The organism is Flavobacterium sp. KBS0721 (assembly GCF_002007065.3).
Lineage (GTDB): Bacteria > Bacteroidota > Bacteroidia > Flavobacteriales > Flavobacteriaceae > Flavobacterium > Flavobacterium piscis.
Genome location: NZ_CP042170.1, coordinates 5,536,303 through 5,867,608 on the forward strand (window position 1 = coordinate 5,536,303; position 331,306 = coordinate 5,867,608).

The 331,306-nt window shown below is 34.2% G+C and carries 282 protein-coding genes and 4 tRNA genes (1 of these 286 cut by a window edge); 154 read left to right on the top strand and 132 right to left on the bottom strand.

Features of this window, described 5'->3' with window-relative positions; genetic code table 11:
• The 3 genes from B0M43_RS22980 to B0M43_RS22990 form a co-directional block, all read left to right on the top strand.
• Positions 1 to 969: the 3' portion of an anhydro-N-acetylmuramic acid kinase gene (locus B0M43_RS22980; RefSeq protein ID WP_078005557.1), read on the top strand. Its footprint begins 240 nt before the window's first position; the window shows 969 of its 1,209 coding nt (coding positions 241-1,209); its start codon lies off the left edge, out of view; the stop codon is at positions 967 to 969.
• A 63-nt stretch (positions 970 to 1,032) separates the two neighbouring features.
• Positions 1,033 to 2,304 (top strand): acyltransferase family protein, encoded by a 1,272-nt coding sequence (locus B0M43_RS22985; protein WP_078005558.1) that lies wholly within the window; start codon positions 1,033 to 1,035, stop codon positions 2,302 to 2,304.
• 172 nt (positions 2,305 to 2,476) lie between these two features.
• The gene (locus B0M43_RS22990) at positions 2,477 to 3,331 is read left to right on the top strand and encodes a penicillin-binding transpeptidase domain-containing protein (protein ID WP_078005559.1); all 855 of its coding nucleotides are present in this window, start codon (positions 2,477 to 2,479) and stop codon (positions 3,329 to 3,331) included.
• A gap of 568 nt (positions 3,332 to 3,899) precedes the next feature.
• On the opposite strand, the gene B0M43_RS22995 is transcribed toward B0M43_RS22990, so the two are convergent.
• Positions 3,900 to 4,328, bottom strand: a complete 429-nt coding sequence (locus B0M43_RS22995) for an SRPBCC domain-containing protein (protein ID WP_078005560.1) — start codon at positions 4,326 to 4,328, stop codon at positions 3,900 to 3,902.
• A gap of 257 nt (positions 4,329 to 4,585) precedes the next feature.
• Here B0M43_RS22995 and B0M43_RS23000 point away from each other — a divergent pair, with 257 nt between their 5' ends.
• The 3 genes from B0M43_RS23000 (at position 4,586) to B0M43_RS24795 (ending at position 7,780) form a co-directional block, all read left to right on the top strand.
• Entirely contained in the window at positions 4,586 to 5,980 is a 1,395-nt protein-coding gene (locus tag B0M43_RS23000) for an aldehyde dehydrogenase family protein (RefSeq protein ID WP_210418038.1), read from the top strand.
• A 391-nt stretch (positions 5,981 to 6,371) separates the two neighbouring features.
• The gene (locus B0M43_RS24790) at positions 6,372 to 6,965 is read left to right on the top strand and encodes an MFS transporter (RefSeq protein ID WP_246860167.1); all 594 of its coding nucleotides are present in this window, start codon (positions 6,372 to 6,374) and stop codon (positions 6,963 to 6,965) included.
• Positions 6,941 to 7,780 carry an MFS transporter gene (locus B0M43_RS24795; protein ID WP_246860168.1) on the top strand — a complete coding sequence of 280 codons (840 nt, stop codon included), beginning with the start codon at positions 6,941 to 6,943 and terminating at the stop codon, positions 7,778 to 7,780. The genes B0M43_RS24790 and B0M43_RS24795 overlap by 25 nt, the downstream gene beginning before the upstream one ends.
• A gap of 63 nt (positions 7,781 to 7,843) precedes the next feature.
• Here the strand turns inward: B0M43_RS24795 and B0M43_RS23010 are convergent, their stop codons facing one another.
• The 4 genes from B0M43_RS23010 to B0M43_RS23025 form a co-directional block, all read right to left on the bottom strand.
• Complete coding sequence (locus tag B0M43_RS23010) at positions 7,844 to 9,229, bottom strand: efflux transporter outer membrane subunit (RefSeq protein WP_078005561.1); 1,386 nt, start codon at positions 9,227 to 9,229, stop codon at positions 7,844 to 7,846.
• 515 nt (positions 9,230 to 9,744) lie between these two features.
• Positions 9,745 to 12,894, bottom strand: a complete 3,150-nt coding sequence (locus B0M43_RS23015; protein ID WP_078005562.1) for an efflux RND transporter permease subunit — start codon at positions 12,892 to 12,894, stop codon at positions 9,745 to 9,747.
• Between the two features lie 6 nt (positions 12,895 to 12,900).
• Entirely contained in the window at positions 12,901 to 14,022 is a 1,122-nt protein-coding gene (locus tag B0M43_RS23020) for an efflux RND transporter periplasmic adaptor subunit (protein WP_078005563.1), read from the bottom strand.
• Positions 14,022 to 14,519 carry a DUF2480 family protein gene (locus B0M43_RS23025; RefSeq protein ID WP_078005564.1) on the bottom strand — a complete coding sequence of 166 codons (498 nt, stop codon included), beginning with the start codon at positions 14,517 to 14,519 and terminating at the stop codon, positions 14,022 to 14,024. The genes B0M43_RS23020 and B0M43_RS23025 overlap by 1 nt, the downstream gene beginning before the upstream one ends.
• Before the next feature lie 434 nt (positions 14,520 to 14,953).
• Between B0M43_RS23025 and B0M43_RS23030 the strand changes: the two genes are divergently transcribed.
• Positions 14,954 to 15,565, top strand: a complete 612-nt coding sequence (locus B0M43_RS23030; protein WP_078005565.1) for a metalloregulator ArsR/SmtB family transcription factor — start codon at positions 14,954 to 14,956, stop codon at positions 15,563 to 15,565.
• A gap of 91 nt (positions 15,566 to 15,656) precedes the next feature.
• Here B0M43_RS23030 and B0M43_RS23035 read toward each other — a convergent pair whose 3' ends face one another.
• The 9 genes from B0M43_RS23035 to B0M43_RS23075 form a co-directional block, all read right to left on the bottom strand.
• Positions 15,657 to 17,075 (bottom strand): TolC family protein, encoded by a 1,419-nt coding sequence (locus B0M43_RS23035; RefSeq protein ID WP_078006127.1) that lies wholly within the window; start codon positions 17,073 to 17,075, stop codon positions 15,657 to 15,659.
• A complete protein-coding gene (locus B0M43_RS23040) occupies positions 17,056 to 18,411 on the bottom strand; it encodes an HlyD family secretion protein (RefSeq protein ID WP_065450638.1) in 1,356 nt (451 codons plus the stop codon). Before B0M43_RS23040 ends, B0M43_RS23035 begins: the two co-directional genes overlap by 20 nt.
• Before the next feature lie 2 nt (positions 18,412 to 18,413).
• A complete protein-coding gene (locus B0M43_RS23045) occupies positions 18,414 to 20,069 on the bottom strand; it encodes a peptidase domain-containing ABC transporter (RefSeq protein WP_065450639.1) in 1,656 nt (551 codons plus the stop codon).
• A 107-nt stretch (positions 20,070 to 20,176) separates the two neighbouring features.
• Positions 20,177 to 20,512, bottom strand: a complete 336-nt coding sequence (locus B0M43_RS23050) for a hypothetical protein (RefSeq protein WP_246860169.1) — start codon at positions 20,510 to 20,512, stop codon at positions 20,177 to 20,179.
• 373 nt (positions 20,513 to 20,885) lie between these two features.
• Complete coding sequence (locus B0M43_RS23055; protein ID WP_078006129.1) at positions 20,886 to 22,709, bottom strand: alkaline phosphatase; 1,824 nt, start codon at positions 22,707 to 22,709, stop codon at positions 20,886 to 20,888.
• A gap of 761 nt (positions 22,710 to 23,470) precedes the next feature.
• Positions 23,471 to 25,006: a RagB/SusD family nutrient uptake outer membrane protein gene (locus B0M43_RS23060; RefSeq protein WP_078006131.1), complete on the bottom strand. Its 1,536-nt coding sequence runs from the start codon at positions 25,004 to 25,006 to the stop codon at positions 23,471 to 23,473.
• A 19-nt stretch (positions 25,007 to 25,025) separates the two neighbouring features.
• On the bottom strand, positions 25,026 to 28,415 hold the full coding sequence (locus B0M43_RS23065; RefSeq protein WP_078005568.1) for a SusC/RagA family TonB-linked outer membrane protein: 3,390 nt from the start codon (positions 28,413 to 28,415) through the stop codon (positions 25,026 to 25,028).
• A 326-nt stretch (positions 28,416 to 28,741) separates the two neighbouring features.
• Positions 28,742 to 29,662, bottom strand: a complete 921-nt coding sequence (locus B0M43_RS23070) for a FecR family protein (protein WP_078005569.1) — start codon at positions 29,660 to 29,662, stop codon at positions 28,742 to 28,744.
• 114 nt (positions 29,663 to 29,776) lie between these two features.
• Positions 29,777 to 30,334 carry an RNA polymerase sigma-70 factor gene (locus tag B0M43_RS23075; RefSeq protein WP_078005570.1) on the bottom strand — a complete coding sequence of 186 codons (558 nt, stop codon included), beginning with the start codon at positions 30,332 to 30,334 and terminating at the stop codon, positions 29,777 to 29,779.
• Positions 30,335 to 31,031: 697 nt separating this feature from the next.
• Here B0M43_RS23075 and B0M43_RS23080 point away from each other — a divergent pair.
• From B0M43_RS23080 to B0M43_RS23095, 4 genes are all read left to right on the top strand, one after another.
• A complete protein-coding gene (locus B0M43_RS23080) occupies positions 31,032 to 38,642 on the top strand; it encodes a gliding motility-associated C-terminal domain-containing protein (protein WP_078005571.1) in 7,611 nt (2,536 codons plus the stop codon).
• Between the two features lie 461 nt (positions 38,643 to 39,103).
• Complete coding sequence (gene nagA / locus B0M43_RS23085) at positions 39,104 to 40,225, top strand: N-acetylglucosamine-6-phosphate deacetylase (RefSeq protein ID WP_078005572.1); 1,122 nt, start codon at positions 39,104 to 39,106, stop codon at positions 40,223 to 40,225.
• A 282-nt stretch (positions 40,226 to 40,507) separates the two neighbouring features.
• Complete coding sequence (locus B0M43_RS23090; protein WP_078005573.1) at positions 40,508 to 41,746, top strand: hypothetical protein; 1,239 nt, start codon at positions 40,508 to 40,510, stop codon at positions 41,744 to 41,746.
• The gene (locus B0M43_RS23095) at positions 41,737 to 42,765 is read left to right on the top strand and encodes a hypothetical protein (protein WP_078005574.1); all 1,029 of its coding nucleotides are present in this window, start codon (positions 41,737 to 41,739) and stop codon (positions 42,763 to 42,765) included. Before B0M43_RS23090 ends, B0M43_RS23095 begins: the two co-directional genes overlap by 10 nt.
• A 608-nt stretch (positions 42,766 to 43,373) precedes the next feature.
• Here B0M43_RS23095 and B0M43_RS23100 read toward each other — a convergent pair.
• The 4 genes from B0M43_RS23100 to B0M43_RS23115 form a co-directional block, all read right to left on the bottom strand.
• Positions 43,374 to 44,630 carry an MFS transporter gene (locus tag B0M43_RS23100; protein ID WP_078005575.1) on the bottom strand — a complete coding sequence of 419 codons (1,257 nt, stop codon included), beginning with the start codon at positions 44,628 to 44,630 and terminating at the stop codon, positions 43,374 to 43,376.
• Between the two features lie 19 nt (positions 44,631 to 44,649).
• Positions 44,650 to 44,877, bottom strand: coding sequence for a hypothetical protein (locus B0M43_RS23105; RefSeq protein WP_078005576.1), 228 nt, complete (start codon positions 44,875 to 44,877; stop codon positions 44,650 to 44,652).
• A gap of 6 nt (positions 44,878 to 44,883) precedes the next feature.
• A complete protein-coding gene (locus B0M43_RS23110; protein WP_078005577.1) occupies positions 44,884 to 45,480 on the bottom strand; it encodes a TetR/AcrR family transcriptional regulator in 597 nt (198 codons plus the stop codon).
• A gap of 845 nt (positions 45,481 to 46,325) precedes the next feature.
• Positions 46,326 to 47,780 (bottom strand): glycosyltransferase family 2 protein, encoded by a 1,455-nt coding sequence (locus B0M43_RS23115; RefSeq protein ID WP_065451476.1) that lies wholly within the window; start codon positions 47,778 to 47,780, stop codon positions 46,326 to 46,328.
• 667 nt (positions 47,781 to 48,447) lie between these two features.
• On the opposite strand from B0M43_RS23115, the gene B0M43_RS24685 reads away from it, so the two are divergent.
• Positions 48,448 to 50,502, top strand: coding sequence for an McrB family protein (locus B0M43_RS24685; protein ID WP_078005579.1), 2,055 nt, complete (start codon positions 48,448 to 48,450; stop codon positions 50,500 to 50,502).
• Positions 50,495 to 51,760, top strand: coding sequence for an McrC family protein (locus B0M43_RS23125; RefSeq protein ID WP_078005580.1), 1,266 nt, complete (start codon positions 50,495 to 50,497; stop codon positions 51,758 to 51,760). The genes B0M43_RS24685 and B0M43_RS23125 overlap by 8 nt, the downstream gene beginning before the upstream one ends.
• Positions 51,761 to 51,946: 186 nt before the next feature.
• Here B0M43_RS23125 and B0M43_RS23130 read toward each other — a convergent pair whose 3' ends face one another.
• The 7 genes from B0M43_RS23130 to B0M43_RS23155 form a co-directional block, all read right to left on the bottom strand.
• Complete coding sequence (locus tag B0M43_RS23130; RefSeq protein ID WP_078005581.1) at positions 51,947 to 52,324, bottom strand: hypothetical protein; 378 nt, start codon at positions 52,322 to 52,324, stop codon at positions 51,947 to 51,949.
• 157 nt (positions 52,325 to 52,481) lie between these two features.
• Positions 52,482 to 52,598 (bottom strand): N-acetylmuramidase domain-containing protein, encoded by a 117-nt coding sequence (locus tag B0M43_RS23135; RefSeq protein WP_078005582.1) that lies wholly within the window; start codon positions 52,596 to 52,598, stop codon positions 52,482 to 52,484.
• A gap of 76 nt (positions 52,599 to 52,674) precedes the next feature.
• Positions 52,675 to 53,253, bottom strand: coding sequence for a hypothetical protein (locus tag B0M43_RS23140; RefSeq protein WP_078005583.1), 579 nt, complete (start codon positions 53,251 to 53,253; stop codon positions 52,675 to 52,677).
• Positions 53,250 to 54,437: an N-acetylmuramidase domain-containing protein gene (locus tag B0M43_RS23145; protein ID WP_078005584.1), complete on the bottom strand. Its 1,188-nt coding sequence runs from the start codon at positions 54,435 to 54,437 to the stop codon at positions 53,250 to 53,252. Before B0M43_RS23145 ends, B0M43_RS23140 begins: the two co-directional genes overlap by 4 nt.
• The gene (locus B0M43_RS24570) at positions 54,427 to 54,600 is read right to left on the bottom strand and encodes a hypothetical protein (RefSeq protein WP_168199984.1); all 174 of its coding nucleotides are present in this window, start codon (positions 54,598 to 54,600) and stop codon (positions 54,427 to 54,429) included. The genes B0M43_RS23145 and B0M43_RS24570 overlap by 11 nt, the downstream gene beginning before the upstream one ends.
• A gap of 5 nt (positions 54,601 to 54,605) precedes the next feature.
• Positions 54,606 to 56,411: a type VI secretion system Vgr family protein gene (locus B0M43_RS23150; protein WP_078005585.1), complete on the bottom strand. Its 1,806-nt coding sequence runs from the start codon at positions 56,409 to 56,411 to the stop codon at positions 54,606 to 54,608.
• Positions 56,412 to 56,720: 309 nt separating this feature from the next.
• Complete coding sequence (locus B0M43_RS23155; RefSeq protein WP_078006132.1) at positions 56,721 to 58,322, bottom strand: Na+/H+ antiporter; 1,602 nt, start codon at positions 58,320 to 58,322, stop codon at positions 56,721 to 56,723.
• A gap of 400 nt (positions 58,323 to 58,722) precedes the next feature.
• Between B0M43_RS23155 and B0M43_RS23160 the strand changes: the two genes are divergently transcribed.
• The 3 genes from B0M43_RS23160 (at position 58,723) to B0M43_RS23170 (ending at position 65,972) form a co-directional block, all read left to right on the top strand.
• Positions 58,723 to 61,113 (top strand): mechanosensitive ion channel family protein, encoded by a 2,391-nt coding sequence (locus B0M43_RS23160; RefSeq protein ID WP_078005586.1) that lies wholly within the window; start codon positions 58,723 to 58,725, stop codon positions 61,111 to 61,113.
• 416 nt (positions 61,114 to 61,529) lie between these two features.
• On the top strand, positions 61,530 to 61,979 hold the full coding sequence (locus tag B0M43_RS23165) for a response regulator (RefSeq protein ID WP_078005587.1): 450 nt from the start codon (positions 61,530 to 61,532) through the stop codon (positions 61,977 to 61,979).
• 12 nt (positions 61,980 to 61,991) lie between these two features.
• A complete protein-coding gene (locus B0M43_RS23170) occupies positions 61,992 to 65,972 on the top strand; it encodes a PAS domain S-box protein (RefSeq protein ID WP_078005588.1) in 3,981 nt (1,326 codons plus the stop codon).
• Positions 65,973 to 66,068: 96 nt separating this feature from the next.
• Here the strand turns inward: B0M43_RS23170 and B0M43_RS23175 are convergent, their stop codons facing one another.
• Entirely contained in the window at positions 66,069 to 66,485 is a 417-nt protein-coding gene (locus B0M43_RS23175; protein WP_065451464.1) for a lipocalin family protein, read from the bottom strand.
• A 133-nt stretch (positions 66,486 to 66,618) separates the two neighbouring features.
• Positions 66,619 to 67,629, bottom strand: a complete 1,011-nt coding sequence (locus tag B0M43_RS23180; protein WP_078005589.1) for a hypothetical protein — start codon at positions 67,627 to 67,629, stop codon at positions 66,619 to 66,621.
• A 350-nt stretch (positions 67,630 to 67,979) separates the two neighbouring features.
• Between B0M43_RS23180 and B0M43_RS24575 the strand changes: the two genes are divergently transcribed.
• From B0M43_RS24575 to B0M43_RS23220, 10 genes are all read left to right on the top strand, one after another.
• Positions 67,980 to 68,147: a hypothetical protein gene (locus B0M43_RS24575; protein ID WP_168199985.1), complete on the top strand. Its 168-nt coding sequence runs from the start codon at positions 67,980 to 67,982 to the stop codon at positions 68,145 to 68,147.
• 120 nt (positions 68,148 to 68,267) lie between these two features.
• On the top strand, positions 68,268 to 68,444 hold the full coding sequence (locus tag B0M43_RS24580) for a hypothetical protein (protein WP_168199986.1): 177 nt from the start codon (positions 68,268 to 68,270) through the stop codon (positions 68,442 to 68,444).
• 249 nt (positions 68,445 to 68,693) lie between these two features.
• A complete protein-coding gene (locus B0M43_RS23185) occupies positions 68,694 to 70,211 on the top strand; it encodes an ATP-binding protein (protein ID WP_371295972.1) in 1,518 nt (505 codons plus the stop codon).
• Positions 70,212 to 70,218: 7 nt separating this feature from the next.
• Positions 70,219 to 70,887 carry a response regulator transcription factor gene (locus B0M43_RS23190; RefSeq protein ID WP_078005591.1) on the top strand — a complete coding sequence of 223 codons (669 nt, stop codon included), beginning with the start codon at positions 70,219 to 70,221 and terminating at the stop codon, positions 70,885 to 70,887.
• A gap of 150 nt (positions 70,888 to 71,037) precedes the next feature.
• The gene (locus tag B0M43_RS23195) at positions 71,038 to 71,643 is read left to right on the top strand and encodes a PH domain-containing protein (RefSeq protein WP_078005592.1); all 606 of its coding nucleotides are present in this window, start codon (positions 71,038 to 71,040) and stop codon (positions 71,641 to 71,643) included.
• A gap of 3 nt (positions 71,644 to 71,646) precedes the next feature.
• Positions 71,647 to 71,856, top strand: a complete 210-nt coding sequence (locus B0M43_RS23200) for a TM2 domain-containing protein (RefSeq protein ID WP_078005593.1) — start codon at positions 71,647 to 71,649, stop codon at positions 71,854 to 71,856.
• Between the two features lie 76 nt (positions 71,857 to 71,932).
• Complete coding sequence (locus B0M43_RS23205) at positions 71,933 to 72,148, top strand: hypothetical protein (protein ID WP_078005594.1); 216 nt, start codon at positions 71,933 to 71,935, stop codon at positions 72,146 to 72,148.
• Between the two features lie 44 nt (positions 72,149 to 72,192).
• Positions 72,193 to 72,603 carry a hypothetical protein gene (locus tag B0M43_RS23210; RefSeq protein WP_078005595.1) on the top strand — a complete coding sequence of 137 codons (411 nt, stop codon included), beginning with the start codon at positions 72,193 to 72,195 and terminating at the stop codon, positions 72,601 to 72,603.
• Positions 72,604 to 72,610: 7 nt separating this feature from the next.
• On the top strand, positions 72,611 to 72,820 hold the full coding sequence (locus B0M43_RS23215) for a hypothetical protein (RefSeq protein WP_078006134.1): 210 nt from the start codon (positions 72,611 to 72,613) through the stop codon (positions 72,818 to 72,820).
• Between the two features lie 213 nt (positions 72,821 to 73,033).
• On the top strand, positions 73,034 to 74,386 hold the full coding sequence (locus tag B0M43_RS23220) for a GH1 family beta-glucosidase (protein ID WP_078005596.1): 1,353 nt from the start codon (positions 73,034 to 73,036) through the stop codon (positions 74,384 to 74,386).
• 74 nt (positions 74,387 to 74,460) lie between these two features.
• Here B0M43_RS23220 and B0M43_RS23225 read toward each other — a convergent pair whose 3' ends face one another.
• Complete coding sequence (locus B0M43_RS23225) at positions 74,461 to 74,829, bottom strand: hypothetical protein (RefSeq protein ID WP_123921692.1); 369 nt, start codon at positions 74,827 to 74,829, stop codon at positions 74,461 to 74,463.
• A 1,089-nt stretch (positions 74,830 to 75,918) separates the two neighbouring features.
• On the opposite strand from B0M43_RS23225, the gene B0M43_RS24585 reads away from it, so the two are divergent.
• On the top strand, positions 75,919 to 76,095 hold the full coding sequence (locus B0M43_RS24585) for a hypothetical protein (protein ID WP_168199987.1): 177 nt from the start codon (positions 75,919 to 75,921) through the stop codon (positions 76,093 to 76,095).
• A gap of 146 nt (positions 76,096 to 76,241) precedes the next feature.
• A complete protein-coding gene (locus B0M43_RS23230) occupies positions 76,242 to 77,879 on the top strand; it encodes an ATP-binding protein (protein WP_371295973.1) in 1,638 nt (545 codons plus the stop codon).
• Positions 77,880 to 77,969: 90 nt separating this feature from the next.
• On the opposite strand, the gene B0M43_RS23235 is transcribed toward B0M43_RS23230, so the two are convergent.
• The 5 genes from B0M43_RS23235 to B0M43_RS23255 form a co-directional block, all read right to left on the bottom strand.
• Positions 77,970 to 79,421 carry a TolC family protein gene (locus tag B0M43_RS23235; protein WP_078005599.1) on the bottom strand — a complete coding sequence of 484 codons (1,452 nt, stop codon included), beginning with the start codon at positions 79,419 to 79,421 and terminating at the stop codon, positions 77,970 to 77,972.
• A complete protein-coding gene (locus B0M43_RS23240) occupies positions 79,414 to 82,581 on the bottom strand; it encodes an efflux RND transporter permease subunit (RefSeq protein ID WP_065451449.1) in 3,168 nt (1,055 codons plus the stop codon). Before B0M43_RS23240 ends, B0M43_RS23235 begins: the two co-directional genes overlap by 8 nt.
• Positions 82,582 to 82,606: 25 nt before the next feature.
• A complete protein-coding gene (locus tag B0M43_RS23245; protein WP_078005600.1) occupies positions 82,607 to 83,689 on the bottom strand; it encodes an efflux RND transporter periplasmic adaptor subunit in 1,083 nt (360 codons plus the stop codon).
• Between the two features lie 178 nt (positions 83,690 to 83,867).
• Positions 83,868 to 84,251 carry a hypothetical protein gene (locus B0M43_RS23250; RefSeq protein ID WP_065451447.1) on the bottom strand — a complete coding sequence of 128 codons (384 nt, stop codon included), beginning with the start codon at positions 84,249 to 84,251 and terminating at the stop codon, positions 83,868 to 83,870.
• A 257-nt stretch (positions 84,252 to 84,508) separates the two neighbouring features.
• Positions 84,509 to 84,913: a GNAT family N-acetyltransferase gene (locus B0M43_RS23255; protein WP_078005602.1), complete on the bottom strand. Its 405-nt coding sequence runs from the start codon at positions 84,911 to 84,913 to the stop codon at positions 84,509 to 84,511.
• Between the two features lie 175 nt (positions 84,914 to 85,088).
• Here B0M43_RS23255 and B0M43_RS23260 point away from each other — a divergent pair, with 175 nt between their 5' ends.
• Positions 85,089 to 85,652: a hypothetical protein gene (locus B0M43_RS23260; protein ID WP_078005603.1), complete on the top strand. Its 564-nt coding sequence runs from the start codon at positions 85,089 to 85,091 to the stop codon at positions 85,650 to 85,652.
• 53 nt (positions 85,653 to 85,705) lie between these two features.
• Here B0M43_RS23260 and B0M43_RS23265 read toward each other — a convergent pair whose 3' ends face one another.
• The 5 genes from B0M43_RS23265 to B0M43_RS23285 all read right to left on the bottom strand — a co-directional run bounded on the left by B0M43_RS23265 (position 85,706) and on the right by B0M43_RS23285 (position 90,931).
• Entirely contained in the window at positions 85,706 to 86,323 is a 618-nt protein-coding gene (locus B0M43_RS23265) for a hypothetical protein (protein ID WP_078006136.1), read from the bottom strand.
• A gap of 171 nt (positions 86,324 to 86,494) precedes the next feature.
• Positions 86,495 to 86,887, bottom strand: a complete 393-nt coding sequence (locus B0M43_RS23270; protein WP_078005604.1) for an ACT domain-containing protein — start codon at positions 86,885 to 86,887, stop codon at positions 86,495 to 86,497.
• 9 nt (positions 86,888 to 86,896) lie between these two features.
• Positions 86,897 to 88,768, bottom strand: coding sequence for a M1 family metallopeptidase (locus B0M43_RS23275; RefSeq protein WP_078005605.1), 1,872 nt, complete (start codon positions 88,766 to 88,768; stop codon positions 86,897 to 86,899).
• A gap of 193 nt (positions 88,769 to 88,961) precedes the next feature.
• On the bottom strand, positions 88,962 to 90,542 hold the full coding sequence (locus B0M43_RS23280; protein ID WP_065451442.1) for an NADP-dependent glyceraldehyde-3-phosphate dehydrogenase: 1,581 nt from the start codon (positions 90,540 to 90,542) through the stop codon (positions 88,962 to 88,964).
• 77 nt (positions 90,543 to 90,619) lie between these two features.
• Positions 90,620 to 90,931 (bottom strand): rhodanese-like domain-containing protein, encoded by a 312-nt coding sequence (locus tag B0M43_RS23285; protein ID WP_065451441.1) that lies wholly within the window; start codon positions 90,929 to 90,931, stop codon positions 90,620 to 90,622.
• Positions 90,932 to 91,563: 632 nt separating this feature from the next.
• Between B0M43_RS23285 and B0M43_RS23290 the strand changes: the two genes are divergently transcribed.
• Together B0M43_RS23290 and B0M43_RS23295 are read left to right on the top strand one after the other, a co-directional pair.
• On the top strand, positions 91,564 to 92,205 hold the full coding sequence (locus tag B0M43_RS23290) for a Crp/Fnr family transcriptional regulator (protein WP_078005606.1): 642 nt from the start codon (positions 91,564 to 91,566) through the stop codon (positions 92,203 to 92,205).
• Positions 92,206 to 92,679: 474 nt separating this feature from the next.
• Positions 92,680 to 93,465 (top strand): sulfite exporter TauE/SafE family protein, encoded by a 786-nt coding sequence (locus tag B0M43_RS23295; protein WP_078005607.1) that lies wholly within the window; start codon positions 92,680 to 92,682, stop codon positions 93,463 to 93,465.
• Positions 93,466 to 93,610: 145 nt separating this feature from the next.
• Here the strand turns inward: B0M43_RS23295 and B0M43_RS23300 are convergent, their stop codons facing one another.
• From B0M43_RS23300 to B0M43_RS23325, 6 genes are all read right to left on the bottom strand, one after another.
• Positions 93,611 to 94,057, bottom strand: a complete 447-nt coding sequence (locus B0M43_RS23300) for a GNAT family N-acetyltransferase (protein ID WP_078005608.1) — start codon at positions 94,055 to 94,057, stop codon at positions 93,611 to 93,613.
• Positions 94,058 to 94,318: 261 nt separating this feature from the next.
• Positions 94,319 to 94,699 carry a hypothetical protein gene (locus tag B0M43_RS23305; protein WP_078005609.1) on the bottom strand — a complete coding sequence of 127 codons (381 nt, stop codon included), beginning with the start codon at positions 94,697 to 94,699 and terminating at the stop codon, positions 94,319 to 94,321.
• Positions 94,700 to 94,732: 33 nt separating this feature from the next.
• Positions 94,733 to 95,710, bottom strand: a complete 978-nt coding sequence (locus B0M43_RS23310) for a hypothetical protein (RefSeq protein ID WP_123921747.1) — start codon at positions 95,708 to 95,710, stop codon at positions 94,733 to 94,735.
• A 304-nt stretch (positions 95,711 to 96,014) separates the two neighbouring features.
• A complete protein-coding gene (cydB, locus tag B0M43_RS23315; RefSeq protein WP_078005611.1) occupies positions 96,015 to 97,091 on the bottom strand; it encodes a cytochrome d ubiquinol oxidase subunit II in 1,077 nt (358 codons plus the stop codon).
• Between the two features lie 2 nt (positions 97,092 to 97,093).
• A complete protein-coding gene (locus B0M43_RS23320; RefSeq protein ID WP_078005612.1) occupies positions 97,094 to 98,440 on the bottom strand; it encodes a cytochrome ubiquinol oxidase subunit I in 1,347 nt (448 codons plus the stop codon).
• Positions 98,441 to 98,675: 235 nt separating this feature from the next.
• Positions 98,676 to 99,269: an HD family hydrolase gene (locus B0M43_RS23325; protein ID WP_078006138.1), complete on the bottom strand. Its 594-nt coding sequence runs from the start codon at positions 99,267 to 99,269 to the stop codon at positions 98,676 to 98,678.
• A gap of 277 nt (positions 99,270 to 99,546) precedes the next feature.
• Between B0M43_RS23325 and B0M43_RS23330 the strand changes: the two genes are divergently transcribed.
• From B0M43_RS23330 to B0M43_RS23350, 5 genes are all read left to right on the top strand, one after another.
• On the top strand, positions 99,547 to 100,965 hold the full coding sequence (locus tag B0M43_RS23330) for a rhodanese-like domain-containing protein (protein WP_078005613.1): 1,419 nt from the start codon (positions 99,547 to 99,549) through the stop codon (positions 100,963 to 100,965).
• A 178-nt stretch (positions 100,966 to 101,143) separates the two neighbouring features.
• Positions 101,144 to 101,713 carry a YeeE/YedE family protein gene (locus tag B0M43_RS23335; RefSeq protein ID WP_065451431.1) on the top strand — a complete coding sequence of 190 codons (570 nt, stop codon included), beginning with the start codon at positions 101,144 to 101,146 and terminating at the stop codon, positions 101,711 to 101,713.
• 10 nt (positions 101,714 to 101,723) lie between these two features.
• Positions 101,724 to 102,203, top strand: a complete 480-nt coding sequence (locus B0M43_RS23340; protein WP_078005614.1) for a DUF6691 family protein — start codon at positions 101,724 to 101,726, stop codon at positions 102,201 to 102,203.
• Between the two features lie 17 nt (positions 102,204 to 102,220).
• Positions 102,221 to 102,742 carry a GNAT family N-acetyltransferase gene (locus B0M43_RS23345; RefSeq protein ID WP_078005615.1) on the top strand — a complete coding sequence of 174 codons (522 nt, stop codon included), beginning with the start codon at positions 102,221 to 102,223 and terminating at the stop codon, positions 102,740 to 102,742.
• A 47-nt stretch (positions 102,743 to 102,789) separates the two neighbouring features.
• Positions 102,790 to 103,563, top strand: a complete 774-nt coding sequence (locus B0M43_RS23350) for an alpha/beta fold hydrolase (RefSeq protein ID WP_078005616.1) — start codon at positions 102,790 to 102,792, stop codon at positions 103,561 to 103,563.
• A gap of 410 nt (positions 103,564 to 103,973) precedes the next feature.
• On the opposite strand, the gene B0M43_RS23355 is transcribed toward B0M43_RS23350, so the two are convergent.
• Positions 103,974 to 104,744, bottom strand: coding sequence for a DeoR/GlpR family DNA-binding transcription regulator (locus tag B0M43_RS23355; RefSeq protein WP_065451427.1), 771 nt, complete (start codon positions 104,742 to 104,744; stop codon positions 103,974 to 103,976).
• A gap of 156 nt (positions 104,745 to 104,900) precedes the next feature.
• On the opposite strand from B0M43_RS23355, the gene B0M43_RS23360 reads away from it, so the two are divergent.
• From B0M43_RS23360 to B0M43_RS23470, 23 genes are all read left to right on the top strand, one after another.
• Positions 104,901 to 106,478 (top strand): glycerol-3-phosphate dehydrogenase/oxidase, encoded by a 1,578-nt coding sequence (locus tag B0M43_RS23360; RefSeq protein WP_065451426.1) that lies wholly within the window; start codon positions 104,901 to 104,903, stop codon positions 106,476 to 106,478.
• Positions 106,479 to 106,508: 30 nt separating this feature from the next.
• Positions 106,509 to 108,005, top strand: coding sequence for a glycerol kinase GlpK (gene glpK, locus B0M43_RS23365; RefSeq protein ID WP_078005617.1), 1,497 nt, complete (start codon positions 106,509 to 106,511; stop codon positions 108,003 to 108,005).
• Between the two features lie 12 nt (positions 108,006 to 108,017).
• Positions 108,018 to 108,749: an MIP/aquaporin family protein gene (locus tag B0M43_RS23370; RefSeq protein WP_065451424.1), complete on the top strand. Its 732-nt coding sequence runs from the start codon at positions 108,018 to 108,020 to the stop codon at positions 108,747 to 108,749.
• Positions 108,750 to 108,777: 28 nt separating this feature from the next.
• Entirely contained in the window at positions 108,778 to 109,536 is a 759-nt protein-coding gene (locus B0M43_RS23375) for a hypothetical protein (RefSeq protein ID WP_078005618.1), read from the top strand.
• A 496-nt stretch (positions 109,537 to 110,032) separates the two neighbouring features.
• Positions 110,033 to 110,494 carry a MarR family winged helix-turn-helix transcriptional regulator gene (locus tag B0M43_RS23380; protein WP_065451422.1) on the top strand — a complete coding sequence of 154 codons (462 nt, stop codon included), beginning with the start codon at positions 110,033 to 110,035 and terminating at the stop codon, positions 110,492 to 110,494.
• Between the two features lie 4 nt (positions 110,495 to 110,498).
• Positions 110,499 to 111,131 carry an NAD(P)H-dependent oxidoreductase gene (locus B0M43_RS23385; RefSeq protein WP_078005619.1) on the top strand — a complete coding sequence of 211 codons (633 nt, stop codon included), beginning with the start codon at positions 110,499 to 110,501 and terminating at the stop codon, positions 111,129 to 111,131.
• 31 nt (positions 111,132 to 111,162) lie between these two features.
• Positions 111,163 to 111,729 (top strand): YceI family protein, encoded by a 567-nt coding sequence (locus B0M43_RS23390; protein ID WP_065451420.1) that lies wholly within the window; start codon positions 111,163 to 111,165, stop codon positions 111,727 to 111,729.
• Between the two features lie 209 nt (positions 111,730 to 111,938).
• Positions 111,939 to 113,219, top strand: coding sequence for a hypothetical protein (locus B0M43_RS23395; RefSeq protein WP_078005620.1), 1,281 nt, complete (start codon positions 111,939 to 111,941; stop codon positions 113,217 to 113,219).
• A gap of 295 nt (positions 113,220 to 113,514) precedes the next feature.
• The gene (locus B0M43_RS23400; protein ID WP_078005621.1) at positions 113,515 to 114,915 is read left to right on the top strand and encodes an anthranilate synthase component I family protein; all 1,401 of its coding nucleotides are present in this window, start codon (positions 113,515 to 113,517) and stop codon (positions 114,913 to 114,915) included.
• Between the two features lie 138 nt (positions 114,916 to 115,053).
• A complete protein-coding gene (locus B0M43_RS23405) occupies positions 115,054 to 115,497 on the top strand; it encodes a hypothetical protein (RefSeq protein WP_078005622.1) in 444 nt (147 codons plus the stop codon).
• A gap of 83 nt (positions 115,498 to 115,580) precedes the next feature.
• Positions 115,581 to 116,147, top strand: a complete 567-nt coding sequence (locus B0M43_RS23410) for an aminodeoxychorismate/anthranilate synthase component II (RefSeq protein ID WP_065451414.1) — start codon at positions 115,581 to 115,583, stop codon at positions 116,145 to 116,147.
• A gap of 67 nt (positions 116,148 to 116,214) precedes the next feature.
• Entirely contained in the window at positions 116,215 to 116,619 is a 405-nt protein-coding gene (locus tag B0M43_RS23415) for a GNAT family N-acetyltransferase (RefSeq protein ID WP_078005623.1), read from the top strand.
• Positions 116,620 to 116,751: 132 nt separating this feature from the next.
• Entirely contained in the window at positions 116,752 to 117,744 is a 993-nt protein-coding gene (trpD, locus tag B0M43_RS23420) for an anthranilate phosphoribosyltransferase (RefSeq protein ID WP_078005624.1), read from the top strand.
• Between the two features lie 83 nt (positions 117,745 to 117,827).
• A complete protein-coding gene (gene trpC / locus B0M43_RS23425) occupies positions 117,828 to 118,607 on the top strand; it encodes an indole-3-glycerol phosphate synthase TrpC (protein ID WP_078005625.1) in 780 nt (259 codons plus the stop codon).
• A gap of 156 nt (positions 118,608 to 118,763) precedes the next feature.
• A complete protein-coding gene (locus B0M43_RS23430; protein WP_078005626.1) occupies positions 118,764 to 119,396 on the top strand; it encodes a phosphoribosylanthranilate isomerase in 633 nt (210 codons plus the stop codon).
• A 12-nt stretch (positions 119,397 to 119,408) separates the two neighbouring features.
• Positions 119,409 to 120,590, top strand: coding sequence for a tryptophan synthase subunit beta (gene trpB / locus B0M43_RS23435; RefSeq protein WP_078005627.1), 1,182 nt, complete (start codon positions 119,409 to 119,411; stop codon positions 120,588 to 120,590).
• A gap of 23 nt (positions 120,591 to 120,613) precedes the next feature.
• The gene (locus B0M43_RS23440; protein ID WP_065451408.1) at positions 120,614 to 120,934 is read left to right on the top strand and encodes a gamma-glutamylcyclotransferase family protein; all 321 of its coding nucleotides are present in this window, start codon (positions 120,614 to 120,616) and stop codon (positions 120,932 to 120,934) included.
• 8 nt (positions 120,935 to 120,942) lie between these two features.
• Positions 120,943 to 121,680 carry a carbon-nitrogen hydrolase family protein gene (locus B0M43_RS23445; RefSeq protein ID WP_078005628.1) on the top strand — a complete coding sequence of 246 codons (738 nt, stop codon included), beginning with the start codon at positions 120,943 to 120,945 and terminating at the stop codon, positions 121,678 to 121,680.
• Between the two features lie 242 nt (positions 121,681 to 121,922).
• Positions 121,923 to 122,684 carry a tryptophan synthase subunit alpha gene (gene trpA, locus B0M43_RS23450; RefSeq protein ID WP_078005629.1) on the top strand — a complete coding sequence of 254 codons (762 nt, stop codon included), beginning with the start codon at positions 121,923 to 121,925 and terminating at the stop codon, positions 122,682 to 122,684.
• A gap of 335 nt (positions 122,685 to 123,019) precedes the next feature.
• A complete protein-coding gene (locus B0M43_RS23455) occupies positions 123,020 to 123,649 on the top strand; it encodes a TetR/AcrR family transcriptional regulator (protein ID WP_065451405.1) in 630 nt (209 codons plus the stop codon).
• The gene (locus tag B0M43_RS23460) at positions 123,639 to 124,958 is read left to right on the top strand and encodes a TolC family protein (protein WP_078005630.1); all 1,320 of its coding nucleotides are present in this window, start codon (positions 123,639 to 123,641) and stop codon (positions 124,956 to 124,958) included. Before B0M43_RS23455 ends, B0M43_RS23460 begins: the two co-directional genes overlap by 11 nt.
• Positions 124,959 to 124,970: 12 nt before the next feature.
• Entirely contained in the window at positions 124,971 to 126,050 is a 1,080-nt protein-coding gene (locus B0M43_RS23465; RefSeq protein ID WP_065451403.1) for an HlyD family secretion protein, read from the top strand.
• A 4-nt stretch (positions 126,051 to 126,054) separates the two neighbouring features.
• Complete coding sequence (locus tag B0M43_RS23470) at positions 126,055 to 127,641, top strand: DHA2 family efflux MFS transporter permease subunit (protein WP_065451402.1); 1,587 nt, start codon at positions 126,055 to 126,057, stop codon at positions 127,639 to 127,641.
• A gap of 189 nt (positions 127,642 to 127,830) precedes the next feature.
• Here B0M43_RS23470 and yaaA read toward each other — a convergent pair whose 3' ends face one another.
• Positions 127,831 to 128,589: a peroxide stress protein YaaA gene (gene yaaA, locus B0M43_RS23475; protein ID WP_078005631.1), complete on the bottom strand. Its 759-nt coding sequence runs from the start codon at positions 128,587 to 128,589 to the stop codon at positions 127,831 to 127,833.
• A gap of 403 nt (positions 128,590 to 128,992) precedes the next feature.
• On the opposite strand from yaaA, the gene B0M43_RS23480 reads away from it, so the two are divergent.
• The 4 genes from B0M43_RS23480 to B0M43_RS23495 are packed head-to-tail and all read left to right on the top strand — an operon-like array spanning position 128,993 to position 132,185.
• Entirely contained in the window at positions 128,993 to 129,367 is a 375-nt protein-coding gene (locus B0M43_RS23480) for a GxxExxY protein (protein ID WP_065451400.1), read from the top strand.
• A gap of 15 nt (positions 129,368 to 129,382) precedes the next feature.
• A complete protein-coding gene (locus B0M43_RS23485) occupies positions 129,383 to 130,813 on the top strand; it encodes a CCA tRNA nucleotidyltransferase (RefSeq protein WP_078005632.1) in 1,431 nt (476 codons plus the stop codon).
• The gene (locus B0M43_RS23490; RefSeq protein ID WP_078005633.1) at positions 130,813 to 131,163 is read left to right on the top strand and encodes a hypothetical protein; all 351 of its coding nucleotides are present in this window, start codon (positions 130,813 to 130,815) and stop codon (positions 131,161 to 131,163) included. Before B0M43_RS23485 ends, B0M43_RS23490 begins: the two co-directional genes overlap by 1 nt.
• Entirely contained in the window at positions 131,160 to 132,185 is a 1,026-nt protein-coding gene (locus tag B0M43_RS23495) for a COX15/CtaA family protein (RefSeq protein WP_078005634.1), read from the top strand. The genes B0M43_RS23490 and B0M43_RS23495 overlap by 4 nt, the downstream gene beginning before the upstream one ends.
• Before the next feature lie 165 nt (positions 132,186 to 132,350).
• On the opposite strand, the gene B0M43_RS23500 is transcribed toward B0M43_RS23495, so the two are convergent.
• The 8 genes from B0M43_RS23500 to B0M43_RS23535 all read right to left on the bottom strand — a co-directional run bounded on the left by B0M43_RS23500 (position 132,351) and on the right by B0M43_RS23535 (position 139,190).
• Positions 132,351 to 133,118 carry a LytTR family DNA-binding domain-containing protein gene (locus B0M43_RS23500; protein ID WP_078005635.1) on the bottom strand — a complete coding sequence of 256 codons (768 nt, stop codon included), beginning with the start codon at positions 133,116 to 133,118 and terminating at the stop codon, positions 132,351 to 132,353.
• A gap of 37 nt (positions 133,119 to 133,155) precedes the next feature.
• Positions 133,156 to 133,545, bottom strand: coding sequence for a 2TM domain-containing protein (locus B0M43_RS23505; protein ID WP_078005636.1), 390 nt, complete (start codon positions 133,543 to 133,545; stop codon positions 133,156 to 133,158).
• Between the two features lie 18 nt (positions 133,546 to 133,563).
• A complete protein-coding gene (locus B0M43_RS23510) occupies positions 133,564 to 133,881 on the bottom strand; it encodes a 2TM domain-containing protein (protein ID WP_078005637.1) in 318 nt (105 codons plus the stop codon).
• Complete coding sequence (locus B0M43_RS23515; protein ID WP_078005638.1) at positions 133,872 to 134,201, bottom strand: 2TM domain-containing protein; 330 nt, start codon at positions 134,199 to 134,201, stop codon at positions 133,872 to 133,874. The genes B0M43_RS23510 and B0M43_RS23515 overlap by 10 nt, the downstream gene beginning before the upstream one ends.
• Before the next feature lie 2 nt (positions 134,202 to 134,203).
• Positions 134,204 to 135,559, bottom strand: a complete 1,356-nt coding sequence (locus B0M43_RS23520) for a 2TM domain-containing protein (protein WP_078005639.1) — start codon at positions 135,557 to 135,559, stop codon at positions 134,204 to 134,206.
• 23 nt (positions 135,560 to 135,582) lie between these two features.
• Positions 135,583 to 136,206: a hypothetical protein gene (locus B0M43_RS23525; protein ID WP_078005640.1), complete on the bottom strand. Its 624-nt coding sequence runs from the start codon at positions 136,204 to 136,206 to the stop codon at positions 135,583 to 135,585.
• Between the two features lie 51 nt (positions 136,207 to 136,257).
• On the bottom strand, positions 136,258 to 136,665 hold the full coding sequence (locus B0M43_RS23530) for a DUF2141 domain-containing protein (protein WP_078005641.1): 408 nt from the start codon (positions 136,663 to 136,665) through the stop codon (positions 136,258 to 136,260).
• Between the two features lie 359 nt (positions 136,666 to 137,024).
• Entirely contained in the window at positions 137,025 to 139,190 is a 2,166-nt protein-coding gene (locus B0M43_RS23535) for a TonB-dependent receptor (protein WP_078005642.1), read from the bottom strand.
• Between the two features lie 147 nt (positions 139,191 to 139,337).
• Here B0M43_RS23535 and B0M43_RS23540 point away from each other — a divergent pair, with 147 nt between their 5' ends.
• The 10 genes from B0M43_RS23540 (at position 139,338) to B0M43_RS23585 (ending at position 147,183) form a co-directional block, all read left to right on the top strand.
• A complete protein-coding gene (locus B0M43_RS23540; protein ID WP_078005643.1) occupies positions 139,338 to 140,066 on the top strand; it encodes a carbon-nitrogen hydrolase family protein in 729 nt (242 codons plus the stop codon).
• A 77-nt stretch (positions 140,067 to 140,143) separates the two neighbouring features.
• Positions 140,144 to 140,602, top strand: a complete 459-nt coding sequence (locus tag B0M43_RS23545) for a DinB family protein (protein WP_065451386.1) — start codon at positions 140,144 to 140,146, stop codon at positions 140,600 to 140,602.
• Positions 140,603 to 140,921: 319 nt separating this feature from the next.
• Positions 140,922 to 141,494 (top strand): sugar O-acetyltransferase, encoded by a 573-nt coding sequence (locus B0M43_RS23550; protein WP_065451385.1) that lies wholly within the window; start codon positions 140,922 to 140,924, stop codon positions 141,492 to 141,494.
• Positions 141,495 to 141,884: a VOC family protein gene (locus tag B0M43_RS23555; RefSeq protein WP_078005644.1), complete on the top strand. Its 390-nt coding sequence runs from the start codon at positions 141,495 to 141,497 to the stop codon at positions 141,882 to 141,884.
• A 341-nt stretch (positions 141,885 to 142,225) separates the two neighbouring features.
• Positions 142,226 to 143,506, top strand: coding sequence for a chloride channel protein (locus B0M43_RS23560; protein WP_078005645.1), 1,281 nt, complete (start codon positions 142,226 to 142,228; stop codon positions 143,504 to 143,506).
• A 44-nt stretch (positions 143,507 to 143,550) separates the two neighbouring features.
• Positions 143,551 to 144,150, top strand: coding sequence for an HPP family protein (locus tag B0M43_RS23565; RefSeq protein WP_065451382.1), 600 nt, complete (start codon positions 143,551 to 143,553; stop codon positions 144,148 to 144,150).
• A gap of 301 nt (positions 144,151 to 144,451) precedes the next feature.
• Positions 144,452 to 144,991, top strand: coding sequence for a hypothetical protein (locus B0M43_RS23570; RefSeq protein ID WP_065451381.1), 540 nt, complete (start codon positions 144,452 to 144,454; stop codon positions 144,989 to 144,991).
• 94 nt (positions 144,992 to 145,085) lie between these two features.
• Positions 145,086 to 145,445, top strand: a complete 360-nt coding sequence (locus B0M43_RS23575) for a four helix bundle protein (RefSeq protein ID WP_065451380.1) — start codon at positions 145,086 to 145,088, stop codon at positions 145,443 to 145,445.
• Between the two features lie 43 nt (positions 145,446 to 145,488).
• Positions 145,489 to 146,547 (top strand): nucleoid-associated protein, encoded by a 1,059-nt coding sequence (locus B0M43_RS23580; protein WP_056252487.1) that lies wholly within the window; start codon positions 145,489 to 145,491, stop codon positions 146,545 to 146,547.
• Positions 146,548 to 146,952: 405 nt separating this feature from the next.
• Entirely contained in the window at positions 146,953 to 147,183 is a 231-nt protein-coding gene (locus tag B0M43_RS23585) for a hypothetical protein (protein WP_078005646.1), read from the top strand.
• 62 nt (positions 147,184 to 147,245) lie between these two features.
• Here B0M43_RS23585 and B0M43_RS23590 read toward each other — a convergent pair whose 3' ends face one another.
• Together B0M43_RS23590 and B0M43_RS23595 are read right to left on the bottom strand one after the other, a co-directional pair.
• Entirely contained in the window at positions 147,246 to 147,827 is a 582-nt protein-coding gene (locus B0M43_RS23590; protein WP_078005647.1) for a TetR/AcrR family transcriptional regulator, read from the bottom strand.
• A gap of 75 nt (positions 147,828 to 147,902) precedes the next feature.
• The gene (locus B0M43_RS23595; protein ID WP_078005648.1) at positions 147,903 to 148,655 is read right to left on the bottom strand and encodes a glucose 1-dehydrogenase; all 753 of its coding nucleotides are present in this window, start codon (positions 148,653 to 148,655) and stop codon (positions 147,903 to 147,905) included.
• 229 nt (positions 148,656 to 148,884) lie between these two features.
• Between B0M43_RS23595 and B0M43_RS23600 the strand changes: the two genes are divergently transcribed.
• Positions 148,885 to 151,254 (top strand): GAF domain-containing protein, encoded by a 2,370-nt coding sequence (locus B0M43_RS23600; RefSeq protein ID WP_078005649.1) that lies wholly within the window; start codon positions 148,885 to 148,887, stop codon positions 151,252 to 151,254.
• A 94-nt stretch (positions 151,255 to 151,348) separates the two neighbouring features.
• Here the strand turns inward: B0M43_RS23600 and B0M43_RS23605 are convergent, their stop codons facing one another.
• Positions 151,349 to 152,527 carry a Pycsar system effector family protein gene (locus tag B0M43_RS23605; protein ID WP_078005650.1) on the bottom strand — a complete coding sequence of 393 codons (1,179 nt, stop codon included), beginning with the start codon at positions 152,525 to 152,527 and terminating at the stop codon, positions 151,349 to 151,351.
• 27 nt (positions 152,528 to 152,554) lie between these two features.
• Between B0M43_RS23605 and B0M43_RS23610 the strand changes: the two genes are divergently transcribed.
• Complete coding sequence (locus B0M43_RS23610) at positions 152,555 to 156,289, top strand: metallophosphoesterase (protein WP_065451374.1); 3,735 nt, start codon at positions 152,555 to 152,557, stop codon at positions 156,287 to 156,289.
• A gap of 186 nt (positions 156,290 to 156,475) precedes the next feature.
• Here the strand turns inward: B0M43_RS23610 and B0M43_RS23615 are convergent, their stop codons facing one another.
• Positions 156,476 to 157,336, bottom strand: coding sequence for a hypothetical protein (locus B0M43_RS23615; protein WP_078005651.1), 861 nt, complete (start codon positions 157,334 to 157,336; stop codon positions 156,476 to 156,478).
• Between the two features lie 102 nt (positions 157,337 to 157,438).
• Positions 157,439 to 158,491: a hypothetical protein gene (locus B0M43_RS23620; RefSeq protein ID WP_065451372.1), complete on the bottom strand. Its 1,053-nt coding sequence runs from the start codon at positions 158,489 to 158,491 to the stop codon at positions 157,439 to 157,441.
• Positions 158,492 to 158,586: 95 nt separating this feature from the next.
• On the opposite strand from B0M43_RS23620, the gene B0M43_RS23625 reads away from it, so the two are divergent.
• The 3 genes from B0M43_RS23625 (at position 158,587) to B0M43_RS23635 (ending at position 162,705) form a co-directional block, all read left to right on the top strand.
• A complete protein-coding gene (locus B0M43_RS23625) occupies positions 158,587 to 159,498 on the top strand; it encodes an ABC transporter ATP-binding protein (RefSeq protein ID WP_078005652.1) in 912 nt (303 codons plus the stop codon).
• 3 nt (positions 159,499 to 159,501) lie between these two features.
• A complete protein-coding gene (locus B0M43_RS23630; RefSeq protein ID WP_078005653.1) occupies positions 159,502 to 160,338 on the top strand; it encodes an ABC transporter permease in 837 nt (278 codons plus the stop codon).
• 123 nt (positions 160,339 to 160,461) lie between these two features.
• A complete protein-coding gene (locus B0M43_RS23635) occupies positions 160,462 to 162,705 on the top strand; it encodes a T9SS type B sorting domain-containing protein (RefSeq protein WP_246860170.1) in 2,244 nt (747 codons plus the stop codon).
• 160 nt (positions 162,706 to 162,865) lie between these two features.
• Here the strand turns inward: B0M43_RS23635 and typA are convergent, their stop codons facing one another.
• The gene (gene typA, locus B0M43_RS23640) at positions 162,866 to 164,662 is read right to left on the bottom strand and encodes a translational GTPase TypA (protein ID WP_065451368.1); all 1,797 of its coding nucleotides are present in this window, start codon (positions 164,660 to 164,662) and stop codon (positions 162,866 to 162,868) included.
• Between the two features lie 222 nt (positions 164,663 to 164,884).
• Between typA and B0M43_RS23645 the strand changes: the two genes are divergently transcribed.
• Together B0M43_RS23645 and B0M43_RS23650 are read left to right on the top strand one after the other, a co-directional pair.
• A complete protein-coding gene (locus B0M43_RS23645) occupies positions 164,885 to 166,540 on the top strand; it encodes a PAS domain-containing protein (protein WP_246860171.1) in 1,656 nt (551 codons plus the stop codon).
• Positions 166,541 to 166,545: 5 nt separating this feature from the next.
• A complete protein-coding gene (locus B0M43_RS23650) occupies positions 166,546 to 166,950 on the top strand; it encodes a response regulator (protein WP_065451366.1) in 405 nt (134 codons plus the stop codon).
• Positions 166,951 to 167,149: 199 nt separating this feature from the next.
• On the opposite strand, the gene rpsT is transcribed toward B0M43_RS23650, so the two are convergent.
• The 5 genes from rpsT to proS all read right to left on the bottom strand — a co-directional run bounded on the left by rpsT (position 167,150) and on the right by proS (position 169,416).
• Positions 167,150 to 167,401 carry a 30S ribosomal protein S20 gene (gene rpsT, locus B0M43_RS23655; protein ID WP_055095632.1) on the bottom strand — a complete coding sequence of 84 codons (252 nt, stop codon included), beginning with the start codon at positions 167,399 to 167,401 and terminating at the stop codon, positions 167,150 to 167,152.
• Between the two features lie 155 nt (positions 167,402 to 167,556).
• Positions 167,557 to 167,628, bottom strand: a tRNA-Glu gene (locus B0M43_RS23660).
• Between the two features lie 44 nt (positions 167,629 to 167,672).
• A tRNA-Glu gene (locus B0M43_RS23665) sits at positions 167,673 to 167,744 on the bottom strand.
• A gap of 44 nt (positions 167,745 to 167,788) precedes the next feature.
• Positions 167,789 to 167,860: transfer RNA gene (locus B0M43_RS23670), tRNA-Glu, on the bottom strand.
• A 77-nt stretch (positions 167,861 to 167,937) separates the two neighbouring features.
• The gene (gene proS, locus B0M43_RS23675) at positions 167,938 to 169,416 is read right to left on the bottom strand and encodes a proline--tRNA ligase (protein WP_065451365.1); all 1,479 of its coding nucleotides are present in this window, start codon (positions 169,414 to 169,416) and stop codon (positions 167,938 to 167,940) included.
• Between the two features lie 101 nt (positions 169,417 to 169,517).
• Between proS and B0M43_RS23680 the strand changes: the two genes are divergently transcribed.
• The 6 genes from B0M43_RS23680 (at position 169,518) to B0M43_RS23705 (ending at position 176,745) form a co-directional block, all read left to right on the top strand.
• Entirely contained in the window at positions 169,518 to 170,504 is a 987-nt protein-coding gene (locus B0M43_RS23680) for a hypothetical protein (RefSeq protein WP_065451363.1), read from the top strand.
• A 45-nt stretch (positions 170,505 to 170,549) separates the two neighbouring features.
• Entirely contained in the window at positions 170,550 to 172,109 is a 1,560-nt protein-coding gene (locus tag B0M43_RS23685; protein WP_078005656.1) for an OmpP1/FadL family transporter, read from the top strand.
• Between the two features lie 155 nt (positions 172,110 to 172,264).
• Positions 172,265 to 173,692, top strand: coding sequence for a T9SS type A sorting domain-containing protein (locus tag B0M43_RS23690; RefSeq protein ID WP_078005657.1), 1,428 nt, complete (start codon positions 172,265 to 172,267; stop codon positions 173,690 to 173,692).
• Between the two features lie 213 nt (positions 173,693 to 173,905).
• Positions 173,906 to 175,219, top strand: a complete 1,314-nt coding sequence (gene rimO, locus B0M43_RS23695; protein WP_065451358.1) for a 30S ribosomal protein S12 methylthiotransferase RimO — start codon at positions 173,906 to 173,908, stop codon at positions 175,217 to 175,219.
• A 42-nt stretch (positions 175,220 to 175,261) separates the two neighbouring features.
• A complete protein-coding gene (locus B0M43_RS23700; RefSeq protein ID WP_078005658.1) occupies positions 175,262 to 175,807 on the top strand; it encodes a hypothetical protein in 546 nt (181 codons plus the stop codon).
• 32 nt (positions 175,808 to 175,839) lie between these two features.
• The gene (locus B0M43_RS23705; protein ID WP_078005659.1) at positions 175,840 to 176,745 is read left to right on the top strand and encodes an N-acetylmuramoyl-L-alanine amidase; all 906 of its coding nucleotides are present in this window, start codon (positions 175,840 to 175,842) and stop codon (positions 176,743 to 176,745) included.
• A 597-nt stretch (positions 176,746 to 177,342) separates the two neighbouring features.
• On the opposite strand, the gene B0M43_RS23710 is transcribed toward B0M43_RS23705, so the two are convergent.
• The 9 genes from B0M43_RS23710 to B0M43_RS23750 all read right to left on the bottom strand — a co-directional run bounded on the left by B0M43_RS23710 (position 177,343) and on the right by B0M43_RS23750 (position 191,012).
• Entirely contained in the window at positions 177,343 to 178,437 is a 1,095-nt protein-coding gene (locus B0M43_RS23710) for an outer membrane beta-barrel protein (RefSeq protein ID WP_065451354.1), read from the bottom strand.
• Between the two features lie 658 nt (positions 178,438 to 179,095).
• Positions 179,096 to 180,115 (bottom strand): glycoside hydrolase family 5 protein, encoded by a 1,020-nt coding sequence (locus B0M43_RS23715; protein WP_078005660.1) that lies wholly within the window; start codon positions 180,113 to 180,115, stop codon positions 179,096 to 179,098.
• A gap of 10 nt (positions 180,116 to 180,125) precedes the next feature.
• Complete coding sequence (locus B0M43_RS23720) at positions 180,126 to 181,361, bottom strand: glycoside hydrolase family 27 protein (RefSeq protein WP_078005661.1); 1,236 nt, start codon at positions 181,359 to 181,361, stop codon at positions 180,126 to 180,128.
• 126 nt (positions 181,362 to 181,487) lie between these two features.
• The gene (locus B0M43_RS23725; protein WP_078005662.1) at positions 181,488 to 182,450 is read right to left on the bottom strand and encodes a T9SS type A sorting domain-containing protein; all 963 of its coding nucleotides are present in this window, start codon (positions 182,448 to 182,450) and stop codon (positions 181,488 to 181,490) included.
• A 203-nt stretch (positions 182,451 to 182,653) separates the two neighbouring features.
• A complete protein-coding gene (locus tag B0M43_RS23730; protein WP_078005663.1) occupies positions 182,654 to 183,907 on the bottom strand; it encodes a fasciclin domain-containing protein in 1,254 nt (417 codons plus the stop codon).
• Between the two features lie 86 nt (positions 183,908 to 183,993).
• Entirely contained in the window at positions 183,994 to 185,058 is a 1,065-nt protein-coding gene (locus B0M43_RS23735) for an IPT/TIG domain-containing protein (protein WP_078005664.1), read from the bottom strand.
• Positions 185,059 to 185,078: 20 nt separating this feature from the next.
• Positions 185,079 to 186,641 carry a RagB/SusD family nutrient uptake outer membrane protein gene (locus tag B0M43_RS23740; RefSeq protein ID WP_078005665.1) on the bottom strand — a complete coding sequence of 521 codons (1,563 nt, stop codon included), beginning with the start codon at positions 186,639 to 186,641 and terminating at the stop codon, positions 185,079 to 185,081.
• An 11-nt stretch (positions 186,642 to 186,652) separates the two neighbouring features.
• Positions 186,653 to 189,820, bottom strand: a complete 3,168-nt coding sequence (locus tag B0M43_RS23745; protein ID WP_078005666.1) for a TonB-dependent receptor — start codon at positions 189,818 to 189,820, stop codon at positions 186,653 to 186,655.
• A gap of 313 nt (positions 189,821 to 190,133) precedes the next feature.
• The gene (locus tag B0M43_RS23750; protein WP_078005667.1) at positions 190,134 to 191,012 is read right to left on the bottom strand and encodes an AraC family transcriptional regulator; all 879 of its coding nucleotides are present in this window, start codon (positions 191,010 to 191,012) and stop codon (positions 190,134 to 190,136) included.
• 303 nt (positions 191,013 to 191,315) lie between these two features.
• Between B0M43_RS23750 and B0M43_RS23755 the strand changes: the two genes are divergently transcribed.
• The 5 genes from B0M43_RS23755 (at position 191,316) to B0M43_RS23775 (ending at position 197,998) form a co-directional block, all read left to right on the top strand.
• Complete coding sequence (locus B0M43_RS23755) at positions 191,316 to 192,446, top strand: glycoside hydrolase family 26 protein (RefSeq protein WP_078005668.1); 1,131 nt, start codon at positions 191,316 to 191,318, stop codon at positions 192,444 to 192,446.
• A 142-nt stretch (positions 192,447 to 192,588) separates the two neighbouring features.
• On the top strand, positions 192,589 to 193,980 hold the full coding sequence (locus tag B0M43_RS23760) for an MFS transporter (protein WP_078005669.1): 1,392 nt from the start codon (positions 192,589 to 192,591) through the stop codon (positions 193,978 to 193,980).
• Positions 193,981 to 194,008: 28 nt separating this feature from the next.
• Positions 194,009 to 195,199, top strand: coding sequence for a glycosidase (locus B0M43_RS23765; RefSeq protein WP_078005670.1), 1,191 nt, complete (start codon positions 194,009 to 194,011; stop codon positions 195,197 to 195,199).
• 6 nt (positions 195,200 to 195,205) lie between these two features.
• The gene (locus B0M43_RS23770) at positions 195,206 to 196,399 is read left to right on the top strand and encodes an AGE family epimerase/isomerase (RefSeq protein ID WP_078005671.1); all 1,194 of its coding nucleotides are present in this window, start codon (positions 195,206 to 195,208) and stop codon (positions 196,397 to 196,399) included.
• A gap of 312 nt (positions 196,400 to 196,711) precedes the next feature.
• Positions 196,712 to 197,998 carry a cellulase family glycosylhydrolase gene (locus B0M43_RS23775; RefSeq protein WP_078005672.1) on the top strand — a complete coding sequence of 429 codons (1,287 nt, stop codon included), beginning with the start codon at positions 196,712 to 196,714 and terminating at the stop codon, positions 197,996 to 197,998.
• A gap of 120 nt (positions 197,999 to 198,118) precedes the next feature.
• Here the strand turns inward: B0M43_RS23775 and B0M43_RS23780 are convergent, their stop codons facing one another.
• Complete coding sequence (locus B0M43_RS23780) at positions 198,119 to 199,075, bottom strand: aldo/keto reductase (RefSeq protein WP_078005673.1); 957 nt, start codon at positions 199,073 to 199,075, stop codon at positions 198,119 to 198,121.
• A 257-nt stretch (positions 199,076 to 199,332) separates the two neighbouring features.
• Between B0M43_RS23780 and B0M43_RS23785 the strand changes: the two genes are divergently transcribed.
• Positions 199,333 to 199,542 carry a DUF433 domain-containing protein gene (locus B0M43_RS23785; RefSeq protein WP_078005674.1) on the top strand — a complete coding sequence of 70 codons (210 nt, stop codon included), beginning with the start codon at positions 199,333 to 199,335 and terminating at the stop codon, positions 199,540 to 199,542.
• 171 nt (positions 199,543 to 199,713) lie between these two features.
• Here the strand turns inward: B0M43_RS23785 and B0M43_RS23790 are convergent, their stop codons facing one another.
• The 4 genes from B0M43_RS23790 to B0M43_RS23805 all read right to left on the bottom strand — a co-directional run bounded on the left by B0M43_RS23790 (position 199,714) and on the right by B0M43_RS23805 (position 205,294).
• On the bottom strand, positions 199,714 to 200,241 hold the full coding sequence (locus tag B0M43_RS23790) for a hypothetical protein (protein ID WP_078005675.1): 528 nt from the start codon (positions 200,239 to 200,241) through the stop codon (positions 199,714 to 199,716).
• An 82-nt stretch (positions 200,242 to 200,323) separates the two neighbouring features.
• Entirely contained in the window at positions 200,324 to 202,615 is a 2,292-nt protein-coding gene (bglX, locus tag B0M43_RS23795; protein ID WP_078005676.1) for a beta-glucosidase BglX, read from the bottom strand.
• 212 nt (positions 202,616 to 202,827) lie between these two features.
• Complete coding sequence (locus tag B0M43_RS23800) at positions 202,828 to 204,210, bottom strand: sialate O-acetylesterase (protein WP_078005677.1); 1,383 nt, start codon at positions 204,208 to 204,210, stop codon at positions 202,828 to 202,830.
• Positions 204,200 to 205,294: an SGNH/GDSL hydrolase family protein gene (locus tag B0M43_RS23805; protein WP_078005678.1), complete on the bottom strand. Its 1,095-nt coding sequence runs from the start codon at positions 205,292 to 205,294 to the stop codon at positions 204,200 to 204,202. Before B0M43_RS23805 ends, B0M43_RS23800 begins: the two co-directional genes overlap by 11 nt.
• 218 nt (positions 205,295 to 205,512) lie before the next feature.
• On the opposite strand from B0M43_RS23805, the gene B0M43_RS23810 reads away from it, so the two are divergent.
• Complete coding sequence (locus B0M43_RS23810) at positions 205,513 to 206,022, top strand: C40 family peptidase (protein ID WP_078005679.1); 510 nt, start codon at positions 205,513 to 205,515, stop codon at positions 206,020 to 206,022.
• A 109-nt stretch (positions 206,023 to 206,131) separates the two neighbouring features.
• Here the strand turns inward: B0M43_RS23810 and B0M43_RS23815 are convergent, their stop codons facing one another.
• On the bottom strand, positions 206,132 to 207,709 hold the full coding sequence (locus tag B0M43_RS23815) for a murein L,D-transpeptidase (RefSeq protein WP_078005680.1): 1,578 nt from the start codon (positions 207,707 to 207,709) through the stop codon (positions 206,132 to 206,134).
• Between the two features lie 161 nt (positions 207,710 to 207,870).
• Positions 207,871 to 208,287 carry a DUF1573 domain-containing protein gene (locus tag B0M43_RS23820; RefSeq protein ID WP_065451322.1) on the bottom strand — a complete coding sequence of 139 codons (417 nt, stop codon included), beginning with the start codon at positions 208,285 to 208,287 and terminating at the stop codon, positions 207,871 to 207,873.
• A 162-nt stretch (positions 208,288 to 208,449) separates the two neighbouring features.
• Here B0M43_RS23820 and B0M43_RS23825 point away from each other — a divergent pair, with 162 nt between their 5' ends.
• Both B0M43_RS23825 and B0M43_RS23830 read left to right on the top strand, forming a co-directional pair.
• Positions 208,450 to 209,712, top strand: coding sequence for a sensor histidine kinase KdpD (locus B0M43_RS23825; RefSeq protein ID WP_078005681.1), 1,263 nt, complete (start codon positions 208,450 to 208,452; stop codon positions 209,710 to 209,712).
• Complete coding sequence (locus B0M43_RS23830; RefSeq protein WP_078005682.1) at positions 209,709 to 210,392, top strand: response regulator transcription factor; 684 nt, start codon at positions 209,709 to 209,711, stop codon at positions 210,390 to 210,392. Before B0M43_RS23825 ends, B0M43_RS23830 begins: the two co-directional genes overlap by 4 nt.
• A gap of 525 nt (positions 210,393 to 210,917) precedes the next feature.
• Here B0M43_RS23830 and B0M43_RS23835 read toward each other — a convergent pair.
• The gene (locus B0M43_RS23835) at positions 210,918 to 211,223 is read right to left on the bottom strand and encodes a GIY-YIG nuclease family protein (RefSeq protein ID WP_078005683.1); all 306 of its coding nucleotides are present in this window, start codon (positions 211,221 to 211,223) and stop codon (positions 210,918 to 210,920) included.
• A 96-nt stretch (positions 211,224 to 211,319) separates the two neighbouring features.
• Here B0M43_RS23835 and B0M43_RS23840 point away from each other — a divergent pair, with 96 nt between their 5' ends.
• On the top strand, positions 211,320 to 212,084 hold the full coding sequence (locus B0M43_RS23840) for an MBL fold metallo-hydrolase (RefSeq protein ID WP_078005684.1): 765 nt from the start codon (positions 211,320 to 211,322) through the stop codon (positions 212,082 to 212,084).
• Between the two features lie 2 nt (positions 212,085 to 212,086).
• Here B0M43_RS23840 and B0M43_RS23845 read toward each other — a convergent pair whose 3' ends face one another.
• The gene (locus tag B0M43_RS23845; protein ID WP_078005685.1) at positions 212,087 to 214,309 is read right to left on the bottom strand and encodes a radical SAM protein; all 2,223 of its coding nucleotides are present in this window, start codon (positions 214,307 to 214,309) and stop codon (positions 212,087 to 212,089) included.
• Positions 214,310 to 214,433: 124 nt separating this feature from the next.
• Here B0M43_RS23845 and B0M43_RS23850 point away from each other — a divergent pair, with 124 nt between their 5' ends.
• Positions 214,434 to 218,489, top strand: coding sequence for a T9SS type B sorting domain-containing protein (locus B0M43_RS23850; RefSeq protein ID WP_078005686.1), 4,056 nt, complete (start codon positions 214,434 to 214,436; stop codon positions 218,487 to 218,489).
• Positions 218,490 to 218,586: 97 nt separating this feature from the next.
• On the opposite strand, the gene B0M43_RS23855 is transcribed toward B0M43_RS23850, so the two are convergent.
• The gene (locus tag B0M43_RS23855) at positions 218,587 to 219,864 is read right to left on the bottom strand and encodes an MFS transporter (protein WP_078005687.1); all 1,278 of its coding nucleotides are present in this window, start codon (positions 219,862 to 219,864) and stop codon (positions 218,587 to 218,589) included.
• A 269-nt stretch (positions 219,865 to 220,133) separates the two neighbouring features.
• On the opposite strand from B0M43_RS23855, the gene bshC reads away from it, so the two are divergent.
• The 3 genes from bshC (at position 220,134) to B0M43_RS23870 (ending at position 223,858) form a co-directional block, all read left to right on the top strand.
• Entirely contained in the window at positions 220,134 to 221,723 is a 1,590-nt protein-coding gene (gene bshC, locus B0M43_RS23860; RefSeq protein ID WP_078005688.1) for a bacillithiol biosynthesis cysteine-adding enzyme BshC, read from the top strand.
• Positions 221,724 to 221,949: 226 nt separating this feature from the next.
• Positions 221,950 to 223,221 carry an acyltransferase family protein gene (locus tag B0M43_RS23865; protein WP_078005689.1) on the top strand — a complete coding sequence of 424 codons (1,272 nt, stop codon included), beginning with the start codon at positions 221,950 to 221,952 and terminating at the stop codon, positions 223,219 to 223,221.
• 217 nt (positions 223,222 to 223,438) lie between these two features.
• Positions 223,439 to 223,858, top strand: a complete 420-nt coding sequence (locus B0M43_RS23870; protein WP_065451312.1) for a nucleoside-diphosphate kinase — start codon at positions 223,439 to 223,441, stop codon at positions 223,856 to 223,858.
• 98 nt (positions 223,859 to 223,956) lie between these two features.
• Here B0M43_RS23870 and B0M43_RS23875 read toward each other — a convergent pair whose 3' ends face one another.
• The 3 genes from B0M43_RS23875 to B0M43_RS23885 are packed head-to-tail and all read right to left on the bottom strand — an operon-like array spanning position 223,957 to position 225,174.
• On the bottom strand, positions 223,957 to 224,427 hold the full coding sequence (locus B0M43_RS23875) for a hypothetical protein (RefSeq protein ID WP_065451311.1): 471 nt from the start codon (positions 224,425 to 224,427) through the stop codon (positions 223,957 to 223,959).
• Between the two features lie 29 nt (positions 224,428 to 224,456).
• Complete coding sequence (locus B0M43_RS23880; RefSeq protein ID WP_065451310.1) at positions 224,457 to 224,753, bottom strand: DUF721 domain-containing protein; 297 nt, start codon at positions 224,751 to 224,753, stop codon at positions 224,457 to 224,459.
• Positions 224,734 to 225,174, bottom strand: coding sequence for a lipocalin family protein (locus tag B0M43_RS23885; RefSeq protein WP_078005690.1), 441 nt, complete (start codon positions 225,172 to 225,174; stop codon positions 224,734 to 224,736). The genes B0M43_RS23880 and B0M43_RS23885 overlap by 20 nt, the downstream gene beginning before the upstream one ends.
• Positions 225,175 to 225,587: 413 nt before the next feature.
• Here B0M43_RS23885 and B0M43_RS23890 point away from each other — a divergent pair, with 413 nt between their 5' ends.
• Positions 225,588 to 226,085 (top strand): hypothetical protein, encoded by a 498-nt coding sequence (locus tag B0M43_RS23890; RefSeq protein WP_078005691.1) that lies wholly within the window; start codon positions 225,588 to 225,590, stop codon positions 226,083 to 226,085.
• Positions 226,086 to 226,099: 14 nt separating this feature from the next.
• Here B0M43_RS23890 and B0M43_RS23895 read toward each other — a convergent pair whose 3' ends face one another.
• The 13 genes from B0M43_RS23895 to B0M43_RS23955 all read right to left on the bottom strand — a co-directional run bounded on the left by B0M43_RS23895 (position 226,100) and on the right by B0M43_RS23955 (position 237,690).
• On the bottom strand, positions 226,100 to 226,696 hold the full coding sequence (locus B0M43_RS23895) for a Zn-dependent protease (RefSeq protein WP_078005692.1): 597 nt from the start codon (positions 226,694 to 226,696) through the stop codon (positions 226,100 to 226,102).
• Positions 226,697 to 226,957: 261 nt separating this feature from the next.
• The gene (ftsY, locus tag B0M43_RS23900) at positions 226,958 to 227,911 is read right to left on the bottom strand and encodes a signal recognition particle-docking protein FtsY (RefSeq protein ID WP_065451306.1); all 954 of its coding nucleotides are present in this window, start codon (positions 227,909 to 227,911) and stop codon (positions 226,958 to 226,960) included.
• 181 nt (positions 227,912 to 228,092) lie between these two features.
• Positions 228,093 to 228,245 (bottom strand): DUF4295 domain-containing protein, encoded by a 153-nt coding sequence (locus B0M43_RS23905; protein ID WP_007805819.1) that lies wholly within the window; start codon positions 228,243 to 228,245, stop codon positions 228,093 to 228,095.
• Between the two features lie 96 nt (positions 228,246 to 228,341).
• Positions 228,342 to 228,524, bottom strand: a complete 183-nt coding sequence (gene rpmG, locus B0M43_RS23910) for a 50S ribosomal protein L33 (protein ID WP_008253902.1) — start codon at positions 228,522 to 228,524, stop codon at positions 228,342 to 228,344.
• Positions 228,525 to 228,551: 27 nt separating this feature from the next.
• Positions 228,552 to 228,788, bottom strand: a complete 237-nt coding sequence (rpmB, locus tag B0M43_RS23915; protein ID WP_007805815.1) for a 50S ribosomal protein L28 — start codon at positions 228,786 to 228,788, stop codon at positions 228,552 to 228,554.
• A 71-nt stretch (positions 228,789 to 228,859) separates the two neighbouring features.
• Positions 228,860 to 230,113, bottom strand: a complete 1,254-nt coding sequence (locus B0M43_RS23920) for a CinA family nicotinamide mononucleotide deamidase-related protein (protein WP_078005693.1) — start codon at positions 230,111 to 230,113, stop codon at positions 228,860 to 228,862.
• Between the two features lie 229 nt (positions 230,114 to 230,342).
• Entirely contained in the window at positions 230,343 to 230,687 is a 345-nt protein-coding gene (locus B0M43_RS23925; RefSeq protein ID WP_065451304.1) for an Hpt domain-containing protein, read from the bottom strand.
• Positions 230,687 to 231,298 (bottom strand): fumarylacetoacetate hydrolase family protein, encoded by a 612-nt coding sequence (locus tag B0M43_RS23930; RefSeq protein ID WP_065451303.1) that lies wholly within the window; start codon positions 231,296 to 231,298, stop codon positions 230,687 to 230,689. Before B0M43_RS23930 ends, B0M43_RS23925 begins: the two co-directional genes overlap by 1 nt.
• A 91-nt stretch (positions 231,299 to 231,389) precedes the next feature.
• On the bottom strand, positions 231,390 to 232,160 hold the full coding sequence (locus tag B0M43_RS23935) for a 3'-5' exonuclease (protein WP_065451302.1): 771 nt from the start codon (positions 232,158 to 232,160) through the stop codon (positions 231,390 to 231,392).
• Between the two features lie 216 nt (positions 232,161 to 232,376).
• Positions 232,377 to 233,696, bottom strand: coding sequence for a dihydrolipoamide acetyltransferase family protein (locus tag B0M43_RS23940; protein WP_078005694.1), 1,320 nt, complete (start codon positions 233,694 to 233,696; stop codon positions 232,377 to 232,379).
• Positions 233,697 to 233,780: 84 nt separating this feature from the next.
• Entirely contained in the window at positions 233,781 to 234,944 is a 1,164-nt protein-coding gene (locus B0M43_RS23945) for a glycosyltransferase family 2 protein (protein WP_078005695.1), read from the bottom strand.
• Positions 234,945 to 234,974: 30 nt separating this feature from the next.
• The gene (locus B0M43_RS23950) at positions 234,975 to 236,156 is read right to left on the bottom strand and encodes a hypothetical protein (RefSeq protein ID WP_246860172.1); all 1,182 of its coding nucleotides are present in this window, start codon (positions 236,154 to 236,156) and stop codon (positions 234,975 to 234,977) included.
• A gap of 343 nt (positions 236,157 to 236,499) precedes the next feature.
• Entirely contained in the window at positions 236,500 to 237,690 is a 1,191-nt protein-coding gene (locus tag B0M43_RS23955) for a DUF5009 domain-containing protein (protein WP_078005696.1), read from the bottom strand.
• Positions 237,691 to 237,806: 116 nt separating this feature from the next.
• Between B0M43_RS23955 and B0M43_RS23960 the strand changes: the two genes are divergently transcribed.
• Positions 237,807 to 238,544, top strand: a complete 738-nt coding sequence (locus tag B0M43_RS23960) for a tyrosine-protein phosphatase (protein ID WP_078005697.1) — start codon at positions 237,807 to 237,809, stop codon at positions 238,542 to 238,544.
• Here B0M43_RS23960 and B0M43_RS23965 read toward each other — a convergent pair whose 3' ends face one another.
• The gene (locus tag B0M43_RS23965) at positions 238,545 to 239,963 is read right to left on the bottom strand and encodes an undecaprenyl-phosphate glucose phosphotransferase (RefSeq protein WP_078005698.1); all 1,419 of its coding nucleotides are present in this window, start codon (positions 239,961 to 239,963) and stop codon (positions 238,545 to 238,547) included.
• A gap of 118 nt (positions 239,964 to 240,081) precedes the next feature.
• Between B0M43_RS23965 and B0M43_RS23970 the strand changes: the two genes are divergently transcribed.
• The 5 genes from B0M43_RS23970 (at position 240,082) to B0M43_RS23990 (ending at position 244,816) form a co-directional block, all read left to right on the top strand.
• Positions 240,082 to 241,074 (top strand): T9SS C-terminal target domain-containing protein, encoded by a 993-nt coding sequence (locus tag B0M43_RS23970; RefSeq protein WP_371295974.1) that lies wholly within the window; start codon positions 240,082 to 240,084, stop codon positions 241,072 to 241,074.
• Positions 241,075 to 241,165: 91 nt separating this feature from the next.
• Positions 241,166 to 243,028 (top strand): ABC-F family ATP-binding cassette domain-containing protein, encoded by a 1,863-nt coding sequence (locus B0M43_RS23975; protein ID WP_065451296.1) that lies wholly within the window; start codon positions 241,166 to 241,168, stop codon positions 243,026 to 243,028.
• A gap of 111 nt (positions 243,029 to 243,139) precedes the next feature.
• Positions 243,140 to 243,508, top strand: coding sequence for a four helix bundle protein (locus tag B0M43_RS23980; RefSeq protein WP_078005699.1), 369 nt, complete (start codon positions 243,140 to 243,142; stop codon positions 243,506 to 243,508).
• A gap of 78 nt (positions 243,509 to 243,586) precedes the next feature.
• Positions 243,587 to 244,042: an FKBP-type peptidyl-prolyl cis-trans isomerase gene (locus B0M43_RS23985; protein WP_078005700.1), complete on the top strand. Its 456-nt coding sequence runs from the start codon at positions 243,587 to 243,589 to the stop codon at positions 244,040 to 244,042.
• Positions 244,043 to 244,273: 231 nt separating this feature from the next.
• Entirely contained in the window at positions 244,274 to 244,816 is a 543-nt protein-coding gene (locus B0M43_RS23990; protein WP_065451295.1) for a DUF456 domain-containing protein, read from the top strand.
• A 90-nt stretch (positions 244,817 to 244,906) separates the two neighbouring features.
• Here B0M43_RS23990 and B0M43_RS23995 read toward each other — a convergent pair whose 3' ends face one another.
• Positions 244,907 to 246,457 carry an SDR family NAD(P)-dependent oxidoreductase gene (locus B0M43_RS23995; RefSeq protein WP_078006146.1) on the bottom strand — a complete coding sequence of 517 codons (1,551 nt, stop codon included), beginning with the start codon at positions 246,455 to 246,457 and terminating at the stop codon, positions 244,907 to 244,909.
• A gap of 151 nt (positions 246,458 to 246,608) precedes the next feature.
• On the opposite strand from B0M43_RS23995, the gene B0M43_RS24000 reads away from it, so the two are divergent.
• Positions 246,609 to 247,400 carry an O-methyltransferase gene (locus tag B0M43_RS24000; protein ID WP_078005701.1) on the top strand — a complete coding sequence of 264 codons (792 nt, stop codon included), beginning with the start codon at positions 246,609 to 246,611 and terminating at the stop codon, positions 247,398 to 247,400.
• A 55-nt stretch (positions 247,401 to 247,455) separates the two neighbouring features.
• Here the strand turns inward: B0M43_RS24000 and B0M43_RS24005 are convergent, their stop codons facing one another.
• The gene (locus B0M43_RS24005; protein WP_065451293.1) at positions 247,456 to 248,115 is read right to left on the bottom strand and encodes a DUF6565 domain-containing protein; all 660 of its coding nucleotides are present in this window, start codon (positions 248,113 to 248,115) and stop codon (positions 247,456 to 247,458) included.
• 309 nt (positions 248,116 to 248,424) lie between these two features.
• Between B0M43_RS24005 and B0M43_RS24010 the strand changes: the two genes are divergently transcribed.
• From B0M43_RS24010 to secA, 4 genes are all read left to right on the top strand, one after another.
• A complete protein-coding gene (locus B0M43_RS24010; protein ID WP_065451292.1) occupies positions 248,425 to 249,111 on the top strand; it encodes an ABC transporter ATP-binding protein in 687 nt (228 codons plus the stop codon).
• Between the two features lie 126 nt (positions 249,112 to 249,237).
• On the top strand, positions 249,238 to 249,807 hold the full coding sequence (locus B0M43_RS24015) for a cob(I)yrinic acid a,c-diamide adenosyltransferase (RefSeq protein WP_065451291.1): 570 nt from the start codon (positions 249,238 to 249,240) through the stop codon (positions 249,805 to 249,807).
• 217 nt (positions 249,808 to 250,024) lie between these two features.
• A complete protein-coding gene (locus B0M43_RS24020; RefSeq protein ID WP_007138072.1) occupies positions 250,025 to 250,246 on the top strand; it encodes a DUF2795 domain-containing protein in 222 nt (73 codons plus the stop codon).
• 87 nt (positions 250,247 to 250,333) lie between these two features.
• Positions 250,334 to 253,675, top strand: coding sequence for a preprotein translocase subunit SecA (gene secA / locus B0M43_RS24025; protein WP_078005702.1), 3,342 nt, complete (start codon positions 250,334 to 250,336; stop codon positions 253,673 to 253,675).
• A gap of 204 nt (positions 253,676 to 253,879) precedes the next feature.
• Here secA and B0M43_RS24030 read toward each other — a convergent pair whose 3' ends face one another.
• Positions 253,880 to 254,614: a GntR family transcriptional regulator gene (locus tag B0M43_RS24030; protein ID WP_065451289.1), complete on the bottom strand. Its 735-nt coding sequence runs from the start codon at positions 254,612 to 254,614 to the stop codon at positions 253,880 to 253,882.
• Between the two features lie 261 nt (positions 254,615 to 254,875).
• Here B0M43_RS24030 and B0M43_RS24035 point away from each other — a divergent pair, with 261 nt between their 5' ends.
• From B0M43_RS24035 to B0M43_RS24090, 12 genes are all read left to right on the top strand, one after another.
• The gene (locus tag B0M43_RS24035; RefSeq protein WP_078005703.1) at positions 254,876 to 257,557 is read left to right on the top strand and encodes an ROK family protein; all 2,682 of its coding nucleotides are present in this window, start codon (positions 254,876 to 254,878) and stop codon (positions 257,555 to 257,557) included.
• A 50-nt stretch (positions 257,558 to 257,607) separates the two neighbouring features.
• Positions 257,608 to 260,670, top strand: coding sequence for a TonB-dependent receptor (locus B0M43_RS24040; RefSeq protein WP_078005704.1), 3,063 nt, complete (start codon positions 257,608 to 257,610; stop codon positions 260,668 to 260,670).
• Positions 260,671 to 260,681: 11 nt separating this feature from the next.
• On the top strand, positions 260,682 to 262,271 hold the full coding sequence (locus B0M43_RS24045) for a RagB/SusD family nutrient uptake outer membrane protein (protein WP_078005705.1): 1,590 nt from the start codon (positions 260,682 to 260,684) through the stop codon (positions 262,269 to 262,271).
• A gap of 11 nt (positions 262,272 to 262,282) precedes the next feature.
• On the top strand, positions 262,283 to 263,467 hold the full coding sequence (locus B0M43_RS24050; protein ID WP_123921748.1) for a SusE domain-containing protein: 1,185 nt from the start codon (positions 262,283 to 262,285) through the stop codon (positions 263,465 to 263,467).
• A 51-nt stretch (positions 263,468 to 263,518) separates the two neighbouring features.
• Positions 263,519 to 264,712 (top strand): glycoside hydrolase family 76 protein, encoded by a 1,194-nt coding sequence (locus B0M43_RS24055; RefSeq protein WP_078005707.1) that lies wholly within the window; start codon positions 263,519 to 263,521, stop codon positions 264,710 to 264,712.
• Entirely contained in the window at positions 264,709 to 265,878 is a 1,170-nt protein-coding gene (locus B0M43_RS24060; protein WP_078005708.1) for a glycoside hydrolase family 76 protein, read from the top strand. Before B0M43_RS24055 ends, B0M43_RS24060 begins: the two co-directional genes overlap by 4 nt.
• A gap of 21 nt (positions 265,879 to 265,899) precedes the next feature.
• Complete coding sequence (locus B0M43_RS24065) at positions 265,900 to 268,251, top strand: GH92 family glycosyl hydrolase (protein ID WP_078005709.1); 2,352 nt, start codon at positions 265,900 to 265,902, stop codon at positions 268,249 to 268,251.
• A gap of 34 nt (positions 268,252 to 268,285) precedes the next feature.
• Entirely contained in the window at positions 268,286 to 269,452 is a 1,167-nt protein-coding gene (locus tag B0M43_RS24070) for a sugar MFS transporter (RefSeq protein ID WP_078005710.1), read from the top strand.
• 201 nt (positions 269,453 to 269,653) lie between these two features.
• On the top strand, positions 269,654 to 270,031 hold the full coding sequence (locus B0M43_RS24075; RefSeq protein WP_246860173.1) for a hypothetical protein: 378 nt from the start codon (positions 269,654 to 269,656) through the stop codon (positions 270,029 to 270,031).
• A gap of 367 nt (positions 270,032 to 270,398) precedes the next feature.
• Positions 270,399 to 270,776, top strand: coding sequence for a hypothetical protein (locus tag B0M43_RS24080; protein ID WP_246860174.1), 378 nt, complete (start codon positions 270,399 to 270,401; stop codon positions 270,774 to 270,776).
• Positions 270,777 to 270,869: 93 nt separating this feature from the next.
• On the top strand, positions 270,870 to 273,032 hold the full coding sequence (locus B0M43_RS24085) for a TonB-dependent receptor (RefSeq protein WP_078005713.1): 2,163 nt from the start codon (positions 270,870 to 270,872) through the stop codon (positions 273,030 to 273,032).
• A 147-nt stretch (positions 273,033 to 273,179) separates the two neighbouring features.
• A complete protein-coding gene (locus tag B0M43_RS24090) occupies positions 273,180 to 274,805 on the top strand; it encodes a PepSY-associated TM helix domain-containing protein (RefSeq protein ID WP_246860175.1) in 1,626 nt (541 codons plus the stop codon).
• A 600-nt stretch (positions 274,806 to 275,405) separates the two neighbouring features.
• Here B0M43_RS24090 and B0M43_RS24095 read toward each other — a convergent pair.
• From B0M43_RS24095 to cysC, 4 genes are all read right to left on the bottom strand, one after another.
• Positions 275,406 to 276,068 (bottom strand): RNA methyltransferase, encoded by a 663-nt coding sequence (locus B0M43_RS24095; protein WP_078005714.1) that lies wholly within the window; start codon positions 276,066 to 276,068, stop codon positions 275,406 to 275,408.
• Between the two features lie 72 nt (positions 276,069 to 276,140).
• On the bottom strand, positions 276,141 to 277,100 hold the full coding sequence (locus B0M43_RS24100; protein ID WP_078005715.1) for a sulfotransferase family protein: 960 nt from the start codon (positions 277,098 to 277,100) through the stop codon (positions 276,141 to 276,143).
• Between the two features lie 15 nt (positions 277,101 to 277,115).
• Complete coding sequence (locus B0M43_RS24105; protein WP_078005716.1) at positions 277,116 to 277,793, bottom strand: aspartyl/asparaginyl beta-hydroxylase domain-containing protein; 678 nt, start codon at positions 277,791 to 277,793, stop codon at positions 277,116 to 277,118.
• 18 nt (positions 277,794 to 277,811) lie between these two features.
• Positions 277,812 to 278,339 (bottom strand): adenylyl-sulfate kinase, encoded by a 528-nt coding sequence (gene cysC / locus B0M43_RS24110; protein ID WP_078005717.1) that lies wholly within the window; start codon positions 278,337 to 278,339, stop codon positions 277,812 to 277,814.
• A 322-nt stretch (positions 278,340 to 278,661) separates the two neighbouring features.
• Here cysC and B0M43_RS24115 point away from each other — a divergent pair, with 322 nt between their 5' ends.
• From B0M43_RS24115 to B0M43_RS24130, 4 genes are all read left to right on the top strand, one after another.
• Entirely contained in the window at positions 278,662 to 279,363 is a 702-nt protein-coding gene (locus B0M43_RS24115) for an NAD-dependent deacylase (RefSeq protein ID WP_078005718.1), read from the top strand.
• Positions 279,360 to 280,052 carry a sterol desaturase family protein gene (locus B0M43_RS24120; protein ID WP_078005719.1) on the top strand — a complete coding sequence of 231 codons (693 nt, stop codon included), beginning with the start codon at positions 279,360 to 279,362 and terminating at the stop codon, positions 280,050 to 280,052. The genes B0M43_RS24115 and B0M43_RS24120 overlap by 4 nt, the downstream gene beginning before the upstream one ends.
• 90 nt (positions 280,053 to 280,142) lie before the next feature.
• Positions 280,143 to 281,489, top strand: a complete 1,347-nt coding sequence (gene purB / locus B0M43_RS24125; RefSeq protein WP_078005720.1) for an adenylosuccinate lyase — start codon at positions 280,143 to 280,145, stop codon at positions 281,487 to 281,489.
• Positions 281,490 to 281,664: 175 nt separating this feature from the next.
• A complete protein-coding gene (locus B0M43_RS24130) occupies positions 281,665 to 283,914 on the top strand; it encodes a cation:proton antiporter (RefSeq protein WP_078006150.1) in 2,250 nt (749 codons plus the stop codon).
• A 95-nt stretch (positions 283,915 to 284,009) separates the two neighbouring features.
• On the opposite strand, the gene B0M43_RS24135 is transcribed toward B0M43_RS24130, so the two are convergent.
• The 3 genes from B0M43_RS24135 to B0M43_RS24145 all read right to left on the bottom strand — a co-directional run bounded on the left by B0M43_RS24135 (position 284,010) and on the right by B0M43_RS24145 (position 286,798).
• The gene (locus B0M43_RS24135; RefSeq protein ID WP_065451270.1) at positions 284,010 to 284,648 is read right to left on the bottom strand and encodes a peroxiredoxin; all 639 of its coding nucleotides are present in this window, start codon (positions 284,646 to 284,648) and stop codon (positions 284,010 to 284,012) included.
• Positions 284,649 to 284,759: 111 nt separating this feature from the next.
• Positions 284,760 to 285,671, bottom strand: a complete 912-nt coding sequence (locus B0M43_RS24140; protein WP_078005721.1) for an AEC family transporter — start codon at positions 285,669 to 285,671, stop codon at positions 284,760 to 284,762.
• Positions 285,672 to 285,715: 44 nt separating this feature from the next.
• Complete coding sequence (locus B0M43_RS24145) at positions 285,716 to 286,798, bottom strand: serine hydrolase (RefSeq protein ID WP_078005722.1); 1,083 nt, start codon at positions 286,796 to 286,798, stop codon at positions 285,716 to 285,718.
• Between the two features lie 180 nt (positions 286,799 to 286,978).
• On the opposite strand from B0M43_RS24145, the gene B0M43_RS24150 reads away from it, so the two are divergent.
• The 3 genes from B0M43_RS24150 (at position 286,979) to meaB (ending at position 289,331) form a co-directional block, all read left to right on the top strand.
• The gene (locus B0M43_RS24150; protein ID WP_078005723.1) at positions 286,979 to 287,386 is read left to right on the top strand and encodes an Rrf2 family transcriptional regulator; all 408 of its coding nucleotides are present in this window, start codon (positions 286,979 to 286,981) and stop codon (positions 287,384 to 287,386) included.
• A gap of 57 nt (positions 287,387 to 287,443) precedes the next feature.
• Positions 287,444 to 288,085: an NAD(P)-dependent oxidoreductase gene (locus B0M43_RS24155; protein ID WP_078005724.1), complete on the top strand. Its 642-nt coding sequence runs from the start codon at positions 287,444 to 287,446 to the stop codon at positions 288,083 to 288,085.
• 151 nt (positions 288,086 to 288,236) lie between these two features.
• Positions 288,237 to 289,331: a methylmalonyl Co-A mutase-associated GTPase MeaB gene (gene meaB / locus B0M43_RS24160; RefSeq protein WP_078005725.1), complete on the top strand. Its 1,095-nt coding sequence runs from the start codon at positions 288,237 to 288,239 to the stop codon at positions 289,329 to 289,331.
• A gap of 64 nt (positions 289,332 to 289,395) precedes the next feature.
• Here meaB and B0M43_RS24165 read toward each other — a convergent pair whose 3' ends face one another.
• Both B0M43_RS24165 and B0M43_RS24170 read right to left on the bottom strand, forming a co-directional pair.
• Complete coding sequence (locus B0M43_RS24165; RefSeq protein ID WP_078005726.1) at positions 289,396 to 291,336, bottom strand: LTA synthase family protein; 1,941 nt, start codon at positions 291,334 to 291,336, stop codon at positions 289,396 to 289,398.
• 140 nt (positions 291,337 to 291,476) lie between these two features.
• Entirely contained in the window at positions 291,477 to 291,704 is a 228-nt protein-coding gene (locus B0M43_RS24170; RefSeq protein WP_041517047.1) for a hypothetical protein, read from the bottom strand.
• Positions 291,705 to 292,164: 460 nt separating this feature from the next.
• On the opposite strand from B0M43_RS24170, the gene B0M43_RS24175 reads away from it, so the two are divergent.
• Positions 292,165 to 292,680 (top strand): hypothetical protein, encoded by a 516-nt coding sequence (locus B0M43_RS24175; RefSeq protein ID WP_065451263.1) that lies wholly within the window; start codon positions 292,165 to 292,167, stop codon positions 292,678 to 292,680.
• Positions 292,681 to 292,983: 303 nt separating this feature from the next.
• Here B0M43_RS24175 and B0M43_RS24180 read toward each other — a convergent pair whose 3' ends face one another.
• Both B0M43_RS24180 and B0M43_RS24185 read right to left on the bottom strand, forming a co-directional pair.
• Complete coding sequence (locus B0M43_RS24180; RefSeq protein WP_078005727.1) at positions 292,984 to 294,765, bottom strand: cytochrome-c peroxidase; 1,782 nt, start codon at positions 294,763 to 294,765, stop codon at positions 292,984 to 292,986.
• A 95-nt stretch (positions 294,766 to 294,860) separates the two neighbouring features.
• Positions 294,861 to 296,318, bottom strand: coding sequence for an alkaline phosphatase PhoX (locus tag B0M43_RS24185; RefSeq protein WP_123921749.1), 1,458 nt, complete (start codon positions 296,316 to 296,318; stop codon positions 294,861 to 294,863).
• A 237-nt stretch (positions 296,319 to 296,555) separates the two neighbouring features.
• On the opposite strand from B0M43_RS24185, the gene B0M43_RS24190 reads away from it, so the two are divergent.
• Positions 296,556 to 297,089 carry a helix-turn-helix domain-containing protein gene (locus tag B0M43_RS24190; RefSeq protein WP_078005728.1) on the top strand — a complete coding sequence of 178 codons (534 nt, stop codon included), beginning with the start codon at positions 296,556 to 296,558 and terminating at the stop codon, positions 297,087 to 297,089.
• Positions 297,089 to 297,922, top strand: coding sequence for an IS3 family transposase (locus B0M43_RS24195; protein ID WP_078005729.1), 834 nt, complete (start codon positions 297,089 to 297,091; stop codon positions 297,920 to 297,922). The genes B0M43_RS24190 and B0M43_RS24195 overlap by 1 nt, the downstream gene beginning before the upstream one ends.
• A 36-nt stretch (positions 297,923 to 297,958) precedes the next feature.
• Here B0M43_RS24195 and B0M43_RS24200 read toward each other — a convergent pair whose 3' ends face one another.
• On the bottom strand, positions 297,959 to 298,840 hold the full coding sequence (locus tag B0M43_RS24200; protein WP_078005730.1) for a PPK2 family polyphosphate kinase: 882 nt from the start codon (positions 298,838 to 298,840) through the stop codon (positions 297,959 to 297,961).
• A gap of 532 nt (positions 298,841 to 299,372) precedes the next feature.
• On the opposite strand from B0M43_RS24200, the gene B0M43_RS24205 reads away from it, so the two are divergent.
• The 15 genes from B0M43_RS24205 to B0M43_RS24275 all read left to right on the top strand — a co-directional run bounded on the left by B0M43_RS24205 (position 299,373) and on the right by B0M43_RS24275 (position 311,069).
• Positions 299,373 to 300,509: an IS110 family transposase gene (locus B0M43_RS24205; RefSeq protein ID WP_065450665.1), complete on the top strand. Its 1,137-nt coding sequence runs from the start codon at positions 299,373 to 299,375 to the stop codon at positions 300,507 to 300,509.
• Positions 300,510 to 300,603: 94 nt separating this feature from the next.
• Positions 300,604 to 301,278, top strand: a complete 675-nt coding sequence (locus B0M43_RS24210; RefSeq protein WP_078005731.1) for a hypothetical protein — start codon at positions 300,604 to 300,606, stop codon at positions 301,276 to 301,278.
• 27 nt (positions 301,279 to 301,305) lie between these two features.
• Entirely contained in the window at positions 301,306 to 302,142 is an 837-nt protein-coding gene (locus B0M43_RS24215; RefSeq protein WP_078005732.1) for a hypothetical protein, read from the top strand.
• A 5-nt stretch (positions 302,143 to 302,147) separates the two neighbouring features.
• The gene (locus B0M43_RS24220) at positions 302,148 to 302,666 is read left to right on the top strand and encodes a hypothetical protein (RefSeq protein WP_078005733.1); all 519 of its coding nucleotides are present in this window, start codon (positions 302,148 to 302,150) and stop codon (positions 302,664 to 302,666) included.
• A 423-nt stretch (positions 302,667 to 303,089) separates the two neighbouring features.
• Positions 303,090 to 303,590, top strand: a complete 501-nt coding sequence (locus B0M43_RS24225) for an RNA polymerase sigma factor (RefSeq protein WP_078006153.1) — start codon at positions 303,090 to 303,092, stop codon at positions 303,588 to 303,590.
• A 2-nt stretch (positions 303,591 to 303,592) separates the two neighbouring features.
• The gene (locus B0M43_RS24230; RefSeq protein WP_078005734.1) at positions 303,593 to 304,534 is read left to right on the top strand and encodes a hypothetical protein; all 942 of its coding nucleotides are present in this window, start codon (positions 303,593 to 303,595) and stop codon (positions 304,532 to 304,534) included.
• An 80-nt stretch (positions 304,535 to 304,614) separates the two neighbouring features.
• Positions 304,615 to 304,935 carry a TonB-dependent receptor plug domain-containing protein gene (locus tag B0M43_RS24235; RefSeq protein WP_078005735.1) on the top strand — a complete coding sequence of 107 codons (321 nt, stop codon included), beginning with the start codon at positions 304,615 to 304,617 and terminating at the stop codon, positions 304,933 to 304,935.
• Between the two features lie 139 nt (positions 304,936 to 305,074).
• Positions 305,075 to 305,662: an LURP-one-related/scramblase family protein gene (locus tag B0M43_RS24240; RefSeq protein ID WP_065451254.1), complete on the top strand. Its 588-nt coding sequence runs from the start codon at positions 305,075 to 305,077 to the stop codon at positions 305,660 to 305,662.
• Positions 305,663 to 305,775: 113 nt separating this feature from the next.
• Positions 305,776 to 306,492 carry a 3-ketoacyl-ACP reductase gene (locus tag B0M43_RS24245; RefSeq protein WP_078005736.1) on the top strand — a complete coding sequence of 239 codons (717 nt, stop codon included), beginning with the start codon at positions 305,776 to 305,778 and terminating at the stop codon, positions 306,490 to 306,492.
• A 110-nt stretch (positions 306,493 to 306,602) separates the two neighbouring features.
• Positions 306,603 to 307,112 carry a hypothetical protein gene (locus B0M43_RS24250; protein WP_078006154.1) on the top strand — a complete coding sequence of 170 codons (510 nt, stop codon included), beginning with the start codon at positions 306,603 to 306,605 and terminating at the stop codon, positions 307,110 to 307,112.
• Between the two features lie 3 nt (positions 307,113 to 307,115).
• Positions 307,116 to 307,733, top strand: a complete 618-nt coding sequence (locus B0M43_RS24255; protein WP_078005737.1) for a hypothetical protein — start codon at positions 307,116 to 307,118, stop codon at positions 307,731 to 307,733.
• A 697-nt stretch (positions 307,734 to 308,430) separates the two neighbouring features.
• On the top strand, positions 308,431 to 308,739 hold the full coding sequence (locus tag B0M43_RS24260; protein WP_123921751.1) for a hypothetical protein: 309 nt from the start codon (positions 308,431 to 308,433) through the stop codon (positions 308,737 to 308,739).
• Positions 308,740 to 308,838: 99 nt separating this feature from the next.
• The gene (locus B0M43_RS24265; RefSeq protein WP_078005738.1) at positions 308,839 to 309,411 is read left to right on the top strand and encodes a hypothetical protein; all 573 of its coding nucleotides are present in this window, start codon (positions 308,839 to 308,841) and stop codon (positions 309,409 to 309,411) included.
• A 124-nt stretch (positions 309,412 to 309,535) separates the two neighbouring features.
• Positions 309,536 to 310,249 carry a hypothetical protein gene (locus B0M43_RS24270; RefSeq protein ID WP_078005739.1) on the top strand — a complete coding sequence of 238 codons (714 nt, stop codon included), beginning with the start codon at positions 309,536 to 309,538 and terminating at the stop codon, positions 310,247 to 310,249.
• Between the two features lie 7 nt (positions 310,250 to 310,256).
• Positions 310,257 to 311,069, top strand: coding sequence for a hypothetical protein (locus tag B0M43_RS24275; protein WP_078005740.1), 813 nt, complete (start codon positions 310,257 to 310,259; stop codon positions 311,067 to 311,069).
• Between the two features lie 171 nt (positions 311,070 to 311,240).
• Here B0M43_RS24275 and mtaB read toward each other — a convergent pair whose 3' ends face one another.
• Complete coding sequence (mtaB, locus tag B0M43_RS24280) at positions 311,241 to 312,575, bottom strand: tRNA (N(6)-L-threonylcarbamoyladenosine(37)-C(2))-methylthiotransferase MtaB (RefSeq protein ID WP_078005741.1); 1,335 nt, start codon at positions 312,573 to 312,575, stop codon at positions 311,241 to 311,243.
• A 503-nt stretch (positions 312,576 to 313,078) separates the two neighbouring features.
• On the opposite strand from mtaB, the gene B0M43_RS24285 reads away from it, so the two are divergent.
• On the top strand, positions 313,079 to 313,597 hold the full coding sequence (locus tag B0M43_RS24285; protein WP_065451486.1) for a hypothetical protein: 519 nt from the start codon (positions 313,079 to 313,081) through the stop codon (positions 313,595 to 313,597).
• 102 nt (positions 313,598 to 313,699) lie between these two features.
• On the opposite strand, the gene B0M43_RS24290 is transcribed toward B0M43_RS24285, so the two are convergent.
• The 11 genes from B0M43_RS24290 to hisS all read right to left on the bottom strand — a co-directional run bounded on the left by B0M43_RS24290 (position 313,700) and on the right by hisS (position 324,174).
• The gene (locus B0M43_RS24290; protein WP_078005742.1) at positions 313,700 to 314,227 is read right to left on the bottom strand and encodes a GNAT family N-acetyltransferase; all 528 of its coding nucleotides are present in this window, start codon (positions 314,225 to 314,227) and stop codon (positions 313,700 to 313,702) included.
• Between the two features lie 12 nt (positions 314,228 to 314,239).
• Positions 314,240 to 315,043 (bottom strand): Cof-type HAD-IIB family hydrolase, encoded by an 804-nt coding sequence (locus tag B0M43_RS24295; protein ID WP_078005743.1) that lies wholly within the window; start codon positions 315,041 to 315,043, stop codon positions 314,240 to 314,242.
• Positions 315,044 to 315,118: 75 nt separating this feature from the next.
• Positions 315,119 to 315,337: a putative signal transducing protein gene (locus B0M43_RS24300; protein WP_065451243.1), complete on the bottom strand. Its 219-nt coding sequence runs from the start codon at positions 315,335 to 315,337 to the stop codon at positions 315,119 to 315,121.
• 118 nt (positions 315,338 to 315,455) lie between these two features.
• A complete protein-coding gene (locus tag B0M43_RS24305; protein ID WP_078005744.1) occupies positions 315,456 to 316,121 on the bottom strand; it encodes a DEAD/DEAH box helicase in 666 nt (221 codons plus the stop codon).
• A gap of 101 nt (positions 316,122 to 316,222) precedes the next feature.
• Positions 316,223 to 317,386, bottom strand: a complete 1,164-nt coding sequence (locus tag B0M43_RS24310; RefSeq protein WP_065451240.1) for a sigma-54 dependent transcriptional regulator — start codon at positions 317,384 to 317,386, stop codon at positions 316,223 to 316,225.
• A 109-nt stretch (positions 317,387 to 317,495) separates the two neighbouring features.
• Positions 317,496 to 318,812 carry an ABC transporter permease gene (locus B0M43_RS24315; protein WP_078005745.1) on the bottom strand — a complete coding sequence of 439 codons (1,317 nt, stop codon included), beginning with the start codon at positions 318,810 to 318,812 and terminating at the stop codon, positions 317,496 to 317,498.
• An 84-nt stretch (positions 318,813 to 318,896) separates the two neighbouring features.
• Positions 318,897 to 319,820 (bottom strand): ABC transporter ATP-binding protein, encoded by a 924-nt coding sequence (locus B0M43_RS24320; protein WP_078005746.1) that lies wholly within the window; start codon positions 319,818 to 319,820, stop codon positions 318,897 to 318,899.
• A gap of 162 nt (positions 319,821 to 319,982) precedes the next feature.
• Complete coding sequence (gene dnaJ / locus B0M43_RS24325; protein ID WP_078005747.1) at positions 319,983 to 321,095, bottom strand: molecular chaperone DnaJ; 1,113 nt, start codon at positions 321,093 to 321,095, stop codon at positions 319,983 to 319,985.
• Between the two features lie 81 nt (positions 321,096 to 321,176).
• Positions 321,177 to 321,755, bottom strand: a complete 579-nt coding sequence (locus B0M43_RS24330; protein WP_065451236.1) for a nucleotide exchange factor GrpE — start codon at positions 321,753 to 321,755, stop codon at positions 321,177 to 321,179.
• A 548-nt stretch (positions 321,756 to 322,303) separates the two neighbouring features.
• Positions 322,304 to 322,374 (bottom strand) — tRNA-Trp (locus B0M43_RS24335).
• Between the two features lie 372 nt (positions 322,375 to 322,746).
• Positions 322,747 to 324,174, bottom strand: coding sequence for a histidine--tRNA ligase (gene hisS / locus B0M43_RS24340; RefSeq protein ID WP_078005748.1), 1,428 nt, complete (start codon positions 324,172 to 324,174; stop codon positions 322,747 to 322,749).
• Positions 324,175 to 324,378: 204 nt separating this feature from the next.
• On the opposite strand from hisS, the gene B0M43_RS24345 reads away from it, so the two are divergent.
• Positions 324,379 to 325,623 (top strand): ABC transporter permease, encoded by a 1,245-nt coding sequence (locus B0M43_RS24345; protein WP_065451235.1) that lies wholly within the window; start codon positions 324,379 to 324,381, stop codon positions 325,621 to 325,623.
• Between the two features lie 201 nt (positions 325,624 to 325,824).
• Here the strand turns inward: B0M43_RS24345 and prmC are convergent, their stop codons facing one another.
• The 3 genes from prmC to B0M43_RS24360 all read right to left on the bottom strand — a co-directional run bounded on the left by prmC (position 325,825) and on the right by B0M43_RS24360 (position 328,077).
• Positions 325,825 to 326,691 (bottom strand): peptide chain release factor N(5)-glutamine methyltransferase, encoded by an 867-nt coding sequence (gene prmC, locus B0M43_RS24350; protein ID WP_078005749.1) that lies wholly within the window; start codon positions 326,689 to 326,691, stop codon positions 325,825 to 325,827.
• A gap of 83 nt (positions 326,692 to 326,774) precedes the next feature.
• A complete protein-coding gene (locus tag B0M43_RS24355; protein ID WP_078005750.1) occupies positions 326,775 to 327,584 on the bottom strand; it encodes a hypothetical protein in 810 nt (269 codons plus the stop codon).
• A gap of 7 nt (positions 327,585 to 327,591) precedes the next feature.
• Positions 327,592 to 328,077: a GNAT family N-acetyltransferase gene (locus tag B0M43_RS24360; RefSeq protein ID WP_078005751.1), complete on the bottom strand. Its 486-nt coding sequence runs from the start codon at positions 328,075 to 328,077 to the stop codon at positions 327,592 to 327,594.
• Between the two features lie 106 nt (positions 328,078 to 328,183).
• Between B0M43_RS24360 and ribD the strand changes: the two genes are divergently transcribed.
• The 3 genes from ribD (at position 328,184) to B0M43_RS24375 (ending at position 330,683) form a co-directional block, all read left to right on the top strand.
• The gene (gene ribD / locus B0M43_RS24365; RefSeq protein WP_078005752.1) at positions 328,184 to 329,233 is read left to right on the top strand and encodes a bifunctional diaminohydroxyphosphoribosylaminopyrimidine deaminase/5-amino-6-(5-phosphoribosylamino)uracil reductase RibD; all 1,050 of its coding nucleotides are present in this window, start codon (positions 328,184 to 328,186) and stop codon (positions 329,231 to 329,233) included.
• Positions 329,226 to 329,828: an HAD family phosphatase gene (locus B0M43_RS24370; RefSeq protein ID WP_065451230.1), complete on the top strand. Its 603-nt coding sequence runs from the start codon at positions 329,226 to 329,228 to the stop codon at positions 329,826 to 329,828. Before ribD ends, B0M43_RS24370 begins: the two co-directional genes overlap by 8 nt.
• 222 nt (positions 329,829 to 330,050) lie before the next feature.
• The gene (locus tag B0M43_RS24375) at positions 330,051 to 330,683 is read left to right on the top strand and encodes a YigZ family protein (RefSeq protein ID WP_078005753.1); all 633 of its coding nucleotides are present in this window, start codon (positions 330,051 to 330,053) and stop codon (positions 330,681 to 330,683) included.
• 31 nt (positions 330,684 to 330,714) lie between these two features.
• On the opposite strand, the gene B0M43_RS24380 is transcribed toward B0M43_RS24375, so the two are convergent.
• Positions 330,715 to 331,119, bottom strand: coding sequence for a thioesterase family protein (locus B0M43_RS24380; protein WP_065451228.1), 405 nt, complete (start codon positions 331,117 to 331,119; stop codon positions 330,715 to 330,717).
• Between the last annotated feature and the right edge of the window lie 187 nt (positions 331,120 to 331,306).

A 331,306-nucleotide genomic window follows, 5' to 3' on the forward strand; every position in this document is an offset into this window, starting at 1 on the left:
TTATTGAATGAATGGATCGGAATTCTTCATGCCAATATTATTCTGGATCGTTTGAACCATTGGAAAATTCCGGCTGAAAAAATAGATTTGGTAGCCTCACACGGACAAACTGTTTTTCATGCTCCGAAGATTTTACATCAACAGGAAAAATTTCCAAACGGTACTTTGCAAATTGGAGACGGAGATCATATTGCTGTAAAAACCGGAATTATAACCATTTCTGATTTTAGGCAAAAACATCTTGCAGCAGGCGGCGAAGGAGCACCACTGGCCGTTTACGGAGATTACTTTTTGTTTGGAAAAAAAGACGAAAACCGCATTATGCTCAATATGGGCGGAATAGCTAATTTTACTTATTTGCCCTCAAGTCATAATCCCGAAGAAGTTTTTGTTACCGATACAGGAACAGGAAATACCTTAATTGATGCCTTTACCCGACTTCATTTTCCTGAAAAATCGTATGACAAAGATGCCGAAATTGCGAAAAAAGGCCATGTCAATGCCCCTCTTTTAAAGGCTTTAAAAGAAGATGAATTCTTTGCTAAACCTTTCCCTAAAACTACAGGTCCGGAACTTTTTAGTATTGACTATGTTCGAAAAGCGCAAACCCAAAGCAATACCCAAAATATTACTATCGAAGACTTATTGGCAACATTAACCCGATTCAGCGCAGAAACAATTGCAGAAGCTATACATTCAGCCATAAACAATACAATCTATTCTCCTGAAACTTTCACCGTTTATATGTCGGGCGGTGGTGCGCACAACCCATTATTAGTGGGATGGCTAAAAGAATTATTGCCTTGTAATTTTGAAAATACTGATGTTTTAGGCATTTCAGGCGATGCAAAAGAAGCGATTTTATTTGCGATTTTAGCCAATGAAACGGTCTCAGGCGGCACTTCTGATTTTGGCCCACGAAAAAGAATTCCATCCGTATCGATGGGAAAAATTTCTTTTCCGAATTAAAAAAACAATCACAATTTTCTCTTTTTTTAGATAATTAACGAAACCAAAAAAATAACCCTACCAATGACAAAAGAACGTTTAATATCACTGGATGTATTTAGAGGATTTACCATTTTATTGATGACCATTGTCAACAATCCGGGAAGCTGGGCCTCTATTTATCCGCCTTTAGAACACGCCGAATGGCACGGATGTACTCCTACCGATTTAGTATTTCCTTTTTTCGTTTTTATAATGGGAACCGCGATTCCGTTTGCAATGCCAACGAAACATTTTGATTTGGCTGTTTTTAATAAAATTATGGTTCGTTCGTTACGAATCTTCTGTTTAGGATTTTTTCTCGCTTTTTTCAGCCGATTCGAATTATTTGGTTTAGAAGGAATTCCGTTATTAATCGTGAGATTACTAATCACTTTTGCAGTAGCTTATGCTCTTTTAGGCAACTTTACTTTAAAAGTTAAAACCTATCTCGCGGTAGGGATTTTTGCCGTACTAATATCCTTAGCCTACAGCGGAATCGAAGCTTTTGAAGACGTAAGAATTCCTGGCGTTCTGCAACGAATAGGAATTGTATATTTCTTTACTTCTATTTTATATTTAAAAACAAACCTGAAAACACAACTTATCGTTGCCGCTTCGATTTTATTGATTTACTGGATTTTGATGGCTTTTATTCCGGTTCCGGGATTCGGCCCTGCCAATTTCGAAAAAGGAACTAATCTGGCTGCGTGGTTAGATAATTTACTTTTAAACGGACATTTATGGGCTTCTAGTAAAACCTGGGATCCTGAAGGAATTTTGAGCACTTTACCAGCCATTGGTACAGGAATCATGGGAATGTTTATTGGTCAAATACTAAACATGCAAATCACCAAAATCGAAATTGTAAAAAAACTAGCTATTACAGGAATTGTTTTGGTCGCTTTGGGTTTACTCTGGAACACCTTTTTCCCAATCAACAAATCGCTTTGGACAAGTTCGTATGTTTTATACACGGCCGGAATTGCTACAATCTGTTTAACTCTTTTATATTATATAATAGATGTTGCAAACTATACAAAATGGACAAAACTATTTTTAATCTGGGGCGTAAATCCTATGATTGTGTTTTTCTTTTCAGGAATTATTCCTAGAGCGTTGAGTGCAATTAAGATACAAAGTCCGGAAATAGCTTCGGAAGAAATTAGTCTTCAAACGTCGATTTACAAATACGGAATTGCAACCTGGTTCGAAAATCCGTTGAATGCTTCGTTGGCTTATGCTATTTTATATGCTATATTTTGGTCTTGCATATTATGGATTTTCTATAAAAAGAAATTGATTTTTAAAGTTTAAAAAAGACTTTACAAGTTTTTTTTCGCCACGAATTCCACGAATGAGCACGAATTTTTTATGTTAATTGCGCATAATAATTAATATCCATTTGAATATTTTAATTAGTGAAAATTCGTGAAATTCGTGGCGAAAAACTTTTTCTAAAATCCGACTAATATTTTAAAGCATCAATATGAAATCGACACAATTTGTTTTTGGAATCCTTTTTATCGCACTTCTCTTTTCCTGTTCAACAAAAAGAAAAGACAATCATTTTACATCAAAAAATGATGAGGTTTTGGTGCGTCAGGATTTTAAAAAATATTTTGATGACTGTAATGTCGAAGGCGCTATTGCGATTTATGACCATAAAAATCATACTTGGATTTTGTCTGACACCGTTGCTACAAGAAAAGAAACATTGCCCGCTTCAACTTTCAAAATCATCAACTTGCTTATTGCTTTAGAAACAAAAACCATTGCAAGCGAGAACGACATCGTAAAATGGCCGGGAAGTACAGATACTCTAAAATACGATTATCGCCCCAATATTTATCACGACATAACCGTAAAAGAAGCTTTTGAAGTTTCGGCAGGATGGGCTTTTATTGAATTGGCAAAGAAAATTGGAAAGGACAATTACAAAAAATATTTAACGCTTTGTCATTACGGAAACATAAACCTTTCGCAAACTGATCCCGATTTTTGGAATTTTGGCGCTTTCGGAATTTCACCTATCAATCAGGTAGAATTTCTTAAAAAACTCTACGAAGAAAAATTGCCTTTCTCTAAACGCAATATCGACATCGTAAAAAAAGTAATGATAAACGAACAAAACGATGATTATACCATTCACTCCAAAACAGGCTGGACCAGAGAAAACGACATCAATACTGGCTGGTGGGTGGGTTACATCGAAAATAAAAACGGAGCTTACTTTTTTGCCACACGCCTTTTGCAAGACAGAAAACTAAACGCTTCTAATTTTGGCAATTGCCGAAAAGAAATCACGAAATCTGTTTTTAAAAATTTGAATGTAATACAATAAAAAGAAGCTCATTAAGAATAGCATGTCATTAATAAGAAGGAAATTATATATCGCTCCGCTGGAGCTATAGTGTCAGGGACTTATATATAACTATAAATATGAAGCTCCGATGGAGCTTGATTCACTGAAGGAATAGTGCCAATTTGATTAAGTTAAGAAAAAATCAAATGGGACAATTTGTTAAGGACAATATTATATCAATTTGTTTTTGTTCCATCGGAACATTTCATTGGTAGCCCAATAAATACGGCATTTTTTCACGTTCCGTAGGAACGTTTGATTTTATAGATAATAATTTGGTAAAAATATATACAATTTCTCAAACGTTCCAATGGGACGATGTTTCTCATGATGCATTTTTTTTCTACCGATGAGGTGTTCCGATGGAACACAATCTAATTTAATAACATTGCCCAGTAGGACGGGATATTTATAGAAACTTTATTATGCCGTGTGGAGAGAAACCCCAGCGGGGTGATATATATTTAATCAGAAAAAAATGTCCCTATTTTACTGATGAAGCTTTAATAATATAATCAATATTGCATTTTCTTTTTGCAGAACACCACTAAAACTTTCGCTTTTGGTATGGCGTTCCTTCCCCATCTTCGCAATAACTTTTAAGACTTAACAGAAACATGGCCCAATTATAATTGCACCACTGGTAAAACTCGGTCAGTTCGCGCCAGTCCAAATGTTTGAGAACAACAGATGTAACTCCGTTTTTTTCTGTCATGTCAAATGAAATTTTGGTACCAATCCATTCCGGATCAGAGGCCACGCATTCCCATAGGATTCTTTTATTGGGAGACAGTTCGACCACTTTCATTTTTGTATCATAATTATCATCAAAATCAAACTCATTGATAAAACCCACTTCCGGCTTTACAATCAATTCTGTTGTCCAGACAGCGCCAAGACCTTCCTGTGTTGTTAGTGTTTTATAAACTTCTGCAATGGGAGATTTGATGTAATTGATGTGCTCTATTTTTTCCATCCTTATAATTGGTTGTAGTTAGAAACTCAAAGTTAATAAATTTGTATCATCCAGATACAGAGCTTCTTTTTTCATCAGCAAGAACTATTATCATCTTTATATTCTAAATAAAAGGACTCATCTAAAACGAAATTAGGAGATCTATTTTAAGCATTTTGCCTGTTATGAGGATTAATTTAATTAACTTTAGATTAAATACAATAGCAAAAAAGATATCAGGAATTACTTTTTTACCCTGATTTAAAATAAAAGACATTATGAAAATGACTGCAAAAATCACATCTCCATACGATCAAAGTTTTATTAAAGAATTACCCCTTATAAGTAAAAATGATATTGAGAGTATACTTACTACCGCCCAAAATTTATTTACAGATCACTCGAATTGGATTCCCGCTTATAAGAGAATTGAAATACTGGAAAAAACAGCTTCGATAATGAATGACAAAATTGAGGAATTATTGGTTACTGCTATAAATGAAGGCGGAAAACCGTATCAGGATTCCAGGGCTGAAGTACTTCGAGCCATCAAAAGCGTAAAATTAGCAGCAGAACACATTTCTCAAATAAAAGGAGAGCAAATTCCAATGGGTCTTACCGAAGCTTCTTTAAACAGGATTGCTTTTACCTCAAAAGAACCTATCGGGATTGTGGTAGCTGTTAGTGCTTTTAATCATCCGTTAAATTTAGCGGTTCACCAAATCGTGACAGCCATTGCTGCCGGTTGTCCCATAATTTTTAAACCCGCAACTGCCACACCGTTATCGAGTTTGGCTCTTGCCGATATTTTGAAAGAAGCAGGATTACCAGATGGCTGGCTTCAGATTATTTTATGCGATAATGAAGTTGCCGAATTACTGGTGACAGACCCGAGAGTTAATTTTTTCTCTTTTATTGGTTCAGCCAAAGTAGGCTGGTATTTAAAAAGTAAACTATCACCAGGTACAAGATGTGCTTTGGAACATGGTGGCGCCGCGCCTGTCATTGTTGAAAGTGATGCTGATTTTAAGGAAATGATTCCTGATCTCGTAAAAGGAGGGTTTTATCATGCGGGACAAGTTTGCGTTTCGGTTCAGAGAGTTTATGTAAATGAAGCTATTTGTGATCATTTTATAAAAGAGTTTGCAGCTGCAACCAATAAACTAACTACAGGAAATCCGTTAGATAAAAAAACAGATGTAGGACCGCTTATCACGCCCAAAGAAGTCGATCGCGTCGAGGAATGGGTAAATGAAGCCATTAAAAAAGGTGCTAAATTAATCACAGGCGGAAAAAGGATTTCTGATACTTTCTTTGAGCCTACCGTTTTGTTTAATCCGTCAGAGGATTCGAAAGTTTCTACTACCGAAATCTTTGGACCTGTTGTTTGCATTTATTCTTTTACAGACCGCGATGAAGCCATAAAAAGAGCCAATGCACTCGATGTTCATTTTCAGGCAGCCGTTTTTACAAAAAATGTTGATATTGCTTTGGATACCGTTAAAAAACTAAATGCTACTGCTGTTATGGTCAACGATCATACTGCTTTTAGAGTCGATTGGATGCCATTTGGAGGAAGGGATTCTTCGGGTATTGGTATGGGCGGAATTTCATACGCCATAAACGAAATGACTAGAGAAAAGTTAATGGTTTTTAAAAGCAAATTTCTATAACTTTTAATTTAGTAAGTCGCTGAAGTTAATTATTAAACACACAGAAACATAGATTATTGTTCTCGCAGATTTAGGAGATTTTTTTATGATAAGGATTAAATTTTAAACAAGATCTGCTAAATCTGCGAGATCTGCGTGAAAAAATTTAAACACATAGAAACAAGATTTTATGTGTACCAAAAAGGAGACAAAAAGAAACTGATTTCTTTCACATAGTTCCGATAGCTATAGGGATGTATTTTAAATAAGTGAAACGCCTTTTTTTAAGTAAACAATCCCGATAGCTATCGGGACTATGTTTTTAAACAATTAGCTAGTATGATTTTATAACAGGTTATAAAATTTTAAGTATCCAGATTTAAATTTTAAATAAAGAAAAAGTTTTAAAAATATGAACGCAAACCCTGCAGAACTAAACATTGAAACCACCAAAAAAATACTACCCATTATTTTGGCGACTTCGATCTTTATGCAAATGCTCGATTCTACCATTCTAAATACCTCGATAACGGCTATTGCCAAAGATCTGCACGAGTCGCCGCTTGATATGCAAAATGCTATTATTAGTTATGTATTAACTCTTGCGCTTTTCATGCCGGTTAGCGGTTTTTTATCGGATAAATTTGGAACTAAGAAAGTCTTTATTTTTGCTTTATTATTATTTAGCATTGGATCTTTATTTTGTTCGCTTTCGCAGAATTTAAATCATCTTATTTTTTCCCGTGTTGTTCAGGGTATCGGCGGCAGTTTGATGACTCCTGTTGGCAAGCTGGCCCTTATTAGAACATTTCCTAAAAAAGAATTATTGAAGGCAATGAATTTTGCCATTATCCCTGCCCTGATTGGTCCCGTGTTAGGTCCTTTGGTGGGCGGATATATGGTTGATTATTTATCCTGGCACTGGATTTTCCTGATCAATATTCCGTTTGGGATTATTGGTATTCTTTTAAGTTTAAATACATGCCTGATTACAAATCTCCTATAATCGATTTTGATTTAAAAGGCTTTTTAATTTTTGCAGCGGCTTCACTCCTATTGTCTGTTTCTTTAGAATTATTTGGCAATACTGTTCGTCTGACACCGGTTTTATTGGTGTTACTGTCCGGATTTTTAATGTTGTATTGGTACTATCGCCATGCTGTTACAGACAACAATCCGCTTTTTCCTTTGAATTTATTTAAGGTAAGAACTTTTAGGGTTGGTATAGTGGGCAATCTGGCAACTCGTCTGGGTTTTAGTTCGATTCCTTTATTATTGCCAATGATGATTCAGATTGCTTACGGACAGTCGGCGGTAACTTCAGGATGGATTGTGGCGCCAATGGCTCTTACAGCGATGTTTGGTAAATCGGCTGTTATTAAAATTTTAAATACTTACGGTTACAGAAAAACCTTAATGGTGAATACTTTTATTATTGGTGTTTTAATTTGTGCATTGGCCATTCCGTCTATTCATAATTCTTTTTATTGGTATGTTCCTATTATTTCAGTTTTGGGTTTCTTCAACTCCATACAGTTTACTTCTATGAATTCTATTTCTATTGCTGATTTAAGGGTTTATCATACCAGTAGTGGCAACTCCTTAGTTTCTGTCAATCAGCAATTGGCCATTGGTTTTGGAATTGCCTTTGGACTTTTAGTCCTTAAAATTTTTCAGGGTGATATAAAACTTATTCATAATGAAATTCACAATGCATTTCGATATACATTTTTAGTTGTCGGTTTTCTGACTATTCTTTCCGGATTAGTTTTTAGAAGACTTCATGATAAAGATGGCGACAATTTAAAATCAACTAATTAATAAAAAAACTAAAGCCCAATCGTAATTGATCGAGCTTTATTATTTCCATAAATGCTGAACTTTTTAGTTCCAGCCTCCGCCAAGTGCTCGGTATAAGTTTACAACCGCATTCAATTTTTGACTTTGGTCATCAATTCCTCTTAATTGTGCGTTTAATAGATTTTGTTCGGCTGTAAGTACATCCGTATAATTGGTTGTCGAATTGTTCAGTAATTCTTTGTTGAACTCAACTGCTTTCAATAAAGCTTCTAACTGTTTTTTTCTTTTTTCTTCTTTTAATGCAGCATTATCATATTTAGACAATGCATTCGAAACTTCTTCGCTTGCTTTTAGCATCGAAAATTCAAAGTTATAAAGCGCTTCTTTTTGTAATGATAATGCCGTCGCTAATCTTCCCTTATTGATTCCTATATTAAAAATAGGCTGGGTAAGTCCTCCGGCAATATTACCAAAAAGTCCTCCGTTTGTGAACCAGTCTTTCAGTCCGAAACTTGAAAAACCGGCTGCTCCGCTGATGGTCAAAGCAGGATAAAAATAAGCTCTTGCTACATTCGTTTCTTCAAATGCCGCTCTAAAATTATATTCGGCTTGTTGTACATCCGGACGATTGGAAAGAAGCTGCATCGGAACCCCAATTTTAAGATTGTAAGTTAGCTTTTGCTTTTCGAGAGAGCCACGTATAACCTTAGTCGGAGATTTTGCCAGAAGTATACATAAACCATTTTCGGTTTCGGTTATTTTTTGTTCGATATCCGGAATGGCTAATTCTGCTTCATAAAAATTGGCTTCACTTTGCACCACGGCAACGCCATTAATAATAGAATTTTCGAAGAGAACCTTGATTGTTTCGGCATCAGTTTCTCTATTTTTGGCTGTCTTTTTAAGTACTTTTAATTGTTCATCCAAAATTAGCAACTGATAATATGAATTGGCAATATTAGCGATCAATTGGGTTTGAACAGCACGTTTGGCAGCATCTGTAGCCAATAGATTTGCTAATGCACTTTTTTTAGCACTTTTTAATTTACCCCAAACATCGATTTCCCATCCGGCAGTAATTCCTAAATCATATTGTGTGGATTGGTCGAAAAGTCCAAACCCTTGCGGGAAGGCCAATCTGGATTCTTTAACCGACAGATTTCCGTTTACCGAAGGTAAAAAAGCGGCTTTACTCAGTTTGAGATTTACTCCCGCCTGATTGATTCTTTCCACCGCAATCTTCAAATCCAGATTGGCTGCTAATCCGTCCGTAATAAGTTGCTGCAAAGCTGGATCTGTAAATAATTCCGACCATTTCATGGTTGCGATATTTGTTGTGTCCTTATTCTCAGGATCACGATACGTTACAACTGTTTCGGGTTTTGTATACGGTTTCGTGATCTTGCACGAGCTCCATATACTGGCAACAATCAGTAAAATGATGATTAATTTATAATTGTATATTTTCATTATAATATGTTTTTTATTTAATTACAAAGTCTGTAAAATTTAACCGCAATCCTGATAGCTATCGGGAGCAGGGGTTTACGCAAAGGCCGCAAAGTTTATTTTAAGCTGAAAGGTTTCAGGCAAAGTCCGCAAAGCTGAAATCTTTTTTAATCTTTATAATCTGTGGAAAAAAAAATTAACCACAGAGAACACAAAGATTTTCACAAAGCTCGCAAAGCCTATTTAAGCTGAAAGTTTCAGGCAAAGTCCGCAAAGCTGGTTCAACGCAAAGCTTTGTGAACTTTGTGTTTTTATAAAACCATCCATGTAAAAATACTTTGTGCCCTCTGTGGTAAAATAATCTGCTTCATTCTAAAATAAGATTTAACCACAAAGAACACAGTCCCGACAGCCATCGGGATACACAAAGCTCACAAAGCTGATTAAACACAAAGCTTTGCGAACTTTGTGTTTTTATAAAAACCAGACGAATAAAAAACTTTGCGATCTTTGCGGTAAAAATATCCGCTGAAGCTTTAATCAATATTTCTTGGTTCGTGATCTGGTACTTTAACCCCACCTACTCTTTCCTGCAGCGACTGAAAAATGATAAACAGCACCGGAATTACAAAAACCCCGAATAAAGTACCAATCAACATTCCGCCAACCGCAGCTGTACCAATCGACCGGTTACTTAAAGCTCCTGCTCCTGTCGCAATCATCAGCGGAATTAAACCGAAGATAAAAGCAAACGATGTCATTAAAATTGGTCGTAATCTGGCTTTAGCACCAAATAGAGCCGACTGCACCAAACTTCTTCCGCTCAGACGATGCAATAAGGCAAACTCTACAATAAGAATGGCATTTTTAGCCAAAAGACCAATTAGCATAATCAAACTAATCTGAAGGAAAATATTATTATCGACCCCAAACAAATTTGCAAATATAAAAGCTCCTGCAAGTCCAATTGGTAAGGATAACAATACTGAAAATGGTAAAATATAACTCTTGTATTGCGCACTCAATAAGAAATAAATAAATATCAAACAAAGTCCGAAGATTAATGTGGTCTGGCTGCCGCTTGAAAGTTCTTCTTTGGTTAAACCGGAAAATTCATAAGCATATCCTCTGTCTAAAGTTTGTGCTGCAACTTCTTCGATTGCTTTGATGGCATCGCCTGAACTGTATCCGGCATTGGGTGCGCCAGTAACCGCGGTTGAGGTAAAAAGATTAAAACGGTTTATAAATTCCGGACCATATGTTTTCTTTAAGGTTACAAATTCCGAAATTGGTGCCATTGCTCCTTTATCTGTTCGCACAAAAACTTTATTGATGTCGCTTTCTTTCGCTCTGTAATCCGGATGCGACTGCAGCATTACTCTGTATTGTTTTCCTAATTTATTAATATCCGAAGCATAGATTCCGCCAAAATATCCCTGAAGTGTATTTAATACTGTATTTACAGAAACTCCCGCATCTTTACATTTCGCTACATTTACATTGACTTCCATTTCCGGAAAGCCAATATTAAACGGATTTGTGGCATACATAATCTCTGGTCGCTGATTGATTGCGGTCATAAACTTGCCAATATTCTTCTCGAAATCCTGATAACTGCCTCCGGTTCTATCCTGCAATTGCACTTCGAATCCGTTGTTATTTCCAAATCCCTGCAAAGTGGGCGCGGCAAAGAAAATGACACTTGCCCCTTTTATATGGGCCGTCTTTTCGAACAATTTAGCCACAACCGAATTGACATCTTGATTTTTTCCCTTCCTGTCTTTCCAGGATTTTAATCTAATGAATAAAGCACCGTAAGAACCTCCATTTCCATGAATTAAATCCATTCCTGATAATGTAGACGATAGTTCTATTTCCGGAATACTTCTCGCAATACTGTCGATTTCTTTTGTAATTTCTTCAGTGCGTTCAAGTGTGGAAGACGCTGGTAAAACTACATTTCCGTAAATTGCGCCACCGTCTTCATTGGGTACAAAACCTGTAGGTGTCGTTTTTATTAAAGCATAAAATACCATCCCAAATACTGCTATAGCGACTAAGGATATCCATTTTCTGCGAATCAGGAATCGAACTGCTCCTATATATTTATTGGTTACGGCATCAAAAGCTACATTAAAACTGGCATAGAATTTTGGTAAAAAACCTTTTTTGTGATCTGATTTTTCAGGATCGTGTGGTTTTAATAAAATAGCACAAAGCGCAGGACTTAAAGTCAATGCATTAATAGCCGAAATTAAGATGGCTACAGCCAGTGTTAATCCAAATTGTTTATAAAATACTCCTGCCGAACCTGTAATAAAAGTTACGGGAACAAACACCGCCGACATAATTAAGGTAATCGATATAATCGCTCCGCTGATCTCACTCATGGCGTGAATAGTCGCTTTCCTGGCCGATTTTGCGCCCTGATCGAGTTTGGCGTGAACGGCCTCGACTACTACAATTGCGTCATCGACGACAATACCAATGGCTAAAACCAAAGCAAAAAGAGTTAGTAAATTGATTGTAAAACCAAATAACTTCAGGAAAAAGAAAGTACCAATAATCGAAACCGGAACGGCAATTGCCGGTATTAATGTTGATCTAAAATCCTGCAAGAAGATAAATACTACAATAAAAACAAGGATAAAGGCTTCGATAATGGTATAAATTACCTTTTCGATAGACGCGTCCAGAAAATCATTAGCATTTAAGAATGTATGGTATTCTATTCCCGGAGGAAAATCTTTGGATGCCTTTTTTAAAATATCCTCACAAGCAATGATTAACTCTCTGGCATTCGATCCTGAAATCTGACTGATTGCTCCTCCTGAAGAAACTTTTCCCTGAGTAATCAATGATGTGGTGTAATCTAAAGCTCCAAATTCAATATCGGCCACATCTTTCAATCGCAATAAACTTCCTTGTTGACCACTTCTTAATACAATGTTTTCAAATTCGGCCGGATTTTCAAGTCGGCCTGTAAATTTTAAGGCATATTGAACAGATTCTTTACTATTTTCTCCAATTTTTCCCGGAGCTGCCTCGATATTTTGCTCCTGCAATGCTTTAATAATATCGTCCGGAACAAGACCTTGATTTGCCATTGCATCGGGTTTTAACCAAATACGCATCGAATATTCCTGATCACTATAAATTTGGGTTCCTCCCACACCTTCAACACGTTTCATTTCGGGAATAATATTGATCCTTAAGTAATTATCAAGGAATTTTTCGTCATATTTCCCGTCTGTGCTGTATAACAAAAAACTAAAAGCAGTACTACTCAACTGTTTACTGGTTGTAATACCTGCTTTAATAACTTCATTTGGCAATAAACTTGTCGCTTTCGTAACCCTGTTCTGAACATTTACGGCAGCCATATCAGCATTGGTTCCCTGTTTAAAAAATATGGTTATCGCCGCACTACCATTACTGCTGGCAGTAGATGTCATGTAAGTCATATTCTCGACTCCGTTTATTTGTTCTTCCAGAGGTATAATTACACTTTTCATCACCACATTGGCACTTGCTCCCTGATACGAAGCGTTTACTACAACTGTTGGCGGGGCAATTTCAGGATATTGTGATATGGGTAATGAAACTAATCCCAGCAACCCTAAAATCACTATGATGATCGATATTACCGTGGATAATACCGGATTCTCTATAAATTTTCTAAACATGATTTTTTATTTTTTTGAAGAAGAAATCGGTGCGATTTTTACTCCATCTCTTAAATTTCCAATTCCTTCTGTAACTATACTATCTCCTGATTTTACACCTTCGGTTACTACATATTCTTTTTCGGTGGCTTCATTTCTTATTTTTATTTCGGTGTTGTGCACTACGTTTTTTGCATCTACAGTAAATACAAAAAAGCGTCCCTGCAATTCGAATACTGCTTTTTTAGGTACCAGAATTGCTGCTGTAAATTGTGTTGGAATCACTATTGTGGCACTTGCCCCGCTCCAAAGTTTTCCTTCTGGATTTGGAAAAACAGCTTTGAAATTAGCTGATCCTGTGCCTGCATTTAAAACGCCGCTTAAGGTTTGAATTTTTCCTTTTGATGAATACGTTTCTCCATCGGCGGTAACCAGAGAAACGGCTGGCATATTCGTGAATTTTTCCTTTAATTGATTGCCTGAAAATTGTTCTAAAAAAGAGTTTAATTGTTGCTGACTTAAAGAGAAATAAGCGTAAATATTTTTAGTATTGGCAACGGTAGTCAAAGGATCGGCTGCCGAACTGCTGACCAAACTTCCTATCTTAAAAGGTAAACTTCCCACAACTCCGTTAATTGGGCTTACAATATTGGTGAACGCCAATTTTGATTTTGCCGAAGATAAATCAGCATTGGCCTGACTTAATTCGGCTCTTTTTACGCGTTCTATATTTTTGGCTGAGGTTAATTCGTAATTGTTTATAATTTTCTTTTCAGCCAAAGCCGATGTTCTTTTGGTTTGAATAACGGCTGTTTCCAGACTGGCTTCGGCGGCGAGAACTGCTGCTTTCTTATTGTTTACTTCCTGCAAATAACTATTGGCATCGATTTTAAACAACGCTTGTCCTTTGGCTACAGCCGAACCTTCTTCTACATAAACCTGCTCTATATATCCATCTACTTTTGAGCGTATTTCGACGGTTTGTTCCCCTTCTAAAGTAGTGGGATATTCTACCGAAACATCGGCTTTTTGAGCTTTTAGCGTAAGCGTTGGACATGATACCGGACTTTCTGTTTGTTCTGTTTTTTTGGTTTCGCATGAAACTATCAAAAGGGTTCCTATAAACAGGATTGCTGCTATTTTTTTCATTATTTTCTTTTATAAATCATTAAAGGAGAACCTGCTTCTCCCCACATTAGGGTTTTTACATATTTAATTAACTGGCTTGTGGCCAAAACGAGAATTTCTTCGGGTAGGGATGAATTGGCTTTAAGCACTACTTTTTGATTGATAAAAGCCGAAAATTCTATTTTTCGTATTCTTTCGATCCATAAAAGATTGATGTGGTTTTCTGTTACAGTGTACACTACTATTGAGGCATTAGGCGCTAGCAACGAACTGATTAATACATAAGCCCAAAGCGGAACAATCGCATCATTTGAACAAGTGATTACGACATCTTTTCCTTTAAACTGAGTCCAGTTGATATTGGCCATTTCAGATCGAAAGGCCTTTTCCTGCAATAGAAAATCTTCTATTAGAAAAGGCACAATGTCAAATATGATAAAATCATTTTCAGTGGGTTTGTACGCCCGCAAATCAAGTGTTTGTATGCCTGAAGCATTTATTTTATTTATTATTTCCATATCTGGATGATTAAAAAATTGAAATATTATTGCGTTTTAAGTTTTTGAATTTGGCTGATTTTTAGGCATAGCTATCCCCTGCCCAATCTGAATACTATTTTTTGCATTAGACTGAGTAAGTTTTAAAAAGAAGCTTTCATTCTTTAACTAAAGTTTTTTGAGATTTTTAAAATCTGAAGAATATTTTATTTACAGATTTTCATCAACACGTTCCAATACGGAACGATATAAACAGGCAAAGCAATCCTATCATATGAACTAAGGGGAGGTGATTGTAATTCTAGTACCATAATCTACAGTTTGTATTAATAAATGCTGTAACTCACAAGTTGGATTGCTTTTAGGATAATAATATCTCGCAATGCGCTTTGATAAGTAAGGCAAAATTAATAATTTTGCATAATAAAACAACTAAATACTTGTTTTATTAATTTATGACTACAAATAAGATTTTAATGTTGCTCAAAATGCGGGGTTCTCTTACGGCTCTCGAGATTGCGCATGAGCTTAAAATAACCAAGGAAGGAGTTCGACAACAGTTAGTTAAACTTGTCGAAGAAGAACTTATTCATCCGCAAGAAGAATCTAAAGGTGTGGGCAGGCCACAAAAAACTTTTAGCCTTACAGCAAATGGAAATGCTAAATTCCCGGATACTCATGCTGAATTGACCTTAAAACTAATTAATATTATGAGCTTGATGGGAAACAATATGCTCGATGATGTTATTAATGTTTATGAAGAAGTAGGGAAAAAGAAGTATCACGAAGAAATTGATACTATCGATAATTTGGAACAAAAAATAGAAAAACTGGTTGAAATAAGAACCAGAGAAGGTTATATGGCCGAATACTCTAAGAATGAGGAAGGATATCTTTTGGTCGAAAACCACTGCCCTATTTGTGCCGCTGCTACTATTTGTCAGGGCTTTTGTTCCTCTGAATTAAATACTTTCAGGTCTGTACTGGGCAGCGACGTTATGATCAATCGCATTAGCCATATCATTGCAGGTGAAAGAAGATGCGCGTATCAAATTATCCTGAATTAATTTGATCTAAAATAGAAAAAACCTGCAAATATAAATTTCACAGGTTTTTTCAGTCAACAATTAAATATAACTAAATTCTTAAGCATTACAATCAATCGGGATTTGCCAGTATTTTATACAACTCAGCATTCGAAATATAAAACTGATTTTCGATACTAATTTGAGATAGTTTTGCACTCACCAGATTATTTTCACGCGAATTGATCAGAAAGATCGAGCTTTCGCCAAAGGAAAACAGTTTCTCTTCTGAGTTGAGCATGGTCACGTAATCTTTGACCAGATTGTCAATAACGTTTTTTTGCCTTTTTAAAGAAGCAATTTCGGTTTGCTGCGCTTTTATTTTATTTTTAAGTTCAAGTCTTTGCTGATCGATATCAAACTTTAAATCCTGAATTTTAAGCTTGGCGAGTTTAAGTCCTCCGCGTTCTTTTCTTAAGAAAATAGGAATACTAAAATCGATATTAAACTTATAATCATCAGCATTAAAAGAATTAAAATAGGAAGGTTCAGAAATATAATTGTAGCCCACATTTAGCTTTGGCAATAATGAATTTGCTTTGAGCTGTCTGTTGATTTCGAGCATCGACATTTTAGTTTCCAGAGCCTGAATTTTAGGATGCGCTTCAAAGGTTTCTGAATTTACCATCATTGCTGAGGTATTCAAGGTGCCCTCAAGCGTCTGAATTAAATTTTGTTCCGGTTTTACATTATCTTCTAACTCGACAGGAACACTTTCGATCCATAAATAATTAGACAGATTCAGCTTGGCTTTGGCCAGTTTCAGATTTCCGTTTTCAACATTCAGTTCTCTGTTTCGTACCGTAATTCCTGCTTCAACACTGTCTATTGCGGGAGAATCTCCCAATTCAATCAGCTTTTTTACACCATTAAAACGAGTACTGGCAAAACCCAGATAACTTTTATAAAGTTCGGCTTCGTTATAACTTTTTCTCCATTCAAAATACGCTTCACTGGCTTTGTACAAAACCTCGATGGCTCTCAGTTTTCGTTGCGCATCGCTTAGTTTTAACTGCAATTTTCCTTCGCGAACATCTGCCATTCGCTGATTGATAAACATTCCCTGACCTAAAGCTACGCTAATTCCTAATGAAGTTAATCCGGCTTCGGGCGTACGGTTTTGCGGATTGTAATATTGCCCGTCTGTATCATCAAAACCAGCTTTGATTTCAACACCGTACCAGGTTGGGATTTTAAAACTGCTGTTGAGTAACGAATAATATTCGGTTCCTTTAAATTCTTTTTTATTGTAATCTACTTCAATTTTCGGATCAAATCCGCCGCGCGCCACCATAAGCATTGCCTGGGCGGTGCTTACTTCAAGATTGGCTTGTTTGACCAGCGGATGGTATTTTTTTACGTATCCTAAAAACTCGCTATAACTTAATTCTTCTTTATTAAAATCCTGACTGTAACCTGTAACAATTCCCAATAAGAATAAAAAAGAAAACAATTTTACAGCGGTTCTCCTCTTATTTCTTTTCCTTTCCATTTGCTGCTTTTTCATCTGACTTATAATAATTTGGCGGAAAACCATTTAGATTACGCCATATTTCATACCATACCGAAACGGTTTCTAACAAAGCTATACTTTGTGCTCCGGCACCTATACTTAACTCTTTGGGCCATTTCTCTTCTTTATTACCATCGGGAGCAATTAATACTCTGTATTTTCCATTGGCACTTATAAAGTTTTCTATGGCAACAATTTTACCTCCAAAGGTTCCGTAAGACAATCCAGGCCATCCTGAGAATACAATTCTAGGCCATCCGTCAAACCAAACGCGTACATCTGCACCACGATGTACCAACGGAAGATCGATAGGATCTACATACGTTTCGACCGCTATATCATAAGTTGCAGGCATTATACTGACGATTGGGGTTCCCTCTTTTATGGTTTCTCCAAGACCGGTTAATAATGCGCGGTTTACATAGCCGCTTTGAGGCGCTGTAATATAGTACATTCCATTTCTTATGCTATAATTTGCATATTGATTTTCCAGCTTATTTACCTGAGCTTCTGTATCATATTGTGTACTTAAAGCGGTAAACTTATCACTTCTTGATTTCGAAATTTTTTCAGCATATTCAGCTCCAATTCTATTAATCTCGACTCTGGCATTTATAAGCTCATTTTTACTGCTTAGCAATTTATTTTGCTGCGTAATAATATACGCTTCAGACTCCTGTAGTTTTAATCGCTTTTGCTCTACATCGGTCATTGGTTTTAGACCTTCTTTATTAAGGGCTGTAGAACGATTAAACTGTGTCTGAGCGATTCTTAACTGTGTTTTTACAGCTTCAAGATCCATGCTGTCACTTTTTATTTTCAGCAGGGACTGCTTTATTTTATTTTGTGCCTGTTGCAGTTTTAATTCTCTTTCGGTATTAAGGGACTTTGCCTGATCGTTCAGCGAAGTCACTTTATCGCCATAAGATTCTACCGCCATTTTTTTAGCATCGACCTGATCTTTGGTGTTGCCTACCAAATTTGGATCTAAATAATCTTCTTTGGTTTCTGAAATAAAAAGAATGGTATCACCTTTTTTTACAAAATCGCCTTCTTTTACAAACCACTTCTCTACTCTTCCGGCAATGGCATTGTGAACGGTTTGTGGTCTTTGGTCCGGTTTTAATGTCGTAACTGATCCGCTTCCTGAAATGTTTTGTGTCCACGGAAGAAATAAACAACCTAATGCGAACAATAAAAAACCTACGATGACTCTGTTTAAAATTTTATAATGGGGTCTGCGGGCAACGCTGGTTATCGAAACGTATTTTCCGGGAGTAATAAGTACGTTATTATCTTTAGATAAATTGAGCATGATTAAAGCTTTATGTCGTTAATAATTTTTCCATCATCAATCGTGATCATACGGTCGCATTTGTTCTTCCAAATATCATTTTTAGAAGTTAAAATTACCGTCCAGTTATTTTCTTCAGAAAGTAAAAAATCAACTATTTTACCCGAAGTCAATTCGTCCATTTTATCAACGGGATCTTCGAGGAATAATATATTAGGTTTGTTTACAATGCTTCGCGCCAAAAGAATTTTTTGAACATCTGAAGCCGAAAGTTCACGCCCGCCCGGATGAATCTGATTCTCAAGCCCGTTAGGAAAAGTTTTAATGTAAGGTGTAAGACAAACATTGTCCAGCGCCCATTTTAGCTCATCATTATTAATGGTTTCGTTACCAAAAAGAATATTCTCTCTAATGGTTCCGGCAAAAAGCGTATCGCCCTGCAAAAATGTACCTGCCTGAGCTCTATAGGTATTTTCGTCAAGTCGGTTCATGTAATTATCTGTGATGTACATTGTACCGCTTTCGGGTTCCAGTAAACCGGAGAGCAAGCGTAATAAAGTACTTTTTCCTGCACCATTTGTTCCTCTTAAAATGATCTTTTCTCCCTGAGATATTTTCAGGTTGATATTTTTAAGGGATTTTTTGTTATGATCCGGATAGTTATAAGCAACACTTTCGGTTTCGATATTTATACCGGTATCGCTTACAGCTGAGGTTTGCGGAACGCCCGAAATCTCCATATCAGTAACCTGACCAATTTTTTCTACAGAAGTCAGTACATCATAAAAAGATTCCAGCCCAAAGATTATTTTTTCTACTGAATTGATCAGCAATACAATCACAATTTCAGCTGCCACAAACTGCCCGATATTCATTTGATGGTGAATTACCAGAAAACCACCAATCGACAAAAGGGCAGCCGTAACAATCACTTTAAAAATAGTAAGCTGAATGTATTGTTTTTTCATGACCTGAAAATGCTTTTCGCGATAATTGATATACTCGCTCACATAACCGTCGTTTCTGTTTAATGCATATTCGAAACCGCCTTTTCTTCTAAAACTTTCACGATTACGCGCAATTTCCTGAATCCAGGCTGCTACTTTATATTTAAACTTAGATTCATTCAGGCTGGTTTCTAAACCATCTTTATACGAAAATTTAAAAATGACATATAAAATAACGATAAACAAAAGACCAATTACGGTAAAAAAGGAATGGTACAAAACCAATAATATAATACCAAAACCTACCTGCAGAAAAGCGGCACAAAAATCCAGTAAAAGTTTTGCCGTTCCTTTTTGCACCATCAGCGTATCAAAAAAACGATTGGCTTTTTCGGGTGCATATTCAGAATACATTTCTTTGAATTTAATTAAAGGCATTCTGTAAGCAAACTCAAATGAGGATCGTACAAAAATTCTTTGCTGAAGATTTTCGACAATTCGCAGCTGCAAAATGATCAAAACTCCGCCAAAACCAACTCCAACGGTGACCAAAAAAACAAGCACAACCCACGAAACACTTAACTGCCCGCTTTGAATAAAATTGATAATGGCCTGAATTCCTAAAGGCAGGGAAAGATTTACGAGACCCGCAAAAGCGGCGTAAAATATAATTTGATAAACGTCGCGCTTATCAAGTGCGAGTAAATTATAAAAACGTTTTAATGGTGTCATGAATTTATATATAAATACAAGATTAATAGATAGACATTAACATACGGTAAATACCGTATTAAGGATGAGAGATTTTCATTTAAATCTACAAAAAAAAAGTGAAATATTTACACAATTCTCTGGGGTGGAGGTAAATAGATCTTGCCGTGAAAAGCGAATAAAAAAAGGGGATTGTCTATGTAATTTTTTCTTTTAGGTCCGTTTTGGAAATACAAACCCGCCAGAGATGCATCAAGCGGAATCAGATATTCTAATAAAACAATGCCTTTTGCAAGCTTAGTGGTTTTAGCCTCTTTTGTTTTATAGTCATCTACTTCTTCAGGAATTCCGTCGCATTTGAATATTTTTTTCAGGAAATTGCAGGTCATTCCTTTTACCGAATTTACCTCGGCATTATCATTTATAATTTGGCTGAAATTAGTAGACAAATTGATACTGCTCATTAAAAAATAGCCGATTAGCAACGCCTGAAGGCATTTACAGAAAAGACTATTTTTAATTTTGTTCAGCATTTATTTTAATATTAGTATAAAAAAGAACTCTTGATTCAGTTTATTTTCTCCTGAAAACAAACCCCGACTCAAGGTTCTTTCTCTAAAAAAAACAATAATCGCGCAATTTAAATCTAAATTTTCGCTGCCACATTAAAGGAACATTAGAATTTCAGACCTCGGACATAAAACACTGATTACAAAACATTTAAAAAACAATAGCTTTCTTTATTTCTTTACTTTTTTTGAAGATTCAATTATTTATAAAAAAAAAGAGACAGTTTTATTATAAACCGTCTCTTGAAATTTTAAAACAAAACGAATACTATTTTTTAGATAAAACCTCCATAATCTTTGTATAAATTTCAGTATTTTGGTAAACTCCAGTAAAATTTTGAGCACCCGGACCGTAAGCAAAAACCGGAACCGGAACTGCTGTGTGATCATTGGTACTAAAACTTCCGTGAACATATCCTTTTTCGATACTGCCGTCAATTAAGGAAAGTCCTCCAGTTTCGTGATCTGCCGTAACGATTAATAATGTTTCCGGATTTTTGTCTACAAATTCCATTGCCTGTCCTACGACTTTATCAAAATCGAGCATTTCACGAACCACATATTCTACATTATTCTGGTGTCCTCCGTAATCGATTTGTGCGCCTTCGGCCATGATAAAAAACGGATTTTTTGTTTTGGCAAAAGTTGAGGTTGCTTTGGCTAAAGATTTAGATAAAAAATCTCCTCTTCCGTTTTTCATAGACACTACAGAAGCATCATCCAAAACAATGAATTTGAAATTTTTGATGGTATCCAAAGAACTGAATTTATCCGAAAAAGTATAGCCTTTTTCGATCAATAATTTTGACAAATCCTTACCATCTTTTCTCGATGTAAATTCTTTTGGCCCTCCTCCTATCAAAATATCTGACGGATTCGATAAAAAATCTTCGGCGATTGGCTGGCTGTAACTTCTTTCCGGCTGATGCGCATAAAAACAGGCAGGCGTAGCATCAGTAATATTTCCGGCTGAAATAATAGCCGTTTTATAGTTTTTCTTTGCCAATTGTTGAGTGATTAATTCTAATGGTTTTCCGTTTTCATCGACGCTTATAAAACGATTATTGGTTTTATGTCCCGTTGCCATTGCTGTTGCTCCCGCAGCCGAATCGGTAATATAACTGTCTGAAGATTTAGTGATCGAAAATCCCTGAGTTGGAATATTAAACAAACTCAACTGCCCTTTATTCGCCGTGTAACCTGAATAAATCTGCGTTAAACCCATTCCGTCACCAATTAAAAGAATAACATTTTTGGGTTTCTTTTTGGCGAAAGCCGAAGTATTTTTAGGAACATACGCCTGATGAAACTCGGTATTTTGGTAAAATGTCGATTTGATATTATTAATGAAATGTGTCAGTTCCGGAACATTATCGGTGCCAATAAAATCAACTTTTAAGTTCATCAAAGTCATCCAGGTATTTACATTATCCTGAGTGGCCCAGAATCTGATTTTTTTATTCTGATCGTGCACATTTTTAATGATGGCTTGCACTTTTTCAGTATCGGCCTGAGTCATTACACCTTTCCCGTTCCAGATGGTGATTTCTTTTAAATCTTCGCTGATCATTTCGACACGCGACAATTGTTCCGGAGAATAATTCTCGTTGAGTCTTCCGTCAAAATAAATAAAATCAGGATATTCTTTCCAGTTTGCTGGAGAAGGTCGGTTTCCTGAAATTACCACTTTTAGATTTTTGTTCGAAATTAAATCAGGATAGGTTTTGATTTGTTGGGCGATTAATTTTAAAGTTGCATCGGCTTCTGTTTTGATGTCAATCATTAAAATCAAAGGTTTATTATCTGGATAAGCTTTTCCGCCCAGACTTTTTAATTTTACCGAAAGCGGATCCAGATATTGACTTTTAAGTGTATTCTGTGGTGTAATTTCTTTAGAGGTATGCGCCACAAAAAGTTCATTATTTACAATAAAAACATCGGCTTCGATAACACCGGTTTCATTAGAATAGGCTTCGTAAAAAGGAAGTTTACCCGCATAATCATTATGAGAATGAATGTTGGATGAACTGTATTCCTGCGCTTGTGCAAACAGGAAAAACTGAAGGCAAAAAAAGGTGATTATTTTTTTCATTGGAAAAATTGGGTTTGTTTCTTTTTTAAAGTTTTTGGAGATTTTTTTTATTCTGGTTGAGGTTAATTTAAACACATAGGAACATAGTTTTTTGGGGCGTGTAATAAAGGCGTTTCACTTGTTTCAATGCACATAGCTCATTTAGTTTGTCATTTCGAGGAACGAGAAATCTTCGCAAGTAACTCGACAATGAGAATTGCTAATCTTTGTCAGTTTTAATCTCGCAAAGACGCAAAGGCGCAAAGTTTTTTTCTCATTTTATGTTATTTAATTTTTAAAGCTCCATTGGAGCGTAATATTTATAGCAATTATTGATTCCCCCTTTAGAGCTCCTGAGGAGCGGTATATATGTCACCCCGATGGGGTTTAGATTTTTTTATCCAATTAAATTTCTATAAATATGGCGTCCCGCTGGGACTTGTTTAAATGGACATAGCTCGTTTAGTTTGTCATTTCGACCGAAGGGAGAAATCACAAACGGGACTTGACAAAGATTGGCGATTTTCTTTGTGTACTTCTAGTGTTATTTCTCCCTTCGGTCGAAATGACAAACTATGAGGAGATTCTTTGTATAGTTTCATCGGGTAAAATCATTTTTAATCCTTTAATCTGTGGCAAAAAATCAAACAAACCAGCCTTTTCCAAAAAAAAGACTGGCCTGTTTTTATATTTAAAAATTCATTTGTTTTTTTTCTTACGACTGCAAGCTCCGACAAGCTTGCAGCGTAGAAAAAACAAAACAAATAAACTGAAACTACAAATTACCAGCCTTTATTTTGCGTAAGCGCTCCTTTGCTCACTGCAATTTCGTCTGGTGGTATTGGCCAAACATGGTGAATGGCCGGGTTGAAATTACGAGCCGGATAAATCACGGTTCCGTTATAATGGTGTAAAGGTTTTGCATACGTCGCCTGAGCATCGCCCCAACGTACTAAATCGAAATGACGGTCTGTCCATTCTCCGGCCAGTTCGCAACGTCTTTCTCTTTTTAAATCGGTTAGTGTTGCTCCGGCAAGATCGCCAAGACCTGCACGGTGACGAATCATATTGATTTCGGTATCGGCGTTTAGGCCTTTCATTAGTTTGGCTTCCGCCAACATCAAAATCACATCAGCATAACGCAAAAGAGGTACGTTTAAAGCGGTTGAAGGTTTGTCTCCGTTGGCGTTTACATAACGAATGTCGATTCCCCCAGAAGTTGTTTTTGGGTAACCAAACGGCTCCATATATTTATTGAACTGATATCCGGTTCTGTTACTGGAACTTACTATATATTTTCCTTCATTAAAAGTTACTAATTCACCAAAATACAGGAATTTATCTCCTTTTTGCAAAATAGTCGCGCTGCGTCTTTTATCTGTTGGATCATAGGTATCAAACAATTCCTTGGTAGGATAAAAATTTCCCCAACCGTTGTACGCTCCCCAACCTTTATCTTCCAGACAAACTCCAGGAAAAATTGAACCTAAAGAAGTATTTTCGGCACTTGAAGTTACAGACCAGATATATTCTGAAGACCAGTTATTTTTGATTTTAAATACATCTTCAAAATTGTCCAGCAATTTGTGTTTTCCGCTCGCAACAATCATGTTGGCATACTTAATCGCATTGTCCCAGTCTTTGGCATACAAATACGTACGAACCAAATATCCCCAGGCTGCTGTTTTATGAGCACGACCATAATTGTCAGGAGTTAGTTCATTAAAATAAGGCAATAACTCAGCTGCTTTTACTAAATCTGCTGCGATATAGGCATAGTTTTCAGCTACATTTTTAGCTCTTGGCACATACACATTGGTAGGGTTTTCGCGATCCTGAATTGGGATTCCCGCACGATCGTCTCCATAGTGATACGCCAATTCTAAATGCATTACAGCATGGTTGAAATAAGCTTCGCCCAACATGGTGTTTTTTGTTTTTTCATCTAGATTAATCTTCGGAATGTTACGAATCACATCGTTGCAGCGTTTCATGATTTCGTAGTGAATTCTCCAGATATCTTTGGTATCAGATTCTGCACCATCAACAATAAAATTTTTGATACGTTCTGCGTTTTGTCTTGGTTTTGTACCAATATCATCACTGGCATTGTTCAGCCAGAAAAATCCGCGACCGTACATATTATCATCCGAATATAAAGCATAAATCGCGTTTACTCCTGCTTTTGCATCTGCAGGCGTTTTCCAGAAATTTCCGCTTGAAGGTGCTCCTTGCGGAACCAGATCAAGTTCGCTTTCGCAAGCTGTAACGCCCAGTAAAAGCACAAAACTCAATACTAAAAGACTTAAATTTTTCATTTTATTTGTTTTATGTTTTTTAAAAAGTTGCATTTACACCCGTCATATAAATACGGGAAAGTGGATATTTTCCTAAGTCCATACCAAAGTTGTTTAAGCCAACTTCAGGATCCATTCCTGAATATTTGGTGATCGTGAAAAGGTTTTGACCTGAGATAAAAAATCTCAATTTTGCTTTTCCGTTTAGCCATTGGTCTTTAACCGTATATCCAATCGAAAGGTTTCTTAATCTTACGAAAGAAGCATCTTCGATATAAAAATCAGAGATTCGACCAAAGTTATTGTTGTTATCTGTTGATGAAAGTACCGGAATACTAGTGTTCGTATTGGTTGGCGACCAGGCATTTTTAGACTCCGCCAATAAATTATATCCTGGGAAAGAACCGTTTAAACCAGTATGTTTTACCGCATTAAAAACGCTATTTCCTGCTGCTCCGCTAAAAAACACATTCATATCAAAACCTTTGTACTTAAAGTTCATGTTTAAACTAAAAGTGGTTTTAGGAAAAGGACTTCCCAATACAACTCTATCGCTGTTGTTGATAACGCCGTCTCCGTTTACATCTTTAAATTTAATATCTCCTGCAACAGCGTTTGGCTGATACACTTCGCCTTTGGTATTTACATACCCTTTTGCCTCAGCATTACTTTGGAACAATCCGTCTGTAGAATAGCCATAAAAAGCACCAACCGGACTTCCTACCTGATAAATATTGGCCAAAGGCAAGCTACGAACTCGGCTTAAATTCAATGGTTCAAGAGAGGTTAAATCATCTTTGATCGAAACAATTTTATTGCTTAAAAAGGCTGCGTTTGCTGTTACATCAAATTTAAAATCGCCACGAGTTTTTTGGTAGGTCAAACTTGCTTCGATTCCTTTGTTTTCTACATTTCCTGAGTTTACAATTCGGCCCAGTGGAGTTCCCGAAACACCCGGTAGCTGATCACGAACCAACATGTCTTTGTTTGTTTTTACATAAGCGTCAAGAGATCCTGACAAAGCGCTGTTGAACATCGTGAAATCTAATCCTACGTTGGTTTGTTCAGAGCTTTCCCATCTTAAATTAGGGTTTGATAATTCGCTTTCTGCATATCCGTAATTGATTACCGGAGTTGACCCGATTAAACCTTGGGTTTGAGTCAATGGTACACTAAACTGGTATGGCCCAAGGTTTCCTAAGTTTCCTATTTGTCCCCAGCTTCCACGTAATTTTAGTGTACTGATTATCGGATTAATGCCTTTCATGAATCCTTCTTCCGAAATCAACCAACCTGCAGAAACAGAAGGATAAACTTTCCAACGGTTTGCAGATGTTAGTTTTGAAGTTCCATCACGACGAACAATTCCTGAAATTAAATATTTTTGATTAAAGTCGTAATTCAATCTTCCAACATAAGAAGAAATAATTTCTTCAGACAATCCGGCAGCTGTTTGCTGTACCAATTTAGCATTCAATAAATAACGCTGTGATGCATCTTCGTTATCGAAACCTGTTCCCTGCACTGTATAAAAATCTCTTTTGGTTTGTTGGTACGTATATCCGGCCAAAGCTTTGAAATTATGTTTGCCTAATGATTTTTCGTAAGAAAGGGTCTGTTCACTTAACAAATCGGTTGTTGTTGAATTTGTCAATGTTAATCTGTTAAAATCAAACACTTTACCCGGTTCTGTAATTTTAACTGCAAAATCGGTTGAGTTGTTTTGAATTCTGGTATAACCCCAGTTTGATTTTACTTTTAATCCTGAAATAATTTCCCATTCGGCATAAGGATTGATCAAAATAGTCGAAACAGGATTTCTGTTGTCCAGTCTTTTTAAATAGGCCACCGGATTAATCACGTCGCCGTACGAACCAATGTATTTTTCTGGAACTCCTCCAAATTGTCCTGAACCGTCTTCTCTGTAAATGGTTGCATTTGGCGGATAAAAAATCGCTGCTAAAATTGCACCTGTATAACCGCTATTTGTATTTGCCGCCTGACCATCTGTTAAGGAATACGACATGTTTTCACCTAATGTAAAATTGGGCGCCAGTTTAAAAGAAGAATTGGCTCTTGCTGTATATCTTGTCCCGAAAGTATTCAATAAAATTCCTTCGTTTTTTCTATAACTTCCTGACAAAAAGAAATTCGATTTCTCTGTTTTTCCGTTTACCGAAATAGACAAATCCTGTATTTCACCTGTACGGAAAATTTCATCCATCCAGTTTGTTTTCGTTGTTCTTGCTGTTGGCTCAAATGCAGGATCAAAAGCAGGAATTCTAGGCATACCGGCATTATCTCTGGCTGTGTTCATAGCATCGGCATATCCGGCAGCATCCAAAACATCTAATTTTTTGGCTACACTCTGAAAACCTCCCTGATAATTTACATTGACATTAATATGATCAGAAGTTCCTTTTTTTGATGTAATTAAAATTACACCACCGGAAGCCCTTGCCCCATAAATCGCTGCAGAAGCCGCATCTTTAAGCACACTTATAGATGCAATATCATTTGGGTTTAATGTGTTTAAAGATCCGCTGTAGATGATTCCGTCCAACACGATCAAAGGCGTTTCGGCATTCAGGGAACCAATACCACGAATGTTGATTGTTGGTTCAGCCGTAGGATCTCCACCATTATTAATTACCGTAACACCTGCAACTGTACCTTGCAATAATTCGGCTGCACTGTTGTACGTTCTGCTTGAAGTTTCTTTCATAGAAACCGTTCCAACAGCTCCCAAAACTTCATTCTTTTTTACCGAACCATATCCCATAACCACAACTTCCTGAAGCTGTTTCATGTCTGCTAATAGTTTAACGCTTATGTTTTTATCCGAACTTGTTACTTTTACTTCCTGCGTAATATAACCTACGTACGAAAAAACAAGTACAGCTTCTGATGAATTGATTTCCATCTTGAAAGTTCCGTCAAAATCTGTCGTTGCAGTTGCGTCAGAATTCTTGTCTTTTATACCCACGCCCGGCAACGGCATTCCGTCATCTCCTCCAAAAACAGTTCCTGAAATGCTTATTTTACCTTGTCCTGCATCTGCTAATTTTTGATTTTTTTTGATGATGATATTGTTACTTACAATTTCGTATTTCAGGAAAAAATTGCTGCATATTTTATCTAATGCCTGTTCTAAGGTCACGTTACTCAGTTTCAGGCTAATTTTCTGATTGGTATTGACCTGATTGGTTTCGTACATAAAATGTACATCAGCTTGTTTTTCTATTTTCTGAAAAACATTCTTTATCGTTTCATTTTCAACTTTTAAGGTTACCCTTTTACTGCTGTTAACGCTGGCTGCTTTCATTGTTGATCCTGTAAAAAATAAAGCGACAAAAAAGAGTGCTTTAATCAAAATGGATTTTTTAATGCTCTGACAGTTTACAACATACCGCATTTGTTTTTGATTCATGTTTTTGGAATTTTAATTTGTGTTTGGATTATTGCTTGGTTTCTACGTAGATGATTGATTAACTTAATTTTAAAATACTTGTAATTGCGTAATTGTTTTAACACATAGGGACATAGCTTTTCTTTGTCGATAAAGGCGTTTCACTTGGAATAAATCACATTAGCTATGTGAAAAAATCATGATTTTCTAAAAGCATCTTAATTCTTAATTTTAAATCTATGTTTCTATGTGTTTAATTTTTTTGCTCGCAGATTTAGCAGATCGAGCAGATTTTTAATTTTTAATTCTCAATTTTTAATTCTTTTTATTCTCTTTTAAAGGTTTTCTTATTGAATGATATACATTCCTGCTTCAATTTTATAATTGGCATTGATGATATTGCATACCAAAGCCACAACCTGATTTACAGGTAATTCTTTAAAATAAGCACTGATTTTTAGATTGTTGAGGTTTTTATTATCGATCTGGATCGCTACATTATAATTGCGATTGATTGTTGCAATAACTTCCGGCAATGGTGCGTCTTCAAAAACAATAATATTTTTTCGCCATAGCGAAATAGAATTCACAGGAATATCTGTAAAGGCTTGAATTTTATTATTTTTTGACTTAAAAACCACTTTTTGTCCCGGAGTTACATAGACATTCTCTTCGGTTACAGTCGATTTTACATTTACTCTTCCGGTTAAAACTGAGACTTCCTGTTTTTCGTGATCCGGATAAGCCTGAACATTAAAACTGGTTCCTAGTACTTTGGTATCCATTTTATCGGTATGAATTATAAAAGGATGTTCTTTGTCTTTGGCGACATCAAAAAAAGCTTCTCCGGTAAGATATACTTCGCGCGTTCCGCCTTTAAATTCAACTGGATATTTTAAATGACTTCCTGCATTCAGCCAAATTTGAGTTCCGTCGCTTAATGTTATTTTAGCGTGTTCGCCTAATTTGGTGGCATATTCTTTAGAAATTGTCTTTACAAATGAGAGGTAAAAAAAGCAGGACAGTCCCATTAAAAAAATTATAGAAGCTGCCATAGTCCAGTTTTTACGATAAAGAAAAACAACCGGATTTGATTTTTTAATTTGTCTGATTTCTTTTTTAAGTTTTGAATGATCAGATGGTATTATAATAGCAGGATCTAAAATTTCCTGAGGATGATCGTACCAGTTATTCCATAATTCTTCTCCTTTTTCAGAAGGCTTTCCTTCTAAAAAAAGATGTATATCTTGATGTAATTTGTCAGGCATTATAATTTGTTTATCTCTTTAATAGTATGTCTTGGGATTGTTCCTTTTGGGTAGGCGCTAAAGGTTACGCTTTTGTTAAGAAAAAACGTTCAGCTTAATTTCAACAAACAATAATCAATTGAATTCGCCCAAATAATGGCGCATAAATTTTAGCGCGTATGCAATATGATACTTAACCGTTTCGTGCGATACATTGAGTTCTTCGGCTATTTCTTTGTTGGTGTAATGTTTGATGCGGCTGAGAATAAAAACTTCTTTGGATTTTTTGGGCAGCAATAAAGTGGCTTTGTCTACCGCTTTCTGAAGTTCTTCGTAATAGATAGCATCTTCGGTTGCATTGGTACTATTGTGGTCATTTGTATTTCTGTCTGTAACTTCTTTTATATATTGATCTGTAATAGTGTGCGATTTGATATAATCTAAAGTCACATAACGAACCGAAGTATAGATATAAGCCGAGAATTTCTTTTGAATAACCAAAGTCTTTCGACGTTCCCAAATAGTGGTAAAAACTTCCTGAACGATTTCTTCAGCAACCGGAACCGACTTCATTCGCATATAAACAAAGCGAACCAATACATCCCGATACCGAAAATACAATTCATCAAACGCCTTGTCTTTGCCTTGTTTCAATAATTCAACAAGCTGCTCATCCGTAAATCCTTTATACATGATGCAGTATTTTTGTATTATTTTGCAAATGAACGGCGCTTGCTAAAACACCAATTCTTATTATTTTTTTGCGATGTATTCTTAATTTAAAAAATGACATATACTACAAGTGTGTTGTTTATAATATGTCTCCAAAATTAGAACCGAGGGTAGGTCTGCAAGGTTACGTTTACATTAATAAAAATGTCTGTTTATAAAACATTGTATTAACATTTCGTGTCTTAGATGTTATGTACCAGATATTTGTATGATATCGATTATTAACTGCATAAAAAAAATCGCATAATCATTTAAAAATAAAAAAAACAGCATTTATTTTTGTTTCCTTTTGCTGTCCCAAAAAAAATGCTAAAGCCACTCTAAAAAGTAAGAAAATATTTTATTACTTTTATATAAAATTTTAATAACCAAAGCATTACATTTTATTTATAAGCCATTATACGCCTATATCTTTTTTTACAACTCCTTTATACAATTCAGTTTTTCGACAGCATAATAAAGCAAAAAAAGGTCTTAATCTGTCATTCTTTAAACTTTTATGGGTAATTTCAAAGGTCTGTTTTAATAGACTTTTGCCGATTCACATATTAAAAGACTTTAACAACAGTAAGACACATGTATTTAATTTACAGCCTGATACTTGACATGTAATTAAGCATTGCAATTACTGTCAAAGGTTTCAGTTAATTTAAAAATCATGAAATCAAAAATTACTTTATTTTTACTTTTGTTTTCCATAATAAATCTGTTAGGCAACAAAATTTTTGCTCAAACCATTACGGCAACGGCAACGCCGTCAACTTGTGCCAATAATGGAACAATCACACTACTAGCTACTGATGTACCCGCTCCGATTACTTACGGTATTGCTAAATCTCCTTTTAACGAACCGGATATAATAAGTAGTTCTTCTGCCCAATTTACAATGCTGCAGCCGGGTGACTATTTTTACGGATACTTTAACGGAACAACTTTTGTAAAGTCTGCAACTACGGTAAATGTTGCTAATAATTATACTACCACTTCTCCAACGTTTTCTACTTACTATTCCATTTTTTACGCGTATTGCGGTTCTACAGATCCTCTGGGCTTAGTATATGCGAACTTAACAGGAGGAAACAAGCCTTACAATGTAGAATTAAGAGATTCAAACAATAATCTTGTCCAGCAACAACAAACCCAATCTTCAGTTTCTTTTACGGGCGTGGCTGCAGGAAATTATACTTTAAAAGCTACTGATAACTGCGGTACGATTGTACTGGCACCTAATACATTGACAGTAAGACCTAATGTTCCCTATACAAATTTTACTTTAGGAACAGTTAGTCAGCAACCGTCAGCATCTTTTTTTAATGTTGTTTTTAGTACACCTAATGATTTGTGTACGCCAATTGTAAGTGCGACTGTTACCAATTTATCCTATGTATTAGGTTTAACTATTTCTGACGTTACAACTGCTTCAGGAACTAACGTTCCTCAATATTATGGAGCAAAAAATGCTGTTTATAAAATTGAAGTGCAAAATGCTTCAGGAGGTTTTGATGTCTTTGATAATTTAACGCAGGCACAGGCATATTCAACTGTATTTACTTTACCAAATGATCGCTCAAAATGGGGCATTATAAGGGGAACAGTAACACTTTGTGGGATTACGAAAACAAATCAGTTAGATTTAGCGCAATACAGAGAATTTAAACAATTGCCCTTATCCTTTGTTAGTATTTCTATCTATGATGACCCCACTCCGGCCGCCTGTACACCACTAACACAAGTACAATTTTCAACCAATTTATATCAATCAGGAGGGTGTCAGCCTATAACTCTGGATATTACAGAAAAAGGAACTTCTAACACACAACATTATGAGCTTCCTTATAATTTTTCGTTCAAACTGGATATCGGAAAAACATATGTTGTAGTGATAAAAGATGCAACCGGACAAGTTTTACCCAATTATGCTTTCAGAAACTATACGACATCTGCATCATCAAAACCCACACAAACTGATCCAAATAATTTTTATATCGATCCGGCTTATTTCACTCCGTTAGCGATTAAAGATAAAATTACACTTACGGACGGACCGAGTTCTAAAAACTTTGGAAGATCTGCGCTGGTTATAAGTAATCTTACAACAAGTCTTGGCTTGGTAGCGCCTGTCAGAATTCAAACCGTCAGCGGACCTTCGACAATAAACAGAACATTTACACCAACAACTAATTCTTATTACACCGGTTTAGGAAATGACTTGATACCCGGAACCTATAAAATCAGAGTAACAGATTCACAATGCTTTACAGCTGATTATGATATTGTACTAGACAGTTATTTTGTAAGTGCAGCGCTCCAAAACGTTACATCTGAACCGAGTACCGTTACTTGCGATCGCTACATTAAAAAAGGACAAATTAAAATTACTGCAGTAGGGAAAAGATTAACTGGAAATCCAGACATTATAACAACCGTCTATGGTACAGATTATGCTTATCCAAGATTGCTAAAAATGCCAACCGGTGCGGCGATCTTTACTACTACCGGAAATTATTCATTAAAAGGAGATGCTACAATTGATTTTTCTTTTACTGCTGATTTAGCAGGAAAATATGAATTGGCGTTAAGCCGTCAAAACGATAATCGACTATTATTACCATCTGAAGTATTTGCAAATACAGCAACTGTACCTTTAGAAGTATTACCAAATTTCCCTTCTTTCGATTTAGCACAATCCGGTGGTGTCATTTGTCCGGGAAATACGACAGGAAGCCTTACTGTTAAAGTGAATAATACAATTGGCACTGTCAATTATTTTATAAAAAAAGATACTGATCCCGATTTTCCTGCAACAGGACAAACGAGTGCAACTTTTACAGCATTAACAGCAGGAAATTATGTTATTAAAGCAAAAACGTCATGCTTTGAAGTTATACAGCCTTTTACTTTAAAACCGGCAAATGAAATAGGCGACATTATTGTTGGAGATAATACTTATTGTACAGGAGCTACTCTAAATTTATCTACCATTGCCTTAGGGCCAGTTACAAGTACTGTATGGACATTACCGGATAATTCAATAGTAAATAGCCCTGCTTTAAACATAAATAATGTTACAACGGCAAATACTGGAGACTACAGTGTACAGGTAGTTACTACATCGGGATGTACTTTTAATGCAACAATTACAGTGACCATAAACCCAAATGCTGAGGTTGCACTTCCTGTCTTTAATGCTAGTAGTGTGCCTTTAATTTGTCAGTCGAGTTCGGTCCAGTCAATCGATTATTCAGCAACAGTGACAAATGCTACAGGCATTACTTATAGTATTAATCCGCCAGAAGCAGGAACAATTGGAGCTGGTTCACAACCAGGAATGGTTGACTGGAATTCTTCCTTTAACGGAACAGCCACTATTACTGCTACTGCCAGCGGTTGCGGAGCAGCAAAATCAACTAATTTTACTGTAATTGTCAGCCCAAGATCAAATGCTGCTGACATAATTGCGGAGGGAAGAACAATCTGTCCCAACGAAACGGGTATAATTTTAACCGCATTCGCTCCCACGATGTCCGATCCAATTTTTACCTGGTTTGATAGTAATCTTTCTTCGGCAACAATATTAGGAACTGGAGAAAATTTAGTAGTAAGTCCTCTCACGACAACCACTTATTATGTGGACGTAGAAGGGGATAATTTTTGTAGTAATGAAGCAGGAAACAGGAAAGAGGTTACAGTAACCGTTAATCCTGTAGCAACAGTTTCGGACATTACAGTAGCAGACCAAAGCATTTGCCAAGGAGAAACAGCTACTTTAACAGCTACAAGTGCTCTGATAAATCCTGTTTTTACATGGTATACTGATGCGGGACTTGTAAATTCGATTAGCAATGTAGAAACAATAAGTGTAAGCCCACAATTTACAACTACTTATTATGTAACAGTCGAAGCTGATGGTATTTGTGCTATTCCTCCTCCTGCTAAACCCGTTACAGTTACTGTAAATCCCCTGCCAACAGCACTTATTGCATACTCGGACCCATTTACTTGTAATAGAGGTACTGCGACCATAACTCAAACTGGTCAATCAGGTGGAACTTACATTGGCGACGCAGGTTTAAGCATTAATGCTACTAGCGGAGAAATAAATTTAGCCCTTTCGACTCCTGGTCAGCATACAGTAACATATGAATTTACTGACGGATTTTGTTCGAATACTACAACAACAAATATTGAAATAAGTGCTACGGTTTTGCCTGCCGCTTTACCCGATATAACAGCAGAATGCGAGGCTACTCCAACTAATCCAACCATTGAAGACCCCTGCGCTGGTATAATCGAAGGAACTACTACAACTCTTTTCCCAATAACAACACAAGGGACAACTCTTATCACCTGGAATTTCGATTATGGAAATGGTTATACGCAAACCATAACTCAAAATGTAATTATAAAAGATACGACTGCGCCTGTTGCCCCCCTTTTAGATACTATTACAGGAGAATGTTCAGTAACTCCAATTGCCCCAACTGCAACAGATAATTGCACTGGCATTGTAACTGGTACTACTACAACTTTATTTCCTGTAACTGCTGTAGGAACAACACCGGTAACCTGGTTGTTCGAAGATGGAAACGGAAATAGTGTAACAGCAATTCAGAATATAATTATTAGTGAAATAACTTTAGCAGGAACAGCATCTACCGCTTGCGCCAGCGATGGTTCAGGATATGTACTGACATTTAGTGTAACGGGAGAAGCTCCTTATACAGCAACAGGAACAGGCGCACCAGGTACATGGTCAGGCAACACCTGGACATCACAACCTATACCCGCAGGAACCGATTATAATGTGAGCATTCAGGATGTTAATGCCTGCAATACTTTAACAGTCGCGGATGTCGCACCAATTTGTTGTGTGTTTGAAGTGGTTTGTCCTACTTTCCCGATAACAACCATTAGCTGTTATGATCAATTACCAACCGCTACCACTTTGACCGAAGCCGAATTTGAAGCTCTGGGAAATGGAGATGGAATCATCGGAGATATTCCTTGTGGAGTACTAGATATTACCGCTTCTAATGAAGCTGATCCCGGTTGTAACGGAAATATAATACGAACTTATACGGTAACAGAATATGCCGATCCCAACAATAATAAAGTGCGTGATGTAGGGGAAAATACCATTTTAAACACTAGTCTTTGTACTCAAACAATTGTACTAGGCAGAGCTGATTTTCTTGTACCAACAAATCAAGGATCTACAGTTGCGTGTTCAGCATCGATTGTGACACCAATAGTTCCCGTAGTAACCGATAATTGCGGTACTATACTAACGCCATCTGCGCCTTTGATATCCACAACACCTGTGTGTAACGGAGATGTAACTTACACCTATACTTTTACGGATTGTGCGGGAAATACACACGATTGGGTATATACCTATACCATCGAAAGAGCAGATTTCACAATGCCGGCCAATCAAGGATCTACAGTTGCGTGCGCGGCATCGATTGTAACACCGACAGTTCCCATAGTAACGGATAATTGCGGTACTATACTAACACCATCCGCACCTTTGATATCCGCAACACCTGCATGTAACGGAGATGTAACCTACACTTATACTTTTACGGATTGTTCGGGAAACACGCACGATTGGGTATATACCTATACCATCGAAAGAGCAGATTTTACAATGCCGGCCAATCAGGGATCTACAGTTGCCTGCGCGGCATCGATTGTAACACCGACAGTTCCCATAGTAACCGATAATTGCGGCAATACACTAACTCCATCTGCGCCGATAATATCCGCAACACCTGCATGTAACGGAGATGTAACTTACACCTATACCTTCACAGATTGTACCGGAAATACACACGATTGGGTATATACCTATACCATCGAAAGAGCATATTTTACAATACCGGCCAATCAAGGATCTACAGTTGCGTGCGCGGCATTGATTGTAACCCCGACAGTTCCCGTAGTAACCGATAATTGCGGCAATACACTAACTCCATCTGCGCCGATAATATCCGCAACACCTGCATGTAACGGAGATGTAACTTACACCTATACCTTCACGGATTGTACCGGAAATACACACGATTGGCTATATACCTATACCATTGAAAGAGCAGATTTTACAATGCCGGCCAATCAGGGATCAACAGTTGCCTGCGCGGCATCGATTGTAACACCGACAGTTCCCGTAGTAACGGATAACTGCGGTACTATACTAACGCCATCTGCACCAGTGATATCCACAACACCTGCATGTAACGGGGATGTGACCTACACCTATACCTTCACGGATTGTACAGGAAATACACACGATTGGGTATATACCTATACCATCGAAAGAGCAGATTTTACAATACCGGCCAATCAAGGATCTACCGTTGCCTGCGCGGCATCGATTGTGACACCAACAGTTCCCATAGTAACCGATAATTGTGGCAATACATTAACGCCATCTGCGCCTTTGATATCCACAACACCTGCATGTAACGGAGATGTAACCTACATTTATACCTTCAACGATTGTACAGGAAACACGCACGATTGGGTATCTACCTATACCATTGAGAGAGCAGATTTCACAATGCCGGCCAATCAGGGAGCTACCGTTGCCTGCGCTGCATCGATTGTGACACCAACAGTTCCCGTAGTAACGGATAATTGCGGCAATATACTAACGCCATCTGCGCCTTTGATATCCGCAACACCTGCATGTAATGGAGATGTAACCTACACCTATACCTTCACCGACTGCACCGGAAACACACATGATTGGATATATACCTATACCATTGAAAGAACAGATTTCACAATGCCGGCCAATCAAGGATCTACAGTTGCATGCGCTGCATCGATTGCAATCCCGACAGTTCCCGTAATAACCGATAATTGCGGCAATACACTAACTCCATATGCGCCAGTGATATCCGCAACACCTGCTTGTAACGGAGATGTAACTTATACCTATACTTTCACCGATTGTACGGGAAATACACACGATTGGGTATATACCTATACCATCGAAAGAACAGATTTTACAATGCCGGTCAATCAAGTATCAACAGTTGCCTGCGCGGCATCGATTGTGACACCGACAGTTCCCACAGTAACAGATAATTGCGGTACTATACTAACGCCATCTGTGCCAGTGATATCCGCAACACCTGCATGTAACGGAGACCTAACTTACACCTATACCTTTACGGATTGCACCGGAAACACACACGATTGGGTATATACCTATACAATAAATAACACCGTTGCACCAACCGGAACAGCACCCGCAAACCTCTCTTTACAATGTATCGAAGATATTCCAATTGCTAATGTAAGCGATATAACAAATGCAGCATCGAATTGTAATGGAACAATTGCAATTTCAGTATTTGATACTAATAATGGAGGTACCGGATGTACAGCAAGTCCTTACATCGTAACCAGAACCTATACCATAACGGATTGTGGAGGATTATCAACTCGTTTAGTGCAAACAATTACTGTAATAGACACAATGCCACCTGTTTTTGCAGAAGCACTACCGGCAAATATAACTGTAGAGTGCTCAGCAGTAATTCCGCCAGCAGTTACCCTTACTGCTACTGATAATTGTTCGACTGCAATCGTTACCTATAATGAAGTAAGAATAAACGGAAATTGCTCAGGCAGCTATCAGCTTCAAAGAACCTGGACAGCAAATGATGCTTGTGGAAATCAGACAACACACACTCAGGTTGTAACAGTAGCAGATACTACCCCACCAGTTTTTGTTGAACCTTTACCAGCAGCAACAGTTGAGGCAGATTGCTCGACTATTCCGCCTGCTGTAATACTTACCGCTACAGATAACTGCGGAACAACGACAGTTGATTATAATGAAACCAAGGTTGATGGATCTTGCAGTAGTAAATATAGCCTGATAAGGACATGGACCGCAAGTGATAATTGTGGAAATCAGAATACTTACACACAAACCATAAATGTATCGTGCCTTGCTGAGGTTTATAATGCAATTTCACCTAACGCAGACGGTATCAATGACACTTTTAAAATCGGCGGAATTGATTGTTTCTCTAATAATACGGTTGAAATTTTTAACAGATATGGAATCGCCGTCTATAAAAAAGACGGCTATGACAATGTAACCAATCCTTTCGAAGGCATATCTGATGGACGTGCAACCTTTAAACGAGGCGAAAAACTCCCTACTGGTACTTATTTTTATACTTTACGATATGACGATAACGGAAAGAGAGTCGAGAGATCAGGATATTTATACATCAATAATCAATAGCGATTTAAAGTCGCGGTAATGACTTTTGGTATTCATTAGCATATTATATAATCTCAAAATTATAAAAGAGGAATGGCATCAAGCTACTTCCTCTTTTATAGTTTATAGAAAATCAAATGGCGTAGAAAAAGTCGAATGATTTTCAATTATAATAAAATTACCACTACTACATCTGCAAGAACATTACAAACGAATTTTCAGAGAAACGCAAAATTTGTAGAATTCAGAACATTTAGATAGAATTCTTTAATTCTTTTAAAAAAATATTTTACATAAATAATAATAAAACATTATACTTTTACTGTAAAAATTAATATTGCTAAACAAAAATAGAATCTAAATATCTGAACCTTGGTAAAAGAATCCAAACAAAATTTACTTTTTAATGGATACCAGAGTCTTTTATTTTTAAATATAAATGGCTACCTTTTTAGTATAGCAGTAAAGAAATAAATTAAAAAATGAAACAGGCGATTATCAATACAATCTTGCATACCGGTGATGAAATTATTACTAACGGAGTTATTATTATCGAAAACGGAACTATTCTTTCCGTTCAAAAAGAGGTTCCAAATGACATTGAAACGATTGATTTACAAGGAAAACATATTGCGGCGGGCTTTATTGACATTCAAATAAATGGCGGAGAAAAACTATATTTTAGCCAGACTCCTACCGAAGAAACAATTCAGGATATTTATGATGCAAGTTTAAAATACGGAACGACTCATGTACTTCCGTGTTTGATATCGTCATCGCATGAAACTATTCTTCAAGGAATTGAAGCGGTTCGCAATTACATTCAAAAACATGATAATGGTGTGATCGGAATGCATTTGGAAGGTCCGTTTCTGAATCCGTTAAAACGTGGCGCACATAGTATTGATCAGGTTCGCAAGCCTACGAATGCGGAACTTGAAGAAATTATCAGACTGGGAAAAGGCGTAATCAAAGTCATCACGATTGCACCGGAATGTTTTACAGACGAACAACTAAATATGTTGTTAGAAAGTGATATACAAATTTCTATAGGACATTCTACTATTACGCATAAAGAAGCGCAGGTTTATTTTTCGAAAGGCATAAAACTTGTCACTCATTTATTCAATGCCATGACGCAATTTGGTCATCGTGAACCGGGTTTGGTTGGAGCTACTTTTGAAAATGAAAATGTATATGCTCCTGTAATTCTTGACGGCGCACATTGCGATTATGCTGCAGCAAAACTGGCATACAAACTCAAACAAGATAAATTCTTTTTGATTAGTGATGCTACCTTTTTAGGCCGAAAAGTAGAAAACTTTAAATGGGATAATTTTGATGCACATCTTGACAATGGTTTTTACAGAAATAACGACGGCAATCTGGCCGGAGCTACAATCTCTATGCTGGAAGCAGTGCAAAATGCTTATAATCATTTAGATGTTTCTGCAGATGAAGCAATAAAAATGGCTACTTCACGCGTTGCAAGCGCCATTGGTATGGAAGATCAAATTGGAAAAATAAAACAGGGATTTCCAGCGAGTTTTGTACAATTTAACGATGATTTATCTGAAATAGAAACTTTAAATTTTATTAAATAACAGGACCATTATTCTATAAATACTATTCTAATTACCTCAAAAACTTTCAGCTTTTAAATCAAAATCAAAACATTTTTGATCAGATTTAAAAGTTGAATTTTTAGTTACAACTTATCTTTCGCTTTGCTAAATCCTTAAAAAGTAAAAAAATAAGAAAATCTAAAAAAACTTACTTTTATAACAAATTAAAACAGCAATTTTCTGTCAATATTCTTGTTTTTAATAATGATATTGATAGTTTTGCGTTGTATAAATAAACCCCAAATTTAACCTACAAACCTTATGAGAAAAACCATTTCTTATTTTTTGCCCTTTGCTATTTTCGCGAGCATACTTATTGGCTGCAGCGACGATGACTCGAAAGGAGACGATTACAAAGCCAATTATTTGCCCAGCATTGACGCTAGTAATTTACCAAAGGAAAACCGACCTATGACCATGTTCGAAGACGATGAAAGCTCGTCGAAAATGTATGACAACAAGGATCGTTTTTTCCGCGTTAACCAGCCCATGCAGATCATCCAAAAAGGAAAAGATTCTGTACAGGTTTCTCTTTATTCTCCGGTTGGACTGAGCGATGTAAAAGTCTATGCCAAAATAGCGAACTACGACAAGCGCTTTTTAATTTATGAATTTTCTAAAGTTCCTGCTTTTCACCGTTCTTTTCACCAACTTCCTTTGGTCGAAGGAAAACATGATTATCAGTTAGAAAACGGAAAAACGGTTACGATTGATAAAATTGGCGGATTTTCTTCCGGTGCGATCGAATTTTCGGTAGAATCATCAGATCCTTTATTTGCCAAATTCAAGAAAATAAAATCAAATCGACTAGTACAATTCAGCACGCAGTACCACCTTAATAATCCTGCTGATGATCCTAATAAATATTTACCGATGAATCCTGTTTTGGCTAAAGAAGCGATCACAATGATCATCAATTTCTCGTATGCCATTAGTCATCCCTTGTATTATGATACATTCATGAATTTTGACCGTTACAAAAAAGAACAGGCTGCAACAGCCGGAACAGAAATAAATGGAGCCTTAAACTGGCACGGAAATGCTGATGATGTCGATGGCGTTTATGATTATCTGACAAAAGCTCAAATCGAACAAGCGTATAACACTTATATTGATAGCCGTACACTGAATATGGCCATGGTAGGCGGAGGTTCTGCCTGGGGCGGAGGCGCTTTGGCATCGCAATGGGAATCGGGTTATGTTACCGGACACTGGAAAGGCGAAATGTCAGTTTGGTCACACGAATATTCGCACCATTCGGGTTATAACCATAGTAGTAATTTGGCCAATAGCGGCCAAGGCGGTGGTCAGCAGGAAATGTTAACAGAGTTTTATAAATATCTGATACATTTAAATGATCTTCCTTTTACTGATCCCGATGTATTAAAAGGATACACAAAGACTACTTATTTAACAGGTAGTTACAAAAAACCTGTGTTTACTATTAATCCTAAAAATACATTTTTAGTAAAATATAAAGGAGAAGGAAAATGGAACTAACCTACAAAACTATCATGAACAAAATACCGTTTTTACTACTATTACTTTGCTTTTTTACCAATTGCAGCAAAGATTCTAATGGCGATGATCCAACTACTTACAACTATTTCTACCCTACTGACGAAGCTTCGATAACAGCGGCTCAAATTGGGGACGGAACTGGAACTTTAGATCCGAAAGGAATCGCGATTGCTAACGAAAAATTATATGTTGCTAATGGCAATGTACTTGAGGTTTTTAACGCGGTAACTTTGGCACATATCAAAACCATTACCGAATATAAAAAAGGAACTACCACTACTCCGTTAACAGAAATCACTTCTGTTGCTGTTGATAAAGGCCGAATTTATATAGGAAGCCGTGAGTCAAGACTTTTTGTAATGGACGAAAATACAAATGCGGGAATCAGCATTGTTGGAAACGGTCAATGGTGGCAGACTTTTGTACACGTTTTTGGCGTTGTGGTAAAAGACGGATTGGTTTTCGTGAAAGAAAAAGAAACCTCGATTAAAGTTTTTGAAACTTCTCAAATTACAGAAACCAGTGATTGGAATTTAAAACCTATCGCGAAACTGAATACTTTAAATGGTTTTGACCAGGTGTATTCACTTGATGTTGAAGGCGAAAATTTAGTCGTTGCCGGAAGAGATGCAAAAAGTTATTTGTATTACAATATTGCAGGCATCAGAGCCAATGCGGCAAGCTCACTTACTGAACCTATAAAACCGGTAACGTCGACTATGGTAACTAAACCAATTGCCGTAAGTTTTACCAGTGACTGGGCTGTTACATCTGAAAATAACGGAAACACCAATTATTTAAGACTTTATCCTAAAGCAGATTTTATGGCTCGTAACTACACGGCAAGCGTAAATGCTACTGATGTTTTAGGGCAAAATCCTTTTGGAAGCATTGTAGGTGTTGCACAACTTAACGATCGTATCTTTTTATCGGATAATACCAATAAAAAGATTAGAGTTATTAAGCTGAATAAATCTGTGATTGAGGAACAGAATTAGAAAATTCCAATTTTTGAAGTCCCAAATTCCAAATTTAAAAAAAGCTAAAATCTCAAGTTCCTTTATTGGAATTTGGGATTTTTTTTATTGGAATTTGCAATTCTTTTATTCGTGAAATTCTTTGTCTATTGAACGCAGATGATACGGATTCGCTAAAGCGAAAACGCGGATTTAAAACGGATTTTTTATCTTTTTGGATTTTTTTTTTGTAACTATTGTCACCCTGAGCGAAGTCGAAGGGCGCTCCAATTGGAACGTGGGCTTCGACTTCGCTCAGCCTGACAATGCGGATAAATATTAAACTTTAAACAAAAAGCACTTCAAGCAACTTTGTCAAAGTTCAAAACTTTGACAAAGTTTCACACAAAGTCACCCCAATATTGTCACCCTGAGCGTAGTCGAAGGACACGCAAGAAGCTCTAAAGATTCTCGATTTTCTTTGGCTAATTTCTAGTATGATTTCTCCTCCGTCAAATGACAAGATTGCGAATAAATTCAGCGTAAATCCGTTTAATCCGTACAATCCGCGGGCCATTCAAAACAAATTAATCCAAAAAAAAAGCTTGTCTTCAACAGACAAGCTTTCTTATTCTCAAACGAAAACCCGTTTAGATCTTTACTTCTTTCGCAGCAGCATCTTTCGATTTTACTAACTGATTCACTCTCCAAATAAAGAATATGGAACAAAGTGTAATAATCGCAATTACGTATCCTAAAATATCATAATTTTCAAGCGGAGCTGTTTTTGTTTTCTGATGGACAATATATCCCGCACAAACTGCTGCAATTCCGCCTGCAATTTGCTGTAAGGAAGATGATATCGACATATAGGCACCACGATCTTCCAATCCCGGAATAGCGGTATTTAGTGTTGTAGCAGGAATCATTCGGCTCATGATTCCCATAAACAAAATCATATTGATCACTACGATTTCCCATAGCGGAATAGGATTTAGGTTGGTATAAATTAAAATCATAATGATCGAAAGTATAGAACCTGCCGCAAACAATTTGAACTTGCTTATTTTATCACTTAACTTTCCGACCAAAGGCATGATAAAAAGAACTGAAAGTCCGGTAAAGAAAAATACCATTGGCAATTCTAAATGGCTAATTTTAATATTATTGACCAAAAAAGCACTTCCGAAAGGCTGTAACATAAAACCTCCAACCGAAAGAAAGGCAATAGAAGCAAAACCTATCTGATATTGTTTGTTGCTTAGCGTATGCCAAAGGTGCAAAAACGGACTCTTATCTGATTGTACTTCAAGATGTTTGATAATGGGCTGCATCTGGGTGATAATGGCAATCAGAATCAGGACGCCTAAAACGGCAATCATGATAAAGGCCGAATGCCATCCCCAATTGTTGGCAAAATACAAACCAACCGGAATTCCTAAAATCTGACTGGTAGCAAAAGCCATTTGTATAAATCCCATCACACGGCCTCTTTGGTGAATGACAAATAAATCGGTTACTATGGCTAAAGATACTGAACCAATTACACCACCAAAAAGTCCGGTAACGATTCTTGCCATAAGCAACATCATATAACTCGATGAAAGTGCGCAGAAAACGGTACCAATAATGAATCCTGTATAAAAGAAAATCAATAATTTTTTTCGGTCGAATTTGTCTGCAAAACCTGCTGCTAATAATCCCGAAATTCCGGCACTAAACGCGTAAGCCGAAACGGCAAAACCAAAGTTTGAAGTGGTCATGTCGAGTGTTTTCATTAAGATATCTCCCAGCGGAGAAATGACCATAAAATCAAGAATTACAGTAAACTGCAACAGGGCCAGAATGGCGATAATGATTTTTTGGTTAAAAGTAAAAGTGGGGCTGTCCCCTAATGTTTTTTCCATATAAAGTGGTTATTTTTTATTAGTTTAATTCCTGGCATTCATGACCAAATTCGTTGATCATACCAATGATTGTTTCGGGTTTTAGTACCGAAGAAACAACGCGAAGTACACAATCGACATCTTCGTGATCGATACTCCATTGCTGTATGTCCTCATGCTCGTCGAGCGTTTTACGCAGCTGGCAAGCCGGATCTACAGTGGCAATATTTGTTTTAAAAACGTGTATGGTATTTAAATCAGTTTCCATAATTTTTCATGGTTTTAAAGCTTTTATGGTTCGGCTAAAAGCTTCTTTCATAATTTCATTGGTAAGCTTAAATGGCTTTCCTCCCATACTCTTACCCTCAGTATGCAAGTTCAACAGCGTGTATAATGGTCCGTAGGCGACAGACCAAAAGGCTTCAAATGTCATAGGAACCAGTTCTTTATTACGTAGTCCGTTATCTATGAACTCTTTCATAATCATTCTAAAATCTGCAAACTCTTTAATAGAATCCAGAATAATTTCTGAGTGAGGCGAATGTTTGACGATTTCAAAAAAAGCAACTTCCTTGGGGTATTTCATGGTAAATGCCGCGCGGTTTTCCCATTGCTTCCATAATCCTTCTTCAAACGACATTTGAGGCGAAAAGTTTTTTACCGTACTGGTAAAAAATTTAAGTGCCGTAACAGCACCTATTTTTTGTATTAAATCATCTTTGTCTTTATAATAAATGTATAAGGTTCCAACAGAAATGGAACAGGCTTTTGCCAGCTTATTCATGCTGAATCCCTGAAATCCGTCGCGTACGATTTGATCAATTGCAGTTGTAATGACCAGCTTCTCTTTGTCAATATCCCGAATTCTCATGCTTTTTTTTGGCAAAGATAAAATAATAAATGAATGAACATTCTTTTATTAATTATTTTTTTGAAATTATTTTAATGAAGAAAAATAACGTGATTTTAAATTCAGATTTAAAAAATCTTGATATGAAAAAGATATTTAATGGTTTCAACCGTTGGGATACAAAATATATTTATCGTGTTTCATTATTTCGATACGTTATTTCAATACGTTATTTCGATACGTTTCCCGTGGTTGAAACCACGGGCTATGTTGAAATACGATAAGTTAAGATTTCAAGAAATAGCGCCAAAGTTTATTATTTCGAGGAACGAAAAATCTCCGCAAGTAGCTCGACAATGAATGTTCACCACAATCTTGTCATCCTGACGCAGCAAGGATCATACGAAACTCGACAATGAAAATCAACAATCTTTGTTGAGTTCGTGTGTGATTTCTCCCTTCGGTTGAAATGACAAAAATGCGCAAATCAACTTTGAACACATGTGATTTCTTCTGTGAAATGACAAACTAAACCAAAATATTCTTATGAAAATGAGTGCCCTAGCCCCGATAGAAGTGGAAATCCTTTTTCTGGCTTCTTTAGCCAGGAAAAGATTGGAACGGATAGCGGGATTAGCTCCTGAAAAAAATATAAATTAAATGTGTTTTTCAAGATATACAACTTTGACCAAATTAGAACCACACGTAATTTAAAATCTCCTGTTAGTAAAAAATCATTTTAATCCTTTAATCAGTGGCTAAAAAAACATCTCACTTTATTCCATAAAAAAACTCCTGCTCAGATGAACAGGAGTTTCAAAAACAAATCTAATTTCAATTTCTAATCTAATTCTAATATTTACTTTTTATGCTAAACCACGTGTCAACCAACCTCTTTTATTGGCTGTAACAATGGCGTATGGTGTAATCCAGAATAAGCTAAAGGTGTAAAAAACACTGTATGAATACGCCCAAAGCGAATCTGAAAAATTGTATCTTTTTGCGTAAAACAAAACCGGAAAGCTTGATACGATTAAGATTCCTAAAAATGTTGAACTTAAAAACAATAGTGGGTGAATGGCGATAAAAAAGAACATGAAAAGCATGAACGGATATGCCATAACGATTCTTAATGCCTGGTTGAGCCATAAAAGTCTTGAACCAAATTTAGATCCTTCTCTAAAATCGGTGAAAACATATTTTGCCATTGCAATGTTTTCACGCACATTACTTCTACTCCATCTGATAAACATTTTATACAATCCGGTGTATTCTTCAGGAACGTTTGTTAGTACATACGCATTTCTCTGAAACAATACGTGTTGACCTTGTTTTAAAATCATATTTGTCATGGCGCGATCTTCACCAATGTCAGATGGCTGTCCCATAAAAGTCTGGTTGATCCATTCGTCAAGACAAGCGAAAACGGCTGTTTTTCTGTAAGCTGCTGCTGCTCCGGGAGTACAAAGAACCGAACCTAATTTGCTTTCGGCAGAACGCATGAATTCGAAACTCATTACGAAACTTACATTCAGCATTTTTGGTAAGATTGCTTTTTTGCTGTTTAAAACATGAACGTTTCCTGCCACTGCTCCACATTTTTCGTCTACCACAAACGGGCTAACTAAATTACGTAGGGTATCTTTTTTTACGATTGAATCACTGTCTACCGTTACAAAAATTTCACCTTTTCCTAATTCAAATCCGCGGTATAGGGCGTGACGTTTTCCTGCGTTTGCCGGTTGTTGAAAAATCGTTAAACGATCTCCTAATTTTATTTTGGCTTGTTGCATCCAGTACCAGGTATCATCTTTACTTCCGTCATCAACGGCTAATATTTCAAGTTTATGTGCAGGGAAATCACTGTCGGCCAAACTCAATAAAGTATCCCAAACCAGTTTTCCTTCGTTATACGCAGGAACGATTACGGTAACGGTTGGCAACATTTCATCCGAAACGGATTCGATTGGCTTGTATTTAAAAAACAGGTATAAATTGTACAGGAAAACTCCTGTCTGAAAGAAAAACAACAATCCCGCAATGATCAAAAATGGTAATCCCCAATTTGAGTTCAGACGTTCAATCTGAAACTGATCGAAGTCATCTTGCATATGATAGACAGAATAAGCTCCAACAAACATTAAGATAAAAGTACTTACCAGCACAAATAATCCAAACTTACTTTTGGTTCGCTCGTTTACTTTTTTTGTTGTTGCATGATCATTACTAATACGAAAAATGGAACTGTTTAAGGCTTGTTCGTTATTAAGATCTGATTTCGACGTATAAAATTGTTCTGTTGTTAAGGTTTCACTTTTCATATGACACTACTTTTTGATTGCTTGCTATGGGCTTTTAGTTTATTTGCTTTCCTCCCGATTCGTTATTTTCATTTATCGAAAGGAATATCTACGTTATCCCATTTTGCAAGCGTTGTGCCATTATGTGTTTTTACTGGTTTTGAGTCGTTTAGGGGTTTGGGATTATTTTGACGTGTGTAATTATTATACGGTTTTGGGATACAGTATACAGTTTTTGTTGGGGATTTGGGAGGTTTTTGGGGTTGAGCTTTTGGTGTGCCCAAAAGGGCTTGAAGTTTTATTATAACGCTTTCTGAGATTTATTATTGTTATAACGAGAGAAGTTGAAGGATTTTTGGAATTTAATTTTTAGGAGCTATTTCCAGCCATTCGCTATATCTTTTCCTTGCTAAAGGAGCAAGAAAAAGGATGCCGCTTCTGTCTGGGCTAGGGGTTTTGGGGTTATGAGAACATTTTTTTATTAATTTGAAACTCAGGTATAAATACGCATTGCTTTGTTTTTAATTATTGGTATCCTTGTTGAAAATTAATTTTTACGGATTTACGGTTTTCCGTAAATTAGAAAATTATTTATTAATGATATTTGTTTTGAAAACAGATGTCATTTTACAATTAAAATATTTAGGTAAGAATGTAAATTTTACCAAAACCAAAATCATAGCAAATCGTGAATAAAAAGAAAGAAAAAATCATAAAATTAAGTGATGACATTCTAAACTATCTTTTGAAATTTAAAGAGAAAAATCCAAATTTTACATTTTCACTAAGAAAAAGAGATAGTGTACAATCAAAAGAAAAAAGATTGCACATTGGACAATGGTTTCAAGGTTCACATTATATATATGTTCCATTGTTTAGAAAAGGAGATAATGCTCGAAAAATAAAAACAATTGGATTTGTAATCGGAATCGAAGGAGATGGAAGTTTGGTTAATTACCTAGAGATTTCTTTTAAATCCGGAATTGATGATCCTAAGGAAAAAGAATTTCATACACAATTGGCAAATCACATTGATCTTAAATTACATGAAAAAAATCATGGGATTAAAACATATGAAGATCAAAATGATATATGGAATAACCTTAACAGTTATATAACTGATTTTAGAACTTATGCCTTAAAATTATTGGATGAACTTGATATAAAAAATAGGTATGTGATTACTGAAAATGATTTTCAAAAAGATTTAAATCGTATAAATGCTATAAAAGTAAAATTACATTCACAAATTAAAAAGAATGATGCCAAACAATATGAACTTGAAAATGCATGTAAAATGTTAAATCAAATTTTTTATGGTCCTCCAGGAACAGGAAAAACTTTTCATACAATTAATGAAGCCATTTTTCTTATTAACCCACAGTTCGATTTTAACCAAGATAGGAAAATTATAAAAAAGGAATTTGAAAGATTGGTTATGGAAAACCAAATTATGTTTACAACATTCCACCAAAGTATGAGTTATGAAGATTTTATCGAAGGCATAAAACCTTTAAAACCAGACCCAAGTGATACTTTTGTCAAATATGATGTTCAAAATGGAATTTTTAAATTGATTTGTAAAGAAGCAACTATCTTAAGATCATCTACAAATTTTGAAGATTCATATTCTAAATTTATTGAAGATATACAAGAGAGTGTTTCTTCAATAATATTTGAAACACCTGTTCAAAAAAGAAAGTTTAACATCAGAATAAGTACCAATCAATCCCTTATTGTTATTCCTCAGACTGAAAAGGCAAGTGAAATGAGCGTAACTAAAGAAATGATTAGGGACTATATTTTTGAAGGAAAAATAAGAGATTGGAAATCATATACCGTTGCAATTGGTGAATATTTAAAAGCTAATTATGATATAAAAATTGAAAACGTTGACAATTCTAAGAAAAATTTTGTTCTAATAATTGATGAGATCAATCGTGGAAATGTATCACAAATATTTGGGGAATTAATTACCTTAATTGAAGAAGACAAACGTCTTGACAATTCTGAAGCTTTAGAAGTTATATTACCATATAGTAAAGAAAAATTTGGTGTACCTCCAAATCTTCATATCATCGGAACAATGAATACAGCAGACAGAAGTGTAGAATCTCTAGATTCTGCATTAAGAAGGCGTTTTTCATTTATAGAAATGATGCCGGAGACTGAATTGCTAAGTCCATCTGCATTATATTGCCAGCTCTTATGGAAATACAAAATGGTTGGTTGGGAAGACCCCGAATTTGTGTATGAGGAGAATAAACTATTTGATTTTATTCAAGTTTCAGATGATTTAAAAGCTAAGAAAGTAGCAATTTGGGAGACTATGAAAATTAATAACGAACGAGATGATTTGTCTTATTTTAATAATTTCGAATATACAGGAATCAATCTTCAACTTATTCTGGAAACAATAAATACCAGAATTGAAGTTTTATTAAATAGAGATTACTTAATTGGTCATGCTTATTTTATTAATGTAAAAACAGAAGAAGAATTATTGGATGTTTTTAAAAATAAGATAATTCCACTTTTACAAGAGTATTTTTATAATGATTATCAAAAAATTGCATTGATATTAGGTGAGGGATTTGTTACTTGTCTAGAATTCGCAAAACAAAATAATATATTTGCAAAATTCTCAAGATCATTAGATTTACCAGCAATAGAACCAAAATTTGAATTAATAGAAGATATAGATATTTCAACAGCTATAAACAATTTATTAAACCTTGAATAACAATCGAATCATACAAGTCTTTGAACATCATCAATTAGTAATTGATGATGTTTATAATGGTAATCGTTTTAAAAGAGCAGATTACCAAGCTCTTTCAAAGTTAAATACATTACATAATGGTAAATATTTTGAAATTCGCTATAATGGTATAAAATTCAAACAATTTGTTGGTGTCATTCAAGTAAATGGTTTAACAATTGAGATCTTGCCTAAAATCGATAATGATGGTAAAAGTATCAATGTATGGCAAAAAGTATTAATTGACATGCTTCGTGTCACTAAAAAAATAAAAATTCAGAAATTAGGCAATGCAGATGTAAACCGACAAAATATACATCTCTTAGACATTTATTTTGAGTGGTTTTTAAATGAAGTTCAAACTTTAATTCGTCAGGGATTAATAAAGCAATATTATAAAGAAACAAATAATGTAAAAGCTTTAAAAGGGAAATTAGAATTTGCTAGACATATCAGTAAAAATCTGGTACATAAAGAAAGATTCTACACCACTCACCAAGTTTATGAAAAAGATCATCTTATCCATCAAATAATTTCCAAAGCTTTAGATATTGTAGAAAAATGTACTAGTAATTATTTGTATTCAAGATGCAAAATTGTTCAATTGGACTTTCCAGATGTAAAAAGTATTTCAGTTACTGAAGATACATTTTCTAAAATTTCTAAAACTAGAAAAACTGCTCCTTATGAAACTGCTTTGGCAATTTCAAAATTTATCATTCTAAATTTTGCTCCAAACATTTCTAGTGGTTCAGAAAACATGTTGGCATTATTATTCGATATGAATTCTCTATGGGAAGAATATATCTTAGCAAGACTAAAACAATCAGACAGAGCAGTAAATGTCTATGGACAGAATTCCACCTCTTTTTGGAATGGTATTTCAATCCGACCGGATATTGTAATAGAAAGTGGATCACATAAATTTATTATCGACACAAAATGGAAAAACATTTCTTACACCCAACCTTCAACACATGATTTAAGACAAATGTATGTATATAACGATTATTGGAAATCTACAAAGGCAATGTTACTGTATCCATCTAGCAAAAGTGATTTTGATGGTTTTGTTAAATTTCAGGATCACCATGTGCATGAATATCTTTTAGACAATCGAGAAAAAATTAATCAACACAAATGTGGTCTAGGAAAACTCTCTATTTTCAAACCAGGAACAAATGATTTAAATGACCAAATTGGTAACGAGGTTATAAATTGGTTTTTAGATCATAAATAATTTTTTATAAATTAAATCCCACTACTTCATACATCTCCATCCACAACCTGGTCTTCTCCAAATCCAGTTCCTTCTCAATCTTCCTGAAAATCTCCTCATTGACAGAACCCGATTTATGCATCGATTCTAACTTCGTATGTTTGAGTAAATTGTTTAATCCATTTTTACTTATATTTTTTTAAACTCCTATAATTTATTTAAACTATAAAATTCTGAAGGTGCGTTAAAATCTACTAAATTCATTTTCATTAATTTAGTTTTTGATTTAATAAAATCAATATCTGATTTAGCATTAAAATTTTTCCAGGTATCTGTAATACTATCTACTATAAATTTTTTAGAAACTATATTGTAATTGATATAGCTTGTATACCATCCTTCAGGATTTGAAGATCCATATTCCTGAACCAGAACAATAGTTCCGTTTTTATATGATAAATCAATATGGCTCGAACTCATATCACTGTATAATTCTCCTTTTGGAAAAATTGCTTTTTTACTAATTACTGAATCATGTCCAGAAAAAAAACATATCATTAAATCTGAATTTACACTATCTCTCATTATTATTTTTAATGTATCAAGATGTTTATCAAAATTGAAGTCTTCAATTAATTTGACCTCCTCATTTATTTTCTCATATTTGATATTTTGAGTATTTAGTATTTTACTCGTATTTTGACATGAACAGAGCAAGCAAATAAAGCAGAATAATATAATTTTATTTTTTTCTCTCATCGTAATATTTTTTGAATTTAGTCGGATAATCTGGATTTGTTGTTCTCCATTTAGCACCATTATAATGATATGCAATGCTTTCCCAATCTTTGTTCTTCATGGCACTGATTAATACCTTTACCTAATCACAAGTAATTTCTTTTAAAAAAAATCAAGCTTGTTTAGGCTGAATTACTCTAATTATTAAAATATTTAATCATGTCAACTCTCTCTATTAATTTGTCTTGAAAAATAGTGTCCTCTATTATTTCTCCCGTCTTATTATTTCTATATTTATAAATTACGTACTTGGCAATAAATACTTTTTTAAGTACATCAAAATAGATAATATATGACATTGCATCTCTGGCGGCCCCATATTCTTGAATTAATGATATGGTATCAGAATCATTCCCAAACAAGAAGAAGTTATATTTTCTTTCAGTTTGATAATCTGCCATTCGAAGCAAGAGTCTCGTCGTTTTAATTTTATTTTTTCCATTTAGAATAATTGAGAACCCTACAATAGAATCTTTCGCAGATAGAAAGACAGAATCTTTAATTCCATTTTTATCATAATCTGATGTTATAAAATTGATTAGATCAGGATTTTTATAATATACACTGCTATCTTGTAAATGACTCTTATTTATTTTTATTTTATGATCTATTGGCAAGACGATATCGTCTTGCGCATTAGATTTCCTAGTGCAACAATATAAATGGAACATTGCTAGCAGCAATAGTATTATCTTTAGTTTTCTCTTTTGTTTCATTTTTTCGACTTGTATTCTTCGTAATATTTAGCCATATCTGTGGGATATGAACTGTTATTTACTTTCCAGTTAGAACCATTATACCAATAGGTGAAATTTTCCCAATTTTTATCTTGAAGGGCCTTATGTGCCTTAGTTTTTACTTTTAGCAAGTATGTTTTGAAATAAGAAAGTTGCTGTTTTTCGCACATATTCATAGCATTTTCAAAATCTTTCGGAGTTTTATAGCTATGATAATAATATTCTCCCATTACCTGAAATGCCCCCCAAGAACAAGATTGTATGGCGATATCCTCGTCTATTTCTTTTGCTTTATCAAACTTTTCCAAAGAAGCAATTTCTTCATTTGCTTGTTTTATTCCTTCAGAACTATATACATATCTTCCTGATGCACTATTAACTAAATATGGTTTCATTTCCATTTTTTGCTTAGCAAATAATTCTCCATATTTTGATGAAAGTAATCTATACATATAATGACGTTCATATAAAATTTTAGCAACTTGCTTGTCATTATGCATAGTGAAGTTTTTTCCGGATGATTCTCTTTTAGCAACTGCATAAATCGCAGCAGATTCTGTATCTAATTCATTTGCTAGTTTTTTATAATCCGCATCAGAAATCTTTTCACCTTTACCAGAACATGATTTGTTTACTAATCCCATCTCTAAACAGTAGCAAACAGAAGCTACGCCAATTGTAACTCTTCCACAATGTTCCCAACTGTCTGGTACATCTCCCTTAAGTTCAAGCCAAGCATCAGTATTATCTTTAAAATAAAAATCAATAAACTGAACCTTTTCCATCAGGTTTTTGCTAAATACAATCTCAATAATATCTCCGTATTTTTTTATTCCCAAATCATGTTCTACTTCTTTTTTATGATTCGAAACAAATTCTTGTCCTGCAATAGTTGTGAGCTTATACCTTAAATAGCCGTCAGGATCACTTGCATACTGATGTGCTTTTTGAAGTTTAAACTTTAATACAGTTTTTCCTTTTTTGATTGTTTCAGGCTTAAATTCAATTTTCACATCAGATATTGCCTGATAGGCCTCTTTTAGATATGCCGAAATAATTTTTGCTTTACTTGCTGTTCCAACTTTAAAATCATCACTACTCAATAGCTGTGCAAAAGGTACAAAATCGTACTTACTTACATAATCATAAAAATTAATCCCCATTATTTTTTGCTTTTAGTTTTTTAGCTGCAATCATTATTATATCATCTTCTGTAGTTCGTATCATCATCTTTTTAGCAGTTTTTGTCATGCTTTGGTGGGCAAATATGACACTTTCAGATTGCACTTTTACCATAATGTTTTTTGCTTGTTTTATAATTGCCATACTCTTTAGTTAAAACTTGAATTTTCACCCGAATGTCCATTTAGATTTTTCGCGCTGTGTATATCTATATCATCTTCTGTTGTACTGATGTTCATCTTCCCTGCAATTTCCCCTGCAGTTCCGCCCACGGTTCTGATATAGTTTTCATCTGCAATTTCGGTTCTGTTATCTGATTTTTCAAATAAATTTCCATTGGCAGTTATTGTAATATTATTTCCTGCAGTTTGTGTTATATCATTATCTGCCTCTTGAATAATATTTGTTCCTGCTTTCAACGTAATACTCTCTGAAGCATCAAGAATGATATTTTTAGCTCGTATGGTAACAGTTTCCGGAGAAGTCACATTGATATTCTTATTCTCTTCATCCAAATGAATTTCATTTCCACTAGGATCAGAAAGTATAATACCAATTTTCTCAATGAATTTAAGCAATTGACCAAAGCGCATTCTTATAGCTTTTATCATATTTTCACGATCAAAGAATTCCGGTTTTGCTTTACCGTTATACTGCGATCCTGAAACATAAGGACATTGAATATTTCCTCCTTCAAAATTAACCATTACTTCATCGCGTATTTCCGGTCTCCAATAGATGCCCCTACCTTCACCTGAATAGGCTTGTATAACACGCATCCAGTCGCTTGAGGTGCTTCCGCTTGCCCAATAAAATTCTACTTTTACACGACCTAAACCTTCGGGATCATTGTTGTCTATTATTCTGGCAGGCTGGGTTTCGGCTTTGGCAAAAGCATGAACATTGGTATAATGTGGCGCAGCTACATCTGCCGGAATTGCCTTGAACTCGCAGGTGTAATTTCCGTGAACTTCAGAATGGTGTGTTGCTTCAATAACAATTAACTCGTGTTCTACGGTTTGGTTTACAATAGTAAACACTTGCCCAAGTCCTAATGGCAAATAAGAGATTCCGCTATAATACACACTATTGGCATCACTGCCGGCAGTTTGCAATTTGACCATTTCATCAATTTCTTCCTTACTTTGGGCATTATTGGTATAAGCACCAATTCTTAATTCTGGCTGGGCTATAGTCCCCTGATTAAATCCTATTACGGAGGCAAAACTATCTTTACTTCCTGCTGATGTTCTACCTGCAGAATTTCGGATACTTTCGGCATTATTGTAATTATAGCCCGCCAAAGAAATTTTATGCGCCGACATATTGGCTTCTATCTTAAAACGATGCAGCGAAGCGCCGTTGATCAGTTTAATTTTTGTGTGTGAAGTTTGTCCGAGCTGCATACGCATTCCGTCAAAATAAAACCATTGTCCATAACGGGCTGAAAGTCTTTTAAGAAAGTTAAAACTGGTTTCATTATACTGCGCCATATACTTAAATTCTTTAAGATAAGTTGATCTTATAGCAGCTCGTTGGTAAAATTCTCCAGGTCCTTCTGCAAATATACTCAGTGCAATATCATCCAAACCTCGTTCGAGATAGGTTCTCGATTTTTTCATATCATCCAGAACAATGGTGTGACTTATTCCTGTAACGTGCAAACCTGCCGGACTACCGTGAAGGTCAACGGAAGTAAGATTATTAATAATTCCTTTACTCATTAATTTGATTCCGGTTAAACTTTTAAAAGTAAAAATAACTTCGTCGCCAAGATACTTTCTTATTGCTTTGGCCTGATCTGCAGGATCAATGATTGCTTTTCCTGTATATTGCCAAACAAATGAAAAATGATGATGATCTGCCATCTTTTGTGATAACTTTAAATCATAATAAACGATGTTTTGAGTAAATCCTGAAATTGTAATATGTACCTGGTCTGAAAAGTGTGCCATAATAGATTATGCTAATTAGTAAATTAAATAATTATTTAAACCATCAATTTATTACGTGTTTTTTAACGACGAAATCGATTAATTAAATATATAACTGGAAGAATTTTAGATTTACTACAAAAAGTTATTATACTATTAGAATAAGGCAATTTTATATCAACTCGTTTTGGTACGAAATAAAAAAAGCCCAACTATAAAGTTGAGCTTTCTTAATATTTAAAAAGATTTATAATTAAAAATGTATTCCATAAAGTCTGCTTTTTTCTTCAAAAAAAGGAATAATTCGGTTTTTATTAAATTCCAACCCCCCTACTCCTCATACATCTCCATCCACAACCTAGTCTCCTCCAAATCAAGTTCCTTCTCAATCTTCCTAAAAATCTCTTCATTTACAGAACCCGATTTATGCATCGATTCTAGCTTTCCGCGTTCCACATTCAAAAGATCGATTTGAAGTTTGGTGAAGTCGTTGAAAATCTCGCCACCCATTATATTTCCTTTTCCGAAGAAATTGGCTGGAAGTTCGGTTTTTTGCAGGCGGTTGAATTTTACCTCATATTTGCTTTTTATGTTATGGAGCAAATCATCGTTGAGTAAGGAGAAATTATCTTCGATATGGGTAATGGTTTGCGAAACGATAATGTTTCTTATCTCATATTCTTCAGCAATGATGGAGTACTTTTCGATTTTTAGTTTTTTAATCAGCCAGGGTAATGTTAGTCCCTGAATGACCAAAGTCGAAAGGATCACACAAAACACCAGGTAAATGATGAGGTTTCGTAATGGGAATGCTTCCGTTTCGTTCATCATTAGCGGAAGCGCCAAAGCCGCAGCCATCGACACCACACCACGCATTCCCGACCAGCCGAAAACAATCATGTTCCGGAAATCAAATTCTTCCTGCAAACGGATTTTTTTACTGATATATCTTGGCAGCAATGTCGCCGGAATTACCCATAAAAAACGCACCAAAATCACGACCAAACTTACCGAAGCACCCCAAATAAACAAAGACCAACCGGAGTAATCCCCGATTCCTTCTATAATTTGTCGCAACTGCAATCCTATTAAAATAAAGATCAATCCGTTTAGAATATTGGTTAGAACACTCCAGATTGTTCCCGTCATGATTCGGCTTTCGTGCGTGAAAATCGTTCCTGATCTCGCCGAAAGAAAAAGTCCGGTTGCCACTACAGCCAAAACTCCCGAAGCTTCAAAATGTTCCGCAATCAGATAAGAAGCAAAAGGTGTTAATAAAGTTAAAGTCGCTTCGATCACCTCATCGCAAACAAACTTTTTATGAATAAAACTCATGATGTAGCCTACGCCTAAACCTATACCGATTCCTAAAACCGACATGATCACAAAATTCAGTCCGGCTTGCCAGAGTACAAAATTTCCGGCAGTAATAGCGGTCAAAGCATATTTGTAAGCGACAAGTCCACTCGCATCATTCACCAGACTTTCGCCTTCGAGAATTGCAATTAATCTTGGGTGCAAACCCAAACCTTTTGTAATCGAAGTTGCCGAAACCGCATCAGGAGGAGAAACAATCGCACCCAATAAAAAAGCTAACGGCCAAGAGATATCATCTATCAGCATATGGGCTGCAATGGCTACGGCCACAGTGGTAAAAAGCACTAAACCTACAGCCGCCAAAGTAATTGGTCTTATGGTTTGTTTAAAATCAGACCAACTGGTGTACCACGCCGCGTGATACAAAAGTGGCGGCAAGAAGACAATAAACACCACTTCGGGACTTAAGGCAATTACCGGAAGCCCCGGAATTACACTAATGATTACGCCGCAAAGTACCAGCACAATCGGAATGGGGAAATTGTATTTTTTACTGATGAGGCTCAAAAAAGCAACACCAAATAGTAACATGATAATTACGGTAATATTTTCCATTTTCTGATTGTTTTGGTAATTCTGGTATTTAGAGTACGAATATAATATTTTTAATTTTTCTTTTTTTAGCCACAGATTAAAAGGATTAAAATGATTTTTTCTTTTGAGTGTGGTTAGTTTTTGCACGCAGATTTGGCAGATTGAGCAGATTTTATTTTCTGGTTTGTGTATTGGTCTATATGTAAAACTATGTCTCTTTAACTTTTGAAACTTTGTCAAAGTTTTAAACTTTGACAAAGTTGCCGCACAATAAATCCTTTTAATCTGTGGCAAAAAAAATTGAACACAACACATTAAACTCAACCCCGCAAAACCTCTTTTAACCAAATTTTATCATACTTTCCATCATAAATAACCCAAAAAAAATTACATTTGACCCTTAAATTCATTGCCTTATATTATGATTCAGAAAAGAAATTTTATTGGTTTACTGACCTTGTTAGCTGTCTTTTTTTACGCGCCGTTAACCTATTCACAAACCAAGGCGGCTACAACTGAAACTGCACCGGTTAAAGCTGATACTACTCCGCCTAAACCCCAAACCAAATCGAAACTTTTTGAAGAAAGTGCTACCGACAGCGATTATTTAATGGCGATCGAAAAAGCGGGAGAAGTTTTGGAATCTGCTCATAATGACACCGAATTTGACGGAAACAGTCATCGTTTGTTTGGAGAAATTAAACGAACGCAGGGAAAACTCGATCTTATTCTGGTAAGCTTAAAAGGGGCAAACCCTAACGTGCGCAACCAGCAAATGTATCGTATTGTGCTCAAAGAAATCGAACAGGAACTTGACGAACAAAATACGGCAATTAATTCCCGCAATCTTGCACTTGAAAAAATCAAAGGCAGGGTAATTGATTTGCGCAAGGATAAAACTTTAATGGGACTTTTGAAAGATACCATTAAACGCCAGCAATTTAAAAAAGAATTTGCCAATCTTAAAGAAAGATACCTGAGCACAGACAGTTTAATGAACAAAAATCAGGGCATTTTAAATACCAATAAAAGACTTACCGTAGAACGAAAAATTGCGGTTTCGAATGCGCTAATTACCGTAGAAGGTAAATTGGAACAATCCGGAATAAGCATGCTCAGAAAAGAATATCCTGCTTTATGGAGTATCAGCGATTCTACTTCTAAAAAATTAGTCGGAAAAAATATCAGGGCTAAAATAATTATCGAAGAAAATGTCGCTTCGTACTATTTGAGTTATAAAGCAGGCGCATTGATCTTTTTGGTCTTATTAATGGGATTATTGGGCTGGTACATTTTTCGTAATTTAAAATACCTTAAAAATAACGGCCACGAAGAACATTTATCTGAATTTAACTTTAAATATATCAATAACGGCATCATTGTTCCTGTTGCTGTAGTAGGCCTTAACATTGCGGTAGTGAGCAATTTGTATGCTCCGGCGATGTTTATAGAGCTTATTCAGCTTGGTCTTTTGGGACTTATTACGATTCTATTCAAAGACAATTGGTCAAAAGTGGCGATGCGCAATTGGCTGTTGCTTTTAGTTTTATTTTTTGTTTTGTGTTTCCTTGACTTATTTATTGCCGTTGGGTTTATACAACGCTGCGCTTTTATTATCATCAATATTTTGGGTGTTCGTTATGGATTCGTTCAAATTAAAACACTAAAAGATCAGCTTTACTACAAAGGATTTTTTAAATGGGCAACGATCATTTTTATTGGTCTGAATGTACTGGCAATCCTTAATAATCTTTTTGGAAGAGTTTCTCTTGCCAATATGTTAAGCATAACTGCTTTTATATCGCTTACTCAAATTGTTGCACTAAGTGTACTTTTGAAAATAATTTTAGAAATTATCCTTTTACAAATTTATACGACGCGTGTAAAACGTGGTATCGAAAAGATTTTTGATTACGAAAGCTTGTCTGAAACACTCAAAAAACCTTTCATCATCGTGATTAGTTATATGTGGATTGTGGTCATTGCAGCCAATTTAAACATTTGGGAATCTTTACGTACGGGTTTAAATTCATTATTAAGTCATCCCAATACCATCGGAAGTATCACTTTTACGCTTGGAAACATTGTATTGTTTTTTATCATTATCTGGGTTGCGCATTTATTGCAGAATTATGTAGCGTACTTTTTTGGTGAAGTTGATGATGAAAACGAAGAAAACATCAACAAAAAGCAACATTCTAAATTATTGATCACGAGACTTGTGGTTTTAATTTGCGGTTACCTTTTGGCCGTTGCTGCATCAGGAATGCCTTTAGACAAACTGAGTATTTTACTTGGAGCTTTGGGTGTTGGTGTCGGACTTGGACTTCAGAGTGTGGTGAACAATTTCGTTTCGGGGATTATTTTGATTTTTGATAAACCCATACAAATTGGAGACGTAATCAATATTAGTTCAGAATCAGGGCGAGTAAAATCGATGGGACTGCGTACCACCAAAATCAACTCGGCAAACGGAGCGGAAATTATTATACCAAATGGTAATTTATTGTCGCAAAACATTACGAACTGGACGTATACTGATAATTTTAAACTGGTAGAAATTGCTGCAGAAGTCAGCGGAGATGTTATGCCGGAAGACATTAATGCCTTAATATTATCCTCTCTTGAAAGCATGGATTTGGTAAATAACACAAAACCTCCGCATATTTATTACACTGCAATTGCCGATGAAAAATTCAAACTGCAAATAAAATTCTGGTGCAGTATTTACCGTACCGAAGAAACTATTAGCAGTGCGCGTCAGGTACTTTTTAGCAATTTTAAAGCTAAAGGTTTAACCATCTCAACATAATATTTACAAACTAATATTAATCAAGATGCTATATTAAAATCCGTTAAATTAAATTTTTGACGGATTTTTTTTGAGGTTAATTTCCGTGATAAGCAGATAGTAACAATTGTTGTACAATGTAAACTCTTTTTTTATTTTTATAATTCATTAAAAAAGAACCTATAAAAAACCGTAAACCATTAATTTTAAAAACAATACCCGAAATTCACAAATTATTGATTTAGAATCTAAAGCGTTAAATTTATCGGTATAGTACTGATTAATAGTAATAAAATTAGTTCTATCTTAGCAGAATTAAATCGATTTTGAATTAAATATGATCTCTAATTAAGAGAAAGACAGTTCAAAACAGGATAATGCAAAAAAGTAAAATGTGAATTGAATTGCTGAAAAAGTAAAAAATTTATAATATTCAAATGATTAAACAGAATTACAATTTATTGCTGGCGGATGATGATGAAGATGATTGCGATTTTTTTAAAGAAGCACTGGATGAATTAACGCTTCCCGTATCTCTCGTAACTGTTAATGATGGCGTGCAGCTTATGGATTTTTTAGCAGATCATTCCAGAGACAATTTACCGGACTTGCTTTTTCTGGATCTTAATATGCCCCGAAAAAATGGTTCTGAATGTCTAAAAGAAATAAAAGAAAGTGAAAATCTCAAAAACCTTCCGGTGATTATTTTTTCTACTTCGCTGGACAATTCAATTGTAGACGTGATGTATGCAAAAGGTGCAACGTATTACATTCGTAAACCCGGCGAATTTTCTCAATTAAAAAAAGTAATCGAAAATGCCCTTATTTTGGCATCCCAAAATAATTTCAAGCAACCTCGAAGAGAGCAATTTATACTCCAACCCTAATTCGTTTCCAGAATGAGTTTTACAGATCATAAACATTATTTTCTATCCGATGGTGGCGAAATGGGCAAATTGATACGCGCTAAAGATTGGAGTACAACATCTTTAGGCGATCCTGAAAACTGGCCGCAAAGCCTTAAAACCATTGTGGCCCTAATGCTCAACAATCCCTTTGGAATGTTAGTGGTTTGGGGAGAAGATTATACCCAAATATACAACGATACTTACAGCCAAATTCTGGGTTCAAAACATCCTAAAGCTTTAGGGATTAGTTCTCAAACCACATTTTCAGAAGTTTGGGATATCCTTGCACCTATGTTTCATGATGTAATGAATGGAAGTTCTGTTAGTTTTCCTGATTTTAAGCTCACATTAGACAGAAATGGATATGATGAAGATTATTATTTTGATTTCTCGTACAGCCCTATTAAAAAAGAAGATGGTGTTGTAGGCGGTCTTCTGGTTACGGTAATCGAAACTACAGAAAAAGTAAGAGCAACTGCAGCTCTTAAAGAAAGTAATCACAGATTTAGAAACAACATCATGCAGGCTCCCGTAGCCATGTGTGTTATGAGAGGACCAGATCATGTTGTAGAAATTGCCAACGATCAGATGATTCAGTTATGGGGAGTCGAAGCCAGTGAAATTATTAACAAACCTGTTTTTGACGCTTTACCCGAAACAAGAAATCAATATCTTGAAGATGTACTCAATAGTGTGTACAAAACCGGAATAAAATTTGTTGCCAACGAGCAACTTGTTAAGCTGCCCCGCAACGGAAAAATAGAAGATACGTACTTGAATTTTGTTTATGAAGCCCTAAGAGAAGCCGATGGCAGTATTTCGGGCGTTGTTGGAATTGCGATAGAAGTAACTTCGCAAGTACTTTCGCGATCAAAAGTGGTAGAAAGTGAGCAAAAAGTAAGAGAGCTGGTCGAAAATGCACCTTTCCCAATTGCATTATATGCAGGAAAGGATATGATTGTTGAACTGGCCAATGATTCTATTATAAAAATATGGGGAAAAGGGAATGACGTTATCGGAAAATCATTTAAAGATGTAGTTCCGGAACTGGATAACCAATTGGTTTTTGAACAAATTAGTGAAGTCTTAACCAGCGGAAAATCTTTTCATACCCAAAATACACCTCTTGATCTTACTGTTGACGGAAAATTTCATACTTATTATTTTAATTACAGCCTAACGCCCATATATGACGTAAACGGCAATGTATATGGTGTAATGAATACAGGAGTCGATTTGACAGATCTGAATTTAGCCAAGAAAAAAACAGAGGAAAGCGAGCAAAACCTGCGTAGTATGGTATCGCAGTCGCCTATTGGTATCTGCGTATTGGATGCAGCAACTTTAATAACTGAAATTGTAAACGACAGTTTCATAGAAGTTGCAGGAAAAAAATACGAGGAAATTGCAGGAAAAAATTATTGGGACGCTTTTGCTGAGGTAAGAGCTGCTTACGAAGTTCCGTTGCAAAAGGTAATTGAAGAAGGTAATCCGTTTTATGCCAATGAGGTGGAGATGAATCTCATCAGACATGGCCAAGAAGAAAAAATATATGTGACTTTTGTTTATGCTCCGCTAAAAAATACAGAAGGAAAAGTAACAAAAATTGCCATTTGGGTATTGGACAATACACCGCAGGTACATGCCCGACAAAAAATTGAAGAAGCTGACAAACGTTTCAGAAATACGGTGAAACAAGCTCCTGTAGGAATTACGATTTTACGCGGTCCTAACCACGTAGCAGAAATGGCCAATGAAGCTTATTTAAAATTGGTAGGAAAAGAAGAAAGTGCCTTTGTTGGCAAACCTTTGTTCGATTCTTTGCCGGAAGTAAAAGGAACCGTTGGCGAGCTTTTGGATACTGTGTATTCAACCGGTATTCCTTATCACGGAAATGAATTGCCGGTGCCGATCAATAGATCTGGAGATCCGGAAATTTTCTATTTTGATTTTCTTTACCATCCTTTAAAAGAAGAAAATGGAGAAATTTCAGGCATCATCGTTACCGCAACCGAAGTTACTGAAAAAGTTGAGGCCAGAAAGAAAACAGAACTTAACGAAGAGAGACTTAATATTATAGTTGAAGCCAGTGAACTGGGTACTTGGGAATTGTATGTAAAAACAAAAAACCTTCAATATTCCAATCGATATCTGGAAATTGTAACAGGTTATAAAAACAAGGAATATCTAACTCATGCCCAACTTCTTAGCCATGTTCACCCTGATGATTTACACATACGAGAGAAAGCTTTTAAAGAAGCTATTGCCTTAGGAAACATTCATTATGAAGCCAGGGTAATATGGGATGATCAATCTATTCATTGGGTAGAAGCAAAAGGAAAAGTATTTTATGACTCCGAAAACAATCCCGAAAGATTGTTAGGAACTATACGAGATATTACCGACGAAAAAAATCACCAGCAGGAACTTGAAGCCAGCGAAAAAAGATTCCGTAGACTGGTAATGGAATCTCCTGTTCCTAAAGCAATTTTAAAAGGGAAGGATATGTTGATCGAAATGGTCAATGGTGCCTTATTGAAAAATATCTGGAGAAAAAATGAAAAAGATATTCAGGGTAAAAATATATTAGAGGTTTTCCCGGAACTCCAAAAACAAAAATATGCCCAACTGCTAAATGACGTTTATACGAGCGGAAATCTGCATTCAGAATCTGAGTCTTTATTCTATATTACTATTGATAATATGGACCATAAAATGTATATCGATTTTGAATTTGCACCTCAGCGTGAGTTAGACAATAGCATTTCAGGGATAAAAATCACCATGATTGATGTCACCGAAAAAGTAGAGGCAAGAAAAAAAATAGAAGAAAGCGAAAAAAGATTCCGTTCTCTGACCGAAAGTATTCCGCAGCTTATTTGGGAAACAGATGATAAAGGAAACGCTTTGTTTACATCTGGCAAATGGTTTGAATATACAGGCGTAGTTCCTAGTGGTGAAGAAGTATGGAAAGCCATGATTCATCCTGACGATTTTGAGGAAAACAATAAAGTATGGAGTAAAAGCCTGGCAACCGGAGCAATGTATAAAGCAGATGTGAGGGTTTTAAGGAAAGACGGAACGTATAGATGGCACTCTGTTATTGGTGAACCTGTTTTGAATAAAGACAATAAAATCATTAAGTGGGTAGGTGCTTTTACCGATATCCAGACAGAAAAAGCTTTTACCCAGGAATTAGAAAAACAAGTTACAGCGCGTACCAAAGAACTCGCGCAAAAAAATGTCGAACTGGAGCAAATGAACAAAGAACTTCAGTCGTTTGCCTATATTTCGAGTCACGATTTACAGGAACCTTTAAGAAAAATTCAAACTTTTGCAACGCAGATTATCGAGAAAGAATCTGAGAATTTATCTGATTCAGGAAAAGATAAATTTCAGCGAATGCAAAATGCAGCACAGCGAATGCAAACGCTTATTAATGATTTGCTCTCCTACTCGAGAACCAATATTCAGGAAAGAAAATTCGAAAAAGTAAATCTTTCTACCATTATCGATGAGGTAAAAGAAGACCTGAAAGAAGAACTGGAGCAAAAAGGAGCCATAATAGAAATTGACAATACCTGCGAAGCAAATATTATTCCGTTTCAGTTCAGACAACTATTATATAATCTGGCCAGTAATTCCATAAAATTTGCCAATCCGGATATCCCTACAGTAATAAAAATAAACTGTGAATTTACCAAAGGTGAAAATTTAGATCATGAATCTTTAGTTAAAGAAGCAACTTACTGCCACATTAGTTTATCGGATAATGGTATTGGTTTTGAACCCCAGTACAGCAAAAAGATATTCGAAGTTTTTCAGCGTTTACACGGAAAACTCGAATACACCGGAACAGGAATTGGCCTTGCAATCGTAAAAAAAATAGTAGAAAACCACAACGGAATCATCACTGCAAAAGGCGAAAAAAATAAGGGAGCTACTTTTGACATTTATATCCCTGTAGTTTAAAATTAAAACAATAAAAAACGGAAACAACTTTTAGAAAGTCGTTTCCGTTTTCGTTTCTAATTCTCCCAAGGAATTAGAAAAATTTACTTTGATAGATTATCTTGTATAAACAGTAATAATACCAGTTGCTTTATCTTTCAATTTCAGCTCTTTGTTTGTAAGGTTCATGATATCGCTAGTTGAGCTTAAAGCACCAATAGTAAGCGTTAAATCATTATGAGATCTTACGTAAGTTCCTGCAGTTTCTACTAAGGCGCAATCAGAACCATTGTAATCACCAATAACTGCTGCATTACTCAATCTTAGATCTAAATAATCTCTACTACATCCCGCTTGATTTTGCGGAGCATCTGTTAAGACTTCTTTCCCATCGATAATTACTCCTGTTTGGCTAAGGTTGTATTTTCCCTGAATTGGAACGATTGTTTCCCCGTCATTGTCATCGCTGCTACAAGATCCTGCAAATAAACCAATGCTCAATAATAATCCGAATAATATTCTTTTAGTTTTCATGTTTGATTTCTTTAAAATTATTTTATGCTAAATTAGTTTTAAAGTCCTCCAACAATGTTCTATAATTTTCGGTTTGATTTACATAATTTCATTTCAGTTTAAAGAATTTATTTACGGAATCGAATTATCAATGTTATTTACATGGCTTATTACTTACGTATTTGCCAATCATATAACTTGTAATGGGTCTTAAATATTGACTACGCCTCTCAGGATGAGGCCCAATTTGATTAAAGCATTCTAATGAATCTCCTGATCTGGCATAAAACACTATAGCCTTTTCGTTTTTAAAGAATGGTGTTGTATCACATACTTTAATCCTTTTAAGATTAACAAGATTTGGATCTAACAGTTCAATGTTGTTATCTGCCGCTTTCAAATCGCAATCTACAATCTCATAGTTATTACCAGTCCATTGCATGCAGCCTTTATTTGGAAATGCAAAAAAGATAACCGGAAACCCTATAAATAAAACCAATCCCAGTCCTATTATAGTATTTCTAATTCTTTTGTTCAATTTGCCCGGAGTTTTTTCCTGAATAGAGACAAATGCATTGATTGCTTGTGGCGTTGATTTTATTTCTTCAGTAGTACTTTCTGTTACTTCTTCACTTTCTTTTACCTCAACATGTTCCTTTTCTTGTATTATCCCCTTCTCTATTCCTTTTTCTCTCTCCTTTTCATCAAGAAAAACTTCCAGATCTCCTGAACCCTCATTTTGTCCCTTTTGTTGATTTACTAAAACTACTCCATCATCACCTTTAATTTCATCAGGATATAAATTGTGAATTCTAAATTTATTAAAAGGCCGCGCTTCAAAACCTACCAATATTGCAGCCATATTTACTGCCTCAACATTTGCAGGGTCGGTTTCTCCTTTAAAGAAAGTCTCAATAGGTCTGAATTTATCTTTTTGATCATCAAACTTGTTTTTTTTAGTAACATCAAAAGATAATCCTAATAAGGAACTAAAAACATTTAAATCATCCTGATTTCTGTTTTGCTGCAGAAATAACTCCCAACATAAATTACGAAGTCTACCTCTAGTTGGATTATCTAAATAAACAAAGTATTCGCTGTTTCTAACCTCTTCATATTTATTTTTTACAGCAATTTTATAATCATCAAAAGTATTGTTTGGCATGGGTTTTCTGGAATTTTAAGGATTTCTCATTTGGATTTTTAAGGAATTTTGCGGAATTATCAGGACTTCAAAAAATACTTCGGAATTCCCGGAATTCCCTCTCAATTCAGGCTCAAAGCCGTTGTTACTTTGCCTCAGAATTAGTTCTTGTTCGATATCGAATTAAAACAAAAATACAAAACTAGTTCAATTAAAAGTACGGAAAACCGTAAGACGAAATTTATCCGGGAAGTATAAATCAATCTTACTGTCTACGCACTTCACTTCCCAACACAAAATGATGTTGCATTAAAAGTTCCGGAAAAGTTCCGAACAGCAATACTCATGCTTAATCCTTAAATATAAAAAAAATGAAAAAGCTAATATTATTGGGAGCGTGCGCTCTATTGACAACTATGATTTCTTGTACTGCTGACGATTTCGAAGAAGTTCACAAAAAGGTAAATCCTGAAAAACCATCATATGCCGGGCCGGGTGATGAACCAATTATTGTTCCTCCACCAAAAAAACCAGATTAATAATAACAGTAATTAACTTATAATTAAATACTATATTCGTAGAAATTTGATTTTACATCAAACTAACATCCGGAAAAGTTCCGAACAGCGATACATTTGTCTAATTTTAAATCAAAAAAAATGAAAAAGATGTTTTTATTAAGTGCGTTTGCGCTATTGACTTCGACTGTAATTTCTTGTACTTCTGACGATTTCGAAGATACTAAAGCGAATATAAAAACCGAAGTACCAGCATACGCTGACGGACCTGGAGATTCTCCTATCGTGGTTCCGCCACCACCACCACCAAAACAATAAAATAATAAACAATAAAAGTCTTTAATTTACAATTAATCACTATTTTCGGGGAAAGTACCTTTTATGTTACGATCCCCGTTTTTTTGTTTTCTTTTTTTCCTTTTTTTCCTTTCGTGCAAAGAAACAACACCAACTTCTGGTAACTCAACATCTGTTTCAGAAGAAGGTTATCTTTTTAGGGAAAAAGGAATTTTTAATTTCAAAAATAAAAACTTTAATAGTGCTTTTTACAACTTCAATAAATCTAAAATGGCGTTTGAAACTACAAAAGACAGTTCTAATATTGTCTATAACCTCATTCAAATGGCTTCCATCCAGCAAATAAACGGCGATTATTATGGCAGTAAAGAAACACTCACAGAAACTTTACCGTATGTAAAAAACAGAGACGTTTACAGTGCAGCAATAAATAATTTCTTCGGGATTGCTGATAAAGAACTTTCCTTATATAATGATGCCATTTCTAATTATAAAGAGGCTCTTAAAGATTGTAAAGATGAAATATCAAAACAACCTTCTTTAAATAATATTGCCGTCGTTTATATTCACCAAAAAAAATATAACGAAGCTATAAAAGTTTTAGTGTCTATATTGAACCAAAAATCAATTAATAAAAACCCCTCTAGAAAAGCCCGGGTTTTAGACAATTTAGGTTTTGCTTATTTTAAAGACGGATTAACCGAAAAAGGACTTTCATTAATGAACGAAGGTTATCAACTAAGAAAACAAATTGCTGATTTCTACGGAAGTATCGAAAGCAATTTACATCTTGCTGAATTTTATTTAAAAACAGATTCTAAAAAATCGAATCAATATGCACAAGCGGCATATGAAATCGCTACAAGATTTAATAGTGTCGATGAACGTTTGAAAGCTTTGTCTTTTTTAATTTCGAATGATTCCGGAAATAAAAATGTACAATATGCTCAAAAGTATGTTACTATAAATGATAGTATTATAAAGGTTCGTAACAACTTTAAAAACAAGTTTGCCAAAATTAAATACGATTCTAAAAAAGAAAAAGACGAGAACCAAAAACTTCGTTTAGAGAAAGCAGAAAATCTATTGTCGATTCAGGAACAAAAATATCAAAAAGTAGTGGCCGGTATTGGGGTCATCTTTTTGATTATTGTAATTTTTATTCTAATACGATATTATAAAAACAGAGGCCGAATCGAGAAAATAAAAACAGCTTATGATACTGAAACCCGAATTGCTAAAGATATTCATGATGAATTGGCAAATGACGTTTTTCATGCAATGACTTTTACTCAAACGCAACCTTTGACCAGCGAGAATACTAAGGAAACATTGGTTCAAAAACTAGACAATATTTATTCTCGTGTTCGCAGAATTTCGCAAGAAAACAGTACAATCGATGTCACATCAAATTATGCTGCCAACTTAAAAGAAATGCTTTCGACTTATAATAGCGAGACTACAAACGTCATTATTAATAATATCGAAAAAGTAAATTGGGAATTAGTCGATAATATAAAAAAGGTCACGATTCATAGAATTCTGCAAGAATTAATGGTGAATATGAAAAAACACAGTCATGCTTCATTGGTGGTTGTAAAGTTCGAAAGTAACGGAAAAATGCTTTTTATTGATTATACAGATAATGGAAAAGGCTGCGAAAAAGATCAAATTATAAAAAATGGTTTGCAAAATATGGAAAACCGTATTCTGGCCATAAAAGGAACTATTACTTTTGACTCTGAACCGGATAAAGGTTTTAAAGTAAAAATAACTCTGCCTAAATAAAAGCCATATGTTTAAAAAAGTAATAATTGCCGAAGATCTTGACGGTATTAATTTAGCAATCGAACAAACCTTAAAAGATTTAGAAATTGTAAATTTTCAAAACTCAAAATATTGTGATGACGCTTTTCTAAAAATACGAAAAGCTATTCTGGACAATGAACCTTATGACTTATTAATTAGTGATCTTTCATTTAAAAAGGATCATCGCGACGTACAGATTACTTGTGGTGATGAACTTGTTGAAAAGGTTCGGGAATTACAGCCTGATATTAAAATTATCGCCTATTCGGTAGAAGATAAAAGCCATCGCATTAAATCTCTTTTTGATAATGCTGATATTGATGGCTTTGTATTAAAAGGCCGAAATAGTATTGAAGATTTAAAAAAAGCAATTCACATTACTTCAACTTCAGATCAAAAGTTTATTTCTTATGAAGTTGCTTCTGCGCTTCAGGAAAAAAGCAATTTTGAAATCGATGATTTAGATATTCAAATTTTAAAACACCTATCATCAGGAACTTCGCAAGACGAAATTATACAAATCTTTAAAGACTTAGGCATCAAACCCAACAGCAAAAGTGCAATGGAAAAAAGACTTTCAAAACTAAAAGATTTTTTTAAAGCAAATAATACTGTTCATCTGGTTTCTATTGCAAAAGATATGGGGATCATTTAAAATATCGTTTACTATTATAATTCTATAAAGCTCCTTCGGGGCTTTTTTTATGGCTTAAAATTTAAAAAAATACGGATTATGGATTTCCGTAAAATACTGGTTTTAATTGGATTTACATTTGGATAATTACAAATTAAAATATTAACAAGTATGATAAACGATTTAAAAAAGTTCTTAAACGAAGAACAAGATCCAAAAGCGGTCGAAAAACTTTTAACTAAAGTTAACGGATTACTTACTTCTGGAGAGCAGGTAGAATACATTGCCGTACAAAAAAAACCAGTTGTAAATCTTTCACCAGATTGTATAGCTCTAACTAATAAAAGAATAATCTTTTGTAGACCAAGAAATCTAGGATTATCAATGGATTTTCAGGATTATGCATGGAAAGACATACTAGATTGTCACATGAAAGAGGGAATTATTGGGGCAACCTTTTCTATGAAAACAGTCAAAGGAAATATGAATATGCTCGATTACCTACCAAAAGCTCAAGCCAGAAAACTATATCAATTTGCGCAACAAAAAGAAGAAGAAATGATTGCATATAGACGTGAGCATGATCTGGAAAATAAAAGAGCAATTGCCGGGGGAGGAATTACTGTAAATGCGAATTTACCTATTCCTCAAAATGTAGCAGAGCAAAAAGAAGATCCACTGGAAACACTTCAAAAATTAAAAAAATTATTAGATAGTGAGATTATATCACAAATGGAATTTGACACAAAAAAAACAGCAATTTTATCTAAAATGTAAATTATGAAAAGTAAACTAACCGCAGCAATTTTAACTTTCTTTCTTGGAGGAATTGGTATTCATAAATTTTATTTAGGACAATCTGTACAAGGAATTCTTTATCTCCTCTTTTGTTGGACATTCATTCCTGCAATATTGGCATTTTTTCAGTTTTTTGGACTATTGCTAATGTCTGATCATTCGTTTAATCAAAAATATAACACAGGTTTTTAGGTGATTGTAATTGGAGAAAAAAATGCTAAAGTTCTTTGTAAAGAAATCATACAAATTAATTTAAATCAATAAAATTATGGAAACATATACAAATAGAAGTGGTGCGTCAGGAATCTCTGCGTACGAAATTGGAGCAGATTATATTCGGGTAAGATTTTCTTCGGGAGATACTTATAAATATAGCTACAGAAAAGCTGGGCAATCTAATGTTGAAAATATGAAGAGATTAGCAATAAAAGGCATTGGGCTTAATAGTTATATTAATAACAATGTTAAATTTAAGTATGATTAAATTTTCGGAGTTAGAAATAATTATAAACGTTATCCAAAAAGCCTATGCAAAAAAACTACCTCATCTTATTTTTATTATTTACGTTTTTATCCTGCAAAAAAGCTTCTGCTCCTCCTCCACCGGAAATTAATTCGTTTTTAAAACAAGTAATTACGCCCGATGATCGAAAAACAATTACTGCCGAAGAAGCAAAAACGTATCATGTAAACGATACTTACCAATACAAATACAGAACCGGAAATCCCGGAAAATACGAATACAATTATGATGTAAAAGGAATCAACATTGATGGTGATTCGGTTTTTGGGAATATCAATGTTGAAGGAAAGTATGGCGCAGGAATTTTACTTGGCGATACTATTCCTGATATTGAAATTAAAACTGAATGGGTTTCATACGGAAAACTAAATGCCACCGATTTAAATGGAAATAAATACCAATTAATTGTCAAATAAAATACTGATGAAATATTCTTTACTCTTACTATTTATTTTTTTAACTTCTTTTACACCTCCTCAAACCACTGTATATATTTGTGGCCCGACTGGTGCTAAAAAATACCATTATAGCCAAACCTGTCGTGGTTTATCATCTTGCAATCATGAAACTGTAAAAACATCACTAAAACAGGCACAAGGTTTAGGCCTTACACTTTGTGGATGGGAAGATTAAACATCTTCCCATTTTTATTATTTAATCATTTGATAATAATCACTTTACGTTAAATTCACATTAGTTTTATTAATTTGATTAAAACTAAACGTTATGAAATTCTTCAACCTAAATTTTCTGGTTTCATTCAAAGAATGGCTGTTTTTAAGAGCTATGCAATCGTCTTTCCTTCATTAATAAATTACAATAAAAATAAAGGAAATACTTATTTGAATGAATAAAATAGAGAACTCATTTTTGAACAAAGACCAATTTGGAGATGATTTCTTGTGGGGTGTTTCAACCGCCGCTTTCCAAATTGAGGGAGCACACGATGCCGACGGAAAAGGTTCTTCGATCTGGGATGTTTTTACGTCTCAAAAAGGGAAAATAAAAAACGGACATCATGCTTTAACCGCTTGTGACTTTTATAATTCGTACCAAAACGATATTGACTTAATCCGGGAATTAAATATTCCGAATTTTAGGTTCTCTATCAGTTGGCCCCGAATTATGCCTACAGGAATTCATCCTGTAAATCAAGCCGGAATTGAATACTACAACAAAATCATCGACTCTTTACTGGCGTCCGGAATCGAACCCTGGATTACACTTTATCATTGGGATTTACCGCATGCTTTAGAGACTAAAGGCGGCTGGACTAATCGTGAATCAGTTTCCTGGTTTTCAGAGTACGTCGAAGTTTGCGCACAATATTTTGGAGATCGCGTAAAAAACTGGATGGTGATCAACGAACCATCTGTTTTTACCGGAGCGGGATATTTTTTGGGTATTCACGCTCCGGGCAAAAAAGGGATTACCAATTATCTTAAAGCCATGCATCACGTAACACTAGCTACGGCTTCCGGCGCGAAAATATTAAGAAACAGAATTCCCGAAGCCAATATTGGTACAACTTTCTCCTGCACGCATATAGAACCCGCAACAGAAAGCGCTAAAGACATCGAAGCCGCAAAACGTGTTGATACTTTACTCAACAGAACTTTTATCGAACCTATTTTGGGATTGGGTTATCCACAAAGTGATTTGCCTGTGCTAAAAAAACTCAATAATTATATTTTAGACGACGATCTCGACAATTTATCTTTCGATTTTGATTTTATAGGCCTGCAATGTTACACTCGTGAAGTTGTAAAATCATCTATGTTGATTCCGTACATAGGCGCTGAACTAATAAGTGCCGAAAAAAGAAATGTAATTTCAACCGAAATGGGATGGGAAGTTTATCCTCCTGCCTTATATCATGTCCTGAAAAAATTCAACGAATATAAAGGCATTAAAAAAATTATCATTACCGAAAATGGTGCCGCTTTTCCTGACACTTTAAGCAACGGAAAAGTCTACGATATCAAACGCACCCATTATATTCAAGATCATTTAGAACAAATTCTAAAAGCCAGAAAAGATGGCCTAAATGTCGAAGGTTATTTTGTCTGGAGTCTTACCGATAACTTCGAATGGGCTGAAGGCTATAACGCCCGATTCGGCTTAATTCATGTCGATTTCGACACGCAGCAACGAACCATTAAACATTCTGGATTGTGGTTTAAAGATTTCTTATCTTAAACCTTATACCTCAAAATATAAAAGCCTTTCGCAATTAAGTTGTGAAAGGCTTTTTTTATCTAAAATAAAATCATTTATCGTTGAACTCTAAAAGGATATTGTTGTTTTAAAATTCCAATAGTAATCTTGCCATTGTTTTTTAAATGGGTGGTCACAAGAAGATATCTTTCTTCGGGATAATTTATATTATAACTAAAGATCGTATCATTTACTTTAACCTGAAGCAGATGTTTTCCTTCATCTGATACTGGCAGTTTTGCCGTTTCATAAGTAGGCATTTCATTTGTTGCTTTTAATTTAATTTCCTGAACTTTCTTTTTATCCAGAAGTACTTCAAGTTTTAAGTTATCCAATTTCATATCTGTTGGCTGTTCAAACGAGACAACATATTTTTTGCAACCAAAAGTGCATAAAACAATACATAGTAGTAGAAGCTTTTTCATAAGATATTTTTAAAATGAAAGTAAATAGAAATTAAAACCTAATGCAATATTTTTATAAATATAGATAATTTTATTACAATTCAACCACTAGAAAAAGTAACTTTTATAGCTTTAAATATTAGTAATTTAAAACACTGAAAAACAAAAAATTATTTACTAAAAAAAGCAAAAAAAACGACCTTTTCCCTTGTGTTTATTAGGTTTAACGGTTATTTTTTCTTATCTTTATAGTATAAATAACAGAAAATATATGCCAAAAAACAAACTCTTTAAAAGCCAGAATTACTCCTTAAAAAATTATTCTTTTTACTTCTTTACGCATTTTATTTTTCAAAATGCTTTAAAATTTCATTTCGAAATTTTTCACTTTAATCTTTATGCTGCACAAAATATAAATTTGCAGATGACATTAGAGCAACAGCTCCATTTACAATCCTAATTATTTTTCCTAATATATTTTCTAAGACATTTTTCTAGAAATATATTTCTGAAATTAAAGAAAAGATTTCCTTTTTCAGGATCTTCTTTCGACTCTTCATGTTCAATTTCCAATAAATTAAAATGTAATGCTATGATTTATTTATCATTTTCCAATTCCTGGATTGGTTCTACTACTAATCTCAATTTATTAATTTGTTCAATATTATCAATTCATCTTTTTTTATCATCTAATCCAACCTTTTTACCGCTTTTTGTCTCTATATAATAAAAGGTCAGATTGGTTTTTCATTCCACTAACACGTTCTAACGAGCCTAAATTTACCATGCATTGTATTTTGTTTTTAGGAATTTTCGGGAATCTTGGGAAAACGCGGGAATTCCGGGAATCCCTTATCTACAAAGGTCTAAAAGCACCTTTCCTTTGCAATAGAAATTAGTTCAGGTTTTGTCTGCAGACTAAAACAAATATAAAAACTAGTTCAAATTAACAGTGTAAAAACCGTAAGACTGAGTTTATTCAGGAAGTATAAATAACGTCTTACTGTTCTACACGATTTACTTCCTAAAAATCAATTTGGTATTGCTCCAAACAAGTTCTGGTTAACTCCGGACAGCAATACCTATGTCTAATTTCTAAATTAAATCAAAATGAAAAAATTTATACTATTTATCGCTTTTGCATTATTGTTCACTATATTTTCTTGTACTCCTGATGAATACGAGAGCAAACCCAAAAAGGATACAGAAAAAGCTGTTAATCCTATAAAAGCAACTTATGCTGATGGCCCTGGTGATGGAACTGTAGTACCGCCACCTCCACTTTAATATTAAATATATATTTTTAGTATCTAATTAATTACTATTTTCGGGGAAAGTAAATCTGTATGTTACGGTCCCCGTTTTTTTCTTTTATTCTACTTCTTTTTCTTTTTTCGTGCGAACAAAAAAAGACCGTTAATACCAACACAGAATTGATCCGAAAAGAGGCACTTAGCTTAAGAAATAAAGGTCTTGAAAATTATAATAAGCAAAACTTTAATATCGCTTTTGATCAGTTTAACAAAGCTAAACAACTATATGAAACTTTAAAAGAAGGTGTAAAAAAAGACAGTGCTAATATTGGCTACATACTTATTATGATGTCATCAATTCAGCAAGTCAACGGAGATTATTACGGTAGTAAGGAAACCGTTACCGAAGCATTGGCTTACGTACAAAAAAATAGCATCTATACTGCTTCTATATATAATACATTAGGCGTTGCCGATAAAGAACTTTCCCTTTATGATGATGCTATTTTTTATTACAAAGAAGCTGCAAAAGATTTTACAGATCCTGTCGAGAAGCAAATTCCTTTAAGCAATATTGCGGCAGTTTATATCCAACAAAAAAAATACAATAATGCAATCACTCTTTTAGACTCTCTTTTAAACAAAAACTTATCAAAGAAAAAAGATCTCGCCAAACAAGAAGCTACACTTATAGATAATCTGGGTTATGCTTATTTTAAAAAAGGAATAGATGAAAAAGGATTCAATTTAATGAATGAAGCACTCCAGACAAGAAATGAATTTGATGATACGTACAGAAGGATTGAAAGTTATCTGCACCTTGCCGATTATTATGCTCAAAAAGACATTCAAAGATCGAATAAAAATGCTCTCACTGCTTACAATATTGCCACAAAACTAAATAGTGTTGATGAAAGATTAGAAGCATTGCAAATTTTAATTTCAAATGATCACAGTGCGCAGAATGGCAAATATGTACAAAGGTATTTTACTTTAAACGACAGTATCATTAAGGTTAGAAATAATTTTAAAAATAAGTTTGCAAAAATAAAATACGATGCAAAAAAAGAGAAAGATGAAAACGCAAAACTTCGTTTAGAAAAAGCAGAAAACCTATTATCGCTTCAAAAAGCCACTTATCTACGAATTGTATTTGCCATTGTCTTTGTTTTTCTAGTCATATTGATCTTCATTTTAATACGCTATTACAAAAATAAAAACAAAGCAATAGAATTTAAGACTTCGTACAACACCGAAACCCGAATTGCTAAAAAAATTCATGACGAATTGGCCAACGATGTCTTTAACGTCATTGCTTTTACCGAATCTCAGCCATTATCTACAGAAAGCACCAAAGAGAATCTACTTCAGAAATTAGATGATATTTACGGACGTGTGAGGGGAATTTCAAGAGAAAACAATAAAATTGAAACTGGAACAAATTTTATCAAAAGCCTAAAAGATATGCTTTCGACTTACAATACCAGCGAAAGAAACATCATGGTTACCAATGTAGAAATCATACACTGGGAAAGTATTGATGAGATAAAAAAGATTACCATTAGCAGGGTTTTACAGGAATTAATGGTGAATATGAAAAAACACAGTGAAGCCAATCTAGTGGTCATAAAATTTGAAACTGATCCTAAATCAATCTTAATAAATTATACGGATAACGGTAAAGGCTGCGAAAAAACCGAGATGGTAAAAAATGGTCTCCAAAACATGGAAAACCGTATTCAGGCTGTTAAAGGAACTATTAATTTTGACACAGAACCTGGCAAAGGCTTTAAAGCAAAAATAATAATGCCCAAATAGTCAAATTAAATTTAGACATGATAATTACAAAAAAGCCTTTCAAAATTTTACTCTTGAAAGGCTTTTTCTTCTACAAATTAACAGGCAATATTATTTCCATCCGCCGCCTAAGTCTCTGTAAACATGGACAGCAGCATTTAGTTGTTCTTTTTTGGTATCAACCAATTCTAATTTTGCTTCTAATGCATCACGCTGTGTCATCAACACTTCGAAATAATCAACTCTCGCTGATTTAAACAAATCGTTAGACACATCAATAGACGTATTCAAAGCGTCTACTTGTTTCGATTTAAGATCGTATCCTTTTTGAAGATTTTCGATTTTAGAAAGCTGGTTCGAAACTTCTAAATAAGCATTCAAAACTGTACGATCATAATTGTACAACGCCTGAAGTTGTCTTGCATTTGCACTTGCAAATTCTGCTTTGATCGCATTTCTGTTGATTAACGGTGCAGCAAGATCTCCCGCTAACGAGTATAAAATAGATTCCGGAAACGTAAACAAATAAGATGGTTTAAAAGCCTGAACTCCTACAGCTGCAGAAATATCCAATGAAGGATAAAACTCAGCACGGGCTACTTTTACATCTAATTTTGAAGCTACCAATTCTAATTCGGCTTGTTTTACATCAGGACGATTCGCTAATAACTGAGACGGAATTCCTGAACTCACAGCAGCCGGCAATAAACTTAAAAAGTTATTAGTATTTGTTCTCTTGATTTCTTGCGGATATCTTCCCAACAAAAAGTTGATTTTATTCTCTGTTTCTTTTATTTGCTGCAAAATTCCAAACTCCAAACTTTGCGAAGTCAAAACCTCTGCTTCAAATTTCTTAACTCCTAATTCTGTTGCTCTTGCAGCCTGCTTTTGGATTTTTACAATTTCTAAAGCATTAGTCTGCAATTTGATTGTTTGTTTTACAATATCCAACTGCGTATCCAAGGCCAATAATTCGTAATAAGAATCGGCAACTTCAGCAATAAGGTTGGTAATCACAAAGTTTTTACCTTCAACAGTTGCTAAATATCGGTTTAATGCCGCTTTTTTAGAATTGCGCAGTTTTTTCCAGATATCCACTTCCCAATTGGCGTACGCCGAAATGGTAAAATCTCCCAACGGATCCGGAGTTTCTACACCCGGTTTAATTTCTGTAGTAGCATCACCCGCACCCTGACTTGTATATCTACCTACTTTTTCTACTCCAGCTCCGGCGCGAACACCAACAGTGGGTAATAAAAGTCCTTTTTTTACACGAATATCATTTTTAGCAATTTCAATTTCCTGTAAAGTGATATTTAATTCCTGATTGTTTTTCAGGGCAACATCAATTAAATCAACCAAATTTTGATCTTTAAAGTACTCTTTCCAGACTAAAGCTGAGGTATTATTGTTTGCGTCCTGAGTTTGAGCTGTTATACCAAACGATTCAGGAACTGGTGTACTGGTTGTAGGTGCTGCCTCAGGCGCAGGGGCTTTACACCCTGCAACCGTAAGACATATAACTAACGCAATACCATATTGATATGATTTGAATTTATACATGGTTATCATCAATTTCTTCTGTTAATGGATTTTCTTCTTCATTTTTTACCAGTTTATGCTTTTCTGCAATTTTTGCAAAAATGAAATACAAGCCCGGAATTACAAATACCCCACAAATAGTACCTATAAGCATACCTCCGGCAGCTGCAGTACCAATGGTTCTGTTACCAATTTTACCCGGACCACTAGCAAAAGCAAGTGGCAATAATCCCGCAATAAAAGCAAATGAAGTCATCAAAATAGGACGGAACCTCGCTTTCGCTCCCTCCATTGCGGCTTCAAGTACTGATCTTCCTGCTGCATGTCGCTGTATCGCAAACTCTACAATCAGTACGGCATTTTTACCTAGTAAACCAATAAGCATTACCATCGCTACCTGAGCATAAATGTTGTTTTCTAATCCTGTTAATTTCAGCAATAAGAAAGCTCCAAAAATACCTGCCGGTAAAGAAAGAATTACAGATAATGGCAAAATAAAACTCTCATATTGAGCCGCTAACACAAGGTATACGAATCCTAAACAAATCATGAATACCCAAATTGCCTGATTACCCTGAGCCACCTCATCTGCAGAAATACCTGCCCAGTCAATATCATACCCTCTTGGTAATTTTTTCTCTGCAACTTCCTGAATTACTTTAATAGCGGTACCTGAACTATATCCAACAGCGGGTCCACCACTAATTTCAGTAGAATTATACATGTTATGTCTCGTAATTTCTGAAAGACCGTACACTTTTTCTAATTTCATAAAGGCCGAAAAAGGAACCATTTCATCACGATTATTTTTTACATAAAGTTTTAAAATATCATCCGGTTGTGCGCGATATTCAGGAGATGCCTGAACGATAACTTTATAATTAATTCCGTATTTAATAAAACTAATTTCATAGTTACTACCTACAAGAGTGGACAAAGTATTCATGGCATTTTCGATAGAAACACCTTTTTGCTGTGCCAGATCATTGTCGACTTTCATCATATATTGAGGGAAACTCGCACTAAAGAAACTAAACACATTCGATAATTCCGGACGTTTGTTTAGTTCTTCTACAAACTCTTTATTTACTGCTTCCATTTTTTTGAAATCACCAGAACCTGTTTTGTCCAGTAAACGAAGCTCAAATCCTCCTGCTGCTCCATATCCGGGTACTGCAGGTGGTTGGAAAAATTCGATGTTTGCTCCTGGAATATCTTTTGATTTTTCTTCCAGTTCGGTCATAACTTCCTGTACAGATTGTTTACGATCGCTCCAGTCTTTTAAGTTGATCAAACATGTTCCGGCATTAGATCCCGTACCCTCTGTCAAAATTTCATAACCCGCCAATGAAGAAACCGATTTTACTCCGTCTACCGTTTCGGCTATTTTTTGTAATTTCTCAGCAATATTATTTGTTCTTTCTAATGATGAACCCGGAGGCGTTTGTATAATAGCATAAAACATTCCCTGATCCTCATTTGGAATAAACCCTGAAGGAACTGTGCTGCTAATTAACCATGTTCCGGCACAAAAAACTAAAAGGGCAATAATAGTAACGGCTCTTCTGTTTACAATTTTACCTAGTACATTTTGGTATTTTCCTTGTGCAAGATTAAACTTGTTGTTAAAACCATCTATAAATCTATTTATAGGAGTTCTCTTTTTAGGTGTCGCATGATTATTTTTTAACATCATCGCACAAAGTGCCGGTGTCAAAGTCAAAGCCACAATACCCGAAAGTATAATTGCTGTCGCCATCGTGATCGAGAACTGTCTGTAGAAAACTCCAACAGGACCAGACATAAACGCAACGGGAATAAATACTGCAGCCATTAAGAATGTAATCGCGACAATAGCTCCTGCAATTTCGTGCATCGCTTTTTTGGTCGCTTTAAGCGGAGAAAGATGTTCTTCTTCCATCTTGGCGTGAACGGCTTCGATAACTACGATCGCATCATCGACGACGACTCCAATTGCTAACACCAAAGCAAATAGGGTAATTAAGTTCAATGAAATATCAAAGAAAGTCATGAAAATAAAAGTTCCTATCAGGGAAACCGGTACTGCAATAGCCGGGATAATTGTAGAACGCCAATCGCCTAAGAAAAGAAAGACAACCAAACCTACCAGAATAAACGCCTCAATCAAAGTGTGAATTACTTTTTCGATAGAAGCATCAAGGAATTTAGAAACGTCATACGAAATTTCATAATCCATTCCTTTTGGAAATTTTTGCTTGATCTTTTCCAGTTTAGCTTTTACGTCTTCAATAACCTGATTCGCATTACTACCAAAAGACTGTTTTAATACAATCGCTGCCGATGGTCTTCCGTTTAAGTTCGAATAAATATCATACATCGAGCTTCCAAATTCTACTTTGGCAACATCTTTCAAACGTAAAAGTTCCCCGTTAGCGTTTGATTTTACCACAATATTCTCGTATTGTTCTTTGGTTGTAAAACGTCCTGAATATTTTAATACGTATTCAAATGCCTGAGAACGCTTACCGGAACTTTCTCCTGTTTTACCAGGCGAAGCTTCTAAACTCTGACTTGATAAAGCCTCCATGATCTCATCTGCAGAAATTTTATAAGCTAACATACGATCTGGTTTTAACCAGATACGCATTGCATATTCACGTGTCCCTAAGATATCTCCTGATCCAATACCGTTTACCCTTTTTAGTTCAGATAATACGTTGATATCAGCGTAGTTGTACAAGAACTTCATGTCGGTATTTTTATCCGTACTGTAAAGATTCACGTACATTAACATACTCGGAACTTCACGAGTAATTTTTACACCTTCTCGAACTACCAATGGAGGAAGTTTATTTGTAACAGAAGCTACACGGTTTTGAACATTAATTGCAGCCTGATTAGGATCTGTACCCAAATTAAATACAACCTGAATACTTGCTTCACCATCATTTCCTGCATCAGAAGTCATGTATTTCATTCCGGGAACTCCATTTAGGGCTCTTTCTAACGGAATAACTACTGATTTGATCATTAACTCTCCATTCGATCCAGGGTAATCTGCTGTAACGTTTACCATCGGTGGCGAGATGGAAGGAAACTGGGTGATAGGTAAATTCAACACCGACAATATTCCTAAAAAGACAATTATAAGCGATATTACTATCGACAGTACAGGTCTTTGAATAAATTTATTAAACATTTTTGTATTTTTTTAATGATTAAACCTATTCTGCTTTTACGCGCAAATGATTGATAACCGTTTGAGGAGCTTGATATTCGAATTTAATTTTATCGTTTTCTTTTACTTTTTGAACTCCTTCAAGTAAAATCTTGTCGTTCTCAGTAAGTCCGGTTTTAATCACATATAAATCAGGTATTTCGCCTGTAATTGTAATTTCTCTTGACGTTACTTTATTGTTTTTATCCACAACAAAAACATATTTTTTATCCTGAATTTCGTAAGTCGCTTTCTGCGGAATTACAATGGCGTTTTTAAGAGGAACCATCATTTGAACTTGTCCGGTTTCACCATTTCGAAGTAATTTTGCTGAATTAGGGAATCTCGCTCTAAAAGCAATATTTCCGGTTTCATTATTAAATTCACTTTCGATAACTTCTACGTTTCCTTTTTCTTTAAAAATATCTCCATTCGCTAAAACAAGGCTAACTTTATTGTCAGCACGGTCTTTTACGTCTGTTTGGTATTGTAGATATTCAGGTTCTGATACATTGAAGTAAGCAAACATCTGACTGTTGTCTGAAAGACTTGTCAATAATTCGCCTTCGTCGATAAGACTTCCTAATTTTAAAGGGATACGGTCAATAGTTCCGTCAAACGGAGCTCTGATTTCGGTAAATGATAAATGCAATTTTGCCAATGCAACTTCGGCTTTTGCAGATTGCAGTTTTGCCTGAGCTACACTTAATTCGTTTTTAGAAACGATATTTTTATCGGCCAGTAATTTTGAATTTTGCAATTCAATTTCTACTGATTTTTGCTCAGCCTGTGCTTTAAGCAATTCAGCCTGATACATATTGGGCATAATTTTAAACAACAGTTGTCCTTTTTTTACAAACTGTCCTTCATCAACATAAATGTTTTGTAAAAACCCTTTTTCCTGGGCACGAAGCTCGATATTTCGAACAGATTTAATTTGCGAAACATACTCCTTTGTAAACGAAGTATCAATTCTAACCGGATTAGTTACGGTGAATTTTTCTGCTTCTTCTTTTTCTTCTTTTTTAGTTGTACAACTAGTAAGGCACACAAGGGCAAATAAGCCTGTGAACAAGATAATTCTTTTCATGATTTTAATGGAAATTAAGCGATTGAATGCTTGGAATACAGTGATTCCTTTAGATGAAAAAATGCATCAGGCAGCCTTAGTTATAGCTTAACTTTCATATAAGATGAGGTAGAAAAAAAAATATACTTCAACAAAATATTACGGATCACAACTTAGGTAACCGATGTATACTGTTGAATCAAATTCTTAAAACCTGTTGGGTAATGTAAATAGGATTTGACTGGCCACAGAATGGCACGAAGATTTTAAAACGATTGTAATCATTTACAATAGTCTGGCTTGAAAAGGATAAGTACCAATTGTCAAGTAAACTGTAATTTGTTGGAAAAAACTTGTTTGTAAGCCCATCTTTAAGATCATCACTTCCAAGATATTCCTCTTCAAGATCTACATCGGCATCTTCAATGATTGAACTGCCCTGATCCTGATTCGTGAATTTCACTCGGTGCTTTTTCTCAAGGGTATGGTGATGAAAGTTTTTAGGAGTACCCGCATTAAGATATTGCCCTCCGCCAAGCAGAAGCAAATTCATGAATACTAAAAATACTATTAACTTTCTCATTTGGGTGCGAAAGTAAGCAAAGTATCGAAACAAAAAAAGATTTTTTTATAAGCTTTAACATTTAATAAAAGCGAAAACGTTTTCATTGATTTTTTATTTATGAAATCTATTAAATCGCTATTTTTTTATGGCTAATTATCTTAAAATTACTTATAAAAACAAACTAGATATGAAAGAAAAATAATACGTATTAAAGACGATAAAAATGTAATTATTTAATATTGGACGTTTTAACTCCATTATTACGATTATAGTTTCTATAAAATAATTTCCATTATTGTAAATTCCTGATTTGCTTTAATAAAAGTTTTAAGAGTTTCTTTCATTCCGAATTTCTCGTAAAAAGATTTTTTATTGGTTCTTGCATTGCACCAAACTTTTTTTAAGTTGTTTTCTTTTGCAAGCTTCAAAATATAATGCAGCAGTTGAGAAGCACTTCCATTTCCCTGAAATTTTTGTAAAGTAGCCAGTTTTCTAAATTGCATTTCCTCATCGACAACAAAGCAGGAAACTATCGAAATCAATTTTTCCTGATCGAAAACACCAAAATGCAATCCTAAATTATCTTCTTCTAATTGTACAAATTCAAAAGGCTGCTCCGGCCACATTACTTCGTGCCTGATTTGCCAGGTTTGCGACGCTTTAATTGGTTTGATTTCCATAAAACATTATTTCTTAGGGTATACAAATTTAGAGGATTTAAAAATCATATTCTCTGAAACTAAAAATTTTCATTTTATTGATTATCAAAAACATACAACAAATAAACAATACAAATCATTCCTTTTTAATTAATAATATTTATTTTTATGCTATCTAAAAATAATAAATCCAGTTATGAAAAAATTCATTTTAGCAGTATTACTATGTATTAGTATAAATGGTTTTGCACAATTGATACAAGTTGGACCTCAGTTTTCTTATAATATTACTTCTCCGCTTACGGATGATTTTAGTTCAAAAAGCTCTGGAACAGGATTTGGCGTTGCAGGATTTGCGCGGGTAAATTTATTGCTTTTTTATGGACAGGCAGAATTTGGTTATGCTAAATCAGAATTTAGTCTTTCGCAAACCGGAATTGGAGAAACTGAGTATAAATTATCAGGAACTGATGCTACCTTACTGATTGGTTTTAAAGTTGTTCCTTTAGGAAAATTAGGAAATGTTCGCATTTTTGCCGGATATAACTGGAAGAGTTACTCTGATATTAAAGCCAATAATAGCTTGAATTATATTGCTTTTGAAAAAAACAACAGCAGCATTCTTGGAGGAGTTGGTGTCGATTTATGGAAACTGACTTTAGATTACAGATATCTTGCCGGAGTTTCAGACCTTGATCCGTCTGGCAGAAATGTAAAAACTGCAGTTTCTAATATTTCGCTTGGTTTTAAGTTTTTATAAAAAAAATTAAACATAAAAAAAGGGAATCTGATTATTTTAGATTCCCTTTCTTGTTATTTTACTTTAATATAAAAGAGTTCTATATTATTGTTTTCTATTTTTTCTATACCATTATCGCCAGTTTTACCAACATTTATTACACGAAGTTCATCTGATTTTTCATTAATAGAACAATTCCATATTGTACCATCTGATAAAATCACATCCGAAAACAAGGCATCTGACTTATGTTGATTATAATAAACCAAAGGTTCTGTTTTGATTAATTTCTTTTCCTGTGTCTTTTTATTCTTCTCATAAAATAAAATTTCATTTGGCAGAATAGCAATAAATTCCTCAGCATCTTTTTCAGCAGGACTTTCGTTTTGGTTAAATGCCCAAACCGGTTTATTTCCATTCATTTTCCAGGTTCCCAATGCCTGAGTCAAAATCGAGTCTCTCAAAACAGTTTTCAAAGTATCTACTTTTTGAATGGATTCTTTACCAATTTCTGTTTCAGGTTTAATTCTGGAAGCGAGATGAAATAGATCTAAGGCTTTTTTAAAATCAGCTTTTTTATAGTACGATAGTGCTAATTCGTATCGACTGTTTTGAAATGCTGTTTTCGGATCGTTTTGAGCGACTGTTTTAGAAACAATAAATAAAACAATTAAAAGTAAAAGTTTTTTCATTTTTGTAGTAGGTTTTGTATTTTTTTGCAAACCTAGTTTTTTAATTCTAAAACTTTTATAGCATTTCATGATTTTTTTACCAAAAACTTCCCTTCATTAAATAAAAAAGAGAGCATCTAAATTGTTAGATACTCTCTTTTAAATATGTATTAAAACCTAATTAATAATACGTTAAACCGAAAATGAATACAAAATTTCCATTGCTTTGTTCACATCTTTTTGATTAACAAAAATATGATCGTGATAATACGCAGCAACGACATTACAACTAATATTTTTCTCAGAAAGTGCTTTCGAAAACGCTGCTGTAAGACCAACGGCCTCAAGTGAAGAATGGACTGTTAGCGTTATCCAGGACATCACAACTGAATAATCAAATTGTAATTGATCGGCTATCTCTTTTTTTAGAATTAATGTAATGGCTTCTTTTTCCTTGAATAACATTACAACGTTATTCAAATCCAGATTTTCAAATTTCTCCACTTTACAAAAAACATAATCTCCTGAAACGTGTTCAGGTTTCATACTTTTAAGCAATCTTTCTAAATCTTTTTCTCCCGACATGGTTACGTATTATTTTATAATCAAAGTATTATTTGATGGCGTGGCATCCATAAAAATACCTCCTTCTAAAGTTACTTGCTTGATTTGTTTTTTATTTTTTAATGCAATAGCAGTTCTTTTTTGATTGGCTTTCCAGATTTCCGGAGTCTGATGTAAGGTTTCTGTCGAATTATCTGCATAAACAACATTTACATCAAAAGGAACTGCAAAACCACCAACGTTTTCTACTGAAACTACATTCTTAGCGACATTTTTTATTGAAAGATCTATGTAATTATTTGTAAAAAACCAGTTATTGAAAAACCAATTCAGATTTTGTCCTGAAGCTGTATTCATAGAATTAAAATAATCCCACGGAATAGGATGTTTACCATTCCAGTTCTCCATATAAGCATGAAGGGATTTTTTGAACAAATCATCGCCAAGCAAATCTTTTAAAGCCAAATAAGAAAGTGATGCTTTACCATAGGAATTATTTCCGTATCCGGCACCTGAAACCTGTGTAGACATCGAAATGATAGGCTGATCTTCTTCTGTAGATTCATCTTTGATATAATTCTGAACTCTAAATTCTTTATAAAATTTATCAGCGGCTTCTTTTCCGTGTTCTGCAATTCCAATTAAGTATTCAAAAGTAGTTGCCCATCCTTCATCCATAAAAGCATAACGTGTTTCGTTTATTCCCATATAAAACGGAAAATAAGTATGTGCTACTTCATGATCCTGAACCAGTTGTGCAAAAACAGGATCTCCCATTTGCGAGTCGTTACACATCATAGGGTATTCCATATCGGCAAAACCCTGAAAAGCAGTCATTTTAGAAAACGGATACGGTACTCCCGGCCAATTGTTCGAAAAGAAGTCTAAAGCATATTGATTGTTTTTTACCGAATTTACAAAATCGGTTCCTTTTATATCATAGGCTGCCTGCACACTCGCGCGGCGATTTGTTTTTTTATCAACCACAATACTGCTGGCATCCCATAAATAGTGATCACTTAACCCAAAACAAACATCTGAGATATTCTTCGCTTCGAATTTCCATACATTCCATTCATTTTGTTTCGTTACTAATCCGCTTTTTAGTTCAGTCTCATTTGCAATATGTAAAATTTCATCTGTTGCATATGATTTTTTCAAATGCGCTGCAAACTCGGGTTGCAAAACTTCGTCAGGATTTAAGAAATCTCCCGTTGCATACACCACATAATTTTTAGGTGCTTTTACAGAAAATACATAGTCATTAAAATCATTATAAAATTCCTGACGATCTGTATGTGGCAATCTGTCCCAACCGTTGTAATCATCAAAAACACTTACACGAGGATAACTATAGGCTACAAAAAAAGTAGTTTCATCGATCTGTCCTTCCCTTCCGCTTTCTTTAGACAAAGGATAATTCCAATCGATACTAATTGTAGCTTTAGAATGAGGAGAAATACCTTTTTTCATTTTTACATTCCCAACCGTACCCCAGCTTCGTGCATCTTCTTTATAGATCTCACCTTCAATTTTTAAAGAAGTAATAGTCAATCCATCACTTAAAAAATCATCACTTACAGTTCCGCTTCGCGGTGAAGATGGTTTATGCAGATTATTTACAAATCGAACAACTAAATTCCTTAAAGTATCATTACTATTATTTTCGTAAACGATTGTTTCTGTTCCGCTGACAATTCTTGTTTTAGGATCTACCGAAATATCCATGGTATATTTTCCATGATTTTGCCAATAGTTTTTTCCAGGTTTTCCGTCTATAGAACGCGTACCTTTTTTGTAAGCCTCTTTTATATTTCTGGGCATATAAAGTTCTTGTGCAAAGCTGTTTTGGGTTACAAAAGCAAAGACTATAAGGAGTAGTATGATTGATTGTTTTTTCATAAATGATTTTAAGATTTTGATGATGAATTGATTATAATATTAGTTGATGTTTTTAACTTAATGTTACACAAATTTAAAACTATAGTTTTTTATTTTACACAAAAACAGTAATCTAAAACCACTACAAAAGAAAAACCGTCTAATTCTAAAAAAGAAAAAGACGGTATTTACAATTAATATATAACCTTGATTACTACAAAATATAATCGGTATTAATAAAATTCGATTCTTTGCTATTTAGCAATTCCTGCAAAATTTCATTATTATAATCGATATCTTTTGAAGCAACAAACGTACGGATTGAGAATGAACGTAAAGCATCCGGAATACTCAATGTTCCTACGGCAGAATCTTTACGGCCTGCAAACGGGAATGCATCCGGACCTCTCTGGCAAGAACTGTTGAGGTTTACTCTACAAACCAAATTTACTAACGAGTCAATAAGCGGTGCTAAGGTTTTTATATCTTTCCCAAACAAACTTACTTGTTGACCATAATTTGATTCGGCCATATCTTCCAGTGGTTCATCGATATTTTTAAAAGAAATAATAGGCACTACTGGTCCAAATTGTTCTTCGTGATACACACGCATATCTTTATTTACAGGATATAAAACTGCAGGGAAAATATAATTCTCTGTATGTTTTCCACCTTTTTCATTTAATATTTTTGCTCCTTTACTTGTGGCATCATCAATTAACCCCTGAATATAATTTGGTTTTTCAGTTTCAGGAAGCGGTGTTAGAGAAACTCCTTTTTCCCAAGGATTTCCAAAAGTCAACGCATCTACTTTTTCAGAAAAACGTTTGTTGAATTCTTCCCTAACAGATTCATGAACATATAACACTTTTAAAGCCGTACAACGTTGTCCGTTAAAAGATAAAGTTCCTGCAATACATTCCTGAATCGCCAAATCCAAATCGGCATCCGGTAAAATAATCGCCGGATTTTTAGCTTCTAAACCTAAAATCAAACGCAATCTGTTTTTATTTGGATGTTGGTCCTGCAAAGCAATCGCCGACTTACTATTTCCAATTAATGCCAAAACATCAATTTTTCCTGATTTCATGATCGGAGAAGCAACTTCACGGCCTCTTCCATAAACAATATTAATTACCCCTTTTGGAAAACTGCTTCTAAAAGCTTCCAATAACGGAGAAATACATAAAACACCATGTTTAGCAGGTTTGAAGATCACTGTATTTCCCATAATTAGAGCCGGGATCAACAAAGAAAAAGTTTCATTAAGAGGATAATTGTATGGTCCTAGACACAATACAACTCCAAGAGGTCCGCGGCGAATCATAGCATTTACACCTTGTACTTTTTCAAAATGCGAACTACGTCCGTTTAATTCTTTATAGCTGGCAATAGTATCGTAAATATATTCAACTGTTCTGTCAAATTCTTTTTGCGAATCGCCAAGGTTTTTTCCAATTTCCCACATCAAAAGTTTAACCACTTCTTCGCGGGTTTCCTTCATTTGCTTCACAAAATTTTCCATACATTTTATACGGTCAACTACTTTCATGGTTGGCCATAATCCCTGACCTTTATTATATGCCGCGTTGGCAGCTTCAACCACTTCTGCAGCTTCTTTTTCGGCCATAAACGGAATAGATCCTAATAATGTTGGAGTATATTGTTCTGTAGATGAAATCGTTGAAAACACAGGAGTAGTTTGTCCTGTCCATTGTTTTAATTCGCCATTTACAAGATAAGTATCTTGATTTATAAGGTTTTTAATCTGGTATTCTTCCGGTATCAAACTCATAATCTGGTAATTTTTGTTTGGTTATTAATAGTTTATTAAAAGAAAAAAGAGGCTTTTTTGCGCCTCTTCATTTATTTTTATGGATTTACGGTTTCGCCTTCCCAATCCAGTATTCCGCCAAGCAAGTTGTAGGCATTATCTATCCCTAGCTCATTCATAATCTGACATGCTTTAGCACTTCTGGCTCCAGAACGGCAATACACATAATAATTTTTATTTTTATCAAGTTCTTCGATTTCGTAAATAAAACCTTGTCCTTTATTGATGTCAATGTTTACGGCTTTCTCAATATAACCGTCATTAAATTCGTCTTCAGTTCTTACGTCCAGTATAACTGCATTCTCGTCAGCAGCAAGCTGATTAACCCAATCTTCTTGTGATAAATTCATAGTATCTGTTTTTTGTAAAATTACGACGTTTCTATTAATTAAAAACGTGCTCAATGCGATTTCGATTATTATTCTCAGAAAACGTTTTAGAGAAAGTATTATAATCAGTGAAATACAAATTTACTTACTATTTTTAAAATTACACTCTATAAAATCGATAGAAAATAGGATTTTTGTATTTTCATAAAATGCATCTTAAAAACAGTTTTCTGACAATTAATACGATTTCAATCTGCTATCTTTGTATAAAATTAAAGGTTTAAATCTTAATTTGATAAAAAAAGTTGGCCACCAATATTTTTTTGCCACAGATTAAAATGATTAAAATTGTTTGCTAAGAATTGCACTAATTCTCATTAATTAATTCGTGCTAATTCGTGAAATTCGTCGCAAAAAATAAAATTTAAACACATAGAAACATAGGTATATTTTTTTAAGTTTAGAGCAAAATAAATAACACATTATTTACACATAGCTATGTGCATTAATGCAAGTGAAACGCCTTTTTTTGAGTAACTAAAAGCTATGTTTCTATGTGTTTAAAAATTCAATCCTTGATTTTTTTAAAATTATATCTGTGAAAAACAGTTCAAACCGTAAAATCCGTGGGCTATTATTACCACAATTAACATATGCAAAACTCACTTAAAAATATTTTTCCTCATTTCTCCAACGAACTCATTTCAACCATAGAAGAGAACGGAAACCTGCAAGATTTTGAAACCGGAACCATTTTAATGCGGACCGGACAATACATAAAAAACACCGTTTTGATCACCAAAGGAAAAATCAAGATCTATCGTGAAGGCGAAGATGGCGGTGAGTTTTTAATGTATTATTTACAACCCGGACAAGCCTGTGCGATTTCTATGATTTGCACCGCTAAAAGCGAAAAAAGCCAGATTATGGCTAAAGTAGTCGAAGATGTTACGGTTATGATGATTCCGCTGCAAATGATGGACAAATGGATGATGGAACACAGAACATGGTACGAATTTGTTATCGAAACCTACAGAAGCCGTTTTGAGGAAGTTCTCGAAGTTGTAGACAACATTGCTTTTCGCTCTATGGATGAACGTTTGGAATTTTACCTCAAAAGACATTCTAATGCCTGCGGATGTTCTGAAGTTAATTTGTCGCATCAGGAAATCGCAACCGAATTGAATACTTCACGTGAAGTCATTTCAAGATTACTCAAAAAAATGGAACAAAGAGGTTTGGTCAAACTTAATCGCAATCAAATTGAGTTATTAAACACGAATTTCACGAATTAACACTAAGTTTTTTTTATTTTTAACCATTAAGAGATTAAGAAAAATTAAGGTTTGCTGCTGAATTCCCTTTACATGTTAAGATAAAAAAAGCTAAACTTAACTTTCTTAATATCTTAATGGTAAAAATTTAAATTACCCACGGATTTTACGGATGAAACGGATTTTCACTGGTTTATTTTTTTATTAACCATTAAGAGATTAAGAAAAATTAAGATTAATCCTTAATTCCCTTTTTAGTTTATTAAGAGATAAAGAAGCTAACTTAACTTTCTTAATATCTTAATGGTAAAATTAATATTTAAAGACAACAGTTGTCACATTGAGCGAAGTCGAAATGCTTTGCGGGTTATGGACTTCGCTCTAACTGACAAATCAATTTGTGCAAATTCGTGAAATTTGTGTTTATTTTTTTTATGTGATAAATGTTACTGTAGATTTCTTTTTATCCAAGCACCTTTGCATAAAACAAATGCAATGGAATATTTAGGTTATTTTGCTTCGATTATTATCGGGATTTCGCTGGGCCTAATTGGCGGAGGCGGATCGATCCTGACCATTCCTATTTTAGTGTATTTGTTTAAAGTAAATCCGGAGCAGGCTACCTCTTATTCTTTGTTTATTGTGGGATTGACTGCCATGTTTGGGAGTTATAGCCATTATAAAATGGGAAATCTTAAACTCAAATCGGCATTGTATTTTGCGATTCCTTCTGTGATTTCGATTCTGATTATTCGTGAAGTTATTTTTCCGCAGATTGCTTCTACCCTATTTTCTATCGCTTCCTATTCCGTTTCAAAAGATTTTCTAATTATGATTATTTTTTCAGTTTTGATGATCACAGCAGCAATCTCCATGATTAGAAAAAACAAACCTGAAATAAAAACAACCGAAACCAATTACATACAATTAAGCATAATAGGTTTCGTAGTCGGAATCATCACCGGATTTCTGGGTGCCGGAGGCGGATTTCTAATCATTCCTGCCCTGCTCTTTTTCGCCAATTTACCTATGAAACAAGCCGTTGGAACATCATTACTGATTATTACCATCAATTCAACCATAGGTTTTGGAGGCGATTTATACATTGGCACACCCATAAATTATCCGTTTTTATTAGGCGTTTCTGCCATGGCACTTTTCGGAATGATTATCGGGAGTCAGCTTTCGAAAAAAATTGACGGAACGAAACTCAAGCCTCTTTTTGGCTGGTTTGTACTCGTAATGGGATTTTATATTATTACCAAAGAGGTTTTGTTTTAAGTTTTTTTGTTTCTCGCAGATTTAGCAGATTCGGCAGATTTTTAATTTAGTTTACTTGTAGCGTAATCTATGTCAAAGTTTTGAACTTCGACAAAGATGAAAACCAAAATGGGGAAACAATTACTGCTTCCCCATTTTTTATTATTTATTTCCACCAATGGTAATAATTATGCAGTCCGTCATATTCAAATCCACAACGCGGATATAATGTATTGCCTATATCATTTGTTTTTTCGGTTTCCAGCATCAAACCGCAGGCATTTGTTTCCTCACACCATTGTTTACTTCGGTCAATTAAGGCTACCGAAAGTCCTTTGCCTCTGTAGTCAGGATGTACAAAAAGATCACTTAACAGCCATTGTTTTTGCAATTTGGTATAATGAAATAATTTGTAGAGCTGCACAAATCCAACCGCTTTTTCGTCCACGATTGCTAAAAAAATATCCGACTCATTGTTTAATAATCGATCTTTCAGAAATGCTTTTCCTTTTTCGACATCAGATTCCTGACGGTAAAAAACACGATACAGGTTAAAAAGTTCCGCTGCTTCGTCAAGGTCTTCAATACTTGCTTTTTTGATTTGGTAATTCATTGTTTTAGATATTTTGATTAAAAAGCGAAAGTATAGCAAAGAGCAAACTCACTTATAGTCCAGTTTATATAAAACAAGATCATCCAGTATTTAAAACGTTTAAGCTGGTATTTTCAACAAATAAAAAGGTGTTAATGTTTTGGGCGTTTTCGCCGCGGCGAACGGGCTATCCGCTATATCTTTTCCTTGCTAAAGAAGCAAGAAAAAGGATATCGCTACTATCCCTAACGCAAACTTGTGTGAAATAGAAATTTTCGTTGTTTATTTTTTCCAAGAGTTCATTACATCCTTATTATCTAATACTAATTTTTCTTTATTTCTATAAACTGTAATAATTGTTTCTCCTTTTTTCTTTACAAGTGAATCTCCAATCTTGATTTCCGCCCAAAATTGTCCAAAAACAGCAAACTTTCTATTATTACTTAGATATATCATTGATGCATTGTGATTAAACTTTTCAAATCCTTTATCGATAACATAGCCTTGGAAATTTTCTTCTTCAATATTTTTTATTGATTCTTCAAATCTTTTTTTATCAGTATCTATAAAAAAAGCCATGATAAAAAGAAAAATTGCAAAAACAATAGTTACAACATTTAAAATGTTTTTCCATTGTTTATCTGATAACTCTAGAGCTTTCATTTTTTTTATTTAATATCTTATCTCAAAAAAATCTTATTTTAATAGATGAAAGTAAAAATTCTTTTGATTTATTATCAATACTCCATTTTCTTTAGTTGCTGGAATATAAAAAGTTAATAATTGTTTTCCATCATCAAGTTTTTGATTTAAATGAGGATAAAAATTGAAAGCAAATTTATAAACAGATTTCATTTTTCCATTCTCAATAACTCCAACAAATACATTCTTTTTATCAGAATACAAATGAAATAATTGATCCTGATTTACAAATGAAGTTGCAATATTTACGTCATCTATATTTAAAATTTCCGTAACACCTTTATGATATTTACTTCCTTCATTCTCATTAAGATTTAGTTTGCTTTTATGAAGTTTAGTTGGTTCAGATATTTTCAAAACATTTGAAAAATACATTCCACTATTTGTTACATAATACTCTTTTTTAATTTTATTAACAACTACGGCACAACTTGAGTAAGTTTCAAAAACTTCTCTTGTCTTGTTATTTTCAAAAAAAATTGTTCCACCCCACTCTCCTTTACTATCAGAATAAATAGTATAAATTTCATCTTTAAAGATGGCAAAATTCCTTGTTTTGATTTTATTTAAATCTGCAACACATTCTCCCAAAACAAAATTTTCTTTTTCAAACTGATTTTCTTTCACATACAAACTATCTTTTTCAACTATTAAATCATAATGCGACATATTTTGAATTTCTTCAGGAACAAAAACATCTTCAATGAATTTACCTTTCTGATTAAAAACCAACATTTTAATAAATTGCTGAGAAGTGTTTTTTCTTGATGTTTCAAACATGCAATAAAAGTTATTCTTAAACAAAACTGCTTTAGTCAAATCCCCATTTTTAGTTGAAATAAGAGTATCAATTTTCACATTAAACTCAGACAACTTTTCTTTCTTTAAATTGAATCCATCAATAATTGAATTGATCCTTTTACAAGAAATTAGAATTAAACCAGTAAATAGTATCAAAAAATAGTTTTTCATATTTGAATATAATTCATTTAATATTCGTGAATTCGTGGCGAATAAAACAATACATGATGAGATTGCTTCGTTCCTCGCAAGGACACAAGAAGTAACCGCACTTGGAAAATCCTTTTCATTTGATTTGAATAATCGTTGGTTTTAACCTACTGAACAAGAAACTAACCTCCTTGGCTTTAGCCAAATATACTCAACAATTTGGCTAAAGCCAACACTACTGCATAAAAAAACCGTTGGTTAAAACCAACGGCTATTCATATATTAATTCGTGAAAATTTGTGTAATTCGTGGCTATAAAAAAAACTTAATGTTCTCCATACCCAACATCATCCATCTTCCCGCTAAAAACTCTGTACTGGATAATAAAATAAATAATCACCAGAAATAAAGCGATAAAAAACCAGCTCAATCCGGCGTTTAATCCATATTCTCCGGCAGCAGTATTATAAATAGTCAGTGACGGATTGACATTATTAGTTGAAGGCAAAACATTCGGGAAAATCGAAACCGCCGTTGAAGCAAATCCGCCTACCAAGAACAGAGTTGAAAACAAAAATCCCATTCCGTCTTTTTGCCAGGAACGAACTTTGAATAATCCCAAGATACCAACAAAAGTCATTAACGGAAAAAACCAAAGAATTGGATTCTCTACGAAATTATGAAACGGTTTTGGCTCAATAAAATGCCAGATTTGCAGCGAAATACAAACTAAAACCAATAAAACAATATTTAGTTTAAAAACTACATTTTTCAGTTTTGGATTCAATGCCGAATTCGTTTTATAAATAATCCAGTTCGCACCATGAATTGTCAGCGCAACAACACTCACAATTCCCAGAAAAAGTGTGAACCAATCAATAATTCCCAACTCATTTGCCTGCGGACTAAAAGTTGGATTCCATAAAGGCAAAAAGAAAAAATGTGCTTCCTGAGTCGAAACACCATTGGCTACCATTCCTAAGTTTACACCACGAACAATATTCCCCAAAGCAATCCCGAAGAATAAAGCCAAAAGCAAACTGGCGATCCCAAAAGCTTTATCCCAAATCGCTTCCCACATAGGATGATGCACTTGTCCGCGCATTTCAAGACCAATCGCACGGAAAATCAACAACCATAAAATCATAATCAACGGCAAATAAAATCCGCTGAAAGATGACGCATATAAAGTGGGGAAAGCAAAAAACAAAACACCTCCCGCAGCAATAATCCAAACTTCGTTAGCATCCCAAAACGGACCAATAGCGCTTGTAATTGCTTTTTTATCTTTCTCTTCTTTCGCAAAAAATAAATGAATAATTCCTGCTCCAAAATCGTAACCGTCTAATACAATATAAACGGCCAGAATTCCCATTAAAACAACGTACCAAAAAAATTCCATAATTATATTTTTTCTGAATTCAGTTCAACATTATGAGGTCCTTTATTGATGATTTTTCCAATCAAAAGCAAAAACAACATTCCAAGTAAAAGATACAATCCTATAAAACCTAACAAAGTAAATAAGGTATTTCCGGACGAAACCGTTGGTGACGCTCCAGCAGAAGTTCGCAACAAATTATAAACCAACCAGGGTTGTCTTCCTAATTCGGCCGTGTACCAGCCTGTGGTATTGGCGATGTACGGAAATGGCATCATAAACATCAACGACCACAAAACCCATTTGGTTTCGAATAATTTCTTTCTAATTAACTGAAAAAGTGCAAAAGCCATCAAACCTATAAATATAGTTCCCAGTCCTACCATAATATGATAAGCATAATATAAACCGGAAATATTGGTTGGGTGAAGATCTTCTTCAAACTGATCCAGACCTTTTATTTCCTGATGCCAGCTTCCGTAAGTCAGGAAACTCAGGATATTAGGAACGGCAATTTTATTATCCAGTTTTTTATCTTTTACATCGGGTTGCCCAATTAAAACAATTTCAGAACCTTTCTTTTCGGTATGAAAAATTCCCTCCATTGCTGCAAAAGTTACAGGTTGGTATTTTACGACATTTTTAGCCAGTAAATCTCCCGTTGGAACTGCCACAATAACACTAGAAATCAATCCGAAGATTACGCCTGTTTTCACGAACATTCTTCCGAAAGCAACATTCTTTTTACTCAAAATATAAAAAGCTCCAATTCCGGCCACAACAAATGAACTTGTAACCAAAGATGCTGCCTGATTGTGTAAATACGAAGGCCATAACCATGGATTCAGGAATAAGGCTTTAAAATTCGTCAGCACAAATTTTCCGTTTTCGAGAATTTCATAACCTACAGGATTTTGCATCCAAGAATGTGTGGCTATAATAAGGTATCCACTTGCCCAGGAACCAATCATAATTAATAAGCCGGTTACAAAATGCCATTTATGTCCAATTATTTTTTCTCCAAACAAAAAGATACCCAGAAATGAGGATTCTAAGAAGAAAGAGAACATCCCTTCCATTGCGAGTGTTTGGCCAATAATTCCTCCGGTTAATTCAGAGAATTTTGCCCAATTGGTTCCAAACTGAAACTCCATTGGAATTCCGGTTACAACACCCATCGCAAAATTCAGAGCGAAAATTTTCATCCAGAAATGAGTGGCGTGATTGTATTGATCGTCTTTAGTTTTAAGATATTTCCATTTAAAATAAACAATGATCAGCGAAAGACCCATTGTAAGTTGCGGAAAAAGATAGTGAAAAGTAATGGTGAAGGCGAATTGCATTCGGTCATAAAAAAGCATTTCTTCCATGGCGGTAATTTATTTATGAAGTCTCCTCAAATTTACCCATTAAAACCTGAATTCCCTGCCTTTAAAAGAAGTTTTTTCTTTTTTAAACTATATAAGTTAGATAAGAAAATATAACCTTAGCTTAATCTGAAAAGGTTAAACATACTGCAATAAAAAAATTCATTTAATACATTTAATATAAATATAAAATTCGCAAAACCTAAAATGAACTTATACAATTATAGGGTAAAATTAATTATTCATCTTTCAAAATTCCTTTTGCAACACTTTCATTTATTAATCCTTCGGCATAACTCCATATCGTTTTTGAACCTTCTTTTATAACGCTCTTTTTTTCGTATACTTTTTTATAAGGTACATCAAACTCTTTCCAGGTTCCTCCGTTATTAGAAGTGTTTTGCAATAAAGGTTCTAGTCTGTCCATCGATTTTGCAAACTTGGCTTCGTTGGTTTCACCGGCTTCAAATTCTTCCCAGATAGCAATCATCTCATCAGCTTGTTTTTTAGGCAATAACCCGAAAATACGATTCGCCGCCAATCGCTCTTCATCAGTATTATCATGACTTTTTTGTGTATCGTATATAAAGACATCTCCGGCATCGATTTCGACAATATCATGTATCAGAACCATTTTTACTACTTTTAGAATATCAATTGGTTCGTTTGAATGTTCCGCCAAAACAATCGCCATCAAAGCCAAATGCCAGCTGTGTTCTGCATCATTTTCGTTTCGGTCACTATTAAATAATTTTGTTTTTCGCTGGATATATTTCAATTTATCAATCTCTTTTATAAAAGCGATTTGATTTAATAAATCTTCTGTATTCATATCAATAATTTTCGTTAGTTGTAAAATTACGTAGATTTTTTTTCTTCCACCATATAAGTAATGTAAGTTCATTTTAGCATAATGCAGATTACGCAAACCGTCAATTTTAAAACTATTATTAATTTTTTAAATGTGTATTTTTAAATTTCCTATGGGCTTTATATGATAAAAACACCTTGTCTTTTTTTACACAAAAATCAAATTTGTGTAACATTAGTCACCTATTTTAAGCAAAAAGTAGGTTACCTTTGTATTCCCTTCTTTTAGAATACATATCATGAAAATAGAACAAATTTACACCGGATGTTTAGCACAAGGTGCTTACTATATAACCTCAAATGGCGAAGCTGCGATTATTGATCCGCTTCGTGAAATTCAGCCTTATCTGGATCGTTTAGAACGCGATGAGGTGAAACTGAAATACATTTTCGAAACACATTTCCACGCTGATTTTGTTTCCGGACATGTCGATTTAAGCAAAGAAACTCAGGCACCCATTGTTTACGGGCCAAATGCTGCTTGCGAATTCGACTGCATTTCTGCCGAAGACGGACAAGAATTTAAAATCGGGAAAATCACCATAAAAGCTTTGCATACGCCTGGTCACACCATGGAAAGCACGACTTATTTACTGATCGACGAAAACGGAAAAGATCACGCTATTTTCTCTGGAGACACCTTATTTATTGGCGATGTTGGCCGTCCCGATCTGGCACAAAAAGCAGCCGGAATGACACAGGACCAATTGGCGGGAATTTTATTTCATTCATTAAGAGATAAAATCATGACTTTGGCTGATGACGTTATCGTTTATCCTGCGCATGGTGCGGGAAGTGCCTGCGGGAAAAATATGAGTAAAGAAACGGTTTCGACAATTGGAAATCAAAAAGCAACCAATTATGCCTTGCGCGCCAACATGACCGAAGCCGAATTTATCACAGAAGTTACCGACGGTTTATTACCTCCGCCAGCTTATTTTAGTATGAATGTGGCCATGAATAAACAAGGTTACGAAAGCTTTGAATCGGTTTTGCATAACGGAATGAAAGCAATAGATGTAAAAGAATTTGAGGCTGTAGCCGAAGAAACCGGAGCTTTAATTTTAGACACCAGAAAAAGTGCCGATTTCCATAAAGGATTTATTCCGCAATCGATCAATATCGGAATCAATGGCGATTTTGCGCCGTGGGTTGGGACTTTGATTGCCAATGTAAAACAACCAATTATTTTAGTAACCGAAGCCGGCCTTGAAGAAGAAACTGTAACACGTTTAAGCCGTGTAGGTTTTGATGCAATTATCGGACATCTGGACGGTGGTTTTGAAGCATGGCAAAAAGCAGGTTTTGAAGTGGATACGGTTAACCGAATTTCAGCAGAGCAATTTGCTTCTGAATTTAAAATAGAAGAAGACAAAGTAATCGATATTCGTAAAGAAACGGAATATGAAGCTGAACATATCGAAGACGCTTACAGCAAACCTTTAGCTTATATAAATGACTGGGTAAAAGACATTAATCCGAATGAGCATTTTTATTTGCATTGTGCAGGTGGCTACAGAAGTATGATTGCAGCGTCAATTTTACAAGCGCGCGGTTTTAGAAACTTTACCGAAATTGACGGTGGTTTTGGAGCCATAGCAAAAACAGAAATTCCAAAATCAGATTTTGTTTGCCAGAGTAAGGTTTTGAAAGCATAAACATTGAACATATTTTTTTCACCATATAAGTTATATAAGTTCATTTAATTACGGTACGTTTTAACTCTAAACTGGTTAAACTTATATGAGCTCATATAAGTTCAACGCGATTTAAACTCCAACTTATAATTACCTATATCACTTATATGGTGAAAAAAAAATCAAATTTTTAAATTATATGAATTTATTAGAAATCTTGAGAGAACCTTGGCCTTGGTACGTTTCAGGTCCGTTAATTGGATTAACAGTTCCTATTTTATTGCTTATCGGAAACAAATCTTTCGGGATTAGTTCTTCGCTTCGTCATATTTGTGCGGCTTGTATTCCGGCAAATATTTCGTTTTTTAAATACGACTGGAAAAAAGAAAGCTGGAATTTATTTTTCGTTTTCGGAATTTTCCTTGGAGGAGTTATCGCTGCTTATTTCTTAGCGAATCCAAATCCGGTTGCAATCACGCCACAACTTTCTGAGCAATTAGCCACTTACGGAATCACCGATCATTCCGGTTTATTACCAAAAGAACTTTTTTCCTGGGAAAGTTTATTCACGCTTCGTGGATTTATCATGATCGTTGTTGGAGGCTTTTTAGTAGGTTTCGGAACTCGTTATGCAGGCGGCTGTACAAGCGGACATGCCATTATGGGAATTTCAAATTTACAATGGCCTTCATTAGTAGCGACAATCTGTTTTATGATTGGCGGTTTTATCATGGCGAATTTGATTTTACCTCACATTCTTTCACTTTAAAATTTCAAAAATGAATCATTTAGAAAATAAAAATACAGACACAGAAGGAATCAACGGAAGTCAGATAAAAGATTCAGGATTCTCAAACCTAAAATATATGCTAGTCGGAATTATTTTTGGAATCGTATTCGTAAAAGCCGAAATCATCAGCTGGTACCGCATTCAGGAAATGTTTCAATTACAATCCTTCTTTATGTATGGCGTAATTGGCAGTGCAGTTGTCGTTGGTGTAATATCTGTTCAGATCATTAAAAGATTCAACATCAAAACTATTCAGGGAGAAAAAATCGAAATTCAGCCTAAAAAGTTCAACAAAGGACAAATCTATGGTGGATTGATGTTCGGATTTGGTTGGGCCATTACCGGAGCTTGCCCTGGACCTTTGTTTGCGCAAATTGGCACAGGAGTTACGGTAATTGTGGTTACTTTATTAAGTGCAATTGCAGGAACCTGGTTTTATGGTTTTATTAAAGATAAATTACCTCATTAAGATTTAATACATAAAGAATGAGCAATACAACAGAACAATTCATTTTAAGAAAAGCAGCACTTTCTGAAGTTCCTCAAATCTGGAATATCCTTCAGGACGCCATAGAACAAAGACGACAAGATGGAAGCACGCAATGGCAAGACGGATATCCTAATGAACTTACAATTCAGAATGATATAAAAAACGGTTACGCCTATGTACTTACAGAGAACGAATCGATTTTATGTTACGCTGCTATCATATTCGATAAAGAACCTGCTTACGAAGAGATACAAGGTAAATGGCTTACCAATGGTGACTATGCTGTTGTGCATCGTGTAGCCGCATCAAAACTGGCAAAAGGAAAAGGTATTGCCACAACACTTTTCAAAAACATAGAAGATGTCTGCCTCACAAATACTATTTATAGTATAAAAGTAGACACCAACTTTGACAATATCCCAATGTTGAAAATTCTGGACAAGCTAAATTATACTTATTGTGGCGAAGTCTTTTTTAGAGGATCAGCACGAAAAGCATTCGAAAAAAAGTTAGTTTAAAAATATAATCCCGGAATCAGGAATCAAATAAAAGGCATGTCAAAAAAATGAAGAAAATATATTTTCAAATCTTCTTATCTATATTCTTAATAAGTTGTTCGAATAACAAGAAATCAAATTCTCAAACATCAAACAACAGCTATCCTGTTAAACTTGATAGCATAGAATTATTTGACAAATCGCGAAACCGCAAAATTCCCGTTGCAGTCTTTCAACCTAAATCCGATAAAAAAATTAACAATCAGCAAGTTGTAATTTTTAGTCATGGATACGGAGAAAATAAAGGCGGTGACAATATGATTTATTCCTATTTAACCGAAAGTTTAGCCTCAAAAGGATATTTTGTTATTAGCATTCAGCACGAATTGCCTACTGACGAACTTCTGCCAATGGATGGAGTTCTTAAAGTTACACGTAAACCAAACTGGGAAAGAGGAACAGACAACATTCTTTATGTTTTAAATGAATTTAAAACCATAAAACCCGAATTAGATTTTAAGCATTTAACGCTAATTGGTCATTCGAATGGTGGAGACATGACCGCTTTATTTGCCGTTAAATATCCCAAATTGGTTGATAAAATAATAACAATGGACAATCGCAGAATGCCGCTTCCAAGAGTTAATCATCCTAGAATATATACTTTGCGCTCTAAAAACTATGCTGCAGACGAAGGAGTACTACCAACCGAGCAAGAACAAAAAAAATACAGAATGACGGTTCAGTTCACCCCTATCAACCACAGCGATATGGATAATGACGCAACTCCCGAAGAACGAAAAATAATAATGACAAATATTGAAAAGTATTTAAAACAGTAACCTTTCAAAAAAATGAAAAATAAAACCCGACACATTTCAAAACGTGTTGGGTTTATTTTTTAACCAATAATCTAAAATTAAGGTGGTTGTGCGTTAGAAAAACCAATAATGTTATTCCGAATAAATTCCTCTCAAAATTGTAAATATTTGCATTTCTACTCGGGAGAAATATCCGTAAGTAAATCCGCAATGTAAATCCAATCTTTGTCGAGCTTCTCGCGGAGATTTCTCCTGCGCCGAAATGACAATATTGCGTTTAAACTTTGCTTCTTGGCGCCTTTGCGAGATTAATTTTATTCTTTAAAAAGCTTAACTTAATGACATTGGCTTCTATCCATAGCAAACTACGAACCACTAATTTCAAAAAAAAAAAAAAGACGAGTTTCGTTTTTTCAATCTATATAAAAAAGCTATTTCGAAGCAATAATAACCTCAACTCCTATTTCTTCTAGTTTCGTTTTGGTTTCGATATCAATACCATCATCTGTAATCAGGACATCAATTTTATCTAAATTACAAATCTTTCCAAAACCCCTTACATTCATTTTTGTAGAATCAACCAAGATAATAACCTTTTCCGCCACCGAAATCATGGCTTGATTAAGATGAGCTTCTAATGCATTTGAAGTACTTAATCCAAAATCTAAATGAAGTCCGTCTGCACCCAAAAACAATTTATTGCAAGAAAACTGGCTCAAAATCGACTCCGATATAGGACCAACCGCCGAGTTTGAGCTCTTACGAACATCACCGCCCAATTGAATCGTATCGACATTTGCTTCCTTACTCAATTCTAAAGATACCTTTAAAGACGGTGTAATTACTGTTAATTTCTGAAAACCTGAAATAATCTTAGCCAGATAATGCACATTAGATCCGGAACCCAATATGATGTAATCATAATTATTAATATACTTTAAAGCTTCTTTTGCTATTTGTTTTTTTTGCTCTACCTGCAGCCCTTCTTTATCGCTTAAATCTCTTTCGAAAGCATAAATAGGCTGCTTGCTTGCGCCGCCATGCGTACGATGCAGTAAGTTTTCATTTTCTAAAAAGTTCAAATCCTTTCTTATTGTTACGGTTGAAACATTAAGAATTTCGCATAAATCCGCCACATTGACATGTCCGTTTTTATCCAGTTCTTTCAGTATTTCCTCTTGTCTTTTATTTATAATAACCATAATAACCTGATAATATTAAGATTTTTAAAGCTATAAATGTACGATAAAAAAATAATTCCAAAAAAAACTTATTATATGACTTTTGTTTCGTTTAGTTTCGTTAATTTTGCTTTATAGAAACAAAAAAAGAATAAAAGAAACAAAAACAAACACTATATGAAACGTTCAGAACAGTTATCGAAACTAAAAAACACTGAAAAGTGGGATGTAATTGTAATAGGAGGTGGAGCAAGCGGTCTGGGAACTGCTCTTGATGCCGCAAGCAGAGGTTACAAAACAATTTTAGTCGAAGCAGTAGATTTTGCCAAAGGAACTTCAAGCCGAAGCACAAAATTAGTTCATGGTGGTGTACGTTACTTAGAACAAGGAGATGTGCATTTGGTAAAAGAAGCCCTTAAAGAAAGAGGCCTAATGGCTCAAAATGCCGGTCATTTAGTAAAAAACCAATCCTTTGTAATCCCTAACTACAACTGGTGGGGCGGTTACTTTTATACCATTGGTTTAACCATTTATGATTTATTGGCCGGACGTTTAAGTTTAGGCCGTTCAAAATATATTTCGAAAAGAAAAACAATCGAAATGCTTCCTAATGTAGAAGAAAAAGGCTTAACAAGCGGTGTTATTTATCATGACGGACAATTTGATGATTCACGTCTTGCCATAAATATAGCTCAGACCGCAGCAGAAAAAGGCGCTTGTATTTTAAACTACTGTAAAGTTGTAAACTTATTAAAAGACGATAATAATCAGGTAATTGGGGTTCAGGTTCTGGATCAGGAAACAGGAGACAAATATGACTTAAAAGGATCTGCCGTTATAAATGCAACCGGAGTTTTTACCAACGCTATAATGAAACTAAACGATACTGTTTACAAAAAATATATCGTGCCGAGTCAGGGAATTCATCTGGTTTTTGATAAATCATTTTTACCTGGAGACCATGCGCTAATGATTCCTAAAACAAGCGACGGAAGAGTTTTATTTGCCGTGCCATGGCATAACCGAATTGTAGTAGGAACAACAGACACATTAATCAAAAAACAAAGCTTAGAGCCTATTGCCTTAGAAAGCGAAATTGAATTTGTACTGGAAACAGCACAACGCTTTTTAGCAAAAAAACCAACCAGAGCGGATGTTCTTTCTGTTTACGCAGGTTTACGCCCATTGGCAGCACCTAAAGAAGAAGGAAAAAGCACCAAAGAAGTTTCAAGAAGCCATAAAATCATTGTTTCCGAAACTGGTTTAATCACCATTACAGGAGGAAAATGGACTACTTACAGAAAAATTGCCGAAGACATTATAGACAAAGCAATCAAAACAAGAAAAATACCTGCAAAAGGCTGTAATACAGAACATCTTGCTATTCATGGCAATCAGCCTACTACTACTTTAGACAGAGAAAATCACTTATACATTTATGGTACAGATATCCCTAAAATACGTCAATTGCAGCAAACTGAGCCTGAATTAAATGAGAAAGTACATCCTGATCATGAATTTACAATGGCAGAAGCAGCCTGGGCGATTCGATACGAAATGGCAAGAACTGTAGATGATATTTTAGCAAGACGTGTTCGTTTGCTATTCTTAGACGCCAGAGCCGCAATTCAGTCTTCTGAAAAAATAGCACGATTAATAGCAAAAGAACTGGGACATGACGAAGTGTGGATAACCCAGGAAATTTCAAATTTCAAAGAAATTTCAAAAGGATTTTTACTATCAGAATTTCAATAAAACTTATTACTTAATTATACACTATCAACCATGCAAAACAAATTAATCTTAGCTCTTGACCAGGGAACAACTTCCTCGAGAGCTATTCTATTCAATCATGAAGGAGAAATTGTAAGCCTCTCTCAAAAACCGTTTGAGCAAATTTTCCCCAAACCAGGATGGGTAGAACACGATCCTAACGAAATCTGGTCTTCGCAAATAAGCACTGCTGCTGAAGTAATTGCAAAAGTAGGAATCTCAGGCCGCGAAGTTGCAGCAATTGGAATCACCAACCAGCGCGAAACTACTATTGTATGGGACAGGGAAACCAGCGAACCTATTTATAATGCTATTGTTTGGCAAGATCGCAGAACAGCAAAATTTTGTGACGAATTGAAAGTACAAGGCCATGCTGATATGATTCAGAAAAAAACGGGCCTAATCCTCGATGCTTATTTCTCAGGAACAAAAGTAAAATGGATTTTGGACAATGTTCCCGGAGCGCGTAAAAAAGCAGAAGAAGGAAAACTTTGTTTTGGTACTGTTGACACTTGGCTTATCTGGAAACTTACTCGTACCAAGTTATTCATGACTGATGTTTCTAATGCCAGCAGAACTTTATTATTCAACATTCATACCTTAGAATGGGATAACGAATTGTTAGAATTATTCGATATCCCAAGAGCCATGCTTCCCGAAGTAAAACAAAGCAGTGAAATTTACGGAGAAACCTGCACTACCCTATTTGCAACCAAAATTCCTATTGCCGGAGTTGCCGGAGATCAGCAAGCAGCGCTTTTTGGTCAATTGTGTACCAGTTCAGGAATGGTAAAAAATACTTACGGAACAGGTTGTTTTATGCTAATGAATACGGGTGAAAAACCAATTCAGTCTACTAATAATTTATTAACCACTATCGCCTGGAAAATCAACGGAAAAACAACTTATGCTTTAGAAGGCAGTGTTTTCGTTGGAGGAGCTGCTGTACAATGGCTACGAGACGGAGCAAAAATGATCAGCTCGTCAGAAGAAATTGAAGCTCTTGCCTCTAGCGTTCCTGATAATGGCGGTGTTTATTTTGTTCCTGCCTTAACCGGTTTAGGAGCTCCTTACTGGGACCAATATGCGAGAGGCGCAATGTTTGGTATCACCAGAGGAACTACAAATGCACATATTGCCAGAGCAACTTTAGAAGGGATTGCTTATCAGGTAAATGATTTAGTTAAAGCTATGGAAGCTGATTTTGGCGACAAAGGAAAAGAACTAAGAGTTGACGGAGGTGCTGCGAAAAATAATTTACTAATGCAATTTCAATCGGATATTTTTGGGTCAACGGTTACAAGACCAAAAACACTCGAAACAACTGCTCTTGGCGCTGCTTATCTGGCAGGACTTGCTGTAGGATATTGGGCGAGTCTAGAGGATTTGAAAGAACAGTGGTCTATAGACAAGATATTTTCACCAGAAATGGAAAAACCAAAAGTAGACATTCTTGTAAAGAACTGGAACAAAGCGGTAGGACGCGCATCTCAATGGATTGAAGACTAAAAAATAAACATTATGACTCCCTTTATAGCAGAAATTTTAGGCACAATGGTAATGATTTTATTAGGAAATGGCGTTGTAGCAAACGTGAACCTAAAAGGTACCAACGGAAACAGTTCAGGTTGGATTGTAATTACCACCGCGTGGGCATTTGCCGTTTTTGTAGGCGTAACTATTGCAGGGCCTGTTAGTGGAGCGCATTTAAATCCTGTTGTTACACTTGGGTTGGCACTTATAGGAAAATTTAGCTGGAGCTTAGTTCCTACCTATATACTTGGTGAAATGATTGGCGCAATGTTAGGTGCTTTTTTAGTGTGGTTATCACATAAGGATCATTTTGCCGCTACAGAAGATGAAGGCGCAAAACTTTCCTGTTTTTCTACAGGACCTGCCATCAAAAATAATGTTTCGAATTTGCTGAGTGAAGCAATTGCAACTTTTGTTTTGATTTTTTCGATCTTTTACATTGCAGGACCGAGCCTCAATATTGCCAGTGATACCAATGCAGCAATTGGTTTAGGAACTATAGGTGCGCTTCCTGTCGCTATAGTCGTATGGGCAATTGGTTTATCATTAGGAGGTACGACGGGATACGCCATAAATCCCGCAAGAGATTTAGGGCCAAGAATTATGCATGCTATTTTACCTATAAAAGGAAGCAGTAATTGGGGATACGCCTGGATACCTATTGTAGGCCCAATAATTGGAGCTTCGCTGGCTGCTGCATTATATCTTACTCTTAATTAACATCATCTTCTTTTAATCTAAAAATTTCATGAAAAATCTTTTTCTTTCTATGATAATAATCATAGGACTAACTGGCTATGCTCAGGAAACAACGCCAGAAAGCAAAGAACCAAGCCGATTAAATTTTAATGTTACTCTAGCAACCAGTCATCTCTGGAGAGGATTAATTATAAGCCCAAGCATGACTGCTATGGGAGATATTCATTATACTTTTGATAAAAAACGAAACTTTTCGGTTGGGGTTTGGGGCGGTAATAGCTTTGATGGTAAATATACTGAGGTCGATTATTACGTTCAATACAAACATAAAGGACTCACAATTGGTTTGTGGGATTTGTTCAATACTACAAATGTGGAACATCCTGAAGTTTTTAATTATGATAAAAACACTACGACGCACCTTATTGATTTGAGAACTTCATATCGTTTTCCTGAGGCATTTCCTTTACGAATTGAAGCTGACATTATTCTTTATGGAAATGATAAGGAATTACAACCTGATCTTGATTATAAAAACAGATACTCCACTTATGTAGAGTTAGGCTATCCGTTGATAAAAAATGATCAGATCACATTAGATACATATATAGGTGCAGGATTTTCGCTTGACGGAAAATCAAATCTATATTCATCGAATACAGATCGTAATTTCAACATAGTCAATGCAGGTTTTAAAGCTTCGAAGGATATTTCTATATTTCAATATAAACTTCCTGTTTTTGCAGGCATTATGTGGAATCCTGCCGAAAAATATACTCGTATGCAATTAGGGGTTTCATTATTTTAAAAAACCGGAACAATAATTTCTTTATAAAACCCGACAAGTCTTTATGACCTGTCGGGTTTGTTGTATACTGGATTCGCATGAGGGATAGAAGCTAATCCGCCGCGGCGGACCGGATAGCCCGACAGCATCCCGATAAGAGGGCGTATACGCGCAAAGTAAATTTGCCCTCTTATCGGGATGGTGGCATGCCCTGATGTTTAATTTTAGATTTTTGAGTTTAGATTTTAGATTTCTGAATTACTTACATATTTGGATTGATAAGAACTTGTCAAAATTTTAAACTTTGGCAAAGTTGAGATTAGCAACTTTATATTTTAGTTAAATATCAAATAAACAGGATTTTAGATTGAAAAAATAAAGTATTTTTATACTAATTATATAGAGTTTATGAACCGCATCTTGTTGTTATTTGAATTAACAAAAAATTAACACAACATTTGTATATACAACTATTAAAAGATATACATTTGTATATACAAATTATACACTTACGACTATGACAATTGAAGAGGTTATAAAAAGTACAGTTAAGATGGATAATGCGAAAAAAGTTATTCTGAATATCATGTACACGCAAAACGTGATTCAGGATCATTTCAACGAGTTGATAAAACCGTATGATCTATCCGGAGAACAGTACAATGTGTTACGTATATTAAGAGGACAAAAAGGAAATCCTGCTAATATGTGTGTTATACAGGAACGTATGCTGGCTAAAACAAGTAATACAACCCGATTGGTAGACAAATTATTACTGAAGGATTTTGTTACCAGAAATGTTTGCCCTGGCAATAGACGCAAAATTGAAGTTTTAATCACCCAAAAGGGATTAGATGTTTTGAAAGAATTAGACCCGAAGGTAGATGAACACGAGCGCGCATTTGCTGAGAACATAAGTCCTGAAGAATTAGAATTACTAAATAAATTATTAGAAAAATACCGAACCGAACAAAATTAATTTTATGAGCACATTATTAGACAATCTAAATTGGAGATATGCAACAAAAAAATTTGATGCAACAAAAAAAATATCTTCAGAAGATTTAAATACTTTAAAAGAAGCTGTTAGACTGGCTGCTTCTTCATACGGATTACAACCTTATAAAGTTGTGATCGTAGAAAATCCTGAAATTAGAGAACAATTGAAAGCTGCTGCTTACGGTCAGACTCAAATTACAGATTCATCTCAGTTATTTATTTTTGCTAACGACTTAAATGCCGGACCAGAATCTGTAGCTGCTTATATTCAAAACATTAGCGAAACAAGAGGAATTCCTACTGAGGCTTTAGGCGGATTTGCAGATATGATGAACGGTGTGATTTCGAACTTATCACAAGAGGCTAAAAATATCTGGACTGCAAAACAAACTTATATTGCTTTAGGAACTTTATTGGCTGCTGCTGCTGAGTTGAAAATCGACGCAACTCCAATGGAAGGTTTTAATCCTGCTGCATTCAATGAAATCTTAGGTTTCGACAAATTAGGCTTAAACGCATCAGTAATTGCTACTGTTGGTTACAGACATGATGAGGACGACACTCAACACTACAAAAAAGTTAGAAAATCTCACGAAGAATTATTTATCACTATATAATTATTATTAATCCAAAATCAATTTTAACAACATGAAAAATTTAAAAACAATTGCAATAGCATTATTCGTAGCAGCGGCTAGTATTTCAGTAAATGCTCAAACTAAAAAAATCGACGTAAAAGCATCTACTATCAAATGGGTAGGTAAAAAAGTAACTGGAGAGCACTCTGGAACTGTAAACTTTAAAGACGGAGCTGTAGTATTTAAAGGAAAAAAATTAACTGGTGGTTCTTTTACTGTTGATATGACTTCTTTGACTGCAACTGATTTAACTGGAGAATACCAAGGGAAATTAAACGGTCACTTAAAAGCTGACGATTTCTTTGGAACTGACAAATTCCCAACTGCAAAATTAGTTTTCAAAACTATCGGAGCTAAATCTACTGATGTTTACACAGTAACTGCTGATTTGACTATCAAAGGAATTACTAAACCTGTAACTTTTGACATCGCTGTAGCTGGAAACACTGCAACTACTGCTTTCAAAGTTGACAGAACTAAATATGACATCAAATACAACTCTGGTAACTTCTTCGAAAACTTAGGAGACAAAACTATCAATGATGATTTTGAATTGACTGTAGCTTTAAAATTCTAATATTTTAAAATTCACACACAATTCTTACTATTATAAGAAAAACCCCAATGGTTCAAAACTATTGGGGTTTGTTTTTATATTATTCTCAAAAAGATAACATCCTTAATATTCACATAACACTTTCGTAATAACATCTAAGACTTTGATTAACATTGGGCTTCTAATTTTGAACTAATTAAAAAACAAAACTAGAAATCAAAATTATAGTTATGAAAGCAAAAATACATATTGCAATTATTACTCTTCTAAGTACCCTATTTTTACAAGCCCAACAACAACCTAAAGGAATTATTGGCAACTCAAACTGGATGGGCAACTGGGCCAATTTTAAGCCAGCAAATACTGAATATAACGAAGCAACAAACATTATTGCCGGCACTATAGACAAAGATACCAAGTTATTAAAACGAAATACATACCAGTTAGTGGGTGTTGTTTATGTAACAAAAAATGCCGTTTTGACCATTGAACCAGGAACTGTTATTCGCGGAGACGACAAAACTTGCGGGACACTTGTAATAACGAATGGTGCAAAAATTATGGCCGAAGGATTAGAAACCGACCCTATTATTTTTACTTCGAATAAAGAAATTGCTGACAGGAAACCCGGAGACTGGGGTGGAATTATTGTACTTGGAAAAGCGCCAATTAATACGATTGGCGGCGTACATACCTTACCTTTTGATCTGGAACCAATGCTGAATCATTATGGAGGTCAGGATGCCGAAGACAATTCAGGGATTTTAAAATATGTAAGAATTGAATATTCCGGAAGGAAACTGAGTGCTGCAAAAGAACTTAACGGACTTTCGCTAGCCGGAGTGGGCAGAAAAACAGTTTTAAGCAATATCCAGATTAGTTTTTCTAACGATGATTCTTTCGAATGTTATGGTGGAGATTTAAATATGAATAATCTGGTTTCATACAGAACTACCGATGATGATTTTGATTTTACACAAGGAGCTCAAATCAACATTAGCAACAGTATCGCTATTCGTCATCCTTTTTCATCAGATATTTCAGGTTCAAGATGTTTTGAGGTAGATTCTTATGACAAAATTGGAAATACGGATATGACTAAAAAAATTACTAAAATAACGGCCAGCAACATTACTTTGGTAAACATGGAAGAAAACAATCAGGGACTTGTACGTGAGTCTGTTTACGTTAGAGAAAATACTTTATTTACTTTATCAAACAGTATCGTTTCAGGTTTTTCTCCGTTTGTTTTATTGGAAGGAAATATTGGAAATGGCGATGTTAATTTAGCTAAAATTGCATTTAAAAACTTAATCGTTAACAATTGTAATGGCGGAATTGTAAGCGAAGCAGGTGGTGCAAATGCATCACTTCAAAAATTTTACAGCAATCCTGATTTCGAAATAAATTATACAAAGCTCAAAAACAACGAATTGTTTACAACGCCTAATATCAAAGGAAATCCGGATTTTAGGATGAACCAAAACAACACAATTGCGATTGGAAATTAGCTCTTTAAAGTAATTTAAAACAGTAGAATTTAACAAATTTTAAAATTTAGAAAAGATTTTTTTGAAATTTTATGTATTCTAATCCAATTTACATTTATATCTTTGTCACATCAAAATAAGAAAATGAAAACATTAATGAACAATACTTGGTGGTGGAAGAATTTACGTCAAACGTCGTGAACTAAGCTTCCTATGGTATTTTCAAAACTATAAATATAAAAGGCTTGTCATCACGACAAGCCTTTTTTTTTGGCCGAAACTAAAGCAAATATTCTAAAAATTAAAACTATATACATTGAAACCTTTTATACTCAACACACACTACAAACAAATTCTGGCAGACACCATCACGCCGGTAAGTATTTATTTTAAAATCAGAGATAAATTTCCAAATAGTTTACTTCTTGAAAGTAGTGATTATCACGGAAATGATAACAGTTTCTCTTATGTTTGCTGCAACCCGATTGCGACAATTAAAATTGAAAACGAAATTATCTCCAAAACTTTTCCTGACGGAACTACCGAACAAATTGCAATTGATGCTTCGACAAATATTCCACAAGTAATTCAGGAATTTTCGAGCCAGTTTAAATCAGAGAAAAATGATTTTAAATTCATTAATAATGGTTTATTTGGATATATTTCTTATGATGCTGTTCGTTATTTTGAGAAAGTTTCGATTGCTAAAAAAGACACTGCGACTTTAATTCCGGATGTCTTTTATGCCGTTTATCAAAACATTATTGCAATCAATCATTTTAAAAATGAAGCGTATATTTTCTGCCACAGCGTAGACGGAAAAAATAATATTGCCGAAATCGAACAATTATTACAATCCAGAAATATTGCATCCTACAAATTCTCTAAAGAAGGCGAAGGTTTCTCTAACTTAACCGATGAAGAATTTAAGCACAATGTGGCTTTAGCCAAAAAACATTGTTTCCGTGGAGACGTTTTTCAATTGGTTTTATCACGTCGTTTTACACAAGGTTTCAAAGGCGACGAATTCAATGTTTACAGAGCATTGCGCAGTATCAATCCATCTCCTTATTTATTCTTTTTTGATTATGGAGATTTCAAAATATTTGGGTCTTCGCCCGAAGCACAAATTATCGTAAAAAACAGAAAAGCAGAAATTCATCCTATCGCAGGAACATTCAAAAGGACTGGAAATGACGAACACGATGCGGTTTTAGCCAAACAACTTTCTGAAGACAAAAAAGAAAACAGCGAACACGTAATGTTAGTCGATTTGGCCAGAAACGATTTAAGCAGAAACGGACACGATGTAAACGTGGAGAAATACAGAGAAGTTCAGTTTTTCTCGCACGTAATTCACTTAGTTTCTAAGGTTACAGGACATTTACATGAAAAAGCTACAACAATGCAAGTCGTTGCCGATACTTTTCCAGCCGGAACTTTAAGCGGAGCACCAAAACATAGAGCCATGCAACTGATTGAAGATTACGAAAAAACAAATCGTAATTTCTACGGAGGCGCAATAGGATTCATGGATTTTGAAGGAAACTTTAATCACGCCATTATGATTCGAACTTTCTTAAGTAAAAATCACCAATTGCATTGTCAGGCCGGAGCCGGAATTGTTGCCAGTTCAGACGAAGAAAGCGAAATGCAAGAAGTTTATAATAAATTAAGAGCGTTGAATACAGCGCTTGAAATGGCGGAGAAAATTTAGTTTCAAGTTTTCTTTGTTTCAGGTTTCAAGTTGTTGGAACGTGACACGAGGCTTTAGCCGAATGGCGAAGCAAATTTTAAACCTGAAACTTGAAACAATTAACAAACAAACCATAAAACCATAAAACCATAAATAATCATGAAAAAAGCAATTTCAATTTTATTTTTAATCATTGGCGTAACAGCTTGCAATTCAGAAAAAAAAGAGAATCCACTTGAAGGAACCTGGCGTCTGATATCAGCAGAAACGACAGAAAAAGATTCGACTTTCTCGACTTTCAATCCAAAAACAAAAATGATTAAAATTATAAATAATACTCATTTTGCTTTTTTCAATCATGATTTAAATAATGGCAAAGATTCGACAAATGCAGTATTCTTTGGCGGAGGCGGAAAATATACTTTGAAAGACAGCGTTTACACCGAAAATCTGGAATATTTCAACAACCGTCAATGGGAAAATGGCAAATTTGAGTTCGTCGTAAAAATCAAAAATGACACACTAACTCAAAAAGGAATCGAAAAAGTAGAAAAATTAGGAATCAATCGAATTATTACAGAAAAATACGTTCGAGAAAAATAAAAATTAGTTTTCAGTCTCAGTTTACAGTCTCAGTTTGAGGACTTAGTAACTCAGAAACTTAGCAACTTAGCAACTCAAAAAAAATGAAAAAAATATTAGTTATAGACAATTACGATAGTTTCACTTATAATTTAGTGCACTATTTAGAAGATTTAAACTGCGAAGTAACCGTTTACAGAAACGACGAATTTGATATTGACGAAATCGCTTCTTTCGATAAAATATTACTTTCTCCGGGACCTGGAATTCCGGATGAAGCGGGTTTATTAAAAGAAGTAATCCAGAAATACGGACCAACTAAAAGCATTTTAGGAGTTTGTTTGGGACAGCAGGCAATCGGAGAAGTTTTTGGCGGAACGCTTTCAAACCTTGATAAAGTATATCACGGAGTTGCAACCAATGTAAAAACAGTAGTTTCTGATGAAATTTTGTTTGAAGGATTAGGAAATGAATTCGAAGTAGGAAGATATCATTCTTGGGTTGTTGATGCAAATTTACCAGACGTTTTAGAAGCCACTTCAATAGACGAAAATGGACAAATTATGTCACTGAGACACAAAACTTATGATGTGAGAGGCGTTCAGTTTCACCCAGAAAGTGTGTTGACACCAAAAGGAAAATTGATATTAGAGAACTGGATAAAAAGTTAGTATTCAGTCTCAGTTTACAGCCACAGTTCAAAACCTTAGAATCTTAGCAACTTAGAACCTCAAAAAAATGATAACTATTTCAGAAACCAGAGAAATCAACATTGAAGACATTTTGATTTTATACAAAGAAAATGAATGGAGTTCGGCCAATAAACCAAACGAATTATACAATGGTCTTTTAAATTCCGAAACTTTAATTACGGCTTGGGAAGGCAAAAAGCTAGTCGGACTTGGGAATGCGATTTCTGATGGATTTTTGACTGTTTATTATCCGCATTTATTGGTACTTCCGGACTATCAGGGAAAAGGAATTGGAAAATTGATTATGGATAAAATGCAGGAGAAATACAGTCATTTTCACATGCAAATGTTAACCGCCGACGGAAAAGCAGTTGATTTTTATAAAAAAAACGGATTTGAAAGAGCCGGAAAAACAGAACCCATGTGGATTTATCAAGGAAATGAACATTAAAAAGCAGTATTCAGTGTTCAGAGTTTTTAGTATTCAGTCACAGTTTTCAGTCGCAGAATTAACTTGAAACCTGAAACCTGAAACAAAAACTTAGAACCTTAGTATCTCAGAATCTTAGCAACTTAAAAAAAAATGAAAACTATATTAAATAAATTAATCAATCACGAAGTGCTTACAAAAGAAGAAGCCAAAGACGTATTGATTAATATCTCAAGTGGAAATTATAATTCAAGTCAGATTTCGGCATTTTTGACCGTATTCATGATGCGCAGTATTACGATTGATGAGCTTTCGGGTTTTCGTGAAGCATTGTTAGAATTGTGCGTTCGCGTTGATTTATCAGCTTACAACACCATCGATTTATGCGGAACGGGTGGCGACGGAAAAGATACTTTTAACATCTCCACTTTAGCATCGTTTATATCAGCAGGCGCGGGAATAAAAGTTGCCAAACACGGAAATTACGGCGTATCCTCTATTTCAGGATCAAGCAACGTAATGGAAAAAATGGGAATTAAATTCAGTAACGATCCTTCATTCTTAGAAAAATGTATCGACAAAGCCGGAATTTGCGTTTTACATGCTCCCCTATTTCACCCTGCAATGAAAAATGTTGGGCCAATCAGAAAAGAACTGGCAGTAAAAACGTTCTTCAATATGTTGGGACCAATGGTAAATCCGTCGTTTCCACAGAATCAATTGGTAGGCGTTTTCAATTTGGAATTAGCCAGAATGTATGCTTACTTATACCAGAATACAGATATCAATTTTACCATTTTACATTCGCTTGACGGATATGACGAAATTTCCTTGACAGGGCCAACCAAAACAATAACATCACACATGGAAGGAATGTTGAAACCAGAAGATTTTGGAGTTAGGCTTCTCTCTCAAACCGAAATCGAAGGAGGAAAAACCATCGAAGAATCGGCAGATATGTTTACCACTATCATTTCAGGAAAAGGAACAGAAGCCCAAAATAATGTGGTTCTGGCCAATGCTGCAATGGCAATTGCAACGGTTACAAAATGTTCTCCGTTAGAAGGATTTGAATTAGCAAAAGAAAGTCTTTTTTCAGGAAAAGGCTTAAAGGCACTACAAACATTACAGGAATTAAGTAAGTAAAAAATAGTTTCAAGTTTTCTTTGTTTCAGGTTTCAAGTTGTTGGGATCTGAAACTTGAAACCTGAAACCTGAAACAAAGAAATATGAATATTTTAGATAGAATCATAGTTGACAAACAAAGGGAAGTCGTTCTTAAGAAATCAATCATTCCGGTTTCACAATTGGAAAGTTCAGTATTTTTTGGAAGAGAGACAATTTCATTAAGTCAAAAACTAAAAGCAAGTTCAACCGGAATTATTGCAGAACACAAACGTCGTTCTCCATCAAAATCAGTAATCAATCATAGTTTTACTGTTGAAGAAGTAGTAAAAGGATATGAAAATGCAGGTGCTTGCGGAATTTCGGTTTTAACTGACGGGAAATATTTCGGAGGTTCTTTAGACGATTTACTTTTGGCAAGAGCGAGCGTGAATATTCCGCTTTTGCGAAAAGAATTTATTGTTGATGAATACCAAATCCTGGAAGCCAAAGCTTTTGGAGCCGATTTAATTTTATTGATCGCTGCGGTTTTAACCCGTGAGGAAATCAAATCATTATCTCAATTTGCAAAGAAATTAGGTTTGGAAGTTTTATTGGAAGTTCACAACCAAGAAGAATTAGAAAAATCGATTATGCCAAGTTTAGACATGATTGGCGTGAACAACAGAAACCTAAAAACATTTGAAGTAAGTCTGGATTTCAGCAAACAACTGGCATCACAAATTCCAGATGAATTCGTTAAAGTTTCAGAAAGTGGAATCTCCTCAATCGAAGCCATTTCAGAATTAAGACCATACGGTTACAGCGGATTTCTAATTGGAGAAAGCTTCATGAAAACAGATAATGCAGGTCAAGCAGCAACAGAATTCATAAGCAAACTATGACTTTAAGTTTGCCACGAATTACACTAATTTTCACTAATTCAATTCGTGATAATTTGTGCAATTCGTGGCAGAAAAACTGCCTGTCTTAGCGCCTTTGTGGCAAAAAATAAAAAAAACTTAGTGTCTTAGTGCCTTCGTGGCAAAAACAACAATAAAATGAAACTCAAAATATGCGGAATGAAATATCCTGAAAATATACTCGAAGTAGGTGCACTCCTACCCGATTATATGGGATTTATTTTCTGGGAAAAATCCGCAAGATACTTTAACGGAGAAATTCCGGAACTGATAGCAACGGTCAAAAAAGTGGGCGTTTTTGTCAATCAGTATCAGGAAGAAATTCTGGCGAAAGTGTCAAAATATAATTTACAAGCCGTTCAATTACACGGAAATGAATCTGTTGAATTTTTATCAGAATTAAAAAAAGAATTGCCAAAGAAAGTCCAAATCATAAAAGCTTTTTCTGCAGATAATGATTTTGATTTTGAAACCATAAAACCTTTCGAAGCAGTTTCCGATTTTTTCCTTTTTGATACAAAAGGAAAACTGCCAGGCGGCAACGGAACCACTTTTGACTGGACCATATTAAAAAAATACAAGTCTGAAAAACCCTTCTTTTTGAGCGGCGGCATCGGAATAAACGAATTAAAAGCCATTGAAGAGATATCAAAAACCAATTTACCTATTTATGCTATTGATGTAAATAGTAAATTTGAAATCGAACCGGGGCTGAAAAACAAAAATCTATTTAGCAATTTCAAACGAAAATTTGATGTTGCCAACTTTTAAACTTGAAACGAAATGAACTTTAACGTTAACGAAAAAGGATATTACGGAGAATTTGGAGGAGCTTATATTCCCGAAATGCTGTATCCGAATGTAGAAGAATTACGTCAGAATTATTTAAAAATAACGAGCGAACCCGATTTTAAAGCGGAGTTTGACCAGTTATTAAAGGATTACGTTGGACGCCCTAGTCCGCTTTATTTTGCGAAGCGTTTATCTGAAAAATACAATACTAAGGTGTATCTGAAAAGAGAAGACTTAAATCATACCGGAGCGCATAAAGTTAACAATACTATCGGGCAAATATTAGTTGCAAAACGTTTAGGCAAAAAAAGAATTATTGCTGAAACCGGAGCTGGTCAACACGGTGTTGCAACCGCTACAGTTTGTGCTTTAACGGGCTTGGAATGTATCGTTTACATGGGCGAAATTGATATTGCACGTCAGGCACCAAACGTGGCTCGTATGAAAATGTTAGGCGCAGAAGTTCGTCCGGCACTTTCGGGTTCAAGAACGTTGAAAGATGCTACAAACGAAGCAATTCGTGACTGGATCAATAATCCAGTTGACACCCATTATATTATTGGATCAGCGATTGGACCGCATCCTTATCCGGATATGGTGACACGTTTTCAGAGTGTAATTTCTGAAGAAATAAAATGGCAGTTAAAAGAAAAAGAAGGACGAGAAAATCCTGATTATGTTGTAGCTTGCATCGGCGGAGGAAGTAACGCTGCCGGAACCTATTATCACTTTTTACACGAACCTGAAGTAGGTATTATTGCCGTTGAAGCTGCCGGAAAAGGTGTCGATAGCGGTCATAGCGCTGCAACCAGTAAATTAGGAAAAGTGGGCGTTATTCACGGTTGCAAAACCCTTTTGATGCAAACGCCAGACGGACAGATTACAGAACCGTATTCGATTTCTGCAGGTTTAGATTATCCTGGAGTTGGTCCAATGCACGCACATTTAGCACAAACCGGACGCGGGGAATTTTTCTCTGTTACTGATGATGATGCGATGAATGCAGGCTTACAATTAACAAAATTAGAAGGAATAATTCCAGCGATCGAAAGTGCGCATGCTTTTGCCGTTTTAGATCAAAAGAAATTTAAACCGACAGATGTTGTAGTTATAAGTCTTTCAGGGCGTGGCGATAAAGATTTAGACAATTATATTGAATATTTTAAGTTGTAAAATAAAACGAGAAAATCATAATTATGACAAAGTTATTCTCATACGGAACATTAAGATCGAAACAAATTCAGATGCAGCTTTTTAATAAAGTATTAAATGGCACTAAAGATCAGCTTTTGGGCCACAAACTGAAAAGTCTTCAGATAGAAGAAGAATTTGGAATGGCAGATTATGTTGTGGCGGTACCAACAGAAGATGCTTCAGATCCTATTCATGGTGTTGCTTTTAATATTTCGGCTTCGGATTTAGCGAAAGTTGACATATTCGAATCTAATGCTTACAAAAGAGTTCAGGTCACGTTGAAGTCCGGAACAGCTGCCTGGGTTTATATAGAAAATAAATAAAATTCGATATGATTTTAGCAGCAGCACAAACAAAACCAACACGAGGAGATATTGGCGCTAATTTATTAGATCACTATCGTCTTATCGATTTGGCTGTGCAAAACGGAGCCCAATTAATCGCATTTCCTGAATTATCAATTACAGGTTATGAAAGAGAACATGCTCAAAAACTGGCTTTCAAAAAAGACGATTCCCGATTGGATCATTTGCAAAAACTGGCTATTGAAAATAATATTATTATTGTTGCCGGTGCGCCAATTCAGGTAGAATCTCAATTATTTATAGGAGAATTTGTTATTTCTCCGGACAATTCGGTTGCAGTTTATACAAAGCAGTTTTTGCACGAAGGCGAAGATGAGTTTTTTCAATCTTCTTTCGATTATAATCCGATGATTACAATTGAGAACCAAAAGATTTCATTTGCCATTTGTGCTGATATTGATAATCCGCTGCATCCTGAAAACGCTTGTAAGAGAGCAACTGATATTTACATTGCCAGTATTTTCTTTACACCAAACGGGATTCCAAATGCATATCGAGATTTGCAAAGCTATGCTGAGAAACATAAAATGAATGTTTTGATGGCTAATTTTAGTGGAGAATCCTGGGGTTATCCATCGGCAGGACAAAGTGCTTTTTGGAATAATAAAGGTGAATTGATTGGACAAATGAATGATTCAGATTCAGGATTATTATTGGTAGAAAGTCAAAATGATAATTGGACGAGCAAAGTTGTGAAAATTTAAAAAATATAATGCCACAGATTGCACAGATTAAAAAGATTTTATTTCCCGCAGATTTGGCAGATTAGAGCAGATTTAAAAAAGATCTGCGCAAATCAGCTTAAATCTATTTAAAATCTGCGTGAAATAAATTTCCAGCAATCAGTGAGAATCTTTTATCCCGATAGCTATCGGGAGTGGCAAAAAAATAACTTAATAAATACCTACAAGGTTTTGAAACCTTGCAGGAGAAAAACATATAAGAAATGAACAGAATAACTCAAAAATTACAAGAAGATAAAAAGATACTTTCTATTTACTTTTCTGCCGGATATCCTAACTTAAACGATACCGTTCAGATTATTCAGGATTTAGAAAAAAATGGTGTTGATTTAATCGAAATAGGATTGCCTTTCAGTGATCCTTTGGCAGATGGACCAACAATTCAGGCGAGTTCAACAACGGCGCTTCATAACGGAATGACCACTCAGATTCTTTTTGATCAGCTGAAGAACATCCGCGAAAGCGTGAAAATTCCGTTGATTATTATGGGATATTTTAACCCGATGTTGCAATATGGAGTTGAAGCTTTTTGTAAAAAATGTGCCGAAATTGGTATCGACGGATTAATTATTCCGGATTTACCGGTTGATGTTTATGCTGATGAATACAAAGGGATTTTCGAAAAACACGGCTTAATCAATGTATTTTTGATTACGCCCCAAACTTCAGATGAACGTATTCGTTTTATCGACAGCGTTTCAAACGGATTCATTTATATGGTAAGTTCTGCAAGTGTAACAGGATCTCAATCTGGTTTTGGAAACGTTCAGGAAGATTATTTCGAAAGAATTTCAAACATGAATCTTAAAAACCCACAAATTATTGGGTTCGGAATTTCGAATAAAGAAACGTTTACTCAGGCAACGAAATATGCAAAAGGCGCTATTATTGGAAGTGCTTTTATTAAGCATTTGAGTGAGAATGGTTCTGGTAAAATTGAGGAGTTTGTTGGGGAGATTCGATAAAAATCCCTTTTCTTAAAACAATCCGTGACATAGTTTGTCATTTCGACAGAGGAGAAATCTCCACGAGAAACTCGACAATGATTGGATTCTCTTTACGGAGTTACTTACGAAGATTCCTCCTCCGTCGGAATGACAAGATTGTATAAAACACGTAGCTGAAATAATATCATTTATAATATTATTTCAGCTTTTTTGTTGATAAACACTAGCTTTAAAGCATAATATTAACCTAAAACCACTACAAGGTTTTCTGTTAATATTATGTTAAAATAAAATTAAACGACTGTTTAATTTAAACGCTTGTTTAATTTTGTACCCGATTTAGAAACAATACCATGTCACACATCGAATTAAACGATAAAAAAATTCAAATTCTTGAGGTTGCTGAGAAGTTATTCTCTGAAAAAGGATTCGAAGGGACTTCTATACGAGACATCTCAAAACATGCAAAAATAAATATTGCCATGGTTTCGTATTATTTTGGTTCTAAAGAAAGACTGCTTGAAGCGTTAATTATCTACAAAACTTCTGATTTAAAATTACAACTCGAAAATTTATTACAGGAAAATCTCGAACCTATCGAAAAAGTCAATAAATTAATCGAAATTTACATTAACAGAATAAGTTGTAACAAAGGGATTTTCAGAGTGTTGCATTTTGAAATCAACGCAAAAAAAAGAGAAAAAAGTTTTATTGCTTTTACAGAATTAAAAAAAGGAAATCTAAAATCTGTTGAGAGTATTATTGCTCAGGGTCAGGCTAAAGGAGTTTTCAGGAAAGATGTTATTATCCCGCTTATCACTCCAACCATTATTGGAACCTTTTTTCACTTTCATATGAATAAACCTTTCTTCGAAGATTTACTCAATTTAAAAACAGAGGAAATGTATAATGATTACATTAAAACCAGTCTTACAAAGCACATTCAACAAACTATAAAAGCGCTACTTGTTTATGAAAATTAATCCATTATTGCTCTTTGGTGTTTTCTTCATCGGAATCTCATCAATAGAAGCACAAGAAAAAACAAGTTTAACCTTAGACGAAGCCGTGAAGTTGGCTTGGGAAAAAAGTAACGAAGTTACGCTTGCCAGTACTAAGGTAAACACAAAAAAATACGAATTACAAGAGGTTAAAAACAATCAGTATCCTGATATTAAAGTTTCCGGTCAATACCAACGCCTTACAAAAGCGTCGATAGATATGCCAAATCAGGGCGAAAGTGCCTCTTTGGCCTCTCCTGACAGAGCAATGATTGGAATGGCAAATTTAAGCTTGCCTCTTTTTGCAGGATTTAAAATTCAAAATAGCATTAACGCATATGATAATTTATATGAAGCTGAAAATGCAAATGCTGCTAAAACAAAAGAAGATGTTGCGTTAAGAGTGATTACTTACTATACAGCGCTATACAAAGCTCAAAAAACGCTTGATGTTTTAAATGAAAATCAAAAAAGCGCTAAACAGCGTGTTACTGATTTTACAGAATTAGAGAAAAACGGAATCATCCCGAGAAATGATTTATTAAAGTCGCAATTATTAGTTTCAAAAACACAATTATCGATTGATGAAGCTACTAACAACCTTAATAACATCAACTTTTATCTTACTACTTTACTTAAGTTAGATCCTGCTACAAAACTTCAGGTTAATGAAGCTGATTTCTTTAATTTAAAAACGAGTAATGCACCAACATCTGACGTTTTAGCACTTGAAAACAGAAAAGATTTAGAAGCTATTCGTTTTCAGCAAAAAGCTTCGGAAGCCAATATTAAAGTAGCAAGAGCAGCGTACTATCCTACATTAGCATTACTTGGTGGTTACACTGCCTTAGATCTAAAAGATATTATTACTGTAAAATATGCAATGAATTTTGGTTTGGGTTTAACGTACGACATCTCTGGAATTTACAAAAACAGTGCTCATGTAAGAGAAGCTGAAAGCAGAGCTTTGGAGGTTAAAAATACAGAGGCTGTAATGACAGACCGTATTAAAGTTGAAGTTCAAAAATCTATTGAAGATTATGACCTGGCTATTAATCAAAGCGTAGTTTATGACGAAGCGCTTCAACAGGCATCTGAAAATTACAGACTTGTAAAAGATAAGTTCGACAATGGTTTAGCGGATACCAATGATTTGGTTGAAGCCGATGTTGAACAATTAAGCGCTAAGATCAATACAGCTGTATCTAAAGCAACAATTATTCAAAAATATTACGAATTACTTTCAGTATCAGGACAATTATCACAATCATTCAATCTTTCTAAAATATAATCGATAGCTCTCATGGAAAAGAAAAAAACAAATACTAAATTCATCATTATACTAACCGTGTTGGTTTTAGTGGGCGGAACTTACGGAATAACAAAATACATGCACTCCTTAGCCCACGAAGAAACTGATGATGCTCAGATCGAGAAAAAAATGAATCCAATTATTCCAAGAGTATCTGGATATATTAGTAAAGTGTATGTAAAAGATAATGACTTTGTAAAAAAAGGAGATACTTTATTTACTATTGATAAAAGAGATTACCAATTAAAAATCGATGAAGCAAATGCCGCATTGTTAGGTGCTGAAGGTCAATACGAAGCTGCAAAAGCAGATATTGGAAGTGCTAATGCAAATATTTCAGTTTCTGATGCTCAAATGAGATCGGCAACGGGTTCTATCGAAAGTGCTAAAATTAGATTGAGACAAATTACTAACGATTATAACCGTTACAATAATTTATACAAAACGCACACGATTACAAAACAACAATATGAGCAAGCGTTATCTGCAAAAGATGAAGCTGAAAATCAGGTTCGAGTTTTAGAGCAACAACAAAGAGCAAGTTCTTACCAAAAATCAGTAATTCAGTCAAAATCTAAAGTTTCTGATAAACAAACTGAAGTTGCCGCTGCAAATATAAAAAGAGCTAAAACAATGTTGGACGTTGCTCATTTGAACCTAACGTATACTGTTGTAACTGCAGCAATTGACGGTCAGGTTTCTAAAGTAGATATTCAGCCAGGACAATTGGTTCAACCGGGACAATCTTTATTTTATATCATCAATAATAATGAAGCATGGGTTGTAGCAAACTTTAAAGAAACACAATTAAACAAAATGGTTGTGGGACAAAAAGTAAGCTTAAAAGTAGATGCTTATCCTAACTACGAATTCAAAGGTACCTTAACTTCATTTTCTCCTGCAACAGGATCACGTTTTTCATTATTACCTCCTGATAACGCAACAGGTAACTTCGTAAAAACAATTCAGAGATTACCGGTAAAAATTAATTTGGATGCATCAAACGATCCTGAAAAAGTAAAATTACTAAGACCGGGAATGAATGTTGACGTAGATGTACATTTAAAATAAAATAATGACAGCAGTACAAGGAGACGACGATTTAGTAGAATACGGTTACAGACGTGTCATTATTACGATTACTGCAGTACTTTGTGCACTGCTGGAAATTGTAGATACCACGATTGTAAACGTAGCACTAACAGACATGCGAGGTAGCCTTGGTGCTACTTTGACTGATGTGGCTTGGGTAATTACAGCATACGCAATTGCGAATGTTATTGTAATTCCGATGACGAGTTGGCTTTCGCAGCAATTTGGAAGACGTAACTATTTTGTGGCTTCTATCATAATATTTACAGTCTGCTCCTTTTTGTGCGGTAATGCCAGTAATATTTGGGAACTTGTAGCTTTTAGGTTTGTACAAGGTATGGGTGGTGGTGCCTTACTAGTAACAGCCCAAACCATTATAACCGAAAGTTACCCCGTAGCAAAACGTGGTATGGCGCAAGCTATTTACGGTATGGGTGTAATTGTTGGTCCAACTTTAGGTCCGCCTTTAGGAGGATATTTAGTAGATAATTATTCCTGGCCTTATATATTTTATATCAATATTCCGTTGGGTATTATTGCTACTATTCTGGCGATTACTTTCGTAAGAAGTCCAAAATACGGAGAGAAATTAAAAGCAAATCAGGTTGACTGGTGGGGAATTATATTATTAGCCGCTTTTATTGGTTCATTACAATTCGTTCTGGAACACGGACAACAAGATGATTGGTTTAATGATTCGCTAATTGTAACTTTAAGTGTGGTTACAGTTCTTGGATTGGTATTGTTTATCTGGAGAGAGCTTACTTATAAACATCCAATTGTAAATTTAAGTGTTTTAAAAGATGGAAATTTAAGAATTGGAACCGTAATGTGTTTTATTCTTGGTTTCGGTTTATACGGATCTACTTTGATCATCCCGATTTACACGCAATCTATTTTAGGATGGACCGCAACTGATGCCGGATTATTATTGATTCCGGGTTCGATTACAACAGCGATCATGATGCCATTTGTTGGTAATATGATTCAAAAAGGTGTTCCGCAAGGATATATGGTGGGAGTAGGATTTTTAATTTTCTTCTTTTTTACCTTTATGATGCGCAACCGTCTTACACCTGATACAGGAGTTGAACATATGTACTGGCCTTTGATTTTAAGAGGAGTTGGTTTAGGATTACTTTTTGTACCTATTACAACACTTTCCCTTTCTACATTAAAAGGAAAACATATTGGTGAAGGAGCTGCTTTTACCGGAATGATGAGACAATTAGGAGGTTCATTTGGTATTGCAATCATTACTACTTTTATCACTCGTTTAAGCCAGGAACACAGGGTTAATTTATTAACAAATTTAGATCCTGCCAATTACCAGGTTCAACAACGTATAATAGGAATGCAGAGAGCTTTTGAAGCAAAAGGTTATAGTGCGGATGTTGCTCTTAAAAAAGCCTATCAGGCAATAGATTACGCCGTTTTAAAACAAAGCACAGTGATGTCATACATGGATATATTCATGTATTTGGGAATCATGTTCTTATTCTGTATACCAATTATTCTTTTCATTAAAAAAGGAAAAAACAAAATTAATCCTGCTGATGCAATGCATTAATAATAATTGATTTATAATACGAAAAAGCCGGGCTATTTATTTAGTCCGGCTTTTTTTATTTAATAATAACAATGGCATAATCCAAAGGGATTAAAATCCCTCCCTACAATATAGCCCGAGTCTCCGACTCTCTACTAAAAATCTTAGAACCTCAGCATCTTAGAATCTTAGAACCTTCCTCAAAAAAACCTACCTTGTAAACACCAAATGATTTCCATCAGAAAGATTGGCATCAAAACCATATCCATCATAATCGAAACCTTTAAGATCATCAATAGTTTCGGCATTCGTATCGATAATATAACGTACCATCATACCTCTCGCCTTTTTAGCAAAGAAACTGATGATTTTTAATTTTCCGTCTTTGTAATCTTTAAAATCCGGAGTAATTACAGGAACTTTTAAAGCCTTAACATCAACTGCAGAGAAATATTCGTTACTCGCTAAATTCACAAACAATTCTCCTTTTTCTAATTCTTTGTTTAAAGCTTTTGTAACAGTTGGTTTCCAGAATTCATGCAGATTTTTATATTCACCAATTGGTAATTTAGTTCCCATTTCTAAACGGTACGCCTGCATTAAATCTAATGGTTTTAAAACGCCATAAAGACCGGATAAAATTCTAAGCTTATTTTGTAAAACCTCTACTTTCTCTAACGGAATTGTATAAGCATCCAATCCCGTATATACATCTCCATCAAAAGTATAAATGGCCGGACGTGCATTTTCCGGAGTAAAAGGAGTTTTCCAATCCTGATTTCTTTTCCAGTTTAAATCTGATAATTTATCTGAGATTGACATTAAGTCTGCTAATTCAGCTGGCTTTTTTTCTTTTAAAACTTTATGAACCTGACGCGCTTCTTTTAAAAAAGCAGGTTCAGTATATTGAGGAGTTGGTAATTCTTTTTCGAAATTTAATGACTTCGCCGGCGATATAACAATTTTCATGTGTGCATTTTTTATAGAATTCAAAAATACAAATTGAAATTTTAAAAATAAGATATCAGAATTGATTTGTTTGATAGGTATATAAATCAACCCGACGGATGTTTTTTTTTCGCCACGAATTCACGAATTTCTTTTTTTATTGATTATGATTCGTGAAATTCAGCGTGAAGTCTTTTGTTTTAATAAAATTTGATACCTGAAACTATGAATTTGTTCAAAAAAGTAAACGATAGATTGTAATAGGCATTTTCTATGTTGTAAATTTGCAGCTATAAAATTCCAAATAACATTTCAATATAAAATTGAAAGTTGCATTCTAAATATTAGCCACGAATTCACGAATTAACTTTTTAATCATTAATTTAAAAAAATTCGTGAATTCGTGGCGAAAAAAAATTAGAGTATGACAAAAATATTATATCAACTGGAAAGTTATCAGATAATGGGAATTTTATTTGATGTTCATAGAAATTTAGGTGGAGGTTTTTCTGAAATCGTTTATAAAGATGCTTTAGAATATGAATTTAGAAAAGCAAATATTCCATTTGAAAGAGAAAAAGAATATTTAGTAAATTATAAAGACACGATATTGAATCATAGATTCTATGCTGATTTTGTTTTGTTTGATAAAATTATACTTGAAATAAAATCAAGTGATTTTTTACATCCCAAACATATTTCGCAATGTCTAAATTATTTAAAGGTTTCAAAAACCCATTTGGCAATTTTAGCAAACTTTAATTCTGTCTCACTTGAACACAAACGTATTATTTTATAAAAAATTAGTGAATTCGTGGCTATACAAACAAACTATAAAACAGCTTTACAAAATAAAATCTTCGAAATAATTTCGAAAGCATCTCAGGAACTTAATGTCGACAGTTATGTAATTGGCGGCTTTGTTAGGGATTTGCTTTTAAATCGGGGGTCAAAAAAAGACATTGATGTGGTTGCTGTTGGCAGTGGTATCGAATTGGCTTTGAAGGTTTCTGAATTACTTCCAAAAAAACCAAAAGTACAGGTTTTTAAAACTTACGGAACCGCAATGCTGCGTTTTGAAGATACTGATATTGAATTTGTTGGTGCCCGAAAAGAATCTTACAATTTTGACAGCCGAAATCCTATTGTAGAAAACGGAACGCTTGAAGACGATCAAAACCGTCGTGATTTTACCATAAATGCATTGGCTTTATCGCTAAACGAAAAAACCTTTGGAGATCTTTCTGATCCTTTTAATGGTTTGGCCGATTTAGAAAACAAAACGATAAAAACGCCTTTAAACCCTGATATCACTTATTCTGATGATCCGTTGAGAATGTTGCGTGCGATTCGTTTTGCAACGCAATTGAATTTCGAAATCGAAGAAAACTCACTAAATGCTATCACCAAAAATGCAGATCGTATTAAAATTATCTCCGGTGAAAGAATTGTAGACGAATTAAACAAAATTCTATCTACTCCAAAACCTTCAACAGGATTTTTACTTTTATACAAAACCGGACTTTTGGATATTATTTTACCTGAGTTAACAGCTTTAAATCAAGTAGAGGAAATTGAAGGTCATACGCATAAAAACAACTTTTATCACACACTTGAAGTAGTCGATAATATTTGCCCTAATACAGATGATGTTTGGTTACGTTGGTCGGCTTTGTTGCATGATATTGGAAAAGCGCCAACAAAGCGTTTTAATAAAAAACAAGGATGGACTTTTCACGGTCATGAATTTTTAGGTGGAAAAATGGCGAAGAAAATATTCGAACGTCTTCACATGCCATTAAACCATAAAATGAAATTTGTGCAAAAAATGGTTATTATGAGTTCGCGTCCGATTGTTTTGGCGCAGGATATTGTAACCGACAGCGCAGTCCGTCGTTTGGTTTTTGATGCTGGTGAAGATGTTGAGGATTTAATGACATTGTGCGAAGCAGATATTACAACCAAGAATCCTTCGAAATTCAAGAAATACCACAAAAACTTTGAAATCGTTCGCAAGAAAATTGTCGAAGTAGAAGAACGCGATCATGTTCGTAATTTTCAACCGCCAATTTCAGGTGAAGAAATTATGGAAATATTCGATTTAAAACCTTCGCGCGAAATTGGAGTTTTGAAAGAAGCGGTGAAAGAAGCTATTTTGGAAGGTGATATCCCGAATGAATATCAGGCTGCATATGATTTTATAATTAAAAGAGCTGTAAAATTAAATTTAACGCCTAAGAAATAATGGATGCTTTAGGTGCTGTCTTTCTTGTTTTACTTTTATTGGTATTCATAATATCAAATATTATGTTTTCAAAAAAACTAAAAGACACAAACAGTAACCATTTTAAACTTAAAATTATATTTTTCTTTAGCTGCATAATTGCAATTGCAATAGTTTTTATTGCATTCTTTATTTTTGAATCCTCTATTCTTATAGATGTTTTAAAATTAGAAATCAATGATACGTATGCCGAGAGAATTGGGAAGCTTTCGATAATACTTCCATTAAATATTATTGCAAATTATTTTATGGCAAAATTTTACTTAAAGAAAAAACGAACAAACGAAATAGAATTAATTGGAAAAGAATGAAAAAAGAGAATAAATCAGTAATCATTTGGTTACTATCAGGATGTGTTTTATTGTTTTTAATGGTTGTTGTTGGCGGAATTACCCGTTTAACAAATTCAGGTTTATCCATGACCGACTGGCATTTGGTAACTGATACCTTCCCGCCTCTTACGGATGCAAAATGGAATGAAGCTTTCGAGCAATACAAGAAGTTTCCGGAGTATCAAAAAATCAATATTCACAACGATTTTCAATTATCCGATTATAAATTTATTTACTTCTGGGAATGGTTTCACCGTTTTATTGGTCGAATCATCGGGCTAGTTTTCTTTGTTCCTTTTGTTTATTTTTTAATGAAAAAGAAACTGGATCGTTCTACTATCAAAAAATGTATCGTTCTTTTGGCAATGGGAGGTTTTCAAGGTTTCCTTGGATGGTTTATGGTTCGCAGCGGATTAATCGACAATCCTGATGTAAGCCACTTTAGACTTTCTTTACACCTTACTTTTGCTTTCATCACTTTCGCTTATACTTTATGGGTAGCATTAGATTTAATTTATCCTGAAAGCACGATTACTAAAGTAATTCCGCTTCGCAATATTGCACGATTTGCTTTGGTGGCGCTATTAATTCAAATTATTTATGGCGGTTTTGTGGCGGGATTAAATGCAGGATTAATTCACAATCACTGGCCATTAATGAGTGATGGAGAATTTATACACGATTCTGTTTTTATTGAACAACCAACTTTGGTCAAAAATTTAATCGAAGGTAAAAGCGGTGTCCAGTTTGTACACAGGACTTTTGCTTATGTTGTAGTGGCTCTTATTTTGTTTTTATACTATAAAAGCACTCAATTTTCGCTTTCAAGAACACAAGTAAATAGCATTAAAACTTTAGTAGCTTTTGTATTTATTCAATTTGCATTGGGTGTATTTACGCTATTATATAGTGTTCCATTGGCTTTAGGATTAATTCACCAAATTATGGCATTTTTCCTTTTGAGTGCAATGACTTTTACCTTGCATCGATTGAGTAAATAAACAAACATAAAAAACAAAAAAGATCCTTCGTTTTAAGGATCTTTTTGTTTTTTATCTATTTTGACCTAAACCGCATTGAATCTAAACCGGATTAAAATTCGACCCTAAAAAATTGATCGAGCCGATGGCTCTTTAATTTCGGGTTGAATTCTGCATGGAATAAATTTATCCCAGCCATGCTTTAAAATCCTGCACTTTTTCACGGCTTACAATCACTTCGTCTTCTTTATAAGAAGGTAAAATTACTTTGAGACGTGAATTGGTATATACCTGAATTTCTTTGATTGCTGTAAGCGGAACAATAAATTTTCTGCTTACGCGAAAAAAATCCTTCATGTCTAATTCCTGTTCCAAAATTTCTAAAGTAGAATCGATCAGATAGTTTCTATTTTCGAAAGTATGAATATAAGTTCCTTTGTTTTCACTAAAAAAACATTCGATTTCATCAGTCGTAATAACTTTTAAATGTTGGCCTATCTTTACGGTGAATCGTTTTTTGTAACTCTTCTCGAAAGGATTGGACAACATTTGACGAATTTGCTCAAAATCAAGTTGAAGATTTTGATTTCCTGAATCTGCTTTTGGAATTCGGTTTTTGAATTTTGTGACAGCAATTTCTAAATCATCCTCGTCAATAGGTTTCAAAAGATAATCGATACTATTTAATTTGAAGGCCTTTAAAGCATATTCATCATAAGCCGTAGTAAAAATAATCGCGCTTTGAATGTTTACTTTTTCGAAGATTTCAAACGACAAACCATCTGATAACTGAATATCAAGAAAGATTAAATCAGGATGTTGATTATTGGTAAACCAATGAACTGATTCTTCTACAGAGTGCAGCATGGTTTCTACTGCAATATCTAACTTTTCGAGCTTACGCTGCAATAATCTTGCTGCCGGCTTTTCGTCTTCTATAATTAATGTGGTCATTTAGTACAATGCAAAAATTGAAAAATTCAGTTTAAAATTACTCCCATTTATTTTTATTCTGAGCATCTTTATCAATATATTTTTGAATTTTCTTTTGCTCCCAGTCTTTACTAAAAAAAACGTCCGGTCCAAATACCGTAAAGGCATGAATTAAAATAGCAATGCCCCAAAATACAGCAGTTGAATACGTATGCCATTCAAATAAACCACTTTCATTAAACGCTTTCCCAAAAAAATCTCTGTTTAGACTCGAGAAAATAATGATCAAATTAACGATTATATACACTTTTAAATGCGAATAGAATCCTTTAATTTTTTTGACTTTTTTGTATGCTGCCTTATAATTTTCGTCCCCGCTGTGTTTTCCATAATGCTTTTGGTATTCTTCACCTAATTCATCATAAAACTGTCTTCTAAATCTTCCCATTTTATTATAACTTTAAAATTATTGCCATTTGCTTTTATTCTCTTTTTCCTTGTCCATAAATTCTTTGATTTTTCTTTCTTCCCAGCCTTTTCCTAAAACCGGAAATACTTCAAAAACTTTTAACCCATGAAAAACAACTCCAAATCCCCACCACATCAAAGGCCAGTAAAACCATAAATGATTGGGTGATGTATACAAGTTAATAAAAATCAAAACTGCGTTTACTAGTAAAAAAGAAGTCAGGTTTCCGTAAAATCCTTTAATACTTTCTACTTTCTTTCTAGCTGCGAAATATTTATCCTCTTCATTATAATTTACTTCCATGATTACTCCCATTTTTGTTTTTTTGTTTTTTTCTCTAAGATACTTTTCACTTTACGCTCTTCCCATTCTTCCCCAAAAATTTTAAAAGAAGCGAATACATCAATGGCAGAAACTAAGAAGAAAACCGTCCAGATTCCCATTACAAAAAGATTGATATGTTTTAAAGGGAAAAAATTAAACGGAACTCCGAAATATTCCTTCAAAATAAAAAAGATCACTCCTATAACGTAGACAAACATATGCGAATAAAAAGCTTTCAATTTTACTACTTTTTTATTTGCCATTTTTTGAAGTTCGAATTCTTCCTGATCATTATTAAGATGATTTTCCATAATTATTTCCAGGTTTGTTTATTTTCTTTCTCTAAGATCTGCCTGATTTTTCGTTCTTCCCAATCTGAGCTGTAACCAAAAACTTTAAAAGCATGCATTACGACTCCAAATCCCCAGCCCAAAGCCGAAAACCAAAACCACTGAAATCCAGGAGAATACCTCAAATTTATAAAAATCAAGAATGGAATCACACAAACATATGAAATAACATTCCCGTAAAAACCTTTCAATTCTTCTACTCTTTTTTTAGCTCTGAAATAAGCCTTATTTTCATCGCTATATTCTGCACTTGTTTCCATAACTGTAATTTGTTTGGTCAAAATTGGAATTTTGACTGTAAAATTTTTCTCATTTTGTTCAATCAATACTTTTCTGTTGGTTACAATTCCGTATCGATTTACGATATTCTGCAACCCCACTCCTTGCCTGTCCTGCAAAACTTCTTTCTTTTGAAAATCATTCTGAATGGCTAAATATTCTCCATCAACAAAAATTCTGATATGCAGTGGTTTTTGCTCACTCACTACATTGTGTTTTACTGTATTTTCTAACAAAAGCTGCAACGATAGCGGAACTACTTTTGCATCCGGATTGATATTTGTTGCAGGTAATTCGTAAAACAAACTATTTTCGAAACGCATTTTGAGCAAATTCATATAGGTTTTTGCGAATGACAATTCATCTTCGACCGATACCAGTTCTTTGTCTTTTTGCTCTAAAACGTAACGGTAAATTTTAGATAATGAAGTGGTAAAACGTTGCGCATTATCCGGATTTTCTTCGATTAAAGAACTTAAAACATTCAAACTATTAAAAAGAAAGTGCGGGTCGATCTGATTTTTTAAACTTTCAAATTTAGCATTTGCCGTTCCTGCAATAATCTTTTGTTGTGTTATCTCGAACTTTGATGCCTGTTTCCATTTTACCATAAAGCTTCTTGCCTGCATGAAAATAGAAACTCCAAGAGATAAAACGATATAAAAAAAGTGGTTCCAAATCATTCTGTCGCTAAAAAACTTCTCTACAGGAAGATTTTGAACTAATACATAAATGATATAATTAATTCCTAAAACGGCTGGAACAGTGTATAAAACCGTAACCAAAATTCCGTAATACACTCTTAAATTAGTCTGTTCCAGCCAATCCCATTTTCTATCCAGGAGAACACTTAAAAAACCATTTCCAAAACCCAATCCAAAAGAATAAAGAGAGCTTAAAAGAAATGTTAGCAATACGTTTTGAATGGTGAGATCAGCGCCTAAAAAAGCAGAGAATATTACTGTAAAGACCATAGAAATCTTGAAACAAATGATTGTTCCGCTTTTTAAATCAGCAAATGAACTTCTATAGTCTTTCATTATAATATCAACTTAAATTATTTTTATTTTTTGCAATTTTTTTGAGCTTCTAAAGCTCTTTCTAATCCCCATTTTGGCGAAAAAGAAGTTTCTGGTTTAAATGTAGCAAAAAGTTCAACAGCTTTATCAACTTGTACACAAAGTGGTTTTGTATCAACACCTGTCCATTTTGCGCCGCCTAACTGATAATCAGCTTCTCCAAAAACAATTCTGGGATTGTTAGGATCGATTGCTTTTCCTTTTGCGTAAGCTTCCATTACCTTGGCTGAATATTTCATTCCGTTTGTCATTGGGTCTGCTACTACCCAGGCCGTATAAATCAAAGCCTGCAGGGCATATAATTCGGCATTGTTTTGATCTTTTATTAACTCAGTATCTAATGCATCTTGAGCTTTTGTCAATAACAAATCTATTTTTGTTTTATCTTTTTCAGAAAATGCAGTTGTAGTGTTGATTAGAGCAACATAATAATTAGGCAAATAACTTGTTTTTTCTGCTGCAGCGATTCTTTCAAACAAAGCCGAAGCTTCTGTGTTTTTTCCTTCTTTCCAAAGCCCGAACGCTTTTCCCATTCCTTGTTCAAATTGTGTTTGGGCAGAACTTATTAAAACTGCGAATAATGCGACTAAAGTGATGATTTTTTTCATTTTACAGGTAATTAAAATGGTTGTTTTTAAATTATTTTGTTAGTTACTATTTTATAAGGCAATTTCAATTTTTGAATCTTTAGCAATGACAAATTTAGCATCTTTATAGGCCGGCGGTCCCATAAATCCTTTTGCATTGTTTGAAGCGGCATAATCTTCAGAAGGAATTCCCATCATGTTTTTATCCAGTTTTCCGTTATTGTTTTCATCGTGGTACGTTGAAATTGCATATTCTCCAGCCGGAAGATTGTCGAATGTTACCATTGCTTTGTTGTCTTTAATTTTAGAAGCAACACTTTTATAAGTTGTTTTAAGAAATGTACCATCTGAGTTGTACAAACCTACTTTAAGAGTTCCTGAATTATTCTTTAAACCCGAAACAGCAATGGTTAGTTTTACATTTTGAGCAGACATCAGACTGCAGATAAATAAGGTGATTATTGTAATAATTTTGATCATGGCTTTTTTTTAAGTTACTAAGATGCTAAGGTTCTGAGATTCTAAGTTTTGTTGATGATTAAAACTCTTCTTTTTAATTTGTTAAGGTTTTAAGGAGATAAGCTTCTTTTTTTCTCAGTGTCTAGAGGCTTAGCAACTTAGTCGCTTATTATTTATACTTCAAAAATACTTTGGTTTTTGTTCTCTTAAAATTAAATAATACTGAGTTGTTGATTTTGATGACTGAATTGTTTTTTTTTGAGGTTCTGAGATTCTAAGATGCTAAGGTTCTAAGTTTTTTTTATTTAATATCTAAAATCTTCGCGACTTAGAGCCTTAGAATCTTTTCTTAGCATCTTAGAACCTTAGTATCTTAGCAACTATAAATTTTTCAACTGATTCTCATTTTTATTATCACTAATCGTCCAGAAGAAACCTACGAAAAAGAATCTGTCTGCGGTTGGTACAACGGGCTGTCTGTTATACACTCCGTTTGGGTCCGGTAATTTTGCGTAATCGTAACCAAAAACATTTTGAGTTCCTAATACATTCGAAACTGAGAAATACAGAATTTTTTGTGTCGTTAATAAATACGCCCAGTTAAAACTCAAACTATTATATGACTTTGTTTTTCCGTTCATAAATTGAGTTTGATTTGGATCGTTGTAAGGTCGGCCTGAACTAAAACTGTTGGTGAAACCTATTTGCGATTTCCAATCGGTGATAAAATATTTGGTTACGATAGATAAACTGTGATTCGCAACAAAATTAGGAGTTGCCATAGTTGGAAAATTCTTGTATTGTCTTTCTGAATCGATATAAGAATATGAAATCCAATATTCTAAGTTTTTTAATAAATTACTGTCTCTCCAAAACAAATCCAATCCTTTTGCATAACCTGAACCGTTATTATTGAAAACTGAATTGTACTGAATATCTCTCGTATTGTACTGAACTAAATTGCTGTAATCTTTATAGTAAGCCTCAGCTCTAAAGGTTTGTCCTGGTTTTGTAAACTGATAATTTAAAATATAATGTCTCGCTTTTTCACTTTCGAACTGATGGTATTTTGAGTATTTAATATAATCAACAACAGGAGTTTGGCTAAAATCTCCGTAAGCAAACGAAAACTGACTGTTTTTAGAAACTTTATAAGCGATTGAAGCTCTTGGTGCAATATTCGTTTCGTCAAGTAAACTATTATTCGAAAGCCTCAAACCTACTTTCATTGCCAGGTTTTTCGAGAATAAAATATCTCCTTCGGTATAAAATGCAGCGATGTTTGAATCGTAACCATTTGCTGTTTTTATCGAAATATTATCATCAAAGTTTTCATTGTATCTCGTCATAAAATAATCGGCTCCAAAAGACAATTTAAAATAGTTTGAGATGTTTTTTCTCAGTTTCAATTTCAGTTGTGCTGCATTTTCGTTGCTGTCAACATCATTACTATCGAATTTGATTTTGTTTTTGCTGTAACCGTAACTAATTCCTGAAGTAAGCTGCCAGCCGGTTCCAAAATCTCCTTTATAAGAGGCATTCAAATAAAAATTATTATTGTTTAAATCGGTTCTGATGGGATCAGCGAAATTTACATTCTTCTGGTTTAAATCGAATTTTTCAGCATCAAAAGCAGCGTATAATTTAAAAATACCTCTTTCAAAATGATATCGATATACTGCCTCACCTCCTAAAGATTGATACGGATTATTCCAGTCTACATTTTGAGGAATTACAGCCTGATAAGGCGCCAGATTGATATAATTGGTATTGATGCTAAAAGAGCTTTTTTTCCATTTTTGCGTATTTCCAACTCCTAAACCTACAGTCATCAAGGCAATATCTGTTTTATTCTGGTCCGGCTCATCTTGCGTATTCAATAACAAAACACTGGACAAAGCTTCACCATATTCAGCAGAATAACCTCCGGTAGAAAAAGCAATTCCGCTAAACAAAAATGGCGAAAATCTGCTGCGGGTTGGCAAATTATTCGTTGTCGCGCCATAAGGCTGCGCTACACGAAGTCCGTCTACAAAAGTCTGGGTTTCGCTGGCTTCACCTCCACGAACAAACAAACGTCCGTCTTCGCCAACAGTTTGTGTTCCCGGCAAGGTTTGCAAAGCGGCAATAATATTTCCGGCAGATCCTGCAGTGGTTACAATGTCTAAAGGTTTTAAAACTGAAACTCTGGCTTTATCTCCGGATTCTAATGTTCCGGCGGTAATTACAACGGCATCCAGTGCGTTTACATTCTCTCTTAATTTTACGATTTGGTCTTTATAGTTGGCAACATCAATTTCTTTTTTGAAAGTATCATAAAGTAAAAAACTGATCACTAATGTTTTATTTCCGGTTTCTGTTGTTTCAAACGAAAAATCTCCCGTTTCAGAACTTGTCGCTCCGTCGTATGTTCCATCTATATAAATATTAGCGCCCGGAACAGGTTTGCCTTTTTGATCTAATACTTTACCGGAAATGGTATTTTGGGCAAAAATGAAAGTCGTAAAAAATAAAAAGGTAATTGTAAAAAGTAATTTGGTTGTCATGGTTTTTGATTTTGATAGAGCAAATATATTTTAACATTTTTTGTTAAAAAATATAAAATAACCCAATTGTAGAATTTCAGGGATGAGTTGTAAATTAGTTTTATTTGTATCTTAGCTTTTAGTTCAAAGTATTTAATAAAACATCTAATGAACATAGCAATTGCACAGGTAAAACCTTTAAAAGGAGATATTTCAGCCAATATTGAAAAGCATATAAAGTTTATTGAACTTGCAGTTTCATTAAATGCGAATGCTGTCTTTTTCCCTGAACTTTCGTTAACAGCTTATGAACCAGAGTTGGCTAAAGATCTCGCAACTCATAAAGATGACAAGCGCTTTGATGTCTTTCAGGAAATTAGTGATCTTAAAAACATTACTATCGGAGTTGGATTTCCGCTAAAAACTGAAAGCGGCATACAAATTAGTATGATTATTTTTCAGCCCAATAAAGAAAGTATTTCTTATTCTAAACAGCTACTTCACGAAGACGAATTGCCGTATTTTGAAAATGGAAAAGGCCAGGAAATAATCGAAATTGATAATCAAAAAATTATTCCGGCTATTTGTTTCGAAAGCCTGCAAACGGAACATGCACAAAAAGCAAATGAACTTGGAGGTGAAATTTATCTCGCCAGTGTTGCAAAATCTCAAAACGGAATAGAAAAAGCGTTTGCGCATTATCCTAACATTGCTAAAAAATACATTATGCCGGTTCTAATGGCTAATTGTATTGGGGAATGCGATAATTTTGTAAGTGCTGGCCGCAGTGCTGTCTGGACAAAAGAAGGAAAATTAGCCGACCAGCTTGACAACAAAAACGAAGGTATACTCGTTTTTAATACTGAGACTGAAAAAGTTGTAAAACAGTTTATCTAGAAATTGATTTTATATCTTTGATAATCACTAAAACCGAAAATTTAATTTTTAGAAATCACAAATAATCCATCGCAGTTATGTCAGAAAGCAAAAGAGTTTCGAATTTATATCAGTCCATTTATAATGGAAATCCATGGCTGGAGGTTACTTTGGCACATACTTTAGAAAATATAACGGCTGAGCAGGCTTACAGAAAAATAAATCCAAATTTAAACACGATTTGGGAAATTGTCAATCATTTAATTCAATGGAGAAGGAATATTTTAAGACGTATGCAGGGAGAAACCGTTACTACTCCTGACCATAATTATTTTGTACCAATTCTGGATTCGTCTGAAGCTTCATGGGAACAATCGCTGCAAAGCCTGGGGAAATCACAAGAATTATGGGATGCCTTTTTTGAAGATTTTGACGATCAGGATTTCGAAAAAATTTACGTGAATAATGGTCATACGTATTACGAGCATATTCATGGCATTATTCAGCACGATGTTTATCATTTAGGACAGATCGTTATTTTGAAGAAGTTGCTTTAATTATATAGTAATAATATAAAAATTGATCCTTTCAAGGATTAAAATCCGTTGCTACAATATAAAGCATTTCTCCGGAATTTTTTTGAGGAGTTCCGTAGGAACAAAATATATTGTAGGATGGATTTTAATCCATCATTCGCAAATAGCAACCCAATCTTGTCATTCCGAGGAACGAGGAATCTCCGTAAGAAACTCCGCAAAGAAAGTGCAGATCTGTGTCGATTCTGCAACGAGGATTCCTCGTTCCTCGGAATGACAAGAATGGGTTCTGATCGCGAACGACAAGCTTATAAATAAGCAAACTAAATTTTAAATTCTTATGAATACCGAAAAAGAAAAAATGATTGCGGGAGAATATTATGTTGCAGGAGACCCTGTTTTAGTAAAAGACCGAAGAAAAGCTAAAAATTTATTACACCGATTAAACGTAACCGAATATCGCTTAACCAAAAAAGCAAAAGAAATTTTAGCGGAATTAATTCCTAATACGGGCAAGAGTTTTTATATCGAGCCTCCTTTTCATTGCGATTACGGTTATAATATTTTTTGTGGCGACAACGTTTATTTTAATGTCAATTGTGTTGTTCTGGATTGCGCGCCCGTAAATATTGGATCGAATGTGTTTTTCGCTCCAAATGTTCAAATCTATACTGCCACGCATCCGCTTGACGCCGAATTAAGAAGATCACTCGAAAATGCATTGCCTATTTCTATTGGAGACGATTGCTGGATTGGCGGAAACTCTGTTATTTGTCCAGGAGTAACTATTGGTAAAGGCTGTGTTATTGGCGCAGGATCTGTGGTTACAAAAGACATTCCGGACAACTCATTAGCTGTTGGAAATCCGGCCAAAGTTATTAGAAAATTAAATCAAGAACCTGAATCTAAATAAATGCTTACCTTAAATAAAGTCCATCATATTGCCATCTTATGTTCTGATTATCAAAAATCGAAAACTTTTTATACCGAAGTTTTAGGATTAACGATTATTAGGGAAATCTACCGCGAAGAGCGCCAATCTTATAAATTAGATTTGGCTTTAAACGGAACTTACATCATCGAATTATTTTCATTTCCAAATCCGCCGCAACGTCCTTCACGACCGGAAGCGGTTGGATTACGTCATCTAGCATTCGAAGTAATTAATCTGGAAGAAACAATTGCTTTCCTGAATACTAAAAATATCGAATCAGAACCCATCAGAATTGACGAAACCACCGAAAAGCGATTTACATTTATTGCTGATCCTGATTTGTTGCCTATTGAGTTTTATGAGAGATAAGTGATTTTCTTGCCACAAAGACGCTAAGACGCAAAGTTTTTTTTAAAAGATTACGTGATAAAACATATTGTTTGTCATTCTGAGGAACGAAGAATCACAATCGTAACGCCGCAAACAAAATCGCCAATCTTTGCCAAGTTTCTAATGATATTTCTCTTTCGTAAACATGACATAAAATGAGGAAAAACTTAGTGCCTTGGTGTCTTTGTGGCAAATTAAAGAATTTTCTTTCTTTTATAACTTTAACACAATATAATGAGTGATTTGTATTAAAAAACGAATTTGATTCTCTAATTTTGTAATCCGCATAAAAATATTGCGATTTTATAAATCCACATCTGATGAACAAAACGGCGAAAATCAAAAAAAATCATCAATTTATTGTCCTTCAAAAATTAGTTATCGTTTCTGTTTTAATTGGCTTTCTTTCTGCCTTTTTAGGAATTTCACTAAAAAAAATTACGGAGTATTACGAAGAAATCTTCTTTCATGAAGTCTCGGTAAACCCCATTTTTTATATTATTTTTCCGGTTTTCGGATTGTCTGTAATTTATTTTCTAAGACAATATTTATTCAAGAAAAAAGAAAACAAAGGCATCAAAGAAGTTTTTGAAAGTACCAAATCAACTTCAAAAAATTTACCTTCTTATAAAATTCCATCACACTTTATAAACGGCTTACTAACCGTTGCTTTTGGAGGTTCAACCGGAATCGAAGTTTCGACAGTTGTTGCCACCGCCACAATAGGATCCGTTGCACAGCAAAAAGAAAATGTATTTCGTAAATACAAAACTGAGTTAATTTGTGCCGGAGTTGCTGCTGGTGTTACCGCTTTATTCAGCAGCCCAATTGCAGGAATTTTATTTGCACTCGAAGTAATTTCCAGAAAAGTGACCCGTGCTTTTGTGATTTCGAACATCATTGCAGTTTCAGTTGCTTTTGGATTACTTACTATACTAAAGGAAGAGCCATTATTTGCTGTTTCTATTACAACCTGGCATTTAAAAGCGATTCCCTATTTTATTCTTTTAGGAATTTTAGCAGGAATAAATTCGGTTTATCTAACGCGTTGTGTCTTGTTCTTTAAATCTCAATTTGGAAGAATCGACACTCATTATTATAAAATCTTAATTGGTTCTGTTGTTTTAAGTGTTTCGCTATTTGTTTTCCCTCAATTATATGGCGAAGGCTATCATGCTATAAAAGGGATTTTTGGTAACTCAACAGAAATTCCGTTAACACTTACTTTAGCTTTTACTTTTGTTGGAGTCTTGCTTTTAAAACCAATTGTAACCTCTATTACATTAGCTTCGGGCGGAGACGGAGGAGTTTTTGCTCCAAGCCTTTTCATTGGTGCTTTTTTAGGATTATTATTGGCTTCTGTTCTAAATACATTTTTTCATGTGCACGTACTTCCGGTTAACTTTATGATTATCGGGATGGCAGCTGTTTTAAGTGCCAGTATTCATGCACCTTTTACAGCCATATTTTTAGTATGCGGATTAACAAATGACTACACTTTGTTTTTACCCATTTTGGTCGTTTGTTTAATATCAAAATATACCGCAAAAATGATTTATCCTTTTACCGTATACAGTTATGCCCCAAGCCTGACTAAATAAGTTAATTATTAATCTTAATTCTTTTCAAGCAAAATACCACATTTATGCCCACTCCAAAAATTAAAAGAAGCTACCGCAAAACACGATATATTCTTTACAAAGAAACTTTAATTGACACTAAAGAACATTTTTGGTCATTTATTGGTTCATTTATTGGGATTGGAATTCTGGCTTACGTACAGTCAATTCACTTTTCAGGAAATGATGCCGTTTATTTAATTGGTTCCTTTGGAGCTTCGAGTGTATTGGTTTACGGAATTATTCAAAGTCCGTTTTCACAACCCCGAAATTTAGTTGGCGGACACGTTATATCTGCTTTTATAGGTGTTACAGTTCATAAACTGGCACCGGATATTATCTGGATTGCTGCGCCATTGGCAGTTTCGCTTGCCATAATCGCTATGCAGATTACCAAAACACTTCACCCTCCAGGAGGCGCAACCGCTTTGATTGCCGTTATCGGAACCGAAAAAGTAAAAGCTTTGGGATATATGTACGTGATTTCTCCGGTTTTAGTGGGAACATTAATTTTACTTTTTACTGCTTTGATTTTTAATAATATGACTTCAGGCAGAAGTTATCCTAGTCATAGCTCTTATCACAAACGTTATCATAAAATTAGAAAACGATTGGTTGGGAGATAGTTTAAAATTTCCTATTATTTCGACGTAAGGAGATAAATACGAAAAATCGCCACGAATTCACGAATGATGATTTACAACGAATAGCAACAAATTCGTGAATTCGTGGCTAAAAATTTTCAAAGGGCAATAATATCCCATTCAAACTGGACATTTACTCTATGAATGTGATTTCTTAGTAGTCAAAAACGATACACTAATGAATAATTTTTCGATAAGGAAAATCTTTTCAACAAATCGCGATTCCTGATTCGTATTTCATTTTTTATATTTTACCTTTGACCTCTCAATAAAAACAAAGATTATGGTTTATAAATTTAGAGTAATTCTAGACGCCGAAGAAGATATTTTTAGAGACATTGCAATTCTTGAAGACGATACGCTTGAGGATTTACACAATGCAATCTTCAACGCTTTTGGTTTTGACGGAATGGAAGTAGCTTCGTTTTATACCTGCGATGAAACTTGGAATCAGGAAGATGAAATTGCACTTTTTGATACTGGCGATGTTCCCGGAGAACAAAGAACCATGAGCGATTATAAATTATCTGACCTCTTAGATGAGCAAAATACTAAAATCATTTATGTATATGATTTTATCAACATGTGGACTTTCTTAGTTGAATTGGCCGCTATTGAAGATCAGATTGCGGGAGTTCCTTACCCGGAAACTTTATTCTCTCACGGAGAAATGCCTGATGAAGCCACAGAAAAAAGCTTTGAAGCCGATATGCACGACGATATCTACGGAGAATTTGAAGATGATCTTGACGAAGACGATCTTGACATGTTCGAAGGCGACGACAGCTTTGAAGATTTTGGATTTGAGGAGAATTGGAATTAAACTAAGTTTCTGAGATACTAAGTCTCTAAGATTCTAAGTTTTTTTACATTGAAAGAATTTTCTTATTTTTAAAAATTAATTTAAAAATAAAAAAATGAGTCATTTTAGAAAGATTTTAGTTTGGCAGAAATCAATTACCTTAGTTACCAAAATTTACAAAGCAACAAGTACATTTCCAAAAGAAGAAATGTTTGGATTAACTTCTCAAATACGTCGAAGTTCAGTTTCTATTCCTAGCAATATTGCAGAAGGATCTGGAAGAGAAAGTAATAAAGATTTTTTACGATTTTTATATATTTCTCTTGGTTCTATATTTGAAATGCAGACCCAGCTTGAAATTGCAAAAAATATAATTTATTTAAAAGAAGAAGAATTTAACAATTTATACGAGGACAGTCGAGAGATCGAAAGAATGTTAGCTTCATTAATTCGAAAATTAAAAGACACTAACTAAAAACTTAGAATCTTAGAGACTTAGAATCTCAGTAACTCTAAATATGATCAACCTTTTCAACACCCACATCGAGACGCTTGCGATACACCGCGTAGGAAACAAAAGCAGAAACGAAGCGATTTTTTTATCGGAACAGCCTTTTAATTTGAATGATGAAATTGTGCCTTTGATAAAAGAGTACTTTTTTAAGCCTTTTAGAGAGAAAGAAGAAAACTATTATCAGTTTGCGCACGAAGTCGATTTGGATTACAACGACATGTTTAAATATGCAACGGAGATTTTTGATAATCCAAATAATTTGCAGGAGATTTCTAAAAGAATCACTACACATTTATTTGAGCAATCAAATCACCCGCACATTAAAAACGGAGAGGTTTATGTAACGTATTTAACCAATTTAAGTATCGACAATAATGTTGTTGATGCAATCGGAATTTTTAAAAGTGAGTTACAAGCCGACTTTTTACAGTTTGAAGAAAAAAACAGTAACCTTGAAATGATTTTGCAACAAGGTATCAACCTGAGCAAATTAGACAAAGGTTGTTTGATTTTTAATTATAAAAAAGATGAAGGTTATAAAATTCTAACTGTTGATAGTAACCGTTATGACGCACGTTACTGGTTAGAGCACTTTTTATCTGTTGATGCTTTTGAAGATGAAAACTTCATCACAAAAAAATACTTAAAATTCTGCCAAAACTTCGCAAAAGACGTTGTTTTGCCGGCAGAAGACAAAAAAGAAGAGGTAATGTTTATGAACAGATCTGTGAATTATTTCGCAAAAAATGATCAGTTTGAGGAACAAAACTTCCTAAACGAAGTATTAGACAATCCTGACTTGATTCCTGAATTCAAAAACTATAAAGTGGATAAAGGAGAAAAATACAGCATCGAAGATGTAACCTCATTCCCTATTGCCAACGCAGCAGTTTCTGACGCCAGAAAATCGATTAAAAACGTTATTAACCTGGATACACATATTCAGATTAAAATGGATTTTATCAATCCTGAAAGCGCTGAAAAATTTGTAGAAAAAGGCTGGGATGAAGAAAAACAAATGTATTACTACTTAGTTTATTTCAATAAAGAAGAAAAAAGCTAGTAGTTGATTCATTTTCTATTACTTACTTAAAACAAAAAACGGCAATTACAATAGTACTTGCCGTTTTTTTATTCATTGTATTTCCTTTCAATAAAATAAAACCAATTTAAAATGGATCAATCCCAAAAGCTATTGCGAGAGAAAAAAATTTAACACGGAGAACGCAAAGTTTTTTCAATATACTAAGTTCAATAAAAACACAAAGTTCACAAAGCTTTGTGGCCTCAGATTGTGTAAACACAACTTAAATCTTAGTGAACTTTGCGAATCCCGATAGCTATTGGGATTGTATACTCTGCGTTAAAAATAGGAGTATGAAATTTTCAATGTTTCTCCACAACTTTTAGTATTATCCCTTTAAAATTTGCTAGATTTGGTAATCCGTCTAAATTAAAATCAAAAATAATGGCCGATTTTAAAAAAACAGAATTAGAAGAACTTGCCTTTAAAACTGCGAAAACATTACTTGCAAAATATCAAAATCCGCACGATCTTAAACTTGAAGAAAATTCATCTTTAGAGGATTCGTATACTATTTTAATTACGCTTTTATATACTGAAAAGTTAAATCCTGAAGACCAATTAGCCATTGTCTCTATCATAGACGAAATGAAACTAATTGACGGCAACCTATAATTCAATAAAAAACGGCAACTACTCTGGTAATTGCCGTTTTTTATTTTTAATAATTTTATACATTATAATATAGAAAATACCGCTTTTACTATATCGTCGTAAACTTGTTTATCTCTTTCTCCGGTTCGGGCCAAAACACGAATTCCGGAATAATTATTAAAGATGAAGCGAGCCAAAACCCTTGCATCTTGTTGTTTCGAAATATGTCCGGACTCCTGCCCTTTCTTTACTGCTTTGGTAAAAACTTGTTCCATAGTCTGGCTGTTGCTTTTTACGATTTTTGCAATGTCTTCATCGTGCATGGCAAGTTCTACAGACGAGTTGACCATAAAACAGCCTTTTGTAATTCTGTCTTCCAAACTTTCAATAACGGCTTGTTTAAAAATATCGTGCAGTGTTTCTTTTACATTTTCAGATTCATCCAAAAGCTTTATAACCTGATCTTGCGAGTGTTTTTGATAACGCAGTAATGATTGCGCAAAAAGTTTCTGTTTGTCTCCAAAAGTGTCATACAAACTCGAACGGCTTATACCTAAATGCGTAACCAAATCCTGAGCCGAAGTTCCGTTATAACCTTTGTGCCAAAAAATTTCAATTGCTTTGTCTAAAGCTTTTTCTTCATTAAATTCTTTTGTTCTAGCCATGATCGAAAATTTAAATTTCTATACAAAGATACTGATTATACGGAACAATCGTTCCTGAATTTGTGTAAAAAAAAATTAAACTACAGCGTTTACTGTAAGTCCGCCATCGACAACAATTTCTGTTCCTGTAATGAATGAAGCATCATCTGAAGCTAAGAAACCAACGGTTTTTGCAATTTCTGAAGATTGTCCAAAACGTTTCAATAAAATTTTCTCTGACAAAACTGTTCCAAAACCTTCTACTTCTTCTTTTTGCAATCCTAATTTTCCATACAATGGAGTTTCAACAGGACCAGGAGAAACAGCATTTACCCTGATTTTTCTTGGTGCCAATTCTGTTGCAAAAACTTTATTTAAAGATAAAACTGCAGCCTTACTTGAAGCATAAACACTAGAATTTGTCATCCCAACATGTGCATTGATTGAAGTATTGAAAATTATAGAACCACCGTCATTTAAAATAGGCAATACTTTTTGCACTGTAAAGTAAACTCCTTTTACATTTACATTCATAATACTGTCATAATGTTCTTCTGAAGCTGACTCTACCGGAGCAAATGAAGCAATTCCTGCGTTTAAGAATAAAATATCAACTTTTCCAAATTGTGCTTTTACCTGTTCAACCAAACTATCAATTGATTTTAAATCAGATTGATCTGAAACAATTCCGGTTACGTTCAATTCAGTTTCGGCTTTTGCCAAGGCTTCTTTGTTTCTTCCTGTTACAATTACTGTTGCACCTTTCGCAACTAATTCAGCTGCAGCTGCATATCCAATTCCACTATTTCCACCTGTTACAATAGCCACTTTGTTTTCTAAATTTTTCATTTTATTTAATTTTAAGTTATTGATTATTCAATTATTATGGTACAAAGATATAATAACGGAACGATCGTTCCGTTATTATAGGTGTTAATATTTAGTTAAAATAATTATCCGTTTTTTAAAGCCCCACTTTATAAGGAGTTATCTCTATTGAACCATAAAGGAAAGAAATGGTAAAATGTCGGTGATTCTTAATTTATGCTTAATTTTGTACTCTAAAAACAAAAAAAAAATGGATCGTCTTTTACACAACGAAAGTCCTTTCGAAACGATAATCTCATTTCATAAACTAATTGAGTCTTTTGAACAAATTGCTTTATCAGATGTTGACTACCGATCTAATTACGCCAAAGCCATTCTTAAAGAAGTTGAAGCATATCCGGAATTCAGAACCGGAATTCGCGAATACAGCACCATTAAAAATAATGAAGCTTTAATTAAGAATTTGGTTGCCGATTTATTCCCAACGGCTTTGACTCATAATGAAATAAAGGCAATTACAATTCCTTTTCAGAATATATCCTTCAACTACACAGAACGTTTCAAGAAAATTTTACGCAATGCAGGTGACGAATTTTATATGGAAATTCGCGATTTTGATGAACATCAGTTCTATATTAATAATTGTTGTTTGATTTTAAGCAATTATTATAACGAACATATTGATTTCAACAAACCTTTTTTCTATGATATTCCGGACGAAAGCGGCGTAGAAAAACATTACCGCATTTTGTACAATGCCGATTTTATGGAAATTTCTCCAACAGAAAAATCTATAGCTTTGACTCAAAGTGATATTGATCTCTTAATAGATAACTATAATGATATCGAATTATGGAAATCTAAATTTCCTCCGGGAAGCTGGCAGTTAAAAGGTTTCGGAATTGTTTCTTTGTTTGATGCCACGACAGAAAGTGCTATTTCGACATTGAAAAGTAATTTATTGAAACCTGGTGTAAAAACAGTTACAACAGATCATGAAGTATCGAATATTTTTCAGTCTATTTTTAATCTTCCTAACTTAAAAGTTGGATTTATTATTTATAATCCTGAGGAAGAAAAATTCATAAGACCTGCAAAGTACGAAACGCAGCTGAAGAGTTTTTTACTTGCTGCAGATCAGGAAGTCGATTGTAAAAATGCTTTTTTTGGATGCTCTTTCGAAAACTTACTCGACAAAAAAGAACCGTTTGTTATTTCCAATGTTGCTAAATTTACAGAAGAATCTACCAACAAAAGACTTGGTGAACATTTATTAAAACAAAATATCAACAGCTGTATTTTTGCACCGGTTATCAAAGCCGGACATTTATTAGGTGTTGTTGAATTGGTTTCTGAAAATGCGCGGGATTTAAATAGTGTGAATGCGACAAAACTGGAATTGGTTTTACCGTATTTGACAGATACGATTGATCGTTACAATACAGATATGCAACATCAGATTGAAGCGATTATTCAGCGTGAATACACTACAATCCATCCGAGTGTTTACTGGAAATTTAAAAAAGAATCTCAGAATTACTTTCAAAACACCAATCATACAAAGGATTATATTTTTAAGGAAATTGTGTTTAAAAATGTATTCCCTTTATACGGACAAATCGATATAAAAGGTTCTTCTGAACATCGAAATGAAACAGTAAAAATTGATTTAAAAAATCAGCTTTCTGCTTTATTGGAAATTTTTGACAATCAAAAACCAAACTCCAATCTGGTACTTTTGGAACAAAGAAAATTTGAATTGGAATCGATGCGAACCGAATTGGATTTTCCGCTAAAAGCAGATACAGAGCAACATATTCAGCGTTATATTGAAGAAGAAATTCATCCAATATTAAAAAATACAAAAGACAACGCTACGAATCAAAAATTAGAAGAATTCTATTTTTCTACACTGGATGAAAAAACAGGAATGTTTTATCAGGAAAGAAAGAAATTTGATAATGCGATGTCAATCATCAATAAAAGACTGGCTTCTGTTCTGGACAAAAAACAAATTGAGGCACAGCAAATTTATCCGCACTATTACGAGCGCTTTAAAACAGATGGTGTCGAGCATAATTTATACATTGGAGCTTCGATTTCGCCTACTAAGCCGTTTGATATTATGTATTTGCACAATTTGCGCTTATGGCAATTGCAGACTTTATGCGAAATGGAATTAGAACATCATCAACTTAAAGAATCTCTACCTTACGAGTTGGATGTTACTTCGTTGATTTTGGTATTTAGCCAACCGCTTTCTATACGTTTTAGAATGGATGAAAAACGTTTTGATGTTGATGGAACTTACAATGCAAGATATGAAGTCGTTAAAAAACGAATCGACAAATCGAACATTAAAGGAACCAAAGAACGTATTACAGAGAAAGAAAAAATTACAATTGTGTATTCGCAAAACAGCGAAGAAGCCGAATATTTAAAATACATTAAATACTTACAGCACAAGAAAATTCTTGAACCGGCAATTGAACAATTTGAAGTTGAAGATCTTCAGGGAGTTTCAGGTTTGAGAGCGATTCGTGTAAAAGTGATTAACAATACCGCAAGTCCAACAGCAAACAAAATTACGTATCAGGATCTATTAGATGAGCTTAATTAATTATTAAGTCGTTAATATGCCAATTTTTTGATTGAATAACTAAAGCTTTGTCAAAGTTTGAAACTTTGACAAAGCTACTTTAGTAATCAAAACTTTAAATCGATTTGAATGCGATTACAAAAGCAACGACCGTAATAATGATTCCTATCATGAAAAAGTTGTAGGCAATTCGCAATAAATTGTATTTACGCTGTAACACCAATCCTAAGTAATACAAATCTTTAATCATATTCGAATAGAGATAGTCACGATCTTTCATCATTTCATTCATTGCCCAATCATATTCTTCTAAAGGCATCTTATAGAAGTTTCCAAAAAACAATAAATTAATTTTTTTGTTTTCTATATCTTCTCTGGTAAAAACTCCTGAAGTAACTTTTGGTCTTGTAGAGAGAATTGCAAAAATTATCGTAACAACACTTGACATCAACATTATAAAAGTTGGTATCACCAAATGTGCATTTTTAGGACTGTCTAATTTTGGAATAATAGACGAAAGTGCAATCGAAATAATAATTGCATTTACAGACAATAAAATATTGGCTTTGCTATCGGCAATTCCGCTTAATCGCGTATGATTTCCTAAAGTAACACGAAACAAAGTATCGACACCACGATCCGGTTTTTCGATTTTTTCTTTCTTTTTTAGTTCGTCCTCCAGTTTATCTGCTTCTTTCTTTTTTTGTTTTTCAATTTTCTTCTGAACAAGCATTAAATTCTTCTCTTTTAGAGGCTGCCATTTTCTCAGTGCATAATCAGTGTAAAAACGATGTTTGTTCATTAAAAAATTCAAATTTTCTTTTGCCCATTCGGCATTAGAAAAATCCAGATTCCAGGTATTTTTTAGTTCAATTCGCAACAATTCGCAGGTTGTTTCGTATTCTGTTCCAACAAGATGTGCAAAATCAGCATCTTTAATTATTTTTTCTAAATGTGTTTTAGGAATGTATTCTTTTATGGTAGCCATAATCAAATTGGAAACAGCCGTTATAAATTCATCCGATTGTTCTTTTTCTTTTAAAAAACTTGTAGCAATTTTCACACTCTCCTGCTCATGATTTTCATAACCATCAACATATCCTGTATCGTGAAACCAGGCAGCAACTAAAAGCATTTCCTTTTCATTTTCTTTAACATTTTCTTTTTTACAAAGCACTTTTACTGCATTTACTACCGTTAAAGTATGGTTAAAATTATGATAAGAATATAAATTAGAAAGTTTATCTTTGAGTAAATTACTGACGAAATCTTCGGATTGTTCTATTAGATTCATGGAGAATTGTTTTTATACCACTAAATTATGAAATTGTTTTTGGATAATCATTTTATTACTAAAATTAAAAACCGGTCTTTGGCATTAGTTGTATTGCTGCTGGTTTATTCCTGCGCTACGCATAAAGCGCAATACGGAAAAAATGTTAGTGCTTACGAAACGGAAAACGCAACTGATACTATAAAAATTGCACACACAATTTATTTAGTTGGAGATGCCGGAAATGCAGATGAAAAACAGGCACAGCAAACGCTTGAACTGCTGCATCAGAAATTAAAAAAATCAAACAAAAAAGCGACCTTACTTTTTTTAGGAGACAATATTTATCCTAAGGGTTTTCCCAGCGATGATAATGCTGCAGCGATATCTTTGGCTGAAACAAAACTGACCAACCAATTAAAACTTACTAAAGGTTTTAAAGGAAAAACAATTGTGATTCCCGGTAATCATGACTGGTATAATGGTATAAAAGGGCTGGAACGCCAAGCCGATTTTGTAACAAAATATCTGAACGACAAAAAAGCTTTTTTACCTCGAAAAAGTTGTGCCATCGAAGATGTTAAGATTGACAGTACTGCTACGTTAATTACTGTTGATAGCGAATGGTTCTTAGAAGATTGGGATAATCACCCCACAATGAATGATAATTGTGATATTAAAACAAGAGAAGATTTCTTTGATCAGTTAGAAAATCTATTAAATAAAAATCAGGAAAAGACAGTTGTTCTTGCTATTCACCATCCTTTGATGAGCAACGGAACTCACGGAGGACAGTTTTCTTTAGAAAAACAATTATTTCCTTTAGAACAAAAAATACCATTGCCGATAATTGGTTCTTTTATCAATTTACTACGAAAAACATCTGGTGTAAGTCCGCAGGATATCCAGAACAAACAATATACTATCTATGCAAAACGTATTAAAACCCTTTTGCAAAAGCAAAAAAATGTAATTGTTGTTTCCGGACATGATCACAATCTTCAATATGTAAACAAAGAAAACATTCAGCAAATCATTAGTGGTGCCGGATCAAAATCTGAAGCGGCAAGAGCTATAAACCCTACTGAATTCTCCTATGGAGGAAATGGTTATGCGACCTTAACTTTGTTTAAAAGCGGTGATGCAAAAGTTGCCTTTTTTGGAAATGAAAACAATAAAGAAAAATTACTTTTTGAACATGAAATCATTAAGGCAAAAGAAATTAATTGGGCTGCAACTGTAGACAGTAAATTTCCTGCCACTATGACTACTTCTATTTACTCAGCAAAAATGACCAAAAAAAGTGTTTTTCATAAATTCTTATTTGGGAATCATTACAGGAAGTACTACAGTTTGCCAATAGAAGCTAAAACGGCTACTTTAGACACCTTAATGGGAGGGCTGAAACCTATTCGTGAAGGCGGAGGACATCAATCTGTATCGTTACGAGTTTCAGATCCCAAAGGAAGAGAATATGTTATGCGCGCCATGAAAAAAAGTGCTACAGTATTCCTGCAATCAGTAGCTTTTAAAGATCAGTATGTTGTTAATGATTTTGAAGATACATATGCTGAGAACTTTTTATTCGATTTCTATACTACTTCGCACCCTTATACCTCATTTGCCATTGGCAGTATGGCAGACCAAATTGGTTTACCGCACACCAATCCTGTTTTGTATTACATACCAAAACAAAATGGTTTAAAAGAATTTAACTCCAATTTTGGAGATCAGCTTTATATGGTCGAAGAAAGACCTGCTGATAATCATTTGGATGGCAAGAATTTTGGCAATCCAACGGATATTATTAGTACTGAAGATATGATGAAAAATCTTCATAAAGACGAAAAATACAGCGTTGATGAAGATGCTTACATGAAAGCACGTTTATTTGATATGCTTATTGGCGATTGGGACAGACACAGCGACCAGTGGCGTTGGGCAGAACATAAAAAAGGCAGTAAAGTGCTTTACGAACCAATTCCCCGTGACCGCGATCAGGCTTTTGTAAAATATGATGGAACTTTACTTTCGATTTTAATGAATATTCCGGCGCTGCGCCACATGAGAACTTTCAAAAACAAAATTGATAATGTAAAATGGCTTAACAGAGAACCTTATCCTATGGATTTAGCCTTTTTAAAGACTGCCGAAGAGAAAGACTGGATTGCTCAGGCTAAATATATACAGGAAAATTTATCGGATAGTGATATTGATAAAGCTTTTAAAAACTTACCAAAAGAAGTTCAGGATGCCACGATTGAAGACATCAAGAAAAAATTAAAAAACAGAAAGAAAGATCTTCAAAAATATGCTTCAGATTATTTTGATGTTCTAAGCCATACCGTAATGATTGCCGGAACTGATAAAAAAGATAAATTTATCATTAACCATAATGCTAAAAAAAATATTGAAATTCAAGTTTTTAGAGTTAAAAAAGAAGGTGATGAATTAATTTACACCAAAACGGTAACGGATGCTAAAACGAAAAATCTTTGGATTTATGGTTTAGATGATAATGATGTTTTTGAAGTAAAAGGAAATCAGAAATCAAACATTAAAATTCGTTTGATTGGCGGTCAGAACAATGATACGTACAATATCGAAAACGGAAAAAAAGTAATTGTCTACGATTTTAAATCTAAAGAAAACACCTATAATCTCGATTCTAAAACTAAAACACAACTAACAGATGATTATGATGTGAACCTGTACAATTACGAAAAACCTAAATATAATGTGGTATCAGGACTTCCTAACATTGGTTATAATCCTGATGACGGTGTAAAAGTAGGGATCAATTTAAATTATACGGTTAATAATTTCAAACAAAATCCTTACACGCAAAGACACGTTTTAAACGCATTTTACTATTTTGCAACCGGAGGTTTAGAGTTTAATTATGTAGCGCATTTTCCCGGTTTGTTAGGTAAATGGGTGATTGATGTTGAATCGCAATATACGACTCCAAACTTTGCCATGAATTATTTTGGGTACGGAAATGAAACTAAATACGATGCTGACGAAGTCGATATGGATTATAATCGTGTACGTATTAGAAAATTTAATGTTTCGGGCGCTATAAGACACGTTGGCCGTTATGGAAGCGAATTTAGCGTACTGCCACTTTTTCAAAGAATGACTGTTGAAGAAACTGAAAACAGATTTATTGACACGCCAAATATTGTAAATCCAAATGTTTTTGATAATCAGAATTATGGTGGTTTAAAAGTAAAATATCTTTTCAAAAATTCTGATTTTGCAGCAAAACCAACCTTAGGGGTTGCTTTTATGGCTTCTGCAACATGGCTGACTAATTTAGATAATACGAAACAAAACTTTCCTACGATTGAAAGCATTTTGGGGTTTACGCACAAAATTGACCATAACGGTAAATTAGTTTTGGCGACCTACTTAAAAGGAAAAGCTGTTTTAAATAATAATTTTGATTTTTATCACGGAGCATCTCTGGGCGGAGATACTGATTTAAGAGGTTATAGAAACGAACGCTTTTTAGGAAGTTCTTATTTTTCTCAAAGCAGTGATTTACGATTCAGCATTGGTAAAATTCAAAAAACAATTGCTCCGTTAACATACGGTATTCTGGGTGGTTTTGATTACGGAAGAGTTTGGCTGGATGGTGAAGACTCTAAAAAATGGCACCAGGATTATGGTGGAGGAGTTTGGATTAATGCCATCAATGTTTTAACAGCAAGAGTGTCTTATTTTAAATCTCCTGATGAAATAGGAAGAGTTATTTTTGGAGCGGCATATAGCTTTTAGTAAAGCTTCTAAGGTTCTAAGTGGCTAAGGTTCTAAGTTTTTAAAAAAAGGTTCTAAGTTACAAAGGTTTTTTTGCCACGAATTTCACAAATTTACACTAATCAATAATTGGTGAAAATTGGTGAAATTCGTGGCAAACTTTTTTCTTACTATCTCAGAACGTTAGCCACTTAGAACCTCAGAACCTTATTTAATTTTAAACTCGTAAACGTTCCCTCCTGTTTTATTTGCTTTTTCATCTGCAATCAGTAAGGTATTATTGTCTTTGAAAACTATAGCTTCTTTTTGCGAAAAGTGATTTAGTTTTATTTCGGTTTGAGATCCTTTATGAAATAAATCGCCTTTAAAACCTTTAAATAAAACAATTTTATCATGACTTAACAAAACAACTTTTTTTCCGTCAGGGCTAATTGTGGCGCTTGTCAACACACAATGATTGTAATTATCACAAGTTTTAAATTCACCAATTTTAGTCGCTTTTTGAGTTCCCGGAGCGTTTAGAATTTTATAAATAAAAGCTGTTCCGTCGAAACCTTTACTTCTGTTTTTGGTAAAAAGATAAAAGTAATTTCCGTGTTCGAAAAAACCTTCTACATCATAAAATAATTCCTTTTTCTTTGGAGGAAATTCAGTTTGTTCAGGATACGAAAAAGAAACTTTATATTCGGTTACAGCCGCATCTTTATTTAACTGATTTTTATTGACTTTGTAAATGCACAAGTCTCTGCGTTCATTATCATTATTTCCAAAATCACCAATATAAATATTACCGCTTTTATCTTTTGTAATATCTTCCCAATCTACATTTGTTGCATTTGTAATGGTAATTGTTTTAGCCAATTTACCTTGTGAATTTATTGCGTAAATGGCATTTTTGTTGCCGCTGTCTTCTAAAGTATAAAGTAAGTTTGTTGCAGGAAAATAAGTAATTCCAGAAACTTCTTTTAACTTTTTAGGAAGCGAATAAAGCGTCCTAAATTCAGGAGTTGATTGTTGCTGACAAGCCAGTAAAGCAATAGAAATTCCAAGTAAAAAAAACTTTTTCATAATATTATTTTTTATTTTTTAAGCCACAGATTAAATGATTAAAAATGATTTTTACCAAAATTCCATTTCTAAAAATAAATCGTTTTAATCTGTGGCTAAAAACTAGATTAAATTCGTGTTTTTAAAATTACGTGTAATAAACTCAAATGCCGCAAACATAATGTGTCCCATCGATTTGGCATTTTTAAACTTCATATCATTAGTGTAACGGTACAATTCCATTTTTAGTTGATTTAAATGATCTACTGTCGAAATGGTATCGTGACACATAATATTCAATAATTTTGTAATTCTGGCTTCGGCAGAATGAATTCGTTTTGCCAAAATTGCCCTTTCTTCATCCTTATACTGAATAACGGAACGGTCCTCTAATTTTTCCTTTATGAGTTTCATCATTTGATAGTTTTCCCTAAAAAACTGCGGACGATAAACTTTAAAATTACCTTCATAACATTGCTGGTCAAAATCTATGGCACGAATTCTATAGACTACCTGGTCAAAATCATGAATTGGAACAATTACATAATTATACGAACGCATATCACCCAGAAGCCTAATCATACAGCGTTCGTTAAATTTCACAAACTCTTTTGCTATTTGAGATTTTTCTGTTTCAGTAGAAGTATGCAGCAAAGTTTCCATAAAAATATCACCTGGAATTCCTACGATATGTTCTTCTATCAGAGTGTCACCAAAAACCAGAAAATTTATTTTATCGGGTGATAAAATGTCTTCAAGTTCTAATCCGTAAATTCGGGAAGCATCGGCTTTCTTTATATAAAAATGAACATAATTATCATTGAGAATATTACGCACTTTTACCCTGAAAGGTTTTGAGTTTCCAAAGGTGCAAAAATCGATAGCATCAACATTTAAGTATTGAATAATATCATTATTTCCATCTGAGTGCAAAAGCGAATAAATCTTTTTTAAATTCAAATCAATTTCTTCGCGGTCAAACTCTCCATAATAAACACGGGTCCACAAAGTATCTACACCGTTTTTATCGTATAAATTTATGGCTCCTGCAAATCGCAATAAATCATCATAAAATACAGATACTTTTGAAATACGCTCGTATTTATCTAAATAACTTAAAAGAGCTGGAGTTAAAGGGTACGATGGTTTTTTTAAAACCATTAAAGGTTCGCTCATTTTGAATATCTTTATTACAAATTTACATTAAATAAAATTTAGCGTAACAATAAACAAGTTGAATCGTCATACTTAAAACTAAAACCGAAATAAATTTGGAAACCATACTTACTATTGAGAATCTGCATAAAAGATACGGGCGCATTCAAGCCTTAAAAAATGTTTCTTTTGAAATACAAAAAGGCCGTGTCTACGGTATTTTAGGTCCGAACGGAAGTGGAAAATCAACTACTCTGGGAATTGTGCTAAATGTTGTAAACCGTACATCGGGAACCTACAGCTGGTTTGGAGGAAAGGTCGAGACTCATGAAGCCTTAAAAAAAGTAGGCGCAATTATAGAAAGACCTAACTTTTACCCGTACATGACTGCGGAAGAAAACCTGAAATTGGTTTGTAAAATAAAAAGCATTAATTATGCTAAAATCAATGAAAAGCTTGATTTAGTAGGCTTAACGGAAAGAAAAGACAGTAAGTTTAGTACTTTTTCGTTAGGGATGAAACAGCGTTTAGCTATTGCATCGGCGCTATTGAATGATCCTGAAATTTTAATTTTAGACGAACCTACGAATGGCCTAGATCCGCAGGGAATTCACCAGATTCGTGATATTATCAAAAAAATTGCTTCGCAGGGAACTACTATTTTACTGGCATCGCACTTATTAGATGAAGTCGAAAAAGTGTGTTCGCATGTAATTGTTTTACGAAAAGGAGAAATTTTATATTCAGGTTCTGTTGATGAAATGTCGGCAAACGAAGGCTTCTTTGAAATTATGTCCGATGATAATGCAACACTAAAAAATGTCCTTGCAACACATTATTCAATAGACCGAATAACAGAAGAAGACGGAAAACTTTTGGTTTATTTAAAATCGGATTTATCAGCAGCAGCACTGAATCAGTTTTTATTTTCTAAAAACATTACGCTAAGCCATTTGGTAAAACGTAAAAACAGTCTTGAAGCTCAATTTTTAGAATTAACCAAAAATGCCATTACTCAAAACAACTAAACCATGAACAGACTTATCTCTATAGAATTACAAAAAATCTGGAAAAACAAAGCCAGTCGTATCCTTACTTTAACTTACTTCATTTTACTTTCATTCATTGCATTAATTGCTTCTATAAAATTTGATTTGGGTCCCATACATATTGATCCGTCAGAAATGGGGATTTTTAATTTTCCGTTTATATGGCATTTTAATACTTATTTTGCAGCCTGGCTTAAATTTTTCATGGCCATTGTTATTGTATCTATGATGGCAAATGAATACAGTTACGGAACTTTAAAACAAAATTTAATTGATGGTTTGAGTAAAAAAGAATTTATTTTGTCCAAATTCTTAACCGTTGTGCTTTTCGCCTTAGGTTCTACTATTTTTGTTTTTATAATGACTTTAATCCTTGGATATTCGTTTTCATCTTATACTGAATTTGGGATCGTTTTTAGTGATTTAGAATATTTGTTGGCCTTTTTCGTAAAATTATTAGGATTCTTTTCTTTTTGTCTATTTTTGGGTATCTTAGTAAAACGATCTGCCTTTGCTTTGGGATTTTTATTGGTATGGATTTTTATTGAATCAATCATAAAAGGTCTTTTAGTATTTCAAATATTCCCGGAAAGCAATATAGGTTATAGGATTACGCAGTTTTTACCTTTAGAAGCAATGTCAAATTTAATTATTGAACCCGTTTCAAGATTATCGGTTATAAAAAGTATCGGAACACAAATTGGGGTCGAAAATACTAAAGATTATGGTGTACATTCTTTTTCAATTTTGATCGTTTTGGTATGGACTTTTTTGTTTATACATTTTTCTTACAAATTACTAAAAAATAGAGATTTGTAGTATACTTTTAAGGCTATGAATTATTTTAAAATTTGTTTTTTTTCTTTAGTTATTTGCTTACTATCTGCGAAGATAGAAGCGCAGAATATTACTGTAGATGACACAAAAACGCCTGAATCACTGGTGAAAAATGTATTAATAAATAGTTCTTGCATAAATATAGCCACTGTTCAGGCTTCTGGAAATCCAGCAAGTAATGGAGCTAGTTACGCTTCATTCGATTCAGGAACTAGTGATTTTCCTTTTTCGAATGGTATAGTTTTAAGTACATCAGCCAGTAAAAATGCTGTAGGCCCTTATATAGAAGCTAATTCGATTGGTTTTGTAAATTCCGCATGGCCTGGAGATACAGATTTAAATGCCGCGCTAAATTATAGTCAAAGCTCGCAAGCGACTGTTTTAGAATTTGAATTTGTATCCATGACAAACTCTATAAGCTTTAATTATATTTTTGCCTCAAGTGAGTATCAAAAATATTATCCCTGCAATTTTTCTGATGCATTCGCTTTTTTAATTAAAGAAGTCAGCAGTAGCGAGAATTATAAAAATTTAGCGGTAATACCGAATACTACAACATCTGTTTCTTCTACCACAGTTCATGCAGACATTCTACCTTATACAGATGGCACTACATCTTCTCCTGGCTGTAAAGCAGAAAATAAAGATTTTTTTTATGGATATAATACTGTCAACAGTCCTGTAAATTACGCAGGACAAACTGTAGCTATGAAAGCCCACACTCAAGTGATCCCTAATAAAACATATCATCTAAAATTAGTTGTTGCAGATGACTACACCGGACAGTACAACTCAGCCGTTTTTATCGAAGGAGGAAGTTTTGTTTCTCTAGTAGATTTTGGTGCAGACAGAACTATTGCCAATAACAATCCTGCATGCTTTGATGAAACTATCACTCTAAATACTCAATTAGAAAATACTCAATATGACTTTAAGTGGTTTAAGCAGGACGCTACTAATAATTATGTAGAAATTCCTTCGCAGGTAAGTTCTACATATAATGTTCAATCGGGTGGAAACTATAAAGTCGAGGCTACTTTAAAAGGCACAAGTTGTGTATTCATAGGACATATTAAGATTGAATATGCTCCGGAAATTCTTTCAGCCAATACTTCTTTATTACAATGTGATGATGATACTGACGGAATTACCGTTTTCAACCTCACAAAAGTTAATGACATTGTAAAAAATAATGTTCCAGAGATAGTAAATAAAGGATATTATGAATCATTGGCAGATGCAAAAGCTAAAACAAATCCTATTTTAAATCCTGAGCAATACACGAACAAAATCGTTGATCAAATTGTTTATGCAAGAATTGAAAATGAATACGGATGTTTTGCAATTGCCGAAATAACATTAAAAATTTCGAGCACTACAATTCCAGATCAAGCCCCTATTGCAACTTGTGATGGAGATGACAACCAAGACGGATTGTATCAGTTTGATCTTGCTGAAGAAGTTACTCCCCAAGTTTCAACAGGCTTACCTACTACATTAGTATTTAATTATTATCTAAATACTAACGATGCGTTGAATGAAACCAATAAATTACCTAATATATTTAAAAATAATGTCGCTTTTAGCCAAATTATTTATGCTAAAGCTACAAACGGGGCCGACTGTTTTGATATCGTGCCTATTGAGCTTGTTGTAAATACTTTCGATCCTCCTAATTTTGAGGAGGAAACAAAAATTTTATGTAAAGGAGAAGAAATTACTTTAGATGTGACCACGGGTTTTGCTAGTTATTTATGGAATACCGGAAGTACAAATACCTCTATTGAAGTGAACACTGCGGGAGATTACTTTGTAGTAGTTACAGATGTAAATGGCTGCCAAAAAACAAAGAAGTTCAAAGTCGTTTTATCAGAGCCTGCTTTAATAACTGAAGCTATTGTTAAAGATTTTTCAGGAATCGATAATTCAGTTTTAATACAATATACAGGAGTTGGTAATTACGAATTCTCATTAGAAGGAAATATTTTTCAAGACAATCCATTATTCACTGGTGTTAAGCCGGGAATTTACAATGCACTTGCAAAATATAAAAATGGCTGCGGATTATCTAATTCATTTTTATTATATGTTCTGGATTACCCTAGATTCTTTACCCCAAACGGAGATGGATATAATGACTTATGGTTTATCACCAACTTTGATACACTTCCTGATTACAAGATTTTCATATTTGATCGTTACGGAAAATTACTAAAACAAATGAATCAAAATAGTGCAGGATGGACCGGAATCTACAATGGTCAACAATTACCCGCAGATGATTATTGGTTTACACTGCAATTTGTTGATGGTAAAATTGTAAAAGGTCACTTTAGTTTAAAGAGATAAAAAATAAAGGAAATTACAATCTGAAAATTCTAAATTCCAATACTTAAAAATTCCAGGAAATTTAAACTTCAACTAAAAATTCTAAAAAGTTTAGAATAAAAAAATCCCAAACTCCGTAAAAATTGGAATTTGGGATTTTTTATATTGAAATTTAAATCTTTTAGAATTTAAATCTTTTTCTATCAGTTTCTGTCAAATAGATTTTTCTCAAACGAATAGATTTTGGTGTAACCTCTACATATTCATCTTTTTGAATGTACTCTAAAGCTTCTTCAAGAGAGAAAATAATTGGCGGGATGATTCTTGCTTTTTCATCATTTCCAGAAGAACGAACGTTAGATTGTTTTTTCTCTTTCGTTACGTTTACACACATATCATCAGCACGAGAGTTTTCTCCAATTACCTGACCTTCGTAAATTTCAGCATTTGGTTCAACAAAAAACTTACCACGATCTTGCAATTTATCGATAGAATAAGGAATAGCTTTTCCTTTTTCCATAGAGATCAATGAACCTTTGTTACGTCCGGCAATTTCTCCTTTGTAAGGCTCATATCCAATAAAACGGTGTGCCATAATAGCCTCACCAGCTGTTGCAGTAAGCAATTGGTTACGCAATCCAATAATTCCACGTGATGGAATATTAAATTTTACAATCATACGTTCCCCTTTAGTTTCCATAGAAAGCATTTCTCCTTTACGCATTGTAACGAATTCTACTGCTCTACCTGAAAGGTTTTCTGGTAAGTCGATTGTTAATTCCTCAATTGGCTCACATTTTTTACCATCAATTTCTTTGATGATAACTTGTGGCTGACCGATTTGCAACTCATACCCTTCTCTTCTCATTGTTTCAATAAGAACAGATAAGTGAAGTACTCCACGACCAAAAACCATGAATTTATCAGCAGAATCAGTTTCACCTAACTTCATCGCTAAGTTTTTCTCTAATTCTTTTGTCAATCTTTCTCTAATATGACGAGATGTTACAAATTTACCTTCTTTACCAAAGAAAGGTGAATCGTTAATTGTAAACAACATACTCATTGTTGGCTCATCAATTGCGATAGTTTGTAAAGCTTCAGGATTATCGATATCAGCAATAGTATCACCAATTTCAAAACCTTCAACTCCAATAATAGCACAAATATCTCCAGCAATTACTTCTGTCACTTTTTTACGGCCTAAACCTTCAAAAGTATGTAATTCTTTAATACGTGATTTTATAACTTTACCATCTCTTTTTACCAAAGAAATTGGCATACCTTCTGTCAATACACCTCTTTCAAGACGACCAATAGCGATACGACCTGTAAATGCAGAGAAATCTAAAGATGTAATCAACATTTGTGGAGTTCCTTCAGAAACTTTAGGAGCCGGTACATTTTTGATTACCATGTCTAATAAAGGCTCAATGTTGTCAGTTTGGTTTCTGAAATCTTCAGACATCCAGTTGTTTTTAGCAGAACCATAAACAGTTGGAAAATCTAATTGCTCTTCAGAAGCACCTAATTCAAACATTAAGTCAAAAACTTTCTCATGAACTTCTTCAGGAGTACAGTTTTCTTTATCAACTTTATTGATAACTACACAAGGTTTTAAACCAAGGTCAATCGCTTTTTGCAATACAAAACGCGTTTGTGGCATTGGACCTTCAAAAGCATCAACTAGCAAACATACACCATCGGCCATGTTTAATACACGTTCTACTTCTCCTCCAAAATCGGCGTGGCCAGGAGTATCGATAATATTGATTTTTGTTCCTTTATATTGAACTGATACGTTTTTTGAAGTAATAGTAATACCTCTCTCACGCTCTAAATCGTTATTATCAAGAATTAAATCACCTGTGTTTTCGTTGTCACGAAATAATTGACAGTGATACATAATTTTATCAACCAAAGTGGTTTTACCGTGATCGACGTGGGCAATAATTGCAATGTTTCTAATAGATTCCATCTGTGATTTTTAATGGGTGCAAAGGTACACTTTATTTTGATATAAAAAACGTTTCTGCGATAGTTTGCGTATAGACAAGTAATTAGTTCGTTAAAACAATGTAAATTTAACCCCCAAAATGAACTTTCGTTGTTGTTTAATTATAGTTAATTTAACTATATTTGAGTAATGAAAAGTAAAACTCTCCAAATTACTCTAGTTTACGTTATCATATCGCTAATTATGGCAATTCTCTGTCATAAAATACTTACTTCGTACTTTTCTAAAATAGAATATTTTTATTTATTCTTTGTAAAAGACATCATTTTTATATTAGCTACAGGGTTTATTTTCAGGTATATATTAGCAAAAAATGAAAAGAAAAATATTTCTGTTTTCGAAAAATTAAAGAGAACAAACGAAGAAATCAAAGAATCGAACGAAAAATATGACATTGTTGCAAAAGCGACAAGCGACACTATTTGGGATTGGAAAATTCAGGAAGACAGCATTAACTGGAACAAAGGAATTGAAAGTGTTTTTGGATACAATCCGGCAGAAGTGGGAAAAACATCAAAATGGTGGTTTGACAAAATACATCCTGAAGACAGCATAAGAATGTCTATTAAATTATACTCATTTATCGAACAAAAAACCGAAAAATGGCAAGATCAATACCGATTTAAATGCGCAGACGGAACTTATAAATATGTTCTTGACAGAGGTTTTTTGTTGAAAGATGAAAACGGAAGAGCCATAAGAATGATTGGGGCGATCCAGGATATCACCAAACAAAAAGAAGAAGAACAACGACTAAAACTGTTAGAAACCGTAATCACGCAATCTAAAGATTCTATTCTAATTACAGAAGCCAACTCAGGAGATCGCAGAATTCCTAAAATAGTATATGTCAATCCTGCATTTTCGCAAATGTCCGGATACCTTTCTCATGAAATAATTGGTAAATCGCCAAACATCTTCAAAGGACCAAAATCAGATTCAGAAGAATTAAAAAAATTATTAACAGCCATAAAAAACAAAGAAGAGTGCCTAATAGAAACTATTAGTTATACTAAGAAAAAAGAAGAGTATTGGGTCCGCTTTTCAATGATTCCAATTTTCAACAGTGAAGAAAACATCTCACACTGGATCTCTATTCAAAGAGATATCACCGATGAGAAAAAATTAGAAACAGAAAAAGAACATCTTATTCGTGAATTAACTCAAAATAATAAAGACCTAAAACAATTCTCCTATATCACGTCGCATAACCTGCGAGCCCCATTATCTAATTTAATAGGACTTCTTAACCTAATAGAAGACACCCCTGTAGAAAATCCTGAACTCAGAGAAATTCTTTCCGGTTTTACAAAATCAACTCATTTATTAAACGAAACCATCAATGATTTAGTAAAAGTTATTATCATCAAAGACAATCCTTCAATGCAAAAAGAAGAAGTCTCCTTAAAAGAAGTTTTCGAAAACGTCTTTAGCCAATTGTCTTTTCAAATCGAATTACACAAACCTATTATCAAACTCAAATTCGACAGAGTTCCGTTATTAAATACAAACAAAGCTTACATTGAAAGTATTTTACTTAATTTGCTGACGAATTCGATAAAATACAAATCAGAAAACAGAAAACTGAAGATTTCCATCACTGCCGAACAAATAGACAATAAAGCAGTTTTAACTTTTAAAGACAACGGAATTGGAATTGATCTGGAAAGAAATGGCGACAAAGTCTTCGGATTGTATCAGAGATTCCACAATTATCCCGACAGCAAAGGCTTGGGGCTTTATTTAGTAAAATCGCAGGTAGAAACAATGGGAGGAACAATAAGCATCGAAAGCGAAGTTAACAAAGGAACATCATTTACAATAACATTTAAAAATTAAATCATATGCTCGAGCAAATTTTATGCATCGACGACGATCCGATCACGTTAATGCTATGCAAAAAAGTAATTTCAAAATCTTCATTTTCAAAAGAAATTATCACTGCTCAAAACGGCGAGGAAGCATTGCATCATTTTAATACTTTAAAATACAACAAAAACAAAGCAAGTAAACCTGAATTAATTTTTTTAGACTTAAACATGCCTGTAATGGGCGGATGGGAATTTCTGGACTATTTTACCTCTTCAGATTATACCGAATTCAATAGTGCACGCGTCATTGTACTTTCTTCTACAATTGACCCCGAAGATTTGGCCAAAGCAAAAAAATATCCCATCATTATCGATTTCCTTTCAAAACCTATTACACAGCCAATGCTGGAGTATCTAAAAAAGAAAATGGATCTTTAAAAATAAATTTTAATAAAATTCCAATTTAAAATCCCAATTCCAACAGGCAGAACTAAATTCTAACTAAAAAATTCCAAATCCCAACACCTATATAGCTATTGGGATTTGGAATTTATTTTTTTTTGAATTTTCCATTTTTTTACAAACAAAAAAAGTCCTCTAAAGAGGACTTTTATATATTTTAGGAAATTGTAATTAATTACAATTTAGCAACATGCTTAGTTAATTTAGACTTCAAGTTAGAAGCTTTATTATCATGAATGATGTTCTTTTTCGCTAATTTATCAATCATAGAGATTACAGTTGATAATTTTGAAGTAGCGTCAGCTTTATCCGTAGCTATTCTTAATGCTTTAATCGCGTTACGAGTAGTTTTGTGTTGGTATCTGTTAAGAACTCTTCTTTTTTCGTTACTTCTGATTCTTTTTAATGCTGACTTATGATTTGCCATTTTGTTTTAATTTTAGATGTAATAATTATTATAAATACTAGCTAAAAAAGAAAAACCTCCCACAATTGCAAAACAATCACTTTGGTTTTAACTAATAAAATAAAAATCGAGACACCAATCCTTATTTTACAAAACTTATTCACAACTAATTTTAGTAGTCTGTAAGGGAATCGAACCCCTGTTACCAGGACGAAAGCCTGGAGTCCTAACCCCTAGACGAACAGACCAGTATTCTTCTAAGTTTTTCTATATTTAAATAGAGGTATTATTGTAGCCCGTAGCGGAATCGAACCGCTCTTACATGGATGAAAACCATGCGTCCTAACCGATAGACGAACGGGCCATTTTAATTCTCAGTATTTCAAGAACAATTCGCGAAAAAAGTAGTAGCCCGTAGCGGAATCGAACCGCTCTTACATGGATGAAAACCATGCGTCCTAACCGATAGACGAACGGGCCTGCTTCTCTAATGCGGATGCAAAAATACAACTATTTTTAAGATGTACAATACCTGATGCGAAAAAAATTAAAAAAAATTAATACGCCTTGGCAAACAGCACTCTTTTTGAAGAAGGATTACCAGTAAACACACAGGTTCCCGCCTCTTCTTTGCTATCCAAAGGAATACAACGAATTGTCGCTTTTGTCAAATCTTTTATCTTCTCTTCGGTGGCAGCAGTTCCGTCCCAATGTGCAGATACAAACCCACCTTTACCGTCTAAAATTTCTTTAAATTCCTCAAAACTATTTACTTCCGTAATATGAGTATCACGATACTCTAATGCCTTGTTAAATAAATCTGCCTGAATTTGCTCCAATAAGTCATTTATATAAGTAACAATTCCTTCTCCGGAAACAGTCTCTTTTGTCAATGTATCACGTCTTGCCACCTCGAAAGTTCCGTTTTCTAAATCTTTTGGTCCAACAGCAATTCTAACCGGAACACCTTTCAATTCCCATTCAGCAAATTTGAATCCTGGTTTTTGAGTTGTTCTGTCATCATATTTAACTGAAATTTTCAACTTTTTCAATTTAGCAGTTAAATCATTAACCGCAGTTGTAATTTCAGCCAATTGCTCATCGGTTTTATAAATAGGAACAATTACAACTTGTATTGGTGCTAAATTAGGAGGCAATACTAATCCCTGATCATCTGAGTGCGTCATTACCAACGCTCCCATTAAACGAGTTGAAACCCCCCACGAAGTTCCCCATACATGTTCCTGTTTTCCTTCGGCGTTAGCAAACTTTACATCAAAAGCTTTTGCGAAATTTTGTCCTAAAAAGTGCGATGTTCCAGCCTGTAATGCTTTTCCGTCCTGCATTAAAGCTTCAATACAATACGTTTCATCAGCACCTGCAAAACGCTCTGTTTCGGTTTTTATTCCTTTTACAACCGGAATTGCCATAAAACCTTCAGCAAAATCAGCATACACATTCATCATCTTTTCAGACTCTTCTAATGCTTCTGCCTTTGTAGCATGTGCCGTATGCCCTTCCTGCCATAAAAATTCAGCAGTTCTCAAAAACAAACGTGTACGCATTTCCCAACGTACCACATTTGCCCATTGGTTAATTAATAAAGGTAAATCTCTGTATGATTGTACCCAACCTTTATAAGTAGACCAAATAATAGCTTCACTGGTAGGACGAACAATAAGTTCTTCTTCTAATTTAGCATTTGGATCCACCATTAGTTTTCCGGGTCTATCCGGATCATTTTTCAATCTGTAATGTGTTACAATAGCACACTCTTTTGCAAATCCTTCTGCATTTTTCTCTTCCGCTTCAAACATGCTTTTCGGCACGAACAAAGGAAAGTATGCATTTTGATGTCCTGTTTCTTTAAACATTCGATCTAACTCAGCCTGCATTTTTTCCCAAATAGCATATCCGTAAGGTTTGATAACCATACATCCTCTAACGCCTGAATTTTCAGCTAGATCTGCTTTAACAACCAGCTCGTTATACCATTTCGAATAATCTTCTGATCTTGTAGTGAGGTTCTTACTCATATTGAATAGTTTGGCACAAATTTTGTTTTAATAATTTTAACTAAATAGTTTGACAAAACTAACTATTTTTGTAATGTGCAACAATAAAAAACACCACAGATATGAAAACTTCTACATCTCTCCGCCAAAACTCAAGTCATTTTTACTTAATTGGAATATTGAGTTTTCTACTAGCATCGTGTGGTTCTTACCAAAACGCTTCATATAATGATAATGATGGAGTATATGGCGGTTCGACAAGAACGTATGCTCAAACAACTACCACAAGCACTAATAATCAATATAAAGATTACTTTAGATCACTACAAGATGAAAATCAGCCAACTGAAATTTTTACAGACGTTGATACCTATGGCAATTATGCCGATAATGACAGTACACAGACTGTTGCGACCGCTTACCCTGCCTGGGGAAGTGCAAATACTGATGTTTCTGTAAATGTTTACTCTGACCCTACATGGTCAATGGGATTCGGACTTGGTTTCGGATATCCATATTATGGATGGGGTTACGGAGGAGGCTACTGGGGTTATCCTAGCTATTGGGGACCAGGATGGGGATATCCGGGATGGGGATACCCAGGCTACTGGGGACCTGGTTACGGCTACAGATACAACAATTATTCATATAGCTACGGAAGAAGAGGTTCAGCTGCTTATTATGGCGGAAGAAACTATGCTTCTAACAGAAATTTCACTACAAACAGAAGTTACAACAGTAACAGAAATTACACCAACAGAAACTATACTACCAACAGAGGTAATTATACAACAAACAGACAAAACGGATATTCTGATTTTAGAAGAAGCTCTACAAACGGAAGAACTTACAATTCGTCAAGCCCAAATTTCACAAACAGAAGAAGTGCTGCTCAGGGACAAAGTAATAGTTACGACTATTCTAACAGAAGATCAAGCAGCAATACAACAACCAGAAATTACAATAGCGGTAATAACAACGCCCCAACAAGAAGCTACTCTCCTAGCCCATCACGTTCTATGAACAGTGGCGGAGGAAGCATGAGATCATCTGGCGGCGGTGGCGGTGGCGGAAGATCATACGGAGGAGGCGGAGGCGGAAGAAGATAATACCTTCTTTTGCAAATCGAAAAATCACATTAAAAACTTATCCCAATGAAAAAAATATTATTCCTACTTATTACAGGACTAACTGTCAGCGTCTCACATTCACAAGAAGTATCTGACGCCGTTCGTTATGCACAAGATAACTTAACCGGAACTGCACGTTTTAGAGCCATGAGCGGTGCATTTGGAGCTGTTGGTGGAGATTTATCATCAATAAGCATTAACCCTGCAGGATCTGCTGTTTTCTTAAACAATCAGACCGGAATAACTTTTAGCAACCAGAATATTAAGAATAATTCTAATTATTTTGGAACTCAAATAAGTGACAAAGAAAACTCTTTTATACTGAACCAAGCAGGAGCTGTTTTTGTTTTTCATGATCATAATCCTAGCAATAACTGGAAAAAAATTGCGATTGGAGCCAATTATGAAAACACCAATAATTTTAATAATAGTATTGTATCTGTAGGAACAAATCCAACAAACTCTATTGGTGATTATTTTTCAGAATTTGCAAATTACTCTAACGGCGGATCTCCAGTTCCTTTTCAAATTATCAACAATAATAATATTAGCTACACTTATAAAAACCTAGGATCTAACTATCCTAACGGCCAATACCCTAATTTATCCGGCTATTCTGCACAGCAAACTTATTTAGGAAGTCAAGGGAAAATTATTGGCTATGATAATGTCAGTAATTCCTACCCATCAAGAATTCCTGCAGGTGGTAATTATTATCAGGAAAATGAAATTTTCTCTAGCGGATACAATAGCAAATTAAGCTTTAACATCGCAACCTCGTACAAAGACAGAATTTATTTAGGGGCCAATTTGAATGTACACATTACAGATTACAGAAGAACAAGCAGTTTTTACGAAGACAATGACAATCCTTTACTACCAACAGAAACAATATCCAACTTACGCTTCAACAATGATCTTTATACATACGGAAATGGATTTTCTTTTCAACTTGGAGCCATTGCCAAAGTAACAGAATCTTTCAGACTTGGTTTAGCATATGAATCTAATACTTGGTACGAACTTTATGATGAATTATCACAAAGCTTATACACTACAACAGACGTTATTGGAGGACAATCTCAATATTATGACATTAACCCTGATGTACTAAATGTTTACGAATCATACACCTTGCAAACTCCAGGAAAAACAACTTTTAGTGCCGCGTATGTATTTGGAAAATCAGGATTGATTAGTGTTGATTATGCTATTAAAGATTACGGAAACACTAAATACAAACCAAATGATTCAGGATTTAAAGGATTAAACAATGACATTAGCAATCAATTGACTACCGCAGGCGAATTAAGGGTTGGTGCTGAATACAAAATAAAACAATTGAGTTTACGCGGTGGATATCGTTTTGAAGGAAGTCCTTATAAGAACGGAACTACAATTGGAGACTTAAATAGTTACTCTGGAGGTTTAGGATATAATTTTGGAGGAACAAGAGTAGATTTAGCTTACTCGTATTTAGAAAGAAAATCGAATCAGGGATTTTTCGCAACCGGATTTACTGATGGCGCGAACATTACATCGAAACTAAACAATGTTTCTTTGACTTTATTATTTGAATTGTAATTAAGAATAAATAGATGAATGGAAATTTCCGTCAGGTGTTACTTGACGGATTTTTTTTGATTAGGAAGTGTTAATTATAAATTATTTCATACAAAAATAAACTTAAATAGAGATATTTTCGTATATTATTTTTTTTAACACTAAATATCAAAACCATGATTACATTAAAAAACTACATTCTTTATTTATTTCTATTTCAGTTCACCCTCTACTCACAAGTAACAGTAAAAACCAACGAACTAAAAGCAGACAACAAATCAATCACAGATAACACAATTGCATTCAACAGTAATCCAACAATCAATGTATCACTAAATGTACATCTAGAAACATCAAACGGATCAGTAGACAATACTTTTGGAAACTTATATGTATATTATAAGAAAAACGAAACTGATATTCCGATGCAGGTAGGATTTCATTCCGTAACATTTTACCTCAAAACATATTATACAAGCGACATACTTTTCAACACCGTAACACTACACAAAAACGAGTTCTACAATACAGGAGGTATTCTTTATGCAGAATACAAAAACAATAAAAACCAAACATATCAGTCAACCAAAATAGCAATCACCGGAGGTTCTTTAGCTACAGCTCCTCCGACACCTACAAATCAAAAAATAGTAACTCAAAATCTAAAATATAGCGAAGATCTACCTATAATCAACTCAAAAATATTTGTGCCAAATTATTCTTCAACTTCTTTCGATTTAGAAATTTACAGATCACAAAGTGACGGACAAACTACAGCAATTAACATTTACGCTTACGAAGAATTTGGCAAAAAAGAAATTCTTTTGAAAAGTGTCGGGATTGGAGGATTCTTCGATTCATATTTTTTAATAAAAAACATTAAAATAAACTACGATGCTTTAGACTTTACAAAATACACTTGCAAAATAAGAATCGAAATAAGAGATTATTCAAAAGATTTATCAACATATAAATCAAACATTGATATATTATCTCAAAATACTCAACCTATATCTATAATTTTAGCTAAAACAATCTACGACAATGTAATAGAAGGAAATCAAACCCTTAATATTGGAGAGATACCCAAACCTTTTACATATCAAAGTCCATATATTGATTACACAATTCGAGACCCAAAATACAGAGTTAGTAGAGCGGTTTACGACCATAGACCAATAACAATTTTTAAATGGCAAACAAAAACCGAAAATAGTAACTGGACAGATATTATAAATCAAACATCTATTGGATACAATCCTAATATAATTTTTAAAGAAAACGTTTACTATCGAAGAATCGCTTTTTATGACGAGCAATTCAACGTGAGTAATATTATTTCAATCACTCGAAATTTACTAAACTCTAGCAATAAAAGTGAAATTAACATATATCCAAATCCCATCACAAATTATTTTAATATTGATGGAGCGGTAAAAATAAACGACATTGCAATTTATGATTCTTTTGGGCAAAAAATAAATGTCGTTAAACAACAAAAATCCACCAATCTAATAGAAATCAACACAACTAATCTACAATCTGGTATCTTTATTTTAAAAATAGACAATACTACTTTTTCAAAGACATTGATAAAAAATTAAACATAATTAAACAATTTTAAATTTCCGTCAGGTCTTGCCTGGCGGATTTTTTTTTAGCCTCGATGAAAGCGACATCCTTTTGTGTCCGTCGCGAAAGACACAAAAAGATATAGCGGACAGAGGGAATAGCTTCATAAAAAACACGTAAAAGAAAAGGAAACAAGCGGTGTTTGAATAAAAAAAGTGTAATTTTGCACTCCAATTTATAAAAGTATGAGAACCAAGTCTTTAAAAAAGAACAAAATTAACGTAATCACTCTTGGGTGTTCGAAAAATGTATATGACAGTGAAGTGCTGATGGGACAACTTCGTGCAAACGGAAAAGAAGTTGAACACGAAGCACCAGCAGAAAGAGAAGGAAACATTATCGTAATTAACACTTGTGGTTTTATTGATAACGCAAAAGCAGAATCAGTAAACATGATTTTGGAATATGCAGACAAAAAAGACAGAGGATTAGTTGACAAAGTTTTTGTGACGGGTTGCTTATCTGAGCGTTATAGACCAGATTTAGAAAAAGAAATTCCCAATGTAGATCAATATTTTGGTACCACAGAATTACCTCAATTATTGAAAGCTTTAGGAGCCGACTATAAACATGAATTATTAGGAGAGCGTCTGACTACTACTCCTAAAAACTATGCTTACCTAAAAATTGCCGAAGGTTGCGACAGACCTTGCAGTTTTTGCGCTATTCCGCTAATGAGAGGTTCGCACGTTTCACAGCCAATTGAAAAATTAGTTAAGGAAGCACAAGGTTTAGCAAAAAATGGCGTTAAAGAATTAATACTGATCGCTCAGGATTTAACTTATTACGGCCTTGACATTTACAAAAAGAGAAATCTTGCTGAGTTATTAGAAGAATTAGCCAAGGTAGAAGGTATTGAATGGATTCGTTTGCATTATGCATACCCTACAGGTTTCCCGATGGATGTTTTGGAATTAATGAAGCGCGAACCTAAGATTTGTAATTACATCGATATTCCGTTACAACATATTTCAGATTCTATTTTAAAATCGATGCGTCGCGGTACTACACGTGCTAAAACAACACAATTATTGAAAGATTTTCGTGCTGCTGTTCCAGGGATGGCCATTAGAACTACTTTAATTGTTGGATATCCCGGCGAAACTCAGGAAGATTTTGAAATCCTGAAGGATTTTGTACAGGAAATGAAATTTGACAGAATGGGATGTTTTGCTTATTCTCATGAAGAAAACACACATGCCTATTTATTAGAAGATGATGTTCCGGACGAAGTAAAACAAGCGAGAGCAAATGAAATAATGGAATTGCAATCGCAAATTTCATGGGACTTGAATCAGGAAAAAGTTGGTCAGGTTTTTAGATGTATTATTGACAGAAAAGAAGGCGCACACTTTGTTGGAAGAACTGAGTTTGACAGTCCGGATGTTGATAATGAAGTCTTAATTGATGCCTCTAAACATTATGTAAAAACTGGCGAATTTGTTAATATAAGGATAATAGAAGCAACAGAATTTGATTTATACGGAGAACCTGCTTAAATTTACGCTAAACAATTATTAATTTAAGATAAAAACACTTTTATGAAACCTACTCAATCTTTATTTCTTTTAGTTTTTACCTTATGCTGTTTCAATTTTGCTTCGGCTCAATACGGAAACGGATATAATAATGGCTATGGCGGCGGCGGTTATGGACGCGGTGGCGGAATGGACAGAAGTATGATGTCAGGACCTCAGCCTAATACCAGCAAACCCAAAGAAACGCCTCCCGAAGAAACTGCAGCTAAAATTGTAGAGCAAATGAAACCGGCAGTAAATCTTGATGAACTTCAGGCTATTGCCATTGCAAATGTTTTTACTGACAGCATGAAAGAACAAGGTATTCTTTTGAAAAACGAAAGCAGCAGTCAGGATCAAAAGGTGGAACAAATAAAAGCACTAAGAGAAAGTACTACTAAAAAAGTAACTGCTTTTTTGAACCCGGATCAAATTGAAAAATATACTGCCTTTATGGCCGACTTTAAAGAGATAAAAAAACCTTCGAAGTCAAAAAAGAAAAAAGACTCTAAAGATAAAGACACAAAAGAAGTAAAAGAAGATACTGAAGCAAACAAAGTTCAGGAATAATTGTTTCAACCTCATCTTAAAATATAAGCACTATGACAAAAAAACACTTTTGTTATCTAATTTTAGCCCTTGTTATTACCGCTTGTTCGACAAACCCTTATAAAATTACAGAAAAGGTCTACGATCAGCAGCTTAAAACTTTAGAAAATCAAATTACAAGCAAAGAGGTCAAACCGATACCTGCCGTTAGCCCTGTAGTGATCGACACTAGTTATGCTGCTCAATTAGGCATTGTAAAAGACACTTTGTCGAAAACAGGATCTACTTATTTACTAAATGGAGTAAATACAGAATGGGTTGGAACTGTAAATTTTAACTTAAGAAAACCTAGTTTTATTATTATTCATCACACTGCTCAGGATTCTTTACAGCAAACTATAAAAACATTTACCTTGACAAAAACTCAGGTAAGTGCTCATTATATTATTTCTGAAAACGGAAAAGTAGTTCAGATGTTGAATGATTATTTGAGAGCATGGCATGCCGGCGCAGCAACTTGGGGAAAAAACACTGATATAAACTCTTCGTCTATAGGAATTGAACTTGACAACAATGGTTTTAAACCTTTTACAGAAGCGCAAATTAGCAGCTTAGTTGCTCTTTTAACAAAACTAAAAAAAGACTACAACATTCCTACTCAAAATATATTAGGACATTCTGATATTGCGCCAGGACGAAAACAAGACCCAAGCGCTTTATTTCCGTGGAAAACTTTAGCAGAAAAAGGATTTGGCATCTGGCCGGATGAAATTCTGGAAGAGGCTCCTTTTGATTTTAAAATTGAGCCTGCGTTGAGAATTATTGGTTACAATACCAAGAATCTTTCGGCAGCAATACAAGCTTTTAAACTTCATTATATTCAAACTGATGTTACAGCTACTTTAGATAGAAAAACAATAGATACTATTTACTCGATTTATAAAAAGCAAATTCAGTAAAAAGAATACAATACCAAAAATATATAAAACGCGTTTCTAAATTTAGAAACGCGTTTTTTATTTACTGCCACGTTGCCACAACCAAAAGAAGAGTCTTGCCACAGATTAGAATGATTAAAAAGATTAATACTTCTCTTTATGCATAATTTTTTTACCACAAATTACACAAATTTGCACAAATTGAGAATGTAAAATTTAGCTACTCCTGAGGTCTATGAGAATAGAAAGATCAATACTTCTCTTTATCTATACTTTTTTTGCCACAACCCGAGCGACAGCGAACAGGCGAAGCAATTATACCAATTTGCACAACTTGAAACAAAAACTTAATATCAGATACTGCACGAAAAACTAAAATGATTTTGTTTCACGCATATTAAAACAAATTAAAATGAATTTAATTTTTAAACTTTATTAATGAATATATTTGCGCAGATCTGCCCAAATCTTTTTTAAATCTGCGTGAAAAAAGAATTTACTATATCTCTTCTCTATTACTCTAATCTTCACAAAAAGACTTCAAATAAAAAAGCTGCCAAAACATTAGTGTGTTTCGACAGCTCCAAAAAAAAAAAAAAAAAATATCAATCTTTATCTCTAGAAAGAGTATGTTGTAGCAATTAAAGCGTAGAATGATCCTCCTGTTGGCAAAGCATCTTTATCTAAAAAGATATCTTCTGAGGCTGAATCGTATCTTAACTCAGGGATTATAGTTAGTTTTCCAACTTTGTAATTTAAAGAAACCGTATTTGCAAGAACACTTGATCCCATTAGCGCTCCTACATTGGCAGCAGCATCCTTAGCATCAAAATATTCTATTCTGTAAGCTAAGCTCAATGATGGTTTGAAAGCATAATTAGCGTAACCTACTACTGAAAACCAATCACCATCTAACTCACTATCGAAATCATTTTTAGTTTTAGCATATGTTGCATTAAATCCTAAAGAAAAAGCATCAGTTATTGTTTTTGATGCTACAAAATCGATTTGCGTCTTATTTTCATCAGACGGGATTACTATAGTTCCCGGAGTAGGATTTGTACTTCCTGATGTGAAATTCAAATAGGCACTTCCTGTTTCGCCAATATAACCCAATTGTGCTATATAAGTTTTTTGAGTTGAACCGGCATCCATAGCTGATTTAAAATCGGTAGGATTTGTAATTCCTGCCATGGCAGTAAACTTTCCTGATGTATACTGTGCTTTTACTCCAGTATTAAAGAATGGCCCATAAGAGAAGGCGTATGACATGCTGTAGTTTTTATTACCTACCGCATCTAATACCTCATATCCTATATGTGTACCAAAACTACCTGCCACTACTTTAAATTCATCTGTTATCTGATAAGTGAAAAACAATTGTTTAATTAAAAATTTTGCATTAATATCTTTATCTGTTGTTTCATTATATGAAAATTCTCCTGCTCTTTTTCCAAAACCTAAGTCTACAAAAACAGAGGCTTTCCCAAATGTGTGTGCTGCCTGAACAGAGGCCATTCCTAGTTCGAATGAATCTTGAGAGTTGGTAAAGCTCGTTAATCCATTCATTTGTTTTGAAAAATCATATTTATAGTAAGCATCTGCGGATCCTCCCCAAGTTGTTGCTGGCGAAGTCGTGGTTTCAGTATCTTCTTGAGCAAAAGCAAAAGAACTCGTTAACATCGCGGCAAAAATGTGTAATACTTTTTTCATGTGTAATTGGTTTTTGGTTATTAATTGATTCTGGTTAGTTAATCTTTTATATATGTATTGTAATACTATAAGTCCCTTTTTAAAACCTCTTTTCTGCCTCTAAAACATCTTCATTTTCATTAGCGAATTTATTAACTTTTGTATGAGTAGAATAATTGAAGACTATTTTTTTGATGTTTTGATAGCAGAATTATGGATTACAAAAATTAAATTAACAATAATCGTGATTTGACATTTATAAAGAATATTTTTTGAAAATTCAACAACGAATTTTATAGCGTTTTTAACCAAAAACACACACATAATAAAATTTACACACTAAAAACAAGACTAAATTAGCCAAAAAACACACATTAAAACAAAACACCCCCTAAAAAAATAGGGTACAATTAAAAATAAAAATAAAACACAAACCAAAACAAGCATTTATATAACAAATAATCCAGTTCAAGTTATAAAGTCTAAATTCCTACAAAAACACAATGCTAAAACTCTCATTTTGACAGATAGCAAAACAAAATTTATAGACGCGAATAGTACCAAATGATCCAAAAAAAGGAACAAAAAAAGGAACAAAAAAAGGACGCACAATTGTGCGTCCTTATAGCGATAAATTACCGTTAAAATTAATACCACGAATTTCTTTCTGGTCGCTTACCTATTTTTTATCACTGGAAAACAAATAAGTTTGCTTGTGCACAGGTATATATCTACTAAACTCCCATGTATTATATTTTTTGAAATATTGACGGGCAATGATTCCGGATTCTTTTAAGTCTTCCATTTTCCATTTACCGGTAGATTTAGCTGATTTTTTCAATATAGAACAGGTTTCATCTTTATCAGAAACAGACCAGGTAATCCAACTTAGTTTTCTGGCTTCCATCCAATCGATATATTCCTGCCATGCTTTTAGATCTAATGGGCCATCACCAGTCGCTTCCATTCCGGCAGATTCTGATACAAAAATGGGTAAACCTTTATTTATAGCTGCATCTGTTTTATCTCTAAGTTCCTTGCCATGTGTTGCAGCATAAAAATGCATTGTATACATTATATTGGTATAACCCAAAATAGGATCGGCTGCGGCAAGGTCAACATCCTGATCCCAATGTGGCGAACCAACCAAAATAATATTTTTAGGATCATTTTCTCTGATCACTTTTATTACTTCTTCAGAATAGGCTTTTACCTCAGCCCAGCTTTCGTGATCCGGCTCATTAAATATCTCATATATAATATTAGGATATTTAGAATACTTTTTGGAAATATCTGCAAAAAATTCTTTGGCTTCTTTTAAATTAATATTATGACTGTGCCAATCTACAATTACATAGATATCAGACTTAATCGCTCCTTTTATAACGGCTTCAATTTTTTCTTTCGAAAATTTCGGATCCTTTAGATATGAATATTCTCCGAGTTCAACTCCCATTGCGGCCCGAACAACATTACAGTTAAAATCTTTTTTTAGCCATTTAACTGCTTTTTCATTATAAAACCTAGGCCACATACTGTGCCAGCCAAAACTCATTCCTCTTAAAACAACAGGTTCATTAGAACTATTTACTAATTGAGTGCCCGAAACACTAAGATACTTATGTGTTTGAACCTGAGCATTTAAAAAGGTGAAAACTAAAACAAAAGCGACAAGAAATAATTTATTCTTTAACTTCATAATAAAAGGTTTAACGATATAATTTTAGTGTAATCACATCATGAGAAGCAAGTTCAGAGACAAAACTGTTCTTAGTATTGCCAATTTCCTTATTCTTCCAAAGATCTTTCAGTTTGTAAACTGTTTTACTAAAATCAGCTTCATAACCAAAATCTGTATCTTTGATTAGGTGCTTTTTCCAATCGAAATTGATCTTTTTATTCACTTCACTTCTATTCAAAAAAGTAACTGCCCAATTTCCATCTGATAATGGTTTAACCCAAACTTCTAAACCATCTTCGGCTGAATATTTAAAACCCTGAATTCCTAATTTATCCTGATTGATTGCAATCAAATCTTTATTGGTTAAAATCGCCAGAGTTTCTTTAGACATTTTTCTGAAATCATTTCCGGCAACAAGCGGCGACGAAAGCATACACCAAATGGCAAAATGCGATTTATCTTCGGTATCATTCATTTCGTTTCCAACCTCCATCATATCAAAATCATTCCAATGATCAGGACCTGAATATTTACGAATATCTTTTCTCATTTCGGCTATCTTCATGAATCCCCATGACGACCAATTTTCAGGATGTTTGAATTCACAATCAAAACAAGGATAAATATCGCCCGAGATTCTCCAAAGGTTCCCAACTGGTTTCCCCCACTCCCATGGCTGATTGTCTCCCCATTCGCAAAGACTGAAAACAATAGGTCTTCCGGCAGTTTTTAGTGCATTACTCATTGTAGTATAAGCTTCCGGCGCAGTAATTCCTTTTGTATTACACCAATCATATTTAAGAAAATCAATTTCTAATTTAGCATAAAATCTTGCATCCTGATACTCATAGCCACGAGTTCCCGGATAACCGGCGCAGGTTTGCGTTCCGGCACAATTGTACAAACCAAATTTTAATCCTTTGCTATGCACATAATCTACGACAGCTTTCATTCCGTTTGGAAACTTAACCGGATCCGGAACCAAATCTCCGTTGGCATCTCGTTCTCTGGTCATCCAGCCATCATCGAGTACAATATAATTATATCCTGCTGCTGCCATTCCTGACGAAACCATTATATCCGCGGTTTCTTTTACTAATTTTTCGTCGATACTTGTTCCAAAGGTATTCCAGGAATTCCAACCCATAGGAGGTGTCATGGCCAAACCTTCAAATTTTCCAGCTGTTTGTGTATGTGTATTCCCCTGGCCAAAGCTACAGTTGCACCAGATTGTAAAGGCTAATAGTACGATTGTTTTTTTCATTATAATTTATTTTTGATTTTTTTTAATGATGGAAACTTTTTTAATTTAATACATTAATAATTAACGATATAAAAAACTCCAAATCGATTAGCTCGAAATGGAGTTCTTTTTAAGAACAACTTTTTTTTAATTCACAACTAAATTTTTAGTTTTTACAATTCCATTTGGATACGTTACCTGAACAATATAAATCCCTGCAGTCAAAGAGGGTCCTACAGCCGTTTTAAGCGGAATATAAGTACTTGGTCCCAGTAATGAAAATGTAAGTTTTAAAGCACCTGAACTATTATAAATTCTGCAAGTTGCCGGAGCTTGCGATGAAACTGCAGTTGCTACGATAGTGATATAACCATTACTATATGGATTTGGTGATACTGTAAAATCATAATTTGGCCCCGGATTAGGAGTGTTGTTTAAACAACCTGTTAAGTTTAACGAAACCGAATTACTATATGTGGTCGATGACACAGTATTCGACTGACATCCTGATAGTGATGTTGTACTTGTTACATCATACAAAAAATAAGATTGTCCGTTTAAAGGTAGTTTTAGGTCAAATACATTTTTTGAGGTTTGTGTTACTACAATACTTGGATCCGGTACTCTTGGTGCGATTGAAAAATTTGTATTCGGGCTTGGATTTGGATCTGTTGTTACCGTTAATGTTATAATATGATATTGATTGGTACAGTAATCATTTGTTTTGGTTACAAGATAATTGGGCTGTACAGGCACTTCGGGCGCAACGAATGTAATTTGTTTTACTGCTACAACCGTACCGCCACTTTTAAATTCTACTTTAAGGATTTCTCCTCCGGCAATAAATCCCGGATATTTATACAAAACTTTAAAAAGCGTCAAAGGAGATGGGTTTCCTGAAAATGTCACAAGTGGATCTGTACAAGACCATACTACTTCATCATAAGGTACGCTTGGCGCTACCACTGAATAAGAAGGATTTGAAGCTACACAATAAGGATTTAAGCCTGTAATTTCCTGAGCATTTGACCTATAGCCCATTAAAATTAAAATAAAACTTAATAAACAAAGTTTTAGTTTGGTTGAAAATTGAAAGTCATTTTTTTTCATAAATTCTTTTTTTTTGGTTTGTTAATATGCAATAAATTTAACCAGAAAAACAGATAAAAAAAGATACTATTTTCTCAAATAACAGTACTAAACAATCATATAACAAACTGATTATCAATAAACAAACTGGTTTTATAAAAAATATTCCCTAATTGAATGAATTAGGGAATACTTTAAACAAAACTCAAAATAAAAACCTTCTTTTATAAGAAACCTATGTCATCAAGATATACAGTTCCAGGTTCACCTGAATATTCCTGAATGTTTAATGAACTTATCGTTGCACCAATCTTATCTGCTTTAAGATCCGAAAACGGAATTGAAAGATTATTCCACTCTCCCGCTTTTACCTCAACAGAAAAACCTGTAGCCCAAGGTAAATCAGTTGCGATAGAAAAGAAAAGTTTAGTTGTTTTTACAGGGAATACAGAAATCTTCAAATAACCATAATCTGCAACATTAATAGAATTAAACCCTATAGACATACCTGTCCAACCCTCATTATTTGTTCTTTTAATAGAATAAGTACCACGATTTACTCTTTCTGTATTTTGAAAATCCTGAGTACCTCCCCAGCCACCGTCCCAAACTGGTGAAGCTGCTCCTGAAAAGTTATCACCATACAATAAGTATCTCACACCCAGCGTAGCAATATTTGAAACACCATAAACTGTTTGTACTGTTACAAGAGCATTAGAACCATAATCTGCCGGAACCGTTACTTGTATTTCTGTTTTAGATAATACTTTAAACGTAACAACTTTGTCGTCAAACTTAACATTTTGTACTTGCACAAAATTCAGACCTTTAACAATAATATCTTCTCCAGGAGAAGGAGACGCATTAGACACGCCTTCAATTACCGGAGCCGGAGGATCTAAAGATATTACGTTGTCTAAAACATTTACAAAACCATTTGTACCATAATAATCTACTCCCGGAGCAGGTTTATCAGATCCGTTTACTTTTAAAACGCCATTTGTAACATTTACACTTAGCAAATAAAGATCTGCATCTTCTGCATTCGCCATTGTAGACAATTCGCCAGTTGTTAGATAATCAGCCTGTACACCATCTAAATAGCCTACTCTCTTTTTTACTCCTTTTACAACATGACTTAAAACCACCTCTCTTAAAACATCTACCGGAACCAGTGTGATATCAGGATATCCAAGCGAATTTACATAACCGCTTTTTACCAAATAAGCATCAAAAGCAGCATCTGTAGGAATAAAAAAAGTAAAATCGTCGGGTTTATCAAAAGTAGATTTTAATCCTGCCAAATCTATAGCTTTGGTAAAAGTCGCTAAATTAGTATTGGCTGCGATTATCCCGTAAACTGAGTTATAATTTTGCTGAGCACCTCCAACATCTTCAATCGTATCATCGCAGGAAGAAGCCATTGCAAGCAAAAGTGCGCCTAATGCAATTTGTTTTAATTTATATAATATTTTCATAAGTTTTCTTTTTAGTAATTTTTACATCTGAAGAATTAAAAGAATCATTTTTATAATTTTAAAATGATTCTTTTAAAATCTATTAACTATTTTAATATCAGACCCAAATCATCAATATAAATGGTATTTCCTCCTGCTTTGCCTCCAAACTCCTGAAAAGTAATCTTATTTAGCTCTGTCGGATTATTAAAAGCACTGAACGGGATTTCAACATAAGTCCAGTCAGATGAAAAGTCATATGAAGGTTTAATTGCGTCACTTCCGTTTAGGAAAACACCAATTTTACCCGCATTTTGTCCTCTTAAACTCACTCTGATTCCTTTATATCTAGCAAGATCAACTTGAGAGATAACGACCATAAATTCTAATCCTCCCCATTGATGAGCGGTCCATGAAATACTTTTTGCACCTTGTTTAGGATCTTTAGTATAAGCATCGTCATAAGGATTTTCAGCATTCCATAACGCATAACCACCACTTAGGGAAGTATAAGCATCGTCGTAAATAGCACTTCCAAATGATTGTCCCGCAACGGTTGTACCTGAAACATTGGTAACAGATAATCTTTTGTATTGAATATCTTCCGGTACTTTTACCGTAAGTTCTGTCAATGAAGAAGAAATTGGCTCGACCTTGGTTGTTCCGAAATTAACCACCGGACGAAGAAAATAATCACCCTTAATTGTGATTATATCTCCGGGAGTAGGATTAATAGGAAAACCTGTAATACTAGGAAAAGGAGGTCTTACTTTTATTGAATAAACTAATGTTCCTATATTAGTAACCAATTTCATCTCATCCATTTCGTTATAATACGGAGTGTCCGAATCAACAGTTACTACAATCGCATTATCCGTAACCAAAGTTGGATTGAATACCGTTTCCAAACCATTAAAAGAAATTGTTTTTAGAGTCGAAAAACCAGAACCTCTAATAATATAAGTATTACCCGCATTGATAACATCTGTTGGCACATCGACCTGCCTGTCGCCTTCTATCAATGGATCATCTATAACCGATTTGCTAATTCCTGTTATGGCTAATGTACCCGAAGAACCTCCGTCGTCATTAGAACAAGAATTAAGTAAGAAAATTGAAATTGAAGCCAGTAAATAAAACTTCAATGCCATTATTTTTTTTATATTTTTCATGATTGTTTTTTCTTTAAGGTTTATTTAAAAACGTAAGGAACCGGAGCTTCTTTTAATTTTGGATTTTTCCTAACATCATTCGCTGGTTTAGGAAAAATAAAATCAGTTTCTACAGGTGTATAATGTTTTACTCCTTCATAATCAGAACCTCTGTCTTGTTTCGAAATAATATCAATAGCCTCAGCTCTTGGCAATCTTCCTAAATCATACCAGAATTCTCCCTCAAAAGCAAACTCTACTCTACGCTCTTGAAACAACGCTTTTTTGGTCAATGGTACATTAACGCCTAATTCAGCTAATCCCGCTCTTTTTCTGATTTTATTAAAAGATGCTTTAGCCGCAGGATCACTAGTTTCGCTCGCTCCAGCCAAAATTGCTTCGGCATGAATCAGTAAAAGATCCGCATAACGCATAATATAATTACAGTTACTCATCGCTCCCCAATTGTCTGCAGGACCGGTTTCACCTGTTTCCTGACCTACCACATATTTTTTTACCGCTGCACCTGTTGCATCTAAAACACCTGGATATTTTGCTTTATCCAATGTAAATCCTACTGCATCATCTCCTTTTAATGTTGGATAAGTATCTCCGTAAATCATATAAGACTCTTTTCTTCTTACATCCCCTACTTCAAAAGCTTCCTGAATATCGTTACTAGGAATATATACGGCTCCGTAAGATACTCTGTCATTTAAAATATCTAAACCGTATTGCACATTCGAAAAATTCCCTGCCTGATATTCGTTTACAGCACCTGACCACTGCCAGGAATAAATAGACTCTTCGTTATTGTTTTTACTAGTCAAAAATAAATCGGCGTAATTTGGTAAGAGTCCAAATTCTCCTGAATTAATTACTTTTTCAGCCATTAATTTTGCATTTGGATAATCTTTCTCATAAAGGTATACTTTAGCCAAAAACGACTCTGCAGTTCCTTGAGAAACAAAAACATTTTCTGTACTTCCTCCTCTTAATCTCACTTTTGATTTAAGGTTTGCCGCAGCGTATTTTAAATCATTTTCGATGAATTTATAAACATCTTCGATTCTATTCGTGTTCACCATCGGATTTTTGGCAAGCGCTAAATTATCTTCGATGATAGGCACCGGACCAAACAAACGAACTAAATAGAAATAAGAAACTGCTCTGAAAAAATGAGCTTCGGCAATTGTATTTTTAATCACAGCCGGACTTACACCCTCTTTTGCATTTTTATTTAGATTATTAATTAAATCATTAGATTGTGCAATAATGCTAAAGCAAGATCTCCACGGATCTGATAAAATAAAGCTGTCTGAAGTAAGTTTAAACTGAATTACCTCGTTTCCATCAACATTCGACCAGCAGTTTCCTGATGACAATTCTGAAAGAGCGTAAAAACATTTAGTATAAAATGGCGCCCACATTCTTCCGTACATTCCGTAAGTAGTACGCTGCACTTGCTCATCCGAAGTATAAAAATTTTCACTAACATATCCGTCCTGAACAGGTCTGTCTAAGTAATCATCACTACATGAAGCAGATAAAGCCAGCAAAACAAAAACCGCTAAGCTCTTAAAATTTATTTTATATATTTTCATAATAGTTTTTATTAAAATTCAACATTCATTCCAAAAGTGATGGTACGGTTCGTAGGGTAACGCCCTGAATCAATCCCACTCAATAAAGCATTTTGGTTATAGTCTCCAATTTCAGGATCATAACCTGTGTATTTTGTGAAAGTGTATAGGTTTGTAACACTTGCATAAAATCTAAGTTTGCTTAATTTAGTTTTAGAAATCACATCTGATGGCAAGCTATATCCAAAAGTTAACTGCGCAATTTTCAAATAAGAACCATCTTCTACATAACGGTCAGATATTGCAATATTTGGATGTCCGTCACCGCCGTCTGGTCTTGGATATTTAGCATTTGGATTGTCCGGTGTCCAGAAATCTGCTGCTTCTGCTAATTGATTTTCGTAAAGACGCTGATTTTTTGTAGCAGCTCTTCTCGTTAAGTTCATTACTTTATTGCCCTGAGATCCTGTTAAGAAAATAGAAAGATCCAGATTTTTATATCTAAATTGATTGTTGAAACTATAAATAAAGTCAGCTTGCGGATTCCCGATATAGGTTAAATCTTTTTCGTCGATTAACCCGTCTTTGTTTTGATCTACATATTCTACATCTCCAAGAACACTTTTCACCGCTTTGTTTCCTGTATAAGGAATTGGAGCATTTGCCAATTGTTCATTTGTTCTGATAATTCCAACCGTTTCATAGCCGTAAAATTGTCCAATTGGCTGACCAACTTCACTTTTTGTGACCGTTTTTGTCGTATATCCGTTAACCTGCACGTCTTTAATTAAATCAAAATTATCAACCAGGCTCAACAGTTTGTTGTTGTTTTTAGAAAACATAAGAGTAGCATCCCAGGTGAAATTTTTAGAAAAATTGTTCGAATATTTCAGCGTTGCCTCAATACCCTCATTTCTCATACTTCCTAAGTTTACTGTTGGCGCTGCCAAACCACCCTGATATTGCTCTAAACCTGTAACATAACTTGGCAAAGGCAATACAAATAAAAATCCTGAAGATTGTTTTCTGTACACATCAACAGTAGCAAACAATTTTGATTTAAATAAACTAAAATCAAGACCCAAGTTGCTGTCTTCTGCTTTTTGCCAGGTTAAATCAGGATTGGCAATATTACCCGCTGTAAAGAAATTCCCCAAAGCCGATTTTATTGTTTGAATATTAGAGCCATACAATCCGCCGCTAATGTTTTGGTTTCCTGTTTCACCATATCCAATTCTAAACTTAATATTGTCGACATACTCCCTTGTACCTTCCATAAATTTTTCATTCGAAATTTTCCAGGATCCTGAAATCGACGGAAAGTAACCCCATCTTTTATCTTCGGCAAAGTTCGAACTTCCGTCAGCTCTTATTGTACCTTGCAAAAAGTATTTATTATCAAAGTTGTAGTTCAAAGATCCTAAGAAAGAGTACAACGCATTTTCTCCTTTATATTCACTGGCCACTAATGTTTTTTGATCTCCAAGATTTATAGAATGAACATCATTACTTAATAAACCACTTATAGACTGACTTCCTCCAAACCAATGAGAATCATTTGCTTCCTGAAGTGCCATAACATTAAAGTTATGTTTTCCTAAAGAAATATTATAGGTAAGCATGTTTTTAAGATTCAGTCCGTACCAGGTATTTGATCTTTCCTGAAGCTGATTTACTTTATTTACAGCAGCTCCCCAGGCATATGTAGGCTGAAATCCTTCGAAGTTTTGAATATTGGTCGAACCTCCAAATTCAAAGCGATAATCTAATCCTTTTGCCAATTTTACAGCAGCGTAAAAATTTCCCTGAAAATTCTTTTGTACAAGGTAATTTGTATTCATCAAAGTACTGGCAACAGGATTAATCCACGCGCCTTGCGTACCATCTTTAGGCGGTCCTGCATAAGTTCCGTCTAAATTTTTAACCGCTACATCCGGAGTCGATAATATTGTTGTACCAATAATACCATCACTATATCCTTCAATAGTAATATTTTGATTGGTAATACCCGCATTGATCGTAACACCCATTGTCAGCCAGTCTTTCACTTTAGCCTCAAGATTGGTTTTGAAAGTATATCTTTTAAAATCAGATCCAATAACAACCCCGTCCTGATTCAAATATCCTCCTGAAACATAATAACTCATATTATCTTTAGCTCCAGAAAAAGACAATTGGTGACTTGTCATTAAAGCAGTTCTGTATATTTCGTCCTGCCAGTTTGTACCTTTTCCTAAAACCGATGGCACAGCAAATTCATCTCTTGGTGCCACACCATACACTTGAGCCAATGCATTTTGTTGTGTTGCATATTGACTTAAATCCATTGTTTTAAGTAGTCTTGTAACATCTTGGGTAGAAAAAGCAGTATCGTAAGTTATTCTTCCTGTACCTTTTTTTCCTTTTTTAGTTGTAATAATAACCACCCCGTTTGACGCTCTTGAACCATAAACTGCAGCAGAAGCAGCATCTTTCAGGATATCCATCGTTTCAATATCATTAGGATTCAAAAATGCCAATGGACTATTCGTTACACTTCCTGTATTGGTACCAATATAACCACTTACAATTGTTCCTCCTGTAGCCTGATTGGTCGCATCTCCAGAAATAGGAATTCCGTCTACAATATATAACGGTTCATTACTACCACCTAAAGAAGCACTACCACGAATCTTTACAGAAACACTTCCTCCCGGTTTACCGGAATTATTTGTTACCACAACCCCGGCAGCCCTGCCTTGCAGTAATTGCTCTACCGTAACTTGTTGAGAATCTTTAAAGTCTTTTGCTGTTACTGACGAAATTGCACCTGTAACATCTTTTCTTTTTTGATTACGATATCCAACGTTTACAAGTACTTCTCGCAAATCCTCAGCACTAAGCTTTAAAATCACGTTTATTTTACCTCCGTTTTTTACGTTGATGGTTTGAGTAACATATCCAATAAATGAAACTGAAATACTTGCATTTGCTGGCGCATCGATAGCATAGTTTCCGTCAAAATCTGTTGAAACTGATTTTTTAGTTCCTGATACCATGACATTTGCGCCTGGTATAGAAAGTCCCTTATCATCAGAAACTACTCCTGTTACCTTAACCTGAGCTGTAATACAATTACTGGTCAGCAACAAAAATAAAATCAAAGGAACTACTCTGTGGTTAGCGTTCCAATGAATGAAGTTAGTCATTAGTTTTTTCATAATAAATGTTTGGTTAGTTTAAATTTGTTATTCTAATTCAAGTCATAAACAAGGGTTGTATTTATTTCTTAAATTATTTAACAAATCTATAACACAAGTAAACATTAAATCGATAGTATTATATCATTTGATGATAATATTTTTACTATAACGTTTTAAAAAAACACATATGAAAATAATAAGTATAAATAATTGCATTATTCGCAAAACAACCCCGTCAAACTGCTTGATCTTATAAATAAAAATTAGCAAATTTGCTTAAAAGCAAACGATTTCGTTAAAAATAATATTTGTTTGTGCAAAAAAAGTATCACTATAAAATACGTTTTAATCCGGAGAAATCTTCCCTATATTGACTGGGTGTACAATTTTTAATAGCTTTAAAACTACGATTAAAGTTCGCGATATTATTAAATCCGGATTTAAAAGCAACCTCAGAAACACTCATATCTTTTTCTACGAGCCAACGCGCAGCATATCCAATTCGGATATCATTTATATAATTAACAAAAGTTTTCCCCGTACGTTTCTTTATAAAACGATTAAAAGAAATAATCGACATACTGGCCACACCGGCAACATCCTCTAAAGTTATTTTTTCTGCAAAATGTTTCTGTACATATTCATAAACCAACTTCATTTTATCATAATCATCAAACGTATCATAATCTACTGTATAAGTCGATAGCAAACGCTGATTTCTGGAATTGGCTAAATCATATAACAAAGAAGTAATTTCTAAAAAATAGTCCATACCATCTAGTTTAGAAAGCTTTACCAGCCTTGGAGTTAATTCTTCGGCTACTTTTTTGGAAAATAAAATACCGTGAATCGATCTATTAAACATATCACGAATTGGATTCATAATACGTCGTGATAATAAAGATTCATGAAAAAGATCGTTATGAAACTGAATCGTAATTTCGTGAATTTTTTTGCTCGTACATTTATTCAATTCCCAACCGTGGTATAAATTTGGACCAATCAAAACCAATTCGACATTATCAATTTCTTCAATATTATCACCCACGACACGCTTCACTCCTTTGCCGTTTAAAATAAAATTGATCTCAAATTCCGGATGGTAATGCACCGGAAAATCAAAACTATCTTTTACTCTGTCGAAAACTAAAAAACTATCTCCAGCCGAAAGCGGAGCAATTTCTCGATAAAAATTTTTAGCATTACTCATCTTAGAAACTATTTTAGGAAGTACTATTGGATTTTTTATTTGCAATAATATGATATATAATTGATAAAATAATATTAATTAGACGATAAACATCCGATTATCTTTGAAAAATAGAATTATCATTTTTACAAAAAGAATATTGATAATAAACATTAATCATTTATAATACAATATCTTTTTAAAGTTTTGATAATTTTAATCAAAAATTGATAATGATATAACGATCATAAAAATTGAGTTTTTACAACAAGCGTTTTCATTGTCGCCGTAAACTTATCATACTGAAAAACAATTACATTCCTAATGAAAAAAAACATACTAATACTATTAACTGCGGTACTTACGGGAATTTCCTGCTCTTCAAAGCAAGCGATTACTAATACTAATTTGTCACTTTCAGATAAAAAAGCTACACCGGAAACAGTTTCTCTATATAAAAAGCTACAGCAATTAACCCAAAAAGGATACATGTTTGGTCATCAGGATGATCTTGCTTATGGTGTAAACTGGAAATATGAAAATGGCAGAAGCGATATAAAAGATGTCGTTGGTGACTATCCTGCTGTTTATGGCTGGGACCTGGCAGGTCTTGAAAAAGACAGCCCTGATAATATAGACGGAATTCCATTTACAAAAATGAAACAATATATAGAAGAAAGTCATGAAAGAGGTGGAATCACTACGATAAGCTGGCATTTTGACAATCCTGCAACCGGAAAAAGCGCCTGGGACAACACCCCAAATTCATTAAAAACAGTTTTACCTGGTGGAGAAAACCATCAAAAATTTACCGTTTGGTTAGATAAAGCAGCGAATTATCTCCTGTCATTAAAAGATAAAAAAGGTAAAAATATTCCAGTGCTTTTCAGACCTTATCATGAACTTACCGGAGGCTGGTTTTGGTGGGGAAAAGGAAATGGTAGACCTGAAGAATTCAAATCCGTATGGAAATTTACTTTTGAATATCTGCAAAAAAAAGGAGTTCATAATTTAATTTATATTTACAACACAAGCAGTTTTAGTTCTAAAGAAGACTTTCTGGCCAACTATCCCGGTGATAATTATGCTGATCTTTTAAGTTTTGATTCGTATCAGAATAACGACGACAAACAAGGCGAAAAATTCATTGCCGAAGTTCAGAATCAATTAAAAATCATCAACGAAATTGGTCTTGAAAAACACAAACCTATTGCCATTGCAGAAGCCGGTTACGAAGCAATTCCAGACCCAAAATGGTGGACAGGAACTTTATCGAAAGCTATTGGTGATTATAAAATTTCCTATGTTTTACTATGGAGAAACCACGGCTGGCAGGAAAAAGAACAAAAAATGCATTATTACGCGCCATATACAGGACAAATAAGCGCAAAAGATTTTGTTGATTTTTATAATCTGGACAAAACCTTATTTGAAAAAGACATTAAAAAAAATTAATAATTGAGAATTAAAAATTAAAAATCTGTTTTTATCCGCGTTTTTACGAAGTAAATCCGTTTTTTCCGCGTCAAAAAAATCAACGCATAGAAACATTAAAATAACTAACCAAATCTAAATTACAACCATTAAAAAAAGCCTGATGCACGACAAAATTAGTTTAAAAGAAAAAATAGGTTACGGTCTTGGAGATGCGGCATCATCGATGTTTTGGAAAATTTTCAGCATGTACCTTCTATTTTTCTACACCGATGTTTTCGGACTGGCGCCTGCCGTTGTAGGAACCATGTTTTTGATTACCAGAATCTGGGATTCTTGTTTTGATCCCATTGTTGGAATCATCGCCGACCGGACAAAAAGCAAATGGGGAAAATTCAGACCTTATCTATTATGGGTAGCTGTGCCGTTTGCTGTAATTGGCGTGCTGACTTTTTACACTCCTGATTTTGACGAAAAAGGAAAAATAATTTACGCCTATGTAACTTATTCGGCGATGATGATGATTTATTCCTTAATCAATGTGCCGTATGCATCGCTTTTGGGCGTAATGTCATCTGACCGAAAAGAAAGAAATACATTATCGTCTTACAGAATGGTTTTTGCTTTTGGAGGAAGCCTTCTGGCACTTTGGCTTATTGAACCTTTAGTCAATTATTTCGGCGGAAGCCTAAACTCTAAATCAGGCTGGCTCACCACGATTGCTGTTTTTGGAATAATAACAACCGCTTTTTTCTGGGCTTGTTTTTTATTCACCAAAGAAAGAGTAAAACCAATTTCAGATGAAGAAAACAATTTAAAGGAAGATTTAAAAGATTTACTAAAAAATAAACCGTGGTGGATTTTACTCGGAGCCGGAATTGGCGCTTTGGTTTTCAATTCAATTCGTGACGGAGCCGCCGTTTATTATTTTAAATACTACGTAAGCAGCAATGTAAACTTTGATTTTTCGCTTTTTGGAACCGATTTTCACATGACCCCCACTTCTATTTATCTGGTTTTAGGTCAAGCCGCTAATATCATTGGGGTAATTATCGCGACACCCATTGCAAACAAAATAGGTAAAAAGAAGACATTTTTTGGTGCCATGGCCTTAGCCGCAATTTTGAGTTTTATCTTTTATCTCTTCGGGAAAGAAGATGTGTTTCTGATCATGAGTTTTCAGGTATTAATCAGTATTTGTGCCGGTTGTATTTTCCCGCTAATCTGGTCTATGTATGCGGATAGTGCCGATTATTCTGAATGGAAACAAGGACGCAGAGCAACAGGATTGGTTTTCTCAGCCTCATCCATGTCACAAAAATTTGGATGGACCATTGGCGGCGCAGGAGCAGGATGGCTTTTGGGTTATTATGGTTTTCAGGCCAATGTTGAGCAAACTGCTACAGCTCAAAACGGAATTCAGTTAATGTTAAGCATTCTCCCTGCCATTGCAGCTATAATATCAGTTGCTTTTATAGCATTTTATCCATTATCTGAAGATAAGCTTCAGATAATCGAACAGGATTTAAACGAAAAAAGAGACCAGAACAATTAAAATTATACCGATACAGAAATCTATTTATATGACAGCAATAGCCACTTCAACTACATTTCAGGATAGAAAAGTAGCATTAGAAAAAGAACATACACTACTGATCGAGCAAAAAAATGCTCCTCAGGATCATGCCGGAAACGGTATATACGAACGCTACAAAAACCCGGTTGTTACAGCGGCCCACGTACCATTGAACTGGCGTTTTGACCTTAACGAAAAAACCAATCCGTTTTTACAGGAACGCATAGGAATGAATGCCGCTTTTAATGCAGGCGCCATGAAATGGAAAGGAAAATATTTGCTTGCTGTTCGTGTGGAAGGAATCGACAGAAAATCTTTTTTCGCTATAGCGGAAAGTCCAAACGGAGTGGATAATTTTAAGTTTTGGGAGAAACCATGCGTGATTCCGCAAACCGAAGAACCGGATACGAATGTCTATGATATGCGTTTGATCGATCATGAAGACGGTTGGGTTTACGGTATTTTTTGTACCGAAAGAAAAGATCCTAAAGCACCAAAAGGCGACACAAGTTCGGCTGTAGCCAATGCAGGAATCGTACGCACGAAAGATTTGGTAAACTGGGAAAGATTACCTGATTTGATTTCGAATACAGGACAGCAGCGTAATGTAGTTTTGCATCCGGAATTTATAAACGGAAAATACGCTTTATACACACGTCCGCAAGATGGTTTTATTGATGTTGGAGCCGGTGGCGGAATTGGTTTAGGCTACGTTGATGACATGACAAATCCTGTTGTAAAAGAGGAGAAAATTATCTTTGGGAAACAATATCATACGATTTATGAATTGAAAAATGGCCTTGGCCCCGCTCCTATCAAAACCGAAAAAGGCTGGCTGCATCTCGCACACGGAGTTCGTAACACCGCTGCAGGATTACGTTACACGCTCTATATGTTTATGACAGATTTACACGATATTAGCAAAGTAACTCACGTTCCTGCCGGACATTTTATGGGGCCAGAAGGAATCGAAAGAGTTGGAGATGTGTCGAATGTTTTATTCTCTAACGGATGGATCGAAGACAACGACGGAACCGTTTATGTGTATTACGCATCATCAGATACAAGAATGCATGTTGCCGTTTCATCTGTAGAAAAACTGGTTGATTATGTTACAAATGCTCCAGCCGATACTTTTATTTCTGCAGGTTCAGTAAAAACGATCATCAATCAAATCGAAAAAAACAAAACAATCTAATTTATCGTGTCAATACAATTAAAGCAACTTAAAACTGAATTATCAGCTGAACTCGATTCTATTTTAAAATATTGGTCAGAGCATACCTTAGACAACGAAAATGGTGGTTTTACTGGTCAGATTGATCACAAAGATCATATTATTGCAAATGCAGAAAAAGGTTCTGTTTTAAATGCCAGAATCTTATGGAGTTTTTCTGCAGGCTATCAGGCAACCAAAAATGAGAGTCATAAAGCAACTGCCAAACGTGCTTTTGAGTTTCTTTCGGATTATTTTTATGATCCCGAATTTGGAGGCTTATTTTGGAGCATCAATGTTGATAAAACGCCAAAAGACACTAAAAATCAGATTTACGCTTTAGCTTTTGCGATTTACGGTCTATCAGAATATTATGTTATTTCTAAAGACGAAAAGGCCTTAGAAATCGCCATCAATTTATATTTACAAATAGAAAGACACAGTTACGATTCCATAAACGGAGGCTATTTAGAAGCTTTTACCAGAGAATGGAAACCAATTGCCGATTTGCGTCTGAGTGAAAAAGATGCGAATGAAAAGAAAACCATGAATACTCACTTGCATATTGTGGAAGCGTATGCAAATTTATTTAAGGTTTGGAAAGACAAAAAGCTGCAAAACACAATTATTGAATTATTACAGACTATAGAAAAACATTTTATTAATAGTGAGACAGGACATTTGAGATTGTTTTTTAATGAAGAATGGATTGAAAAACCAGACGTGATTTCGTATGGTCATGATATTGAAGCAGCCTGGCTTTTGTTGCAGTGTGCCGAAATTTCAGGAGATGAAAATCTAATAACCAATTATAAAAAACACGCCATTAAAATGGCCGAAGTTACGAAGGAAGGTTTGGATGATGATGGAGGTTTATGGTATGAATTAGATCCGAAAAATAACGAGCTGATTGCTGAAAAACATTGGTGGGTTCAGGCAGAAGCTTTAATTGGTTTTTATAATGCGTATCAATTAACGCAAAATGAAATTTATTTAGATATCGTTCTGAAGAACTGGGATTTCATTAAAAACAATATTTTGGACACTAAAAACGGCGAATGGTTTTGGGGAGTTTATCGTGATTATTCGTTGATTGAAAAAGACAAGGCCGGTTTTTGGAAATGTCCTTATCATAATAGCCGGGCTTGTATGGAATTAATTAATCGAATTGATTCAATTTAATTTACAATTAAATGCTCCGCCGCCATTGCAAGAAACGAAGCAACCACAGTAACAAAAGCAGTTTTTTTGTCATTTCGACGAAAGAGAAATCACACTAGAAACTCCATATAGAGAATCGTCAATCTTTATCGATTCACGAGTGTGATTTCTCCTCCGTCGAAATGACAAGATTGGGAAAAATTGAAGAAACAAAAGATATCTTAAAACCGTCAACCCCTAGCCCCGATGGGAGGGAAAATCCTTTTGTGTCCGCCGCGGCGGACACAAAAGATTGGAAGGAACAGCGGGATTAGCTCCTAAAAAAAATAAACAATGATAAATAAATTTCTAAAAGCCCTCGGATTAGCTTTAATGTTCTCTGTTATGGCTTGTCAGGCGCAGGAAAGAATTACGGTCAAGGGAACGCAATTTTATAAAGGCGATAAACCGTACGCTTATATTGGAACGAATTATTGGTACGGAAGTTTACTGGCTTCGAAAAAAGTAGGCGACAGAAAAAGATTGCTTCGGGAACTGGATTTGATGCAAAAAAACGGAATCGATAATCTAAGAATTCTGGTTGGTGCCGATGGTGGAAAATACGATTTTACGGTTCGTCCGGCGTTGCAATACGAACAAGGAAAATACGACGAAGATTTGCTTGACGGATTGGATTTTCTGATCAGCGAAATGAGCAAACGCAAAATGTATGCAGTTTTATACCTGACCAACAACTGGGAATGGTCGGGCGGAATGTCGCAATATTTAGAATGGAACGGCAAAGGTGCGATTCCGGTTCCGAATATTACCCCAAATACATGGCCGCAATTTATGGCGTATACCCAACAATTTTACAGTTGCGAGCCTTGTATGAAAGCTTTAGAAAATCATGTAAAATTTATCATTGGAAGAACCAACAAATACTCAAAAAAGAAATATACCGAAGACAACACAATTATGTCCTGGCAAGTTGGTAATGAACCAAGACTTTTTACGGTAGAAAATGAAGCGAAATTTACATCATGGCTCGATACTATTGTTAATTTGATTGATAGTTTAGATAAAAATCATTTGGTTTCCACGGGTTCTGAAGGGAAAAACAGTTCGAATGACAGCATGGAAATTTTTGAAAGAACACATCAAAACCCAAATATTGATTATTTGACGATGCATATCTGGCCCAAAAACTGGAATTGGTTTAAGGCTGACGATGCCGAAAAAACAATACCAATAACACTTGAAAATGCCGGAAAATATATTGATGAGCATATTAAGGTGGCGAACAATCTAAAACGCCCAATTATTATTGAAGAATTTGGTTTGGGAAGAGAAAACGAAAGTTTACTGGAAACGACATCAACAATAAACAGAGATGTTTTTTACAATTATATTTTTGGCAGAGTTGCCGAAAGTGTAAAAAATAATGGTCCGCTACAGGCAGCGAATTTTTGGGGATTTGGCGGCGAAGGCAAACCTGTTACCCAAGACGGAAAATGGAATCCCGGAGATCCTTTAACGACAGATCCTCCGCAGGAACCACAAGGATTGAATTCTGTTTTTTCTACGGATAAATCGACTTTGGATATTGTGAAGAAATATAATATGGAATTGAAGAAATAGCTTAAAAGCACCCTCTTAGATTTTGAAACCCGACAATTTTATGATTGTCGGGTTTTCTATGTTTATACATGACAGAGATGCACTGCTGAGCGTCTCTACGATATCTATTTATAGAATATATTATGCTAATATTTTCTCGATCGCATTCAATTCATCCTGTGTAAATTCAAGACTTTGCAAACAATCAATATTATTGTTTAATTGTCTAACAGAACTCGCGCCAATTAAAACCGATGTAATTCGTTTGTCTTTTTGTAACCATGCCAATGCCATTTGAGCCAAAGACTGGTTACGATCTTGTGCGATATCATTCAGCTGCACTAATTTCGCGATTCTTTCAGCTGTAACTTCATTTTCTTTCAAATGTCCGTTTGGATTGTGCGCTCTTGAGTTTTCCGGAATTCCGTTTAGGTATTTATCTGTGAGAAGTCCTTGTGCCAAAGGCGAGAATGCAATACAGCCCACTCCTTTTTCTTCCAGAACATCCAATAAACCATTTTCTACCCAACGTTCTAACATCGAATATTTGGCCTGATGAATCAAACATGGCGTTCCTAATTGTTTTAAAACATCGACGGCAACTCTCGTTTGTTCTGCAGAATAATTACTGATTCCAACATACAAGGCTTTTCCGCTTCTTACAGCGTAATCCAAAGCCTGCATCGTTTCTTCAATTGGAGTTTCCGGATCCGGACGATGCGAATAAAAAATATCGACATAATCGACTTTCATTCTTTTCAAACTCTGGTCTAAGCTTGATAGTAAATATTTACGGGAACCCCAATCGCCGTAAGGTCCATCCCACATGGTATAACCTGCTTTGGTCGAAATGATGATTTCGTCGCGCAGATTTCCCTGAAAATTATGCCACAGGATTTTACCAAAATTAGTTTCGGCAGAACCCGGTACCGGTCCATAATTATTAGCCAAATCAAAGTGGGTGATTCCTTTATCAAAAGCTTCTACAGCAATACTTTCTGCATTTTCAAAATTATCTACTGAACCAAAGTTGTGCCACAAGCCCAGAGAAATTTCAGGTAGTAATAACCCGCTTTTTCCGCATCTGTTATATTTCATTCTTTTTATTTAAGGTTGTAGTTTAATAGGTTTTAAAGGTAAAAAAAACTTACGAAGTTTTGCCACAAAGACACTAAGACGCTAAGCTTTTTATTTAAAATAGAAATCGCCACGAATTCACGAATTTTTGAACAAGTAATTCGTGAATTCGTGGCGAAAAACCTTTTATTTCAAAAATTTTGAGTAAAAAACAAACCTGATTATTTTAAATTTCAAATAGAACTTAATTTTTGTAAATTTGTTTAAATAATAAAATTATGGAAAATAACTGGCAAAATTTAATTTCAATCAACCCTGATATCAGATTTGGAAAACCTGTTATTACAGGGACACGGATTTGTGTTTCAGATATTCTTTCGTGGCTTTCGACAGGAATGTCTTTTGAAGAAATTATCGAAGATTTTCCTGAATTAAAAAAAGAACATATTCTTGCTATAAGTAATATAAATAAAAGTTCTATCTCATAAAAAAAAAGATTAATCCAGCATCCCGCTGACAGGGATTTTTTTCTCACTAATTTAAAATATAACTTTACATGTTACAAAATGACGATAAAGAAAAAAGCGGCGGAAATTCTGGTAATGATATGGGATCTAATGATTCTCCTCCTCCAACACGTGACGGTGGTGATTATCTTGTTAAGACCGAGCAATAGCCACAATTGACCAAATTAAAATAATGGGCATACTGTAAGCAATTATAAAACATGCCCATTTAAAATTCTTAACTCTCTTCGAGTGTATTTCTTCATTTTCTTTAATTGAAATTTGAATCGTATTTACACAATCATACAGTACATAAAGAGATGTTTGATCATCAGTCCAATTTCTATTAAAATTTGGGCTTTCAATATGAAAATTAGGTTTAGTTCCTTTTAGCCTAATTTTTGAGGGAAAAAGTATTGTTGAAACCCAAATCAACGAAACAACAGATACGATACACAATGCGATAGCATCTTGTACAATTAAATCTTTATAATTTATACACGGATATTTATTTACTAAAAAACCTAAAGTAGTTATTACAATAAGTATTAACAAATTAAATAAAGTATTTGCCTTAGTATCTATAGTATCAGAAGCCTTGGTAATATCATCAAACCTGTTTTTTGCATCTTCATAAATTAACTTTAATGACTCCGTTTTAAAATCGTGTAGGTTTAGCATTTTATTACTTTTAATAATTCAATTAATAGTCTTCTAGCAAAAATAAATCAATTTAACGACCAAAAAAAATAAAGTTTAATTACTATTTTATTTCAAAACCACTTTCTAATCCTTTATCAGAACTTCCTCCTACCATAATTTTAAAAGTTCCCGGTTCTACCAAATAATTACCATCATTATCATAAAAACCAAGCTCTTTTTCAGTCAAAGTAAAAGTTACCGTTTTGGTTTCTCCCTTTTTCAAATTCACCAATTCAAAACCTTTTAATTCTTTTATTGGGCGAACAATGCTTGCAAATTCATCATGAATATACAATTGTACTACTTCCTTTCCATCATAATTTCCGGAGTTGGTAACGGCAACACTAACCTGAACACTTTCTCCTTTTGCAAAAGCCGTTTTATTGATTTTCAGATTTTTATAATCAAACTTCGTATAACTCAATCCAAAACCAAACGGAAACTGAGGCGTTTTCTCCACATCCATATAATGCGACCAAAAAACATTTTTATCACTGTCAATTGGTCTTCCTGTGCTGTATTTGTTGTAATAAATAGGCACTTGCCCCACATTTCTCGGGAACGACATTGGCAATTTTCCACTTGGGTTGTAATCTCCATATAAAACCTGTGCTACGGCATTTCCGGTTTGAGTTCCTAATTGCCATGCTTCTACAATTGTTGGGATATTTTCTGCAGCCCAAGGAATACTCAACGGACGACCATTATTTAAAACCAAAACAATATTTCGATTCACTTTATAAATTTCTTCTAATAATTCTTGTTGTAATCCCGGCAAATTCAAATCGGTTCTGCTTCTCCCCTCACCGCTTTGAAAACCATATTCTCCCAGAACAATCACGACAACATCTGCATTTTTTGCAGCTGTTTTGGCAGCTTCAAAACTGCTTTTATCTGTCGTATTAAATACTGTTTCTGTTAAAAAAGTTGCTTTCTGTGACAACAAATCAACTCCTTTTTCAAAAACCAATTGATTGTCCTTGTATTGCTGCATTCCTTCTAAAACCGAAACGGCTGTGTTATCATCTGCTGCAATTCTCCAGCTTCCCAACGGACTGTTTTTATCATTTGCCAAAGCTCCAATCAAAGCAATTTTTTGTCCGGTTTTTTTTAGCGGAAGCAAGTTTTTGTCATTCTTTAATAATACGATCGATTTTTTTGCCATATCAAGAACGCCTTCATTATTGGCTTTACTGCCAACAACTGCTTTTTCGCGCTTTTCATCACAATATCTGTACGGATCATCAAATAAACCCAATTCAAATTTCACGCGGAGGATTCTGCGAACGGCATCATCAACCAAGGATTCTTTTACTTTTCCTTCTTTTACAAGTGCAACCAATTTTGCTACATACAAATACGATTCCATATCCATATCAGAACCTGCAATTACCGCTTTTGCAGTTGCATCGGCTTCATCTTTGGCATAACCGTGCGCAATCATTTCACGAATCGAAGCATAATCTGAAATCACAAAACCGTCAAACTTCCATTTTCCTTTCAGAATATCTCTTTGAAGGAAAACATTTCCCGTTGCCGGAACGCCATTCAAAGTATTAAAGGAATTCATAAACGTACGAACTCCCGCCTGAACCGTTGCTTCAAAAGGCGGCAAAACAGAATTGTACAATTTAGAATTACTAATATCAACAATATTATATTCCAGTCCGGCTTCAACATAACCATACGCCGCAAAATGCTTGGCGCAAGCCGCGATCGTATTTACTTTAGACAGATCAGCAATTGTTTCTCCTTGAAAACCATGAACTCTCGCAATCGCAATTTTACTTCCCAAATAAGGATCTTCACCCGCACCTTCCATCACACGTCCCCAGCGTGCATCATTTGCAACATCGACATTTGGACCAAAAGTCCAGTTAATACCGGATGCCGAAGCTTCATCTGCCGCAATGGCCGCCGATTTCTTAATCGCTTCCAGATCCCAACTCGCCGCTTCTGCCAACGGAATCGGGCTCAACGTTTTATAACCGTGAATTACATCAAAACCTATAATCAACGGGATTCCCAAGCGGGTTTCTTCTACCGCAATTTTCTGTACAGCTTTAACTTCTTTTACACCACGAACGGTTAACATTGAACCAACCCAACCTTTTCGTAAATGTTCGTATTTCAGTTCCGCACTTCCTCCTTTTGGAGCCGGTCCCGTTACATCCCAAAATCCGTTGTATTGATTCATTTGTCCCACTTTTTCTTCTAAAGTCATCAAAGGCAAAAGCAGATCAATTCGTTGTTCAACAGTCTTATTTTTATCCAGATACGGTTTTTTCTGTGCATTCATATTTCCAACAGTAAACAGGGTAAAAACCCCGATAGTTATTATTTTATTTTTCATTGGTTTTAGGATTGCCACAAAGGAACTAAGGCACAAAGTTTAAAGCTTTGCGACTTTGCGTCTTTGCGAGATTTTGATATTCAAAATGTTATTTATTAATTCAATTTGGCGATTTACTTTGCGGGACTTCGACTTCGCTCAGTCTGACAAAACAAAAAAAATCAGCATCAATCTGTTTAATCCGTAAAATCCGTGGGCAAAAAATCTAAAATCTAAAATTCATCCGTAAAACAAGAAGCAGGCAAATTCGCTTTATTAAACAAGTCAGATTGTATTGTATTTCCCCATGCAAATCTCACTTTTGCAGGATTTGAAACTTTTTTACTCGACAAAATCACCTGATTATTTTTTATCGAAGCTTCTGCAGGAAAAAAGATTCCATCAGCTCCAGCCAATTCAAACTGTTTTGATGTTTTGTTTTTAAAATACAATCCATCAGCATAATCAAAAGAAATTATGGCTTTGTTTTTTTCGACTTTAAAATCTTTAAAAAGTGGTCCGTTTACTATATTATTGTTCGTTTTGTACATTTCGGCAAGAGCCAAATTTGCCAAACGAATTCCGACATCTTTTTTATTTTTTGGATGAATATCAATCGTGTCCGAAATATCACTTGTTAAAACCATTCCGGTTTTCGGAACTTCTTTCAGGATTTTTCGTTGAGAATTTCTAACCGTAACATTTGAGAAATTATTACTGCCGGTTTTATATGGTGCAATCTGAACGAAATAAAAAGGGAATTCGTCTTGCCATGCTTTTCTCCAAGAAGTAATCAAAGCTGACAATGTTTTATCATAAACTAGCGAACCAACATTCGATTCGCCCTGATACCAAAGTGTTCCGGCAATTTTAAAACCTGTAAAGGGATAAATCATCGCATTGTAAGCACGTCCGGGCTGGCGCGGTCCGTATTCCTGTTCGTTTAATTTTTTAGCATTTTCTAATAAAATAGGATCATTTTGAACAACCTCTTCCGGCATCCAGATTTCGGCCGGAGTTCCGCCCCAGTTAGATGAAATTAAGCCAATTGGAACATTTTTTAAATCTTCGCGTAAGCGTTTGGCAAAAAAGTAACCAATGGCGCTAAAGTTTTTCATGGTTTCGGGAGTCGATTCAGCCCAATTTCCAAGTAAATTATTTTGCGGACTTGTAGCAGTTAATTTTGGAACCGTAAAAAATCTAATATTAGGATTTGTCGCATTTTTAGCTTCTTCATCGCCATTATCAATTCCCCAGCTTGCAGACATTTCCATGTTAGATTGTCCGGTGCAAAGCCAAACTTCGCCAATCAAAATGTTCTTCAATACAACTTCGTTATATCCTTTTATAGAAATCGTAAAAGGTCCTCCGGCTTCGGGCGTTTTGATATGCAATTCCCATTGCGCCTGATTATTGGCAGTCACTTTATATTCCTGGTTGTTCCAGCTAGAAACCAATTTGATTTCTTCTTTAGGATTCGCCCAGCCCCAAATTTTAACTTCGGAGTTGCGCTGTAAAACCATATTATCACCAAAAATATTCGGAAGTGTAACGTTTGCCATCATAGTACTGGAAATCATCAGAATGAAAACAAACTTAAATATATTATTTTTCATTTAGCAACTTTTTTAAAAACGGAGCATATTCCTGAGCCAAAACCTTATGATCAGCCACATCTGGATGTCCTGAACAGCCTTTTGGCGTCATAGGTTTAAATTTGAAAATCAAGATGGGTTTATGCGTTTTATCTTCTGCGAAAGCAGCTTTTACTTTATTAAGACAATCTTCAAAAACAATCGCGTTCTGACCGTTTATCATCGGACTATTTGTAATGACAATTTGTGCTTTTGGATTGTGTTTGTACAACATTTTTATAAAATTGATATAATTTGAAACGTATTTTTCAGCATTAAAAGGCAAACGTTCTTTTTTACCGTCTCCACCAGAAAAATCATTGGTTCCTAATGCAATACTTATAATGTCAGGCTGAAAAGCAAAATCATATTGAGGTTTAGAATTGTCTTTCGTTAAATACAAATTCTGATAAACATCGGGCATAATTCCTTCTTCTTTATTCTCATCATTCCAGTTTCTGTACATGCCAATTCCGGAAACTGAACTCATCAAATAATCAACGCCAATTGCTCTCGAAAGCACTGGACCATAAGCATAATAGCCATTATGATGATCAAAATACTCCCCTTTGTCACAAGGAACATCTGATGGATCGCTTGCCGCGCCACAAGTAATTGAATCTCCAATAAACTCAATTTTCTTTTTCTTTTTGGCCGAAATCGAAGTCAGTTTTGCAGTTGTTCCCGCAAATAAAATTCCACCGCTGTGCGCTTCTGTCGTTTTATAAATTTCTAAAGTATGTTCTTTTTTATTTACAGTTGTTTTTATTGGAAAAGACTGCGGTGCTCCTTTCTCAATTCTCAATTTTCCAATATATTTTCCATCTAAAACCAAAGAAACATAATTATGATGTTCCCATGCATCAACACTTTGAAGAGAAATCGAACATTCATTACCTGAAAAATTAAAAGAAACCGAAGAAGCCGTTCCTATTAAAACCACTTTGTTATCCGAAAGTTTTTCAACACGGCCCTGATATAGAAAAGTATTTGTTTTGTTTTGTGAAGTCGAAACAATCGAAATCAGCAAAAACGAAATTAAAAACATTATTTTTTTTAGAAACATAATTTATTTGTTAAAATATAAATGCGATTCACAAATATATTTGAAATACGATAACACTAAAGATACTAAAACATCAAAAAGCAATAAAAAAACACCAAAATAAAAAGATGTATCTTCCGTTCTTGTTATTCAACAATTCCTTATTTGTATAACATTGTTTTGATATTCAAAAGCAACGTTATACATTCATAAATAAAATCTTATAATTATACTTTAAAATGAAATTAACCCTATATATCGCATTTGCATCTATGATTCTATGTTCTTCTTTTACTTTACCAAAAGAAAAAAAGCCTGTTAGTTATCCAACCGAAAAAATACTGACTGCAATAGATCGCGATTCTATTATTACTTATGCGAAACAATATTTAGGAATACATTATTTGTATGCAGGAAATGATCCCAAAAAAGGTTTTGATTGTTCAGGCTTTGTCAATTATGTTTTCAAACATTTTGATGTTAGCGTACCCAGAAGTTCCAGCGGATATAAAAATTTAGGAGTTTCAAAAAAGCCTGAAGATTTTAAAGTGGGAGATGTTCTGGTTTTTTATGGCTATAAAAACAGAACAATTGTTGGACATGTGGGTATTATTTGCGAAGCCAACGGTATGAGTTCTAAATTTATTCATGCCTCATCCGGAAAAGCCGGCAGCGTAACGATTAGCGATTTAGATTCTGATCATTACAGCAAACGTTATTATAAGTGTGTTGATGTATTACCGAAATAAAGTTTTTTTGCCATGAATTACACGAATTTTCGCGAATTAATTTTTTTAGCATTGTAAATAAAAAATTTGTGAAAATTTGTGCAATTCGTGGCGAAATCTCTCTTAGCTTTTATTCTTCGGTAAGTAATTTTATCAGACTTTCATCTCTTTTATAAACATCTTTATAAAAGTTCAAATTGCCATCACGATCTACCCAGGCGGTGAAATAACCTATGTAAACCGGAATTTTCTTTTTTAGACTTACCCAGTTTTCTTTACCGGCATGCATGGCTTTATCGATACGTTCCGTAGTCCAGCTTGGATCTTGTTTTAAAATTTCGATGGCTAGTTCTCTTGGTTTTCCTACCCTAACGCACCCGTGACTAAAAGCCCTGCTTTCTCTTTCGAACAAACTTTTGGAAGGCGTATCGTGCAAATAAATATTATTTGAATTGGGGAATAAAAATTTCACTAAACCAAGCGAATTGTTTTTTCCTGGCAACTGACGAACTGCTCCATTATTCCATTCCAGATTTTTCTGTGCTAAATAATTCTTATTTCTGGCCATTCCTGGTTTTATCTCGCTTTTGATGATACTTGTAGGTACATTCCAATACGGGCTAAACACAATATTATTCATCATTCCGCTAAAAACTACGGTTTTGGTCATTGCTCTTCCTACTACCACAGGCGATACAAATGCAATTTCATGATTGCGAATCAAATACAATCTAAACTCTGGAATATTAACTTCGATGTATTCTTTCCCTTTTTCGAGTTCAGGATCAATCCATCTACAACGCTCCATATTGGCAATAATGGTTTTAATTCTGTCTGAAACAGGAATGTTGAGCTCCGCAATATGTTCCGGTAAAATCGTGTTTTTTGGTGTTAATCCGTGGTGCAATTCGTAGCTTCTGATTCCTTTTATCAATGTCGAATCACAAATATTACTTTTGCTGTTTTCTTTAAGATCTCCGGTTATAAAAAGCCTTTCTCTGATTTGTCCAATTGTTGCAACAGAATCTCCCAGTTTCAGACTTTTAACACCTTCTTCGGTTTCGATAGTTTTCCATCCACCTTTTTTCTCAATCTCTCTATATCGATGAAGCGCATCGCGAAGCTTATAATATTGACTGAACATTTTGCTTTTCTTGTCGTCGCTAATCGTAGCTTTTTTATAAATCGAATCTGAAAAAACCTGATAATTTACTTTTTTTCGAGGTAAAAGCCATTCTAATGAGCGGGTTGTTTTTTCGTCTACGCCGGAAACTTTCTGTACATAATAAAAATACAAATTGGTAATCATCAAATCGGTATCTGCTTTTGATAATTTGTTATCGGCTGTATGTTCAAAAATAGGATTGATCTTTTCATTATAAGGAAAATTAGCTTTTAAACCTTCCTGATCTAATCCTTTGTATTTATTAAATAAAGTATTTGCATATTCTACAACACCTTTATTATCCAGCCATAACTGGGTAGATTTATTTTTCTTGTACAAAGCCTGGACCTCGCTCTGAAATTTAATCAATTTAGGATACGCCTGATAAAATGTGGAAATGCCGGAACTGTCAATTGTAATTTTAAGTTCAGGAACCACTTTTTCTGAAGTCTTTGATTCTTCTGTGTTCTTGTCTGCTTTTTTATTACAGGAAACAGCACTAATAAGAAGTACTACAGCAACAAGCGGATACAAAATTTTCATAATATTTTTTTTAATAAAAATAGAAAAGTTTTGCCGAAATCAAAGCGTTTCCAAAAAAATTAATACTGCTTTAAAAATCTTATTTTTACTTTATAAAAAAACAAAAAAACTCCGAATACATTACATATCCGGAGCTTCTGCTTTATAACCAACCTTTATTTTTAGATTACTGTACCTTTTAAAGTAAGTACTTTTGGAGTTGTCTCCGCACTTGTTGTTACAGTAACTGTTTTTGTAAACCCACCTTTGTTTGCTGCATTATAAGTTGCTGTTACCTTAGCTGATTTTCCAGGTAAAATAGGCTCTTTTGTATAATCTGTTGCAGTACAACCACAAGATCCCTGAACGTTTGTAATTACAACGGCAGTTTTTCCTGTATTTTTAAATTCGTAAACAATTGCTTTTGGCGTTCCTTGCGGAATTTGACCTACATCAATAGTTTCTGCTTTCCATACAATTGTAGAAGCTGTTGCTGCTTCAACTTTTGTTTCAGATGTCAAAGACTGTATTGGTGCAATTGCCGAAAAAGACATTAAGCTTAAAGCTAAAGCTAACATCGAAATTTTAATCATTTTCATAGTTATATAATTTAATGGTTTATAGTTCTGATTTTGTTTTACAAAGATATTTCAGACAAAACCAAATCGCTGTTAACCGCTTTCAAATCTTTGTTAATGACTTGTTAATCGGTGTTTTTAAGCCTAAATTTGATTAATATTACACTCTGAAATACCGATTTCTTGAAAATAAATAAACTCAATAGTATTATCCTTCTGGGACTTGTTGCCATTATTAGCATATTGGTGGCACAGTTGCTTTGGACGAAAGAGGCTTTTACTTTAGAACAAAAAAAATTAAGCCAGAAAGCCAACATAGCCTTGCTGGAAGTTGCCCGAAAATTATACGAAGGAAAAGATCATGAATCGTCTTGTCTGAATCCTGTTCAGAAAATTTCAAACGATTATTATATTGTAAATATCCAGAACGATTTTGAACCGGATATTCTAGAATTTTATTTGAGATCAGAGTTTAAAAAAATGAACATCACAACTGATTTTGAATACGCAGTGTACAATTGCCAAAGTGATGAGATGGTTTACGGAAAATACATTTCGTTTGCTGAAAAAGAAAAAACAAAAAAAACAGTTTCTTTTCCAAAGCATAAAAATTTAGTATATTATTTTGCGATTCGTTTTCCTAACGAAACGACTTACTTATTCAGTTCGATGCGATTTTGGTTTATACTTTCGATCGCTTTAATTTTGATTTTATTGATTTATGTTTATTCGATTTTTACGCTTTTGCAGCAAAAGAAATATTCTGAACTGCAACGGGATTTCATCAATAATATGACGCATGAATTCAAAACGCCTTTGTCTTCTATATTAATTGCATCAAAATATTTAAGCGAACAAAATCCTATCAAAGACGATAAAAAATTGCACACCTACACCAATATCATTATCAATCAGAGTCATAAGCTGAACAATCATATTGAAAAGATTTTAAACGTTGCCAAATCAGATTATGCTCCTTTAGAATTAAAAAAAGAAACGGTTTTAATTGTTCCGATTATCGAAGAAACGATCGAAAATATTCAGTTAAAATATCCTGAAGCTTCTATTAAAATCGAAACACTTTCTACTGAATATCAAATAGAAACTGATGTTTTTCATTTCTCTAATTTGGTTTATAATTTACTGGATAATGCTATAAAATACTGTAATGAAAAACCGGAAATCACGATTGAAATCTCCGCAGAAAATTCAGTTATCAAAATAGCTTTTAGTGATAACGGAATTGGAATTTCTCCTAAAAATATGTCATTTGTATTTGATAAATTTTACCGTGCCCAAAACGAAAAAAGCAATGAAGTGAATGGTTTTGGACTTGGTTTGTATTATGTAAAAGAAATTTGCAACTTGCACAACTGGAAAATAAAAGTACAAAACAACCCAACAAACGGCATTACGATAACTTTGTCAATTCCTTATAAAAAATGAAACAATTCAAAATACTTTATACCGAAGACGATGAAACATTAGCTTTTTTGACCAAAGATAATTTGGAACAAAACAATTATGAAGTAATTCATTGTTGCGACGGACAATTGGGATTAGAAACCTTTAAAAAAGAAAATTTTGACATTTGTATATTTGATATCATGATGCCAAAAATGGATGGTTTTGAATTGGCTACCGAAATCAGAAAATTAAATACTGATATTCCGATTATCTTTCTTTCTGCAAAAACATTAAAAGAAGACCGTATTAAAGGTTTGCGTCTAGGCGCCGATGATTATTTGGTAAAGCCTTTTAGCATTGAAGAATTGCTGCTAAAAATTGAAATATTCCTGAAGCGTTCCCAGAAAAATATCCCAATAGAAAAATCGGTATACGAAATTGGAAAGTATCAATTTGACACCAACAATTTTATTTTATTTAATGAAAGTGAAAAAATCAGTCTGACACAACGTGAAGCCGAATTATTGAAATTATTTCTGGATAATAAGAATTCGGTTTTAAAAAGAGAACAAATTCTAACTTCGCTTTGGGGAACTGATGATTATTTTATGGGACGCAGTCTGGATGTTTTTATTTCGCGACTGCGTAAAATTTTAGTGAATGAAGAAGGTATTTCGATAGAAAATTTGCATGGAATTGGGTTTAGGTTTACGGTGTAAGCGCTCGTTTCTTTCCATATAACAACCTCAAAGATTCTCCTTTCTTCACACTGTTTGTCCTTCCGACGGAGGAGGAATCTCCGCGACAATATTCCGTAAAGTAATTTTTTAGTTCGAATGTAAAACAAATCTTTGGCGAGTTACTTGTGGAGATTCCTTGTTTCCAAAGACAAACGATAATAAAAAGGCTTTGTTACTAACAACTTCCACACAACACAACCGCAAAGATTGCCTTCCAGCGGAGGAGGAATCTTCGCTACAATATTCCGTAAAGTAATTTTTTTCAGTTCGAATGCAAAACAAATCTTTGTCGAGTTTCTTGCGGAGATTCCTCGTTCCTCGGAAGGACAAACGTTGTGGCAACTTTATGAAAAACAAAACTATGTCGAGTTTCTTGTGGAGATTCCTCGTTCCTCGAAAGGACATACTTGTGTTGAAAACCTATCAACAAAAAGTAACCACAAAGTTTGTCCTTCCGAGGAACGAGGAATCTCCACGATACTATTCCGCACGAGTAATTAAAGTTTAATAATCTAAAAACTTTAATTCAGGATTAATTATTTTTATAAGAGCTAATTTTTTCTCTCTTCTCCAACCTTTTATTTCTTTTTCTCTTGCAATCGCTTCTTGAATCCAAGTAAATTTTTCATAATAGAGTAAAAACTCCACATTATATTTTGAAGCAAAAGTCTTGTTTTTTGATACAATATTATTTTTATGCTGAAGTAATCTACTTCTTAAATCATTTGTAACACCTGTGTAGAAAACAGATTTTGCTTTATTTGTAATAATAGAAATGTAATATGTATGAAACCCAACCTCTAAATGCATAAAATTTAATAATAACAATTCTGCTAAAAATATAGAAAAAACTGTAAAATTAATTTTAAAAAACTTTCGTATTTTTAATATCTAATTTTCCTAGATATGAAATTACATCATTTACGTAACGCCACTTTAGTTATTGAAACTGAAACCGATGTTATATTGGTTGATCCCATGTTAGGAAAGAGAAAAACAATTCCGCCTTTTACGATTTTTCGTTATAAACCCCATAGAAACCCGCTTGTTGCTTTACCCAAAAATACGAGGGATATTTTAAGCAGGGTTACTATTTGCCTGATTACACATTTACATCCTGATCATATCGACAAAGCCGGTGAAGTTTTTCTTCGACGAAAAAGTATTCCGGTAATTTGCAGTGCAAAAGATGAAAATGCTTTGAGCGCAAGAGGCTTAAATATTCTCCAAACTTTAAATTATTGGGAACCGCAGGAATTTCTGGGAGGCAAAATTATAGGTATTCCGGCTATTCACGGTTACGGATTTATTGCAAAACTGATGGGAAACGTAATGGGTTTTTATATCGAATTACCTAACGAAAAATCAATTTACATAAGCTCAGATACCATTTTTACTGAACATGTACAAAAAGTACTGATTGAGTTTAAACCAGAAATTGCCGTCGTAGCCTGCGGAACTGCGAGATTAGATATTGGTCAGCCATTATTAATGAGAATGAATGATATTCTGAAATTTGTCGCCTTGGCGCCTAAATATATTTTGGCAAATCATTTAGAAGCTTTAAACCATTGCCCGACAAAAAGAGCTGAATTAAGACTAGCCTTAGAGCAAAATGATCTTTTAGATAAAGTTTCGATTCCGGAAGATGGCGAAATTGTTTCGTACTAAAGTTATAAAACCAGTAAACCAAATTCACGTAAAGTATTAATAGGTTTTGAATACCAGAACAATTCAAAATCTTCTAAACTCGTTTCAAAATCGGCTTTTACTTCCTGAAAAGTATAATTTTTAGCATTTGAGATTGTAATTTTAGTTAAAATTTCGACCAGCCATTCTCCTTCTTCTTTATTGGTCTGAATATTGAAACTTTCCTTTTTATCATGAAAAGTAAAAGTCATCATTTCCCAGGATCTTCCTTTTTTAGATTTTGTAAAATGTTCTGTAAAAGGCTTTCCTCCTAACCAAACTACTTTTGCATTTGGTTTTGTATTGAAGTCATTTCCTTCTTCAAGTGCATTAAAAATAAAATCAGGATCTATTTTTGTTTTCGGAATTTTAAAATCAAACCAATCCTGCAATTCGTAGTCAAAACAGATTCCGTGCATGAAATTAAAAAGTGATTTCTTTAATCCGAAACTAAATTTATCATGATTGATTCCTGTAGAATCTGTATAGTCGATATCGTTATTGGCAAAAGTTCCAATGGCTTCGGTCTTTTTTGTTACGCCAAATTTCTCCGGATACAAACCAACCGGACTATGTGCGGTCATCGCAAATTGGTGCCAAAATCCGGATTGCAAAATTCCCGCTTCGAATAACTGACGTACCATTTCAAGACTATCTACGGTTTCCTGAATGGTTTGTGTTGGATATCCGTACATTAAATAGGCATGAACCATGATTCCGGCTTCGGTAAAATTTCGGGTCACTTTTGCAACTTGTTCCACCGTTACGCCTTTGTCAATTAATTTTAATAATCGATCTGAAGCCACTTCTAAACCTCCGGAAACAGCAATACAACCGGAAGCTTTTAGTAACAAACATAAATCTTTCGAAAAACTTTTTTCAAATCGAATGTTTGTCCACCACGTAACAGCCAGTTTTCTACGTAAAATTTCCAATGCCAAAGCACGCATCAAAGCAGGCGGCGCAGCTTCATCGACAAAATGAAACCCATTTTGCCCTGTTTGCAGCATCATATCTTCCATTCGATCGCACAATAAATTGGCTGCAACCGGTTCGTATACTTTGATGTAATCTAATGAAATATCACAAAAAGTACATTTTCCCCAATAACAACCGTGTGCCATGGTAAGTTTATTCCAGCGTCCGTCACTCCACATTCTGTGCATTGGATTTACAATTTCGATAACCGAAATGTATTTATCCAAAGGCAAATCAGAATAATCAGGCGTTCCTACGTAGGCTTGTTTATAATCGTGTTTTAGAGAATTGTTTTTGTACACTACTTTTCCATCTTCTAATAAAAAAGTTCTTTTATAAGAATTGGAATTTGGATTTTCTAAATTGAAAATTAATTCTTCTATTGGAACTTCTCCATCATCTAAAGTGATAAAATCGAAAAATTCAAAAACACGTGCATCCGAAAGTGAACGTAATTCGGTATTAGGAAAACCGCCTCCCATAGAAATTTTGATTTCGGGATGATTTTGTTTGATCCATTGTGCACATCGGAAAGCGCTGTATAAATTTCCCGGAAAGGGAACAGAAATCAGGAAAAATGTAGGTTGAATCGTTTCAATCTTCGATTTTAAAATCGAAATTAAAATCGCGTCGATATAAGTTGGTTCTTGCTGTAAAGCCTCGTACAATTCATCAAACGAATTGGCGCTTCGGCCCAAACGTTCAGCATATCGGCTAAAGCCAAAATTTTCATCGACACATTCAACAATATAATCGGATATATCTTCAAGATACAATGTGGCTAAATGTTTCGCTTTATCCTGCGTTCCCATGGTACCAAAAGCCCAATCGAGTTCTTCTAACTGCGCAAAACGAGAAGCTTCCGGCAGAAAATCTTCCTGACAAATTTGCAAAGCCAAAGTTGGATTTTTCCCCTGTAAAAACTGAATTACAGCATCAATAGTTTTGATGTATTCGTCCTGTAAAGCAAAAATACGCTTTGAGTTATCAGAAACATCATCCCTCGACTCCGCTCGGGAGGACACACTTTCAAACTTGAAACCTGAAACCTGAAACAAATCAATCAAACCTTTTTTCGAAAACAATTCTAAAATCACATCAATACCCAAATCAGCCTGAACCGATTCGATATTTTTTGTATTTAAAAATCCTTTTATATACGCTGTCGCCGGATACGGAGTATTCAGTTGGGTAAAAGGCGGCGTAACAACAAAAAGTTTGGTTTTCAAGACAAGATTATTTTTTTGCAAAAATACGGGATATTTAGAGACTTTTCAGGAAAAGATTCAACTTGTGATTTTAGTTTTATTTTGTAGATAATTAATTACATTTGTCGCTATCCAAATTTTACAAATGAAGCAAACTTTACTTTTATTTTTTTTACTACTTACAACTCATTTATTTTCTCAAAATAAAAATCAATCTATTGGTTTTAAAGAAAATAAAGGTCAAATAATCGATCAAAAAGGAAAATCAAATACTGCTGTAAAATATCTTTTAAACTCTAATGGATTAAATGTTCAGCTTAAAAAAAACGGATTCTCCTATGACGTTTATGAAGTAAATAAAATTCCCGTTGTTCGTTCTCAAACAGCAAAAACACTTCCTTATCAGATTCCGGAAAAAGACAAAGAAGAAAAACCAGAATATAATTTAGAATACACTTTTCATCGAATTGATATTGATTTTGTAAACTCAAATTCTAAAGTTGAATTGATTACGGAACAAAAATCAGCAGATTTTGATAACTATTATAATATTCCAAATAAACCGGAAGGAATTACCGGCGTTCATCAATTCAAACAAATTACCTACAAAAATATTTACCCTAATATTGATGTCGTTTTTACGATTCCGAATGATCCTAAAAAAGTTGTCGAATATAATTTTGTTATCCATCCAAAAGGAAAAATTTCTGATATTCAACTAAAATTTAGTGGTGCTGAAACTGATTTGGTTGACAATAAAATTGAGATGAATGTTCGTTTTGGAAAAATGGAAGAAACATTGCCAGCAAGTTGGATTGAAGAAGGAAATCGCAAACAAGAAATTGCCGTTGGATATAGAAAAATAAAGAAGGATGTGTATGGGTTTAGTAGTTTAGAAGCTGTTTCTGGAAAAACAATTGTAATTGATCCTGTGCCAACGAGACTTTGGGGGACTTTTTATGGAGATCACACTGGTTCAGGCCAAGTACTTAGTCCTTCAAGTATCAGTACAGACTCTTTTGGAAATGCATATGTAGCCGGAAGTACAAATGCTCAAAATTCATCATATGCCACAACAGGGGCACATCAAACAACACCATCATCAGTCTATTTAAATGGTATCATTGAAAAATTTGCCCCTAATGGAAATCGTTTATGGGGAACTTACTATGGTGGACAAAATTATTCTGGCATAACTGATGTAAAAATAGATTTTCAGGATAACATAATTATAACAGGGACAACTCAAGATCAAACTAACATAAGTACTGCAGGATCATATAAACCCAATTTAGGAGGTTATCAAGATGCTTTTTTGATAAAATTTAATAGTTCAGGTATTAGATTGTGGGGAACTTATTTTGGGGGCGAATATGAAGATTCGGGATTTGCTTTAGATGTCGATAACAACGACAACATTTATATTATTGGCCTTACTAATAGTACAACTGGTATTGCTATAAATAGTAAATTTCAAACACATATAAATGTAGACCCGGCTTTCTCTAATACAATTGACGGATTTCTAGCAAAATTTGGATCTTCAGGAAATTTAATTTGGAGTTCTTATGTAGGAGGTGAAAATCGTGATATATTTAATGATATAGTAGTAAAAAATAATTACTTGATTATAGGAGGATATACATACAGTTTTAATAATATTTCTACACCAGGGGTTTTTCAAGAGTTACACGACCCAATTAGACATCCAGATGGAGTTTTATACAAATTTTCTATTAACGGAGAAAGAATATGGTCAACTTATTACGGTGGAGAACAAATTGACGAAATCTATGCAGTAGAAGTTGACGATGAAGATAATATTTATATTGGAGGAGAAACAGCAAGCAATAATAACATGACCACTTCTGGCAGTTTTGAAAGCAGTAATAATTTTTCATATAAAGGATTTTTCGCAAAATTGAATTCTAATGGTCAAAGAATTTGGGGCAGTTACTTAGGTGAAAATCATATTTCTTCAATAGTTTTTAGAAACAACTCAATATATTTTGGTGCTACAAACTCTGGATTTGCTAATCCCAAATTAACAAATGCTTGTTCATACAGATCAAACAAACATTTTGAAAGATACATTGCTAAATTTTCTAAAGAAGCAGATTTTATATGGGGAACAGATATTGGTGGCGATGCATTAGAAAGTCCTACAAAAATAGCATTAGACAGAAACAATAACATATTTGCCAGCGGGAATTCACGTGAGAATAACGGTATTGCTGATGCGAGTTCCTATCAATCTAACATTCTCGGGTTTCATAATTATTTTTTAATGAAATTTGAGGAATCAGTTATACTTGGTATTCCAAAAGCAGAAAGCAACTCCCCCGTTTGCATTGGTAAAACTTTAGAGCTTAAAGCATCCGGAGGAACAAATTATTCATGGACTGGACCAAATGGATTTACATCAACAGATCAAAACCCAACCATTACAAATGCTACAACTCTTAATAGCGGAGAATATAGTTGCTTAATTACCGGAACGGGCGGCTGCGATGACACAAAAAAAATCACTGTAGTTATTGGGGATGTTGAAAAACCAGTTCCTGATATTGTAAATCTTCCTACAATAACAGGAGATTGTAATACAATAATATCAACCATTCCAACAGCCACGGATGTCTGCGCAGGAGCTATAACAGGCACAACCACAAACCCGTTATCATACAATTTACCGGGAACTTATACCATTGTTTGGAGTTATAACGACGGAAACGGAAACATTTCAACCCAAAGTCAAACGGTAAATATTACAAGCCAACCTCTTCCTACAGCCAATTCCCCACAAACATTTTGCTCCAACCAAAATGCAACTTTAGATGATATTGTTGTAACTGGACAAAATAAAAAATGGTATGATGCTGCAACAGCCGGAGTCATTTTACCAAATATTACAACAGTCCAAAATGATGTAACTTACTATGTTTCACAAACAATTGATGGCTGCGAAAGTACCAGAATACCTGTAACAACAAAAATTCAGAATACTTTAGCACCAACAGGAGATGCAAATCAGCCCTTTTGTACAGGACAAAATCCAACAATTGCTAATATTCAAGTTACAGGAAATTCAATAAAATGGTATGATGCAGTAACAAACGGTTTATTATTACAAGAAACAACCAATCTTGAAGACGGAAAAACCTATTATGCTTCTCAGACAATTAATAATTGTGAAAGCCTAAGATTCGGAATTACAGTTTCAATTGTAAATACTCCTTCTGCTCCAACTGGAAATGCAAATCAGGAATTTTGCAAAAGCGAAAATGCAACATTAAATGACATTCAAATAACAGGACAAAACACAAAATGGTACGATACTAGTTTCTCAGCTGCTGTTTTACCCAATACAACTGTAATAGAAAACAATAAAACGTATTATGTTTCTCAAACCATTGGATGTGAAAGTGAAAGAACTCCAATTCTAGTTCAGGTTTATGATACTCCTTTACCAATTGGAAACAATAATCAACAATTTTGTATCGATGAAATTGCAACTTTAGAAAACATAGCGTTAACCGGAACGGCAATTAAATGGTATGACTCCGCCACAAATGGCAACATTTTACCAGAAACCACTTTATTACAAAATGGTATTTATTACGCTACGCAAACAGTAAACAATTGCGAAAGTAAAAGATTAGCGATAACAGTAAAAATTCAGGATACACAAAATCCAATTGCTGATTCTCCGCAGACATTCTGTGTACAACAAAATGCTTCAATAAAAAGCATTAACATTACAGGGCAAAATATTAAATGGTATCAAAGTACATCTTCCAATAATACTTTGTCTGAAACAACAGTTCTTCAAAACGGAATCACTTATTATGCCTCACAAACCATAAACAATTGCGAAAGCGACAGAATTCCAATTACCATAAATATTTTAGAAGCAACTCAGGGAGATTGTATCAATTTTGTTGATGAACTTCCTTTTCCTAAATTCTTTACACCAAATAATGATGGTTATAATGATACCTGGACAATAGATTTCGCTTATTTGAAACCGAATACAAGAATCAAAATATTTGATCGCTACGGAAAATTCATCAAGGAACTAAATTCTAATACTTCCTGGGACGGAACTTATCTTGGTACAAATGAACCTGCCTCAGATTACTGGTTTACAGCAACAAGATTGAACGGGGAAGAATACAGAGGCCATTTTAGTTTGAAGAGATAGATTTAACTACAAAGTTCGCAATCACGATAATTATCAAGATTGCGGACTTTACATATATCTTTTGTTCCCGATAGCTATCAGGATTGCTATTAAACTTTTAAAATTTATGTTCCTCTTTGCTGATGACCAAAAAGGCAAATAAAGAAATACATGCGGCGATTGTTAAATACAAACCTACATAACTTACGCTATAAGTAGAGGCTAACCAAATTGCTATCATAGGCGCAAAAGCAGCACCCAAAATTCCTGCCATATTAAAAGTTAAGGATGCACCAGAATAACGCACATTTGTTGGAAACAACTCTGATAAAAAGGTTCCCAATGGCCCATAAGTAAAGCCCATTAAAGCCATTCCGATACAGGCAAAAGTAGTTACTAACACAATATTTCCCGAACTTAAAAAATAAGAAAAGAAAAATCCGAAAATCGCGATCGCCACTGTAGCAATAATAAGCATTTTACGTCGGCCAATTTTATCTGCAACTACAGCCGAAACCGGAATAAAAATGGCAAAAAACAATACCGAAAACAACTGTATTAATAATCCGTCTCTTTTCACAATTCCTAAATCCGAGGTCGCCCAACTCAACGTAAAAACAGTCATTAAATAAAAAACCAAGAAAGTGGTAACAGCGGCAAAGGTTCCAAAAATAAGTTGATTTTTATACGACTTCACCAGTGTTAAAAAAGGGACTTTTACTTCTTCCTGTTCTTTTTTAGAATTTTCGAAAGAAGGAGTTTCGGTAATTTTTGTTCGAATGTAAAAGCCTATTACTACCAAAAGAGAACTGGCAATAAACGGAATCCTCCATCCGTAATCCATAAAATCTTCATTGCTCATAGAATCGGTTAAGAATAAGAAAGTTCCTCCGGAAAGCAATAATCCTATTGGAGCGCCCAATTGAGGAAACATTCCATACCAGGCACGCTTATTTGGCGGTGCATTTTCTATAGCCAATAAAACAGCTCCTCCCCATTCGCCTCCTAAACCTACGCCTTGTCCAAATCTACACAGCATTAATAATAACGGAGCTGCAACGCCAATGCTGGCATAACTTGGTAAAAATCCAATGGTAACTGTCGAGATTCCCATTGTTAATAAAGCGGCAACCAAAGTAAATTTACGACCTATTTTATCTCCATAATGTCCAAAAAAGGCGGATCCTAGAGGACGTGATAAAAAAGCGATCGAAAAAGTAGCTAAAGATTCCAAAGTCGCTATAGTCGAATTAGAACCGGGGAAAAATAATTGCGGGAAGACCAATACTGCGGCATTGGCATAAATATAAAAATCAAAAAATTCAATTGTGGTTCCTATTAAAGAACCAAAAAGAACGTGTTTTAGTGAGTTCTTCTTTTTCGGGGTAGTTTCCATGTAAAATAGATATATCTTTTTTGATTACAAAAATAGAATTTAGCTATTAATAATTCATCTTTAGAACAAATACTTTTAAATGATCACGCATTTTTAACAACTTTACCGAATTTCATTTTTATTTTAATACTGAAAAAACTCAACATTAAAAACTTGATTAGAGGAGCTTTAAAATAAAATTGAAAAATCAAATCATAAGCTATCGTTAAAACTGTTTTTCACTGCATATTTTCATTAAATTTACAGCTGTCAAAAATAAATTTAAAATTATGCCAACCGACTGTATCAGCTACCAAACTTCAGGATATTTCTCTAAATTGATGCAAGATTATTTAGATCAAAAATTAGAATTGAAGACGCTGTACAACAACTTTCCTACTTTGGAAAACTTCGAAAAACAAATTGCCGAAAAAGCAGCCAACTTTGATAACAACAACCGAATCCCACTGGTTGAAACTTTAAGGAAGCAATACCAGAACATCGAAATTTCTGATTCGACAAAACAAAACATCGAACTTTTAGGGCTTCAAAACACGTATACTATTACCACCGGACATCAGTTAAATTTATTTAGCGGTCCCTTGTATTTCTTATATAAAATTATCTCGACGATTAATCTTACCAAGGAATTAAAATTAAAATATCCATCGAATAATTTTGTGCCTGTTTATTGGATGGCGACAGAAGATCATGATTTTGAAGAGATCAACTATTTTAATTTTAAAGGAAAAAAATTCCGTTGGAATAAAGAAAGCAATGGTCCAGTTGGAAGACTTTCGACAGAAGGTTTAGCTGAATTTTTCGAAATTTATTCGTTAGAATTAGGATCAAGCACCAATGCCAGCGTTATAAAAAAACTGTTTGAAGAAGCGTATTTAAAACATAAAAACCTTGCCGATGCTACGCGATTTCTCGCCAATAGCTTATTTTCAAATTACGGCTTGGTAATCTTAGATGCTGATGATGCCAATTTAAAACAAGCTTTCATTCCGTACATCAAAGAAGAATTAGAGCAACAAACTTCTTTTAAAGCAGTTCAGGAAACTATAGAACAACTAAAGGATTATACGGTTCAGGTAAATCCTCGTGAAATAAATTTATTTTATATCGAAGATGATTTGCGTGAACGCATTATTTTCGAAAATGATAAATATTTTGTCAACAACACTAGAATGTCATTTTCTAAAGATGAAATTTTAAAAGTATTAGAAAGCAATCCCGAGAAATTTAGTCCAAACGTGATCATGCGTCCGTTGTATCAGGAAATTATTTTACCAAATTTGTGCTACATTGGCGGAGGCGGAGAAATTGCGTATTGGCTGGAATTAAAATCTTTTTTTAAAGCTGTAAACATTACTTTTCCAATGCTGCTGGTTCGAAACTCCGTACTTTTAGCAACAGAAAAACAAGGTAAGAAAGCAGACAACCTAGGTTTAAGCTGGGCAGATTTATTCACAAAACCAGATAATTTAATAAACGCTATTACACATAAATTATCTGCATTTCCGATTGATTTAACACCTCAAAAAGAAATATTAGACAAACAATTTGAATATCTTTATGAACTTGCGCAACAAACCGACAAATCATTTACTGGAGCTGTAAAAGCGCAGGAAGTAAAACAAAAGAAAGGATTAGACAATCTTGAAAAAAGATTATTAAAAGCCCAAAAACGAAAATTAGAGAACGAATTGCAACGTGTAACAGATTTACAATTCGAATTGTTTCCTAATCAGAGTTTACAGGAACGCCATACTAATTTCTCAGAATTTTATCTGGAAAAAGGCGAACAGTTAATTCCGCTTTTAATCCAAAAACTAAAACCATTAGAAACGAATTTTAATATAATTATGATATAAAAAAAGTTTGCCCCGAACTACACAAATTTCCAAGAATGTAAATTCTCAAAGGAAAAACATATTGCTTTTCCTTAAAAATTTAGTATAAATTCGTTTAATTCGTGGCAAACAAAAACAATAAAGTAATATTCCTCAGAAACAAATAACCACCTCTTCTGAAATTATTGCCTCTCTAAACCAAATAGCAACTTTTTTAAACACAAAAATTAACCTATTTACCAAAATTATGACCAGAGAGCGCTTGATTTCATTGGATGTCTTTAGAGGACTGACTATTTTATTGATGACAATTGTAAATAACCCCGGAGACTGGGGCAATGTTTATCCTCCATTATTACACGCCGAATGGCACGGCTGCACCCTAACCGATTTAGTTTTTCCATTTTTTATTTTTATCATGGGAGTTGCAGTTCCTTTAGCAATGCCAGATAAATTTTATGACGGCACAACTTTCAACAAAATTTTAGTTCGTTCCTTACGAATGCTTTGTTTAGGAATTTTCTTCAACTTTTTCGGAAAAATCCAATTATTTGGTCTTGAAGGAATTCCACTTTTAATGGGAAGATTAATCATTACCGTTGCTGTTGGCTACGCTTTAATGGGCAGTTTCAGTTCGAAAATCAAAAATATTTTAGCCTTTTCGATTCTGTTTATTTATCTGTTACTTGCTTATAGCGGTATCGAAGCATATCAAGACGTACGACTCCCGGGAGTTTTACAGCGTATTGCAATTGTATATTTTGTTGTTTCTCTTTTGTATTTAAAAACATCTCAAAAAACGCAGATTATAACCGGAATCGTTTTATTGTTAGGTTATTGGGCCATAATGACATTAATTCCTGTTCCCGGAATTGGCGAAGCAAATCTTGATAAAGGAACCAACTTAGCTTCATGGCTTGACAGTATTTTACTAAAAGGACATATGTATCGAGGAACCGTAACCTGGGATCCGGAGGGAATTTTGAGTACGATTCCGTCAATCGTAAACGGAATTATCGGTTTATTGATTGGGCAACTTTTACAAACCGATATGATCAAAATTCAAAAAGCACAAAGAATGGGTATTATCGGTACAATACTTATCTTTTTTGGATTAATTTGGGATATCATTTTCCCTATCAACAAATCACTTTGGACCAGCAGCTACGTTCTTTACACGACAGGATTAGCGACAGTAGTTTTAACCATCTTATATTATATAATAGATATTGCTAATTATAAAAAAGGTTTCAAGCCTTTCCTGGTCTGGGGAGTAAACCCAATGATTGTTTTTTTTACCTCACAAATTATCCCGCAGGCTTTAGTCATGATCGAGTTTCAAAACCCGCATCATCCTGCAGAGAAAATCAATCTTTTAAACTATTTATATACTTTCGGAATTGCACCATTTTTCAGCAATCCGATGACTGCTTCTTTAGCCGGAGCATTGGTTTATGTTGGCATCTGGACTTTCATATTGTGGGTATTCTACAAAAAGAAATTGATTTTTAAAGTTTAAAATTGTCTCACCATATGTAGAGACGCACAACAGTGCGTCTTTTTTTACATCATTAAATGTTTTGTGCGAGATGCACTGCGGTGCATCTCAACCTATATGGTTTTAAAAAAACAGCTTCTATTAGTCAAAACATCATTGTACCGTGTTTTAATTACGAATTAATTAAAATCAATTCATAAAAAAAGTATACTTTTGCACAAAATTTAATAAATATAAAATGGCAACTAATAGAACTTTTACAATGATTAAGCCAGATGCAGTTCAAAACGGACACATCGGTAATATCTTAGCAATGATTACTAATGGAGGTTTCAAAATCGTTTCATTAAAATTAACTCAACTAACTGTAGCTGATGCTCAGGCATTTTATGCAGTTCACTCAGCAAGACCTTTCTACGGAGAATTAGTTGAATTCATGTCTCGCGGACCAATTGTTGCTGCAATTTTAGAAAAAGACAACGCAGTAGAAGATTTCAGAACTTTAATTGGAGCTACAAATCCAGCTGAAGCTGCTGAAGGAACTATTCGTAAAGCATACGCAACTTCTATTGGAGAAAATGCAGTTCACGGTTCTGACAGCGACGAAAATGCTGCTATCGAAGGTGCATTTCATTTTGCCGGAAGAGAGCAATTCTAATATTAGTTTTCAGTCTCAGTGGCCGTTTTCAGTCACAGAAACGCATAAAAAAATCCTGTTTGCTTTACACAAACAGGATTTTCTTTTTATTTTCATTTTTACTTAAACAGCTCAGTGCATTCGCCAGTAAAACTAGATTCTCTTTCACCCATATCGTTTAGCTTATCACTCAAAATCGATTTTAACTCTTCAAAATTACTGTGATAAAAACTTGAAATACTACCAATTCTTTTTCCATTTTTAAGAATAAAAAGAGATTCATAAACACCTCCTTTTGCTGATTCAATCAAAGTTATAAAACCATCTAAAGTCGTAAAATCGTAAACTACAGATTTTCCTGCTCCAAAATAACGTTTTACAATTACACTATCATCGTCTATCTCAACTTTATAAGCTCTCGTTCTAAAAACTGTCAGCCAAAAAAAGATAATAAAAGCCACAAACAAAACAGGCCACAACATACCTGCAACCCGAGATGTAGCCGAAAGATAAACAACCAAAAATGGCAATATAGTAATCCAGCAAATGATAAAAATTGCAAAAAAATTAAATTTAGATTTTATATTCATAATAAAAACTTCATTAAACACAAAAAAGTCTATCTCAAAATTACATCTTTTACTACCTCGCGTCCCAACTCTTCATTGATCATTTTCACGATTTTAGTTTTTCCGTGACTTAGTTCTTCTCTCAACACTGCCGATGCCAGCTCTACATATAAAGTACTTCCCTTCAGGACAACATTTTTCGTATACGTATTTACACCATTCCCCATCAACTGTCTCCAAGCCTCTTTTACATCAATCTGATCCATTCCGGGACCTAATTTATTCACCTGGATAATCTGTTGTAAAACAGCCCCAATCGTACTCTGATTATTTAGTCTTTTTGCCATCGTCTAATAAATTTACCGGTCCTGCTTTTTTATAATGATATTCTTTTTTCTCCTGATTTTTCACCACTAGCTTCTCGTCTGTTATTGAAATCAATTCCTCACTCCATTTTGCATAATCTGTTTTATAATCTAAGAAAACCTGGTCATCTTTAAACCGAACCGAAACATTTTCAAAAGAATCACTGGTCAAAAAAGTGCCGTCAAGTTGTGGCATTACCTTCTTTCTAATTCCTTTATTATTTTTAATATCAAAATAATCAAAACTTTCATTCATTTTGTAATCTTTGTCCTCGCCCTTATCAAAAACTACTTTTTCAATTTCCCAATAACCGTTTAATTTCGCAATATCTTCCGGTTTAATTTCCTGTTTACAGCTCACAAACAAAAGCGATAAAACCAAAACCATAAAAGTGTTTTTCATACTATATTTTATTAAAATTCAATAATTGTTACTCATAGCTTTCTTAAGTTTCAGTAGCAGAATTAGGAGCTATTTCCTGCTGTCCACTATATCTTTGTGTCTCCCGACAGCTATCGGGAACACCACAAAAGGATGCTGCTCCCATCAGGGCTAGGGATCCTATTTTCAAAAGAAAATTTTGCATCACAAAGTTAACTTTATAAAATTCAAATGAAATATTTATCTCTTAATTTTTAGAAGATTTACAATAATAGAAAATAAAAAAACAACCTTATTAAAAACTTATTCTACCTGAAATTTGACTTTTACTGGCTATAAGAAAATTTAACATATCGCATCTTTGCATTTAATTTTTTTACTATTTTTTATCACAATACTAAATACCAGATATTAAAGCTCATACAATAAACAAAATGAAAAATATAGCACTATTTATTATCTTGATTTTAGTTTCCTGCACCAACAAAAGAAACAACATAACCGAGACCACAATCCAGGAATATAATCCAACTACAAATACAGTAGAAAAAATACTAACAGATTCCGTAAAAAACAACTTCTTAGACACAGAAAAAACGAAGAATTCACCAGTTAAGATTATTTCAGCAAGTTTGCTTAAAAATCAATATTCTGATCATAAAGACATAAAACTAACCTTCAAAAACACCACACCAAAAAATATTAAAGCCATTAAATTTGAATGGTACTGTGAAAATGTTTTTGACAAACCGGCAAGCGGCCAATTTTTCTTTGTAAAGGGAATAACAAGAGGACACACCGATGTCCTACTGAAGTCAAAAAAAATAGAATCTAAAATATGGGAAGATTTTTCGACAGATGCCTACACTATTCTAGCGGCAAGAGCCTATTACATTGCTTTTACCGATGGAACAAAATGGGAACTTAAATAAAAAACCATCTTTATTTAAATCAAATTCCATCCCTTTTTTACCAGAAAGCTTTTGCAGCTATCACAGAAATCATTTTCTTCATCGAGATGATTTCCACCTTCAGCGTCTCTCATTAGGCAGGTTTTTGTTTTACAATGAGACAAACCTTCTGTATGACCCAATTCATGAAAAACAACTTTATAAAATTGTTGATCTCTATTTTTCTTTGCCATTCTAAAATCCGAAACTACACAGGATTTACCAGGGCGGTAACCCAATCCCATAATTCCCCAATCTTTGATTCCGTTTTTAGTAGTACTAACATCAAAGTTTGACAAACCCACAATAACAGAATCGTTCCCAATATTATTACGAAGAGATTTTATAATACTATCAGCACGATACCTATTTCGAGGTTTATAATAAGAGTTTTCAGGAAAAGAAATATTAGGTCTTAAAATGACATTAGGATTAATTTCCTTAATTTGAATCAAAACTTTATTAGCCTGATCTAATTTAAAATTACCCAATGGCTGGATAACAATTACCTTACTTTTTGTAATTTCATTCTCCTTCTTTGTATTTGTACAGGAAAGCAAACTACAAATTAAAACAAGAAAAAAGTACTTCATAAGAAATAAGGATAAAACTCCAGTATTCAGTTTTATTTGCAATTAACTGTACAAAAACAAAAAACGATTACTTCGTACGCAATCTTTTTAAGACTCCCATAAAAAAGAAAATCACTCCTAAAACCAATAACACATAGTAAAAAGACAAATTTTTATCTCGTAGTACATTTGCCAGTACAAAACAAACAACGCTTGCAAAATAAAAAGTAAGAGGCGTCATATTTTTTAAAGAAGAAAAACTCATTGAATTAGTTCAAAAAATTATTTAAAAAAACTATCTACAAATTCATATTTATTAAAGACCTGTAAATCCTCAATCCCCTCACCAACACCAATATATTTTACAGGAATCTGAAACTGGTCAGAAATACCAATTACAACACCACCTTTTGCAGTTCCGTCAAGTTTAGTTACAGCAAGAGAAGTTACCTCAGTTGCAGCAGTAAATTGCTTCGCTTGCTCAAAAGCATTTTGACCGGTAGAACCATCTAAAACTAGTAATACATCATGAGGCGCATCAGCAACCACTTTTTGCATCACACGTTTTACTTTAGTAAGCTCATTCATCAAATTAACTTTGTTGTGCAAACGTCCAGCAGTATCAATAATAACAACATCGGCATTTTGCGCTACCGCAGACTGCAAAGTGTCAAAAGCAACAGAAGCAGGATCACTTCCCATATTTTGTCTCACAATAGGCACATCTACACGATCTGCCCAAACTTGCAATTGATCGATAGCAGCAGCACGAAAAGTATCTGCAGCACCTAAAACAACTTTATAACCCGCTTTTTTAAACTGATAAGCCAGTTTACCAATTGTAGTTGTTTTACCAACTCCGTTTACTCCCACCACCATTAAAACGTATGGTTTTTTATCTTTCGGAATTTCGAATTCAGTCGCTTCCCCAGTATTGGTTTCAGATAATAAAGCACCAATTTCTTCACGAAGAATCTGGTTCAGTTCCTCTGTTCCTAAATATTTGTCTTCAGCAACGCGTTTTTCGATTCTTGAGATTATCTTAAGTGTTGTATTTACACCAACATCAGAAGCAACAAGAATTTCTTCCAAATCATCCAGAACGTCGTCATCGACTTTAGATTTTCCGGCAACGGCTTTGCTTAACTTTGAGAAAAAAGTAGTTTTTGATTTTTCAAGACCTTTGTCTAAAGTCTCTTTTTTATCAGTAGAGAATAATTTTTTAAAAAAACTCATTTTTTTGTAGATTATTAGATTGTTAGACTTCTAGATTTTAAATTATCTGAAATCTTAATCTTTAAAGAAGGCCTATTTAAAAAAAACATATTGTTCTCCTTCTTTAAATTTCTAGACAAATATAAAAAATAAAAAAGCTACTTCCGAATGAAAGTAGCTTTTCTATATAATGTAATTGTAATTATTTCTTTTTCAAGAAAGTATCAACTTCTTCAGGAGCCATAATAGATTCTACGAATGTATATGCACCAGTTTTAGGAGATTTCACCATTTTGATGGCTTTTGATAATCTCTTAGAAGATGTTTGTAACGATGCTACGGTTTTCTTTGCCATGATTCAAATGTTATTGAAATTCAATAAATCTTCAAGTATTACACTATTACTTAATAGTAACGTATTACTTTTGAGATCTACAAAAATCTCTAATTATTACTTAATTTCTTTGTGAACAGTTACGCGTTTCAAGATTGGATTAAATTTTTTAATCTCTAATCTGTCCGGAGTATTTTTTTTGTTCTTAGTTGTAATGTATCTTGAAGTACCTGGAACACCAGAAGTCTTGTGCTCAGTACATTCTAAAATTACCTGGATTCTATTACCTTTCTTTGCCATCTTGCTATATATTTATTTAGGAAAAGATTATTTGATAAATCCTTCTGACTGCGCTTTTTTCAAAACAGCAGAAATTCCATTTTTATTAATTGTTTTTATCGTAGATGCTGCTACTCTAAGAGTAATCCATCTATCTTCTTCTGGAAGATAAAAACGCTTTTTAACTAAGTTTACAGAAAATTTTCTCTTAGTTTTGTTCATAGCGTGAGAAACGTTATTTCCTACCATCGCTCTTTTACCTGTAAGGTCACAAACTCTTGACATTATACTTATCTTTTATCGTTATTCAAAATCAGGGTGCAAAGAAAAGAAAAATAAACGATTGAAACAAAAAATTATAGCACATTTTTTAAAATTTCTTTCTGTAATATTTCTAAACTCTTAATCACGGCTCTATCTATCACTTTTTCACGTGGTTGGCCAAAATTAAATTCTTCGACAATTATACCGTTTGGAGTAGCCAAAGCGATAAAAACAGCTCCGATTTCAGCATCAGAGTCACCTTTTGTCGGTCCGGCGTTCCCGGTTGTGGCAATTGCATAGTCTGTTTTGAGTATCTCTTTCACATTCAAAGCCATAGCCGACGCAACTTCTGCGCTAACTACCGAAAATTGGTCGACTAAATCCTGCGAGACACCGAGAACACTAACCTTCGCCTCTGTTGCATACGAAACTACACTGCCTTTAAAGTAGTTAGAAGCTCCGGGAACAGCAGACAGAACAGCAGCTATTTTTCCGCCTGTAAAACTTTCCGCGGTTGCAATGGTTTTATTTTGTTTTGTCAATATTTTACCCACTACAGATTCGATCGTTTCATTTTCTTCGTATCCTACTATAATATCATGAATGATAGCATCTAATGATTTTACATTTTCTTCTATCGCTGCTTCTAAAAGTTCTTTATTCGTTCCTCTGGCAGACAAACGCAGCCGCACCCGACCCGGATTTGGTAAATAAGCCAACTTGATGAATTCAGGCAAATTATTCTCCCAATGTTCAATACGCTCTGCCACTAGACTCTCGCCCTGACCGTAGGTTAAAATAGTTTTATGAATAATATACGGGCGCTTGTATTCACGAACAATTTTAGGAATTATTTCTTCCTCTACCAAATATTTCATTTCGTACGGAACTCCCGGAAGCGATATAAATACCGTATCTTCTTTCTTCATCCACATTCCCGGCGCAGTTCCCATTTTGTTGTGCAAAACGGTACATTTTGACGGAACCAGTGCCTGATCTTTATTTAATTGTGAAATAGGCCTTTTATAAAACCCTTCAATCAATTCGGTCACGTGAGCCAAAACTTCCGGATTTACGACTAATTCATCATCAAAATAATCGCAGAATGTCTTTTTGGTAACATCGTCTTTTGTTGGCCCTAAACCACCTGTTACAATCACAACATCTACTTTGTTTTGCAATTGTGCAAAAGTGTCTAAAATGTGTTTTTTATCATCGCTTATCGAGATCATTTCATGAACTTCGACACCGATTCGATCGAGTGATTTAGCGATAAAACCTGAATTTGTATCTACAATCTGACCTATTAAAATTTCGTCTCCAATAGTAATGATAGTTGCTTTCATAGCTGTGGAATATTTTTACTTACTTATTGTAAGTCATTATTATAAAGTAGGTTTTTTGCCGCAATGATTATGCGTGAGGGGTAGTAGCGGCATTCTTTTGTTACGAAAAGAGACGCCTTTTTTAAATAAAAAATTTCCGGAACAAAAGATATAACGTCCCGAAACGTTGGGATCGACCCTGTTTTTGTCTTAAATTAAAAAAGAGCAAAAACAGGGGCACGCCCAAATTTTACAAATCGAAATCTTTTTTAATTTCCTTGATAGCATCTTTTACCTGCACTCTTATACTTTTAAAAGTTTCGATAATTTCTTTTTTCTTGCCTTCTGCCTTTGTCCAGGCTTCGACTTGCAGAATTTCTTCAAAAGCAACATTTAAACCCATCAAATCTAATGTTGGTTTTATTTTGTGCGCATAAGAATAGGCATATTTATGATCTTTTTTCTTGATTCCTTCTTTGATTTGTTTTAAATCCTCCGGAACTTCGGTAACAAATAATTTTAGAATTTCGTTTACAAATTCAGGATCATTGTCTGAAAGCGCATACACTTTCGAAAGGTTGTATTTTAAAGCCATTATTTTACTTGTATTCTAAATAATTTTTTATCTTCTAAAAAGCCTTCTAAAACATCATTTGGTTTAACCGAAGCTACACCTTCAGGAGTTCCTGTAAAAATAATATCGCCTATTTTTAAAGTAAAAAATTGCGATACATAAGAAACAAGCTCGTCAATTTTCCAGAGCATGAAACTTGTATTCCCTTTTTGAACTGTTTCAGAATTGTTTGTTAACTCAAATGTAAGATTTTCCATCGAAATAAAATCTGTTTTAGGTAAAAAATCTCCAATTACCGCAGATCCATCAAAAGCTTTTGCTTTTTCCCAAGGCAACCCTTTTGCTTTCAATTTATCCTGTAAATCTCTGGCAGTAAAATCAATACCTACACTTATCTCATCATAGTATTTGTGCGCAAACTTAGGCTCAATGTACTTTCCTACTTTGTTAATTTTTACAATTATCTCTATTTCGTGATGAATTTCTTCAGAAAATTCAGGAATTACAAATGGATGCTGCTTTAACAAAACTGCCGAATCCGGTTTCATAAAAACCACCGGCTCTGCTGGCCGTTCGTTTTTTAATTCCTCGATATGATTGGTATAATTTCTACCGATACAAATAATCTTCATTTCTTTTATGAGTTGCTAAGATACCAAGTCGCGAAGGTTCTAAGAAAAATGCAAAAAATTTAGCATCTCAGAACCTTAGTGACTTAGTACCTTATTTAGTATTTAACTTTCTTAATTTAATTGCTGTTAAAACCTTTTTAGTATACAATGGAAAATCAGCATTTTGAATCCAGCTGAAATATCCTGGTTCTGTTTCAAGAATTTTATCAACCTTGGCTCCTTTGTGTTTTCCGAATGTAAAGATTTCTTCGTTGTCTTTATCAAAAGCAATCATTCCTGCAAAATCGGCGATTTTTTTACGGGTTGTAAATTCAGACAATGATTTCATGTCATTCTCTAAATCAGGGTAACGATCTAGTTGTGCTTTTAAAATTTCATAGGTTGCCATTGTATCTGCTTCTGCAGAATGCGCGTTTTCTAAACTTTTTCCGCAGTAAAATTTTAGTGCAGCACTTAGTGTACGTTCTTCCATTTTATGAAAAATAGTCTGCACATCTACCGACACTTTATTTTTCATATCAAAATCTACTCCGGCACGAAGTAATTCTTCAGCCAAAAGCGGAATATCAAAACGATCTGAATTAAAACCTCCCAAATCACTATCCTTAATCATATTATGAATTTGCGCTGCCAATTCATTAAAAGTAGGTTCGTTGGCAACTTTTTCATCGGTGATACCGTGAACGGCGGTTGTTTGCGGCGGAATTGGAATTGTTGGATTCACCAACCAGGTTTTACTTTCTTTATTTCCGTTTGGAAAAACTTTGAATATCGAAATTTCTACGATTCGATCTTTACCAATATCAATTCCGGTTGTTTCAAGATCAAAAAAGCAAATTGGTTTGTTGAGTTTCAGTTCCATTTTTTAATTTTATAAGATTACAAATGTAATTTTTAAAGCCGAATTTCCTCTTTTATTCTTGATTTTTTTAAACAAAAATCAACTCAATTTTATGATTTTAACTTTTAAATTCATTCTTGGAGAATAGCATTCTTCATTTCTTAACCTTTTCTTACAAAACAAAAAACCCGGAAAATCATTAAAATTTTCCGGGCTTGAATTTACTTTTATATGATTTTAATAATCTCTGTCTACATCAAAAGCTTCTAAATATTCAGCTACTCTTTTTACAAAACTTCCACCCAAAGCTCCATCTACAACTCTGTGATCGTAAGAGTGTGATAAGAACATTTTTTGACGAATTCCTATAAAATCACCTTCAGGAGTTTCGATAACCGCAGGCACTTTACGAATTGCACCAAGAGCAAGAATTCCCACTTGTGGCTGATTGATAATTGGCGTACCAAAGACACTACCAAAGGTTCCCACATTCGTTACAGTGTAAGTTCCGCCTTGTGTATCGTCTGGTTTTAGTTTTCCTGCTTTTGCACGGTTTCCTAAATCATTAACCGCTTTTGCCATTCCAACCAGATTCAACTGATCTGCATTTTTAATTACCGGAACAATTAAATTTCCATTTGGTAAAGCCGCAGCCATTCCTAAGTTTATATTTTTCTTTTTGATGATATAATCACCATCTACAGAAATATTCATTCCCGGGAAATCTTTTAATGCTTTTGCAACCGCTTCCATCATAATTGGGGTAAAAGTCAGCTTCTCGCCTTCTCTCTTTTCGAAAGCCGTTTTTACTTTTTCTCTCCATTTTACAATATTCGTTACATCAACTTCAATAAAAGATTGTACGTGAGCCGAAGTTTGCACCGAAGCCGTCATGTATCCTGAAATCAATTTACGCATTCTGTCCATTTCGATGATTTCGTCACCTCCATTTACAGAAACCGGAACCGCTTGTTGACTTTTTTGAACCGGAGCTGCTACTGGCTGTGTTGCTTTTGGAGCTTCTACAACTGCTTTTGGTGTTTCAACACCTGATTTGCGGTTTTCAATATATTTTAAAATATCTTCTTTTGTTACACGGCCATCTTTTCCTGAACCTGCAATACTTTCCAATTCAGCAATAGAAATCCCTTCTTCTTTTGCAATATTTTTTACTAATGGAGAAAAGAATTTATCTGACGCTGTAAAATCCTTAGGAGTAGTGAAGGTATCTTTAACTGTTTCGATTGTGTTTTCAATTTCTGCAACTTCGGCAGCAAAGGCTTGTTCTTCAACTGCTTTTACAGCCGGAGCATCGCCTTCAGTTTCAATAATCGCAATGGTTTGTCCTACCTGAACCAAATCGTCTTTACCAAACAATTGTTCAACCAAAATTCCTGAAACTTCACTTGGCACTTCACTGTCAACTTTATCAGTTGCAATTTCCAGTACTGCTTCGTCAGCTTCAATTTTGTCTCCCACTTCTTTCAACCAGTTGGTAATAGTTGCTTCAGCGACACTCTCTCCCATTTTAGGAAGTTTTAATTCAAATCTTGCCATATTGTTAATCTAAAGGATGATTTTGATTTTCTGATTGCGAAATTACTGAATATTTTAAATATAAATTACACTTAATTTAATTTTTTACTCAATTTTTATAATTTGCCCTCTGTCATTTCGGGAATTACTCCCAATAATAAAATTTGTGTTTTTGGGGAAAATCTTAAAAGTAACGTTCTTATCCTTAAGAGTTTTTATGATTTTGATACATTTTTTGAATGAAACATACTGATTATCCAAAATAATCTCCACCTTTTTACCCTTAAAAATCAGGGACGAATTTACCATTTTTTCTTTTTTTAAATCTAAAAACCGCACTTTATTTTTTAAAATAGAAGGTAATTTTTCAGACAAATTTTTATTTGAAGAGTAAAAAATGATACTTTCAGGCAATAGTTTTGGCTTGGTTTTTCCCTGAAACATTTTGATAAAAGAGAAAAACCAAATACCAATTTGGATAAAAAATTCAAAAAACCAGGATTTCTTAAAATGCTTTTGATAAAAGAAATTCATCGCTTCCTGAAACCGTTGCATGTATTTTTCGTCTTTTACCGTACTTTCGCCTTTATAGTGCAAAACAGTTGTTTCGTGAAAGTAGAAATTTGATTTTTGTTGCTTTAACACCCTATACGACAAATCGATATCATCAGCATACATAAAACATTTTTCATCAAAACCGCCAAGTTCTCTATATAAATCTCGTTGCATAAACATAAAAGCCCCAACAAGGATATCTACTTTTCCAGTTTCGTTTTTTCGTAAATACTGGGCATAATATTGGTTAAAGAGTTTCCATTTTGGAAAAACTTTATATAAGCCAAAAACTTTTGTAAAAGCCACCCAGGGCGTTGGAATGCCGCGTTTGCTTTCCGGCAGAAAATTTCCCGTTCCGTCAATTAATTTACAACCTACGATTCCGAGATTGATTTGCCTTTCGGCGAAAGCCAAAATCTTTATAAAGGTATCCCCTGCAACAACGGTATCCGGATTTAAAATGCAAATGTATTTTCCCGAAGCTTGCTCAACCCCGATATTATTTCCTTTTGGAAAACCAAAATTCGCATCATTCTCAATTAATTTTACATCAGGAAATTTACTTTTCATCATCAAACAACTCTCATCAGACGAATTATTATCGACTACAATAATTTCGGCATCAAGTTTAGAAAGTGCTTCCTGAACACTTAAAACACATTGTTCCAGAAAGTAACGAACATTATAATTAAGAATAATTACCGATAATTGCATGAAAAACGAGGGAATTGATTTTTGGGAAAGTTAGAAATTTTCGGCCAAACCCAATCGCAATGACCAATCGTTTTTACTAACACCAAAATCAAGCACCAGATTACTATTATTTTTTTTGTTCCATTTAATGCGCAAACCTGTACCAATAGCGGGATTCCATTTCTTAAAATCATAAGTATCCAATTTTGAAACCGAAGAAAGATTGGCGAAAAATACAGCGCCCCAAAATCCGTTTTTAGAAATATCGGTTCGATATTCGCTTTCAAAATAAAGCAATGCATTACTGCGGAATCTGTTTCTGGTAAAACCTCGGCCTGTTTTCCCGTCGCGGTCCCAGCCAATACTTGGCAAGTCGAGATAATGTGGTTTTCCGCCAAAGGTCGACCAATAAAAAGCTCTGTAAGCAAGAACTCTGTGTTTGTATTTACTAAAAGAATGGTATTTTCGGGCATCAAAATAGATCGATTTCCATTTTTGCCCATCTACTCCACTGGTATTCATTCTATAATCTGCTTCGACATACAAACCCTGTTCCGGATTTACGTTGTTTTTTCTCGAATCGTACAATCCCTGAATGGCAACACCAAAAGAAGTTTCATCAGAGAAATCGCCGTCCATATATTTCACATAATCGGTTTGATCATCCACATAAGAATCTTCAGAAATATTTTGATAATTATCATACAACAATCCTAAACCCAGCCGAAAATCTCCAATAATTTTTCGGGTTGCAAATTGATAAAAACGCCATTGCTGATAATCCAGAGTCGACATTTCTTTGTCTGTATTATGGCCGCCTAATCCGTAAGTATCCTGCGGATAAATCATAAAACGATAATCTCCAATAAAATTCCAGTTGTTGTTTTTGGTATAAATATAGGATTGAACAGGAAAAACATATTGTTTGGTAAAACTAAAATAAGGCGAAAAAGTAACCTGAGACATTCTCGTTGTATTACTGTCTCCAAGATAAAAAGTCGTTAAAAATGAAACTACTAATCCGGCACTTTTATTTGCATCTATAGGAACAGGAAGCAGAGAAAAGGCTACTTTTTTATCGGCATTTATGCGAAGCGAATCATTTTTATGAAAGAGCTGATACAAAACATCTAAAATATCTTTTTTGCTTTTCGCGATAGAATCATTTTGCGAATAACAAAAAGGCATCAGGAAAAAGAGAAATAAAACTGTAAGAGATTTTAGATTTTTCATTTCATAAAACTTTAAGAAACAAGTTCTTACAAATTTAAAATTAATTTTAAAAATGCAGCTATTTTATAAATAATAAAAGAGAGAAAATCCTAACAGAAACTAAGTTCGCAAAGCTTTGCGTTTAATAGCTTTGCGAACGGTTATGTTTTGCCACTGATTATCAAGATTAAGATGATTTCTTAAATTGCAATTCTAAAAAAACAAAATTTGCGTCTTCGCAACTTTGCGAACATATTAAAATCCAGCTTTAAAAAAACTTTGCGAACTTTGCGTAAATCTTAGCGCCCTTTGCGGTTAAATTCTCATTTCCAAAACTTAACAAAATTTTGCGGTTAAATCTTTACTATAAATGCAATTGAATTTTATACTTATTACATAATTTCATCACAAACAGCATAATTGTCGAAAATACCAACGCCCAGAGAATTCCCGGAACTCCTTCGCGAAAGTATCCCGGAATAATATGAATATTAAAAGCTTTGCAGAAATAATAAATTACGCCGGGTAAAATATAAATCAGTAAAGGATTTGCTGCTGCAGGCATAAAGAAATTACTCCATTTGGTGATCTTTTTAATCTCCATTAACCAGTACAGAAAATAGAACAATACGGTACAGATTGCCGCAGAAAACATCGTCCAGGATGGCGTTCCTTTTATTTTTGAAATTCCAAAATAAGGTCTTAACAAATATCCTGTTACAAAAAATAAAACGGCAAAACCTATTACTGCCCAGTTGATTTTGGCAGCTACTTTTCGGTCAAAAAACAATAACGAAATTATTACTCCTGCAGCAACTAATGCGGCGTGGGTTAAATGTCCGGCAATAAAACTCAACCAGGACGTTTGTTGTATAAAAGATCCTTCGGTTAAATTGATTGTATTTGCTGCTACACAAACAATTAAGAAGGCAATCATTGCCCATAATTTTCCTGAAACCAGCCAATAATAAATTACTGTAAACAAATACGCCCAACCTATTAAGCCCAAAATACCCCACCATTTTGGCGTCATTCCTATTTCGCCCGTATCCCGAACATATAAAAAATACAACGCAACCAAAACTAACATTCCGCCATATTGCAATGTATTTTGTAACCAAACCGGAAAATCTTTACCATATTTATTCCAGACCGGGATTGGCATTGCATAAGCTAAAAGTCCCCAGAAAACTGGCGCGATAATCATTTTTGAAGCATCATAGCCATACTCTGCATTCACCATAAAAACACCAATGATAATTAAAGCTAAAGCCCTTTTTAAAGTATGCGTCCAGATTGTTTTGGCACTATCTCTTTTGAGTAATCGGGCGTTAAAAGCAAAAGGAACAGACATTCCTACAATAAATAAAAAAGCAGGAAAAACAACATCTACAAAAGTCATGGCATCAGCATCAGCCGGCATGTGTTTCATCCATTGCGGAACATTTGAAATACTGGCCAGCTCATTTACGAAAATCATAACAAATATTGTAATTCCACGTAAAGCATCAATAGAAATAATCCTTTGATTGTATAGATTTTCTTTAATTTTCATAAAAAAGTAGGTTTATAGCAATCTCAAATATAATATAATTCTAAAATGTTCGGTTACATTTGTTACATTAAAAATTTAACCCTCACAAATTATTCTCATTTACATACTTTTGCAACATGCTATCCTTTTTAAAATCAAAACCGTTTCTTAAAGATCTTCTTTCGAATAATTACGTTGATATTCATTCTCATTTAATACCGGGAATTGATGATGGTGCAAAAAACATAACTGACACAACAAAACTTATCACTGCATTTCAGGAAATTGGAATATCCCACATTATTACTACCCCTCATATAAGTCATTATATTTATACTAATTCTTCGGAAACTATTACTGTAAAACATAAGGAAACAGCATTGTTTTTAAAAGAAAATAATATCAAAATTCCTTTTCAGGCTGCTGCCGAATATTTTATGGATGATTGGTTTGAAAGTCATTTTAAAACCGAAAAATTGCTCACCTTAAAAGACAACTATGTATTGGTTGAAATATCGTACCAAAGAGCTCCAGTACAATTATACAAGACAATTTTTGAATTGCAGGTTGCAGGATATATTCCGGTTCTGGCACATCCGGAGCGTTATTTATATTACCGAAAAGACTTTGGTGAATATGAAAAACTAAAAAAAGCGGGATGTTTATTTCAGCTCAATTTGCTGTCTACAGTAGGTTATTATGGAGAAAGAATAACCAAAATCGCAGAAGAGCTCCTTAAAAAAGGAATGTACGACTTTGCAGGAACTGATGTGCATCATATGAAACACGTTGCTTCATTGGGGCAAAAAATAAAAATTGACAGTATTTCGAATCTAAAAGAAGTGATCAATAACAATCAGTTTTTTAAACTTTAATTAATAGGCGTTCTCTTCGCCTTTGAATATATTGATGATTGTTTTGATGATAATTTTTATATCGAGTAATAAGCTCCAATTTTCGATGTACCAAATATCATATTCCACTCTGTTTTCCATATCGCTTAATATTTTTGTCTCGCCGCGAAAACCATTCACCTGTGCCCAGCCTGTAATTCCGGGTTTAGCATATTGTCGCACCAGATAATTATTGATTAAATCACTGTACTCTTTTGCCAGATTTACCATGTGCGGTCTTGGTCCTACAACAGACATATCTCCCCATAAAACATTAAAAAACTGTGGCAGTTCATCTATACTTGTCTTACGAATAAAAGAACCAAATTTAGTAATACGGCTATCTCCTTTTTCGGCTTGTTTTCTATGTGCCAGACCATTAACATACATACTTCTGAATTTCAAACACATAAAAGACCTATTGTCACGCCCTGAACGTTGTTGCTTAAAAAAGATTGGTCCCGGCGATTCTATTTTAATAATCAGCATTATAATTGGAAACAGCCACGGAAAAACCAATAAAATGACAAAAGCCGCAAAACAAATATCGAATACTTTTTTTATGAGCCTGTTTACAGGAAATTCTAAAGGTTCTGTCCTGAACATTAATACAGGAGTGTTTTCATAAAAAGAAACCTCGACTTTGCTTGATTTTGTGTACAGCTGAAAATCAGGAATAAACTTAATCCGTACCATGTTTTGTTCGCAGATGCGCGTTAGTTCGTTGATTACTTCAATATTATCAATATGCAAAGCCACATACATTTCATCGACTTTTTTTTCGATAACGAATTCCTGAATTGCCTTAAAACCTCCTAAAACCGCAGTGGGATTTACAATTGCTGTATCTATTTTTTCATCAAAAAAACCTAAGAAGCGATATCCATATGTTAAATCCCTGGCGAGTATTTTGCGGATTTTTTCTCCTGAGGGATTGGCTCCCACCACAATAAAAGTTTTAAAATTATACCCTTTTGCCCGAATATATTTTAAAAGCTTCATTGATAAATATCGACAGACCATCAACAATACGAAGAAAAACAGATAAAAATAACACAATCTCAATCTTGAAATATCTGTATAGTTTAAGTAAACAACAAAAATTGAGATTAAAGCGGCATGAATGATTAACTTTTTTATGGTTCTCACCAATATAGATTCTATAGGTTCGACCCTTATACTTCTGCTGGAATCGTTTTGAAGTAATAGTCCTACCCAGATTAAAATTGCCAACAATGCCACTGTTCTTTCTTCTTTGGATAAAAGCTTGTCTAAACTGCCAAATCTGGCCAACGCAGAAAGTACTGTAGCCATATTTAACAACACCACATCCACAGCCACAAACAAAAGTTTAAAATAGCGTGAAAAACGGTAATGTGACAATCTTTGTAAAATTTTCATACTAGGGAATTATACTTACAAATATTAAATAAAAATCTGATTAATCAGCACCGCAAAATACCATTTTAATTATATTTTTCAACAGTATTTTAAAGCTATTCTTTAAAACTTTACTTTTATGTTATGCAAATTTAATATTGCAGCCATGATAAAAACGATTTTCTTTTTTTTCCTGATTTTCTCATCGGGTTATGCTCAAATTCGAGGTTGCACAGATCCTCTTTCTAAAAACTATAATCCGGACGCAACAGTAAATGATGGAAGCTGCTTGTACAAAAATTTTAAAATAAAAGCGGACTACTCTGTTAGACTTAGCGATTCGCTTAAGGAAACTTCCGGACTAATTGCTTTCGACAATTTATTATGGACACATAATGACGATCACGACAAAACGATCTACGGATTAGATTCTTTGGGCAAAATCAGGAATAAGATTGTATTAGATAAGGTAGTAAACCATGATTGGGAAGAGATTTCTCAGGACAGTACTCATTTATATATTGGTGATTTCGGAAATAACGCTTCGGGAAGCAGAACAGATTTGAATATTTTAAAAATTGAAAAAAAATCTTTTTTAGAAGGAAATCCAAGCATTGAAAGCATTTCCTTTCGATATGCTGATCAAACTGATTTATCTGCTAAAAAACCAAATACTACCAATTTTGATTGTGAAGCCTTTATCGTTTCAAAAGACAGTATCTATTTGTTCACCAAAGAATGGCGCTCTTCTAAAACCAATATATATGTTTTACCCAACCAATCAGGCAATCACGTTGCACAACTAAAACATACGCTTGACACTAAAGGTTTGGTTACCGGCGCAACTTATTTAGAATCAAAAAAACTCGTTGTACTTTGTGGCTATTCTAAAATTGGAAAACCTTTTTTATATCTTTTATATGATTATAAAAACAATGATTTTTTATCCGGGAACAAACGCAGGATTACTTTAAAATTTCCCATTCTTCAGATAGAAGGAATCGCGACTCAAGATAGCTTGCATTATTACTTAACCAATGAATCTTTGGTTCGAAAACCTATTATTAATGTTCCACAGCAAATTCATCGCATTGATTTAAGTCCTGTTCTAAATTCCTATCTCCATAAATAATTCGCAAATAGCGATATAAAAGTTTACTTTTGCAAAAAAGTTATGTTTTGCAAAACATTCTTAACTTATAATTTATAACACCTAGTTTATAGTGAATTACTTATCTGTAGAAAATATATCGAAGTCATTTGGCGAAAAAACGCTTTTTGACAACATTTCATTTGGAATCAATAAAGACCAAAAAATTGCTTTTATTGCCAAAAATGGTTCTGGAAAAACAACCATTATGAGCATTATTAATGGTTTAGACGAACCAGATACTGGTCAGGTAGTTTTAAGAAAAGGTATTAAAATGGCTTTTTTATCGCAAAACAACAATTTGCAGGAAGAACTGACTATCGAAGAAAGTATTTTCGCCTCAGATAATGAGACTTTAAAAGTAATTGAAAAATACGAAAAAGCACTTGAAAATCCGGATGACGAAGAAGCGTATCAAAAAGCTTTTGACGGAATGGACCAGCATAATGCTTGGGATTTTGAAACGCAATACAAACAAATTCTTTTCAAACTAAAACTGGAAGATTTTAAATTGAAAGTAAAAAATCTTTCGGGTGGACAAAAAAAACGTCTTTCATTGGCGATTATCCTAATCAATCGCCCTGATTTATTGATTCTGGATGAGCCTACCAACCACCTTGATCTTGAAATGATCGAATGGCTTGAAAGTTATTTTGCCAAAGAAAATATTACGTTGTTTATGGTTACGCACGACCGTTTCTTCCTGGAACGTGTTTGTAACGAAATCATTGAATTGGACAACGGAAAATTATACCAATACAAAGGAAATTACTCGTATTACTTAGAGAAAAAAGAAGAGAGAATTAACTCTGAAAATGCCAGCGTTGACAAAGCAAAAAATCTATTTACAAAAGAATTAGAATGGATGCGCCGTCAGCCAAAAGCGAGAACGACAAAATCGAAATCGCGTCAGGATGATTTTTATGTAATTAAAGAAAAAGCGCAAAGTCGTCGTCGTGAAAACAAAGTAGAGCTTGAAATTAATATGGAACGTATGGGAAGCAAGATTATCGAGCTTCACAAAATTTCGAAAAAATTCAAGGAACATGTTATTCTGGACAACTTTAGTTTTGATTTTCAACGTGGAGAACGTATTGGAATTATTGGTAAAAACGGAACCGGAAAATCTACCTTCTTAAATCTCCTTACGGGAACACTTCCGCTAGATAGTGGTCGTGTTGTAAAAGGCGAAACGATCAAAATTGGTTATTATACACAATCCGGAATCAATCCGAAACCAGGACAACGTGTAATTGATATTATTAAAGAATATGGAGAATTTATTCCGCTTTCAAAAGGAAGAATGATTTCGGCTTCACAACTGTTAGAGCGTTTTCTTTTTGATGCCAAAAAACAATACGATTTTGTAGAAAAATTAAGCGGTGGAGAATTAAAACGTTTGTATTTATGTACCGTTTTAATTCAGAATCCTAACTTTTTAATTCTGGATGAGCCAACAAACGATTTGGATATTGTTACGCTAAACGTTTTAGAAAGTTTTCTTTTAGATTATCCGGGATGCTTATTAGTAGTTTCTCACGACCGTTATTTTATGGATAAAATTGTCGATCATCTATTCATATTTAGAGGGCAAGGTGTTATTGAAAATTTCCCAGGAAACTATTCTGATTTCAGAGCCTACGAAGACAGTGCCGATGTGGCTCAAAAAGAAGAAAACAAAGCCGAAAAGAAAGACTGGAAACAAAACAATCCAACTGGAAACCTGACTTTCAACGAGCAAAAAGAATATCAAAAACTAGAAAGAGAAATTAAAGATTTAGAAATTGACAAAACTAAAATCGAACAATTATTCTCTGACGGAAAAGTTGCCGATGCCGATATCGAGAAAAAAGCAAACGAACTACAAAACATCATCAATAAAATAGACCAGAAAGAAGAACGCTGGTTTGAGCTTTCGGCTAAAATTGAGGGATAGTTTTTTTAGTTTTCAGTCTCAGTGACAGTTTTCAGTTTGATATTGTAAATACAACTCCCTTAAAAGTAATCTTTTTCTTTCTTTTTTTTTATTTTTGTAAAAAAGAAAGAAATGGATTTTAAGGAATTGTTGGCTTATAAAAAGTCGTTTGAACTTGCGATGGAAATTTTTGAACTTTCAAAAAATTTTCCAAAAGAAGAAAGATATTCATTAACTGATCAGATAAGACGTTCTTCAAGAAGCGTTTCAGCAAATATTGCAGAAGCATATCGAAAAAGAAGATATGTAAATCACTTTATAAGTAAATTGACTGACAGTGATGCCGAAAATTCAGAAACTAACGTATGGTTAGAATATTCAGTTACATGCGAATATATCAATCAGGAAAAATTTGACATCCTGAACATGAAAAATATTGAGATTGGAAAACTTATCAATTATATGATCAACAATCCGAATAAATTTGGATGTAGTATTTAATATCCTCAAAACAAAACTGAAAACTGAGACTGAGACTGAAAACTTTATTATATTAGCCCCCTTAAAAATCCACATTTTATGAAATACCTTTTAACTTCATTATTAGCGTTAACGCTTTTTATTTCTTGTTCAAAAGATGAACAAAAAGATTATACTGCTGAAAACGAAAAAGAAATCACTGATTATATTGCAAAAAATAAACTAAATGCTCAGAGAACAGAATCTGGTTTGTATTATGTAATCGATGTTCCGGGAACGGGAACTCAACCTACTGCAAAATCAAACGTTACTGTAGCGTATAGAGGGACATTTACTAACGGAACCGTATTTGACCAAAGTAATTCAGAAGGAGTTTCTTTTAACTTATATGAAGTTATACCAGGCTGGACAGAAGGAATTCCTTTTTTCAAGACTGGAGGAAGCGGTATTCTTTTAGTACCTTCAAGACTTGCTTACGGAAATGGTGGAAGGGACAAAATTCCAGGAGGAGCAGTACTTATTTTTGATGTTAAATTGATAAAAGTTAACAACTAAAACAACAACTTTACAACTCATATAAAGCCACATCAGAATTAATTTTGTTGTGGCTTTCTTATTTCTATCCAAATAATGACTGATGATATAATCCCAAAAAAGTGCTATCAATTTTATAAAAATAAGAATTGTATTATATAATGATTATGAAAAATTGTGTAAATACTAAATTAATCTATTTTACGAGCTTTGTTAAAGTGAAAATGAATTCACAATTTAAATATACATAAAATGGAAAATTTACATAATCCTGATGGAACAAAACGCGAAGTATTAACTGGAATGTTTTCAGATCGTGACAGCATCGAAAGAGCTTACACAAATTTAAATGAAAGAGGATATACTAAGGACGAAATAAACCTTATCATGTCAGACGAAACCAGAAAAAAACATTATTCTGACAAAGATGATCATTCAGAATTAGGAACAAAAGCAGCCGAAGGTGCAGGAACAGGATCTGCAATTGGAGGAACAATTGGTGCTATTGTAGGTGTTGTTGCTGCTTTAGGAACTAGTTTGGTTATTCCGGGATTAGGATTAATCATCGCAGGTCCGCTCGCTGCAGGATTAGCTGGTGCTGGTGCTGGAGGAATTACAGGAGGTTTAATTGGAGCTCTTGTAGGATCGGGAATTCCTGAAGACAGAGCAAAAATTTATGAAGACGGAATTAAAAATGGCCACGTAGTTCTAGGCGTTCACCCACGTAATAGTGAAGATGCTGAATATTTGGAACAGCAATGGCAAGCAAATAATGGTGTAAATATATACAGATAATCTATTTGCTTTTAATAAAAAACCACAACAAAATTTAATTCTGTTGTGGTTTTTTTATTTTAAACTGAGAACGAAACTGTAAACTAAAAACTACCAAGGAATCGGGTTGTAATCTTTCAGAAACTTTCCACACCAATGCTTTCCGGTATTGATTCCGTCAAACAAAGGATCCATAACACGTGCAGCGCCATCAACAATATCCAATGGCGGTTGAAAATCTTCTAATTCCTGTTTCTTTTTGGCCAATTCGGCAGGATCTTCATCTGTTACCCAGCCGGTATCAACAGCGTTCATAAAAATACCATGTTTGGCTAAAGTTCCGGATGACGTATGCGTTAACATATTCAAAGCGGCTTTTGCCATATTTGTATGCGGATGACGGTCTTCTTTAAAAAAGCGATGAAACTTCCCTTCCATTGCCGAAACATTTATAATATGTTTTTTACCTGTATTATCTTTTTTCATTACTTCCGAAAGTCGGTTGCATAACACAAAAGGCGCAACAGAATTTACCAATTGTACTTCGATCATTTCTGTAGTTTCTATTTGTCCTAAACGCAAACGCCAACTATTGGTTTTACGTAAATCGACTTGCTGTAAATCGGCATCGAGTTCTCCTTCCGGAAAAACTTCATTAGCGACCAATGCATTATCAAAAGAATACGGAATTTGAGACAATTGAGCCGAAGCACGCAAACCAATTCCCGGTTCAGGTCCGTGCCAGGTTACCGGCATATTTTCATTAGATGAAGCGCCACTTGTCAGCATTTTCAATTCATCCAGACAATTCAAATGATCTCCTAATAATTCCTGCGCTTGTTTAGGCAATGCATTTATTGGTAATGCTTCATTTTGCATTAAATGCGAATAAAATCCAGCTGGGCGTCTCACGGTTTGGGCGGCATTATTTATTAAAATATCAAGGCGTTCGTATTTTTGTTCAATAAAATTGCAAAAAATCTCCACACTTGGTATATGTCGTAAATCTAAACCATGAATTTTTAAGCGATGTCCCCAATCCATAAAATCCTCTTCTTTCGCAAAACGCAAAGCCGAATCGACCGGAAAACGGGTTGTAGCAATAACAGTTGCTCCTCCACGCAAAAGCATTAAAGTAATATGATAACCAATTTTTAAACGAGAACCGGTAATAATAGCAACTTGCCCTTTTACATCGGCTGTCTGGAAACGTTTGGCATAATTAAAATCACCACAATCTGTACACATCGTATCATAGAAGTGATGCATTTTAGTAAATTCTGTTTTACAAACGTAGCAATTTCTTGGAGTTTCGAGTTCTAATTGTTCTTTATGGGCAAGATCATTTAGAGCCAGTAATTTCGGCGCTACAAAAATACTTGCTTCACGCGCATGACGAATTCCGGTTTCTTTACGAGCGGTTTTGTCTTTCTTTTCTTTTTTTCGTTTGGCAGCCTGAAGTCCGTCTTTTACTCTTCGGGAAAATTCATCTCTATCAGGTCTCGAAAACATTCCGGCTTCTTTGATCAAAGCAATTCGCTGTTCTTTCGGAATATCAAATATCTGATCTGTATTAGAATTCAATTGTGCTAAAATAGCAATGCATCGATTAATTTCTTCAGAAGATATCTTACTTGTATCTTCTATTTCTTCCTTCAACATCATAAAAAACGTATTACTATTAGCTTAAATTAAAGTTGGCAAATATAGTGTTTTTGAATTCGGAAAGGTTTTAAAGAGAAAGCAACAAACTCTTCACTTTTGACTATTGATCATTATCTTACTATCTTCGCACACAGATGTAACTATTTCTATGCTATTTCAAATAAAATCTTATTTAAAATTCCTTTGGAATTCAAAAAACGAACACGGAGTTCATTCGCCATTCGTATTTAATTTACTAACGAAATGTTTTTACGATAAAAAGTCAAAACCGGAATATTCGATTCTAAAAAATTATAGAAAATCGCTTTTAAAAAATAAAAGTTTTATCGATGTAACAGATTTTGGCGCGGGATCAAAAGTTTTTAAATCGAACAGAAGACAAATATCTAAAATAGCCAAGACAGCAGGAATCTCTTCAAGACGTGCCGAGTTACTTTTTAGAGTTACTAATTATTTTCAGCCTAAAAACGTTTTGGAAATAGGAACTTCATTAGGTTTAGCAACTTCTGCTTTGGCCTTAGGAAATCCAAAAGCAAAAATAATTACACTCGAAGGCTGTCCGGAAACAGCAAATCAATGTCAATTGCAATTTCAAAAATTCAATTTCAATAATGTAGATTCGGTAATAACTGAATTTGAAAATTATCTGCAAGACATCAAGCTGAGACTGAAAACCGAGACTGAAAATTTTGACCTGATATATTTTGACGGTAATCATTCAAAAAAAGCAACTTTAGCTTATTTCGATCTTTTATTAACCACTATAACCAATGATTCTGTTTGGATTTTTGATGACATTCACTGGTCTCCAGAAATGGAAGAAGCTTGGGAAGCGATCAAAAATCACCCAAAAGTCACCGTAACCATTGATACTTTTCAATGGGGTTTTGTATTTTTTAGATACGAGCAGGAAAAAGAACATTTTGTAATTAGGGCATAAAAAAAATGACAATCATTTCTGATTGTCATTTTAGTACTAATTCAAGAATACTTAATTATTTTTTAGCTTCTTTATTTTCTTCTGATTTTGCTCCCATTCTGTTAACAGTATACATTGGAGCAAATTTCAATTTTAAACCTGCGATTTTTCTATTATCTTCAGATGTAAGACCTTCTTTTTCAACTGTATTTTTACGGCTATCCAAAGCTTCATACATCAATTTCACTTCATCCCAGTCTTCACGAGTATATTTATCTTTATTATCCTCTACAGTATGTACAAATTGTTGGTATACACTATGAATATTTTTAGCGTTTACCCAGTCAAAATTCATATCATCACCAATTTTTCCTTCACCAAATAAGGCGTTTCTTAATTGTTGTTTTGGGCTTGGAGCCGGAGGGGCAAGAACGGTAGTCATTTCATTTTTGAACTCTTCGTATTTTACCTTACTTGCATTTATTTTTTCTGTTGCTGCAGAATTGTCTTTAAGATCTGCAAGTGCAGTTTGAGCTTCAGCAGCTTTTCTGTCATATTCAGCCTCAACAGTTGCCCAATCGGCTTTCAAATCATCAGCTTTTACATTTTTAACCGAATCCACGTAAGCTACGTAAGCATCGACTGTTTTTTGAGCTTTCTCTTGTTTTTCATCTTTACAAGATGTAAATGCTAATGCAATTAATGCAACTCCCGATAATAATTGTATGTTTTTCATAATTTTGATTATTTAAGATTAGATAACAAATATAGTTAAATTTTTAAATAAACTTAAATAATTATCATTTTTTTAATATTTAAAATTAAAATAATTCAACAAAATTTAATAAATATGATAATTATGTAAAAACATTTCACAATCATATAACAAGTTTTTAAATCAATGAAATATAATAGTATTAAAAAAATTTGACGAAAAAATGCGAAGCCTTATAAATGGCTGTTTTTGTAACAAAAATCAATTTCAGGCTACTTACCATTTATTGAAAAGTGTTTTGTACTTTTAAATCCAAAATTGTAAATCGAAATGGCAAATCCATTAATTAAAATAACCAACATCAAACGAGATTTTGTATTGGGCAACGAAATCGTCTATGTCTTAAAGGGTATAGATTTAGAAATCAACAAAGGCGAATACGTAGCTTTAATGGGACCATCGGGATCCGGAAAATCGACTTTAATGAATTTATTAGGTTGTCTGGATACGCCCACTTCAGGACATTACGTATTGAATGGAAAAGATGTGAGCCAGATGAAAGACGATGAATTGGCCGGAATTCGAAATAAAGAAATTGGATTTGTATTTCAAACCTTTAATCTTTTACCCAGAACAACTGCTTTAGATAATGTTGCATTACCCATGATTTATGCAGGATATTCAAAATCTGAACGTAGCGAACGCGCGATTGAAGTTTTAAAACAAGTAAATCTGGCCGACAGAATGGATCACCAACCCAATCAGCTATCAGGAGGACAACGCCAGCGTGTTGCGATTGCCCGCGCTTTGGTCAATAAACCATCAATTATTTTGGCCGATGAACCTACCGGAAACCTAGACAGTAAAACTTCTGTAGAAATTATGAAATTGTTTGGTGACATTCATGCCCAGGGAAATACGGTAATTTTGGTAACGCACGAAGAAGATATTGCTGCTTATGCACATCGCGTAATTCGTTTGCGAGATGGTTTGATTGAAAGCGACACGACGAAGTAATTTTAGATTTTAGATTATTTTCTAAATCTTAAATTTCTGATTACATCATTAAATCTAAAATCAGAAATCTACATTCTAAAATAAACTTAGAATCTTAGCAACTCAGAACCTTAGCATCAAAAAAAAATGAAAGTATATACAAAAACCGGAGACAAAGGAACGACAGCTCTTTTTGGAGGTACGCGCGTTCCTAAAGATCACATTCGTATTGACAGTTACGGAACTGTTGACGAATTGAACTCTTATATAGGACTCATTCGCGATCAGGAAATCGATGCGCATTATAAAACGATTTTAATCGAAATTCAGGATAGATTATTTACTGTTGGAGCCATTTTAGCCACTCCCGCAGAAAAAGAAGTTTTAAAAAACGGTGAACTTCGATTAAAGAATCTGGGAATTATTGATTCTGACATTGAATTATTAGAAAACGAAATTGATAAAATGGAGGAAAGTCTTCCACAAATGACTCATTTTGTTTTACCAGGTGGCCATCAAACTGTGTCATATTGTCATATTGCCCGTTGTGTATGCCGCCGTGCTGAGCGTTTGGCAGTACATTTAAGTCATAATGAACACGTTCCAGAAATCGCAATCATGTACTTAAACCGACTTTCTGACTACCTTTTTGTCTTGGCACGGAAGTTGTCCTCAGACTTAAAAGCGGAGGAAGTGAAATGGATTCCGAGAAAGTAAACAGTCGCTGTTTTTAGTTTTCAGACTATAAACCAGCACCAAAAACTGAATACTAAAAAATACAGTAATTAGCAGCAAATTTTAGTTTTAAGACTGAAAACTGGCACTGAAAACTGAATACTAGTAAAGACGTTCTTAAATTTTATTAAAATAAATCAAAATTTACTTGTCTTTTTCAGTAAAAAATTTATTTTTGCACAAACTAAACAGATAACAGATGTATTGGACATTAGAATTAGCATCTTATTTAAGTGATGCGCCATGGCCTGCTAACAAAGATGAACTTATAGACTACGCCATTAGAGCTGGTGCTCCATTAGAAGTAGTAGAAAACCTTCAATCAATAGAAGATGAAGGAGAGATATATGAATCAATGGAAGAAATTTGGCCTGATTATCCAACAGACGAAGATTATCTTTGGAACGAGGATGAATATTAAAAAATAAACCAAAGAAAAAAGTCTCATCACCGAGGCTTTTTTTTTGGTTCAAATACACATTTACATAAAATAGAAATACAATAAATCATGAGTTTCATAAACAGTATTATTAAAGTCTTTGTAGGTGATAAATCACAGAAAGATGTCAAAGCTTTACAGCCCTATTTAAACAAAATTAAAACATTCGAAACCAGCTTAATGAGTTTGTCTCACGACGAATTGAGAGCCAGAACCGCGTATTTTAAAGAAAAAATAAAAGAAGCAAGAGCTGATAAAGATGCTAAAATTGCTGCACTTAAAGCAGAAGTTGAAAACATCGAAGACATCGACAAAAGAGAAGATCTTTATGATGCTATCGATTCTCTTGAAAAAGAAGCATACGAAATTTCAGAAAAAACTTTATTGGAGATTCTTCCTGAGGCTTTTTCTGTTGTTAAGGAAACAGCGCGTCGTTTTAAAGACAATTCATTTATTGAAGTTACTGCAACGCCAAAAGACCGCGAATTTTCTGCCACAAAAACGTATATCACTATTGATGGTGAAAAAGCAGTTTGGGCAAACAAATGGAATGCTGCCGGAAAAGAAATTACATGGGACATGATTCACTATGATGTTCAGTTAATTGGTGGTATGGTATTGCACGAAGGTAAAGTTGCCGAGATGCAAACGGGTGAAGGAAAAACTTTGGTGGCTACATTGCCGCTTTACTTAAACGCTTTGACCGGAAACGGTGTTCACTTAGTAACGGTGAATGATTACTTGGCAAAACGTGATAGTACATGGAAAGCACCTTTATTCGAATTTCACGGTTTAACTGTTGATTGTATTGATAATCACCAGCCAAGTACAGAACAAAGGAAAAAAGCATACGACGCTGATATCACTTACGGAACCAACAACGAATTTGGTTTTGACTACTTAAGAGATAACATGGCACATTCGCCAAACGATTTAGTGCAAAGAAAACACAACTACGCTATTGTCGATGAGGTCGATTCTGTATTAATTGATGATGCAAGAACACCGCTTATTATTTCAGGACCGGTTCCGCAAGGAGATCGTCATGAGTTTAATGAGTTGAAGCCAAAAATCGAAAACTTAGTAGCACAACAACGTCAGTTAGCAAATGGTTTCTTAGCGGAAGCTAAAAAATTAATCAAAGAAGGAAACACTAAAGAAGGTGGATTCCTATTATTGAGAGCTTACAGAAGTTTACCTAAAAATAAAGCATTAATTAAATTTTTGAGTGAAGAAGGAATCAAACAATTGCTTCAAAAAACTGAAAATCAATACATGCAGGATAACAATCGCGAAATGCATAAAGTGGATGAAGCTTTGTATTTTGTAATTGAAGAAAAAAACAATCAGGTTGAATTGACTGATAATGGTATTCAATACCTTTCTGGAGATACAGATCCTGACTTTTTTGTACTTCCGGATATTGGAACTGAAATTGCTGCTATCGAAAAACAAAAACTGGATAAAGATGGTGAAGCTGAAGCTAAAGAAAGATTATTTCAGGATTTTGGAGTAAAAAGCGAGCGTATTCACACTCTTACACAACTTTTAAAAGCATATGCTTTATTTGAAAAAGATGTAGAATACGTGATCATGGACAACAAAATTATGATTGTCGATGAGCAAACAGGTCGTATTATGGATGGTCGTCGTTATTCTGACGGATTACACCAGGCGATTGAAGCTAAAGAAAATGTAAAAATCGAAGCTGCTACGCAAACATTTGCAACTGTTACATTACAGAATTATTTCAGAATGTACAGCAAATTAGGTGGTATGACAGGTACAGCAGTTACAGAAGCTGGAGAGTTATGGCAGATTTATAAATTAGACGTTGTGGAGATTCCAACCAACCGTCCGATTTCAAGACAAGACAAAGAAGATTATATCTACAAAACTACACGTGAGAAATTCAACGCTGTAATTGAAGATGTTACTGAATTATCAAACGCAGGAAGACCAGTATTGATTGGAACAACTTCTGTAGAGATTTCAGAATTATTAAGCCGTATGTTGAAAATGAGAGGCGTTACACATAACGTTTTGAATGCTAAAATGCACAAACAAGAGGCTCAAATCGTTGAAGAAGCAGGTAAAGCCGGAGTTGTAACTATTGCAACGAACATGGCTGGTCGTGGTACCGATATTAAATTATCTGCAGAAGTTAAAGCTGCAGGAGGTTTAGCAATTGTGGGTACAGAGCGTCATGATTCCCGTCGTGTAGACAGACAGTTACGTGGTCGTGCAGGACGTCAGGGAGATCCGGGAAGTTCTCAATTCTATGTTTCTCTTGAAGATAACTTAATGCGTTTATTTGGTTCTGAAAGAGTTGCTAAAGTTATGGACAGAATGGGATTGCAAGAAGGTGAAGTTATTCAACATTCAATGATGACTAAATCTATCGAGCGTGCTCAGAAAAAAGTAGAAGAAAACAACTTTGGTGTTCGTAAACGTTTATTAGAATATGATGACGTTATGAACTCGCAACGTGAAGTAGTGTACAAACGTCGTCGTCACGCCTTATTTGGTGAGCGTTTGAAACTGGATATCGCGAATATGCTTTATGATACTTGCGAATTGATCGTAAGCAACAATAAAATAGCAAATGATTTCAAAACGTTTGATTTTGATTTAATTCGTTATTTCGGAATTACATCTCCAATTTCTGAAGCAGATTTTACAAAATTATCAGATATTGAAGTTACAGGAAAAGTATACAAAGAAGCGTTGGCTTTTTATACTGAAAAAACAGAAAGAAGCGCAAGAGAAGCTTACCCAATTATTCAGGGAGTTTACGAAGAGCCAAACAACCAATTCGAGCGTATTGTAGTTCCGTTTACTGATGGAATCAAAACTTTGAATGTTGTTACAGACCTTAAAAAAGCGTATGACAGCCAAGGTGCTCAGTTGATTGCTGATTTCGAGAAAAACATCACTTTATCAATTGTTGATGAAGCCTGGAAAAAACATTTACGTAAAATGGACGAATTGAAACAATCTGTTCAATTGGCCGTTCACGAACAAAAAGATCCATTACTTATCTACAAATTAGAAGCATTTAATTTGTTTAGAGGAATGTTAGACAACGTTAATAAAGAAGTGATTTCATTCTTGTTTAAAGGTGATTTACCAGCTCAAAACGTTCCTGAAATTCACGAAGCAAAAGAAGTTCGCCAAAAAGAAAACTTCAAATTGAGCAAAGACGAAATTGTAAACAGCGAAGACATCAACCGCGAAGCTGGAGAAACACAACAACGTCAGGTTACAGAAACTATCGTAAGAGACATGCCGAAAATCAACCGTAATGATACTGTTACAGTTCAGGAAGTTGCAACAGGCAGAACTGAAGAAATGAAATTTAAAAAAGCAGAAACTTTAATCGCTTCCGGTGCTTGGGTTCTTGTTAAATAAGTTACACAGTTCACAGTCGCAGTTTTGAGTTTCTAAACTTTGACTATAAATTACATCAAACCCGACAAGTTTTTAAAACTTGTCGGGTTTGTCGTTTTACAAAGTTCTGATTAAGATAGAGACTGAAAAACAAAAAAAACTCCAACTATAAATTTATAATTGGAGTTTCTTATCTAAAATGCCGTTATTTTATTATTTCAGATATTATATTTCGCGCTCGAATTCAAGTGTATAGGTAAAACTGTCCGCTTTATAATATCCAACATTCCATTCTAAAGGTCTGCTGCCCGGATCAAATACAAATCTTTTACGCTTTAATATTGGATCTCCTGCCTTTATTTCCAGCTTTCCAGCCAAATAAGAATCTGCACTAATGGCACTAATCTCTTCTTTAGATAATTTTACAATCGAATTAAAATCCTGTTCAAGTATTTCGTATAATGGGCGAGAAAAATCCTCGTTCCCTGTTAATCCTATTCGCGGATTAAAATAGGAAATAAAATAGACAAACGGATATTCTGCTTTTCCTCTTAAGCGTTCTAGTTTCAAAATCCTTATATCTTCTTTTATATCAAAAAACAAGCAAAGCTCTTCAGTTGGTTTTACCCAGCTTAAATGCAATTCATAATTTTTGGTCTCTATGCCTAACGCTTTCATTTCTTGCGAAAAGCTCAACCAATTTTGAGCTTTAGAACTAATAGAGGATTTCTTTACAAATGTACCTACACCCTTTTTTCGCATTAACAATCCTTCATAAACAAGTTTATTGATAGATTGACGCAAGGTTGCTCTTGATATACCTAATTGTTTAGACAAAGCGACCTCATTAGGCAATTTCACTCCTTTTTGATACTCCTCAGACTTAATTGCTACTCTTAATTGCTCTTCTATCTGAACATGCAGAGGAATAGAACTGGCGTGATTTAGTGTTATTTTCATAGGTATTTAATAAATTCTTTGAGAATTACTCATTTTTATAAAACATTTAAAATCAGCTGTTTTAAATAAAAAAATTCAACATAATAAGGCAGTAAAACCTATTTATTCAAGTTATTACAGGCAAAGTTACTTTATTTTTTTGACAAAAGTAACAACCTCCTTTTGTAGTTTGATAACAATTTATTTACTTTGCTATAACGATATTGTACATACATATGTACATATCAAATTTAAAAGCTATTTATCTTAACCTTAAACCACATGAAACTTTATTATTTAGGAATAGACATAGGAGGTTCGCATTTATCAGGAGCTTTATTAAATTCTCAGACCGGAGTACTACTCGCAGATTCATATCAAAAAAACCTTTTAGATTCTAATGGCTCTTGTGATGATTTTATAAAATCTTTTGAGAACCTTATTGATAAAATAACACACAATACAAACATTTCTTTAAATCAAATTGCTGCCGTAGGTATTTCTATGCCAGGTCCCTTTAACTATGAGGAAGGTATCTCAGAAATCAATGGTGTAAAAAAATACGATTCATTATTTGGATTGAATGTTAAACAAGCAATCAAAAAAATTGTAAAAAATAGTCCGGTATACTTTTTAAACGATGCCGAAAGTTTTGCAATGGGAGAATATCATGCAGGCGCAGCAAAGAATAAATCCCGATGCCTTGTACTAACATTAGGAACCGGCTTTGGAAGTACTTATCTGATTAATGGCAAGGTACAATCTGGAGAAAAAGACGGTGTTGCTCCCAATGGCTATTTATATAATATCCCATTTAAGAAAGGAATAGGCGACGATTATTTTTCGACGCGCTGGTTTGTTAAGAAATGGAATAAATTAAATCGGGAACAAGTGGTTACCGTAAAAGAGATAACAGCTCTGGCAGACCTTAACGACTCCGATGCTATTTTTCTATTTAATGAATTTGCCCAAAACTTTATCCGGTTTATGACTCCATGGATTAATAAATTTCAGCCCGAAAGCCTTGTTCTGGGAGGAGGACTAGCAAAAGCATCTCATCACTTTCTAGATACAATTAAAGAAGAAATTAAAAAAATAAATAAAACTGAAATTAATATATGCACACTATGGGATAAAGCTGCCATCATGGGAGCTGCCCTATTTGCGAATAACTCTTTAAAAATGCAAGATTTAAAAAAGAACAACGACTGGCGTAAAACGCAGCAATTTTTAGCTCCCGAAAAGAAAAACAACATTAAAAACAATTATGAAGCCTACCCTTCATATCCGCTTGGAAAAAATAAGATAAAAGCCGGAATAGAAGAATTTGCTACATGGATCGAACAGCATAAAACCATTACAATTGATGGTTATATTGGTGTTTTTTGGCAGCACCTCATAGAGAGCCTGGACGAAGAGCTAAATAAAAGAGGCAAAAGTGTACGCTGGTTTCATGTAGATGCCGCAATGAAGTCATCGGATGAATTAGATGAAATGTTAGTACCTTATTTAGGTGGTGATGATCCTCTTTTTGGAAAAATAACAGATAAGAGTTTAATTGACTGGTTTGATACCAAAAAACTACAATTAATTCAACCAGACACTGCTGCTGATATCAATATTATTATTGGCTGTGGTGCTTCTCTGGCCAACTGGCAAGCTCCATTAGTCTATTTTGACTTACCAAAAAATGAACTACAGTTTAGAGCTCGTGCCGGAATGGCGAATAATTTAGGTGCAGCTAATCGTATTGACAACCGCAGAACATACAAACGCTTTTATTTTGTTGATTGGATTGTTTTAAATAAACACAAAAATGAAATACTTCCTGCTATCGACTTAATTGTAGACGAACAACGACCAGACAATTACTTATTCATGTCAGGCTATGAACTTCGTGAAGGCCTTAACCAAATGGCAAAAAATGTTTTTAGACCAAGACCATGGTTTGAGCCCGGTGCCTGGGGAGGAACATGGATGAAAGAAAAAATGGAAGGTTTAAATAAGGATGTTGATAATCTAGCGTGGTCATTTGAACTTATGGTTCTCGAAAACGGAATAATGTTCGAAAGTAACGAATATTTATTAGAAGTTTCTTTTGACTTTTTGATGTTTAACAATTACAAAGAAGTACTGGGAGATTGTGCAGAAAAATTTAAATATGATTTCCCAATAAGATTCGATTTTCTGGACACTTTTGATGGAGGAAACCTTTCGATTCAGTCCCATCCAAGTCCTCAATATATAAAAGAAAATTTTGGAATGCCATTTACGCAGGATGAAACGTATTACATTCTGGACTGTAAAGATGAGCCATTGGTTTATTTAGGGTTTCAAGACGATATTCAGCCAGAAGAATTTCATCAGGCATTGACAGACAGTCAAAAAAATGTAAAAGAACTGGATGTAGACAAATACATACAGAAATTTATAGCCAAAAAACATGATCTGTTTTTAATTCCAAATGGTACTATTCATGCGTCCGGAAGCAACAATTTAGTTTTGGAAATTAGCAGCGCACCTTACATTTTTACTTTCAAAATGTACGATTGGCTTCGTCTGGATTTAGATGGAAAACCGCGTCCGATTAATATCGAGCATGGTATGAAGAATCTAAATTTTGAAAGAAAGGGAGCTGCTGTCGTTCCTGAATTAATTTCGGTTCCTTATACAATCACAGAAACAGAAGACTACAAATTAGAACATTTGCCTACGCACAATGAGCATTTCTACGATGTGCATCGCTATACATTGCACAACAAAATTACTATTTCGACTCATAACAAATGTCACGTTTGGATGCTTATCGAAGGAACATCAATTATTATAGAAACTAAAAATGGCATTAAACAACGATTCAATTATGCCGAAACATTTGTTGTTCCTGCTTCTGCTGAAAGCTATACAATATATAATGAAAACCCAAATGACAAATCACTTTTGATAAAGTCTTTTATAAAATAACAATCTCTGCTATTAATTAACCAAACAAAAAAATAAAAAATGATGTATTTATGAAAAACCAGAAAACACCCAGTCCGCTTTTTGGGATATGCATATCCCAAAAATCAATGCTGTTCTTATCATTATTTTTGATAATTAACCTTGCCGTGTTGCATGCCCAAAATTCAATTTCCGGAACTGTCACAGACAGCAGGACATCCGAGACTATAATTGGAGCAACTGTTAGCATCAAAGGAACTAAGATTGCTACCATAACAAATGCTGATGGAGTTTATACATTAAAAGCGCCCGAAAATTCAGTAATAATAGTCAGCTACATAGGTTTTGAAAGTGTCGAAAAAGAAGTAAAAGGCAATACGACACTTAACTTCATTTTAAAAGAAGAACAAAATCTTTTAAAAGAAGTTATTGTCGTGGGTTATGGAACTCAAAAAAAAGCCAATCTAAGTTCTGCAATTACTAATGTACGTTCAGACGTTTTTGAAAACAAACCAGTAACCTCTGCATCGCAAGCTTTACAGGGTACAATTGCAGGCTTAGTGATACAACAAGGTTCAAGTGAACCCGGGCAGGGAACCAATATAAACATACGTGGAATTGGTACTTTTCAATCAGGCACTTATCCATTAATCTTAATAGATGGTTTGGAAGGAAGCATTGACAATATTAACCCAAATGACATTGAAAGTGTATCCGTTCTTAAAGATGCATCATCTGCTGCAGTTTATGGTTCCAGGGCCGCCAATGGTGTAATCCTGATTACTACCAAAATGGGGAAATCAGGAAAAACCAGAATATCCTATGATTACATCTATGGTTTACAGCAACCAACCAATATGCCTAAATATGCAAAGGCCTGGGAATATGCAGAGCTGAGAAATGAAGCCTTGATTAACTCCGGATTACCTGCAAAATTTACACCTGATGAAATTAGTAATTATAAAAAAATAGGTCAGGGAACGGTCTGGCTAAACGAAATTTACAGAGACAAAGCACCGCAATCTACACAAAATCTTTCTGTAGAAGGCGGCGGAGAAAAGATTTCTTATCATGTTTCTATAGGTCATATTAATCAAAAAAGCTTATTTGAGGGAAATGACAATTATGGTCTGAAAAGAAATAATGTGAGGATTAACATTCACTCCAAATTATCTGAGAAATTAAATATAACAGCCAGCGGAGCCTATAATGGTTCAGCGATAAAAGAGCATGCTTACTGGACAAACTGGCTTATCGAGCAAGCAACCAGAATACCTCCAATTTATCCCGTAAAAGATGCAAACGGTAATTTCACCCTTCCAAGTGGCAGTAATTCCAACGGATTGGCACGTTTAACCAATGGCGGAATGCGAACTTATCAAAATGATGGTTTTTCAGGAGGTCTTACAGCCGAGTGGTCTATCATAAAGGATTTGAAACTGAAAGGATTTTTTGGAGCTAATCTTGCCGATAACAACAATCATGAGTTCAGAAGATCAATTGATTATGCTCCTTATTCAGGAGGAGGAGATAATGAAAGTTCGGTTATGGACCGTTTCGACAGGACGTTATTACTCAATTCGACTCTTACACTTAATTATAATAAAAAATTAGGCGAAAATCATTCTTTTAGCGGTTTGCTAGGAATATCTGAAGAAAATAGCGACAGAAGATGGTTTCAGGCCAGAAAGATAGGAATTCCCGGTAATGAATTTGGGGTTCTAGGTAATGGAGAACTGACTGATGAAAAAAACACTTATGGCAGCGGGGAAGAATGGGGAATTCAATCTTATTTTGGAAGAATAAATTACTCTTATCAAGATCGTTATCTTCTTGAAGCAAATGTTAGAGCCGATGGTTCTTCCCGATTTGACAGTGAGAAGCGATGGGGAGTTTTCCCGTCATTTTCTGCGGCATGGCGTATCTCCAAAGAAAATTTCATGAAATCAGCAGATTATTTAAGCAATTTAAAAGTTCGTGCTTCGTGGGGACAGGTTGGTAATCAGGATATAGGACTTTACAAATATTTGAGAACAGTATCCATCAATACGCAGGCATATTCATTTAATGACAATCTTGCCAACGGTGCCTATTTTAGTGAGGCAAATCAAAATTTGAGTTGGGAAACCAGTCAAATGCTGGATTTTGGAATTGATGCCGGTTTTTTTAATAATAAACTATCCTTTACAATTGATTTATATAGTAAAGACTCAAAAAATGTATTGGTAAATAATCTGCCTGTTCCCGGTATTTACGGGAGCGGATCCCCTACTCAAAATATTGGTTCTGTTAACAATAAAGGCTGGGAATTTAGTGTGAATTATGCATTCGAAACAGGTAAGGTAAAACATACTATCAATGCAAATATTGCCGACAATGTAAATGAGGTTACCAATGATGGCGGAAGAACTCTTATTTCCGGAACCGATGTTGTTACTATTTTGAAAAAAGGATATCCAATAAACTCCTACTACGGATTAAAAAGTGATGGCTTTTTTCAAAATGCAAATGAGGTGAGCGCTGCTGCGAAGCAAAACTTTAATGCTGCAGGAGCAAAACCGGGAGACATAAGATACATTGACAGAAATGGAGACGGCGTAATTAAAGAAGAAGACGACCGATTTATTTTAGGAAATCCGTATCCTCGTTATACATACGGTTTTACCTATACAGCGAATTGGAAAGGACTCGATTTAAGCATTTTTATTCAAGGTGTTGGAAAACGCAGCATGTGGATTCGCGGTGAAGGAGTTGAGGCTTTTCATAACAGCAACGAAGGCCCTGTAATGGATTATCATATTGACAGATGGACTCCCGCAAATCCCGATGCCTCCTATCCACGCTTAACTATTGGTACTGAATCAGCAAATAATGCTGCCAAATCAGACTTTTGGATAGAAGACGCCTCATACCTGCGCTTAAAAAATATACAACTGGGATATACAATTCCTTCCAGATTTACAGATCAGTTGGGAGTTAACAAATTCAGAGCTTATATAACGGGGCAAAACCTACTGACATTCACCAAACTAAAAGCGGGATATGATCCTGAAGTGAATTCCAGCGAAGCATCAAACGGCCGCGTGTATCCAATAACCAAAGTTTTAGCCATTGGGCTAAGTGTTAACTTCTAAAATATTTAGATATGAAAACAAAACATATAGTAATCGCACTTATAATGTGTGTTTTTTGGGGATGCGAAAGTCTCGACACACCATTATTAGATAAAGAATCGGATTTATCTTTTTGGGACAAACCCGACGATGCTCTTAATGCTTTAAACAGCTGTTATCCTGACCTGTACAATGCAGATCAATTTATATTTAATGAATCGCTTTCTGATAATTCATACACAAAAAGTAATAACGGATCACTTGTCAGAGATGTAGCAAATGGCAGTTACGATGCATCATCGCCATTAATTCGTGATGTCTGGAATTCCAGATATGTAGGAATCAAACATTGCAATATTTTATTAGATAACATTAATAAAATAACCAACTTAAATCCTGACCTAAAAAACAGATACATTGCTGAAGCAAGAGCCATCCGTGCCTTCCATTATTTTATATTAATGAATAATTACGGAGATGTACCTTTAGTTACAAAGGAGATCAGTATCGAAGAATCAACAAGAATTAGCAGAACACCCAAGGGTGAAGTGCTGCAATTTATTTTGGATGAACTGGATGCTGCTAAAATATTACCCAACTCATATGGCGCAAAAGATAAAGGACGTTTTACCAGAGGTGCAGTAATGGCATTAAAAGCAAGAGTTTTACTTTGTGAAAACCGTTGGCAGGAAGTGGCAGCAATCTGCGATGCACTTATAAATAAACAGGAAGCGGGATTTTTAGATCTATTTTCAGGGACGTACTCTGATTTATTTAAACCTCAGAATAAAAATAATATAGAAGTTCTTTTAGATGTTCAATTTATGCCTGTAAACAGAGAACAGGGCACTCAATATTATTTAATTCCGCCTTCTTTTGGCGGCTTCGCGGCAATTTCTCCAACACAAGAACTGGCTGACAGCTATTTGTTATTAAACGGGAAAACTATTTCAGATCCAAGTTATAATGAACTAACACCATATAACAATAGGGATCCACGTTTAGACGCGACACTTATCAGACACGGTTCTCAATTAGAAAACCCCAATGGTACTTTTACGACGATAAATACCGCTCTGGGAACTGGAGATAATTCTATAAATAATTCATCAAACGCTACTCCAACCGGATATTACGTCTCTAAATTTTATGACAAAACAGCTCGTAATATGCTGCAATCTGGCTCCAATTTAATTTTGATTCGCTATGCTGAAGTACTACTAATGTATGCTGAGGCAAAAGCAAAACTAAATGATTTTGGTCAGACAGAATGGAATATGACAATTAAAAAATTACGTACAAGGGCAGGATTTACAAATACAAATGCCTTGGATTATCCTACTGTTTCAAATGCTGAAATGGAAGAAATTATCCGTCGCGAACGTCGTTCAGAGCTTGCAATGGAAGGATTAAGATTAATGGATTTACGCCGTTGGAAAACAGCCGAAATAGCTTTGAATCAATGGGTTCACGGAATAAAAACAAATGAAGCTATACTTATCGATAATGGATACATCCGTGTTGAAAAAAGAATGTTTGATCCTGGTAAAAACTATCTGTGGCCAATACCGCAATCAGAAAGAGATTTAAATAAAAACTTAACTCAAAATCCAAATTGGTAAAACCTAAAGCTATGAAAAAGATATATACTAGACTTTTTAGTCTGATAATCCTCCTTGTTTTAGGAAGCTGTACCGACAATTATGAATTAGAAGTTGGTTTTGATGCACCGGAATCATTAATAAGCCCTACGGCTAACCAACTTCTGGCAATAGATTTAGAAAACGGATCTCCAACTGTATTCGAATGGACAAAAGCAACATCCTATTATGGAGGTGTTGTGTTATATGAAGTTGTATTTGATAAAGAAAATGGGAACTTTAGCAGCCCCATTTATAAAATGGTTTCTAATGGCGGAGGCAGTGACAATTGGTTATCACTAACACCAAAACAGCTTATCATTCTGGCCAAAAATGCTAACATAGGCATTGATTCTGAAGGAATTGTAAAATGGAAAGTGGTGGCTTCTCAGGGAGGCGAGAAAAAAGACACACAAGAAACCCGCATTTTAAGATTAAAGCGCCCGGCCGGAATAGCAGAGATTCCAACTGAATTGTATATCTACGGAAAAGGATTTGAAGCACAGAGTATTGAATCAGCAATGAAATTTAAAAAAGTGGAAGATGGTGTTTTCGAAATTTTTGCGTCTCTTAACAATGGTGAAGTAAATCTATGCAATTCACTTTCGGATCCAAAAATTTACTACAAATTAAGTGCCGATAAAAAGTTGATCGAGTCTGAAACAGAAGCGGGTACTGCAATTACGGGAACCGGAAATGCTTATAGAATTATTGTCGATTTTAATTTACTTACCATTAAAACAACAGAAATTCAGTCGATTCAAATGATCAGAACATGGCAGTACAATCTTGGAGATTTAACATATATTGGCAATCACAAATTTGAAGTAAAAAATATTGCCCTTCCATTTTACCACGATTGGGGTTATCCTGAAGAACGTTATCGTTTTTGGATTACTACCAATGAGGGAAAAGAAATTTGGGGAAGTTATCATAATGATCAAATGAACGGTTCAAATATTCCCGGAATACCGGCATTTGGAACCCCTCCAGACGACACTCAACCTGCTCAATATTATAACATTTACAATCTGGCAGACCTGCCAGCTCCGGGTCAAAGTCAAGACTGGATCGGGATGTACAAACTTCCTAAGGATTCTGAAAACAAGCATGCAAATATCGTTATCGATATGTCACCTAATGGAGATTATAAACATTCGGTTATTATAACTAATTAAAAATAACAGGCTGTTTGATGCATTCAAACAGCCTGTTTAAAACTTTATATTATGAAAAATATTCAAAAAACAGGTCTCTTGTTAATTTCAATACTTTTTTTTTCCTGTCAGGAAAATCAAGACAATGAATTAACATCTCCAGACCCCACTGATCCGGTTGTCAGCATTAGTTATAAAGAAAAAGCAAAACAAACATTTGATTTGATTCAGCAAAACTATAAAATCAACAGCACTGGACTTTATCTCGAAAATTTCCCTAAACAAAGTGATGACAGGCAAAGTTCCTTTCTTTGGTCACTTGATGCTCTTTTAACTGGCGTAAACCAATTAAAAGCAATAGGATATAAAGATCAGGTATTAAGTGATCCTTATAATGCGCTGGACAAATATTACGATTCCCAGCGTTTGCCTAATGCCTATGCCGCATTTCCGGTACAGTACAGTTTAGATGATCGTTTTTACGATGACAACGCCATTATTGCACTTGAATTAATTGAAGATTATGAAATCAATAAAAATCAGGCATCCTTAGACAGAGCAATACAACAGGTTGATTTTAGTATAACTGGCGAAGACAGCAAAGCTGGCGGCGGAATATATTGGGTAGAGCAATATAAAAATAAACCCGAAAGTGATCTTTGCAACAAAGCAGTATGTGCAACTGCTTTTACAACAACTTATCTCCTTAAACTTTATCAACATACCAAAAACGAAGAATACCTGAAATTTGCTAAAAGATTATATCTCTGGCTCAATGCAAATACACAAGATCCGGTAGATCATCTTTTCTGGAACGATATCAGGGTAAGGGACAACTTCGTAAACAAGACCAAATGGACCTATAATTCCGGTGCAATGATTACCAATAACATTTTATTGTACGAAATATCTAAAGATCAGATCTATCTTAATGAAGCCAGGGCAATTGCATCATCTGCTTATCGCGTTTTCACAAGAACAGTCGATGGTAAACTGTTTTTCCCGGATCATGATTCCTGGTTTAATGTATGTCTTTTTAGAGGATATCTGGATCTTCTTAATCACGATCCCAATGCGCAAAATTATGTAAACACCTTTATTAGCAATGCAGATTATGCCTGGGAAAAAGCCAGAAATAATTACGGATTATTTTACGAAGATTGGTCAGGAATAAAGCCAGGAAGAGACAAATGGTTGTTACAACAAGCTGCATTAGTAGAGATTTATGGCCGCATCGCATTACTAAAAGGAGAAAAACAGTTATGAAAAAATTAATCCTTCTTATTACCTGTTGCCTGTTTGCTGTACAAGCGGATAGCCAAAACAAAGAAACAGCCTCGTACAAAACGTATAAAAACAAAGCGGAATCATTTTATGCTCTGGTTTACGGTTTATATTATTTACCTCAACATAATTTATTTTCTGAGTATTATCCCAATACAAATCAGCCAAATATCAATTATTTTAATGATGGAGAAAAATCGGCAAAAGAAGTTTCTTTTCTTTGGCCTTTTAGCGGTATGACATCTGCTGTAAATTTGCTTTACAAAATTGATCAAAAAAAATACAGTAAGACATTGGCCAATTTGATCGAAGCCCAAAAACAATATCGCGACACAATTAGAAAACCAATAGGTTATCAGGCATATCCCGTAAGATTTGAAAAATCTGATCGTTATTATGACGATAACGGATTAGTGGGGATTGATTATATCGAAGCTTACGCTAATACAAAAGAAGCTCATTATCTAAAAGATGCCAAAGAAGTTTTTGAATTCATTATCAGCGGATGGAATGATGATCTCGAAGGGGGAGTTACCTGGCTTGAAGGTGTTCACAATCAAAAACCAGCCTGTTCTAACGGAAAAGCAACTGTCTTAGCTTTAAAAATTTATGAGCAGACAAATGACAAATATTATTTAAATTGGGGTTTAAAATTTTACAATTGGATGCACTCTCACTTACGGGCAGAAGAAAACATTTACTGGAATGATATGAAAACGGCCGATCGTTCAATTTTAAAAACTGCCTGGACTTATAATACCGGAACAATGCTTCAGGCAGCCGTAAGCTTATATAAAATTACACGCAATAAAGAGTATCTTACAGAAGCGCAGTCATTGGCAGAAGGATCTTATTTGTATTTTGGAAAAAAACAAGCCGATGGCCGTATCTCAATTTTAGATGACCCGTGGTTTACTGTCGTATTATTTCGCGGCTATCAGGATTTATATGAAGTAGATCACAACTCAAAATATGTAGATACTATTATTACAAACATCGATTACGCCTGGAAAAATGCCCGCGACAATAAAGGTTTGGTTTACAGCAATTGGAATGCTGAAAAGGATGAATCAAAAACACCAAAATGGCTGCTTAATGAAGCCGCAGTAATTGAACTTTATGCCCGAATTGCATTAATAAAAAAATAAAACACTTTAAATTATTTTATAATGAAAAAGATTTCAAACCTATTATTTATACTCATGAGCTGTATATTCAGTACAGTTTATAGTCAAAAAGAACAAAAAAAATTATCTGATTATGTACATCCAAACATAGGAACAGCCCATAGCCGATGGTTTTTTTATACTCCCGCTGCTGTACCTTTTGGACTGGCGAAATTAGGCCCTTCTACCAATGCCCATATTGGTAATGAACATGGCTGGGAAGCAACAGGATATGATGACCGTGACACCTCAATCGAAGGTTTTGCCTGTCTGCATGAATTTCAGGTTGGAGGAATTGTTCTCGCACCTTCTGTTGGCAAATTACAGACAATTCCGGGAACTCTTGAAAATCCGGACGAAGGATATCGCTCCCGATTTGACAGAAAAGACGAATATGCTACTTCCGGATATTATTCGGTTCTACTAAAAGATTATAAGATAAAAGCAGAACTTACCGCTGCAAAAAGAGTCGGTTTTCAGCGTTATACTTTTCCAAAATCAAACGAATCTCATATTATATTTGATATCGGAAACAGACAAGGCGAAAGCGGTGCAGTAAAAGAATCAAAAGTAACCATGACCAAAGATGGCCGCATAGAGGGTTATGTAATTACTACTCCGGAATACGTAAAAAAATATCAGGCAGGTGCCGAAGTGGCCATGTACTTTTCTGCCGTTTTGGATAAAAAACCAAAGACCTTTGGTGTATTCAAGAAACAAGAAACACAACCTGACAAAAAAGAAATTTCGGGAATTGGAGCTGGTTTATATTTAACTTTTGACACGAAAGAAAATGAAACAATTACAGTAAAAATTGGTCTGTCGTATACTTCAATTGCAAATGCCAGATTAAATCTCGACACCGAGGCAAAAAGCACCAATTTTGATAAAGCAAAAAAGGAAGCACTTGCTACCTGGAATGAATATTTAGGAAGAATCACTGTTGAAGGTAAAAATGAAACCGATAAAATAAAATTTTATACTGGTCTATATCATGTTCTTTTAGGAAGAGGATTGTACAACGATGTGAATGGAGCCTACCCTATGAATAACGGGCAAATTGGTCAAATTCCATTAAATAGTGACGGAACTCTTAAACACAATTGTTACAATACAGATGCAATTTGGGGAGGATTTTGGAATTTAACCCAATTATGGGCTCTCGCCTATCCGGAATATTACGCTGATTGGATACAAGGACAACTACTGGTTTACAAAGATGCCGGCTGGCTTGGAGACGGACTTGCAAATAGTAAGTATGTTTCCGGCGTTGGTACTAATTTTACAGGTTTGGCAATTGCCTCTGCGTACAATTCAGGTATCCGAAATTTTGATGTAGCATTAGGTTATGAAGCTGCCTTAAAGAACGAAATTACCTGGAAAGACAGAATTGAAGGTGCAGGAAAAATGGATGTAAAACAATTTATAGAACATGGCTACTCACCACAACTGGACGACATAGGTTTTAATACCGTAACAGAAGGCTCCGGATTTTCAGCTTCGCACACATTAGAATATTCATACAGTGCTTTTGCAGTAGCACAATTTGCTAAATCATTGGGAAAAACCAAAGATTATGAACAACTAATAAAATTATCCAAAAGCTGGAAATTGTTGTATGATAAAGAGACTAAATTTATTCGCCCTAAATATGCCAACGGAAAATTTGTTGATAATTTTGATCCTTCACAACCATGGAGAGGTTTTCAGGAAGGCAATGCATGGCAGTATACTTTTTATGTTCCTCATGATATAGATGAATTAGTGGCAACACTGGGAAAAGACACCTTTAATGACCGATTGGAAACTATTTTTGAAAAATCTCAAAAAAACGTATTTGGCGGCGGTACTAAGATTGATGCATTTGCAGGATTATCAGGATTTTACAATCACGGAAATCAGCCCAACCTGCATATTTCATGGCTGTTTAATTTTTCAGGAAAACCTTATCTCACTCAAAAATGGGTACATGCCATTTGCGATGAATTTTATGGAACAGAAGGAATACACGGTTATGGTTACGGACAAGACGAAGATCAGGGACAATTAGGTGCCTGGTACGTAATGTCATCTATAGGTTTATTTGATGTTAAAGGCCTAACCGAAATTAATCCGTCATACCAAATAAGCAGTCCGTTGTTTGATAAGGTAAGTATTAAATTACCTAAGTCATTAAACAGAAAAGATTTTACAATTGAAGTGACTAATAATTCTAAAAAGAATGTTTATCTGCAAGAAGCCGCTTTCAATAATACAGATTTAAAAAATTTAAAAATAAATTTGGATGAGATAAAAAAAGGCGGGGTCATGAAAATGACTGTTGGCGATAAACCAAGTCAAAAATGGTCTAACTAATTTTATTTACTAATAAGAACTTAAATAATAAATCATGCAAAAAGAGCACACTATTTTTAAACTCTTACCAATTTTACTGGGATTTTTTATCATGGGATTCTGTGATTTAGTAGGTATTTCGGTTACCTACGCACAATCTCAATTCAATTGGAGCGAGACCCAAGCCGGTTTTTTACCCTCTATGGTTTTTTTATGGTTCTTCATATTATCAATTCCCGCTGCAATGGCAATGGACAAATACGGTAGAAAAAATCTAGTTTCAGTGGGGTTGCTTATTACATTAATAGCTACTGTTATTCCTGTGGTTTCTTTTAATGAAACAAGCTGTTATATTACCTTTATTTTATTAGGAATAGGCAACACGATTTTACAAGTTTCATTAAATCCGTTGCTTACAAATATTGTCAATGGTAAACAACTCACCAGCTTTATCACTGGAGGACAATTTATTAAAGCAATCTCCTCTTTTGCAGGACCATTATTAGTTGGTTATTTTTCTTTAAAATATGGATCTTGGGAGAAGAGTTTTTACATTTATACCCTAATTACTTCTATTTCATTGGTCTGGTTATTTTTTACCAAAATAGAAGAAGTTTCATTTGAAAAGAAAACGGCCAGCTTTTCAAAAACAATTGGTCTGTTAAAAGACAACAATATTTTATTGTCATTTCTCGGTATTCTGTGTATTGTTGGTCTGGATGTAGGCATGAATACCGTAACGCCAAAACTACTAATAGAAAGAGCTGGTTTAGCCAAAGAAGCTGCCACATATGGTTCAAGCTGGTATTTTGCAGCCCGTACAATTGGTACCGTATTTGGTGTTCTTTTATTGAGTAAATTCTCTGAGAAATCATTTTTTAAAATCAATATGATTGTAGTACTGTTGGCATTAACAGGCTTAATTTTTGTGCAAAATCAATCTCTAATTCTCTTATTGGTTTGCATAATTGCATTTGGGTCATCGAGCATTTTTGCTGTAATCTATACTTTAGCCATAAAATCACAGCCAGCCTTAACAAATGAAATATCAGGATTAATGGTAACCGGAGTCGCTGGAGGAGCAATAATTCCTCCTTTAATGGGATTTGCAACAGATTACATTGGCACTCAGCAAGGTGCCGTAGGCATCATTATTTTATGTGCTGTTTATCTCGTTTATTGCTCGTTTAAACTAAACAATTCAGTAATACAAGTGAAATAAAATAACTGACAAAACGCGTGAAAAAACATTTCGGATTCCGGATTTAATACTGGAAGCTTTATAAAAATTTATTACTTTTTGCTTTAAAAAATCTTCAATTATAATTTATAGTTGGAGATTTTTTTTTAGAAAAAACTCAAAATCATTCGTTATAAAACGAATAAAATGTATTTTTGCTGCCGAAACAAAGAAAATCAAATCTTGAAGAAGTTTATTATCATAGTACTTTCTTGTATGCTTTTAGTGCCATCATTTGGCAGTTTCTTTGTTTATACCTCTTTCAAATTAAATCAGGACGAAATCTCGAAAACTATTTGTGTACAGCGCAAAATGCTTTTTAACTCCTGTAACGGCCGTTGTGAACTTCAAAAAAGTTTAAAAAAATACGCCGACAATGAAAAGAAAATGCAAAACAATCTCAAAGAAAAAGTAGAGGTTGTTTACATTCAAAATACAACTACAAACGAATTCAAATTAGTGAGTCCAATAGCCTCTCAAGTAGCATTTTTTGCTTCTTTAGATCAAAAACCTATTGCTGTTGCGACAACTACTTTTCGACCTCCATCCTATTTTATATAATTTTTAAAATCACATTTTCAAATTAGTATTGAGATGTATTTCGTTGTTCGCCAAACAACGAAACCGTGTTTACGCACATTTTAAATTTAAAATTATATAAAATCATAAAATGAAAAGACATTCCAGCAGGAGATTCCGCAAAGCTGGTTTGACAATTCGTACCGTTAGGCACCAAATATGGCTAGAAAATATCAATTGAAATAAATTTAGCGTGCCATAGTTACGCTACAAAACGATAATTATGGCGTACCTACGGCACGCCAACGAATTTCAAATCAAAAACGCTACCAATATTTTTTACCTAAAGGTACATTTCAACTTTTAATTTGCGTTAAAAATAAAAAAACACAAAACAACGAAACAAGCTTTGAAAAAAATCATAATCATATTTCTTTCCTTTATGCTTTTGATGCCATCATTTGGCAGTTTCTGCGTTTATACTACATTCAAATTAAATCAGGATGAAATTTCGAAAACCATTTGTGTGCAGCGCAAAATGCTTTTTAATTCCTGTAATGGCCGTTGTGAGCTTCAAAAAAGTCTTAAGAAATATGCTGACAACGAAAAAAAAATGCATGATAACCTGAAAGAAAAAGCAGAAGTCATTTATATTCATACTATTTCGTTGAGTAATTTAAAATTAGTTGTACCAATAACTACACGAAAAGCCATTTTTGCTTATTTCGATAAAAAACCAATTTCGGTTTCAAACGCTACCTTTCATCCACCATCTTACTTTATATAAATTTTAGTCCCGCTTTTCAATTCTTTTGAGAAGCCTTTCCCGTATTCTGCCAAGAGAATACCGGTTGATTTTTTAAAATTTATATCATTTAAAATGAAAAAAATATCCCTCATCCTATTACTAATTATAGGACAATGTGTCGCAGCTCAGAATAAAACAGAAAAAGACACAACAAAATCTCAGGAATTGGAAAATGTTTTTATAACAGCCAATCGTACAGCCACTTTACGCAAAGAAACTCCGGTTGCAATAAGCAAAATCACGGCCAAAACAATCAACGAAACCAAAGCTACGGCGGTTTACGAAATCATCAATAAAACACCGGGAGTACTAATGGTGAATTTAGGAAATGAGCAGCACATGATGTCTATTCGTCAGCCAATGACCACCAATGCTTATTATTTATACCTCGAAGATGGTTTGCCAATTCGCCCAATGGGAATTTTTAATCACAATGCTTTACTGGAAATTAATCAGTTTAATTTGCAAAGTATCGAGGTCGTAAAAGGCCCTGTTTCTTCACTATACGGACCTGAAGCGGTTGGAGGAACTATCAATTTGATTTCGCTAAAACCACCAGTTGATCCGGAATTTAAATTTGGTGTTCAGGGCGATAATTATGGTTACAGAAGATTTCAGGCTGCCGGCGGAGCAACAATTGGCAAAGTTGGTTTTCATATTGCGGGAATTTCCAGTTTGCAGGAAAATGGCTGGATGGCGTATTCTGATTACAATAAAGACAATCTGAATGCGAGGATCGATTTCAACATTTCTCCTTCTACCCGATTGATCAGTAACACGATGTACGGAAAATATTATTCTGACATGAGCGGAACGGTTAACGAAGATGCTTTTAACAACAGAACATACAAAAGCACTTCTAATTTCACGTATAGAAAATCTGATGCTTTACGAACGCGATTAACATTAGAACACGATTGGAACAGTAATTCGAGCAGTTATATTACAGGATATTTACGTGATAATAAACTAGGCCAAAATCCTTCGTATGGAATCAGATGGAGCCCAACTGTAAATCCTACAACGGCAAAAGGCGAAGTAAATTCGAATAACTTTAAAAGTTATGGGGCGATTGGACAACATACTCAGAAGTTTGATTTTTTAAATACCAAACTTGTTGCGGGTGCTTTATACGATTATTCTCCAGTAACCTACTGGTCGTATGTTATTGATCTAAAGGCCAATTTGAATCCCGGAGAAGCGGGAAAACAAACCGTTGATTCTTATGAAATCATTGCACAGCATCCGGACTCAAAATTAGCCGATTATACTGCAGACATTTATAACGCTGCAGCTTATGCGCAAGTAAGTTTTAACCCGATTGAAAAACTGATTCTTACGGTTGGCGGGCGTTATGACAATATGAAAGTGAATTATGACAATGCTCTTGACAATTCTACCGGAAGTAAACTTTATGATAAAGTAACCTTTAAAGCCGGTGCCAATTACAATCCAGTTGAGTTTGCCGGATTTTATGGCAATTATTCACAAGGTTTTGCGCCTCCCGGAATCACTTCTATTTTTAGAACAAAACCCGGAACAGGCGGAACAACTGGCGTTCCTGCAGATTTTTATTATAATCTGGAACCTGCCACTTTCAATAATTACGAAATTGGCGGCTGGCTTTCTTTCTTTCAAAATAAATTAAATTTTGATTATGCTTTGTATTATATGGAAGGTAAAAATGAGTTACTAAACATTAAACTCGCTGATAATTCAACTGATTATCGTTCGGCTGGAGAAACACGTCATAAAGGAATTGAGTTTGGCGCTTCGTATCGTCCTTCAAAACAATTCAATATTCGTCTGGGCGGAACTTACGCGCAACACACTTATATCGATTTTAAACTTTCGGACAAACCAAGCGACCCTGTTCAGGATTTAAACGGAAAAGAAATGCCTGCAGCACCCAAATGGTCCGGAAATTCTGAGGTAAGTTATTATCCAAACTGGCTTCCAAATCTTAGAACTTCTGTAGAATGGCAGCTTGTGGGAAGCTATTACCAGGATCAGATAAATACTGTAAAATACAGCGGATATAATATATTCAACGCCAGAGTGGGTTATCAATGGAAAAAAATTGAAGTATACGGAAACGTGCTTAACCTAACGGATAAATTATATGCTTATAATGTTTCGAGAGCCAATACAACAAATGCTCAACCTACTTACACAGCAGCGGCACCAAGAACATTTGTATTTGGAATACAGTATAATTTTTCCTTAAAAAAATAAGTTTTTGCCACAGATTAAAAGGATTAAAAAGATTAAGGAAGTTTAATTTTTGAACCATTAAGATATTAAGTTTCATTAAGCTTAACTTTTCTTAATCTCTTAATGGTTAAAAAATCTTTTTAATCCTTTTAATCTGTGGCAAAAAAAATGAAGCAAATCATAAATACTCAAAATATGAGCAAAGAAATAAATCAAGCCAAAAAATCTAAAAAGAAAGATTCTAAATTTGTCAGGAAAGTCAAACAGCACATGTACAAATGGCACCGTGTGATTGGGTTAATTACCATTATTCCGTTAATTTTCTGGACACTTTCAGGATTGATGCATCCGTTTATGGCACATTTTTTTAAACCTGAAATTGCACACGAAAAACTCGAAACGCAAGTAATTGATAAAACGCAATTGCACTTTTCGATTCAGGAAGTTTTACAAAAAAATGAACTAACGCAATTCAAAAATTTCAGAATTGTCACTTTCAACAATAAAACCTATTATCAGCTAAAAACTATAATTGGCGAACTTTGGTATTTTGATACAGCAACAGCCAAAAAACTGGAAAACGGAGATCAAAAATATGCGGAATGGCTTTCGCGTTATTTTCTGGACGATCAAAAAAGCGCAGTAAAAAATAGTGAAGTTGTAACCGAATTTACTTCGCAATACAAATATGTCAATCGTTATTTGCCGGTGTACAAATTAAGTTTCGATCGCCCTGATGCCATGCAGGTTTATGTAGAAACATCTTCTGGTAAATTGGCCACTTATAACCCAACATCAAGACAAGCGTTTATCTGGTTCTTTGATACTTTTCATAACTGGTCTTTTATCGATGCCATTTCAAACAATAGTATCCGAATCATTACGATGATTTTCTTATTGTCAATCATTGGCTTTTCTGCCTTGAGCGGAATTTTAATTTATGGTTTACTATGGAAACAATTTAAAAAAACAGATAGTTTAGCTCCTAAAAAAGGCCTAAGAAAATACCATCGTCAAATTGGAATTTGGGTTTCGCTTTTTACTTTGACATTTGCTTTTAGCGGAGCCTATCACGCCACAACAAAATGGAATCCGTATACTTTATCGCAAATGGTTTACGAACCAACATTTGTAACCAAAGAAATTCCGGTAGCCAGTAATAATCTGGATTTAGACTGGAGCCGTTTTCAGAATGCGAGTATTATTTCTTTAAACGACACCACATATTTCCGTTGCGAATTGCTTGAAAAACAAAAATTCAAAACATCGAAATCAGATTCTAATGCAAAATGGAATAAAAAAGATGATCCAAAATCTGAGGTAATTTATATTAATGCTGCAACCAATAAAGTTGTGCCAAATCTGGACTTTAAATACGCTGAATTTCTAGCTTATTATTTTACAGATGGAGCGCCTAAACTTGCTTGTTGCGAAATGGATCAAGGTTCAGATGAACCTCATGTTTCTTTAGAAAACGTAAAATTATTAGACTCTAAACTCTTAACCGATTTTAGCAGTCGCGAATATGGCTTTGTCAATAAAAGATTGCCGGTTATAAAATTGGCTTATGACACGCCGGAAAAAACAACGTATTTTATCGAAACTGCTACTTCGAGATTGGCAGCTGTCGTTAAAAACTCTGATATGGTAGAAGGTTATTCTTTTGCTATTCTCCACAAATTTTTATTTATGGATTGGGCAGGGAAAAACATTCGTGATCTGACAATGGTTGTAGCTGCATTAACCATTTTGATTGCTAGTATTTTAGGATTTATTTTGTTTTTGAAGAAATAGCTTCAAAGATACTAAGGCGCTAAGTTGCTAAGGTTCTAAGTTTGACAACTTGTGTGAATTTTACTCAAAATTTCTCGCAATCCGATAGCTATCAGGAGCGAAGCTGCAAAGTTTTTTTGCATAGCCCCTAGCTTCAGCTAGGGGAATACGATTTAAATAGAAAAAAGGCTTTAGCCAAACTTTATTGGTTTGGCTAAAGCCTTTTTTTTTTCCGTTAATATTTTCATCCAGCTAAAGTTCAATTTCATTAATTTAAGAAAAAATCTACAAAATTACTTAACCGTTTAATCAAGAAAGTAATTTTAAAAATCCGTTTTTATCAGCGTTTTCGCTTTAGCGAATCAGTGAAATCAGCGTCTAATTTTGACGCGGATAAAACAGATTTACTTCGTAAAAACGCGGATAGAAACGGATTTGATTTGTAATAATTTGATTTTATAAAGGATTAACTTAATGACATTTAGCTTTAACTGGACGCTATTTAATCTTACTTTTTAAAATAAAACTTTGTGACTTTGCGAGATTAAATCTACAATTATTACTAACCTGTCAAACACAAACTATATTCTTAGCAACTTAGTAACTTAGCCTCTTAGCAACTTATCTAGGATTCTCTTCAAAATAGCGCGCCTCAATTCGTTTAATATCTTTAATCGAATTTTTAGCCCATGCCAAACGTTTCTCCAAAATTTCTTCTTCGGATAAATGCCAGTTGATATCTGATTTTTGTAATCTGTTGGTGAGGTTTTGAATGATGATCGCGGCAGAAACAGAAATATTCAGACTTTCTGTAAAACCGACCATTGGAATTTTAAGAAAACCATCTGCTTTTTCGAGAATTTCTTCTGACAATCCGTCTCTTTCTGTTCCAAAAAATAAAGCACTTGGTTTTGTAATATCGAAATCCTCCAGCAAACAATCATTTTCATGAGGCGTTGTGGCAATAATTTGATATCCCTGATCTTTTAAAGTCGAAATACAAGTCGTAACAGAATCAAACTGATTAATGTCTACCCATTTTTGAGCGCCCATTGCAATTTCTTTATCAATCTTCTTTCCGTAACGCTGTTCGATAACATTCAGTTCCTGAATCCCAAAAACCTCACAACTACGCATAACAGCGCTTGTATTGTGCATCTGAAAAACATCTTCTACAACAACCGTAAAATGCTTGGTACGATTTCCGAGTACTTTTAAAAATTTTTCTTTGCGGTTATCAGTCAGTATATTTTCAAGGAAAGCGAGGTAATCTAAATCAATCATTTTATTTGTATTTGCCGCAAAAATACACCATTATTAAAACAGAAAGAAATTTCAACTCCATTTTCAACTCTATCAATACGCAACTACGCTGTTATTCAATTTTTCATGCAAAACATCGAGCCTCGAAAAGTCGATCTGCAAAGTTTCTTCTTTAAAATGATCTCCGGCAAAAACCGCGCTTTCATTTTTAGAATGTCTTTTTAAACGATCGTACATTTTGTTACCTTCATCATTAGAATAATGCACTTTTATAAAGGCTACGAATTTTTCAACAACAGCTTTCATTCCTTCATTATAATTGAGCATTACAACGTTTTGATCTGTTTTGTAAAAATCAAGAAATCCCTGAAAATATTTTTCCAATACCAAGGCGCCATATTGTTCAAAACTTACTTCATTAATCTCCTTAGGAGAAATACCAAAAACGTTAGAAGGCAATACATTTGGAACCATATGCATTCCCATCATTTTCTGATGTGATTTTAAAACTTCTGTTGGATTTCTATAAAGTAAAGCAAAAGGCATTTCAGGAAAAATGGATCTTAAATACGAAGCCTTAAAAATATGCCAGGCATCAAGTTTTATGATTAAATGCTGTTGTTCGGGAAATCTTTTTTGTCCCAATAATTTTATTATTGAATGTATTAGCATTGTTTTTTTATCCAAACTAAAAAGATCGCTTCTTAAAATTTGATCGATAATTGGCGCTTCAGAAATCATTATATTTTCTGAAGAACTCGCCAAAGACTGGCTCAACATTGTAGAACCGCATCTGGAGACATGAAAGACCAATGATTTTAGTTCGACCGAAATCAGTTCATTAGACCAATCTATAAGATTTTTTACCGTACTTATTACTTTAAATGGCTTTGAATTATAAGGATGACTTTTACACTTTGCAAGCGTTTCATCAAAAAACGGATCGGCATATTTTAGGTCTCCCAAATAAATCCATTCAAAATAAATTTCATTGTCTTTTTCGATTAATGTAACAGGAATCCAGTTGAAAAGTGGATGATTTATATTTTCCATTTTACGATTTTATTTTTATTGCAGATCTGCAATGATTTTAGCTCCGGCTTCTGATGGATTTCGGGAAAGCTCAGCAATAATCTGCTGTTTTACTTCATCTGAATATTGATTCTCCTTTGGTGATTCATTTACATCAAAACCCATCTTAGTAAACAATTCGTCAGACCAATCATTTCTTATACAATCAAGTGTAAAATGAATACGTGGTTCAGTACTTTTATTTTCTACACTATGCGGAAGCTGAAAATTGGCATACCAACATTCTCCCATTTTCATAGGAACATGTTTTTTATCTACATAAAAAAACACATTATCGTTGGTTACAATAGGGATATGAATTCTAAAAAAACCATCTTCATAAGAAGTATCATTATCTACATGTTCTTTAATTTCACTTTGGGGATCTAATCGAAGTAATCTGACAGCTTCTTTTTCGCATTGAAACCAATCCATAATTTCTTTAAAATAATGACAGCGATCCAGTAAATTAGTATTTAAGTATTCTTTGTTTGGAAAAGAGGTAATATCATTTACCAAACCCGATTGCGACCTGAGGGAAACGCTTGTCCAGTTTCCTTCGTATCGATTGGTATTAAAATGTGGTGTCCACAAATCATTTTCGCATATTACAAGATCTTCTTGCAATTGATCTATTGAAAAAGAAACCGGAAGTTTACTTGAAGAAGGATTCATATACTGTAAAAAATTAAATTATTCAGATAAATTTTTAATAATGAAATCATATAGTTTATTAGTGGAAAAAACTTCCGTTTCCAGATCTGTTTTCAGTACTAAATCTGCATGGCACGGAATTTCGAAAACATCGCTTATTCCTGTAAAATGATTAATTTTATTAATGTCGTGATCCGGCAGCAAAGCTTTCTTATACAATCCTTTTGGATCTCTTTTGATAAGGTTGGCTATCGAACAATCTAAATATACCGTTCTCACAAATTCATACGTTCTTAACTCGTTACGCAGATTTTCATAAGGATTAATGACTGACATTAAAACAATTGTATTTTCTTTCACAAAATTTTGTCCTACCTGAAACAAACGTCTGATATTTTCGTATCTGTCTTCTCTCGAAAATCCTAAATCACTACAAATAGTTTTACGATACACATCTCCATCAACGATCTCGACACTATAACTTTTATCCGCTAACAAATGGCGAACATTCTGAGCCAATGTTGTTTTGCCTGAACCTGATAATCCTGTAAACTGAATTAAAATCATTGAAAGTTTATTTTACTTTACTCCACAATAAAAATAAGCCTTTTGTAAGACTCTTACAATAAGTATAATTACGCTTTTTTTCCTGTGAAAAATCAAAGTTAAAATGTGCCCTTTAGGCACATAATATTGGTAGACATCAGATTCATGATATTGATTGGCGTGTCGTAGGTACGCAACAAAACGATAGCTATTGCATACCTACGGCATGCTAAATTTATTTTAATTCTTTTTCTATCAATATTAAGTGCGTAATGGCACAAAATATTGACTTTAACTTTTTTATTCCCATAAATCACTATTTTTATCCTTCAATTGAATAATAATGAAAAAGAAATTGGTTGTTTTAACCGGAGCCGGTATAAGTGCCGAAAGCGGTATTAAAACTTTTCGCGACAGCGATGGTTTATGGGAAGGACATGATGTGATGGAAGTGGCGACACCTGAAGGCTGGAGAAAAAATCAGGAGCTCGTTTTGGATTTTTATAATAAAAGACGTCAGCAGCTAAAAGAAGTAGAACCTAATTTGGGTCACAAAATCTTAGCCGAATTAGAGCAGGATTTCGATGTACATATTATTACCCAGAATGTAGATGATTTGCACGAACGTGCCGGAAGTACAAAAGTTTTGCATTTGCATGGAGAATTATTAAAAGTACGAAGCACGCGAAATCGCGATTTAATTCTGGATTGGCCGGATGATTTATATACGGGCGATCTTGATGAAAACGGACATCAGCTTAGACCTCATATTGTTTGGTTTGGCGAAGATGTTCCGGCACTTGAAGAAGCTATTGAAATTACAGAAAACGCAGATTATTTTGCCGTTATTGGTACTTCATTACAAGTTTATCCTGCGGCGGGATTAATCTCTTACACGTATAGTATTACGCCTGTTTTTTATATTGATCCTAAACCAATTTCAATTCCCAATATTCAGAATAAAGTCGAAGTTATTGCTAAGGTTGCCTCTGAAGGTGTTGCGGAATTAAGAGAAAGATTATTTGAAATAGAAAAAACACCATGATATTCGAAAGCTGGTTACAGCAATTATCTCAGTTCAATTTACTTAGTTTATTTTTTTTCTTTTTAATCGAAAATTTTATCCTGATAATTTTTTCTGTTATTCTGGCAAAAATAATCGAATATGATAATACCAAATTAAATAACAGAGATCGCAAGTGGGTACTGTCAACCTTGATCTGCAATACCCTTATAACGCTGCTGGGTTTTGAATTATATCATTTTGGGGTTATTAAAATAGATTTTTCGCCCTCATTTTTTTCAATAATAACAGACACTTTATTGTTGATTGTTGTAATGGATTTTTTTATGTTTTGTTTCCATTTTCTGGCGCATTATTTAAAATGGTTTTCCCCTATTCACCAACTTCATCACACGCATGTCGAAACAAGCGTTTATAGTTTGTATGTGCTGCATCCTGTAGAAACTTTAGGATTTGGCATTATCTGGTTATTATCGATTACAGTTTTAGACTTTAATTATCTTAGCATTATTATTTATCTTATTTTAAATCTCATGTACGGAATATTTGGTCATTTAAAAAAAGATCTCTTTCCTGATTTTTGGTATAAAAATTATGTTACAAAATGGATATCTACAACCAAATTTCATTCTGATCATCATAAAAATGAATCGCATAATTTTGGTTTCTATTTTACCATTTGGGATAAAATTTTCAAAACAATAATTTAATTTATTAGTTTCTATCATAATAACTCTTCGGTAATTTTCAGAAGTTTTAACAATAGCTTATATTTGTGCCTTTCGAAAAACAACATAACAATGACTACTTTAAACGAATTGAATGCTATATCACCAATTGACGGACGATATAGAAGTAAAACCCTTTCATTAGCACCATTTTTCTCTGAAGAAGCTCTAATAAAATACCGTGTATTAGTTGAAATTGAATACTTCATTGCCTTGTGCGAAGTACCTTTACCACAACTTGCAGATGTCAATCCAAATTTATTTGACAGCTTACGCGATATCTATAAAAATTTCTCTACAGAAGATGCTCTTTGGATAAAAGAAACGGAGAAAGTAACCAACCACGACGTAAAAGCGGTAGAATACTTTATCAAAGATGCTTTTGAAAAAATAGGCTTATCTCAATACAAAGAGTTCATTCACTTTGGTCTAACGTCTCAGGATATTAACAATACTGCTATTCCTCTTTCTACAAAAGATGCGTTTGAGCAGGTTTATATGCCATCGTTAATTTCTTTAATTTCTAAACTAAAAGAATTAAGCGTAGAATGGAAGGACATTCCGATGTTGGCACGTACGCACGGACAACCGGCTTCTCCTACTCGTTTGGGTAAAGAGATTCTGGTATTTGTAGAACGTCTTGAAGAGCAAATGCGTTTGTTATTTAATATTCCGTTTGCTGCTAAATTTGGTGGTGCAACAGGAAACTACAATGCACATCATGTTGCTTACCCACAAATTGACTGGAAGAAATTTGGAAATAAATTTGTTGAAACAGATCTTGGTTTACACCACTCTTTTCCAACCACTCAAATAGAACATTACGATCATTTTGCTGCATTTTTTGATGCTCTAAAAAGAATCAATACCATTGTAATCGATTTAGATCGTGATATCTGGACGTATGTTTCGATGGATTATTTTAAACAAAAAATCAAAGCGGGAGAAATTGGATCTTCGGCAATGCCTCATAAAGTTAACCCTATTGATTTTGAAAACTCAGAAGGAAACTTAGGAATTGCAAATGCTATTTTTGAACATTTGGCAGCTAAATTACCGGTTTCAAGATTACAACGTGATCTAACTGACAGTACTGTTTTACGTAATATTGGTGTGCCAATCGGACATACTATTATTGCTTTTGAAGCTTCTCTAAAAGGTTTAAACAAATTGCTTTTGAATGAAGGTAAATTTGCTGAAGATTTAGAGAGAAACTGGGCTGTAGTGGCTGAGGCTATTCAAACTATTTTACGTCGTGAGGCTTATCCAAACCCTTATGAAGCTTTGAAAGGTTTGACAAGAACAAATGAAGCTATTGATAAAAAAGCAATTCATAATTTTATTGCAACCCTGGAAGTTTCTGATGCTGTCAGAGCTGAATTAATGGCAATAACTCCTAGTAATTACGTAGGAATTTAAAGAAAACCTAAAATATTTTCTCAAAAAAAGCTATCTTTATCGAGATAGCTTTTTTTTTATTTAAACCAGGAAATAGCCCAGATTACTTCACTTAACTTTTATTGTCTTAGGAGTTCAGTGAATTTCATTTGAAATGAAAAGCTGGATTAACCTCCTTAATATAAAATACCACTTTATGATTGCCTTAAGCGCCGCTGCAGAGACTACACACCACCTACAACCACTTATTAGCGACTTGGGATTAATCCTGATGACCGCCGGAATTGCCGTTTTGATTTTTAAAAAAATGAAGCAGCCTCTGGTTTTAGGATATTTAATTGCCGGATTTTTAGCGGGAAACCATTTTGATTTTTTCCCGTCTATAACTGACATGAAAAGTGTAGAGGTTTGGGCAGAAATTGGGGTGATCTTTTTATTGTTTAGTCTGGGGCTCGAATTTAGTTTTAAAAAATTAATGAAAGTTGGAGGAACTTCCTCGATAACCGCCATTACCCAAATTTTATTCATGACGCTCATTGGTTATTGTGTTGGGCAATGGATGGGCTGGGGCAAGATGGATAGTATTTTTCTTGGTGCCACACTTTCAATTTCATCAACAACCATTATTATTCGGGCATTTGATGAATTGGGTGTTAAAGGAAAAAAGTTCGCCGGGATTGTTTTTGGCGCCTTAATTGTCGAAGATATTGTTGCGATTTTAATGTTGGTTTTATTATCGACAATTGCCGTTAGTGATCAGGTTTCAGGAGGCGAATTATTACAATCTGTTTTAAAATTAATATTCTTTCTGATCATATGGTTTTTGGGTGGAATTTTTATTATCCCAACAATCCTTAAAAAAGCAAAACATCTTTTGACGGATGAAATGCTGCTGATTATTTCCCTGGCACTTTGTTTAATGATGGTGATGTTTGCTGCCAATGTAGGCTTCTCTCCTGCTCTTGGGGCCTTTATTATGGGTTCTATTATTGCAGAAACTACTCAGGCAGAAAAAATCGAGCATTTGATTCAGCCTGTAAAAGATTTATTTGGTGCCGTTTTCTTTGTATCAGTCGGGATGTTAATCAATCCGGAAACATTGGTTACTTATATGTTGCCGGTTGCGCTGATAACACTGCTGACTATTTTCGGGAAAGCATTTAGTTCTTCTATCGGTGCTCTGTTATCTGGTCAGCCGCTTAAACAATCTGTGCAAACGGGTATGAGTTTGGCGCAAATTGGTGAATTCTCTTTTATTATTGCGACTCTTGGTATGACGCTTAAAGTAACGAGTGATTTTTTATACCCAATAATTGTGGCCGTGTCTGCCATTACCACTTTTACAACTCCGTTTTTAATTAAATATTCTGATCCTTTTTCAGGATATTTGGAACAGAAACTTCCTAAAAAATGGATTAAAAATATCAACCGATATAGTGTCAATGCACAAGCGATAAAATCGGTTAGTACCTGGCAAATTGTGCTTCGTGCTTCGATCACACAAATCATTTTACACACTATAATTATTACGGCTATCATATTATTATCGGCTAAATTTGTGGCGCCTTTAGTAGCTGATACCCGTTTTGGAAATACGTTGGCCGCTTTGATTACCCTTGTCATAATTGCTCCTTTTTTATGGGCGCTTTCGTTACGCAGAGTAAAAGTTACTGAAGTCGAAGAATTATGGGAAGAACGAAAATATCGCGGTGCGCTTTTGATGCTTATTTTAATTAGAATGAGTCTTGGGTTATTTTTCGTTGGATTTTTATTGAATATTTTCTTCTCGCCTTTGGTTGCTTTTGTTGCCCTGATCATTGCCATTGGAGCCTATCAGCTATTTCCTAAAAAATTAAACGAGCAGTATCATAAAATTGAAACTCATTTTTTAAAGAATCTAAACGATCGCGAAAACAAAAAAATCGACAGAAGATACGCCAATTTAATGCCTTGGGATGGCCACATGTCTATTTTTGATATTGGTAAAGAATCAAATCTTGCGGGTAAAACTCTGGAAGAATTACGCATTCGTGAAAATATGGGAATCAATATTGCATTTATTCGTCGTGGTGAAATTACAATTCCTATTCCCACTAAAAATGAACGCTTGTTTCCGGGCGACGAGATTTGTGTTATTGGTACAGATGAACAAATTTCAGAATTCACCAAATATTTACAAAATGAGGTTGAGGCTGCTAACAACTCGCAGGAATCTGATATTGTGCTGCGCCAGTTAGAAATTTCGAATGATGATTTTATACAAAAAAGAATTGGCCAGTTTAGAGAAAAAACCGGTGGTCTTGTTGTGGGAATTGAAAGAAATGGTAATCGAATTTTAAACCCGGAATCACATTTGACTTTAGAAAAAAATGATATTATCTGGGTCGTTGGAGATAAAAAACGAATGAACGAACTTATGAAGAAAAGCGTTGCCGTTGAGTTATAGACTAAGATGCTAAGGGGCTAAGACACTAAGATACTGATTTTTTTTCTCAACAATCTTAGAATCTTAGCCCCTTAGTATCTTAGTAACTTAGAACCTTATTTATTAGGTTGCGGCGTCATTCGCAAATAAGGTTTGATTGGTGTATGCCCTTTTGGAAATTTCGCAGGAATATCACTATCAGGAACCGCTGGTGTAATTACAACATCCTCTCCGTCTTTCCAATTCGCCGGAGTTGCTACACTATAATTTGCAGTTAATTGTAAACTATCGATAACACGTAACAATTCTTCAAAATTTCTTCCTGTTGAAGCCGGATATGTTAGTGTTAACTTTATCTTTTTATCCGGTCCAATAACAAAAACCGAGCGTACCGTAAATTTCTCGCTTGCATTTGGATGCAGCATATCATATAAAGTTGCTATCTTTTTATCTTCGTCAGCAATGATCGGAAAATTAACGGTTGTATTTTGGGTTTCGTTAATGTCTTTTATCCACAATTTGTGAGACTCTAAACCATCAACGCTCAGCGCTATAACTTTTGTATTTCTTTTTTTAAATTCAGGAACATAATTGGCAACTGTTCCTAGTTCAGTTGTACACACAGGGGTAAAATCTGCAGGATGCGAAAATAAAACACCCCAGGAATCGCCTAACCATTCATGAAAATTAATTGGCCCTTCGGTTGTTTCTGCATGAAAATCTGGAGCAATATCTCCTAATCTTAATGTTGACATAATTATATTTTTTTAGTTCATCTAAAATTAATCAAAAAAGACATAAGGAAAACACGATTTTTTTAAAAAAAAGTTAAAATTCTATTTTTCCTATCTAGTTAATATTTATAACTAAATAAAGCTTACTATAAAGTACCAAATGGCAAGTGTTACAAAAGAAATTGGGATTCCAAAACCAATCATCATACTACTTAACTTGGGCTTCAAACCATAAGTCGAAGCTAAAATTGCACCTGTAATCATGGGGGCCATCGCCATTTCCATAATCGTTATTTTAATGGCTTCAGAATGTTGGTTGAAAACAAAAACATACAAGACAAATATAACAGAAGGCGTCACAATAAGCCTAAAGAAAAGTCCTAGTCTAAGAAATCGCCAATGCTGACTTTTTCGATCAAAAGTAAGCTGCAATCCCACCGAAAGTAGTGCAAGAGGTGTTACCAAACTTCCGATTTTTAATAATGCGGTTTGAATATTTACATCTAAATCATATTGAAAGACATTCATTAAACAAGCCACCACAAAAGTAATAAAGGGCGGAAAAAAGATGATTTTTTTGAAAATACTAAAAGCATCCGGACTTCCTTTTGAATAAAAAGCAGCTACAAAAACACCCAAGGTTGAAACCACAACAAAAGTTCCGGGCTGATCGACAAGGATGGCCGTTTCTAATCCTTTCTTTCCATATAAAGCTTCGATAATGGGATATCCCAAAAAGGATGAATTACTTAATCCTGCTGTCAGAACCAAACAGCCAATGAGTTTATTAGACCAGCCTAACCTTTTTCCTAAAAAATGAAAAAATACAAAAGCCAGTATAAAACTAATCCATCCTGAGGCTATTGGAAATAATAATTCGTTACTCCACTTTATTTTAGGAATGTGATAAAAGGTTATTGCCGGTAAACAGATATAGATTACAATTTTATTTAAAACCTTATAAATATGGGTTGGAAATTGCTTTATATGCTGCAAGACCAAGCCAAGGGCAAGAAAGAAAAATATAAGGATAAAATTGTTCATGGCGCAAAAGTATCAAAAATAAGAATTTAAGGATCTAAAATGTTTTACCTACCATAATCCTTTTTCAATTTTCTCATTAATAATCGCACTCCGTTTACTGTAGATTCATTAAAAGAATTGGTAAAAATAATATAACCTATAAAATCTCTTCTATCAATGGCTGCAATCGTATAATACGTTCCAGCGGTTCCGGAATGTGTTGAAAAATCTTTATTATCCTCATAACTGTTAAACCATCCTAAAGAATATCCTTCAATTCCTTTATGAATAAAATGATAAGTACTTGCTTTTAAATAATTATCGTGCCCCTGAAGCCCTTTAATATTAAGCTGAATAAATTTAATATAATCGGTAAGTTTGATATTAATATCACCTGCAGGTTCTGTGTAATCTAAATGATAATCTGTGTTTGAAGGAACTGGAATTAATTTATTGTTTTCGAATGAATGTCCCCAGGTATCTTTCGCAATTTGATTTTCTGGCCAGGAGAGCTTCACATCAAGTTTTAAATCTTTATTAAATACCTGATCTATTAATTGCTCCCAACTTTTTCTGGTTACTTTTTCGAGCATCATAGTCGCTAAAGTATAACCTGCATTAGAATAGATATATTTATGGTCCGAATCAATTTTGGCAAGATCCAACGTTAATACAAATTTACCAAACTGATTTCTCTTTTCCTGATTCGTTCCTTTAAAATCAGGAACTGCAGGGTCATTTTCTCCCTGAAAAGGCTGAATTCTCGCTTGATGAGATATTAGTTCTTCAAGCGTTATATTGTAATAGTCGGGTTTTGAGGTTTTCTTTAAATCCGGAAAAAGATTAAAGAATTTAGTACTCCACTTTAGCTTACCTTTTTCAACATATTTGGCAATTACAAAAGCTGTCATAGCCTTGGTATTTGAACCAATATGAAATCGATCATTTAAAGTCGCAGCGTCTTTTAAATCAACCGAATGTACCCCTAATGCATTTATTTCTAAAATTTTATCGCCAGAAACTACAGCATAACTCAGTTCCGGAATAGCATTCGATACCCTAATTGAATCTGCATATTGTACATGATTTTGTGCAAACATGCAAGTAGACAATGTATAGAAAAAGATAAAAATGATTTTAAATTTCATCTAGATAAATTTAAAGTGTTAATAATCAAATACAAATCTAATATTTATAAAAAAGCAGTGTGTTTAGAAATCATTTTATTTTAAGAAACTGCCACTGTTTTATAGAAAAATTAATTTTTCGTTAAAATCTTTTTTTATTACCGTAAACCTAACTACATTTGTAACATATTTTATTACAGTATGATTTCAGGTAAATTTGCCATAACGATTCACATTCTTACTTTGCTCACAAAATTTCCAAATGATTATTTGTCATCTGAGTATATTGCAGGAAGCATTAATTTGAACCCTGTTTTGGTTCGAAAGGAAATTGCGAATCTAAAAGCCAATCATATTGTAGAAAGTAAAGAAGGAAAAAATGGCGGGACAAAACTGTCTGTTGATCCTTCGAAAATCACATTAAAAGAAATTTTTGAAATGACTTTTGAAACCATTGGTTTAGGTTATGCAAAAAATCAGCCTAATCCGGATTGTCCGGTTGGTAAAAAAATCAATCAAAATTTAAGTGCTTTATACGCTGATATGAATCAAAAAGTGAGTTTACAATTAGAAGGAATTTCTCTGGAAGATTTTTCGAATCAATTCTAAAAGTATTTTTTTACACAAAACTGTAACATTTTTTATTACTAATAAAATTTATATATTATGAAAATCGCAATTATTGGAGCTACAGGATTTGTAGGCTCAGCCATTTTAAACGAATTAGCAAGCAGAAATCAAGACATTACTGCTATTGCAAGAACCCCAAAAGACACATCAAATGCAACATGGAAAAGTGCTAACATTTTTAACGTCGATGCGTTGGCAGAAATTTTAAAAGGACACGATGCAGTTATCAACGCTTATAATCCAGGATGGACGAATCCTAATATTTACGATGATTTTATTGCGGGATCTAAAGCGATTCAGGAAGCGGTAAAAAAATCGGGTGTAAAACGTTTTATCACGATTGGTGGTGGCGGAAGTTTATTTGTCGCGCCAGGTTTACAAGCGGTTGACACTCCTGATTTCCCTAAAGAATACCACGCCGGAGCAACAGCAGCAAGAGATTATCTGAATATCCTTAAAGAAGAAAAAGAACTAGATTGGGCATTTTTTAGTCCTGCTTTCGAAATGCATCAGGGAATTACAACAGGAAGAACCGGAAAATATCGTTTAGGTTTGGACAATCCTGTTTTTAACGACGAACAAAGAAGTATTCTTTCTGTAGAAGATTTAGCAGTTGTTATTGCAGATGAAGCTGAAAATGCAAAACACCATCAGGTTCGTTTTACTGCGGCTTACTAATTTTTATTTAAGCCACGAATTTTACGAATTACCACGAATCCTTTTTTTTATTCTAATTCGATAGGGATAATAAATTCGTGAAATTCGTGGCAAACTAACTTTTTGAAACTGTTTTTGTTTTCTGTACTTTTACAGTACCAAAAACAATATTTTGTCAAGTTCCAAAAAACAATCCAGCAGCTTACACGAAAAAGCCGGAATTTCACCTCCTGAAATCACCAATGTTGCTGCTATACATCAAATTAAAAAAAACAGAAGACAACAACCCTCTTCTACCGAATTGATTGATGGAATTTTAAATAAAAATATTACCTCACTTAGCAGGGCCATAACTTTGGTCGAAAGCACGAATCCAGAACATGCTATTAAAGCAAATGAAGTCATTAATGGCTGTTTACCTCATGCCAATAAATCGATCCGAATAGGCATTACGGGAGTTCCCGGAGTGGGAAAAAGTACTTTTATTGAAGCTTTTGGAAGTTATCTGACTCAATTAGGCAAAAAAGTGGCTGTTTTGGCAGTTGACCCCAGCAGTTCGCTTTCGCACGGAAGTATTTTGGGCGACAAAACCCGCATGGAAGAATTGGTAAAGGACGAAAATGCTTTTATAAGACCAAGTGCTTCAGGAGATACTTTGGGCGGAGTTGCACGCAAAACCCGCGAATCGATTATTTTATGTGAAGCCGCAGGCTTTGACACTATAATTATTGAAACGGTTGGCGTTGGACAAAGCGAAACCGCTGTTCACAGCATGGTAGATTTCTTTCTACTTTTAAAAATTTCCGGTGCCGGCGATGAGCTTCAGGGCATTAAACGCGGTATCATGGAAATGGCCGATGCCATCGTCATCAACAAAGCTGATGGTGATAATGTAAAAAAAGCAAATCAGGCAAAGCTGGAATTCAACAGGGCTTTGCATTTATTTCCTCCAAAAAAATCAAACTGGCAGCCAAAAGTTACTACTTGCAGCTCTATTACAAAAGAAGGTATTTCGGAAATCTGGGATACAATTTCGAGTTATTTTGAGCAAACTAATCAATCCGGTTTCTTCCAGGAAAAAAGAAAAGAACAAAATCATTTCTGGATGATGGAAACCATAAACGAACAACTTAAACTGAACTTTTATAATCAGCCTGAAATTATTTCGCGATTGGAACAAAACAAAAAAGCAGTGCAAAACGATGAAATATCACCTTTTGCAGCTGCTCAGAGTTTACTTAAATTATATTTTAAAGATACTAAGTGACTAAGGTTCTAAGCTGCTAAGATTTCTTCTTTAAAGTAAATAACTTAGAACCTTAGTAACTTAGCTACTTAGAACCTTTTCTTAATTTATATTTATTCTCTTTATATAAATTTCCTGCTGTAATTACATGCGCCAAAGCATCTTTTGCTAATTCTTCATTTAACTTTACCGGAACTAAAGTTGTATCATTTTTGATTTCGAATTGCAAAGGTTTCAAATTGGGCTGCATGATGACAACCTGATTTTCTACACGGAATGCATTGATATCGTTAAACTGCATAATAGATCTTCCTTGTGTTTTTGTATCTAGTTTATTTAGATTTCTTCCTACCATTGGTGTTTCAAACGAAAGACCTAAATAGCTCAATAATGTTGGCGGAATATCAATTTGACTTGCTAATTTGCTATATGAAGTTCCTTTTGGAACTCCTGGTCCTATAATCAAAGCCGGAATATGAAACTTATTAATTGGCACTAAATTTTTTCCGTATGTTCTTGTGTTATGATCCGCAATTACAATGAAAATAGTGTTTTTGAAATAAGGTTCTTTTTTTGCCATTTCGAAGAATTTCCCAATAGAAAAATCGGCATATTTCATGGCATTGTTTACCGTTGCAGGTTTTGCATCATAAGGTTTAATTCTTCCCGCAGGATATTCAAAAGGTTCATGATTTGAAGTCGAGAACATTAAAGAAAAGAATGGTTTATCTCCTTTTGCTTTAAAATAATTGTTGGCTTTGGTTACTAAATCTTCATCAGAATAACCCCAGGTTCCTTTGAAAGCATATTTGTTTCCATCAGAATCAAAATCTTCCTGATCTACAATATCCTGAAAACCATTTCCGTTGAAAAACGAAGCCATATTATCAAAATTCGCCATTCCGCCATAAATAAAACTGGTGTCGTATCCTTTTTGTTTTAAAGCTTCTGCCAAGGTAAAAAATCCTTGTTGCGAGTTTCCTAATTTCACTACGCTTTCTGATGGTGATGGCAAAAATCCGGTTACAACTGCTTCGATTCCGCGAACGCTTCTTGTTCCGGTACAATATAAATTGGTAAACAATAATCCTTCTTTCGATAATTTATCAAATTCAGGCGTTAATGGTTTTCCTCCTAAAATTCCAACATATTCAGCACCTAAACTTTCTTGTAGAAAAATAACCAGGTTGTAAGGTTGCTTCAAAACTGTATCGGGTTGTTGTACATGTAGAAACGGAATTTCGGCATCTGTAAAATCATTTGGTCCGGCAATCATATATTTTTTTACACGAGCAATTGCTTCGGCTTCATCCATTTTACCGTACATCTTGGTGTTTCCTTCATTTTTAATCGAATAAGCTGCAAAAGCTACCGTATAAAATGAATTTAATCCCAGAGTATTTGTCAATTGATCTGTTGAGAAAACAGCGTTACTGGCATTGATTGGGCGTTTTGAAGTAAGACTTGAACGTGCTCCAAAAAACAATAAAAATGCTACTAATGGAAAAAGCATTAGTTTGAATTTATATTCAGCACTTGTAGTATAGAAATATTTCTTTCCTTTTTTGAAAGCAAAATAAATCACAACTCCTAAAATTATAAAAGTCACGATAATCGAAGTTAGGTAACTTTTAAGAAGCATTCCAACAACTTCTTTAGGATAAATAAGATAATCTAAGAAGATCTTGTTTGGTCGCGTGTCGTATTGTTTTACGAAATCCGGTGAAGCCAATTCTACAAAAAGAATCAGGAACAGAAATATAAAACTATATATTACCAAAAAATTATTGGTAAACTTCAGCCATTTATTCGGTAGAAAAGTAATTAAAACAGCCGGTAAAAATGATAAATAACACAATAATATCAAATCCATTCGAAGTCCGATTGGGAAAATGTACCAGAAATCCGGTGTTTGCACTACTCTCTCTTTAAATATAAAAAATAAAAAGATTCGGCTTAAAGTAGTAATTAGCAATCCGATTGCTATGAAATTAAAAATGGGTTTTAAAAAACTTAATTTTTTCATTTTATCATTAAAGTTAATTTTTGGTGGAAACAGAGATTTAAATAAAAGTATTTTTAATCACTTTATTTTTTTAATCTCGCAAAGTCACAGAGTTGCAAATTTTTATTAAAATAATTTAAGAAAGATCGCGTGATACATCTCTACTCTTCGTAACGTTTTATTTCCCTGTCGTAAAACTCATTCGCCAAAACAATTAACCCTTCCATTTCAGCATTCAATTCTGCCTCGTCAAGATCTTCTGCTTCTTCCATAAATTCAACCTCATCGTCTTTTAGGTTGATGATGAATCTTGGGTAGTCAAGGTGAATGATGAAAATATCATCTGCGAAATCAGTATTGTCTCCGAGTAAAAATTTAGGTAATTCCATTTTTATATATTTATTATTTTGTTCTTTTTAGCCAATGATTAGAAAGATTCTTTAAAAAAATCTGTAAAATCAATAGCTCTGTTTTTCGGTTCAAATTTAACTATTTGAAAGTGAATTTTGGATTAATTTTTTTGTTAGGTTATGAAGGCGCATATAAAGGACGTTGCAGCAGAAGTTGGTCCTCCCAAAATCCTATTCAAACTCCCTTGAGCCTTTAATTCAGTATATACTTTTTTAGTCGGCAAAGATACTCAGAAAGGGATTCTTAAAATCAAAATATATTTAAATTCCAATTCTTCTAATTCCAATATGAAACTTCCAAATAAATTAAAATCTAAATTCTCCACAGGCCTGAAAAAGGGCAAATTTAAAATTATGTAACAATTTTGAAAAATTATATAACAAAGCCCGAAGACGTTGAAAGTATTTTTACATCATTAATAATTCAAAAATATTAGCCATGAAAAAATTACAAATGTTATGCTTATGTGCCTTCGCTTTTTTATACGCCAACAAAACTTTCGCTCAGGACAGTGAAATCCAGAATTATGATCAGGGTTTTAGATTAGGCTTTGGTGTAAATGGAGGAATACCAACTGATAATGATTACAGATGGTCACTTGGTGGAGATGTTCGTTTACAATATGATTTGACAAAGAAAGCATCTTTGACTTTAACTACAGGTTTTACAAACTTGTTTATGAAAGATCAAAATGGAGTTGAAGTAAAAGATCTTGGATTTATCCCGGCAAAAGCAGGTTTTAAAGCCTTTGTATGGGAAGATCAATTTTATGTTATGGGTGAAGTTGGTGCAGGATTTGCCGTTACAAACGGTTATAATGACACTACTTTTTTATGGGCGCCAGGGATTGGATATGCCAACAAATACATTGACATTAGTGTCCGTTATGAGGACTATGATAAATTTAATACCAATCAGGTGGCTTTACGTTTAGCCTATGGTTTTAAATTATAAAATTTAGGTTTATTTTATTTTTTTGTTTTTGGTATAAACCCGGGAGATCGCATAGTCTCCCGGGTTTTGTATTTTTATAGCTTAAGCATTAAACCTGCGATGTGCATTTTACCGCAAAGGCGCAAAGGTTTCGCAAAGTTCGCAAAGTTTTTACCTGTTGAAAAGAATGCAAAGTTCGCAAAGCTGAAGTGACAAAGCTTTGCGAACTTTTTGTTTTTTTTAACCTTACAAATAAAAATCTTTGCGGTCTTTGCGGTAAAATTCACCTCTTTTTTCTATTCTCTTTTTTCTATTCTCTTTTTTCTATTCTCTTTTCTCCAAATACTTCTTATCCGTCAAAGTTCTCATAAATGCAATAAGCTGTTTTTTTTCCTTATCGGATAAGTTTAATTTGTCTTCAGGTAAAGTTTGGTTCGGAACGTCGAATCCTAAACCTATTCCTCCTCCATCATTATAAAAATCAATTACTTCTTCAAGTGTTTTATAAACGCCATTGTGCATATAAGGCCCGGTAAGTTCGATGTTTCTTATTGTTGGTGTTTTAAACGAATTTTTATGAATGGCTGCCTGCGTGATGACAAACTTTCCTAAATCTCCGTCGAGTTTTTTATTTTTATTGGGAGTTCCCAGAATTTCACTTTCGGATCTGTCAAAGTTTGGCGGAACAGTTCCGTTTGTTAGCGGAACAAAATGGCAAGTGGCGCATTTGGCTTTTCCGGCAAACAAATTAAATCCTGCTTTTTCATCTTCAGTAAACGCTGTTTTATTTTGCATGTATGCATCAAACTTAGCATCGTAATGACTTAACGAACGAATATAAGATGCTAAAGCATTTTTGATTGCAAATTCATTAATTTCTCCTTTTGGAAAAGCCTTTTTAAAATCCTTCACATAATCACCATTCTTCTGAATCGTCAAAGCCGATTGTTCTAAAGAGCCGTGCATTTCATTTTCATTTTTAATAACCGCAATGGCCTGATCTTCGAGATAACTTACCCTCGAATCTGCAAAAAACACACGCTGAAAAGCAATATTGGTTAATGTTGGTGTATTGCGCTGAATCATTGATTTTCCGTCTAATGCAACCGCTGTTTGTAAACCATCCGTAAAAGCTTTTTCGGCATGATGACATGAAGCGCACGAACGTGTATTATTTCCGGATAAAACAGGATCATTAAACAACTTTTTACCCAGGGCGATTTTTTCCGGTGTTGTTTGATAATCCGGAAAACCCGAAAATGCTTCGGCATCAAAAGCATCTTTATCGAATAAAGTTTGTGCGGTAACTTTCAGGCCTCTTTGTTCTTTCATTAACGGAATTCCTAATTCGGCTTGTGTTTTATAAATTCCTTTGCTTAACGGATTTAAAATTTCTTTGATAAAATATGCACGATCAAAAGCATTAAAATTGGTATTTGCTTTTAAATATTTCTTTCCTTTTTCTAAAATCTCAATTACCTGCTTTCCATTCGAAACTGATTCGTTCTCCAGATAAATTTTATAATATTTTTCGATAGTTGCTAAAGCTACAGAAGCTTCAGGAAGTGAATTCAATATTACTGGAGAATCAAAACCTGTAATTCCCAAAGTAATTATTCGGTACACTTCAAGTCGCATAGCATCAAAAACATGCGCATCTGTTAGTTCATTAGACTTTGATACTTTTTCTAACCGAATTAAATTTGAAGATAAAACTCCCAATTCCTGAAGTAGTTCCTTTTTACTTTCTTTATTGTACTTCGGAAAAACCAATTCCTCGATAACCTGAAAACCTTCGGGCGGAACCGTTACTTTATCATTTTCTTCAAACTCCGGTATTGCAGGTCCGTTGATCGATTTAGAAACTGCGGGCGAATAATACTCGCTGATCATTTCGACCTTTTTATAGCTTTCATGTGCTTCCAGAAATTGTCGCTGAATTTGCGCTGCAGTAGAATCCGCTTGTACGGAATACTTCAATTTGGCTACTTTTTCAACCAATAAAGTGATATCAGCCTGAAACAGTTCATTTACTTCCTGATGTTTGCTTTTTTTCTCACAAGCAATAAACACAACCAGAAAGAACAAACAATATATTTTTTTCATGATGTAATAAAAATTAAAAGAGGAATATTCAGAAAAACAGAAACCACTACCTCAAATAGAGATAGTGGACAACTGTTTTATAATAATTTAGAAATTTATCTCGCCAAACCTTTGATCACTACAATTTGACTTGCCTGATTTTCTTTCGGGCGATTTGTTCCTCCGTCAGGACTTAAATATTTTTCTCCTGTCCAGGTATGCGGCTGAACGCTTAACATAAAAGTATCATCAATACCCACCTGATCTGATACGTCGATCAAAGCACCATATTCCCAATCTCCAAATTTCGAAGTTCCGCCTACGTTATATTTCGCAGCATCTGTAGCAGTACGACGGTGATCTAATTCAACTACAACTTTCAACGCTTTTGTAGCAATATTGTATTGGTAGATATAAGCATCGTGAGTTTCGTCTCCGTATCCGTTAGCATCTTCCTGAACGTATACATAGTTTTTAGTTACACAAATGTTATCCGGATTTTGGAATTTCCCTGCGACACCTGAACGGTTATCTCCGTCAAGAATAACCTCAAGAGTTCCTTTTAACGGGTCAGCAGCATCAAGATTTAATTTGTAAACTCTACCGTATTTTGTTCTTGAACCATCTGCATTTGTTCCTGTAGTATTTTGTCCTGTTACGTTAAAATACAATTCACGATCTGCAGCATCACCACCTTTACGGTAATCTAAATCTTCTACACGACCAAATTTAATCGCTTTTAGAGTATTTACTGATGCATTGATTTGCGCACCGGTAAGCGTAGTATGGTTGTCGATTTTTACAAAAGAAACCGGATATGTTTTACTAACTTCAATATCCTTTTCTCTTTGGTTGTCATCATTTCTTTTTAGCATATACAAAGAACCATTGGTTAAATCACCTACAGCATTTGATACATACATAAAAACCTGACCTCCGTAAGTTCCAGAATCGTCATCGCCAATTACAACTACTGTTTTCCCTTTGTAAGCAGATGTGCGCAATGGCAAAGCATTTTCAGCGCTTAAACGGCCAAATCCAGCCAATTCTTTAGATACAGATGCAGAACCTACACTTCCGTAAGGATCTAATGCATGCGTGCGGGATTCTTCACCAGATTCTCCACAAGTTAAATAAACAGGTCCAAAGCCATGTTCTTCTTTTGTTGCCATAGTCGCGCCACACAATCTCCATGTTCCTCCGCTAGAGTTTAGCAAATATTCCCCTTTTGTAGGTTTAAATGTTTTGTCAAGCGTAATTCTCGAAACAGCAAAATTATCTTCGTTGTTTACTAAAAAAGTAAAAGTTCCGTCAGTGTTTTTCAATAAACCTGAACCATCTGCAGAACCTCCAAAAACAAATTTCGGACTGTCCGGAAATACATCATCTGAACTAAAAAGAGAGTAAATTTTTAAACTCTCAAAACCTGCCTGTGCCTTTAATAAACTTGGCGTTACAGATTGATCCTTTAATACAACACTCGTTGGTGTTTCTGTTTCGTCTTTAGAATCGTTATTGTTACAAGATGTAATCAACGAACCTAAAATAACCAGGGGTAGAATAATTCTTTTCATTTAGCTAAAAATTGGTTTTATTTTTTTTACAAAGTAAATCCGTACTCTTTAACTTAAAATGACTTTCATATTATCAAAAAAATAAGACTGAGATCAAAATCTCAGAAATACTACAAAAAAATTAACATTAAATTAGTAATTCAAAACACACGTAAACTTCTAGTAACATTGAGGCAAAAAAAAGAGTCTTACTTTGAACTGCCCCCAAAAAGTTAGACACTATTTGGGGGCATTTTTATGGAAAGAAAAGTCAAGTACAATTGTGAATTTAAACTTCGTTGTGTAGAAGAAGTTTTGAAAAGACATAATTCGGTTAAAGGCACAGCTAGAGCAAACAAGATAGCTGAAAGCAACCTTACGTGCTGGATTAGCCGCTATAATGAATTTGGAATTGAAGGTCTTTTTCCAAGGCAAAAAAATAAAGTTTATACTGCAGACTTTAAATTAAAAGTGATACAAACCATTGAAAATAAGTCTTTATCTTTGGATGAAGCCTGCTTGATTTTCAAAATTCCAGCGCAGTCAACCATAATAAGCTGGCAAAGAAAATATGCAAAAGATGATTTGGCAGGTTTAGAACTTAAATCACGTGGTAGACCAGCAGTTATGAATTTTAAGAGAAAGCAACGAAAAACAGACAAACCTCTAACCAGGGAAGAGGAACTCTTAAAGGAGTTAGAGTACCTGCGCGCTGAGAATGAAATTCTAAAAAAGTTCAACGCCTTAGTTCAAGCCGAGCAAGCCAATCAAAACAAAAAGCTCAAACCATAATGGAATTAAGGCATAAGTATGATTTAGATCTTTTACTAAATTGTATGAACATGGTTAGAAGTACGTATTATTATTATGAAAAGAAAGGTCAGGCAATCGATAAATATCAAGAGATAAAAGATTTAATTAAACAGATTTACAATTATCATAAAGGTAGATTAGGATATAGACGTATTACTCTATTAATCAAAAAAGAGGGGATTTTAATTAATCACAAAACAGTGCTTCGATTGATGAAATTTTTAGGATTAAAAAGTTTAATCAGAATCAAGAAGTACAGATCGTATAAAGGAGAGCAGGGAAAGATAGCTCCTAATCTACTACAGCGCAATTTTAAAGCTGATAGACCTAACCAGAAATGGGCAACCGATGTGACTGAATTTAATGTTTCTGGCAATAAATTGTACTTATCGCCGATAATTGATCTGTTTAATGGAGAGATAATTAGCTATGAATTATCACAAAGACCAGTGTTTAATCAAGTTTTAAATATGCTTGAAAAAGCATTTAAAAAAATACCCGATAATACTAATCTGACTCTGCATTCTGACCAAGGCTGGCAGTATCAAATGAAACAATACCACCATTTATTAAAGAAAAAAGGAATTAAACAAAGTATGTCCAGAAAAGGTAATTGTCTTGATAATGCGATAATTGAAAACTTCTTTGGAATATTAAAATCAGAGTTGTTTTATCTTAAAAAATACACTTCCATTAATCAATTGAAACAAGAGATTGTTGAGTATATAAATTATTATAATAATGACAGAATTAAACTTAATCTAAAAGGAATGAGCCCGATACAATATCGAGCTCATTATTATAAAACTTAATTATTAATTTGTCTAAACTTTTGGGTGCAGTCTACTTTAAGACTCTTTTTTTAGTTCCTCCTTGTACATTTCAAAATTGGCTTTTATTGCATCATCCAGTTCCGGTTCTTTAATATCCGTGTATTGTTTCATCTCTTCCCAGATAATTTTGGCCACAATATAACGGGCCATTTCCTTATCATCAGCAGGAACTATATACCACGGCGCGTGTTCTGTCGAAGTTTTATTGATCGCCTCTTCATAATATTCCTGATATTCGTCCCAATGTTCACGTTCTTTCAAATCACCCGGCGAAAATTTCCAGTTGTGTTTTCCCTCTTCAAGTCGGCGTAATAAGCGTTGGCGCTGTTCTTCCTTGCTTAAATGAAGATAAAACTTCATCACAATCGTTCCGTTCTCTGCAATGTGACTTTCAAAATTATTAATTTGTTCAATTCTTCTTTTCCAAAATTTGGGTTTAATATCATCAACCGAATTAATTCCCGGTAAATTCTCTGCCAAAAGAAACTCAGGATGTACGCGTGTTACCAAAACATTCTCGTAATGTGTACGGTTAAAAATTGCAAACTTCCCTTTTTCCGGCAGAGCAATATAATGACGCCACAAATAATCATGTTCCAGTTCAGCCGAATTAGGCGTTTTAAAACTGTGCACCACCACTCCACGCGGATTAAATTCTTTAAAAACCTCCCTAATCAAACTGTCTTTCCCCGAAGTATCCATTCCCTGAAGGCAAATTAAAACCGCATACTTGTTATGCGCATACATGACATCCTGCAAATCGCTCAGTTTTGCCTGTACTTTATCCAGTTTTTCCTCCTTTTCGTCATCATCCGCTTTTACCTTTAGTAGGGTCGGAATTTTTGACAATTTTATTTTATCTGTAACTTTAAAATCCTTCGGGTCTATCGATTTCATATATGTTGATTTTATTTATTAGAGGTCATATATGTTATCGCCTTTTCAAATCTTTTTCTTTCTATAGAGATTTATAAGTGGCGATTTCATATATTCTACATTTTTATAATTATAAATATACTAATTTTACGAATCCCGATAGCTATCAGGACTGCTCATTGTAATACTTTCTCGATAAATTGTTTTTTTACAAGCCACAATAAGAGCTTTTTCTGGTCGCTTTGTTCTGTCAGTAAAAAATACAATTTCTTCTCAAAGTATTTTCATTGCTATCAGGGCTCATATCTTTACATTATTATATCAAAATCTTATCTTTGGATATAAACTATTGATAAACAGAACTAAGTTGCAAAATTCTATCGGGGCGAAATACATCATTGATGATATTGTAAACACTAGGTAAATCCTCTTAGTTTTAATTACATTTTAAGTCACAATAGTACTTAAGCACTTTATTTTAGATAAAGATGCTGTATAAAAAATGAGCAAAGACCAGTGTAATTTTTTGTTTATTATTCTAAAATATGGAATTATGAATTTAAAGTATTCTGTGGGACTAGACGTTTCAAGCAAAAAGATCAATGCTTGTATGAGTTGTATTGATGAAAAACAAAAAGTAATTGTAAAATCAAGTACTGTAATTTCCAATAATAAAAAAGGATTTAAAATTTTACAAGATTGGGTATTAAAACACGTAAAGGAAAATGTTCCAGTTGTTGTATGTATGGAAGCTACAGGGATTTATCATGAAAATTGCGCTTATTATTTATTTGAAAAAGGATTTTCGGTTTCTATTATTTTACCCAATAAGGCCAAAAAGTATTTGGAAGCAATTGGATTAAAATCAAAAAATGATAGTATCGATGCCAAAGGATTATCCCAGATGGGAGCCGAGCAATGTTTGGATACCTGGCAGCCTATGGGAACATTTTTTTATGAATTACGACTATATACCAGACAACATCAAAATGTAACCGAATTAAAAACGGTTTTAAAAAATCAATTCGATGCATTAAGTTTTGCCATGCATCAAGTCGATCCAGTAACAAATCAATTAAAAGAAACCATAATTTTATTTGACAAACAGCTGAAAGAATTGGAAAAAGTAATCAACAACCACATAAAATCAGATGCAAAAATAGCTGAACGTGTTGCTAATATTTTAGAAATAAAAGGCATTGGGATTTTAACTTTAGCAACAATTTTAGCCGAAACTAATGGTTTCGAACTCTTCAACAACTACAAACAATTGGTTTCTTACGCAGGTTATGATGTTGTAGAAGCCCAATCAGGAACCAGGGTTGGAAAAACCAAAATATCAAAAAAAGGTAATTCCAGAATTAGAAGAGCAATGCACATGCCATCACTTGTTGTTATAAAATGCGAAGTAAAACCATTTAAGGAACTATTTGAACGAACTTATAATAAGCACGGAATCAAAATGAAAAGCTATGTTGCCGTTCAAAAGAAATTACTGACAATGATTTATTATATGTGGAAGAAAAAGGAACGCTTTGAACCAAATTATATAAAAAGCATCCAAGAAAAGGAGCAGAAGTCTTTCTCTCTGTTTGCCTTTGAAAAAGGCATAAAAAACAGCCCCAATAAAATTGAGGCTGCACAAGGTAAACATCCAGCGAATGATCACAGTAAGTTTCCTCTCTGTTAAAACAAAGATAAAAAATATTAAAATTAATTAGGTAATTAAGATAGTACCTAGGTTTAGTATTCAAAAGAACTTTTCCAATATTTCAAAATCAATAATGACCAAAACAATTCTATTTTTATTTGTTTTTTATTTATCCACTATAGGAAATGCACAAACCAATAAAGAAATTGACATTGATAAATTAACTTCTGATTTCATTAAAGATCTTAAGTCAAAAAAAATCGATATAATTTGTGTGTATGAAAATTATTGTGTGGGATGCGAACGAACATATGATTCATCTAAAATATATGACGAAGAAACTTGCGAAGATGAACTAAAACATGAACCAGCATATGTTTTCTGGAAAGAAAAAGGAAAGACATTCTTAACTAAAATAAATACCTGTTTCAAATACCCGGGAAGCATAGTTTCTAAAGATAATTTTTGGGATATTTATTTCTCAAATAAAAATTTAATCGAAAAAGAAGTTGTCAAGCCATTTGAATATAAAATTTCAACTGATAAAAACAAACACACATCAACTTTGAGAACCTCTCATTCTAGATATCAGGTTTTTAAAATGATAAATAAGAATAAAACAACAATAAAAGTCTTCGACCATTTTAACCTAAAAAAAACAAACGATACTTTCTCAGACAAAACATTGTACAATATAAACTACGAACATAACATTAACTTAAAAAGTAAATTAATAATTGACATGCTCGAAAGAATAACTTCGGAAGCAGAAAAAAACAATACATTTAAAAAGATAAAGTCGAGATAAATAAAAGCTTTCAAAAACAAACATTTCATGGAAAAATTCACATTAGAAATATTATTTCAAATCATAGGCATCGGTTCGGCATCAGGATTATTTTATAACAATGATGCACTTTATATTATTGGCGATAACAGCGGATTTTTATACGAATACAATATGCAGAATCAGCAATTAAATCAACACGCTTTAATTGATAATCCGTCGCAAAACATTCCGAAAAACATTAAACCCGATTTTGAATCGATCACGCATCATAATGATACCTTATATGTATTTGGTTCCGGTTCTACCGAAAACCGAAACAAAATGATCGAGTTTGATCTTAAAAACAAAACCATTTTACAAAAAAACAATCTCGTTGATTTATACGGTTTAATGCAAAGCTTTGGCGAAATAAAACCGGAAGATTTTAATCTCGAAGGTGCAATCTTCGATGGTGAAAACTGGTATTTATTCAATCGCGGAAACGGAGTTTCAAACAAAAATACCATTTTTACCATTCATGCTAAAAGTCTGGGCGAAGAATTTGCCTTGGTTGCTACCAATTATAAACTGCCAAAAATAAAAGGCGTTCGCTCCAGTTTTACCGATGCCATCTTGGTCGAAGACAAAATTTATTTCCTTTCTACCGCCGAAGACACCAAATCAACTTACGATGATGGTGAAATTCTTGGAAGTTTCATTGGCCGAATCGACCTTAAAACCATGAAAATAGATTTTACTCAAAAAATAACCTCAACCAATAAATTCGAAGGTCTAACTTTCTATAAAAAAGAAAATAACAAAATTGAGTTTTTATTGTGCGAGGATAATGATACGGAATTGTTGGAAACTAAGATTTTTAAGTTGGTTTTGCCGGTTAAGTAAATTTCATGAGAAAAATAATTCTTTCTTTGTTAGTACTTATCATTCTTTTGAGTATTGGTTATGTATTTTATAATTTTAAAATAAATAAAACTGAAATAAAGAGCTCTACAACATTCAATTTTAAAGATTTAGATTTTAATACAAAAAAAGGGTATTTCATACGGGCAAAAGATTTAGATCCAAAGTCATTTATTACACTTCTAAAAGAGAAATACAATAAAGATTCGAAATTTAATTTTGTAACAATGATAGGAGATTTTCCTGATAATTGGGTAAAACCGAATGATATTGAGTATTTGATATCAATTATGCATTCTAAAGAAAAATGTTGTGGATATATGAGTACATTTTCCTCTTTTATGTCAAGTGAAAGTGGTGAAGTTGGAGGTTTTGCAATAATTTTTCTAAACTCCTATATTTCAAAAACAGAAATTAATATGGGATTGAATTGCAATCCGAAAACAAATGAAGAATCTATTAGGAAAATAGAAAATTGGTATGAAAATACAGTAAATAAAAATTAAATTCATTTTTTCATTTCTATTTTTATTATAACGTAGAGGCTTACAGCAGTGCGTCTCCCGCAACGAATGTCCACTTGTATATTATTGAGAATGATATATACATTGTCGATTTACTTGCGAATGATGGATTAAAATCCATCTCTACAATATGATCCGTTGCTCCGGAACTCTTTATAAAATTCCGGAGCAATAACATAAACTGGTGAATATCTTTGCGGGAGACGCACTGCTGTGCGTCTCTACAAATGTGCCTTTACAAATATATTCAAAGATAAAACCTTTGTAACTTTGAACCCCTGTACCTTTGAACCTTTAAAAAAAACTTTTTTTAACCTCCGTCCCAACCTTTTTATCTTTTCAACCCTCTTTAGTATAAAGACAACAATTGTGATAAACGAAACGCTAATTTCTAACTGCAAAAAAATGAACCGTGATGCCCAGCGTCAGGTTTATGAGCATATGGCTCCAAAATTGTATCGCCTTTGCAAACGATACCTCAAAAAGGAAGAAGAAATAGAAGAAGCCATGGCTGACGCTTTCTATACCATATTTACAAAACTGGAGCAACTAAAAGAGGTGCTGGCTTTTGAGGCCTGGGCGCGTAAAATAACCGTAAATCATTGTTTGGCAACGATAAAGAAGCACACCAATTTCAATATGTATCTTGATGATGTCAAATTGCTTTCGCAACCTTTTACGGATGAGATTAATATATTAGAAGAAGAAGATTTACTCAATTTACTCAACCATATTCCAGACGGCTGCAAAACTGTTTTTAACCTTTTTGTAATTGAAGGTTTTGGACACAAAGAAATTGCCGCAATGCTAAACATTTCTGAAGGCACATCAAAATCACAATTGAATGCCGCCAAAACGAAGCTAAAGGATTTAGTAAATAAATTGTATTACCAAAAAGCAAAATAGTCATGGACAATCAAGATAAAATATTCAATAAATTTAAAGAAGCCGCAGAAAACTCGGAACAAAAAGATTTTCCCGGAATGGACAAAGTCTGGGCACGCGTTGAAGAAAAACTCGACAAAAAAGAAGATAAAAAAGCAATCTCGTTATGGAAAAAAATTGCCATCGCAGCTTCTCTTTTATTATTAATTTCAATAGGTTCTCAGTTTATAAAATCAGACAAAACAACAATTCAGAATTCTACAGTTGTTAATAAAGAAAAGATAAAACAAAACATTTTAGAGAAGAATAAAGCTGTTGTTGCTTCAGATTCAGTACTAATTCCAAAACCGGAAGCGCTTAAAATTTTAGATAAGCAAGTTACCACTCAAAATAATGTAGCAGAAAATACCGCTTACGTTTCTGAGGCTACGGGAGCAGGAAGCGCAGATGCCATCATTAGTCAAGAACCTGCCAATGCACCTATACAAGCTGAGTATGCGCTAGAAGAAGATAATAATAATTTGAAAGATAAAGCGGCTCAAAACTTAGATTATTCCAGAACTATAGAGAGAGAATCGGCTAAAGTTGCATTTGCTGATAACCAAACTCAGGTAGCTAAAAAAAGTGCTCCGCTAATTATTCTCAACGGAAATGCAATAGCACATAGCGACGACCAAAAAAGAGATAAAATGATGCAGGCCGAACTTCCTAATTTGCAACCTGAAAATGTAGATTCACTAGTTGTTCTGGACGCTCCATTATATATTATTGACGGAATTTATTATTCTGAAAATGATTTATTCGGCAAAAATCCCACAAGTCCTTATGCCCCTTTGAATAAACAGGAAATAAAAACCATAACTGTTCTTCAGGATCTTGAAGCCACATCAAAATATGGCGAAAAAGGCAAAAAAGGAGTGGTAATTATCACTACCAAAACAGGTAAGCCAACTCCTAAAAACTAAAAGAAAAAATCTAAAAAATCTTTGTCAAAGTGTAATGCTTTGACAAAGATAAAACTCATCATTTACTTCAAATTATCATCATGAAAAACGTAAAACTTATTTCATTAGCCCTTTCTATGCTTATATGTTTCGTTGCTAAAGCACAGGAAAAAACAAAGACAAAAGATACATTGCAATCCATTTTAACCAATAAAATAATAATCTGTGCACCATCCCGGCCTCTTCTCAATGAACCATTAACAATTCTGGACGGAATTGTAATAGATGCCAAACAATTTTCTAAACTAAACCCCAATGATATCGAAAGCATTCAGGTTTTAAAAGCTAATGATGCAACAGCTCTTTATGGAGAAAAAGCGATACATGGAGCTATTGTGATTAGATCAAAAAACAAGGATTAAGCTTTAAATCATTACAATTCAAACCAATTTAATATTGATTTATTAACAAAATTATTTTTACATTTGATTTCCTTTTGAAAATCCTTCAAAATTTATTCAGATAAAAATATTTATATAAATCAATATCAAACAAAATTTCATGAACCCAATTTTAAATCAGAATCTATTTCTTGTAAAAGAACATATCGGTATGTTTAAAGCCGCTAACAACTACGACATTTACAATCCGGAAAGCAATGAAATTATAATGAACTGCCGCGAGAATAACCTGGGCTTTTTTACCAAAATGTTACGCTTCACAGATTATAAAAGAATGACTCCTTTTGATATTGAAATTACTACGGCTTCGGGCGAAAAAATAATTTCTGTAAAACGTGGTATCGCTTGGCTTCGTTCGACTGTTGAAGTTTTTGACGAAAAAGACCGTTTAGTGGGAACATTTAAACAAAAATTATTTTCGATTGGAGGAAAATTTGAAATTCTCGATAAAAACGAAAGAACTGCCGCCACGCTTCAGGGAAAATGGACAGGTTGGGATTTTAAATTCAGTCATGAAAACAAACAATTGGCCCAGGTAAGCAAAAAATGGGCAGGAATGGGCAAAGAGTTTTTTACGAGCGCTGATAATTATGTGCTACAAATTGAAGAAACTGTTGCGCCAGATAGTCCTTTAAGACAATTAATCCTTGCCGCTGTTATGTGCATCGACATGGTACTGAAAGAATAAATTGAAGTTGTTAAACTTAGATTAAGAAAATAAGCGAAAGCATGATTTTAGGAAGCAAAAACTGTATTTTTGTGTTACTAAAATGATGCTTTTTGCATTTCAAAAAATAAATCATGACAGACTTAAAAAATAAAAATGCCTTAATTACAGGTGCAGGAAAAGGAATTGGAAAAGCAATTGCAATTGCACTTGCCAAAGAAGGAGTAAACGTAATTTTAGTTTCAAGAACTCAGGCAGATGTAGATCAATTGGCTGCTGAAACTACTGCTTTAGGTGTAAAATCTCTTGCTTTATCTGCTGACGTTTCTGATATTAATTCTATCAATAGTGCGGTAGAAAAAGCTTTTGCAGAGTTTAAAAGCATAGACATTTTAATCAACAACGCCGGAATCGCTGCTTTTGGCAATTTCATGACATTGGAACCAACTGAATGGGAAAAAATTATTCAGGTAAACTTAATGGGCACTTACTACACAACCCGTGCAGTTTTACCTAATATGATCGAAAGACAAACTGGTGATATCATCAATATTTCGTCGACAGCGGGATTAAATGGAAATGCATTGACAAGTGCTTACAGCGCATCGAAATTTGCCGTTTTGGGATTGACTGATTCTTTAATGCAGGAAGTTCGCAAACATAATATTCGCGTTACGGCTTTAACGCCGAGTACGGTTGCCACCGATTTGGCTTTAGACTTAAAACTTACAGATGGTAATCCGGATAAAGTAATGCAATCTGAAGATGTCGCCGAATTAATTATTGCTCAGCTGAAATTAAGCCGTCGCGTTTTCATTAAAAACAGCAGTATTTGGTCTACTAACCCTTAAAAATAAAATAAATTCCAAAATTTAAATTCCAAATTCCTATTCTTGAACGTAAAAAACTTTATGAATTGGAATTTGGAATTTTAAAAAATTGGAATTTCAACAAAAATATGATGGAACAATATTTAAGACAATTAATTTCAATAGAATTTCAGGATAAAAAAGAACTTTTTACCGGATTTCTTATCGATTATTCTGACGACTGGATTTTACTACGAAACAATCCGGAGGATTTTATACTGGATGGTTTTGTGATTTTGAAGAACAAAAACATCGAAGCCATTCACAGAGATCAGGATCTTGCATTTACCGAAAAAGTAATTCGTTTAAAAGGTTTAAAAACAAATGCTGAGGATATTATCCCGATTAGAGATTTGAATTCGATCCTGAATTATGTAAATAACAAATACGGCATTTTTCAGATTTCGAAAAAATCAGCAAAATCAGCTTATTTAGGAAAACTGATCGAATTAAACGACGAGGAATTAACTATTGATTTTTTAGATATAAAAGGTCAGTTTGGTGGTGAATTGAGTTTTAATCCGCAAAAAATCAGAGTTATCGAGTTTGATACGGATTATATTAATTCGTTGAAATTAGTGATTCCGGAAGATCAGAAATAGAGTATGCATAAAACTATTCTATTATTCGCCGCCTTTCTTTTGATTTCCTGTTCACAAAAAAATAAATCCGAGAATCCCATAATCGAAAAATCAAAAAAAGATTCTGTTTCGGTTAAACTTCAAGACAAAACCTCTCAAGCAGAAAAAACAAATAAACTCTTGATTGGTGAAAAAATTGAAGGTGACTTTGATGGTGACGGAAAAAATGAATTTGCCTTTGTTACCAAAACAAAAGAAGGTGAAGGAAATCCTATTGAAGACGGAACTCCTGACGAATACACGATTTCTTTTAGTAATTCAGCACTAAAACCCATTGTTATTGGCTGTTGCGAAGCTCAGCTTATTAACGAAGGAGATTTAAACCAAGACGGAAAAGATGATTTTTCAATCTTTCAGGCGCCTATGAACGGATGTACTTATTCGATGACAACCTATTCTTTGCAAAATTCAAACTGGAAACAAATTATAGAATCCTTTTTAATTCCAACTGGCTGCGAAGGATTTACAGCTGAAGATTTACAAAAAAGTATTTTCCTTGAAAATAAAACAGTTTATAAAATGGAAAAGGATCCTAATGACGAAAGTTTAAAATTGACCCGAAAGAAAATTGAATTGAAATAAATGTCGCGAGTTTTTGCTATTCATTCTTTGAAATTGGCAATTGCAGAAAGATCAAAAATAGAATTTTATTCTGACTACAACTAACGTTTCAACTTTGACAAAGTTTTAAACCAAAGCTGCAAATAACGTTCATTTTACGCAAAATAACCACAAAAATTGAATTTAAACTTTAACAAAGTTCTCGAAATCAGAAAGCACATTTTAAAGGGTTTTCTGATTTCGAGAACTTTTTTTATAACCATCTTCTAAAGCAAAATATAGCCTAAAATGACATTTGTAAGTCTTTTAAAGGCTTTATTTCCCAAACTTAAATCTGAAATTTGCACTCGTTAAAACAATAATGGCTTTCATTGGTTACATACTGAAAATGAAGACTTAAATGTTTTCTTATAGAGAACAGATTAAAAGAAATCGTAAAACTTAGTCTATTTTTTTTAGTTGCAAAGCATTAAGACATTTCACCAAAAAATTCAAAACAATGATATCTTACTGGCTGCTCTTTTTCTTCATCATAATTTTTTCAAGCTTACTAGTTGTAATTCTAATATTAGTTTTTCGTATAACTTCTTTCTCACAGTATAAGCGAACTATTGTTTTAACATTTCTAATTCCTGCCATTGGCCTATTTATTTATATGACTTTTGGATGCCTTAACATTTGTGTAGTCAAAAATAATGAAAACGTTAGCAGATATGTATTGGTATATAACACCACTTACAAACTTGAAAACGGAGTTATCTTAGCTGTAAACTTCCAAAACGAAGACTCTGCCTCCCTCATAATAAACGACACGGCAACTCCTTTGTTTTTTGATTTAATTGGCTACAGTAAGACAGGAAATACCTCAATAGAATATGGTCATAAAGATATTCTTCCATACAGTATAAATACTGTGACGCAATATCCGGATTATTTCTTTTCAGAGCCACCAGCAGAAATAACAGTCTCTGGCTCAAATTACGCTGCAACTAATTTAGTAATAGAAGGATGGCTCCATAAAAATTAATCATTAGTTATATCTAAAAGTGCAGCACATTTCTAACTATATCTATTTACATTTTTTTAAACGAAATAAATTTTTAAAATAAATTAAAAAGCCTAATATATGGAAACAAAATCATTACAGTTCCCAAGTAAAATCTATATAAATAAGCAAAAATTAAAAAATGAATCTATAATTTTTGGCTTGCTTACATTATCGTGCCTGTTTGGATTTTGGTACGGAACCGGAAAATTTTTTACTGAAAATTTCTATTATCCTAAATTGGTTATTTTTATGCCAATATGTTTTGTGATATTATTAATTGAAACGATCAAAAAGTATAAAATTGCATCAAATAATGAGGCAATAATGGCTCTAACAGAAAAAGGCATTGAGTTTTTTAATAAGGATTATACCGGAGTAGGTATTGTTCCCTGGACTGAAATTACTGGCGCAACAGAACTAGAAACTGGGAGTTCTTACTTTGGTTCTGCAAAGGTAAAAGAACTTTGCATTACTGTTAAAACACCTGCTTATTTTGATAAAATAGGAAATAGTACCAAAAAAAAGTTGATGAAATTTAATACCAAAAACAAAATCCAATCAATATTTAAAATTGAAGCAACAGTTTTAGATGTAGATACTATAAAGTTCAAAAAAACGATTTATCAAATGATCGAAAAAACTAATATTTAATTAATCCATAAAAGTCATGTTTTATTATCACAGTATTGTTTCAAAGCCTTTAACTTCGATACTAATAGAAAAAGAGACTTGCCCGGTTTGCTCTAAAAAAGGAACTATCGAAGTTATATTATACATGAAATATGCAGCTGCAATAATCCCTATGTTTGGGCTAGGCAGACCAACCGCTGTACATTGTACCGAATGCGGTCATGAGATTAAATCAGTAAATACGCCTTTACTTGCTGAAGCATTTGGTCAAAAAAAATATTCTCCCGGAATAATTAATGCAATAAAAAACATTAAAGCCAATCATAAGCGCACACTCTGGCAATTACTTTATCCTTGGTCACTGTTAATTTTGCTGGGTTTATTATTTCTTCTTGGTTTGTTAAAACAATACTCTGTTTCACATACCAATGCACAAACCAGTGAAATGCTTGCAAATCCAAAAATTGGAGACGTTTATAAGGTAAATATTGATTCCATGTTTTTGTTAAATGCAAATACCATGGGAAGTAAAAGATCACAAACCCTATTTAAAATCATAGATATAAAAAGTGACACTCTTTTGATGGTTCGCAGCAAATATAAAACGGAAGGAATTGGCGTTAAAGAAAGCGACTGGAGTTCTCTATCCCGAGAAGACAATGCGTTTGAGACTATTCCTTACAAAATAAGTTTAAAAGGAATTACTGAAAATAAAGAAGTATACGAATTCTTTAATCAAAAGAAAATTGATTCAATAAACAAAACAGATGTAGTAAAATCAATAAATCCTTTTCACTTTTCCAAATCAATTGGCCAAATTCCTAATTATAATGGAATTGAAATTGTAGAACGAAAATAGCAACACTATGTTTTACATTATTAGCATTGTTACTAAGGCTCTAACCTCAAAACGATTAAGCGATGAGACTTGTCCGGTTTGTTTAAAAAAAGGTTGCCTCGAAGTAACATTATATTCGAGATATGCTAAGGCAATCATTCCTTTTCTATCAATGGGCAGTCCGACTAGTGTACATTGTACCGAATGTGGTCATGAAATAAAATCAGTCAATGCTCCTTATTTTGACAAAAAAAAATATACGCCTGGAATACTGAATGGTATAAAAGACATTAAGGCCAGTCGCAAACACTCTCTTTTTCAATTTATTAATCATGTGACTGTTTTTATTATATTGGGATTAGCACTTATTTATGGTTTATTTTCACTTTGGTCTTTTAAAAACACTAATACACATATTAATGAGTTGCTTAAAAATCCTAAAGTTGGAGATGTTTATAAAGTTAATATGGATTCAACGTTATTAACGCCCGACGGAAGAGCTACCCAAAATAAGAGTTTTCAAACTTTATTTAAAGTTATAAATATAAAAAATGACACGCTTTTAATGGTTAGCAATAAGCATAAAAGCGAAGGAATAGGTGTCAGCGAAAATGATTGGAATTCTCTATCCCGGGAAGATAATGCTTTCGAAACTATACCTCATAAAATAAGTCTGAAAGGAATTACAGAAAAAAAGGAAATATTCGAATTCTTCAATCAAAAGAAGATTGATTCAATAAATAAGACAGATGAAGTAAAGTCTACAAATCCTTTTCATTTTTCTGCATCAATTGGTAAAGTACCGAATTATAATGGAATCGAAATAGTAGAACGAAAATAGCATTACTATTAAAAAACAAAAACGCTCTTTAATAAAGGGCGTTTTGTTTTTATTGTCTTTTAGCTAAGAAACAAATCACACTCGTGACTCGACAAAGATCAGCGATATTCTTTGCTGAATTTCTAGTGTGATTTCTTTCTTCGGTCGAAATACTATACTTAAAAATACCTTCTAAGCCTCCGCTAATTTTTTTATAAAATCTAAACGAACACTTCCGTCTTCATCAATTTTAGTCAAATTAATTTCTTGCAGCGTATTTACTAACTCCGGATTCCAAGGTGTTTTTACTTTTACGTAATTTTCGGTAAAACCATGAATGTATCCTTCTTTATTTTCACTTTCGAACAAAACCGTTCTGTTAGATCCTAATTGATTTTCGTAAAAAGCACGACGTTTTTTAACGGATAATCCGCGTAGCATTTTGCTTCGTTTTGCTCTAACATTTGCAGGAACAGTTCCTGGCATATTTGCAGCTTCGGTATTGTCTCTTTCTGAATACGTGAATACGTGTAAATATGAAATATCCATTTCATTAAGAAAATGATACGTTTCCAAGAAATGCTCATCGGTTTCACCGGGAAATCCAACAATCACGTCAACACCAATACAAGCGTGTGGCATTACTTCGCGAATTTTGTTTACTCGTTCTGTATATACTTCACGTAAATAACGACGTTTCATTAATTTTAAAATATCATTGCTTCCTGATTGCAACGGAATATGAAAATGAGGTACAAAAGTTCTGCTTTTAGACACAAATTCTATTGTTTCATTTTTCAATAAATTAGGTTCAATAGATGAAATTCGCAAACGCTCAATTCCATCCACCTTATCCAAAGCCTGAACTAAATCCAAAAAAGTATGTTCGTGTTTTTTGTTCCCAAATTCTCCTTTTCCGTAATCACCGATATTTACTCCGGTTAAAACAATTTCTTTGATATTTTGAGCCGAAATCTCTTTAGCATTTTGCAATACATTTTCAAGAGCATCACTTCTTGAAATTCCTCTTGCTAACGGAATCGTACAATAAGTACATTTATAATCGCAGCCATCCTGAACTTTCAGAAAAGCACGGGTCCTGTCTCCAATAGAATAACTACCTACATAAAAATCGGCTTCGGCAATTTCGCAGGAGTGAACCTCACCCATGTCATTTTTACTCAAATCATTAATATAATCGGTAATTTTAAATTTTTCGGTAGCACCAAGAACCAAATCAACGCCATCAACGGCAGCTAATTCTTCTGGTTTTAATTGTGCGTAGCAGCCTACTGCCGCTACAAAAGCTTTATCGTTAAGTTTCATTGCTTTTTTTACGACCTGCTTAAATTGCTTATCAGCATTCTCTGTAACTGAGCATGTATTGATAACATAAATGTCTGCAATTTCTTCAAAATCAACACGATCAAAACCTTCGTCATTAAAATTTCTGGCGATTGTAGATGTTTCTGAAAAATTCAGTTTGCAACCAAGCGTATAAAAGGCAACTTTTTTTCTGTTTTCCATGGGAATAAACTACGTTTTAAGTAGTAAGATATTATATTTACATCTCTTTTAAAGAGTTTGCAAATTTACGTACAATATTCTTTAAAATAAAATCAATAATATACTATATATCAATAATTTGCAGCAAACCAATATTTTAAACTGTTATAAAAAACTATCAATTAGCGATCACAAGCCATGAAAATTTTGTTTTAGTAAAAATGATGTTTTCTTTTCGATAAGAATTAAATGACAAAAACATCGATTAAATGCAAATATTATCGATTAAATACATTTTTTTGCGTATTAAATTGAAATTTTCTTACATTTAGCTTTGTTTAATTCGTTCATTAAAAATAATTTTACTTCCTGCAAAAGCAGTGAACAAAAATTATATTATTTAAACAATAATTTGCGCATAACAATTTTGTTTTTCCCTCGTTATGTTGTTGTTTTGTTGTTATAAAAAATGGGAAGGCCGAAAACCAGAAAGAGTAGGCAAAAATTATAAATTAAAACTCCATATGAAAGCATTTTTACCCACAATCTGCTTGATGTTCTTAACCATTTTTAGCTCGCAAGCGCAAACTGCTGCTCCAGCTGCTAATCCATTTCCATCTATTAGTACATTGACAACTTGGGCGAGCTTAAATTCTCAATCTCAATTTGATATTGCAATTCGTGCGGTTGGATTTAAATTTGAAGTAAAAGAACCGGGTGAAGGCTCAACAGCTTACACTTATATTCGTAAAGTAACTGTAAATGAAGTAAACTATACTGATAGAATTGTTTACAGAATTACAAGTAATAATTCAGCAAGTATTATTTCGTTAGTAACAGCTTCTACTGATTTAGTTAGTTTGTACACACCACAATTGTCAACTTTTAAGAACAACAATTGTAAAACTGAAATGTCTAAAGACAAAAACACTACTTGTACTTGTTACGAAAGTGCGAATTTTGCAATCGATCTTTGCGACGAGCGTGTAAAACTTACAATGGGTGACGGAAATAAATATTTTGTTTCTGTAGCTAAAAAATAATCTAATATTTAGATATTAGAAAAACTACGAGCTGTTTTCCAAATCTTTGTGAATCTTAAACGAGATTAAGTTTACAAAGATTTGGAACGCATTTCTTAGGTTTTATAGGTTTGGATTTTTTAGTTCGTACCAAACTTCCAATTCTTCTTGATATTCAAAAGAATTTACGTATTGCAAACCAAGCTTTTCTAAAATTCTTCTTGAGTTTTCATTTCCTGCATCTGCATACGCGTAAATCGCATCTACTTTCATTACGTTAAGAGCGTGATTTATAAAAGCTTTACCAGCTTCGGTAGCATATCCTTTTCCCCAATGTTTTTCGATAAAACGATATCCTATTTCATAAAAATCTTTATGATTGTTGATTTCATTGGTAATAAATTTTATTCCTGACCAGCCTATAAACTCATTCGTTTCTTTTAAGATCACAGCCCAACGACCTGTTCCAAAATTCTTGTATTGTTGCTGAACCAATTCAATATAAGCCCGACTTTCGTCAATATGTGTAATAGGTTTATTCCCTACATAAGTATGTACATTTGGATTAGATTCCAATTCGAACATTCCAATATCATCTGTAGAAATAAATTCTCTAAGTATTAAACGTTCTGTTTCTATTGGATCTTTCATCTCAGGAATTATTTAGTTTAAAATGTAGCGTTGTACTACTTCAGCAACTCCATCATTATTATTTGATGCTACAATAACATCTGCTCTGTCACGCAATTCAGGCGTTACATTGTCAACCCAAACTCCAAGTCCGGCATATTCGATCATCGTTAAATCATTTCCTGCGTTTCCTACGGCAATAATTTCACTTTGATGAATGTTTAGCTTTTCAGCCAGAAGTTTTAAACTCGCTGCTTTATCAATTCCGTTTTGAGCCGCTTCCAGAAAGAAGGGTTTCGACATTGCAACACTTAAATGTGGCATTGCCAGTTTTAAATCTCCTTCAACTTCTTTGAGATAAGAAGGTTCTGCCAATAAAATACATTTTACTGCAGGTTTGGTAACTGCTGCTTTAAAATCAGGTACTTTATTGTGTGGCAATCCGGTGATTTCTTTTTCGATGTCGATGTATTCAGAATCTGTTTCGCTAACAATTTCACCATCAATATAGGTAATAATATGCGTTTTCATTTTTACACTATAATCGTATAAATCATGAATTTGTTCCGGTGTTAAACATTGTTCGAACAAAACCAAATCATCTTTTACGGTACTAATTACAGCACCATTAAATGATATAATATAAGAGTCGTACAAATCAAGCTGCAATTCTTTAGCGTAAGCTGTCATGGCAGATGTTGGTCTGCCTGAAGCCAAAACTAAATGAACGCCTTTTGCCTGCGCTTCAAGAAGTACTTTTTTATTTAGGTCCGAAATTTTATGATCGTCTGTCAACAAGGTATCATCCATGTCGAGCACTAGCATTTTATATTGCATTATTTCTTAGTTTTCAGTCTCAGTTTTCAGTCTCAGTAACCACTGGAAACCGCGACTGAAAACTGAAAACTTCCATTAGATACTCATTCTGAATTCTTCGATAACTGGATTTGCTTTTGCAAAATCTGTTTCCTGAATAAATACCTCAACGGCTAAATCAGATTGTCCAAAACCGCCTAAACGAGCTGACTGAATATTATCTTTTTTTGTAGTTTCTACACCTGCTTGTTCTAATCTTTCTTGTAAAGCAAGTGCCAATACTTCACTTCCTGAATATACCTTCATTAATCCCATAACATTCTGTTTTTTTTGTAATTATTTTATTTTCTAATGTAATATTATTTACAGATTTTTTTGAAAATGTTTTTTTTCAAAACAGCACTGAAAACTGAAACTGAAAACTGCGACTTTCTTACTCTTCTTCCTGAATATCATCTTCTTCCTCATCAAGCTCCTCTTCACCTTCTTCGTCCATATCAAATAAATAAGGCTCTAACATCATTTTATCAGCCAGAATTTCGATGCGTTCTGTCAATGTTTCAGCAAAAATAAGACGTTGCGTTTTGGTGATACTGTTCGAAATACGCATGATTTTAGTTTCGTGACGTAATTTCAACATTGGATCTGCATCATCTATAATAAACATTTTCAAGCGGTTTACATTATAACCTGCGGTTGTAAACATGTCGCTTAATTTATTGGGTGTACCAATTAAAACATCGATTCCTGTCGAGATATAATTTTTATCATAATCTGTATCACCTTTGTCGTGTACGCCGTAAACTTCAAGATTAGAATATTTTCCGTATTTTTCGAAAAGTGCTTCCATTTCTAATACTTTCGCTTTGTCTTCAACAAAAATCAAAGCGCGTGGTGATTCTTCAGTATGACCTGACAATTGCTGAATAACATTCAAAACAATAGTTGTCGATTTTCCGCTTCCGGCCGGAGAAAGAATAATGCAATCTGCACCACTTTTTATCGTCGAAAAAGTTTCCTGCTGCAAAACATTTGCTTCTGTTAAACCATTTTCGATTAATGCGTCTTGTAATTTTTCGTTTATTTTTTTTAGTTTCATCTTTTTGTGCTTTAAGCTTTAAGCTCTACGCTCTAAGCAAAAATTATTTATTCTATTTGATAGACTAAAGCCTAAAGCTTAAAGCCTATTGCGCGAAGCATCTATTTGCTTGCAAACATTTTTACATCGGTTTCAGAAATTTCGTTTCCTCCTAAAATGATCAATCTTTCGACTACATTTCGAAGTTCACGGATATTTCCTGTCCAATCGTATTCCTGCAATAATTGTATGGCTTGCGCCGAAAATACTTTAACCACGTTTCCTTGTTCCGATGCTATTTTAGCAGCAAAATGCCTGATCAAAGCCGGAATATCATCACGTCTTTCGTTTAATGGCGGAACCTTAATTAAAATTACAGCCAAACGATGGTACAAATCTTCACGGAATCGACCTTCGGCAATTTCGGTTTTTAAATCCTTATTGGTTGCAGCCACAACACGAACATCAACTTTTATATCTTTTTCGGCTCCTACTCTGGTAATCATACTTTCCTGCAAAGCACGTAACACTTTGGCTTGCGCCGAAAGACTCATATCTCCAATTTCATCAAGAAATATAGTTCCTTTATCAGCGGCCTCAAATTTTCCTGCGCGATCTTTTACTGCCGATGTAAAAGCACCTTTTACATGACCAAACAATTCACTTTCGATCAATTCACTAGGAATCGCAGCACAGTTTACTTCTATTAAAGGGAAATTAGCACGTTCGCTTTTTTCATGTAATTGATGTGCTACTAATTCTTTTCCGGTTCCGTTTGGTCCTGTAATTAAAACTCTGGCTTCTGTTTGGGCAACTTTATCAATCATTAGTTTAATATGACTGATGGCTTCGCTCTCCCCTACCATTTCGTAGTTTTTACTCACCTTTTTCTTTAAGATTTTATTTTCAACTACAAGTTGTTTTTTATCCAAAGCATTACGAACGGTGTTCAATAAACGATTTAAATCCGGTGGTTTCGAGATATAATCAAAAGCTCCCAAACGCATGGTATGAATCGCGGTTTCCATATCGCCGTGACCTGAGATCATCACCATCGGGATTTCAGGTTTGATTTTTTTAGCTTCTTCTAAAACTTCTACACCGTCCATTTTTGGCATTTTGATATCACACAAAACCAAATCGTAATCGTTGTTTTTTATTTTTTCAAGACCCGCAACTCCATCTTCTGCTTCCTCTACCTGATACGTATCATTTTCTTCTGATAAAATTTTCACCAAAACTCTTCTGATCGATGCTTCGTCTTCTATAATTAGTATTTTACTCATTTTTTTTGAGGTGCTAAGGTTCTGAGTTGCTAAGGCTCTAAGGTTTTTATTTATAAAGCTAAGAAATCTTAGCCTCTTAGTATCTTAGAACCTTAGCAACTTTAAAAAATTAATATTTAAGCCATCTATACAATTCCTTCCAGGTTGGTTTCTTGCCGTACATTAAAATACCAATACGATAAATTTTGGCAGCGAACCAAACTACAAGGAAAAACGTAGCAAACAATAATGATACCGAAATTGCTATTTGCCACCACGGCACTCCAAACGGAAGTCGCATTAACATTACAATTGGCGAAGTTAACGGAATCATTGAAAATAGCACGGCAATTGTTCCGTGAGGATCATTGACAACCGTAAAAAATCCGATATAAACACTTAAAATTAGTGGCATTAAAATAGGCAAAAGAAATTGCTGAGAATCGGTTTGATTGTCAACTGCTGCTCCAATTGCTGCGTAAAATGAACTATATAAAAAGTATCCTCCAATAAAATAAATAACAAAACCTATTATAATACTGGCAATAGGCAAATTCCATAATTCGCTAATGTACATTTGAGCACTTCCCGACATTTCACTTTGCGCTGATTGCATCAATTCAGGCGAAATTCTTGGTGTTGGGCCAACATTTACACCAAAAAATGCCGAAGCTGCAAACATTAAACTCAACCCAATTACGGCCCAAATCATAAATTGTAATAATCCCGCAAGCGAAGTTCCGATGATTTTACCAATCATCAACTGAAAGGGTTTTACCGATGAAATAATAATTTCTATAATTCGGTTTGTTTTTTCTTCGATCACACTACGCATCACCATGTTTCCGTAAATGATAATGAACATCATAATCAAATAACCAAAAGCTCCGCCAATCCCTATTTTGATTTCATTTAATCCTTTTAGACTTTCTTCTCCCGAAGCTTTTATCAAATGAAGATTTACTGAAGATTGTGCTTTTTGAATGGCTAGAGTATCAAGTTTTGCTGTTTCGAGATTTATCTTTGTAATTTTCTCTGCAATAACATCTTGTGTTTTTTCGATAAAAGAAATACTGGGACTGTTATTCGAAATAAATTCAATTTTACTTTCTAAATCTTTTAAATTATTTGTTTTTGGAATGATAATTAAACCATCAAAATTTTCATTTGTAATACTATCTTTAAGTGCTTTTATATCTATTTCAGACAGATTTAGATATTTAAAGGCTGCTTCTTTTTTGTTCTGTTTTACAAAATCATTCGCAAACAAACCTGTCTCATCGTGAATGGCGATTTTTTTTGTTTCAGCTTTCATCGAACTCAAATAACCAATAAATCCAGCGATTGCAACAAACAACAACGGACTTAAAAAAGTCATAACAACAAAAGACTTATTGCGGACTTTTGCAATGAATTCTCTTTTAATAATTAATGAAATTATACTCATTCTTCGTAATTTTTCAATTTTAAAAATTCCAAATTCCAACTTTAAAACGTCCGAAATTGGAATTTGGAATTTATTTTTTGGAATTTATTTCTCTGTTACAGTCTGAATAAAAATATCGTTTACACTTGGTATTTTTTCTACAAAATGGGTTACTTGTCCTCTTTGTGTCAGGATATTTAATAACTCATTTGGAGTCGAATTTCCTATTTGGATATCTAATTTTAAATCATCATTCAGGGATTTAAAACTTGCCGTCGAAACGGTAAACTTTTGCGTGATATCGTACATCAAACCTTCAACATTGCTGGTCAAAATTCCTACCTCAAAACTATTGGTTCTAAACTGACGTTTAACATCGCTTAGTTTTCCTTCGATTAATTTATTCGATTTATGAATCAAAGCAATATGATCGCAAAGTTCTTCAACGCTTTCCATACGGTGAGTCGAAAAAATAATTGTTGCACCTTGTTCTTTTAATGCCAAAATTTCATCTTTGATCACATTTGCATTTACAGGATCAAATCCGGAAAAAGGTTCATCAAAAATTAGCAATTTTGGTTTGTGCAGCACACAAACTACAAACTGAATTTTTTGTGCCATTCCTTTAGAAAGTTCCTGGATTTTTTTGTTCCACCAGCCCTGAATTCCCAAACGGTCAAACCAATATTCTAACTGTGCTTTTGCTTCAGCTTTACTAAGTCCTTTCATTTGTGCCAGATACAAACATTGCTCGCCAACTTTCATCGAGGTATACAATCCTCTTTCTTCAGGAAGATAACCAATAGTCTGCACATGTTTTGGCTGTAATTTTTCTCCATCTAAAATTATTTCGCCGCTATCAGGTAAAGTAATTTGATTGATGATTCGAATAAGGGAAGTTTTTCCGGCTCCATTTGGACCTAATAGCCCATAAATACTACCTTTTGGTACATTTAATGAAACTTCGTTAAGCGCTACATAATCGCCGTATTTTTTTACGACTTTATGTACTTCGAGTAAGTTGCTCATGCTATATTTAAGATTTTCTGCTTTGGTTTAACCATTGTGGTATTAAGAATGTAAAAGTAAATAATTACTAACGAAATTTTGTACTATTAATAAAAAAACCCATTCTATAATTTTGTATAGAATGGGTTTTAAATTTATTTACTTTTTCAGAAAAAGTGGAACTTATGAAAACATATCTTTTACTTTCTCGAAAAATGATTTTTCTGATTTTTCAGGACTTGGAATAAAGTGCTCGTCGTTTAAAGCATTTTCAAAAAATTGTTTTTGCTCTTTATTCAGCGTTTTTGGAGTCCAAACATTTACGTGAACTAGTAAATCACCACTTCCGTAACCGTTAATACTTGGAATACCTTTTCCTTTTAATCTTAGGATTTTTCCGGATTGAATTCCTTCTTCTAACTTAATACGAACTTTTCCGTTAATGGCTTCGATATCTTTAGAAACTCCTAAGACTGCCTCCGGGAAACTGATGTATAAATCATAGTGAATGTTTTCACCTTCACGTTTCAGGAATTCATGCTCCAGTTCTTCAATCGCTACAATTAAATCTCCTGGAATACTATTTCCCGGAGCATCGTTTCCTTTATTAGAAACTTTCAATTGCATACCATCAACAACTCCCGCAGGAATTTTGATCGATACTGTTTCGTCTTCCTGAACCATTCCCTGAGCATCTGCTTCAGAAGGTCTTTTATCTAAAATCTGACCAGAACCGCCACAAGTAGGACAAGTTGACGCAGATTGCATTCTTCCTAGAATAGTATTGGTTACACGCATTACCTGTCCCTGACCGTTACAAGTCGAACATGTTTTGTATGTTACTCCTTTAGCCTGAACTTTACGTTTTACTTTTACTTTTTTCTCAACTCCATTTGCAATTTCTTCTAAAGTAAGTTTCACTTTAATTCGAAGATTGCTTCCTTTAGCACGACGAGGGCCACCGCCTCCGCCTCCACCGAAACCACCAAATCCTCCACCAAAAATATCACCAAACTGACTGAAAATGTCATCCATATTCATACCGCCGTGGCCACCACCAAATCCTCCGGAACCATCAAATGCCTGGTGTCCGTACTGGTCGTATTTTGCTTTTTTGTTAGGATCGCTTAAAACTTCATAAGCTTCTGCGGCTAATTTAAAGTTTTCTTCTGCCTCTTTGTCGCCTGGATTTTTATCCGGGTGATATTTCAATGCACTTTTTCGGTAAGCTTTTTTAATTTCGGCAGCATCAGCATTTTTTGAAATGCCTAGTATTTCGTAAAAATCTTTTTTCATAATTTAGGTTAAATTGCAAATCAAAAATTCTAAATCCCAATACTTAAAAAATTGATCTTCAGAATATTTTATCTGTATTTTTTAGTTTCCGATAACCACTTTAGGGAAACGAATAATTTTGTCTCCTAATTTGTATCCTTTTTCAATAACATCAACAATTTTCCCTTTTAATTTATCAGACGGAGCTGGGATTTGGGTAATTGCTTCAGCAAAATCAGCATTAAAAGCATCACCTGCTCTTACTTCAACTTGCTCTAAACCTTTAGAAACCAAAGTGCTTTTCAATTTTTCGTGAATTAACTCCACTCCTTTTTTCAAATTCTCATCTTCAGATTTGTTGATTTCTACAGTTGCTCTGTCAAAATCATCTAAAACAGGAAGCATTGCTAACAATACCTCTTGATTTGCCGTTTTAAATAAATCGATACGTTCTTTTGAAGTTCTTTTTTTATAATTTTCAAATTCAGCAAATAATCTCAAGAATTTATCTTTTTCTTTTGCCAAGTCTTGAGCTAATTGCTCTTCAACACTTAATTCTTCAACAATTAATTGTTCACCGTTTGCATTGTTCTCTAACGTTGCATCATCTAATTCCTGATCGAACTCTGTATTTTCCGTAGTCATATCACTTTTATTTTTAAAAATATTCTTAAACTTCATTTTTTATTCTTTCTGTTGGATTGCAAAAGTACTGCCAAATCTTATAAAATGTCAAATTGTCACTTTATTAATTATGAGTCTTTTAAAAAACGAAATTAGACAATTAAATTTTAGTATAAATTTAAGACTATTACGTTATAGTTTATTTTATCTTTGGTAGCGTAAAACAAAAATCATTACCACCAAAATTGAATTTAAGGGTTGGCCTCGGCCTCAAAATAATTATTAATTCAAATTTACCTTATATTAAAAAAAGCTTCGCCTTAAGAGACGAAGCTTTTTTTTATGCTTTTTTGAGAAAGAAAAATTTACCGCAGAGATCACTAAGATTTAAGTTGTGTTTACACAATGTAAGTTCGCAAAGGTTTGTGAACTTTGTGTTTTTACTAAACTTACAATTTAAAAAACTTTGTGTTCTCTGCGGTTAATTTTTTCAAATAAAAGTTCGCAAAGCTTTATGTTGATTTAGCTTTGCGAACTTTGTTTTTTTTTAAAATATTCTTAGATAAAAATCTTTGCGCTCTTTGCGGCAAAAAATAATTTAATTGCACGGGCGGAGGGATTCGAACCCCCATCAACGGTTTTGGAGACCGCTATTCTACCCTTGAACTACGCCCGTAACTTAAGGTCGGCAAATTAAAAGTTTTTTTTCTTCTCTGGCAACTATTTCAGGCAGATTTAAAAAGATTTTAGCAAGATAATTGCTGATAATTTATTAACACAATCAACCCCAAAGCTTTGTGAACGTTATCCTTTTCTATCAAAAACAAAAACTTTGCGAAATTAACCGCAAAGTGCGCTAAGATTTTAAAAGTAGGTTTTATAAAAACACAAAGTTCGCAAAGCTTTATGTTTATCTGGCTTTGCGAACTTTGTGTTTTCTATGCTTGAAGTAAAACAAAAACTTTGCGGTTAATTCCGCCACGAATTCACGAATAAAAATCATTTTAATCTGTAAATCTGTGGCTAAAAAACTTTGCTTTTAAAAATATTAAACCAACAAAGCAGCCTTCAATCCTTCAAAATCTACAGAAACCTGCTCTCCTGAAACAAGATTTTTAAGCGAATAAGAATTCGAAGCGATTTCCTGATCTCCTGCAATTACTGCAAACGGAATCAATCGTTTATCTGCATATTGAAACTGTTTCCCTACTTTTACATTATCAGGATACAATTCTACTTTTATATTTTCTTTTCTCAATTCCTGGATGGCCTGCGACGCATACAAAGCCTCAGCATCACCGTAATTGATAAACAATGCTTTTGATGTTGCTGCAACTGTTTCAGGGAATAACTGTAATTCTTCCAGAACCAAATAAATTCGGTCTAAACCAAAAGAAATTCCAACGCCACTCATATTTTTTAAACCAAAAATACCCGTCAAATCATCGTATCTTCCACCGCCGCCAATAGAACCCATTGACACCGTTTTTGGAGCCGCAACTTCAAAAATAGCTCCGGTATAATAATTTAATCCGCGGGCAAGGGTAACATCAAGATCTAAAGTCGCTGTTGCCAAACCTAAAGTTGCCACATTGTCACAAATAAATTTCAATTCCTGTACTCCTTTCATTCCTTCCTCAGATTCTGCTAGTAAATCTGAAAGCTGAGCAATTTTATCTGCAAATGATCCCGTAAAACTAAAAAGCGGCTGTACTTTAACCAAAGCTTTTTCATCAATACCTTTTTCGATCATTTCTTTTTTCACACCATCTTCACCAATTTTATCCAGTTTATCAAGAGCTACTGTAAAATCGATCAATTTGTCTGATGCTCCAATAACTTCGGCAATTCCGGATAATATTTTTCTGTTATTGATTTTGATTATTACGCCTTCTAAACCTAAAGAAGTAAAAACCGTATCATATAACTGAACTAATTCTACTTCCTGCCATAATGACTTTGAACCAACAACATCGGCATCACATTGATAAAATTCTCTGTAACGTCCTCTTTGTGGGCGATCAGCTCTCCACACCGGTTGAATTTGATATCTTTTAAAAGGAAATTCAATTTCGTTTTGGTGCTGTACCACATATCTCGCAAACGGAACTGTTAAATCGTAACGCAATGCTTTCTCCGAAATTTTTCCGGTAAATTTATTCAACTCAATTCTTTGATTCAAATCTATTGTTTCGGCAGAATTAGTTTGCAGCGCTTCGATAGATTCCGGTAATTCAATTTTATTTTTATTAAAGAAAAAATTACCCGAATTCAATATTTTAAAAATCAAACGATCGCCTTCTTCTCCATATTTTCCCATTAAGGTATCTGAATTCTCAAACGAAGGCGTTTCGATTGGCTGAAAACCAAATTTCTCGAAATTATTTTTTATCGTCTGAATAATATATTGACGTTTTGACACCTCTGCAGGCGAAAAATCTCTTGTTCCTTGTGGTATGCTTGGTTTTGAAGCCATCTTTTTTATTTTAGATTTTAGACTTCTGATTTTAGATTCTTTTTAAAAATTCTAAAACCAAAAGCTCTTTTATATTAATTATATTTAGATTTTAGATTTTCTTCGAATCCTAAATCGTCTGCAAATATCTTATTTTTTAAAATAAATAATGCCAGTTCGAAAACAAACTTGTAACAAAAAACGTATTTTCGTGACAAATTGGTCATGATGCTAAAATTATTTAAAGAAAATATCCGAATTGCTTTTGGTTCTATCAAAACACAATTATTGCGTACTATTCTTACCGTATTAATTATCGCTATCGGGATTACCGCTTTGGTGGGAATCTTAACCGTTGTAACAGCACTCGAAAATACTATCTCGACCAATTTCGCTTCTATGGGAGCCAATACTTTCAACATTAACCAATACGAAAACAACCTTAAAAACAGAGGAAGCAACGAACGTGAAATTGTAAACCCAATTATTTCGTACCCTGAAGCTGTTGCTTTCAAAAACAAATACAAATATCCTTTTACCGAAACTTCTTTATCCTTTACAGCCACCAGAACGGCAGAAGTTAAATACTTAGACAAAAAAACCGATCCGGAAATTCAGATTTTGGGTGTCGACGAACATTTCATATCCAACTCGGGTTTAGAAATAAATCTGGGCCGTAGTTTCAATCAATTCGATGTCGATAACAATACCTATTCGTGTGTGGTAGGATCAGATTTCGAAAAAGGATTATTAAAAGATGTAAATCCACTAGATAAAATAATTTCCATTCGTGGCGCGCGTTTTAAAGTTATTGGCGTTCTAAAAGAAAAAGGATCAACGTTTGGCAACAGTCAGGATTTACGTGTTTTAATTCCAATTCAGGTAGCACGTTCTTTATTTACTGCACCAAATATCAATTATACAATGAGCGTAATGGTGGCTAAAAAAGAATTGCTGGACGAAGCCATCGATAATGCAACAAGCACCATGCGCCGCGTACGAAAATTAAGCCCAACGCGCGACAACAATTTCGGAATTGGCCGTAGCGATGATTTAATCAACCGTATTTTGGGCATCACAAAATATTTAGGCTGGGCATCCTGGATCATTAGCGTTATTACCATTTTAGGATCTTCAATCGCTTTAATGAATATCATGATCGTTTCGGTTACAGAACGTACACGCGAAATTGGCGTTCGTAAAGCTTTAGGAGCAAAAAGATCAACAGTTGCTTTTCAGTTTTTTATCGAAACTTTACTTATAGGACAAATTGGGGGCTTGATTGGTATTATAATCGGAATACTTTTAGGCTTTGCCATTGCAACTGCAATGAGTTTTGCATTCGTGATTCCGTGGGTTGCTATTTTTGCAGCATTTGCAACTAGTTTTACCGTTGCTATTGTTTCGGGTTTATATCCTGCTATAAAAGCCTCAAAACTAGATCCTATCGAAGCTTTGCGTTACGAATAGTTTTCAGTTTTCAGTCACAGTTTTCAGTTTTTGGTTTCTTAAATATTTGAAGCAGAAATCAATCATTCAAAAGACCAGTTGTCCCGCTTTTCATTTCAATCTTTTATTTTTTTAAAGAAAAAAAACAAAAGGATTTCCACTGCAATCGGGGCTAAATTAGAAGTTTTTATTTTTTTAAAACTTAGGTAATACTTAAAAAAACTATAAAGTTTTCGAAACCTTACCAAAAATCATGCGGTCATTATCATAGATATCTTTTCGCAATTCGATGTTTTCAAAATTCATTTTTTCTAACAAATCTTTCATTTCACATCCAAGATACTGATTGATTTCAAAATACAATTGCCCGTTTTCTAACAGATTATTTTGAGCCAATGCAGCTATCTTTCGATAAAAAACCAAGGCATCGCTATCTTCTACAAAAAGCGCCAAATGGGGCTCATAATCCAGCACATTTTTCTTGATTTCTTCTTTCTCTAAATTACGCACATAAGGCGGATTCGAAACTATAATATCAAAATTACATTTCAATTCTTCTGCATTCAAAACATCCTGAAGAATAAAAGTAACATCCGTTTTATTGTTTACAGCATTTCGCTTCGCTGTTTCTATAGCTTTTTTTGAAACATCCATCGCATAAACCTGAGCATTCGGAATATTTTTTGCCAATGAAATTGCAATACAGCCACTCCCGGTTCCTATGTCCAGAATTTTAATTGTTTTAGACTTATCAACTTTTGAATTTTCATTGACAATCCATTCTACCAATTCTTCGGTTTCCGGTCTTGGGATCAAAACATTTTCATTCACTTCAAAATCCAATCCGTAAAAATTAGTTTTCCCCAACAAATACTGAATAGGAACTTCCTTTTTTAATTGCGCTAATAATAAATCCCAGACAGCAAAATCACTTTCCGAAAAAGTCAATTCGTGATTTAATGCCAAATCTATCTGACGTAATTTATGTTTGTCCTCTAATATTAAATAAAAAAAACTCTCCGCTTCATAAGCGTCATAAAAAGGCGATAATTCTTTTATAAATTGAGTTCTATATTGTTTGATTCTCATTTTGAGTTTATTTTTTAATGCCTCAATTTTTAAGCAAATATTTTAATCTATTTTTTTTTCAACAATCAATTTAGTTTACGATTCTAGCAATCAAACTGAATAGCTAACTCAGAAACTTTTTTTACCGGCTCCTCATTTTCAGCCTTCGAAGAGAGAAATAATATCACGCGTGTTTCTTCATAATCTCTGTTGGCACCAAAAATAAAATCCAGTTTACCATCATTATCAATATCTCCGGCAAAAAGCAATTCAACAAAAGTATCATTGAAAGTCTCTACTTGCAAAAGCAATTTTTCAGGGCCGTTATTAGTTTTTAAAAACAACTTATAGTTTTCTACTTTTTTATAAATTTCCTCTTTATTATCATCTAAAATTCTTTTTTCAGTCGAAAGTACTTTTCCTTCAGCTCTAAACACATAATCAGCATTCTCGAATTTCAAAGTTACTTTTTCGCCTGGCCAGATTTTATTTTTATCCAATTTCAAAGACTTTATTTTTCCCAACTTCAATTTCGGATAATCCATAAACAAAATCGATTTATTTTTAGAAACAATTGATCTTATAGAATCTCCAACACATTCATCATATCCCTTTTCGATCGTAAAGTCAGTTTTTCCTAAATAATAAACTCCATTTTGCTCAAACAAATCAATCCAGTCTTTATTCAAGGAATTAGCCGGGTTCTGCCCCTGATCATCTCTGTAACCATCTGGTAACAAAATTTCAAAATCGTTTTTAACATCCTCTTCTACAACAACTTCATCACTTACAGCCGAATCTTTAACAACCTGATTCTTAACCGGAGTTTGAGCTCCTTGAGTTTTTATTACTTTATCGTCTTTACAGGAAAACAAAATAGAGAACACTAAAAACGGAAGTATCATTTTTTTCATAGTAAACTTATAGGTTTTTCAACATCCACACTGGGCAAGAACTATGCCCTGTATTTCCTAAAGGAACATTTAAATATTCAAAACCGGATTTTTTATATAATTTTTGAGCTGCATGCATAAAAGGCATCGTTTCGATATAACATTTTTTAAAACCAAAATCTTTTGCCTGCTCTAAACATTTTTCCATCATTTTACTTCCAATCCCTAAACCACGAGTTTCTGGCAGGAAATACATTTTTTGCAATTCGCAAATTTCAGGATCTCCATTTTCAAGCTTTGCAATTCCTGCACAGCCTACAATTTTACTATTATTTTCGACCACAAAATAAACTGATTGCGGTTTGTTATATTCTTCAAACATTAAATCCAAATACGGATCTTCGTATGCTGTACCCACTTTCGGAATTTCCATTTCATCAAAAACCGATCGTATTAATTGGGCAACTGCCTGATTGTCTTCTTTTTTAATTGCTCTGATAATCCAATTTTCCATATGTATATATTCGTGTATTGTATTACAAAAGTAAAAATAGTTTTTTGATAGTTTCTTAACTATATCGTTAACCATCGAACTAAACAAAAATAACTACTTTTGTACCGTGAATATACATGAAAAATACATAAAACGCTGCATAAATTTGGCAGAAAATGGCTTTGGAACTACATTTCCTAACCCTATGGTTGGTAGCGTAATTGTTTACGAAAATCAAATTATAGGTGAAGGCTGGCACAAAAAAGCCGGAGAACCGCACGCTGAAGTCAATGCCATTCGATCTGTAAAAGACAAATCATTATTAAAAAAAGCTACAATTTATGTAAGCCTGGAACCTTGCAGTCATTTTGGCAAAACGCCTCCTTGCTGCGATTTGATCATAGAACACCAAATTCCAAATGTTGTAGTTGGAACGGTTGATCCTAACGAAAAAGTAGCAGGAAACGGCATCAAAAAACTAATTGCCGCCGGAGCCAATGTAACAGTTGGTGTTTTAGAAAAAGAATGCAACGAACTCAACAAACGCTTTTTTACTTTTCATCAGCAAAAAAGACCTTATATAATATTGAAATGGGCCCAAAGTCAGGACGGTTTTCTATCTCCAGAAAAAGAAATTGATCAGGATCGCAAACCGGTTTGGATTACAAATACCTATTCAAGGCAATTGGTTCATAAATGGCGCAGCGAAGAACAAGCTATTTTAGCAGGAACACAAACTATCATTGACGACAATCCGAAATTAAATACCAGGGACTGGTCAGGAAATAATCCGGTAAGAGTTGTTTTAGATCAAAACAATCGCATCCCAAAAGACAGTTTTGTCTTTGATAATACGGTAAAAACCATCGTGTTTACAAAATCTGAAACCAACCTTTCGGCAGAAAACACTAACTTTGAAGTAATTGATTTTAATCAAAATATAATACCGCAGATTTTGGCTGTTTTACATCGAAACCAAATTCAGTCTATTATAATTGAAGGCGGATTGCAGACTTTGCAATCTTTTATAGATGAGAATATTTGGGATGAAGCCCGAATTTTTATAGGAAACATTTCTTTTGAAAAAGGAACTAAAGCGCCAATGATTCAGATGAAAAATCCAATTAAAACCAACATTCAGAGCGATGAATTGCTAAACATTAGAAATCATGATTGATACTATAATTTTTGACTTTGGAGATATTTTTATCAATTTAAACAAACAAGCTACCATTTCGGGATTGCAGCAATTAGGCATGACGGAATGGAATGCAGAACTGGATCGTTTGAATCTTTTGTTTGAAACCGGAGATATATCGTATGATGATTTTCTGGCTGGTTTTCAGAAAGAATTACCAAATGCTTCGATAGAAGAAATCTTAAAAGCATGGAATGCGGTTTTAGCAGATTTTCCTTTGTATCGATTAGAGTTTCTTCAAATGCTTTCAAAAAAATACCGATTGTTTTTATTGAGCAATACAGATTCTATTCATATTGAAACTTTCGAAAACGCAAACGGAATTTCATTTTACAGCGATTTTTATCAATGTTTTGAAAAAGTCTATTTTTCATTTGAAATTGGAATGCGAAAACCAAATCCGGAAGCTTATCAATATATTATTAACAAACATGAATTATCGCCAAAACGTACTTTGTTTGTTGATGACAAAAAAGAAAACACAGATGCTGCCGCCGCTTTAGGTCTTCATGTTTGGAATTTACAAGTTGGACAGGAAGATGTTGTAGATTTATTTGAGAAAAAGATATTGTAAATTGAATTTGGAGAGAATTTACCGCAAAGGCGCAAAGATTTACGCAAAGTTCGCGAAGATTTTAACGAATTAAGAATACAAAGTTCGCAAAGCTTTGTATTGATTTAGATTTGCGAACTTTTTAAGCTTATAAACAAACAGTTAACAATAAAACCTTGGCGAACTTTGCGGTAAAATCAACTCTGTTAAAAAAAATAGTAAACATAATTTAGAATTTTACTTTTGAAATACGACGACACTTATAATACCATTGCTTTTGAATCTGAAGAAGTGCTTTTTAAAGAAAAAGGAAGCAAGTTCTTTGGTTATGCTTTTCCTATAGAACACGAAGACGAAGTAAAACCCATCATCGAAACTTTAAAAAAGCAACATCCGCATGCGGTGCATTATTGTTACGCATATCAATTGGGCACAGCTCCTAAAATTTCGTATCGTGCCAATGATGATGGCGAACCAAGCAATACTGCCGGAGCACCAATTTACGGACAAATACAATCTTTTGGACTAACAAACGTTCTTGTAGTGGTTGTTCGAATTTTTGGCGGAGTAAAATTAGGTGTCGGCGGATTAATCGCTGCTTATAAAACAACAGCTCAAATGACTCTTGAAGTTTGTGGGATTGTCGAAAAAACAATTGATGTTCATTTTTTAATTTCTTTTGATTACAAAAACATGAACAAAGTAATGCGGGTCATCAAAGAAAAAAAACTTGAAATTACGTCTCAGGAAATGGAAATCGATGAAGATTCAGGTTTACCAATTGGCAAAATCAAGACAAAAACACGCAAAAAAAATGCCGAATCAGTATTCGACATTTTTGATTTAATGTTTGAAATCGATATTGAAATTATATAAATTGATATAAAAAGCTATCTCATTTTAACAATTATTCAAGTGTTTTAAACAATTCTAAAATATAATTTGGAGGAGCAGTTGGGCGACCTGATTTTAACGATATAAATACCAAAATAAACACAGCAGTTGTTAATAACTCATTCGCTTCATTATAAATCTCACAGTCAAATTCAATCTTGACTGAGGATTGACTTTTGAAAGTAGTATGAATTGTAAGAAGCTCATCATAACGTGCAGATTTTTTATAATTTATTTGCATCGAAACTATTGGCAAACCAATTCCGCTTTCTTCCATACTTTTATACGAAATCCCTTTATCTCTAAGCCATTCCACGCGTCCGATCTCAAAATAAGGGACATAATTTCCGTGATAAACGACTCCCATTTGATCGGTTTCTGAGTAACGAACACGCACTTGCGTTTGATGATTTTTCATTAGTTATATATTAAAAAAAATTAAATTTAAAAAGTTCACTTACAACTTTTTTTTATAAAATTAGAGGCCAAAATATTTTTTTTTACAGAAATTTGTTCACATATTTGTTATCCCGAAATACGGAATAAAATTGCTCCTTTTTTATTAGGAGAATCTTTATCAATAATAAAAAAATTTATCTGAATCT

Bases quoted from the DNA above. Each gene is read 5' to 3' on its own strand.
- B0M43_RS22985 (WP_078005558.1), top strand. From the start codon at position 1,033: ATGACAAAAGAACGTTTAATATCACTGGATGTATTTAGAGGATTTACC.
- B0M43_RS22990 (WP_078005559.1), top strand. From the start codon at position 2,477: ATGAAATCGACACAATTTGTTTTTGGAATCCTTTTTATCGCACTTCTC.
- B0M43_RS22995 (WP_078005560.1), bottom strand. From the start codon at position 4,328: ATGGAAAAAATAGAGCACATCAATTACATCAAATCTCCCATTGCAGAA.
- B0M43_RS23000 (WP_210418038.1), top strand. From the start codon at position 4,586: ATGAAAATGACTGCAAAAATCACATCTCCATACGATCAAAGTTTTATT.
- B0M43_RS24790 (WP_246860167.1), top strand. From the start codon at position 6,372: ATGAACGCAAACCCTGCAGAACTAAACATTGAAACCACCAAAAAAATA.
- B0M43_RS24795 (WP_246860168.1), top strand. From the start codon at position 6,941: ATGCCTGATTACAAATCTCCTATAATCGATTTTGATTTAAAAGGCTTT.
- B0M43_RS23010 (WP_078005561.1), bottom strand. From the start codon at position 9,229: ATGAAAATATACAATTATAAATTAATCATCATTTTACTGATTGTTGCC.
- B0M43_RS23015 (WP_078005562.1), bottom strand. From the start codon at position 12,894: ATGTTTAGAAAATTTATAGAGAATCCGGTATTATCCACGGTAATATCG.
- B0M43_RS23020 (WP_078005563.1), bottom strand. From the start codon at position 14,022: ATGAAAAAAATAGCAGCAATCCTGTTTATAGGAACCCTTTTGATAGTT.
- B0M43_RS23025 (WP_078005564.1), bottom strand. From the start codon at position 14,519: ATGGAAATAATAAATAAAATAAATGCTTCAGGCATACAAACACTTGAT.
- B0M43_RS23030 (WP_078005565.1), top strand. From the start codon at position 14,954: ATGACTACAAATAAGATTTTAATGTTGCTCAAAATGCGGGGTTCTCTT.
- B0M43_RS23035 (WP_078006127.1), bottom strand. From the start codon at position 17,075: ATGGAAAGGAAAAGAAATAAGAGGAGAACCGCTGTAAAATTGTTTTCT.
- B0M43_RS23040 (WP_065450638.1), bottom strand. From the start codon at position 18,411: ATGCTCAATTTATCTAAAGATAATAACGTACTTATTACTCCCGGAAAA.
- B0M43_RS23045 (WP_065450639.1), bottom strand. From the start codon at position 20,069: ATGACACCATTAAAACGTTTTTATAATTTACTCGCACTTGATAAGCGC.
- B0M43_RS23050 (WP_246860169.1), bottom strand. From the start codon at position 20,512: ATGAGCAGTATCAATTTGTCTACTAATTTCAGCCAAATTATAAATGAT.
- B0M43_RS23055 (WP_078006129.1), bottom strand. From the start codon at position 22,709: ATGAAAAAAATAATCACCTTTTTTTGCCTTCAGTTTTTCCTGTTTGCA.
- B0M43_RS23060 (WP_078006131.1), bottom strand. From the start codon at position 25,006: ATGAAAAATTTAAGTCTTTTAGTATTGAGTTTTGTGCTTTTACTGGGC.
- B0M43_RS23065 (WP_078005568.1), bottom strand. From the start codon at position 28,415: ATGAATCAAAAACAAATGCGGTATGTTGTAAACTGTCAGAGCATTAAA.
- B0M43_RS23070 (WP_078005569.1), bottom strand. From the start codon at position 29,662: ATGCCTGACAAATTACATCAAGATATACATCTTTTTTTAGAAGGAAAG.
- B0M43_RS23075 (WP_078005570.1), bottom strand. From the start codon at position 30,334: ATGTATAAAGGATTTACGGATGAGCAGCTTGTTGAATTATTGAAACAA.
- B0M43_RS23080 (WP_078005571.1), top strand. From the start codon at position 31,032: ATGAAATCAAAAATTACTTTATTTTTACTTTTGTTTTCCATAATAAAT.
- nagA (WP_078005572.1), top strand. From the start codon at position 39,104: ATGAAACAGGCGATTATCAATACAATCTTGCATACCGGTGATGAAATT.
- B0M43_RS23090 (WP_078005573.1), top strand. From the start codon at position 40,508: ATGAGAAAAACCATTTCTTATTTTTTGCCCTTTGCTATTTTCGCGAGC.
- B0M43_RS23095 (WP_078005574.1), top strand. From the start codon at position 41,737: ATGGAACTAACCTACAAAACTATCATGAACAAAATACCGTTTTTACTA.
- B0M43_RS23100 (WP_078005575.1), bottom strand. From the start codon at position 44,630: ATGGAAAAAACATTAGGGGACAGCCCCACTTTTACTTTTAACCAAAAA.
- B0M43_RS23105 (WP_078005576.1), bottom strand. From the start codon at position 44,877: ATGGAAACTGATTTAAATACCATACACGTTTTTAAAACAAATATTGCC.
- B0M43_RS23110 (WP_078005577.1), bottom strand. From the start codon at position 45,480: ATGAGAATTCGGGATATTGACAAAGAGAAGCTGGTCATTACAACTGCA.
- B0M43_RS23115 (WP_065451476.1), bottom strand. From the start codon at position 47,780: ATGAAAAGTGAAACCTTAACAACAGAACAATTTTATACGTCGAAATCA.
- B0M43_RS23130 (WP_078005581.1), bottom strand. From the start codon at position 52,324: ATGAGAGATAGTGTAAATTCAGATTTAATGATATGTTTTTTTTCTGGA.
- B0M43_RS23135 (WP_078005582.1), bottom strand. From the start codon at position 52,598: ATGAAGAACAAAGATTGGGAAAGCATTGCATATCATTATAATGGTGCT.
- B0M43_RS23140 (WP_078005583.1), bottom strand. From the start codon at position 53,253: ATGAAACAAAAGAGAAAACTAAAGATAATACTATTGCTGCTAGCAATG.
- B0M43_RS23145 (WP_078005584.1), bottom strand. From the start codon at position 54,437: ATGGGGATTAATTTTTATGATTATGTAAGTAAGTACGATTTTGTACCT.
- B0M43_RS24570 (WP_168199984.1), bottom strand. From the start codon at position 54,600: ATGGCAATTATAAAACAAGCAAAAAACATTATGGTAAAAGTGCAATCT.
- B0M43_RS23150 (WP_078005585.1), bottom strand. From the start codon at position 56,411: ATGGCACACTTTTCAGACCAGGTACATATTACAATTTCAGGATTTACT.
- B0M43_RS23155 (WP_078006132.1), bottom strand. From the start codon at position 58,322: ATGGAAAATATTACCGTAATTATCATGTTACTATTTGGTGTTGCTTTT.
- B0M43_RS23160 (WP_078005586.1), top strand. From the start codon at position 58,723: ATGATTCAGAAAAGAAATTTTATTGGTTTACTGACCTTGTTAGCTGTC.
- B0M43_RS23165 (WP_078005587.1), top strand. From the start codon at position 61,530: ATGATTAAACAGAATTACAATTTATTGCTGGCGGATGATGATGAAGAT.
- B0M43_RS23170 (WP_078005588.1), top strand. From the start codon at position 61,992: ATGAGTTTTACAGATCATAAACATTATTTTCTATCCGATGGTGGCGAA.
- B0M43_RS23175 (WP_065451464.1), bottom strand. From the start codon at position 66,485: ATGAAAACTAAAAGAATATTATTCGGATTATTATTGAGCATTGGTTTA.
- B0M43_RS23180 (WP_078005589.1), bottom strand. From the start codon at position 67,629: ATGCCAAACAATACTTTTGATGATTATAAAATTGCTGTAAAAAATAAA.
- B0M43_RS24575 (WP_168199985.1), top strand. From the start codon at position 67,980: ATGAAAAAGCTAATATTATTGGGAGCGTGCGCTCTATTGACAACTATG.
- B0M43_RS24580 (WP_168199986.1), top strand. From the start codon at position 68,268: ATGAAAAAGATGTTTTTATTAAGTGCGTTTGCGCTATTGACTTCGACT.
- B0M43_RS23185 (WP_371295972.1), top strand. From the start codon at position 68,694: ATGGCGTTTGAAACTACAAAAGACAGTTCTAATATTGTCTATAACCTC.
- B0M43_RS23190 (WP_078005591.1), top strand. From the start codon at position 70,219: ATGTTTAAAAAAGTAATAATTGCCGAAGATCTTGACGGTATTAATTTA.
- B0M43_RS23195 (WP_078005592.1), top strand. From the start codon at position 71,038: ATGATAAACGATTTAAAAAAGTTCTTAAACGAAGAACAAGATCCAAAA.
- B0M43_RS23200 (WP_078005593.1), top strand. From the start codon at position 71,647: ATGAAAAGTAAACTAACCGCAGCAATTTTAACTTTCTTTCTTGGAGGA.
- B0M43_RS23205 (WP_078005594.1), top strand. From the start codon at position 71,933: ATGGAAACATATACAAATAGAAGTGGTGCGTCAGGAATCTCTGCGTAC.
- B0M43_RS23210 (WP_078005595.1), top strand. From the start codon at position 72,193: ATGCAAAAAAACTACCTCATCTTATTTTTATTATTTACGTTTTTATCC.
- B0M43_RS23215 (WP_078006134.1), top strand. From the start codon at position 72,611: ATGAAATATTCTTTACTCTTACTATTTATTTTTTTAACTTCTTTTACA.
- B0M43_RS23220 (WP_078005596.1), top strand. From the start codon at position 73,034: ATGAATAAAATAGAGAACTCATTTTTGAACAAAGACCAATTTGGAGAT.
- B0M43_RS23225 (WP_123921692.1), bottom strand. From the start codon at position 74,829: ATGAAAAAGCTTCTACTACTATGTATTGTTTTATGCACTTTTGGTTGC.
- B0M43_RS24585 (WP_168199987.1), top strand. From the start codon at position 75,919: ATGAAAAAATTTATACTATTTATCGCTTTTGCATTATTGTTCACTATA.
- B0M43_RS23235 (WP_078005599.1), bottom strand. From the start codon at position 79,421: ATGTATAAATTCAAATCATATCAATATGGTATTGCGTTAGTTATATGT.
- B0M43_RS23240 (WP_065451449.1), bottom strand. From the start codon at position 82,581: ATGTTTAATAAATTTATTCAAAGACCTGTACTGTCGATAGTAATATCG.
- B0M43_RS23245 (WP_078005600.1), bottom strand. From the start codon at position 83,689: ATGAAAAGAATTATCTTGTTCACAGGCTTATTTGCCCTTGTGTGCCTT.
- B0M43_RS23250 (WP_065451447.1), bottom strand. From the start codon at position 84,251: ATGAGAAAGTTAATAGTATTTTTAGTATTCATGAATTTGCTTCTGCTT.
- B0M43_RS23255 (WP_078005602.1), bottom strand. From the start codon at position 84,913: ATGGAAATCAAACCAATTAAAGCGTCGCAAACCTGGCAAATCAGGCAC.
- B0M43_RS23260 (WP_078005603.1), top strand. From the start codon at position 85,089: ATGAAAAAATTCATTTTAGCAGTATTACTATGTATTAGTATAAATGGT.
- B0M43_RS23265 (WP_078006136.1), bottom strand. From the start codon at position 86,323: ATGAAAAAACTTTTACTTTTAATTGTTTTATTTATTGTTTCTAAAACA.
- B0M43_RS23270 (WP_078005604.1), bottom strand. From the start codon at position 86,887: ATGTCGGGAGAAAAAGATTTAGAAAGATTGCTTAAAAGTATGAAACCT.
- B0M43_RS23275 (WP_078005605.1), bottom strand. From the start codon at position 88,768: ATGAAAAAACAATCAATCATACTACTCCTTATAGTCTTTGCTTTTGTA.
- B0M43_RS23280 (WP_065451442.1), bottom strand. From the start codon at position 90,542: ATGAGTTTGATACCGGAAGAATACCAGATTAAAAACCTTATAAATCAA.
- B0M43_RS23285 (WP_065451441.1), bottom strand. From the start codon at position 90,931: ATGAATTTATCACAAGAAGATTGGGTTAATCAGCTTGCTGCTGACGAG.
- B0M43_RS23290 (WP_078005606.1), top strand. From the start codon at position 91,564: ATGCAAAACTCACTTAAAAATATTTTTCCTCATTTCTCCAACGAACTC.
- B0M43_RS23295 (WP_078005607.1), top strand. From the start codon at position 92,680: ATGGAATATTTAGGTTATTTTGCTTCGATTATTATCGGGATTTCGCTG.
- B0M43_RS23300 (WP_078005608.1), bottom strand. From the start codon at position 94,057: ATGAATTACCAAATCAAAAAAGCAAGTATTGAAGACCTTGACGAAGCA.
- B0M43_RS23305 (WP_078005609.1), bottom strand. From the start codon at position 94,699: ATGAAAGCTCTAGAGTTATCAGATAAACAATGGAAAAACATTTTAAAT.
- B0M43_RS23310 (WP_123921747.1), bottom strand. From the start codon at position 95,710: ATGAAAAACTATTTTTTGATACTATTTACTGGTTTAATTCTAATTTCT.
- cydB (WP_078005611.1), bottom strand. From the start codon at position 97,091: ATGGAATTTTTTTGGTACGTTGTTTTAATGGGAATTCTGGCCGTTTAT.
- B0M43_RS23320 (WP_078005612.1), bottom strand. From the start codon at position 98,440: ATGGAAGAAATGCTTTTTTATGACCGAATGCAATTCGCCTTCACCATT.
- B0M43_RS23325 (WP_078006138.1), bottom strand. From the start codon at position 99,269: ATGAATACAGAAGATTTATTAAATCAAATCGCTTTTATAAAAGAGATT.
- B0M43_RS23330 (WP_078005613.1), top strand. From the start codon at position 99,547: ATGAAAATAGAACAAATTTACACCGGATGTTTAGCACAAGGTGCTTAC.
- B0M43_RS23335 (WP_065451431.1), top strand. From the start codon at position 101,144: ATGAATTTATTAGAAATCTTGAGAGAACCTTGGCCTTGGTACGTTTCA.
- B0M43_RS23340 (WP_078005614.1), top strand. From the start codon at position 101,724: ATGAATCATTTAGAAAATAAAAATACAGACACAGAAGGAATCAACGGA.
- B0M43_RS23345 (WP_078005615.1), top strand. From the start codon at position 102,221: ATGAGCAATACAACAGAACAATTCATTTTAAGAAAAGCAGCACTTTCT.
- B0M43_RS23350 (WP_078005616.1), top strand. From the start codon at position 102,790: ATGAAGAAAATATATTTTCAAATCTTCTTATCTATATTCTTAATAAGT.
- B0M43_RS23355 (WP_065451427.1), bottom strand. From the start codon at position 104,744: ATGGTTATTATAAATAAAAGACAAGAGGAAATACTGAAAGAACTGGAT.
- B0M43_RS23360 (WP_065451426.1), top strand. From the start codon at position 104,901: ATGAAACGTTCAGAACAGTTATCGAAACTAAAAAACACTGAAAAGTGG.
- glpK (WP_078005617.1), top strand. From the start codon at position 106,509: ATGCAAAACAAATTAATCTTAGCTCTTGACCAGGGAACAACTTCCTCG.
- B0M43_RS23370 (WP_065451424.1), top strand. From the start codon at position 108,018: ATGACTCCCTTTATAGCAGAAATTTTAGGCACAATGGTAATGATTTTA.
- B0M43_RS23375 (WP_078005618.1), top strand. From the start codon at position 108,778: ATGAAAAATCTTTTTCTTTCTATGATAATAATCATAGGACTAACTGGC.
- B0M43_RS23380 (WP_065451422.1), top strand. From the start codon at position 110,033: ATGACAATTGAAGAGGTTATAAAAAGTACAGTTAAGATGGATAATGCG.
- B0M43_RS23385 (WP_078005619.1), top strand. From the start codon at position 110,499: ATGAGCACATTATTAGACAATCTAAATTGGAGATATGCAACAAAAAAA.
- B0M43_RS23390 (WP_065451420.1), top strand. From the start codon at position 111,163: ATGAAAAATTTAAAAACAATTGCAATAGCATTATTCGTAGCAGCGGCT.
- B0M43_RS23395 (WP_078005620.1), top strand. From the start codon at position 111,939: ATGAAAGCAAAAATACATATTGCAATTATTACTCTTCTAAGTACCCTA.
- B0M43_RS23405 (WP_078005622.1), top strand. From the start codon at position 115,054: ATGAAAAAAGCAATTTCAATTTTATTTTTAATCATTGGCGTAACAGCT.
- B0M43_RS23410 (WP_065451414.1), top strand. From the start codon at position 115,581: ATGAAAAAAATATTAGTTATAGACAATTACGATAGTTTCACTTATAAT.
- B0M43_RS23415 (WP_078005623.1), top strand. From the start codon at position 116,215: ATGATAACTATTTCAGAAACCAGAGAAATCAACATTGAAGACATTTTG.
- trpD (WP_078005624.1), top strand. From the start codon at position 116,752: ATGAAAACTATATTAAATAAATTAATCAATCACGAAGTGCTTACAAAA.
- trpC (WP_078005625.1), top strand. From the start codon at position 117,828: ATGAATATTTTAGATAGAATCATAGTTGACAAACAAAGGGAAGTCGTT.
- B0M43_RS23430 (WP_078005626.1), top strand. From the start codon at position 118,764: ATGAAACTCAAAATATGCGGAATGAAATATCCTGAAAATATACTCGAA.
- trpB (WP_078005627.1), top strand. From the start codon at position 119,409: ATGAACTTTAACGTTAACGAAAAAGGATATTACGGAGAATTTGGAGGA.
- B0M43_RS23440 (WP_065451408.1), top strand. From the start codon at position 120,614: ATGACAAAGTTATTCTCATACGGAACATTAAGATCGAAACAAATTCAG.
- B0M43_RS23445 (WP_078005628.1), top strand. From the start codon at position 120,943: ATGATTTTAGCAGCAGCACAAACAAAACCAACACGAGGAGATATTGGC.
- trpA (WP_078005629.1), top strand. From the start codon at position 121,923: ATGAACAGAATAACTCAAAAATTACAAGAAGATAAAAAGATACTTTCT.
- B0M43_RS23455 (WP_065451405.1), top strand. From the start codon at position 123,020: ATGTCACACATCGAATTAAACGATAAAAAAATTCAAATTCTTGAGGTT.
- B0M43_RS23460 (WP_078005630.1), top strand. From the start codon at position 123,639: ATGAAAATTAATCCATTATTGCTCTTTGGTGTTTTCTTCATCGGAATC.
- B0M43_RS23465 (WP_065451403.1), top strand. From the start codon at position 124,971: ATGGAAAAGAAAAAAACAAATACTAAATTCATCATTATACTAACCGTG.
- B0M43_RS23470 (WP_065451402.1), top strand. From the start codon at position 126,055: ATGACAGCAGTACAAGGAGACGACGATTTAGTAGAATACGGTTACAGA.
- yaaA (WP_078005631.1), bottom strand. From the start codon at position 128,589: ATGAAAATTGTTATATCGCCGGCGAAGTCATTAAATTTCGAAAAAGAA.
- B0M43_RS23480 (WP_065451400.1), top strand. From the start codon at position 128,993: ATGACAAAAATATTATATCAACTGGAAAGTTATCAGATAATGGGAATT.
- B0M43_RS23490 (WP_078005633.1), top strand. From the start codon at position 130,813: ATGGATGCTTTAGGTGCTGTCTTTCTTGTTTTACTTTTATTGGTATTC.
- B0M43_RS23495 (WP_078005634.1), top strand. From the start codon at position 131,160: ATGAAAAAAGAGAATAAATCAGTAATCATTTGGTTACTATCAGGATGT.
- B0M43_RS23500 (WP_078005635.1), bottom strand. From the start codon at position 133,118: ATGACCACATTAATTATAGAAGACGAAAAGCCGGCAGCAAGATTATTG.
- B0M43_RS23505 (WP_078005636.1), bottom strand. From the start codon at position 133,545: ATGGGAAGATTTAGAAGACAGTTTTATGATGAATTAGGTGAAGAATAC.
- B0M43_RS23510 (WP_078005637.1), bottom strand. From the start codon at position 133,881: ATGGGAGTAATCATGGAAGTAAATTATAATGAAGAGGATAAATATTTC.
- B0M43_RS23515 (WP_078005638.1), bottom strand. From the start codon at position 134,201: ATGGAAAATCATCTTAATAATGATCAGGAAGAATTCGAACTTCAAAAA.
- B0M43_RS23520 (WP_078005639.1), bottom strand. From the start codon at position 135,559: ATGAAAGACTATAGAAGTTCATTTGCTGATTTAAAAAGCGGAACAATC.
- B0M43_RS23525 (WP_078005640.1), bottom strand. From the start codon at position 136,206: ATGAAAAAAATCATCACTTTAGTCGCATTATTCGCAGTTTTAATAAGT.
- B0M43_RS23530 (WP_078005641.1), bottom strand. From the start codon at position 136,665: ATGATCAAAATTATTACAATAATCACCTTATTTATCTGCAGTCTGATG.
- B0M43_RS23535 (WP_078005642.1), bottom strand. From the start codon at position 139,190: ATGACAACCAAATTACTTTTTACAATTACCTTTTTATTTTTTACGACT.
- B0M43_RS23540 (WP_078005643.1), top strand. From the start codon at position 139,338: ATGAACATAGCAATTGCACAGGTAAAACCTTTAAAAGGAGATATTTCA.
- B0M43_RS23545 (WP_065451386.1), top strand. From the start codon at position 140,144: ATGTCAGAAAGCAAAAGAGTTTCGAATTTATATCAGTCCATTTATAAT.
- B0M43_RS23550 (WP_065451385.1), top strand. From the start codon at position 140,922: ATGAATACCGAAAAAGAAAAAATGATTGCGGGAGAATATTATGTTGCA.
- B0M43_RS23555 (WP_078005644.1), top strand. From the start codon at position 141,495: ATGCTTACCTTAAATAAAGTCCATCATATTGCCATCTTATGTTCTGAT.
- B0M43_RS23560 (WP_078005645.1), top strand. From the start codon at position 142,226: ATGAACAAAACGGCGAAAATCAAAAAAAATCATCAATTTATTGTCCTT.
- B0M43_RS23565 (WP_065451382.1), top strand. From the start codon at position 143,551: ATGCCCACTCCAAAAATTAAAAGAAGCTACCGCAAAACACGATATATT.
- B0M43_RS23570 (WP_065451381.1), top strand. From the start codon at position 144,452: ATGGTTTATAAATTTAGAGTAATTCTAGACGCCGAAGAAGATATTTTT.
- B0M43_RS23575 (WP_065451380.1), top strand. From the start codon at position 145,086: ATGAGTCATTTTAGAAAGATTTTAGTTTGGCAGAAATCAATTACCTTA.
- B0M43_RS23580 (WP_056252487.1), top strand. From the start codon at position 145,489: ATGATCAACCTTTTCAACACCCACATCGAGACGCTTGCGATACACCGC.
- B0M43_RS23585 (WP_078005646.1), top strand. From the start codon at position 146,953: ATGGCCGATTTTAAAAAAACAGAATTAGAAGAACTTGCCTTTAAAACT.
- B0M43_RS23590 (WP_078005647.1), bottom strand. From the start codon at position 147,827: ATGGCTAGAACAAAAGAATTTAATGAAGAAAAAGCTTTAGACAAAGCA.
- B0M43_RS23595 (WP_078005648.1), bottom strand. From the start codon at position 148,655: ATGAAAAATTTAGAAAACAAAGTGGCTATTGTAACAGGTGGAAATAGT.
- B0M43_RS23600 (WP_078005649.1), top strand. From the start codon at position 148,885: ATGGATCGTCTTTTACACAACGAAAGTCCTTTCGAAACGATAATCTCA.
- B0M43_RS23605 (WP_078005650.1), bottom strand. From the start codon at position 152,527: ATGAATCTAATAGAACAATCCGAAGATTTCGTCAGTAATTTACTCAAA.
- B0M43_RS23610 (WP_065451374.1), top strand. From the start codon at position 152,555: ATGAAATTGTTTTTGGATAATCATTTTATTACTAAAATTAAAAACCGG.
- B0M43_RS23615 (WP_078005651.1), bottom strand. From the start codon at position 157,336: ATGAAAAAGTTTTTTTTACTTGGAATTTCTATTGCTTTACTGGCTTGT.
- B0M43_RS23620 (WP_065451372.1), bottom strand. From the start codon at position 158,491: ATGAGCGAACCTTTAATGGTTTTAAAAAAACCATCGTACCCTTTAACT.
- B0M43_RS23630 (WP_078005653.1), top strand. From the start codon at position 159,502: ATGAACAGACTTATCTCTATAGAATTACAAAAAATCTGGAAAAACAAA.
- typA (WP_065451368.1), bottom strand. From the start codon at position 164,662: ATGGAATCTATTAGAAACATTGCAATTATTGCCCACGTCGATCACGGT.
- B0M43_RS23645 (WP_246860171.1), top strand. From the start codon at position 164,885: ATGGCAATTCTCTGTCATAAAATACTTACTTCGTACTTTTCTAAAATA.
- B0M43_RS23650 (WP_065451366.1), top strand. From the start codon at position 166,546: ATGCTCGAGCAAATTTTATGCATCGACGACGATCCGATCACGTTAATG.
- rpsT (WP_055095632.1), bottom strand. From the start codon at position 167,401: ATGGCAAATCATAAGTCAGCATTAAAAAGAATCAGAAGTAACGAAAAA.
- proS (WP_065451365.1), bottom strand. From the start codon at position 169,416: ATGAGTAAGAACCTCACTACAAGATCAGAAGATTATTCGAAATGGTAT.
- B0M43_RS23680 (WP_065451363.1), top strand. From the start codon at position 169,518: ATGAAAACTTCTACATCTCTCCGCCAAAACTCAAGTCATTTTTACTTA.
- B0M43_RS23685 (WP_078005656.1), top strand. From the start codon at position 170,550: ATGAAAAAAATATTATTCCTACTTATTACAGGACTAACTGTCAGCGTC.
- B0M43_RS23690 (WP_078005657.1), top strand. From the start codon at position 172,265: ATGATTACATTAAAAAACTACATTCTTTATTTATTTCTATTTCAGTTC.
- rimO (WP_065451358.1), top strand. From the start codon at position 173,906: ATGAGAACCAAGTCTTTAAAAAAGAACAAAATTAACGTAATCACTCTT.
- B0M43_RS23700 (WP_078005658.1), top strand. From the start codon at position 175,262: ATGAAACCTACTCAATCTTTATTTCTTTTAGTTTTTACCTTATGCTGT.
- B0M43_RS23705 (WP_078005659.1), top strand. From the start codon at position 175,840: ATGACAAAAAAACACTTTTGTTATCTAATTTTAGCCCTTGTTATTACC.
- B0M43_RS23710 (WP_065451354.1), bottom strand. From the start codon at position 178,437: ATGAAAAAAGTATTACACATTTTTGCCGCGATGTTAACGAGTTCTTTT.
- B0M43_RS23715 (WP_078005660.1), bottom strand. From the start codon at position 180,115: ATGAAGTTAAAGAATAAATTATTTCTTGTCGCTTTTGTTTTAGTTTTC.
- B0M43_RS23720 (WP_078005661.1), bottom strand. From the start codon at position 181,361: ATGAAAAAAACAATCGTACTATTAGCCTTTACAATCTGGTGCAACTGT.
- B0M43_RS23725 (WP_078005662.1), bottom strand. From the start codon at position 182,450: ATGAAAAAAAATGACTTTCAATTTTCAACCAAACTAAAACTTTGTTTA.
- B0M43_RS23730 (WP_078005663.1), bottom strand. From the start codon at position 183,907: ATGAAAATATTATATAAATTAAAACAAATTGCATTAGGCGCACTTTTG.
- B0M43_RS23735 (WP_078005664.1), bottom strand. From the start codon at position 185,058: ATGAAAAATATAAAAAAAATAATGGCATTGAAGTTTTATTTACTGGCT.
- B0M43_RS23740 (WP_078005665.1), bottom strand. From the start codon at position 186,641: ATGAAAATATATAAAATAAATTTTAAGAGCTTAGCGGTTTTTGTTTTG.
- B0M43_RS23745 (WP_078005666.1), bottom strand. From the start codon at position 189,820: ATGAAAAAACTAATGACTAACTTCATTCATTGGAACGCTAACCACAGA.
- B0M43_RS23750 (WP_078005667.1), bottom strand. From the start codon at position 191,012: ATGAGTAATGCTAAAAATTTTTATCGAGAAATTGCTCCGCTTTCGGCT.
- B0M43_RS23755 (WP_078005668.1), top strand. From the start codon at position 191,316: ATGAAAAAAAACATACTAATACTATTAACTGCGGTACTTACGGGAATT.
- B0M43_RS23760 (WP_078005669.1), top strand. From the start codon at position 192,589: ATGCACGACAAAATTAGTTTAAAAGAAAAAATAGGTTACGGTCTTGGA.
- B0M43_RS23765 (WP_078005670.1), top strand. From the start codon at position 194,009: ATGACAGCAATAGCCACTTCAACTACATTTCAGGATAGAAAAGTAGCA.
- B0M43_RS23775 (WP_078005672.1), top strand. From the start codon at position 196,712: ATGATAAATAAATTTCTAAAAGCCCTCGGATTAGCTTTAATGTTCTCT.
- B0M43_RS23780 (WP_078005673.1), bottom strand. From the start codon at position 199,075: ATGAAATATAACAGATGCGGAAAAAGCGGGTTATTACTACCTGAAATT.
- B0M43_RS23785 (WP_078005674.1), top strand. From the start codon at position 199,333: ATGGAAAATAACTGGCAAAATTTAATTTCAATCAACCCTGATATCAGA.
- B0M43_RS23790 (WP_078005675.1), bottom strand. From the start codon at position 200,241: ATGCTAAACCTACACGATTTTAAAACGGAGTCATTAAAGTTAATTTAT.
- bglX (WP_078005676.1), bottom strand. From the start codon at position 202,615: ATGAAAAATAAAATAATAACTATCGGGGTTTTTACCCTGTTTACTGTT.
- B0M43_RS23800 (WP_078005677.1), bottom strand. From the start codon at position 204,210: ATGAAAAATAATATATTTAAGTTTGTTTTCATTCTGATGATTTCCAGT.
- B0M43_RS23805 (WP_078005678.1), bottom strand. From the start codon at position 205,294: ATGTTTCTAAAAAAAATAATGTTTTTAATTTCGTTTTTGCTGATTTCG.
- B0M43_RS23810 (WP_078005679.1), top strand. From the start codon at position 205,513: ATGAAATTAACCCTATATATCGCATTTGCATCTATGATTCTATGTTCT.
- B0M43_RS23815 (WP_078005680.1), bottom strand. From the start codon at position 207,709: ATGAAAATTTTGTATCCGCTTGTTGCTGTAGTACTTCTTATTAGTGCT.
- B0M43_RS23820 (WP_065451322.1), bottom strand. From the start codon at position 208,287: ATGAAAATGATTAAAATTTCGATGTTAGCTTTAGCTTTAAGCTTAATG.
- B0M43_RS23830 (WP_078005682.1), top strand. From the start codon at position 209,709: ATGAAACAATTCAAAATACTTTATACCGAAGACGATGAAACATTAGCT.
- B0M43_RS23835 (WP_078005683.1), bottom strand. From the start codon at position 211,223: ATGCATTTAGAGGTTGGGTTTCATACATATTACATTTCTATTATTACA.
- B0M43_RS23840 (WP_078005684.1), top strand. From the start codon at position 211,320: ATGAAATTACATCATTTACGTAACGCCACTTTAGTTATTGAAACTGAA.
- B0M43_RS23850 (WP_078005686.1), top strand. From the start codon at position 214,434: ATGAAGCAAACTTTACTTTTATTTTTTTTACTACTTACAACTCATTTA.
- B0M43_RS23855 (WP_078005687.1), bottom strand. From the start codon at position 219,864: ATGGAAACTACCCCGAAAAAGAAGAACTCACTAAAACACGTTCTTTTT.
- bshC (WP_078005688.1), top strand. From the start codon at position 220,134: ATGCCAACCGACTGTATCAGCTACCAAACTTCAGGATATTTCTCTAAA.
- B0M43_RS23865 (WP_078005689.1), top strand. From the start codon at position 221,950: ATGACCAGAGAGCGCTTGATTTCATTGGATGTCTTTAGAGGACTGACT.
- B0M43_RS23870 (WP_065451312.1), top strand. From the start codon at position 223,439: ATGGCAACTAATAGAACTTTTACAATGATTAAGCCAGATGCAGTTCAA.
- B0M43_RS23875 (WP_065451311.1), bottom strand. From the start codon at position 224,427: ATGAATATAAAATCTAAATTTAATTTTTTTGCAATTTTTATCATTTGC.
- B0M43_RS23880 (WP_065451310.1), bottom strand. From the start codon at position 224,753: ATGGCAAAAAGACTAAATAATCAGAGTACGATTGGGGCTGTTTTACAA.
- B0M43_RS23885 (WP_078005690.1), bottom strand. From the start codon at position 225,174: ATGAAAAACACTTTTATGGTTTTGGTTTTATCGCTTTTGTTTGTGAGC.
- B0M43_RS23890 (WP_078005691.1), top strand. From the start codon at position 225,588: ATGAAAAATATAGCACTATTTATTATCTTGATTTTAGTTTCCTGCACC.
- B0M43_RS23895 (WP_078005692.1), bottom strand. From the start codon at position 226,696: ATGAAGTACTTTTTTCTTGTTTTAATTTGTAGTTTGCTTTCCTGTACA.
- ftsY (WP_065451306.1), bottom strand. From the start codon at position 227,911: ATGAGTTTTTTTAAAAAATTATTCTCTACTGATAAAAAAGAGACTTTA.
- B0M43_RS23905 (WP_007805819.1), bottom strand. From the start codon at position 228,245: ATGGCAAAGAAAACCGTAGCATCGTTACAAACATCTTCTAAGAGATTA.
- rpmG (WP_008253902.1), bottom strand. From the start codon at position 228,524: ATGGCAAAGAAAGGTAATAGAATCCAGGTAATTTTAGAATGTACTGAG.
- rpmB (WP_007805815.1), bottom strand. From the start codon at position 228,788: ATGTCAAGAGTTTGTGACCTTACAGGTAAAAGAGCGATGGTAGGAAAT.
- B0M43_RS23920 (WP_078005693.1), bottom strand. From the start codon at position 230,113: ATGAAAGCAACTATCATTACTATTGGAGACGAAATTTTAATAGGTCAG.
- B0M43_RS23925 (WP_065451304.1), bottom strand. From the start codon at position 230,687: ATGGCTTTAAAATACAACCTTTCGAAAGTGTATGCGCTTTCAGACAAT.
- B0M43_RS23930 (WP_065451303.1), bottom strand. From the start codon at position 231,298: ATGAAGATTATTTGTATCGGTAGAAATTATACCAATCATATCGAGGAA.
- B0M43_RS23935 (WP_065451302.1), bottom strand. From the start codon at position 232,160: ATGGAACTGAAACTCAACAAACCAATTTGCTTTTTTGATCTTGAAACA.
- B0M43_RS23940 (WP_078005694.1), bottom strand. From the start codon at position 233,696: ATGGCAAGATTTGAATTAAAACTTCCTAAAATGGGAGAGAGTGTCGCT.
- B0M43_RS23945 (WP_078005695.1), bottom strand. From the start codon at position 234,944: ATGCAATTATCGGTAATTATTCTTAATTATAATGTTCGTTACTTTCTG.
- B0M43_RS23950 (WP_246860172.1), bottom strand. From the start codon at position 236,156: ATGAAAAATCTAAAATCTCTTACAGTTTTATTTCTCTTTTTCCTGATG.
- B0M43_RS23955 (WP_078005696.1), bottom strand. From the start codon at position 237,690: ATGAAAATTAAAGAAAATCTATACAATCAAAGGATTATTTCTATTGAT.
- B0M43_RS23960 (WP_078005697.1), top strand. From the start codon at position 237,807: ATGCTATCCTTTTTAAAATCAAAACCGTTTCTTAAAGATCTTCTTTCG.
- B0M43_RS23965 (WP_078005698.1), bottom strand. From the start codon at position 239,963: ATGAAAATTTTACAAAGATTGTCACATTACCGTTTTTCACGCTATTTT.
- B0M43_RS23970 (WP_371295974.1), top strand. From the start codon at position 240,082: ATGTTATGCAAATTTAATATTGCAGCCATGATAAAAACGATTTTCTTT.
- B0M43_RS23980 (WP_078005699.1), top strand. From the start codon at position 243,140: ATGGATTTTAAGGAATTGTTGGCTTATAAAAAGTCGTTTGAACTTGCG.
- B0M43_RS23985 (WP_078005700.1), top strand. From the start codon at position 243,587: ATGAAATACCTTTTAACTTCATTATTAGCGTTAACGCTTTTTATTTCT.
- B0M43_RS23990 (WP_065451295.1), top strand. From the start codon at position 244,274: ATGGAAAATTTACATAATCCTGATGGAACAAAACGCGAAGTATTAACT.
- B0M43_RS23995 (WP_078006146.1), bottom strand. From the start codon at position 246,457: ATGTTGAAGGAAGAAATAGAAGATACAAGTAAGATATCTTCTGAAGAA.
- B0M43_RS24000 (WP_078005701.1), top strand. From the start codon at position 246,609: ATGCTATTTCAAATAAAATCTTATTTAAAATTCCTTTGGAATTCAAAA.
- B0M43_RS24005 (WP_065451293.1), bottom strand. From the start codon at position 248,115: ATGAAAAACATACAATTATTATCGGGAGTTGCATTAATTGCATTAGCA.
- B0M43_RS24010 (WP_065451292.1), top strand. From the start codon at position 248,425: ATGGCAAATCCATTAATTAAAATAACCAACATCAAACGAGATTTTGTA.
- B0M43_RS24015 (WP_065451291.1), top strand. From the start codon at position 249,238: ATGAAAGTATATACAAAAACCGGAGACAAAGGAACGACAGCTCTTTTT.
- B0M43_RS24020 (WP_007138072.1), top strand. From the start codon at position 250,025: ATGTATTGGACATTAGAATTAGCATCTTATTTAAGTGATGCGCCATGG.
- secA (WP_078005702.1), top strand. From the start codon at position 250,334: ATGAGTTTCATAAACAGTATTATTAAAGTCTTTGTAGGTGATAAATCA.
- B0M43_RS24030 (WP_065451289.1), bottom strand. From the start codon at position 254,614: ATGAAAATAACACTAAATCACGCCAGTTCTATTCCTCTGCATGTTCAG.
- B0M43_RS24035 (WP_078005703.1), top strand. From the start codon at position 254,876: ATGAAACTTTATTATTTAGGAATAGACATAGGAGGTTCGCATTTATCA.
- B0M43_RS24040 (WP_078005704.1), top strand. From the start codon at position 257,608: ATGAAAAACCAGAAAACACCCAGTCCGCTTTTTGGGATATGCATATCC.
- B0M43_RS24045 (WP_078005705.1), top strand. From the start codon at position 260,682: ATGAAAACAAAACATATAGTAATCGCACTTATAATGTGTGTTTTTTGG.
- B0M43_RS24050 (WP_123921748.1), top strand. From the start codon at position 262,283: ATGAAAAAGATATATACTAGACTTTTTAGTCTGATAATCCTCCTTGTT.
- B0M43_RS24055 (WP_078005707.1), top strand. From the start codon at position 263,519: ATGAAAAATATTCAAAAAACAGGTCTCTTGTTAATTTCAATACTTTTT.
- B0M43_RS24060 (WP_078005708.1), top strand. From the start codon at position 264,709: ATGAAAAAATTAATCCTTCTTATTACCTGTTGCCTGTTTGCTGTACAA.
- B0M43_RS24065 (WP_078005709.1), top strand. From the start codon at position 265,900: ATGAAAAAGATTTCAAACCTATTATTTATACTCATGAGCTGTATATTC.
- B0M43_RS24070 (WP_078005710.1), top strand. From the start codon at position 268,286: ATGCAAAAAGAGCACACTATTTTTAAACTCTTACCAATTTTACTGGGA.
- B0M43_RS24085 (WP_078005713.1), top strand. From the start codon at position 270,870: ATGAAAAAAATATCCCTCATCCTATTACTAATTATAGGACAATGTGTC.
- B0M43_RS24090 (WP_246860175.1), top strand. From the start codon at position 273,180: ATGAAGCAAATCATAAATACTCAAAATATGAGCAAAGAAATAAATCAA.
- B0M43_RS24095 (WP_078005714.1), bottom strand. From the start codon at position 276,068: ATGATTGATTTAGATTACCTCGCTTTCCTTGAAAATATACTGACTGAT.
- B0M43_RS24100 (WP_078005715.1), bottom strand. From the start codon at position 277,100: ATGGAAAATATAAATCATCCACTTTTCAACTGGATTCCTGTTACATTA.
- B0M43_RS24105 (WP_078005716.1), bottom strand. From the start codon at position 277,793: ATGAATCCTTCTTCAAGTAAACTTCCGGTTTCTTTTTCAATAGATCAA.
- cysC (WP_078005717.1), bottom strand. From the start codon at position 278,339: ATGATTTTAATTCAGTTTACAGGATTATCAGGTTCAGGCAAAACAACA.
- B0M43_RS24115 (WP_078005718.1), top strand. From the start codon at position 278,662: ATGAAAAAGAAATTGGTTGTTTTAACCGGAGCCGGTATAAGTGCCGAA.
- B0M43_RS24120 (WP_078005719.1), top strand. From the start codon at position 279,360: ATGATATTCGAAAGCTGGTTACAGCAATTATCTCAGTTCAATTTACTT.
- purB (WP_078005720.1), top strand. From the start codon at position 280,143: ATGACTACTTTAAACGAATTGAATGCTATATCACCAATTGACGGACGA.
- B0M43_RS24130 (WP_078006150.1), top strand. From the start codon at position 281,665: ATGATTGCCTTAAGCGCCGCTGCAGAGACTACACACCACCTACAACCA.
- B0M43_RS24135 (WP_065451270.1), bottom strand. From the start codon at position 284,648: ATGTCAACATTAAGATTAGGAGATATTGCTCCAGATTTTCATGCAGAA.
- B0M43_RS24140 (WP_078005721.1), bottom strand. From the start codon at position 285,671: ATGAACAATTTTATCCTTATATTTTTCTTTCTTGCCCTTGGCTTGGTC.
- B0M43_RS24145 (WP_078005722.1), bottom strand. From the start codon at position 286,798: ATGAAATTTAAAATCATTTTTATCTTTTTCTATACATTGTCTACTTGC.
- B0M43_RS24150 (WP_078005723.1), top strand. From the start codon at position 286,979: ATGATTTCAGGTAAATTTGCCATAACGATTCACATTCTTACTTTGCTC.
- B0M43_RS24155 (WP_078005724.1), top strand. From the start codon at position 287,444: ATGAAAATCGCAATTATTGGAGCTACAGGATTTGTAGGCTCAGCCATT.
- B0M43_RS24165 (WP_078005726.1), bottom strand. From the start codon at position 291,336: ATGAAAAAATTAAGTTTTTTAAAACCCATTTTTAATTTCATAGCAATC.
- B0M43_RS24170 (WP_041517047.1), bottom strand. From the start codon at position 291,704: ATGGAATTACCTAAATTTTTACTCGGAGACAATACTGATTTCGCAGAT.
- B0M43_RS24175 (WP_065451263.1), top strand. From the start codon at position 292,165: ATGAAAAAATTACAAATGTTATGCTTATGTGCCTTCGCTTTTTTATAC.
- B0M43_RS24180 (WP_078005727.1), bottom strand. From the start codon at position 294,765: ATGAAAAAAATATATTGTTTGTTCTTTCTGGTTGTGTTTATTGCTTGT.
- B0M43_RS24185 (WP_123921749.1), bottom strand. From the start codon at position 296,318: ATGAAAAGAATTATTCTACCCCTGGTTATTTTAGGTTCGTTGATTACA.
- B0M43_RS24190 (WP_078005728.1), top strand. From the start codon at position 296,556: ATGGAAAGAAAAGTCAAGTACAATTGTGAATTTAAACTTCGTTGTGTA.
- B0M43_RS24195 (WP_078005729.1), top strand. From the start codon at position 297,089: ATGGAATTAAGGCATAAGTATGATTTAGATCTTTTACTAAATTGTATG.
- B0M43_RS24200 (WP_078005730.1), bottom strand. From the start codon at position 298,840: ATGAAATCGATAGACCCGAAGGATTTTAAAGTTACAGATAAAATAAAA.
- B0M43_RS24205 (WP_065450665.1), top strand. From the start codon at position 299,373: ATGAATTTAAAGTATTCTGTGGGACTAGACGTTTCAAGCAAAAAGATC.
- B0M43_RS24210 (WP_078005731.1), top strand. From the start codon at position 300,604: ATGACCAAAACAATTCTATTTTTATTTGTTTTTTATTTATCCACTATA.
- B0M43_RS24215 (WP_078005732.1), top strand. From the start codon at position 301,306: ATGGAAAAATTCACATTAGAAATATTATTTCAAATCATAGGCATCGGT.
- B0M43_RS24220 (WP_078005733.1), top strand. From the start codon at position 302,148: ATGAGAAAAATAATTCTTTCTTTGTTAGTACTTATCATTCTTTTGAGT.
- B0M43_RS24225 (WP_078006153.1), top strand. From the start codon at position 303,090: ATGAACCGTGATGCCCAGCGTCAGGTTTATGAGCATATGGCTCCAAAA.
- B0M43_RS24230 (WP_078005734.1), top strand. From the start codon at position 303,593: ATGGACAATCAAGATAAAATATTCAATAAATTTAAAGAAGCCGCAGAA.
- B0M43_RS24235 (WP_078005735.1), top strand. From the start codon at position 304,615: ATGAAAAACGTAAAACTTATTTCATTAGCCCTTTCTATGCTTATATGT.
- B0M43_RS24240 (WP_065451254.1), top strand. From the start codon at position 305,075: ATGAACCCAATTTTAAATCAGAATCTATTTCTTGTAAAAGAACATATC.
- B0M43_RS24245 (WP_078005736.1), top strand. From the start codon at position 305,776: ATGACAGACTTAAAAAATAAAAATGCCTTAATTACAGGTGCAGGAAAA.
- B0M43_RS24250 (WP_078006154.1), top strand. From the start codon at position 306,603: ATGGAACAATATTTAAGACAATTAATTTCAATAGAATTTCAGGATAAA.
- B0M43_RS24255 (WP_078005737.1), top strand. From the start codon at position 307,116: ATGCATAAAACTATTCTATTATTCGCCGCCTTTCTTTTGATTTCCTGT.
- B0M43_RS24265 (WP_078005738.1), top strand. From the start codon at position 308,839: ATGGAAACAAAATCATTACAGTTCCCAAGTAAAATCTATATAAATAAG.
- B0M43_RS24270 (WP_078005739.1), top strand. From the start codon at position 309,536: ATGAAATATGCAGCTGCAATAATCCCTATGTTTGGGCTAGGCAGACCA.
- B0M43_RS24275 (WP_078005740.1), top strand. From the start codon at position 310,257: ATGTTTTACATTATTAGCATTGTTACTAAGGCTCTAACCTCAAAACGA.
- mtaB (WP_078005741.1), bottom strand. From the start codon at position 312,575: ATGGAAAACAGAAAAAAAGTTGCCTTTTATACGCTTGGTTGCAAACTG.
- B0M43_RS24285 (WP_065451486.1), top strand. From the start codon at position 313,079: ATGAAAGCATTTTTACCCACAATCTGCTTGATGTTCTTAACCATTTTT.
- B0M43_RS24290 (WP_078005742.1), bottom strand. From the start codon at position 314,227: ATGAAAGATCCAATAGAAACAGAACGTTTAATACTTAGAGAATTTATT.
- B0M43_RS24295 (WP_078005743.1), bottom strand. From the start codon at position 315,043: ATGCAATATAAAATGCTAGTGCTCGACATGGATGATACCTTGTTGACA.
- B0M43_RS24300 (WP_065451243.1), bottom strand. From the start codon at position 315,337: ATGGGATTAATGAAGGTATATTCAGGAAGTGAAGTATTGGCACTTGCT.
- B0M43_RS24305 (WP_078005744.1), bottom strand. From the start codon at position 316,121: ATGAAACTAAAAAAAATAAACGAAAAATTACAAGACGCATTAATCGAA.
- B0M43_RS24310 (WP_065451240.1), bottom strand. From the start codon at position 317,386: ATGAGTAAAATACTAATTATAGAAGACGAAGCATCGATCAGAAGAGTT.
- B0M43_RS24315 (WP_078005745.1), bottom strand. From the start codon at position 318,812: ATGAGTATAATTTCATTAATTATTAAAAGAGAATTCATTGCAAAAGTC.
- B0M43_RS24320 (WP_078005746.1), bottom strand. From the start codon at position 319,820: ATGAGCAACTTACTCGAAGTACATAAAGTCGTAAAAAAATACGGCGAT.
- dnaJ (WP_078005747.1), bottom strand. From the start codon at position 321,095: ATGAAAAAAGATTTTTACGAAATACTAGGCATTTCAAAAAATGCTGAT.
- B0M43_RS24330 (WP_065451236.1), bottom strand. From the start codon at position 321,755: ATGAAGTTTAAGAATATTTTTAAAAATAAAAGTGATATGACTACGGAA.
- hisS (WP_078005748.1), bottom strand. From the start codon at position 324,174: ATGGCTTCAAAACCAAGCATACCACAAGGAACAAGAGATTTTTCGCCT.
- B0M43_RS24345 (WP_065451235.1), top strand. From the start codon at position 324,379: ATGATGCTAAAATTATTTAAAGAAAATATCCGAATTGCTTTTGGTTCT.
- prmC (WP_078005749.1), bottom strand. From the start codon at position 326,691: ATGAGAATCAAACAATATAGAACTCAATTTATAAAAGAATTATCGCCT.
- B0M43_RS24355 (WP_078005750.1), bottom strand. From the start codon at position 327,584: ATGAAAAAAATGATACTTCCGTTTTTAGTGTTCTCTATTTTGTTTTCC.
- B0M43_RS24360 (WP_078005751.1), bottom strand. From the start codon at position 328,077: ATGGAAAATTGGATTATCAGAGCAATTAAAAAAGAAGACAATCAGGCA.
- B0M43_RS24370 (WP_065451230.1), top strand. From the start codon at position 329,226: ATGATTGATACTATAATTTTTGACTTTGGAGATATTTTTATCAATTTA.
- B0M43_RS24380 (WP_065451228.1), bottom strand. From the start codon at position 331,119: ATGAAAAATCATCAAACGCAAGTGCGTGTTCGTTACTCAGAAACCGAT.